This is a genomic window from Mesorhizobium sp. 8, assembly GCF_006351905.1.
Lineage (GTDB): Bacteria > Pseudomonadota > Alphaproteobacteria > Rhizobiales > Rhizobiaceae > Mesorhizobium > Mesorhizobium composti.
Window position 1 is genome coordinate 785,026 of the sequence record NZ_CP040914.1, and the last position, 454,741, is coordinate 1,239,766.

At 65.1% G+C, this 454,741-nt stretch carries 436 protein-coding genes, 4 tRNA genes and 1 riboswitch (2 of these 441 running past the window's edge); of the genes, 200 read left to right on the forward strand and 240 right to left on the reverse strand.

The features are described from left to right. The 6 genes from metG to mazG form a co-directional block, all read left to right on the forward strand. On the forward strand, nt 1–1,383 hold the 3' portion of the coding sequence (gene metG / locus FGU64_RS03635) for a methionine--tRNA ligase (protein WP_139950920.1). It extends 171 nt beyond the left edge of the window; the window shows 1,383 of its 1,554 coding nt (coding positions 172–1,554); the start codon falls outside the window, past its left edge; the stop codon is at nt 1,381–1,383. Next, a complete protein-coding gene (locus FGU64_RS03640; protein ID WP_139955256.1) occupies nt 1,383–2,192 on the forward strand; it encodes a TatD family hydrolase in 810 nt (269 codons plus the stop codon). The genes metG and FGU64_RS03640 overlap by 1 nt, the downstream gene beginning before the upstream one ends. A 1-nt stretch (nt 2,193) precedes the next feature. Continuing rightward, complete coding sequence (locus FGU64_RS03645; RefSeq protein WP_139950921.1) at nt 2,194–3,021, forward strand: MBL fold metallo-hydrolase; 828 nt, start codon at nt 2,194–2,196, stop codon at nt 3,019–3,021. 15 nt (nt 3,022–3,036) lie between these two features. Next, a complete protein-coding gene (locus tag FGU64_RS03650) occupies nt 3,037–3,507 on the forward strand; it encodes a YbaK/EbsC family protein (RefSeq protein WP_139950922.1) in 471 nt (156 codons plus the stop codon). 214 nt (nt 3,508–3,721) lie between these two features. Further along, complete coding sequence (locus FGU64_RS03655; protein WP_139950923.1) at nt 3,722–4,906, forward strand: amino acid aminotransferase; 1,185 nt, start codon at nt 3,722–3,724, stop codon at nt 4,904–4,906. A gap of 82 nt (nt 4,907–4,988) precedes the next feature. Beyond that, nucleotides 4,989–5,810 (forward strand): nucleoside triphosphate pyrophosphohydrolase, encoded by an 822-nt coding sequence (mazG, locus tag FGU64_RS03660; RefSeq protein ID WP_139950924.1) that lies wholly within the window; start codon nt 4,989–4,991, stop codon nt 5,808–5,810. Nucleotides 5,811–5,922: 112 nt separating this feature from the next. Here mazG and hflX read toward each other — a convergent pair whose 3' ends face one another. From hflX to dusB, 8 genes are all read right to left on the reverse strand, one after another. Further along, nucleotides 5,923–7,230, reverse strand: a complete 1,308-nt coding sequence (hflX, locus tag FGU64_RS03665; protein ID WP_246671319.1) for a GTPase HflX — start codon at nt 7,228–7,230, stop codon at nt 5,923–5,925. A gap of 81 nt (nt 7,231–7,311) precedes the next feature. Beyond that, nucleotides 7,312–7,557: an RNA chaperone Hfq gene (gene hfq / locus FGU64_RS03670; protein WP_018428055.1), complete on the reverse strand. Its 246-nt coding sequence runs from the start codon at nt 7,555–7,557 to the stop codon at nt 7,312–7,314. Nucleotides 7,558–7,700: 143 nt separating this feature from the next. Continuing rightward, nucleotides 7,701–8,564, reverse strand: coding sequence for a D-amino-acid transaminase (locus FGU64_RS03675; RefSeq protein ID WP_139950926.1), 864 nt, complete (start codon nt 8,562–8,564; stop codon nt 7,701–7,703). A 99-nt stretch (nt 8,565–8,663) separates the two neighbouring features. Further along, a complete protein-coding gene (locus FGU64_RS03680) occupies nt 8,664–10,025 on the reverse strand; it encodes a sigma-54 dependent transcriptional regulator (protein ID WP_136353776.1) in 1,362 nt (453 codons plus the stop codon). Further along, entirely contained in the window at nt 10,015–12,288 is a 2,274-nt protein-coding gene (locus tag FGU64_RS03685) for a PAS domain-containing sensor histidine kinase (RefSeq protein WP_180375696.1), read from the reverse strand. The genes FGU64_RS03680 and FGU64_RS03685 overlap by 11 nt, the downstream gene beginning before the upstream one ends. A gap of 120 nt (nt 12,289–12,408) precedes the next feature. After that, on the reverse strand, nt 12,409–13,863 hold the full coding sequence (gene ntrC, locus FGU64_RS03690) for a nitrogen regulation protein NR(I) (protein ID WP_139950928.1): 1,455 nt from the start codon (nt 13,861–13,863) through the stop codon (nt 12,409–12,411). Next, on the reverse strand, nt 13,860–14,990 hold the full coding sequence (locus FGU64_RS03695) for a nitrogen regulation protein NR(II) (protein WP_139950929.1): 1,131 nt from the start codon (nt 14,988–14,990) through the stop codon (nt 13,860–13,862). The genes ntrC and FGU64_RS03695 overlap by 4 nt, the downstream gene beginning before the upstream one ends. Next, nucleotides 14,987–16,000 (reverse strand): tRNA dihydrouridine synthase DusB, encoded by a 1,014-nt coding sequence (gene dusB, locus FGU64_RS03700; RefSeq protein ID WP_139950930.1) that lies wholly within the window; start codon nt 15,998–16,000, stop codon nt 14,987–14,989. Before dusB ends, FGU64_RS03695 begins: the two co-directional genes overlap by 4 nt. A gap of 139 nt (nt 16,001–16,139) precedes the next feature. Here dusB and FGU64_RS03705 point away from each other — a divergent pair, with 139 nt between their 5' ends. Together FGU64_RS03705 and FGU64_RS03710 are read left to right on the forward strand one after the other, a co-directional pair. Then, nucleotides 16,140–17,372: a bifunctional 2-C-methyl-D-erythritol 4-phosphate cytidylyltransferase/2-C-methyl-D-erythritol 2,4-cyclodiphosphate synthase gene (locus tag FGU64_RS03705; protein WP_139950931.1), complete on the forward strand. Its 1,233-nt coding sequence runs from the start codon at nt 16,140–16,142 to the stop codon at nt 17,370–17,372. Continuing rightward, on the forward strand, nt 17,369–17,890 hold the full coding sequence (locus tag FGU64_RS03710; protein ID WP_139950932.1) for a CinA family protein: 522 nt from the start codon (nt 17,369–17,371) through the stop codon (nt 17,888–17,890). The genes FGU64_RS03705 and FGU64_RS03710 overlap by 4 nt, the downstream gene beginning before the upstream one ends. Nucleotides 17,891–18,054: 164 nt before the next feature. Here FGU64_RS03710 and FGU64_RS03715 read toward each other — a convergent pair whose 3' ends face one another. From FGU64_RS03715 to FGU64_RS03780, 14 genes are all read right to left on the reverse strand, one after another. Then, nucleotides 18,055–18,504, reverse strand: coding sequence for a type II toxin-antitoxin system RatA family toxin (locus FGU64_RS03715; RefSeq protein WP_136353761.1), 450 nt, complete (start codon nt 18,502–18,504; stop codon nt 18,055–18,057). An 11-nt stretch (nt 18,505–18,515) separates the two neighbouring features. Next, complete coding sequence (gene lipA / locus FGU64_RS03720) at nt 18,516–19,484, reverse strand: lipoyl synthase (RefSeq protein WP_139950933.1); 969 nt, start codon at nt 19,482–19,484, stop codon at nt 18,516–18,518. Further along, nucleotides 19,485–19,769 (reverse strand): GlsB/YeaQ/YmgE family stress response membrane protein, encoded by a 285-nt coding sequence (locus tag FGU64_RS03725; protein WP_136353757.1) that lies wholly within the window; start codon nt 19,767–19,769, stop codon nt 19,485–19,487. It lies immediately after the preceding gene. A gap of 77 nt (nt 19,770–19,846) precedes the next feature. Beyond that, nucleotides 19,847–21,292 (reverse strand): dihydrolipoyl dehydrogenase, encoded by a 1,446-nt coding sequence (gene lpdA, locus FGU64_RS03730; RefSeq protein ID WP_139950934.1) that lies wholly within the window; start codon nt 21,290–21,292, stop codon nt 19,847–19,849. After that, a complete protein-coding gene (locus FGU64_RS03735; protein ID WP_139950935.1) occupies nt 21,285–21,932 on the reverse strand; it encodes an SGNH/GDSL hydrolase family protein in 648 nt (215 codons plus the stop codon). The genes lpdA and FGU64_RS03735 overlap by 8 nt, the downstream gene beginning before the upstream one ends. 10 nt (nt 21,933–21,942) lie before the next feature. Then, the gene (locus FGU64_RS03740; protein ID WP_139950936.1) at nt 21,943–23,313 is read right to left on the reverse strand and encodes a pyruvate dehydrogenase complex dihydrolipoamide acetyltransferase; all 1,371 of its coding nucleotides are present in this window, start codon (nt 23,311–23,313) and stop codon (nt 21,943–21,945) included. 18 nt (nt 23,314–23,331) lie between these two features. Continuing rightward, entirely contained in the window at nt 23,332–24,732 is a 1,401-nt protein-coding gene (locus FGU64_RS03745) for a pyruvate dehydrogenase complex E1 component subunit beta (protein WP_139950937.1), read from the reverse strand. Nucleotides 24,733–24,747: 15 nt separating this feature from the next. Further along, on the reverse strand, nt 24,748–25,785 hold the full coding sequence (gene pdhA / locus FGU64_RS03750; protein WP_136353747.1) for a pyruvate dehydrogenase (acetyl-transferring) E1 component subunit alpha: 1,038 nt from the start codon (nt 25,783–25,785) through the stop codon (nt 24,748–24,750). 175 nt (nt 25,786–25,960) lie between these two features. Further along, on the reverse strand, nt 25,961–26,284 hold the full coding sequence (locus FGU64_RS03755; RefSeq protein WP_139950938.1) for a septum formation initiator family protein: 324 nt from the start codon (nt 26,282–26,284) through the stop codon (nt 25,961–25,963). Nucleotides 26,285–26,417: 133 nt separating this feature from the next. Next, nucleotides 26,418–27,692, reverse strand: a complete 1,275-nt coding sequence (gene eno, locus FGU64_RS03760) for a phosphopyruvate hydratase (RefSeq protein WP_139950939.1) — start codon at nt 27,690–27,692, stop codon at nt 26,418–26,420. A 208-nt stretch (nt 27,693–27,900) separates the two neighbouring features. After that, nucleotides 27,901–28,266: a PRC-barrel domain-containing protein gene (locus FGU64_RS03765; protein ID WP_136353743.1), complete on the reverse strand. Its 366-nt coding sequence runs from the start codon at nt 28,264–28,266 to the stop codon at nt 27,901–27,903. A 71-nt stretch (nt 28,267–28,337) separates the two neighbouring features. After that, entirely contained in the window at nt 28,338–28,541 is a 204-nt protein-coding gene (locus FGU64_RS03770; protein WP_136353741.1) for a dodecin family protein, read from the reverse strand. A gap of 75 nt (nt 28,542–28,616) precedes the next feature. Then, a complete protein-coding gene (kdsA, locus tag FGU64_RS03775) occupies nt 28,617–29,450 on the reverse strand; it encodes a 3-deoxy-8-phosphooctulonate synthase (RefSeq protein ID WP_139950940.1) in 834 nt (277 codons plus the stop codon). Next, the gene (locus FGU64_RS03780; RefSeq protein ID WP_139950941.1) at nt 29,447–30,313 is read right to left on the reverse strand and encodes a VOC family protein; all 867 of its coding nucleotides are present in this window, start codon (nt 30,311–30,313) and stop codon (nt 29,447–29,449) included. Before FGU64_RS03780 ends, kdsA begins: the two co-directional genes overlap by 4 nt. A gap of 622 nt (nt 30,314–30,935) precedes the next feature. Between FGU64_RS03780 and FGU64_RS03785 the strand changes: the two genes are divergently transcribed. Further along, nucleotides 30,936–32,405, forward strand: coding sequence for an NCS1 family nucleobase:cation symporter-1 (locus FGU64_RS03785; protein ID WP_230978643.1), 1,470 nt, complete (start codon nt 30,936–30,938; stop codon nt 32,403–32,405). Between the two features lie 42 nt (nt 32,406–32,447). On the opposite strand, the gene FGU64_RS03790 is transcribed toward FGU64_RS03785, so the two are convergent. From FGU64_RS03790 to tpiA, 5 genes are all read right to left on the reverse strand, one after another. Continuing rightward, nucleotides 32,448–32,993, reverse strand: coding sequence for a DUF1697 domain-containing protein (locus FGU64_RS03790; protein ID WP_139950942.1), 546 nt, complete (start codon nt 32,991–32,993; stop codon nt 32,448–32,450). Between the two features lie 16 nt (nt 32,994–33,009). Then, the gene (locus tag FGU64_RS03795) at nt 33,010–34,638 is read right to left on the reverse strand and encodes a CTP synthase (RefSeq protein ID WP_139950943.1); all 1,629 of its coding nucleotides are present in this window, start codon (nt 34,636–34,638) and stop codon (nt 33,010–33,012) included. A gap of 136 nt (nt 34,639–34,774) precedes the next feature. After that, nucleotides 34,775–35,884 (reverse strand): L,D-transpeptidase, encoded by a 1,110-nt coding sequence (locus FGU64_RS03800; RefSeq protein ID WP_139950944.1) that lies wholly within the window; start codon nt 35,882–35,884, stop codon nt 34,775–34,777. A gap of 213 nt (nt 35,885–36,097) precedes the next feature. Further along, nucleotides 36,098–36,640 (reverse strand): preprotein translocase subunit SecG, encoded by a 543-nt coding sequence (secG, locus tag FGU64_RS03805; protein ID WP_139950945.1) that lies wholly within the window; start codon nt 36,638–36,640, stop codon nt 36,098–36,100. A gap of 149 nt (nt 36,641–36,789) precedes the next feature. Continuing rightward, nucleotides 36,790–37,554: a triose-phosphate isomerase gene (gene tpiA, locus FGU64_RS03810; RefSeq protein ID WP_139950946.1), complete on the reverse strand. Its 765-nt coding sequence runs from the start codon at nt 37,552–37,554 to the stop codon at nt 36,790–36,792. Between the two features lie 122 nt (nt 37,555–37,676). Here tpiA and FGU64_RS03815 point away from each other — a divergent pair, with 122 nt between their 5' ends. From FGU64_RS03815 to lexA, 6 genes are all read left to right on the forward strand, one after another. After that, on the forward strand, nt 37,677–39,563 hold the full coding sequence (locus FGU64_RS03815; RefSeq protein ID WP_139950947.1) for a peptidyl-prolyl cis-trans isomerase: 1,887 nt from the start codon (nt 37,677–37,679) through the stop codon (nt 39,561–39,563). Beyond that, entirely contained in the window at nt 39,560–40,570 is a 1,011-nt protein-coding gene (trpD, locus tag FGU64_RS03820; protein WP_139950948.1) for an anthranilate phosphoribosyltransferase, read from the forward strand. Before FGU64_RS03815 ends, trpD begins: the two co-directional genes overlap by 4 nt. Nucleotides 40,571–40,573: 3 nt before the next feature. After that, nucleotides 40,574–41,389, forward strand: coding sequence for an indole-3-glycerol phosphate synthase TrpC (trpC, locus tag FGU64_RS03825; protein ID WP_139950949.1), 816 nt, complete (start codon nt 40,574–40,576; stop codon nt 41,387–41,389). A 2-nt stretch (nt 41,390–41,391) separates the two neighbouring features. Continuing rightward, the gene (gene moaC / locus FGU64_RS03830) at nt 41,392–41,898 is read left to right on the forward strand and encodes a cyclic pyranopterin monophosphate synthase MoaC (RefSeq protein ID WP_139950950.1); all 507 of its coding nucleotides are present in this window, start codon (nt 41,392–41,394) and stop codon (nt 41,896–41,898) included. Next, complete coding sequence (gene glp / locus FGU64_RS03835; RefSeq protein ID WP_139950951.1) at nt 41,895–43,100, forward strand: gephyrin-like molybdotransferase Glp; 1,206 nt, start codon at nt 41,895–41,897, stop codon at nt 43,098–43,100. The genes moaC and glp overlap by 4 nt, the downstream gene beginning before the upstream one ends. A 114-nt stretch (nt 43,101–43,214) precedes the next feature. Further along, nucleotides 43,215–43,952 (forward strand): transcriptional repressor LexA, encoded by a 738-nt coding sequence (gene lexA / locus FGU64_RS03840; protein WP_139950952.1) that lies wholly within the window; start codon nt 43,215–43,217, stop codon nt 43,950–43,952. Between the two features lie 22 nt (nt 43,953–43,974). Here the strand turns inward: lexA and FGU64_RS03845 are convergent, their stop codons facing one another. Next, nucleotides 43,975–46,560: a ComEC/Rec2 family competence protein gene (locus FGU64_RS03845; protein ID WP_139950953.1), complete on the reverse strand. Its 2,586-nt coding sequence runs from the start codon at nt 46,558–46,560 to the stop codon at nt 43,975–43,977. A gap of 96 nt (nt 46,561–46,656) precedes the next feature. Between FGU64_RS03845 and gltX (FGU64_RS03850) the strand changes: the two genes are divergently transcribed. Together gltX (FGU64_RS03850) and gltA are read left to right on the forward strand one after the other, a co-directional pair. Further along, nucleotides 46,657–48,078 (forward strand): glutamate--tRNA ligase, encoded by a 1,422-nt coding sequence (gene gltX, locus FGU64_RS03850; RefSeq protein WP_139950954.1) that lies wholly within the window; start codon nt 46,657–46,659, stop codon nt 48,076–48,078. Nucleotides 48,079–48,263: 185 nt separating this feature from the next. After that, nucleotides 48,264–49,592, forward strand: a complete 1,329-nt coding sequence (gene gltA, locus FGU64_RS03855) for a citrate synthase (protein WP_139950955.1) — start codon at nt 48,264–48,266, stop codon at nt 49,590–49,592. A gap of 58 nt (nt 49,593–49,650) precedes the next feature. Here the strand turns inward: gltA and lpxB are convergent, their stop codons facing one another. The 15 genes from lpxB to FGU64_RS03930 all read right to left on the reverse strand — a co-directional run bounded on the left by lpxB (nt 49,651) and on the right by FGU64_RS03930 (nt 66,623). After that, the gene (gene lpxB, locus FGU64_RS03860) at nt 49,651–50,832 is read right to left on the reverse strand and encodes a lipid-A-disaccharide synthase (RefSeq protein WP_139950956.1); all 1,182 of its coding nucleotides are present in this window, start codon (nt 50,830–50,832) and stop codon (nt 49,651–49,653) included. Further along, nucleotides 50,822–51,721 carry a UDP-2,3-diacylglucosamine diphosphatase LpxI gene (gene lpxI, locus FGU64_RS03865; protein WP_139950957.1) on the reverse strand — a complete coding sequence of 300 codons (900 nt, stop codon included), beginning with the start codon at nt 51,719–51,721 and terminating at the stop codon, nt 50,822–50,824. The genes lpxB and lpxI overlap by 11 nt, the downstream gene beginning before the upstream one ends. Then, nucleotides 51,708–52,538, reverse strand: coding sequence for an acyl-ACP--UDP-N-acetylglucosamine O-acyltransferase (gene lpxA / locus FGU64_RS03870; RefSeq protein WP_139950958.1), 831 nt, complete (start codon nt 52,536–52,538; stop codon nt 51,708–51,710). Before lpxA ends, lpxI begins: the two co-directional genes overlap by 14 nt. Before the next feature lie 13 nt (nt 52,539–52,551). Continuing rightward, nucleotides 52,552–53,016: a 3-hydroxyacyl-ACP dehydratase FabZ gene (gene fabZ, locus FGU64_RS03875; protein WP_136353699.1), complete on the reverse strand. Its 465-nt coding sequence runs from the start codon at nt 53,014–53,016 to the stop codon at nt 52,552–52,554. Beyond that, on the reverse strand, nt 53,009–54,061 hold the full coding sequence (gene lpxD, locus FGU64_RS03880; protein ID WP_136353697.1) for a UDP-3-O-(3-hydroxymyristoyl)glucosamine N-acyltransferase: 1,053 nt from the start codon (nt 54,059–54,061) through the stop codon (nt 53,009–53,011). The genes fabZ and lpxD overlap by 8 nt, the downstream gene beginning before the upstream one ends. A 69-nt stretch (nt 54,062–54,130) precedes the next feature. Next, nucleotides 54,131–56,515, reverse strand: coding sequence for an outer membrane protein assembly factor BamA (bamA, locus tag FGU64_RS03885; RefSeq protein WP_139950959.1), 2,385 nt, complete (start codon nt 56,513–56,515; stop codon nt 54,131–54,133). A gap of 219 nt (nt 56,516–56,734) precedes the next feature. After that, nucleotides 56,735–57,874 carry an RIP metalloprotease RseP gene (gene rseP / locus FGU64_RS03890; protein WP_139950960.1) on the reverse strand — a complete coding sequence of 380 codons (1,140 nt, stop codon included), beginning with the start codon at nt 57,872–57,874 and terminating at the stop codon, nt 56,735–56,737. A 112-nt stretch (nt 57,875–57,986) separates the two neighbouring features. Next, a complete protein-coding gene (locus FGU64_RS03895; protein WP_139950961.1) occupies nt 57,987–58,811 on the reverse strand; it encodes a phosphatidate cytidylyltransferase in 825 nt (274 codons plus the stop codon). Nucleotides 58,812–58,821: 10 nt separating this feature from the next. After that, the gene (locus FGU64_RS03900) at nt 58,822–59,541 is read right to left on the reverse strand and encodes an isoprenyl transferase (RefSeq protein ID WP_136353688.1); all 720 of its coding nucleotides are present in this window, start codon (nt 59,539–59,541) and stop codon (nt 58,822–58,824) included. Nucleotides 59,542–59,564: 23 nt separating this feature from the next. Then, nucleotides 59,565–60,119 (reverse strand): ribosome recycling factor, encoded by a 555-nt coding sequence (gene frr / locus FGU64_RS03905; RefSeq protein ID WP_136353685.1) that lies wholly within the window; start codon nt 60,117–60,119, stop codon nt 59,565–59,567. A gap of 57 nt (nt 60,120–60,176) precedes the next feature. Beyond that, nucleotides 60,177–60,899: a UMP kinase gene (gene pyrH, locus FGU64_RS03910; protein ID WP_136353683.1), complete on the reverse strand. Its 723-nt coding sequence runs from the start codon at nt 60,897–60,899 to the stop codon at nt 60,177–60,179. Nucleotides 60,900–61,039: 140 nt separating this feature from the next. Further along, nucleotides 61,040–61,960: a translation elongation factor Ts gene (gene tsf / locus FGU64_RS03915; RefSeq protein ID WP_139950962.1), complete on the reverse strand. Its 921-nt coding sequence runs from the start codon at nt 61,958–61,960 to the stop codon at nt 61,040–61,042. 208 nt (nt 61,961–62,168) lie between these two features. Further along, entirely contained in the window at nt 62,169–62,969 is an 801-nt protein-coding gene (rpsB, locus tag FGU64_RS03920; RefSeq protein WP_136353678.1) for a 30S ribosomal protein S2, read from the reverse strand. A 230-nt stretch (nt 62,970–63,199) separates the two neighbouring features. Next, the gene (locus FGU64_RS03925) at nt 63,200–63,919 is read right to left on the reverse strand and encodes a purine-nucleoside phosphorylase (protein WP_139950963.1); all 720 of its coding nucleotides are present in this window, start codon (nt 63,917–63,919) and stop codon (nt 63,200–63,202) included. A 103-nt stretch (nt 63,920–64,022) separates the two neighbouring features. Next, nucleotides 64,023–66,623 (reverse strand): PAS domain-containing sensor histidine kinase, encoded by a 2,601-nt coding sequence (locus FGU64_RS03930; RefSeq protein ID WP_139950964.1) that lies wholly within the window; start codon nt 66,621–66,623, stop codon nt 64,023–64,025. 205 nt (nt 66,624–66,828) lie between these two features. On the opposite strand from FGU64_RS03930, the gene FGU64_RS03935 reads away from it, so the two are divergent. Then, the gene (locus tag FGU64_RS03935) at nt 66,829–67,542 is read left to right on the forward strand and encodes a flagellar biosynthetic protein FliO (RefSeq protein ID WP_139950965.1); all 714 of its coding nucleotides are present in this window, start codon (nt 66,829–66,831) and stop codon (nt 67,540–67,542) included. An 86-nt stretch (nt 67,543–67,628) separates the two neighbouring features. On the opposite strand, the gene dksA is transcribed toward FGU64_RS03935, so the two are convergent. Further along, nucleotides 67,629–68,045, reverse strand: a complete 417-nt coding sequence (gene dksA / locus FGU64_RS03940) for an RNA polymerase-binding protein DksA (protein WP_136353672.1) — start codon at nt 68,043–68,045, stop codon at nt 67,629–67,631. A 236-nt stretch (nt 68,046–68,281) separates the two neighbouring features. Between dksA and FGU64_RS03945 the strand changes: the two genes are divergently transcribed. The 4 genes from FGU64_RS03945 to FGU64_RS03960 all read left to right on the forward strand — a co-directional run bounded on the left by FGU64_RS03945 (nt 68,282) and on the right by FGU64_RS03960 (nt 72,067). Continuing rightward, nucleotides 68,282–68,785: a histidine phosphatase family protein gene (locus FGU64_RS03945; RefSeq protein ID WP_139950966.1), complete on the forward strand. Its 504-nt coding sequence runs from the start codon at nt 68,282–68,284 to the stop codon at nt 68,783–68,785. Between the two features lie 75 nt (nt 68,786–68,860). Continuing rightward, nucleotides 68,861–70,342 carry a YcjX family protein gene (locus tag FGU64_RS03950; protein WP_139950967.1) on the forward strand — a complete coding sequence of 494 codons (1,482 nt, stop codon included), beginning with the start codon at nt 68,861–68,863 and terminating at the stop codon, nt 70,340–70,342. Next, nucleotides 70,339–71,409, forward strand: a complete 1,071-nt coding sequence (locus FGU64_RS03955) for a TIGR01620 family protein (protein WP_139950968.1) — start codon at nt 70,339–70,341, stop codon at nt 71,407–71,409. Before FGU64_RS03950 ends, FGU64_RS03955 begins: the two co-directional genes overlap by 4 nt. Before the next feature lie 109 nt (nt 71,410–71,518). Then, a complete protein-coding gene (locus tag FGU64_RS03960) occupies nt 71,519–72,067 on the forward strand; it encodes a hypothetical protein (protein WP_139950969.1) in 549 nt (182 codons plus the stop codon). Between the two features lie 90 nt (nt 72,068–72,157). Here FGU64_RS03960 and FGU64_RS03965 read toward each other — a convergent pair whose 3' ends face one another. Next, the gene (locus FGU64_RS03965; protein WP_136353662.1) at nt 72,158–72,424 is read right to left on the reverse strand and encodes a hypothetical protein; all 267 of its coding nucleotides are present in this window, start codon (nt 72,422–72,424) and stop codon (nt 72,158–72,160) included. A 234-nt stretch (nt 72,425–72,658) separates the two neighbouring features. Here FGU64_RS03965 and FGU64_RS03970 point away from each other — a divergent pair, with 234 nt between their 5' ends. Beyond that, nucleotides 72,659–74,500, forward strand: coding sequence for a monovalent cation:proton antiporter-2 (CPA2) family protein (locus FGU64_RS03970; RefSeq protein WP_139950970.1), 1,842 nt, complete (start codon nt 72,659–72,661; stop codon nt 74,498–74,500). Beyond that, nucleotides 74,497–75,051 (forward strand): DUF924 family protein, encoded by a 555-nt coding sequence (locus tag FGU64_RS03975; protein WP_136353658.1) that lies wholly within the window; start codon nt 74,497–74,499, stop codon nt 75,049–75,051. Before FGU64_RS03970 ends, FGU64_RS03975 begins: the two co-directional genes overlap by 4 nt. 24 nt (nt 75,052–75,075) lie before the next feature. Here the strand turns inward: FGU64_RS03975 and FGU64_RS03980 are convergent, their stop codons facing one another. Genes FGU64_RS03980 through folP form a run of 4 tightly spaced genes read right to left on the reverse strand, consistent with a single transcriptional unit; the run spans nt 75,076 to nt 78,005 of the window. Beyond that, nucleotides 75,076–76,269 (reverse strand): low temperature requirement protein A, encoded by a 1,194-nt coding sequence (locus tag FGU64_RS03980; RefSeq protein ID WP_139950971.1) that lies wholly within the window; start codon nt 76,267–76,269, stop codon nt 75,076–75,078. Continuing rightward, a complete protein-coding gene (gene folK / locus FGU64_RS03985; RefSeq protein ID WP_139950972.1) occupies nt 76,266–76,805 on the reverse strand; it encodes a 2-amino-4-hydroxy-6-hydroxymethyldihydropteridine diphosphokinase in 540 nt (179 codons plus the stop codon). Before folK ends, FGU64_RS03980 begins: the two co-directional genes overlap by 4 nt. Continuing rightward, complete coding sequence (gene folB, locus FGU64_RS03990) at nt 76,789–77,154, reverse strand: dihydroneopterin aldolase (protein WP_136353652.1); 366 nt, start codon at nt 77,152–77,154, stop codon at nt 76,789–76,791. Before folB ends, folK begins: the two co-directional genes overlap by 17 nt. Next, a complete protein-coding gene (gene folP, locus FGU64_RS03995; RefSeq protein ID WP_139955257.1) occupies nt 77,151–78,005 on the reverse strand; it encodes a dihydropteroate synthase in 855 nt (284 codons plus the stop codon). Before folP ends, folB begins: the two co-directional genes overlap by 4 nt. A gap of 93 nt (nt 78,006–78,098) precedes the next feature. Between folP and FGU64_RS04000 the strand changes: the two genes are divergently transcribed. Next, nucleotides 78,099–78,716, forward strand: a complete 618-nt coding sequence (locus tag FGU64_RS04000; RefSeq protein ID WP_246671237.1) for a DUF922 domain-containing protein — start codon at nt 78,099–78,101, stop codon at nt 78,714–78,716. Nucleotides 78,717–78,966: 250 nt separating this feature from the next. Further along, complete coding sequence (locus FGU64_RS04005; protein WP_139950973.1) at nt 78,967–80,448, forward strand: MDR family MFS transporter; 1,482 nt, start codon at nt 78,967–78,969, stop codon at nt 80,446–80,448. A gap of 105 nt (nt 80,449–80,553) precedes the next feature. Here the strand turns inward: FGU64_RS04005 and FGU64_RS04015 are convergent, their stop codons facing one another. Beyond that, a complete protein-coding gene (locus FGU64_RS04015) occupies nt 80,554–80,874 on the reverse strand; it encodes a 2Fe-2S iron-sulfur cluster-binding protein (RefSeq protein WP_136353646.1) in 321 nt (106 codons plus the stop codon). Between the two features lie 147 nt (nt 80,875–81,021). Then, a complete protein-coding gene (locus FGU64_RS04020; RefSeq protein ID WP_139955259.1) occupies nt 81,022–81,390 on the reverse strand; it encodes an Hpt domain-containing protein in 369 nt (122 codons plus the stop codon). A gap of 279 nt (nt 81,391–81,669) precedes the next feature. Here FGU64_RS04020 and FGU64_RS04025 point away from each other — a divergent pair, with 279 nt between their 5' ends. Beyond that, a complete protein-coding gene (locus tag FGU64_RS04025) occupies nt 81,670–88,185 on the forward strand; it encodes a kinesin (RefSeq protein WP_139950974.1) in 6,516 nt (2,171 codons plus the stop codon). A gap of 81 nt (nt 88,186–88,266) precedes the next feature. On the opposite strand, the gene FGU64_RS04030 is transcribed toward FGU64_RS04025, so the two are convergent. The 4 genes from FGU64_RS04030 to FGU64_RS04045 all read right to left on the reverse strand — a co-directional run bounded on the left by FGU64_RS04030 (nt 88,267) and on the right by FGU64_RS04045 (nt 92,322). Continuing rightward, nucleotides 88,267–88,863: an ABC-type transport auxiliary lipoprotein family protein gene (locus FGU64_RS04030; protein ID WP_180375624.1), complete on the reverse strand. Its 597-nt coding sequence runs from the start codon at nt 88,861–88,863 to the stop codon at nt 88,267–88,269. 76 nt (nt 88,864–88,939) lie between these two features. Next, on the reverse strand, nt 88,940–90,313 hold the full coding sequence (locus FGU64_RS04035; protein WP_136353640.1) for an MlaD family protein: 1,374 nt from the start codon (nt 90,311–90,313) through the stop codon (nt 88,940–88,942). A 13-nt stretch (nt 90,314–90,326) separates the two neighbouring features. Beyond that, the gene (locus FGU64_RS04040) at nt 90,327–91,139 is read right to left on the reverse strand and encodes an ABC transporter ATP-binding protein (protein WP_139950976.1); all 813 of its coding nucleotides are present in this window, start codon (nt 91,137–91,139) and stop codon (nt 90,327–90,329) included. Nucleotide 91,140: 1 nt separating this feature from the next. Continuing rightward, nucleotides 91,141–92,322 carry an MlaE family lipid ABC transporter permease subunit gene (locus FGU64_RS04045; RefSeq protein ID WP_139950977.1) on the reverse strand — a complete coding sequence of 394 codons (1,182 nt, stop codon included), beginning with the start codon at nt 92,320–92,322 and terminating at the stop codon, nt 91,141–91,143. A gap of 77 nt (nt 92,323–92,399) precedes the next feature. On the opposite strand from FGU64_RS04045, the gene dgcA reads away from it, so the two are divergent. Next, nucleotides 92,400–93,383 carry an N-acetyl-D-Glu racemase DgcA gene (gene dgcA, locus FGU64_RS04050; RefSeq protein ID WP_139950978.1) on the forward strand — a complete coding sequence of 328 codons (984 nt, stop codon included), beginning with the start codon at nt 92,400–92,402 and terminating at the stop codon, nt 93,381–93,383. Here the strand turns inward: dgcA and FGU64_RS04055 are convergent. After that, nucleotides 93,354–94,568, reverse strand: coding sequence for an MFS transporter (locus FGU64_RS04055; protein ID WP_139950979.1), 1,215 nt, complete (start codon nt 94,566–94,568; stop codon nt 93,354–93,356). The genes dgcA and FGU64_RS04055 overlap by 30 nt on opposite strands. A gap of 224 nt (nt 94,569–94,792) precedes the next feature. On the opposite strand from FGU64_RS04055, the gene FGU64_RS04060 reads away from it, so the two are divergent. The 3 genes from FGU64_RS04060 to FGU64_RS04070 all read left to right on the forward strand — a co-directional run bounded on the left by FGU64_RS04060 (nt 94,793) and on the right by FGU64_RS04070 (nt 99,257). Beyond that, nucleotides 94,793–95,572, forward strand: coding sequence for an SDR family oxidoreductase (locus FGU64_RS04060; protein ID WP_139950980.1), 780 nt, complete (start codon nt 94,793–94,795; stop codon nt 95,570–95,572). A 157-nt stretch (nt 95,573–95,729) separates the two neighbouring features. Beyond that, nucleotides 95,730–98,066, forward strand: a complete 2,337-nt coding sequence (locus FGU64_RS04065) for an NADP-dependent malic enzyme (RefSeq protein ID WP_139955260.1) — start codon at nt 95,730–95,732, stop codon at nt 98,064–98,066. 66 nt (nt 98,067–98,132) lie between these two features. Then, nucleotides 98,133–99,257 (forward strand): DUF2865 domain-containing protein, encoded by a 1,125-nt coding sequence (locus FGU64_RS04070; protein WP_139950981.1) that lies wholly within the window; start codon nt 98,133–98,135, stop codon nt 99,255–99,257. Here FGU64_RS04070 and gltX (FGU64_RS04075) read toward each other — a convergent pair. The 7 genes from gltX (FGU64_RS04075) to FGU64_RS04105 all read right to left on the reverse strand — a co-directional run bounded on the left by gltX (FGU64_RS04075) (nt 99,175) and on the right by FGU64_RS04105 (nt 106,699). Continuing rightward, nucleotides 99,175–100,548, reverse strand: coding sequence for a glutamate--tRNA ligase (gene gltX, locus FGU64_RS04075; RefSeq protein ID WP_139950982.1), 1,374 nt, complete (start codon nt 100,546–100,548; stop codon nt 99,175–99,177). The genes FGU64_RS04070 and gltX (FGU64_RS04075) overlap by 83 nt on opposite strands. Before the next feature lie 306 nt (nt 100,549–100,854). Then, nucleotides 100,855–102,657 (reverse strand): ABC transporter ATP-binding protein, encoded by a 1,803-nt coding sequence (locus FGU64_RS04080; RefSeq protein WP_139950983.1) that lies wholly within the window; start codon nt 102,655–102,657, stop codon nt 100,855–100,857. A 455-nt stretch (nt 102,658–103,112) separates the two neighbouring features. Further along, entirely contained in the window at nt 103,113–103,532 is a 420-nt protein-coding gene (locus FGU64_RS04085; RefSeq protein ID WP_136353620.1) for a hypothetical protein, read from the reverse strand. 205 nt (nt 103,533–103,737) lie between these two features. Next, on the reverse strand, nt 103,738–104,136 hold the full coding sequence (locus FGU64_RS04090; protein WP_139950984.1) for a GNAT family N-acetyltransferase: 399 nt from the start codon (nt 104,134–104,136) through the stop codon (nt 103,738–103,740). A gap of 4 nt (nt 104,137–104,140) precedes the next feature. Further along, nucleotides 104,141–105,823 (reverse strand): NAD+ synthase, encoded by a 1,683-nt coding sequence (locus FGU64_RS04095; RefSeq protein WP_139950985.1) that lies wholly within the window; start codon nt 105,821–105,823, stop codon nt 104,141–104,143. Between the two features lie 55 nt (nt 105,824–105,878). After that, nucleotides 105,879–106,238, reverse strand: coding sequence for a diacylglycerol kinase (locus FGU64_RS04100; RefSeq protein WP_139950986.1), 360 nt, complete (start codon nt 106,236–106,238; stop codon nt 105,879–105,881). A gap of 41 nt (nt 106,239–106,279) precedes the next feature. Next, complete coding sequence (locus tag FGU64_RS04105; protein WP_139950987.1) at nt 106,280–106,699, reverse strand: GFA family protein; 420 nt, start codon at nt 106,697–106,699, stop codon at nt 106,280–106,282. 317 nt (nt 106,700–107,016) lie between these two features. Between FGU64_RS04105 and FGU64_RS04110 the strand changes: the two genes are divergently transcribed. Beyond that, the gene (locus tag FGU64_RS04110) at nt 107,017–108,087 is read left to right on the forward strand and encodes a diguanylate cyclase (RefSeq protein WP_139950988.1); all 1,071 of its coding nucleotides are present in this window, start codon (nt 107,017–107,019) and stop codon (nt 108,085–108,087) included. Nucleotides 108,088–108,166: 79 nt separating this feature from the next. Here FGU64_RS04110 and FGU64_RS04115 read toward each other — a convergent pair whose 3' ends face one another. Next, nucleotides 108,167–109,543 (reverse strand): 3-deoxy-7-phosphoheptulonate synthase class II, encoded by a 1,377-nt coding sequence (locus FGU64_RS04115; RefSeq protein ID WP_139950989.1) that lies wholly within the window; start codon nt 109,541–109,543, stop codon nt 108,167–108,169. Nucleotides 109,544–110,174: 631 nt separating this feature from the next. Between FGU64_RS04115 and FGU64_RS04120 the strand changes: the two genes are divergently transcribed. Further along, entirely contained in the window at nt 110,175–112,085 is a 1,911-nt protein-coding gene (locus FGU64_RS04120; RefSeq protein WP_139950990.1) for an ABC transporter ATP-binding protein/permease, read from the forward strand. A gap of 169 nt (nt 112,086–112,254) precedes the next feature. On the opposite strand, the gene FGU64_RS04125 is transcribed toward FGU64_RS04120, so the two are convergent. After that, nucleotides 112,255–112,692, reverse strand: a complete 438-nt coding sequence (locus tag FGU64_RS04125; protein WP_139950991.1) for a MarR family transcriptional regulator — start codon at nt 112,690–112,692, stop codon at nt 112,255–112,257. A gap of 148 nt (nt 112,693–112,840) precedes the next feature. Between FGU64_RS04125 and FGU64_RS04130 the strand changes: the two genes are divergently transcribed. Then, nucleotides 112,841–114,625: a chloride channel protein gene (locus tag FGU64_RS04130; RefSeq protein ID WP_139950992.1), complete on the forward strand. Its 1,785-nt coding sequence runs from the start codon at nt 112,841–112,843 to the stop codon at nt 114,623–114,625. A 255-nt stretch (nt 114,626–114,880) separates the two neighbouring features. Then, the gene (mgtE, locus tag FGU64_RS04135; protein WP_139950993.1) at nt 114,881–116,245 is read left to right on the forward strand and encodes a magnesium transporter; all 1,365 of its coding nucleotides are present in this window, start codon (nt 114,881–114,883) and stop codon (nt 116,243–116,245) included. A gap of 25 nt (nt 116,246–116,270) precedes the next feature. Here mgtE (FGU64_RS04135) and gor read toward each other — a convergent pair whose 3' ends face one another. The 3 genes from gor to rpiA all read right to left on the reverse strand — a co-directional run bounded on the left by gor (nt 116,271) and on the right by rpiA (nt 119,070). After that, nucleotides 116,271–117,662, reverse strand: coding sequence for a glutathione-disulfide reductase (gene gor / locus FGU64_RS04140; protein ID WP_139950994.1), 1,392 nt, complete (start codon nt 117,660–117,662; stop codon nt 116,271–116,273). A gap of 103 nt (nt 117,663–117,765) precedes the next feature. Then, on the reverse strand, nt 117,766–118,353 hold the full coding sequence (locus FGU64_RS04145; protein ID WP_136353593.1) for a DUF2059 domain-containing protein: 588 nt from the start codon (nt 118,351–118,353) through the stop codon (nt 117,766–117,768). Between the two features lie 21 nt (nt 118,354–118,374). After that, the gene (rpiA, locus tag FGU64_RS04150; protein WP_139950995.1) at nt 118,375–119,070 is read right to left on the reverse strand and encodes a ribose-5-phosphate isomerase RpiA; all 696 of its coding nucleotides are present in this window, start codon (nt 119,068–119,070) and stop codon (nt 118,375–118,377) included. 125 nt (nt 119,071–119,195) lie between these two features. Between rpiA and FGU64_RS04155 the strand changes: the two genes are divergently transcribed. After that, the gene (locus tag FGU64_RS04155; RefSeq protein WP_139950996.1) at nt 119,196–119,894 is read left to right on the forward strand and encodes a phosphoglycolate phosphatase; all 699 of its coding nucleotides are present in this window, start codon (nt 119,196–119,198) and stop codon (nt 119,892–119,894) included. A 127-nt stretch (nt 119,895–120,021) separates the two neighbouring features. Beyond that, complete coding sequence (locus FGU64_RS04160) at nt 120,022–120,426, forward strand: CAP domain-containing protein (protein WP_246671238.1); 405 nt, start codon at nt 120,022–120,024, stop codon at nt 120,424–120,426. 102 nt (nt 120,427–120,528) lie between these two features. On the opposite strand, the gene FGU64_RS04165 is transcribed toward FGU64_RS04160, so the two are convergent. The 3 genes from FGU64_RS04165 to FGU64_RS04175 all read right to left on the reverse strand — a co-directional run bounded on the left by FGU64_RS04165 (nt 120,529) and on the right by FGU64_RS04175 (nt 123,945). Next, on the reverse strand, nt 120,529–122,070 hold the full coding sequence (locus FGU64_RS04165) for a DHA2 family efflux MFS transporter permease subunit (protein WP_139950998.1): 1,542 nt from the start codon (nt 122,068–122,070) through the stop codon (nt 120,529–120,531). 217 nt (nt 122,071–122,287) lie between these two features. Further along, nucleotides 122,288–123,469 (reverse strand): HlyD family secretion protein, encoded by a 1,182-nt coding sequence (locus tag FGU64_RS04170; protein ID WP_139950999.1) that lies wholly within the window; start codon nt 123,467–123,469, stop codon nt 122,288–122,290. Continuing rightward, nucleotides 123,466–123,945 (reverse strand): MarR family transcriptional regulator, encoded by a 480-nt coding sequence (locus tag FGU64_RS04175; protein WP_136353999.1) that lies wholly within the window; start codon nt 123,943–123,945, stop codon nt 123,466–123,468. The genes FGU64_RS04170 and FGU64_RS04175 overlap by 4 nt, the downstream gene beginning before the upstream one ends. 217 nt (nt 123,946–124,162) lie before the next feature. Here FGU64_RS04175 and FGU64_RS04180 point away from each other — a divergent pair, with 217 nt between their 5' ends. The 9 genes from FGU64_RS04180 to FGU64_RS04220 all read left to right on the forward strand — a co-directional run bounded on the left by FGU64_RS04180 (nt 124,163) and on the right by FGU64_RS04220 (nt 131,197). Next, nucleotides 124,163–125,083, forward strand: coding sequence for a DMT family transporter (locus FGU64_RS04180; RefSeq protein WP_139951000.1), 921 nt, complete (start codon nt 124,163–124,165; stop codon nt 125,081–125,083). A 33-nt stretch (nt 125,084–125,116) separates the two neighbouring features. After that, complete coding sequence (mobA, locus tag FGU64_RS04185; protein ID WP_139951001.1) at nt 125,117–125,749, forward strand: molybdenum cofactor guanylyltransferase MobA; 633 nt, start codon at nt 125,117–125,119, stop codon at nt 125,747–125,749. Continuing rightward, nucleotides 125,746–126,258: a molybdopterin-guanine dinucleotide biosynthesis protein B gene (gene mobB, locus FGU64_RS04190; protein ID WP_139951002.1), complete on the forward strand. Its 513-nt coding sequence runs from the start codon at nt 125,746–125,748 to the stop codon at nt 126,256–126,258. The genes mobA and mobB overlap by 4 nt, the downstream gene beginning before the upstream one ends. A 207-nt stretch (nt 126,259–126,465) precedes the next feature. Next, nucleotides 126,466–127,251 (forward strand): ABC transporter substrate-binding protein, encoded by a 786-nt coding sequence (locus FGU64_RS04195; protein WP_136353575.1) that lies wholly within the window; start codon nt 126,466–126,468, stop codon nt 127,249–127,251. 119 nt (nt 127,252–127,370) lie between these two features. Continuing rightward, nucleotides 127,371–128,084, forward strand: coding sequence for an ABC transporter permease (locus tag FGU64_RS04200; RefSeq protein WP_136353573.1), 714 nt, complete (start codon nt 127,371–127,373; stop codon nt 128,082–128,084). Further along, nucleotides 128,081–128,908, forward strand: a complete 828-nt coding sequence (locus tag FGU64_RS04205) for an ABC transporter permease (RefSeq protein WP_139951003.1) — start codon at nt 128,081–128,083, stop codon at nt 128,906–128,908. Before FGU64_RS04200 ends, FGU64_RS04205 begins: the two co-directional genes overlap by 4 nt. Nucleotides 128,909–128,994: 86 nt before the next feature. Further along, entirely contained in the window at nt 128,995–129,864 is an 870-nt protein-coding gene (locus tag FGU64_RS04210; RefSeq protein ID WP_139951004.1) for an NAD(P)-dependent oxidoreductase, read from the forward strand. Between the two features lie 5 nt (nt 129,865–129,869). Beyond that, on the forward strand, nt 129,870–130,595 hold the full coding sequence (locus FGU64_RS04215) for a DNA alkylation repair protein (protein WP_139951005.1): 726 nt from the start codon (nt 129,870–129,872) through the stop codon (nt 130,593–130,595). A 131-nt stretch (nt 130,596–130,726) separates the two neighbouring features. Then, nucleotides 130,727–131,197: a DUF3299 domain-containing protein gene (locus FGU64_RS04220; protein ID WP_246671239.1), complete on the forward strand. Its 471-nt coding sequence runs from the start codon at nt 130,727–130,729 to the stop codon at nt 131,195–131,197. 754 nt (nt 131,198–131,951) lie between these two features. Here the strand turns inward: FGU64_RS04220 and FGU64_RS04225 are convergent. Then, a complete protein-coding gene (locus tag FGU64_RS04225; RefSeq protein WP_139951007.1) occupies nt 131,952–132,200 on the reverse strand; it encodes a hypothetical protein in 249 nt (82 codons plus the stop codon). 35 nt (nt 132,201–132,235) lie between these two features. Continuing rightward, the gene (locus tag FGU64_RS04230; RefSeq protein WP_246671240.1) at nt 132,236–133,618 is read right to left on the reverse strand and encodes a S24 family peptidase; all 1,383 of its coding nucleotides are present in this window, start codon (nt 133,616–133,618) and stop codon (nt 132,236–132,238) included. Between the two features lie 184 nt (nt 133,619–133,802). On the opposite strand from FGU64_RS04230, the gene FGU64_RS04240 reads away from it, so the two are divergent. The 7 genes from FGU64_RS04240 (at nt 133,803) to FGU64_RS23195 (ending at nt 142,004) form a co-directional block, all read left to right on the forward strand. Then, nucleotides 133,803–134,642 carry a ParB/RepB/Spo0J family partition protein gene (locus FGU64_RS04240; protein ID WP_139951010.1) on the forward strand — a complete coding sequence of 280 codons (840 nt, stop codon included), beginning with the start codon at nt 133,803–133,805 and terminating at the stop codon, nt 134,640–134,642. Between the two features lie 42 nt (nt 134,643–134,684). Further along, a complete protein-coding gene (locus tag FGU64_RS04245; RefSeq protein ID WP_139951011.1) occupies nt 134,685–134,936 on the forward strand; it encodes a hypothetical protein in 252 nt (83 codons plus the stop codon). Next, a complete protein-coding gene (locus tag FGU64_RS04250) occupies nt 134,933–135,184 on the forward strand; it encodes a hypothetical protein (protein WP_139951012.1) in 252 nt (83 codons plus the stop codon). The genes FGU64_RS04245 and FGU64_RS04250 overlap by 4 nt, the downstream gene beginning before the upstream one ends. 154 nt (nt 135,185–135,338) lie before the next feature. Beyond that, a complete protein-coding gene (locus FGU64_RS04255) occupies nt 135,339–135,521 on the forward strand; it encodes a hypothetical protein (RefSeq protein ID WP_139951013.1) in 183 nt (60 codons plus the stop codon). After that, the gene (locus tag FGU64_RS04260) at nt 135,518–136,045 is read left to right on the forward strand and encodes a DUF1833 family protein (RefSeq protein ID WP_180375626.1); all 528 of its coding nucleotides are present in this window, start codon (nt 135,518–135,520) and stop codon (nt 136,043–136,045) included. Before FGU64_RS04255 ends, FGU64_RS04260 begins: the two co-directional genes overlap by 4 nt. An 80-nt stretch (nt 136,046–136,125) precedes the next feature. Continuing rightward, entirely contained in the window at nt 136,126–139,785 is a 3,660-nt protein-coding gene (locus tag FGU64_RS04265) for a phage tail protein (RefSeq protein ID WP_180375627.1), read from the forward strand. 20 nt (nt 139,786–139,805) lie between these two features. Continuing rightward, nucleotides 139,806–142,004, forward strand: coding sequence for a hypothetical protein (locus FGU64_RS23195; RefSeq protein ID WP_180375628.1), 2,199 nt, complete (start codon nt 139,806–139,808; stop codon nt 142,002–142,004). Between the two features lie 11 nt (nt 142,005–142,015). Here FGU64_RS23195 and FGU64_RS04285 read toward each other — a convergent pair whose 3' ends face one another. Together FGU64_RS04285 and FGU64_RS04290 are read right to left on the reverse strand one after the other, a co-directional pair. After that, the gene (locus FGU64_RS04285) at nt 142,016–143,476 is read right to left on the reverse strand and encodes a hypothetical protein (protein WP_139951018.1); all 1,461 of its coding nucleotides are present in this window, start codon (nt 143,474–143,476) and stop codon (nt 142,016–142,018) included. Between the two features lie 49 nt (nt 143,477–143,525). Next, nucleotides 143,526–143,753, reverse strand: a complete 228-nt coding sequence (locus tag FGU64_RS04290) for a hypothetical protein (RefSeq protein WP_139951019.1) — start codon at nt 143,751–143,753, stop codon at nt 143,526–143,528. A 430-nt stretch (nt 143,754–144,183) separates the two neighbouring features. Here FGU64_RS04290 and FGU64_RS04295 point away from each other — a divergent pair, with 430 nt between their 5' ends. Together FGU64_RS04295 and FGU64_RS04300 are read left to right on the forward strand one after the other, a co-directional pair. Continuing rightward, the gene (locus FGU64_RS04295; RefSeq protein ID WP_139951020.1) at nt 144,184–144,828 is read left to right on the forward strand and encodes a hypothetical protein; all 645 of its coding nucleotides are present in this window, start codon (nt 144,184–144,186) and stop codon (nt 144,826–144,828) included. A gap of 206 nt (nt 144,829–145,034) precedes the next feature. Then, complete coding sequence (locus FGU64_RS04300) at nt 145,035–145,409, forward strand: hypothetical protein (protein WP_139951021.1); 375 nt, start codon at nt 145,035–145,037, stop codon at nt 145,407–145,409. 270 nt (nt 145,410–145,679) lie between these two features. Here FGU64_RS04300 and FGU64_RS04305 read toward each other — a convergent pair whose 3' ends face one another. From FGU64_RS04305 to FGU64_RS04320, 4 genes are all read right to left on the reverse strand, one after another. Beyond that, entirely contained in the window at nt 145,680–146,171 is a 492-nt protein-coding gene (locus FGU64_RS04305) for an Lrp/AsnC family transcriptional regulator (protein ID WP_136353563.1), read from the reverse strand. 107 nt (nt 146,172–146,278) lie between these two features. Beyond that, on the reverse strand, nt 146,279–146,896 hold the full coding sequence (locus FGU64_RS04310; RefSeq protein WP_139951022.1) for a uracil-DNA glycosylase family protein: 618 nt from the start codon (nt 146,894–146,896) through the stop codon (nt 146,279–146,281). A gap of 3 nt (nt 146,897–146,899) precedes the next feature. Beyond that, entirely contained in the window at nt 146,900–147,511 is a 612-nt protein-coding gene (locus FGU64_RS04315; protein WP_139951023.1) for a glutathione S-transferase, read from the reverse strand. Nucleotides 147,512–147,558: 47 nt separating this feature from the next. Beyond that, on the reverse strand, nt 147,559–148,176 hold the full coding sequence (locus tag FGU64_RS04320) for a thermonuclease family protein (RefSeq protein WP_139951024.1): 618 nt from the start codon (nt 148,174–148,176) through the stop codon (nt 147,559–147,561). Between the two features lie 73 nt (nt 148,177–148,249). Here FGU64_RS04320 and FGU64_RS04325 point away from each other — a divergent pair, with 73 nt between their 5' ends. Next, on the forward strand, nt 148,250–149,773 hold the full coding sequence (locus FGU64_RS04325) for an ATP-binding protein (protein ID WP_139951025.1): 1,524 nt from the start codon (nt 148,250–148,252) through the stop codon (nt 149,771–149,773). A gap of 5 nt (nt 149,774–149,778) precedes the next feature. Here FGU64_RS04325 and FGU64_RS04330 read toward each other — a convergent pair whose 3' ends face one another. After that, complete coding sequence (locus FGU64_RS04330; RefSeq protein WP_139951026.1) at nt 149,779–150,771, reverse strand: nicotinate-nucleotide--dimethylbenzimidazole phosphoribosyltransferase; 993 nt, start codon at nt 150,769–150,771, stop codon at nt 149,779–149,781. Nucleotides 150,772–150,920: 149 nt separating this feature from the next. Between FGU64_RS04330 and FGU64_RS04335 the strand changes: the two genes are divergently transcribed. Together FGU64_RS04335 and FGU64_RS04340 are read left to right on the forward strand one after the other, a co-directional pair. After that, a complete protein-coding gene (locus FGU64_RS04335) occupies nt 150,921–151,154 on the forward strand; it encodes a DUF1289 domain-containing protein (RefSeq protein ID WP_139951027.1) in 234 nt (77 codons plus the stop codon). Nucleotides 151,155–151,159: 5 nt separating this feature from the next. Continuing rightward, nucleotides 151,160–151,864 carry a TIGR02281 family clan AA aspartic protease gene (locus tag FGU64_RS04340; protein WP_139955261.1) on the forward strand — a complete coding sequence of 235 codons (705 nt, stop codon included), beginning with the start codon at nt 151,160–151,162 and terminating at the stop codon, nt 151,862–151,864. 6 nt (nt 151,865–151,870) lie between these two features. Here FGU64_RS04340 and dusA read toward each other — a convergent pair whose 3' ends face one another. After that, nucleotides 151,871–152,830 carry a tRNA dihydrouridine(20/20a) synthase DusA gene (gene dusA / locus FGU64_RS04345; RefSeq protein WP_246671320.1) on the reverse strand — a complete coding sequence of 320 codons (960 nt, stop codon included), beginning with the start codon at nt 152,828–152,830 and terminating at the stop codon, nt 151,871–151,873. A 189-nt stretch (nt 152,831–153,019) separates the two neighbouring features. Between dusA and FGU64_RS04350 the strand changes: the two genes are divergently transcribed. Continuing rightward, nucleotides 153,020–153,781 carry a copper homeostasis protein CutC gene (locus FGU64_RS04350; protein ID WP_139951029.1) on the forward strand — a complete coding sequence of 254 codons (762 nt, stop codon included), beginning with the start codon at nt 153,020–153,022 and terminating at the stop codon, nt 153,779–153,781. Continuing rightward, nucleotides 153,778–154,275 carry a GNAT family N-acetyltransferase gene (locus tag FGU64_RS04355; RefSeq protein ID WP_139951030.1) on the forward strand — a complete coding sequence of 166 codons (498 nt, stop codon included), beginning with the start codon at nt 153,778–153,780 and terminating at the stop codon, nt 154,273–154,275. The genes FGU64_RS04350 and FGU64_RS04355 overlap by 4 nt, the downstream gene beginning before the upstream one ends. A 62-nt stretch (nt 154,276–154,337) precedes the next feature. On the opposite strand, the gene FGU64_RS23700 is transcribed toward FGU64_RS04355, so the two are convergent. The 5 genes from FGU64_RS23700 to FGU64_RS04375 all read right to left on the reverse strand — a co-directional run bounded on the left by FGU64_RS23700 (nt 154,338) and on the right by FGU64_RS04375 (nt 159,925). Next, nucleotides 154,338–154,463: a hypothetical protein gene (locus FGU64_RS23700; protein ID WP_269142494.1), complete on the reverse strand. Its 126-nt coding sequence runs from the start codon at nt 154,461–154,463 to the stop codon at nt 154,338–154,340. 10 nt (nt 154,464–154,473) lie between these two features. Beyond that, nucleotides 154,474–155,874, reverse strand: a complete 1,401-nt coding sequence (locus FGU64_RS04360) for an OFA family MFS transporter (RefSeq protein ID WP_136353543.1) — start codon at nt 155,872–155,874, stop codon at nt 154,474–154,476. 279 nt (nt 155,875–156,153) lie between these two features. Next, nucleotides 156,154–156,951, reverse strand: a complete 798-nt coding sequence (locus tag FGU64_RS04365) for a xanthine dehydrogenase family protein subunit M (protein WP_139951031.1) — start codon at nt 156,949–156,951, stop codon at nt 156,154–156,156. 11 nt (nt 156,952–156,962) lie between these two features. Continuing rightward, entirely contained in the window at nt 156,963–159,311 is a 2,349-nt protein-coding gene (locus FGU64_RS04370; protein WP_136353539.1) for a xanthine dehydrogenase family protein molybdopterin-binding subunit, read from the reverse strand. A 113-nt stretch (nt 159,312–159,424) separates the two neighbouring features. Next, nucleotides 159,425–159,925: a (2Fe-2S)-binding protein gene (locus FGU64_RS04375; RefSeq protein WP_136353537.1), complete on the reverse strand. Its 501-nt coding sequence runs from the start codon at nt 159,923–159,925 to the stop codon at nt 159,425–159,427. Nucleotides 159,926–160,101: 176 nt separating this feature from the next. Here FGU64_RS04375 and FGU64_RS04380 point away from each other — a divergent pair, with 176 nt between their 5' ends. The 3 genes from FGU64_RS04380 to FGU64_RS04390 all read left to right on the forward strand — a co-directional run bounded on the left by FGU64_RS04380 (nt 160,102) and on the right by FGU64_RS04390 (nt 163,045). Next, nucleotides 160,102–161,337 (forward strand): FIST N-terminal domain-containing protein, encoded by a 1,236-nt coding sequence (locus FGU64_RS04380; protein ID WP_246671241.1) that lies wholly within the window; start codon nt 160,102–160,104, stop codon nt 161,335–161,337. 4 nt (nt 161,338–161,341) lie between these two features. Then, on the forward strand, nt 161,342–162,682 hold the full coding sequence (locus FGU64_RS04385) for a hybrid sensor histidine kinase/response regulator (RefSeq protein WP_139951033.1): 1,341 nt from the start codon (nt 161,342–161,344) through the stop codon (nt 162,680–162,682). 102 nt (nt 162,683–162,784) lie between these two features. Beyond that, the gene (locus tag FGU64_RS04390) at nt 162,785–163,045 is read left to right on the forward strand and encodes a zf-TFIIB domain-containing protein (RefSeq protein WP_139951034.1); all 261 of its coding nucleotides are present in this window, start codon (nt 162,785–162,787) and stop codon (nt 163,043–163,045) included. A gap of 59 nt (nt 163,046–163,104) precedes the next feature. Here the strand turns inward: FGU64_RS04390 and FGU64_RS04395 are convergent, their stop codons facing one another. After that, complete coding sequence (locus FGU64_RS04395) at nt 163,105–163,788, reverse strand: response regulator transcription factor (RefSeq protein WP_139951035.1); 684 nt, start codon at nt 163,786–163,788, stop codon at nt 163,105–163,107. Nucleotides 163,789–163,976: 188 nt separating this feature from the next. Here FGU64_RS04395 and FGU64_RS04400 point away from each other — a divergent pair, with 188 nt between their 5' ends. From FGU64_RS04400 to FGU64_RS04410, 3 genes are read left to right on the forward strand one after another with little or no spacing between them, the layout of a single operon-like run. After that, nucleotides 163,977–164,672: a fumarylacetoacetate hydrolase family protein gene (locus tag FGU64_RS04400; RefSeq protein ID WP_139951036.1), complete on the forward strand. Its 696-nt coding sequence runs from the start codon at nt 163,977–163,979 to the stop codon at nt 164,670–164,672. Then, nucleotides 164,669–165,322 carry a maleylacetoacetate isomerase gene (gene maiA, locus FGU64_RS04405; protein WP_139951037.1) on the forward strand — a complete coding sequence of 218 codons (654 nt, stop codon included), beginning with the start codon at nt 164,669–164,671 and terminating at the stop codon, nt 165,320–165,322. The genes FGU64_RS04400 and maiA overlap by 4 nt, the downstream gene beginning before the upstream one ends. A gap of 15 nt (nt 165,323–165,337) precedes the next feature. Next, the gene (locus FGU64_RS04410; protein WP_139951038.1) at nt 165,338–166,378 is read left to right on the forward strand and encodes a zinc-dependent alcohol dehydrogenase family protein; all 1,041 of its coding nucleotides are present in this window, start codon (nt 165,338–165,340) and stop codon (nt 166,376–166,378) included. 193 nt (nt 166,379–166,571) lie between these two features. On the opposite strand, the gene FGU64_RS04415 is transcribed toward FGU64_RS04410, so the two are convergent. The 3 genes from FGU64_RS04415 to FGU64_RS04425 form a co-directional block, all read right to left on the reverse strand. Beyond that, the gene (locus FGU64_RS04415) at nt 166,572–167,057 is read right to left on the reverse strand and encodes a MaoC family dehydratase (RefSeq protein ID WP_139951039.1); all 486 of its coding nucleotides are present in this window, start codon (nt 167,055–167,057) and stop codon (nt 166,572–166,574) included. A 108-nt stretch (nt 167,058–167,165) separates the two neighbouring features. Next, nucleotides 167,166–167,597: a TIGR01841 family phasin gene (phaP, locus tag FGU64_RS04420; RefSeq protein WP_139951040.1), complete on the reverse strand. Its 432-nt coding sequence runs from the start codon at nt 167,595–167,597 to the stop codon at nt 167,166–167,168. A 70-nt stretch (nt 167,598–167,667) separates the two neighbouring features. Beyond that, nucleotides 167,668–168,960, reverse strand: coding sequence for a DUF445 family protein (locus FGU64_RS04425; protein ID WP_139951041.1), 1,293 nt, complete (start codon nt 168,958–168,960; stop codon nt 167,668–167,670). A gap of 276 nt (nt 168,961–169,236) precedes the next feature. On the opposite strand from FGU64_RS04425, the gene speB reads away from it, so the two are divergent. Genes speB through FGU64_RS04440 form a run of 3 tightly spaced genes read left to right on the forward strand, consistent with a single transcriptional unit; the run spans nt 169,237 to nt 172,027 of the window. Beyond that, on the forward strand, nt 169,237–170,226 hold the full coding sequence (gene speB / locus FGU64_RS04430) for an agmatinase (protein WP_136353515.1): 990 nt from the start codon (nt 169,237–169,239) through the stop codon (nt 170,224–170,226). 29 nt (nt 170,227–170,255) lie between these two features. Continuing rightward, nucleotides 170,256–171,188 (forward strand): N-acetyl-gamma-glutamyl-phosphate reductase, encoded by a 933-nt coding sequence (gene argC / locus FGU64_RS04435; RefSeq protein WP_139951042.1) that lies wholly within the window; start codon nt 170,256–170,258, stop codon nt 171,186–171,188. 2 nt (nt 171,189–171,190) lie between these two features. Further along, the gene (locus FGU64_RS04440; protein ID WP_139955262.1) at nt 171,191–172,027 is read left to right on the forward strand and encodes an aminoglycoside phosphotransferase family protein; all 837 of its coding nucleotides are present in this window, start codon (nt 171,191–171,193) and stop codon (nt 172,025–172,027) included. On the opposite strand, the gene FGU64_RS04445 is transcribed toward FGU64_RS04440, so the two are convergent. Then, the gene (locus FGU64_RS04445; protein ID WP_139951043.1) at nt 172,017–173,111 is read right to left on the reverse strand and encodes a COX15/CtaA family protein; all 1,095 of its coding nucleotides are present in this window, start codon (nt 173,109–173,111) and stop codon (nt 172,017–172,019) included. The two genes, FGU64_RS04440 and FGU64_RS04445, sit on opposite strands and share 11 nt — an antisense overlap. A 165-nt stretch (nt 173,112–173,276) precedes the next feature. Between FGU64_RS04445 and FGU64_RS04450 the strand changes: the two genes are divergently transcribed. Both FGU64_RS04450 and FGU64_RS04455 read left to right on the forward strand, forming a co-directional pair. Next, complete coding sequence (locus tag FGU64_RS04450; RefSeq protein ID WP_136353508.1) at nt 173,277–173,492, forward strand: DUF2842 domain-containing protein; 216 nt, start codon at nt 173,277–173,279, stop codon at nt 173,490–173,492. Nucleotides 173,493–173,607: 115 nt separating this feature from the next. After that, nucleotides 173,608–174,828 (forward strand): GNAT family N-acetyltransferase, encoded by a 1,221-nt coding sequence (locus tag FGU64_RS04455; protein ID WP_139951044.1) that lies wholly within the window; start codon nt 173,608–173,610, stop codon nt 174,826–174,828. Between the two features lie 27 nt (nt 174,829–174,855). Here FGU64_RS04455 and FGU64_RS04460 read toward each other — a convergent pair whose 3' ends face one another. Continuing rightward, complete coding sequence (locus FGU64_RS04460) at nt 174,856–177,114, reverse strand: exopolysaccharide transport family protein (protein ID WP_139951045.1); 2,259 nt, start codon at nt 177,112–177,114, stop codon at nt 174,856–174,858. A 218-nt stretch (nt 177,115–177,332) separates the two neighbouring features. Here FGU64_RS04460 and FGU64_RS04465 point away from each other — a divergent pair, with 218 nt between their 5' ends. From FGU64_RS04465 to FGU64_RS04480, 4 genes are all read left to right on the forward strand, one after another. Continuing rightward, nucleotides 177,333–177,896 (forward strand): polysaccharide biosynthesis/export family protein, encoded by a 564-nt coding sequence (locus FGU64_RS04465; protein WP_136353502.1) that lies wholly within the window; start codon nt 177,333–177,335, stop codon nt 177,894–177,896. 65 nt (nt 177,897–177,961) lie between these two features. Beyond that, nucleotides 177,962–179,029 carry a glycosyltransferase gene (locus FGU64_RS04470; RefSeq protein WP_246671242.1) on the forward strand — a complete coding sequence of 356 codons (1,068 nt, stop codon included), beginning with the start codon at nt 177,962–177,964 and terminating at the stop codon, nt 179,027–179,029. A gap of 82 nt (nt 179,030–179,111) precedes the next feature. Continuing rightward, a complete protein-coding gene (locus FGU64_RS04475) occupies nt 179,112–180,647 on the forward strand; it encodes an undecaprenyl-phosphate glucose phosphotransferase (protein WP_139951046.1) in 1,536 nt (511 codons plus the stop codon). Continuing rightward, nucleotides 180,644–181,951 (forward strand): O-antigen ligase family protein, encoded by a 1,308-nt coding sequence (locus FGU64_RS04480; RefSeq protein ID WP_139951047.1) that lies wholly within the window; start codon nt 180,644–180,646, stop codon nt 181,949–181,951. The genes FGU64_RS04475 and FGU64_RS04480 overlap by 4 nt, the downstream gene beginning before the upstream one ends. A 13-nt stretch (nt 181,952–181,964) precedes the next feature. Here FGU64_RS04480 and FGU64_RS04485 read toward each other — a convergent pair whose 3' ends face one another. Continuing rightward, a complete protein-coding gene (locus FGU64_RS04485) occupies nt 181,965–182,447 on the reverse strand; it encodes a hypothetical protein (RefSeq protein WP_139951048.1) in 483 nt (160 codons plus the stop codon). 502 nt (nt 182,448–182,949) lie between these two features. Here FGU64_RS04485 and FGU64_RS23705 point away from each other — a divergent pair. The 4 genes from FGU64_RS23705 to FGU64_RS04505 all read left to right on the forward strand — a co-directional run bounded on the left by FGU64_RS23705 (nt 182,950) and on the right by FGU64_RS04505 (nt 190,641). Further along, nucleotides 182,950–184,860 carry a hypothetical protein gene (locus tag FGU64_RS23705; RefSeq protein ID WP_139951049.1) on the forward strand — a complete coding sequence of 637 codons (1,911 nt, stop codon included), beginning with the start codon at nt 182,950–182,952 and terminating at the stop codon, nt 184,858–184,860. Nucleotides 184,861–185,041: 181 nt separating this feature from the next. Continuing rightward, entirely contained in the window at nt 185,042–187,102 is a 2,061-nt protein-coding gene (locus FGU64_RS04495; RefSeq protein WP_139951050.1) for a hypothetical protein, read from the forward strand. Nucleotides 187,103–187,123: 21 nt separating this feature from the next. Beyond that, a complete protein-coding gene (locus FGU64_RS04500) occupies nt 187,124–189,304 on the forward strand; it encodes a type I secretion system permease/ATPase (protein ID WP_139951051.1) in 2,181 nt (726 codons plus the stop codon). Further along, nucleotides 189,304–190,641, forward strand: coding sequence for an HlyD family type I secretion periplasmic adaptor subunit (locus tag FGU64_RS04505; protein ID WP_136353488.1), 1,338 nt, complete (start codon nt 189,304–189,306; stop codon nt 190,639–190,641). Before FGU64_RS04500 ends, FGU64_RS04505 begins: the two co-directional genes overlap by 1 nt. A gap of 299 nt (nt 190,642–190,940) precedes the next feature. Here the strand turns inward: FGU64_RS04505 and FGU64_RS04510 are convergent, their stop codons facing one another. From FGU64_RS04510 to FGU64_RS04565, 11 genes are all read right to left on the reverse strand, one after another. Then, nucleotides 190,941–192,389: a PIN domain-containing protein gene (locus FGU64_RS04510; protein WP_139951052.1), complete on the reverse strand. Its 1,449-nt coding sequence runs from the start codon at nt 192,387–192,389 to the stop codon at nt 190,941–190,943. 91 nt (nt 192,390–192,480) lie between these two features. Then, nucleotides 192,481–192,891 (reverse strand): hypothetical protein, encoded by a 411-nt coding sequence (locus FGU64_RS04515; RefSeq protein WP_139951053.1) that lies wholly within the window; start codon nt 192,889–192,891, stop codon nt 192,481–192,483. 648 nt (nt 192,892–193,539) lie between these two features. Continuing rightward, nucleotides 193,540–195,414, reverse strand: coding sequence for a hypothetical protein (locus tag FGU64_RS04525; protein WP_139951055.1), 1,875 nt, complete (start codon nt 195,412–195,414; stop codon nt 193,540–193,542). 302 nt (nt 195,415–195,716) lie between these two features. Beyond that, the gene (locus tag FGU64_RS04530) at nt 195,717–196,385 is read right to left on the reverse strand and encodes a hypothetical protein (protein WP_139951056.1); all 669 of its coding nucleotides are present in this window, start codon (nt 196,383–196,385) and stop codon (nt 195,717–195,719) included. Beyond that, nucleotides 196,382–197,959 carry a phage terminase large subunit gene (locus FGU64_RS04535; protein ID WP_139951057.1) on the reverse strand — a complete coding sequence of 526 codons (1,578 nt, stop codon included), beginning with the start codon at nt 197,957–197,959 and terminating at the stop codon, nt 196,382–196,384. The genes FGU64_RS04530 and FGU64_RS04535 overlap by 4 nt, the downstream gene beginning before the upstream one ends. Then, nucleotides 197,895–198,434, reverse strand: coding sequence for a hypothetical protein (locus FGU64_RS04540; protein WP_180375629.1), 540 nt, complete (start codon nt 198,432–198,434; stop codon nt 197,895–197,897). Before FGU64_RS04540 ends, FGU64_RS04535 begins: the two co-directional genes overlap by 65 nt. Nucleotides 198,435–198,620: 186 nt before the next feature. Further along, the gene (locus FGU64_RS04545; RefSeq protein ID WP_139951059.1) at nt 198,621–198,842 is read right to left on the reverse strand and encodes a hypothetical protein; all 222 of its coding nucleotides are present in this window, start codon (nt 198,840–198,842) and stop codon (nt 198,621–198,623) included. A gap of 5 nt (nt 198,843–198,847) precedes the next feature. Next, a complete protein-coding gene (locus FGU64_RS04550; protein ID WP_139951060.1) occupies nt 198,848–199,039 on the reverse strand; it encodes a hypothetical protein in 192 nt (63 codons plus the stop codon). Nucleotides 199,040–199,060: 21 nt separating this feature from the next. Then, on the reverse strand, nt 199,061–199,645 hold the full coding sequence (locus FGU64_RS04555; RefSeq protein ID WP_139951061.1) for a hypothetical protein: 585 nt from the start codon (nt 199,643–199,645) through the stop codon (nt 199,061–199,063). A 1,364-nt stretch (nt 199,646–201,009) separates the two neighbouring features. Continuing rightward, on the reverse strand, nt 201,010–202,527 hold the full coding sequence (locus tag FGU64_RS04560) for an AAA family ATPase (RefSeq protein ID WP_180375630.1): 1,518 nt from the start codon (nt 202,525–202,527) through the stop codon (nt 201,010–201,012). A 251-nt stretch (nt 202,528–202,778) separates the two neighbouring features. Further along, a complete protein-coding gene (locus FGU64_RS04565) occupies nt 202,779–203,006 on the reverse strand; it encodes a helix-turn-helix domain-containing protein (protein ID WP_139951063.1) in 228 nt (75 codons plus the stop codon). A gap of 399 nt (nt 203,007–203,405) precedes the next feature. Between FGU64_RS04565 and FGU64_RS23200 the strand changes: the two genes are divergently transcribed. Then, nucleotides 203,406–203,576, forward strand: coding sequence for a hypothetical protein (locus FGU64_RS23200; protein WP_180375631.1), 171 nt, complete (start codon nt 203,406–203,408; stop codon nt 203,574–203,576). 2 nt (nt 203,577–203,578) lie between these two features. Here FGU64_RS23200 and FGU64_RS04570 read toward each other — a convergent pair whose 3' ends face one another. The 3 genes from FGU64_RS04570 to FGU64_RS04580 all read right to left on the reverse strand — a co-directional run bounded on the left by FGU64_RS04570 (nt 203,579) and on the right by FGU64_RS04580 (nt 205,455). Next, nucleotides 203,579–203,860: a hypothetical protein gene (locus tag FGU64_RS04570; RefSeq protein WP_348639793.1), complete on the reverse strand. Its 282-nt coding sequence runs from the start codon at nt 203,858–203,860 to the stop codon at nt 203,579–203,581. A gap of 71 nt (nt 203,861–203,931) precedes the next feature. Then, nucleotides 203,932–205,182 carry an integrase arm-type DNA-binding domain-containing protein gene (locus FGU64_RS04575; RefSeq protein WP_139951065.1) on the reverse strand — a complete coding sequence of 417 codons (1,251 nt, stop codon included), beginning with the start codon at nt 205,180–205,182 and terminating at the stop codon, nt 203,932–203,934. 183 nt (nt 205,183–205,365) lie between these two features. Beyond that, nucleotides 205,366–205,455: transfer RNA gene (locus FGU64_RS04580), tRNA-Ser, on the reverse strand. Between the two features lie 449 nt (nt 205,456–205,904). Between FGU64_RS04580 and FGU64_RS04585 the strand changes: the two genes are divergently transcribed. After that, on the forward strand, nt 205,905–206,294 hold the full coding sequence (locus tag FGU64_RS04585; RefSeq protein ID WP_139951066.1) for a DUF930 domain-containing protein: 390 nt from the start codon (nt 205,905–205,907) through the stop codon (nt 206,292–206,294). Nucleotides 206,295–206,349: 55 nt separating this feature from the next. On the opposite strand, the gene FGU64_RS04590 is transcribed toward FGU64_RS04585, so the two are convergent. Then, a complete protein-coding gene (locus FGU64_RS04590; RefSeq protein ID WP_136353456.1) occupies nt 206,350–206,529 on the reverse strand; it encodes a hypothetical protein in 180 nt (59 codons plus the stop codon). A gap of 314 nt (nt 206,530–206,843) precedes the next feature. Here FGU64_RS04590 and FGU64_RS04595 point away from each other — a divergent pair, with 314 nt between their 5' ends. Next, nucleotides 206,844–207,245: a hypothetical protein gene (locus FGU64_RS04595; protein WP_139951067.1), complete on the forward strand. Its 402-nt coding sequence runs from the start codon at nt 206,844–206,846 to the stop codon at nt 207,243–207,245. 23 nt (nt 207,246–207,268) lie between these two features. On the opposite strand, the gene FGU64_RS04600 is transcribed toward FGU64_RS04595, so the two are convergent. Together FGU64_RS04600 and FGU64_RS04605 are read right to left on the reverse strand one after the other, a co-directional pair. Continuing rightward, nucleotides 207,269–207,547, reverse strand: a complete 279-nt coding sequence (locus tag FGU64_RS04600; protein ID WP_139951068.1) for a DUF4031 domain-containing protein — start codon at nt 207,545–207,547, stop codon at nt 207,269–207,271. Between the two features lie 14 nt (nt 207,548–207,561). Beyond that, complete coding sequence (locus FGU64_RS04605; RefSeq protein WP_139951069.1) at nt 207,562–208,395, reverse strand: cell envelope integrity EipB family protein; 834 nt, start codon at nt 208,393–208,395, stop codon at nt 207,562–207,564. A gap of 138 nt (nt 208,396–208,533) precedes the next feature. Here FGU64_RS04605 and FGU64_RS04610 point away from each other — a divergent pair, with 138 nt between their 5' ends. From FGU64_RS04610 to FGU64_RS04620, 3 genes are read left to right on the forward strand one after another with little or no spacing between them, the layout of a single operon-like run. Next, nucleotides 208,534–208,998 (forward strand): RidA family protein, encoded by a 465-nt coding sequence (locus FGU64_RS04610; RefSeq protein WP_136353450.1) that lies wholly within the window; start codon nt 208,534–208,536, stop codon nt 208,996–208,998. Between the two features lie 5 nt (nt 208,999–209,003). Continuing rightward, the gene (locus tag FGU64_RS04615; RefSeq protein WP_139951070.1) at nt 209,004–209,732 is read left to right on the forward strand and encodes a glycerophosphodiester phosphodiesterase; all 729 of its coding nucleotides are present in this window, start codon (nt 209,004–209,006) and stop codon (nt 209,730–209,732) included. 49 nt (nt 209,733–209,781) lie between these two features. Further along, nucleotides 209,782–210,999: a GNAT family N-acetyltransferase gene (locus tag FGU64_RS04620; RefSeq protein ID WP_139951071.1), complete on the forward strand. Its 1,218-nt coding sequence runs from the start codon at nt 209,782–209,784 to the stop codon at nt 210,997–210,999. 4 nt (nt 211,000–211,003) lie between these two features. Here FGU64_RS04620 and FGU64_RS04625 read toward each other — a convergent pair whose 3' ends face one another. Next, the gene (locus FGU64_RS04625) at nt 211,004–211,339 is read right to left on the reverse strand and encodes a multidrug efflux SMR transporter (protein WP_139951072.1); all 336 of its coding nucleotides are present in this window, start codon (nt 211,337–211,339) and stop codon (nt 211,004–211,006) included. Between the two features lie 105 nt (nt 211,340–211,444). On the opposite strand from FGU64_RS04625, the gene FGU64_RS04630 reads away from it, so the two are divergent. Then, nucleotides 211,445–211,867 carry an HIT family protein gene (locus FGU64_RS04630; RefSeq protein ID WP_139951073.1) on the forward strand — a complete coding sequence of 141 codons (423 nt, stop codon included), beginning with the start codon at nt 211,445–211,447 and terminating at the stop codon, nt 211,865–211,867. 68 nt (nt 211,868–211,935) lie between these two features. Here FGU64_RS04630 and clpA read toward each other — a convergent pair whose 3' ends face one another. The 3 genes from clpA to FGU64_RS04645 form a co-directional block, all read right to left on the reverse strand. Next, nucleotides 211,936–214,404, reverse strand: a complete 2,469-nt coding sequence (gene clpA, locus FGU64_RS04635) for an ATP-dependent Clp protease ATP-binding subunit ClpA (protein WP_139951074.1) — start codon at nt 214,402–214,404, stop codon at nt 211,936–211,938. A gap of 7 nt (nt 214,405–214,411) precedes the next feature. Continuing rightward, complete coding sequence (clpS, locus tag FGU64_RS04640) at nt 214,412–214,738, reverse strand: ATP-dependent Clp protease adapter ClpS (protein ID WP_054310906.1); 327 nt, start codon at nt 214,736–214,738, stop codon at nt 214,412–214,414. Between the two features lie 264 nt (nt 214,739–215,002). Further along, nucleotides 215,003–215,332, reverse strand: a complete 330-nt coding sequence (locus FGU64_RS04645; protein WP_139951075.1) for a phasin family protein — start codon at nt 215,330–215,332, stop codon at nt 215,003–215,005. A 270-nt stretch (nt 215,333–215,602) separates the two neighbouring features. Between FGU64_RS04645 and FGU64_RS04650 the strand changes: the two genes are divergently transcribed. Then, complete coding sequence (locus FGU64_RS04650; RefSeq protein ID WP_139951076.1) at nt 215,603–216,976, forward strand: D-alanyl-D-alanine carboxypeptidase family protein; 1,374 nt, start codon at nt 215,603–215,605, stop codon at nt 216,974–216,976. Between the two features lie 48 nt (nt 216,977–217,024). Here the strand turns inward: FGU64_RS04650 and FGU64_RS04655 are convergent, their stop codons facing one another. The 4 genes from FGU64_RS04655 to FGU64_RS23805 form a co-directional block, all read right to left on the reverse strand. Continuing rightward, nucleotides 217,025–217,720: a molecular chaperone DnaJ gene (locus FGU64_RS04655; protein ID WP_139951077.1), complete on the reverse strand. Its 696-nt coding sequence runs from the start codon at nt 217,718–217,720 to the stop codon at nt 217,025–217,027. A 178-nt stretch (nt 217,721–217,898) separates the two neighbouring features. After that, nucleotides 217,899–218,336 (reverse strand): DUF1489 family protein, encoded by a 438-nt coding sequence (locus FGU64_RS04660; RefSeq protein ID WP_139951078.1) that lies wholly within the window; start codon nt 218,334–218,336, stop codon nt 217,899–217,901. Nucleotides 218,337–218,404: 68 nt separating this feature from the next. Further along, on the reverse strand, nt 218,405–218,743 hold the full coding sequence (locus FGU64_RS23490; protein WP_136353430.1) for a type II toxin-antitoxin system HicB family antitoxin: 339 nt from the start codon (nt 218,741–218,743) through the stop codon (nt 218,405–218,407). Next, a complete protein-coding gene (locus tag FGU64_RS23805; RefSeq protein WP_330998552.1) occupies nt 218,740–218,886 on the reverse strand; it encodes a hypothetical protein in 147 nt (48 codons plus the stop codon). The genes FGU64_RS23490 and FGU64_RS23805 overlap by 4 nt, the downstream gene beginning before the upstream one ends. On the opposite strand from FGU64_RS23805, the gene FGU64_RS23810 reads away from it, so the two are divergent. Beyond that, nucleotides 218,824–218,970, forward strand: coding sequence for a hypothetical protein (locus FGU64_RS23810; RefSeq protein WP_330998554.1), 147 nt, complete (start codon nt 218,824–218,826; stop codon nt 218,968–218,970). The genes FGU64_RS23805 and FGU64_RS23810 overlap by 63 nt on opposite strands. Before the next feature lie 63 nt (nt 218,971–219,033). Here FGU64_RS23810 and FGU64_RS04675 read toward each other — a convergent pair whose 3' ends face one another. From FGU64_RS04675 to FGU64_RS04700, 6 genes are all read right to left on the reverse strand, one after another. Further along, nucleotides 219,034–220,437, reverse strand: a complete 1,404-nt coding sequence (locus tag FGU64_RS04675) for an L-serine ammonia-lyase (protein ID WP_139951079.1) — start codon at nt 220,435–220,437, stop codon at nt 219,034–219,036. A gap of 130 nt (nt 220,438–220,567) precedes the next feature. Further along, on the reverse strand, nt 220,568–221,368 hold the full coding sequence (locus tag FGU64_RS04680; RefSeq protein WP_139951080.1) for a YdcF family protein: 801 nt from the start codon (nt 221,366–221,368) through the stop codon (nt 220,568–220,570). Nucleotides 221,369–221,505: 137 nt separating this feature from the next. Next, a complete protein-coding gene (gatA, locus tag FGU64_RS04685; RefSeq protein WP_139951081.1) occupies nt 221,506–222,987 on the reverse strand; it encodes an Asp-tRNA(Asn)/Glu-tRNA(Gln) amidotransferase subunit GatA in 1,482 nt (493 codons plus the stop codon). Then, on the reverse strand, nt 222,987–223,454 hold the full coding sequence (locus FGU64_RS04690) for a GNAT family N-acetyltransferase (RefSeq protein WP_139951082.1): 468 nt from the start codon (nt 223,452–223,454) through the stop codon (nt 222,987–222,989). Before FGU64_RS04690 ends, gatA begins: the two co-directional genes overlap by 1 nt. Before the next feature lie 5 nt (nt 223,455–223,459). Then, the gene (gatC, locus tag FGU64_RS04695) at nt 223,460–223,747 is read right to left on the reverse strand and encodes an Asp-tRNA(Asn)/Glu-tRNA(Gln) amidotransferase subunit GatC (protein WP_139951083.1); all 288 of its coding nucleotides are present in this window, start codon (nt 223,745–223,747) and stop codon (nt 223,460–223,462) included. Between the two features lie 107 nt (nt 223,748–223,854). Next, nucleotides 223,855–224,562 carry a metal-dependent hydrolase gene (locus FGU64_RS04700; protein ID WP_139951084.1) on the reverse strand — a complete coding sequence of 236 codons (708 nt, stop codon included), beginning with the start codon at nt 224,560–224,562 and terminating at the stop codon, nt 223,855–223,857. A 72-nt stretch (nt 224,563–224,634) separates the two neighbouring features. Between FGU64_RS04700 and ruvX the strand changes: the two genes are divergently transcribed. Continuing rightward, nucleotides 224,635–225,129, forward strand: a complete 495-nt coding sequence (gene ruvX, locus FGU64_RS04705) for a Holliday junction resolvase RuvX (protein WP_139951085.1) — start codon at nt 224,635–224,637, stop codon at nt 225,127–225,129. Here the strand turns inward: ruvX and FGU64_RS04710 are convergent. The 3 genes from FGU64_RS04710 to FGU64_RS04720 form a co-directional block, all read right to left on the reverse strand. Then, entirely contained in the window at nt 225,059–225,388 is a 330-nt protein-coding gene (locus FGU64_RS04710; protein ID WP_139951086.1) for a DUF6105 family protein, read from the reverse strand. The two genes, ruvX and FGU64_RS04710, sit on opposite strands and share 71 nt — an antisense overlap. Continuing rightward, nucleotides 225,388–225,936: a hypothetical protein gene (locus FGU64_RS04715; protein WP_139951087.1), complete on the reverse strand. Its 549-nt coding sequence runs from the start codon at nt 225,934–225,936 to the stop codon at nt 225,388–225,390. The genes FGU64_RS04710 and FGU64_RS04715 overlap by 1 nt, the downstream gene beginning before the upstream one ends. Before the next feature lie 133 nt (nt 225,937–226,069). Continuing rightward, nucleotides 226,070–227,698 carry an acyl-CoA dehydrogenase family protein gene (locus tag FGU64_RS04720; RefSeq protein WP_139951088.1) on the reverse strand — a complete coding sequence of 543 codons (1,629 nt, stop codon included), beginning with the start codon at nt 227,696–227,698 and terminating at the stop codon, nt 226,070–226,072. A gap of 163 nt (nt 227,699–227,861) precedes the next feature. Here FGU64_RS04720 and FGU64_RS04725 point away from each other — a divergent pair, with 163 nt between their 5' ends. The 8 genes from FGU64_RS04725 (at nt 227,862) to FGU64_RS23205 (ending at nt 234,253) form a co-directional block, all read left to right on the forward strand. Next, the gene (locus FGU64_RS04725; RefSeq protein ID WP_139951089.1) at nt 227,862–228,824 is read left to right on the forward strand and encodes an aspartate carbamoyltransferase catalytic subunit; all 963 of its coding nucleotides are present in this window, start codon (nt 227,862–227,864) and stop codon (nt 228,822–228,824) included. Further along, nucleotides 228,821–230,107, forward strand: a complete 1,287-nt coding sequence (locus FGU64_RS04730; protein WP_139951090.1) for a dihydroorotase — start codon at nt 228,821–228,823, stop codon at nt 230,105–230,107. The genes FGU64_RS04725 and FGU64_RS04730 overlap by 4 nt, the downstream gene beginning before the upstream one ends. 33 nt (nt 230,108–230,140) lie before the next feature. Continuing rightward, complete coding sequence (gene plsY, locus FGU64_RS04735) at nt 230,141–230,728, forward strand: glycerol-3-phosphate 1-O-acyltransferase PlsY (RefSeq protein WP_139951091.1); 588 nt, start codon at nt 230,141–230,143, stop codon at nt 230,726–230,728. After that, a complete protein-coding gene (dprA, locus tag FGU64_RS04740) occupies nt 230,725–231,849 on the forward strand; it encodes a DNA-processing protein DprA (RefSeq protein WP_139951092.1) in 1,125 nt (374 codons plus the stop codon). The genes plsY and dprA overlap by 4 nt, the downstream gene beginning before the upstream one ends. A gap of 194 nt (nt 231,850–232,043) precedes the next feature. Next, nucleotides 232,044–232,120, forward strand: a tRNA-Pro gene (locus FGU64_RS04745). Nucleotides 232,121–232,559: 439 nt separating this feature from the next. Further along, a complete protein-coding gene (locus FGU64_RS04755) occupies nt 232,560–233,756 on the forward strand; it encodes a hypothetical protein (protein ID WP_139951093.1) in 1,197 nt (398 codons plus the stop codon). Then, complete coding sequence (locus tag FGU64_RS04760) at nt 233,753–234,013, forward strand: hypothetical protein (protein WP_139951094.1); 261 nt, start codon at nt 233,753–233,755, stop codon at nt 234,011–234,013. The genes FGU64_RS04755 and FGU64_RS04760 overlap by 4 nt, the downstream gene beginning before the upstream one ends. Nucleotides 234,014–234,091: 78 nt before the next feature. After that, a complete protein-coding gene (locus FGU64_RS23205; RefSeq protein WP_180375633.1) occupies nt 234,092–234,253 on the forward strand; it encodes a hypothetical protein in 162 nt (53 codons plus the stop codon). 141 nt (nt 234,254–234,394) lie between these two features. Here FGU64_RS23205 and FGU64_RS04765 read toward each other — a convergent pair whose 3' ends face one another. Then, on the reverse strand, nt 234,395–234,763 hold the full coding sequence (locus tag FGU64_RS04765) for a hypothetical protein (RefSeq protein WP_139951095.1): 369 nt from the start codon (nt 234,761–234,763) through the stop codon (nt 234,395–234,397). Between the two features lie 734 nt (nt 234,764–235,497). Between FGU64_RS04765 and FGU64_RS04770 the strand changes: the two genes are divergently transcribed. From FGU64_RS04770 to FGU64_RS04795, 6 genes are all read left to right on the forward strand, one after another. After that, a complete protein-coding gene (locus FGU64_RS04770; RefSeq protein ID WP_139951096.1) occupies nt 235,498–236,877 on the forward strand; it encodes a hypothetical protein in 1,380 nt (459 codons plus the stop codon). A gap of 295 nt (nt 236,878–237,172) precedes the next feature. After that, nucleotides 237,173–237,706, forward strand: coding sequence for a hypothetical protein (locus FGU64_RS04775; protein ID WP_139951097.1), 534 nt, complete (start codon nt 237,173–237,175; stop codon nt 237,704–237,706). A 1-nt stretch (nt 237,707) separates the two neighbouring features. Next, nucleotides 237,708–238,292, forward strand: coding sequence for a hypothetical protein (locus tag FGU64_RS04780; RefSeq protein WP_139951098.1), 585 nt, complete (start codon nt 237,708–237,710; stop codon nt 238,290–238,292). A 161-nt stretch (nt 238,293–238,453) separates the two neighbouring features. Then, nucleotides 238,454–238,969: an HK97 family phage prohead protease gene (locus FGU64_RS04785; RefSeq protein ID WP_246671243.1), complete on the forward strand. Its 516-nt coding sequence runs from the start codon at nt 238,454–238,456 to the stop codon at nt 238,967–238,969. A gap of 168 nt (nt 238,970–239,137) precedes the next feature. Next, nucleotides 239,138–239,473: a P27 family phage terminase small subunit gene (locus FGU64_RS23815; protein WP_139951100.1), complete on the forward strand. Its 336-nt coding sequence runs from the start codon at nt 239,138–239,140 to the stop codon at nt 239,471–239,473. Further along, nucleotides 239,473–239,757 (forward strand): hypothetical protein, encoded by a 285-nt coding sequence (locus FGU64_RS04795; protein ID WP_139951101.1) that lies wholly within the window; start codon nt 239,473–239,475, stop codon nt 239,755–239,757. The genes FGU64_RS23815 and FGU64_RS04795 overlap by 1 nt, the downstream gene beginning before the upstream one ends. Here FGU64_RS04795 and FGU64_RS04800 read toward each other — a convergent pair. Further along, on the reverse strand, nt 239,741–240,163 hold the full coding sequence (locus FGU64_RS04800) for a hypothetical protein (RefSeq protein ID WP_139951102.1): 423 nt from the start codon (nt 240,161–240,163) through the stop codon (nt 239,741–239,743). The genes FGU64_RS04795 and FGU64_RS04800 overlap by 17 nt on opposite strands. 550 nt (nt 240,164–240,713) lie before the next feature. Here FGU64_RS04800 and FGU64_RS04805 point away from each other — a divergent pair. From FGU64_RS04805 to FGU64_RS04820, 4 genes are all read left to right on the forward strand, one after another. After that, nucleotides 240,714–241,355 carry a hypothetical protein gene (locus FGU64_RS04805; protein ID WP_139951103.1) on the forward strand — a complete coding sequence of 214 codons (642 nt, stop codon included), beginning with the start codon at nt 240,714–240,716 and terminating at the stop codon, nt 241,353–241,355. After that, nucleotides 241,342–242,718 (forward strand): NUDIX hydrolase, encoded by a 1,377-nt coding sequence (locus FGU64_RS04810; RefSeq protein WP_139951104.1) that lies wholly within the window; start codon nt 241,342–241,344, stop codon nt 242,716–242,718. The genes FGU64_RS04805 and FGU64_RS04810 overlap by 14 nt, the downstream gene beginning before the upstream one ends. 759 nt (nt 242,719–243,477) lie before the next feature. Further along, nucleotides 243,478–243,711 carry a hypothetical protein gene (locus FGU64_RS04815; RefSeq protein ID WP_139951105.1) on the forward strand — a complete coding sequence of 78 codons (234 nt, stop codon included), beginning with the start codon at nt 243,478–243,480 and terminating at the stop codon, nt 243,709–243,711. 69 nt (nt 243,712–243,780) lie between these two features. After that, nucleotides 243,781–245,943 (forward strand): hypothetical protein, encoded by a 2,163-nt coding sequence (locus FGU64_RS04820; RefSeq protein WP_139951106.1) that lies wholly within the window; start codon nt 243,781–243,783, stop codon nt 245,941–245,943. Nucleotides 245,944–246,044: 101 nt separating this feature from the next. Here the strand turns inward: FGU64_RS04820 and FGU64_RS04825 are convergent, their stop codons facing one another. From FGU64_RS04825 to FGU64_RS04835, 4 genes are all read right to left on the reverse strand, one after another. Next, a complete protein-coding gene (locus FGU64_RS04825) occupies nt 246,045–246,410 on the reverse strand; it encodes a hypothetical protein (RefSeq protein WP_246671244.1) in 366 nt (121 codons plus the stop codon). 102 nt (nt 246,411–246,512) lie between these two features. Then, nucleotides 246,513–246,668, reverse strand: a complete 156-nt coding sequence (locus tag FGU64_RS23210; protein WP_180375634.1) for a hypothetical protein — start codon at nt 246,666–246,668, stop codon at nt 246,513–246,515. A 102-nt stretch (nt 246,669–246,770) separates the two neighbouring features. Further along, complete coding sequence (locus FGU64_RS23215) at nt 246,771–247,214, reverse strand: hypothetical protein (protein WP_180375635.1); 444 nt, start codon at nt 247,212–247,214, stop codon at nt 246,771–246,773. Further along, nucleotides 247,211–247,381 (reverse strand): XRE family transcriptional regulator, encoded by a 171-nt coding sequence (locus tag FGU64_RS04835; RefSeq protein WP_348639783.1) that lies wholly within the window; start codon nt 247,379–247,381, stop codon nt 247,211–247,213. The genes FGU64_RS23215 and FGU64_RS04835 overlap by 4 nt, the downstream gene beginning before the upstream one ends. A gap of 315 nt (nt 247,382–247,696) precedes the next feature. Here FGU64_RS04835 and FGU64_RS23220 point away from each other — a divergent pair, with 315 nt between their 5' ends. Both FGU64_RS23220 and FGU64_RS04840 read left to right on the forward strand, forming a co-directional pair. Then, nucleotides 247,697–247,864, forward strand: coding sequence for a hypothetical protein (locus FGU64_RS23220; RefSeq protein ID WP_180375636.1), 168 nt, complete (start codon nt 247,697–247,699; stop codon nt 247,862–247,864). A gap of 346 nt (nt 247,865–248,210) precedes the next feature. Next, a complete protein-coding gene (locus FGU64_RS04840) occupies nt 248,211–249,377 on the forward strand; it encodes a site-specific integrase (RefSeq protein WP_139951107.1) in 1,167 nt (388 codons plus the stop codon). 211 nt (nt 249,378–249,588) lie between these two features. On the opposite strand, the gene FGU64_RS23820 is transcribed toward FGU64_RS04840, so the two are convergent. The 8 genes from FGU64_RS23820 to FGU64_RS04880 form a co-directional block, all read right to left on the reverse strand. Continuing rightward, on the reverse strand, nt 249,589–250,068 hold the full coding sequence (locus FGU64_RS23820) for a calcium-binding protein (RefSeq protein WP_139951108.1): 480 nt from the start codon (nt 250,066–250,068) through the stop codon (nt 249,589–249,591). A gap of 180 nt (nt 250,069–250,248) precedes the next feature. Next, nucleotides 250,249–250,557 (reverse strand): hypothetical protein, encoded by a 309-nt coding sequence (locus FGU64_RS04850; protein ID WP_139951109.1) that lies wholly within the window; start codon nt 250,555–250,557, stop codon nt 250,249–250,251. A gap of 110 nt (nt 250,558–250,667) precedes the next feature. Next, the gene (locus tag FGU64_RS04855; protein WP_136353394.1) at nt 250,668–251,210 is read right to left on the reverse strand and encodes a MerR family transcriptional regulator; all 543 of its coding nucleotides are present in this window, start codon (nt 251,208–251,210) and stop codon (nt 250,668–250,670) included. A 141-nt stretch (nt 251,211–251,351) separates the two neighbouring features. Beyond that, nucleotides 251,352–251,672 carry an integration host factor subunit alpha gene (locus FGU64_RS04860; RefSeq protein ID WP_136353392.1) on the reverse strand — a complete coding sequence of 107 codons (321 nt, stop codon included), beginning with the start codon at nt 251,670–251,672 and terminating at the stop codon, nt 251,352–251,354. 99 nt (nt 251,673–251,771) lie between these two features. Continuing rightward, nucleotides 251,772–252,743: a beta-ketoacyl-ACP synthase III gene (locus FGU64_RS04865; protein ID WP_139951110.1), complete on the reverse strand. Its 972-nt coding sequence runs from the start codon at nt 252,741–252,743 to the stop codon at nt 251,772–251,774. Nucleotides 252,744–252,752: 9 nt separating this feature from the next. Beyond that, a complete protein-coding gene (gene plsX / locus FGU64_RS04870; protein WP_139951111.1) occupies nt 252,753–253,826 on the reverse strand; it encodes a phosphate acyltransferase PlsX in 1,074 nt (357 codons plus the stop codon). A 100-nt stretch (nt 253,827–253,926) separates the two neighbouring features. Beyond that, on the reverse strand, nt 253,927–254,472 hold the full coding sequence (locus FGU64_RS04875; protein WP_139951112.1) for a DUF177 domain-containing protein: 546 nt from the start codon (nt 254,470–254,472) through the stop codon (nt 253,927–253,929). Further along, nucleotides 254,462–255,019: a ubiquinol-cytochrome C chaperone family protein gene (locus tag FGU64_RS04880; RefSeq protein WP_139955267.1), complete on the reverse strand. Its 558-nt coding sequence runs from the start codon at nt 255,017–255,019 to the stop codon at nt 254,462–254,464. The genes FGU64_RS04875 and FGU64_RS04880 overlap by 11 nt, the downstream gene beginning before the upstream one ends. Nucleotides 255,020–255,166: 147 nt before the next feature. Between FGU64_RS04880 and FGU64_RS04885 the strand changes: the two genes are divergently transcribed. Next, entirely contained in the window at nt 255,167–255,688 is a 522-nt protein-coding gene (locus FGU64_RS04885; RefSeq protein ID WP_136353989.1) for an outer membrane protein assembly factor BamE, read from the forward strand. A 113-nt stretch (nt 255,689–255,801) separates the two neighbouring features. Here the strand turns inward: FGU64_RS04885 and FGU64_RS04890 are convergent, their stop codons facing one another. From FGU64_RS04890 to FGU64_RS04955, 14 genes are all read right to left on the reverse strand, one after another. Continuing rightward, nucleotides 255,802–257,943, reverse strand: a complete 2,142-nt coding sequence (locus FGU64_RS04890) for a sodium-translocating pyrophosphatase (protein WP_139951113.1) — start codon at nt 257,941–257,943, stop codon at nt 255,802–255,804. Between the two features lie 255 nt (nt 257,944–258,198). Next, a complete protein-coding gene (locus tag FGU64_RS04895; RefSeq protein WP_139951114.1) occupies nt 258,199–259,413 on the reverse strand; it encodes an MFS transporter in 1,215 nt (404 codons plus the stop codon). Further along, nucleotides 259,410–259,904 (reverse strand): transcription antitermination factor NusB, encoded by a 495-nt coding sequence (nusB, locus tag FGU64_RS04900; protein ID WP_136353377.1) that lies wholly within the window; start codon nt 259,902–259,904, stop codon nt 259,410–259,412. The genes FGU64_RS04895 and nusB overlap by 4 nt, the downstream gene beginning before the upstream one ends. Then, complete coding sequence (ribH, locus tag FGU64_RS04905; protein WP_136353375.1) at nt 259,901–260,395, reverse strand: 6,7-dimethyl-8-ribityllumazine synthase; 495 nt, start codon at nt 260,393–260,395, stop codon at nt 259,901–259,903. The genes nusB and ribH overlap by 4 nt, the downstream gene beginning before the upstream one ends. Nucleotides 260,396–260,473: 78 nt before the next feature. Further along, a complete protein-coding gene (locus FGU64_RS04910) occupies nt 260,474–260,749 on the reverse strand; it encodes a type II toxin-antitoxin system RelE/ParE family toxin (RefSeq protein ID WP_139951115.1) in 276 nt (91 codons plus the stop codon). After that, on the reverse strand, nt 260,749–261,009 hold the full coding sequence (locus tag FGU64_RS04915) for a ribbon-helix-helix domain-containing protein (RefSeq protein WP_139951116.1): 261 nt from the start codon (nt 261,007–261,009) through the stop codon (nt 260,749–260,751). The genes FGU64_RS04910 and FGU64_RS04915 overlap by 1 nt, the downstream gene beginning before the upstream one ends. A gap of 72 nt (nt 261,010–261,081) precedes the next feature. Further along, entirely contained in the window at nt 261,082–261,699 is a 618-nt protein-coding gene (locus FGU64_RS04920; RefSeq protein WP_139951117.1) for a riboflavin synthase, read from the reverse strand. Beyond that, a complete protein-coding gene (ribD, locus tag FGU64_RS04925) occupies nt 261,699–262,823 on the reverse strand; it encodes a bifunctional diaminohydroxyphosphoribosylaminopyrimidine deaminase/5-amino-6-(5-phosphoribosylamino)uracil reductase RibD (protein ID WP_139951118.1) in 1,125 nt (374 codons plus the stop codon). Before ribD ends, FGU64_RS04920 begins: the two co-directional genes overlap by 1 nt. Next, the gene (nrdR, locus tag FGU64_RS04930) at nt 262,823–263,290 is read right to left on the reverse strand and encodes a transcriptional regulator NrdR (protein WP_136353368.1); all 468 of its coding nucleotides are present in this window, start codon (nt 263,288–263,290) and stop codon (nt 262,823–262,825) included. Before nrdR ends, ribD begins: the two co-directional genes overlap by 1 nt. Before the next feature lie 128 nt (nt 263,291–263,418). Continuing rightward, nucleotides 263,419–264,732 carry a serine hydroxymethyltransferase gene (gene glyA / locus FGU64_RS04935; protein ID WP_139951119.1) on the reverse strand — a complete coding sequence of 438 codons (1,314 nt, stop codon included), beginning with the start codon at nt 264,730–264,732 and terminating at the stop codon, nt 263,419–263,421. 163 nt (nt 264,733–264,895) lie between these two features. Beyond that, a complete protein-coding gene (locus tag FGU64_RS04940) occupies nt 264,896–266,143 on the reverse strand; it encodes a L,D-transpeptidase family protein (RefSeq protein ID WP_136353364.1) in 1,248 nt (415 codons plus the stop codon). Between the two features lie 336 nt (nt 266,144–266,479). Then, nucleotides 266,480–266,995, reverse strand: coding sequence for a MarR family transcriptional regulator (locus tag FGU64_RS04945; RefSeq protein ID WP_136353362.1), 516 nt, complete (start codon nt 266,993–266,995; stop codon nt 266,480–266,482). 228 nt (nt 266,996–267,223) lie between these two features. Further along, a complete protein-coding gene (locus FGU64_RS04950) occupies nt 267,224–267,646 on the reverse strand; it encodes a DUF6163 family protein (protein WP_139951120.1) in 423 nt (140 codons plus the stop codon). After that, nucleotides 267,643–268,689, reverse strand: a complete 1,047-nt coding sequence (locus FGU64_RS04955) for an enoyl-CoA hydratase/isomerase family protein (RefSeq protein WP_139951121.1) — start codon at nt 268,687–268,689, stop codon at nt 267,643–267,645. The genes FGU64_RS04950 and FGU64_RS04955 overlap by 4 nt, the downstream gene beginning before the upstream one ends. A gap of 162 nt (nt 268,690–268,851) precedes the next feature. On the opposite strand from FGU64_RS04955, the gene hemB reads away from it, so the two are divergent. The 9 genes from hemB (at nt 268,852) to FGU64_RS05000 (ending at nt 276,028) form a co-directional block, all read left to right on the forward strand. Further along, the gene (hemB, locus tag FGU64_RS04960) at nt 268,852–269,883 is read left to right on the forward strand and encodes a porphobilinogen synthase (RefSeq protein WP_139951122.1); all 1,032 of its coding nucleotides are present in this window, start codon (nt 268,852–268,854) and stop codon (nt 269,881–269,883) included. 12 nt (nt 269,884–269,895) lie between these two features. Continuing rightward, on the forward strand, nt 269,896–271,140 hold the full coding sequence (locus FGU64_RS04965; protein ID WP_139951123.1) for an MFS transporter: 1,245 nt from the start codon (nt 269,896–269,898) through the stop codon (nt 271,138–271,140). A gap of 12 nt (nt 271,141–271,152) precedes the next feature. Further along, a complete protein-coding gene (locus tag FGU64_RS04970; protein WP_246671321.1) occupies nt 271,153–271,536 on the forward strand; it encodes a YkvA family protein in 384 nt (127 codons plus the stop codon). Nucleotides 271,537–271,685: 149 nt separating this feature from the next. Beyond that, complete coding sequence (locus FGU64_RS04975) at nt 271,686–271,961, forward strand: hypothetical protein (protein WP_139951125.1); 276 nt, start codon at nt 271,686–271,688, stop codon at nt 271,959–271,961. Nucleotides 271,962–272,058: 97 nt separating this feature from the next. Next, nucleotides 272,059–272,424, forward strand: coding sequence for a DUF423 domain-containing protein (locus tag FGU64_RS04980; RefSeq protein ID WP_139951126.1), 366 nt, complete (start codon nt 272,059–272,061; stop codon nt 272,422–272,424). A gap of 81 nt (nt 272,425–272,505) precedes the next feature. Then, nucleotides 272,506–273,579: a LacI family DNA-binding transcriptional regulator gene (locus FGU64_RS04985; protein ID WP_139951127.1), complete on the forward strand. Its 1,074-nt coding sequence runs from the start codon at nt 272,506–272,508 to the stop codon at nt 273,577–273,579. Nucleotides 273,580–273,680: 101 nt separating this feature from the next. Continuing rightward, a complete protein-coding gene (locus tag FGU64_RS04990; RefSeq protein ID WP_139951128.1) occupies nt 273,681–274,151 on the forward strand; it encodes an RDD family protein in 471 nt (156 codons plus the stop codon). A gap of 129 nt (nt 274,152–274,280) precedes the next feature. Next, nucleotides 274,281–275,030, forward strand: a complete 750-nt coding sequence (locus tag FGU64_RS04995) for an arginyltransferase (protein ID WP_136353332.1) — start codon at nt 274,281–274,283, stop codon at nt 275,028–275,030. A gap of 155 nt (nt 275,031–275,185) precedes the next feature. Further along, nucleotides 275,186–276,028, forward strand: a complete 843-nt coding sequence (locus FGU64_RS05000) for a DMT family transporter (protein ID WP_136353985.1) — start codon at nt 275,186–275,188, stop codon at nt 276,026–276,028. On the opposite strand, the gene FGU64_RS05005 is transcribed toward FGU64_RS05000, so the two are convergent. Both FGU64_RS05005 and FGU64_RS05010 read right to left on the reverse strand, forming a co-directional pair. Continuing rightward, nucleotides 276,016–277,212, reverse strand: coding sequence for an AI-2E family transporter (locus FGU64_RS05005; protein ID WP_139951129.1), 1,197 nt, complete (start codon nt 277,210–277,212; stop codon nt 276,016–276,018). The two genes, FGU64_RS05000 and FGU64_RS05005, sit on opposite strands and share 13 nt — an antisense overlap. A gap of 133 nt (nt 277,213–277,345) precedes the next feature. Continuing rightward, nucleotides 277,346–278,017 carry a TetR/AcrR family transcriptional regulator gene (locus FGU64_RS05010; protein ID WP_139951130.1) on the reverse strand — a complete coding sequence of 224 codons (672 nt, stop codon included), beginning with the start codon at nt 278,015–278,017 and terminating at the stop codon, nt 277,346–277,348. 240 nt (nt 278,018–278,257) lie between these two features. Between FGU64_RS05010 and FGU64_RS05015 the strand changes: the two genes are divergently transcribed. Beyond that, nucleotides 278,258–278,593 carry a helix-turn-helix domain-containing protein gene (locus FGU64_RS05015; RefSeq protein WP_139955268.1) on the forward strand — a complete coding sequence of 112 codons (336 nt, stop codon included), beginning with the start codon at nt 278,258–278,260 and terminating at the stop codon, nt 278,591–278,593. 5 nt (nt 278,594–278,598) lie between these two features. On the opposite strand, the gene FGU64_RS05020 is transcribed toward FGU64_RS05015, so the two are convergent. The 3 genes from FGU64_RS05020 to putA form a co-directional block, all read right to left on the reverse strand. Continuing rightward, nucleotides 278,599–279,327 (reverse strand): polysaccharide deacetylase family protein, encoded by a 729-nt coding sequence (locus FGU64_RS05020; RefSeq protein WP_246671245.1) that lies wholly within the window; start codon nt 279,325–279,327, stop codon nt 278,599–278,601. Nucleotides 279,328–279,380: 53 nt separating this feature from the next. Then, nucleotides 279,381–281,633 carry a DNA topoisomerase IV subunit A gene (gene parC, locus FGU64_RS05025; RefSeq protein ID WP_139951132.1) on the reverse strand — a complete coding sequence of 751 codons (2,253 nt, stop codon included), beginning with the start codon at nt 281,631–281,633 and terminating at the stop codon, nt 279,381–279,383. Between the two features lie 143 nt (nt 281,634–281,776). Then, entirely contained in the window at nt 281,777–285,388 is a 3,612-nt protein-coding gene (putA, locus tag FGU64_RS05030; protein WP_139951133.1) for a bifunctional proline dehydrogenase/L-glutamate gamma-semialdehyde dehydrogenase PutA, read from the reverse strand. A 143-nt stretch (nt 285,389–285,531) separates the two neighbouring features. On the opposite strand from putA, the gene FGU64_RS05035 reads away from it, so the two are divergent. Next, nucleotides 285,532–285,984: an Lrp/AsnC ligand binding domain-containing protein gene (locus FGU64_RS05035; RefSeq protein WP_136353322.1), complete on the forward strand. Its 453-nt coding sequence runs from the start codon at nt 285,532–285,534 to the stop codon at nt 285,982–285,984. 4 nt (nt 285,985–285,988) lie between these two features. Here FGU64_RS05035 and FGU64_RS05040 read toward each other — a convergent pair whose 3' ends face one another. Then, nucleotides 285,989–286,426 carry a FixH family protein gene (locus FGU64_RS05040; RefSeq protein WP_139951134.1) on the reverse strand — a complete coding sequence of 146 codons (438 nt, stop codon included), beginning with the start codon at nt 286,424–286,426 and terminating at the stop codon, nt 285,989–285,991. Between the two features lie 141 nt (nt 286,427–286,567). On the opposite strand from FGU64_RS05040, the gene FGU64_RS05045 reads away from it, so the two are divergent. After that, entirely contained in the window at nt 286,568–287,497 is a 930-nt protein-coding gene (locus FGU64_RS05045; RefSeq protein WP_139951135.1) for a sugar kinase, read from the forward strand. A gap of 5 nt (nt 287,498–287,502) precedes the next feature. Here the strand turns inward: FGU64_RS05045 and FGU64_RS05050 are convergent, their stop codons facing one another. The 3 genes from FGU64_RS05050 to FGU64_RS05060 form a co-directional block, all read right to left on the reverse strand. Then, nucleotides 287,503–288,522: an aldose epimerase family protein gene (locus FGU64_RS05050; protein WP_139951136.1), complete on the reverse strand. Its 1,020-nt coding sequence runs from the start codon at nt 288,520–288,522 to the stop codon at nt 287,503–287,505. A 52-nt stretch (nt 288,523–288,574) separates the two neighbouring features. Next, a complete protein-coding gene (locus FGU64_RS05055) occupies nt 288,575–290,032 on the reverse strand; it encodes an NAD-dependent succinate-semialdehyde dehydrogenase (RefSeq protein ID WP_139951137.1) in 1,458 nt (485 codons plus the stop codon). A gap of 184 nt (nt 290,033–290,216) precedes the next feature. Then, nucleotides 290,217–291,167, reverse strand: coding sequence for an AEC family transporter (locus FGU64_RS05060; protein WP_139951138.1), 951 nt, complete (start codon nt 291,165–291,167; stop codon nt 290,217–290,219). A 241-nt stretch (nt 291,168–291,408) separates the two neighbouring features. Between FGU64_RS05060 and FGU64_RS05065 the strand changes: the two genes are divergently transcribed. The 7 genes from FGU64_RS05065 (at nt 291,409) to FGU64_RS05095 (ending at nt 300,183) form a co-directional block, all read left to right on the forward strand. After that, entirely contained in the window at nt 291,409–294,432 is a 3,024-nt protein-coding gene (locus tag FGU64_RS05065; RefSeq protein ID WP_139951139.1) for a caspase family protein, read from the forward strand. A gap of 83 nt (nt 294,433–294,515) precedes the next feature. Beyond that, on the forward strand, nt 294,516–295,064 hold the full coding sequence (locus tag FGU64_RS05070; protein WP_139951140.1) for a histidine phosphatase family protein: 549 nt from the start codon (nt 294,516–294,518) through the stop codon (nt 295,062–295,064). A gap of 112 nt (nt 295,065–295,176) precedes the next feature. Continuing rightward, nucleotides 295,177–295,458: an acyl carrier protein gene (locus FGU64_RS05075; protein ID WP_136353303.1), complete on the forward strand. Its 282-nt coding sequence runs from the start codon at nt 295,177–295,179 to the stop codon at nt 295,456–295,458. A gap of 58 nt (nt 295,459–295,516) precedes the next feature. After that, nucleotides 295,517–296,704, forward strand: a complete 1,188-nt coding sequence (locus FGU64_RS05080) for a beta-ketoacyl-ACP synthase (RefSeq protein ID WP_139951141.1) — start codon at nt 295,517–295,519, stop codon at nt 296,702–296,704. Between the two features lie 14 nt (nt 296,705–296,718). Beyond that, nucleotides 296,719–297,990: a beta-ketoacyl-ACP synthase gene (locus tag FGU64_RS05085; protein ID WP_139951142.1), complete on the forward strand. Its 1,272-nt coding sequence runs from the start codon at nt 296,719–296,721 to the stop codon at nt 297,988–297,990. Between the two features lie 182 nt (nt 297,991–298,172). Further along, nucleotides 298,173–299,201 (forward strand): zinc-binding dehydrogenase, encoded by a 1,029-nt coding sequence (locus tag FGU64_RS05090; RefSeq protein WP_139951143.1) that lies wholly within the window; start codon nt 298,173–298,175, stop codon nt 299,199–299,201. Nucleotides 299,202–299,211: 10 nt separating this feature from the next. Beyond that, on the forward strand, nt 299,212–300,183 hold the full coding sequence (locus FGU64_RS05095) for a lipid A biosynthesis lauroyl acyltransferase (protein WP_139951144.1): 972 nt from the start codon (nt 299,212–299,214) through the stop codon (nt 300,181–300,183). Nucleotides 300,184–300,249: 66 nt separating this feature from the next. Here FGU64_RS05095 and FGU64_RS05100 read toward each other — a convergent pair whose 3' ends face one another. From FGU64_RS05100 to FGU64_RS05120, 4 genes are all read right to left on the reverse strand, one after another. Next, on the reverse strand, nt 300,250–301,176 hold the full coding sequence (locus FGU64_RS05100; RefSeq protein WP_139951145.1) for a DmsC/YnfH family molybdoenzyme membrane anchor subunit: 927 nt from the start codon (nt 301,174–301,176) through the stop codon (nt 300,250–300,252). Between the two features lie 3 nt (nt 301,177–301,179). Further along, a complete protein-coding gene (locus FGU64_RS05105; protein WP_139951146.1) occupies nt 301,180–301,944 on the reverse strand; it encodes a 4Fe-4S dicluster domain-containing protein in 765 nt (254 codons plus the stop codon). Nucleotides 301,945–302,161: 217 nt separating this feature from the next. Then, nucleotides 302,162–305,011, reverse strand: a complete 2,850-nt coding sequence (locus FGU64_RS05115) for a molybdopterin oxidoreductase family protein (protein ID WP_139951148.1) — start codon at nt 305,009–305,011, stop codon at nt 302,162–302,164. A gap of 150 nt (nt 305,012–305,161) precedes the next feature. Beyond that, entirely contained in the window at nt 305,162–305,593 is a 432-nt protein-coding gene (locus tag FGU64_RS05120; protein WP_139951149.1) for a L,D-transpeptidase, read from the reverse strand. A 247-nt stretch (nt 305,594–305,840) separates the two neighbouring features. Here FGU64_RS05120 and FGU64_RS05125 point away from each other — a divergent pair, with 247 nt between their 5' ends. From FGU64_RS05125 to FGU64_RS05145, 5 genes are all read left to right on the forward strand, one after another. Next, on the forward strand, nt 305,841–307,118 hold the full coding sequence (locus FGU64_RS05125; protein WP_139951150.1) for an acetylornithine deacetylase/succinyl-diaminopimelate desuccinylase family protein: 1,278 nt from the start codon (nt 305,841–305,843) through the stop codon (nt 307,116–307,118). Nucleotides 307,119–307,233: 115 nt separating this feature from the next. Further along, nucleotides 307,234–308,712, forward strand: coding sequence for an ABC transporter substrate-binding protein (locus FGU64_RS05130; protein ID WP_139951151.1), 1,479 nt, complete (start codon nt 307,234–307,236; stop codon nt 308,710–308,712). A 220-nt stretch (nt 308,713–308,932) separates the two neighbouring features. After that, the gene (locus FGU64_RS05135; protein ID WP_139951152.1) at nt 308,933–309,880 is read left to right on the forward strand and encodes an ABC transporter permease; all 948 of its coding nucleotides are present in this window, start codon (nt 308,933–308,935) and stop codon (nt 309,878–309,880) included. After that, nucleotides 309,877–310,746: an ABC transporter permease gene (locus FGU64_RS05140; protein WP_139951153.1), complete on the forward strand. Its 870-nt coding sequence runs from the start codon at nt 309,877–309,879 to the stop codon at nt 310,744–310,746. Before FGU64_RS05135 ends, FGU64_RS05140 begins: the two co-directional genes overlap by 4 nt. Next, a complete protein-coding gene (locus tag FGU64_RS05145; protein ID WP_139951154.1) occupies nt 310,743–312,488 on the forward strand; it encodes a dipeptide ABC transporter ATP-binding protein in 1,746 nt (581 codons plus the stop codon). Before FGU64_RS05140 ends, FGU64_RS05145 begins: the two co-directional genes overlap by 4 nt. A 216-nt stretch (nt 312,489–312,704) precedes the next feature. Here FGU64_RS05145 and FGU64_RS05150 read toward each other — a convergent pair whose 3' ends face one another. Beyond that, nucleotides 312,705–313,130 carry a TerB family tellurite resistance protein gene (locus tag FGU64_RS05150; protein ID WP_139951155.1) on the reverse strand — a complete coding sequence of 142 codons (426 nt, stop codon included), beginning with the start codon at nt 313,128–313,130 and terminating at the stop codon, nt 312,705–312,707. 109 nt (nt 313,131–313,239) lie between these two features. On the opposite strand from FGU64_RS05150, the gene FGU64_RS05155 reads away from it, so the two are divergent. Continuing rightward, nucleotides 313,240–314,025, forward strand: coding sequence for a TSUP family transporter (locus FGU64_RS05155; protein ID WP_139955269.1), 786 nt, complete (start codon nt 313,240–313,242; stop codon nt 314,023–314,025). A gap of 3 nt (nt 314,026–314,028) precedes the next feature. Here FGU64_RS05155 and FGU64_RS05160 read toward each other — a convergent pair whose 3' ends face one another. Next, nucleotides 314,029–315,498, reverse strand: a complete 1,470-nt coding sequence (locus FGU64_RS05160; protein ID WP_139951156.1) for a cobyric acid synthase — start codon at nt 315,496–315,498, stop codon at nt 314,029–314,031. 176 nt (nt 315,499–315,674) lie between these two features. On the opposite strand from FGU64_RS05160, the gene FGU64_RS05165 reads away from it, so the two are divergent. After that, the gene (locus FGU64_RS05165; RefSeq protein ID WP_139951157.1) at nt 315,675–316,853 is read left to right on the forward strand and encodes an isobutyryl-CoA dehydrogenase; all 1,179 of its coding nucleotides are present in this window, start codon (nt 315,675–315,677) and stop codon (nt 316,851–316,853) included. Between the two features lie 101 nt (nt 316,854–316,954). Continuing rightward, nucleotides 316,955–317,845 (forward strand): 3-hydroxyisobutyrate dehydrogenase, encoded by an 891-nt coding sequence (gene mmsB / locus FGU64_RS05170; RefSeq protein WP_139951158.1) that lies wholly within the window; start codon nt 316,955–316,957, stop codon nt 317,843–317,845. A gap of 247 nt (nt 317,846–318,092) precedes the next feature. On the opposite strand, the gene FGU64_RS05180 is transcribed toward mmsB, so the two are convergent. From FGU64_RS05180 to FGU64_RS05190, 3 genes are all read right to left on the reverse strand, one after another. Next, the gene (locus FGU64_RS05180; RefSeq protein ID WP_139951160.1) at nt 318,093–318,452 is read right to left on the reverse strand and encodes a hypothetical protein; all 360 of its coding nucleotides are present in this window, start codon (nt 318,450–318,452) and stop codon (nt 318,093–318,095) included. 89 nt (nt 318,453–318,541) lie between these two features. Then, a complete protein-coding gene (locus tag FGU64_RS05185; protein WP_139951161.1) occupies nt 318,542–319,918 on the reverse strand; it encodes an aspartate aminotransferase family protein in 1,377 nt (458 codons plus the stop codon). Nucleotides 319,919–319,968: 50 nt separating this feature from the next. After that, a complete protein-coding gene (locus FGU64_RS05190) occupies nt 319,969–320,175 on the reverse strand; it encodes a hypothetical protein (RefSeq protein ID WP_139951162.1) in 207 nt (68 codons plus the stop codon). Nucleotides 320,176–320,252: 77 nt separating this feature from the next. On the opposite strand from FGU64_RS05190, the gene FGU64_RS05195 reads away from it, so the two are divergent. Next, nucleotides 320,253–321,830: a trimethylamine methyltransferase family protein gene (locus FGU64_RS05195; protein WP_139951163.1), complete on the forward strand. Its 1,578-nt coding sequence runs from the start codon at nt 320,253–320,255 to the stop codon at nt 321,828–321,830. A 76-nt stretch (nt 321,831–321,906) separates the two neighbouring features. Continuing rightward, nucleotides 321,907–324,489 (forward strand): FAD-dependent oxidoreductase, encoded by a 2,583-nt coding sequence (locus FGU64_RS05200; protein WP_139951164.1) that lies wholly within the window; start codon nt 321,907–321,909, stop codon nt 324,487–324,489. Here the strand turns inward: FGU64_RS05200 and FGU64_RS05205 are convergent. Both FGU64_RS05205 and FGU64_RS05210 read right to left on the reverse strand, forming a co-directional pair. Then, a complete protein-coding gene (locus FGU64_RS05205; protein WP_139951165.1) occupies nt 324,486–325,235 on the reverse strand; it encodes a PhnD/SsuA/transferrin family substrate-binding protein in 750 nt (249 codons plus the stop codon). The genes FGU64_RS05200 and FGU64_RS05205 overlap by 4 nt on opposite strands. A 48-nt stretch (nt 325,236–325,283) precedes the next feature. Further along, nucleotides 325,284–326,294, reverse strand: coding sequence for a fatty acid desaturase (locus FGU64_RS05210; protein ID WP_139951166.1), 1,011 nt, complete (start codon nt 326,292–326,294; stop codon nt 325,284–325,286). A 219-nt stretch (nt 326,295–326,513) separates the two neighbouring features. Here FGU64_RS05210 and FGU64_RS05215 point away from each other — a divergent pair, with 219 nt between their 5' ends. From FGU64_RS05215 to bmt, 3 genes are all read left to right on the forward strand, one after another. Then, the gene (locus FGU64_RS05215) at nt 326,514–327,368 is read left to right on the forward strand and encodes a helix-turn-helix transcriptional regulator (protein WP_139951167.1); all 855 of its coding nucleotides are present in this window, start codon (nt 326,514–326,516) and stop codon (nt 327,366–327,368) included. 32 nt (nt 327,369–327,400) lie between these two features. Beyond that, nucleotides 327,401–328,006 carry an urea carboxylase-associated family protein gene (locus tag FGU64_RS05220; RefSeq protein WP_136353255.1) on the forward strand — a complete coding sequence of 202 codons (606 nt, stop codon included), beginning with the start codon at nt 327,401–327,403 and terminating at the stop codon, nt 328,004–328,006. A gap of 93 nt (nt 328,007–328,099) precedes the next feature. After that, entirely contained in the window at nt 328,100–329,116 is a 1,017-nt protein-coding gene (gene bmt / locus FGU64_RS05225; protein WP_136353252.1) for a betaine--homocysteine S-methyltransferase, read from the forward strand. Between the two features lie 164 nt (nt 329,117–329,280). Here bmt and FGU64_RS05230 read toward each other — a convergent pair whose 3' ends face one another. From FGU64_RS05230 to FGU64_RS05255, 6 genes are all read right to left on the reverse strand, one after another. After that, the gene (locus FGU64_RS05230; protein ID WP_139951168.1) at nt 329,281–329,727 is read right to left on the reverse strand and encodes a hypothetical protein; all 447 of its coding nucleotides are present in this window, start codon (nt 329,725–329,727) and stop codon (nt 329,281–329,283) included. A 208-nt stretch (nt 329,728–329,935) separates the two neighbouring features. Further along, complete coding sequence (locus FGU64_RS05235) at nt 329,936–330,235, reverse strand: hypothetical protein (protein ID WP_139951169.1); 300 nt, start codon at nt 330,233–330,235, stop codon at nt 329,936–329,938. Between the two features lie 204 nt (nt 330,236–330,439). Beyond that, a complete protein-coding gene (locus FGU64_RS05240) occupies nt 330,440–332,491 on the reverse strand; it encodes a VWA domain-containing protein (protein ID WP_139951170.1) in 2,052 nt (683 codons plus the stop codon). Nucleotides 332,492–332,494: 3 nt separating this feature from the next. After that, a complete protein-coding gene (locus FGU64_RS05245) occupies nt 332,495–333,055 on the reverse strand; it encodes an RNA polymerase sigma factor (protein ID WP_139955270.1) in 561 nt (186 codons plus the stop codon). Between the two features lie 109 nt (nt 333,056–333,164). Next, nucleotides 333,165–333,593, reverse strand: a complete 429-nt coding sequence (locus FGU64_RS05250) for a DUF1810 domain-containing protein (RefSeq protein WP_139951171.1) — start codon at nt 333,591–333,593, stop codon at nt 333,165–333,167. Nucleotides 333,594–333,599: 6 nt separating this feature from the next. After that, on the reverse strand, nt 333,600–334,334 hold the full coding sequence (locus tag FGU64_RS05255) for a dienelactone hydrolase family protein (protein WP_139951172.1): 735 nt from the start codon (nt 334,332–334,334) through the stop codon (nt 333,600–333,602). Nucleotides 334,335–334,517: 183 nt separating this feature from the next. Here FGU64_RS05255 and FGU64_RS05260 point away from each other — a divergent pair, with 183 nt between their 5' ends. Beyond that, nucleotides 334,518–334,886: a hypothetical protein gene (locus tag FGU64_RS05260; RefSeq protein ID WP_139951173.1), complete on the forward strand. Its 369-nt coding sequence runs from the start codon at nt 334,518–334,520 to the stop codon at nt 334,884–334,886. Nucleotides 334,887–334,890: 4 nt separating this feature from the next. Here the strand turns inward: FGU64_RS05260 and FGU64_RS05265 are convergent, their stop codons facing one another. Both FGU64_RS05265 and FGU64_RS05270 read right to left on the reverse strand, forming a co-directional pair. Then, on the reverse strand, nt 334,891–335,565 hold the full coding sequence (locus FGU64_RS05265; protein ID WP_139951174.1) for a 4Fe-4S dicluster domain-containing protein: 675 nt from the start codon (nt 335,563–335,565) through the stop codon (nt 334,891–334,893). Nucleotides 335,566–335,583: 18 nt separating this feature from the next. After that, a complete protein-coding gene (locus FGU64_RS05270; RefSeq protein ID WP_139951175.1) occupies nt 335,584–336,462 on the reverse strand; it encodes an oxidoreductase in 879 nt (292 codons plus the stop codon). A 99-nt stretch (nt 336,463–336,561) separates the two neighbouring features. Here FGU64_RS05270 and FGU64_RS05275 point away from each other — a divergent pair, with 99 nt between their 5' ends. Beyond that, complete coding sequence (locus tag FGU64_RS05275) at nt 336,562–337,467, forward strand: LysR family transcriptional regulator (RefSeq protein ID WP_139951176.1); 906 nt, start codon at nt 336,562–336,564, stop codon at nt 337,465–337,467. A 96-nt stretch (nt 337,468–337,563) separates the two neighbouring features. Here FGU64_RS05275 and FGU64_RS05280 read toward each other — a convergent pair whose 3' ends face one another. After that, nucleotides 337,564–339,138: a trimethylamine methyltransferase family protein gene (locus FGU64_RS05280; RefSeq protein ID WP_139951177.1), complete on the reverse strand. Its 1,575-nt coding sequence runs from the start codon at nt 339,136–339,138 to the stop codon at nt 337,564–337,566. Nucleotides 339,139–339,385: 247 nt separating this feature from the next. Here FGU64_RS05280 and FGU64_RS05285 point away from each other — a divergent pair, with 247 nt between their 5' ends. Next, complete coding sequence (locus tag FGU64_RS05285) at nt 339,386–340,084, forward strand: B12-binding domain-containing protein (protein ID WP_136353231.1); 699 nt, start codon at nt 339,386–339,388, stop codon at nt 340,082–340,084. A gap of 59 nt (nt 340,085–340,143) precedes the next feature. Here the strand turns inward: FGU64_RS05285 and FGU64_RS05290 are convergent, their stop codons facing one another. Then, nucleotides 340,144–340,281 (reverse strand): entericidin A/B family lipoprotein, encoded by a 138-nt coding sequence (locus FGU64_RS05290; RefSeq protein WP_136353229.1) that lies wholly within the window; start codon nt 340,279–340,281, stop codon nt 340,144–340,146. 63 nt (nt 340,282–340,344) lie between these two features. Here FGU64_RS05290 and FGU64_RS05295 point away from each other — a divergent pair, with 63 nt between their 5' ends. The 8 genes from FGU64_RS05295 to FGU64_RS05330 all read left to right on the forward strand — a co-directional run bounded on the left by FGU64_RS05295 (nt 340,345) and on the right by FGU64_RS05330 (nt 346,631). Then, a complete protein-coding gene (locus FGU64_RS05295) occupies nt 340,345–340,989 on the forward strand; it encodes a DUF1638 domain-containing protein (RefSeq protein WP_139951178.1) in 645 nt (214 codons plus the stop codon). A gap of 45 nt (nt 340,990–341,034) precedes the next feature. Continuing rightward, entirely contained in the window at nt 341,035–341,625 is a 591-nt protein-coding gene (locus tag FGU64_RS05300) for a DUF4893 domain-containing protein (RefSeq protein WP_139951179.1), read from the forward strand. A 3-nt stretch (nt 341,626–341,628) separates the two neighbouring features. After that, nucleotides 341,629–342,561: a fatty acid desaturase gene (locus FGU64_RS05305; RefSeq protein WP_246671246.1), complete on the forward strand. Its 933-nt coding sequence runs from the start codon at nt 341,629–341,631 to the stop codon at nt 342,559–342,561. Nucleotides 342,562–342,602: 41 nt separating this feature from the next. Next, on the forward strand, nt 342,603–343,385 hold the full coding sequence (locus FGU64_RS05310; protein WP_139951180.1) for a formyl transferase: 783 nt from the start codon (nt 342,603–342,605) through the stop codon (nt 343,383–343,385). 131 nt (nt 343,386–343,516) lie between these two features. Further along, complete coding sequence (locus FGU64_RS05315) at nt 343,517–343,819, forward strand: virulence factor (protein ID WP_136353220.1); 303 nt, start codon at nt 343,517–343,519, stop codon at nt 343,817–343,819. Between the two features lie 109 nt (nt 343,820–343,928). After that, nucleotides 343,929–344,480 carry a methylenetetrahydrofolate reductase C-terminal domain-containing protein gene (locus FGU64_RS05320; protein WP_139955272.1) on the forward strand — a complete coding sequence of 184 codons (552 nt, stop codon included), beginning with the start codon at nt 343,929–343,931 and terminating at the stop codon, nt 344,478–344,480. Then, on the forward strand, nt 344,477–345,577 hold the full coding sequence (locus FGU64_RS05325; RefSeq protein WP_139951181.1) for a methylenetetrahydrofolate reductase: 1,101 nt from the start codon (nt 344,477–344,479) through the stop codon (nt 345,575–345,577). Before FGU64_RS05320 ends, FGU64_RS05325 begins: the two co-directional genes overlap by 4 nt. A gap of 79 nt (nt 345,578–345,656) precedes the next feature. Further along, nucleotides 345,657–346,631: a methyltetrahydrofolate cobalamin methyltransferase gene (locus FGU64_RS05330; RefSeq protein WP_139951182.1), complete on the forward strand. Its 975-nt coding sequence runs from the start codon at nt 345,657–345,659 to the stop codon at nt 346,629–346,631. 141 nt (nt 346,632–346,772) lie between these two features. Here the strand turns inward: FGU64_RS05330 and FGU64_RS05335 are convergent, their stop codons facing one another. Beyond that, nucleotides 346,773–347,078 carry a GIY-YIG nuclease family protein gene (locus tag FGU64_RS05335; protein ID WP_136353213.1) on the reverse strand — a complete coding sequence of 102 codons (306 nt, stop codon included), beginning with the start codon at nt 347,076–347,078 and terminating at the stop codon, nt 346,773–346,775. A 197-nt stretch (nt 347,079–347,275) separates the two neighbouring features. Between FGU64_RS05335 and FGU64_RS05340 the strand changes: the two genes are divergently transcribed. From FGU64_RS05340 to FGU64_RS05350, 3 genes are all read left to right on the forward strand, one after another. Next, nucleotides 347,276–349,330: an ASKHA domain-containing protein gene (locus FGU64_RS05340; RefSeq protein WP_139951183.1), complete on the forward strand. Its 2,055-nt coding sequence runs from the start codon at nt 347,276–347,278 to the stop codon at nt 349,328–349,330. 237 nt (nt 349,331–349,567) lie between these two features. After that, complete coding sequence (locus tag FGU64_RS05345) at nt 349,568–350,248, forward strand: L,D-transpeptidase (protein ID WP_139951184.1); 681 nt, start codon at nt 349,568–349,570, stop codon at nt 350,246–350,248. Nucleotides 350,249–350,374: 126 nt separating this feature from the next. Continuing rightward, entirely contained in the window at nt 350,375–351,346 is a 972-nt protein-coding gene (locus FGU64_RS05350; protein WP_139951185.1) for an alpha/beta hydrolase, read from the forward strand. A 5-nt stretch (nt 351,347–351,351) separates the two neighbouring features. On the opposite strand, the gene FGU64_RS05355 is transcribed toward FGU64_RS05350, so the two are convergent. Continuing rightward, a complete protein-coding gene (locus FGU64_RS05355; protein ID WP_136353969.1) occupies nt 351,352–352,251 on the reverse strand; it encodes a LysR substrate-binding domain-containing protein in 900 nt (299 codons plus the stop codon). A gap of 166 nt (nt 352,252–352,417) precedes the next feature. Between FGU64_RS05355 and FGU64_RS23225 the strand changes: the two genes are divergently transcribed. The 3 genes from FGU64_RS23225 (at nt 352,418) to FGU64_RS05365 (ending at nt 354,310) form a co-directional block, all read left to right on the forward strand. Then, nucleotides 352,418–352,591: a hypothetical protein gene (locus FGU64_RS23225; RefSeq protein ID WP_168734420.1), complete on the forward strand. Its 174-nt coding sequence runs from the start codon at nt 352,418–352,420 to the stop codon at nt 352,589–352,591. 300 nt (nt 352,592–352,891) lie between these two features. Beyond that, nucleotides 352,892–353,026: a hypothetical protein gene (locus FGU64_RS23710; protein WP_136353205.1), complete on the forward strand. Its 135-nt coding sequence runs from the start codon at nt 352,892–352,894 to the stop codon at nt 353,024–353,026. A gap of 345 nt (nt 353,027–353,371) precedes the next feature. Next, nucleotides 353,372–354,310: a GlxA family transcriptional regulator gene (locus FGU64_RS05365; RefSeq protein ID WP_348639794.1), complete on the forward strand. Its 939-nt coding sequence runs from the start codon at nt 353,372–353,374 to the stop codon at nt 354,308–354,310. Nucleotides 354,311–354,315: 5 nt separating this feature from the next. Here the strand turns inward: FGU64_RS05365 and FGU64_RS05370 are convergent, their stop codons facing one another. From FGU64_RS05370 to FGU64_RS05385, 4 genes are all read right to left on the reverse strand, one after another. Then, entirely contained in the window at nt 354,316–355,152 is an 837-nt protein-coding gene (locus FGU64_RS05370) for a DUF1194 domain-containing protein (RefSeq protein WP_139951186.1), read from the reverse strand. 227 nt (nt 355,153–355,379) lie between these two features. After that, a complete protein-coding gene (locus FGU64_RS05375; RefSeq protein WP_139951187.1) occupies nt 355,380–357,941 on the reverse strand; it encodes an FAD-dependent oxidoreductase in 2,562 nt (853 codons plus the stop codon). Nucleotides 357,942–358,129: 188 nt separating this feature from the next. After that, on the reverse strand, nt 358,130–358,393 hold the full coding sequence (locus FGU64_RS05380) for a hypothetical protein (RefSeq protein ID WP_139951188.1): 264 nt from the start codon (nt 358,391–358,393) through the stop codon (nt 358,130–358,132). A 141-nt stretch (nt 358,394–358,534) separates the two neighbouring features. Then, the gene (locus FGU64_RS05385) at nt 358,535–360,967 is read right to left on the reverse strand and encodes a mechanosensitive ion channel family protein (RefSeq protein WP_246671322.1); all 2,433 of its coding nucleotides are present in this window, start codon (nt 360,965–360,967) and stop codon (nt 358,535–358,537) included. A 289-nt stretch (nt 360,968–361,256) separates the two neighbouring features. On the opposite strand from FGU64_RS05385, the gene FGU64_RS05390 reads away from it, so the two are divergent. From FGU64_RS05390 to FGU64_RS05415, 6 genes are all read left to right on the forward strand, one after another. After that, entirely contained in the window at nt 361,257–362,516 is a 1,260-nt protein-coding gene (locus tag FGU64_RS05390; protein WP_139951189.1) for a sarcosine oxidase subunit beta, read from the forward strand. Nucleotides 362,517–362,551: 35 nt separating this feature from the next. Continuing rightward, a complete protein-coding gene (locus tag FGU64_RS05395; protein WP_139951190.1) occupies nt 362,552–362,824 on the forward strand; it encodes a sarcosine oxidase subunit delta family protein in 273 nt (90 codons plus the stop codon). After that, the gene (locus FGU64_RS05400; protein ID WP_139951191.1) at nt 362,821–365,814 is read left to right on the forward strand and encodes a sarcosine oxidase subunit alpha; all 2,994 of its coding nucleotides are present in this window, start codon (nt 362,821–362,823) and stop codon (nt 365,812–365,814) included. Before FGU64_RS05395 ends, FGU64_RS05400 begins: the two co-directional genes overlap by 4 nt. After that, nucleotides 365,807–366,409 carry a sarcosine oxidase subunit gamma family protein gene (soxG, locus tag FGU64_RS05405; protein WP_139951192.1) on the forward strand — a complete coding sequence of 201 codons (603 nt, stop codon included), beginning with the start codon at nt 365,807–365,809 and terminating at the stop codon, nt 366,407–366,409. Before FGU64_RS05400 ends, soxG begins: the two co-directional genes overlap by 8 nt. A gap of 12 nt (nt 366,410–366,421) precedes the next feature. Further along, nucleotides 366,422–366,808: a RidA family protein gene (locus FGU64_RS05410; protein WP_139951193.1), complete on the forward strand. Its 387-nt coding sequence runs from the start codon at nt 366,422–366,424 to the stop codon at nt 366,806–366,808. Nucleotides 366,809–366,943: 135 nt separating this feature from the next. Continuing rightward, entirely contained in the window at nt 366,944–368,389 is a 1,446-nt protein-coding gene (locus FGU64_RS05415; RefSeq protein WP_139951194.1) for an MFS transporter, read from the forward strand. 108 nt (nt 368,390–368,497) lie between these two features. Here the strand turns inward: FGU64_RS05415 and FGU64_RS05420 are convergent, their stop codons facing one another. Next, nucleotides 368,498–369,217, reverse strand: a complete 720-nt coding sequence (locus FGU64_RS05420) for a nitroreductase (RefSeq protein ID WP_139951195.1) — start codon at nt 369,215–369,217, stop codon at nt 368,498–368,500. Nucleotides 369,218–369,422: 205 nt separating this feature from the next. Here FGU64_RS05420 and FGU64_RS05425 point away from each other — a divergent pair, with 205 nt between their 5' ends. From FGU64_RS05425 to FGU64_RS05440, 4 genes are all read left to right on the forward strand, one after another. Next, nucleotides 369,423–370,010: an XRE family transcriptional regulator gene (locus FGU64_RS05425; RefSeq protein WP_139951196.1), complete on the forward strand. Its 588-nt coding sequence runs from the start codon at nt 369,423–369,425 to the stop codon at nt 370,008–370,010. A 34-nt stretch (nt 370,011–370,044) separates the two neighbouring features. Next, on the forward strand, nt 370,045–372,498 hold the full coding sequence (locus tag FGU64_RS05430; RefSeq protein WP_139951197.1) for an FAD-dependent oxidoreductase: 2,454 nt from the start codon (nt 370,045–370,047) through the stop codon (nt 372,496–372,498). Nucleotide 372,499: 1 nt separating this feature from the next. Next, nucleotides 372,500–373,681, forward strand: a complete 1,182-nt coding sequence (locus FGU64_RS05435) for a pyridoxal phosphate-dependent aminotransferase (protein WP_139951198.1) — start codon at nt 372,500–372,502, stop codon at nt 373,679–373,681. A 151-nt stretch (nt 373,682–373,832) separates the two neighbouring features. After that, nucleotides 373,833–376,277 carry an FAD-dependent oxidoreductase gene (locus FGU64_RS05440; RefSeq protein ID WP_139951199.1) on the forward strand — a complete coding sequence of 815 codons (2,445 nt, stop codon included), beginning with the start codon at nt 373,833–373,835 and terminating at the stop codon, nt 376,275–376,277. Between the two features lie 137 nt (nt 376,278–376,414). On the opposite strand, the gene FGU64_RS05445 is transcribed toward FGU64_RS05440, so the two are convergent. The 6 genes from FGU64_RS05445 to FGU64_RS05470 all read right to left on the reverse strand — a co-directional run bounded on the left by FGU64_RS05445 (nt 376,415) and on the right by FGU64_RS05470 (nt 382,585). Beyond that, nucleotides 376,415–377,002 carry an NAD(P)H-dependent oxidoreductase gene (locus FGU64_RS05445; RefSeq protein ID WP_136353177.1) on the reverse strand — a complete coding sequence of 196 codons (588 nt, stop codon included), beginning with the start codon at nt 377,000–377,002 and terminating at the stop codon, nt 376,415–376,417. A gap of 57 nt (nt 377,003–377,059) precedes the next feature. After that, nucleotides 377,060–378,475 (reverse strand): FAD-binding oxidoreductase, encoded by a 1,416-nt coding sequence (locus tag FGU64_RS05450; RefSeq protein ID WP_139951200.1) that lies wholly within the window; start codon nt 378,473–378,475, stop codon nt 377,060–377,062. Between the two features lies 1 nt (nt 378,476). After that, complete coding sequence (locus tag FGU64_RS05455) at nt 378,477–379,790, reverse strand: cytosine deaminase (RefSeq protein ID WP_139951201.1); 1,314 nt, start codon at nt 379,788–379,790, stop codon at nt 378,477–378,479. A gap of 1 nt (nt 379,791) precedes the next feature. Further along, the gene (locus FGU64_RS05460; protein WP_139951202.1) at nt 379,792–380,643 is read right to left on the reverse strand and encodes an ABC transporter permease; all 852 of its coding nucleotides are present in this window, start codon (nt 380,641–380,643) and stop codon (nt 379,792–379,794) included. Beyond that, nucleotides 380,630–381,442 carry an ABC transporter ATP-binding protein gene (locus FGU64_RS05465; RefSeq protein WP_246671248.1) on the reverse strand — a complete coding sequence of 271 codons (813 nt, stop codon included), beginning with the start codon at nt 381,440–381,442 and terminating at the stop codon, nt 380,630–380,632. Before FGU64_RS05465 ends, FGU64_RS05460 begins: the two co-directional genes overlap by 14 nt. A gap of 141 nt (nt 381,443–381,583) precedes the next feature. Beyond that, on the reverse strand, nt 381,584–382,585 hold the full coding sequence (locus FGU64_RS05470) for an ABC transporter substrate-binding protein (protein ID WP_136353169.1): 1,002 nt from the start codon (nt 382,583–382,585) through the stop codon (nt 381,584–381,586). Between the two features lie 345 nt (nt 382,586–382,930). Here FGU64_RS05470 and FGU64_RS05480 point away from each other — a divergent pair, with 345 nt between their 5' ends. Continuing rightward, entirely contained in the window at nt 382,931–383,314 is a 384-nt protein-coding gene (locus tag FGU64_RS05480; RefSeq protein WP_139951205.1) for a RidA family protein, read from the forward strand. 21 nt (nt 383,315–383,335) lie between these two features. Further along, nucleotides 383,336–384,139 (forward strand): creatininase family protein, encoded by an 804-nt coding sequence (locus tag FGU64_RS05485; protein WP_139951206.1) that lies wholly within the window; start codon nt 383,336–383,338, stop codon nt 384,137–384,139. A gap of 170 nt (nt 384,140–384,309) precedes the next feature. Here FGU64_RS05485 and FGU64_RS05490 read toward each other — a convergent pair whose 3' ends face one another. After that, a complete protein-coding gene (locus FGU64_RS05490; RefSeq protein ID WP_139951207.1) occupies nt 384,310–384,831 on the reverse strand; it encodes a tyrosine phosphatase family protein in 522 nt (173 codons plus the stop codon). Then, nucleotides 384,828–385,883, reverse strand: a complete 1,056-nt coding sequence (cobD, locus tag FGU64_RS05495) for a threonine-phosphate decarboxylase CobD (RefSeq protein WP_139951208.1) — start codon at nt 385,881–385,883, stop codon at nt 384,828–384,830. The genes FGU64_RS05490 and cobD overlap by 4 nt, the downstream gene beginning before the upstream one ends. Here cobD and cbiB point away from each other — a divergent pair. Continuing rightward, nucleotides 385,882–386,850: an adenosylcobinamide-phosphate synthase CbiB gene (gene cbiB, locus FGU64_RS05500; protein ID WP_139951209.1), complete on the forward strand. Its 969-nt coding sequence runs from the start codon at nt 385,882–385,884 to the stop codon at nt 386,848–386,850. The two genes, cobD and cbiB, sit on opposite strands and share 2 nt — an antisense overlap. Nucleotides 386,851–387,241: 391 nt before the next feature. Here the strand turns inward: cbiB and cobO are convergent, their stop codons facing one another. From cobO to FGU64_RS05515, 3 genes are all read right to left on the reverse strand, one after another. Then, nucleotides 387,242–387,859: a cob(I)yrinic acid a,c-diamide adenosyltransferase gene (gene cobO, locus FGU64_RS05505; RefSeq protein WP_139951210.1), complete on the reverse strand. Its 618-nt coding sequence runs from the start codon at nt 387,857–387,859 to the stop codon at nt 387,242–387,244. A gap of 1 nt (nt 387,860) precedes the next feature. After that, the gene (cobU, locus tag FGU64_RS05510; RefSeq protein WP_246671323.1) at nt 387,861–388,358 is read right to left on the reverse strand and encodes a bifunctional adenosylcobinamide kinase/adenosylcobinamide-phosphate guanylyltransferase; all 498 of its coding nucleotides are present in this window, start codon (nt 388,356–388,358) and stop codon (nt 387,861–387,863) included. Nucleotides 388,359–388,477: 119 nt separating this feature from the next. Continuing rightward, nucleotides 388,478–389,677 carry an MFS transporter gene (locus tag FGU64_RS05515; protein ID WP_139951212.1) on the reverse strand — a complete coding sequence of 400 codons (1,200 nt, stop codon included), beginning with the start codon at nt 389,675–389,677 and terminating at the stop codon, nt 388,478–388,480. A gap of 178 nt (nt 389,678–389,855) precedes the next feature. Between FGU64_RS05515 and FGU64_RS05520 the strand changes: the two genes are divergently transcribed. Continuing rightward, entirely contained in the window at nt 389,856–390,848 is a 993-nt protein-coding gene (locus tag FGU64_RS05520) for a DUF1624 domain-containing protein (RefSeq protein WP_139951213.1), read from the forward strand. Beyond that, nucleotides 390,845–391,321, forward strand: a complete 477-nt coding sequence (locus FGU64_RS05525; protein ID WP_139951214.1) for an isoprenylcysteine carboxylmethyltransferase family protein — start codon at nt 390,845–390,847, stop codon at nt 391,319–391,321. The genes FGU64_RS05520 and FGU64_RS05525 overlap by 4 nt, the downstream gene beginning before the upstream one ends. Before the next feature lie 18 nt (nt 391,322–391,339). Here the strand turns inward: FGU64_RS05525 and FGU64_RS05530 are convergent, their stop codons facing one another. Then, nucleotides 391,340–391,726 carry a MerR family DNA-binding transcriptional regulator gene (locus tag FGU64_RS05530; RefSeq protein ID WP_139951215.1) on the reverse strand — a complete coding sequence of 129 codons (387 nt, stop codon included), beginning with the start codon at nt 391,724–391,726 and terminating at the stop codon, nt 391,340–391,342. 207 nt (nt 391,727–391,933) lie between these two features. Continuing rightward, nucleotides 391,934–393,352 (reverse strand): magnesium transporter, encoded by a 1,419-nt coding sequence (gene mgtE / locus FGU64_RS05535; RefSeq protein ID WP_139951216.1) that lies wholly within the window; start codon nt 393,350–393,352, stop codon nt 391,934–391,936. 272 nt (nt 393,353–393,624) lie between these two features. On the opposite strand from mgtE (FGU64_RS05535), the gene FGU64_RS05540 reads away from it, so the two are divergent. Next, nucleotides 393,625–393,709: transfer RNA gene (locus FGU64_RS05540), tRNA-Leu, on the forward strand. A gap of 257 nt (nt 393,710–393,966) precedes the next feature. Here FGU64_RS05540 and FGU64_RS05545 read toward each other — a convergent pair. After that, entirely contained in the window at nt 393,967–394,146 is a 180-nt protein-coding gene (locus FGU64_RS05545; protein ID WP_136353147.1) for a hypothetical protein, read from the reverse strand. A gap of 127 nt (nt 394,147–394,273) precedes the next feature. Here FGU64_RS05545 and lipB point away from each other — a divergent pair, with 127 nt between their 5' ends. After that, nucleotides 394,274–395,017, forward strand: coding sequence for a lipoyl(octanoyl) transferase LipB (gene lipB / locus FGU64_RS05550; protein WP_136353145.1), 744 nt, complete (start codon nt 394,274–394,276; stop codon nt 395,015–395,017). Nucleotides 395,018–395,497: 480 nt separating this feature from the next. On the opposite strand, the gene FGU64_RS05555 is transcribed toward lipB, so the two are convergent. The 22 genes from FGU64_RS05555 to FGU64_RS05660 all read right to left on the reverse strand — a co-directional run bounded on the left by FGU64_RS05555 (nt 395,498) and on the right by FGU64_RS05660 (nt 418,531). Further along, the gene (locus tag FGU64_RS05555; RefSeq protein WP_139951217.1) at nt 395,498–396,193 is read right to left on the reverse strand and encodes an ABC transporter ATP-binding protein; all 696 of its coding nucleotides are present in this window, start codon (nt 396,191–396,193) and stop codon (nt 395,498–395,500) included. Then, on the reverse strand, nt 396,193–397,419 hold the full coding sequence (locus tag FGU64_RS05560) for a lipoprotein-releasing ABC transporter permease subunit (protein ID WP_136353955.1): 1,227 nt from the start codon (nt 397,417–397,419) through the stop codon (nt 396,193–396,195). Before FGU64_RS05560 ends, FGU64_RS05555 begins: the two co-directional genes overlap by 1 nt. A 74-nt stretch (nt 397,420–397,493) precedes the next feature. Continuing rightward, nucleotides 397,494–398,822 (reverse strand): proline--tRNA ligase, encoded by a 1,329-nt coding sequence (gene proS / locus FGU64_RS05565; RefSeq protein WP_136353143.1) that lies wholly within the window; start codon nt 398,820–398,822, stop codon nt 397,494–397,496. Nucleotides 398,823–399,373: 551 nt separating this feature from the next. After that, nucleotides 399,374–399,667 (reverse strand): DUF1467 family protein, encoded by a 294-nt coding sequence (locus tag FGU64_RS05570; protein WP_136353141.1) that lies wholly within the window; start codon nt 399,665–399,667, stop codon nt 399,374–399,376. Continuing rightward, nucleotides 399,664–400,068, reverse strand: a complete 405-nt coding sequence (gene mce, locus FGU64_RS05575; protein WP_136353139.1) for a methylmalonyl-CoA epimerase — start codon at nt 400,066–400,068, stop codon at nt 399,664–399,666. Before mce ends, FGU64_RS05570 begins: the two co-directional genes overlap by 4 nt. 122 nt (nt 400,069–400,190) lie before the next feature. Then, a complete protein-coding gene (locus FGU64_RS05580) occupies nt 400,191–401,861 on the reverse strand; it encodes a ribonuclease J (RefSeq protein WP_139951219.1) in 1,671 nt (556 codons plus the stop codon). 15 nt (nt 401,862–401,876) lie between these two features. Further along, nucleotides 401,877–402,704, reverse strand: a complete 828-nt coding sequence (locus FGU64_RS05585; protein WP_139951220.1) for a biotin--[acetyl-CoA-carboxylase] ligase — start codon at nt 402,702–402,704, stop codon at nt 401,877–401,879. A 5-nt stretch (nt 402,705–402,709) separates the two neighbouring features. Next, nucleotides 402,710–404,146 (reverse strand): NADH-quinone oxidoreductase subunit NuoN, encoded by a 1,437-nt coding sequence (nuoN, locus tag FGU64_RS05590; RefSeq protein ID WP_139951221.1) that lies wholly within the window; start codon nt 404,144–404,146, stop codon nt 402,710–402,712. Between the two features lie 11 nt (nt 404,147–404,157). Next, entirely contained in the window at nt 404,158–405,663 is a 1,506-nt protein-coding gene (locus FGU64_RS05595; RefSeq protein ID WP_139951222.1) for an NADH-quinone oxidoreductase subunit M, read from the reverse strand. Beyond that, nucleotides 405,663–407,636 (reverse strand): NADH-quinone oxidoreductase subunit L, encoded by a 1,974-nt coding sequence (gene nuoL, locus FGU64_RS05600; RefSeq protein ID WP_139951223.1) that lies wholly within the window; start codon nt 407,634–407,636, stop codon nt 405,663–405,665. The genes FGU64_RS05595 and nuoL overlap by 1 nt, the downstream gene beginning before the upstream one ends. Nucleotides 407,637–407,646: 10 nt before the next feature. Further along, the gene (gene nuoK / locus FGU64_RS05605) at nt 407,647–407,955 is read right to left on the reverse strand and encodes an NADH-quinone oxidoreductase subunit NuoK (RefSeq protein ID WP_136353127.1); all 309 of its coding nucleotides are present in this window, start codon (nt 407,953–407,955) and stop codon (nt 407,647–407,649) included. A 2-nt stretch (nt 407,956–407,957) separates the two neighbouring features. Beyond that, nucleotides 407,958–408,578: an NADH-quinone oxidoreductase subunit J gene (locus tag FGU64_RS05610; RefSeq protein ID WP_136353126.1), complete on the reverse strand. Its 621-nt coding sequence runs from the start codon at nt 408,576–408,578 to the stop codon at nt 407,958–407,960. Between the two features lie 265 nt (nt 408,579–408,843). After that, the gene (gene nuoI / locus FGU64_RS05615; protein WP_136353124.1) at nt 408,844–409,335 is read right to left on the reverse strand and encodes an NADH-quinone oxidoreductase subunit NuoI; all 492 of its coding nucleotides are present in this window, start codon (nt 409,333–409,335) and stop codon (nt 408,844–408,846) included. After that, complete coding sequence (gene nuoH, locus FGU64_RS05620) at nt 409,335–410,381, reverse strand: NADH-quinone oxidoreductase subunit NuoH (protein WP_136353121.1); 1,047 nt, start codon at nt 410,379–410,381, stop codon at nt 409,335–409,337. Before nuoH ends, nuoI begins: the two co-directional genes overlap by 1 nt. 18 nt (nt 410,382–410,399) lie before the next feature. Next, the gene (nuoG, locus tag FGU64_RS05625; RefSeq protein ID WP_139951224.1) at nt 410,400–412,481 is read right to left on the reverse strand and encodes an NADH-quinone oxidoreductase subunit NuoG; all 2,082 of its coding nucleotides are present in this window, start codon (nt 412,479–412,481) and stop codon (nt 410,400–410,402) included. 69 nt (nt 412,482–412,550) lie between these two features. Further along, the gene (locus FGU64_RS05630) at nt 412,551–413,204 is read right to left on the reverse strand and encodes an NADH-ubiquinone dehydrogenase (RefSeq protein WP_139951225.1); all 654 of its coding nucleotides are present in this window, start codon (nt 413,202–413,204) and stop codon (nt 412,551–412,553) included. Between the two features lie 7 nt (nt 413,205–413,211). Then, nucleotides 413,212–414,516: an NADH-quinone oxidoreductase subunit NuoF gene (gene nuoF / locus FGU64_RS05635; protein WP_139951226.1), complete on the reverse strand. Its 1,305-nt coding sequence runs from the start codon at nt 414,514–414,516 to the stop codon at nt 413,212–413,214. A 13-nt stretch (nt 414,517–414,529) separates the two neighbouring features. After that, nucleotides 414,530–415,783, reverse strand: a complete 1,254-nt coding sequence (locus FGU64_RS05640; RefSeq protein WP_139951227.1) for an NADH-quinone oxidoreductase subunit E — start codon at nt 415,781–415,783, stop codon at nt 414,530–414,532. Continuing rightward, nucleotides 415,784–416,974: an NADH-quinone oxidoreductase subunit D gene (locus FGU64_RS05645; protein WP_139951228.1), complete on the reverse strand. Its 1,191-nt coding sequence runs from the start codon at nt 416,972–416,974 to the stop codon at nt 415,784–415,786. Between the two features lie 8 nt (nt 416,975–416,982). Then, nucleotides 416,983–417,588 (reverse strand): NADH-quinone oxidoreductase subunit C, encoded by a 606-nt coding sequence (locus tag FGU64_RS05650; RefSeq protein ID WP_139951229.1) that lies wholly within the window; start codon nt 417,586–417,588, stop codon nt 416,983–416,985. A 5-nt stretch (nt 417,589–417,593) separates the two neighbouring features. After that, entirely contained in the window at nt 417,594–418,175 is a 582-nt protein-coding gene (locus FGU64_RS05655) for an NADH-quinone oxidoreductase subunit B (protein ID WP_136353107.1), read from the reverse strand. Continuing rightward, complete coding sequence (locus tag FGU64_RS05660; protein WP_136353105.1) at nt 418,166–418,531, reverse strand: NADH-quinone oxidoreductase subunit A; 366 nt, start codon at nt 418,529–418,531, stop codon at nt 418,166–418,168. The genes FGU64_RS05655 and FGU64_RS05660 overlap by 10 nt, the downstream gene beginning before the upstream one ends. 335 nt (nt 418,532–418,866) lie before the next feature. Between FGU64_RS05660 and FGU64_RS05665 the strand changes: the two genes are divergently transcribed. The 9 genes from FGU64_RS05665 to FGU64_RS05705 all read left to right on the forward strand — a co-directional run bounded on the left by FGU64_RS05665 (nt 418,867) and on the right by FGU64_RS05705 (nt 430,460). Beyond that, complete coding sequence (locus FGU64_RS05665; protein WP_139951230.1) at nt 418,867–420,090, forward strand: crosslink repair DNA glycosylase YcaQ family protein; 1,224 nt, start codon at nt 418,867–418,869, stop codon at nt 420,088–420,090. 88 nt (nt 420,091–420,178) lie between these two features. Continuing rightward, a complete protein-coding gene (locus FGU64_RS05670; protein ID WP_139951231.1) occupies nt 420,179–421,099 on the forward strand; it encodes a DUF930 domain-containing protein in 921 nt (306 codons plus the stop codon). A gap of 49 nt (nt 421,100–421,148) precedes the next feature. Continuing rightward, nucleotides 421,149–421,352: riboswitch (cobalamin riboswitch) on the forward strand. A gap of 77 nt (nt 421,353–421,429) precedes the next feature. Continuing rightward, nucleotides 421,430–421,831 (forward strand): DUF1636 family protein, encoded by a 402-nt coding sequence (locus tag FGU64_RS05675; protein ID WP_246671324.1) that lies wholly within the window; start codon nt 421,430–421,432, stop codon nt 421,829–421,831. Continuing rightward, nucleotides 421,828–422,865, forward strand: a complete 1,038-nt coding sequence (gene cobW / locus FGU64_RS05680; RefSeq protein ID WP_139951232.1) for a cobalamin biosynthesis protein CobW — start codon at nt 421,828–421,830, stop codon at nt 422,863–422,865. The genes FGU64_RS05675 and cobW overlap by 4 nt, the downstream gene beginning before the upstream one ends. 166 nt (nt 422,866–423,031) lie before the next feature. Further along, nucleotides 423,032–426,886, forward strand: a complete 3,855-nt coding sequence (cobN, locus tag FGU64_RS05685; RefSeq protein WP_246671249.1) for a cobaltochelatase subunit CobN — start codon at nt 423,032–423,034, stop codon at nt 426,884–426,886. Then, the gene (gene cobG / locus FGU64_RS05690) at nt 426,883–428,298 is read left to right on the forward strand and encodes a precorrin-3B synthase (RefSeq protein WP_139951233.1); all 1,416 of its coding nucleotides are present in this window, start codon (nt 426,883–426,885) and stop codon (nt 428,296–428,298) included. Before cobN ends, cobG begins: the two co-directional genes overlap by 4 nt. A gap of 1 nt (nt 428,299) precedes the next feature. After that, nucleotides 428,300–428,932: a precorrin-8X methylmutase gene (locus FGU64_RS05695; RefSeq protein WP_139951234.1), complete on the forward strand. Its 633-nt coding sequence runs from the start codon at nt 428,300–428,302 to the stop codon at nt 428,930–428,932. Next, nucleotides 428,929–429,699 (forward strand): precorrin-2 C(20)-methyltransferase, encoded by a 771-nt coding sequence (locus FGU64_RS05700; RefSeq protein WP_139951235.1) that lies wholly within the window; start codon nt 428,929–428,931, stop codon nt 429,697–429,699. The genes FGU64_RS05695 and FGU64_RS05700 overlap by 4 nt, the downstream gene beginning before the upstream one ends. Beyond that, the gene (locus FGU64_RS05705) at nt 429,696–430,460 is read left to right on the forward strand and encodes a precorrin-3B C(17)-methyltransferase (RefSeq protein ID WP_139951236.1); all 765 of its coding nucleotides are present in this window, start codon (nt 429,696–429,698) and stop codon (nt 430,458–430,460) included. Before FGU64_RS05700 ends, FGU64_RS05705 begins: the two co-directional genes overlap by 4 nt. On the opposite strand, the gene FGU64_RS05710 is transcribed toward FGU64_RS05705, so the two are convergent. Continuing rightward, the gene (locus FGU64_RS05710) at nt 430,424–431,191 is read right to left on the reverse strand and encodes a cobalt-precorrin-6A reductase (RefSeq protein WP_139951237.1); all 768 of its coding nucleotides are present in this window, start codon (nt 431,189–431,191) and stop codon (nt 430,424–430,426) included. The two genes, FGU64_RS05705 and FGU64_RS05710, sit on opposite strands and share 37 nt — an antisense overlap. Before the next feature lie 150 nt (nt 431,192–431,341). Between FGU64_RS05710 and cbiE the strand changes: the two genes are divergently transcribed. From cbiE to cobT, 7 genes are all read left to right on the forward strand, one after another. After that, nucleotides 431,342–432,571: a precorrin-6y C5,15-methyltransferase (decarboxylating) subunit CbiE gene (gene cbiE, locus FGU64_RS05715; RefSeq protein ID WP_139951238.1), complete on the forward strand. Its 1,230-nt coding sequence runs from the start codon at nt 431,342–431,344 to the stop codon at nt 432,569–432,571. Next, the gene (locus FGU64_RS05720) at nt 432,568–432,954 is read left to right on the forward strand and encodes a cobalamin biosynthesis protein (protein WP_136353951.1); all 387 of its coding nucleotides are present in this window, start codon (nt 432,568–432,570) and stop codon (nt 432,952–432,954) included. Before cbiE ends, FGU64_RS05720 begins: the two co-directional genes overlap by 4 nt. Further along, complete coding sequence (gene cobM, locus FGU64_RS05725) at nt 432,951–433,709, forward strand: precorrin-4 C(11)-methyltransferase (RefSeq protein ID WP_139951239.1); 759 nt, start codon at nt 432,951–432,953, stop codon at nt 433,707–433,709. The genes FGU64_RS05720 and cobM overlap by 4 nt, the downstream gene beginning before the upstream one ends. Further along, nucleotides 433,706–434,491 carry a uroporphyrinogen-III C-methyltransferase gene (gene cobA, locus FGU64_RS05730; RefSeq protein WP_139951240.1) on the forward strand — a complete coding sequence of 262 codons (786 nt, stop codon included), beginning with the start codon at nt 433,706–433,708 and terminating at the stop codon, nt 434,489–434,491. The genes cobM and cobA overlap by 4 nt, the downstream gene beginning before the upstream one ends. Further along, nucleotides 434,488–435,810, forward strand: coding sequence for a cobyrinate a,c-diamide synthase (locus FGU64_RS05735; RefSeq protein WP_139951241.1), 1,323 nt, complete (start codon nt 434,488–434,490; stop codon nt 435,808–435,810). The genes cobA and FGU64_RS05735 overlap by 4 nt, the downstream gene beginning before the upstream one ends. 229 nt (nt 435,811–436,039) lie before the next feature. Further along, on the forward strand, nt 436,040–436,801 hold the full coding sequence (gene cobS, locus FGU64_RS05740; protein ID WP_139951242.1) for an adenosylcobinamide-GDP ribazoletransferase: 762 nt from the start codon (nt 436,040–436,042) through the stop codon (nt 436,799–436,801). Between the two features lie 24 nt (nt 436,802–436,825). Then, nucleotides 436,826–437,836, forward strand: a complete 1,011-nt coding sequence (cobT, locus tag FGU64_RS05745) for a nicotinate-nucleotide--dimethylbenzimidazole phosphoribosyltransferase (RefSeq protein WP_139951243.1) — start codon at nt 436,826–436,828, stop codon at nt 437,834–437,836. 9 nt (nt 437,837–437,845) lie between these two features. Here the strand turns inward: cobT and FGU64_RS05750 are convergent, their stop codons facing one another. Then, complete coding sequence (locus FGU64_RS05750; protein WP_139951244.1) at nt 437,846–438,112, reverse strand: hypothetical protein; 267 nt, start codon at nt 438,110–438,112, stop codon at nt 437,846–437,848. Nucleotides 438,113–438,622: 510 nt separating this feature from the next. Between FGU64_RS05750 and FGU64_RS05755 the strand changes: the two genes are divergently transcribed. Continuing rightward, nucleotides 438,623–438,698, forward strand: a tRNA-Lys gene (locus FGU64_RS05755). A gap of 75 nt (nt 438,699–438,773) precedes the next feature. Here FGU64_RS05755 and FGU64_RS05760 read toward each other — a convergent pair. Beyond that, nucleotides 438,774–439,682: a PhzF family phenazine biosynthesis protein gene (locus FGU64_RS05760; RefSeq protein WP_139951245.1), complete on the reverse strand. Its 909-nt coding sequence runs from the start codon at nt 439,680–439,682 to the stop codon at nt 438,774–438,776. Between the two features lie 136 nt (nt 439,683–439,818). Here FGU64_RS05760 and FGU64_RS05765 point away from each other — a divergent pair, with 136 nt between their 5' ends. From FGU64_RS05765 to FGU64_RS05775, 3 genes are read left to right on the forward strand one after another with little or no spacing between them, the layout of a single operon-like run. Then, entirely contained in the window at nt 439,819–441,108 is a 1,290-nt protein-coding gene (locus FGU64_RS05765) for an efflux RND transporter periplasmic adaptor subunit (protein WP_139951246.1), read from the forward strand. 3 nt (nt 441,109–441,111) lie between these two features. Then, complete coding sequence (locus FGU64_RS05770) at nt 441,112–441,810, forward strand: ABC transporter ATP-binding protein (RefSeq protein WP_139951247.1); 699 nt, start codon at nt 441,112–441,114, stop codon at nt 441,808–441,810. After that, nucleotides 441,810–443,018 carry an ABC transporter permease gene (locus tag FGU64_RS05775; RefSeq protein WP_139955275.1) on the forward strand — a complete coding sequence of 403 codons (1,209 nt, stop codon included), beginning with the start codon at nt 441,810–441,812 and terminating at the stop codon, nt 443,016–443,018. Before FGU64_RS05770 ends, FGU64_RS05775 begins: the two co-directional genes overlap by 1 nt. Before the next feature lie 13 nt (nt 443,019–443,031). Here the strand turns inward: FGU64_RS05775 and FGU64_RS05780 are convergent, their stop codons facing one another. Together FGU64_RS05780 and FGU64_RS05785 are read right to left on the reverse strand one after the other, a co-directional pair. Continuing rightward, nucleotides 443,032–443,751, reverse strand: a complete 720-nt coding sequence (locus FGU64_RS05780) for a hypothetical protein (RefSeq protein ID WP_139951248.1) — start codon at nt 443,749–443,751, stop codon at nt 443,032–443,034. A gap of 9 nt (nt 443,752–443,760) precedes the next feature. Next, a complete protein-coding gene (locus tag FGU64_RS05785) occupies nt 443,761–444,873 on the reverse strand; it encodes an endonuclease/exonuclease/phosphatase family protein (RefSeq protein ID WP_139951249.1) in 1,113 nt (370 codons plus the stop codon). 149 nt (nt 444,874–445,022) lie between these two features. On the opposite strand from FGU64_RS05785, the gene FGU64_RS05790 reads away from it, so the two are divergent. Then, nucleotides 445,023–445,559 carry a BA14K family protein gene (locus tag FGU64_RS05790; protein ID WP_139951250.1) on the forward strand — a complete coding sequence of 179 codons (537 nt, stop codon included), beginning with the start codon at nt 445,023–445,025 and terminating at the stop codon, nt 445,557–445,559. Nucleotides 445,560–445,613: 54 nt separating this feature from the next. Here the strand turns inward: FGU64_RS05790 and FGU64_RS23230 are convergent, their stop codons facing one another. From FGU64_RS23230 to FGU64_RS05815, 5 genes are all read right to left on the reverse strand, one after another. Continuing rightward, on the reverse strand, nt 445,614–445,904 hold the full coding sequence (locus FGU64_RS23230) for a PilZ domain-containing protein (RefSeq protein WP_180375638.1): 291 nt from the start codon (nt 445,902–445,904) through the stop codon (nt 445,614–445,616). A 267-nt stretch (nt 445,905–446,171) separates the two neighbouring features. Further along, complete coding sequence (ilvC, locus tag FGU64_RS05800; protein ID WP_139951252.1) at nt 446,172–447,191, reverse strand: ketol-acid reductoisomerase; 1,020 nt, start codon at nt 447,189–447,191, stop codon at nt 446,172–446,174. Between the two features lie 33 nt (nt 447,192–447,224). Further along, nucleotides 447,225–447,887: a TetR/AcrR family transcriptional regulator gene (locus FGU64_RS05805; RefSeq protein ID WP_139951253.1), complete on the reverse strand. Its 663-nt coding sequence runs from the start codon at nt 447,885–447,887 to the stop codon at nt 447,225–447,227. Nucleotides 447,888–447,978: 91 nt separating this feature from the next. Then, complete coding sequence (locus FGU64_RS05810) at nt 447,979–449,238, reverse strand: NAD(P)/FAD-dependent oxidoreductase (protein WP_139951254.1); 1,260 nt, start codon at nt 449,236–449,238, stop codon at nt 447,979–447,981. Between the two features lie 240 nt (nt 449,239–449,478). Next, nucleotides 449,479–449,832, reverse strand: a complete 354-nt coding sequence (locus FGU64_RS05815) for a hypothetical protein (protein WP_139951255.1) — start codon at nt 449,830–449,832, stop codon at nt 449,479–449,481. A 208-nt stretch (nt 449,833–450,040) separates the two neighbouring features. On the opposite strand from FGU64_RS05815, the gene FGU64_RS05820 reads away from it, so the two are divergent. Both FGU64_RS05820 and FGU64_RS05825 read left to right on the forward strand, forming a co-directional pair. Further along, the gene (locus FGU64_RS05820; RefSeq protein ID WP_139951256.1) at nt 450,041–450,805 is read left to right on the forward strand and encodes a hypothetical protein; all 765 of its coding nucleotides are present in this window, start codon (nt 450,041–450,043) and stop codon (nt 450,803–450,805) included. A gap of 18 nt (nt 450,806–450,823) precedes the next feature. Beyond that, nucleotides 450,824–451,663, forward strand: a complete 840-nt coding sequence (locus FGU64_RS05825; RefSeq protein WP_139951257.1) for a hypothetical protein — start codon at nt 450,824–450,826, stop codon at nt 451,661–451,663. A 9-nt stretch (nt 451,664–451,672) separates the two neighbouring features. Here FGU64_RS05825 and FGU64_RS05830 read toward each other — a convergent pair whose 3' ends face one another. Continuing rightward, a complete protein-coding gene (locus tag FGU64_RS05830; protein WP_139951258.1) occupies nt 451,673–453,586 on the reverse strand; it encodes a potassium transporter Kup in 1,914 nt (637 codons plus the stop codon). A 96-nt stretch (nt 453,587–453,682) separates the two neighbouring features. Next, complete coding sequence (locus tag FGU64_RS05835; protein WP_139951259.1) at nt 453,683–454,423, reverse strand: pyridoxine 5'-phosphate synthase; 741 nt, start codon at nt 454,421–454,423, stop codon at nt 453,683–453,685. A gap of 108 nt (nt 454,424–454,531) precedes the next feature. Here FGU64_RS05835 and FGU64_RS05840 point away from each other — a divergent pair, with 108 nt between their 5' ends. Beyond that, nucleotides 454,532–454,741, forward strand: the 5' portion of a protein-coding gene (locus FGU64_RS05840; RefSeq protein WP_139951260.1) for an STAS/SEC14 domain-containing protein. The gene runs 198 nt beyond the window's last position; only the first 210 of its 408 coding nucleotides appear in the window; the start codon lies at nt 454,532–454,534; its stop codon lies beyond the right edge, outside the window.

Consider the following 454,741-nt stretch of genomic DNA (forward strand, 5'->3'; position numbering starts at 1 on the left):
CTCCAGACCGCGCGGAAGGAAGGCATTTCGGCGCGCGAACTGGCCGACCGCAACGCCGCCGAGTTCCAGCGCATGGCGAAAGCCCTGAACTCGTCCAACGACGACTTCATCCGCACCACGGAAAAGCGCCACTACGCCGCCTCACAGGCGATCTGGAAGGCCATGGCCGACAACGGCGACATCTACAAGGGCGGCTATGCCGGCTGGTATTCCGTGCGCGACGAAGCCTATTACGGCGAGGAGGAAACGGAAGTCCGAGCCGACAACGTGCGCTACGGGCCACAGGGCACGCCGGTGGAGTGGGTGGAGGAGGAGAGCTATTTCTTCCGCCTTTCGGCCTATCAGGACAGACTTCTGGCCCTCTACGACAGCCAGCCGGATTTCATCGGCCCATCCGAGCGCCGCAACGAGGTCGTCAGCTTCGTCAAAGCCGGCCTGAAGGATTTGTCGATCTCGCGCACCACCTTCGACTGGGGCGTGCCGGTGCCGGGCGACGAAAAGCATGTGATGTATGTGTGGGTCGACGCCCTCACGAACTACATCACGGCTGCCGGATATCCGGATGAAAACGCTGACAAATGGCGTTTCTGGCCAGCGGACGCCCACATCATCGGCAAGGATATCGTGCGCTTCCACGCCATCTACTGGCCGGCGTTCCTGATGTCGGCCGGCATCGAATTGCCGAAGCGCGTCTTCGGCCACGGCTTCCTGTTCAACCGCGGCGAGAAGATGTCGAAGTCGCTCGGCAACGTCATCGACCCGTTCACCATGGTCGAGCATTACGGGCTCGACCAGGTGCGCTATTTCTTCCTGCGCGAGGTGCCTTTCGGCCAGGACGGCAGCTACAGCCACGAAGCGATCGTCAACCGGACCAACGCCGATCTCGCCAACGACCTCGGCAACCTGGCGCAACGCTCGCTGTCGATGATCGCCAAGAACTGCGGCGGTGTCGTGCCGAAACAGGGCGAGCTTGCCGACGCCGACAAGGCGATCCTGACGCAGGCCGAGGCGGCGCTGGCCACGGCGCGAGAGGCGATGGCGGAGCAGGGCATCCATCACGCGCTGGCGGCCATCTTCGGCGTCGTCGCGGAGGCCAACCGCTATTTCGCCGCGCAGGAACCGTGGGCGCTGAAGAAGACCGACCCGGCGCGCATGGAAACGGTGCTGTGGACGACGGCCGAGACGATCCGGCGGGTGGCGATCCTTTGCCAGCCCTACATTCCGGGATCGGCGGAAAAGCTGCTCGACCTGCTGGCGGTGCCGGCCGACAGGCGCCGATTCGAGCATGTCGCCGCCGGCCACGCCCTGATTGTCGGAACGGCTCTGCCGGCGCCGCAGCCGGTCTTCCCGCGCTATGTCGAGCAGCCGGAAGCGAGCGCGTGATGCTGGTCGACAGCCATTGCCATCTCGACTTTCCGGACTTTGCCGAGGAGCGGGCGGCGATCGTCGCCCGCGCCCTCGCCGCCGGGGTCGGGCGCATGGTGACGATCTCGACGCGCGTGAAGCGTTTTCAGCAACTAATTGAAATCGCGGAATCTTACGACGTCGTCTATTGCTCCGTCGGCACTCATCCGCACAACGCCGCCGAGGAACTGGACGTCACGGCTGACGATCTTGTCCGCCTCTCCGCACACCCGAAGGTCGTCGCCATCGGCGAGGTCGGCCTGGACTATCATTACGACCACGCACCGCGCGATGCCCAGGCATCCGGCTTCCGCACCCACATCGCTGCCGCTCGCGAGACGGGCCTGCCGCTGGTCATCCATGCGCGCAGCGCCGACGACGACGTCGCCGCCATCCTCGAGGATGAAACGGGGAAGGGGGCTTTCCCCTTCATCCTGCATTGCTTTTCCTCAGGGCGGCGGCTTGCCGAAGTGGGCGTGGCGCTGGGTGGCTACGTTTCCTTCTCCGGCATCCTGACCTTCAAGAATTCCACCGAACTGCGCGCCATCGCGGCGCAGGTTCCGCGCGACCGTCTGCTGGTTGAGACGGATGCACCTTACCTCGCACCCGTGCCGCATCGCGGTCAGCGTAACGAACCGTCCTTCGTGGTGGAAACGGCGAAGGTTCTGGCCGAGTCGATCGGCGTCACGGCCGACGAGATCGCCCGGATCACCACGGAGAATTTCTTCCGGCTGTTTTCAAAAATGCCGAAGCCGCCCATATCCGGGCCGGTCGGGCAGGGCGCCTGAAATGGCCGCCCAAGGTGGAGACCGCCTGCGCCTGACGATCCTCGGCTGCGGCTCCTCGCCCGGCACGCCGCGCATCACCGGCGACTGGGGCAACTGCGATCCGGCCAATCCGAAGAACCGGCGCATGCGCTGCGCCGCGATGGCCGAGCGCGTCTCGGCAAACGGCACCACGCGTGTCGTCATCGACACCGGCCCGGATTTCCGCCAGCAGATGCTGATGGCCGAAGTCGATCGCATCGATTCAGTCATCTACACGCATCCGCACGCCGACCATATCCACGGCATCGACGACTTGCGCAGCTTCGTGTTGGAGCAGCGCAGGATGATGGATATCCATGCCGACAGGCCGACGCTGGCGCGGCTGCGCGAAGGCTTCGGCTATTGCTTCGAGACGCCGCCGGGCAGTTCCTATCCGCCGATCCTGCTGGCCCATACGATCGAGCACGACCGGCTGCTGACAATAGAAGGAGAGGGCGGTCCCCTCACCTTCGAGCCGCTGCCGCAGGTCCACGGTGACATCGTCTCGCTCGGCTTCCGCATCGGCAGCCTCGCTTATTGCCCCGATGTCAGTGCCTTTCCCGATGCGACCGCCGCGCGCCTGACGAGGTTAGACGTGCTGGTGATCGACGCACTGCAATACAAGCCGCATCCCAGCCATTTCTCGCTTGCCGAAGCGCTCGAATGGATCGGCAGGCTGGCGCCGAAACGGGCCGTTCTGACCCACATGCACGTTCCGCTGGACTACGCGACCGTGATGGCGGAGACGCCGAGCGAGGTAGAGCCGGCCTATGACGGCATGACGATCGAAATCCCTTATGAATCAGAATGAAGGACGAGAAACTTCATGGCTGGAAGCATCGAACGCGTGACGCAGGCGGCCTCTGATGCCGGGCTCGCCATCGAGGTCCGGCGCATGGGCGCTTCTACGCGCACGGCCGAGGAAGCGGCTACGCAATGCGGCTGCACGGTCGCCCAGATCGTCAAATCGCTGGTGTTCCAGGGAGAAACGAGCGGGAAGCTCTTCCTGTTTCTGGTCTCCGGCAGCAACCAGCTCGATCTGGCCAAGGCTGCGGAATTGGCCGGCGACCCGCTGAAACGCGCCGATCCGCGTCACATTCGCGACGAGACGGGCTTCGCCATCGGCGGCGTTTCGCCGCTCGGTCATCTCATCACGATCCCGGTCTTCGCCGACCAGTCGCTGCTGGCGTTCGATGTCGTGTGGGCCGCCGCCGGCGCGCATGACGCCGTCTTCTCGGCCGAGCCAAGCGCGCTCATCGCGGCGGCACGCGCCACGGTGGCGGATTTGAGTGCATAGGCAATTGCGTCGGCGAAATGCCGGTTTGCGAACAAGGTGGCGCTACCCCCGGCAGTTTCGGCCATTCTTTAGTTCCATAATCTATCTTATGCGACTTTGATCTATGAGGAAGCCGAGACGCAAAGGCGCTGGCGCAACCGCGCCGATTTGCGTATCAAGCCCCTGCCTCCAACCGGCGCTCCATCACGCAACGCCGAACGCTGAAAGCCTCTCCATGTTCGAAGACCTGAAGCCCGCCCCAGCCGACAAGATCCTCGCCCTGATCGGGCTCTACCGTGCCGATGAGCGCCCGAACAAGGTCGATCTCGGTGTCGGCGTCTACAAGGACAGCGCCGGCAGGACGCCGGTCATGCGTGCCGTGCGCGAAGCCGAGAAGCAACTGCTCGCCGGTCAGGACAGCAAGTCCTATCTCGGGCTCGCCGGTGACACGGCTTTCAACGAGGCAATGGCGAAACTCGTCTTCGGCGCGAACGCCGATACGACGCGCATCCGCGCCGCACAGACGCCTGGCGGCTCCGGCGCGCTCAGGCTCGTCGCCGAACTGTTGAAGCACGCCCGGCCGAACGCGACCGTATGGGTGTCGGACCCGACATGGGTGAACCACATCGCGATCCTGCGCGCCGCGGGACTCCAGGTTCGGGAATACCCCTATTTCGATGCCGAGACCGGAACCGTTCGTTTCGACGCCATGCTGGCGGCGCTGAAGGGCGCGCCCGCAGGCGATGTGATCCTGCTGCATGGCTGTTGCCACAATCCGACGGGCGCCAATCTCGACGCCAGCCAGTGGACGGCCGTTGCCGACCTGCTGGTTGAAAAGAACCTGCTGCCGTTCATCGACATCGCCTATCAGGGTTTTGGCGACGGCCTCGATGCCGATGCCGAAGGCCTGCGCATCGTTGCCGCCAAGGTGCCAGAGATGGTCGTGGCGGCAAGCTGCTCGAAGAACTTCGCCGTCTATCGCGATCGCGTCGGTGCAGCCATGGTCATGACGGCGAATGCCGCACAAGCCGACATCGCCTCGAGCCAGATGCTCGCCGGCGCACGCACGCTCTATTCCATGCCGCCGGACCATGGCGCCGCCGCCGTGCGCATGGTCTTGCAGGATCCTGCCCTGCGCGCCGACTGGCAGGCCGAGTTGGAAGACATGCGCCAGCGCATGCTTTCGCTCAGGCAGCGTTTCGCCGAGGCGCTGCGCCGCCAGTCCAACTCCGACAGGTTCGATTTCATCGCCGGCCATCGCGGCATGTTCTCGCGGCTGGGCCTGACGGAAAGCCAGGTGCAGCGCCTGCGCGAGGAGCATGCCGTCTATATGGTCGGCGACAGCCGTATCAACGTCGCCGGTCTGCCGGAGAACGGACTGGAAGAGTTGGCCAAGGCCGTCGTCTCGGTGCTTGACTGATAGCGGCGGCGGCTGTGGACAACATGGCCGCCGCCGCCGCTCCGCAATAGCCGCACCGCGGATGCCGCGATAGCATCCGCCGATGGAACCTTCCCGCGACATTTCCCGGCTGATCGAGATCATGGCGGCGCTGCGCGCGCCGGGCACCGGCTGTCCGTGGGACGTCGAGCAGACCTTTTCCACTATCGCGCCCTATACCATCGAGGAAGCCTACGAGGTCGCCGACGCCATCGCCCGCAACGACCTCGACAACCTGCGCGAGGAAGCCGGCGATCTGCTGCTGCAGGTCGTCTACCACGCCCGCATGGCCGAGGAGATCGACGAGTTCGACTTCGGCGATGTCGTCGAGGCGATCACCAGGAAGATGATCCGCCGCCATCCGCACGTCTTCGGCGACGATAAGGCGCGCAGCGCCGGCATGGCCAAGGGCATGTGGGAAAAGATCAAGGCCGAGGAGAAGGCCGAGAAGCGCGCCGCCCGCCTCGCCCGCGGCCTCGACCCAGAGGATCACGGCAAGGGTTTTCTCGATTCGGTGCCGGTCGCCCTGCCCGCTCTGACGCGTGCGCTGAAGCTCCAGGAAAAGGCCGCCCGCGTCGGCTTCGACTGGAGCGAGGCCGCACCCATCCTCGACAAGATCGAGGAGGAGATCGGCGAGCTGCGCGAGGCGCTCGCCAGCGGCGATACGACCGCGATCAAGGACGAGTTCGGCGACGTGCTGTTCGCCTTCGTCAATCTCGGCCGTCACCTCAAACTCGATTCGGAAGCCGCCCTTTCAGGCACCAACGAGAAATTCCGCTCCCGCTTCCATCATGTCGAACAGGCGCTGGAAGCGTCCGGACGCTCGCTCGACGAGGCAACGCTGGAGGAAATGGAAGCGCTCTGGCAGCAAGCCAAGGGCCGCTGAAGCGGCAGCAAGAGCATTTCCAGCAAAAGTGTGAAACGGTTTTGCGTACGGAAATGCGGCTAAAACAAAGAGATAGAGCGGTTCTGCCGATTCCGCTAAAATCAGAACCGCTCTATGCCCTGCCCCGCAGCCGGCTTTCGATTTCCTCGCGGGCGTTTTGCGTGGCAAGCAGCGTGAGCGTCACGCTGCCATCCTCGTTGTCGGTGCGCCGGGTCACGTCACCGTTGCGATAGAGCCAGTCGATCAGACCGAGTTGGGCAGGCGTCAGCGTCACCGTGAGCGGGCTGAGTTCTCCCGAGACATGCGCCTCGATCGTCTCCATCAGCGTGTCCAGCCCCTCGCCGGTAATCGCCGATATGGCAACGGGCGGGCGCTTGCGCGCAGCGTCGTCTTCCAGCAGGCGGGCACGGTGATCCTCGTCCAGAAGGTCGACCTTGTTCCACACTTCGACGACACGCTTGGAATCCTGCGCGTCGACGCCGAGATCGGCCAGGATCTGCTCCACGTCCTCGGCCTGGGCCGCCGTGTCGGGGTCGGAAATGTCACGCACATGCAGCACGAGGTCGGCCTCGACCACCTCTTCCAGCGTGGCGCGGAAAGCGGCGACCAGATGGGTAGGCAGGTCAGAGATGAAACCAACGGTGTCCGACAGGATGACAGGCGTGCCATGCGGCAGGCGAAGGCGCCGCAAGGTCGGGTCGAGCGTGGCGAACAGCATGTTCTCCGCGAGCACCCCTGCCCCGGTCAGCCGGTTGAACAGCGTCGACTTGCCGGCGTTGGTGTAGCCGACGATGGCGACCACCGGAAACGGCACCTTCTTGCGCTTGGCGCGGTGCAGATCGCGGGTGCGGCGCACCGTTTCCAGTTCGCGCTTCAGCTTGACGATCTTGTCCTGCAGGACACGGCGGTCGGCCTCGATCTGCGTTTCGCCCGGACCGCCGAGGAAGCCGGCGCCGCCACGCTGGCGCTCCAGGTGCGTCCAGGAACGCACCAGCCGCCCCTTCTGGTAGTTCAGATGCGCAAGCTCGACCTGCAAGGCGCCTTCCTTCGTGCGCGCGCGCTCGCCGAAGATTTCGAGAATCAGCCCGGTGCGGTCGAGCACCTTGGTGTTCAGTTCTTTTTCGAGATTGCGCTGCTGCACCGGCGTCAGCGGATGGTCGACGATAACCAGGTCCGCCTTGCTGTCCTTCACGATTTCCGCGAACTCGGCCACCTTGCCGGTGCCGAGAAGCGTGGCCGGACGCGGGTCGTTGACCGTGACGACGGCCGCATGGACGGGATCGAGGTCGATGGCGCGGGCGAGCCCCACCGCTTCGTCGCGGCGTGCATCGGCCGAACGGGAAAGGCGTGGGCGGGAGGCGTCGTCGTCCTCGCCGCGGGGCTGGCGCGTCAGAACCGGCACGATGACCACGGCGCGAATCGCCGTCTTGCGGTCCGTGCCATTGTCCTGTGCCGATCTTGCGCGGGCCTCGCGGCCCGCCTCGTCATGACGTGATGTCAATTAGCCGCCTTGGCTTTCCTCACCATCGAACATCTGAACCGGCTGGCTCGGCATGATCGTGGATATGGCATGCTTGTAGACGAGTTGCGAATGACCGTCGCGGCGCAGAAGCACGCAGAAATTGTCGAACGAGGTCACCACACCGGTCAGCTTCACGCCGTTGATGAGAAAGATCGTCAGTGGATTCTTGCTCTTGCGAACAGAGTTCAGGAACAAGTCCTGAAGATTTTGAGAACGCTCTGCCATTGTTCTGGTCTTTCGCCGATCCCCTTCGATTTGTCTGCCACTGCGCCAAAATACCGGGCGCATGTCAAGCGCACAAACCCCCTCGTCGTTCTTCACGACAAGCAGAACGAGATAGATTGATGTTCATTCCACTTAAGCGGTTATCAGGCCTTAATTTTTTCCGCAACGTCAAAAAACGCCTGCCGTAACGAAAGTGTAATGGAGCCCGGATGGCCGTTGGCGATCGTCGCGCCGTCGATTTCAACTATCGGCATGGCGATGGTCGTTGCCGAACTGATAAACACTTCGCGCGCAGCCTTGGCCTCGGCGACCGAGAACTTGCGCTCCTCTATCTTCAGCCCGAGCTTTTCGGCGACGTCGAACATGGTCGTGCGGGTGATACCGCGCAGGATGCCGTGGTCGGCCGGTCGCGTCACCAGTACGCCGTCCCTGGTGACGATCCAGGCATTGGACGAACCGCCTTCCTTGACCATGCCGTCGGTATCGATGAACCAGGCTTCCTGGCAACCCGCTTCCTTCGCCTTCTGCTTGGCGAGCACGTTCGGCAGCAGGCCGGTCGACTTGATGTCGACGCGATCCCAGCGGTTCTCCGGCACGGTGATAACCTTCAGCCCGTTCTCGACCCGCTTGGCAACCGTATCCATGTTGAATTTGCGCGCGATCACCACCAGCGACGGCGGCGTATCCGGCGATGGAAAGACGAAATCGCGACCGGCGACGCCGCGCGTGACCTGCACGTAGACGAGGCCGTTGACGACCCCGTTGCGCCGGATCACCTCGCGCATGACGACAACCAGCGCCTTGCGCGCCATCGGCCACGCCATCGACAATTCGCTCAGCGAACGGTTCAACCGGTCGAGATGGCGGACCGTATCGACGACGAAACCCCGCGTCACCTCGCAGACTTCGTAGACGCCGTCGCCGAACTGATAACCGCGATCCTCGATATGCACACAGGCGTCGCGGTGGACGACATAGCGTCCGTTGACATAGGCAATGCGCGGCATGGACTCACCTGAGAGAACGAATAGCGAATAGGGAGTAGCGAATAGGGTGGAACGGGACAAGGTGGAAGCGGATAGGCCAGCAAAGGGCTCCCAGTTCGCTCACACCCCCAGCGACTTCAATTTCCGATGCAGCGCCGAGCGCTCCATGCCGATGAACTCGGCCGTCTTGGAGATGTTGCCGCCGAAGCGATTGATCTGCGCCACAAGGTAGTCCTTCTCGAACTGCTCGCGCGCCTCGCGCAGCGGCAGCGCCATGATGTGCTGGTCCGACTGGTTGGGCGTGCGCGGCATGACGTCGCCGATCTCGGAGGGGAGCAGATCGGCGGTGATCGGCGCATCGACGTCGTCGCTGCGCGTCAGGATCATCAGCCGCTCGATGTTGTTGCGAAGCTGCCGCACGTTGCCCGGCCAGTTGTGAGCCTGCAGCACCGCCATCGCGTCGTCGGCGATGCGGCGCGGCCGGATGCCCGTCTGGCGGGCGATCTGTTTCATGAAATTGTCGACCAGATAGGGAATGTCCTCGCGCCGTTCGGCAAGGCCCGGAACCGTCACCGGCACGACGGCGAGACGATGGTAAAGGTCCTCGCGGAAACGGGCCTCCGCGATCATCGCCTCCAGGTTCTGTGAGGTCGAGGAGATGATGCGCACGTCCACCTTGACCCGCTTGGTGCCCCCTACCCGCTCGAACTGCTGCTCGACCAGCACGCGCAGGATCTTGTTCTGCGTCTCGCGCGGCATGTCGGCGACCTCGTCGATGTAGAGGATGCCGCGATGCGCCTCTTCCAGCGCGCCGACCTTGCGCTCGGTGCCGTTGGATTCGGTGCCGAACAGCTCGATCTCCATGCGCTCGGGCGTGATGGTCGCGGCCGAAAGCGTCACGAACGGCCCGCTCTTGCGCGCCGACAGCGCGTGGATGGCGCGTGCGGTCAGTTCCTTGCCGGAACCCGACGGCCCGACGATCATCACGCGGCTGTTGGTCGGCGCGACACGCTCGATGGTCTGGCGCAGTTGGCTCATCGCCGAGGACATGCCGATCAGGTCGAACGTCTCGCCGCTGCGCTGCCTGAGGTCGGACACCTCACGCTTGAGCTTGGACGTCTCCAGCGCACGCTCGGCGACAAGGATCAGACGGTCCGCCTTGAACGGCTTTTCGATGAAATCGTAGGCGCCGCGCCGGATGGCCGATACCGCCGTCTCGATGTTGCCGTGCCCGGAAATCATCACCACAGGCAGGTTCGGGTGCAAGGTCTTAATCTCGTCGAGCAGCGCCAGCCCGTCCAGACGCGAACCTTGCAGCCAGATGTCGAGGAAGATCAGCCGCGGCGCGCGCTCCGCGATCGCGGCCAGCGCACTGTCGGCATCGTGCGCGGTGCGGGTTTCGTGTCCCTCGTCGCTCAGGATACCGGCGACCAGTTCGCGGATGTCTTCCTCGTCATCGACGATGAGAATATCAGACGCCATTGTCGACCTTTTCAGTTTCTCGTTCTTGTGTGTGCCGCCCAGCGCCAGGTGCTGCGGCGGGCACGATCATGCTGATCATGGCCCCTCGCCCACCGTGGAAATCCGCCGGTGCGTCGTGGAGTTCCAATCGCCCGCCATGGTCCTCGACGATCTTCTTGACGATGGCGAGGCCGAGGCCGGTGCCTTTCTCGCGCGTCGTCATATAAGGCTCCAGCAGGCGCTGGCGACTTTCGCGCGGCAATCCCTTGCCGTTGTCGATGACGTCGACCCGATAGGCATCGCCCTCGCGCCGCGCCCGCACCCGGATGACGCCACGGTCGCCGTCCTTCCAATCGATCCCTTCCATCGCCTCGGCGGCGTTCTTGACGACGTTGCCGAAAGCCTGCGCCAGAAGCCGGCTGTCGAACGTGCCCTTGAGCGGCTCGTCGCCGAAATCGCGCTCGAAGGTAATGTCGGGACGGCTGACCTCGACAAGGAACGATGCCTCGCGCAGCGGCTCGCGCAGGTCGATGGCTTTCATCTCGGGCTTCGGCATGCGCGCGAAGGCCGAGAATTCATCCACCATGCGCCCGATATCCTCGACCTGCCGGATGATGGTGTCGGTGCACTGGTCGAAGACTTCGCGGTCTTCGGTGATGACCTTGCCGTAGCGGCGGCGGATGCGCTCGGCCGACAGCTGGATGGGGGTCAGCGGGTTCTTGATCTCGTGGGCGATGCGCCGCGCCACGTCGGCCCATGCGGACGAGCGCTGGGCCTGTACGAGATCGGTGATGTCGTCCACCGTCACCACGTAGGAGGTGTCGTCGACGTCACCCTCCGCCTGCTCCACCGTCACCTGCACGTTGAAGGTACGCTCGGCCCCTGTGCGGAAGAAGGTGACCTGCTCGCGATAGACCGGCCTGCCGGACTTGCGGCCGATCTCGAACACACGCCCGACATGCGGCAGGATGGCGGACAGGTTCTTGCCGAGTGCCGCCGCAGACGAGGTGGCCAGCATCGTCTCTGCGGAGCGGTTGACGATGGTGATCGTGCCGTTGGAATCGACGCCGATGACGCCCGCCGTCACCCCTTCCAGAACCGCTTCGGAGAACCGGCGGCGCTCGTCGATCAGGTCCTTGGCCGACAGCAACTCGTTGCGCTGTGATTTCAGTTCGAGCAGCATGTTGTTGAAGGTATCGCCGAGGTAGGCCACGTCGCCGTCGGAAGGCCGCACCGGCACGGAGACGTCCAGATTGCCGGTCGCGACCTCGTCGGCGGCGCCGATAAGCTGGCGGATCGGCCGCACCAGCCGGTCCGCCACGGCGATACCGGTCCAGACGGCCGAAAGGATGATGATCAGCGTCAACGACAGATAGGGAAGCGCGAAGGCGACCTGCGAGGTGCGCCGGTTCTTCTCAAGGCCGCGATATTCGTCGGTGTTGGCCCGCACGATGGCACGCGCCTTGATTACCTCGGGATCGACCAACTTGATCGTGTAGAGGAACAGCCCGTCCAGTTCCTTCAGCTTGATGATGGCGCCCATGATGTTGCGGGTTTCGGGCGCGATCAGCAGCGGCCGGCCGTTCTCCGCTTCCTGGATCGAGCCTTCAGGCGGCTCGGGCATGGGGAAGTCGGTGTTCGTCTTGGCGCTCATGACGTACGAGCCGTCCGGCTTCACCAGAGCCGCGTGCGCCAGCCCTCTGCCGATGGCTTCCTTGTTGAGCAGGTCGAGGAAGCCAGTGCGGTCGAGACCGTAGAGCTGGCGGGCGTTGTCGAGGTCGAAGGCCATGGACAGCGTCGTACCCTGCAGGTTGCGGGCGTTTTCCTGCACATAGGCGTCGGCGATCGACAGCGAGGAATTGACGATCGTCTTGGTGCGGATCTCGAACCATCGGTCGAGGCCGATGTTGAGCGTCACCGAAGCGACGATCGCCACCATGATGGCGGGAATGGCGGCCACCAGCGCGAACATCGCGACGATCCGCACATGCAGCCGCGACGCCGCTCGCCCGGTACGCCGCGCCATCAGGATGCGGTGCACTTCGCGGCCGATCAGCGCCATCAGGCACAGGATGAAGACGGCGTTGACGCCGATCAGCACCAGCGTGGTCGATTCGTCGGGCGTGATCGGCGTGACGCCGACCAGAATCGCGAAGGAAACGGCCGCCGTCAGCAGCGCGCCGGCGATCGCGATAACGCCGGGCATGGCCAGCAGCCGCCGTGGATCACGGCTGCCTGCCTTGCGAAAAAGCGGTCCGGCCAATGTCGGAGCCTGTAGCGTCATCTTGTCGTTCGTCGCCATGGTCTGCGTAACATCTATGCAACGCATTGTGGCGATTATGCAACAAAGTGGCGAGCGGCCAAAATCTTTTGCCCGCTAATCCCAAGCCTTTTCCGGTCGTATCTAGCGGGCGGATTTGTAGACGTTGACGCCAAGCTCGCGGATCTTCTTGCGCAGCGTGTTGCGGTTCAAGCCGAGCAGCTCGGCGGCCTTGATCTGATTGCCCCGGGCCGCCGTCATCGAAGCGAGGACCAGCGGATACTCCACTTCCGCCAGGATTCGGTCGTACAGCCCTGCCGGCGGCAGCTCGCCGGCAAAGGAAGCGAAATAGCGTTGCAGATAATGCTCGACCGCCTGGCCGATGGACAGGTTGTCGGGAATCAGCGCATCACCGTCGGGCACCACGGCCGTTTCGCCCGTCTTCAGTTCCGCCTCGATCACCTCGGCCGAAATCTCGTCCTGCGGATAGAGCGCCGCCAGCCGCCGCACGAGATTTTCCAGCTCGCGCACGTTCCCCGGCCACGGATAGCGCTTCATCAGTTCCAGTCCGGCAACGGAAATGCGCTTGGCCTCAAGTCCTTCCTTCTCGCCCTGCTTGAAGAAGTGCCGCACCAGGTCGGGAATGTCCTCGGCGCGCTCACGCAGGCCAGGCAGCCTCAGCGGCACGACGTTGAGGCGGTAGAATAGGTCTTCGCGGAACAGGCCCTGGTTGATCGCTGCCCGCAGGTCCTTGTTGGTGGCCGCCACGATGCGCACGTCGGTACGGATCGGCGTGCGGCCGCCGACGGTGGTGTATTCGCCCTGCTGGAGCACGCGCAGCAGCCGCGTCTGCGCCTCCATCGGCATGTCGCCGATCTCGTCGAGGAACAGCGTGCCGCCTTCGGCCTGTTCGAAGCGGCCGCTGGAGCGGTTCTGTGCCCCGGTAAAAGCCCCTTTCTCGTGGCCGAACAGCTCCGATTCGATCAGGTCGCGCGGGATCGCCGCCATGTTGATGGCAACGAACGGCCCGCCGCGCCGGCGGCCGTATTCGTGCAGCGCGCGCGCCACCAGTTCCTTGCCGGTGCCCGATTCGCCGGAGATCATGACCGTGAGGTCCGTCTGCATCATGCGCGCCAGCATGCGATAGATATCCTGCATGGCGGCCGAGCGGCCGACCAGCGGCATCGCCTCAAGCTGTTCCTCGGCACGCTGCTCGATCTTCGGCCGGCGTGGCTCGGCCAGCGCCCGGTTGACGATGCCGAGCAGTTCGGTGAGGTCGAAGGGTTTCGGCAGATATTCGTAGGCGCCCGTCTCCGAAGCGCGGATGGCCGTCATGAATGTGTTCTGCGCGCTCATGACGACGACCGGGAGGTCCGGCCGCGCCTTCTTGATGCGCGGCAGCATGTCGAAGGCGTTCTCGTCCGGCATCACCACGTCGGTGATGACCAGGTCGCCTTCGCCCGCCGCCAACCAGCGCCACAGCGTCGAAGCGCTCGACGTCACGCGCACGGTATGGCCGGCACGCGACAGCGCCTGATTGAGGACGGTGCGGATCGCCGCGTCGTCGTCGGCGACGAGGATGTTGCCTTTCACGCTCATCGGCTATCCTCCGTGTCAGGCCCGGATCCCGTCTCCTTCCAAGCCGGCAAAAGCACGCGGAAGGTCGTGCCGCGCGGCGTCGAATCGCATTCGACGATGCCGCCGTGCTCACCGACGATCTTGGCCACCAGTGCCAGTCCCAGCCCGGAGCCGTTCTGCTTGGTGGTGATGAAGGGATCGAACAGGATCGGCAGGATGTCCTCGGAGACGCCCGGCCCGTTGTCGTGCACGCAGAATTCCAGCGGCAGGGACACACGGTCCTGCGTTCCCGGCACCGACATGCGGATGCCCGGTCGGAAGGCCGTGGAAAGCGTGATCTCGCCCAGCGGATCGCCGCCGATCGCCTCGGCGGCATTCTTGACGAGATTGAGGAACACCTGGATCAACTGGTCGCGGTTGGCGTAGACCGGAGGCAACGATGGATCGTAATCCTCCAATATCTTGATCTTCCTGCCGAAACCGTTTTTGGCGATGGCCTTCACATGATCGAGAACGACGTGGATATTGACGGGATAGCGGTCGATCGGCCGCTCGTCGGAAAACACCTCCATGCGGTCGACGAGGGCGACGATGCGATCGGTTTCCTCGGTGATGAGCCGCGTCAGCGCCCGATCCTCGTCGGAAGCCGAAAGCTCCAGGAGTTGCGCGGCACCCCGGATGCCGGAGAGCGGGTTCTTGATCTCGTGCGCCAGCATCGACGCAAGCCCGGTAACCGAGCGTGCCGCGCCGCGATGGGTCATCTGCCGGTCGATCTTGTCGGCGACGGAGCGCTCCTGGAACATCACCACCACCGAACCCGGAAATTCGGGCACCGGCGCCACGTAGAGATCGACGACCTTCTCGATGCCGAGGCGCGGCGAGGATACGTCGACGCGATACTCGTTGACGGGCGCCCGGCGCTCACGCACCTGCTCGACCAGCGCCAGCAGCGGGCTGCCGAAGGGAATGAGCTGTCCCAGCGTGTTGCGCGCAAGGATGGGCGCGCTGGAGCGGAAAAAATCCTCCGCGTCGGCATTGGCGAAGGCGACGTGGCCATCCGGACCGACCATGATCACCGGCCGGCGGATGGTGTTGAGCACGATCTGGGCGGCGTCCGCCATGGCGGCAGCTTGCGCGGGCGCGTTCATGCCGCGCTCCTGAGCACAGGCGCATCTCCTGCGCGCGCAAACACCTCGCGGATTCCGGCAACGACGCGCTGCGGCTCGAACGACGTGAGGATCGCCTTGCGCAGGTCCGGCGGAGTCGCGACCGCATGGCGGTCGAGATACCAGCCGAGATGCTTGCGCGCCTGCCGCAGCCCGCTTTCGACGCCGTAGAGCGCCAGCATGTCCTCGTAATGGGCGACGACATAGTCGGCCATCGCACCGGCCGCTTCGGGGATATCTGCCGCCTCACCTGTAATTACCCCGGCCGCCCAAGGCACCCCGTAATGCGCGCGGCCGACCATGACGGCATCCGCTCCCGACCGTTCGCGGATCACGGTGGCGTCCTTGGCAGAGCAGACGTCACCGTTGGCGACCAGAGGAATCGAGATCGCTTCCCTGACCCGGCGGATCGCGTCCCAATCCGCCTTGCCGTTGTAGAACTGGCAACGGGTGCGGCCATGCACTGTCACCATTTTCACGCCGGCCTGCTCCGCGCGTGCCGCCAGAACCGGCGCGTTCAGCACCGTTTCGTCCCAGCCCAGCCGCATCTTCACCGTCACCGGCACCTGAACCGCGCCGATCACCGCCTCGATCAGGCAAAGAGCATGGTCGAGATTGCGCATCAGCGCCGAGCCGGCATAACCACCGGTCACCTTCTTGGCTGGGCAGCCCATGTTGATGTCGATGATATCAGCGCCCTCGCCTTCCGCGATCCGCGCCGCCTCGGCCATATGCGCAGCCTCGCGGCCCGCCAGTTGCACCATGTGCACCGGCAGGCCGGAATGGCGGATACGCAGGTCGAACCCCTGCCGGCCGCGCGCGAGCTCGCCGCTCGCCACCATCTCCGAGACGACCAGCCCGGCGCCATGCGCATAGGCGCGGCGACGCATCGGCTCGTCGGTGACGCCCGACATCGGCGCCAGGAAGACCCGGTTGCGGATAGAAACGCCGCCGACGTCCAGCGGTTCGGCCAAACTCGCCAATTCTGTCATGCACAAAAACCAAGCATGTTTCCAGTCTGCATATTGTGTAGTCAGAAGCTATGAATTGTGCAATGCAAAATAGTCCGCAGCGGTACGCCCGAAGCGAAGGGGCTGGCTTTCGGCAGGCGCCCCGACTAAGCCTTGCGCCATGACGCCGGCAAGCAAAAACGAAACGGACGGAAAGCGCATGAAGGTGGCAGTGGTGATCGTCGCGGCCGGCCGGGGCGAGCGCGCCGGCCAGGGCGATGGTCCCAAGCAATACCGCCGTATCGGCGGCCGCGCCGTTATCGCCCACACGCTCGAAGCTTTCCTCTCTCACCCGCTGGTCGATGTGGTTGCCGTGGCCATCCATCCCGACGATGGCGAACTGTTCCAGCAGGCGACCGCGGGGCTCGACGCAAAGCGCATTATCCCGGTCTTCGGCGGCGCGACCCGCCAGCAGTCGGTACGACTGGGGCTTCTGGCGCTTGCCGGCCACGATCCGACGCATGTACTGATCCACGACGCCGTTCGCCCCTTTGTCAAGGCCGACCTGATCGGCCGCACCATCGCCGCCATCGGCGAGAACGAAGGTGCGCTGCCGGCCCTGCCCGTCGCCGACACGCTGAAGCGCGAAGCCCATGACGGTACGGTGGCCGCAACGGTGCCGCGCGCCGGCCTGCATGGCGCACAGACGCCGCAGGGCTTCCCCTTCGCGCCGATCCTGGCCGCGCACGAAAAGGCGCATCAGGCAGGCCGTTCCGACTTCACCGACGATTCGGCCATTGCCGAGTGGGCGAACATGCCGGTGCGGCTCGTCGCCGGCTCGCCCGACAACGTCAAACTCACCTGGGCGCGGGATATTGCCATGGCAGATCAGAAACTCGGGCACGGACACTCGTCTTTTCCGGACACCCGTACCGGCAACGGCTACGACGTGCACGCCTTCGAGCCGGGCGACCACGTGACGCTCTGCGGCGTCAGAATCGCGCACGACAAGCGCCTCTCCGGCCATTCCGACGCCGATGTCGGCCTGCATGCGTTGACCGACGCGTTGCTCGCCACCTGCGGCGCCGGCGATATCGGCGCGCATTTCCCGCCGTCAGATCCGCAATGGAAGGGTGCGGCCTCGCATCTGTTCGTCGAGCATGCGGCGGCAATCGTGCGCGGGCGCGGCGGCCGCATCGCCAATGCCGACATCACCCTGATCTGCGAAGCGCCGAAGATCGGCCCGCATCGCGCCGCCATGACCGCCACACTGGCCGAAATGCTGAAGATTTCGCCCGACCGCATCTCCATCAAGGCAACCACAAACGAGAAACTGGGTTTTGTAGGACGCGAAGAAGGCATCGCGGCGATCGCGACGGCCAGCGTCATCTACCCAGGAGAGGTTCCCGAATGAGCGAAGCGGGCGTTGGTGAAGTCAAGACATCGGAGATCGGCGAACTCGCCGACCAGTTCCTCAAGGCTTGCCTGAAGCACAAAATCCTTGCGACAACGGCGGAAAGCTGCACCGGCGGCCTGATCATCGCGGCAATGACCGATATCCCCGGCTCGTCCTCGATGGTCGACCGCGGCTTCGTCACCTATTCCAACGACGCCAAGATGGAACTGCTCGGCGTCTCTCCGGTCACGCTCGACGCGCATGGCGCCGTCTCGGCCGAAACGGCGCAGGAAATGGCAGCCGGCGCGCTCGCCCGCTCCCATGCCGGCATTGCCCTCGCCGTCACCGGCATTGCCGGACCGGACGGCGGCTCCCCGGACAAGCCGGTCGGGTTGGTCTGGTTCGGCCTGGCGATGACCGGACAGCGAGTCGTGACCGAAAAGCGCGTTTTCGAGAACCGTGGCCGCGACTACATCCGCCGCCAGACGGTTCGGCATGCTCTGGAAATGGGCTTGAAGGCGCTTGAGGAAGATTGATGTGCGTCCTTCGAGGCTCGCTCCGCTCGCACCTCAGGATGAGGGCGGTCCATGCCAAGCCCCGGAACAATCCATGGCATTGGTGACAATCAGAAGTTGGAGACCATAGCCAACGGTCCTCATCCTGAGGTGCGAGCGGAGCGAGCCTCGAAGGACGCACCCGATCAATCCGTGCCGTAGATTACATCCGCCCTTTTTTCAAAGGCTTCGGCAAACATCCTGAAAGCGCGATCGAACATCGTGCCCATGAGCGTCGCCAGTATGCGGCTCTTGAACTCGTAGTCGATGAAGAAGCGCACGAAGCAGCCGTCGCTCGCCGGCTCGAAACCCCAGATGTTGCTGAGGTACTTGAACGGCCCGTCGATGTATTTTACGTCGATGATGCGCTCATCCGGCTTGAGCAGCACCTGGGTGGTGAACGTCTCGCGGATCGCCTTATAGCCGATGCTCATGTCGGCCACGAGCACTGTGCGCCCGTCGCGCTCCTTGCGCGAACGCACAGCGAGCCGTTCGCACAAGGGCAGGAACTCGGGATATTTCTCCACATCCGCGACGAGATCGAACATCTGTTCGGGCGTATGCGCGACGCGGCGGGTTGCCTCGAATTTCGGCATCAGCCGGCCGCTCAGGCCGACTTGGCGAGCTGCGCCTCGCGTGCGGCGCGCAGGCGGGCGAAATCCTCGCCGGCATGGTGCGACGAGCGCGTCAGCGGGCTCGAGGCCATGAGCAGAAATCCCTTGGTCTTGCCGACCGTTTCGTAGGACTTGAACTCGTCCGGCGTGACGAAGCGCACCACCGGATGGTGCTTCTTCGACGGCTGGAGGTACTGACCGATGGTCATGAAGTCGACATTGGCCGAGCGCAGGTCGTCCATGAGCTGAAGCACTTCGTTGCGCTCCTCGCCCAGCCCCACCATGATGCCCGACTTGGTGAAGATCGACGGATCGAGCTCCTTCACCCGCTGCAACAGCCGGATCGAATGGAAATAGCGCGCGCCGGGCCGCACCGTCAGGTAGTTCGACGGCACCGTCTCCAGATTGTGGTTGAAGACGTCGGGCTTGGCCGCCACGACGACCTCCAGCGCGCCTTCCTTGCGCAGGAAGTCGGGCGTGAGGATCTCGATGGTGGTGGATGGCGTCGCCGCCCGGATGGCGCGGATCACCTGCGCGAAGTGCTCCGCGCCGCCATCGGCGAGGTCGTCGCGATCGACGGAGGTGATGACGACATGGCTCAGCCCCATCGTCTTCACCGCATCGGCGACACGGTTAGGCTCGTCCGCGTCGAGCGGCAGCGGCATGCCGGTTGCGACGTTGCAGAAGGCGCAGGCGCGCGTGCAGATCTCGCCCATGATCATGAAAGTGGCGTGCTTCTTGTCCCAGCATTCGCCGATATTGGGACAGCCCGCTTCCTCGCAAACCGTCACCAGCTTGTGCGATTTCACGATCTCGCGGGTTTCCGCATAGCCCTTGGACACCGGTGCCCTGACGCGGATCCAATCCGGCTTGCGCAGAACTTCCTGGTCGGGCCGGTGCGCCTTTTCCGGATGGCGCGGACGCGGGGCCGGGGTGGCGGTTCTGTCGAGTACGGTGACCATTCAGTTCACTCCGCGGGCCTTCGCCCGGCCGAAAATCCACAGGATGACGATCGCGCCGATGACGGCCACGAGCAGGTTGCCGAGAAAGCCCTGATAATGGACGTCGAGCAGGCTGGCCAGCCCGCCGCCGACGAAGGAGCCGGCGATGCCGACCAGGATGTTCGTCAGGAAACCGTGGTCGCGGTTCATCGACCGCTCGGCGATCCAGCCGGCGAGGAAGCCGATCACCAGCATGCCGAAGAAGCCGACGCCCGGCATGGCCATGATCCCGACGCTCTGGTCCATTCCTGCCTCCTTCACAAGCCGCCGCCCCGATATAGGTCAACGGGTGGCCGGCAAACACCCCTGCCGCGACAGGCCCGTCATGCGTTCAGCGCGCGTCCATAAGCGTCGAGCACGCTCTCCTTCATCATTTCCGACAGCGTCGGATGCGGGAAGACCGTGTGCATCAGTTCTTCCTCGGTCGTTTCCAGGTTCATCGCCACCACATAGCCCTGGATCAGCTCGGTGACCTCGGCGCCGACCATATGCGCGCCGAGAAGCTGGCCGGTCTTCTTATCGAAGATGGTCTTGATGAAGCCCTGGTCTTCACCCAGCGCGATGGCCTTGCCGTTGGCGCCGAACTGGAAGCGGCCGACGCGGATGTCGCGGCCTTCCGCCTTGGCCTTCGCCTCCGTCAGGCCGACGGAAGCCACCTGCGGGCTGCAATAGGTGCAGCCGGGGATTATTCCCTTGTCGAGCCCGTGCACGCCCGGCACGCCGGCGATGGTCTCGACGCAGATGACGCCCTCATGCTCGGCCTTGTGCGCCAGCATCGGCGGGCCGGCGACGTCGCCGATGGCGTAGATGCCCGGCACATTGGTGCGGCCATGACCGTCCACCACCACGCAGCCGCGGTCCGTCTTGACGCCCAGCGTCTCCAGCCCGAGACCTTCGATATTGCCCTGCACGCCAACGGCCGAGATCATCCGGTCGGCGGTGATCTTTTCCACCGAACCGTCCTTCTTCTCCACGGTGGCGGTGACGGAGTTGGCCCCCTTCTCCACCTTGGTGACCTTGGCTTCGAGTAGGATCTTCATGCCCTGCTTCTCGAACTGCTTCTGCGCGAACTTCGAAACCTCGGCGTCCTCGACCGGCATGACCTGAGGCATCACCTCGACCACGGTCACGTCGACGCCCATGGTGCGGTAGAAATAGGCGAACTCAATACCGATGGCGCCAGAGCCCATGACCAGCAGCGACTTCGGCATTTCCTTCGGCACCATCGCCTCGAAATAGGTCCAGATCAGCTTGCCGTCGGGCTCGATACCGGGCAGCACGCGCGGCCTTGCACCAGTGGCAAGGATGATGTGCTTGGCTGTGTAGGTGCCCTCGCCCTTGGTGCCCTTCGGTGCCGGCGGCTGCGGCTCCATCGGCTTCTTGGCGGTCTTGGAAACGACGATCTCGCCCGGCTTGGAAAGCTTGGCTTCGCCCCAGATCACGTCCACCTTGTTCTTCTTCATCAGGAAGGCGACGCCGCCGTTCAGTCTGAGCGAAACCTTGCGCGAGCGGTCCACCACAGCGGCGGTGTCGGCCGTCACCGGCCCGCCGATCTTCAGCCCGTAGGCTTCGGGATGGTCGGCATAGTGCTTGATCTCGGCCGAGCGCAGCAGCGCCTTGGTCGGGATGCAGCCCCAGTTGAGGCAGATGCCGCCGAGATGCTCGCGCTCGACGATCGCCGTCTTGAAGCCGAGCTGTGCCGAACGCACCGCCGTGACATAGCCGCCGGGGCCGGAGCCGATGATGATGACGTCGTAATTCTCAGCCACGGCTTGTCTCCTTGGTTTCCAGCATTGCGCGGACGACCGGTGCCAGCGCCTCGCCGATCTTTCGCGTGTTCTTGGCGTCGAGATGGATGCCGTCGAGCGGCGTGGTCGTCGCCACCGCAGCGGCGTCAAAGAAGCCGCAGCCCGTTTCCTTGGCGAGTGCGGCGAAGAGTGGAGCAAGATGCTTCGACGACGCTTCGGCGCCGGCGAACATCGCTCTGTACTCGGCATTTTCGGTATGACCTGCCACAGGAGGCGCAACGATCAGGATCTGCGGCGGCGGCCACCCGTAGTCGTGGCTGCGCACGATCTCGATCAGCCGTTGCATCCCCTGCTTCGCCGCGACCGGATTGCCGTGAATCCACGGCTTCATGTCGTTGGTCCCGAGCAGGAAGATGATCAGATCGATGGGCGTGTGGGTCATCACGACGGTGGGCAGGATGCGCGCGCCGTTGCGATCCGCGCCAGCCACGTACTCGTCGAAGGCGGTGGTGCGGCCATTCAACCCCTCGGCGATGACCTGCACCGACGAACCCAGTGCCGCCTGGACGACGCTCGGCCAACGATCCTCAAGGGAATGACGGCCACCTTCGGGGTTGAAGCCCCAGGTCAGCGAGTCGCCATAGCAGAGGACCGTCTTCACCAGCCTGACCCTAGACGAGCATCGCCATCGGGTTCTCGACGAGCGTCTTGAAGGCGCCGAGCAGTTCGGCACCAAGCGCGCCGTCGACGGCGCGATGATCGGTCGACAGCGTCACCGACATCACGGTGGCCACCTTGACCTCGCCGTTCTTCACCACGGCCCGCTGCTCGCCGGCGCCGACCGCCAGGATCGTCGCATGCGGCGGGTTGATGACCGCGGCGAAATCCTTGATGCCGAACATGCCGAGATTGGACACGGCCGTCGTGCCGCCCTGGTATTCCTCGGGCTTCAGCTTGCGGTTGCGCGCGCGGGAGGCGAGGTCCTTCATCTCGTTGGAGATCGCCGACAGCGATTTCTGGTCGGCCTTGCGGATGATCGGCGTGATCAGCCCGCCCGGAATGGACACCGCCACGCCGACGTCGGCATGCTTGTGCTTGACCATCGCGGCATCCGTCCAGGACGCGTTGGCGTCCGGCACCGCCATCAGCGCCATGGCCATCGCCTTGATGATCATGTCGTTGACGGACAGCTTGTAGGCCGGCACGTCGCCCTTGTCGGTCTTCTTCGTCGGGGCGGCGGCGTTGAGCTGCGAACGTAGCGCCAGCAGCGCATCCAGTTCGCAATCCAGCGTCAGGTAGAAATGCGGGATGGTCGACTTCGCCTCGACCAGCCGCTTGGCGATGGTCTTTCGCATGTTGTCGTGCGGGACGAGGTCGTAGGAGCCCTGCTCGAACAGCTTGAGCACCGCGTCGTCCGACATTGCTTTTGGAGCGGCGGTCGGAGCAGCGGTCGGGGAGGCCGCAGCCGTGGCGGCAGGCGCCGCCTTGGCACCGCCGCCGGCGATGGCCGCTTCGACGTCTGCCTTCACCACCCGGCCATGCGGGCCGGAACCGGAAACCGCCGTTACGTCGATCCCGGCATCCTTGGCGATGCGACGCGCCAGCGGCGAGGCGAAAGTGCGATGGGGATATGGATTGTCGTCGCCCTGTGTCTTGGCAGAGCCGTTCGCGGCAGGCGCGGCGCTGGCGGCGGCCGGCGCAGGAGCCGCAGCCGGTTCGGCCTTCGGGGCATCCTGCTTCGGAGCCTCGGCCTTCGGCGCGGCATCGCCACCGCCCTTGGCGGCGGCAGCCGTATCCTCGCCCTCACCGGCAAGGATGGCGATCAGCGCGTTGACCTTGACGCCCTCGGTGCCGGCCGGCACGACGAGCTTGGCGACCGTGCCCTCGTCGACGGCCTCGACCTCCATGGTCGCCTTGTCGGTTTCGATCTCGGCGATAACGTCGCCCGGCGAAACCTTGTCGCCCTCCTTGACCAGCCACTTGGCGAGGTTGCCCTCTTCCATCGTGGGCGAGAGGGCCGGCATGGTGATGTTGATCGGCATTGTTCCCTCCCGGCCGGCTCAGCGATAGGTGACGGCTTTGACCGCCTCGACGACCTCGCCGACATTCGGCAAGGCCAGCTTTTCGAGATTGGCCGCGTAAGGCATCGGCACGTCCTTGCCGGCGACGGTGATGACCGGCGCGTCGAGATAGTCGAAGGCCTGGCGCGACACCTGGTTGGCGATGAAGTCGCCGACCGAGGACTGCGGGAAGCCTTCCTCCACCGTCACCAGCCGATTGGTCTTCTTCACCGAGGCGATGACCGTTTCGAGGTCCATCGGCCGGATGGTGCGCAGGTCGATGATCTCGGCGTCGATGCCCATCTTGGCCAGTTCCGCCTCGGCCTTGACCGCATAGGTCATGCCGATGCCCCACGAGACGATGGTGACGTCCTTGCCCGCCTTGTGGATGCGCGCCTTGCCGATCGGCAGCACGAAATCGTCCAGCTTCGGCACGTCGAAGGAGTGGCCGTAGAGGATCTCGTTCTCAAGGAAGATGACCGGGTTCGGATCGCGGATCGCCGCCTTCAACAAGCCCTTGGCGTCGGCGGCGCTGTAGGGCACCACCACCTTGAGACCGGGAATATGGCTGTACCAGGCGGCGTAGTCCTGGCTGTGCTGGGCCGCCACGCGGGCGGCCGCGCCGTTCGGGCCGCGGAAAACGATCGGCGCGCCCATCTGGCCGCCCGACATATAAAGCGTCTTGGCCGCCGAATTGACGATCTGGTCGATCGCCTGCATGGCGAAGTTGAAGGTCATGAACTCGACGATCGGCTTCAGGCCGGTCATCGCAGCACCCACCCCGACGCCGGCGAAGCCGTGCTCGGTGATCGGCGTGTCGACGACGCGCTCGGCACCGAACTCCTGCAACAGCCCTTGCGTGATCTTGTAGGCGCCCTGGTACTCGGCGACCTCCTCGCCCATGACGAAAACGTCGGGATCGCGACGCATCTCCTCGGCCATGGCGTCGCGCAACGCTTCGCGAACGGTGGTCGAGACCATCTCGGTGCCAGCCGGAATGTCGGGATCGGCGGCAGCTTCCGCCTTCGGCGCGGCGGGCACGGGCGCGGCCGCATCGCTGGCCGATGCCTCGGCAGCCTTCGGCGCCGGCTCCTCGGCCTTCGCGGGCGCCTCCGCCTTGGCGGGAGCGGCAGCCTTGCCGATGTCGCCGGCGGTCTCGCCGTCCTGCAACAGCACGGCGATCGGCGTGTTGACCTTGACGCCCTCGGTGCCGGCGGCGATCAGGATCTTGCCCAGCGTGCCCTCGTCGACGGCCTCGACTTCCATGGTCGCCTTGTCCGTCTCGATCTCGGCGATGACATCGCCGGGCGCGACCTTGTCGCCCTCGTTCTTCACCCACTTGGCGAGATTGCCCTCTTCCATCGTCGGCGAGAGCGCAGGCATCAGAATTTCGATCGGCATATCCTAGCCCTCCCCTTACAGCGTGATGTCGGTCCAGAGCTCGGACGCGTCCGGCTCGGGATCGGTCTGGGCGAAGTCGGCCGCGTCGGCGACGATGTCGCGCACCTCCTTGTCGACAGCCTTCAGCTCGTCCTCGCTCGCCCACTTCTTCTCCGTGAGCCGCGCCTTCACCTGCTCGATCGGGTCGTGCTCGGAGCGCATCTTCTGCACTTCTTCCTTCGAGCGGTATTTGGCCGGATCGGACATGGAGTGGCCGCGATAGCGGTAGGTGTTCATCTCGAGGATGATCGGGCCGTTGCCCGAGCGGCACCATTCCGTCGCCATGTCGCTGGCCGACTTCACCGCCCGCACGTCCATGCCGTCCACCTTGATGCCGGGGATCCTGAAGGACGCACCGCGATGCGAGAAATCCGTCTCGGCCGAGGAACGGGTCACCGAAGTGCCCATGGCGTAGCGGTTGTTCTCGATGACATAGATCACCGGCAGCTTCCACAACGAGGCCATGTTGAAGCTCTCGTAGACCTGGCCCTGGTTGGCGGCGCCGTCACCGAAATAGGTGACCGAGACGTTCTTGTTGCCGCGATACTTGTTGGCGAAGGCGAGCCCGGTGCCCAGCGACACCTGCGCGCCGACGATGCCGTGGCCACCGTAGAAATTCTTCTCCTTGGAGAACATGTGCATGGAGCCGCCCTTGCCCTTGGAGTAGCCCCCGCGGCGGCCCGTCAGCTCGGCCATCACACCGCGCGGGCTCATGTCCATGGCAAGCATATGGCCGTGGTCGCGATAGGCGGTGATCATCTGGTCGCCCTCGACGAGCGCCATCTTGATGCCGGTGACGACGGCCTCCTGACCGATGTAGAGATGGCAGAAGCCGCCGATGAAGCCCATGCCGTAGAGCTGGCCGGCCTTTTCCTCGAAGCGGCGGATCAACAGCATGCCGCGATAGGCGTCGAGTTCCTGTTGCTTGGTGAAGTCTGCCGGCTTCGGGGTCGTCAGCGCCGATTTGCTGTCGGCTTTCGATTTGGCAGGCGCTTTCCTGGCGGCGGTAGCCATCAATCACTCCCTGTTGGCGTCTCTTTGCGGACTGCGGAGGAGTGTCTCGCCTCCCCGTCGATTGAGGACACGCTAACATGCAATTTAGACGTTCGCCAATGCGGAAAAATGCATGGCTGTCATGCGACTAAACGGTTAAAATCATTGGAACTTAGCAAGATTAACCGGAATTCGGTTAATTACCCGAACCCGGCAACATGACCGTCACTTCGTCAGGATGCGAGACGTTCAGGGCGCGCCGCGCCTGTTCGTCCAGCATGTCCTTCTCGAGCGTGCCGTCGTGCAGAAGCTGCACCCGCCGCTCCAGTTCGATGCGTTGCCCCTTTATGGCAGCGACCTGCGCCTGCAGATCGGCCACCTGAGCCTGCATCCGGTATCGGGAATAGATGCCGAATTCGCCATGATAAGCATGAAAGCCGAAATAGGCCAAGACCACCGCGCACAATGTCGGCACGATGAGCCGACCGGTGTTCCGCTGCTTGTGCTGGCGTGTCCACATGACCCTGGTTCTCATCCCTCCCTTGTCGCAGATTCTTGCTTAATGGACGGTTACGGATGCCGGGATCACGCGCCCCGGCCAAAAAGAAAAGGCGGCAAAGCCGCCCTTTCCTCCGAGTTCCGGAACAGGCCGTTTAGCCCTTGAGGATCGACGTGCCGGCATAGCGCGCCTGGCCGCCCAGTTCCTCCTCGATGCGGATCAACTGGTTGTACTTGGCGATGCGGTCGGAGCGCGACAGCGAGCCGGTCTTGATCTGCCCGCAATTGGTGGCGACGGCGAGGTCGGCGATGGTCGAATCCTCCGTCTCGCCGGAACGGTGCGACATCACCGCCGTATAGGCCGCCTTGTGCGCCGTCTCGACGGCGTCGAGGGTTTCCGACAGCGAGCCGATCTGGTTCACCTTGACCAGGATGGAATTGGCAACGCCCATGCGGATGCCGTCGCGCAGGCGCGCCGAATTGGTGACGAACAGGTCGTCGCCGACAAGCTGGACCTTCTTGCCGATGAGGTCGGTGAGAACCTTCCAGCCCTCCCAGTCGTCCTCGGCCATGCCATCCTCGATGGAGATGATCGGATAGTCGCCCGCCAGTTTCGCGAGATACTTCGCCTGCGCCTTGGGATCGCGCGTCTTCTTCTCGCCCTCGTAGACGTAAGCGCCGCCCTTGAAGAACTCGGTCGAAGCGCAGTCGAGGCCGAGCGCGATCTCCTCGCCCGGCTTGTAGCCGGCCTTCTCGATGGACTCCATGATGAAGTCGAGCGCCTGCGGCGCGCTCTTCAGGTTCGGCGCGAAGCCGCCCTCGTCACCGACATTGGTGTTGTGGCCGGCATCCTTCAGCCGCTTCTTCAGCGTGTGGAACACTTCCGAGCCCCAGCGAACCGCCTCGCGCAGGCTTGACGCGCCGACCGGCATGATCATGAATTCCTGAAAATCGATCGGATTGTCGGCATGGGCGCCGCCGTTGATGATGTTCATCATCGGCACCGGCAGCACATGCGCGCCGGCGCCGCCGACATAGCGGTAGAGCGGCAGGCCGGCGGCTTCGGACGCCGCCTTCGCCACGGCCAGCGAAACGCCGAGGATGGCGTTGGCGCCGAGCCGGCTCTTGTTGGGCGTGCCGTCCAGCTCGATCATCGTCTGGTCGATGTGAAGCTGGTTCTCCGCGTCCATGCCGCCGATCGCCTCGAACAGCTCGCCGTTCACCGCCTCGACGGCGCGCTCGACTCCCTTGCCGAGATAGCGCGGGCCGCCGTCGCGCAGCTCGACCGCCTCATGCGCGCCGGTGGAGGCGCCGGAGGGAACCGCAGCCCGGCCCATCGAGCCGTCTTCCAGCACGACATCGACCTCGACGGTCGGATTGCCACGGCTGTCCAGGATTTCACGGCCCACGATATCGACGATGGCGGTCATTGGATGGTCCTCACGGCAATGGGTTGGAACGCGCCCGTCTTAGCCAAAGCGTCGCAAAACGCAATCGGCGGGCGCAAATAATGGAGGTCGTTAGAAAGTTCCCGGGAAGATACGGCATGGGTCGAACGGGCTCCAGATGCAGGAAAGGCCCCGCATACCGCAGGGCCTTTCCAGTATCGCTCATCGCCAGACGGCGTGGATAAGACGGTCAATGCCAATAAGGCTGGACGCCGTAATAGCTGTAGGATTCGTCACGCGCCGTCTCGCCGTCGCCGGCCGTCAGTTCGTTGATCGAATGCGCGGGTGCGGCCTTGAGCTGTTCCTTGGAGAAGGGGACGACATAACCGCCCCTGTCCTTGTCGTAGTCAAGCGTGGACCACGGCACGGCATGATACTTCTCGCCCATGCCCAGGAAGCCGCCGAAACCGACGACCGCGAACATGATGCCGTTGGACATCTTGTCCAGCATCACGTCCTCGATTTCGCCGATGGATTCGCCGGCCGTGTTGTAGACGGACGTGCCGATCACGCGCGAGGCGGCAATGGCTTCGGTATGTCCGGTAGGGGTGGTCATGGCAGTCTCCTCGTTGTCGTTGAACATGCAGCGACAATGAGGGGCGTGGCCGAAAGTTCCGCCCTTTCCGATCACTCCTCGAGGACGAAGGTCACTTTCATATTGACGCGGTAGGCGACGATCTTGCCGTCGGCGACCTCGACCTTCTGTTCCTGCACCCAGGCGCCCTTGACGTTCTTCAAGGTCTTGCTGGCGCGCTCGACACCTTTCTCCAATGCGTCCTGGAAGCTGACTTTCGACGACGAGGTGATCTCGGTGACGCGGGCGACGGACATGGTTTGCTCCTGCTGTTCGCTGAACCCCCGTGGTCAGCCTATAGCTCGCGCTCGCCCGTCACAAGGCGGTTGGGGTCACGCCTTCGCTATCCGGTCCAGCGCCATCAGCCTTTCGAGCAACGCCGGCATGTCCTTCAGCGACACCATGTTCGGGCCGTCCGAGGATGTGGAATTGTCAGGGTCGTCATGAGTCTCGATGAACACGCCGGCGACGCCGACTGCGACGGCGGCGGAGGCAAGCGTCTTCACGAATCGCCGCTCGCCGCCAGAGGAGCCCCCCTGCCCGCCCGGTTGCTGCACGGAATGTGTCGCGTCGAAGATCACCGGCGCTCCGAACTCCGCCATTATCGGCAGGGCGCGAAAATCCGACACCAGCGTGTTGTAGCCGAACGACGCGCCGCGCTCGGTTGCCAGCACGTTGGGATTGCCGGAATCGACCACCTTGGCGATGACGTTCTTCATATCCCATGGCGCGAGAAACTGACCTTTCTTGACGTTGACCACCTTGCCGGTTTTGGCGGCCGCCACCAGCATGTCGGTCTGGCGCGACAGAAAGGCCGGGATCTGCAATACATCGACCACCTCGGCGACGATGGAGCATTGTTCGGCAGTGTGGACGTCGGTCAGGATCGGCAGGCCGAACTCCTTCCTGAGATCGGCGAAGACCGGCAGCGAGGCGTCGAGGCCGGCACCGCGCGTGGCGCCCAACGAGGTGCGGTTGGCCTTGTCGTAGCTCGATTTGTAGACCAGCCCGATACCGAGCTTTTCCGTCATTTCCTTCAGCGCGCCCGCCATGTCGAAGGCGTGCTGGCGCGATTCGAGCTGACATGGGCCGGCAATCAACGCCAGCGGCGCGTTGTTGTCGAAGCGGACATTGCCGACGGTGACGGTAGGGTTCGGCTGGTTCATGCGGATTCCTCGAAGACGAAGGCTGCGCCCTGCCCCAATGCAGGAGGGACAATGAGGCTTGCGCCGCTGAAATGGTGATCGATGCCGGCTTCGGCAAGGCGCCGCGCCAGTCCCTTCACGTCCGACGCGGCAAAGACGATTGCCGCGAACCGCAGCGACGAAGACTTCGCGGCCAGGCCGAAGCGGCGTTCAAAGGCATTCGGCTCGATCAGAGACAGACGCGCATTGGGCAGTTCGAGGCTGGCGCCTGTAGCCCTGTCGACCACGGCATCGGCGGCCTCGGCGAGCAGACGCAGTTTGCCCCGGATATCGTCGCTGACACCCACCACCTCACGGATGGCGGATACGCCGTTGGCGTGCGTCTGCAATGCCGTACGGTCGACCTTCGGCACGTTGGCGCGTTCGCAGGCAAAGGTGAAAGCGTCGGCCATGTCGGGCGCAGCCGCAAAGGCGAGGCGGAAAGACGCCGTATCCTGTTTGCCGGATGAATCGAAGAAAGGTCGTGAAAAATCGAGCCGTTGGCCAGCGGAAATATCTGCCGCCACATAGCGCTCATGGTCGGCGTCGGCATCGTCGGTGCCGAATACGACGGCCGAAAAGCCTTCGTCGCCGTTGCGGGTGCGAAAGGTGCGGTCGCGGCCGACGAAGACGTTGCCGGCATCGGCCGCCTGCCCTGCCGTGTCGACATCGCCGATCGCCAGCGGTTCCAGGAAGGTGCCGCCACCGAAATAGACGCAGCAATTGATCGTGCCGAACGGATGGGTGCCCTGCGGCGCCACCGTGAACCCCAGCGCACCGAGCCGTGCCCGCGCGGTTTCGAGATCGCGCGTGGGAAGAACCAGATGGTCGAGTGGATGGGTCATGGGTGGTTCCGTGTGCACGAAGTGCCAGCTCTGTTCAAGAGGTGCCGTCGCCACGCTGCCTTTCGGCCCTGGCCATTGAGTCGGGAGGCGGGGCGCGAGGCCGTGCCTTCTATTGTATAGTACGTGGCGCGATCCTCGCGCCCCGCCCGGTGTGTTCGACGTCCAGTCGACCCTCATACACCCAGTCCGTCGTACCGCAATGCGGCTTCGGGCGTGTGCGCGTCATTCTCCGCTCCCCTTGAGACTCGCGTTTCCGCCGGGGTCGGGCCTGTCGGACGCTCCCCGGCATCCGGGAACCGATCCCCGTCCGCCAAGGCCACCGCCGTCTCCGCCTGATACCCGGTGCGCACCAGGTCCCGCCGGAAACGGTGGATCGAGTATGCGTGAGATGGGAGGCAGGGGGATAAAGTGCGGGCAGATTTTTTCCCTAAGCCCCGCCTTTCGCCCTGATGGCGAACGGGCGAGAGCGCGGCAGGACTTTTCCACAAGCCTATAGGCCCGCTCCGCATTGAATATCTTTAAGGTGAAAGGGCCTTAATAAATCGGTTCCGCTTCCCTAAGGTGAGGCGTACCTTTCCGTTTGCGCGGCCCACGCTGCCGCGCGACCAGAAGGGGACCGCTTATGACGACCACCGACATGATACCGGGGGCATCCCCCGGTCTTTACAACGAAGACCTCGCCCCGGCGAAGGAACGCAATTGGGGGCCGTTTTCCATCTTCAACGTATGGACGTCCGACGTCCACAGCCTTTGGGGCTACTATCTCGCGGCCAGCCTGTTCCTGTTCTGCGGCGGCTTCGTCAATTTCATCGTCGCCATCGGCGTCGGCTCGCTGATCATCTATTTCCTCATGAACCTGGTCGGCTATGCCGGCGTCAAGACCGGCGTGCCCTACCCCGTTCTGGCGCGCGCCTCGTTCGGCATCTGGGGCGCCAACATTCCGGCGCTGGTGCGCGCCATCGTCGCCTGCTTCTGGTACGGCGCGCAGACGGCGGCGGCCTCCGGCGCCATCGTGGCGCTGCTCACCCGCACGCAATGGTTCGCGGACTTCCACGCCAACAACCATATGCTCGGTCACTCGACGCTCGACGTGATCTGCTTCCTGGTGATGTGGGGCCTGCAACTGCTCATCATCAGCAAGGGCATGGAGACGGTGCGCCGCTTCCAGGACTGGGCCGGCCCGGCGGTGTGGATCATGATGCTGATCCTCGCCATCTATCTGTGCGTCAAGGCCGGCACCTTCGCCGTCACCAGCGACATTCCCATGGACGTGCTCCTTGACAAGACGAAGGACGCAGGCGTGCCCGGCACGCCGGGTTCGTTCGGCTCGCTCGCGGCCGTCGCGGCGATCTGGGTGACGTATTTCGCGGCCCTTTACCTGAACTTCTGCGACTTCGCCCGCTACGCTCCCGACAAGGCGGCACTGCGCAAGGGCAACCTGTGGGGCCTGCCGATCAACCTGATCCTGTTCTCGCTGGTCGCCGGCGTCACCACCATCGCGGCCTGGGACGTCTACCACGAGGTGCTGCTGCATCCCGACCAGATCTCGGCCAAGTTCGACAACTGGTTCCTGGCGGCCCTTGCCGCGCTGACCTTCGCGGTGGCGACACTGGGCATCAACGTGGTCGCGAACTTCGTCTCGCCCGCCTTCGACTTCTCCAACGTCTTCCCGCGGCAGATCAACTTCAAGCGGGGCGGCTACATCGCGGCTCTGATCGCGCTCGTGCTCTATCCCTTCTCGCCGTGGGACGGCAGCGCGGCGAGCTTCGTCAACACCATCGGCGCGACGATGGGGCCGATCTTCGGCATCATGATGGTGGACTACTACCTGATCCGCAAAGGCGAGCTGGACGTCGTCGGCCTCTACAAGGAGGACGGCGAGTTCCGCTTCCAGAACGGCTGGCACGTCAACGCCTTCATCGCGGCGATCATCGGCGCGATCTTTTCCTCGATCCTGCCGAACTTCACCGACTGGCTGCCGGCCTGGTGGGGTGTCTACGGCTGGTTCTTCGGTGTCGCCATCGCCGGCGTCGTCTATTACGTGCTGCGCACGGCGGCACTGGGCGCCGGCGCCAAGGCGGCGAGGGCCTGAGGCTCGTTCACAACGACGGAAGGGCGGCTCCGGCCGCCCTTTTCATTTGCCTGAAAGCATCCGCGCCAGGTTGCGCACCGTGTTCCAGTTGCGCGAAGTGCCGATGCCGAGGCGCTTGTGGTTCATGGCCGCCAGCAGCCGCGAATTGGGCGCGGTACGCGAGAAGACGATCCACGGATCGCCGTTGACGACGGCGAATTTTTCGTCTGGGGACACGGCCTGTCTCAGCCTGTCTTCGGCGTCGGCAGGAACCGGGCTGCGCATGACGCGCACCGCAACCTGATCCGGCGTGGCGTTGGCTTCCTCGGGAAAAGGATTGGCGGCGGCCAGCGCCAACCAGCCGGCGGCGTCCCGCACGATGATGTCGACATGCCGGCCGAAGGTCTTGGGAAAAGCCGCCTCCAGACGGTTTTCCAGATCCGCAATCGCCGTATCCCGCGCGTCGAAGACAAGATTGCCGCTGGAGACGAGCGTGCGGACATTCTCGTAGCCGAGGCCTTCGGCCATGGCACGAAGATCGGCCATCACCACCCGCTTCTGCGGCGTCAGGACGATGCTGTAGAGAAGCGCGACGTAGGTCCGGCTCATACGGCTCGCAGCCGGCCTACACCAGCCGGCTCTGCTCCACCGCCGCCGCGATGAACGAGGCGAACAGCGGGTGCGGCTCCAGCGGCCGGCTCTTCAGCTCGGGATGGTACTGCACGCCGATGAACCACGGATGGTCGGCATATTCGACCGTCTCCGGCAGCACGCCGTCCGGCGACATGCCGGCGAACACCAGCCCGCATTCCTCCAGCCGCTGCTTGTAGTCGATGTTGACCTCGTAGCGGTGGCGGTGACGCTCGGAAATCTCGGTGTCGCCATAGATGTCGGCGATCCTGGAACCGGGCGAAAGCCGCGCCTCGTAGGCGCCGAGCCGCATCGTGCCGCCAAGGTCGCCGGCCGCCTTGCGCTTCTCCAGCATGTTGCCCTTCAGCCATTCGGTCATCAGGCCAACCACCGGCTCCTTGGCCGGGCCGAACTCGGTCGAGGAAGCGTTCTCGATGCCGGCCAGCGAACGCGCCGCCTCGATGCAGGCCATCTGCATGCCGAAGCAGATGCCGAAATACGGCACCTTGCGCTCGCGTGCGAACTTGGCCGCGAGAATCTTGCCCTCCGAGCCGCGCTCGCCGAAGCCGCCGGGCACGAGGATGCCATGCACCTTCTCGAGATAGGGCGCGGGATCTTCCTTCTCGAAGATCTCGCTCTCGATCCAGTCGAGCTTGACCTTGACGTGATTGGCCAGGCCGCCGTGCGACAGGGCCTCGATCAGCGACTTGTAGGCGTCCTTGAGGCCCGTGTACTTGCCGACGACGGCGATGGTGACCTCGCCTTCGGGATTGTGGATGCGCTGCGACACGCCCTGCCACGGCTCCAGGCGCGGCTTCGGCGCCGGATCGATGCCGAAGGCGGCCAGCACCTCACCGTCGAGGCCTTCCTTGTGATAGGCCATCGGCACGTCGTAGATGTGGCCGACGTCGAGCGCCTGGATGACGGCCGATTCGCGCACGTTGCAGAACAGGGAAAGCTTGCGCCGCTCCTCCTTCGGGATCGGCCGGTCGGCGCGCACCAGAAGGATGTCGGGCGCGATGCCGATGCCGCGCAGTTCCTTGACCGAATGCTGCGTCGGCTTGGTCTTCAGCTCGCCGGCGGTCGGAATGTAGGGCATCAGGGTCAGATGCACGTAGACGGCGTTGTTGCGCGGCAGGTCGTTGCCGAGCTGGCGGATCGCCTCGAGGAACGGCATCGCCTCGATGTCGCCGGCGGTGCCGCCGATCTCGCACAGCACGAAATCGTAATCGTCGTTGCCATCGAGAACGAAATTCTTGATCTCGTCGGTGACGTGCGGGATCACTTGTACGGTCGCGCCGAGATAATCGCCGCGCCGTTCCTTCTCGATGATGTTCTTGTAGATGCGGCCGGTGGTGATGTTGTCCTGGCGGTTGGCCGAGCGGCCGGTGAAGCGCTCGTAATGGCCGAGGTCGAGGTCCGTCTCGGCGCCGTCGTCGGTGACGAACACCTCGCCGTGTTGATAGGGCGACATGGTGCCCGGATCGACGTTGAGATAGGGGTCGAGCTTCTTCAGGCGGCAACGATAGCCGCGCGCCTGCAACAGGGCTCCGAGAGCCGCCGAGGCAATGCCTTTTCCAAGGGAAGAAACCACGCCGCCGGTGATGAAAACATATCGCGCCATGGGAGTCGGTGCTTAACGCGGCCGGAACGATTCCGCCAGAGGAAAAACCGCCGCTTGAGGTTTTTCCCGGCACTGTCGAATGAGCAAAACAAAAGGGCCGGCTGTTCACCGGCCCTTGTCGCAGTTTTTCCGTTGCCTAAAGGATGACCACCTTGGTGCCCATCTTCACGCGACGGTAGAGATCCATGACGTGCTCGTTGATCATGCGGAAGCAGCCGTTCGAGGCGCTGGTGCCGATAGTCTGCGGCGCAATGGTGCCGTGGATGCGCAGATGCGTGTCCGTCTTGCCCTGGTAGAGGTAGATGGCGCGCGCGCCGAGCGGATTCTCGCCGCCGCCGGGCATGCCGTCCTTGTACTTGCCGTAATGGCTGGGTTCGCGCTCCTGCATTTCCTTCGTCGGAATCCAGCGCGGCCATTCCTGCTTGTCGCCGACGGTCGTTGTGCCCTTGAACTGCAGGCCTTCCTTGCCGACGGCAATGGCGTAGCGGCGCGCCTTGAAGGCCGATTCCACCAGGTAGAGCCGCCGCTCGGTGGTGTTGATGACGATGGTGCCCGGCTCATAGCCCGAAAAGTCTACCTCCTGCGGCACGAATTCCGGCTTCACCTTGAACGGCTTCTTGGCCTGCTTCTTGGCCAGCGCCGCGTCCAGCGCGCGGGTTTCCGGCAGGTAGGAGATCGAGGAGGCCGACGAGCCGCCGAACAGGCCGGCGAACAGGCCGCCCGAAGACCGGGGCGTCGTTGCCGTCGATTCGGAACGCAGTTCGCCGTTGTTGCCGGTCAGCGCGACGTTCATCGCCTCCGCCGGCAGGGCTTCTTCGGCTTCCTGGATGGTCTCGGCCGGACGCGCGGACTCGACCTTGGCCGTCTTCTTCTCGGCCTTCACCGCTTTTTCGGTCGTGTTCTGGTTCTTGCCGGCAAGAAACGCTTCGCGTCGGGCATCGGCCCGCGCTTTGGCCGCCTCGCGCATGGCCTGCTTCCGGGCTTCGAGTGCCTTGACCTTCGCTTCAGCCCGCTCGGCCTTGATCTGCTTTTCCAGTTCCTCAATACGGGCGAGATCCGCGTCGGTCGGCTTCTTCTTCTTTTTCAGCTGCTTCAGTTCCGCGGTCGGGCTTTTCGCCGCGACCTGCACGACATCGCTCTGCGATGCGGCCTGAGGAGCCGTGGAGGACGGCATGGCCGCGTAAGCGGGCGCGCCGACAAAAAGCGCGGCCGCAAAGCCGGCAAAAATGAAGCTGCGAAGCTGCATGACGAAAAATCCGATCAGATATGCGTGTTGCCCACGGCATAGCCCCGCCTCCCCCGCGAGGGAGCCGATCTGCCGCAGGCAAGCTATAGTCGAATCAGCGGACGGCGCTCAAGCGCGCCGGTCCGCCATACCCGTTCGAATCTTTGTGATAACGCGGCATTTGCCGCGACTGTGTTCAAACGACAACAGATTTCGGCAGGCTGATATAAACCGTTACTGGTTGGGAACCTGCGGCGCGGCCGGCTTCATGGCGCCGCCGTCGTTGGCCGGAGCCTCGGTCGCCGGAGCGGCGGGAGCCTGCGGTGCCATCGTGGGCGCGTTCGCCTGCGGCTCGGCCGGGGCGGCCGGAGCCGGCGCGGTGGTGGCGGAACCGCCGTCGGTCGGCGGCGTCGCCTGGTTGGCGGGCGCGGCCGGAGCCGTCGATCCGGGCAACTGGTCGAGCACGCCCTTGCCGCCACCGTTCTGGCCGCCGCTGCTCTGGCCCGAGCCGTCCTGGCTGGCGGCCGGCAGCCGGTCGAGGATGTCGATGGGCTTTTCGCCGTAACGGGCGACCATGGACAGGATCAGCGAGGTGGCGAAGAAGATCGTCGCCAGGATCGCCGTCGCGCGCGTCAGCGCGTTGGCGGCGCCGCGCGCCGTCATGAAACCGGAACCGCCGCCGATGCCGAGCCCACCGCCTTCGGAGCGTTGCAGCAGCACCACGCCGACAAGCGCGAGCACGACCATGAGATGGACGACGATCAGTACGGTTTCCATTATCTATCCCGGTAAGGCGTCCGGCCTGCGCGAACGCAGCCGCTCGATTGGAGGCGGCTCAATACAATGCTTTCGTGGCATTTCCAAGCCCGTGCCCCGAATATGGGGCCGTCGGGCGGCTTTGCAACCGCGCGGGCCGCTGGATGGGCTCAGACGGCCTGATAGGATTCCGCGATGCCGAGGAAATCGGCGGCCTTGAGGCTGGCCCCGCCGACCAGCGCGCCGTCGACATTGGCGACCGACAGCAGTTCGCGCGCATTGGACGGTTTCACCGAGCCGCCGTATAGGATGCGGATCTTCGCCGCGGCCGGCCCCAACTTCTCCACCAGCCGCGCCCGGATGTGCGCATGCGCTTCGGCGACGTCGGCGGCGGTCGGCGTCAGCCCCGTGCCGATCGCCCAGACCGGCTCATAGGCGAGAACCGTGTTGGCGGCGGTGGCGCTCACCGGTACCGATCCGGCGATCTGGCGCGACAGCACGTCGAGCGTGGCGCCGGCTTCGCGTTCGGCGCGCGTCTCGCCGATGCAGATGATGGCGACGAGACCCGCCCGCCAGGCCGCGGCCGCCTTGGCGTGCACCGTCGCGTCGTCCTCGCCATGGTCGGCGCGGCGCTCCGAATGGCCGACGATGACGTGGCTGGCGCCGGCGTCCTTCAGCATCTCGGCGGAAATGTCGCCGGTATGGGCGCCGCTCTCCTCGGCATGGCAATCCTCGCCGCCGACATGGACGGGCGTGCGCGACAGGATTTCCGCCGCCCGCGTGAGCAGCGTGGCCGGCACGCAAACCAGCGCTTCCGTCTCGGCATCCAGGCCGCTCATGAAGCCGTTGCCGATCATCAGAAGCTGGTTCAGCGAGGCGCCGGTGCCGTTCATCTTCCAGTTGCCGGCGACGAGCGGGCGGATTCCGGGTGTCATGGGCTGTTGTCTCCGATGGCCGTTTGCCGAGCGTCCTCACTACCAAAAACAGGTCACAAAGCAATCGACACTGGAAAGGAAGGACGCTATTGCGCTTGGCGACAGGCAATTTGGACGGCATCATGCTCGGAACTTTGAGAAACGCGGCAGGAACCTGGGTAGCCAAGACCCTGCTGTCGATCCTGGTCCTCAGCTTCGCGGTCTGGGGCATCTCCGGCCGCATAGCGGGCGTCGCCGGCCACGAGTCGGTCATCACCGCCGGCGGCACCTCCGTTTCGGTGACCGAATACCGCCTCACCTACGACCGCCAGATCAACGCCATGTCGCAGCAGTTCGGCCAGCGGCTGACGCGCGACCAGGCGAAGGCGCTTGGCATCGACAACCAGGTTCTGGCGCAGCTCGTCTCCGGCGCCGTGCTCGACGAGCAGGCGCGCAAGATGAGCCTCGGCCTTTCCAAGGACCGGCTGGCCGAACTGACCCGCGAGGACCCCGCCTTCCGGGGACAGAACGGCCAGTTCGACCGGCAGATGTTCGAATATGTGCTGCGGCAGGTCGGCATGCGGCCGGAGGATTACCTGAAGAACCGCGGCCAGGTCGCCGTGCGCCAGCAGATCGTCGAAGCCGTTTCCGACGGGCTGAAGGCCCCCGACACCTTCCTCAAGGCCGTGGCGCTCTATCGCGGCGAAGACCGCACGATCGACTACCTCTCGCTGCCGAAGTCGATGGTCGAGCCGATCGAGGCCCCGAGCGACGACGTGCTGAAGGCCTATTTCGAGGAAAACAGGAAGACCTATGCGGCTCCCGAATACCGCAAGTTCTCCTATGTCCGCCTCGAGCCCGAGGACATCATGGACCTGAGCTCGGTCAGCGACAGCCAAGTCCAGGAAGACTACGAGAAGAACAAGGAGCGCTATACGTCGCCGGAAACCCGCACGATCGAGCAGCTGGTGTTCAAGACGCCCGAGGAGGCCCAGGCGGCGCTCGATTCGCTCAAGGCCGGCGGCACTTTCGACAAGCTCGCGACGGCGCAGGGCAAGAACGAGGCCGACACCTTGCTCGGCACCCTGTCGAAGGACAAGATCGCAGACAAGGCAGTCGCCGACGCGGCTTTCGCGCTCGGCCTCAACCAGGTCAGCGGCGTCGTCCAGGGCAGCTTCGGCCCGGTGCTGCTGCGCGTTACCGCCATTACGCCGGAAGTCGTCAAGCCGCTTGCCGAGGTCTCGGATGAAATCCGCAAGCAGATCGCGCTCGGCGAGGCCAACCGCATCCTGCTCGACGTGCACGATTCCTACGAGGACGCCCGCGCCGGCGGCGCGACCTTGCAGGAGGCCGCCGACAAGCTGAAGCTCAAGGTCGTCACCGTCGACGCCGTCGACCGCGCCGGCCAGCGGCCGGACGGCAGCGTCATCAAGGACCTGCCGGAATCGGCCGCCCTCATCCGCGCCGTCTTCGACGCCGAAGCGGGCATCGAGAACGACGGACTGACCACGGCGAACAACGGCTACCTGTTCTACGAGGTCGTCTCGGTGACCCCCGCCCGCGACCGTACGCTGGACGAGGTACGCCAGAAGGTCGCCGCCGACTGGACGGCCGAGGAAACCACCAAGCGGCTCTCCGCCAAGGCGGCCGAGCTGGAAAAGCGGCTCAAGGACGGCACGTCGCTCGACGCGCTGGCAACCGAACTGAAGCTGGAAAAGCAGACCAAGCGCGGGTTGAAGCGCGAGGCCGACGACGCCGACTTCGGCAAGGCGGGTGCCGCCATCATGTTCGGCGTCGGTGAAGGCGGCACCGGCATCGTGCCCTCCCCGACCGGCGACGGCGAGATCCTGTTCAAGGTCGCCGAGGTGTTCGAGCCGGCAGGCGCCGATGCCAGCTCCGTTCCGGAAGACGCGCAGAAATCCTTCGCCGGCGGCCTTTCGGACGATCTGCTCGATGAGCTCGTGGCGCAATTGCAGACGCAGTACGACGTGCGCATCGACCAGGTCGCCGTCGAACAGGCGCAGCAATGAGCGCGCTGAAGCCGCATATCGCCAAGATTGCGGCAGGCACCCCGCTCACCTTCGCCGAGGCGCGCGAGGCTTTCGACATCATCATGTCGGGCGACGCGACCCCGGGCCAGATCGGCGGCTTCCTGATGGCGCTCAGGGCGCGCGGCGAGACCGTGGACGAGATTTCAGGCGCCGTCGCCACCATGCGCGACAAGATGCTGCGCGTTACGGCGCCCGCCGGCGCGGTCGACATCGTCGGCACCGGCGGCGACGGCTCGCACAGTGTCAACATCTCCACCGCCTCGGCCTTCGTCGTCGCCGCCTGCGGCGTGCCGGTGGCCAAGCACGGCAACCGCGGCCTGTCCTCATTGACCGGAACCGCCGACGTGCTGACGGCGCTCGGTGTCAAATTGGATCAGCCTCCGGAAGAGATCGGCCGTTGCGTCGGCAAGGCAGGGATCGGCTTCATGTTCGCGCCGAACCATCATCCGGCCATGAAGCATGTCGGGCCGATCAGGGTTGAACTCGGCACCCGCACCATCTTCAATTTGCTCGGTCCCCTGACCAACCCGGCCGGTGTCGCCCGACAGCTTGTCGGCGTCTTCGCACCGGAATGGGTGGAGCCGGTGGCCGAGACCCTTAAGGCGCTTGGTTCCGATCATGTCTGGGTCGTCCATGGCGATGGCTACGACGAGATCACCACGACGGGCGAGACGCATGTCGCCGAACTGGCGAACGGCGAAATCCGCACCTTCACGCTGACGCCGGAGGAATTCGGCCTGTCGCGCCACACCAAGGACGAGTTGCGCGGCGGCGACGCGGCCTACAATGCAGAGGCCCTGCGCGGCGTGCTCTCGGGCAAGCCGGGCGCCTATCGCGACACCGTGCTAATGAATGCCGGCGCCGGCCTCGTCGTCGCCGGCAAGGCGGCGACACTGCAAGACGGCATCGCCGAGGCCGCCGCGGCTATCGACGCCGGCAAGGCGCATGCCGTGCTGGAAAAGCTGGTCAAGGTGTCGAACGAATAGGCCATGACCGACATCCTGAAAAAGATCGAAGCCTATAAGCTGGACGAGATCGCCGCCGCCAAAGCGCGCCTGCCGCTGGCCGAGGTCAAGGCGCGGGCGAAGGACGCCGACGCCCCACGCGGCTTTCGCGCGGCACTCGAGCGCAAGCGCGCGCAAGGCCGCTTCGCGCTGATCGCCGAAGTGAAGAAGGCGAGCCCGTCGAAAGGCCTGATCCGCGCCGACTTCGACCCGCCGGCGCTGGCCCGCGCCTACGAAGCCGGCGGCGGCGCCTGCCTGTCGGTGCTGACCGACGCGCCCTCCTTCCAGGGCGCGCCGGAATTTTTGGCCGCCGCTCGCGCGGCGACCGCCCTGCCCGCCTTGCGCAAGGATTTCCTGTTCGATCCCTATCAGGTCTACGAGGCGCGCGCCTGGGGCGCCGACGCCATCCTCATCATCATGGCCTGCGTCGACGACGCCATGGCGCGCGCGCTGGAGGATGCGGCGACCGAGCTTGGCATGGACGCGCTGATCGAGGTGCATGACGAGGCCGAGACCGAGCGGGCGCTGAAACTGTCGTCCCGCCTGATCGGCATCAACAACCGCAACCTGCGTACTTTCGAGACGACGCTGGAAACCTCCGAGCGGCTGGCGAAGCTGGTGCCGGCCGACCGGCTGCTTGTCGGCGAAAGCGGCATCTTCACCCATGCCGATTGCCGGAGGCTGGAGAAGGTGGGCATAGGCACCTTCCTCGTCGGTGAAAGCCTGATGCGGCAGCCCGACGTGACGGCGGCAACCCGCGCCTTGCTCGGCCTCGATGCCGCGATGGCGGCGCAGGCCTGACCATGAGCGGCGCTTCCGGCCTCACCCATATCGGCGCCCGGGGCGAGGCGCATATGGTCGACGTCGGCGCCAAGGCCGAGACTGAGCGCACGGCGGTCGCCGAAGGCTTCGTCTCGATGAAGCGCGAGACGCTGGCGACCATCGTGGCCGGCAACGCGAAAAAGGGCGACGTGCTGGGCACGGCGCGCATTGCCGGCATCATGGCCGCCAAGAAGACGCACGAACTGATCCCGCTCTGCCATCCGCTGCTTCTGACCAAGGTTTCGGTGGACATCGAACCGGTCGAGGCGCTGCCCGGCCTGAAGGTGACGGCGCTGGCGCGCGTCACCGGCAAGACGGGCGTCGAGATGGAGGCGCTGACCGCCGCGTCCGTCGCCTGCCTGACCATCTACGACATGGCCAAGGCGGTCGACCGCGCCATGACGATTTCCGGCATCAGGCTGGTCGAGAAGACCGGCGGCAAGTCCGGCAGCTACAAAGCTGACGAAGACGGGACAGCAGGCCGATGACGCTGGTGCCTGTCGCGGAAGCGCTGACCCGCCTGCTCGACGGCGTCGAGCCGCTGCCGGCAGAAAGCGTGGCCCTGCACGAAGCCCATGACCGCGTTCTGGCCGAGCCGGTCGTGGCCCTGCGCACGCAGCCGCCGTTCGACGCATCGGCCATGGACGGCTACGCCACCCGCGCCGCCGACGTCGCCACCGCCCCTGCCCGGCTGACGGTGATCGGCGCCGCCCCGGCCGGGCGCGCGTTCGACGGCACGGTCGGGCCGGGCCAGGCGGTGCGCGTCTTCACCGGCGCGCCGCTGCCGGCCGGCGCCGACACCATCGTCATTCAGGAAAACGTGCGCGCTCTCGGCGACGGCGCGATAGAGGTGCTGGAGCCCACCGCCGCCGAGCGCAACATCCGTCGTGCCGGGCTGGATTTCCGCGAAGGCGACCTGCTTCTGGAAAAAGGGCGCTTGCTCGATCCGGCGGCACTGTCGCTCGCCGCATCCGCCAACCACCCGCGTCTTGAGGTGGTGCGCCGCCCGCTGGTCGCCATCATCGCCACCGGCGACGAACTGGTGGCACCCGGAGACGCCCTCGGCCCCGACCAGATCATCTCCTCCAATGCCTATGGCGTCGCCGCCGCCGCCGCTTCGGTGGGCGCTACGGCGCTCGACCTCGGCATCGCCGCCGACCGCAAGGAGGCCATCGCGGCGCTGGTCCGACAAGCCGTCGCGGCGGGCGCCGACGTCATCGTCACGCTGGGCGGTGCTTCCGTCGGCGACCACGATCTCGTCCACGACGTGCTGACCGGCGAAGGCATGACGCTGGATTTCTGGAAGATCGCCATGCGCCCCGGCAAGCCGCTGATGTTCGGCCGCATGGGCGCCATCCGCTGCATCGGCCTGCCCGGCAATCCGGTCGCCAGCCTGGTGTGCTCGCAGCTTTTCGTAAAACCACTTCTGGCGAAGCTCGGCGGCCGTCCCTTCGCGCAAGATATCCGAATCGCCCACCTCGGCGCCGCGATGCGGGAGAACGACCGCCGCGAGGACTATGTCAGGGCGGTCGTGCGCGAGGACGACGGGCGTCTTGTTGCCACGCCCTTCGGCATCCAGGATTCCTCGATGCTGCGCAAGCTGGCCGACGCCAACGGCCTGATCGTGCGCGCGCCGCATGCGCCGGCCGCCGCCGAGGGTGACGCCTGCCCGGTGCTGATGCTGCGCTGAACAAATCGTCAAGGCATTCATGAAACTTTAAACGGTTGCGGAACACAACTGGAACAGATAGTGTTTGTTCCGGGTTTGTTTTCCGATTCTGTTTCGAGCGCCTGGGGGTCCGCCATGCTGACACGCAAGCAACACGAGCTTCTCCTGTTCATCCATGAAAGGCTGAAGGAGAGCGGCATCCCGCCGTCCTTCGACGAGATGAAGGAAGCGCTGGACCTTGCCTCCAAGTCCGGTATCCACCGGCTCATTACGGCGCTGGAGGAGCGCGGCTTCATCCGCCGGCTGCGGAATCGGGCGCGTGCGCTGGAAGTGCTGCGGCTGCCCGATTCCATCGCGCCGGGCCTCAACGCGGCGAGGAAGTTTTCGCCGGGCGTCATCCAGGGCGGCCTCGGGCAAGGCGGTCCGGGCGCCGGACGACCCGCCAGGGAAGCGCAGCGCCTGCATGCCGCCGGCAATGACGACGCCGGTTCGGCAGTGTCGATCCCCGTCATGGGCCGGATCGCGGCCGGCGTGCCGATCGCCGCGATCGAACACAGGACTCATTCCATCACCGTCCCCCCCGAGATGATTTCCGGCGGCGAGCACTACGCGCTCGAGGTGAAGGGCGATTCGATGATCGAGGCCGGCATTTTCGACGGCGACACCGTCATCATCAAGAACGCCAATACGGCGACGCCGGGCGAGATCGTCGTGGCCATCGTCGACGACGAGGAGGCGACGCTGAAGCGCTTCCGTCGCAAGGGCGCCTCGATCGCGCTGGAGGCCGCCAACCCGGCCTACGAAACCCGTATCTTCGGCCCTGACCGTGTTTCGGTGCGCGGCAAGCTGGTCGGCCTGATCCGGCGGTATTGAGGGAGCAGCGGCACCGACGCCGTCATCCCGGCCGTGAGCCTGTCCTCCGCCGCTGCTGTTTCTTGTTGCCGGTCTTGCGCTGATACGGCATCAGTCCCCTCGCCTCGCGCGAAAAGGCGCGTTGGGCATGCCATGGGCGATAGTTTTCCTCGACGGCGAAACCGACCTGCGGCGGCCGGTCGGCCGCGACCGGATCGAACGTAATGGCCGCGCTGCCGGAGCGCGCCAGGTCGCTGGCGGTGACGACCGCAACGGGTAGCTTCCGACAGGGATTTTTCGCGGTCGCGTCGGCGATGACGATCAGCGCCGCATAGGCGCAGGCCGGCCGCGCGTCGTCGGCGTTCTGCGCCCACACGACGATAGCGCCGGACGTGTGGCGGGCGACACAGAGCTTGCCCGCGCACAGGAACGGCGTTCCGGACGGCAGATCGAGCGCGGCGTCGGTGGTGACGAAGCGCATGTCCTTGCCTTTGAGCGCCTCGGGTTTCACCAGCGTCTCGGCGTCGAGCGCGCGCCGCCAGTTGTCTGAGGTGAATTCGTTCGGCCGCGCCCGGTTGATGGCGAGTTCGCCGCCGCCGATGGGCAGCGCCACCAGCCGCGCATCCTCGGAAACCAGCACGTCCGGTGTCCTGACTTGATGGATCGTCACCAGCCCGGCCAGCGCAAAGGGCAGCGCCGCCAGCCTGAGCCACGTCGTCGTCATGGTGGCGATCACCAGCGCAACGGTGACCAGCAAGACCGACTGGACAGACACCAGCCCGACGGCGTCGAGCGGCGAGCGCTCGGCGATCCAGCCGGAAATCGCGATCATCGCCGCCAGCCCCTTGCCCATGACGTAGAGAAACGGCCAGTCCGCTCCGAACGGCATGGCTAGCGCGGCAAACACGGCGAACGGCATCACCAGCACCGAGACGATCGGCATCACGGCCAGGTTGGCGAAAAGGCTGAGCGGCGACACGCGCTGGAAATGCCACATGGCATAGAGGGTCGTGGCACTGCCGGCGACGATGGACGTCACCGCCAGGGCGGCGGTCGCGGCCACCATCCGGTGCACGACGGCGCCCGGCCATGAACGGTTCGGCGGCGGCGTCCGGTCGCCGCGCGCTGCACGCCTGTCGCTCCAGCCGGCATAGGCGCCGACAAGGGCCGCGGTGGCGGCGAAAGACATCTGGAAGCTCGGCCCGACCACCTCGTGCGGCGACACGACGATGACGGCGATCGCCGAGATCGCGAGGTTGCGCATGGTGAGCGCCGCCCGGTCGAACAGCACAGCCGTCAGCATCACCGCCAGCATGATGAAGCTGCGCTCGGCGGCAACCACCACGCCTGAGATGAACAGATAGGCCGCAATGGCGAACAAGGCCGCGCCCGCCGCATATTTCTTCACCGGGCGGCGCGAGGAAAAATTCGGAAACAGCGCGAAGGCGCCGCGCAACAGGGCCATCACCGTGCCGGCCACCAGCGCCATGTGCAGGCCGGAAATCGAAATGATGTGGTAGATGCCGGTCTTGCGCATCGCCTCGTTGATGGATTCGGGGATGCCGGCGCGCACACCCACCATGAGCGCGGCGGCGATCTCGCCCTCCGGTCCGCCGATGGCGGCGCGGATGCGCTCGGCGATGGCATCGCGCGCGCGTTCCACCATCCCCGGCAGGTGCGCGGCGAGCGATGCCGGCACCGCTTTCTCCAGCTTCGGGTTGGTGAGGAAGAAACCGCTGGCGCCGATGCCGGCGAAATAGCTTTCGAAGGAAAAGTCGTAGCTGTCCGGCCGCACAGGTCCGGTCGGCGGCAACAGCCGGACGAAGCCGCTCACCGTATCGCCGGCCACCAGCCCGGCAGGCACGGCGCGCGCCGAAAGGCGCACGCGCGCCGGCTGGTAGCGCAGCGTCGGGCGCCGGGTGGAGAGGACATCGAGGGTGAGACGCATCCGCCCGCTGGCCATGGCGTCGATGGCGACGACGCGGCCCGTCAGCCGTGTCGACACCTCTGCGCCGAGCATCTGGGTCGAGGCGCGCCAGGTCTCGACCTTCGCGCACAACACCCCCAGCGCCACCAGCAGCGCGGCCGCCAGCGCCAGTTGCAGGCGGGGACGCGGGCGCGCCAGCAGCACCGCCACGACAAGGGCAACGGCGCAGGCGATCGGCTGGACAAAGCCGGGCTCGGCGGCGAGCGAGAAGTAAAAGATCGCGCCGCCGGAGAGGAACACCGGCACCAGCAGGAAGGCAACGCCACGATCGAGTTCCGTCGCGGCCGCTGCCGCCAAACCGGCAACCGCGCCACGCGGCGAGGGAATGCGCGCCAACCGGCGAGCCTGTCGCCGGATGGACGGCAAGCGGACAGATGGCATCCGCCATGGCGAAACCGGGAGCTCTCCCGCCCCCTGATCGCCAACCGCAGGCCGATCTGCCGTGGCTTCGTCACCAACTATAGAGCGCCACAGTGCGGCATCCGGTTTCACCGGATTGTCGGATCGGCCGGGAAAAGCTGATTCCAAAGCAGGATCGCCGCCGGCTGACAGGTGCGCAGCCGGCGATGCAAACAGCGCCCGTTCATTGACGCCGTCCGTTTCGCCTCTCCCGCGCTCCGTTCCCCGGTCCCGCCCGGCCATCGGCCCTGCCCCTTGCGCCGTGGACCTCCTATGCTACATGAACGCGCGGCGCGGGAAAGTCCGGCGCCGCATCCGCACAAAGCCCGAGCTTTCTCCATGTCCGACACGGTCGTCACCCGCTTCGCCCCCTCGCCCACCGGCTTCCTGCACATAGGCGGCGCGCGCACGGCGCTGTTCAACTGGCTCTATGCCCGCCACACCGGCGGCAAGATGCTTTTGCGCATCGAGGACACCGACCGCGAGCGCTCGACCGAGGCGGCGACCGCCGCCATCCTCGATGGCCTGAGCTGGCTCGGCCTGACATGGGACGGCGACGCCGTTTCCCAGTTCCAGCGCGCCGCGCGTCACCGCGAGGTCGCCGAGGAGCTGGTCCGCGCCGGCAAGGCCTACTACGCCTACGAGACGCCGGAGGAATTGACGGCGATGCGCGAGGCGGCGCGGGCACAGGGCCTGCCGCCCCGCTACAACGGCCAGTGGCGCGACCGCGACCCGGCAGACGCACCGAAGGGCGTGCCGGGTGCGGTACGCATCAAGGCGCCGCGCGAGGGCGAGACCGTGGTGCACGACCTCGTGCAGGGCGAGGTGCGCTTCCCCAACAAGGACCTCGACGATCTCATCATCCTGCGCTCGGACGGCGTGCCGACCTACATGCACGCCGTCGTGGTGGATGACCACGACATGGGCGTCACCCACATCATCCGCGGCGACGACCATCTCACCAACGCCGCGCGCCAGACCGCCATCTACGAGGCGATGGGCTGGGCGGTGCCGAAGATGGCGCATATCCCGCTCATCCACGGCGCCGATGGCGCCAAGCTCTCCAAGCGCCACGGGGCACTCGGCGTCGAGGCCTATCGCGCCATGGGCTACCTGCCGGAAGCGCTGCTCAACTACCTCGCCCGGCTTGGCTGGAGCCATGGCGACGACGAGGTGATGTCGATCGCCGACATGATTTCCTGGTTCAACATCGTCGATGTCAACAAGGGCGCGGCGCGCTTCGACTTCGCCAAGCTGGAGGCGCTGAACGGCGTCCACATGCGTGCCATGGACGACGCGGCGCTGACGAAGATCCTGATTAAGACGCTGCCGCACCTGCCCTACGGCGAGGCGCTGGCGGACAGGCTGGACGACAAGACCAGGGCACAGCTCCTCCAGGCCATGCCCGGCCTCAAGGAGCGTGCCAAGACGCTGGTGGAACTGGCCGACAGCGCCTGGTTCATCGTCGCCGACCGGCCGCTCACGCTGGACGAGAAGGCCGCCGCGATCCTCGATGCCGATGCCAGGGGCATCCTGAAGGCCGTCCTGCCCGGCTTGCAGGCGCTTGGCGACTGGAGCGCGGCGAATGCCGAGCAGGCGGTGCGCGTCTATGCCGAACAGGCGGGACTCAAGCTCGGCAAGGTGGCGCAGCCGCTGCGGGCCGCTCTCACCGGCCGTTCGACCTCGCCGGGCGTCTTCGACGTGCTGGCGGTGCTGGGACGCGACGAAAGTCTTGCCCGCATTTCCGATCAAATCGATTGATGCCGAACTGGCACAAGAAGTTTAACATTGAAAGGAGCGTTTTGCGGTGCAACATTAGGCGGGGACCCAGATAAGGGCCAGCCATCCAGATGCGATTGCGCTGCACGCTTTTCCGATCATTCGGCGGGTTGCTGCGATGCGGAATTCGCCTTGCCGCCCGGTGAGGAAACGATAAGGAGTTTGTGATGCCCGAAGCTGCGACGAAACTGGAATTCGACGGCAAGAACCAGCCGTCGTCCGCCAAGCTCGAATTCGACGGCAAGACGCATGAGCTGAGCGTGCGAAGCGGCACCGTCGGTCCCGACGTCATCGATATCGGCAAGCTTTACGCCACCACCGGCGCCTTCACCTACGATCCGGGCTTCACCTCCACGGCGAGCTGCGAATCGGCCATCACCTATATCGACGGCGACGCCGGCATCCTCTTGCACCGCGGCTATCCCATCGACCAGCTCGCCGAGCACGGCGATTTCCTCGAGGTCTGCTACCTGCTGCTCTACGGCGAACTGCCGACCAAGGCGCAGAAGGACGATTTCGACTATCGCGTCACGCGCCACACCATGGTGCACGAGCAGATGTCGAAGTTCTTCTCCGGCTTCCGCCGCGACGCGCACCCGATGGCGGTGATGTGCGGCGTCGTCGGCGCGCTGTCGGCTTTCTACCACGACTCGACCGACATCTCCGATCCGTACCAGCGCATGGTCGCCTCCATGCGCCTGATCGCCAAGATGCCGACGATCGCGGCGATGGCCTACAAGTACCACATCGGCCAGCCCTTCGTTTACCCGAAGAACGACCTCTCCTTCGCCGCCAACTTCCTGCATATGTGCTTTGCCGTGCCGTGCGAGGAATACAAGGTCAATCCGGTGCTGGCGCGCGCCATGGAGCGCATCTTCATCCTGCACGCCGACCACGAGCAGAACGCCTCGACCTCGACGGTGCGGCTCGCCGGCTCGTCGGGCGCCAACCCCTTCGCCTGCATCGCCGCCGGCATCGCCTGCCTGTGGGGTCCGGCGCATGGCGGCGCCAACGAGGCGGCGCTGAACATGCTGGCCGAGATCGGCCATGTCGACCACATCCCCGAATTCATCGCCCGCGCCAAGGACAAGAACGACCCGTTCCGCCTGATGGGCTTCGGCCACCGCGTCTACAAGAACTACGATCCGCGCGCCAAGATCATGCAGAAGACGGCGCATGAGGTGCTGGGCGAACTCGGCATCAAGGACGATCCGCTGCTCGACATCGCCATGGAGCTGGAAAAGATCGCCCTGACGGACGAGTACTTCATCGAAAAGAAGCTCTACCCGAACGTCGACTTCTATTCCGGCATCACGCTGAAGGCTCTCGGCTTCCCCACCACCATGTTCACCGTGCTGTTCGCGGTCGCGCGCACCGTCGGCTGGATCGCCCAGTGGAAGGAAATGATCGAGGATCCGCACCAGAAGATCGGCCGCCCGCGCCAGCTCTATGTCGGCGCGACCGAGCGCGACTACGTGCCGATTGCGAAAAGGTAAGGGAGTAAGTGAGTAGGGGAGTAAGGGATCGGAATATCTCCCCTATTCCCCTATTCCCCTATTCCCCTATTCCCCTATTCCCCTTCACCACATCCATTACCGCCGCCGCCGCGATCTCGCCCGACGGTTTCGCCGTCGTCATGCGCCGGCGCACTTCGGCGAAGCCGTCCTTCTGCCACCCGCGTAACTGCGTGTCGCTCCACAGCCCCTCGATGTAGCGCGCCAGCGACATCGGCCGCACATAGCTGTTGTAGCTTTCGGGCACCACCGGCCGGTCGGCGATGAGGTTCGGCAGCACCCCCGTCCAGATTTTCACCAGGCTCTGCACCGCCTGCATGACCGGATCGAAACGATAGCAGGAGATCATCGGAACGCCGCTCAGCGCCAGTTCCAGCGAAACGGTGCCCGAGGCGATCAGGGCGGCATCGGCGACGCCGAAGGCGCGCCACTTGCCCTGCGGATCGGTGACGATTTCGGGCCGTTCGTTCCAGTTCGCCGTCGCCGAACGGACGAGATCGGCGACATGCGGCACGGTGGGCAGGATGAGCCGCATCTTGTGGCCACGCCGACCAAGGATGGCGACGGTTTCGCCGAACGGCTCGATCAGGCGGCGCACCTCGCCGCGCCGGGAGCCGGGCAGGATCAGCAGCGTCTTGGTGCGGTCCAGCGAAAAGTCGCGCGGCTTCGCCTGCTCGGCCGCAGCGGCAAGCACGCCGGGGTCCTGCGTCAGCCGGTGGCCGACGAAGGTGCCGGGCGGGCCGCCCAACCGCTCCAGTTCTTTCGCCTCGAACGGCAGCAGGCACAGGATACGGTCGACGTAAGGGCGCATCGCCGGCGCCCTGCCCGGCCGCCAGGCCCAGACGCTCGGACAGACATAGTGGACGATCGGGATCGCGGGGGCGGCCGCGCGCACCTTGCGGGCGACGCGCAGCGAAAAATCCGGACTGTCGATGGTGATGAGGCAATCCGGCTTTTCCTGCGCCACGAGCCTCGCCACCTGGCCGATGCGGCGCATCAGCCGCGGCAGGTCGCGGATGATGGCGCTCAACCCGATCAGCGCGATCTCGCCCGCGTCGAAGGCCGACTGCAGGCCGAGTTCGGCGAGATGCCGGCCGCCGACGCCGACCAGCCGCACCTCGCGTCCGGTGGCCTTGCGCAAGGCGCGCACCAGGTCGGCGCCGAGCAGGTCGCCCGATTCCTCGCCGGCGACGATGGCGATCTTCAACGGCTCAGCCGCCATGACGCTCCTCCCGCGCGGACAAGCCGAGCGCGAACAGGCCGAGCGCATCGGCGCGGGCGACGAGCTCCGGGCCGTCGATGACCAACGACCGGCCCGCTTCCACGGCGATGCCGGACAGGCCCGCCGCATGCGCAAGCTCGATGGTGGTCGGCCCGACCGTCGGCAGATCGGCGCGCAATTCCTGTCCGGGCTTCAGGCATTTGACCAGCACGCCGCCTCTCTTGCCCGCCAGTCTTCCGTGGCCGCGCAGGTCGCGCACCCGCTCCAGCAGGCCGTTGGTGCCCTCTATGCCCTCCAGGGCGATAGCGCGGCCGCCGATGGCAACGGCCCCCTGCCCGATGTCGAGCGCGCCGATCGCCTCGGCGGCGGCGCGTCCAGCCTCGATGTCGCGCCAGTCCGCCGCCTTCGGCCAGGCCTTCGTCCAGGGCCCTTCCATGGCCAGCAGTTCCGGCACGATCTGATGGGCGCCGACGACATGGATGCCGCTGGCTTCCAGCCATCGCATGATCAGTCTGAGCAATCCGTCGTCGCCCTTGCCGAGGCCCGCGATAACGCTGGGCAGCAAGGTGACGAGGCCGAGACTGGGGCGTATCGCCGACAGTTTCGGACGGCGGCGTATCTCGCCCGCCATCACCAGATGGGTGACGCGATGGCGCTTCAATATGCTGACGAGCTTGCCGATATCCTCCAGCGGGCGCGTCTCGTGCTCGCACGTCTCCAGCACCGTGCCCGGCTCGGCCTCGCCTTCCAGGATCAGCACGAAAGGATCGCTGCCCAGGGCCTTGAGCGCCCGCGCCACTGCCTGCGGAAGCACGCCGCCACCAGCGACGATGCCGGGCCTTGCCCCGGATGCGAGTTGCAGGCCTTGCTGCGCCTCAGTCCTCGTCATTGCCGTCGCTGCCACCACCCTTCAGCGGCGGCACAATGAAATAGCGCTTTTCGCGGGTGGAGAGGAAATCGACGATCTTCATGATGTTCGGTGAACCGGAGAATTCAGCTCTCGCCTTTTCGACATTCTCGGCCATGGGATGAGCCTGGTCGAAGATCATCTTGTAGGCGCGGCGCATGGCATGAAGTTCGCTGTGCGGCATGCCCGAGCGCTTCAGGCCGATGATGTTGAAGCCGCGCAGCTTGGCCCGGTTGCCGGACGCCAGACCGTAGGGGATGACGTCGCCGACGATGGCCGAACAGCCGGCAAGGAAGGCGTTGTCGCCGACGCGCACGAACTGGTGCACGGCGGTCAGGCCGCCGATGTTGACGTTGTCGCCGATTTCGCAGTGTCCACCCAGTGTGGCGCCGTTGGCGAAGGTGGCGTTCCTGCCCACCACGCAGTCGTGCGCGATGTGCGTATAGGCGAGGAAATTGCCGTTATCGCCGACGATCGTCTCACCGCGACTGGTATCGGTGCCGACGTGCATGGTCACGCCTTCGCGGATGGTGCAGTTGGCGCCGATAATCAGCGTGGTGCGGCCACCCGTGTGCTTGTTGTTCTGCGGCGGGGCGCCGAGTGTCGCCATCGGATAGACCTTGCTGCCCTCGCCGATGGTGGTGGCGTTCAGCACCGAGACATGCCCGATCAGTTCGACGCGGTCGCCGATCACCGCATCGGCGCTGACATGGCAGAACGGGCCGATGCGCACGCCGCTGCCGATCCGCGCGCCCGGCTCGATGACGGACGAGGGATGAATGACTGTCTGGTCCTGCATGGATACCCGTTCTCTACTCGTCGACGACCATCATCGCCTGAATTTCGGCCTCGGCGACCTTGCCGCCGTCCACAATCGCCTCGCAGGCGAACTTCAGGAGGTTGCCGCGCTTCTTGAGCTTTTTTACCTGGATGCGCAACTGGTCGCCCGGCACCACCGGCTTGCGGAACTTGGCGCCGTCGATGGTGAGGAAATAGACCAGCGAAGGCTTGGCCACGCCGGCGGCACGGATGCAGATGGCGCCGGCCGTCTGCGCCATCGCCTCGACGATGAGCACGCCCGGCATCACCGGCAGGCCCGGAAAATGGCCCTGGAAATATTGTTCGTTCATCGTCACGTTCTTCACGCCGACAGCGGAATTGTCGCCGTCGATGTCGACGATGCGGTCGATCATCAGGAACGGATAACGATGGGGCAGAAGCTTCATCAGCCCCACGATGTCGACCGCTTCGAGCGTCGAGCCGGCCGCTTCAACCATGCTTGTCTCCCTTCCCGTGCTTGGTGAAGTTGCGGATCGCCGACAGTTCGCGGAAGAAATCCCGCATCGGCTGGGCCGGCAGGCCCGCCCAGCGCTCGCCGGCCGGAATGTCGTACATCAGGCCGGCCGACGCCGCCACCTGCACCCGGTCGCCGATGGTCAGGTGGTCGGCGATGCCGACGCGCCCGCCCAGCATGACGAAGTCGCCGATGGTGACCGAGCCGGAAATACCGCAATGCCCGGCGATGAGGCAGCCGCGGCCGATGCGCACATTGTGGGCGATCTGCACGAGGTTGTCGATCTTGGTGCCCTCGCCGATGATCGTGTCGGCCATGGCGCCGCGATCGACGGTGGTGTTGGAGCCGATCTCGACATCGTCCTGGATGATGACACGGCCGATCTGCGGGATCCGTTCCGGCCCCCTGGCGCCACCGACGAAACCGAAGCCGTCCTGGCCGATCTGGGCGCCGCCATGGATGACGACGCGGTTGCCGATCAAGGCGTAGCGGACACTGACGTTCGGCCCGATATAGCTGTCGCGACCGATGCGGCACGAATGCCCCACCACGGCATTCGGCGCAACGATGGTGCCGCTGCCGATGGCCGCATCCGGTCCGACGACGGCACCGGCCTCGATGATAGCGCCCGGCTCGATATGAGCGCTTTCATCGACATGGGCGCGCGGCGAAACACCCGTCTCCGCCGTCAGCGTATCGGGCGTGGCGGCGGCCGGGAACATCAGCCGCCCGACCATGGCGAAAGCCTGCTGCGGGCGCGGGTTGACGAGAACGGCGACGCCGGTGGGCGCCTTGTCGGCGAATTCGCGCGGACACAGAACGGCGGCCGCGCGCAGCGTCTCCATCAGGCCGATGTTGCGCTTGCCCTCGACGAAAACGAGCGCAGAACCGCCGCCGTCGCCGGCGGAGGCGATGGTTTCGATGACGGTTTCGGAATAGGCGGAATTGGACAGTTCCGAGCCGGTCAGGTTCGCGACCTCAGCCACCGTATAGCGGCGTGAAGGCACAAAGAACACCGGATCCTTCATTCGCGAGCAATGTCCAGCTAGTCGCTCGCCTCCGGGCCTGGGAGGTCCGGAGGCACCGCCTTGCGGCGATCAGAAGCGGGTCGATATGCCGAAGTTGAATTCCTGCACGTCGTCGGTGTCTTGCTTGGCCAGCGGGACCGCGTAGTCGACACGCAACGGACCGAAAGGCGACGCCCAGATCAGGCTGACGCCGGCCGAGGCGCGCCACTTCATGTCGGTGGACGAGGCAAGCACGCCATTGACCTTGCTGCCGTAAAGCGTCGCGGCATCGGCAAAGACGGCGCCGCGCAGGCCGAGACTTTCGGGCACGATCGGCAGCGGGAACTGTGCTTCGGCCGAGGCATTGAAGTAGGTCGTGCCGCCGAGATGGTCGTACCCGGCCGCGCCGTCGATGCCGTTCTTGTAGGCAACGGGGCCAATGCCGTTGAAGTCGAAACCGCGAATGATGCGGTCGGTGCTTTGGAAGTGGTCGAACACGCGCAGGTCGTTGTCGCCATAACCGGCAATGTAGCCGGCGCCGCCCGACACGAGGCCGACGATATCCATTTCTTCCGACAGCGTCTGGTAAACCGAAGCGCGTGCGGTGAGCTTATAATACTTGGCATCGCCGCCGAGGCCCGCGAATTCCGCACCCAGGTTGGCGTAGATACCGTAATGCGGGTTCTTGGTGTCGTCGATGGTGTTGTAGATCAGGTTAGTGCTAACCGACGACTTCAGCCACGGGCTGTTCTTGATGCCGTCCTGAATGGCTGTCGAGACATAGCAGCCCGCATCGGGCACGCCATCGCCATTGGCGTCACAATTATCATCGTAGGAGTATTTCTCCTCCGAGATATTATACGCGACCTGCGTGGTGATGTTGCTCGTAATCGGCAGGCCGAAGCGGACCGTGCCACCGGTCGTCTGGACGTCGTAGTCGTCGTACTCGCGCGTCGAACGGAACACGTCGAAGCCGGCCGCGATGCGCTGCCCGAGGAAATACGGCTCGGTGAAGGAGAAACCGTAGTCGCGCGAATGCCTGCCGCCGCCGGCCGACACGCGGATGAACTGGCCGCGACCGAGGAAGTTGCGCTCGGTGATCGAGCCCTGGATCGACGCGCCGGGCGTGTCGCCGCCGGTCGAATAACCGGCGCCGATGGAGAACTCGCCGGTGGACTTCTCGACCACGTCGACCACCAGCACCACCTGATCCGGTTCGGAACCGGGTGCGGTTGAGATGTCGACCTTCTCAAAGAAATCGAGGGCTTCCAACCGCTTCTTCGCGCGCTGGATGAGAACCTGGTTGAAGGCGTCGCCTTCGCTCACGTCGAATTCGCGACGGATCACGTAATCGCGCGTGCGCGTGTTGCCGCGGATCTCGATCCGCTCGACATAGGCCTTCGTGCCCTGGTCGACGGTGTAGACGACCGAAATGGTGTGGTTCTCGAAGTTGCGGTCGCCGCGCGGCGTCACCTGGGCGAAGGCGTAGCCCTGTCCCGCCACCTTCTCGGTCAGCGCGATGATGGAATTCTCGACGTCCTTGGCACTGTAGACGTCACCCTTGCGGGATTCGACCACCGATTCCAGCGACTTCGAATCGAGCTCCGGGATCGTGCTGTCGACGCTGACGTCGCCGAACGTGTAGCGATCGCCTTCGTTGACCGTGATCGTCACGGTGTATTCGTTGGTCTGGTCGTTGAGTTCGCCGAAGGCCGAGACGACCTGGAAGTCGGCGTAGCCGTGGTTGTAGTAGAAGCGCCGCAGCAGTTCTTCGTCCGCTTTCAGCTTGTTCTCGTCGAAAACGTCGTCGCGCAGCATGAAGGACAGCATGCTGCTGCGCTTGGTGTTGATGATGTCGGCCAGCCGGCGCGAGGAATAGGCGTGGTTGCCGACGAAATTGATGGCGGCGATCTTGGTGCGGCCGCCTTCGTTGATGTTAAAGACGACGTTCACGCGATTGTCGCCCAGATCCATGATCTGCGTCGTCACATTGGCGTCGTCGCGGCCGATATGGGCATAGGCCGCCTTCACCGCCTCGACGTCGGCATCGAGCGTCGCCTGCGAGAAGGAGCTGCGCGGCTTCAGCTGCACCGTGTTGGCGAGCTGCGCGTCCTTGAGCTTCTTGTTGCCCTGGAACAGGACCTGATTGACGACCTTGTACTCGGAAACGGTGACCACCAGCGCCGAACCGACCTGGTTGATCTGCACGTCGGAGAACAGGCCGGTGCCGAACAGCGCCTTCACGGCCTGGTCGACGTCGCCGCTGGAGAAGGACTTGCCCGGCTTGATCTGGATGTAGTTGCGAATCGTCTCGGCCTCGACGCGCGTGTTGCCGCGCACCTCGACCCTGCTGACCACCGCGGCTTCGGCAGACGAAACGGCGGCGAACTGAACGACCACAGCGCCCGGCACAACCAAAGCGGCGGACAAGGCCGCCGCGGACGCGGCGCTCAGAAGCTTGGATACTGCCTTCATCGGGCTTAAGAACCTTTTTCTCGTAGTCCCCACGGCGAGAAAACCGGACGTGCGGTCTATTTCCCGTACCGTAATAACCGGATTTTCCCTACACGCAAGGCTTCTGGTTAATTTGTATTTACTTCACCGTTCGGCGTGGCTTTCGCGTCACGCCTATCCCCCGGCATGGTAAACGGGCGCTGAACGACCGACGGTCTGAAGTCGAATTTCTTCATGATTTCAGCACCCAAACAGATCGTTCCAGAAAACGAACCCCATGAAGCCGAGCACCAGCAGGAAACCGGTGCGATACATCGCCTCCATCATCCGTTCCGACACCGGACGCCGGATGACGGCCTCCACCGCGTAGAACAACAGGTGTCCCCCATCCAGCGGTGGAATCGGCAGCAGATTGAGGATGCCGATGCCGACCGACAGCAGCGCGACGAGCTGCACCAGCCACTCGAAACCGAGCTTGGCGGCCTGCCCGGCCATGCCGGCGATCTTCACCGGCCCGCCGAGCTGGCACTTGTCCTCTCGCCCGACGGCGAAGCGCTTCAGGAACTGCCCGGTGCGCTCGATGATATGGCCGGTTTCTTCCACAGCGACGCCGAGCGCCTGGACGGGCGTATAGGTGACGAGGCGCGGCTGGCCGACTTCCTGGTTGTTGACCACGCCGATGATGGCCACCTGCACCTTGTTGCCGAGCGCGTCCTGCTGCTCCATCAGCCTTGGCGTGGCGACGACGGTGACGTCCTTGCCGTCGCGCAGCATGACGAAGGTGATGGCGTCGCCCGCGCGGCCTGAAACGAGACGCTGCACGTCGGCAAAGGTTTCCACCTTCTCCCCATCGACGCTGACGAACCGGTCGCCGGGCATGATGCCGGCCTCTGCGGCCGGGCTGCCGGCGGTGACCGACGCCACCATCGGTTCCGCCACGTAGCGGCCATAGGCGGCGAACAGGACGGCGAAGACGGCGATGGTGAGCAGGAAGTTGAACAGCGGGCCGGCAAAGACCGTAGCCGCGCGCTTCCAGACCGGCTGGGTGTGGAAAGCCACCTTGCGCTCGGCTTCGCTGAGCCCGGCGGTCTCCGGATCGGTCGGGCTCGACGTGGCGTTCATGTCGCCGACGAACTTCACGTAACCGCCGAGCGGGATGGCGCACAGCTTCCAGCGCGTGCCGTGGCGATCGTTGAAGCCGATCAGTTCGGGGCCGAAGCCGATGGAGAAGGCGTTGACGCCGATGCCGCAAGCCCGGCCGACGAGATAGTGGCCCATCTCGTGGACGAACACGACGACCGTCAGCACGAACAGGAACGGCACCAGCGTGCCGATCAGGATTCCCTCAGTGCTCGTGAGGGCATACAAAAGTTCGTTCACCTGTCGCCCTCGATTGTCCGGATGCCTGCCGTCCGCCTGCCTGCCGTCCGCTTGCCTGAATGTGCCGCCAATGCGGGCAAATCCGTGACGTCGCCTGCCTGCTGCATTGGCGTCAGCCCGCGAACAGGCCGTGCGCCGGATGATCCGCCGAAGCTGCCGCCCAGCCGATGAGGTACAGCGCGAAGGCGGCCGCGACAAGCCCGTCCACCCGGTCCATCACGCCACCGTGACCGGGGATGAGCTGGCTGGAATCCTTGCGGCCGTGGCGGCGCTTCACCCACGATTCGAACAGGTCGCCGGCCTGCGAGACGACGGACAGGATGAGCGCGACGAAGCCCAGCCAGGCAAGATTGCCTGCCCCCGCGATCGCCGCCAGAACGACACCGGCGACCACGCCGCCGACGGCGCCGCCGAGCGCGCCGCTCCGCGTCTTGCCGGGCGAGATGGACGGCGCCAGCTTCGGCCCGCCGACGGCCCGGCCGACGAAATAGGCGAGGATGTCGGTCGCCCACACCACCGCGAACACGAACAGGATCGCCAGCAGGCCTGAATGGTCGTCGCCGCGCAGCAGGGCGAGCGAGAGACCGGACAGGCCGGCATAGGCGATGCCGGGCGCATCCCAGCGCCCTGCCCCGTCCCGGCGCATCGCAGCCACAATCGCGGCGACGGCCACCAGGGCGACGAGCAGGACGAGCAACGCCAGCGCCGGCAGGCCGGCGGCAAGGGCCGCGAGAAAGACCAGCATCAGCACGCCCGGCAGGAAATCGAGAAGCTTCAGTTCGCCGCCGAAACGCGCCATGCGCACCCATTCGTAGAAGACCGCGCCAGCGATGAGGACGGCGACGAGGCGGAACGGCACCCCACCATACCAGGTCGGCACCAGGATCAGGGCGATCAGCACGACCGCCGAGATGACCCTCACCTGAAGGTTGCTCATGATGATGCGCTCACAGGGCGATATCCTGCGGGGCCAGCCCGCCGAAGCGGCGTTCGCGGCGGCCGAAGGCATGCAGCGCCTCGGCAAGCTGCTCCGGGCCGAAATCCGGCCAGTAGCAGGGCAGGAAGACGAGTTCGCTGTAGGCCGCCTGCCAGAGCAGGAAATTGGACAGGCGCAATTCGCCGCTGGTGCGGATGACCAGCTCGGGGTCCGGCAGGCCGGCGGTGTCGAGCGCGCCGGCGAAACTGTCGGCGGTGATGGCGTCGGCCGCGATCGTGCCGGCAGCGGCAGCTTCGGCGAGCTTGCGCGCGGCGCGCACGATCTCGTCGCGGCCGCCGTAGTTGAAGGCGATGATGAGGTTCAGCGCGCCGTTGCGGGCGGTCAGCGATTCGGCTTCTTCCAGCAGCGCGCGGATGTCGGGCTGCAGGCCGTCGCGGTCGCCGATGACGCGCACCCTGACGCCGCTCTGGTGCAGGTCGGCGAGATCGCGGCGGATGAACAGCTTGAGCAGGCCCATCAGGTCGCTGACTTCCGACTTCGGCCGCGACCAGTTTTCGGAGGAGAAGGCGTAGACGGTCAGGTGCGAGATACCGAGGCCGGGCGCGGCGCGGACGGTCTTGCGCAACGCCTCGACGCCGGCGCGATGGCCGGCGAGGCGCGGCAGGCCACGGGCCTTCGCCCAGCGCCCGTTTCCGTCCATGATGATCGCGACATGCGCGGGAGTTGCCATCGTTCCGCCTTCGGCAGGTCCGCTCAGACCTGCATGATCTCCGCTTCCTTCTCGGTCAGAAGGCTGTCGATCGTGCTGATGATCTCGTCGGTCAGCTTCTGGACGCGGTCCGCCTGCTTGCGGTGATCGTCCTCGCTGATGTCGCCGTCCTTCTCCGCCTTCTTCAGGAAATCCATGCCGTCTCGGCGCACATGGCGCGCGGCGACGCGGGCGTTCTCGGCATAGGTGTGCGAGATCTTCACCAGTTCCTTGCGCCGCTGCTCGTTGAGTTCCGGCAGCGGAATGCGCAGCGTCGTGCCGTCGACGATCGGATTGAAGCCGAGATTGGATTCGCGGATGGCACGGTCGACGGCGCCGACCATCGACTTGTCCCATACCGAAACCGAAAGCATGCGCGGCTCCGGCACGGTGACGTTGGCCACCTGGTTGATCGGCATGGCCGAGCCGTAGGCCTGCACCTGGACGGCATCGAGCAGGTTGGAGGATGCGCGGCCGGTGCGCAGCGAGGCCAGGTCGTGCTTGAAGGCGGCAATCGCCCCGTCCATGCGCCGCTTGAGATCGTCGTAGTCACCAGTCATTTTCGTCTCCCGGCCTGTCGGTCGGCCTTGCTGTCTTTTGTCCGGATCCGCTTCGGATCAATCGTCCGCGACCACCGTGCAGCGGCCGCCGCCTTTCAATATTTCGCCGAAACCGCCTTTTTCGTGGATCGAATAGACGATTATCGGGATGTTGTTTTCGCGCGCAAGGGCAATCGCCGCCGTATCCATGATGGAAAGGCCCCTGGTGATGACTTCTGCATGGCTGATGCGCTCGAAGCGGGTCGCGTTCGGGTCCTTCTTGGGATCGGCCGAATAGACGCCGTCCACCTGCGTGCCCTTGAACAGGGCGTCCGCGCCGATCTCGGCCGCGCGCAGCGCCGCCGCCGAATCGGTGGTGAAGAAGGGGTTGCCGGTGCCGCCGGCGAAGATCACCACCTTGCCCTGGTCCATGTAGGCGGTGGCCTGGCGCTGCGAGAAGCTTTCGCAAATCTCGGGCATGGCGATGGCGGAGAGAACGACGGACTCGACGCCGATCTTGTTGAGCGAAGTGCGCAGTGCCAGCGAATTGATGACGGTGGCGAGCATGCCCATATGGTCGCCGGTCACCCGGTCGCCGCCCTTGGAAGCGACGGCCACGCCGCGGAAGATGTTGCCGCCGCCGATGACGACGCCGACCTCGACACCGAGCGCCCTCGCCTCGGCGATGTCGGCTGCGATGCGGTCGACGACGGAAACGTCGATGCCGAAATGCTGTTCGCCCATCAGGGCTTCGCCCGACGCCTTGAGAAGCACGCGTCGGTAGAGGGGCTTGGCCGTCATCTGGTCCTCGGGATCGTGGCGAAGGCGGCCGGACAAATCGCCCGACGCCGCACGGCGCGTCTCAATGATGATGCGACCCGATACACGAAGGGCGCCGCGATGTCACGCGGCGCCCCTGGTGAAACTGCCTGCGGCAGGGCTTACTTCTTGACCGCCGCCGCGACCTCGGCCGCGAAGTCGGTCTCTTCCTTCTCGATGCCCTCGCCCAGCGCGAAGCGCAGGTAGGCGGTGATCTTGGCCGGGGCGCCGATGTCCTTCTCGGCTTCCTTCAGCGCCTTCTCGACCGTCAGGTCGGGGTTGAGCACGAAGGCCTGCTTCAGGAGCACGACTTCCTCGTAGAACTTGCGCAGGCGGCCCTCGACCATCTTTTCGATGATGTTCTCGGGCTTGCCGGACTGGCGGGCCTGCTCGGAGAAGATCGCCTTCTCGCGCTCGACGGCGGCCGGGTCCAGCGCATCAACATCCAGCGACAGCGGGTTGGTCGCCGCGACATGCATGGCGACCTGGCGCGCGAAGGCGCTGGCCTTGTGTGCGTCGCCGGCCGTCTCGATGGCGACCAGCACGCCGAGCTTGCCGAGGTTGTCGGCCACCGCGTTGTGGATGTAGGTGGCGACCGCGCCCTGCGCGACCGTCAGCTTCTCGGAACGGCGGAAGCCGAGGTTCTCGCCGATAGTGCCGACGGCGTCCTTGATCGTCTCGGTGACGGTCTTGTCGGAGCCGGGATACTTGGCGTTGGCCACCGCCTCGGTCGAACCGTAGGCGAGCGCCACCTTGGCGACGTTGGCGACTATCGCCTGGAAGGCGTCGTTGCGGGCGACGAAGTCGGTCTCGGAGTTGACCTCGACGATGGCCGCCTCGCGCACGCCCGCCTCGACGCCGATCAGGCCCTCGGCCGCGACGCGGCCGGCCTTCTTGTCGGCCTTGGCGATGCCCTTGGCGCGCAGCCAGTCGACCGCCGCCTCCATGTCGCCGTTGGTCTCGGCCAGCGCCGCCTTGCAGTCCATCATGCCGGCGCCCGTCAGGTCGCGCAGTTCTTTGACCTGTGCTGCTGAAATGCTCATTGAATGCCTCTTTGTCTCGAAACGCGCATTTTCCCCGGCAGGGCTTCAATGCGCGGGCGCACCATCGAAAGCTCGATGATGCGCCGTTGATTCAGGCGGACCGTTCTCTACGCATTTCCGGACGCAAAACCGTTTCACACTTTTGCTGGAAATGCTCTGGCACGCCGTGATTTCAGGAATGTGAAGGCCGGGACCGGCCTTCGCCTTCTCAGGCCTCCGGCGCCTCGGCGGCCGGGGTCTCGGCGACCGGAGCCTCCTCCAGCGCCGGCTCGGCCGGGGCTTCGGCGGAAGCGCCGATGTCGACGCCCAGCGCGCCCTGCTGGCGGGCGATGCCGTCGATGGCAGCCTTGGCGATCAGGTCGCAGTAGAGCTGGATGGCGCGCGCGGCGTCATCGTTGCCGGGGATCGGGAAATCGACCTTGTCCGGATCGCAGTTCGAATCGACGATCGCCACCACCGGGATACCGAGGCGCTTGGCCTCGAGGATGGCGATGGCCTCCTTGTTGGTGTCGATGACGAACATCAGGTCGGGCGTCGAGCCCATGTCCTTGATGCCGCCCAGCGCCTTGTCGAGCTTCTCGCGCTCGCGGTCGAGGTTCAGGCGCTCCTTCTTGGTGAAGCCCTGGGCTTCGCCGCCGGAAAGCAGCTCGTCGAGCTTGCGCAGGCGCTGGATCGAATTGGAGATCGTCTTCCAGTTGGTCAGCATGCCGCCGAGCCAGCGCGAATTGACGTAATACTGCGCCGAACGCTGCGCGGCGTCCGCCACGATGTCCGAAGCCTGGCGCTTCGTGCCGACGAACAGCACGCGGCCACCGCGGGCGACGACGTCGGAAACCTGCTTGAGCGCCTGGTGCAGCAGCGGCACCGTCTGCGACAGGTCGATGATGTGGATGTTGTTGCGGGCGCCGTAGATGTAAGGCGCCATCTTCGGGTTCCAGCGATGCGTCTGGTGGCCGAAGTGAACGCCAGCTTCCAGAAGCTGGCGCATGCTGAAGTCGGGCAGAGCCATTCTCATTTCCTTTCCGGTTGACCTCCACGGACACTTGACGATTTCGGCAAACCGGCCTGAAAGCAGAGCTGTTCAGATGGTCTGACCTCACCGCCACCGGAGGTTTCCGCCGGATTTCTCCCGGACAGACACCAAAGTCCATGTGTGGAATGGGCGCGCATATAGTCTGTTGCGGTGCAAAAGGCAACCCGCCCGCGCCCTTGACCGCCGCCAGCGCCCGTGGCCGCAAATCAGGAGGTGCAGGCGACCTCGAGGGCGAGCCTCGTCATGTCCGAGAAAAGCGCCTGCCGCTCGGCATAGTCGGTTTCCTCGCCGGTGGCGATGTTGTCGACCACCGTGCAGATCGACAGCGCCCGCGCGCCGAAGTGGCCGGCGATGCGGTAGAGCGCGCTGGTCTCCATGTCGACGGCGATGGCGCCGGCCGCCTGCGCCGCGGCGAAGCGGCCGATGCCGCTGCCGCGCGGATGATAGAAGACGTCGCTGCAAACGGTCAGGCCGGCCCGGCAGGCGATGCCGAGTTCCCCGGCCTTTTCGATCGCCCGGCGCAGGAGATCCGGGTCGGGCCGGCAATCCCGCGCATCGTAGAGGCCGAAGACCTGGCCGCTCACCGCATCCTCGCCCCGAGCCTCGCTCGAGATCACCACGCTGCGCAGCGCGGCCGCGCCGGTCAGGCCGCCGCATGTACCAATGCGGATCAGCGTTCGCGAGCCGAAGTGATCCAGCAATTCGTACGCGTAGATCAGGAAGGAGGACGCGCCGATGCCGGTCGTCTGCACGCTGACGGGACAGCCACGGAAAGTGCCGGTGAAACCGAGAGCCTCGCGCCGCCGGTTGACGCAGCGCGGCGCCTCCAGAAACGTCTCCGCGATCCATCGGGTGCGCTGCGGGTCTCCCGCCAGCAGCACCGTCCCTGCATAGTCGTCCCTCTCGGCCTCGTTGTGCGGCGTCATCGCACCCCCACGATGCCATCATGACACCACCGGCGCGCGCCAACAATCGTACACCACGACGAAAAGCCCCGATTTTCGGGCTTTTCGCGGGGATCGTGCGCCGTCAGGCCTCCAGCACTTCCTTGACGACGGTGGCGAGCTGCTTGAGCGAGAAGGGTTTCGGCAGGAATCCGAACTGCGCGTCTTCCGGCAGGTTCTTGGCGAACGCATCCTCGGCATAGCCGGAGACGAAGACGAACTTGATGTGCGGCTGGCGCTTGCGCAGCTCGCCGAGCAGCGTCGGTCCGTCCATCTCGGGCATGACGACGTCGGAAACGACGATGTCGATCTTGCCGTCGAGCGAATCGAACACCTCTAGCGCCTCGACGCCGGACGACGCCTCATGCACCGTGTAGCCGCGCGAGGTCAGCGCGCGCATGCCGCCCATGCGCACCGCGTCCTCGTCCTCGACCAGAAGCACGGTGGCCGAGCCGGAGAGGTCCCGGGCCTCGGCCGGCTTGGGCGCGGGCGCCGCCTCGGCAGGCCGCTCGCCGTCGAGAGCAGTCGATCCCGCCTCCGCCGCCTTCTTCGCTTCGGCGATGTGGCGCGGCAGGAAGATGCGGAACGTCGTTCCCTTGCCGACCTCGGAATCGCAGAAGATGAAGCCGCCCGTCTGCTTGATGATGCCGTAGACCATCGACAGGCCGAGGCCGGTGCCCTTGCCCACTTCCTTGGTGGTGAAGAACGGCTCGAAGATCTTCTTCAGCACGTCCGGCGCGATGCCGCTGCCGCTGTCTTCCACCTCGACCAGCACATAGTCTCCCGGCGTCAGCTCGCGATAGGCCGCGAAGGTGCCGCTCTCGTCGCCGGGCACGTTGCGCGTGCGCACCGTCAGTTCGCCGCCCGAAGGCATGGCGTCGCGCGCGTTCACCGCCAGGTTCACCACCACCTGCTCGAACTGGCCGATATCGACCTTGACCGGCCACAGGTCGCGGCCGTGGTCGATCCTGAGCTTGATGTCGCTGCCGACGAGCCGCGCCAAAAGCATGCGCAGATCCGCCAGAACGTCGGTCAGGGTCAGCACCTCCGGCCGCAGCGTCTGCTTGCGCGAGAAGGCCAGCAACTGCCGCACGAGCGAGGCCGCGCGGTTGGCGTTCTGCTTGATGTTCATGATGTCCGGGAAGGACGGGTCGGACGGCCGGTGGTTGGTCAGGAGCAGGTCGGACGCCATGATGATGGCGGTCAGCACGTTGTTGAAGTCGTGCGCGATGCCGCCGGCGAGCTGACCCACCGCCTGCATCTTCTGGCTCTGCGCCATCTGGCCTTCCAGCGCCTTCTGTTCGGTCGTGTCCACCGCGTAGACGATGGCCGCCTCCTCCGCCCCCTCCCCGCCGGTGCCGTCGGCGATGGCGTTGACGTAGAAGCGGATATGCCGCTCCTCGTTGTCGGGCAGGACGGTATCGATGGGCGCGATGTCGGCCTGCCGTTGGCTGGCCTTTTCGAGCGCCGCCGCGAAAGCCGGGCGGTCGCGCTCGTGGATGACGGTGTCGAAGCGGACCTTGCGATCCACCGCGTCACGGTCCACCACCGGCCCGAACAGCGACAGGAACGGCGCGTTGGTGCGCAGGATGCGGCCGTCGTGGTCGACGCCGGCGATCGCCATCGGCGTCGAGTTGAAGAAGCGCGTGAAGCGCACCTCAGAGGCGCGCAGGTCGGCCGAGGCGTCCTCGCCCTGCGTGCGGTTGAGCACGATGGTGCGCGTCGGCCCGCTCGATCCTTCGCGGCTCGCCGTCAGCCGGTGCATGAAGCGCACCGGCAGCATCTTGCCGGAAGTCGTGGTGAGGTCGAGGTCGATCACGGCGTTGCGCGTCGTGCCGGGATCGGCCTTCACCGAACGGACCAGCGCCATGCCGTCGCCGGCGACGATTTCGGAAAGCGTGATGGCGCCCGGCGTGAAGGAGGCGAGGTCGATGCCCAGCCATTCCGCCAGCGTGGCGTTGATATAGGTGACGCGGCCTTCCTGGTCGGCCGAGAAGAACCCCGCCGGCGCGTGGTCGAGATGGTCGATCGCCTTCTGGAGGTCGAGGAAGAAGCGCTCCTGTTCGGCCCGCTCGTCGGAAATGTCGGCGAGCTGCCATGCCAGCAGCGGCTGGCGCTGGCCGGGCACCTTGAAGGTGCGCGCCCGCGTCCGGTACCAGCGCGCGCCGGACTCGGCGCCGGGGCGGATCGAATGCGCGAGGCGGAATTCGCCGTCGCCGGGCTGGCCGTCGCGCAGGCCCGACGCCAGCCTGTCGATGGTCGCCGCCGCTTCCGGCACGTCCGACAGCAGGCCCTCGACGGTCCTCAGATCGGCGGCGGAAGCCGCGCCCGTCATCTCGGCATAGGCGCGGTTGGCATAGACCACCCGGCCCTTGGCATCTGTGACCAGCAATCCCTGCGCCATGGAATCGACGAACGCCTTGGACAGGTCGTCACCCGACGAACGCGGCGAGAACTGCAGGAAGCCGATCGCCGTGGCGAACAGGAAGCCGACGCCGATCATCGCCAGCACGCCCAGCATGCCCAGCAGGAACGGATCGCCGAAGCGCTCGCGGAAGATGCCGAACACGATCGCCGCAGCCGTGAGGACGACGATGAAGATCACCAGCCTGGTCACCGCGCCGGGCCGCGTATTGTGATCGACGATCGGCACCGGGTAGAAATCGCCGCGCGTTTCCCTGGCCATCTGCCCCCTGCTCACGATTCCACTGTCCCGCCGGCAGCGGTTGAATCATATTCTCCCGACGGGGAAAAGGCCCAGCCGGCGTTTGTCCGCCGAAAAGCGGCCTCCAGCGGTGGACATATGCCCGCACCGGGCAAAGGCAACTTGCGATATCAGCTTTGTGCGGTCTAGTCTGCCCGCGGGTTCGATGGCGGGTTGGGGGAAGGTGATGCTGAACTGGTTGAACGACGTGGCGGGCCCCAATTACGCGCCGGCGATCCTGTGGACCTTCTCCGCACTGCTCCTGCTGATCTGCGTGCTCGTCGTCATCCGCCTGATTCGCGGCCTGACCTTCGGCACTTTTGTCGCCGGCGGCCGCAACCGAAAGACGCGGCTGGCGGTGATGGACGCCACGGCCGTGGACAGCCATCGCAGGCTGGTTCTGATACGGCGCGACGACATCGAGCACCTTCTTTTGATCGGCGGCCCGACGGACGTGGTGGTCGAACGCGATATCCGCCTGTCGGCGTCGCGGCGCCCGTCGCTGTCGGGCGACGCACATGCGCAGCACCCCGCCCCCGCTCCGAGGCCGCAACCGGCACCGGCGCCGCAACCTGTCCGGCAGGCGCCGCGCCAGCAGCCGCCTTCCCCGCCGCACGCCTCTCCTGCGCATGCTTCCGTCACGCCGATCCGCGAGGCGATGCCGCGGCCCGCGCCGCTGCGCCCGGTTCCCACGCCGCCCGCCCATACGCCGCCGCACGGCGCTGCCGCGCACCCGAAAGCGGCGCCCCAGGACGATATCGACGATGCGTTGATGAGCGAACTCGAAGTGTCTCTCGATGAGGCACACGCCGCCGCAGCCAAGCCCGCCGCCGGCAAGCAGGACACGCTCGACGACGAGATGACCAAGCTGCTCGGCGAGCTTGCCAGCCACAAGCGCTGAGCCAGTAGCTAAAGAGAGAGCGGCCAAACGCCGGCCGCGCAAGGGGAATTCCCCTGTGCGCTACCCGCTATAGCCTGCTCGCGTGCTCAGTCGTCGCGATAGACCTTTTCGCGGCGCTCGTGGCGCTCCTGCGCCTCGATGGACAGCGTCGCGATCGGACGCGCATCCAGCCGCTTCAGCGAGATCGGCTCGCCGGTCTCTTCGCAATAACCGTAGGTGCCCTCATCCAGCCTCTGCAGTGCCGAATCGATCTTGGAGATCAGCTTGCGCTGGCGATCGCGCGCCCGCAGTTCGATGGCGCGGTCGGTTTCCGACGACGCCCTGTCTGCAAGATCGGGATGGTTCGCGTTTTCCTGCTGGAGGATTTCGAGCGTCTCGCGCGCCTCTCGCAGGATGTCTGTCTTCCAGACGACCAGCTTCTGCCTGAAGTAGGACTTCTGCCGCTCGTTCATGAACGGCTCGTCTTCTGAGGGTACGTAATCGGAAGCTATGATTTCGCTCATTCGACTCACCCGACAACCCCAAAATTTGGCGCCTATATATTCGCCGTCAATCGTTGGCACAAGCGCAAACGGCAACAGGTCCACGCATTTGTCGGGACCGCCGCAGGCGCCGTTTCGACCCTCGCCGGCGATCGTTTCGAGCAGGTCAGCCATGCACGGCCGACATTGCGCAAAGCCGCCCCGCCCGCTAATTCTGCCGGCGCGGGGCGAGCGCCCGACTGTCGGAAGGAGGCCGGGTGAAAAGGCTGTATCTGTTGAGGCATGCCAAGGCCGGATGGGCGATGCCCGGCATACGCGACTTCGACCGCCCGCTGGACGAAGTCGGGCACGCCGATGCGGAAGCGACCGGCATGGCGATGGCCGCAGCCGGCTATGTGCCCGACCTGACGCTCTGTTCCAACGCCCGCAGGGCGCGCGAAACGCTCGAGGGAATTGCCGGCAACGCCGATATCGGCCGCGTGCTTTTCTTCGACCAACTCTACACCGAGGACGCGACCGGCTATCTCGCCCTCATCCGCGAACACGGCAGCTTCGGCTCGCTGCTGGTCATCGGCCATAACCCGATGATGGAGGATCTTGCCACGGCCGTCGCCGGCGACGGCGAGCAGGAAGCGCGCGACGCGCTGGCCAGCGGCTTCCCGACTTCCGGCCTCGCCGTGGTCCGTTTCGACGACGGCCTCGACGAAGCCACGACCGGCGCCGGCTATCTGGAAGCCTTCGTGACCCCGGCCGCCGGCTGAACTGTTCCAAAGCCGCCGCGCAGTCCCTATATCGGGAGGCCTTCATTCCGGAGGTCCCGCGCGAAAGGCCCCGACTTGGCATCATCGCTGACCACCATCACCGACGAGGCGCGCATCGCGCTCGACACGCTGTCGGGCCGCGCCGCCGGCCTGTTTTCCGCCCCTTCGGTGCGGCTCGGCGTGACCGGCCTGTCGCGTGCCGGCAAGACGGTGTTCATCTCCGCCCTCGTCCACAACCTCGTCCACGGCGGACGCCTGCCGCTGTTCGAGGCGCAGAAATCGGGACGCATCGCGCGCGCCGTGCTGGAGCACCAGCCGGACGACGCCGTGCCGCGCTTCCAGTACGAGGACCACATCGCCGCCCTGGTCAAGGACCGTATCTGGCCGGACTCCACCCGCGCCATCTCGGAACTGCGCCTCACCATCGAATACGAATCGGCGTCGGCCTGGAACCGCATGTTCTCGGCGGGAAAACTGTCTGTGGACATCGTCGACTATCCCGGCGAATGGCTGCTCGACCTGCCGCTGCTCGGCAAATCCTTCGCCGATTTCTCGCGCGAGGCCTTCGAGATGGCCGAACTGCCAGTGCGCGCCGACCTGTCGCGCGAGTGGCGCGCGCTGGCGGCGGAAGCCGCGCCGGACGCCGACGCCGACGAAATGACGGCGCGCCGCCTAGCCGAGAGCTTTTCCGCCTATCTCAAGGCCTGCAAAGCCGACGAGCGGGCGCTGTCGACGCTACCGCCCGGCCGTTTCCTGATGCCGGGCGATCTGGACGGCTCGCCGGCGCTGACCTTCGCGCCGCTGCCGGGCCTGACCGGCGAGCGGCCCCGTGCCGGTTCGCTGGCCGCGATGATGGAGCGCCGCTACGAGGCCTACAAGACGCATGTCGTGAAACCCTTCTTCCGCGACCACATCGCCCGGCTCGACCGCCAGATCGTGCTCATCGACGCCTTGCAGGCGCTGAACGCCGGGCCGGCGGCAATGGCGGACCTGGAGCGCTCCGTCACCGAAATCCTCGCCTGCTTCCGACCCGGTCGCGGCAACGTGCTGACCGACCTGTTCTCGCGCCGCATCGACCGCATCCTCGTCGCAGCCACCAAGGCCGACCATCTCCATCACGAAAGTCATGACCGCTTGCAGGCCATCGTGCGGCGGCTGGCCGACCGCGCCATCGCGCGCGCCAATTTCTCCGGCGCGGCCGTCGACGTGGTGGCCATGGCGGCGGTGCGGGCGACCCGCGAGGGCACCGTCAAGCAGGGCAAGGAGACGCTGCCCGTCATCATCGGCACGCCGCTGGCGGGCGAGACCATCGACGGCGAAACCTTCGACGGCAAGACGGAAACGGCCATATTTCCCGGTGACTTGCCGGAAGATATCAATGCGGTTTTCGAACAGCCGGAACTGGCTTCGAAGCCTGCCGCGATGGATGCGCCGGTGCGCTTCGTGCGCTTCCGGCCGCCGAAGCTTGAGCGCACCGCCGAGGGGGTGACGCTGTCGCTGCCGCACATCAGGCTCGACCGGGCGCTGCAATTCCTGATCGGAGATCGCCTGGCATGACCCGCAAGCCCGCCGCCTTCCGCATCGAGCCCGAGGCCGACGACCGGCCGGAGCCGAAGAGCACGACACAGGCCGCTCCGCGCAAGCCCCGCTCCGTTGCGGGCGCCGTCGTGGTGGCGGCCGAAATCGACGTCTTCGACGAGCCGGACCTTGTCGCCGCCGAACCGCCGCCGGCGGTCGCACCACGCCGGCGTTCGTGGCTGAGCTCGATCTTCTTCGGTGCCCTCGGCATCCTTGTATCGCTCGCCGTCGGCCTGTGGATGGACCGTCTCATCCGCGACCTGTTCGAGCGCGAGGCGTGGCTCGGCTGGTTCGCCGCCGCGGTTGCCGGCATCGCGGTGCTGGCGCTTATCGTCATCCTGTTGCGCGAATTCATCGCCATCGGGCGGCTGGCCGAGGTGGAGAAGCTGCAAGGCAGGGCGCTGGATGCGATTGCCCGCGACGATCCCAAGGCCGCGCGCGCCGTGGTCGACGAACTGTCCGCCTTCGTCGCGGCCAAGCCGCAGACCGCCGCCGGCCGTCGTACGCTGGCCGACCTGCGCGGCGAGATCATCGACGGCGGCAATCTGGTGCGGCTGGCCGAAACGGAGATTCTCGGCCCCCTCGATGCCGAGGCAAAGCAGATGGTGCTGGATGCGGCCAAGCGCGTGTCGCTGGTCACCGCCGTCAGCCCGCGCGCGCTGGTCGACGTCGCCTATGTGGTGTTCGAGGCCGGCCGGTTGATCCGCCGCCTGTCGGAACTCTATGGCGGCCGACCCGGCACACTCGGCTTCTTCCGGCTGGCGCGCAGCGTGCTGGCGCATCTGGCCGTCACCGGTTCGATCGCCGTCGGCGACAGCTTCGTCCAGCAGATCGTCGGCCACGGTCTCGCCGCCCGGCTTTCGGCCAAGCTCGGCGAGGGTGTCGTCAACGGCATGATGACAGCGCGCATCGGCATCGCGGCGATGGAGACGGCGCGTCCCCTGCCCTTTACCGCGCTGAGGCGGCCCGGCATGGGCGATTTCCTGTCGGCACTGACCAAATTCGCCTCGGCCAAGGCGTCCGGTAAAAGCGCCGCCGCCGATTGACGGCAACGCGAATTCCCGGCATTGCAGGGGCCGAGGTGACGAAGCATTAACCAATATTCTTCATGGTCGGGCCAGTCTCCTCCAGCGTTGCCATTGCCGGGTGTCGTTTATGAAAAGAGTGGTTCTGTCCGCCCTGTTGCCTGCCGCGATCGTCGCTTCGGCCGGCATTGCTACGACAGCGTTCGCCGCCGAGAAGGATCAGTCCTTCTTCCAGTCCGTCGAAGGCAAGTGGGTCGGCCCCGGCGAGATCGTCGCCGGCAAGTACAAGGGCACGAAATTCACCTGCAACTTCACCGGCTCGACGCCTGATGGCAAGATCGGCATGACGCTGGACGGCGGCTGCCGCGTCGGCGTCTTCACCCAGCCGATGTCGGCCACCGTCGAACGCAAGGGCCGCAACGGCTATCGCGGCTCCTTCATGGGCGGCTCGAAGGGCTCCGGCCTCGATATCGTTTCCGGCAATGTCGTCGACGGCCGCAAGGTCGTCTTCGCCATCAACCGCAAGCAGCTCAACGGCGTCATGCAGGCGCGCGTGCCGGACGGCAATTCGATGATCGTCACCGTCTCGGTCCGCGTCGACAAGCAGATGGTGCCGGTGATCGGCATGAACCTGAAGCGCGTCGACGCCTCGGAAGTCGGCGCCATCGCCAAGAACTGACGGCAGCGGCAAGGCTCTGCCCTCCGCGCATGAAAAAGGCGACCGCCGTGGGGCAGTCGCCTTTGCCGTTTCGGGTTTACGGCAGGCTGATCAGCCCTTCACCGCCGCGATCACCTCGTCATAGGCCTTGCAGGCCTCGGCAGCGGTCGTGGCGCCCTGATACTTCGACGTGACGTCCTGCACCTTCGCGGTCAGTTCCGCCGCCTTGGCCGGATCCTTGGTCACCGCCTCCTGCAATGCGGTCGTCAGTTCCTGCGCCTTCTTGGTCAATTCCTCCGTCGTGCATTCGGGGGCCTTGGAACAGGCCGAGCCCGCAAGAGCGGCCAGTCCCACGGCGATCAACAGAAATTTCTTCATCAAAATCATCCTTTACGGTGGAATGCGATCAACATCGCGATGGAATCCCCCGCCACCAACGATCGAGCCTCTATCGGCAGCCCCGGCCGCCTGCAACTCACACGCGAGATTTAACGGTTACACGCGTTACATCCTGATGACATCGGCCGCTCTCCTGCCGCGCGCCTTGTTATGGCAGAGGCGATGGCCCTATGTTCAGGCGCGACCTCCACCCTACCACCCCGGAACCGACCTATGGCCGTAGAGGCTTCCAGCAGCGATCTCGTCCAGGTGGTGGCGCTTCTGGCCGCCGGCGTCGTCGCCGTTCCCATTTTCAAGCGCATAGGCCTCGGCTCGATCCTCGGCTATCTGGCCGCCGGACTGGTGATCGGCCCGTTCGGGCTGCGCATCTTCTCCGACCCGGAAGCGATCCTGCACGTCGCAGAACTCGGCGTCGTCATGTTCCTGTTCATCATCGGGCTGGAAATGCAGCCGTCGCGGCTGTGGGGCCTGCGGCGCGAAATCTTCGGCCTCGGCACCTTGCAGGTGGCGATCTGCGCCCTGCTCCTCACCGGCGCCGGGTTCGCCGGCGGCTTCCCCGTAGCCCAGGCCTTCGTCGCCGGGGCCGGCTTCGTGCTCACCTCGACCGCCATCGTCATGCAGCTGCTGGAGGAACGCGGGGAGATCGCCGTGCCGAAGGGGCAGAAGATCGTCTCGATCCTTTTGTTCGAGGACCTGATGATCGTGCCGCTGCTCGCGCTCGTCGCCTTCCTGGCGCCGGGCGGCGGCGAAACCACGCTGGTGGAACGGTTGCAGGAAGTCGGCATCGGCATCGCCGCCATCGTCGGTCTCGTCTTCGCCGGGCGCTATCTGCTGAACCCGCTGTTCCGCGTGCTTGCCGATTCGCAGGCCCGCGAGGTGATGACGGCGGCCGCCCTGCTGGTCGTGCTGGGATCGGCGCTGGCTATGCAGCTTTCCGGCCTGTCGATGGCCATGGGCGCCTTCCTCGCCGGCGTGCTGCTTTCCGAATCGACCTTCCGGCACCAGCTGGAAGCCGACATCGAGCCGTTCCGCGGCATCCTGCTCGGCCTGTTCTTCCTCGCCGTCGGCATGTCGCTGGACCTTTCCATCGTCGCGGCCAACTGGCGGCTGATCGCCGTCTACGTCGTCGCTTACATGGTCGCCAAGGCGGTCGGCATCTATGCCGTGGCGCGTTTTTTGAAGGCGCCGCACCGGGAGGCGCTGGAACGCGCCGTCTATATGGCGCAGGGCGGCGAATTCGCCTTCGTGCTCTATTCCTCGGCCATGGCCGTCGGCCTCATCGACGGCGCCGCCAACGCCCAGCTCACCGCCATCGTCATCATCTCCATGGTGCTGACGCCACTGGCCATCGTCGGCTTGCGCTGGTTCGCCCCGCGCGACCAGCTTTCGCTGGAAGGCGTCGACGTCGCGGAGGGCCTGACTGGATCGGTGCTCATCATCGGCTTCGGCCGCTTCGGCCAGATCGCCAGCCAGCCGCTCATCCTGCGCGGCGTCGACGTCTCCATCATCGACAACGACGTCGAGATGATCCAGGCCGCCGCCAATTTCGGCTTCAAGGTCTATTATGGCGACGGCACCCGCCTCGACATCCTGCATGCCGCTGGCGCGGGCGGCGCGCGCGCCGTGCTGATCTGCGTCGACAAGGCAGAGACGGCCGTGCGCATCGCCGAACTGGTCAAGTCGGAGTTCCCGCTGGCGACGGTGCTGGCGCGCGCCTTCGACCGCGGCACCGCGCTGCAACTGGTCCATGCCGGCGTCGACTACCAGTTGCGCGAGACGTTCGAGTCGGCGCTGGTGTTCGGCGGCTCGACGCTGGAGGCGCTCGGCGTCGATCCCGACGAGATCGTCGACGTGATAGAAGACGTGCGCCGCCGCGACGCCGCCCGCTTCGAGGTCCAGCTGGCCGGCGACATCCGCGACGGCCGCAACTTCCTGAAAGGCAACATCGCGACGCCGGTCCCCGCCCCCGTCACGACGCCCCGGCAGCCGGGCCGCGCGCTCAACGAGGAGACCGCCGGCGTGCTCGGCAGACAACAGACGGAGCCTGGAACATGACAGCCACCATCGACGCCCGCGCCCTTGCCGTCACCCGCTTCTGGCGGGAAGCAGGGCCGGACGCGTGGTTCCGCAAGGACGACGCCTTCGACGCCGATTTTCGCACCCGGTTCCTCGACCTGCATTATGCGGCGGCACGGCGCGAACTGGACGATTGGGCCGATCATCCCGAAGGCGCGCTGGCGCTGATGATCCTGCTCGACCAGTTCCCCCGCAACTGCTTTCGCGGCACCGGCCACATGTTCGCGACCGACCCCCTCGCCCGCCACCTTGCCGAAAAGGTGGTCGGCGCCGGCCACGACATGGCGCTGGAGGACGCCCTGCGCGCCTTCATCTACCTGCCCTTCGAGCATTCCGAAGCGATGGCCGACCAGGAACGCTCGGTGGCCCTGTTCTCGGAACGGGCGCCGCAGAGCTACATGCCCTACGCCATCGAGCATCGCGACATCATCGCCCGTTTCGGCCGCTTTCCCCACCGCAACGCGGCGCTCGGGCGCGAAACGACGGCAGAGGAGCGGGCCTTCCTCCAGGACGGCGGCTTTGCCGGCTGATCCGGCGTTCGGGATCGGCCGAACTCAGGCCTTGTGCGCGGCGCGGCTTTCGCCCAGCCGCTGCTCCCAGTAGGCGATGCCGAACAGGATGACGGTCGTGGCGATGCTGAGCGGCAAGGGCTCGGCATAGGGGCCGACCAGCCCGACGAGCAGCAGCAGCGCCAGGCCGACCAGATGCGACAACGGCACCATGCCCGACGTGACCTTTTTGAACATGAGGTTGCCGAAGACGTAGAGCGCCGGGCCGCCGACCAGGGTGAGAATGGTCGCAAGGTCGGCATGGTGGCCGTTCGGATGCGCCACCGTCAGTTCGTCCGCGACGGCGGTGACGATGATGCCGCCGACCAGCAGCACCGGAAGATAGGTATAGGCGATGCGCGCGATACGGCCGGGATCGTCGGAGGCCTCGATGCGATGGCGGCCGGTCTCGGCGCCGACGTTGAAATAGAGCCACCACATGGCGACCGAGGCGCCGAACGAGGCGAGGAATGCCAGCACGACGCCAGTATTCAGTTCGACTTCGGCGAGCGTCGCGCCCATCACCACCACGGATTCGCCGAGCGCGATGATGATGAAGGCGGCACTGCGTTCGGCCATGTGGCCGCCGTCGATGTCCCAGTCGGTGGTCGGCGTGGCGCCGAGCCAGGGCGTCCAGAAACGCAGCGACGGCGAAATGTATTCCAGCACGAGGGCAACGATCCACAAGGCGAAGCGCGCCTCGCCCTCGGCCAGTGCGCCGGCGATCCAGAAGACGCCCGAAAGCACCAGCCAGGCCAGGATGCGGCACATGTTGTGGTAGTTCGGCCGATCATGCGGACGGAAGGCCCATGCGGTGAAGGCGGTGCGGCCCACCTGCATGAACACATAGGCGCCGGCGAACATCAGGCCGCGTTCGGTGAATGCCTCGGGGATGGAGGTGGAGAGCACAAGGCCCGCCAGCATCAGCACGAACAGCATGAACTTGACCGGTCCGCGCTGCGGGTCCATCCAGTTGGTAACCCAGGCGGTGTAGACCCACACCCACCACACCGCCATCAGCAGGAAAGCCGCCTGGAACGCGCCGAGCAGCGTCAGGTTGTTGAGCAGCCCGTGCGAGATCTGGGTCACGGCAAAGACGAAGACGAGGTCGAAGAACAGCTCGACGAACTCGACTTTCGCCTCGCTGCCGGGCAACCGCTTGCGGCTCAGGTCTTCGCGCGCGCCGAGTTTGGTGCTCATGCCTTTGCCCCGTCCCCTTCCGCTCCAAGCTGCCACCAATCGCGCCCCGAAGGCAATCGCTCGATGCCGGCGGCGTCGAGGGCGGCGAGGCGGTCTGCGGCGGGGGCGCCCTTCACCGTCAGGCCAGGGGCGATCTCGGCCAGCGGCGCCAGCACGAAGGCACGCTCTGCCATGCGCGGATGCGGGATTTCCAGCCCGGATTCGTGGATTTCGCGATCGCCGAACATCAGGATATCGATGTCGATCAGGCGCGGCCCCCAGCGCTCGGCGCGCACGCGCTTGAGCCGGCGCTCGGCCTCCAGGCAAAGCTCCAGCAGCCCGCGCGGGTCGCGGCCGGTCGAAAGCTCGGCCGCCGCATTGAGGAAATCCGGCTGGTCGGTCTTGCCCCATGGCGGCGTGCGGTAGAGCGAGGAGACCGCGACCACCTCGGTGGCCGCGTCGGCGTCGAGCATGCGCAGCGCCGCTCCCATCGAAGCCGCCGGGTCGCCCAGATTGCCGCCGAGGCTGAGATAGACGGTGCTATTGCGGCCAGACAACATTCACCTCGACATAGTCGAGCACGCCGCGCACGGGCGCGTTCGGCTTGCGGACGGTGATCGACGCCTTCCTGATCTCAGGGAACCGCGCCGCGAGCGCCTTGGCGACTTCCAGCGCCAGCGCCTCGATGAGGAAGCGGCGCTTGCCGGTGACGATCGCCTCGATGACGCCGAAGGCGACGCCGTAATCGACGGTGCTGTCGATGGAATCGGCTTCCAGCGAAGCAGCAGGCTCGACCGTCAGTTCGGCATCGACGTAAAAACGCTGGCCAAGCGCCTCCTCCTCGTCCAGCACGCCGTGCCGGGCAAAGAAGGCGCAGTTCTTCATGCGGATCGTGTAGGTGGTCATGGTGTGTTCCGGCGGGCGGCCTCCAGGGCGAGCATAGCATCGGCGACTGCCAGCGCGTCCACGTTGATTGCGACATCGTGGACGCGAAACAGATGCGCCCCCTTGAGCCGCAGGATAACGCTGGTGGCGGCCGTGCCCGCCGCGCGGTCCGCCGCCTCGCGGCCGGTGACGGTGCCGATGAAGCGCTTCCTCGACGTGCCGGCCATGAGCGGGAAGCCGAGGTTGAGCAATTCGCCGAAGCGGGCCATCAGTTCGAGGTTGATTTCGGCCGTCTCCTTGGCGAAGCCGAATCCGGCGTCGAGCACGATGCGGTCGTCCGGCACGCCGGCCTGCCGGGCGATTTCCAGCGACTTGCCGAGAAACATCGTCTGGTCGGCGATGACGTCGGCGAGCACGTTGCGTTCCCGCCCCGTATGCATGATGACCAGCCCGGCGCCGGTTTCGGCGGCGACCGCGGCAATGCCGGGCTCGCGCTGGAGGCCCCAGACGTCGTTGACGATATGGGCACCGGCCGCCACCGCCAGCCGCGCCGTCTCGGCCCGGAACGTGTCGACCGAAATCAGCGCCCTGCCCTCGTCCGCCAGCCGCTCGATGACCTGCAGCACGCGCCGCTGCTCCTCGCCGGCGGTGATCGGCTGGGCGCCGGGCCTCGTCGATTCGCCGCCGACGTCGACGATCGCCGCGCCCTCGTCGATCATGCGCCGCGCCTGCTCGAGAGCTTTCTGCGGCGCGTCGAACAGGCCGCCGTCGGAAAAGCTGTCGGGCGTGACGTTGAGGATACCCATTACGACGGCCTTGGCGCCGAGGTCGAGATGGCGCCCATGCGCCAGTTGCCATCGTCTCATCGTGATTGCCGGCCAGTCTCGTGGTGACCGATTTGCGTTGCACCGGCGACGACCGTAACGCAAGGTGCGTCCAGGTCGTAATGGCGATTTAGCGGCAACATGATGATGCGTTTCCTGGTTTGCGCCCTGACATGCGCCTGCATGGCCGTTCCGGCCGGCGCGGCGAATCTGGTCAAGACATACGCCTATTACACCATTCACGGCCGCACGCTGGACGACATCCAGCATGAGCTGTCGCGACGCGGCCCGACGGTGAAGACCACCGGCCTGCGCCATCCCGGCGCCACGCGCATGGCCTTCAACACCCGCATCGGCTACGCCGACCAGCCCGGTTCCTGCCGCATCGTCTCGGCGGTGGTGACCGTCAAGGCGCGTGTCATCCTGCCGCGCTGGCGCCAGCGCGGCCGCACCGACCGCGACGTCCGCATCTTCTGGGACACGCTGGCCGCCGACATCAAGCGCCACGAGGAGCGCCACGTCGAGATCGCCAAGAACCATGGACGCCAGTTGGAGCAGGCGTTGCTGGCCATCGACCGGCAGGACAACTGCAAGGATGCGGCGGCCAAGGCGAAGGACGTCACCGCCCGCATCCTCGCCAGCCACGACCGGGCGCAGGTGCAGTTCGACAAGGTCGAGGGCATCAACTTCGAAAGCCGCATCCTGCGGCTGCTGCACTACCGCATGGAGCGCATCGAGGCCGGCAAGCTGCCGGGTTGATCCCGGCCGCGAACGGTAACAATTTCGGCTGTACCCGCCGTCGCGTCTCGACACCGGCCCCGCGTTTCTGCTAGGTCGCGCCCGCTGTTTTCAGGAAACGCACGCCGGTTGGTAGTCCGGCAATCCCGCCTGCGGGATCCGAAGCCCGCCACGGTGCGCGGCCCACAGCCGGGTTGGAACGAATGCGTCCTGTCGATTCGCGGCCGGTTCGCGCGACGTCGTTCCAGATGGAAACATGCAGGAAACAGCCATGGACCGGATCGCACAGGACCAGAATGCCTCCACCGGCCGAACGCCGCTGAGCGAGGGCGAAAAGAACACCATCATCGCCGGCGTGCTCCTGTCGATGCTGCTCGCCGCGCTCGACCAGGCCATCGTGGCGCCGGCCATGCCGACCATCGGCGCAGCCCTCGGCCATGCCAGCTACCTGCCTTGGATCGTCACCGGCTATCTCCTGACCGCGACGGCGATGGCGCCGCTCTACGGCCGCATCTCCGATGTCTACGGCCGCCGGCCGACCATGTATGCGGCGATCCTGATCTTCCTCGCCGGCTCGCTCATCAGCGCGCTCGCCACCAACATGCTGGTCCTCGTCGTCGGCCGCGCGGTGCAAGGCATCGGCGGCGGCGGGCTGTTCGCGCTGACGCAGACCGTCATCGGCGACCTCGTGCCGCCGAAGGAGCGGGCGCGCTATGCGGCCTGGATCTCCGGCACCTGGGCGGTCGCCTCGATCGCCGGCCCCCTGCTCGGCGGCATCTTCGCCGAACACCTCCACTGGTCGCTGATCTTCTGGATCAACCTGCCGCTCGGCGCGCTCGCCATGCTTATCATCAACAACCCGCTGAAGAAGCTGCCGGTGGCGGCCAGGGACCACAGCATCGACGGCTGGGGGGCGACCGTCCTCGTCGTGGCGACCTCGTTGCTGCTGCTGGCCCTCAACTGGGGCGGCAGCACCTATTCATGGTCGTCGCCGCAGATCCTCGGCCTGCTGGCGGCCTCGGCGCTGTCATGGGCGCTTTTCGCCGCCCGCCTGCTGCACGCGGCCGAGCCGCTGATCTCGCTGGAGGTGCTGTCGAACCGCATCGTGCTCGCCGGCACGCTTTCCATGTTCCTGCTGCAGGCGGCCAGCATCGGCCTTTCCGTCTACCTGCCCGTCTATCTGCAGGCGGTCCTCGGCCTGACGGCGGGCGAGTCCGGCATGGCGATGCTGGGGCTGCTGCTCGGCACGGTGGCCGGCGCGACGACCAGCGGCAAGCTGGTCCCGCGGTTCGTCCACTACAAGCGCATCGCCCTGATCGGCATCGCTTTCGGCGTAATCTGCCTCGGCCTGTTCGCCCATCTTGCCGGCAGCGCCTCGCTGACGGTTGTGGAGGTGCTGACCACGCTGATCGGCTTCGGCATCGGCACGTCGTTCCCGGTCGCCACCGTCTCCGTGCAGAACGCCGTCGACCACGCGCATCTGGGCGTCGCCACCGGCGTGCTGACCTTCCTGCGTTCGCTGGGCGGCGCGCTCGGCGTCGCCGCCCTCGGCACCATCGCGCTCAGCCGCCACCTGCCTCTGGCCGGCGAAGGCATGGCCACCGGCGCCGCCCAGGTCACGGAAGGAAACGCCTTCGGCGTGATCTTCCTGTCTGCCGCGGCGATGCTGGCCGGCTCGTTCCTGATCCTGTGCCTGATGCCGGAAAAGCCGTTGCGCGGCGGCCCCCCGGTCGAAGCCCCGATGGTGGAATAGGTCTTAGATCGCCGTGCGTCCAATCGGACGCACAAAGGACGATCTAAATTATTGATAGAGCATCGGAATCACCGAAAACCGGGTCCCACTTTTCGGTCCAATGCTCTAGCCCTGCCGCTCGGGCACCCTGACGACCAGGCCGTCGAGTTCGTCGCGCACCTTGATCTGGCACGACAGGCGCGAATTGGGCTGCACCTCGTAGGCGAAGTCCAGCATGTCTTCTTCCATCGCTTCCGGCTCGCCCACGACGTCGGTCCATTCCGGATCGACATAGACATGGCAGGTCGCGCAGGCGCAGGCACCGCCGCACTCCGCCTCGATGCCGGGCACCGCGTTGCGGATGGCGTTTTCCATCACGGTCGAGCCGTTTTCAGCCTCGACATCGAAGCGCGTGCCGTCGAAGGCGATATAAGTCAGCTTGGTCATGCGTCACCTGAAGGGGAATTGCAGCCGAGATAATGGCTCCGCGCGACAAGTCAACTGCGGCGCAAAACCGCCCTGTGATGACGCATTTGCGGAAAGCGGTTCAATCGGCCACGAAGCGGCGATGCGCTGGCCTTGCCGGATCGGGCGCTAGCGGCTGATGGCCGCGACGAAATCGCGGACGCTGTCGATCAGTCCGCCGAGCCGCTTGAGCGCGCGGCCGTCCTGCGGATCGCGCTCGATCTCGGCCGCGCAGTCGGCGACGGCGAAGGCGCCGATGCCGCGCGCGGCCCCCTTCAGCCCATGTGCCAAAAAAAGACGCCGCTTGGCATCCGCCGCCGCGATTTCGTCGCGCACCGACAGCGCCTGCTGCACGAACAGGCCGAGCACCTCGCGTTCAAGGTCGCGGTCGCCCATCGTCTGGCGGGCAAGGTGGACGAGGTCCACGGGCCGGCCCGGCGACTGGCCGCAGGCTTCCCCGCCAGGCATCGAGAACGCCACGTCCGCTTGCTTACGCACCATCGTCTGCTCCTGCCGGACCATCGAAAACAAGGGCTTGAGGCTAGTTCGATCCGGTGGACGGCGGGTTAACGGCAGAACGTGAAAAATGTTGGGCGACAGGCCTTCGGCTCACGCTTCCGTTAACCTTATATTTAAAGTTTTACGTATGTCGCCGAATGCATGTTTTCTTTACCCACCTGTGTCACTACGATACGCAGGGTCCATATGAGCCTCATGCGCGGGGGCAAAAAACGACAATAACAGGTCCCGCAGCAGCTAGTACAGGGTAGCGAAGGCATGGCGAAGAAAACAACGACAACAAAATCCCTCGACAACGAAGTGGCCAAGGAACTCGAAGCCGCGCTGGACATCGATCTCGCTTCCGACAGCGGCGATCTGGACATCGCCGCATCGATGGAGGACCTGGAAGCCCAGATTTCGCAGGCCGCCGAGGAGCTCGCGCGCGCCGGCCGCGCGGAGAAGCCCGCGGCCGCCAAGCCGGCTCCCGCCGAGGCCGAACCTGCCCGGCCCGCCGCCAACCAATCCAGGCCTGCGGACCTGCGTCCTGTCGAGCCGCGCTCCAACGGCACCCAGCCGGCAGCGGCCTTCGCGCCTGCCAACGACGACCGCCAGAAGGATTACAAGTCCCTGCTGCACGGCCTCAACCGCCGCGCCTCCAACACCATCTATTGGATCGTCGCGCTGATCTCGGTGGTCTGGATCGCGGGCGCGGCTGCGCTTGCCCACCTGCTGTTCGGTCCGTCCATCTGGAACATCCGCACCCTCGACCAGCTGCTCGCCCGTCCCGAGCTGATCGGCGTCGCCGTCGCGGCAATCGTGCCGGTGGTGCTGTTCTGGGCCTTCGCCGCCATGGTGCGGCGCGCGCAGGACATGCGGCTTGCCGCGCAGTCGATGACCGAGGTGGCCTTCCGCCTCGCCGAGCCGGAGAACCTCGCCCAGGACCGCGTCATGATGATCGGCCAGGCCGTGCGCCGCGAGGTGGCCGCCATGGGCGAAGGGATCGAGCGCACGCTCGCGCGCGCCGTCGAGCTGGAAACGCTCGTCCACAGCGAAGTCAGCCAGATCGAGCGCTCCTACTCTGAGAATGAGGCCCGCATCCGCCAGCTCGTCGACGGGCTGGGCAGCGAACGCGAGGCGGTAGTCAACCACGCCGAGCGCGTGCGCGCCTCCATCGCCGGCGCGCACGAGACGCTGCGCGACGAGATCGGCGCCGCCTCCGACCGCATCCGCGAATCCATCATGGGCGCCTCGACCAACCTGTCGATGACGATCACCAATTCCGGCGACACGCTGATCGACCGCATCAATGAAAGCTCGATGTCGATCTTCGATTCGGTCGAGACCCGGCTGGATACGATCACCGAGCGCCTGTCGACCTCCGGCGAGGCCTTCGCCTCCCTGCTCGACACCCGCATCGCCAAGCTGACCGACACCACCGACGGCCTGACCCGCTCGCTGACCGACCTGCTCGACGACCGCACCTCCGGCATGGTCTCGCTGCTCGGCGGCGCCGCCCGCAACCTCAGCGCCGAGTTCGAGGCCAGCCTGAACGGCATCGAACGTACGCTCGCCGAGCGCGGCCAGGCCCTGATCGGCGAGTTCCAGACCCGCGCCGAGGCGCTCGATACCGGCACGCAGAAGCTCAACGCGGCGCTGGAAGCCCGTGCCCGCCAGATCAACGAGACGCTGGTCGAGCGCGCCAAGGAGATCAACAACGCCTTCACCACCGGCCAGCAGACCCTTTCGGCCATGATCGACGACGGCAAGACGCGCATCGGCGCCGACATGGCCGATATCGTCAACTCCACCTCCGCCATGCTGGAGGCACGCGCCAGCGACTTCGCCGGCCGCATGGAGGCCGCGCGCCACACCGTCTCGCGCACCTTCGACGCAGACATCGCGCGGCTTGCCGAGGCCCGCGCCGGCATCGAGGAAGCCGTCGAGAACCACAGCCGCAACCTCGCCGAAAGCAGCGAACGCATGGCCGCCGCCATGCATGCCGACCTTGGCAAGTTCGCCGAGGGCCGCGCCGAGATCGACGCCACCGTCACCGCGCAGGTGCAGAAGCTCGCCGAGGGCCGCAACCTGATCTCGCGCGCGCTGGAGGAAGACCTGCGCAAGGTCAACGAAGCCCGCGCCGCCATGGACGCCTCGCTGGGCAGCCATCTGGAGCGCCTCGAAGAAGGTCGCGGCAGGCTTTCCGTTGCCTTGAACCAGGACGCCGACAAACTGACGCAAGCGCGTACGATCATTGATGAAATGGTCGCCGGGCACGTCGGCAAGCTGGCCGAGGGTCGCAACATCCTGTCGCGCGCCATGGAAGCCGACCTCGCCAAGCTGGCGGAAAGCCGCGCCGGCATCGACAGCCTCGTCGCCGGCCAGGTCGAGAAGATCGCCGAAGGCCGCGCTGTGCTGGCCAGGGCGCTCGAAGCCGACGCAGAGAGGCTGAAGAGCCTGATGGAAAGCCATTCCGTCAAGCTGGCCGAAGACCGTGGCGAACTGGGCCGGTCGCTTGAAAACGACCTCTCCAACATCAGGACGCTGGTCGCCGACCATTCCGACAAGCTGGCTCAGGAACGCTCGTTGCTGTCGCAGACGCTGGAATCCGACCTCGCCAAGCTGGCGGAAAGCCGCTCCAGCATCGACGGGCTGGTCGCCGGTCAGGTCGAGAAGCTGGCCGAGGGCCGCGACATCCTCAAGCGCGCCATGGAATCCGATCTCAACACCATCCGCGGCGTCATCGGCGAGCAGTCGCAAAAACTCTCCGAGGATCGCTCTCAGTTCGCCCAGGTGCTGGAAAGCGATCTCCAGAAGGTCAACGAAATCGTCCACGGCCACATGGAACGGCTCGCCGCCGAGCGCGCCGCCCTGTCGCAGACGCTGGAATCCGACCTCGCCAAGCTGGCCGAAAGCCGCTCCAGCATCGACGGGCTGGTCGCCGGCCAGGTCGAGAAGCTGGCCGAGGGCCGCGACATCCTCAAGCGCGCGCTGGATTCCGATCTCAACACCATCCGTGGCGTCATCGGCGAACAGTCGCAGAAGCTCGTCGAGGACCGCGCGCAATTCGCCAAGGTGCTCGAAGACGACCTCGGCGCCCTCAACCGCAGCGCCGAAGAACACAAGGCACGCATCGCGGCCGAACGCGCCACCCTCTCGCAGGCGCTCGAAGCCGACTTCAAGAACGTCGACGGCTTCGTGCAGGAGCATATGGACAGGCTGACCGTCGGGCGCGCGGCGCTGTCGAAAGCCATGGAAGACGACCTCGCCAAGCTGGCGGAGAGCCGTTCGAGCATCGACGGGCTGGTCGCCGGCCAGGTCGAGAAGCTCGCCGAAGGCCGCGACATTCTCAGGCGCGCGCTGGAGAACGATCTCCACACCATCGGCGGCGCCATGGAGGAGCAAGCACAGAAGCTCGTCGACGGTCGCGCCAGATTCGCCAGCAGCCTGGAAGACGATCTGCGGGCCGTCAACGAACTGGTGAACAGCCACCAGGACCGCCTTGCCGCCGATCGCTCCACCCTGTCCCGCGCACTAGAAGACGATCTGGCCAAGCTGGCGGAGAGCCGTGCAAGCATCGACGGACTGGTCGCCGGCCAGGTCGAGAAGCTGGCCGAAGGCCGCGACGTCCTCAAGCGTGCGCTGGAAGAAGACCTCGCCAAGCTGGCTGAAAGCCGCGCCGGCATCGACGGGCTGGTCGCCGGCCAGGTCGAGAAGCTGGCCGAAGGCCGCGACGTCCTCAAGCGCGCGCTTGAAGAAGACCTCGCCAAGCTGGCCGAAAGCCGCGCCGGCATCGACGGGCTGGTTGCAGGCCAGGTCGAGAAGCTCGCCGAAGGCCGCGATATCCTGAAGCGCGCCCTTGAAGCCGACCTTGCCAAGATCGCGGAAAGCCGCGGCGGCATCGACGACATCATCGCCGGCCATGTCGGCAAGATCGCCGAAGGCCGTGATATCCTGACCCGGGCGCTCGACGAAGACCTCGGCAAGCTTGCCGAGGTGCGCGGCGACATCGATCGTGCCGTCACCGGCCACATCGACCAGATCGCGGCGCGCAGCGCCCGCATCTCCGATGCCATCGGCGCCGACATCGAGAAGATGGAGGACGCCTTCAACCGCCAGACCGGTATCATCGAGGAACGCGCCGGCACCATGCAGCGCGCGCTGTCGTCCGGCGTGGACAACATCCGCGGCGTGCTGGAGCAGAGCGCGGTGTTCGTCGCCGGCGCGCTGCGCGAAAAGGTCATGGAAGTGACCAGCGCCCTGCACGAGCAGGCCGGGATCGCCTTCAGCGACGCCGACCGCAAGATAGCCGAACGCGCCGAGCAGACCTCGGCCGCGCTGCTCGCCCGTGCCGAGGATATCGCCCGCACCTTCGAGGAGGCGGACGGCCGCATGGCGGCGCGCGCGCAGGACACGTCCAGCGCGCTCATCGCTCGCAACGAGGAAACGGCGGCGGAACTCGCCGCCCGGGCCGAGGCGATCGCCGCCACCTTCGACAGCGCCGACCAGAGGCTGGTGGCGCGTGCCGTCGAGACGGCGCAGTCGCTGGCCGCCCGCGCCGGCGACATCCTGCGCAACTTCGAGGACGCCGACCAGAAGCTCGCCCGGCGCATCGGCGAATCGGCCGAGGCGCTGGCCTCGCGTGCGACCGACCTCGGCCGCATCTTCGACGGCGCCGACGAGCAGCTGTCGCAGCGCATCGCCGAGGGCTCGCAGGCGCTTTCGGCGCGCGTCGCCGAGATCGGCCAGGTGTTCGACGACGCCGACGGCAGGCTCGCCTCGCGCATCGCCGAGACGGCGTCCACCATCGGCCGGCAGGCCGACCATATCGTCGGCGCCTTCTCCGAGACCGAGCAGCGCGTCGCCGAGCATGTGCGCCAGACCGGCGCCCAGCTCGCCGGCCATGCCCGCGACATCGAACAGGCGCTCACCGGCGCCGACGAGCGGCTGGCCGCGAGCGCCGAGACGACGGCTGCCCGCGTCGAGGAGCATGTCTCCAATGCCGAGAGCCGGCTGGCCCGCTCGGCCGAGACCATGGGCCAGAAGCTCGGCGAGCAGATCGCCGAGGCCGAAGGCCAGCTCGTGTCGCGCGCCAACGTGATCGCCGAAACCTTCACCGCGGTCGGCCAGCATATCGGCCAGAGCACCAACGACGCGGCAAAGACCATCGGTGCCAACACGCGCGAGCTGAATTCCATGCTGGCCTCGCGTTCGGCCGAACTCTCCAAGATCCTGGACGAGACGGCGCGGCCGCTGGTCGAGCGCTTCGCGGCGGGCGGCTCCGAGCTGCAGCGCTCCATGGAGGAAGCGACCGAACAGGCGACCGAGAAGCTGCGCCGCGAGAATGCGGCGCTGGTCGACGCCATCGCGTCCCGCACCGCCGAGACGCTCTCGGCGGTCGACGGCGCGCGCTCGACACTGGCCGACAACGTGACCGACCTGATCGGGCGCATGACGGCCTCGTCCAGCCAGCTGGGCGCGCTGATCGAGAAAGCCGCCACCAATCTCGGCCAGGTCGAATCGCAGCTCACCGGCTCGACGCAGAGCTTCGCGGCGACCACCGAAAAGGCCGCGCAGACCTTCGCCAGCTCGGCGCGTCTGGTCGATTCCAACACGACAAGGCTGACCGAACTGTCGTCTGCGACCTTGCGCGAGGTGGCCTCCATCGCCACCCGCTTCGACGAGCACAGCCGGCTTCTGGCCAGCGCCTCCGACCTGCTCTCCTCCGCCCAGAGCAATCTGGAGCACACGCTGGAGCGGCAGTCCTCGCTGGAAGACCTCGCCGTCGGCCTGGTCAAGAAGTCGGAGGACCTGGAAAAGGTCATGCGCTCCTTCGAGGGCCTCGTCGGCAAGACGCTGGAAAACGCCGAAGGCAAGACGCTGGAGTCGGCCGACAAGATCCGCACCGCCATCGGCGAGGCGATCGAGTCCGCGACGCAGCGCTTCGCCAGCGCCACCGAGGAGATGCGCCACACCGCCAAGTCCATCAAGAGCGAGCTCGATCTCACCCGCGCCGAATTGCGCAAGGGCGTCATCGAGATGCCGGAAGAGGCCAAGGAATCCACCACAGCTATCCGCCGCGCCGTTTCCGAGCAGATCAACGCCTTGAAGGAACTGTCGGAGATCGTCGCCAAGTCGGGCCGCAGCGTCGACGTTTCGCCGCCGCGCGGCCAGCGCCCTGCCCCGCAGACGTTGCGCGCCGCCGCCGAACAGCAGCGCCGCCCGGCGGCCCCGCCCGCCCAGCCGGTGCGCCCGGCTCCGCAGGCACCGGCCGGCGACGGCATGCGCGGTACGCTCGAACTCGAGCGGCAGCGCGAGACGGCGCGTCCGCAGCAGGGCGGCTGGGTGCAGGACCTGCTCGCCGGCGCCTCGCAGGACGATGCCGCAAGGCCAGCGGCGACGCCGCGCACCGAAGCGCCGCGTCCGGCACCCGCCCAGCGCTCACCGCTGCATGTGGTCGAATCGCTGAACTCGCTGTCGGTCGACATCGCCCGCGCCATCGACCACGAGGCCTCGATCGAGCTGTGGAACCGTTACCGCAAGGGCGAGCGCGACGTCTTCACCCGCCGGCTCTACACGCTGAAGGGCCAGCAGACGTTCGACGAGATCCGCCGCAAGTACCAGAGCGAGCCGGAATTCCGCGCCGCCGTCGACCGGTACTGCGACGACTTCGAGAAGCTGTTGAAGGACGTTTCGCGCAACGACCGCGACAACATGATGACGCAGACCTATCTGACCTCCGATACGGGCAAGGTCTACACCATGCTGGCGCATGCCGGCGGCCGGTTGCGGTAGACGCATCGGCAGAGAGACCGACACGAAAAAGGCGGGAGAAATTCCCGCCTTTTTCTTTTCCCTACAGGCCGCGCAGAGGCGTCAGATGACCGAATCCGTCCAGCGCACGATATCGGCGGCCGCCTTGCCGAAGGCGGCGTCCAGCGCATCGACATAGGCCTTGTTGCCGGCGCCTGCCACGGGCGCGTTTGCGCTGAAGCTCCTGGCAGCGCGGACCTCGCCGTTGCGGTCGTTGAGCAGGCGCACGAAGATCTCCACCTCGGCGCGCTCGCCCTGGTCGGCGCGGATCTCGAAGGAGCGGATCTCGCTGATAACCTGGTAGTCGATCGCCAGCCCCTCGCCCGGCTTGCCGACACCGGCGAAGCTGCCGGCGTTCTGGAAGGTTTGCGCCAGGCGCGCCTGGACGATCAGCGGCAGCCGGTCGGCCCATTGCGCGCCCTTCAGGTACTGGATCGCGCGCGCGCCGGTCTTGATGACGATGTTCTGGCCGTCCAGCGCCTTCAGCGCCGCCGGCTCGGCGATGAGGATCTGGCGGCGACTGTGGCGCTGCGCCGCGACCTGCGGCGCCGACAGTTCGAACGTGTCGAGCGGCGCGGGGCCGCCTCCCGGAAGGGCTGCGCATCCGCCGAGCCCCAAGGCCAGCGCAAGTGCGATCGTTGGAAAGGTCTTGGACTTCACGCGCGATCCCCGTTGCCGCAAGTCTCGGCCGGCCCCTCCCGGCGGCTCATGTTCTTGGCCGTGGCGCGCGGCAAAGTCAACGCCGTGCCCTGCCGTCGTACTGGCGAACCTCGCCGTCGCCGCCCGAAAGGATGCGCTGCGGGTTGCGTTGCAGGTCCGTCACCGCCTGCTCGATGCGGTTGATGGAACGGCGGCTGTCCTGGACCAGCGCGTTGACGTTGCGCAGGCCCTCGCCTGAGAAGCGCGCCAGGTTGTCGGTGATGGTGCCGAGACGGGCGTTCAGCGTGTCGGCCACCTGCTTGAAGGATTTCAGCGTCTCGCGCGCATCGGCCATCACGCCGTTGGCCTCGCCCGAGCCCAGCAGGTTGTCCACCTTGACGAGGATGCCGTCGACCCGCACGGAGGCATTGTTGAGGCGTTCGGCAAGCTGCTTGGCATCGCTGATCGTCTGGTCGATATCGTCGGCGCGGTTGGCGAATTTATGCGTCACCTCGGCGATGTCGGCAGCCGCCTGGTTGGCATTGTCGCTGGCCTTGTTGATGTTGGCCAGCGCCTGTTTCACGTCGTTCGGGTCGATGCTGTCCAGCACGCCGTCCACCTTGGCCAGCGTGCCTTGCGTCTTCTGGGCGAAAGCGTTGATCGAGCCGACGGCGGTATCGACCTTGCCGAGGACCGCGTCGAAGCGGTCGCTGGTCGCCTTCAGGTTCTTCGTCGTGCCGTCGATATTGGCGACGATCTCCTTGACCTTGTCGCGGTCCACGGCGGTCAAGAGATCCTGCGCCGCCGACAGCGTGCCGTCGAGCTTGCCCGAAACACCTTGCAGCGTTTCGGAAAGCGAGGAGACGCTGGCAAGGAACTTGTCGACGCCGTCGGAATTGCGCGCCAGCGCGTCGGAGAATTTCTGCGCGTTCTGCACGGTCTGGGTCAGCGGGCCACGCACGTCGGTCGCAAAGCCCTCAAGTTCCGAGATCACCTTGTCGGCGCGCGTGAAAATGTCCTGCGCGGTCTGCAGGAGATTGGTGACGGCGGAAGGATTGGCGACGATCTCGGCCACCTTGCCTTCCTCTTCGGCCTCGTCGAGCAGCTTGGGCTCCTTGGGATCGGCGCCCTTCAGTTCGATATTGGCCTGCCCGGTCAGCCCCGCCAGCCCGATATCGGCCTGCGTCGACTTGGTGATCGGCGTCATCCGGTCGACCTCGGTATCGGCGATGGCGACAGTCGGGTTGCTGACGTCGATGTAGACGCGGCGCACGTCGCCCACCTTGACGCCGTTGAACATGACGAAGCTGCCGCGTCCGAGGCCGGAGGCGGACCCCGGTATGCGCACGCGCAAAAGCACCGTCTCGCCCTTGTCGCCGATCGCCGCCGTCCAGTAGACGAAGCCGAACGCCGCCAGGATCGCGACCAGCGTGAAGATACCGACGATGACGTAGTTGGCCCTGGTTTCCATCGCGCCCTAGCTTCTATGCCCGCGCCGCAAGATCAAGCTGCCGCGCCCGTTTTCCGCGGAAATACGACTTCACCCATGGCTCCTCGCTTTTCAGCATGTCCTCGATCGTGCCTTCGACCAGGATTTTCTTGTTGCCCAGCACAGCCACGCGGTCGCAGGCGGTGAACAGCGAATCGAGGTCGTGCGTGACCATGTAGACGGTGAGGTCCATCGTGTCGCGCAGCTTGACGACGAGTTCGTCGAACTCGGAGGCGCCGATCGGGTCGAGGCCGGAGGTCGGCTCGTCGAGGAAGACGACGTCGGGGTCGAGCGCCAGCGCGCGGGCGAGCGCCGCGCGCTTGACCATGCCGCCGGAAAGCTCGGACGGGAATTTTCGCGCCGCATCCGGCGGCAGGCCGACCAGTTCGATCTTGAGCAGCGCCAGTTCGTCCATCAGCGTCTTCGGCAGGTCGAGATATTCGCGCATCGGCACCTGCACGTTCTCCAGCACCGTCAGCGCGGAAAACAGCGCGCCGTGCTGGAACAGCACGCCCATCCTCATGTCGATGCGCAGCCGCTCGGCATCGCCGGCCTTGTCGACGTCGACGCCGAACAGTTCGATCGTGCCGGCCTGCTTCTTGTTGAGGCCGAGAATGGTGCGCAGGAGCACCGATTTGCCCGCCCCCGAGGCGCCGACGAAGCCGAGGATCTCACCACGGTGGATATCGAGCGACAGCTTGTCGAGGATGACCTTGTCGCCAAAGGCGACGGTGATGTCGCGTGCCGAGATGACGATCCCGTCGCCCTCGGCGCCGTTCAGGCCAGCCTTTTCTTCTGCAATGGCCATGTCAGAACTCGATGGCCGCGTAGAAGATGGCGAACAGGCCATCGAGGATGATGACGATGAAGATCGACTTCACCACCGAAGCGGTCACATGCTGGCCGAGCGATTCGGCGCTGCCCCCCACCTTCATGCCCTCCACCGAAGCGATCGTGCCGATGATCATGGCCATGAACGGCGCTTTTATGAGGCCCGCGAAGATGGTGCTGAGGTCGATGGCGGCGCGCAGCCGGTCGATGAAGGCGGCCGGCGGAATGTCGGAATAAAGCCAGGCCGCCGCCATGCCGCCGCCCAGCGCCGCGAAATTGGCCAGGATCGTCAGGCACGGCACGCCGATGACCAGCGCCACCAGCCGCGGAAACACCAGGACGCCGATGGGGTTGAGGCCGATGACCTTCAGCGCGTCGACCTCCTCGCGCATCTTCATCGAGCCGATCTCGGCGGTGATCGCGCTGCCCGAGCGGCCGGCGATCATGATGGCCGTCATCAGGACGCCGAGCTCGCGCAGCACCAGCACGCCGACGAGGTCGACCACGAAGATGTCGGCGCCGAAGTAGCGCAGCTGATAGGCGCCCTGCTGGGCGACGATGGCGCCGACGATGGCCGACATCAGCACCACGACGGGAATCGCGCCGACGCCCATGCGGTCGATCTGGTTGAAGATCGCCGCCGGGTTGACCGCGTGGCCGCGGCCGAGCTTCATCTGCGCGCCCCGGATGGTGGCGCCGAGGATGTTCATGGCGGCGATGAAATCGTCCCGCATCTCGTAGACGCGGCGTCCGATCGCCTCCAGCGCACGGATGACGATGTTGGGCGGCCGCTCCGGGGGCGTGTCGTCGTTGCGCCGCGCCGCCTCGCCGACGGCATCGAGCAGGATCGACGTGATCTTGCTCTGGCCCTGCACCTGGACCTCGACACCGCGTTTGCGATTGGCTTCCTTCAACCGGTCGATCAGCCAGGCGCCGGCCGTGTCGATCTTCTCTATGCCCGAAAGGTCGAGCGCCAGCGTCTTGAATCCGCTTCGCTTTTCGATCGCACGCATGTCGGCGTCGACATCGGCGACGGTACGCGTCGTCCAGGTGCCGGCCAGCGCGCAGCCGAGCACGTCGCCGTCCTCGCCGACGGCGAGGCGCGCCCGCCGGCCGTTTGGCGCCTCCCCGCTTGCATCCGACTTGCCGATCGTCAACATGGCACCTGTTTAGCCTGACAGGCCCGGCCTGTCGATTTGCGCCCCGGCCCCGGCGGGGGCAGCGGAGGAAGAAAAACATGGTGCGTGGCATTTCGGTCGACAAGGAAAGCTTCCCCATCGCCGGAACCTTCACCATCTCGCGCGGCTCCAAGACCGAGGCCGAGGTGGTGACCTGCACGATCAGCGAGGGCGGCCATGCCGGCCGTGGCGAATGCGTGCCCTACCGCCGCTACGGCGAGACGCTGGAAGGCGTGGTCGCGGCAATCGAGGCGATGCGAAGCGCCGTCGAGGGCGGCATCGACCGCGACGAATTGCTGGCAGCGATGCCGGCGGGTGCGGCCCGCAACGCCATCGACTGCGCCTTGTGGGACCTGGAGGCCAAGGCGACCGGCGTGGCCGTCTCCGAACGGCTGCGCCTTGCGCCAAGGGCGCTGGAAACCGCCTATACGCTCTCCCTCGGTTCGGCCGAATCGATGGCCGCGCAGGCGCGCGAAAACGCGTCGCGGCCGCTGCTCAAGGTCAAGATCGGCGGCGGCGACGGCGACATCGAGCGCATCCGCGCGGTCAGGCAGGCCGCCCCGGCAAGCCGCCTCATCCTCGACGCCAACGAAGGCTGGACGGACGAAACCGTCGCAGCCAATCTCACTGCTGCCGCCGAACTCGGCGTCGCGCTGGTCGAGCAGCCCCTGCCCGCCGGCCGTGACGGCATTCTCGCCACGATCGCCCATCCGGTGCCGATCTGCGCCGACGAAAGCGTACACGCGGCAAAGGACCTGCCGGCACTCACCGACCTTTACGACGCCGTCAACATCAAGCTGGACAAGGCCGGCGGCCTGACGGAAGCGCTGAGATTGCGCGACGAGGCGCGCCGGCTGGGCTTCGGCGTCATGGTCGGCTGCATGGTCGGCACCTCGCTCGCCATGGCGCCGGCCGTGCTGCTGGCGCAGGAGGCCGATTTCGTCGATCTCGACGGCCCGCTGCTCCTGGCGCGCGACCGCGTCCCCGGCCTGACCTACCAGGGCTCGCTGGTTTCACCGCCCGAGCGCGGCCTGTGGGGCTGAGCGCGCGGCGAGGCGGATGAGCACGAAACCGGCCAGCGCCACCGGCACCATGGCGTAGCCGCCGTCGAAGCCGAAACGCGCATAGAGCGGTCCGGAGGCCAGCGTCGCCACGGCGGTGAAGAAATAGTTCGAGAAATAGGCGATGCCTTGCGCCGCGCCCGTCTGCCTGTCGGCGACCGTCTCGCCGATCATCTTCTGCAGGCCGATCAGCACCAGCGCGGTGGAAACCGCATGCAGCGCCTGCACGGCGAAAAAGCCCGGCACGCCGAGGCCGAACGGCCAGATCAGCGGGAACAGCGCCCAGCGCAGCGCAGCGCCCACGGCGGCCGCCAGGATGAGCGTGGCCACCGGAACCTTGCCGAACAGGCGGTTGAATCCGAAGAACATGCCGACCTCGGCCACCACCGCGAAGGCCCACAGCATGCCGATGACGGAGTCGCTGATGCCGATCGAGCGCCAGTAGATCGAGGCGAAGCTGTTGATGAAGGAATGGCTGGCGATGACGACGCCGGCGCCGAGCACGAAATAGAGAAAGTAGCCGTTGAGCAAACGCGGCGCCGCCTCCTGCATTCCGGTCGCGGACAATGGCGAGGCAAGGCGCGGCGGACCGAGGCGGGGTGCTGCAAGACCGACGACCAGCGTCAGGCAAAAGGCACCGAAAACCAGCACAGGCACCGCGTCGGCGCCGGTGGCGGCGAGAATGAAGCCACCGGCGAGATTGGCCAGCAGGAAGGAGATCGAGCCCCAGATGCGCATCGCCGTGTAGTTGGCGCCGAAACGGCGCACGCCCGAAAGCGCCAGCGAATCGGCGATGGGCGAATGCGGCGTCCACACCGCCGCCAAAAGCAGCGAGACGGCGAGAACGACGGCGTAGGTGGGCTTCAGGAAATAGCCGGCGGAGACGACCACCGAGGTCGCGACCAGCAGGTTATAGACATTGGCCCTGTCGCGCGCCCTGTCGGCGAGCGCGGTGAAGACCGGCGTCGTCGCCACGCGCAGGAACATCGGCGCCGACAGGATGACGGCGATCTCCTGCGGGCCGAAGCCGTGGCGCTCCAGCCAGAGCGGAAAATAGGGAACGTAGATGCCGCCGGGAATGAGCAGCGTAAAGAACATCGCCGCCAGCCTCAGCTCGAAATAGCGAGGCCTGATCTTCTGTTCGGGCGAAAGCGGCGGCAGCGACATCCGGGAATTTCCGTGGCGACTCGTGCCGCATGGCCGGCGCCTGTTCGCCCCATATCATGCCCGAAAATCGTTCGGAATGGGCGATCAGGCAGTTTTTGATTCGATTCAGACCTGTTGTTGCCTCGCGTCGTCTTGGCTCTTGCCGGCTCATGCAACAGCGCTCGGCAGTTGCGCTTGGTCCAGCGCCGAGGGTAGCCTCGCACCGCAACAGGAGAACGTTTGCCATGGATCTCGGCATAAGCGGCCGCAAGGCCATCGTCTGCGCGTCGAGCAAGGGGCTTGGCCGCGGCTGCGCCATGGCGCTGGCGGAAGCGGGCTGCGACCTCGTCGTCAACGGGCGCGACGCCGCGCTGTTGGCGAAAACGGCCGCCGAAATCCGCGAGCGCTACAAGGTGACTGTCACCGAGGTGGCCGGCGACGTGTCCGACCCGAAGGTGCAGAAGGCGCTGCTCGCCGCCTGCCCCGAGCCCGACATCCTCGTCAACAACAACGGCGGCCCGCCCTTCCGCGATTTCCGCGAACTCGACCGCGAAAAGATCCTCGCCGGCGTCACCAACAACATGGTCACGCCCATCGAACTGGTGCAGGCCGTCATCGACGGCATGGCGGCGCGCGGCTTCGGCCGCATCGTCAACATCACCTCGCTGTCGGTCTATACCCCGCTTGCCGGCCTCGACCTGTCGTCGGGCGCGCGCGCCGGGCTGACCTCGTTCCTTGCCGGCGTTGCCCGCACCGTCGCCGACAAGAACGTCACCATCAACAACCTCCTGCCCGGCAAGCTGGACACCGACCGGCTGCGTGGGCCGCACGAACCGGGTTCGGTCGAGGACCCGGCAGCGGCAGCGGCGCGCAAGGCGCGCATTTCGGCGGACATTCCGGCAAAGAGGCTGGGAACGCCGGAGGAATTCGGCCAGATCTGCGCCTTCCTCTGCTCGGTGCATGCCGGCTACCTCACCGGCCAGAACATCCCCGTCGACGGCGGGCTCTATGTCAGCGCCTTCTGAGACAGGCATCCGCACGAACTTTCCGGCTGAAAATATTGAAACACATTCACTTCTTTGCCTTTGACCCCGATCGCGCATTTGCCGGCTCGAAAACCTTTCGACGCGTGCTAAAAGGAAAGGAGATGGGAGTGGCGCAGCCATGGCGGCGGGGACCGAGATGAAGGGTGAAAACAAGAAACCGGCGCGTTCCGACCTCGACGAGGCGGCGCTTTTCTTCCACAAGCACCCGACCCCCGGAAAGCTGGAAATCCAGGCCACCAAGCCGCTCGGCAACCAGCGCGACCTGGCGCTTGCCTATTCGCCCGGCGTCGCCGCCCCCTGCCTCGCCATCCAGGACGACCCGGCGCTCGCGGCCGACTACACCAGCCGCGCCAACCTCGTCGGCGTGGTGTCGAACGGCACGGCCGTGCTCGGCCTCGGCAACATCGGTCCGCTCGCCTCCAAGCCGGTGATGGAAGGCAAGGCGGTTCTGTTCAAGAAGTTCGCCGGCATCGACGTCTTCGACATCGAGATCGACGCGCCCGGGATCGATCGCATGGTCGAGACCATTTCGGCGCTCGAACCCACCTTCGGCGGCATCAACCTTGAGGACATCAAGGCCCCCGAATGCTTCGAGGTGGAGGAACGGCTGAAGGCGCGCATGAGCATTCCGGTGTTCCATGACGACCAGCACGGCACCGCCATCATCGTGGCGTCGGCGGTGCTGAACGCGCTGGAACTGGCCGGCAAGGAGATCGGCAAGGTCAAGATCGTCACCTCCGGCGCGGGCGCGGCCGCGCTTGCCTGCCTCAACCTTCTGGTTTCGCTCGGCGCCAGCATCGACAACATCTGGGTCACCGACCGCCACGGCGTCGCCTATAAAGGCCGCGTCGAGGAAATGGACCGCTGGAAGGACGCCTACGTCAAGGATACCGACGCCCGCACGCTGGCCGACGTGATCGGCGGCGCCGACATCTTCCTCGGCCTGTCGGCCGCCGGCGTGCTGAAGCCCGAACTGCTCGCCGACATGGCTGAAAAGCCGCTGATCCTGGCGCTCGCCAATCCGACGCCGGAGATCATGCCGGAGGTGGCCCGTGCCGCGCGGCCCGACGCGATGATCTGCACCGGCCGCTCCGATTTCCCCAATCAGGTCAACAACGTCCTGTGCTTTCCTTACATCTTCCGCGGCGCGCTGGACTGCGGCGCCAGCGCCATCAACGAGGAGATGAAGATGGCGGCCGTGCGCGCCATCGCCGGCCTCGCCCGCGAGGAGCCGTCGGACGTTGCCGCCCGCGCCTATTCGGGCGAGACGCCGATGTTCGGTCCGGATTTCCTCATCCCCTCGCCGTTCGATCCGCGCCTCATCCTGCGCATCGCCCCGGCTGTCGCCAAGGCTGCCTGCGAAACCGGCGTGGCGACACGGCCCATCGAGGATTTCGCCGCCTATATCGACAAGCTGAACCGCTTCGTCTTCCGCTCGGGCCTGGTCATGAAGCCGGTCTTCTCGGCGGCGAAGACAGCGAGCCTGAAACGCGTCATCTATGCCGACGGCGAGGACGAGCGCGTGCTGCGCGCCGCCCAGGTGGTGCTGGAGGAAGGCATCGCCGAGCCGATCCTGATCGGCCGTCCGCACGTCATCGAAGTCCGCCTCAAGCGTCACGGCCTGCGCATCCGGCCGGGCGTCGATTTCGGCCTCATCAACCCGGAAGATGATCCGCGCTACCGGCACTATGTCGACCTGCTTATGGAACTCGGCGGCCGCCGCGGCGTCACGCCGGAAGCCGCGCGCACCAAGGTGCGCACCGAAAACACCGTCATCGCAGCCCTTGCCGTGAAGCGCGGCGACGCGGACGCCATGCTGTGCGGGCTGGAAGGCCGCTTCGCCCGCCACCTGCGCAACGTCAACCTCATCATCGGCAGCCGGCCGGGCATCGAGGACCGCGATCTGTCGACGCTGTCGATGCTGATTTCGCAGCGCGGCGTGCTGTTCCTCACCGACACCCATGTGACGGTCGATCCGAGTGCGGAGGAAATCGCCGAGATGACCGTGCTCGCGGCGGAAGAAATCCGCCGCTTCGGCATCGAGCCGAAGGCGGCGCTACTGTCGCTGTCGGACTTCGGCTCGCGCGACGTGCCGAGCGCCATGAAGATGCGCAAGGCCGCCGAGATCCTGCACCGCATCGCGCCCGACCTCGAATGCGACGGCGAGATGCACGCCGACACCGCGCTTTCGGCGCATCTGCGCCAGCGCGTGAACCCCGGCTCGCGCCTGAAAGGGGAAGCCAACCTTCTGGTCTTCCCTAACCTCGACGCCGCCAACATCACCCTGACCGCGCTGCAGGCGACGCTCGACGCGCTGCATGTCGGGCCGATCCTGCTCGGCACCGACAAGCCGGCGCACATCCTGACCCCGTCGGTCACCTCGCGCGGCGTCGTTAACATGACCGCGCTTGCCGTCGTCGAGGCCTCACAGCGGGCACAGGCGACGCTGAAGCTCGACGCGCCGACAGCGTAAAGAACGGGTTAACTCGCCGCGCGCTAAGCTTTCGCTGGACGATTCTGGCGGCGGGAACCGAACCGGATGAAGGGCGATCGCAGGGCGCAAATGCTCGCCGCCGCGCTGATGGGCGCAGCGGTACTGGCTGCATTCGCACCGGCGGCCGCGCAGGCGTCCGCCCGCATCTGCCGCCAGTTGGAAGCGGAACTCGCGGGCGCACCGCGCGGCGGTTCCGGCCCCGCTCAGCTCAACAGGTACGACGGCGCCATCGCGCGGCAGCAAAGCGAGATCGCCAAGGCGCGCAGCCAGGCGCGCTCACTCGGCTGCGGCTTCTCGCTGTTTTCCAGCAACGTCAGCCAATGCGCCTCGCTCAATGCCGCCCTGTCGCGCATGAACGGCAACCTGGACAAGCTCGAGCGCAAGCGCGCCCAGCTCTCCGGCGGCGGCAAGCGCCGTAGCCGCGCCCGCCTGATGGCGCTGCTCGACAAGAACGGCTGCCGCGACCGCAAGGCGGAAGACAAGGCGGTGACGATCCGCTCCAGCGACGGCAGCGTCCAGCGCCTGCTCGGCGAAACCATCGAGCGCGCCGACAGGCCGAACGAGGTTTCCCTTCCGGGCGGCGAATATCGCACCCTATGCGTGCGCACCTGCGACGGCTATTTCTTCCCGATGTCCAACGCGGCTTCCGCCGGCGATTTCGAACGCGACCAGAAGAATTGCGAATCGAGCTGCCCCGGCGCCGCCATCCAGCTTTTCTACACGCGCGGAATGGACGAGGATTCGTCGCGCATGATCTCGGTGGCCACCGGCCGTCCCTACGGCGACCTTTCGACCGCCTATCTCTACAAGAAACCGAACGCCTCGGTACCGCAAAGCTGCGGCTGCAACGCACCGAGGGATTTTTCCATTCTCGGCGGCGGCTCCGGCGGCGATTCCGGTGCCGGGCCGACGTCTTCGCCGGCCATGCAGTCGCTGTCGCCCTCCGTTTCGATCATGCCGGCGGCAAGGCCGGACCCGGCGGCCGATCCCGAAACGCAGGCCAATGCCGAAGGCGGCCTCGACGTCGAGACGATCAGGCGGCTGGCCGCCGAGAAGGCGGCGGAAAATTCGCCCGGGGACCGCAAGGTCAGGGTCGTCGGGCCAAAGTTCCTTCCCGACCCATCAGCGGCAATAGATCTGCAAGCTCCGGCCCCGAAGAAAGGCCCGTAAGCGCCAGCCTGAGCGGCATGAACAGCGCCTTGCCCTTGCGCTCGGTCATCTTTCTCACCTTGGCGGTCCAGGCTTTCCAGACGCCGGCATCCCACGGGTCTTCGGGCAAAAGGTCGAAGGCGACGCGGACGAAGTCGCGGTCCTCGTCGGAGAGTTCCGGCGTCTCCTGCGGCCCTTCGTTGACGATCTTCCACCACTGGGCGGCATCGGAAAGCCGGTCGAGATTGCCGCGCACGGCGTTCCAGAACGGCTCCGCCCTTTCGCCGCCGATACCCAGCACGCCCAGGCGGTCGCGCGCGTCGGCAAACGCCAAGTGATGCAGCAGCGCGCGGTTCAGCACCAGCAATTCGTCGGGATCGAACTTGGCCGCCGATTTCGACGTCGCCGCCGGATCGAAATGGTCTGCGAGTTCGGCCATGGTCGGCATCGCATGCACGCTTTCCGACGTGCCGATCAGCACCGCTAGCGAGGCCACCGCCATCGCCTCGATGCCGTCCTCGCGCAGGCCCTGGATCGACAGCGAGCCCGTGCGCTTCGACAGTCCCTCGCCCGAGACGGTGGTGAGCAGGTTGTGATGGCCGAAGCCCGGCGGCACGGCGCCGAGCGCCTGGAACAGCGCGATCTGCACGCCGGTGTTGGTGACATGGTCGTCGCCGCGAATGACATGGCTGATGCCCATGTCGATATCGTCCACCACCGAAGGCAGCGTGTAGAGATAGGTGCCGTCCTCGCGCACCAGCACCGGATCGGAGACGGAAGCGAGGTCGACCGTCTCCTCGCCGCGCACGAGGTCGTTCCAGCGGATTTCGGTGCGCATCGGCTCCAGCGGGTCGGAGACGAAGTTGGGCAGCAGGAAGCGCCAGTGCGGGCGGCGCCCGTCGCCTTCGTATTCGGCGATCTGGGCTGACGTCAGCGCCAGCGCCTCGCGGCCGTAGACCGGCGGCAGGCCGCGCGTGCGGCGCACCTTGCGGCGCAGGTCCAGTTCCTCCGGCGTCTCGTAGCAGGGATAAAGCACGCCGGCCGCCTTCAGCCGCTCCACCGCCGCGTCGTAATGGTCGAAGCGTTTCGACTGGTATTCCGTGGCGTCCTGGAAGATGCCCAGCCAATGCAGGTCGTAGAGGATGGAATCGGCGTATTCCTGCTTCGAGCGGGCGACGTCGGTGTCGTCGAAGCGCTGGATGAAGCGGCCTCGGTGCTTTTGCGCGAACAGCCAGTTGAACAACGCGGTGCGCGCGTTGCCGATATGGATGCGGCCGGTGGGCGACGGGGCGAAGCGGACGGTGACTGTCATGGAGGGGGCGTAGCGGATGCTCTTTGCGTTGACAAGAACCGCCCTACCCGCCCGCCTGTTTAGGCCAAAGCAGCGAGGATGAAAAGCGCGGGTGCGGGTGGGCTTCTGTCAGGCTCAGGACAGTGGCACAGGGCGTTGCCCCCTCTCCGTCGCGCTTCGCACGCCACCTCTCCCCCGTTCCAGGGGAGAGGATACGCCGGCCACAGGCTTGGCACCCATCCTCTCCCCTCACGAAGTGGGGGAGAGGTGGCTCGGCAAAGCCGAGACGGAGAGGGGGATCGCCTTGTGCGATAGCCAGCCGTCCCCTCAGGCCAGCCCCTTGGTCAGCTCCAGCGCCTGGCGCTCGAACAGCCGGCGGTAAATGCCGCCCTCAAGGCGGATCAGCTCGTCGTGCGAGCCTTCCTCTGCGATCCTGCCCCGGTCGAAGACCAGCAGCCGGTCGAGCGAGCGCACGGTGGAGAGCCGGTGCGCGATGACCAGCGTCGTGCGCCCCTCCATCAGCCGTTCCATCGCCTGCTGGATCAGCACCTCCGATTCCGAATCGAGGCTGGACGTCGCCTCGTCGAAGATCAGGATCGGCGCATCTGCCAGGAAGGCGCGCGCGATCGCCACGCGCTGACGCTCGCCTCCGGACAGCTTGACGCCGCGCTCGCCGACCAGCGTGCCGTAGCCCTTGGGCAGCGCCGTGATGAAGTGGTGGGCGCTGGCCTGCCGCGCCGCCTCCTCGATCTCGGCCTGCGTCGCTGAGGGCCGGCCGTAGGCGATGTTCTCCGCAAGCGAGCGGTGGAACAGGATCGGCTCCTGCTGAACGATGGCGATCTGCGAGCGCAGCGACGCCTGCTGCACCCCGGCGATATCCTGGCCGTCGATCAGGATGCGCCCGCCGCTGACGTCGTAGAGCCGCTGGATCAGCTTGACGAAAGTCGTCTTGCCGGAGCCGGAATGCCCGACCAGCCCCACCCGCTCGCCCGGCTTAATCCTGATGGAGAAATCCCGGTAGAGCGGCAGGCGGTGGTTGCCGTAATGGAACGTCACATGGTCGAAGGTGATGCCGCCCTCCCCGATGCGGATCGGCCCGGCGCCTGGCCGGTCGTCGACATCCAGCGGCTGCGCCTCGAAATCGACCAGCTCCTCCATGTCGTTGACGGAGCGCTGCATGTTGCGGATGTGCATGCCGATGTCGCGCAGGTAGCCCTGCAGCACGAAGAAGGAGGTGAGCACGAAGGCGACGTCGCCGGCGCTCGCCTGCCCCCAGCTCCACAGCACCAGCACGAAACCGATGACGGCGGCCCTCAGGCCGAGCAGCATCATTCCCTGCGTCGTGCCGTTCACCGTGCCGCGCATCCAGGTGCGGCGGGTGCGGCCGCGCCACTTGGCAACGACCTCTGCGAAGCGCGCCTCCTCACGCTCCTCGGCGCCGAACCCCTTCACCACCGCGTTGCAGCTCACCGCGTCGGCCAGCGAGCCGCCGAGCTTGGTGTCCCAGATGTTGGCGAGCCGGGCCGCCGGCGCGACATAGCCGAGCGACAGCGCGGCGGTGACCGCGATGAACACCAGCGAGCCGATGGCGATGACCAGCCCCATCATCGGCCAATACCAGCCGAGAAGCACGGTCGAGCCGACCAGCATGACCAGCGACGGGAACAGCGCGATCAGGATGGTGTCGTTGAGCAGGTCGAGCGCCCACATGCCGCGCGTCACCTTGCGCACGGTCGAGCCGGCGAAGGAGTTCGCGTGCCAGTCCGTCGAAAAGCGCTGGACGCGATGGAAGGCGTCGGCCGAGATGTCGGCCATCATCTTCAGCGTCAGGTCGGTGATGCCGACGAAGGCGACGTTGCGCATGACGACGGAGCCGAGCGCCAGGGCGATCAGCGTCACGAACGCCGCCTTCGCGGCAGCCCAGGCCACGGCATCGGTGGCGGCGCCGGAGGCCACCGCATCCACCAGCCGTCCGGAATAGAGCGGGGTGAGCACATCGGCCAGCGTCGCGACCATGAAGGTGACGACGATAAGCGCCAGCCGCCAGGGCTGGCGCCGCCAATGGCGGACGGTGAAGCCAAGCACGCTGGCGAAGGCGCCGCCGCCGAGGTCGGTTTTGAAACGAGTCATGATGTCAATCGGGCGGCAATTCGCCCGGCCTCAAAAATCAGAAATGGAAAGAACCGCTCGCAGGCGCTTCGCCTGCTGGTCGATGCGAATTCGACAATCGGCCGGAAAACCGGCGACGATCGTGCCTAGGCCTTGCGGCCCCCTTTAGCGATGTCAAATCGTGGCATACGTGACCTCCCCCAACGGGAATCGCGGAATATCGGCTTATAGCCAGCGCTTTGAACCGAGCCAACCCCTTGCCGGGCAGAAATCACGGCTGGCCGAATCGTTGAGGCATATCTGCAACAGCGCTTGTCGCCGCCCCTCAATATGGAAAGAACCGGACGAGGAGGGCAAATCCTTCGGGATCGCGCGTTGCCGGCTTGCCGGCGGCATTGTCGTCACGGTGAACGGCGCATTCGAATATGGCTGCGAGCCGAAAGGATTCCGGCTCGCCATTCTATAAAAAGGTCGTCCTAGTTGACCGTCGTTTCGGAGGCGGCGTCCGCCGTCGTCGCTGCCGGAAGTTCCGCGCTGGCAAGCTGCTGGGCGCAGAGTTCGGCCGCCCCGTCCACCGGCTTCTCCATCTTGGCGAAGGTGACCCAGCCGCCCTTTTCGACGAAGGTGTCGCGCTTCCAGGTATCTTCCTTCTTCAGCTCCGCCAGTTGCGCCGAAGCGTCGGGAGCAGCAAGGAACCTGTGAACGCAGATGTTGGCCGCGAGTTGCGCCGCCGCCTGTTCGCCTGCCGTTTCCGCCTGCTTGGTCGCCGTGCCGCCGGTCACCCAGCCGCCCCACGAGAAGCCGACGATCATGGTCAGCACCGCAGCGCCGACGCAGGACCAGAGCCAGACCGCCTTGGACGGCCGATAGGCACTCCATTTTTCTCCCATGGACATTGTTTTCCTCCTCAGTCTCTTTTCGGGAATTGTCGCGACTTGATCAATCACGATGCGCAACAGAGTAACACAGTTCGTGATGATGACCACCCGCAATGAGCGGAAGAGGAAAGCGTCAAGCCTCGCCGCCGCGTCGCCCGATCCGGGCGCGCCAACAAAGATGTCGAAAATCGGCCGGAAAACAGGGATTTATTTCTGCTTCGATCTATCGATCGAGGCGCATTTCGTTGCCGTTCGTTACGCGGCGAAATCCGAAACGCTCGTACAGGCCATGCGCATCGCTGGTGTTGAGCATCCAGGCGGAAACCGTTTTCAGATCGGCATGGTCGAGAAGTGCCGAGACAAGGGCCTTGCCGATCCCCTTGCCGCGCTGGTCGGGCCATACGATCACGTCGGAAATGCGCGCGAACACCGCACGATCTCCCGAGGCGCGCGCAAACCCCACCTGCCTGCCGTCGATCCGGGCAATCGCGCAAACCGAATTCTCGAAGGCGCGGCGGTTGATGGCGTCGGTCCTGCCTTTCCCCCAATAGCTGGCCCCAAGGAGGTCCGCCGTCGCCCTGAAATCGAGCAGGGCCAGGTCATCGACAATCTCGAGGCTCATCGGCTCATCCTCGGTCGCGGAACCGGTTGGTGATCGGGTAGCGGCGGTCGCGGCCGAAGTTCTTGCGCGTGATCTTGACGCCGGGTGCCGCCTGCCGGCGCTTGTATTCGGCGATGTAGAGCAGGTTTTCCACCCGCGTCACCGTCGCCCGGTCATGACCGCGCGCGACGATCTCGTCGACGCCCATCTCGTGCTCGACGAGGCATTCGAGGATGTCGTCCAGCGCCGGATAGGGCGGCAGCGAATCCTGGTCCGTCTGGTTCTCGCGCAGTTCGGCGGACGGCGCCTTGTCGATGATGTTGACCGGGATCACCTCTCCGCTAGGCCCCAGCGCGGTCGGCGGCACATGGGCATTGCGCCAGCGCGAGATCGCATAGACCTGCATCTTGTAGAGGTCCTTGATCGGGTTGAAGCCGCCATTCATGTCGCCATACAGTGTGGCGTAGCCGACCGACATCTCGCTCTTGTTGCCGGTGGTCACCACCATCGAGCCGAACTTGTTGGAAATCGCCATCAGGATGGTGCCGCGCGCGCGGCTTTGCAGGTTTTCTTCCGTGATGCCCTCGCGCGTACCCTCGAAAAGCTGCGACAGCGCGTGCGAGAACCCTTCCACCGGCTCGAAGATCGGCACGATGTCGTAGCGCGTGCCGAGCGCGCGGGCGCAGTCCTCGGCGTCCTTCAGCGAATCCTTCGACGTGTAGCGGTAGGGCATCATCACGCAGCGCACGCGCTCCTCGCCCAGCGCATCGACGGCAAGCGCCGCGCAGATCGCCGAATCGATGCCGCCGGAAAGGCCGAGCACCACGTTCTTGAAGCCGTTCTTGTTCACATAGTCGCGCAGGCCGACCATGCAGGCGCGATAATCCGCTTCTTCCTTTTCGGGAATTCTAGACTTCGGCCCCTGCGAGCAGACCCAGCCGTCAGGGGTTCTTTTCCAGGTGACGACGTCCACCGTCTCCTCGAACTGGCTCATCTGGAAGGCGAGCGACTTGTCGGCATTGATGCCGAAGGAGGCGCCGTCGAATACGAGTTCGTCCTGGCCGCCGAGCTGGTTGGCCCACACCAGCGGCAGGCCCGTCTCGATCACCTGCTTCAGCACCACCTGCTGGCGCACATCCTGCTTGCCGCGATAGTAGGGCGAGCCGTTGGGCACGAGAAGCATTTCGGCGCCGCTCTCGGCCAGCGTCTCGCACACGCCGAGATCGCCCCAGATATCCTCGCAGATCGGGATGCCGATGCGGATGCCGCGGAAATTCACCGGCCCGGAAATCTCCGGTCCCGCCTGGAAGACGCGCTTCTCGTCGAACTCGCCGTAGTTCGGCAGGTCGACCTTGTAGCATTCGCCGATGATCTTGCCGCCATCGGCGACGACGACGGAATTATGCGTGCCGCTCTTGCGCTTCAGCGGCGTGCCGATGATGACGCCCGGCCCGCCGTCGGCCGTATCCCTGGCGAAATCCTCGGCCGCCTTCTCGCAGGCCTTCAGGAAGGCAGGCTTCAGCACGAGGTCTTCCGGCGGATAACCGGCCAGGAAAAGCTCGGTGAACAGAACGAGGTCGGCGCCCTGCCGGGCGGCGTCCGCCCTCGCCTCGCGCGCCTTGGCGAGGTTGCCGACGACGTCGCCGACGGTCGGGTTGAGCTGGGCTACGGCGATGCGCAGGATATCGGGAGCGGCTTTCTTGGTCATGAGCGGGATTTAGCCTGCCCCGAGCGCTCCGACAACGCCCCTTCGATTGGTCCTGCTATGCGGCCCCGCCGGCCAGGCGCCCGGCGATGGCGACGATCCAGATGCCGGCGGCGAGAACGACGGCGATCAGCACCGCCAGCGAGCCGCAATCCTTGGCAAGCTGGATGTCGGCATTGAACTCGCGGCTCACCGCGTTGCAGGCGGCCTCGATGCCGGTGTTCAGAACTTCGACCAGCATCAGAAGCAGGACGGCCCCGACCAGCAGCGCATAACCGCTCCAACTGGTCGAGACGAACCAGCCGACCGGCAGCGCCAGCACCAGTAGAGCGAGTTCCTGCCGGAACGCAGCCTCGCCGGAAGCCAACCGGCGAAAGGCGCGCAGCGAATTCTGCCAGGCATGGATGAGGCGCATCATGGGCGTGATCTTCTCCGCATAGCGCGCTTATCCGACGTCTTTCAGTCGCGGGCAACCGCGACAGGCGTCTCGTCGTCGGTAAATTGCGGCAGCCCGTCGCAGATTTCGTAGTAATCGCCCTTGTCGGCAACGAAGATATGGCTGGCGCCGGCAAGACCGGTAGGCCGGTCGAAGGCTCCGGCCATGATCGACGTGGTGTCGGTTCCCTCCTGCTTCCAGAACAGCAGCGAACCGCAGGTACGGCAAAAGCCGCGCCGGGCATCGGCGGAAGCGGCATACCAGGCGAGATGCGGCCCGGTTTCGACGGTAAGGCCGGCATCCGACGCGCTGGTGGCGGCGACGAAATGGCCGCTTTGACGGCGGCATTGCGAGCAGTGGCAGAAGATCACGCCACGCAGCCTGCCGCGCGTCCTGAAGCGGACACCGCCGCACAGGCACCCGCCTTCGTGAATCGTCTCCATCCGTCTCTCCTTCCTGCATGGCCGATGGACGCAGCATTCCACAGGATCGGGACGGCCGCATCGGCAAATACGACAACCGGCAACATGGGCGCGAAATGCAATATAGAGAATTGTATACACTTTATAGTAGAAATAGATGCCTTCAAATTCGCGGAATTAAGGAAGATTTAGCGATACCGTATCTATGGTGATGCACGCGAAGATCGCAGCTGGGGGCGCGTTCTTCGTCATGTTTCAAGAACACTCCGCGCGCCCTCCATCGGCAAGGACGATCCGTGCGACCCGGCACAGAGTCTCAAGGGGAGAATGAAACGCGCATGCAGCCGGCAGCCGCAACGCTCGAACGCAGCACCGATCTGGCAACCGCTGTCGTCACGACCATGCGCCAGCTCGGCGTCATGGGCCTGCCGCGCAACTACGAGATATTCTACGAAGCGCTGAGCGGATCGAACCCCGCGCTCAGCCTCGCCGTCGTGGCTTTGAACAACCGGCCGACCCAGGACGAACTCGACGCCATCGGCCGCAAGTTCTTCTCCCAGAACCACGGCCAGGGCATCGTCGAGCAGGCGCGCGAGACCCTCGCCAGGGAGTTGGAGGACGTCGCCTCGCTTTTGCGCAGCGAACGTTCGCATATCGAGAAATACGGCAGGATCCTCGACGAGACGTCGGACGGCCTCAACAGCCGCAGCACGATCTCCAGGGAGCTGTTGCAGAAGATCGTCGGCGCGATCTCCGTCGCCACCACCTCGACGATCGATCACGGCAGGCAGGTTCTCTCGACGCTGTCCGACAAGTCGGCCGAACTCGAAAGCGTGAAGTCGAAGCTGGAGGAATACAAGCGCCTGGCCGACACCGACCCGCTGACGCAGATCTGGAACCGGCGCGCCTTCGACAAGGAGATCGCGCGCATCTACAATTCGAGCAAGGGCATCCTGTTCAACGCCCTGATCCTGGCCGACATCGACCGCTTCAAGGACATCAACGACCGTTTCGGCCATCCTGTCGGCGACAAGATCATCCAGATCATCGCCGACATCTTCCAGTCGAACAGCCATGCCGGCGTGTTCGTGGCGCGCACCGGCGGCGAGGAATTCGCGCTGATCGTCGAAGGCGCCAGCGAAGACACGACCTACCAGATGGCCGAGCGCATCCGCGCGCTGGTCGAGCAGACGCCGTTCGCCAGCCCCCAGACCGGCACGAACTACGGCACCGTCACCGTCTCGATGGGAATCTGCATGGCCTCGGAAGGCGACAGTCCGGAAGACCTCTACACCAAGGCGGACCGCGCGCTCTACCGCTCCAAGGTGGCAGGCCGCAACCGCGTCACCCGCCACTCCACCATGGCCGGCCCGTCGGGCAAGAACTGGCTGCTCTACAAGAAGGAGTAAGCGGGAGCATCCAACTCACGTTAAGAAAAAGGCGCCCTCTCAGGCGCCTTTCGCTTTTCAACCGGCAATGCGGCCAGACTTATTCCGCCGCTTCCGTATGCCGCTGCCGCACCGGCGCATTCTTCTTCAAGAGGTCCGACACCAGGAACGCCAGCTCGATCGCCTGATCCGCGTTGAGGCGCGGGTCGCAATGCGTGTGATAGCGGTCGTGCAGGTCCTCGGCGGTGATGGCGCGCGCGCCGCCGGTGCATTCGGTGACATTCTTGCCCGTCATCTCGACATGGATGCCGCCCGGATGGGTGCCCTCGGCGCGATGCACCTCGAAGAAGGTCTGCACTTCCTTCAGGATACGGTCGAACGGCCGCGTCTTGTAGCCCGCCGCCGTGATGGTGTTGCCGTGCATGGGGTCGCACGACCACACGACCGAGCGGCCTTCCTTCTCGACGGCGCGCACCAGCTTCGGCAGATGCTCACCCGCCTTGTCGGCGCCGAAGCGGGCGATCAGCGTCAGCCGGCCCGGCTCGTTCTCGGGGTTGAGCAGGTCGATCAGTTCGATCAGCCCGTCCGGCGTCAGCGAAGGGCCGCACTTCAGGCCGAGTGGGTTCCTGATGCCCCGGCAGTATTCGATATGCGCATGATCGGGCTGGCGCGTGCGGTCGCCGATCCAGATCATGTGGCCCGACGTCGCGTACCAGTCGCCGCTGGTCGAATCGACGCGCGTCAGCGCTTCCTCGTAGCCGAGCAGCAGCGCCTCGTGGCTGGTGTAGAAATCCGTCTCGCGCAGCGCGAAATTGCTCTCCGAGGTGATGCCGACGGCACGCATGAAGTCCATCGTCTCGGTGATGCGGTTGGCGAGCGCACCGTACTTCTCCGCCTGCGGGCTGTCTGAGACGAAGCCCAGCATCCAGCGATGCACGTTCTCCAGGCTGGCATAGCCGCCCTGGGCGAAGGCGCGCAGAAGGTTGAGCGTCGCGGCCGACTGGCGATAGGCCATCACCTGCCGCTGCGGATCGGGCACGCGCGACTTCTCGTCGAACTCGATACCGTTGATGATGTCGCCGCGATAGCTCGGCAGCGTCACGTCCGCCTTCGTCTCGCTGTCGGACGAGCGCGGCTTGGCGAACTGGCCGGCGACGCGGCCGACCTTCACCACCGGCTGCGCGCCGGCATAGGTCATCACCACGGCCATTTGCAGGAACACGCGGAAGAAGTCGCGGATGTTGTCGGCGCCGTGCTCGGCGAAGCTCTCGGCGCAATCGCCGCCCTGGAGAAGGAATGCGTCACCGGCGGCGACCGTCGCCAACTGCTTCTTCAGCTTGCGCGCCTCGCCAGCGAAAACCAGCGGCGGAAAGCTGGCGAGCTGCGCCTCGGTGTCCTTCAGCGCGCCCAGATCCGGATAGGCGGGAACTTGGCTAATCGGCTTGGCTCTCCAGGAATTCGGCGACCACTTCGTCATGTCAGCACCCGACGCGCCTTCAACGCGCTTTCAAAACAGGCACAATTGCCCGCAAAACCAATCCCTGTATGGGATGGCGGCTCCTTACAGGAAGCCCGGTTCCTATTCTAGTGCGGATTTTCCCGGCTTGCGACCGACAGGCCGCCGGCCTGCGGCGGCGCTGTCACGGAAGCTTCGTCCGGTGACGATAAACGAAGCGCCAAAGCCTCGAATCAAGTTACGCCGAAAGCCGTCGAAATGCATCCGAAGGTCAATCACGCCGCCTCAAGCGGGTCGTCCGGGAGCATTCGACCGCTAAATTTTTCTTGCCAAATCTTCCCCTACGTAAGCAAGACGGCTGGCGACGAAGCGACTCAACAATCTGAATCTATTGACGAAAATCCGATTTCTGCAAAATTGTCACAGACGGCATCTGTTGCTCTCTCGCCACGTTTGCGCCGTCAATCCGCCATGCCCAAACAAAATTAATGGAAAATGATCAATTGGTGTTACCATCCGTAACAATACGAAAAAAGGTTTGGGCGGGATAGTGATTCGGAGCGGCAGACTGCGGCGCTCAATGTCGGAACAAAAAGGTGACGCGGCCCAGCCGGCGCCTCCCCGCAAGGCGGCCTCCACCCCGGTCTCTTCCATGCGCAATTTCTGGGGCCTGATGCGGGCCTACTGGTTCTCCAGCAGTTGGAAGGAAGCCTGGACGCTGACGGTGGTGATCGCCCTGCTCACCGCCCTGTCGTCGAAGGCGGGTGTCTGGTTCGCGGAAGCTTCGGGCGAACTGATCAACTCGATCGCCTTCTTCCACGATGCCGCCAACACCACGCCGCTGACCTCGCTGCTCGAGAACGCGGCCTTCCTCGTCGGACTTGTGGTCATCAAGGACGCCGGCATCACCGGCAGCCGCACCTATATTTCGGCCACCCTGCACCGCCGCTGGCGAGCCTGGCTGGACAACCGTTTCAACGAAGCGCTGCTGGACGCAAACCACAGCCATTTCCATGCCCAGCACGGCGCCGGCACGCCGGCGCCCGACAACATCGACCAGCGCGTCCAGGAATCGATCAAGGACATGACGGGCGGCGCCATCGGCCTTGCCATGGGCGTCATGGCGGTGGCGACCTCGCTCTACTTCGTCGGCCAGAAGCTGATCTCCTCCTCCACCGAGGTCGCCGGGCTCGAATTCCTCGGCAGCTACGGCAGCGCCATGCTCGCCTTCGTCGCCGTGGCCGTCTATGTGCCGCTCAACACCTGGATCGCCGTCAAGCTCGGCGGCATGCTGGAACAGCTTTCGATCCGTATGCAGCGGGCCGAGGGCAGCTATCGCGGCGAGTTGACGACGCTGCTGCGCCGTTCCTTCCATGTCGCGGCCTCACGCGGCGAGGACGTGCAGAAGGCCATGCACGAGCGCCTTTACGTCGACATCGACCAGACCTGGGGCCGCCACAACATCGTGAGCGCCAGCTACGCTTCCTTCGAGCGGGTCTACAATTTCGTCGGCGCCCGCATCGTCGCCTACGGCCCCGGGCTGATCCCCTTCGTCCACAACCGCATCGATCTCAAGGGCTACATAACCGGCGCGGAGTTGGTCAACGCCCTGATCAGCCAGTGCTCGTGGTTCATCCACGTCATGCCGGCCATCGCCACGCTGCGCGCCAATTCCAAGCGCGTCATCGAAGTGGCCGTCGCCATCGAGAACGTGCAGAAGCCGGACGAATTCTATCGCCGGACGGGCCGCTCGGAGTTCCGCCGCACCAGCCAGAACCCGGTCTTCGGGCTGACCATCCAGAACCTGGAACTGGCGCACGAGGGTCACGACACCACGCCGTTCCTGGCCATCGACCAGTTGCGATTCCGGCGCGGCGAATGGATTTTCCTGCGTGGCGAGTCCGGTTGCGGCAAGACATCGCTGCTGAAAGCCATCAACGGCCTGTGGCCCTACGGGCGCGGCACCATCGTCCTGCCGGAGGGCGTCAAGAGCTTCTACGCCGCGCAGGACGTGCGCCTGCCGCAGGTGTCGCTGAAGGAACAGGTCTGCCTGCCCGACGCACCTGAGGACCATTCGGACGCGCGCGTCGCGGCCGCCCTTCACAAGGCCGGGCTCGGCGAGTTCATCGAGCACCTCGGCGACGTCACCCGCCAGGGCAAGGGCTGGGACCAGCAGCTTTCGGGCGGCCAGAAGCAGAAACTGGTGGTGGCGCGCATCCTGTTGCAGCAGCCGGGCCTGCTGTTCCTCGACGAGGCTTCGGCCGCGCTCGATCCGGAGGGCAAGATCGCCTTCCACCAAGCGATCAAGGACAATTGCCCCAACGCCACCGTCATCAGCATCATGCACGAGGCGACCCCGCCGCGCTCGGCCTCCGGCACGGAATTCTACGATTCGGTCGTCACGATCGCCGACGGCACCGTCGTAAAGAAGCCGCTCCAGCCGCCGCTGCCGGCCGAGATCACCGAGATCCTCAACCGCCCCGCGATGCGCCAGCCGACCCGCTCGCCGGCGATGGAGGAAGGCTGGCGCCGCATCGCCCGCCTGCGGCTGAAGCAGAAGTAGGCGCGACACGCCGCAGGCGGCTTCCCGGAGCCTGTTTCGAAATTCGCTCTGGCGAGCCATATGGTGGTGGTTTGGAGAACCGTAGCGCAGCGGACATTTGGTCCGTGAGCAACGGAAGCGCAGAAACCGCCATCAGATGGCCGTCAGAGTAGAATTTCCAAACAGGCTCTCAGCCGTCCTGCCGCGACAGCACCTTGATCAGCATCGGCTCGACGCGGGATAATTCGTCGAGATGGGCGGCAGAAAGCTCGGCGAGCAGCGCTTCCGCCCGCTCGGTCAGGATCAGCATGACCTTGCGCTGGTCGTCCTCGGCGTGGCGGCGCTCGACCAGCCCCGCTTCGCTCAACCGGTCCACCAGTTCCACCGCGCTGTGGTGGCGGATGCGAAGCCGCTCGGCCAGATCTCCCACCGACACCGGTCCGCCGCCGGGAAAGCCCTTGATGGCCAATAGAGCCTGATGGTGGCGCGGCTGCAGGCCGACCGCCTTGGCCGCGTTCTGGCTGAATTCGAGGAAGCAGCGGATCAGGTAACGGAACTGCGACAGCGCGTGATAGTCGGCCTGCGTGATCTCGGCACCCCGCCGTCGCTGCGATTTTTCCGTACTCATGCCCGTTTCCACCCCGATCGGTCCGCACGCGGACCACATACGACTTGAATTTATATCGTGTTGCGATAGAGAGCGATCACCGTCGGCCCCTCGCGCAGACGGCCGGCAGCATAGCCGCCGATCCTGGATTCTCGAAAGACATACTGCAATGAAGACCGGCCAGCCAGACCAGCACGCCATGAGCGACTTCACCACGGATGCGCGCATGCTGCTGATCGCGGCCATAGCAGCGGTGGTGGCGACCGTGGCCGTCGGCGCCGGCGTGCTTCTGATGGACCTGATAAAGCTCGCCACCAACCTGTCCTATTTCGGCCAGGCGACGCTGGCCGACCTCAAATTGCAGGACACCCCGCTTGGCCTGTTCGCCGTGCTGGTACCGGTCGTCGGCGCGCTGATCGTCGGGCTGATGGCGCGCTACGGCTCGGACAAGATCCGCGGCCACGGCATTCCGGAAGCGCTGGAAGCCATCCTGCTCGGCCGCTCGCGGCTCTCCTTCAAGGTTGCGATCCTCAAGCCGCTCTCCTCGGCGATCTCCATCGGCACCGGCGGCCCGTTCGGCGCCGAGGGGCCGATCATCATGACCGGCGGCGCCATCGGCTCGCTGATCGCACAGGCGCTGCCCGTCTCCGACGCGGAGCGCAAGACGCTGCTGGTGGCGGGTGCTGCCGCCGGCATGACCACCGTGTTCGGCACGCCGATCGCCGCCATCATGCTGGCGGTCGAACTGCTGCTGTTCGAATGGACGCCGCGCAGCTTCGTGCCGGTTGCCGCCGCCGCCATCCTGGCCGATGTCGAGCGCACGATGCTCCACCTGCCCTCGCCGCTGTTCGCCACCCACGCCGAAATGGCGATCACGCTGACCGGCCTTGCCGGCTGGATGTTCATCGGCCTGTGCGGCGGGCTGCTGTCGGGCCTCCTCACCCAGATCGTCTACCGCTGCGAAGACGCCTTCCTGAAGCTGCCGATCCACTGGATGTGGTGGCCGGCGATCGGCGGCCTGATCGTCGGTCTCGGCGGCCTGATCGAGCCGAACGCGCTCGGCGTCGGCTATTCCAATATCGCCGAGATGCTGGCCGGCGAGACCGTCCTGAAAGCGGCGCTGCTGCTTTTGCTGGTCAAGGCGATTATCTGGTCGGTGGCGCTGGGTTCGGGCACGTCCGGCGGCGTGCTCGCCCCGCTGCTCATCATCGGCGGCGCCATGGGCACCGTTCTGGCCGGCGTGCTTCCGCCAGCCGACCCCGGCTTCTGGGCGCTGCTCGCCATGGCCGCGACCATGGGCGGCACCATGCGCGCGCCGCTGACGGCCACCTTCTTCGCCGTCGAACTGACCGGCGACACGCAGGCCCTGGTGCCGCTGATCGCCGCCTGCGCCACCGCGCACGCCGCCACCGTGCTGATGATGAAGCGCTCCATCCTCACCGAGAAGATCGCGCGGCGCGGCCTGCACCTGGTGCGCGAATACCGTGTCGATCCCTTTGCGCTGACCAGGGTCAGCGAGGTGATGACGACCGGCGTGGAGACGGTGCCTTCGGCAATGACGCTGCATGGCGCGGCTGCGCACCTGACCTCACCCGACACCAAGCATCCCAGCTTCCCGGTTGTCGATGCGGAAGGTCATGTGCTCGGCGTCATCGACCCGCCTCAGATCATGCGCTGGCGCCGCCGCGGCGTGCATCGCCACGCAACGCTTGGCGAATTGCTCACAGGGGCCAAGATCACGCTGGCTTATCCAGACGAATATCTCGAAAGCCTGGCCGAAAAGCTGCAGACCGCGAACGTCTCGCACCTGCCCGTCGTGTTGCGCGAGGACAACACCCTTGTCGGCTACATCGGCTGGAAGGACCTGATGCGGGTGCGCACCAAGGCGCAGGCGGAAGACCGCGACCGCGCCCGCTTCATCGCCCTGCCCCGCCGAAAGGCCACCGGTGGCTGAGCCCTCGTTCCGGCGCTTCGCGGCCGCTCTCATCACAGTGTCGCGACCCCCGTCCGAAGGCCGTCTTGCGGGCGCAATTCCGATTGACTTGCAGGCGCTTGCTCCTATGGTGCGGCCGTTCGCCGGACCATTGTCCAGAACCGCGAACAGAAAGGTCACCGCGCCATGCCTGGCGACAGTTACAGTCGAACACAATCGCCGTCTGTCTGACGTGACCTGAAGGGCTCACGCCAGCCGGGCGGCAAGGAGTGAGCCATGAACGAATTCGCACGCGTCGCGGGCAGCGATGCCCTCGCCTTCGCCCGTATCCTCGCAAACGACCACATCGCCGACATCGTCGAGGCCCTGAACGGGGAACCGCACGACGTTGCCGCCGAACTGCTCGCCGAAGTACCGTTCGAGCGACTGGTCGAGATCTTCGACAAGCCGGAACTCGAGGCGGCGCCCGAACTGGTGACCATGCTGCCGCGCGCGCGCGCCGGCAAGCTGCTGGCGGCGATGTCGGTGGACCGCGCGGCCGATGTGCTGCGCGAACTGGCCGAACCGGCGCGCTCCGAGGTACTTGGCGAGCTTTCCCCCGCCGTCAGGGCCACGTTGCTGTCCATCCTCGGCTATCCCGAGCACAGCGCCGCCTCCATCATGACGACCGAATATGTCAGCGTGCCGCCGGACTGGACCGTCGGCCGCACGCTCGACTACATCCGCAAGGTCGAGCGCACCCGCGAGACGATCTACGCCATCTATATCGTTGATCCAAGAACGCAGGAGCTGCTGCGTGCGCTGAGCCTGCGCCGGCTGATCACCGGCAACTCCGACGATCGCATCCTCGACGTCGCGCCCGACCGCACGCCGGTCAGCGCCACCCCGCTCACCGACCGCGAGGACGTCGCGCGCCAGATGTCGAAATACGACCTCCTGGCCCTCCCCGTCATCGAGAACGGCCGCATGCTGGGCATCGTCACCGTCGACGACATCATGGACGCCATGATCGAGGAGACGACCGAGGACGTGCATCGCTTCGGCGGCATGGAGGCGCTGGACGTGCCCTACATGAAGATGGGCTTCCTGCCGATGATCGGCAAGCGCGGCGGCTGGCTGTGCGCCCTGTTCCTCAGCGAAATGCTGACGGCGAGCGTCATGCAGCACTATGAGGTCGAGCTGGAAAAAGCCATCGTGCTGACGCTGTTCATTCCGCTCATCATGAGCTCCGGCGGCAACTCCGGCTCGCAGGCGACGTCGCTTGTCATCCGCGCCCTGGCGCTACGCGAAATTTCACTGGCCGACTGGTGGCGGGTGGCCCTGCGCGAACTGCCGAGCGGCCTGATGCTCGGCACCATGCTCGGCCTGGTCGGCGTCGCCCGCATCACCCTTTGGCAGCATCTGGACCTCTACGACTACGGCCCGCACTGGCATCTCATCGCCGCCACGATCGGAGTGGCGCTGATCGGTATCGTCACCTTCGGATCGCTTACCGGCTCCATGCTGCCCTTCGCCCTGAAGCGGCTCGGCTTCGATCCGGCAAGCGCGTCGGCACCGTTCGTCGCCACGCTGGTCGACGTCACCGGCCTCGCCATCTATTTCTCGGTGGCGCTGGTCATCCTGCGCGGCACGCTTCTTTAAGGCATCGCGCCAGCGGCGGCGCGCGTCAGTCGATGCGCGCGCCGTCCTTCACCCGGTAGGTCGGCTTGTACATGGTGACCAGTTCTTCCGCCGCCGTGGGATGCACGGCCATGGTGCGGTCGAAATCGTCCTTGGTGAGGCCCGCCTTGATCGGAATGCCGAGCAGTTGCGCCATCTCGCCGGCATCCGGGCCGAGGATATGCGCGCCGATTACCTTGCGGCTCTTGCCGTCCACCACCAGCTTCATCAGCATCTTTTCCTGGCGGCCGGACAAGGTATGGCGCATCGGCCGGAACGAAGCGCGATAGATTTCCAGCTCGGCGAATCGTTTGGTCGCCTCGTCCTCCGACAGGCCGACGGTGCCGATCTCCGGCTGCGAGAAGACGGCGGTGGCGATGGTGTCGTGGTCGGGCTTCGTCGGATTGTTCTTGAAAGCGGTCTCGACAAAGCACATCGCCTCGTGGATCGCCACCGGCGTCAGCTGCACCCGGTCGGTGACGTCGCCGACCGCCCAGATGTTGTCGACGCTGGTGCGAGAATACGCGTCCACGACGATGGCGCCCTTCTTGTCGAGCTCGACGCCGGCCTTGTCCAGGCCGAGCGATTCGGTGTTCGGGACGCGGCCGATGGCGAGCATCATCTGGTCCACCGTCAGCACCTCGCCGCCGGTCACCGTCACGTCGAGCCGCCCGTCGGCACGCTTGACCACTTTTTCCGACAGCGAACGGCACAGGATGCGGATGCCCTTCTTCTCCATCGTCTCGTGCAGCATTGTCCTCAGGTCCATATCGAAACGGCCGAGGATTTCGGTGCCGCGATAGATCAGCGTGGTCTCGACGCCGAGACCATGGAAGATGTTGGCGAACTCGACGGCGATATAGCCGCCGCCCTCGATGGCGATCGCCTTCGGCAGTTCCGCGAGATGGAACGCCTCGTTGGAGAATATGCAGAATTCATTGCCCGGCAGCGCCGGATGCGCCGCCGGCCGCCCGCCGGTGGCGATCAGGATCTGGTCGGCGGTGACGGTCCGGTTCAGGCTTTCCAGCCGCACCGTATGGCGATCGATCAGCGTGGCGCGCGTCTGGAAGGTTTCGCCGCCGGCGCCTTCGACGTTCCTTTTGTAGATCGCCTCCAGGCGGCCGATTTCCTTGTCCTTGTTGGCGATCAGGGTCGCCCAGTCGAAGCGCGCCTGAGGCACCGTCCAGCCGTAGCCGGCCGCATCCTCGAAATGTTCGGGGAACTGCGAAGCGTAGACGAACAGTTTCTTCGGCACGCAACCGCGAATGACGCAGGTGCCGCCGAAACGATACTCCTCGGCGATGCCCACGCGCTTGCCAAGCGCGGCCGCCACCCGCGCCGCCCGCACGCCGCCGGAGCCGCCCCCGATGACGAAAAGGTCGTAGTCGTAGGTCGTCATGGCGAACTCCCGAAGAGAATGAACAGATCCACAGGTATGCGGCGGAAGGCCAAAAGAAAAGGCCCGGACGACGCCGGGCCTTTGACACAGATGTTTTGGAGGTTCAGCCGCCGTTGCCGCTGTCGGCGGGCTTGGCCGCGTCGTCGGCGGGTGCTGCGGTACCGTCGGCGGGCGCGGCAGGCGCCTTGGTCTTGGAGGCGGCGGCCAGCGCCTCGCCCACTTGCTGCGCCAGGTCGCGTGCGATGCCGTTCTGCCAGATTTCGGCGGCCTTGACCAATTCGCGCGTGGCGATGGGGCCGGTTTCCAGCAGCTTCTTGCCCGATGGCGACGAATAGAAAGCGGCGATGTCCTTCAGCTCCTGCTCGGAAAACGACTTGGCGTAGGCCGTGGCCGCTTCGTTCTCCAGGTCGGCGCGACGCGAGGCGAGCGCCAGCGCCTTTTCCGATATGGTGGTGCTGATCAGCTGTTCCATATCCGGGTTCTTCTGGATGAGCTGCTGTTGCAAGCCCGCCGCCGCAGCAGGCAGGATGTTGTCGAAGGGGTCGGTCGCGTGCAGCGCCGAAATCGCCTCATGCGCTGCCTTGAGATGCGATTCGGACACGTCCTGCGCCAGCGCCGGCAGGGAAAAGGCGATGACGGCGGATGCCGCCAGCGCGGCTGCAAGGCACCGGACCCGCTTGTTCAACATCATGATCGACAGGACTCCCTGGTTTTATCGGGCGTGGACGGTCTTGATACCATCGCTGCCGGCGACGATCGCCGCCGAGGCCAGACCGATGAAAAGGCCGTGCTCGACCACGCCCGGAATGGCGTGGAGAGCGTTCGAAAGTGCTCTTGTATCCGGAATGCGGCCAAAAGATGCGTCGAGAATAAAATGGCCGCCGTCGGTCACGAAAGGCGCCGCGCCCGTCATGCGCAAGGCGACCGGCCCCGAAAGACCCAGATTCTCGGCAGCCGCGGCGATGGCGAGTTCGGTGGCCCTGAGGCCGAACTTGTTGACTTCGATCGGCAACGGAAAACGGCCGAGGGTGTCGACGATCTTGGAAGCGTCGGCGATGACGATCATGCGGTGGGAGGCGGCCGCGACGATCTTCTCGCGCAAAAGCGCCCCGCCGCCGCCCTTGATAAGAGACAAGTCCGGATCGATCTCGTCGGCGCCGTCGATGGTGAGATCGAGTTCGGGCGTATCGTCCAGCGTCGAAAGCGGCACGCCCAGTTCGAGGCAGAGCGCCGCCGTCCGCTCGGAGGTCGGCACGCCGATGACGGTGAGCCCGCCCGCCACCTTCTCGGCGAGAAGCCGCACGAACGCCTCGGCCGTCGAACCCGTGCCGATGCCCAGCCGCATACCGTCGCCGACATGCGCAAGCGCCGCACGGGCGGCTTCGACCTTCAGTTCGCTGGCATTCATGGAGGCGGTTCCGCTTTTCCTGCCGGGCTCCTAGCATTTTTGCGGAATGCGTCAAAGGGCAGTCTGTCCTTGCCTGTAACGCCCGCAGGGACTATCCGGCAGCGGTAACAGGCGAAGGACCCGACATGCAGCGCCCCATCATCGTATTCGACCTCGACGGCACCCTGATCGACACCGCGCCCGACCTGCTCGAGAGCCTGAACCACAGCCTTGCCGCCGGCGACCTGCCGGCCGTCGACGAGATCGGCTTCAAGGGCTTCGTCGGCCATGGCGGCCGCGTCATGATCGAGCGCGCCTTCGCCGCCCGGCAAAAGGCGCTCGCCGCCGCCGAACACGACCGTCTGCATTCGCTGTTCGTCGATCACTACACGATCAACATTCCAGGCAAGTCGCGCCCTTATCCCGGCGTCCTGCCGGCCATCGCCCGCTTCGAGGAAGCGGGCTATCTGCTCGCCATCTGCACCAACAAATATGAGGCGAACTCACTGGCGCTGATCGAGGCGCTGGGGATGACGAAACATTTCGCCGCCATCGCCGGCCAGGACACGTTCGCCTTCCGCAAGCCGGACCCGCGCCACCTTCTGGAGACGATCAGGCGCGCCGGCGGCGATCCCGACCGCGCCGTCATGGTGGGTGATTCGCAGACCGACATCGACACCGCCAAGGCCGCCGGCATTCCGGTCGTGGCCGTCGACTTCGGCTACACCGACCGTCATGTCAGCGAGTTCGAACCGTCCGTCGTGATCTCGCATTTCGACGAACTGACGCTCGATCTCGCCGCGCGACTGATCGCCGCCGCCCACCCTGCCCGGCAAATGCCATGATCGCCGCTATCAAGACGGTATGAGCTCCCTTGCGCTTCACACTCCGTCGACGCCGTCCCGAACCGCAAAAACGGTTTTCGCAGGCCTCTGGCTGGCCGCGCTGCTGGCCCTGCAGGCCTGCGGCAGCATGCAGCCAACGGGCGAAGGCGGCGGCGCGTCGAGTGCGGCGGCCCCTGCCCTCAACGCCTTTCGCACCGAACAGGGCTTTTCCGCCCTGGCGCCGGACCCGCAACTGGAGCAGACCGCCTTGCAGCAGGCCCGCTATATGGCCGCCGCCGGCCGCATGGAGCACACGACGGGCTGGGGCAAGGATTTCGCCGCCCGCGTGAAGGCCAACGGCATCGCGGGCGCCGCGGCCGAAAACATCGCCGCCGGCCGCATGGACACCGCGCGCGTATTGAACACCTGGGAAAACTCGCCGCCGCACCGGCGCAACATGCTGGACCGGCGCTTCACTCGCTTCGGCCTCGCCTATGTCCGCGACGGCAAGAACAGCGACTGGCGCTACTGGGCGATGGTGCTGGGGAAGTAGGACAAGAGGGGAATAAGGGAGTATGGCGGTAGGGGAATAGGGGAAGAGCACTCTCCCTATTCCCCTATTCCCCTATTCCCCTATTCCCCTATTCCCCTAACCCTAGTCCATATGCGCCGCCGGCGCACCGCCACCGCCGCCAGACGGCGCATGCTTGGGCTTGCGCAGCAGGAAGATGAGCGGCAGGGCAAGCAGGGTCACGCCCATCATCAGCTTGAAGTCGTTGACGTAGGAGATCATCAGCGCCTGGATGTTGACCATCCCGTTCAACTGCGACAGCGCGTTGGGGTCGCCCAGCGCCGCGGCCGGCGAGGCCTCCCATAGATTGGGATTGAACGGGTTGATGTAGGCGCCGAGTTCGGCGTGGTTGATCTGCATGTTGCGCGTCAACAGCACCGACACGATCGAGATGCCGATGGAGGAACCAATGTTGCGCACCAGCGAAAACAGCGCCGTGGCGTCGGTACGGTAGCGCGCCTCCAGCGTCGCGAACGCCACCGTCGACAGCGGCACGAAGACAAGGCCGAGGCCGAGGCCCTGGACGACGCCGCTGCTGATGATGAGCCAGCTGTCCATCTGCGGCGAGAAGCCCGACATGGTGTAAAGCGACTGCGCCGTCAGAAGCAGGCCGACGACCACCAGGATGCGTGCATCGACGATGCGCACGATGCGGCCGACGATCAGCATCGAGATCATCGTGCCGACGCCGCGCGGCGCCATGACGAGGCCGGTGGTTATGGTCGGGTAGCCGAAGATGGTCGACAGCATCGGCGGCAGCAGCGCGAGGCTGGCGAGAAGAATGACGCCGATGACGAAGATGAACACCAACCCCGTCGCAAAATTGCGATCGAGGAAGATCTTCGGGTCGATGAACGGATGCTCGGCCGTCAGCATATGGACGATGAAGACCCAGAAGCCGGTGATGGCGAGCCCCAGCTCGATCCAGATCTCGACCGAGGAGAACCAGTCGGCGTCGGCGCCGCGGTCCAGCATCAGTTGCAGCGCGCCGACGCCGAGCGACAGCATGGCGAAGCCGAAGAAGTCGAAAGACCTGACGCGCTTGGCGATGTTGGGCAGGTAGGCGGCCGAGCCGAGGAAGGCGATGATGCCGACCGGCAGGTTGATGAAGAAGACCCAGCGCCAGTTGAAGCTCTCGGTCAGCCAGCCGCCGAGCGTCGGGCCGATGATCGGGCCGACCATGATGCCGGCGCCCCAGATGGCCATCGCCTGGCCATGGCGCTCGCGCGGGTTGATGTCGAGCAGGAAGGTCTGCGACAGCGGCACGATCGCCGCGCCGAACACGCCCTGCATCAGCCGGAAGGCCACCATGGACTCCAGGCTCCAGGCGATGCCGCACAGCATCGACATGACGACGAAGCCGACCACCGAAGTCAGGAAGAGCTGCTTGCGGCCGAGCCGGTCGGCCAGCCAGCCGGTGACCGGCGTCATGATGGCGGCGGCCACGATATAGGAGGTCAGGACCCAGTTGATGGTGTCCTGCGAGGCGCCGAGGTCGCCCGTCATCGACGGCAGCGCCACGTTGGCGATCGTCGTGTCGAGCACCTGCATGATCGTCCCCAGCATGATGGAGACGGTAATCAGGCCGCGATGGGGAACTTCGCTATGGGTTTCGGGCGTGCTCATTGTCTGGACCTTGCCGGCCGCAGCCGGTCTTTCAATCTTGCCGCCGGTGAACCGGGTTCCGGGTGGCCGGCTACGCCGACGATCTCGCGACCGGCAACGGGGGGATAGCCGGTCCCGGGATCATCGGCTGATCGCCCAGCCACCCGGAGTACGGAACCGCACCTGTGGGGATGCTGTTCCGATGGGGTCGGCCGCAGATACCGCGGCCGGAAAACGCTTACTCGCCTTCCGCCGCCACGGCGTGGCCGCCGAACAGGCCGGCGAAACCGCGCGTGTGGCCGGTATCGACGGTGACGTCGGCGCTCATGCCGGTGCGCAGCGCCAGTTTCCCGGCGTTGTCGTCCAGCGTCAGCCGCACCGGAATGCGCTGCGTGACCTTGACCCAGTTGCCGGTGGCGTTCTGCGCCGGCAGCAGCGAGAACTCCGCGCCGGTGCCGGCGCCGATCGCCTCGACGGTCGCCTTGAAGGTCCGGCCCGGATAGGTGTCCAGCACCACCTCGGCGCTCTGGCCGGGCTTCAGGTGGGTAAGCTGGGTCTCCTTGAAATTGGCGTCGATCCAGGTGTCGGCGGTTTCGACCAGCGCAAACAGCGGCGTTCCGGTGGAAACGTACTGGCCGACCTTGAACGACGCGGCCTGGTAGACGACGCCGTCGGCTGGCGCCGCCACGGTGGTCTGCGACAGGTCGAAGGCCGCCTTGTCGCGCTGGGCGAGCGCGGCCAGCACGGCCGGATGCTTGTCCGTCTCGATGGCCGGATTGCCGCCGAGCGCGGCCTTGGCGCTCTCGATGCCCTGTTCCGCCACGGCCAGCTGCTGCTTGGCCTTGTCGAGATCGTTGCGGGCCTCGTCGAGGGCCGAGGTCGTGTTGATGCCCTTCTTGGCGAGGTCGGAAGCGCGGTCGAACTGCGACTGCGCGTAGTTCACTTCGCTGGCGGCCGACTTCTCCTGCGCCATCGCCTGGCTGTAGGCGGCGCGAAGCTGCTCGACATTGAGGCGCGCGTTAGCGACCGCGGCGTCCGCCTGCGCCAGCGCGATCTGGTAGGGTTGCGGGTCGATCTTGAACAGCACGTCGCCCTTCTTGACCGACTGGTTGTCGGCGACGTCGACCTCGACGATGCGGCCGGCGGTGTCGGCCGAAATCGAAACCCGCGCCTGCCGCAGGTTGGCGTTGTCGGTCTCCTCGTAGCGGCCGCCCGTCACCCACACATAGGCGCCGCCGGCCGCCAGAAGCAGCGGCAGCGCGAACATGAGGATGAAACGGCTGCGGCCGCGCTTCTTCTTTTTCGGCTGTGCGGCGGGCTCCGGCAGCGGCGGCACGACCGCGGCGGGAGCCGCCGGCTGCGCCGGAGCTTCCATTTCCAGCTTCGTCACGTTCTCGTCCACTTTGGTGACCGCGTTCATGCTGTTACGCTTTCCGTCTTTTTTGCCATGTCGCAGGACGACGTCTCGCCGTCCCCGAGATTCTCAACGATCTTGTCGAGGCAGACGATCAGCGTGCGCCGCTGATCCCGGGAAAGCCCGGCCAATGCCTCTTCGTAAACATCGCCCGCCATGCTTTTGACCGACGCATAGGCCTCGCGGGCCCTGGGCGTGGGATAAACCGTCCGCACCCGCCGGTCGGAAGGATCGGCTCGCCGCTCCACCCAGCCGCCCTCTTCCATGCGGTCGACGAGGCGTGAGACGCTGATCGGCTCGATTTCGAGAAGTTCCGCCAGGCGAGCCTGGGTGATTCCTTCCTCTTTCGCGGCGCGCACCATCAGCCGCCACTGCGCGGCGGACAGGCCGAAGGCGCTGGCGCGCGCGTCGAAACGCTTGCGCATGTGGCGCTGCACGTCGTGGATCAGAAATCCCAGTCTTTCTATGCCGTCGGAAACCATGAGCGCCATATATTATAAGCCTGCTTAGCTTTCAATATGCCGCAGCGCACAATCCTGTCATATCCGGACATCGCGGCCATGCGGATTTGCCGGACAACCGCAAACCCCTGTTTCGTCAAGGCCGGTGGCCCATCGCTTTGGCGTTGCTGTCCGCCCCGTCTCGGGTAAAGGCTGAACCATCCATCGACTATCCCGAACCGCCCGGTCGGAGCGTCTCGTGCCCCTTTCTCCCAATTTTCGCGGCGCGCTCTTCATGGTCGTCGCCATGGCGGCCTTCACGCTCAACGACGCGATCACCAAATTTTCTTCCGAATCGATGAGCATGGCGCAGGTGATGCTGGTGCGCGGCGTCTTCGCCACCGCCCTGGTCGGCCTGCTCGCCTGGCAGCAGGGCGCGCTGGCCCGGCCGCGTCTGGCGCTGCAGCCGCTGATCGCCCTGCGCGTCACCGGCGAGGCCGGGGGCACCATTTGCTATCTTCTGGCGCTCGCCCACCTGCCGCTCGCCAACGTTTCGGCCATGCAGCAGGCCCTGCCGCTGGCGGTGACGATGGGGGCTGCGCTGTTCTTCGGCGAGGGCGTCGGCTGGCGGCGATGGCTGGCGATCACCGTCGGCTTCGCCGGCGTGCTGGTCATCGTTCGGCCGGGCTTCGCGGGCTTCAGCGCCTATTCGCTGCTGGTCTTGGGCAGCGTATGCTTCTGCGCGGTGCGCGATTTGGTCACCCGGCGCATCCCCGACGACGTCCCCACCCTGCTGATCTCGGGTGTGACCTCGGTGGCCATGACGGTGCTGGGCGCCGCGCTGCTTCCCGTCATGGGCGGCTGGTCGCCGATGACCCATGCAAGCACCGGTTTCCTGGCACTGGCCGCCGTCCTGGTGCTGATCGGCTACCAGTTCATCATCATGGCCATGCGGGTCGGCGACATCTCCTTTATCGCACCCTTCCGCTACACCGCCCTTCTGTGGTCGATCGTGCTGAGCGTGATGGTGTTCGGCGACTTCCCCGATTCCGCCATGATCCTCGGGGCGTTCATCATCGTCGGCTCCGGGGTCTATACGCTCTACCGCGAGCGCGTCACCGGCCGCGGCAAGGCGGCCTCCGAAAGCACTGGACCGAACCTCGCCCCGGACGGCATATAGGCCCGACCGGCACGAATGCGGTTTGGCAGAGAGATGAACGAGGGCGTTGCAGGCATCATCCTGGCGGGCGGCCTGTCGCGGCGCATGGGCGGCGGCGACAAGGCGCTGGCGCCGCTTGGCCGAAGCACTCTGCTCGCTCAGGTCATTCATCGCCTGCGGCCCCAGGTCGGAGCGCTGGCCCTGAACGCCAACGGCGACCCCGCGCGCTTCGGCGCCCTGTCCTTGCCGGTGGTGGCGGACACCGTTCCCGGATTCGCCGGGCCGCTGGCCGGGCTGCTCGCCGGTCTGGAATGGGCTGCCGCCGCGACGCCGTGCCGATGGCTGGCGACGGCGGCGTCCGACACGCCGTTCTTCCCTGAAGACCTCGTCCGGCGCCTGCTCGCCGCCACCGCCGGCCGGGCCAGCACCATCGCGGTCGCCCGTTGCGGCGAACGCCGGCACCCGACCTTCGCGCTGTGGCCGCTCACGCTTACCGATCCGTTGCGGCGCATGCTGGTCGACGACGGCAACCGGCGCGTCACCGCCTTCATCGACGCCAACGCGCATGTCGACGTCGATTTCCCGCCGGCGGAGCTTGCCGGCGGCGGCACCTTCGATCCTTTCTTCAACATCAACACGCCGCAAGACCTCGCCGAGGCCGAGCGGTTGTCGCGGAGCCTCGCATGACTGCCAGCCGCATCTTCGGCGTCACCGGCTGGAAGAACTCCGGCAAGACCACGCTGACCGAGAAACTGGTGACCGAACTGGTGCGGCGCGGCTGGCGGGTGTCGACCGTCAAACACGCTCATCACGATTTCGACATCGACAAGCCGGGCGCCGATTCCTTCCGCCACCGCCAGGCCGGCGCGACGGAAGTGGCGATCGTTTCCGGCCGCCGCTGGGCGCTGATGCATGAACTGCGTGACGAGGAGGAGCCGCCGCTGGCAGCCATCCTCCAGCGCATGGCGCCGGCCGACATCGTCATCGTCGAGGGCTACAAGAGGGAAGCGCATCGCAAGATCGAGGCCCGCAGGCGCGAGGCGAAAAACCGCGAGCCGCTTTCGCCCTCCGATCCCAACATCGTCGCCGTCGCCGCCGATTCCGCGCAAGCCGGCGAAACGCTGCCGGTCTTCGACCTCGACGACATCGCCGCCATCGCCGATTTCGTCGAGCGGGACGCCGGACTCACCCGCTGATTTTATTCTTGTGCGGCGACAGGTTGCCGCAGTCTGTCAACGCATCGCCTGACCTCTGGCCCAGCAATAGCCGCCAAAGCGCCGGGCCGTGGTTTTGCAGTTGCTTTTTTGCTGGAAACAGTGGGAGTATCCGCCAGCGGACGGCCACAGGCGCCGTCCCAAGAAGCCGTTTGCAACAACGGTCGGGACCATTCAGAGAGGAACATCATGCGTATTGCATTGCGTATCGCCCTGGCGGCATCCGCCGCCATGCTAGCGCTGGGCGTCGCCCACGCCGAGGACAAGGTTCTCAAGCTCGGCACCGAAGGTGCCTATCCGCCCTTCAACAACCTCACCGCCGACGGCAAGCTCGAAGGCTTCGACATCGACATCGGTAACGCGCTCTGCGAGCAGATGAAGGTGAAGTGCGAGTGGGTCACGCAGGACTGGGACGGCATCATTCCCGCCCTGCAGGCCGGCAAGTTCGACGCCATCATCGCCTCCATGTCGATCACCCCGGAACGCGCCGAGAAGGTCGACTTCTCCGGCAAGTACTACAACACGCCCTCGGCCATCGTCGTGCCCAAGGACAGCGACCTGAAGGGCACCACCAAGGCCGACCTCGCCGGCAAGACGATCGGCGTCGCCACCTCCACCACGCACTTCAACTACGCCTCGCAGACCTACACGGACTCGACCGTGAAAGGCTATCCGTCGAGCCCCGAAGAGCAGCTTGACCTCGTCAATGGCCGTCTCGACGCCATCGAGGACGACATCGTCGTGCTTTCGCAGTGGCTGGAGACGCCGGACGGCGCCTGCTGCAAGATCCTCGGCACGCCCGAGCCGCAGCCGGTCGATATCTTCGGCCCCGGCGCCGGCATCGCCGTGCGCAAGGGCGACAAGGAACTGGTGGACAAGCTGAACGAAGCCATCAAGGCCATCCGCGCCAACGGCAAGTACAAGGAAATCAACGACAAGTACTTCAAGTTCGACGTCTACGGCGCCGAATCCTGATTACAGCTCTGGTCGCGGTCGGCGGAGACATCTCCGCCGGCCGTGTCGTCACCGGACCGCGCGGCGGGGAAAAAGACCGCGCGGCCTGATAGAAAAGCCACAGGGGAACGATCGAGCGTATGCCGGGCGCATGGACGCTATTGAGCTGGGGGCCGGAGGGGTGGCTCGATGATATCGCCTACGGCGTTTTCGTTACCGTCTCGCTGGCGCTCGCCACGCTGCCTGTCGGCCTGGCGGTTGGCTTCCTGGTCGCCCTCGCCAAGCAGTCGAGCGAGCCGTCGCTGCGGCTGGCCGGCAATGTCTACACCACCATCTTCCGCGGCCTGCCGGAACTTCTGACGCTGTTCCTGGTCTATTTCGGCGGCCAGATCGGTTTGCAGAAGCTGTTCCAGCTTTTCGACCCCGGCGCGACGGTGGACGTCAGTGCCTTCGTCGCCGGCATGATCGCGCTCGGCGTGGTCTTTTCCTCCTACGCCAGCGAGGTCTTCCTTTCGGCCTTCAAGGCCATTCCCAGCGGCCAGTACGAAGGTGGCCATGCCATCGGCCTGACCAACTGGCAGACCATGCGGCTCGTCGTCCTGCCGCAACTGATCCGCATCGCCCTGCCCGGCCTCGCGAACCTGTGGCTGATCCTGCTCAAGGATACCGCGCTGGTTTCGGCGATCGGCCTGAGCGACATCCTGCGCCAGACCAGCATCGCCGCGCGCGTCACCAAGCACGCCTTCCTGTTCTTTGGCTTCGCCACGCTGGTCTATCTGGTGCTGTCGGTCATCTCCTCCTTCGGCATCCGCGCCATCGAGCGGTCCGTCGACAACCGGGACATGCGCCGATGAGCGCCGCCGGCACCGCGCTCGACGAAGCGCCCCCGCCGCTGCCGCCGCGCGGCTGGTCGGGGCAGCGCATCGCCGGGCACATATTGGTGGCGCTGTGGATCCTGCTGGCCGTCGGCCTCGTCTGGTTCCTCGTCACGTCCTGGAACCTCCCCCTGGTCGAGAAATACGGCCCCGGCTACCTGTATGGCCTCGGCGTCACCGTCGGGCTGGTGGCGGTCTCCATCGTCATCGGCGCCATCCTGTCGATCCCGGTCGCGCTTGGCCGCATGTCGAAGAATCCGGTCTTTTCCGGTCTCGCCTACGCCTATGTCTACTTCTTCCGCGGCACGCCGCTCTTGGCGCAGACCTTCCTCGTCTACTACGGCCTCGGCGCCTTTCGGCCCGAGCTGCAATCGGTCGGCCTGTGGTGGTTCTTCCGCGAGGCCTGGTATTGCGCGATCTTCGCCTTTTCGCTGAACACCGCCGCCTATCAGGCCGAAATGCTGCGCGGCGCCATCGAAAGCGTGCCGCGCGGCCAGTGGGAGGGTGCGGCCTCGCTCGGCCTGCACAGATTGCAGACCATGTGGAAGGTCATCCTGCCGCAGGCGGCGGTGGTGGCGTTGCGCCCCTACGGCAACGAGGTGATCCTGATGGTCAAGGGCTCGGCCATCGTCTCCATCATCACCGTCTACGACCTGATGGGCATCACCCGCTTCACCTATTCGCGCACCTTCGACTTCCAGTCCTATCTGTGGGCGGCGGTCATCTACCTGATGATCGTCGAGACGCTGCGCCACGGCATCGAGTGGATCGAGCGCCGCCTCACCCGCCACTTGAAGCGGTGAATGGCTGGTCCAGCCGCCCTTTCGCCTTCCCCTCGGCTTGTGCAATGCGGTAGAACGCCAGCGCAATCAGCAAGGGGATTATCGACATGGCGAAAGTGGCGTTTCTCGGTCTTGGCGTGATGGGCTACCCGATGGCCGCGCACCTGAAGCACAAGGGCGGCCACGACGTCACCGTCTATAACCGCACCACCGCCAAGGCGGAGAAATGGGCGGCCGAGCACGGCGGCGCTTTCGCCCGCACGCCGGCCGAGGCAGCTGAAGGCAAGGACTTCGTCTTCTCCTGCGTCGGCAACGACGACGACCTGCGCGAGGTGACGATCGGCGCGCAGGGCGCGTTCGCCGCCATGAAGAAGGGCGCGGTGTTCATCGACAACACCACCGCTTCCGCCGAAGTCGCGCGCGAACTGGCGGCGGCCGCCACCGAGCGCGGCTTTTCCTTCCTCGACGCACCGGTGTCGGGCGGCCAGGCGGGCGCCGAGAACGGCGTGCTCACCGTCATGGTCGGCGGCGAGCAGGCCGTGTTCGACCGCTCGAAGCCGGTGATCGACGCCTTTGCCCGCATGGTCGGCCTGATGGGACCGGCGGGTGCGGGCCAGCTCACCAAGATGATCAACCAGATCTGCATCGCCGGCCTCGTGCAGGGCTTGTCCGAGGGCATTCATTTCGGCAAGAAGGCGGGTCTCGACATCGAGAAGGTGGTCGAGGTCATCTCCAAGGGAGCGGCCGGTTCCTGGCAGATGGAAAACCGCCACAAGACCATGAACGCCGGCAAGTACGATTTCGGCTTCGCCGTCGACTGGATGCGCAAGGACCTCGGCATCTGCCTCGATGAAGCCGACCGCAACGGCGCCAGGCTGCCGGTCACCGCGCTGGTCGATCAGTTCTACAAGCAGGTGCAGCAGATGGGCGGCAACCGTTGGGATACGTCCTCGCTGCTGGCCTTGCTGGAAAGATAAGCGCCATGCCCAAGCCGCTCACGCCTGCGTCCACCGCGGCCGAGGCGATCGCGCGGCTAAGAGAGATGGGCAGCGATGAGAACCGCGCCGGCATGGCGCGCTTCGGCATCGAGACCGGCACGGCGCTCGGCATCGGCAGCACCGACCTCAGGCGCCTAGCCCGCGACCTGAAGCGCGACCACGACCGGGCATTGGCGCTTTGGCAAAGCGGCATTCGCGAGGCGCGGCTGCTCGCCGCCTTCACCGACGAACCGGACAAGGTGGGCATCGCGCAATGCCGGGAATGGGCCGGCGACTTCAACTCCTGGGAGATCGTCGACGGCGTATCGGACCTGTTCGTCGATACGCCGTTCTGGCGGAACCTGATCGAGGAATTCGCCGCCGACGAGCGCGAATTCGTCCGCCGCACCGCCTTCGCCATGCTGGCCTGGGTCGCCGTCCACCACAAGAAGGAGCCGGACGCCACCTTCGCGGCGTACCTGCCGCTGATCGAGGCCCATGCGGCCGACGCCCGCAACTTCGTCAGGAAGGCCGTCAACTGGGCCTTGCGGCATATCGGCAAGCGCTCGACCGGGCTGCACGCCCCTGCCCTCGCGCTGGCGCGCAAGCTGGCCGCATCTCCCGACAAGACCGCGCGCTGGATCGGCAAGGACGCCGTGCGCGAACTCACCGACGCGAAAACGCTGGAACGGCTCGCGAAGAAGGCGGCCGGCGACGCACCTGTGAATTGACCAGCCGGCGACGGCGCGATTAACTGCCTGCGATGACCGCAAACATGCCTTGGAGAAGCGCGGCTTTCCTGGCCGCCCTGCTAACCGGCCTTGGGGTGGCGAATGCGGCCCCTGAGGCGGCGAGGGCCGTCTTGTGGAAAGACCTGCGACCAGCTGCGCAGCCGGCGGCGCAGACCTTCAGCCGGCCGATGATCGCGGCCCTCCTTCCCGACCATGGCGAAACGCTGGCCTGGAACGCCGCCGATGAGACGGTCGAGCTCAAGGGCTACGCGCTGCCGGTCGATCGCGACGGCGACCTCGTCTATCAGTTCCTGCTGGTGCCGTGGACGGGCGCGTGCAGCCACATGCCGACGCCGCCGCCGAACCAGATCGTGCTGGTGACGCTGCCGAAACCGTACCGGATGGAAAAGGCCTATCAGACCGTCTCTGTCACCGGGCGATTGAAACCGGATATGGAAAAGAGCCAGCTTTTCATCACTGACGGCGTGACCGTCATCCAGTCCGGCTACGCCTTCAGCGGCGCGGAAGTGGCCGACATCGACAGCGTGCCCGAGACCGTCGAGTTGCAACAGGCCAACCCCTGGAAGTTCCTCAAGAAGTAGATTGGCCGGGCAGCGAAAGGCGCGAAACATTGCGCCTCTGCGAAAAAAATCCCGAAATCTATCCCCGTCCTTCGGTCCCGCCCCATACTCCTGGCCATCTCCTGTGCGGGAACGCGGGTCGCGAACCGGGCGCTTGTGGCGGGAGACGGTGCCGGGCTGGCAGCGTGACGGTACGCTGCTGGGTGATGAGCCCCCAAGTCCGGGCCTCGACCGAGCCAGCGGGCCGAAAGGCAGCGACCCTCGGGGAGGCAAGATGTAACGCGCAAGAACGGATGGCATCTGCAGGCTTTAGCCGGGAACAGGCGGGATCAGCCGGGAAAAGGTGAGAAACAGCCGGATTTACAAGGCATTGAAGGGACTGAGAGCGCCCGGAGCGGCCGGTTACCAAAAGCGACCGTCGCGCAACTTCAGTTGGCAGCAAGCAGCTCCCACCGGCGTCGGCGCGCAACTTCAGTTGGCAACGAGACCGGCCTGAAACCCGCAGAAAACTTGGACTCCACCGAAACGATGGCAATTTGGAACTCTGACCAAGCGTCAGAGTTCGCTTTTCAAGCAAATCAATTACTTAGCTGTCCGAACTCTGACGCGGCAATTTTCCGGGCGTCACCAAGGTCCGCACTGACTGGGAGCACCCTAAAGGCTTGATCCATGGATGCTGAAAGCTAGCAGCAGAACGAACAGAGCGACCGCGATATACACCGGTATCATTCTCGACATCGATCAACCTCCCAATCCCTTAACCCGCGAAGCCAATCTACGCGACCGCCAGCAGTGCCGCCAAGTCGGGAACGTCCCCAACAGCCGCGAGTTGGTGCAAATCAGACGCATCGAGCGTTAGATCGTCAACCCACACACCGTAGACGCCGACGCCAGCATAGCGGTCAGAGAGTTCCTTGGCCCTACGCTCGGCCTGTCTAGCCGTCCAGCCCGGCTCATGACCAGCCGGTTTAAGTACACCTTTCCGCAAATGGAACGGCACGATGATGACCTGAAGTTTACGCATTTGAGCACTCCCGCCTAGAAGTGTTCTTATTTTGTTCACTCTCTCCAATAGGAGTCAACCCGGCTCGCGATGGCGTCGCCAGCGCCGGGCCACTGCTGCAGTTTACCGACCCGGACGAAAACGGCCGCAAGCACTTGCAGCTCGTGCTCTTGATGCACCCGGCGAATGACCTCGACAGGATAGCGCTGATTGTCAGAAATCAATGATATGTCACCGGAACTCATATCAACGTGGAGCCGCTTAACTCGCAGGTGGCCGTTGTGGCGCACAAAAAAGATGCCTCCGTTGTCCACGACGCGCTCGGGTGGATTTCCGACCGCGACAACCAGGTCACCATCCATGAGTGTCGGATACATGCTGTCCCCGGTTACCTCGACGAGCCCGATCTGTGCGTTCGGCGGCGCCCAACCCGGCAAAGTGCGCCGAAGCCAATCACGCTCGACCGCGAAGTAAGAGGAGATATCCTCGGCCAACGCCAATGCGCCGGCGCCGGCAGCCGCTCGAACGTTGAATCGAGGTATAAGCACGGCCCCAGGCGGCAGCGGATCATTCTCATTGTGAGGCTTTAGGAACCGCCGTTTCGAATCTTCTACGTCATTAGGCGGTGAAGGTTCTGTCTCAGCAGCAGCTTTGTCGATATTCCGCGACATAGACAGCCGCCGTTCCGCGACGTTTTGTACCTCCGCCCACCAACCATCCACCACCGGACCAAGGTTTTCCGAGCCAAGTCGCGCACTCCCCTCGATTCGAGCAGTTTCAGTCCTGTCGTCATTCAGTCGTAGATCGTCACCAGCCAACCATTCGATGGGAACCCCAGAAGCGACCGCAAGTCTCTGAACGACACGGAACGGCACCTCAGCGCCGGCGAAATATCGGCTGAGTTGCTTCGATGATTTTTCCACAAGCGCGAGAATTTGCTCGTGCTCCGTTTCTGTCGGCGACGGGTACCGATGAAAAGTCCGCCAGTAGGCGAACTCAAGACGCAGCCCAAAGGACAAATATGTCCTTTCAGGGTACATGCCCGACATGGCGCAGGCCCGCACATAGTCCTCTAACTCATTGATCGGACTATCTATACCGAGTTTTGGGCGCGTGGGCATCGCTACCGAGCGTTTTCGGTCAGATTTGTCTTGTGTTTTGGACATATTTGTCCCATCTTGGTTTTCCAAATCACCCACCCGAGGGGCGAGGCTGGCGGGCCTTCCCTCGGTTTTCGAAGAGGAGCGGGCGTGACGGACACCCCCACCCAATGTTGGAACCGGCATTTGATCCTTGCGGAGATCAAAATCCGGTACGGTTCGCTGCAGGCGCTCGCGGTCACGGCCGGGATAGAACCCGGTCATCTCTCCGTGGCCCTTGGCGCACCATACCCCAAGGGTGAGCGGGTGATTTCCCGCGCCCTCGGCGTACAGCCCCATCTGCTTTGGCCTGACCGCTATGACGCGAAAGGCCGGCGTCTTCGTAGCAGATCGACTGCCCCCAAGGCGAGTCAGGAAGCCGCGAGAGGTGCCGCGTGACCCGACCTGCGCAGCTACCTAAGCGCGGATTGCGCCCGTCCACCATCCCAAATCGACATGCTTTTTTTGACCTTGGAGCCCGGGCGTGACGGCCGATTCACCAAAAGCAACTACCATTTCTGGCATTGACGTCTCGCTCGTTGATATCGCAGCCGGCCGTCGCAAGCTCGATCCCGCGTGGGTCGAGACGCTCAGCGACCTTTTTACCGAGCAAGGGCAAAAGACGCCTATCGAGGTGATTGCCGCCGAGGGTCGTTACCGGCTGGTCTTCGGTCATCACCGCCTCGCTGCCGCCAAGCTGCTCGGCTGGGCCGAGATTGACGCGGTGGTGAAGAGCCCGAGCGACTTCGCCAGCGAAGCCGAGATCACTCTGGCCGAGATCACAGAAAACCTCGCGCGCCGTGAACTCAGCGTGCTTGACCGCGCTGTAGACATTGCCCGCTGGCGCGCGATCTACGAGGCTACGCATCTGATCGCAAAGCCGGGGAGGAAGGCGAAGGCGATTGGAGCGGAGGAATTGACTGCAAAGTTTGCAGTTAATTTCTCGACAGCAGCACAAAAGGCATTCGGCCTCTCAGAGCGCAGCATATTCAATGCGGTTAAAGTAGCTTCGATTGCCGCAGATGTTCGTGATCGCATAGCGCTCCATGCCATCGCCGACAATCAGTCCGAACTCCTCGCTCTCGCTGCAGAGGCGCCCCCCCGGCAAGCGGACATCGCCGCCTTGCTCACCTCGGAGCCTGCCCAAGCGGCGTCGGTAGCCGATGCCGTCGCGATCCTCGACCGAGTTCCAGCACCGGCGAAGACGCCGGGTTGGCAGAAACTGGCGGATGGCTTCTCGCGCTTGAAAGAAGCCGATCAACACCGGTTCTTTTCGCTGCACGAAGCGGCCATTGTCGCTTGGCTGAAAGAGCGGGGTACTTGATGGCCCGCTCCCGCCGCGACATGCAGACCACGGACTTGTTCCGTGACTACCGGCCGGAGCCGGTGGTCGAACGCTTTGCACCCGACGAGGTGCAGGCTTGCCCGCGATACCGTGCGCAACTACTGCTACCAGCTCGCCGCTGCAGGCGTCCTGCGCCAGACAGGCACGCTGCGGTTCAGCCTCGTCCGGAACCTCGGGCCTGCGGCGCCGCGCATCATGTCGGCCAAGCTGGTGTTCGACCCGAACTCGAAGACGGTCGTCGGACCGTCCGTCGCCCGCGAGGTCCAGCCATGAACCGCGGGCCTGCAAAGAACAGCCGCTCTACGGCCGATTTCCGTGGCAAGGCGCTCGCCGCCTGGGGCGATCCGTTGCCGGACTGGATGGGTGAGCTCGTTGCCCTGGCGGAGGCCGAGGGTCTCGGCGGCGCCGAGAAGCGAATCGGCTACAGCCGCTCGGCCATCAGCACGATCATCGCCGGGAAGTATCGCGGCGAGACGCTCTCGCCGGCGGCGGCCGCCGCCCGCATCAAGGCGCGCGCCTGACAGCGCACCGCCATCCCTCCCGCAACGGCGCGAAAGAGGTCGTTCGAGACACGCGCGCCGAGGTGAAGCAGCTCGGCACGGATGCCGCGGCCACGTCCCGCATCCTGACGGCCGCCAACGACCAGGCTGTTGCGTCGACGCGCTGCCCTTCCTGATGCCGAACTGGGGCGAAGACGCGATCTTCTGGCTGGATGACAACGAACAACCGCTGACGTTCGAGGACGGCACGCCCATCCTTTCCACGGAAACATGGCTGGTCCTGTTCGCCGACCTCCCGGTCATCACCCCGCGCGCCATCGACTGGACCGTCACCTTCACCGTGTCGGTGATGCCATGAGCAAGCCTATCTCGCTTAATGCCTTGCGGCAGGTCGACGCGCCAGCCTCCGACCAGGTCGCCGTCTTCCTAGTCATCATCGAACATGACGCACTGGAAAGGCCGCTGCGCCTTTCGTCGGACAACACCTCAAGGATCACCATAGAACCACTCACCTACGGCACTTGGTCTACCTACGGTTCCGAAGACAGCCTGCCGGAGCCGTTCTACTACATCGGTATGGAAGTGATCCCGCCTGACGACGAGGAAGACGCCGAGCCAACGTCGACCATCGTCATCGACGTGCTGGATGCCGATATCGTCGGCGTCCTGACCTCGACCACCGTACCGGCGGCGGCGCGCATCGCCATCGTCATGGCCGACACACCCAACCTGGTCGAAATCGAGACGGTGGGGCTTCAGCTCAAAAACGCGTCCGGCGACTGGGGCCAAATCGCGCTCAAGCTGTCGATGGAAGACCTCTACGACGAACCGTTTCCGGCCATGCGGATGACGAAAGAGCGCTTTCCGGGGCTGCATCGATGAGGTGGGTCGCTCCCTATATCGGCGTTCCCGACGTTGCCAAGGGCCGCACGCACGAAGGCGCCGATTGCTGGGGTCTCGCGATGCTGGTTTATCGCGAGCAGCTCGGCATCGAACTGCCCGACTACGCGACCGAGTATCTGGATGATCGCGACCGCACCGAGATCGCGGCGATCGCGGCTCGCGAGAAGGTGGCGTCTCGCTGGCAGAAGGTTGAGGAACCGCGCCCCTTCGATATCCTCTTATTCTCGATCGCTGGCGACGACTCTCATGTCGGTATCTGTATCGAGCCCGGCCAGATGCTGCACACCGTCAAAGACGATCACGCCAAGATCGGTCGTTACGATGTCGCACCCTGGCGCGATCGCTTCGTCGGCGCCTATCGCTGGGTCGGCGATGACGGCGTTAGAGCCAAAGCCGATCCGGCCCCATCTACGCCTCCTGTTGCCGGATCGCGCGTCGTCGTCGCGCCGTACGCGATGGATATCGACCGCCGCCGCGAGGAGATCGTTGTCCCGGCCGGGCTGACTGTCGCCGAAATCGTCGCATTGACCCTGCCGGACTTGCCCGAGGCGGCACTGCCGCGCGTGCGGGTCACGCTCGTGTCGGTCAAAGGGACGGCGGTCATTCCGCAATGGAACTGGCGGCTGGTCCGCCCGTATCCATCCACCAGCGTCGTCATCACCATCGGCCACGGCGCCGGTGCGCTGTCACTGCTCGTTCAGGTCGCCGCCACGGCGATCTCAAACAGTCTCGGCGGGGCGCTGGCGGGCACGCTCGGCCTCTCGGCCGGCGCCTGGTCGACGATCATCGGGTTCGGCATCACCGCGATCGGCGGCATCCTGATCAACGCTCTTTTCCAGCCGAAAAAGCAGAAGCAGGAGAAAGACAGCTTCGTCATTGACGGCTGGCAGAACGAATACCGCCCTGACGAGCCGGTACCGGTTCCGTTCGGCGAGATCAGGCACTCGCCGCCCTTCGCCGCCGCCTCCTACATCGAGGTCGTTGGCGATATCCTCTACAACCGGGCTGTTTTTCTCCACGGCCTCGGTCAGCTCGAGCTATGGGATCACAAGATCGGCGACACGTCGATCGACGACTATGACGAGTTCCAGATCGAGCACCGTGGCGCTGTCGGCAGTCCGGATAGTTCGGTTCCGTTCACGCTCTACACCCAGCAGGTCATAGAGGATTCGATCGGCACCGATCTGGTCTGGCAGTACGAGCGCGACGACGCTGGCAACCAGCTCGACACCATGGACGAGAAGAAGCCGGTTCGTCGCTCGACCGCGCGCAACGCCTCGCATGCCATCGTCATCCTTCAATTTCCCCAGGGGCTGGGCTGGGTCAGCGGCAACGGCAACAAGAAGTCGCAGGACATCAACATCTCGGTGCGCATCAGGAAGGCCGGCACGGACGTCTGGATCGCGCAGCCCGACATTGCCTTCACCGCCAAAAAGTTCGCAGGCTTCTATCGGGCGATCCGGGTTGACTTCCCGTCACGCGGCGCTTGGGAGATCGAACTCACACGCAACACGCTCTCCGAGAACAAGGAGGATGCCAAGGAAACCGTCGCCTGGACCTGCACCTGGGCGGTGCTCCAGTCCTTCCGGCCCGAATATCCGTTCAACACCGATTTGCCGCTCTGCATGACCGCCATGCGGGTAAAGGCGACCTACCAGATGAACGGACAGGTCCAGACGTACAACTGCATGACGCGACGCGTGACCGACGATTTCGGCCACGGTTGGCCGACCGACATCCCGCGCAATGCTGCCACCTCGGCGCTTTATGCCTTGCTCGGCCCCGGTTTGTTCAGGGCTGAGGCGTCCGCTCGCATCGACTGGGCCAGATTCATCGAATGGCGCGACTACTGCACCCTGAAGAACCTGAAATTCGACCTGGTCGTGGAAGGCCGTCAGTCGCTCGGCGATACGCTGAAGATGATCGGCGCGGCCGGCCGGGCTTCGGTCTACTTCGACGGCTCCCGCTGGACGGTCATCATCGACAAGCCGCGTGACACCCCAATCGACGTCATCACCCCGCGCAACGCCTCCAATGTGACGTTCGAAGTCGCCTATGCCGAGCTGCCCGACGCGCTCCGGATCAAGTTCCAGGACGCGCAGAACGACTATCAGCCGGCCGAGCGCATCGTGCGTCGCCCCGGCCTCGCCGGTCCCGTGATGACGACGGAAGCGATGGAGATGCCGGGCAAGACCGACCCCGACGAAATCTACCGAGAGGCCGTCCGGCGCTTCTACGAGCTGGAATATCGCAACGTCGTCTATCGGGTGACGCAGCAAGGCATCGCCCGCTCGGCAACGCGCGGCGATCTCGTGCTTGCTTCCAAGGACATCCTGCGGCGCACGATGGCATCGGCCCGCGTGAAAGCGGTGCGCGGCAACCTGATCGAGATCGACGAAACATGGACCATCAAGCCGAACGTCTCTTATGCGGTCGGCTTCAGGGTGCTGCCGGCAGACGAGGCCGAGGCGGCGGTAAACCCGCTCGGTCAGCACGTCGTTAGAAAAATCACCGCCATCGAGGGCGACACGAAAGCTTTCGTGCTTCAGGGCGACGGGCTCGCGCCGTCGCCGGGCACTATCATCATGCTCGGCGAATATGGCTCGGAGAGCATTCCGCTGATCCTGACCGGCATCCAGCGCCGCGAGGACGGTGGCTCCGATCTCACCCTGCTGCCGGCCGCGCCGGAAATCGATGCGCTCACCGATGCCATCCCGATCCCGACATGGGACGGCAAAGTCGGCGAAGTCGTCGATCAATCCGGCGTCATCCCCGAAGCCCCTCGCGTCGTATGGGTGCGCTACGACGCGGCCAGCGCCAAGACCATGGTGCGCCTAGAACCGGCTCCGACGAACGTCGTTGAACTGGCTAGCTATACGGTCAGTCACCGTCTTGCGGGTGCGGGAGGATGGTCTACGGCGACCTCCACTGCTTCCAGCGCCATGGTTGAACTGCCGGGCTACACTGTTGGCGACCAGATCGAGCTTCAGGTTCGCGCCACCTCGGCATGGGGCACGGCAGGGACGTTGAGCGGCACGATCTCTGTGACCATCACTGGCACGCTGCTTCCCAGTGCCCTTCCGGCCGACGCTATCCAGATCATCGGCAAGCTCGGCCAAGCCGAAATTACCTTCGCGACTGGTCCCGACGTCTATACTGATAGTGTCCGGATTTACCGCGATGGCACAGCGCTGCCTGCGACGGTGCCGGTTTCGCCAAACGGGACCTTCGGGCGCATCGACGGCGACAGCACGCGCACTGATCTCGTCATCGACGGTGGCTTCGACGCCGACGCGAACTGGACGAAAGGAACCGGCTGGACGATCAGCGCCGGGCACGCCACCAAGACGGCGGGCATCGCCTCTGATCTCAGCCAGGTCATCACCATGACGGCCGGCAAGGTATACCGAGGCGCTGCCACAGTTACCGGCCGTACAGCCGGCGCGATCACGCCAAAGATAACGGGCGGCGCGGCAGTCGCCGGTGCTGCCGTTTTGTCCGACGGCCGCTTCCTGTTTCAGATCGTGGCCGGTGCGGCGCCGGTTAATCTGGTGTTCTCGGCCGATGCGGCGTTTAACGGCTCGCTCGATGACGTCACGCTCGTCGAAGAGACGCCCGCCTGTCTGGAGCAGGGCGACCACACCTACAAACTCGAACCCCTGAACGTCGACGGCGATGTCGGTCCGCAAAGCGCGCCCATCACCGTCACGGTTGTCTAAACCTGAAAGAGGTCGGTCAAATGAGCACCATTGGCATGCGCGCAGTTGATAAAGAGCCCCTGGCGGCGGTCGATTATCTTTTTGGCATGTCGACGGTGGATGGACAGCGCATTGGGCCGCGCCCGCTCTCCACCATGGCTGTCGCCCAGCAGATCACCTCTCTGCTGCCGAATGGCGCCGTGAAGTCGTATGCCACGGTCGCCGCTATGAACGCCGATCTGACCCCGGAGATCGGCACGCTGGCCTATGCGGAAGGCAAGACGTACCGGAAGACAGCCGCGTCTGGCTCGGCGGGTTGGGAGGTTTTCCTCGACTTCATTCCTGGCACTCAGGTCGTGCCGGCGGTCGTTACAGGTGATACGGCCAATGCCATCGTGGCCACGTCGGCAACGCCGATCTCGGCTTCGCCTGGCCAGCAGATAATCAACATCGGGCCATTCACTGCCGACAATGGCGCCGGCGGGATGACTCTTTCGATTAACGGTGAGGCCCCTCGAGCGTTCGTGCTCAACCAGACCGGCTCGGTACCAATTCCGGAGAACTACATCCGGAAAGATACCTTCATGCAGGCCGTGCGCGACAGCGCCGGCAATTACCGTCTGTACAGCTACGGCGATGCCAGCGCGATCCAGGCGGCAGCTGAGGCGGCAGAAGCTGCGGCAGTGGCTGCTGCGGAGTCGGCGGCGGCGGCGACCAAGTTTTTCGAGGTCGACGCGCCGGCCGACATTGAGGCCGTCACCGTGCCGGATGACGCCGTGGTGCGCACTCGCACGCTCGGCCGGCCGACTTATATCCGCGCGGCGGCCGATCCGGGCCATGCCTTCAGCCGCCAGGACGTCGCCGGCCACTGGTTCGAGCAGGAGTTTCCGCAAGGCTTCTTCGATGCGGGAAAGAACGGTCTTGTGCCTTCGCTCTCTGCTTCGGACGTGTCGGCCGCCCTGACCGATTTCGATGGCTTCTGCGCCGCGAAGGGTAAGATGCTGAAGCTGCCGGGCGGCGCCTTCAGCCATGACGGTACGCTCAAGCCGTCGCTCGGCGTCGACTGGATCGGCGATGGGCCGAACTCGACGCTGCTGTACTACACAGGCGCCGACTACGCCGCCGAGATCTTCGGGACGTCTCTGGCGGCCACCAACGGGCGGCTGTGGAACTTGCAGCTTCGCGGCGAGAACGCCGACCCGCTGGCACGTGGCCTGCACTACGGCAACGTCACACGCAACGATATCGGGCTGCGCAACGTCCGCTTTGCCAACTTCGGCGGCTATGGCATCGAGATCGAGGGCAACCATTGGATCGATGCCTGGCACGATGTGCGGCTGTTTGCCTGTGGGACGAACAAGGCCGGCGGCACCGGCAACACGGGTTTCTACATCGCGCCCGACACAGCCGAATACTCGGTCAGTTTCTATGAACTGGCGATCGAGGGATGCGGCCACAATGGCAATGACGAAGCGTCGCAGTCCGTTTCGGGTGGCATGTTCCTGCGCGGCCCTTCGGGCGACGGCAGGGGCAATCATCTGCGCTTTTTCGGAGGCTGCATCGAGGGCAACTACGGTGCAACCGAAACTTACTTCCAAAATCTCGGTCTGGTCACCATCATGGGCGGCTACATCGAGAGCGGCAAATTCGAGGCGGATGAAGGCCCGGTGGCGGACGGAAGATGGCACCGTCTGATCGACCTGGAAAATGCTCACGTCGAGACTTACGGCGTGCGCTTCGGCTCGGAGGCGGTCTTTGCCGGCCAACAGCCCATTTCCGCCTACAATTCAGAAATCACCTGCACCGGCGGGCTTTTCAACGGCAACTATACGGGCGGTTTCTTCACCAGTGTCGCGACAGCAGACCCGGCGAAATACAGCATTTGTCGCGCCATCGACGTTCTAGGCGTCACCAATATCGGAACGCCGGGTGCTCGTTCGGCCAACCTAAGCGGTCGCTGGGCGGCGCGCGGGCTTCTGGTTGACAGCGGCTCCGGCTTCGTGGCGCAGTTGGGGACGGAAAACATCGCGTCGGTCAGTCTTGTCTCGACGGGACGATATCAGGTCAATTTCGCCGTTCCGCTGATCGGCGGCTATGTGCCGGTCGTCACCGGCCGCAATGCTACAGGACCGCTCGTCTGCTCACCGCAGATATCGCAGATCACGTCCAGCTACTTCCAGTTCTTGACCCTCGACGCGCCTACCGACCTGCTCATCCAGGTTGATGGCCAGCTTTACTAAGAACTGTGCGGTCAACGTGATACCGTCACGTCTCGATCCAAGCGAACTCGCCATAAAAGCACCGCCGACAAGATTGGAACCGGGCTGAACTTGAGCAGATCAACGATCAAGGTCAGCATTTCCTTTTCCGCGTAGAGCGACTTTTCCATTAGGAAGAACGCCAAAACCGCCGCGCCCGCACTCGTCGTTGACCTCAAGACGCCATCGGTCCAGCCCAATATCCCGCCCATTAGAACGCCAGCAATGACAAAGCCGACGAGAAAGAAATTGGCATAGGCGTCTGTAAGGATGGACGAGGGAGTATCCTTGATTGTGGTATCGAGGTAGCGACTGGAAATGTAGACCTTGGGGTTCGTCCGAAGGCTCTGCTTTATCTCTCGATATTTTTCACGGTCGGCGAAGAAGTAGTAGTAAAGGCTCAGCGGCTCGATCCAGAACGATCCGTAGCCAAAGCCACGGGAAAAGGCTGGGCGTGTGATATCGGCCACCAGGCCGAGGCTATTCAGACGGTGATCCCAAGGTCTTGCTTCCTCGTCCACGATCTTTTTAGCGGCGGCATAACGCTCTGCGTTTGCGTCCGCTGCTCCATTTGATGAACCGGTCACCCGCGCCTTTGTGGCCGCTTTCACCTGGGCCATAATATCAGTGATGACGTCACCACAGAGAAGGGGATTGTCAGACGCTCTTCGGATGATCTCCATCGGAGTCTCTGTGGGATCGAGAGCCGTCACGTTGATGCAACCGGCTATGGAGATTTCATCTCGCATATTTTCGGTCACGCGGAAGCTGTACGCAGAGAAGCCTACGACGGCGATGATTGCGGCCAGCAGATAGGCCTTTGGCCACTTTCTGGAGCTCCAAGCGTATCCGATCGCAATGCAGACTCCGAGATAGAGGATAGCGCTCTGGAAGCGATTATTCGTGACCACGAAAGAAGAATATATGGCGAAAGTTATAAGCCAGACGACAATCGCATAGATGCGCACTCCGGTCGAAAGCCGAACCGCCATGAGTATTACGATTGTCACGCAAAGAAGCGTGGTGGCGTTTTCCATGAAGGAGCGGTGAACAATCAACTCGTACGCCGGCATTGCCAAGCTGCGCTCGACGAGGCCTTCGAAACCTATACGTCGAAAAAACAGATCGTTTTTGATCGTAAAATACAGAAAAAGCACGGCGTATGTGGCGAGGCCAGAAATAAACAGTGCAACCGGGACGGAAGGGTCAACGGGATGCTGCACCGTCGGGACTCTGGCGCGTCGGCGCACGATCTCGGCGACAAGAACCGCGACGGCGATAAACAAGATCAGCGAAGCGACTGCGAGCCCCAGATAGATCGGCGTGTTGTCGTGGTTGCGGAATGAATAAACCAGCGGGAAGACGACAGTGAGCAGGGTGGCGATACCCGTCCACGCGGTTAGAACCATGCGATGGGACAAGGCGGTTAGCGCGTCCAACACGATAGTTTTCATGAGCACCAGCGGCTGAGGGTCGGCGGCAAGTCGCGACCGGTGGAAGGGATTAGGAAATCGGGCCGCCCCTAAGAACCTTGATCAACGATGGCCCAAGGCCAACGAGCAAGCCTCCTCCGCACAGTACGAGGCCAAGCATGACGATAACGCCACCGACAATAGCAACGGTGCTGATTCCGGTGACCCAGGAAACGATCGCCCCAGCGGCGAGAACGATCAGCCCTACGATGTCAAACAGAAGACCAGCCGCTAAAAATACATTCTCGACACGTTCCATCGACGGCTCCTTTCCTCCCTATGGATACAAGCGCAGCGTTCCTATCGCAACCCGACATATTTTGCGTAACAAAAAGCCCGGCCACCGAGGGGGACTCGTGACCGGGCGAGGAATGGTTGCCGGTTCCTGACTCCCGGCGCAGCAAGAATAGGCCGCAACCGGCCGAACTGACAACCGTCAGCAACAAGTCACCTCCGGCGCCACACTCAGAAGCCACGGCGCGATGGCTAGAATGACCGCGACCGTCACTGCGATCACCACGACGTAGAACCAGTCCTGCTTTGAAAGCGGCGGGACCATAACGATCACCTCCCATGACGCCAACGGCGGCTGTGAGGAATCGTTCCGAGGATGCAAACCGCGATGGCGACTGCCTCTATCGTCTTTCACATGGTAGATGCTGGTTTGCGATTGAACGGTGGAGGGATACATGACCGATGAGGAGTTCATATCCAGATTTGGGAGCTCGCCCGGCCGGCTCGAAATACTGAGAGGCTTTATCACCCAGGTCGGCGCGGCCCGCCTGCGGAACATGGACGAAAGAGATCTGAAGCGCTTCTGGACCGACGAGGTCCTGAAGGACCCAGCGCAATTCAACATGAATGGCGGTACTTTCGTCGGGTTGGCGAGCTTGCGCGGGGGTGGCCCCGAGGGACTTGTCGGCGCTGATGGGGTGAGGAAGGAGCCGTTTCTTAGCCGAAGAATTGGCAGTGCCGGCCGTGATGGCACCTACGAGCTGACGGATACGGGCGTGTTGATGCTTCGAGCGCTCTTGGCAGAGCAGCCACAACATCCCAGCCCGGAAAGCACGGAGGAGCATAGACGGCGGATTTTCCAACTCGTCCACGATGCGAAGAAGGCCGTGGAAGACAGCAATGTCCTCGGCAACGCAGAGAAGAAGGACTTGCAAGGCTTGCTCTCTTCAGCCGAGGGCATCCTAAGCATGGACCGTCCCAGTCGGTCATTGCTTGACCGGATATTAGAGCACGGTCTTGCTAGGGCTGCTGCGTCTCAGGCCGTGAGGGAGATCATCGACCAGTTGATCGAATATGTAATGCATAACTGGCCCTTCTAATAGGTCGCCGCTGCTCGCGGTGGCAGACGCATCGGAGCCTTCAGATATGGAAGTTCGACGCCGGACGGCCGGCGAAGGAACTGATTGTGAGGCGCATTGACTGCTATCGGAAAGACTATTCGGTCGGGTACGCGGTAGGCGCTTGCCGACGCGCTCGCCGCGTGCTCTTTGAGAATCGCTGGGGCCTTCACTCGATGGAGGCTTTTATGAGCCACAATCCGAAAAGACCCGAGGGCTTGGACAGCGCGGCGGCGGCGAAGATCGCGTCCGAAATCTCTCGGAGACAACCAGAGCCGGCGCCAAGCCGCCGCTGGCGCGACCTGTACGAGCTGGCGTGCTGGATTTCCGGCCGCGCCAACGAGGGTAAGCGCGTCGTTCTATCTCCGGCCACAGCGACGATCGTTGCGTTGAAGCTCGCTGCTGAGCACGAGAAGCCGACGCGCGACGAGGTCGCCTTGATGATCTGCCAACGCGGTGAGGCGAACCGGTGCACCGAGCCGTGCTACACATGCCGGGGCCGCGCCAATATCGTCGTGCAGGCTTACGGGTGCCGATTAGACGATCCGAGGCCGCATGGATGACGACCTTTGCCTATCTGCCGCTGATCGTGTTTTGCGGGCTCATCCTCTGGCTGATCTGGATCAGATTTGGTGCCAAATGAAGTTGCGCGGCGGTGCCAAATGAAGTTGCGCGCTACACAAGACACCGGCGGGCGCGGGATGCCGCGCCATATACTTACTTAGCAGGCACGGCCCCGCGCCCGCTTCCCGACCTCAGCCAAAAGAGGTCAGCTCTTTGACAATGGCCAGGGCCGAAAGGCAGCGTGGCGATGAAGACGTTTGCCCGAAAGCTCAGGCCGCGCTTTGGCCGGATTCCTTGTCCAGCACCATATAGTCGAGCGGCATTTCGGTGGTGAACTTGATCTGCTCCATGGCGAAGGCCGAGGACACTTCGCGGATCTCGATCTTGGTGATGAGGCGCTTGTAGAAGGCGTCGTAGGCGGCGATGTCCGGCACCACGACCCTGAGCAGATAGTCGACGTCGCCGCTCATGCGGTAGAATTCGACCACCTCCGGAAACTCCTGGATGACCTCGGAAAACCGCCGCAGCCATTCGTGGCTGTGCGAGTTGGTGCGGATCGACACGAACACCGTCACCTTGACGTTGATCTTCTCCGGATCGAGCAGCGCCACCCGGCGGCGGATGACACCCTCCTCCTCCAGCTTCTGGATGCGCCGCCAGCACGGCGTCGTCGACAGGCCTACTTTCTTGGCGACATCGGCCACGGCGAGCGTCGCGTCCTCCTGCAACAGGCGCAGGATTTTCCGGTCGAGGCGATCCATGAACAGCTCCCAGGAGAAAAGGTTCGCGATAATCCGCCTTGATCGCCGGTCAGGCAAGAAAGAATTTCTGCGAAATATCGGTATAGAGGGTGAAAATTTTCCACTACTCAGCCGAGCCGGTGGCGAATTTCCCTCTTCAGGAAAGGCAGCAAATCCGTTTCGAACCATGGATTACGCTTCAGCCAGGCGGTGTTGCGCCACGACGGATGCGGCAGGGGCAGCACCCGGGGCGAGGCTTCCGAGGCCCATGCGGCCCGCCAGTTGGCGACCGTCTCGCTCAGCGACCCATGCCGTTTTTCGCCCATGTGCCATTCCTGCGCGTACATGCCGATGGTCAGCACGAGGTCGATCTGCGGCATCGCCGCCATCAGCTGCGAACGCCAGGCCGGCGCGCATTCGCGCCGCGGCGGCAGGTCGCTGCCCTTGGCGTCCTGTCCCGGAAAGCAGAAGCCCATAGGCACGATGGCGAATTTCTTCGCGTCGTAGAATTCCTCGCTCGTCACGCCCAGCCAGCTTCGCAGACGGTCGCCCGAAGCGTCGGTGAACGGCCGGCCACTGAGATGAACCTTGGTACCCGGCGCCTGGCTGGCGATCAGGACGCGCGCCTGCGTCGAGGCCTGCAGCACCGGGCGCGGTTCGTGCGGCAATGGCTTGCCGCGCGGCGTCTCCACGCAGATGCGGCAGGCGCGCACGCACGCCACCAGGTGCTCGAGGTCTTCGCTCATGAATCAGGCGGAGGCGCTCGGCCGGCTGGAAACGGCCTGGTACCAGCGCCGGACGTTGGTGCATTCCTCCGGCATCTGGATGCGCGCCGGCTTCATGAAATCGACGGCGATCAGGCCGGTGATGTCGGCGATCGAATAGGCGTCGCCGGCGACGAATTCGCGCCCGGCCAGCTCGCTGTCGAGAAGATGAAGGAACTCCACCGCCTTCGGCTTGTTGGCCTCGCCCCATTCGGGAATTTGCGGCACCTCCCACTCCTTCATCGCCGGATGGATGTGCCGGAACGCCTGCGACACGGGAAACATCAGGTTGAGTTCCATGCGCCGCTGCCACATCTCCACCAGCGCCTTGCCGAGCGCGCCCTGCCCGAACAGCGCCGGCTCCGGATGAAGCTCCTCGAAATAGCGGCAGATGGCGACGGATTCGGTCAGCACCGTGCCGTCGTCCAGTTCCAGCACCGGCAGGCGCCGGAGCGGGTTGCGCGAACTGACCGCTTCCTGCCTATGCTCCAGCGCCCCCATGTCCACCGGCACCAGCGGCACCTCGATGCCCTTTTCGGCGAGGAATACCCGCACCCGGCGCGGGTTGGGTGCGCGGCCGCCGTCGAAAAGCTTCATCCTCTTGTCCTCATGCCTTGATCCTCCGGTAACATTAGACCGTGCGTTCAGCGGAATCGAAACAATTCTCTCAAGCCGTTGACGATCCCTCCCAGCGGGTCGTGCCTCGGCTCGGGCTCGGCCCGATGCGTCCGCCGCCATTCCTGCGGCTGGACGAAACTACCGGCCCAGATGCCGCGCCGGGCCGAACGCGCAGCCGCCTCCTCACGCTCGAAACCGCCATAGGCAACCGCCCATCCGGCCTCCACCTGCGCCCGATTGAGGTCGACGTCGCCGGCCTTGCAGTCTCCGAGCAGCCGGCCGTAGCGATCCGTCTGCCAGCCGCTGCAGTCGACCTTTCGCCTTCCGATCAGCGTAGCCAGCGCCTGCCGTGCCATCCTGCCGCATGCATAGTCCGCGTCGTCGCGCGTGCAGGTCTGCGTGTATTCCGGCGCATCGATGCCGCGCAGCCTGATGCGCACCGAACCGAGTGTCAGCGAATCGCCGTCGTTGATCACGGCGATCCCTTGTTCGCTGCGCGTGTTCAGCCGGTCGAGCCGTGCCGCCACCAGGGCCAGCAGGGCAAAGATGGCTGCCGTCAGCGCATAGTCGAACAACCGCCGCCAGAGGCTGCGTGGACGACGCCCGCGCCCGCCATAGCGCCGGCGCGGGGACCAGCCGCTCATATGGCAAACCGTTGGTTAATCATTCAGCTTTAGCGTTAGCAATTGCACCCGCGGCCCGCACAAATTGAAGTTCATGTCTTTGCAACGCTCGAGTACGGCGGACAAGAATATTGTGGATCGCTCCAAGCCACATCGCAACAGCGACGTGGCGCGAGCGGTGAGGAAGACGCGCGACCGCCTTTCGCAGCAGTCCGGCAATCCCGATTTCGACCGCGAGCTTCTGAAACTCCATGCGCGCGCCATGGTAAGTGGCGTCACCGCCATTCCCCTGCTCGTCGTGGCGATAGCCGCCGCAGGCCTGTTCGCCGGCATGGGCGTGGAAATCCTGATCTGGGCGCTGCTCGCCGTCACCTGCTACACCGCGCTTGCGCTGATCGCCCGGCGCATCGACCGCACCGAAGCCGCCGAAGTGAAGCCGGCGCAGGCGCGGCGCGATTTTCTCCTCGCCCATTTCGCCAGCGGCCTCGGCTGGGCCTATTTCGCCTCGCTCGGCTGCAATGCCTGCGCGCTCGACCAGTTCCCGATCGTCAAGGCGGTCATCCTTCTGCTCGCCATGGCCGCGACCGCCATCATGACCTCGTCGCTGAGCGGCGCACTGCTCGCCACATTCGTCGTGCCGGTCGCCGCCTATGCCGGGATCGGCACCAGCCTGTGGGTGCCAGCCGAGGCCATCATGCTGGTCCTTCTGGTGGTCGCGCTTTTGTTCTTCGCCTACGTGGCACGCCACCTCAACCGCTCCACGGTGATGCTTCTGTCCTTCCGCACCGAGAAGGACGGGCTGATCGCCGAACTCGAAACGGCGAAATCGATGTCGGACGAGGCGCGGCGCCGGGCCGAAGAAGCGAACCTCGCCAAGTCGCGTTTTCTCGCTTCCATGAGCCACGAACTGCGCACGCCCCTGAACGCCATCCTCGGCTTCTCCGAAGTGATGGCCAAGGAAGTGCTGGGATCGATGGGCAATCCGACCTATCGCGACTATGCCGACGACATCCACGATTCCGGCCAGCACCTGCTCGACCTCATCAACGAGATACTCGACCTGTCGCGCATCGAGGCCGGCCGCTACCAGCTCAACGAAGAGCCGGTGATGCTGCTGCATATCGCCGAGGATTGCTGCCACATGATGGAGCTGAGGGCGCGCAACAAGGATATCCGCATCACCCAGGATTTCGAGGCGACCCTGCCGCGCCTGTTCGCCGACGAGCGTGCCGTGCGCCAGATCGTGCTCAATCTCCTGTCGAACGCCATCAAATTCACCCCGACCGGCGGCGAGGTGCGCGTGCGCGTCGGCTGGACCGCCGGCGGCGGTCAGTATGTCTCCGTCCGGGACAACGGTCCCGGCATTCCCGCCGACGAGATTCCGGTCGTGCTATCGGCCTTCGGCCAGGGCTCCATCGCCATCAAGAGCGCCGAGCAGGGCACCGGCCTCGGCCTGCCGATCGTACAGGGGTTGATCGCCATGCACGACGGCGAATTCCAGCTGCACTCCAAGCTGCGCGAAGGCACCGAGGCGATTGCCATCTTCCCGCCGACACGGGTAATGGAGGAGCTGCCCGCGCTGCCCATGCGGGCCGTCGCCGCCGGCCGGCGACGCTGAGAAATTCAGCGCTTCACGGCCGCGGCCATGCCGGAGCCGACAAGCGCTGCGGCCTTCACCAATCCCGCCGCAAGGGCGGCATCGACCCCGCCATGGTGATCGATGCTGAGGTCGAGCAGCGGCATCAAGCCCAGCCGTGCAGCGACCCGCGCCGGGCCTGTCCGGTCCGGCAGGCCGGCCAGCCGGCAGTGGTCGAGCGCGGACGGATTGGCCGCGTGGAGCACGACCGCCGCCGCCAGCGCCGCATGCCCGCCAAGCAGCACCGGGATCTTTTCCATGCGAGCAGCGAGAATGGCGCCGGCCAGCGCCGCGAACTCGCGCCCGCCGACCCGCCGCAGTGCCTCCAGCGGGTCCTTCAGATGTACGCCATGCAAGGCCAGCGCGGCGTCCACCGCCCGTACCCTGTGCTCGGTCAGGCCGGCATCGCTGTCGGGCTCCACCCAATCCGCGCCCGAGCCCCCAAAGATCGCCGCGAACAGGGCGGCCGCGACGGTCTCATTGCCGACGCCGAGATCGCCCAGGCAGACGAGATCCGTGCCTCCCGCCAGCGCCTCCATGCCGAAGGCCATGGTGGCCGCACAGCCGCGCTCATCCAGCGCCGCCTCCTCGCTGATGTCGCCGGTCGGCAGGTGAAGGGCGAGATCGAACACCTTCAGGCCCAGATCGGACGCGATGCAGACCTGGTTGACGGCCGCTCCGCCGGCCGCGCAAAGCTCCACCGCTTCGGCTGTCGCCTGCATCGGCTGTGCGGAAATCCCATGCCGGACCACGCCATGGTTGCCGGCGAAGACCGCGACCAGCGGCCGGTTGATTGCCGGCGGCGCCCGTCCACTCCAGGCGGCAAGCCAGACGGCGATGTCCTCGACCCGCCCCAGCGAGCGGTTCGGCGCACCCGCCTTGGCGAACAGCGTGCGCATTCGCGCCGCTGCCGTCTCGTCCGGGTCCGGCAGCGTCGCCAGAAGCGCGCGGAAATCGTCGAAGGGCAAGGCACTGGTCATAGGCGGGTTCCTGATTGGCGTCGGCATAGCCCTCCGGCAGCCGCGACACAATGCTTGCCGGCGACGATCCCGTACCCGCAAGGGCTTGCATCGCGCTCCGCCTTGCACCATGTGGAGGAAGAGCCTCCCGCTCCGCGCCGGTGCCTTGCATGACCGCCATCGAATCGCCCTGTATCCTGGTCTGCTCGATAGACATGAAGACCGGCTATTGCTTCGGCTGCGGCCGCACGCGCGACGAGATTTCCGGCTGGATCGACATGACACCCGAAGCACGCCGCGAGGTGATGGCCGAGCTTCCCGCGCGGCTTGAGACCGTCGAGCGCAAGCCGCGCCGCGAGACAAGGCGCGCACGCATGGCGCGCGAGCGGGGCGAAACGGCATGAGCGGCATGTCCCGCTCCCTGTGGCTCATCCTCGGCGTGATCGGCTTCGCGCTGATCCTGCTGATCCTCAACAATTCCGCCGGCAGCACGTTCGGCATCGAGAACAACGACTTCAGCCAGCTTGTCTGGCTCGGCCTGTTCGCCCTCGTCATCGGCGCCGGGCTGCTGCGCTCGGGGCAGCGGCTCGGCGAACTGGCGCGCAATCTCGGCGCATGGGCGGTGGTGGTGCTCGCCCTGGTCGCCGGCTACCAGTACCGCTACGAATTGCAGGATTTCGCCAGCCGCGTCACCGCCGGCCTCGTGCCCGGCAGCCCGCTGGCGCTGGGCGAGGAGGACGGACGGGCGACCGTGACCCTGGAAAAGGGGCCGAACGGCCACTTCCAGGCGCGCGTCTCGATCAACGGACAATCGATCATGGCCGTCGTCGATACCGGCGCCACCAGCACTGTGCTGACGGCCGACGACGCGGTCACGGCCGGGTTCAACCCCGCAGCGCTGAGCTACGTCATCCCCGTCGCGACCGCCAACGGCATGGCCAACGCCGCGACCGTGCATGTCGGCGAACTGGCGATCGGCAACATCGTGCGGCGCAACATGACGGTTCTGGTGGCCGCGCCCGGCTCGCTGTCGCAAAGCCTGCTCGGCATGAACTTCATCGGTTCGCTCGCGGGCTTCGACGTGCGCGGCGACCGAATGATCCTGCGAGATTGAAGCCTGTCAGGCGGCGGCGACGGTGGTCCCGCTAAGATCAACCGCTGCAAACGCCGCCTTGAGTACATCCGGCCCCGCGCCCGGCTTCGGCCCTTCCTCCGACAGGATTTGCCGCCAGCGCCGTGCTCCCGGCAGGCCGTGGAAAAGCCCGACCATATGCCGGGTGACATGCGACAGCCGCCCTCCCCGCGCGATGTGCGCGGCTGCATAGTCGGCCATCGTGTCGATCAAGGCGGCAAAATCGAAGTCCGCCGCAGGCCGCCCGTCGAGCAGCGCATCGGCACCGCACAGGATACCCGGCGTATGATAGGCGGCCCGGCCGAGCATCGCGCCATCGACGTGCCGCAGGTGATCGATCGCCGCCTCGATCGTCGGGATGCCGCCGTTGATGCCGATGAAACGGTCCGGATAACGGCTCTTCAACCGATAGACGCGCTCATAGTCCAGCGGCGGGATATCGCGGTTCTCCTTCGGCGACAGGCCCTGCAGCCACGCCTTGCGCGCATGCACCCACAGCGCGTCCGCACCCGCCGCGAACACCATGTCGGCCAGCGTGTCGAGCGCCGCTTCCGGATCCTGGTCGTCGACGCCGATCCGGCACTTGACGGTGACGGGAACCGACACGGCCGCCTTCATCGCGCCGACGCAGTCCGCGACCAGCGCCGGCGTAAGCATCAGGCACGCGCCGAAGGTGCCGGACTGCACGCGGTCCGACGGGCAACCGACATTGAGGTTGATCTCGCCATAGCCGAACCCCTCGCCGATGCGAGCCGCTTCCGCCAACTTCGCCGGCTCCGAACCGCCAAGCTGCAACGCCACCGGCTGCTCAGCCGCATCGAACCCCAGCAGCCGCTCACGCACGCCATGGATGGCGGCGTCGGCCACCACCATCTCGGTGTAAAGCAGCGCACGCGCCGTCAACTGGCGATGGAAGAAGCGGCAATGCCTGTCCGTCCAGTCCATCATCGGCGCGATGGAAAAAGGATGATCGTAGGCAGTCACAGTGGTCGCGATCCGTTTCGTTTCGCGGTGATCTAGTCATTGCAGCCGGTCGTGTCAAAACGACGGGAACGAACGACACCCGCAACAATGGCGCTTCCGCCATGCGTCACCCGGTGCTAAGCCCTCGACGATTGAAAACCGTGAGGACCTGCCTTGTCCGGAACCAACGACCGCCTGCCGCTCATCGAGATCTGCGTCGAGGGGATAGACGGCCTGCTGGCCGCGCAGGCGGCCGGCGCCGACCGGGTGGAATTGTGCGCCAGCCTGATCGAGGGCGGCATCACGCCGAGCCTCGGCACGGTGCGCATGGCGCTGGAACTGGCTACGATCCCGTTTCATGTGATCGTGCGGCCGCGCGGCGGCGATTTCCTCTACAGCGAGGCGGAATACCGCTCGATGCTGGCCGATGTCGAAGCGCTGCGCGATGCCGGCGTGGCCGGCGTCGTGGTCGGCTGCCTGAGAGAGGACGGCACCATCGACGAGGATCGCATGACGACACTCGCCAAGGCGGCCGGGCCGCTCAACGTCACCTGCCACCGCGCCTTCGACATGACCCGCGACCCGTTCGAGGCTCTGGAGGCGCTGGTCCGCTGCGGTGTCGGCCGCGTGCTGACCAGCGGCCAGCGCGACACCGCCGTGGAAGGCGTCGACCTTCTGGCCGCGCTGGTCGAGAAGGCGGCGGGCCGCATCATCATCCTCGGTTGCGGTGCGCTTGCTCCGGACACCATCGGCACGGTCCGCAGCAAAACGGGACTGACCGAGATGCACTTCGCCTCGCTGAAGGACGTGCCGAGCGCCATGCGCTATCGCAACCCCAAGGTCGGCATGGGCGGCAGCGATCTCGATCGCGAATACCGCAACACCGTCACCGACGGGGATTTGGTGGCCGCCACCATCGCCGCCGCACGCGCATGAGTTTCGCTCCGTTGCCCATCGAGCCGATCGGCGTGGCCGATCTGGCCGCGGTTCTGGCACTCAACAACGAGCATGCCGCCGAATTGTCGTGGCTGGAGCCGGAGGGGCTCTCCGGCCTGCTCGGCGAGGCCTTTCACGCCCGGCGCATCGGCTCGGTCGAGGCCATCCTGATCACCTTCGATCAGGATGCCGCCTACGACAGCCCGAACTTCCTGTGGTTTCGCCAGCGCTATCGGCGTTTCGTCTATGTCGACCGCGTGGCGGTCGCGGTATCCGCACGCGGGCGCGGCCATGCCAGGCGCCTCTACGAGGACCTGTTCGCCCGCGCCATGCAGGCGGGCCATACGCTGGTCACCTGCGAGGTGAACGCCGAGCCGCCGAACCCGGCTTCGGACGCTTTCCACGCCGCACTGGGGTTTCGCGAAGTCGGAACTGCCGCCATCCACGGAGGCAGCAAGACGGTGCGCTACTACGAAAAGCCCTTGACCGGCTGATACTGAAAACTCGAACGGCAGGAAGGCGACGAGCGAGCGCCGCCTTCCTGCTGAGCTGCACCCTACTGGAACAGCTTCAATGCGTTCAGCAGGGTCTGGAAGACGCCCCACACCAGCGGAATGCCGACGAAACCCCAGGCCAGCACGAGCTGCAGGGTGGTGGTGCCGTTGCTATTGCTGTTTTCCATGGTTTCCTCCCTACGCCCTGGCCGCTTCGCCGGCGGCATCCAGTGCCGTTCTATCCGCCTTCATGTGGAAGCGGGCGTCGACCGCCTTGACCAGGAAGTTGCAGATGAAGCCGATCACGAACAGGCCCGCCATGATGTACATGGTGGTGTTGTAGGCCTGTGCCTTCGGCACGTCGTGGGCGACGTTGTACTGGCGGATGTAGTTCACCAGCACCGGCCCGAAGATGCCGGCTGCCGACCATGCGGTGAGCAGCAGGCCGTGGATGGCGCCGACATAGCGCGTGCCGAACATGTCGCGCAGATAGGCCGGCACGGTCGAGAAGCCGCCGCCATACATCGAGATGATGACGAGGAAGCAGAGGACGAAACCGGCCACGCTGCCGGCAGCACCGGTCAACGGGACCAGGCAGTAGAGGACGAAGCCCAGCACCATGAACACGAAGTAGGTGTTCCTGCGGCCGATATAGTCGGACGTGGAGGCCCAGGCGAAGCGTCCGCCCATGTTGAACAGGCTCATCAGGCCGACGAGGCCTGCGGCGGCGATCGGCGTGATGTGGCCGGGGAACATCTCCTGGCTCATCGCCGACGCCTGGCCGAGGACGCCGATGCCGGCCGTGGTGTTGACGCACAGCACCACCCAGATCAGCCAGAACTGCGGCGTCTTCAGCGCGTCGTAGACATAGACGTCGTTCTTGCTGATGAGCTTGTTTTCCCTCGGCGCGACATAGCCCTCGGGCTTCCAGTCGGCCGGCGGCACGCGCACGATGATCGAGCCGACGACCATGAAGATGAAGTAGACGATCGCGAGAACGACGAACGTCTCCATGACGCCGACATGCGTATCGGAGCCGAATTTGCCCATCAGCCACACCGACAGCGGCGAAGCGATGAAGGCGCCGCCGCCGAAGCCCATGATCGCCATGCCTGTCGCCATGCCGGGCCGGTCCGGGAACCACTTGATCAGCGTCGAAACAGGCGAGATGTAGCCGATGCCGAGCGCGATGCCGCCGAGCACGCCGTAGCCGAGATAGATGACCCACAGATTGTGGATGGAAACGCCGAAGGCCGAGATGAGAAAGCCGCCGGCCCAGCAGCAGGCGGCGGTGAACATCGCCTTGCGCGGGCCGCCCTCCTCCACCCAGCGCCCGAACACCGCCGAGGAAACGCCGAGGAAGAAGATGGCGATGGAGAAGATCCACCCCAGTTCCGTCAGCTTCCAGTCGTCGGGCGCCGATTCGGAAATGCCGATGAGCTTGGTCATCGGCAGGTTGAAAACGCTGAACGCATAGGCCTGGCCGATGCAAAGATGCACGCACAATGCCGCCGGCGGCACCATCCACCGGCTGAAGCCGGGTTTGGCGACCGTGCGCGAGCGGCTGAACCAGCCGCCGCCTCCCGATCCTGTATCCATGATTCCCTCTCCCTTGTTTGTTATAGGCAAGGGACAGAGTAATATCGGAGCACGATATGACAATTGCCAATGAATGGCATACGACGATAGTCGAAGATTCAAGCAATCACTAAAAAACGACGGCCGGCTTCGCAGCCGGCCGCAAAACAGGCGAAGAGCCTGGGAGAAAGGGCCGAAGCATGTCTCCCGAAAGTGGGAACCGGTCTCGGGAGATATGCGTGAATCAGGAAGCCAAAGCGTGCGGAGCGAATCTGAAAGATCGCGACACGCTTTGGAACGCTACCGGTTGGCTGCCGCGACCGCGCGCTTGGCCATGACCGTCACCAGATGCGCGCGATAGTCCGCCGAGGCATGGATGTCGCTCATCATGCTGCCGGCCGGCACCTTGACGCCGTCCAGCGCCGAAGCGTCGAACTTCTTCGCAAGTGCTGCCTCGAGCGGCTTGGCGCGGAAGACGCCGTCATCGCCTGCACCGGTGACGGCAACGCGCACGCCGTCCTTGCCGCTGGCGACGAAGACGCCGACCACAGCATAGCGCGAGGCCGGGTTACGGAACTTCTCGTAAGCCGCCTTGGCGGGTGCTGCGAAAGTGACGGCGGTGACGATCTCGCCATCCTTCAGCGCCGTTTCGAACAGGCCCTTGAAGAACTTGTCGGCGGCGATCTCGCGCTTGTTGGTGACGATGGTGGCGCCGAGCGCCAGCATCGCGGCCGGATAGTCGGCCGCCGGGTCGTTGTTGGCGATAGAACCGCCGATGGTGCCGCGATGCCGCACCGCCGGGTCGCCGATCAGCGAGGCCAGGTGCGCCAGTGCCGGGCAGGCTTTCTTCAGCTTCTCGTCGCTGGCGACCTCGAAATGCGTCGTCGCGGCGCCGATGGTCACCGTCTTGCCGGACACCTTGACGCCTTTCAGCGCCTCGATGCGCGAGACGTCGACGAGATCCGAAGGCGCGGCCAGCCGCGTCTTCATCGCCGGGATCAGCGTCATGCCGCCCGAGACGAGCTTGGCGTCACCGCTCTTCAACAGTTTGGCGGCGTCGGCGACGGAGGACGCGCGATGATAGTTGACCGAATACATGGCTGCCTCCCTCAGTGCTTCGCCGCGCGGATCGCCGCCCAGACCTTGTTGGGCGTCGCCGGCATGGTGATGTCTTCCGTTCCGATCGCGTCGGTGATCGCATTGATGACCGCCGGCGGTGAGCCGATGGCGCCCGCCTCGCCGCAGCCCTTGATGCCAAGCGGATTGGACGGCGACGGCGTGCTAGACGTCGACAGTTTGTAGGACGGAACGTCGCCGGCGCGCGGCATCGTGTAGTCCATGTAGCTCGCCGTCAGCAGCTGGCCGCTGGCGTCGTAGCTGGTGCCTTCGAGCAGCGCCTGGCCGATGCCCTGCGTGACGCCGCCGTGCACCTGCCCCTCGACGATCATCGGATTGATGATGTTGCCGAAGTCGTCGGCGGCGACGAACTGGACGATCTCGGTCATGCCGGTTTCGGGATCGACCTCGACCTCGCAGACGTAGCAGCCGGCGGGGAAGGTGAAGTTGGCCGGGTCGTAGAAGGCCGTCTCCTTCAGGCCGGGCTCCATGCCGGCCGGCAGGTTGTGCGCGGTATAGGCGGCCAGCGCCATCTGGAACCACGGCACGTTCTTGTCGGTGCCGGCAACCTTCAGGGCGCCGTTCTCGATGACGATATCGCCTTCGTCGGCTTCCATCAGGTGCGCGGCGATCTTCTTGGCCTTGGCCTCGACCTTGTCGAGCGCCTTGACGATGGCGCTCATGCCGACCGCGCCGGAGCGCGAACCGTAAGTGCCCATGCCCATCTGCACCTTGTCGGTGTCGCCATGGACGATGGAAATGGAGTCCATCGGCACCTTCAGGCGATCGGCCACCAATTGCGCGAAGGTCGTCTCATGGCCCTGGCCGTGGCTGTGCGAACCGGTCAGCACCTCGATGGTGCCGACGGCGTTGACGCGCACTTCCGCCGATTCCCACAGACCGACGCCGGCTCCCAGCGAGCCCACCGCGGCCGACGGCGCGATGCCGCAGGCCTCGATGTAGCAGGAAAAACCGATCCCGCGCAGCTTGCCGGCCTTCCTGGCCTTTTCGCGGCGCTTTTCGAAGCCGGCGTAGTCGGCCGCCTTCATGGCCATGTCGAGCGAGGTGGCGAAGTCGCCGGCGTCATAGTTCATGATGACCGGCGTCTGGTGCGGGAAGGACGTGATGAAGTTCTTGCGGCGCAACTCGGCCGGCGAGATGCCGAACTGGCGCGCCGAGACCTCCATCATGCGCTCGATCAGGAAGGCCGCCTCCGGCCGCCCTGCCCCGCGATAGGCATCGACGGGCGCGGTGTTGGTATAGACCGCCTTGACGTTGCCGAGGATGGCCGGGATGTCGTACTGGCCCGACAGCAGCGTCGCATAGAGGTAGGTCGGCGTCGCCGACGAGAACAGCGACATGTAGGCGCCGAGGTTGGCGATCGTCTCAACCTTGAAGCCGAGGATCTTGTGGTCCTTGTCGAAGGCCATTTCGGCATGGGTGTGATGGTCGCGGCCGTGCGCGTCGCACAGGAAGCTTTCCGTGCGGTCGGCAACCCATTTGACCGGCACGCCGGTCTTCTTCGAAGCCCACAGGCAGACGATCTCTTCCGGATAGATGTAGATCTTCGAGCCGAAGCCGCCGCCGACGTCGGGCGCGATGACGCGCAGCTTGTTTTCCGGCGCCACGTTGTAGAACGCGCTCATCACCAGGCGGGCGACGTGCGGGTTCTGCGAGGTCGTCCAGCAGGTGTAGTGGTCCTCGGCCTTGTCGTAATGGCCGAGAGCGGCGCGCGGCTCCATGGCGTTCGGCACGAGCCGGTTGTTGACGATATCCATCTTGACGACGTGCGCGGCCTTCTTGAAGGCGGCGGCCGTCTCGTCGGCATTGCCGAGATCCCAGTCGAAGATCAGGTTGTTCTCGGCCTCCGGATGGATCTGCGGCGCGCCCTTGTCCATCGCCTTGGAGGCGTCGACGACCGCCTTCAGTTCCTTGTAGGTGATCTCGACGGCCTCGGCGGCGTCGCGCGCCTGGCCCTTGGTGTCGGCGACCACGATGACGACGGCGTCGCCCACATAGCGCACCTTGTCGACGGCGAGCGGCGACCAGGCGCCCATCTTCATCGGCGAGCCGTCCTTGGAATGGATCATCCAACCGCAGATCAGGTTGCCGATGCCGTCGGCCTTCAATTCCTTGCCGGTCAAGACGCCGATCACGCCCGGCATCGCCTTGGCCTTGGAAACGTCGATCTTCTTGATCTGTGCATGCGCGTGCGGGCTGCGCACGAAAGCGGCATGCTTCATGCCGGGGACCACCATGTCGTCGACATAACGTCCCGCACCGGTGATGAAGCGCTTGTCTTCCTTGCGCGCCACGCGGGCGCCAACGCCTTCGATACCCATCAGAAATGTCTCCTCCAGAACCTTCGGCAAGGGAGTATGGGAATAGGGCAATAAGGGAATAGGGACCGATCTCGTCCCTTAATGCCCTACTCCCTTATTGCCCTATTCCCTTCTCAAGCTGCCTTCTTCGCCTTGCCCTTGGCTGCCTTGCCCATCGCTGCGGAAGCGGCCAGGATCGCCTTGACGATGTTGTGGTAACCGGTGCAGCGGCAGATGTTGCCTTCCAGTTCCGCGCGCACGGTAGTCTCGTCGAGACCTTCCGGATGGCGGCGGATCATATCGGTCGCCGTCATGATCATGCCCGGCGTGCAGAAGCCGCATTGCAGGCCGTGATGTTCCTTGAACGCGGCTTGCACCGGGTGCAGGTCGGCGCCATCCGCCAGCCCCTCGATGGTCACCACCGTCGAACCCGAGGCTTGTGCGGCGAGCATGGAGCAGCTCTTGACCGCCTTGCCGTCGACGTGGACGACGCAGGCGCCGCACTGCGATGTGTCGCAGCCGACATGGGTGCCCGTCAGGCCCAGATGCTCACGCAGGAAATGCACCAGCAGCGTACGATCCTCGACCGCGCCGCTGACCTGCCTCCCGTTTACCGTCAACGAAACTTGCGACATGAAGCCTCCCCTGGGTATTCAACCTTGGTATGCGGCAACGGCACGACGTAAGCCGCGTGCGCTATTCTAAGCACCAATAACGGAACAGCAACAGCCCAGGGCTTTCCGAGCCATATTGTACTTTAGGTCACGTAGTTTTTGCCGGCCGCTTGCCAAAGCAGGGCGCGACGATGACAATGCCGGAGCTATCCGCTGGAGGCGCGGAAGCGGGAGGAATTTTCGGGAGAACGACGCTGGCCTGTTCGCGGACGCGCTATGCATGCGGCCTGACGGCGCTCACCACCGACGAGCCCGATATGGATGCCTTTGCTCAGGCCATTGCCGCCGAGGCGGCGGCGATCGACGCCGCCTTCGCGCTGGTCTTCTTCTCCCAGAGCCTCGTCGACGCCGCGAACCTTGCCGCCGCGCTGAAGGCGCATGCGCCCGGCCTGCGCCACGCCGGCTGCTCCACCGCCGGCGAGATCACGCCGCAAGGGCTGGAGGAAGGCCACGTGCTGGCCATGCTCCTGCCCGCTCCGGCCTTCTCGGCGGCCTGTACCATGATCGACGACCTTTCCACCGTGGGAATGGACCGCATCACCAGCGAGGTCGAGAACCTGCGCAGGACGTTGCCGAAGGCCAGCGGTCCGGAGCGCCGCACCTTCGCGCTGTGCTTCATCGACGGGCTTTCATACGCCGAGGAGGCCGTCACCTCCGCAATCCATTGGGGCCTGGACGACATACCCCTGATCGGCGGCTCGGCCGGCGACGACCTGAAATTCGAAACCACGCGGCTGATCTGCGACGGCCGCGTCGCCACCGACAGCGCCGTCATCGTCCTCGTCGACACGCCGATCCCCTTCCATGTCTTCAAGACCGACAATTTCGTTCCGACCGACGAAAAGCTGGTGGTGACGGCATCCGATCCCGACCACCGCATCGTGCGCGAATTCAACGCCGCCAACGCGGCCGGCGAATACGCCGCTTCCGTTGGCATCGTGCCCGAGACGCTGACGCCGCTGTCCTTCGCCTCGCATCCGGTCGTCGTCAGGGTGGGCGGCGAATATTACTGCCGGTCCATTCAAAAGATGAACACCGACGGCTCGCTCTCCTTCTTCTGCGCCATAGACGACGGGGTGGTGCTGTCCATCGCGCAGCCGAAGGGGATGGTGGAAACGACCCGAGCGGCCCTCGACGACGTCGAGCAACGGCTGGGCGGCATCGACATGATCCTCGGCTTCGACTGCGTGCTGCGCCGGCTCGACGCGGAGAACCGCCAGGTGCGACGCGACATCTCCGAGCTCTACCGGGACCGGCGCGTCGTCGGCTTCGGTACTTACGGTGAGCAATACCGCTCCATGCACCTCAACCAGACCTTCACCGGCATCGCCTTCGGCCCGACGAGGCAGAAGCAGCGGCAGGCGGCGGAGTAGCGCCGTGCCCTTGCGCGACATCGACGACGTCGAGCGCCTGAAGAAGATCAACGCGGCGCTGGTCAGCCGCGTCGAGCGCTCGATGGACCAGCAGGGCAACGCCTTTTCGCTGTTCCAGACGGCGATCTCGCTGGAGAACCGCGTGCGCATGCGCACGGAGGAGCTTCACGCCACGCTGCGACACCTCGAACAATCCAACATCGACCTGTCGGCCGCCAAGGAGAACGCCGAGCAGGCGAACCTGTCCAAGACTCGCTTCCTGGCCGCCGCCAGCCACGATGTGCTCCAGCCGCTCAATGCCGCGCACCTGTCCGTTTCGGCGCTGGCCGAAGTGCAGACCAGCGAGGAAGGCAGGAAACTCGTTCTCCAGGTCGAGCGCTCGCTGCAAACGATGGAAGACCTTTTGCGCACGCTGCTCGACATTTCCCGCCTCGATGCCGGCGTCGTCCAGCCCGAAATCGTCGACGTCAGCCTGGAGACGCTGTTTTCGTCGCTGCGTTCGGATTTCCAGCCGGTGGCCGAGATCAAGGGGCTGGGATTGCGCTTCCGGCCGGTCAATATCGCCGTGCGATCCGACCGCACGCTGCTCCGGCGCATCCTGCAGAACATCCTCTCCAACGCGCTGCGCTACACGCGCACCGGCGGCGTTCTGGTCGGCACCCGCCAACGCGGCGGCATCATCCGCATCGACGTGGCCGATACCGGCTGCGGCATTCCCGACGAACAGCGTGAGGCGGTGTTCGAGGAATTTTCGCGCGGCAAGGCGCCGCCCGGCGCCGAACTGGCCGGCGGCGGCCTCGGCCTCGGCCTCGCCATCGTGCGGCGCATGGCCGGTGCGCTCGGTCATCCCGTCACTTTTTCCTCGCGCGTCGGACGCGGTACCATTTTCCATGTCGACGTGCCGCTGGCTTTCAATGCGGTTGTCGAGCCGTCCCCCACACCTGCGGAAGCCGAGCGCGCGCCCGGCTACGGTCTGTTCGGTACCAAGGTGCTCCTCGTCGAGAACGACATCGACGTCCTCAACGCCATGGGCTCGCTGCTGGAGCGGTGGCGCTGCGAGGTGCGCACCGCCACCTCGACCGGCGAGGCGCTGGAAACGCTGGGCGACACGGATTGGGTTCCCGACATCGTCATTGCCGACCAGCACCTCGACAACGGCGACCTCGGCATCCTCACCGTCGCCGAGGCGCGCAACTACCTCGGCCGCGATGTGCCGGCCCTCATCGTCACCGCCGATCCGTCCCAGGCGGTCATCGCCGCCGCCCGCGCGGCCGGCATCGAACTCATGCGCAAGCCGCTGAAGCCGGCGCAACTGCGGGCCCTGCTGGCGCATCTGTTGGCGTAGCGTCCTCGCCATACGCCAACCCGCCGCACCCCTGCCTTGCTTGAAGTGGCGCCGGATCGTCCCACATGCGCAGGGTTGAAAACCGCAAAAGGGAAACGGCACATGAAATGCCCAATCGACGACACCGACCTCGCAATGGCCGATCGCCAGGGCATCGAGGTGGATTATTGCCCCAAATGCCGCGGCGTCTGGCTGGATCGCGGCGAATTGGACAAGATCATCGAGCGGAGCGCGGCGGAACAGGCGCCTCGCTCGTCCGGCAGGGACCGCGACCGGGACAGCGACCGATACGACGACGATCGCCGCTACGGCTCAAAACCCTACAAGAAGAAATCGCTGCTCGGCGAACTGTTCGATTTCTGATCCCGCAAGACCATCGGGAAACATCGGGCCGGGTCGGATTCGATCCGGCCCTTGCCGTCCTAAAACCCTGCCTGCTCCCTGAACAGATCGGCATTGTCGAGCTTGGCCACCTCGATCACCGCCTGCGTGCGGCTATAGACGTTGAGCTTGCGCAGGATTTCCGAGACGTGCGCCTTCACCGTCGTCTCGCCGACCTGCAATTCGTAGGCGATCTGCTTGTTCAGCATGCCCTGCCGCAGCATCTGCAGCACGCGCAGTTGCTGCGGCGTCAGCTTCGACAGGCGCTGCACCATGTCGGCGCGGTCGGTCCGGTCGGCGTCGGCCGGTTGCGGCTGGTAGTTCTGCGGCACATAGATGGCGCCGTCCATGACCGAGCGGATGGCAGCGGCAAGGTCGTCCTTGCGCGCCGACTTGGGAATGAAGCCGGCGGCGCCGTAGGACAGCGCCTCGGAAATGATCTTGGCGTCCTCGTGGCCGGAGACGATCACCACCGGCAGGCGCGGATGGCGGATGCGCAGTTGCAGCAAGCCGTCGAAACCGTGCACGTCCGGCATCGAAAGATCGAGCAGCGCCAGATCGAACGACGTGGCGCCGGCAAGCAGGTCCAGCGCCTCGGCGATCGATCGCGCCTCGACGGTATCGACATCCGGATAGGCCATCTGCACGGCGCTGTGCAGCGCCTCGCGAAACAGCGGATGATCGTCGATGATCAGGAAGCGTCCGGTTTCGCTGGCTGCGGTCATGACACCCGTGGCTCTGCTTTGTCGCGCGACTTTAGAATAGCGCCGGTGACGCCATCCGTTATTACCAAATAGTACAGCGGCGGCCGGGATCCGCAAAGCCGGACGCGCTTTGCCCGAAAATCTCGGCCGGAGCCTTGCCGCTCCGTGAAATCCGGTCGAATGTGCGGTGGACAACAGCAAGGTAAGTCATGACCGCTTTCGCAATTCCGGCCCCCGCCCAGCCTTCCGTCGCCATCGCCGGCAGCGACCGCCGCTTTCCGGTGCGCCGTATCTTCTGCGTCGGCCGCAACTATGCCGCCCACGCCCGCGAAATGGGCAACGACGAACGCGATCCGCCCTTCTTCTTCACCAAGCCGGCAGATGCCGTGGTCGATTCGGGCAGCACCATCCCCTACCCGCCGCTGACGAAGGACCTGCACCACGAGATCGAACTGGTCGTCGCCATCGGCAAGGCGGGTTTCCGGCTGGCGCCCGAGGCCGCGCTTTCGCATGTCTGGGGTTATGGCGTCGGTATCGACCTCACCCGCCGCGACCTCCAGGACGTTGCCAAGAAGGCGGCGCGACCGTGGGACTGGGCCAAGGGTTTCGACCGTTCGGCCCCCTGCGGCCCGCTGGTTCCGGCCGAAATGGTCGGGCATCCGACGAGCGGCCGCATCTGGCTTGCCGTCAACGGCGCGGTGAAACAGGACGGCGACCTCAACGAACTCATCTGGCCGGTCGCCGATATCATCGCGATCTGCTCGCAGGCGATGGAATTGCAGCCGGGCGACCTGATCTACACCGGCACGCCGGCAGGCGTCGGACCTCTCGCCGCGGGCGACAAGGTGACCGGCGGCGTCGACGGCATCGGCACGGTTGAGCTCACCGTCGGGTCGCCGCAATGACCGGACTTGTGCTGCACAACTACTGGCGTTCCTCCACCTCTTACCGCGTGCGTATCGCACTCGCCATGAAGGGGCTGGACTACGAATACGTCCCCCATCATCTGCGCTACGGCGAGCATCTGGAGCCCGCCTACAAGGCGGTCAATCCGCAAGGCCTCGTGCCGGCGCTGATCCTGGAGGATGGTCGGCTGCTGTCGCAGTCGCTGGCGATCATCGAATATCTGGACGAAACGGTGCCGGAGCCGCCGCTGCTGCCGGACACGGCCATCGGCCGGGCGCGCGTGCGTATGCTGGCGCAGATCATCGCCTGCGACATCCATCCGGTGAACAATCTGAGAGTCCTGACCAGCCTGCGCACCGTGTTCCGCGCCGGCGACCAGGATGTCGTCAACTGGTTCCGGCATTGGGTGAACGAAAGCTTCCAGCCACTTGAAACAATGCTTTCCTCTTCATCCGAAACCGGAACCTTCTGCCATGGCGACACGCCCGGCCTTGCCGATATCTGTCTCGCCGCGCAGGTGCTCAACAACACCCGCTTCGGCGTCGATATGAGCCCCTATCCGGTAATTTCGCGTATCCACGAAGCCTGCATGGCGCTGCCGGCTTTCCAGCGGGCGGCGCCGAAGAACCAGATCGACGCCGAAAGCTGAGTTGAGGAGAAGGCCGTGAAAGCCGTCGTCATGGAGAAATTCGGCGAACTGCCGTCCGTCCAGACCGTGCCCGACCCTTCCCCGGCACCGGACGGGGTCGTCATCAAGGTCGAGGCGACCGGCCTTTGTCGCAGCGACTGGCACGGGTTGATGGGGCACGACCCCGATATCCGCCTGCCGCATGTGCCGGGCCACGAGCTTGCCGGCACGGTCGCGGCAGTCGGCCGCGACGTCACCCGCTGGCGCGCCGGACAGCGCGTCACCGTCCCCTTCGTCGCTGCCTGCGGCCGTTGCGCCGAATGCGCCTCGGGCAACCAGCAGGTCTGCGAGCACCAGTTCCAGCCGGGCTTTTCCGCCTGGGGTTCGTTCGCCGAATATGTCGCCATCGACCATGCCGACACGAACCTCGTCGCCCTTCCCGAAGCGATGGATTTCGCCACAGCCGCCAGCCTCGGTTGCCGGTTCGTCACCTCCTTCCGCGCCATTGTCGATCAAGGTCGCGTCAAGCCCGGGGAATGGGTCGCGGTGCATGGCTGCGGCGGCGTTGGCCTGTCTGCCGTCATGATCGCCTCGGCCATGGGCGCCAACGTCATCGCCGTCGATCTTTCCGACGAGAAGCTGGAATTCGCCAAAAAGGTCGGCGCGGTGGCGACGGTCAACGCCTCGACCACGCAAAACGTCGTCAAAGCGATCAAGCAGACCACCAATGGCGGCGCGCATATGTCGATGGACGCGCTCGGCCATCCAGTCACCTGCGCCAACTCCATCAACAACCTGCGCCGCCGCGGCCGCCATGTGCAGGTCGGCCTGATGCTGGGCGACCACACGCATCCGCAGGTGCCGATGGCCAAGGTGATCGCCTTCGAACTGGAAATCCTCGGCAGCCACGGCATGCAGGCCTGGCGCTATCCGGCGATGATGGAGATGATCCGTTCGGGCAAGCTCAAGCCGGAACTATTGGTCGGCCGTCACTATGCGCTGGACGAGGCGCCGGCCGCGCTGATGGCGATGGGCAGTTTCGAAGGGCTGGGCATCGGCGTCGTCACGCGCTTCTGAAACGCAGCGCTGCCCCTCATCGCCCTGCCGGGCACTTCTCCCCGTAAACGGGGCGAAGAGCGCTTTCATCGGCGCTTTCGCAAATCGCCTGCAGCATGAAAAAGGGGCAAGACGGGCGGAGTACCCCTTCGCCCCGTTTACGGGGAGAAGGTGCCGGCAGGCGGATGAGGGGCGGCGCCAACGCTCGCGAATATTATGCAGCCGGCTTCTTGCGGCGCTCGTAGCACATCACCAGCGTCTCGGCGACCAGCGCCGGTTTCTCGCCGCCCTCGATCTCGACCGTGTTCGAGGCCTTGAGCAGGTATTGCCCCGGCCCCTTCTGCTCCATCGATAGCAGCACCGTACGCAGCCTCACCCGCGAACCGGACTTGACCGGCGCCAGGAAGCGCACGCTGTCGATGCCGTAGTTGAAGGCGGCCTGCGTGTTCTCCGGCATGATGCCCATTTCGAGGATCAGCGCCCCGATGACGGAAAGCGTGAGATAGCCGTGCGCGATTGTCGTGCGCAACGGGCTCTGGCGTCGCGCCCGCTCCGGATCGGTGTGGATCCACTGACGGTCGCCCGTGCACTCCGCGAACTGGTCGATGCGCGCCTGGTCGATCAGCGTCCATTCGGAGACGCCGAGTTCCTGGCCAACCATCGTCTTCAACTGTTCGTAGGTCGGCGGGGTCCTAGTCATGTTTCGCTACCTGCTTCGCATGCGTCGCGCCTCGCGGCTCCGACGATTTCCGGCCGGACATCCCGTCCAGCCATCGGCAGCAGGTCCTACCAGCCTTGTGCCGGGAAGTCAGCCTTTCTTGTCGTAGCCCTGCCGGATCTCGGACATCGCCTCCTTGATGCGCTCGCGCAGGATATCGAGCGATTCACCGCCGGACTTCTTCATCATTTCAGCGACTTCACCGGTGTTCTTCACCGCAGCTTCGAACGATTTGCGGGCAAAATCCGCCTGCTTGGCCATCATCTCCTTCGGCATGCCCGGCGTGCGGTAGCTCTGCGCCATCTCGGCGATCTCGTGCAGCGATTCCTCCACCATCTCGCGCTGCCGCGCCATGATGGAGGAGGCGCCCGCGGCCGTGGCCTTGGCCGATTTCTCCAGCGCCTCGAGGTTCTTGCGATGGTGATCGAGAATGGCGTCGACATCAACCTTCGGCATCTTCAGTTCCTTGCCGAATTTTTCGAACATATCCATGAAGGAATGGGATTCCGGTTGCTTGGCCATCGTCTGCTCTCCCTTGGCGCCGCGCATGTGAGCAACGGTACAACCGAGAATAGACCAGCGCGGCAAACCGTCAATGCGTGAAGAACAGCCGTTCGGCCGCGTAAAGGACAAGCCCGGCAAGACCGCCGACGATCATGCCGTTGAAGCGGATATATTGCAGGTCCCGGCCGATATTGATCTCCACCAGCCGGGTGAGCTGCACCAGATCCCAGCGCTTAACCTGATCGGCGATGAAGCTCGACACCCCGCTCTTCTGGCTTTCCACAAAGGAGGCCAGCGCCACGACGAACCCCTGGTTCATGTCCGCCCTGATCGCCGGATCGCGCTCCAGTTGCCGGCCGGCCTCCGTCAGTAGCCCCGCCAGATGGGCGGCGACTGCGGAATTCTCCGATTCGAGATCCTGCTCGATGAACAGCCGAAGGCTTTCCCACATGTCGCCGGCGAGGCCGCGCACTTCGGCCCGCTCCAGAAACGTACGCTTCAGTTGCTCGGCGCGCCGTGCATAGGCCCTGGAATGCTCCAGCCTTTCTATGAATTGCTGCACGAAACCGTCGAATTCCGCACGGACCGGATGGTCGGGATCGGCACGTATCTCTTCCAGCAGCGAGCCCGCCGAGGCGACGATCTTCTTCAAGAGGTAGGCGTCGGCCCGGAAGAGATTGAACATCGTCGGCAATTCCTCGCGGATCTTCTCGCGCATGGCGGCCAATGCCTGCTCGTCGTTCAGGAAGCGGCCGACGACCCTGGTGAGTTCGTCCAGCAGCTTCTGGTGGCGGCGATCCTCGGTGAATGCCCTGAGCAGCCCAGCCGCGAACGGCGCCACCTCGATCTTCTCCAGTTGCGCCATCATGCGGGAACCGATGAAATCGCGCAGGCCGGATTGCTCGACGGCGCCGAGCATCTGCGGCGCCAGCCGGCCGATGAAGCGCGACAGCCCGGCGGCGCGGCGCGGGTCGGAAAGCCAGTCGGCAACCAGGGCGGCGAAATCAACCTCGTTCAGCTTCTCGCGCACCGGGCCGGGCGACAGGAAGTTGACCTCGATGAAGCGGCCGAGATTGTCGGCGATGCGGTTCTGGTTCGCGGGAATGATGGCGGTATGCGGAATGGGTAGGCCGAGCGGCCGCCGAAACAGCGCCACCACCGCATACCAGTCGGCCAGCCCGCCGATGGTCGCCGCCTCCGCGAAGGCTGCGACGAAGCCGAGCCAGGGATACTGCCCCTGGAACGACCGCGCGGCGGCAAAGATCGCCACGCACGCCGCCAGCGCCGCGGCAGCAGCCAGCTTGGTACGGCGCAGGGAAACGAGCTTGGCATCCGTCTCCCCACCCGGGTTGATGGCCGCCGCCTCCTGATTCGACCCCATATCCGGCATTCATTGTCCTTCCGAGGCGAGAGCGGCCACGCGGTGAAACCGGTCGGCCGTCCCGCTTTCACATCGGGTTTTTGAAGGCTGCAGGCAATGGCCGGCGGCTCTACACCGCCCGCAATGCAACCCTTCCCGACGTCGATCCTGCCGGCCACCATAGCCGATCAAGGCATTTCCGTGCCGTTCCCGGACACTTTCCAGCACGCTCGTACTGGCGCGTACGGGATCGGTTCTGTAGTTGTTGCGTCCCGATAACAAAGATGAGGACAAGCGATGGCAAGCCAGAACATCGACAACGCCTTCACCGCCCGCTCCAGGACGGGGGCTTCCTCCGAACCGACCTATGCCGGCGCGCTCTCCTTCATGCGCCGCCGCTACAGCAAGGACGTGAAAGGCGCCGATGCCGTCGTCTGGGGCATTCCCTTCGATGCCGCCGTCACCAACCGCCCCGGCGCGCGCTTCGGGCCGCAGGCTATTCGCCGCGCCTCGGCGATCATGGACAACGACCCGCAATATCCCTTTCACCGCGAACTGTTCGAGGCGCTGGCGGTGGTCGACTACGGCGATTGCCTGCTCGATACCGGAAACCACCAGAAGACGCCGGCCGCCATCGAGCGCGAAGCTGCCAAGATCCTCAAGTCCGGCGCCTTCCTGCTGACGCTGGGCGGCGACCATTTCGTCACCTATCCGCTGCTCAAGGCGCATGCCGCGATCCACGGCCCGCTGGCGCTGGTGCAGTTCGACGCGCATCAGGACACATGGCCCGACGACGGCAAGCGCATCGACCACGGCTCCTTCGTCGGCCGCGCCGTCAAGGAAGGGCTGATCGACCCGGACCGCTCGATCCAGATCGGCATCCGCACCCATGCGCCCGAAACCTTCGGCATCAAGATCATCCACGGCTACGAAGTGGAGGAGATGCGGGCGTCCGATCTCGCCTATGCCATCGTCGAGCGCACCGGCGGCATTAAGACCTACGTGACCTTCGACATCGACTGCCTCGACCCTGCCTTCGCGCCGGGAACCGGCACGCCGGTCGCGGGCGGCCCGTCCTCGGCCAAGATCCTGTCGGCGCTGCGCCAGATCGGCCAGGTCGATATCGTCGGCGCCGACGTGGTGGAGGTTGCACCGGCCTACGATCACGCCGATATAACAGCCATCGCCGGCTCGGCCGTCGCCATGCACTATCTCGGCTTGCTGGCCGAGCGGCGGGCGCGCTACGAGGACGGCGGCAACGGCGTCCATCAGGGCCAGGATATCTGAGCCGACCCACAGGCTTTCGCGAGACAGGCATGAAACCGAAAATCTTCATCGACGGCGAACACGGCACCACGGGCTTGCAAATCCGCGCACTGCTCGCCGACCGCAGCGATATCGACGTGATCTCTGTACCTGTCGAACGCCGCAAGGACACCGCCGCCCGCGCCGATGCGCTCAACGAGGCCGACGTCGCCATCCTGTGCCTGCCCGACGACGCGGCGAAGGAAAGCGTGTCGCTGGTCGCCAACGACACCACCCGCGTCATCGATGCCTCCACGGCCCATCGCACCGCCGCAGGCTGGGAGTACGGTTTTGCCGAAATGGATGCCGGACAATCCCGGCGCATTGCGGAAGCCAAGCGCGTCGCCAATCCCGGCTGCTGGCCGCAAGGCCCGATCGCCACGCTGCGCCCGCTGATCGCTGGCGGCCTCCTGCCTGCCGACTATCCGGTCACCGTCAACGGCATCACCGGCTATTCCGGCGGCGGCCGGCCGATGATCGAGGACTATGCCGCCAAGGGCGAGGATGCCCCGGAATTCCTGCCCTATGGCCTGACGCTGAAGCACAAGCATGTGCCGGAACTGCGCCGCTACGCCGGCCTTTCGCGCGATCCGATCATGCAGCCGGCCGTCGGCAATTTCGCGCAAGGGATGATCACCGTCGTTCCGCTGCAGTTGGAAGGGTTGCCGAAAGTGCCGAAAGGCGCCGATCTGCACGCGGCACTCGCCGACCATTATGCCGGTATCGACGGCGGCGTGGTCGAGGTCGCGCCCTATGCCGACAGCGAGCGCCTGCCCGACCTGCAGCCGGAAGAATACAACGGCACCAACCGCATGAAGCTCTATGTCTTCGCCAACGACACCCGCGCGCAGGCGCTGCTGGTCGCCGTTTACGACAATCTCGGCAAGGGTGCGTCGGGGGCCGCGGTGCAGAACCTCGACCTCATGCTGGGCCTGAAGGCTTGACCCTGCCACGGCGCTTCCCACGCCGCTGGAAGATCGCCGCTGCCGAACCGATCGCCGAGACGTTTTCCAGCCGCATCTGGAAAGTGACGCGCGAGGATGGTTCGAGTGCTGTCGTCAAGGCGCTGAAACCGTTCGACGACGTCGATGACGAATTGCGCGGCGCCTGGTATCTCGACTGGCGCGACGGCCACGGCGCCGTGCGGCTGCTCGGCCGCGACCGCATGGACATGCTGCTGGAATATGCCGGCACCCGCCACCTGACCGCCGTCCTGGACGGCGACGGCGATGAGGCAGCCACCGAAATCGTCGCCGAGGTCATGGCGCGGCTGCATGCCCCGTCGCGGCGACGGCTGCCTGCGGAACTGCAGCCGCTGCGCGAACGGTTTTCCGCGCTTTTCGACAAGGCCCGGGCCGATGCCGCATCGGGCACGACCAGTCTCTACAGCGAAGCCGCCGCAATCGCCGAACGGCTCCTGTCCGCCCCGCAGGACGTGCGGCCGCTGCACGGAGACCTGCATCACGACAACATCATAGAAAGCCCGCGCGGCTGGCTTGCCATCGACCCGAAGGGGGTTCTGGGCGACGCCGGCTTCGACGCCGCCAACCTGTTCTACAACCCGCTCGACCGCGACGACCTATGCCTCGATCCCGACCGCATCGCGCATATGGCGGCGGTGTTTTCGCTGAGCATGGGTCACGATCCGCGCCGCCTGCTGGACCATGCCGTCGCCTACGGCGCACTATCGGCCGCCTGGCACGCTGGAGACCGCGATGACGCGGACGAGCAGCGCGAACTGGTGGTAGCAAGCGCGATCCGCGCCGTACGCCTCAGCTTCTGATTTCGACCGCGTGCGGCAGCGGGTAAGCGCCCTTGGTGCCGCGCCAATGGGCGGTGGCGAAGATCAGCACCACCATGGCGACGAACTGATGCGTCAGCGCCACATCGATGGGCGCCTGCATTAACAACGTTCCGACGCCGATGGCGGCCTGCACCGCGACCAGCCCGAACAGCACCCAGGCACGCCGTGCATGGGTCGATCCCGGCAAGGCCCGCGTCAAGGCCAGAGCATGCCACAGCACCACCAGAAAGACCGTATAGGCGAACATGCGGTGGATGAACTGCACGGTCTTCGGATTCTCGAACAGGTTGCGCCAGGCCGGCTCGATGACGAAAAGATCGCCCGGAATGATCGCGCCGTCCATCAGCGGCCAGGTGTTGTAGGTCAGCCCCGCATGCAGGCCGGCGACCAGTCCGCCGAGATAGATCTGCACCAGCACCATCGCGACAAGAATGCCCGAAAACCGCTGGATACCGCGGGACGCCGCCTCTTGCGAATATGTGGCAACGGCGCGCGCCATATAGGTCACGGCAACGATAATGACACAGGCCATGGTGAGGTGCGTCGCCAGCCGGTACTGGCTGACCGAAACGCGTTCGGTCAGCCCCGAGGCGACCATCCACCAGCCGATGGCGCCCTGCAGGCCGCCCAGCGCCAAGAGACCGACCAGACGCGGCTTCATCCTGCGCTCCAGGCGTCCCGTCAGCCAGAAGAACACGAGCGGGATGGCGACCAGGAAGCCGATGCCGCGCGCCAGCAGCCGATGCGACCACTCCCACCAGAAGATGCCCTTGAATTCGCCCAGCGTCATATCCCTGTTGAGCTGCTGGAACTGCGGGATCTGCTGGTATTTGGTGAATTCCTCCTGCCATTCGGCCGCATTGAGCGGCGGGATGACGCCATGGATTGGCTGCCATTCGGTGATCGACAAGCCAGATCCCGTCATGCGCGTGGCGCCGCCCACCATCACCAGCGCCACCAGCGCCACCAGCACCAGATAGAGCCAGCCGCGCACCAATGCCCGGTTGCGGACATCCCGGTCGCGGGCGGCGAGCGGCGCTGGGGTTTCGGCGATGGCGGCCATGACGGCTCCGGTCATTGAGGCGCGGATTGATGGAGCCAGCTTGGTGGACCAAGGTGCGCCGGCTGGCAAGCCCGTGCGGCGCGGCACGCCGTCGCGCCGGCCGGAACGGGTTGCGCACGCCCGGCTTTGGCCCTATCGAGCACGGGTCGAAGCGAGGCCGATGCCATGCCCGTGCGCCTGAAGAAGCTGATCGGAACCGTCCTGCTGGTCGCGCTGGTGATCGTCTATGCGATCGTGGCGACGATCGTGGCGGTCGCCCAGCTTTCGGAATCTGGCCCGGTCGTCCACCTGCTTTTCTTCCTTTTCAGTGGCCTGTTGTGGGTGCTGCCGGCCATGGGCATCATCAAATGGATGATCGCCGAGCCGCGCGCACGGCACTGACCGGCCGGCGGCGGCCTCTGCCCCACTTTGTCTTTCCTTCACTATTTGCGCCTACCCTTCGCGCAATTAGGCGCTAACAAGCCTGAATACGACAGGTCCGTCCGGGACAAGAGGCATGGCTGACGCAACCGCGTCGCTCAAGGAATCCGGCCATCGAGCCGTCATGACCTCGCCGCGCGCGACCGGGGACAGCCTTGCTGTAGCCAGCGTTTCGCCGATCTCGGATGAAGCACAAGCAGCCTATTCAGTCTTCTGCCGCACAGCGCTCTTCGCCCCTGCGCAGAGCCCGCAGTGGGTGCGCCACTGGACCGAGGAGATACGTCCCGACGCGATCCTCGCCACGCTCGCGGTCGGCGGCCGGCCCGTTTTGAGCCTGGCGCTCGAAATCGAACGCTACGGGCCGTTCCGCATCGCGCACTTCTTGGGCGGGCGTCACGCCAACGGTAATTTTGCCGCCATGGACCCGGCCCGGCTGGACGAGATCACCCGCCCGCAGATGCGGACGCTGTTCGATGCCGTCGCTGCCGCCCGACCAGACATCGACGTGGTCGCCTTGCAGCGCCTGTTGCCCGATTTCGACGGCACGGCGAACCCGCTGGCGAAGCTGCCCTCCTTCCCGAGCCCGAACCTTTCGCTCGCGGTCGATCTCGACGGCGGCTTCGAGGCCGTGCTTTCGCGCATGAACGGCAAGCGCAAGAAGAAAAAGCACCGCTCCCAGGCGCGCAAGTTCGAGACAGCCGGCGGCTTCCGGCGCACCCAGGCGCGCACGCCGGAGGAAGTACACAGCCTGCTCTACGCTTTCTTCGCCATGAAGGAGTTCCGTTTCCGGCGCATGGGCATCGCCAATGTCTTCGCCGATCCGCAGGTCAGGATATTCTTCCACAAGCTGTTTGCCGAGGCGCTGAAGGAGAGCGAGCCGCCCTTCCTCCTGCATGGGCTGGAAGTAGCCGGTAAGCTGCGCGCCGTGACGGGCTCCAGCGTCGGCGGCCGGCGCCTGATCTGCGAGTTCGGCGCCATTTCGGAAGACGACCTCGCTCACGCCAGTCCCGGCGATTTCCTCTTTTTCGAGAACATAGCCGAAGCCTGCCGGAACGGCTTTTCCGTCTACGACTTCTCCGTCGGCGACGAGCCCTACAAGCGCCAGTGGTGCGATATCGAGATGAAGCATCTCGACGTCCTGGTTCCGCTGACGCTTAAGGGGCGCATGCTGGCCTCCGGCCTGCGCGGCAATGCCAGCGTCAAGGCCTTCATCAAGAACAGTCCGAAGATCTGGAGCCTGACCAAGGCACTGCGCCGCAAGACGGCCGGCAAGAAGCCCCAGGCAGACGAAGACTGATCCAGCAAACCTGCCGGCGCTTCCGTCCTACGCCGCCGACCGTCCGGGAACGGGCGTGCCCGGCGTCGGGCGGCCGTCCGGCGTCACCAGCGTCAGGTCAGGGTAGCCGTTCTCGATCAGCTTGACGGCGGCCTCGGCCACCGTGTCGTCGGGCTCCAGGACACTGACGAACACCTCCGTCCCTTCGCCCACCAGCCGGCGAATCCCCTGCCCATCCGTCGGACCGCATTCGACGACGACGAGATCGTAGGCCGTCGTCAACGACTGCATGATGATCGGCAGGCGGTCGGCGGCCCGCATGGCGCGCGCCGGATCGGCGGTGCCGACGGGGATGACGTGGCAATCCGAATAATGATCGGGGTGGATCACGTCGCTGAATTGCGATTCCGACGCCAGAAGATTGGTGATGCCGGGCAAAAGCGCACTGTCCAGCATCGGGCGCGACGCCGCGCCTGAAGCGGTCAGGTCGAGCAGCAGGACCCGCAAGCCGGCATCTGCCACCTCGCGCGCCACCAACACCGCCGTCGCCGCCGCCTCGTCACCCTCGGGCGACACCACGATGGCACGCGCTGCACCGCCGGCGATCAGCTTTTCAGCGGCCATGGCGATGTCGATCTCGCCCAGTACGGAGTGCAACGGCGCGGCCGTCGCAACGACCTCCGGCTCTTCATAAGAGCCATCGTGCGGATCGTGGTTGTCCAGATCGGGCGGTGCTTCCTCCTCATCGTTTTCCAAGACGGCGGGAGGCCGCGCGGACATCACTGCCACAGCAGCTTCGACGGCTTCCGGTTCCGGCGTGACGGGCGCGATCGGCTCCGGCACGACCTGTTCCTGCACCGCCGGCATCGATACCTCGGCAACCGGCTCCGGCCGCAACGGCCGCGCCGCCGGCCGCATGGCCCGGCCGGAGAACAGTTCGGCCAGCAGCGTCCCGATCGCCATCAGTAAAAGCGAAGCGACGAAGGCCGCACTGACGATGGGCAGGATTTTCGGGAAATAGGGCTCGGCCGGCGTCACCGCGCGCGAGAAGATGCGCGCGTCGACCGGCAGGTAGTTGCGATCCTCGCGCGACGAAGCTTCGCGGTAGCGCGTCATATAGGATTCGAGCAGCTGGCGCTGGGCGTTGGCCTCGCGCTCCAGCGCGTTCAGTTCCACCTGCTCCTCGCCGGCGCGCGCGGATTCGGCCTTGAGCGTATTTAGGTCGGCCACCAACTGGTTCTCGCGCGCCTGCGCGGTCTGCGCTTCCGTTCTCAAACCCGCCAGCACCTTCTCGGCCTCACGGCGGATCTGGTTGTCGAGGTCGGCAAGCTGCGAACGCAGCGAACGGATGCGCGGATGGCTGTCTAGCAGTGTCGTCGACAGGTCGGCGATCTGGTTCTGAAGCTGCACCTGCCGCTCGCGCAGCCGCTGGATCAGGTTCGACGACAGCACCTCGGGCAGCGAATCGAGCGAACCGCCGGAGGCCAGCGCCTTGCGCACGCTGTCCGCCGTCGCTTCGGCCGATGCCCGGCTTGCCCGAACGCGAGACAACTCGCTGGACAGCTCCGAAAGCTGCTGCGTCGCCAGCACCGAATTGTTCTGGCCCATCAGCAGGTCCGACTGCGCGCGGAAAGCCGCGACCTTGGCCTCAGCGTCCTTCACGCGCTTGGAGAGGTCCGCGATCTCGGGCGCCAGCCAGTCGGTTGCGGCCGAGTTCGATTCCAGCTTCGCGTTGCCTTGCACGGCGATGTAGGTGTCGGCGATGGCGTTGGGGATCTCGGCCGCCAGCTTCGGATCCTGCGAGGAAAACTCGATGACGATGACGCGCGATTTGTCGACGCGGTAGACGTTGAGCTTCTCCTGCATCTTCTTCAGCACCCGCTCGTCGGCGGGCACTTCGTTCGGATCGCTTTTCAGGCCGGCGATCACCATGAGTCGCCCGGCTACCGACATATCGGCGGCCTCGTCGAACTCGGGTAGGCGCGCCAGGTCCAGCTTCTGCGCCACCTGCTTGAGGATGTCTGTGGACGAGATGACCTCGACCTGGCTGGTCACCCCCTCCTCGTCGAGGATGGGACGATTGGTGTCGGCTCCGGCATCCGGACGGGTGAAGACCGATTCGCGCGTCTCGATCAGCAGCCGGGTCGCACCCTTATAATACGGCGTGGCGAGCCAGGCGACGACCAGCGCCAATCCGGTGACGATCAGCGCCACCACGACGATGCGCAGCCAGTTTCTCGCGAGACTCGCGAAAAGCTGCCTGAGATCGACATCGAGATCGGCGGCGGTGGATTGTGCGCCAGACATGCAACCTGCTCCCCACGATGGGTCGGGCCGCACCGTAAACAACTATGGTAACTCAGCGGTTAAGACGGCGGATAGCCGCCATGGAGCCTTAGGGCACTGCCAAATCGGCACGTTCCCGGGCGCCGCCTTTACCGGCCATTAACCCTAACAGGGAGATAACGAGGCCGGTCTTCAAGCCCGCCGCCCGCTTGCGGCAAGTCGAAGGTACGTCACCGGTGATGAAACGCCCCACATCGCTTATCAGCGCCCTGCTTGCCGCCGCGCTGCTTGCCGGCTGCTCGAGCTACCGGCCGACGCCGGCAGCCTTCCACAAGGCGCTCGACCAGCCCTACAGGCTGGGTGCAGGCGACCGCATCCGCGTCACCGTCTTCGAGCAGGAGGGGCTGACCAACACCTACAGCGTCGATCAGTCCGGCTACATCTCCTTCCCGCTGGTCGGCGCGGTTCCGGCACGAGGCCATACCGCCCAGCAGCTCGAAGGCGAGATCGCGGCCAAGCTGCGCCAAGGCTACCTGCGCGATCCCGATGTATCGGTCGAGATCGACCGATACCGGCCGATCTTCGTCATGGGCGAAGTGGGCGCCGGCGGCCAGTATTCCTACGTGCCGGGCCTGACGGTGCAGAAGGCGATCGCCATCGCCGGCGGCTTCTCACCGCGCGCCAACCAGGAAAGCGTCGACATCACCCGCGACATCAACGGCAAGGTCATCACCGGACGTGTCCGCACCTCCGACCCGTTGCTGCCCGGCGATACCGTCTACGTTCGCGAACGCCTGTTCTGATCGCCGTGCAGCGGCTGAGGATCGTCCACTGTTTTCGCTCGCCGGTTGGAGGCATCTTCCGCCACGTGCGCGACCTGACGGACGCGCAGATAGCGGCGGGACACCAGGTCGGCATCGTCTGCGATTCGACCACCGGCGGGGAGTACGAGGAGCGCCTGTTCGAGGATATCAGGCCGAAGCTGGCGCTCGGCATCCAGCGTACGCCCATGCAGCGTCACATCGGCCCCGGCGACATCGCCTCGGCATGGAGAACCTATCGGATCATCAAGGAATTGCAGCCGGACGTCATCCATGGCCACGGCGCCAAGGGCGGCACTTATGCGCGTCTGTTCGGCTCACTGTTGCGGGTTTCAAGGTCTCGCGTGGCCCGCCTTTATTCACCGCATGGCGGCAGCCTGCACTATGACGAAAGCACGCTGACGGGAAAGCTGTTCTTCGCGCTGGAACGCACGATGGCGCACTTCACCGACTGCCTGCTGTTCGTTTCGGGATATGAGCGGCAGGCCTATCGCCGCAAGGTCGGCGAACCGCCCATTCCCAACGCCCTCGTCTACAATGGTCTGAACGAGGACGAATTCCAGCCGGTATCCGTCCGTCCGGATGCCGCCGACATGCTCTATATCGGCATGATGCGCGACCTGAAGGGCCCGGACATCTTCATCGACGCGCTTGTCCAGGCGGAGGCGTTGGCCTCGCGCCGCATCAGCGCCGTCATGGTCGGCGCCGGCGAAGACCTGCCGCGCTACAAGCAGCAGGTCGCCCGTCTCGGTCTCGGCGATCGCGTGGTCTTCCATGCACCGATGCCGGCACGGCAGGCCTTCACGCTGGCAAGGCTGGTGGTCGTGCCGTCCCGTGCCGAGGCCATGCCCTACATCGTGCTCGAGACGCTGGCAGCCGGCACGCCGATGATCGCCACTGCGGTCGGCGGCATACCTGAGATATTCGGCGCCGGCTCCCCTGCCCTGGTGAAACCTGATCCGGCCGAGGTGGCGCGCAAGATGGCCTTCGCCCTCTCCGACCCCACCGCCTATCGGGCGCTGATGCCCGGCATCGCCGCGCTCAAGTCGCGTTTCGGCGCCGACGTCATGGCCAAGGCCATCGAGCAGGCCTATTTCGCCGCCCTCGCCAAGTAAGTCGTTTCCAAAGCGAACGGTCCCTTCAAGGGATTCTTAGCTCTCTTTTGCTACGCAGACGGGAGACTTGCGGGCAGTATCCATGAACGAGATCGATCCCGCGCGCCGCTTCACGGCCGCCGCGGTGCGCAAACTGGAGGCTTCGGCCACCAAGGAAACACCGGCCGGCATCAACGAGGTGGCACGCCAGGTCGCCTCGCAGTACCGGCGCGACACGATGTCACCCGTCATGGTGAGCGGCGTCGTGCGGCTGATCGAACTGGCGCTGATGTTCGCCTCCGGCCTCGCGGCCTATTTCTGGTACGTCGGCGTCTTCCAATACCTGCCGTGGCAGTATCCACTGGCGATCGCCAGCATCTCGCTGCTCGCCGTCATCCTGCTCGACGTCGCCGATGGCTACCAGATCGCGGCGCTGATGCGGCCGTTCAACCATGTCGGCCGGATCGTGCTGTGCTGGTCGGCGGCCTTCGCGCTGATGGCCGTCGCCGCCTTCTTCATGAAGATGTCGCAGGATTATTCCCGCGTCCTCTTCGCCATCTGGTTCGCCGCCGGTCTCGCCCTGCTGCTGGTCTTCAGGCTCGTTCTCTCGCGGCTGATCCGGCGCTGGGCACGCGACGGGCGCATGGAGCGCCGCGCCGTCATTGTCGGCGGCGGCAAGGCGGCCGAAACGCTGATTCGCTCCGTCGAGAAGCAGCCCTACAACGATATTCGCATCTGCGGCATCTTCGACGACCGCGACGATAGCCGCTCGCCGCCCATTGTCGCCGGCTATCCCAAGCTCGGCACCATCTCCGAGCTCATCGCCTTCGCCCGCATCGCCCGCATCGACATGCTGATCGTGTCGCTGCCGATCACCGCCGAAACGCGCGTGCTGCAACTGTTGAAGAAGCTGTGGGTGCTGCCGGTCGACATCCGCCTGTCGGCGCATTCGAACGCGCTGCAGTTCCGGCCGCGCTCCTATTCCTACATCGGCGCCGTGCCGATGCTGGATATCTTCGACAAGCCGATCAACGGCTGGGATTCGGTCGCCAAGCGCGCCTTCGACATCGTCTTCTCGATCATCGGCATCGTGCTGTTCTCGCCGGTAATGCTGGCGACCGCCATCGCCATCAAGCTCGACTCCAAGGGGCCGGTGCTGTTCAAGCAGAAGCGCCACGGCTTCAACAATGAAGTCGTCGAAGTCTACAAGTTCCGTTCGATGTACGCCGAACAGTCGGATCCGACCGCCAGGAAGACCGTGACCAAGAACGATCCGCGCGTCACCCGCGTCGGCCGCTTCATCCGCAAGACCTCCATCGACGAACTGCCGCAGTTCTTCAATTCGCTGTTCGGTTCCCTCTCCCTCGTCGGTCCCCGCCCGCACGCGGTCGCCGCCCAGTCGCACAATCTGCTCTACAACGAAGTGGTCGACGGCTACTTCGCCCGTCACAAGGTCAAGCCCGGCGTCACCGGTTGGGCGCAGATCAACGGCTGGCGCGGCGAGATGGACACCAACGAGAAGATCCGCATGCGCACCGAATACGACCTGTTCTATATCGAGAACTGGTCGATGCTGTTCGACCTCAAGATCCTGCTGCTCACGCCGGTCAGGCTGCTCAATACGGAAAACGCCTATTGAGCGCCCTCGCCCATGACCTGCCCCCTGCAGCGGTCAACGCCAAGCTCATCGCGCTGATCGCCTCGGGCGCGGTCTTTCTCGGCGTCTTTTTGTCCGGCTTCGTCATCGACGAGCCGGCACCGTACGACCTCTATATGACCGGGCTCATCGCCGTCTGGGCACTGTTCGGCCTGCGGATTTCGCGCGCGGCCATGCCGCTCCTGACGCTGCTGGTGGTCATGAACGTCGGCGGCCTGATCGCCATGACGCAGATGAGCGACCTGATGGAGACGCCGCTCTATCTGTCCGTTTCGTTGTTTTTGGCCTTCACCTCGGTCTTCTTCGCTGCCGTCACCGAGGCGCGCCCCGACGTCTACAGGCTGATCTTCATCGCCTATGTGGCCTCGGCCGTGCTGACCTCGCTGGCAGGCATCGCCGGTTATTTCAATCTCGTGCCCGGCGGCGAGATCTTCACCAGATACGGCCGCGCCGCCGGCGTCTTCCAGGATCCGAACGTCTTCGGCCCGTTCCTGGCCCTGCCCGGTATCTACCTGCTCTATCTGCTTTTGACCGGTCCGGTGTCGCGCATGCCGCTGCTTGCGGTGCCACTGCTGATCGTCGTCGGCGGCATCTTCCTGTCCTTCTCGCGCGGCGCATGGGGCCTGTTCGCCGTCGCCGCCGTCCTGCTCACAGGCATTCTGTTCCTGCAAAGCCGTAGCGGCCTGTTCCGGTTGCGCGTCGTCGTCATGACGATCCTGGCCATCGCCCTGCTCGTTGTCGGCATACTGGTGCTGCTGCAGATTCCGGGCGTCTCCGACATGCTGTCCAATCGTGCGCAGCTCGCCCAGGACTACGATTCAGCTCGTCTCGGCCGCTTCGACCGCTATGCTATCGGCTTCCAGCTGGCGCTGGAGAAGCCGCTCGGCATCGGCCCGCTCGTCTTCGGCAAGATCTACGGCGAGGACACGCACGACATCTGGCTGAAGATGCTGATGGACTATGGCTGGCTCGGCTTCGTCTGCTACCTGGTTCTGACGCTATGGACCGTCGCGGCGGGTTTTCGCCTGTTGCTGCGCGACCGCCCCTGGCAGCCCTACGTGCTGTGCGCCTATGTCGTCTATATCGGCCATATCGGGCTCGGCACCTTCATCGATACAGACCACTGGCGCCATCTCTACATGCTGTTCGGGCTGATCTGGGGCGGCATCGCGCTGGAATACCGATATCAGCGGCAATTCCAGACAGGAGCGGGCGGCCATCCCCACCCCGCAGGGCCATCGCGCCATTGCGATGATCCCGCTCTGCCGAGCGTAGTGCGGCCGTAGCCGCCACTGGTTCCTACTGTGGGAACCCGTTGGCGCGCACGACGCTCCAGATTTCCCTGTTCACCCTGGCGACATCCTCGATGCATTCGGAAATCCTGCCGACTTTTGCATCGTCCATGGCCTCGACTTTTCCGTATTTTATCGTGTCCTTGCCGTCGAAAATGCGCATGAGGTGGGTGTGGGAGATGTCTCCCTTGTTGTCGAACGAATAGATGCAGTGATTGTATTTGTTGCGCAGGCTTGATTTCTGGTTGAGCTTTTCAAGCAGCGACAGGATGTCCTTCCGGCATTTTTCGGGGGTCTTCGCCATCTTCGCCAGCCGCTCGACGAGATCGATCCTGGCGCGCGTGGTGTTGAGCGTCAGGAATATGACGACCGCCGTTTCCTTGTCCACTTTCGCGAGGCCAGCGATCAGGTGGATGAGCAGGCTCTCGGTGTTGGTCCAGGTGTAATTCAGACGCCCGATCAGAAGCAGGATCTCGTCAAAGCGCTGCATCGTCGCCTCTATCCGCAGACTTCGCCCTAAAGTGGCGAATTCATCGCCCGCATTCAATCGCGCCGGCCTACCTCGGCCGACTGATCCGGCCGATCCGAGCCTCCGCCTTTCGGCGTAGCGGATTGACCCATGAGCCATCTATCAAGCCCGTTTTGCGCAGCCATGTGGCCGATGACCCTAGGCCGATGCGCTGCCGTCTAGCCCCATCGGGCAGCTAGGCCCCGTCCCTCCCTCGCGCCACACTGCCGCCGTCTCGAAAATCCGGGATGCGGCATAATCCTGATTTCGACGACTTCACCCGGCGCGTGCAGTTGCTGGCCGGGAAAGGTGTCACCGGATGGCGGATGAAGCCGCCTTCATGCCAGGGGCATGGCGGTCGGATCATGTCCGCCCGTTCGTATTGAGTATCGCGGTGCTCCTGCTTCGCAACCGCCGGCGTGGTCAAGGCCCTCTGTGAGATGAATGGGGCATGCCAAACCGGCCTCCAACATGAGGTAGCGACATGTCTCCGAGAAATTCGACTTACAACACGAGCCTATTCCCGCTCGATCCGAGCCAGGATCAAAGCCAGGACCAGGATCAAGGCCAGGGACAAGGCCAGGCCGAGGCGCAGCTTCAGGCCGAGTTGCAGGGCCAGGGACAAGGGCAAGGCCAGGGTCAGTACCAGTCGAGCGAGTCCAGCAACGAGAACGGCAATGGTAACGGCAACGGCAATCTCAACCTGAACGGCAACGGGAACGTCAGCCTGAACGGCAATCTGAACGCCAATCTCAACAGGGCGATCAACGAGAGCACCAACACCAATACGAGTACCAACACGAACCACAACACCAACACCAGCGACACCCATGTCAATGTCGATGTCGGCCTCGACCTCTCCGGCTATGCGCCGAGCAACCGCGACGTCACCGACGTCAAGCTCGACAACGGCTCGCGCATCGACCAGATGCTGGTCAATCACGACGGCCAGATTTTCTACAACCCGGGTGACGGCGCTTCGTTCAACGACTTCCTGAACGGCTCGCTCAACGGCGAAGGCAATGATACCGCCGTTTCGCTGGCCCAGATCAACAACCTGAGCGACAACGATTCGATCGACAGCGTATCGCTGTCGAACGACGGCGGCTTCTGGCAGAACGGCAATGCTACTGGCGGTGCCGCGAGCTCCGGAACCGGTATCGACGCCGGCGGCAAAGGCGGAAGCGGTGGCGGAGCCGGTACGGCCAATGGCGGCGGTGGCGGTGACGGCCATAACTTCGGTGGCATCGGCATCGGCGGCTCGGCGATCGGCGCGGGCCAGGGCGGCAGCACGACCGGCGGCAATGGCGCGGCTGGTGGCGCCGGAACGGGCCTAGGCGTCGGTCTCGGCCTAGGCGTCGGTCTCGGCCAGGGCGGCGCGCAAGGTGCCGATGGCGGCAACGCCAATGGCGGCGACGGCAACGGAAACGGCGGCGCAGGCTCCGGCTCCGGTGCATCGACGGCTACCGGCGGTGACAGCGGCAATGCAAATTCCGGCGATGGCGGCGACGCAGCCGGCCTCGGCCTCGGTGCCAGCGGCAGCGGTGACGGCGGCGGCGCCGGCAGCGGCGACGGTGGCGCCGGTACGGGCGCAGGCACAGGCGCCGGCAGCGGCACAGGCGGCAACGGCGGCGACGCCGATGGCGGCGGCGGCAACGCGCTCGGCGTCGGCCTCGGCCTGATTGGCGTCGGCGTCGGCGTTGCCGGGGATGCCGCGCAGGCGACCGGCGGCAATGGCGGCAACGGTGCCGGTTCGGGCGCCGGAAGCGGCACGGGCACCGGCGGTGACAGCGGCAACGCTTCGGGCGGCGACAGCGGCGATGCGGCTGGCCTCGGCCTCGGCCTCGGCCAGGGCGGCGACAGCGGCAACGCCAACACCGGCGACGGCGGTGAAGCTCACTCGTTCGGCCTTGGTGCCGGCTTCGGCGGTGACGGCCCGCTCGGCGGTGCCGGCGGCACGGGCGGCGACGGTGGCGATGCGCTCGGCCTCGGCCTCGGTGCCGGAACCGGCACGGGTGCCGGCATAGGCGCTGGCGTCGGCGGCGACGGCGGCTTCGGCGGCTTCGCCTTCGGCGGCGACACGATCGTGGTTCCCGTGGCCGGCGACGGCACCGGCGGCGCCGCGACCGGCGGCAATGGCGGCTTCGGCGGCATGGGCGGCATCGTGACCAATGGTGACGGCGGCGCAGGCGGCGACGGCGGCACGTGGGGTTCCAACAACGGCCACGACAGCTATGTCAACGGCCTGTCGCAAGCCCACGCGGATGCAACCATCGATACCAGCGCCTTCAACCAGAGCATCGTGATGGGCGCCAACATGATGGAAAACCTGCTCAGCCAGACGGTTGTCGGAGGAAACTACGACCAGATGGTCGACGGGGACCACACCGGCTGATCGTGGCTTGTGAACGGACGGCTGCGCGGGCAACCCGCGCAGCCGTCATTCCGCTCTTTCGGCGGAAGACGGCGAAGCCTCTACACCGAAGAAGGAGGATAGTTCCGTGCATCTGGATCGGATCAGCGAGGCCATCGCTCATTTCATCGGGTTGTTCCAGATAGCCACAGAACAGGCGCGAATGCGCGACGATTACCTGGAGTTCAAGGCGCTGCAAGCGACGTCCGAGCCGACGCAAGCCGACGACCACGCCCAATTGTCCTTCCAATCCCCCTACGATTTCGACGATCCGGACCCCGGTATCCACTATGTGCCGGCAGGCCCGACGATCGAAACGATGACTGTGCCGGGCGGCGTGGCCTTTACCCCGATGGAGATTCCGGTTGTTCCGGCGGCGAACCCGGCACTCTACGTGCCGTCGGAGTCCTACCCGGACTTTATCTCCCGGCATTTTACTTTCGCGCATTCGAGCGGGTCGATCCAACTCCAGCCCCCCGGTTCGGTCGCCACGCATGTGGTGCAGATCAACACGCTTTCGGACAATGACTTCGTCAATGTCGGCGCCGGTAACGTCACCTTCCACGCCATCGGCATGCCCAACCTCGACCTCGACGCCCTGTATCAGGATGCCTTGCAATTCCTTCCCATTCCACCCGCCTCTTTTAGTTCAACGGAAGACATCGGTTCCTTCGTCAACGAGACGGCGGCTTCGCTGAAAGCGTTCGTCGCCGGTGTAGAGGCGGCCGGACAAGGCACGCCGGACGGCGGCGCCGAGATGTCCGTCCTCACCGATGACGGCGGCGTTTCCGTGCAGACGCACGTCTCCGTCTTCGATGCGCCGATAGCGGACGCAATCTACGTTGGCGGCCGCATTGCAGCGGAAGCGCCGAAGCTGGACGACGTGCTTCCTGCGGCATCGCCCCTTGTCAAAGACCCGGTGCAAGCCCCTTCCAGCGCCGATCCCGCCGGCGGCAACCATTTGATCGACGGCAGCGGTTCCACCGCCACCGGCGTCGTCATTCACGGAACCGGCAATGTTGCCGGCGAGACGTCGGTCAGCCTCAACACCGGAAGCAACGCGCTGGTCAATTCCGCGACCATAGTCAATGATGCGCTCGAAGGTAGTGTCTTTGCCGTGGCAGGCAACCACTACGCGTTGAACGCCATCGTTCAGGTCAACGCCTGGAGCGATTCCGACTCGATCGGCGGCAGCCTGAGCGGCTGGAACGCGCAACAACAGCCCGACACCACGGCCTTCAACATCGCGCAGATGCTGAACATCGACACCGGCGAGAACGCCGGATCGGGCAATTCCGGACAACCGAGTTTCCCCAAGGCCTGGGCGGTCACTGAGATCAACGGCGACTTCATCAGCCTGAACTGGACCCATCAGGTCAATTTCCTGCTCGACAACGACACCGCCGTCGTCTCCTCCACGTCCGGCGTGACGACGACGGTCGGCACCGGCACAAACCAGCAGACCAACGCGCTCTCGATCGCCGATCTCGGCAAATACTACGATCTCGTCCTGATCGGCGGCAGCTATTACGACGCGAACATCATCACGCAGACCAACGTGCTTCTCGACAACGACGTCGTGGGCGCACTGGCCAACTTCCAGACTCAGGGCCAGGGCTCGGTGTCGAACGGCGACAATCTGCTGTGGAACAATGCCAAGATCACATCCATAGGCAGCAGCGCGAACGCTGCATTGCCGATCGGCTTTGCGAAGACGCTGGACGATTTCGCCCACGGCAACCATACGCTATCCAGCGATGTGCTGAACGACGAAGCATTCCAGGGTCTTGGCGGCCTCAAGGTGCTCTACATCTCGGGCAGCGTCTACGATCTGCAATACATCTCCCAGACCAATGTGCTCGGCGACTCCGATGACGTCGCATTGGCGCTGAACGCCGCCCATGCGAACACCGACGCCAACTGGTCGATCGTGACCGGCTCCAATGCGCTGATCAATTCGGCGCAGATCGTCGATGTCGATCCGGCGGCCAAGACCTATGTCGGCGGCGATCACTACTCGGACGAACTGCTGGTCCAGACCGACATCATCAGCACTGACCACCTCTTGCAAACGCAGGACGCCGATCATCTGGTCAACGAGGCCGTGGCGTTCCTCAGCGACGACATGACCGGCCCGGCTCACGAGAACCCTGCCTCGCAGCTCCAGGCCCCTCTCGACGTCCACCCTGCGCACAGCGACGTCATGCAATCGGTAATTTCCTGAAATCGGGATTTCGAAACGGCGATGAACGAGCGCGTGAACGGCTTGTCTGAAACTGCGGTGAAACTGGACCGTGCCGGACTCGACGGCATGGACAGGGCGCCGCCCCAGTTGGACAGGCTCGAGCGGGAATTCCAGACGTTCATGCGGGAAGTGGATGAGGCTGCCGCGCAATTGCGCCTGAAGGCGAAGCCGATCTGGTTCGGTCCGGTCAAGGCCGATATCGATGCCGAATCCGCGCTCCTCAAGGACGAACGACGCAAGGACCCGCCGCAACAGGAGGCGGATGCAAAGATCATCCAGCCCGAACGCCTTGATCCGTCGCAGGAGAACGGAAAGTTCGCAGCGGGCAGCCTCAAGTCCATGGACGCCGACACCGGCCCGGTCAGGGCGCAGCCGCAACCATCCGGCGCGCCGAAAATGGGCGAGGCCGAAAAGGCGGAAGGCGGCTCAAGCGACGTGTTCCATCGCCGTCTCGGCCCGATCAATCTCGCCGACAATTTGCAGGCGGGAATACGCGCCGTCCGCCGCAACCTGCTTGTGGTGATGGGTTTCACCCTAGCCACCAACGTGCTGGTTCTGGCCATCCCCGTCTATCTCTTCCAGATATCCGATCGCGTGCTGACGAGCCGCTCGACCGACACGCTGGTGATGCTGACGATCCTGATCGCCGGCGCCGTCATCCTCAACGCGGTGCTCGACGCCATCCGCCGCTTTATCCTGATGCGCACGGCCGTCGAGGTCGCGGCCCAGCTCGGCGCGCCGATCCTGGGTGCCGCGGCACGCGCTTCGCTGCACAGCAACGGCCGCGAATACCAGACGTTGGGCGACCTGCAGCAGTTGCGCTCGTTCCTGGTGTCGGGAACGCTGCTGTCGTTTCTCGACGCACCGCTGACACCGCTCTTCATGCTGGCCGTATTTCTGGTCCATCCCGACCTCGGCTACATCGCCGTCGTCGCGGCACTGCTTCTGCTGGTGATCGCCTTCATCAACCAGAAGATGACGGCGAGCGCCTTCCACGAGGCCGGCAACTTCCAGAGCCGGGCCAACCTGCATCTCGATTCCATGTCGCGCAATTCGCAGATCATCAACGCGCTGGCGATGATTCCGGAAGCTGTGAAGATCTGGGGGCAGGACACGGCAGGATCATTGAAGGCGCAGGTTCTCGCGCAGGACCGGAACGTCATTTCGGCTTCGGTTTCCAAGGCGGTGCGCATGCTGGCGCAGGTCGCCATGCTGGGCTGGGGCGCCTACCTCTCCCTCGAGGGCCAGTTGACGGGCGGCATGGTCATCGCCGCCTCCATCATCGCCGGCCGCGCGCTCGCCCCCGTCGAAGGCGCCATCGAAGGCTGGCACCAGTTCATCCATACCCGCTCCGCCTACGAACGCATCTCGGTCCTGCTCAAATCGTCCCCGCTGAATTTCGAGCGGCTGAAATTGCCGCGACCGCAAGGGCGGCTCGACGTGGAGCGGCTGCTTTTCGTGCCGCAGGGAACCAAGCGGGTGGTGCTCAACGGCGTGTCCTTCACGCTCGCAGCGGGTGAATCGCTTGCCGTCATCGGCGATTCCGGCGCCGGCAAGACGACGCTCGGAAAAATGCTCGTCGGCTCGCTGCTGCCGACGTCCGGCAACGTCCGGCTCGACCTGATGGACCTGCGCAACTGGGACCAAAGGCAGTTCGGCGAGAACATCGGCTACCTGCCGCAGGATGTGCAGCTCTTTCCCGGCACCATCAAGGCCAATATCGGCCGCATGCGCGACGACGCCAGCGATGAGGACATCTACAAGGCCGCCAGGCTGGCCGATGTCCACGAACTGATCTCGACCTTCGCGCAGGGCTATGAAACGATGGTGGCGGCCGACGGCTCGCCGCTCTCCGGTGGCCAGAAGCAGCGCATCGCCCTGGCGCGCGCCTTCTTCGGCAATCCGCGCCTGGTGGTCCTGGACGAACCGAACTCCAATCTCGACGGCTCCGGCGACGCCGCACTCCTCAGGGCGCTTTCGCACGCCAAGCGGGAGAAGATCACCGTCATCACCATCACCCAGCGCCCGTCGCTGCTCAACTGCGTGGACAAGATCCTGCTCCTTTCGAACGGCACCGTGGCGATGTTCGGGGTTCGCGAAGAGGTCCTCAAGGCGCTCGCTCCGCTGAACGCCACCAACGGGCGCCCAGCGGTCGCCAGCCAGACCCCGCAGGTGGCATGATGACCACGAGTGTCGCACACGTTCACGATATCGAATGGTACGGCCAGGTTCCGCGCTCGATCCACAAGCATGCGCTGGTCGGACTGGTGCTGGTCCTGCTGGCGTTCGGTGGGTTCGGCACATGGGCGTCGACGGCGCCGCTCGCGGCCGCCGTCATTTCCGCCGGCAGCTTCGTCGCGACCGGCGAGAACAAGGTGGTCCAGCACCTGGAAGGCGGGATCATCCAGGAAATCCTGGTCAGCGAGGGCGACCATGTCACCGCCGGCCAGCCCTTGATCCGGCTCGACGGAATCGCAGCACAAGTGAAGCAGCGGCAGCTTTTCCTGCGTCAGGCGCGGCTGGAGGCGAATGTCGCGCGGCTCGAATCGCAGGTCGCCAACAAGCCCGACATCGCCTTTCCCCATATCATCGCCGACAACAAGAACGACGACGACATCGCCTCGATCATCGATGGCCAGGTCGCCAGCTTCCGATCCGCGCAAAGCCGCATGGAAAGCGAGATCGGCCTGCTCAAGCAGAACATCGAATCGTTGAAATTCCGCGCCGAAGGCTTCCAGAAGCAGAGCGCGTCGATGGCCGAACAGCTTGTCTTCCTGAAAGAGGAATATTCGGGCAAGCTGAAGCTCCTCCAGCAAGGCCTCATCCGCAAGCCGGAGATCAACGCCATCCAGCGCGCGATGGCCGACGCCGAAGGCCAGATCGGACGACTGGATGCCGAGGTCTCCGAGACGGACGCCCAGATCGAGAAATACCGCCAGCAGATCAACCAGACCGTCACCGAACTGAACCAGAAGGCGCTCGACGAGTTGCAGAGCAGCCAGGGTGATCTCGACGCCGTGCGCGAGGAAGCCCGCCAGGCGAAGAACGTCATGCGGCGCTCGACGATAAACGCGCCCGTCTCCGGCACCGTCGTGCGGATGTACTACCACACCTCCGGCGGCGTCATCGAAAGCGGCAAGAAGATCCTCGAGATCCTGCCCGCCAACGTCCCGCTCATCATCGAGACACAGGTCCAGCGCAAGGATATCGATGCCGTGAAACCCGGCCAGAAAGCGACGATCCGGCTGGTCGCGCTCAACCGGCGCACCACGCCGGTGCTCTACGGCGACGTCTATTATGTCTCCGCCGACGCCCTGTCGGACGCCGCCATCCCCGGCACGGAAGTCTACCTCGCCCGTGTCCGGCTGCCCGCGAGCGAGCTTGCCCGGATCCCCGGTTTCACCGCGACGCCCGGCATGCCGGTCGAGGTGATGATAGAGACGGCAGAGCGCACCTTCCTCGACTATCTGACCAAGCCGATCCGCGAGAGCATGTCGCGGGCATTCACGGAACGCTAGAGCATTTCCAGCAAAAGCATGAATGATTGCGCGCTCGGAAATCCAACCAGATCAAAGAGATAGAACGGCTCTAACGATTCCGTTCAAACAAGAACCGCTCTGGAGGAATCGATCGCCGGTTCGGCGGTAGGATCACATTATGAAGGGCAATCGGCCTTGTTTGGCGGAGGGAGTGTCCATCAAATCAATGTTCATACAGCATTGATTTGACATCGATTTTTGAATGACGGTGCGACAAAATACCCGGTAATATACCCGATGCCGCTACCGGGCGCCCATTTTAGCTAGATCGCCAGTCATTAAGACCGATGGTCATCTACCAGCCGCCGGACGGCCTTAGCGGTTGAGGCGGCCGTTATCGTGAGTTGCACGGGGGTCGGGATGGTTACTGCATTCGACAAGTTTTCCGCATGAATTTGACATTCAATCACCCCCGTCACGATGCCGGGTACTTCGCTGGCAAAAAACACGCCGTGAAATTGCTCGGGGCCAACGCCGTGCCGCCATTGCTCGCACGTCAGGGCGAATCCCGCATCTATCTTCGATTTGCTGTAATAAAAAGCGTTCGGATTACGCCCTGTAGCAACCGGAGGCATTCTCAACGGCACCATGTCTCTCACCAACGATTGGCCGCGCGGATTGAGAAAGCCCGTTGGCAGTCTATCATAGAGCGGTCTCATTGCGTCGGCGATTAGTTGCGGCTGGGGCGGTTCGGGCGGCCGGCCAAAATTAAGAAGCCTTTCCGCCGAGGACGTATCGTCTTTATCGGGAGGGCGCCTCACCTCGAACGGGCCGAGCGCTCGAAACTGCACAAGCGCATCCTTGGCGGGCCGGGTTCCATTGTTTTCGATTTCGACGACGAATTTGGGTTTAGCGGCTTCGTTCAAGCGAATGTGGATGGTCGATAGGATTTTCCTCGCGCCCTCAATCCACGCCTCATAACGATCTTGATACGAAGAAATGTCATCTGCGCGCGGCGGCAAATACGTGCTACGGATTATTTTTGAAATATTTGGAAGGTTCTTATTTAATTCCTCAACTGAAAAATTCGCCTTCTTTGGGAAGGCATCTCTAAGCCTTTCAACAATATGATTGATATCGACATCTTCTAATTTCTCAAAAAATCGATACTCTAAATCCAGCTTCGACAAATCTTTGTGCAGCCCGCTGCCGCAACAAAATAAGAAAGAAGGCTCTTGTTTTTGGAGGCGTTGCAATTGCTCCCTCGCCTTGCCCAGCTCCTTTTCCGCTTCCGTCTTTTCGGGAGGCTGTAGCCATTCATCGGGGATAGGGTAAGCCGCAACATTCGCCATCCCGGCAGAGGCCAGTGGGCCGCCATCGGCGCTTATGACCATAACGTCGGCGTCCGGGGCGGATTTTGCGAATGCGTGGGCTACGCCGACGATCTTGTCGTCTGCTTCTGAATAATCCAAGTCGTCCGCTAGGTCCGGTGAAGGTTTCAAACTAATGCGAACGTCCAGTTCCACCCGTGGCCCTTCCGCGCGGATGATTTTCGGAGTCTTCGCCGCGATTACTTCGCGGAGGATGCCTGCTGCCTTTCGCGCCCTACGGCCAACGCGGTCGTTTCCCCGACCCTTATGGTTGTCGATTTCGCTTTGGACTGGCCGACAAACAATCAGTCGGACCAAAGATCGGTCAGCCCAAATATCCCAAGGAAGCTCACCGATATCTTTGCATTGGATAAAGAAATTTGTGTCAGGAAAAAGATAAAGGTCGCGAGAGGCCATTCAAGTTCACCATACGGCGGTAGCATAGCCTCGTGTCGTTTGCCCAATCTGTCAAATGGCATCGGGCCGAATTTCGGTGAAAATATTTGGGTCACTTACTACCCGCCAGAATGGGATTCGCCGCCGTGACTAAAGCGCTAGCGTTCCTCACTCCCGCCTTCGCCATCTCATAGGCATTGCGCTCCGGCGGCGGCGGCCGGTCAAGGGCCGATCCTTTGATCGCAGCCAACCAAGCATCCTCGGCCATACGGGCAGCGGCGCGGGGTGTGTCTTCGGTCCCGGTGCAGTTGCCGATATTGCGGCTGATTTCCGGGCCGAAAGCGGTTAGCGACCAAAACCACTTGCCGTCCTGTGGCCCGCCATTGTGCCGGTATATCCGCCCAACGTGATCGTAGTTGCTGGCGTCGGCGGCATAGTCGGCCTCCTTGTCCGGCCACGTCTGCCGCCACTTGAGCCGCAGGGTAATAGCTTCGCCGTCCGTGACCTTTGCAGGTTCGGCCATGGTGGAAATCTCCGTTCGTTTGATGCTGGGAGATTGCCACCGCGCCGCGTGACCGTCAAGGATTCTGTTCCTATTTTGTTCTGAAGGCTGATTGTTCTTGATAGATCACGATTCGCGGGCGTAGCTTTATCGTCGAGTATCGGGGGACGATTATGCTCGCAGACGATCCACGACTATTGGACGCGTGGAATCAAACCGAAATCCCAATTGTTTTACGCAGAACCGGGAAGGGACAGCGCATACGCGTGCGACTTCCCTTTGCGGTCGACAATAGGAAATGGCTGAAAAACGAAAGAAGATCGGACCCCGTTTGGTTCTCTTTGGACAGCAAGCGATATTGGGAACTGCCGAGGAGTTGGCTTAACGATTTCGTAGAACGGGCCCTTAAGCGATACGGCGCTCTTTACATTATTCAACCCTACCGCGAACAGGAAATATGCTCGTCATCTTGCATGAATGCTGCCGGCCACGAATGCGAGTGCTCGTGCATGGGGGCAAATCACGGTGCAGGCAATGATGGAAGCTGGTTTGAAGTATCGGAAACCTTTGCAACTCGATGGGGAAATCGAGAATTGGCGTGCCGGTTGATGGTAGCGAAATAACTAAAGACCACCTTTCACGTGCCATCGCATCTACAAAAGCAAGTCACTAAATCAGGCATTCCCGCATGGCCTTGATTAGCGCGTCGTCGTCGGCGTGATCCTTGAGCACTTGGCGAATGGTGGTGAACACCGGAATGAGGTGGCCGTCCGGGTCGGTGCCATCGTACTCGCCCATGTGTATCGGCATGTCGAGATCGACCGGTCCAGAATGCTGACCAAGCTCAACGGTATCCTTGGCCACCGCGCCCACTGGAAGGCGGCCAGTCGCATCCGGCGTCGCTGCCGGTATGATCCTCACGGGCCGCTGTTCAGCCTTCGGCGGCGCGGCGATGTCCTTTTCAAGCTGTTCGGACGCGGCGGCCGTAGATGCCGGACTATCGATAGGCCGGCGGCCGGACGGGTCCATATCGCCAAGCAGGCGGCGTACCGTGGCCGAACGGTTGACGCCGGGAACGCCGGCCGCAGCGTCTTCCACCAATCGGGCGCGCGCTATGCGCAGACCGCTGGCCTGCGAACCGGCGGCGTCTTTCTGACCGGCAAGCACGTCGAGGTCACGGCTAGCGGCGGCCTGCCGGTCTATCACGCCGGCCAGTGCATCGCGATCACGGTTTAACTGGCCCAGCCGGCGCGGATTGCTTTCTTGCGCAATCTGCTGGTCGAGGTCGGCCACCTTGGTTTTCAAATCGGCCAAGTCCCGCGCCGGGAAAACTTCGCCCTCGCGTGCCTTGATCTGTTCGCCAAGATCGGCAACGGCCTTATCGGCGTCGGCGACGCGGCCGGTCAAACCCGCCAGCTTGGCGTTCGCCTCGCGCATGGCCGGCGTGTCCGGCGCATGATCGAAGATGTTGGCAAGAGGCGTTTCGGTGCCTGCGAACAATTCGTCGGTGGCCGACGTGGCGAAATGCGGCGCGGCGAACGGCGAAACGTCGGCGGGTACTGCCTGCACCGCCATATTCATCGGGAGATCGCGGTTGAGCGCGTCTAGGACTTCGGCGTCCCGCATTCCCTGCGCGGCTCGACTGGTCCCGTAGGGCGACGCGCCAACGGCCTGTTCGGCTTCATGGGCGAGTGCGCCGGTCGTGACATCGGCCGCCCGCGCGCCGAAATGCTGGGCGACGGCACGGAAGCCTGTGGCGGCCGCCTCGCCCGCACCGCGAAGGATGCCCGCGCCTAACGCCGTGGTCGCGACCTGTTCGGCCATCTGCCCGCCGGTCGGCGCTTGGTTCAACAGTTCCTCATTCTCGTAGCCGCCTGTGAGAAGCTGGGCCGCCTGCCCTAAGCCGGCCATGCCCATTTCCGACGCGATTTTCACAAGCGCCGTCTTGCCGAAACCGCCAAGGGCGAGCGTGGCGACGTTGACGGGATCGCGGGACGGATCGAAGCTGCCGACCGCGCCGCCGATGATATTGCCGACCGTACCCATGAAAGTCGCGCGGTCGGCGGTGCTGGCATTCTGGTCTACATACTGCGCGGCGTTCTGCTGGACCTGCTTGAACATCTGGTCGTAGGTCAGCAGGCCGTGCGCTGACGCTAGCCGATTGTACCGGTCCACCTGCTGCTGCGCCGTCTGCGCATATTCCCGTTGCATCTGCTCGACCTGCTGCGCGGTAAATCGCTGGGTGTCGCCAGCCATGACGTGCATAAGGTCCATCTGATAAGGACCGGTCGGGTTTGTCGGCGAATAGAACGCACCGGGGAACAGCGGCGACATACGCTCACCCGTCGCCTTGTAAAGCTTGTCCAACTGCTGCTGTTCCAGCGTGGCCATGTCCTGTTCCGCGCCTAGCGCGCTGCGAACGTGCCGCTGCTCGTCCAGCGCCGCCGAAAAATTGGCTGCAAACCCTGTCTGCGGCCCGGCCGAAAGCTCGGTCCCGGCATCGGGGATCGTGTTCTGCTCCCGGTCGCCCATGAAGAAAGGCATTGTCGTAGTGTCCTATCTGCCCGATCCGGGCGGTTCGATTTTCAGGCCATGGCCCGATTTCCCGGTCACTCGCGCGGATCGCCCTAGCGTTGCCGTCGAAGCGCGTGACCAGATAATCTGGACATATCGCTATCTTCTATATGCTGTTGATTTCACTTGTTTTTCGTACCTTTCGGCGCATCATGTCGGCCATCGTCAACGCAGACAAAGGAGCGCGAAACATGAACGCAACCGACAACACGACCCCGGCCCGCTGGGGAGCTTGGGGCCTTTATCTGGATTGGTGCCCGGATCGCCCATGGCTATCGATCCAGTGCCGGGTGCTGCCGGCGTTCGGCATCGCTATTGCGGGCGTGGGAAAGGTGGCCATCGTCCTGAATTGGCCCGTCACGGCCCGATAGTCCGACCGACCGAAAAATAAGGCGCGGCGGTTCCGTGTTCGGGGCCGCCGCGTTTTCGTCGTCGGGGCCGGTGGCCGTGCGCTTCTCGACCGCGCACTGATAGGCCAGCAAGGAAGTCTGCAATCTGCGCAGCATGTCGTAAGGAAGGCCAACGGTCAGCCGCGCCAAGCTGCCAAGCTTGGACCGCAACCGAAAGCGCGACGCGGCCACGCGCTGCCCGGTGGCCGCGTCCAACGCTATATCGACCGCCGCCTGCTGGATCACCAATTCGCTTTCGGCCGTCGGATATTCCGCCGCCGTGATCCAGCCCGCGCCGTGGCATACCGGGCAACTGCCATCTGCCGTGTTCGCCGCGATCAGCGATTTTCCCGTGCGCCGGCACGCCGGGCAGCGCCGCCAGTCCTGCATAGCGACCGACGCCATGACGCCGGCACGGCCGCAATCGCACGGCCCGTTTAGGTCGGTCATGTCGTAGGTCGGCCGGCCGCAAGTTGTGCAGCGCCCAATCGGGGCCGTGTCGAAAGGTTTATGGACCGCGTGGCGGGGTTTGCGGGCGGTGGTCGTGTTCATCGAAAATCTGCCTCGTAGAAGCCGATGCGGGTGAGATAGTCTTGCCGGCGGCGTTCGGAGCCGCCACCGCCGTCGCGGCCGTAAGCGGCGTCCAAAACATCGTAATCGGAGCCGCTGCCACCGCCGGGAAGCGGCTTGCGCTTGGCGCGGGCGACTTTGTTCATGACAATGTTGGCTTCACCGCCACCAAGCAGCAGATATTGGAAGGCGTCGGCGACATGGCTGGACATATTCTTTGCCGGTTCGTCGGCGTAGGTCAGGCCGTTGCCCGTGCGCAAAAGCCTATAGTGGTAGCCGCCATTGCAAGCTTTGCGGAAGTCGGCGGCCAGCGGGGAAATCAGGATGCCGGGTTTCCCGTCCACCATCCGGCCGAACGTGCCCAAGCAAGCCTCTAGCCGCATCGTCCAGTCGTTCGTCGGCGCGGCCGGGCGGACACGCCAGCCCGTATGTTCGGCCAGCACTTCCAAGGCCGTCCGCTCGTCCACTTGGCTACGGTGGTTGCCAGCCGGGTCGCAATAGACGCCGGCAACGGTGTGGTCGGGGTAGTGTTGCGCGACATGCGCCGTGAGCGCTTGGGCGAAGCGGACAACGCCCGTTCCAACGTCGTCGGTGGTCACTTCGGACAGGATCAGCCAACGGCCATCGGCAAGGCGCTGCCCAATGACGGCGGCCGGCGTCAAGCCGAAGTCCACGCCGATAAGCAGCGGCAAGCCGGGCACGGCCTGTAGTGGACCGGGCGCAACGTGGGCGCCGTCGCGGAAATTGTAGAAAACTGGCTTGCCTTCGATCAGCCGGCCATATTGCCCATGCACATAGACCTTGATCCAATCCGGGTCTTTGCCGGCGGCAATGCGGGTGTAATAGTCGCGGCCACCGGGCAGGTTGTCGAGGTTTTCGGCGTTCTCTGCAAGGCCGCTTGGCTGCTTGAACAATTCGTAACCGGCGGGCCGGTCTACCTCGAAAAGCTGGTAAAACCAATGATCGTCGGCAGGCGGGTTAGTATCGAGAATGACGCCGGACCATGTTGGCCCGCCCATGGCCTCCGACGGGTAGCGGCCGACACGGGCGGTCACGGCCTCGAAAATCGACTTCGGAAGCTCGCGACACTCATTCAGCCATGCCCCCGTCAATTCGAGGGATAGCAGTTTCTTCACGTCGTCTTCCTTGTCGAGTGCGAGAAAGATCACTTCAAGATCGATGTCGCCGGCTTGCAGCCGATAGGTGATCGGCGGATTGTGGTTCCACTTGCCGACGCCGGCCGTCCAATCCTTAAACGTCTTGACGGTGGTAAGCTGCAATTCCGGGTAGGTGTTGCGGATGACAGCCCAGCGGGAATGTCGCTTGCCATCGGCGGCCGGGGCCTGTTCGGCGGCTCGCCATATGATTTCCATGGCCATCGCAGACGATTTGCCGCTACCGAACGGCCCCATAACCGCCCGCACGAATGCGCTGGACCGGTGAAACTGCCGAAGGGTCGGCCCCGCCGGCTCGTATTTGATTTCCCGCCGATCAGCCATTGTCGCCGCCCATACGGTCGGGGAGGAAGATGGCAACATCGCCTTGATGCCGAACATCGAGCTTGTCGGACAGAAAGCCGTGATGCTTGGCGCGCAGTTCGAACGAACGGGCCAACGCGGTCGCGTTGCCGGTATCGCGCGCAAACTGCGCAGCTTCGGCGAAGTCGCGTGACGCATCTTCGAAGGAATAGACGGCCCGGCGCGCGATAAGCTGGCGGAAGCCTTCAAGGGCTTTCTTCACGCTGGGATGACTGGAAATGCGCCACGCCGTCGCCTTCACGTTGCCGACTGCATAGCCGGATCGGCGGGCCGCCTCACTGGCTTTGCTGGTGGTGATGAAATGACGAACGAATGCCTGCCGGCGCGGTGACAGCGGGGCCAGAAGTGCCTGCAATTCCGCCTGTTCGGCGGGCGTGAGATCGGCCATACCCGCCGGGGTGATCGGATCGGCCACGGTCGGCGCGGTCGGCCGGGCAGCGAGGGAGGCTTTGCGGCGCTGGGGTATGACGGCGGGCAGGTTTTTCGTCTTCATGGTGTTCAACGTTCGGTTGTGGCGGCCTCGCATGAGGTCAAAAATATAGGCGTAGGGTACTTACTGGCATTGACGGCTCGGCTGGCGTTTTGGGGGTGCCACCCCGCCACCCCCGTCGCCTGCCAGATGGGACCCATTGGCGCGGCGGCGCAGCCCATAGAGGTCGAAGGCGGCGGCCGGCAGCGGTCATGCCTTCCGCGCCGCGACGACGTGCAGCGCCTTCCAGATACGGGCGCGCATGTCGTGCCGTGGGTCTTTGGCGTCGAACAAGCTGTCTTGAAAAGCCTTGTCTGCGCCAAGCTCGGCCAGCTTCAACCTCGCCGCGCCTACATCGTTGGATATGAGCACGTCGCCGGCTGGGTTACTCGGATCGATGGGGAAGCCATCAAACATCGCATTGTCAGCCATGGGTGTTACCTCCGATCCGGCGCATCGGCCGGGTAAACCGGCGACACGACAGGCAGCGGGCCGGAAACGTTGGGCGTCGTCGCGGCGTTCTGGATTTGAGCGACACGACTGGCCAGCGCGGCGGCGTCGGCCACCTGTTCGGGAAAGAGCGCCGCCGGGTTATCGGCTGGGTGAGCGATGCGGATGGTATCGGACATGCAAAGTCTCTTTCGTGGGGGTTAGCGAAGCTGGCGGATAAGGTTGCCGGACGATGCAACGCGGTCGGACAGCAACCTGCCGGCGGTCTTGCCAACGGCGGCAAAGCCCTCTTTGTGCGCCCACGGCATCCCGGCTGCGATCATGGAATACAGGACGCCGGCTTGCGGATCGTAGGGCCGGCCGTTGTCGGTGACGTTGGCTGCGTTAGGCACAAGCGCGTTGACTTCGGCGTCAAGGCTGGCCAGCGCGGCATAGTACTTGCCCAGCGCCGCAATGGCCTTGTCCGCCAGTTCTGCGGCCTGTTCGCGCTTCGCCAACAGCGTCTCGACTTCGGGCCACCGGGCGGCGATGGCCACCGCTTCGGCTTCCGCCTGCGAACGTTCGGCTTTCAGGGCATCGAGGCGCTTGGTTTCCAAAACCGCCCGGCCGGCGGCATCGTCGGCAACGGCTTGCGCGTCACGGGCATCGGCGTCGCGGCGCTTGGCAAGCAGTTTCGCAATTCGGGCTTCGGCTGCGTGCTGTTCTGCGGTGGCCTGCTCGGCTGCGTCCTTGGCGGCGGCAATGGCCGCATCAAGGCCGGCAAGCTCACGTTCTGTTCTGGTCACTGGTCGGGTATCCTATTGATCCAATTGCAGCACTATTTTAAGGCCACAGGCCGAAAAAGTGAACAGGATCAGCTATTACCTAACCATACCGAATTATACTCAACCTGCTTTCGGGGCAGACTTTTCGCGATCCGGCGGTGGCCATACGGCACACCTGCGGTGGCCCGACCGGTAGACTTTCCTCCGTAATTGTCGGGTAGATTTCGGGGTATTTTGGCTAGTCACACCGAACCACATTGAAATAAAATCAATGCGCTGGGCATTCTATTCGCCGGTCGGTGCGTCCGTCATTTGACGAAAAGCGTCTTTGGAAGCGTTTCGTGCCGACAAAAGCACTGGCAAGCGGCCAACGGAGGTCTACAACGGAGCAAGTGGGATCAAGCTATGCGGTATCCGGCAGGGGTTTGTGAGAAATGCGGCCGTCACGTACACGACGCCGCCGCAATCAATGGGCGTTGCAACAAGCAGGTTGACCAGCGTCGGCGATGCGACGGCGTTATCGGTAGCCGCATGGCTGAAACCGATTGGCGGCCCTGCCCGGCTTGCGACGGGACCGGTCGAGGCGACGGCCATCGGTGCGATGCGTGCGAAGGTGACGGCGTGGTGGACAACCGCCGCAAGCGATAAATGCCTCTCTTTGACTCACAGATGGCCGTAGGACGCTGCCACGCCATTGCGGGCGCCCGGATACCGGCAAGAGGGCCAATCGAGTCCAGCGGCCGGCTGTGAGTCAAGGCGAAGGCGTCCAGCAAACGGCAAGCGATCTTGCGCGCGCACGCGCGACGGCCGGTGACTATCGGGGACCCCGGAAACGACGATTGGCCACCTACGTCGATTTTTCGCGCCGGTTCGCCGGAACGTAACTTGCCGGATCGCTGGAATGTGCATCGCCAGCCGGCCGGATCGCCTCTCCCGAACCGCCGACGCGCCGCCCCTGCCCTTCCGTCCGGCGTCGAGGCGAACCGGCGACAAGAGCGAACCGCGCGGGCTGCCATCCAAACGGAAGGAATTTTCTGCCACCGCGTTCGCGCTTCCGGTCACGGCGGATGGGTGTTGGTAGCGCCCGGTCCCCCGGCCGGGGGCGCTTCCAACGCCCCGGGGGGGGTATGGGGGGTTGGAAGGAACCCCGTTAGAAGGCGTTGGAAATCCGTTGGAACCGCCCTCAACCCCGTGCGCCACAAGGCTTTCAGCGCAGTGGCCTTCCAACGCCTTCCAACGCTCCGTTTTGCCGTTGGAAATCCGTTGGAATTGCCCTCAAAGCCTTGCGCCATATGGCTTTTAACATGCCGGCAATTTCCAACGGAAATGGCGTTGGAAGCGTTGGAAGTGTCATCGATAACTATCGATATCATATGCTGGGCACCTTACGCCGCTTCGGCCAGTTGGCCGGCGGCTGGCTCGGATCGGGCGATATGTTCGCGCCGTTTCGAGGGCGGCCCGTCCTCGACAACCCGGATGGCGCCGGCACCGAACAGCCGGTTCATGGCGTCGGCAAGCGCTCTACTATCGGACATGCCCGACCGGCCATCGTCTGCGAAGACGCTGGGGGCGTAGGTCTTGCCGGGATTGGGGCTAACGTGACGGCCTTCCGCCGTATACCGGTCCAGCATGTCGAGGAACACGCGATCCGCTTCGGCGTTCGCTTCCGCCTGCGAAACCGTTCCGCCAGCAAGGACAAATGCGCCCGCGTGCCACCGCAACTGGACGGAAGCACCGACGCCGCCATAGTTGGACTTGGCGACGTGCAGCGTGCGCAAGCCGGTCTTGTCGTCCCGTTCAAGCACCAAACGCGACCGAACCGAATTGTGCCACGCCGTTGAACCGGACGATCCGGCGGCGGCGCTGTTGCCCTGCACTTTGAGGCCGTCGCGGCTCGGATGCGCAAGCACGACGATGTTGGTTTTGCAGTCGATGCCGATCTTGCGCAGCTTTCCGATAAACGCGCGCGCCTGCGCTCGGATATTCTCGTTACCGGCGAAGACATCGGCCAGCGTATCCAGCACGACAAGACGCGGTTTCAATTCTGCAATCGTGGCCGCCAGCGCGTGCCATAGCTTGGTGAATTTGAGCGGCCCGTCGCCGCTCGCTTGCGCCAATGTGGGATCGTCGGCGGCGAGCGACACAACGGCCAGCTTTCCCGCCAGTTCTGCCAGTCCGACGCCCTGTTCGCTGGCAATGTCGGTAAGCCGGCGGTGCAATTCGCTCGCATCGTCTTCCGCCGTGACGTAGAGCGCCCGACCGGCTTTAACCGGAATGCCGAACCACGGTTCGCCCGTGGCCACGGCAGCGGCGAGTTGCAGCGCCGCCAAGCTTTTGCCCGTGCCGCCGTCACCGTAGAACAACGTCACGACATCGGCCGGCACCCAATCCTGCACAAGCCATTCGCGCGGTGGCGGCGCGGTGCCCGCCAGCGCGGCAAGATTGAGGGTAGCCCGTGCCAGTGTGCGGCGTGCATCCGACAATCGGTTGTCGTCGGTCGGCGCCGGGTTGTCGTTCGCCGGCTCGTCCCAATCGGTGATGATGTCGAAGTCGGCGGCGGCGCTTTTGGCGCCGGGCGAGTTCTGGCCGTAGCTGTAGGCGTGGCCGAGAATGTCGGCGAGGTCGTCGCGCTCCCACGGCGGGGCGCAGCGCTCGTTCCAATCCGACAGGTTGTCCATGAAGTCGAGCGCCACCGGTTCCGAAAGGCCGAGGTCTTTCAGGTGGCAGGCGATCCGGTAGGCGTTGTCGTTGCCGCCCTGTCCCTCGACACTGGCCGGCGCGTCGGCGAGATAGCGCAACGCGGCATCGCACGCCTCGTCGGTGTCCAGTTCGACCGCCGCCGTGAGTTGCTTGGCCGGCTCGTTGGCCGTGTATGCCTCGGCGATAGCCGCCGACAGCCACACCGGGATCGTAGGTATCGCCGAGCGTATGGGTGAATTTTTTAAAGTCTTACCCGGCAATTTTTCTTGAATATCGGCAAAAGAATTGCTATTCTGTTTTTGTTCTACGGACATCTGTTTTCCCTTTCTCGGATGGCCGTTATACAATTGCTTTGATCGGTCATCATGGCGGTTGTGGAATTTCTAGGGTTGAACTGAAAGCCGGTCGCGGGTTCCCAAAAACGCGGTCGGCTTTTTCTTTGCGCGTTTAAACGTCACGCCGCTTCGTGTACGGTCGTCGCGCCGCCGGCCCAATCGCGAATTGCGCTCGGCTTGTAGCGGGTCGCCCCGTTTCCCAGCTTGATAAACGCGGGACCGCGCCCGGCGGCGCGCATGTTCGCAAGGGTTTGCGGGGCGTAGCCAAGCAAGGCGGCGGCCTGCTTGGTTGTCAGCAGCGGTTCGCAACCAGCGACGGCAGCGAGATCGATAATATTGGCGGCCATCGGCCTATTCCTTTCGCGATATGCCGACAGCGGGTTTGCCACCGGCAGATTAGGGGGATCGATCCGGGAAAGGGCCGGACGCTATCGCGGGTCCGGTTTGTCGGCGGCCCGGCGGGATCGAGGCCGGGGTGTTCGCGTAGAGGGGCAAATCCGGGCACTACCAGATTTGTCAGTCTAGATAATTATGCGCCCGTATGGCCACGAAACGCGAGGAATTTATTCTTTCGTCGGGGCCTTTCGCCCGGAATGCCGGGCACCTATCTACCCGCGCGCCCGAAAGAAAGCGATGAATAGCTGGATTGGGGATTAATGGTGGCCGAAACGGCGATTTGACAGAAAACGGGAGCCGTTTAAACGTCGCGGTTGCCGGCGGTGTCGCCGATTGGGCGGGGTAGAGAAATGAGCGCAATCATCTACGGGATTGGCGCGTTCGTGGCGTTTCATATCGCAATGTGGGCGCTCGCCCACGTCATCCATTGGTTCCGTATGATGACTTCGGAGAAGTACCGGGCGTATGACCGGGATTTGCGAGAAGCTGCCGAAGATCGACGCCGATATGAGCGGTTTTGAGGCTACCGCTTCGCTCGTCGCCAGCCGGCCGCCCGCGCATCGGCTTCGGTGCAAAACCAGCGTTCCCCGTATTCCGGGCTGATGCGGGTTTCGCTGTAGTGCTCTTGCCCGGGCACGTGATAGATGTGCTCACCGGTATTGATTGAGACGTTTCCCTTGATCCGGCAAGACGCCCCCGGCTTCAATCGCATCGCGCCGGCCGCAAGGTCATCGGAGAAATAGCCGACGCCGCCAGCGCCGATTAGCAGCATAGCAACGGGAAAGGTGAGCGCGCCCGATTTCATTCGGCCACGATAACCGGCAAATTTCAACGGCGAGTTGCCTTGCGTATGGCAATTTTACCTATCCGGCCACCCTACCGGCGCGGCCCGATCAAGAGGTCAACCGGGTCCGCCGCATCCTTGAGGATCAAATCGGCCCATGCCTGCGCAAGCTCGCGGCGGCGGTCCAAATACTGCGCCCGGTTATACGCGCCTTCCACCTTGTCTTTCGGCACATGGGCCAGCATCAAATCTATGATGTGCCGATCCGCCGGATAGCGTTCGTTCATCACGGATGAAAAGGTGGCCCGCCAGCCATGGGGAACATGCTTGTGGTGATACCCTGCCCTATTGAGCAGATACCCCATGGCATTCTCGCTCATTGGCTTGTGGGCGTGACGGGCGTTTGGGAAAGCGAGCGGGCCACGGCCCGTCAGGACACGCAAGGTGGCAATGGCGTCGGCCGCCTGCCGCGACAGTGGCACAAGGAAATCGCGCGCCTCATCGTCTTTGTGCTGCAATCGCAGCTTCATGCGTTCCGCTGGGATATGCCAAAGCGGCAAGTCGGGATCGAGGTTCGTCCATTCGGCCCAAGGCGTCGCGGCCAACGTGCCGGGCCGCACGACGGTCAAGGCGAGCAGCCGCAAGGCCAGCTTTGTGACGGGATGCGCCGCTTCGGCATCGGCTTTGCGCAGCATGGCGCGCGCGTCGTCCAAATTCGTGATGGCCGGCTGGCGGCCCTTTTTCATCGGGGCCATGGCGCCCTTGACGATGGCCGCTGGATCATTCGCCGCCCGGCCGGAAGCGATGGCATAAACGAAGATGGCTGACATGCGCTGCCGGATGCGGCGGGCCGTTTCCTTGGCCTCACGCTTCTCAATCGGCCGAAGCAGCGCCAGCATGTCGGCGGCCGTAATGTCTTCAATCGGAATATTCCCGAACGTCGGAAACACGTCACGTTCAAGGCTGGTCAGCACGTCGGCCGCGTGGCGTTCCGTCCATTGCGGCTTTTGAAGCTCGTACCATTCGCGGCCGATGGCCTCGAACGTGTTAGCCGTGCTTTGCGCGCTGGCGAGTTTGCCAAGTTTCTTGACGATGCTGGGATCACGGCCAGCTTTCAACGTGGCCTTTGCGCCGTCGCGCGCTTCGCGGGCCACTGCCAACGAAAGATCGGGGTATGCGCCAAGGGAAAGCAACTTTTCTTTCCCGCCGAACATATATCGGTAGCGCCACAGTTTGCCGCCGGCCGGGCTGACAAAAAGGTGGAGGCCACCACCGTCTGCCAGTTTGTAGGGCTTTTCCGCCGCCTTTGCGGCCCTAATGCGCGCGTCGGTCAAATTCGCCATGGCTGGTTTTCCTTCGGATACCCGGTTTATTGCCGACGATACCCCGGAAAATACCCCGCTTTCAACGGGTATAAGATGGTAGGATATGGGATGCTTTGGTCGACAAGACCTCATCAAAACGTCGAATAATTCGGCGTTTTCAACGTCTTATGTCAACGATATGATGCTAGAACATACGGGGCTTGGCGGAGGGAGTGGGATTCGAACCCACGGAGACATTGCTGCCTCGCCGGTTTTCAAGACCGGTGCCTTAAACCGCTCGGCCATCCCTCCATGGTGATTTTTCAATCACCTCGGTATCCGCGACCGGACGAAATGGATCGCCCGGCGTTGGTTGACGCCGGAAATTCTCACAGCCGGGTCGCGGCCCATTGCTGTAGGCAGCGGCAGCGGCCGCGTCAACCGTCGCCATCGCCCCTGCGCTGCTCTGGAGCAAATGCAGATTGTCGGGGTTCATCGCCGGATCGATGGCTGGAGCTGGTGAATGCCGCCGCACCGCCCTTTTCGGTGAAGGCGCCGGTGTGCAGGCTGACACAGGCGAACAGCCGGTAAGGCTCAAGGAAAGTCAAATGGAAAGCGAAGGTTGGGCATCAAAGCGTTGATCGGCATGGGGTTTGCCGTCGCAACCACGAAGCCCGTTGTTTCGCCGACATGGCGACAATCCACGCTTTCCAGGCCGGCAGGATTGATCTCCGGCTCGAAATCTGGTGATTCTCCGTTCCATGAAAACGATCTGCGTCGCAGCGCTTGTCGGCCTCATCACTGTCGGTCCGGCAAGCGCGATGAGCAACACCTTGCGCACCGGCCTTCTGAAGCTCGATCCCGAAACCAGGCTCGAGCAGCGTTGCGACGCCGAAGTGCTCGACCGCATCACCCACGACGACCCGCAGTTCGAAGCCGACCGGGTGGTGGCCTACGCCTTCGCCACGCCTGAAATGCACAAGGATTCGATCCGCAGTCCCGGAGCCGCCTTCCGCAGCAAGGGCGAGTGGTACAGGCTGAAGTTCAAGTGCCGGACCGCACCGGACCACATGACCGTGCTCGATTTCCGCTACCGCGTCGGCGAGCCGATCCCGAAGGACGAATGGTCGAAATATAACCTCTACGACTGAGGCAGCCGCCCGAACGCTTTCCCCACCGCAGTGCCGGGCGCTCGTGCCGCCGCGCTCAGGCGGCCGCCTGGACGATCTCGTTGTAGGCGTCGAGGTCGACATAGAAGACGCGCGTGATCTCGCGGATCAGTTCGTCGTCGTCCAGACCGCGCGATTTCAGGATGTTGACGGCGGTCATGATGTCGAAGCGCTCCGTCAGCCTTTGCTTCTGGTAGTCCTCGAGAAAACGCTCCATCGGTGCCCTCCCCTGCGTCGAACGAACCAACGCGGCTCTCGAAGGATGCTAGGAACGGGCGCTTGCGTGGAGCTTGCCGCCGCCGCTTCCTTCTCGATCTGCCCCAAACCGAACTCGGAAAAAGCGGCCGACTCACCATGACCAAGGTAAGAATAACGCAACCGGACCGGTTATGCAGGAGGCGCCGGCGGGCGAATCCTCTTGCGAAACCCCGCCTTTCAGTCCTCGATGGCGGGCGTGCCGGCTGGCGAGCCGGAAAATAGAGGAAGGCCATGCCGCGATACGGTCCCGCAACCTGGAAAGCCGCCTGCCGATTGGCTGGAACCGGCGGTACGGCCATCCTTTTGCTGCTGGCGCAACAAGGCGGCGTCCGCGCCGACATAGCCGAAGGCACGCTGCCGGACGGCTCCTACCATTGCGAGGCCTATCTGCTCGGCCTGTTCCTCGATCTCGGCACCATCACCATCAAGGACAAGGTCTATAGCGGGCCGACCTATGGCGGCAGGGCCGCGCAGGGCTATAACTACCAGATCGACCGCAACGGAGAGCTGGCCTGGCTGGGACCGCTCGGCGGCTTCACCTCCGGCGGCAACAGCATCTCGCTGACGCAGGTGACGGCCGACGAAGACAAGGATGCCTCCTTCGATATCGTCATGCGACAGCCCGACGGCGCCTTTACCGCGGCGACCTGCACGATCCGGCCGACCGCCGGCTGAAGTCTTTTACCGCGGATGCCGGCTCATGTCCGCTGCTTGCCGTTCTTCACGCGCACGCGCCGGAACACCGCCACGATCTCCTCACGGCTGCATTCGACGGCGCCCAGCCTGACGGCGCGGTCGCGCTCGAAACCGGTGATGTCGTAGTGCGGCGCCGACGTCTTGGGCGGCCCCTGATAGGACGAGCCCTTGATCCCGAGCTGTGCGGCGAAGCGATGCAACTCATCCATGTCGTCGGCGAGCAGATGGCACCAGCGGCGGCCGGCATAGTTCCAGATCGCGGCGTCGACATAGACCGCCATGGCGGCTGGCGGGCCTACTGGTTGCAGGTCTTCTGCGGCGCCGGATCGAACAGCGAAAGGTTGACCAGCTTGCCCGCCATGGAGAAATCGCCGTAGTCCATCACCATGTCGCGGGTGATGCCGTTCTCGTGCAGCTTGAAGGAAATACGGTATTCCGGCGTTTCCTCGCCGCTGTCTTTCTTGCTTTCGTCGAAATAGGCGATGTCGACGGGCCAGACCTTATCCTTGGAGAGTTTGGCCAGAACCGGAAGCTCCGGATCGTCCTTGGCGGCAGCGGCCGGCTTGCCGACGACGACGGTTGTGGTCATCACCTTGTCGGCGTCGTCCGAGCCGTCGAACAGGCTGGTCTGGTAGAAACTCTCGCCCTTCTCCGCCTTGCCGATCATCTCGACCAGTTGCTGCGTGGGAAATTGCGTCGCCGCCAGGTCGAGGCTGGTTTTCTGCGGCTTTTCGAGCTGGACCTTGAGGCCGTTCGGCTCCTTGGTGGCCGTTCCCTTGACCTCCTTGTCGAGCGCCTGGTCGACGAAGGATTTGGTCACGAACGAGAAGGTCTTGCCCTTCGCATCCTCGAAGGTCGTCGTCTGCTGGTCCGTCATCCGGGACGTGTCGGTCGTCGCGATCTCGGTCACCATGCGGAACTTGACGGTGTAGCCTTCGCAGGGCGAACCGTTGAATTCGTAGACCATGCGCCCGGTGATCCCGGTGATGCCGGAGCGGTCGGAAGCCTTGTCGAGCGAGAGATCGTAGACGGCGCGATGCGGCTGCAGCGGCACGACCGCCCAGGCCGACGCCGTCGGCGCGACGGCAAAGGCAACGGCGGAGAGAAAGGCAAGGCGCGGTGCGCGCATGGAGAACTCCGGTCTTGCGACTGATGGCAGCCGCCGAGGAAAGGTGGTCCAGCTTAAAAAAAGTCGTGGCGGAAGCGAGGCAAAAATAGCAATTTCAGCCCAGCCGACGCAGGCGTCATCAAGCAATAGGGAATTCACATGGGCGAAACAATCGAAAAGCGGCTGAGCGATCTGGGCATCGTGCTCCCCGCAGCAGCGGCCCCGGCCGCCAACTATGTGCCGTTCGTGCGCAGCGGCAATCTTCTGTTCCCGTCCGGGCAACTGCCCATCAAGGACGGCAAGCTCGCCGTGACCGGCCTGCTCGGCCGCGACGTCGATACCGCCGGCGGGCAGGAAGCGGCGCGGCTGTGCGCCATCAATGTGCTGGCGCAGGCGAAGGCCGCGCTCGGCGACCTCGAAAAGATCCGCCGGCTGGTCAAGATCAACATCTATGTCGCCTCGACGCCGAACTTCACCGAACAGCACCTCGTCGGCAACGGCGCCTCGGACCTGTTCGCCAATGTGCTCGGCGAGCGTGGCAAGCATGCGCGCGTCGCCGTCGGCATGGCGGCCCTGCCCCTGAACGCCGCAGTCGAGGTCGAAGCCGTCCTCGAGGTCGAGTAGGCAAGATGGACGACCTTTCCTGGCTGACCGCCAAGCCGGTGGCGCATCGCGGCTATCACGATCTCAACGACAGGCGTTGGGAAAACACGCTGTCGGCCTTCGCCGCCGCCGCCGAGCGCGGCTACGCCATCGAATGCGACGTGCATCTGTCGGCCGATAACGTGCCGGTGGTCATCCACGACGACGACCTCAAGCGCCTGACCGGCACCGACGGTTTCGTCTGGCAGCGAACGGTGGCCGAACTCGCCACCCTGCGCGTCGGCGGCACCGCCGACCACGTGCCGACGCTGGCAGAGGTTCTGGCGCTGGTGGCGGGGCGCGTGCCGCTGGTGGTCGAATTGAAAGGGACGCCCGGTCACGACACCGGGCTGGTGGCCAGCGTCGGGGCGCTGCTCAAGACCTACAAGGGCAAGGTCGCCATCATGTCGTTCGATCACTGGCTGATCCGCGACTTTGCCAGGGATGTGCCCGGCATTCCCGGCGGGCTGACCGCCTACGGCCGCGAAAACAAACTGATCGAGGCGCATTTCTCCATGCTGGCGCACGATCTCGCCTTCACCTCCTATGCTGCGGGCGACCTGCCGAACCCGTTCGTGACGTTCGTGCGCGACAGGCTGAAGATGCCGGTCATCACCTGGACCATCCGCGACCAGCCGGCGATCGACATCACCTTCCGCTATGCCGACCAGATGACGTTCGAGGGCTTCGAGCCGGAGACGATGCGGCTGGCTTGATGAACGCCTCATCTCTTGCATGGCTGCGCGGCAGGCTTAAGTAAGGCGCATGGATCAGGGCGAGGAGTCTGCGGGAGCGGGTGCGACGGGCTATGCCGTGCGTGCTGCCGCCGGCATAGGCGCTTTCACCCGCGATGAGTGGGACAATCTCGGCGGCACAACGAGAACGTCGGCAGCCGGCTACAACCCGTTCCTTTCCTTTGCTTTTCTGAGTGCGTTGGAGGAGTCCGGCTGCGCCGTGCAGCGCACCGGCTGGCAAGCGCATCATCTTCGCCTGGAGAGCGGCGACGGCAGGCTGCTTGGCGCCCTGCCCTGCTACGCCAAGTCGCACAGCCAGGGCGAGTATGTCTTCGACCACGGCTGGGCCGACGCTTTCGAGCGGGCAGGCGGCAGCTACTATCCCAAGCTGCAATGCTCCGTGCCGTTTACCCCGGTCACCGGCCCGCGCCTGCTGGTCAGCCACGGCGAGGACGAGGCTTCGGTCAAGGCCGGGCTGGCGGCGGCGTTGAAGGCGGTGACGGACCGGCTCGGCGTCTCTTCCGCCCACATCACCTTCCTGCCGGAATCCGACATGCCGGCGCTGGAACAGGCCGACTTCCTGCATCGCACCGACAAGCAGTTCCACTTCTTCAACGAGGGTTTTGCCAGCTACGACGACTTCCTCGCCACGCTCGCCTCCCGCAAACGCAAGGCACTGAAGAAGGAGCGGCGCGAGGCGCTCGCAGGCGGCATCGCCATCGAGCGGCTGACCGGCAAGGCGATCACCGAGCGCGCCTGGGACGATTTCTTCGCCTTCTACATGGACACCGGGGGCCGCAAGTGGGGCCGCCCTTACCTCAACCGAAAATTCTTCTCGCTGATCGGCGAGCGCATGGCCGACGACATCCTTCTGGTGATGGCTAAGCGCGACGGCCGCTACATCGCCGGCGCCATCAACTTCATCGGCTCGGATGCGCTCTACGGTCGCAACTGGGGCTGCATCGAGGATCATCCCTTCCTGCATTTCGAAGTCTGCTACCATCAGGCCATCGACTTCGCCATCGAGCGTGGGCTCAAGGTGGTCGAGGCGGGCGCTCAAGGAGAACACAAGCTGGCGCGCGGCTATCGCCCGGTGACCATGCATTCGGCGCATTACATCGCTCATCCCGGCCTGCGGCGCGCCGTCGCCGACTATCTCAGGCGCGAGCGCTCCGAAGTGGCCGCCATGAGCGACTATCTCGACGAGCACACGCCGTTCCGAAAGGGCGAGGCGCCCGGCATCGCCTGATGCGTCAGTGCACGACAGTCTTGGAGAACAGGTTGATGACGACGACGCCCGCCATGATCAGCCCCATGCCGACAAGCGCCGGCAGGTCGAGCTGCTGGCGGAACCACACCCAGCCTATGGCCGTGATCATGATGATGCCGGCGCCGCACCACAGTGCGTAGACGATGCCGACAGGCATTGTGCGCAGCGGCAGCGACAGGAAATAGAACGCGAGCCCATAGCCCACCACGGTCACCAGAGAGGGCACGAGGCGCGTAAAACCCTGCGTTTCCTTCAGCGCCGTGGTCGCCAGCACCTCGAAGACAATGGCGACCAGCAGATAAAGATAATTCCACGCCATTCGGCCTTGCCCCTCAGGTCCTGCGCACAGACGGTTTGATGCCGCGTGCCGGACGGCTATAACTCACCCATAGGACAGCGGAGCCGCAACGGCGAGAGGCAGAGAATGACTTACGACGATACCAATATCTTCGCGAAGATCCTGCGCGGCGAGCTTCCCTCGCATCGCGTCTACGAGGACGAGGCGACGATCGCCTTCATGGACGTGATGCCGCAGGGCATCGGCCATACGCTGGTGGTGCCGAAAGCACCGTCGCGCAACCTGCTCGATGCCGATCCGGCGATCTTCGGAGCGCTCTTCGCGACGGTCCAGAAACTGGCCAGGGCGGTGAAGACCGCCTTCGACGCGGACGGCGTTGTCGTCATGCAGTTCAATGAAGCGGCTTCGGGCCAGTCGGTCTACCACCTGCACGTCCATGTCATCCCCCGCTTCGAAGGCGTCCCGTTGAAGCCGCACACCGGCGCCATGGAAAAGCCGGAGGTGCTGGCCGCGAATGCGGAGAAGATCAGGGCCGCGTTGGCTGGATAGCGTCCGGCGACCCGGCAACAAAAAAGCCCCGTTGCCGGGGCTTTTTCTTTGATCGGCTTTCGCCGCGCTCAGTTCTTACGCGGCAGTTGCGGCACGAGGCTGCGCTTGCCGCCGTCCTTGCCCTTTGGCTCTGGCTTCTTGGCGACAGCCTTTGTAGCCGCGGCCTTCTTCGCGGAAGCCTTGCGCGCGGTCTTCGGTCGGTCGGCCGGCTCTTCCTTCTTCGGCTTCACCGGCGTCTCGTCGGCCAGCGATTCGAGCTTCAGGCCGGTCTCGCCGGTTTCCTTCTTCTCGACGCCGATGCGCACCGTGCCGCCCTTCTTCAGCTTGCCGAACAGCACTTCGTCGGCCAGCGGCTTCTTGATGTGCTCCTGGATGACGCGGCCGAGCGGACGCGCGCCCATGCGCTCGTCGTAGCCCTTGTCGGCCAGCCAGGCGATCGCCTCCGGCGCCAGCTCGAAGGTCACGCCGCGGTCGGCAAGCTGCGCCTCGAGCTGCATGACGAACTTCTGAACGACCTGATGCACCACCGGAACCGGCAGCGAACCGAACGGGATGATGGCGTCGAGACGGTTGCGGAACTCCGGCGTGAACAGCCGGTTGATCGCCTCGACATCGTCGCCTTCACGCTTCGTCGAACCGAAGCCGATCGCCGCGCGCTGGGCGTCGGATGCGCCCGCATTGGTGGTCATGATGAGGATCACGTTGCGGAAATCGATCGACTTGCCGTTGTGATCGGTCAGCTTGCCGTGGTCCATCACCTGCAACAGGATGTTGAACAGGTCCGGATGCGCCTTCTCGACCTCGTCGAGCAGCAGCACGCAGTGCGGATGCTGGTCGACGCCGTCGGTCAACAGGCCGCCCTGGTCGAAGCCGACATAGCCGGGAGGCGCGCCGATCAGCCGCGAGACGGTGTGGCGTTCCATATATTCCGACATGTCGAAGCGTAGCAGCTCGACGCCGAGCGAGGCGGCAAGCTGCTTGGCGACCTCGGTCTTGCCGACGCCGGTCGGGCCGGAGAACAGGTAGCAGCCGATCGGCTTTTCCGGTTCGCGCAGGCCCGCCCGCGCCAGCTTGATCGCCGAGGTCAGCGCGGTGATCGCCGTATCCTGGCCATAGACGACGCGCTTCAGCTCGACGTCGAGACCGGCCAGAACCTTCTCGTCATCGGCCGACACGGTTTTCGGCGGAATGCGGGCGATGGTGGCGATGGTCGCCTCGATCTCCTTGATGCCGATGGTCTTCTTGCGCTTCGGCTCGGGCAACAGCATCTGCGAGGCACCGGTTTCGTCGATCACGTCGATCGCCTTGTCCGGCAGCTTGCGGTCGCTGATGTAGCGGGCCGACAGTTCCACCGCGCCCTTGATGGCGTCGTTGGTGTACTTGACCTTGTGGAACTCCTCGAAATAGGGCTTCAGCCCCTTCATGATCTCGATGGCGTCCTCGACCGACGGCTCATTGACGTCGATCTTCTGGAAACGGCGCACGAGAGCGCGGTCCTTCTCGAAGAACTGCCGGAACTCCTTGTAGGTGGTCGAGCCGATGCAGCGGATGGCGCCCGAAGACAGGGCCGGCTTCAACAGGTTGGAGGCATCCATGGCGCCGCCGGAGGTGGCCCCTGCCCCGATCACCGTATGGATCTCGTCGATGAACAGGACGGCGCCCGGATAGTCCTCCAGTTCCTTGACGACCTGCTTCAGCCGCTCCTCGAAATCGCCGCGATAGCGCGTGCCGGCGAGCAGCGTGCCCATGTCAAGCGCGAAGATGGTGGCGTCCTGGAGCACTTCGGGAACGTCGCCCTCGACGATGCGCTTGGCCAACCCCTCGGCGATGGCCGTCTTGCCGACGCCGGGATCGCCGACATAGAGCGGATTGTTCTTGGAGCGCCGGCACAGCACCTGGATGGTGCGGTTGATCTCCGGGCCGCGCCCGATGAGCGGGTCGATCTTGCCGGACCGGGCCTTCTGGTTGAGGTTGACGCAATAGGCCGTCAGCGCGTCCTGCTGCTTCTTCTTGCCGCCGTCCTCTGACTGCTCGCCGCCGCTTGCGCCGCCCTGCTCGTCTTCCGCGCCGCGGGGTGTGCGGTTGTCGGACGAGCCGGGCCGCTTGGCGATGCCGTGCGAGATGTAGTTGACCGCGTCATAGCGGGTCATCTGCTGCTCTTGCAGGAAATAGGCGGCGTGGCTCTCGCGTTCGGCGAAGATGGCGACGAGCACGTTGGCGCCCGACACTTCCTCGCGGCCGGAAGACTGGACGTGGATCACAGCGCGCTGGATGACGCGCTGGAAGCCGGCGGTCGGCTTGGAATCCTCGTCATAGCCCGTGACGAGATTGTCCAGTTCGGTATCGATATAGGTCAGCACGGTCTGCTTCAGGTCGTCGAGATCGACGTTGCAGGCGCGCATGACGGCGGCCGCCTCGGTGTCGTCGATCAGCGCCAGCAGCAGGTGCTCCAGCGTTGCGTATTCATGGTGCCGTTCGTTGGCGAGCGTCAGCGCCTGGTGCAGCGCCTTCTCCAGCCCTTGCGAAAATGCAGGCATCAAATCCTCACTTCTTTTCCATCACGCATTGCAGCGGATGCTGGTTCTGTCGGGCGAAATCCATGACCTGGGACACCTTCGTCTCGGCCACTTCGTAGGTATAAACCCCGCACTCGCCCACTCCATGATTGTGGACATGGAGCATGATGCGCGTGGCAGCTTCGCGGTCCTTCTGGAAAAAACGTTCCAGCACGTGAACCACGAACTCCATCGGAGTGTAGTCGTCGTTGAGGATAAGAACCCGGTAGAGGCTGGGCTTCTTCGTCTTGGTCTTGGTGCGCGTGATGACGGCTGTTCCGCGCCCGGTACCGTTACCGTCGCCGCCGTTTTGCATGCGCGATGCACTGCCCGTGACTGCCTGACCGATGCTCACGTCACCTGTTCCGATCGAATCCCCATGCGAACCCGACAACATGTAGGTGTTCGATGCTGGATTTTAAGCCCTTCTGTTTGGCTGACAATATGGCGGGCATGCCAATCCGCGTCGATTTTCGCGATCGTGATTTAAGCGGCTGCATAAACGCGAAAACCCGGCCGCGTCGCCGCCGGCCGGGTCTTCGGGCGGGCCGAAAAGGCCCGCGATCACACAGGATACTGCTTACTTTGCCTTGGCGACGAGCGACTCGAACGGCTTGTAGGCATCGCGGGCGAGGTCGGCGTAAAGCTCGCCGAACCTGGTCGCCTCGGCGACGAAGGACTCGTAGGACTGCTTGACGTAGTCGGTCTGGATCTCGATGGCGTTCTCGAACGACTTGGCCGAGAGCAGCTTCTCGACGAAGGCGGAACCGTTCTCGAAGCTCTTCTTGGTGTAGTCGGACGCCTCGACGGCGAGCGTCTGCGCACCCTTGGAGAAGGAAGCCAGGCTGGTCAGGCCGGTGTCGGCGAATTCCTTGCCGAATTTGCTGAAGTCTTCGTAATTCTGGGTCATGTCCGTTCCTTTCGAGGTCCAGGAGACCTGTCTTGTGCAATGCCAGAAAAGATATGTTGCACTGCACAAAAAGTCAAGATGCGATCCGAAAACCCGTGGCTGCGCCGTCAATCGCTAAGATTCACATAAAGATTGGCTCGAACCCGGCAAAAATGGTGAACGCGCCGGTTACCATAAACGGATTGGTAACGTCGCCCGCGCTAGCCTGCGGCGAAAGGGAGGCAGGACCTTTGCCGCCTCCAGGGCAACGAAAATCCAAAGGAAGTAACAGTGAGTCAGGCGTTGTCGGGTATCGTTTCGAGGTCAAAGCTTTCCTTCAAGGCGTTCGTCGTCCTGGCGCTTGCGGTTACGGTCGTCGTTGCCGACGCGAGTGCCTCCATGGCTGCGAAATCCGCGGCGATCGTGGTCGACGCCAGGACCGGTAAGACACTCTACTCGAAAGATGCCAACGCCCGCCGCTATCCGGCTTCGCTGACCAAGATGATGACGCTCTACCTCACCTTCGAGGCCTTGGCGAAGGGGCGCATCAGCAAGGACACGCCAGTCGTCTTTTCGGCGAATGCTGCGGCCGAACCCCCGACCAAGCTCGGTGTCCGCAAGGGCGGCGCGGTCACCGTCGAGACGGCGATCCTGTCCATGGTGACCAAGTCGGCCAACGATTCCTCGACGGCGCTGGGCGAGATGCTCGGCGGCTCGGAGCAGAATTTCGCCCGGATGATGACGGCGAAGGCCCGCAAGCTCGGCATGAACGGCACGGTGTTCCGCAACGCCAACGGCCTGCCCGATCCGGGCCAGTTCACCACCGCGCGCGACATGGCGGTTCTCGGCATCGCGCTGCGCGAGCATTTCCCGCAGTATTACGGCTATTTCTCGCAGCGCTCGTTCCGCTACGGCAAGCGCGTCATCAACGGGCACAACCGCCTGCTCGGCCGCATCAAGGGCGTGGACGGCATCAAGACCGGCTACACCCGCGCCTCCGGCTACAACCTGGTCAGTTCCGTCGCAATCGACGGGCGTCGCCTGGTCGCCGTCGTCATGGGCGGCAAGAGCGGCCGTTCACGCGACAATCAGATGGCAAGCCTGATCCACACCTACCTGCCGAAGGCCAGCAAGCGCGGCGGTGGCGAACTGATCGCAAGGAACGACTCGGCCGAACCGATGGCGGTGGCCGAGGCGACCGGGGAAGAGACAATCGAGGCTCCGGCCAAGCCGATGGTTGCCGCCCTCCTGCCCAAGCGCCATGCGCCGACGCCCGATCCCAAGCCGGTCGCCGCGACCGAGGCCGTGAATGCCGTGGCCGAAACCACGGTCACCACGCCGGAAGCCAAGACCGCGACGATGACCGCCTATGCCGAGGCAACCCAGGTCGATCCGCTGGCGACGTCCTCCGTCGCCGCCGGCAGCTGGGTCGTGCAGGTCGCGTCCGCTCCCACGCAGGACGGTGCGAAGGCTTTCCTCGACAAGGCGACGAAGCAGGCGCCACGCGCGCTGGCGGATGCCTCCGGCTTCACCGTCGCTTTCGAGAAGGGCGGCGTGACCTATTACCGTGCGCGCTTCGGCGGCTTCGGCTCCAAGAACGCCGCCCGCAACGCCTGTGGCGCGCTGAAGAAGAAAAACATCGACTGCTATGCCGTGCAGCAATAGCCGGCGGTCGATGCCGTCTCCAGGAACTGTATCTGCGTCGAAGGAGAATTAGCCATGATCGGAGAGAAGAACGTCCTTGGCTTCGTCGATGCGCGCCGCCAGGAAAGACGAACGTTCGATGTCGGGGTTCAGGCGCTGCATCAGGCGGCGGTGCGCCTTGCGGATATCCGCCGCGGCGGCTCCCGCCTGAAGACCAAGGACCTTGTAGGCCTCCTCCTTAGTCATGGTGCGCGTACGTGGCGCAACGCCCAGCCCTTCGCCGTCGTCCGCATGCACGTCGTGGCGCCAGACGGGAAACCGGCCGTCAAGATACGTCTCTAGCAGGCGCACGCTGTCGGGGTCCGGGGACAGTTCGCGATAGACCACGCGCAACTCCTCCAGACCCATCGATCCCAGCGTCTTGCCTTCCGCGCTGCCGGCCAGGACCAGCCCTTCCAGCGCCCCGGTATCGTGATCGAGTTCCATTTCGAGTGCCGCCGTACGCACCATGGAACGGCGGCTGGAAAGCGGCGTCGCGCGGCGGCGGTGTCGCGACAGGGTCCACCAGGCAAGCGCGGCCAGAAGAGCGGGTGCAGCGAGCGCGACACGCCCGCTGAATGCGGTCGCCGCGCCGGCCAAGGCAAGGATCGCAGGTCCCACAGCCCTGAAACTGTCCGCCAGTCGTTGCGGATCGGCCCGCAAAAACAGCGCGAGCCCACCCAGGAGCACGCCAAGCAGGGCGACGATTGCCATCAACAGGGTCATTTCTCTCCCGTTGTCCTCCAACGACCGACAAGGATAGAACCACTTCACCGGCGTCGGCAATGCGGACGACCGACGCAGGGTCCTGCTATCGCTGTCGACCGGCTCTCAGCGCGGTCGCTCCGATATCTAGTCCGCAATCTTGACCGGGAAAGGGCACCTCCGAGGCCGGTAAAGGCGCTCAGAGCAGGCCGAGTTCTGCCAGTTCATGCCTGAGCTTCGGCGGCATGGCGACCAGCCCCGCTTTGCCCTGGCCGAGATCGCGCGGCGCGTCGGCCGGCTTCAGGTAACGCCAACCCTGGAAAGCGCGACGCGGTTGCCATTCGGTGCGCACCACTTCTGGGTCGAGCATGAGACGGCAGCGACCGATGCCCTGCGCATCGGTGAACGGCCTGATTTCGGTGATGCGCTGGCGGCACTGCACCGAACCCTTGATGACCCAGTAGAGCGAACCGCCGTCGACGATCTCGGCACCGCGCGTCGGCACCATGCGCGTGGTGTGCCAGTGCTCGATCGGCTCGCCGGCCCTGCGCCGCTCGTCGAGCTTGAGGGCGATCCATTCCTCGAGGTCCTCGACGCTGTCGCTGCCGACGCACAATTTCAGGAGATTGAGTGCCATACCCGGAATTTAGCGGCTGGCCTGCCCGCATTCAACGATGCCGAAAATTTTTGCACAGGCGCAGAGCATCAAGATGCTTCGGCTGCCGCCTCTATCGCCTCTGTCACCCACTCGTTCAAACTTTTGTTCTCCGACGCAGCGGCAACGACCGCCGCTTCATGCATCTTTGGAGGTAGCCGAATGTTGAACCGTCCTGAGAACTCTCGAAATGGAGCAAGACCCTTTTCCTTGCACATTTCGAGGAAAACGTTCAGCGAGGTCTTACCCTCCTGATAAAGACGATCCACATCACGAGCATAGAAATCCGCGCCGCCGGTCAACCCGACGAATTCCCCACGCAACATGCCGATTTCGGGGTCGAACGAAACGATAGCCTTGTGCCCGTCGATTTCGATGATGTTTTTCATGGTTGTATTCCGTGATTTTCCAGCCATTTCCGGATGCTGGCAACAGCACCTTTGTCCGTATTGGGACTGGGATGAGGACGATGGAAAACACGAACCTCGCCGAACAAAAAGACACCTACACGCGAGCCTTCCCGCTCACTGATTTCCGCACCGAGCGCGACGAAGAGCGCTTCGATATCCGACCATCGGACCGTACCGCTGACCGGCCGGTGGAAAATCTGCTCTAGCGTGGCTTCATGCTTTCGCTTCATGTGCTATGGTACCGATATTTGGCACCAAACGCAAGGAACTCAGCATTCCACGACATTGACCGCCAGACCGCCCAGACTGGTTTCCTTGTACTTCTCGCTCATGTCCATGCCGGTCTGGCGCATGGTTTCCACCGCCGCGTCGAGCGGCACGAAATGCTTGCCGTCGCCCTTGATGGCAAGCGAGGCGGCGGTGACGGCTTTCACGGCACCGAGCGCGTTACGCTCGATGCAGGGCACCTGGACAAGGCCGCCGACCGGATCGCAGGTCATGCCGAGATGATGCTCCAGCGCGATTTCGGCGGCGTTCTCCACCTGCTCGGGCGTGCCGCCCATGACCGCGCACAGACCGGCCGCCGCCATGGCCGAGGCCGAGCCAACCTCGCCCTGGCAGCCGACCTCGGCACCGGAAATGGAAGCATTGGTCTTGATGATGCCGCCGATGGCGGCAGCCGTCAGCAGGAAGTCGCGGATCGACGCCTGATCGGCCTCCGGGTGGAAGTGCAGCCAGTAGCGCAGCACCGCCGGCACGACGCCGGCCGCGCCGTTGGTCGGCGCCGTGACGACGCGACCGCCGGCGGCATTCTCCTCGTTGACGGCCATGGCGTAGATCGACAGCCAGTCGTTGGCGAGCAGCGGATTGGGCCGGTTCTGCTGCCATTGCTCCTGCAAGCGGTCGTGAAGCTGGCGGGCGCGGCGACGCACCTTCAGACCGCCCGGCATGATGCCTTCCTGCGACAGGCCGCGGTCGATGCAGCCCGTCATTGCGGTCCAGATGGCGTCCAGCCCCGCATCCAGTTCCTCGCGCGCCTGCTGCGTCTCCTCGTTGACGCGCTTCATATCGGCGATGGACAGGCCGCTCTTGGCTGCCATGGCCAGCATGTCGGCGGCGGTCCTGAAGGGATAGGGAACCTTCTTGCCTTCCGTCGTCACCGAGCCGCGCGCCTTCATGCGCTGTAGTTCTTCTTCCGAAACGACGAAGCCGCCGCCGATGGAATAATAGATGCGCTTGAGCAGCAGCCGTCCGCCCGCGTCGTAGGCGTAGAAAGTCATGCCGTTGGCGTGACCGGTCAGCGGCGTCTTCTTGTCCAGAACGAGATCGGTCCTCGGATCGAAGCGGTAGGACGGGTGCCCCGGCGGCGAGATCCGCTTCTCGGCGGTGATCCGCGCCACGATGGCTTCCGTCCGGTCGGGATCGACCGTCTGCGGCGTCTCGCCGGCTAGGCCGAGCACGACGGCGCGGTCGGAACCGTGCCCGATGCCCGTATAGGCCAGCGAACCGTGCAGGCTGGCGCCGAGCCGATCCACCACAGTGCCGGCCGGGCGCGGCCAGTCGTTGCCGGCCACTTCGTCGAGAAAGCGCCGCGCCGCCGTCATCGGCCCCATCGTGTGCGAACTGGAAGGGCCTATGCCGATCTTGAACAGGTCGAAAACCGAGAGGAACACGCTGGCAAATCTCCCTGCCGAAATCCTGTCTTCATACAGGAGATATGGCGATCTTTCTGACGTTTTTCATGCCCCGCGAGCAGCGCCGACCGACCTTGCCTGCTCAGCGCGCGACATGCCCGTCGCCGCTCTATCGATCAGGCCCGGGAAACGGTGCATCGATCTTGCCGGTAAGCCAGTAGGCGACGAGGCCGATCCATTCGCGGACAGCGATGGTGGTGGTCTGAACGGAATCGATCGGGTTGTCGGCGAACAGCGAAACGCCCTCCTTGCCGGAGGTGCGGTAGTCGACCGGCCATGGCACCGTCGGAAAGCCCGCCTTGTCGAACAGCGCCTTGGAGCGCGGCATATGGAAGGCGGATGTGACGAGCAGCCATGTCTCGCCGGGCTTGGGCGTCACCAGCGCCTTGGTGAAGACGGCATTCTCGTAGGTGTTGCGTGACTGGCTTTCCAGGACGAGACGTTCCGGCGCGACGCCCAGCGCCGTCAAAAGGCGCGGCGCGCTGACCCCGTCCCCCTCGCCTTCCAGCACCAGCGTGCCGACGCCGCCCGTCACGACGACCTTGGCGTCCGGATAGCGCCGCGCCAGGATCGCCGTTTCGACGAAGCGGTCGCCGCTGGAGTTCAGCTCGTAGCCACCGCGGGCAAGATTGATCGCGCCCTCGAAGCCGCCGCCCAGCACGACGATGCCGGCGACACGTTCGGGTGGAACCGCAGGCCGGGGATAACGATCCTCCAGCGGCCCGATGAGCAGCGCGCCCAGCGATGTCCAGGTAGAAAAAGCGAGGATCAGGAATGCGGCGACCGGCACGGCAATGCCCAACCGGCGCCATCCGAACACCGCCGCGATACCGCCGGCCAAGAGCAGGAAGATCGCCAGATTGAGCGGCTGCGCGAAGAACCAGAAGACTTTCGACAGGATGAAGAACATCGAATCCGTGCGTCCTTCGAGGCTCGCTTCGCTCGCACCTCAGGATGAGGAAGGTTGTACACAAACGCCATTCGCAGAGGTTGGCACCATACGGCCCTCATCCTGAGGTGCGAGCGAAGCGAGCCTCGAAGGACGCACTACCACCACTTCTGCGGTTGGAACCGGCCCGCCGCCTGTTCGATGACATGAGCGGTCTGGAACAGCGTCTCCTCGTCGAACGGACGGCCGATCAGCTGCAAGCCGAGCGGCAGGCCGCTGGCATCCAGCCCCGCCGGCACCGCGATGCCAGGCAGGCCGGCCATGTTTACCGTCACCGTGAAGATGTCGTTCAGGTACATCTTCACCGGGTCGGCGTTCATGTCCTGATCGGCGATGCCGAAGGCGGCCGAGGGCGTCGCCGGCGTCAGGATGACGTCGACGCCGGCGTGGAAGGTGTCCTCGAAGTCCTTCTTGATCAGCGTGCGCACCTTCTGCGCCTGCAGGTAGTAGGCGTCGTAGTAGCCGGCCGACAGCACGTAGGTGCCGATCATGATGCGCCGCTTGACCTCGCGGCCGAAACCGGCGGCGCGGGTGTTCTCATACATCTCAACGATGTCCTTGCCGGGCACGCGCAGGCCGTAGCGCACGCCGTCGTAACGGGCGAGGTTCGAGGAGGCTTCCGCCGGAGCCACGATATAGTAGGCCGGCAGGGCGTATTTCGTATGCGGCAGCGAGATGTCGACGATCTCGGCGCCGGCCTCCTTCAGCCAGGCGATGCCCTTCTGCCACAGCGCCTCGATCTCCTCAGGCATGCCATCCATGCGGTATTCCTTCGGGATGCCGACCTTCATTCCCTTGATCGGACGGCCGATGGCCGCCTCGTAGTCGGGAACCGGGCGGTCGACCGAGGTGGTGTCCCTGGCATCGACCGAAGCCATCGACTTCAACAGGATCGCGGCGTCGCGCACGTCGCGGGCGATGGGGCCTGCCTGATCGAGCGACGAGGCGAAGGCGACGGTGCCCCAGCGCGAGCAGCGCCCGTAGGTCGGCTTGATGCCGACGGTGCCGGTGAACGCTGCCGGCTGGCGGATCGAGCCGCCCGTATCGGTTGCCGTCGCGCCGGCGCACAGGAAGCCGGAAACGGCGGCGGCCGAGCCGCCGGAGGAACCGCCCGGCACGAGCTGCTTGTTGGAGCCGTTCGCCCGCCAAGGATTGACCACCGGGCCGTAGTAGGACGTCTCGTTGGACGAGCCCATCGCGAACTCGTCCATGTTGAGCTTGCCCAGCATGACGGCGCCGTCCGCCCACAGATTGGCCGTCACGGTCGATTCGTAGCGCGGCTTGAAGCCGTCGAGGATATGGCTGGCCGCCTGGGTATGCACGCCTTCGGTGGCGAACAGGTCCTTGATGCCGAGCGGAATGCCTTCCAGCGCGCCGGCTTCACCCTTTGCCAGTTTCGCATCGGAAACCTTGGCCATGGCGCGCGCCTTGTCGTGGGTCACGGCGACATAAGCGTTGAGCGAGGGATTGGCCGCATCGATGGCCGCCAGATACGCGTCGGTCAGCTCGGTGGCCGTAAACTCCTTGGCGCGCAGCTTGGTCCGCGCTTCGGCAATCGTCAGTCTCGTCAGGTCGGTCATCAGGAAAGCTTCTTTTCGTAAAACCGGGAAAAACCGGAATCGGGATAATCGAGCACGGCGCCGCAGCGGGTGAAGCCGCCGCGCTCATAGACGCGCCAGGCAGGCTCGAAGCCTTCTGCTTCACCCGTCTCCAGCACCAGCCGCGACATGGCCTTTTCGCGCGCCAGTGTCTCGATATGCTGGAGGATGCGCGCGCCGACACGCTGACCGCGCACCTGAGGCAGCGTGAACATGCGCTTGACCTCGCCCACCCCGGCACCGTGGTTCTTCAGCGCTCCCATGCCTACAGGATGCCCGTCGGCCTCGCGCGCGACGAACAGGGTCACAGTCGGCTCCGCCATCTGCTCGACAGTCAGCTGGAACTGGAATTCGCGCGGCGTGAGCGGCATCATGGTGGCATTGAGCGCCGCGACCATGGTCCGCACGTCGTCCTGCAACGGGGTTTCGATGGCGATTCCGGCCGCCATGGTCGCTATTCAACCACCTTGGGCACCAGGAAGAAGCCCTCTTCGGTCGCCGGCGCGTTGGCGACGATATCGACCGCCTTGTTGCCGTCGATGACGACGTCCTGGCGCTTCTTCATCGCCATCGGCGTCACCGAGGTCATCGGCTCGACGCCCGACACATCCACTTCGTTCAGCTGCTCGACGAAGCCGAGGATGGCGTTCAGTTCCCCGGTCATGCGCTGGGCATCGTCCTCGCTCACCGCAATGCGGGCAAGGCGTGCGACGCGTTTCACCGTCTGGACATCGACTGACATGGCTGTGGTCCGGATATGGAAAGAAAACCTGCCCGGGCTATAGCGGCGGCGCGCCCGCCGCGCAACCGGGCGCGCGCTTCGGCCTTCGCTCGGCCCGTACCGGTCCGTCAGACCGTGATCGTCTCGCCGATCCCGGGCAGCGCCACCTTGACGCCCGAGCCTTCCATTCCGGCGACGAACTTGTCGGCGTTCTGGTCGATGATCGGGAAGGTGCCGAAATGGCAGGGCACCACCGTTTCGAACTTGAAGAAGCGCCGGCAGGCAAGTGCGGCCACCGCGCCGCCCATGGTGAAGCGGTCGCCGACAGGCACGATGCCGACCGTCGGCTCGTGCAGTTCGTGGATGAGGGCCATGTCGGAGAAGATGTCGGTGTCGCCCATGTGGTAGAGCGTCTCGCCGTCGCTGAAATGCAGCACAAGCCCGCCCGGATTGCCGAGATAGGTGTTCCCGCCACCGCCGGACTGCGTCGAGGACGAATGCAGCGCCTGCACGAATGTCGTGGTGAAGCCGCCGCAATCGACCGTGCCGCCGATGTTGCCGGGGTTGATCTTCTTGTCGCTGACGCCCTTGCCGACGAGGAACATGCAGATCTCGAAATTCGCCACCAGCACGGCGCCGGACTTCTTCAGCACCTCGACTGCGCCGCTGATATGGTCGTCATGGCCATGGGTCAAAAGGACGTGCGTGACGCCTTCGGCCGGTCCTTCCCAGCCGCCCTGCCAGGACGGGTTGCCGATAAGATACGGATCGATGAGGATATTGGCTCCGCCCGCCTCGATGCGGAAGGCGGAATGGCCGTACCAGGTAAGCTTCATGGAGGTCTCCTCGATTTCTGTCGCCTTGAAGGATAGAACGCCGGCAGGCCAAGTCAAAGGAAAGCCCCGCCCATGACCGTCATCGCCGTCGAGGACATCGCGGGCAACCTCGCTCCCGGCAAGACGCTTGCCGGGCTGGACCTCGGCGACAAGACGATCGGCATTGCCGTTTCCGACGCGCGCCTTTCCTTCGCCCATCCGCGCCCAGTGATCCTCCGGAAGAAATTCACGCTAGACGTGACGGCGCTCCTGGCTCAGCTGGAGAAAGACGACGTCGGCGCCGTGGTGATCGGCCTGCCCGTCAACATGGACGGCTCGGAAGGGCCGCGCGCGCAGAAATCGCGCGCCTTTGTGCGCAACATGGCGCCGCTCAGCCCCCTGCCCTTCGCCTTCTGGGACGAGCGGTTGTCGACGGTCGCGGCCGAGCGCACGCTGATCGAGATGGATTTTTCCCGCAGCAAGCGCGCCGGCAAGATCGATTCGGCCGCCGCCGCCTTTATTCTGCAGGGAGTTCTGGACCGGCTTCGTGTGCTGAACGGCCCTCCCAGCGGGCATATGCAGCCCTGATCCAGCCGGCTATGACGCGCCGGCGGCGGAAGGCCAGGATCGCCAGCACGATCAGCGAATCGAACACGCAGGCCTTGGCGACCATGCCCGGAATGAGCGACGGATCGACCCCCAGAATCTCGCCATAGATCTGGAAAACGAGGTCGTGCAACTGCCGGCTGAACATGATGTAGCCGAAACTGAGATCGTTGAGCGACAGGAAGTACCAGCCCCAGAACAGACCGAGCGGCAAGGCCCAGAGCAAAAGCAGCGCGCGCATCAGGATTGTGCTCCAGAATCGGGCCGGCCGGAGATGCGAGACAGAAGGGACGCATGGGCGGCGCCCCTGGCCATCGCATGAATAGTCGTTCGACTTGCCGGGAGAGATATGACCTTCGGCTGGGGAGCGGTCAGGCGTTCTCCCACGACAGCCAGATAGGACGCAGCAAGTGCCGCCAGATGCGCCGCCGAAGGCAGGAAAAGGCCTTCTATGCCCTGCGCTGTGCCGCAGATCAGCACCAGCAGGGATACGCCGCCGGCGGCAACGAAGCCGATCTTGAAGATGGTTTCGGTGCTCCCTGCATCCTTGCCCAGGAAGGTTTCGATCAGCGCCCAGCAGAATACCGCCGCGACCACGAGGAAAGCCGCTGCCAGCGGCGCCGCCATCAGCATGCCGTCCAGATTGAGGCTCTGCGGGTCGGCATGCGTCGCACCGAGCGATGCCAGCGCATTTTCCAGCGCGCCGGTGCCGGTCGTGCAGACAAAGGCCAGCAGGGCAAACAACGCTGCCCAGTGCAAAGCCAGAAAGGAACTTAGAAGGTGGCGCATGACGGTCGACGGTCCCGCTTGGTGACCGTAAACTGATCCTCGGGGCCGTCGACGGCAACGGAAACCATTTGTTAAGGTTAACGGCCATCCACAGGCAGGACGCCGGCCCTGCGTGGCCCCGCGCGCAACGCGGTCAGCTTGCCGGATAGAGCGTGTCGAGGATCATGCGCGCATCGTGGCGCGCGTCGATCATGCCGTATGTGGTGCGCCACTGGCCGGCCAGCCGTGTTTCGACGAAGGCGTCGGCGATCCGCCCTGCCCCCAGCCGGCGCAGCTCCGCCGCGGCCGCGGCCAGTGCGAGCTGTTCCGTCAAAAGCCGCGCCGACCCCTCGTCGGTCGCCGCCACCTGCATGGCCGCCTTCAACACACCGATGGTGCCGCGTCCGCTGGCGCCGAGATCGCGATCGATACCGGCCAGCACGTCCTCGAACAGCGCGGGCGCACGCGACAGGACGCGCAGCACGTCAAGCGCCATGACGTTGCCCGACCCTTCCCAGATGGCGTTGACCGGCGCCTCGCGATAGTAGCGCGCCAGCGGCGCCTCCTCGACGTAGCCGTTGCCGCCCAGGCACTCCATGGCCTCATAGAGCAGCGCCGGCGCGATCTTGCACACCCAGTATTTGACCACCGGCGTCATGGCCCGCGCAAAGGCCGCCTCGCCGCGGTCGCCAGCGGCATCGTCGAAGGAACGCGCCAACCGGAACGAAAGCGCGGTGGCGGCGGCGACGTCCAGCGCCATGTCGGCCAGCACGCGCTGCATCAGCGGCTGGTCGACAAGATTGGAACCGAAAACCTTGCGCTGGCGCGTGTGGTTGACCGCTTCGGCGAGCCCCGCGCGCATGACGGCAGCGGAAGCCACCGCGCAGTCGAGCCGCGTCAGGGTCACCATGTCCATGATCGTCTTCAGGCCGGCGCCCGGTTCGCCGACCATCTCGCCGATGGCACCGTCGAACTCGACCTCCGACGACGCGTTGGAGCGGTTGCCGAGCTTGTCCTTCAGGCGCTGGAAGCGGAAGCCGTTGCCCGAACCGTCGCCGAGGATGCGCGGCACCAGGAAGCACGAAAGGCCTTCCGCCGCCTGTGCCAACACCAGGAAGGCGTCCGACATCGGCGCCGACATGAACCATTTGTGGCCGCTGATGCGGTAGAAGCCACTGGAGCCGGCACGCTCGGCCTTCGTTGTATTGGTGCGGACGTCGGTGCCGCCCTGCTTTTCGGTCATGCCCATGCCGAGCGTCAGCCCGGCCTTCTCGACCGGTGGCTTCTGGCTCTGGTCGTATTTGCGCGTCGTCACGCGCGGCGCCCATTCGCGGAAAATCTTGGGGTTGGCCATCAGCGCTGCCAGCGAGGCGCTGGTCATGGTGATGGGGCACAGATGCCCCGTCTCCAGCTGTGCCGTCAGGTAGAAGCGCGCCGCGCGCACCTGGTGACGGCGGCCGATCTCGGCCTCGCCGTTCTCCCACACGGAGGAATGCAGGCCGATCGCCACCGAGCGCCGCAACAGCGCGTGATAGGCCGGGTGGTATTCGACCAGGTCGATGCGGCGGCCCTGCCGGTCGTGCGTGCGCAGCACCGGCGTATCGGTGTTGGCGAGCCGCGCCAAGTCCTGCGCCTCCTGTGTCAGCACGAAGCGGCCGAGCCCGTCGAGATCCTTGCGTACCGGCTCGGAAAAACGCTCGGCAAGCTGGATCAGCAGCGGATCGCTGCGCCAGGCATTGCCGCCGGTCAACGGCTGGGACTGGTTCGATACCTCGTCTGTCACGCCTCATCCTTTACCTGGCCGCAAGATATATACGAATCCGCCGCCGTCGCGGGGTTATAGCGGAGGGTGACCGTGGGCGCGATGAAAATACCGGTGGAAAGCCGCTCTATCCAAAGCCCGTGCTTGCAGCGCCCTGCCTCGCGCAATATAGCAGCGCCTTGAGATGACCGACGCTTCGCCTCTGCCGCTCTTTCCGCACCGCCATCTGCTCGGCATCGCGCCGCTTTCCCCCGCCGATATAGAACTTTTGCTGGAACGCGCCGATCGCGCGGTGGCGATCTCGCGCCAGTCGGAGAAGAAGACGACGGCGCTGCGCGGGCGAACGCAGATCAACCTGTTCTACGAAGCCTCGACACGCACGCAGTCGTCCTTCGAGCTCGCCGGCAAGCGCCTCGGCGCCGACGTCATGAACATGTCGGTGGCGAGTTCCTCGGTGAAGAAGGGCGAGACGCTGGTCGATACCGCCATGACGCTGAACGCCATGCGGCCGGATATCCTCATCATCCGCCACCAGTCGGCCGGCGCCGCCGCCCTCCTGGCGCAAAAGGTCGGCTGCTCGGTCGTCAATGCCGGCGACGGCACGCACGAGCATCCGACGCAGGCATTGCTCGATGCGCTCACCATCCGCCGCGCCAAGGGGCCGCTGTCGAAGCTGATCGTGGCGATCTGCGGCGACATCCTGCATTCGCGCGTGGCGCGCTCCAACATCATCCTGTTGAATGCGCTTGGCGCGCAGGTGCGCGTGGTGGCGCCTTCCACGCTGCTGCCGTCCGGTATCGAGAAGATGGGCGTCATCGTCCATCGCAGCATGGCCGACGGCCTGAAGGACGCGGATGTGGTGATGATGCTGCGCCTGCAACGCGAGCGCATGGAAGGCGCCTTCGTGCCTTCGGTGCGCGAATATTTCCGTTATTTCGGCCTCGACGCCGAGAAACTGAAGGCGGCCAAGCCCGACGCGCTGGTCATGCATCCCGGTCCGATGAACAGAGGCGTCGAGATCGCTTCCGAGATCGCCGACGGGCCGCAAAGCGTCATCCAAGAACAGGTCGAGATGGGGGTGGCCGTACGTATGGCGGTGATGGAAGCCCTGCTCGATCCGCGCCGCAACGAGGGGCGCGCCGCATGACCGTCACCGTCTTCGAGCGCGCCCGCATCGTCGATCCTTCGCGCGGCATCGACGAGGTCGGCACCGTCGTCGTCGACGGGGAAAAAATCGCGGCGGCCGGCAAGGCCGCGCTCAACCAGGGTGCGCCGGAAGGCGCCACGGTGATCGATTGCGCCGGCAAGGCGATCCTGCCGGGCTTGGTGGACACGCGCGTCTTCATCGGCGAGCCGGGCGCCGAGCACCGCGAGACGATCGCTTCGGCGAGCATCGCGGCCGCTGCCGGCGGCGTCACCTCCCTCGTCATGATGCCGGACACCGATCCGGTGATCGACGACGTGGCGCTGGTCGAGTTCGTGCTGCGCACGGCACGCGACACCGCCGCCGTCAACGTCTTTCCGGCCGCTGCCATCACCCGCCGCCTGGCCGGCCGCGAAATGACCGAGTTCGGCCTGCTGCGCGAGGCAGGCGCCGTGGCCTTCACCGACGGCCGCCACACCATCGCCAATTCGCTGGTGATGCGCCGGGCGCTGACTTACGCACGCGACTTCGGCGCCGTCATCGCCCACGAGACGCAGGACGCCGACCTCGGCGGCGCCGGTGTCATGAACGAAGGGCTCTATGCGAGCTGGCTCGGCCTGCCCGGCATCCCGCGCGAGGCCGAGACCATCCCGCTGGAGCGCGACCTTGCGCTGGCGCGGCTGACGCGCGGCGCCTACCACGCCGCCAAGATATCCACTGAGGCAGCGGCCAATGGCGTGCGCCGCGCCAAGAACGACGGCGCCAGCGTGACGGCCGGCGTCGCCATCCACAATCTGGCGCTCAACGAGAATGACGTCGGCGAATACCGCACCTTCTTCCGGCTGATGCCGCCTTTGCGTGCCGAGGAGGACCGACTGGTGATGATCGAAGCCTTGCGCGATGGCACGGTGGACGTGGTCGTCTCCTCGCACGATCCGCAGGACGTCGACACCAAGCGCCTGCCCTTCGCCGACGCCGCTGCCGGTGCGATCGGGCTGGAGACACTGCTTTCGGTGGCGCTGCGGCTCTATCACAACGGCGACCTGCCGCTTCTGCGGCTGGTCGAGACGCTGTCGACGGCGCCGGCAAGACTGTTCGGCCTTCCGGGTGGCCGGCTCGCGCCTGGTGCTCAGGCCGATCTGGTCGTCGTCGACCTGAACGAGCCGTGGATCGTCAGCGAGTCCGCAATCCGCTCGCGCTCGAAAAACACCTGTTTCGAAGGGGCGCGGCTGCAGGGCAAGGTCTTGCAAACACTGGTTGCGGGCCGCACAGTGTTTGCAGCCTGACCGCAGCCAAGCGCGGCTGGCAACGGGGGAGAAATGACGCTGTTTCCTGTTCTCGTGCTGATCGTCGGCTATCTGTGCGGCTCCGTTCCCTTCGGCCTGCTGCTCACGCGCGCCGCCGGGCTGGGCGACGTGCGCTCCATCGGCTCGGGCAATATCGGCGCCACCAACGTGCTCCGGACCGGCAACAAGGGGCTTGCCGCCGCCACGCTCATCCTCGATGCGCTCAAGGGCACGCTGCCCGCTGCGGTCGCCCTGCGCTACGGGCCGGAAGCCGGGGCGATTGCCGGCTTCGGCGCCTTCATCGGCCACCTCTTCCCCGTGTGGCTCGGCTTCAAGGGCGGCAAGGGCGTCGCCACCTATCTTGGCGTTCTGATCGGCCTCGCCTGGAAGATCGCGCTGGTATTCGCGGTCGTGTGGCTCATCATGGCGGCGATCTTCCGCTATTCCTCGCTCGCAGCCCTCACCGCCTGCGTCATCGTGCCGGTGGCGCTCTACCTGACGGGCCAGGGCACGTTCGCGATCGCCTTCCTCGTCATGAGCGCGCTGGTTTTCTGGCGCCATCGCGCCAACATCGAGCGCCTGATGGCCGGCACCGAAGGCAGGATCGGGGCCAAGGGGTGAGCGAGTCCGTTTCCGGTCCGCGCCTCAGCGACCGGCAGCGGCTTGCCTGGCTTCGCCTGATCCGCACGCCCAATGTCGGGCCGATGACGTTCCGCCAGCTCGTCAACCGCTACGGATCGGCGGAAAGCGCGCTCGCCATGCTGCCCGAACTGACGCTGAACGGCGGCGCGACGCGGGCCGTGCGCATCCCCTCGCCCGACGAGGCCGAAGCCGAGATGGAAGCGGCGCGCCGCCTCGGCGCCCGCTTCGTCGCCGTCGGCGAGCCCGGCTATCCGGCGCTGTTGAGGAACATGGACCATCCGCCGCCGCTGCTGGCGATCAAGGGCGATGAAGGCGTCTTCAGCCTGCCCGCCGTCGCCATCGTCGGCGCCCGCAACGCCTCGCTCGCCGGCATCAAGATGGCGCGCATGCTGGCGGCGGAACTAGGCGCCGCCGGCTATGCCGTCGTCTCCGGCCTGGCGCGCGGCATAGACACCGCCGCCCATCAGGCAAGCCTGCCGACCGGCACCGTGGCGGCGCTGGCCGGCGGGCTGGACCGCCCCTACCCGCCGGAAAACGTCGCATTGTGCGAGGCGATTGCTGATCGGGGCGGCGCCATCGTGTCAGAAATGCCGTTCGGCTGGCAGCCGCGCGCGCAGGATTTTCCACGCCGCAACCGCATCATTGCCGGCATGGCGCTCGGCCTCGTGGTCGTCGAGGCGGCGAATCGCTCGGGGTCCCTCATCAGCGCGCGCCTTGCCGGCGAACAGGGGCGGCTCGTCTTTTCCGTGCCCGGTTCGCCGCTCGATCCGCGCGCGGCCGGCACCAACGGCCTTTTGAAAGACGGCGCCATTCTCGTCACCGAAACCGCTGACGTCCTTGCCGCACTGGCGCCGCTTGCCGGCGCGCCGACGCCTTCGCCCGATTCGCTGGCCGAGCCGGAGGACTTCTCGAGCGTTCCACCGCCCGGCGATGACGACCGCGCCCGCGTAGTCGAGGCGCTGGGGCCGACGCCCGTCGCCGTCGACGAGATCATCCGCCACACCGGCCTGCACGCGGCGCAGGTCCTTACTATCCTCCTGGAACTCGACCTCGCCGGACGGCTGGAGCGCCACGCAGGCGGCAGCGTCTCACTGGTGTAGACGCGGCGGACGCTGTCGCCGAAAGGTTCGCAATGAGCGAGGCGAACAGATTTCCATCACGACTAAAGATGATTTGCGATCCGCCACCTCGTGAGAACGCTCAGTAGCGCCGGAGCCAACCCTGTTCCTTTTCTCGATTTCGTCCGATTGGGCCTTGCGCCGGAAGCGTCGAGAATATAGGGCTTCACGCGGTTCGGAGTGTAGCGCAGCCCGGTAGCGCACTTGACTGGGGGTCAAGGGGTCGTGGGTTCGAATCCCGCCACTCCGACCATTAACTTACTGAAATCATTAGAATTTTGCGATTGCCGCCCCAGCGGCATATCGTCAAATACGGAACAAAAGGCGTCTAAATCGCCGGTTCCGGTACACAGAGTCCCGAAAAACTCCCGAACCGAAAGCGCGAATGTTCCGCATTCGTGCCGTTCGGCGATTCGGGAAATCATCATCACAACAGGAGGGATCCTTGAGAATCCTCAGCATTGCGCCTGCCGCCTCGTCGGGCAGCGGGCGGTTTCCATGCGTCGCTGTATTCGATGCGGAGATAGGAGGCACGCTCCGCCTTTATAATCTTCGACTGCTTCGCTCGCCGGATGGACGCCACCTTACCTATGCGCCTGCCGTGCAGGGGAAGCGATGCGCGACCTTCGCGCCGGAACTAGCAGATCAATTGACCGCTGCCGCGACCGCAGCGCTGGGAGGCCGTGCAGCCGATGACGGACGATAAGAAAGAACCGCGCACCGCGAAGCCGGGCACGCTTCTGTCGCAGTGGTGGACGCTGGGTGCGATCCTAACGGACAACCGCACCGCCGGCCGTCACGCTGCCGTGGCATGGGTGATCATCGACCGGTACATACAGAAGAAGGGCAACGGCCGCGCCAGCGCTCGCTACCTCGCACAGGCTACAGGCATGGGCACACGCCACATTGTCCGCGCCTGCCGAGAATTGACGGAATGGGGCTATTTCGACCAGCACACAGGCAGCGGCACCCGGCCCACGGAATATACCCCAAAATGGCTTAGCGTATCCCCCATGGTGCACACTAAGGCAGATGTTCCTAGCGTATCCCCCATGGGAAACGCATGTGTATCCCCCATGGGAAACGCTACGGGTTCTAGCGTGTCCCCCGTGGGAAACGAATCCTGCTTACCGTGCCGGCTTACAAAGCCGGCGGACGGTGAAGTAGGAAATATAGATACCCTCGAACCCCCGGCTTCGGATGGCCTTACGGCCACCGCGCCGGGTTCGAGGGACCCGGAGAGCGCGTTCGATCGCTTCTGGATTGTATTTCCCCGCAAATATCAGAAGCCCAAGGCGCGGGCAGCGTGGGATAAACTTGCACCCTCGCCAGAGCTTGCCGAACGCATCGTGGAGGCGGCTGGCCGGTGGGCGGAGCACTACCGCGAGCACCCCGTCGACAAGAAATGGATCCCTACGCCGGCAAACTGGCTGGGCGGCGAGCGGTACGACGAAGACCTGCCGGAAGTCTATGTCGACGCGAAAGAAGCGGCCATCGCCAAGAAGAGGGACAAGGCGCGGAAGGCGGATTCGGAATCCCATGTGACGGGCCGCCAGCAGCCAGAGGAGCGCCCCATGCGCGTCGTCGATATTGTCAATGTCGATTTCTACGAGGTTTCGACAACGCACTCGATTTTCACCTTTACGTTCGCCGAGCGGGGCGAAGTGGAAAGATGGAGTCATGAAATTCATATCAACCATCCAGAGCAGGAAACGCAGATCGATGCGCAGAGAGAATTCAGCCGCATGCTCCGGGCGCTGGATGTCGAGAACGTCGAGAATGAGGAGCAACTGAAAGCCCTTTCCGGCCGGCCGATCACCGTCATGCCGCGGTACAGGGGCGGGCTGGACTATGCGCCGGCATCGGACGACCTCGCGGAGGCCGCATGATGGACGGAGAGGAAATGTATCACGCCTTCCTCGGCGCGCTCACCGACCACGTAGCCAAGCTGGCCGAAGACGCGCCGCGCGTTGGGGCGCTGATGCCGCTCGCGCCGTTCGACGCGGAGACGGTCGATGACGAGCGGGTTCGGGTCGTGGGTGTCGTCCACAACCCCGGCGCCGACTGCTTGGACTTTATAGTGCTCAAAACCCTCGATGGCGGCGAACTGATCCCGACGACTGAGGGCAGCGTCTGGCCGGTGTAGCGGTTTTACGGCGGGCACGTTAAAATTTGCGCGCCGGCATTCGGTTGCCGGTGCGTTCTCATCAGAAAGGATCAGACCTTGACCTCCACCACCGCAGACCCGACCGACCTGACCGGCCAACCCGCCAAGCACGATGGCGCATTACGCGGCAAGCGCATTAGCTGGGAAGAGCTTTATCGAGAGCGGCCCGATCTCAAGCCGGACAATCAGAACGACACAGATCAGCGGGAGGCGGCTTGACGTGTGCGCCCCCCCGCCTGCGGACGGTTATCGGGCGACGGTGCTGGCATCAACGCCCGCGTTTGGTTCTCAGCGGCGACGCCAACCGCAACGCGATACGCCGCATAACCGAAGATGGCCATCAGGATTAGCCGCACCATTTTAGCGCTCCCACCAGCGCGCACTACGGCTTTCCTGCTGGCCGAGCATCATGCCAATTGCCAAACCAAGCATACCACCGAGCAGAAGCGCACCGCTATGGGTACCTGGATTCTCACGCACCGTATCCGAGACAGTCTGCGCCTGCGTCTTCAGCGCCTCGGTGGTACGCGCTGCCCGATCGGCAGCAGCATCATACCAGCCGCTTGCCTCTTCGCCGACTTCCTCAGCCCGGCCGGCCATTTGGTTCGTCATCCGGGTTAGCTGCCGCTTCAGACTTGCGATTTCCTTTCGCAATGCCGCTTCGGTGTCATCGGTTAATTTCCGGGCGGCGTCTGCGACGCGCGATGTGTTGGTGTCTTCGTCGGCCATGTCGGCGATCCTCGTTGGTGTCAGCAAACAACGTTGCCGGCGTCGAAGCGTTCCTTCACCGATGTGGCGGGGGTATCGACGGCTCCATGGCCTTCCTGCTGGGGACCAGCGGCGAAGTCTAGCGTGATTGCAAATACAGTTTTTCCTATGAGGACTCACGCGCGCGCAAGCGCGTGCGCGCGAGGGGTGGGTCGAGGACCAGTGCCTCGACGGGGCGCACCGGCAGTTCAAGAAAATTCTCGCATCCGCAAAATTCGAAATTACGAGTCCCCGTTATCCACATGCGTGACACACAATATGTTGGGGTCACAAAAACGATAAAACCGAATCCTTGACGGGTGGGGGCGAGTCGCCTTTTATAGCTCTGCGTCCCTCGCGTGGACGTTCCCCTCCCTCGAAATTGCCAAGCGTGCGTTTTCTCGCATTTCCGCCCGTTTACGTGGCGGCGGGAAATCCACCTGAAAACGCTATAATAGATAGGAGGCGAGCAAAAGCGATGCGCATCGAGCAGTTTGCCCGGTGCGCCGACTGGAACAAATTAGCCGATAACACTATATTTAGTGTTTGCGACTAGGTCCGACACTAGATGATATAGGTTGACGTCTCATTGAGGCGCCAACTGGCAGCGTGACACCTGCCTATACCCGCCACGGAGGGTGGCGGTTTCGGGACGCGGCTATGGCCGCAAAACCAACTATGGCTGCGGGGCGCGGCCTTCTGGGGAACTTCAACATATGATTATTGACACATCGCCGGCTGCGCTGGCGAAGCAGCCTGATGCGTGGCAGCTTGCTGGCTTTCCGCGTAAGGGGCGCAAGGCCAACCTACCGAAGGGCTTTCGACTTTACAGCGGCGCGGAATGGATTCGCGATTTCAATGGCCTTCCCGCAAAGCTGACTCCTGAAGAGATAGAATTCGAGCGTCTTTATTGGATGCTCGACTTAGAAGCCGAGCCACCCGTAGCGGGCCGATACATGTCTCTGACGCAGCGCGTTCATCGGTATTGGGAAATCGATGAAACGTTCAAGGAGATAAAGAGCGGCATACGTGCCCCGAAAGTTTGCGTCCCGCGCATCCACGGTGCGCCGGTATTCTTGCCGAACCACGGCCCTTCTGTCGAGTGGATGGCGACGTCCAAGGCCATATGGGCGTCTCTTCCTGCGAACGATTCCGATATTTTCGACCGGCCTGCCGAAACAGAGAATCCGAAGCACGCAAAGCTCGCCACGGATTTAGCTCCGCTCCTGGAATGGGCACGCATGTCCCGCCCGACAGTAATGGATTCCACGAGCTGGTTGCAGGCCGACAATGACAACCATTTTGATGGCGAGGAAGCTGCGCCAAAGCCTGTTTCGAACCGCGAGCGACGTATTCGCCCCGGCTCGTCCTATAAAGAACTTCGCAGCTACATTGCCAAGGCCGGGCCGCTAACCGTCGTACGGCGCGCCCGTCTTGGTGACGGGGGCGATTGGGAGACGGTGCCCACGGACCCCGCATACCCGGCTCGCGCCGGAAAACTTCATCTTGCGAGCGGTAAGACGGAGTCTGCGGGTGAGCGGGTTGAAGCGGGCACAGTCCTCTATCAGGCCGAGAAATTCGGCGAACTGCTCGGCCCTGAGCCGGACGCCGCCGAGAAGGCACGCTGCCAGAGTTACTGGACAAGCCTGTTCACTGCGGGCGGAAAGGAAATCGAACCTGTCCGCTTCATCAAGCGCGGTAAGATGCGCCGAAAGGTACTCATTAAGCCGGAAGAGCAAAAGGCCCTCCTGGCCGGTCCGCTGCCGTCCACCACATTTTGCAGGCCCGGCCTGCCATGCGGCCATGAGGATATCGGTGCGCAGTTCGTCGGCGGTTGGATATCGGCGACGAAGGGTAAAGCCGGTGTCGAACGTTGGGAGGATGCATCCGACGAGATGGCTAGGCGGACCGAGTTTGACCGTTGGGCGAGGGCATTGGGACCGGAGATGGAGAAGGTGATGCATCTCGGCCTTGTCGCAGCAAACTTCCGCGAAATCGGCGAAGCATTCGGCAAGGAGGGGAAGAACGCCGAGCGCTACGGCAAGCGCCTGCTTATTGCCGCCAATAGCAACTCGAAAAAAATTCTGGCGGCATAGTCCCCTTTTCGCATCTGGGCGGCAATATCAGTAGGAAGGGTTGCCGCCCCACCCATTGCAACATCTTCCATCTTTGCGCCGTCCCCAGCGGCGCACGCCCGTCGTCGCCCCTTCACTGCGGCGGGCACCCCGCTTTTCGGTCAGTAGCCGAGGCGGGACCAATTGAGCGCCCTTCGGGCGTCAGTACCTTTCCGCGAGGTCTAGCCGCGGCGACCGCCGGTCACAAGGGCCGGCGGTTTCTTTTTGCATTCAACATTCGCATTTCGCGCATTTTTCCAACGAAAGGAGCCACTACATGGCCACCCTCGCCGCGACCGCCGCGGCTCTCGAAACCAACGGCGGCTTTCCTGCCGCACGAACGCGCACGGTTGCGCGTCGCCTTCTTGAAGACAATATCCTAACGCCCGGCGCACCTGGCATCGCCGTCGAGATCAACGAGTCGGACTTCGCGCTGCTTCTGCTGGCCATTGCGTCCGACGCGCCGCTCTCAAAGGTCACGAAGGCAACGACTGAACTGGCCAATACGGTGCCGAATGGCGTCGACGTGTCGGTGATGCCCGAGGCTGTCCGTCCTGCTGGTCGAACGGCCTTCGACGTTCTGTGTGACATAATTTGGGACGCCGCTCACGGCGACGGCCAGATGAAGTTCGACGTCGAAGTCGTCGCAACCTGGCCGGAGGTTGCCTTTCACGCAGCGGACGGCATTGCCCATTTCATGCCACCGGGCTCGCTGCCCGACCATTGGCAGTCGGCCAAGCAACGCCGGTCGACTGTAATTCCATACGTCGCGCTGTTCCTGGTCGCGCGCAATCTGTTCGGAGAAAATTGACATGGCACTGTTGAAGAAGGCCGCGCCAGCGGCCGAAGAATTCCGCGTTCCTTCCCTGGAAGAGTCGAGCACCGCGTATGCGGCGCTCATCGATAAACGCCAGGAACTCGACCAGCTACGCTCCGGCCTGGAGCGCGAGCGGTCGGATTTGATCCAGCAGATCGAGGCCGACACACGCACGGCCTCCACCGTGCGCGTTGCCGAACTGCTGGGCGACGAGGGCGACGGCTTTTCAAAATCGCACGCCCGTGCCCGCGTTGCCGAGATCGCTCGTCAGCTTGGGGACATCGAGCAGGCGCACCGAGTTATCCGTGAGCGCCTGTCAGTTGAGCGGGGTGCGGCAAGTGTGAAGATTTGCGATCAGGTGCGGGCAGAATACGGTCGGCGTGTTGCTGCGATTTGCAAGGCGCTGGAGGCGGCCAACGCTGCACACCGGGAGTATGAGCAATTGAAAAACGACCTTGAGGCCGAGGACGTTGCGTGGACGCGCCTGATGCCGATGCCGCCGCGTTTTCTTGGCGATGTGCGGGACGGGCATGTTCATCGCTATCTTCGTGAGGCAAAGGAGGCCGGATACTATGCTTGAGAAGGCCACCGAACGCCGCGGCAAATCCAGCCGGCGCATTGTCCTACCGGGCGGCGCGGTCCGATACACAGATACGTCCCCAGAGGCGATTGCGCGGACGCTTCGCAGCAAATCGAAGCTTGGTCGGCGAGAGGCCAGGTTAGATGCGGCGGAGAAAAAACTTGCCCGATAATACAATCAGCGGATTCGCCGCACGGTTCGGCGACGAGACGATCATCGCGGGCGAGTTTCGCGAAAAGCTGGCTCCGGGCGCCTTCGCCCGGACGCTGAAGGAAAAGCCCGATGTGGTGATGTTGCTTGACCATGATAGTGGCCGGGTGCTTGGCCGTGTGGCTGCTGGTACGCTCACGCTGCGCGAGGACCGGATCGGTTTATGGTTCAGCCTCGATGTCGACGCAACGACGCCAGAAGGTCAAACCGCGCTGGGTACGGTCGGGCGGCAGGATGTGCGCGGCTGTAGCTTTGGTTTCCGTGTTCGGGCCGAGGAATGGCAGGACGGTGGCGATCGGTTGCCGTTGCGCATCATTACCGACGTGGATCTATATGAGATTACACTGACCGCGTTTCCGGCATACCCAACCACCAGCGCCAGTCTCGCCCACACCAACGCTTCAGCCGTAGCGCGCCGTGTCCGCATGAGGGCTGAGATGGAGCAGAAGCTGCGCGGTATAGCATGACGGCGCGGCTGGCTTTCGTGGCCGCTTGCGCTGTTGTGCTCGCCCTGGTGATGGCCAGGTAGGGGGGGCGCGGGCGATCTCTTTTTTGGACGAATCCAGAGGAACGCGCGGACCCCTTTGCGCACGCGCGCGATGCCCCGGTTCAATTCAGATTCTCAGGAGTAAATAATGGCGACACCCAAACCGCCCGACCATTTGCGTGCCGCGACCAAGAGGTGGTGGCGGTCTGTAGTCGACGACTTCGATCTTGAAGCGCACCATCTTCGGCTCTTGACCCGCGCCGCAGAAGCTTGGGACCGCGGCGAGGAGGCGCGTGAGGCAGTCGCTCAGCACGGCTTGGTGTACACGGATCGCTTCGGCGCTCCCCGTGCCAGGCCGGAGGTGGCCGTCGAGAGGGACTCGCGCACTGGCTTTGCCCGTCTCCTTCGTGAATTGTCACTCGACGTCGACACGCCAGAGACGCCACGTCCGCCGCGTACTGCGGATTACGGGAGTCGGCGCTGATGCCGGTACGTAGGCGCAAGTCCAGGGCACGGCCGGATGAGGTGGCGGCGTGGTCGGGATACATGCTGTGCGGGGCCGATTTCTTCGACGACCTTGCCGGTGTCGGCCTGACCGAGGAAACCGCTGCCGCGCTGGCAGAGGTGACGTGGCACCGAATTGGTCTGGAAGTGCTGGCACACCTCGACCGGATTCATGTCGGTTTTCGGCCCTATGAGCGGCCAATTTGGGCGGAAGAACGTTTTGGGGCGCCGGTAAGGCGGGGTGGACCTAAATACGGCTTTTGATTAAATAATGCACTCGGGCCAGTTCATAAAGTCCTTGGCCATGCCACTCACGATAGTCCGCTGAATTCTCTACAATGTCCTCCCACCCACCGTGCCAATCTGACTCGGCCTCCACGAAAACGGGAGGCATGCCGTCGTTGAATTGATCTGCCGTGATGTCAATAATCAGCCCTTCGCCGGAAAGCCAAGCATGGGATTCACCGCTTCCGTCTTTGCGGGTTAGGCCGCACACGTAGCAAAATTTCCCAAGTCCCTTGTCGTGCAGGGCTGCGGCGAGGAGCATTGATGCATCGCCACAAGCGCCTTTAGGAAACTGCTGCAAGCCAATCGAGCGTTCCCCTGGGCTCAATTGCTCTAATGCTGAGCGCACGGATGTAGCGCACTGTCTTATCTGATCGACGGACATTCCGCATGCTCTTATTTTTGCGAATGTTGTGCGGTACGTGAAAACGTGCGTTGCATGTTTTGGCTACTGTAGCCAAAGTGACTGTGGCTGAAGTGGGGGATGGTAGCAGCCATCCCCCACCCCCTTCGGGGAGCCATCTGGAAAGATGAACGCCTACGGCTATGTCTTCGTTATGGACACCGTGGGCGTTCGTCCAGAAACTTCAATCTACAGCACAGATACGTCCCATGCCTGTTTTCCCGGGGCTTACCCACAGCGAATTTGTTCCCTGTGTGTTCTATTTTGCCTGGACTTTTGCTGAGAGGCGATCTGCGTGGCAGACTACGGTACCATAAGCCAAAGCCATCGTGGCATTGCGGCGACTCGCTTCACTGCTTGCAGCCAAGGTGCGGACGGGAAGCTGGAGGGCATTTTATCTGCTCACGCCTTTACTCTGGGCAATTGCGGGCAATCCAACGGATTTACGAAGATCGGCTGGGAAACCCATCCCCCATGATGGTTTGGACAGTGAGAACATTCAAAGAGGAGCCTAAGAACGTAGCAAAAGAACGTGGAAAGCATCCTGCACAGTCAGTCTGCCAACTTCGGCCCGGCCGAAGACTATGATACGAATGAGTCGTATCGTCCTTGGGAGGGGACTTTGAGCGACGAGCAACCACAGGCAGCCCCGTTTCGCGATCCATCTTTGATGGCTCTTGGCAGATTAGACGCATTTCTTCTTTTCGCCTTCTATCTGGCCGGACTCTTGTGGTCAGGATACCGATTGTTCCCGTTATTAGCGGCCCCTGCTCAGGATTCTTTAAAAGAGTTAATGATTATCGAGGTCCTCTCCCTTTCAGCGTTGGCAGGATCCGCGATATTTTACGCTAGAAAGCTTTATAAGGCGGGTATCAATCAAATTTATAATTTTTCACCAGACGGAATTACCGTAAACCGGCTGTCGACGATTGCTTACTTTATTCTGCGTATTCCGACTGCGATCGCAATTTCTTTGGTTCTCTACGGGATATGGCGAATAAGCATTGACTTGGCTGTCCAAAACGAATTCAGCGCAAGTAAGAGCTCTTCTCGCTATCTTTTTCTAGTTATGGGATTTTTTTCCGGCTTTTCCTCGGGAAGGATAATCACTTATTTCGAGACAGAAGGGCTGCGGTTTGCAACCCGGCCGGGCGAGATCAATGGTAACAGCTGAAACGGCAAGGCGCATTCAGGAACTAGAAAGACTTGCGGCCAGAATCCTGGCGCTAAAGCGTCGAGTGAGGCCGAGGAGGCCTATAGTAATAGAGTTTTCTGGCTCTCCAAAGTCGGGAAAAACATCCGCTTTGAATTCACTGGACATATTTTTACGACGAAATGGATTCCGAACGCGCGTGCTTACCGAGCGCGCAAGTGTCTGTCCAATTCCTAACAAATTTGACCCAGTATTTAATGTTTGGACAGGATGCGCAGCACTTAATCAGTTGATGGATACGATAGCAAACAATGCTCTGCGCGTAGACGTCATCATTATGGATCGAGGATTCTTCGACGCATTATGCTGGTTCGAGTGGCAAAGGAATAGCGGACTTCTTCGGAAAGACGATTACGAGAGGTTCACCAATTTCTTTTTGGCACCGAGATTTCGAATGGTCATCGATCTAGTTTTGGCGTTTGATTCTTCGCCTGCCACGTCGATAGAGCGCGAATACCGCAATCTGCTTACCAGGAAGGAGGGGAGCGTCATGCGGAAAGAGGTCTTGACTTCCTATCGTGAGATAGTTGCGCAATCTCTCAAAAAATATGAACAGATGTTTCGACAAGTAACAATGTCGAACACAGATGACAAGTCACAGGATGAGGTTAGTTACGACATAACCAAGCTTACACTAGAGAAACTTAGGGGAATTGCTGATGAGAGGATCGGACATATACCAAAAGCCAAAATTAGTTCTTCTCTCAGTTCGGTTTTTCGCTACGACGAGATTCGCGATGCGGTAGAAGACTCTATGGCTTACGCTGAGCGTGAGGCAGTTGAACACGACGGCAGCGTCCTGCAACTTCTCCCGGTCGCGGTCATCAAGCAGCGTGGGGAGTCGCGCATTCTGGTTGGTAGAAAAGCTGAAAAGGCGGTGTCTGCAAAGTCACCAGAAAGAAAGAAGACACTCGGCTATTTCGGCGGTCACGTAAGAGAGGAAGATTCGAATTTCCTTACCAGTAAGAATAATCTTGAAGTCCTCAGACAGTGCCTTTATCGCGAGGTAAAGGAAGAGATCGGAATCGATATAGATCCATCTGAGAACAATCCGCATTGTATTTGGGTCAGGGACGGAACCAGATCAGAAAATCATTTGGCTGTAGTGTTTGTTATTGAAAAAGACTTGCAGAATACTCGCGTAACAGTGGACGGAGAGGAGATGGTTCGCTATGAAAAGAAAGGAGTAACTGGAACCGGCGCTATATTGAGCGTCAGTGAAATCTTGAAGAGAGAAAAAATCGATAGTTGGACTAAGAATATCCTAGAAAAGATAATTGGTTCGCAGAATACAGAGGACGCCTATCAGAAAGGTTTGTTTTAAATTTTTCAAATTCAGATTGCCGGCGGCGTTCTCAGTTTGCGAAGCTTATACTAAAAGTCGAACGCCAATTGGCGCGGCAACGAGCGAAAGTGAGCGCAAACGCGCTCAAGACGCCCGAATCGGAAACGGAAGTAGGTCCGCACACTAACGACTTTTGACCTCAACGTTTTCATTGTTGACGCCTTCCTGTTCGTTGAAACGGGAATGAGCCCGCCACTCCAGTTAAGCCGAATGCCTAACCGGCGTTCGCGCGAGTGCGATCAAATGACCGATCAACTTACAGGTCGCCGCCGCAACCACTTATTCTTGTACGTGATTCAGGTTGCCCACGGCGAAAATTCTATCGCCATTCCCGCGATTCACAGGAGCAGGTTGCAAAGGGCCGGCGCTGGAAGGCGGAGAGTGGCGCCACTTAGCGCCGGCCAGCGTGCGGCCCAACGGTCCGCCGCATAGTTAGATTAGCTATCCCTTCCGCTGCGGCAACTGACGCGGCGCTCCATTCACAGGAAACCACCATGACAACCGACATCGACCGCGCCTTGGCGCGAGCGGACGCCTGCGCGACGGCTACGAGCCGTTTCTAATTTACGAATCTTTGATCACCACTGGCCTTGCGCTATGGGCCGCCGAAACAGGCAACGCGACCGCCGCGGACATAGCAGCCTAGAAGCGGCCAAGGCCCCCGCCAATCAGAACCGGCCTCAGGGCGGAAAGCTCGCCAACGCTCAGGCGCGGACAATGTAATCAGACAGGAAAAAAATGGAAAACAACGGAATCCAGATCGCAACGGTGGCAATGCTGCAAAGGTTTTTCGATCAATCGCTGCTCGCAAAACTCGCCGAGCGCGGAGCGATTACTGCGAAGGACGCAGGCGAAATTGCGGTTGGTTGCGCCGAGTTTGCGCACGAATTGGCCGACGAGCAAGATCGGACGCAAGTCGCCACGCTAATGGCTGTAAATTACGAGCAAATAGCCGAGGCGTTCCGAGAATAGGCGGCAAGCCAACTCCCGGCAATATCAAATTCAAGGCCCGCTTGGCGGGCCTTTTTCATGGACAGTTATATGACCCTTACTTTCAACGAAATTCTTCGCGACTTCGTGACCGATGGCGTGCCGTCTAGTGGCGCGTGGCGGGTTCAAAAGAAAGACTTCCGCGCCGCGCTTAACGCTCTGCAGACCGGAGACGCTAGCGGCCTCTACGACTTCATTCCGGCGTCCAATACTGGTGCCGGCACGGCAAATGCGCTGAAGGCAACTACCGCGGTTGCGCTGCCCGCGACTCCGAACGGCGCACTGCTGGCAGTTAACGTTTACGCAGACAACACGGCCTCGCCCGTCACCGTGCAGTTCAATGGCGGTACGGTCTATACGATTAAGACGAACAGCGGCAACGACGTTGCGCTAGGCGGCCTGAAGGCGGGCATGGTTGCTGCTGGTTATATCAGCGGTATGACGTTCCGTCTGCTGTCAGATCAGGCGAGCGCTGCGATCCAGGCGGCAGCGGAAGCGGCGCTGGCAGAGTTCAAGTCGCTCTACCTTGGTGCGCTCGCCGATGATGCTGCTGCAACCGCCGCAGCAGGCGGCGCTCCGGTCACTGGCGCTGAATATTGGAACACCACGGTTGGAAAGCGGCGGACCTATTCCGGGTCTGTGTGGGAGGATACGGCGGTAGCGCTGAATGACGGTGACGTCACCGAGCCGAAGTTGGCGGGCGCTCTTGCACTGAGCATGGCACCGGTGGTTGCCGATCGGGCCGCGCTCAAGGCTGTTGAGACGTCCCGCTATGGCAACGCTTCGCTCACTGGCGATGCCTTCGAATGGAACAGCGGCGATGTCTCGTCCACCGTGGCGCCTCGTTCGATCAACGCCACCGGAAGCAATCTGACTGACGAGTTTACAGCGGCGGGTCATCGCTTGCGCACTGGCGATCCTGTGATTCTGGCAACCGCCTTTGGTGGCTTGTCCGTGAATACCTACTACTATGCCATCCGGCTCGACGGCTCCCGTTTTTATCTGGCTTTGTCGGCTGCCAATGCATACGCCGGCACATTGTTGAGCATCAATGCAGACGGTGCGGTGACGCTGAAGGTGGTGCCGGATACGGTCGAGGGGGCCATTATCCTCAGATCCGGCGCCAACAAGGACGGCACCGGCGGCGCATGGCTGCGGCGAAAGAAACAGCCCGGCAACTTCTACGCCGCCGATTATGGCTGCGTAGCTGGTACTACTGACTGTCAGGCACTTGCCATCAACCGCGCGATGGACGCGGCGGAAGAGGCTGGCGGTGGCCTGGTGCTCTTGCCTCCCGGGTTCATTCGCATTTCTGACTACGAACTCCTGATGCGTAGGTACGTCCGGCTTCAGGGCGTTGACGTTGACGTAACGACGCTCGACGTGCGCCCCGCGACGACTGATCCGTTCCACGCACTGAACGCAAGCTGGCCCGATGCTGGTGACGTGGACAGCGACGGGTCTTTCCCCTACGACCGGATCATTGCGGCGGTTTCCGACCTGACCGTGCTCGGCTGGAACGCCAGTTCAGACTCGTCCACCAGAGGAGCGTTATTGCGCAATAACCAGAGGTCTTGGCCGTTCATGCGCAGGGTCAAGTTTTCTGGATTGACCGACAGCGGCCTCATCCTTGATGGGACCAACTGGAATGTCGGATTTGAGTGGGTCGAATTCGACGTATGTGGCCGTTTGCGCAGTGCCGCGACCGGCATCCGCGTGACGGCTGGCAGCGAGGCTCTGGCGGGCCTCTATTTCAGCCATGTGTTGGTCGAGGGGTGTGGCAATTCCACATCGGCTGGTGGCGGCATGGACGCGCCCTTGTCGAGCGCAAACGGCAACCGAGGCTGGTACTTCACAGACTGCCAATTCGAGGGCAATTTCGGCACGGCGGAAGCGCACTTCGTCAACGTCAACGGACTCAATTTCGTCGGCATGTACCATGAGCGTGTGAATGCCACGGGCAATCTTATCGGTTTCGAGATTGAGGATTGCACAGGACACTTCACAGGCGGAGAATTTCACCCCGAGGCGGGCTCACCGACTGTCGGATTGAAGTTCGTCGGGGCCTCCCGCTTCAAGGTTGATAGCGCCAACTTTGGCTCAAACTACAGCCAATACGCCATCACAGCCGGCAATTCGTCCTCGATCAAGGTTTTGAACTGCGGCGGCGCGACGACGAACGCCACCGAACTTGCCACTATCGACGTGCTTTGATCGGTGCGGGCTTGTGACCGAGCAGGGATGCCGAGGCTTCGATTTTCTAACGCCCCGACGATACGCCGAACGATCAATTCGACTGATAGGACTAGAGCGGGTTACCGCTTCGCCTTGCGCCACCCGGCGTCTCGCGCCTCAGCCTCGGAGCAAAACCACTGCTCGCCGTATTCCCGGCTGATCCTCGTCTCGTCGTAATGCTCTTGGCCAGGCACATGATAGATGTGCTCGCCGGTATCGATCGAGATGTTGCCTTTGATGTTGCAGCCTATGCCGAACAGTTCCGAGGGCGACGGCGCTGCATGCAGAATGTCGTCGCCGAAGTAGCCAAACCCGCCTGCGGCAAGAAGTACGATAAGAATTATCAGTGGCCCGGCACCTCGACGCCCGGAGCTCTGAGGAAGTGTCCGCATCCTAGCCGGCGCACCGTGCTTGATGCGACGGAACTTGTAGACGTTGTCCACCATGGCAACTCAATAGCAGCCAGCCATCAACGGCCGGTTGCTGCAATCTCGACAATTTAACCAAAAGGACCATCACCATGGACAACCACCGGCACCGACACGCCGTCAGGTGCCGGCAGTGGGGCAGTCAAGGTTGAATTCGTACTGTCCCTTAATCAACTCATAGCCGGAGAGGATTTTGCAGTTGCCGCGCCCTGTGTCGTCCAGATGCTTGCGCGCGGCAGCCTCCAACCGCTGTTCTGGCGTTGCGGTGTTGGCCAAGCCAAACGTTGCTCCCTGCACGAAACCAGCGCCGCCAACTTCCGAATTTGCATGATTTCCTCCCCAAACCCGGAGACATCGTCACGCCGGGTGGGGTATGTGTCAACGCCTCTTTCTGGTCTCGATTTCGGCGCGCTTCTTTGCGCGATATTCGGCGATAGCCTTTTGCTTCTCCGGCGATTGCGGGCCGAAATCGCGCTCTTCGAAATCTACGCCGTCAGCACGGAAGCGTTCTTCTTTGTCGATCCGATTCTCGATGCGCTTGCCGATCCAAACTTTCTCCTCCCCGTCAGGAACGGCGTTTATGCCCGGACCTGTCGCGCCCATGTACGACTCGTAGAACTTTGCGACCTTGATCACGGGCCGCCCGCCGTGCAGTGCATCGAATTTCGGGAATCCTCTGTGCTCTAAAACCGGCAAAACCTCCCGCTTCCATCTGGAGGCGTTCTGCTTTCCGACGATCGCGATGGCGATTTCCAGATCTGTCGCGAACAACGGGAGCTTTTCAAGGGCCGCGTTCGTGATCGTCCAATTGTTGTTGCTCATGTTCGCAGCCGCACGCCACTGTGGTTGATGAATTCGACGCCGGCAGCCTCTAATGCGGCCCGTATGGCGGTAAGGTTATTCTTGCCGGGCGTTCTGCGCCCCTTCTCGAAATCAATAATGACGCCGCGCGAGACTGATGCCGCTGCGGCCAGCACATTTTGGTCCATATCAACCAGGCTCCGGGCCGCCCGGCATTGGGCTGGCGTAATCGACATTATGTCCAACGTTGGATTCCATGTTGACTTCAAATTCAATGTATGACTTTATGTCCGACATTGAACTGACTTGCAACGAGGAGCCATGAACATGCCTAACAAATCCAAACGCCAGCCCTGCCTATGCGCGATCGGCCTCGGCGAACGCGAAACCGATCACCTCCCGTGCAGGTGCCGTGACAACCTCAAGGGCCGCAGCGCCATACGCGCTATCTTCGATGGCGAAGGGCGGTGGCTGGTGCATTGGAAGGAAGCGGATGGGAAAGAGTGGGTCGGAACGTACCGCTTAATGCCGTGCTGACCCTCGCCGAAGCCCACGCGCGTCGCCGCGATAATGCACGACGCCGGCCCGTCGACGCCGAGGACGCAGCCTTGCAACAGGAACTCGACGCCGTTCTTGCCGCACTGATCTACAAACTGGCGCGCCGAACCTAGGAATAGCCACGCGCCCGTGCCCGTCGCCGCGCCAACGGCGGCGGGCCACTTGACGACCGGTACATGAAACGTACCGAATATTGACAGCACCGGCCACCGGCACGCCATGGTGCCGTATAGGCATGGGAGGAACGATGAAGGCCGACAACGATAATATTCCCGCGCCACTGCTCTGGACGGCCAAGCAGACTGCTGCCGCGCTGGGCATTACGCCGAAGACCCTGCTCCTGCACGTCAAGAGTGGCGAACTCCCTTATGTGCCGATGGGTGCCGGCAGCGTCCGACCGCGCCACGGCTTTATTCCACACGACGTGGAACAGTTCATTGCTAAAAGGAGGACACGTGATTGTCCGTCTACCGGCCCAAGAACAGCCCGTACTATCAATATGACTTCCAAGTCGGCGGCCAGCGGTTTCATGGCTCTACGGGAAGCAAGAATGAGCGTGACGCCCGCGCAATAGAGCGGGACCAGCGCGAGAAGGCAAAAGCCGCCGTCAAGGCTGCGAAAGCTGCTGGCGGCGGACCGCTTACGCTGGACGATGCCGCTGCACGCTATTGGCGCGAAGTGGGCGAGCGTCACGCCAATTCCGAGACAACATGGACAGACCTTGGCAGGTTGGTCGACTATTTCGGCCCGGCCAAGCTGCTCGTGGACATCACAGACGACGATGTTGCGAAGCTGGTGCAATGGCGGCGCTCACATCACGCATGGGGCAAGGCCGAAACGAAAGACGGCAAGCCCATGCGGCTTGTGTCAGCGGCGACGGTGAACCGCTCCACGACACTCGTGCTCAAGAAGATGTTCACACGCGCAAAGCGGACATGGCGGCACACGTTCCCCGCCGAACCGAACTGGCGCGACCATTTTCTTGCCGAGCCGAAAGAGCGTGTACGCGAGCTTCGCAGCGGCGAAAGCTCTGCCCTACGGCTGGCAACGCGCAGCGACTATACGCCAATCTTTGAGTTCGCGCGTGCGACGGGCCTGCGCCTCGACGAGTGCCTTGTGCGCTGGCAAGAGGTGGATTGGGAAACCGGCTGGATCACCACGACGGGCAAAGGCGACCGGATGGTGAAGACCGCCATAACGCCGACCGTGCGGGCGATACTTCTGCCGCTGCGCAAACATCACGCCGAATGGGTGTTCACCTATGAGGCGCAGCGTGTGCGCAAGGTCGATGCCGGATACAAGGGCACGGGCGATGCGCGCGTGCGCGGCCAGCGCTACCCCGTAACCTATTCAGGGCTGAAGTCACAGTGGAAGCGTATACGCAAGGCGGCCGGCGTGCAGGACTTCCGGTTCCACGACTTCCGGCACGATCTCGCTACCAAGCTCCTGCGGGCAACGGGAAACCTCAAGAAGGTGCAAAAAGCGCTGTCTCATGCGGACATCAAAACCACCAGCCGATATGCCCATGTGCTCGATGAGGAGGTGGCCGCGGACTTGGAGGCGGTGCAGAAGCAAGGCACAAAGTCCCGAAAAAAGTCCCGAAGCGCTGGAAAGAAAGCCGGTTAGTTGTTACAAACACAACACAAACCGGATTTCGCCTCCTTTCCTGGGGGTCAAGGGGTCGTGGGTTCGAATCCCGCCACTCCGACCATTCTTTTCTCGCCCATCCGGGCAACCCCATCCTCACTATGATGGATATCGAAAGAGGCGGCCTGCAATGCCGCCTCCCCCGTTCGAGCATCCGCCAGCGCCCATTCAGCCCGGCGGAATTGCCGCATCAGTTCTGCTTGTGCATCGGCTTGTGGTGCTGCCCGTGCTTGCCGTGCCGGTCATGCTTCTTGCCGTGATGGCCGGCGCGCAGTTCCTTGCGGTCAAGCTTGCCGTCGTCGTTGCGGTCGAGCGCGGCAAATTCCTTTTCCTTCTGCTTCTGGATCTCGTCCAGCGTCACCTTGCCGTCGCCATTGACGTCCAGGCGGCGTTCCGCGCGGTTGGCCATCCGCTCGACCATGCGCTTCATGACCATGGCCTCGATCTCGTCGCGCGACAGCGTGCCGTCGCCGTTCGTGTCGGCGGCCTTCAACGCGTCCATCTTCGAGAACTGGGCGAGATCGACCGGACCACGCTTGAAGACCTTGGCATCTTTCGACGTTTCCGCCTTTTCCTGCACAACGTCGGACTGGTCTTCGCCCTGCGCGTATGTATATCCGACAGAAGTGATTGCAGTCAGGATGATAACAGATGCTGCGAGACGCTTCATTACTTCAACTCCACTTGTTTCCTCGTTCACGTCATGGGAGGACGCACACGCAATTTCGGAAAAACCGCATGAACCGGGGATGAATGCCGGGATTAAAGCTTTGTAATGTTAGAGTTTTCGGAAATACGGTACGGCTGAGGAAACCGCCGGGGACGATCTCCGCGATCGACGCCGCACCGTTCAATCCCGACGGCGGCTGAGAACGACAGTCGCCAGCAATCCCAGAACCACAAGCCCGACGGCGGCGGCGGTCGCGGGATGATCGCGGGCGGTGGATTCGAGCGCATGGGCGCGGCGGCGCAGACCGGGCAGCCGCTCGCCGATCATGTCCCTGAAGTCGGAAAGATAATCCATCGCGGCATCCCTGCCGTCGTCGTAATAGGCGCCGCCCCGCTTGGCGACATCCCGCTTCAGTGCGGAAAGTTCGCGCGAAAGGGCCGCGACCTGCCTTTCCAGATCGAGGTCGGTCAAATTGGAAAGCGAAGCCATGAGCATGTCCTTGTTACGAGAGGACATGAAACGCCACGCCATGGGGAAGGTTCCTGCCGCCCGGCGGATCTGGCGGCACCTTTGAACCCGATAAAATCTGCGAAGAGCCGTCAGCGCACCTGATCGAGCAGGCGCTTGCACTCGAGCAGGTCGAACAGTGCCTCCTGCAGCAGCGCGCGGTTGTCGCGCGACAGCCGCCCGCTGTCGGGCGCCACCGGCCCTTCTTCCTCAGCCTTGCCGAGGCCGAAGAAACGCCGGCTGGGCTTGACCTTGGGCTGGCCCACCAGCATCTCGTCGTCGCTGCCGCGCGGCTGCGCGGCCGGCGTCAGCGGCACGGCATCGGCCTGCTTGCGCTGCGCGATCGCCTCGACCGCCGCCATGTCGCCGTTGCCGATGGCGACGAGAAACTGGTTGCCGTTCTCGCGCAGCAGCTTCTGCACGCCCTTGATGGTGTAGCCCTGGTCGTAGAGCATGTGGCGGATGCCCTTGATGAGGTCGACATCCTGCGGGCGGTAGTAGCGGCGCCCGCCGCCGCGCTTCATCGGCTTGATCTGCGAAAAGCGCGTTTCCCAGAAACGCAGGACATGCTGCGGCAGGTCGAGATCCTCTGCGACCTCGCTGATGGTACGGAAGGCGTCGGGGCTCTTGTCCATGGGATGAATCCTCGGGCTGGACGAAGATACGGCATCATAGCGCCGAATCGAGCCTTATTTCAGCGGTTTGTTGACCGATATTCAAGCCTGGCGTCAAACACCGCCCGACTTGTCAACCACCATCTGCCGTTGCACGGATGGCTACTTGCCGCCCTTGGCCTTGTTCTGGTGCGCCTTGAGGATGCGGTTCTTCAAGACGTTCGACGCCTTGAAGGTCATCACCCGGCGCGGCAGGATCGGCACTTCCTCGCCGGTCTTGGGATTGCGGCCGATGCGCTCGTTCTTGGAGCGGACGTGAAACGTCGCGAAGGACGAAAGCTTGACCGTTTCGCCGCGCACGATGGCCGTGCAGATCTCGTCCAGCACCGCTTCGACGAGTTCGGCGGATTCCGTGCGCGACAGGCCGACCTTACGATAGACGGCTTCGGCAAGGTCAGCACGCGTAAGTGTCTTTCCCCCCATGCGACCGTCCCATCAGCTTAAATCGACAAATATACAAGGCGCGGCGGAGCGTAAGTAATTGAACCGCCTAGGTCAAGGACCGAACCGTTCGGTTCTCTCCTACCAGCGAATCAGCACCGCGCCCCAGGTGAAACCGCCGCCCATCGCCTCCAGCAACACCAGGTCGCCGCGCTTGATGCGACCGTCCGCCACCGCGATCGACAGCGCCAGCGGCACCGACGCCGCCGATGTATTACCGTGCAGATCGACGGTGACCACCACCTTCTCCTCGGCTATCCCGAGCTTCTTGGCGGAAGCGTCAATAATCCGTTTATTCGCCTGGTGCGGCACGAACCAAGCGAGATCGTCGGCGGTGATGCCGGCCTGGTCGAACGTCGCCTCGATCACGTCGGTGATCATGCCGACGGCATGCTTGAACACCTCGCGGCCTTCCATCCTGAGATGCCCGACCGTGCCGGTGGTGGACGGACCGCCGTCGACATAGAGCTTTTCGCGATGCGTGCCGTCGGAACGCAGGCTGGCGGCCAGCACGCCTTGGTCGGCGATTGTGCCCTCGCCCTCGCCCGCTTCCAGCACCAGCGCGCCGGCGCCGTCGCCGAACAGCACGCAGGTCGAGCGATCGGTCCAGTCGAGCAGGCGCGAGAACGTCTCCGAGCCGATCACCAGCACGCGTTTAGCCAGACCGCCGCGGATATAGAGGTCGGCCGTCGTCATGGCGTAGACGAAGCCGGAGCAGACCGCCTGCATGTCGAAGGCAAAGCCATGGCGCATGCCGAGCCGCTGCTGGATTTCCACCGCCGTCGCCGGGAATGTGTTGTTCGGCGTCGAGGTGGCGAGCACGATCAGGTCGATGTCGTCGGGCGTGAGCCCGGCGTTCTTCAGCGCCTCGCGCGCCGCCGCCTCGCCGAGCGACGCCGTCGTCTCGTCCTCGGCGGCGATGTGGCGCTGGCGGATGCCGGTGCGCTGGACGATCCACTCGTCGGAGGTTTCGACCATGCCTTCGAAGTCGGCATTCTTCATGATGCGGCGGGGCAGCGCGGCACCGGTGCCGCGCACGATGGATCTGATCAAGGTCTTGTCCTACCTGTCCTCGCCGTCGTCGGCGACGGCGGGCTTTCTCGTTAGCTGAGATTGCGGGTTGCGGGCATGAAACAGATCGAGATCCGCCTCGATGCGATCGAAAAGCCGGTTGCGCGCCATGTCGTAGGCAAGTTCCACCGCCGCCGCAAATCCTTCCGAATCGGCGCCGCCATGGCTTTTGACGACGATGCCGTTGAGACCGAGGAAAACGCCGCCGTTGGCGCGGCTGACGTCCATCTTCTCGCGCAGCGTGTTGAAGGCGCCTCTGGCGAACAGGTAGCCGATGCGCGCCATCAGCGTGCGCCCCATGGCGGCGCGCAGGTAGCCGGCGATCTGGCGGGCCGTGCCCTCGGCGGTCTTCAGCGCGATGTTGCCGGAAAACCCTTCCGTCACCACCACGTCGACCGTTCCCTTGCCGATGTCGTCGCCCTCGACGAAGCCGTGATAGGTCATCGAGGCCATGTCGGCCTCGCGCAGCATGCGCCCGGCCTCCTTGACCTCCTCCTGGCCCTTGATCTCCTCCACGCCGACATTGAGCAGGCCGACCGTCGGGCGCTCGATGCCGAACACGGAACGCGCCATGCCGGTGCCCAGGATGGCGAAATCGATGAGTTGCTGGGCGTCTGCCCCGATGGTGGCGCCGACGTCCAGCACCACGCTCTCGCCGCGCAGCGTCGGCCAGATGGCGGCGATCGCCGGACGGTCGATGCTGGCCATGGTGCGCAGGCAGAATTTCGACATAGCCATCAGCGCGCCGGTGTTGCCGGCCGACACGCAGGCATCCGCCGTTTCCGCCTTCACCGCCTCGATGGCCTTCCACATGGAGGACTTCCAGCGGCCGTGCCGCAGCGCCTGGCTCGGCTTGTCGTCCATCTTGACCGCGACGTCGCAATGAAAGAACTCGGATTTCTCCTGCAGCGCGGGGAATTTGGCGAGCTCGGGGCGAACCGCCTCTTCCCGCCCGTAGACGATGAAGCGGATGTCAGGACGGCGGACCGCGACCTGCGCAAGCGCAGGCACGACCACGCCCGGCCCGTGGTCGCCGCCCATGGCATCGATGGAAATCCTGATCAAGCTGCGGTCATCTCACGGTTGGCTTCGGGCGGCGCTCGCGTCGGCGAAAATAGCGTTTTTGCGCCGCCGCACAACGAATTTTCGAGTGCTTTGCCGACTTTCAGGAATTTCCCAGCAAGGATTTGAGCTTGCGCTGGAATTCGCTCTCGGCGGCCTCCTCGCCACCGTTGTCCAAGACGGCACCCGGCTTGTGCGGATAGGAGTCGATCGCCAGGCCGAAGAACTGCTCGGCCAGCGCACCGACATCGATCGAGTCGCCATTGAACGTCTCGGGAGCGTCCGGCCCCTCGGCGTCCAAGAGGATTTCGCCGCCACCCTCGAAGCCCAATCGGCCGAGCTTAGAGTCGTGCGGCAGGAACAGGCCCTCGACCGGTTCGTCGATATGGGCATGGACGGGATCGAGGCTCACCACGCAGGCCTGCGTGATATCGGCCTCCACTTTCCCGGCGACCTTCACCCCGTGGCGCTTCCACGGGCTCACCAGAAGGTCTGCCCGGTAGTTCTCGACCGACAGCAGGCCGTGTTCGCTCGCGAGCGCCTCGCGCTGCGCCGCATCCGCTTCGATTGTCACCGGCAGGCCGCTATGCGGCAGCCGTGCCACATGGGCCAGGAACGACACCGGGCTTTTCGGCTCCTCATGCTGCATCGCCACCTCCTCGGCTCGCCGCCGGAAACGCCATCCGGCCGGCACAGATATCGGCGACCGGCTGCGCCGCCAGTTCCTTCTCCACACGGAATGCGTAGGCAGCCAGTTCGGTTGCCTGCGCCCACTCCGCCGTATCCGGCCGCACGTTGCGGGCAAGGGCGGCGGCGAGTGCCCCGGCATCGGCCTGGTCGAGCGCATCGGAATAGGCGGCGGTGCGCCCGTAGAACATCTTGGCGAGCCGCTTCATGCGCTTGGGCACGCCCGGATCGCTGATGCCCAGTTCCCTCAGCGAATGCTCGACGTCGGTGAAGAACTCGTCGATCAGCACCTGCGCCACTTCGCGCGCCGGACCGCCCTCGCCGCGCAGCCGGTGCTGGAACAACAGCATGACGAGCGACAGCATCTCGAATCGGCCGAGCGGCGTGTCCGGCACCTGCCAGTCGGAATAAAACGTCTCCTGCCGCGCCGCCGCCACGATTTGACCGTAGAGCGCGTCGGTGATGGCGCGGTTGGCGCGGCGTTCGCGGCCGAACAGGCGCTGGAACATGGAGAGCGGTCCCCCGGTGACCTGTTTGTTGGGCTGGCGTTGTTGCATCGGTGGCTAAGCTGGTTTACCGGTTTTGCCGTCTCGTGCAAGCCAGAGCCGACGATCGACTTCGGACGCGGGCTCTAGAGAGACGGAATGGAGTTGTTGTTGCGCGCGCTGAATTTCAAGTCGAGGTTTTCGTCCGCCCCGGCCGGCATCGCTTCGATGCTCGTCATCGTCTCGGCGCTGTCAGCCTGCAATTCGTCCAAGATGTTCGGTGACGTCACGCCTGGCGAGACGCTGAACCAGGGCTACATCATGGACCAGCAGGCGATCGACTCCGTGCCTGTCGGCTCCAGCCGCGAGCAGGTGCTTCTGGCGCTCGGCTCGCCCTCGACCACCGCCACCTTCGACAACGAGGTGTTCTATTACATCTCACAGACCCGCAGGCGCGCGGTCGCCTTCGCCAACCCGTCGCTTGTCGACCAGAAGGTGCTGGCCGTCTATTTCGGCAAGGATGGCCGCGTCACCCAGATCGCCAATTACGGCCTGAAGGATGGCAAGATCTTCGACTTCGTTTCGCGCACCACGCCGACAGGCGGCAAGGACCAGAGCTTCCTGGCGCAGATCATCAAGGGTGCCGGCAAGCTCACGCCCGGCGCCGCCGGCAGCATGATAGGCGGCGGCTGACCGCTCTTCCCTTCGCAAACCGGGCATCCAAAAGCAAAACCCGCGGACTTCGATGAAGTCCGCGGGTTTTTCATTGGTCCGCGCGGCCATCGACCGCGCGGGATTTATCGAACTCAGCCGTGCGCCAGCACTGCCAAGAGAAGCAGGGCGACGATGTTGGTGATCTTGATGGCCGGGTTGACGGCCGGACCGGCGGTGTCCTTGTAGGGATCGCCGACCGTATCGCCGGTCACCGAAGCCTTGTGGGCATCGGAACCCTTCAGGTGCTTGACGCCGTCCTTGTCGGTGAAGCCGTCCTCGAACGACTTCTTGGCGTTGTCCCAGGCACCACCGCCGGAGGTCATCGAGATGGCCACGAACAGGCCATTGACGATGACACCGAGCAGCGAGGCGCCGAGGGCTGCGAAGGCCGAGGCCTTGGAGCCCGAGATCAAAAGCACGCCGAAGTAGACGACCAGCGGCGCAAGCACCGGCAGCAGCGACGGCACGATCATCTCCTTGATCGCCGCCCGGGTCAGCAGGTCGACCGCCTTGGCATAGTCCGGCTTGGCGGTGCCCTTCATGATGCCGGGGTTCTCGCGGAACTGGCGCCGTACTTCCTCCACGATGGAGCCCGCCGCACGGCCAACGGCCGTCATGGCGATGCCGCCGAACAGGTACGGGATCAGGCCGCCGAAGATCAGGCCGGCGACGACGTACGGGTTCGACAGGTCGAAGGAGACGGTGCCCATGCCCTGGAAGTAGGGATACTTGTCGCCGTTGGCGGCGAAGAATTCCAGGTCATTGGAATAGGCCGCGAACAGCACCAGCGCGCCGAGGCCGGCCGAGCCGATGGCATAGCCCTTGGTCACCGCCTTGGTGGTGTTGCCGACCGCGTCGAGCGCGTCGGTGGAGTGACGCACTTCGCTGGGCAGGCCCGCCATCTCGGCGATGCCGCCGGCGTTGTCCGTCACCGGGCCGAAGGCGTCGAGCGCCACGATCATGCCGGCGAGGCCGAGCATGGTCGTCACCGCGATCGCCGTGCCGAACAGGCCGCCGAGCTGGTAGGTGGCGATAATGCCGCCGACGATGACGATGGCCGGCAGCGCCGTCGATTCCAGCGAGACCGCAAGGCCCTGGATGACGTTGGTGCCGTGGCCGGTCACCGATGCCTGGGCGATGGAGTTCACCGGGCGCTTGTCGGTGCCGGTGTAGTATTCGGTGATGACGACGATCAGCCCGGTCACCAGGAGGCCGATCAGGCCGCAGATGAACAGGTTGGTGCCGGTCACGGCCATGCCGTTGGCGGTGCCGACCTCGTTCCAGCCGACCGTCATCGACGTGGCGGCGCCGAGGCCGACGACCGACAGGATGCCGGTGACGATCAGGCCCTTGTAGAGCGCGCCCATGATCGAGCCGTTGGAGCCGAGCTTGACGAAGAAGGTGCCGATGATCGAGGTGATGATGCAGGCGCCGCAGATGGCGAGCGGATAGACCATCACCTGTTGGAGGTTGGCTGCACCGGCGAAGAAGATCGCTGCCAGAACCATCGTAGCGACGACCGTCACCGCATAGGTCTCGAAGAGGTCGGCGGCCATGCCGGCGCAGTCGCCGACATTGTCGCCGACATTGTCGGCGATGGTCGCCGGGTTGCGCGGATCGTCCTCGGGGATGCCGGCTTCCACCTTGCCCACGAGGTCGCCGCCGACGTCCGCACCCTTGGTGAAGATGCCGCCTCCGAGACGCGCGAAGATCGAGATCAGGGAAGCGCCGAAGCCGAGCGCGACCAGCGCGTCGACGACCTCACGCTCGCCCGGCTGATGGCCGAGCGGCCCGGTCAGCACCAGATAGTATACGGAGACGCCGAGCAGGGCGAGGCCCGCCACCAGCAGGCCGGTGATGGCGCCCGACTTGAAGGCGATGTCGAGGCCGGCCGACAGGCTATTCGAGGCCGCCTGCGCGGTGCGAACGTTGGCGCGGACCGAAACGTGCATGCCGATGAAGCCGGCGGCACCCGACAGCACGGCACCGATCAGGAAGCCGATCGCGGCCGTGCCGGACAGGAGCCACCAGGCCAGCAGGAAGACGACGACGCCGACGATGGCGATGGTGGTGTACTGACGAGTGAGATAGGCCTGCGCGCCTTCGCGGATCGCAGCCGAGATTTCCTGCATGCGTGCATTGCCCTGATCCGACGCGAGTACGGACTGCGTCGCCCAGATGGCGTAGAGAATTGAAAGCACGCCGCAGAGAATGACGACATAAAGCATGGTCATTTGCGGATTTTCCCCGATGATGCCGGCGGCGGACGCCCCGACGTTGAAATCGGGACCGGATCCGCGAGCGAGCGGAAACCCGGCCCTCCGCAGGAGGCTTAGCGAAACAGGTTCGCGAACGTCAAGATATTGTTCGGTTTTTGCCCCGTTTTCGCCCGAAAGTTCAAGCCGCCGCCGGGATCCCGGCTCGAAGCGATGTTTATATCGATTGAAAGATCGGTGAGGCCGATCCGCCGGGCGGCATTGCTACTCGCCTCAGCCGGGTTGGCGTCGGCTCAAGAGGCGCTGCGCGAACAGAAGTGCAAGGCAAAGCCCCGTCACCGGCAGGACGATCGTGGCCAGCATTTCCCATCCCCAGGCGTTGTAGACCGCGCCGGACATCAGCGAGGCGAAGGCGACGGAGGAAAACAGCACGAAGTCGTGGAAACCCTGCGCCTTGCCCTTCTCTTCGGGGTGGTAGCAGGCAGCCACGATCGCGGTCGAGCCGATGAAGGCGAAGTTCCAGCCGAGACCGAGCAGGATCAATGCCGTCCAGAACTGCCACAGTTCGATCCCCGACAGCGCCACCAGCGAACAGGCGATCAAAAGGGCGAAGCCACAGGTCACGATGGTGATCGCGCCGAACCGGTGAATGAGCCGGCCGGTGAAGAAGCTCGGCGCGAACATCGCCATCACATGCCAGGAGATGCCGAGCGTCGCATCGTCCGAGGAAAAGCCGCAGCCGACCATGGCGAGCGGAGCACCGGTCATGACGAAGGTCATCATCGAATAGGAGCCGACGGCGCACAGCAACGCCACGGCGTAGCGCGGCTGGGAGATGATCTCGAGCAGCGGCCGGCCCGTATCGGCCTGCGTCCGCTGGGTTTCGACGGCTTTGCGGGTCGGCAGGAAAAAAAGGATGGCAGCACCGATCGCCGACAGTCCGATGATCGCCACGAAAGAGCCGGCGAACGGCACGGGCGCCAGCAGATCATGCGTGAAGATGACGGTCTGCGGTCCCAGCACCGCCGTCACGATGCCGCCGGCAAGCACCAGCGAAATGGCGCGCGCCTTGAATTCCGGCGGCGCGTTATCGGCGGCGGCGAAGCGGAACTGCTGCACGAAGGCGTTGCCCATGCCAACGACGGCAAGACCGAAGGCGAACAGCCAGAAACTGGACTGGAAAAGCGCTATCGCCGCCACCAACCCGCCGAGCGCGGCGACGCCGGAACCGGTGACGAAGCCGTCGCGGTGGCCAAGCTTGCGGATGATCGCCGCCGCCGGCAAGGCGCCGACCGCAAGGCCGACGCTGTAGCCGGTCAGCGGCGCCGTCGCCAGCGACTTGTCGGCGCCAAGCATGAAATGACCGGCAAGCGCGCCCAGCGCGAAGCAGATCGGCCCCGCCGAACCCAGCACAGCCTGCGCTGCCGAAAGGATGATGGCTGTGCGGCGCGCTTCCGCGGCGACGTCGCTCGCAGTCGTAGCAGTCATGCGTCCTTGCCCCGCCCCTCGCCGCGCACCCGGCGCGCCACGCGGTCGAGCACGGCGTTCACCAGCTTCGGCTCGTCCTCTTCGTAGAATGCCTTGGCGATGTCGACATATTCGGAAACGATGACGGCCACCGGCACGTCCTCGCGCTTCATCAACTCGTAGACGCCGGCGCGCAGGATGGCGCGCAGCGTCGAATCCAGCCTGGACAGCGGCCAGTCTTCGGTCAGCGCCTGGCGGATGATCGGATCGACCGTCTTCTGGTTTTCCACCACGCCGGCAAGGATGGCGCGGAACCACTGGGCGTCGGCCTCGCGGTAGAGCGCGCCGTCCACTTCCTTGCCCAGCCGGAACGCCTCGTATTCCGCGGTGATCTCCAGCAGTCCGCTGCCGGCGACATCCATCTGGTAAAGCGCCTGCACGGCCGCGAGCCGCGCGGCGCCGCGCTTGTTGGCCGGGCGAAACGGTTGGCCCGGTGCCGCAGGTCCACTCACGACGAGGCTCCCAGGCGTTCCTTGAGCGCGATCATGGTGAGTGCCGCGCGCGCGGCGAAACCGCCCTTGTCGCCCTCGCTGCGGCGGGCACGCACCCAGGCCTGCTCGTCGTTCTCGGTGGTGAGGATGCCGTTGCCGATACAGAGTGCTTCCTGCACCGCAAGGTCCATGAGCGCGCGTGAGGATTCGTTGGCGACGATGTCGAAATGATAGGTGTCGCCGCGAACAACGGTGCCAAGCGCCACGAAGCCGTCATAGGCCGTGCCGCCCTCGGCCGCGCCATCCAGAGCAAAGGAAATGACGGCCGGTATCTCCAGCGAGCCGGGAACGGTGACGACATCGTATGTCGCCCCGGCCTCTTCCAGCGCCTTGGTGGCGCCGTCGAGCAGCGCGTCGGCGAGGTCGTCGTGGAAGCGCGCCTCGATGACGAGCAGATGCGCCTTGCGTTTCGGACGGATGAACGCCTTGCCGTGTTCAGATATGCCAGCCATGAAGCTCTCCGAAGGAAGCGCGTCACTTAGGCCGAAGCGGAGTTCGCCGCAAGGGAGCATTGTCGCGAAACGAGTGGTTCAGCGATCTTCTCGCGCGTGCCAGACGCGAAGCACGTAAACTATTGTGCCGCGCAATTCATAGCGCATCTCGTAGTTGCCGATCAGGATACGCCGCACTTCACGCGGCTCGAATTCCTCGAGCCTTTCGCCCAATCGAGGATGTTCCAGAAGGCGCAAAGGCGCCGCAACGAGAGTCTGGATGGCGCGGGCGGCAGCCTTGCGATTGACGGGAACCAAAAAAGCATGGAGGCGCGCAAGGTCGGACAACGCCTTCGACGCCCATTGCAATTCCATCAGAGCGGCGCCGGCAGTGACTTCTCGCTATCGAGGCTGTCCGCCCATTCCTGAACGACCCGATGATCGATAATAGCCCCCACGTCCACATCGGCGAGCGCTTCGAGTGTCATGCGCCGGCGCTCTTCTTCCATGTCGACCCATGCCGAGAGGGCCTGCTTGACGATCCAGCCTCGTGGTCGCTCCAGCCTTGCGGCGAGAGCGTCCACCTTTTCGGCCAGCGGCCGCGGAACATGCGCGGTTATCACTTTCGTTTCCATGGAGCCTCTCGATCCTCTCTAATCATAGCGATTAAATTCGATTGGGTCGAGATGAACGGCAGAAGTATGGCCTCAGAGCTTTTCTCTCGCCGCCTCGGCCAGACGCGCGGCGTAGCGCGCCATCGTGTCGACCTCGAGGTTGACGCGAGCGCCCGCCTTGCGTTCGCCCCACGTCGTCACCGTTAGCGAATGGTGGATCAAAAGCACGTCGAAGCGCGTGCCGGAAACCTTGTTGACGGTCAGCGAGGTGCCGTCCAGCGCCACCGACCCCTTCGGCGCGATGAATTTCGCGAGTTCGCGCGGCGCTTCCAGCGTGAAGCGGACCGCATCGCCCTCGTCCTCGCGCGCCACGATCTCGGCCATGCCGTCAACATGGCCGGAAACGATATGGCCACCCAGTTCGTCGCCGATCTTCAACGCCCGCTCGAGGTTGATACGCGTTCCCGCCTTCCAGTCCGAGGCGGTAGTCAACCGCAGCGCCTCCTCCCAGGCCTCGACCTCGAACCAGCGTGCATTGGACCCGCCCTCGGGCAGCGCCGTCACCGTCAGGCACACGCCGCCGCACGAGATCGATGCGCCGATGTCGATGGAAGCGGGATCGTAGGCCGTGTCGATGCGCAGGCCCACGCCCTCCTTGAGCGGCTTGACGCCTGCGACCGTGCCGATGTCGGTGACGATACCCGTGAACATCACATATCCCTTATCCACTCGCCGTAGAGGTCGTCGCCGAAGCGCATGTCCCGCACCCGCCGGAAGCCCGTCGGGATATGGTCCTCATCCAGCGGGGCGGCAATACCGCCCTCGCCCACCTCGACCGCACCGCGAAACAGCACGATGCGGTCGACCAGGTCGTCGGCGAGGAAGGCCTTCGCCACCTCGGCGCCGCCCTCCACAAGCACGCTTGCCATACCGAGCGCGGCCAGATCCTCCATCAGTTCCGGCAGCGCGACGCGACCGTCCACGGTCTCGGTGCCGATGAAGCGCACACCGAGCCGCTCCAGTACTGCCCGTCGCTGCGGATCGGCCTGTTCGCAGGCCGCCACATAGACGGGCACGCGATCAATGCCGGCCACCAGCTTCGACGCCTCGGGGAGTCGGGCATGCCGGTCGAGGACGACGCGGATCGGCGAACGGCTTTCCAGTCCCGGCAGCCGTACCGTCAATGCCGGGTCGTCTTCAAGCACGGTGCCGATGCCGACCAGGATCGCATCGGCCTCGGCGCGCATCAGATGCACCTCGCGTCGTGCGCTCTCGCCGGTGATCGACACCTGTCCGGCGCCGCGCCGGCCGATCTTACCGTCGACCGAAAGCGCAAGTTTCAGGATCACTTCCGGCCGCTTCCTCAACGAACGGCTCATATAGCCGACCATTTGCTCGGCCGCCTCGCGTGCCAGCACGCCCTCCGTCACCTCGACGCCGGCGGCGCGCAGGATCGCATAGCCCTTGCCCGAGACGCGCGGATCGGGGTCGCTGGCGGCGCCGACGACGCGCGCCACGCCGGCATTGACCAGCGCGTTGGCGCAAGGCGGTGTGCGGCCGTGATGGGCGCAGGGCTCCAGCGTGACATAGGCGGTAGCGCCGCGTGCCAGCTCGACGGCTTCCGCCAGGGCTTCCGTCTCTGCATGGGGGCGGCCGCCGACGGCGGTGACGCCCGTGCCGACGATGAAAGGCCCTGCCCCATCGTCGCGCACGATCACCGTCCCGACCGAGGGATTGGTCGCCGTCCGCCCGGCGTTGCGGCGCGACAGCCTGAGTGCCGCCGCCATGAAGCGGCGATCGATCGCATCCTGTCCTGCTGCGGCCTTGCCGGCCATTATTCCGCCGCTTCCTCGTCGCCCTTCAACTCGCCGAGCAACTCGTGGAAATCCTTGGCCTCGCGGAAATTGCGGTAGACCGACGCGAAGCGCACATAGGCCACGTCGTCCAGCGACTTCAGCGCTTCCATGACCAGCCGGCCGATCTCCGCCGACGGGATTTCGGTCTCGCCGGAGCTTTCGAGCTGCCGCACGATGCCGGTGACGGCGCGGTCGATACGGTCTGGCTCGACGTTGCGCTTGCGCAGCGCGATCTCGACCGAACGCAACAGCTTGTCGCGGTCGAACGGCACCTTGCGGCCCGACTTCTTGACAACGACGAGATCGCGCAATTGCACGCGCTCGAAGGTGGTGAAGCGGCCGCCGCAATCGGGACAGACGCGCCGCCTGCGGATCGCCGCGCCGTCTTCGGCGGGGCGCGAATCCTTCACCTGCGTGTCTTCGGACTGGCAATAGGGGCAACGCATGGGAACAACGCTCTCGAATCTGGTGAAGGACAGGCTTAGAGCCTTTTGCCGTTGCGGCAAAGGGCAGGCCTGTCCTCCTGCAGACTACAGATAGCGAGCGGCCAGCACCACCGCCAGGGGCCTCGCCCTCACCCCAGATAAGGATAGAGCGGGAAGCGGTCGGTCAGCGCCGTCACCTTGGCCTTCACCGCAGCCTCGACGGCGGCGTTGCCTTCGTCGGAATTGGCCACCTTCAGCCCGTCCAGCACCTCGGCGATCAGCTTGCCGATCTCGCGGAACTCGGCCTGGCCGAAGCCGCGCGTCGTGCCGGCCGGCGTGCCGAGCCGCACACCGGAGGTGACGAACGGCTTTTCCGGGTCGAACGGGATGCCGTTCTTGTTGCAGGTGATGTTGGCGCGCCCAAGCGCGGCTTCCGCCCGCTTGCCGGTGGCGTTCTTCGGGCGCAAGTCGACCAGCATCAGGTGGTTGTCGGTGCCGCCGGAGACGATGTCGAGGCCGGTCTCCTGCAACGAGGAGGCCAGGGCCTTGGAATTGGCGACGATGTTGGCCGCATAGGTCTTGAAGCTCGGCTTCAGCGCCTCGCCGAAGGCCACCGCCTTGGCGGCGATGACGTGCATCAGCGGTCCGCCCTGCAGGCCCGGGAACACCGCCGAGTTGATCTTCTTGGCGATGTCCTCATCATTGGTCAGGACCATGCCGCCGCGCGGCCCGCGCAGGCTCTTGTGCGTGGTGGTGGTGACGACATGCGCATAGGGCAGCGGCGACGGGTGCTGGCCGCCGGCGACCAGGCCGGCGATGTGCGCCATGTCGACCATCAGGTAGGCCCCGATGGAATCGGCGATCTCGCGGAAGCGCTTCCAGTCCCAGATGCGCGAATAGGCGGTGCCGCCGGCCAGGATCAGCTTCGGCTTGTGCTCTTGGGCCTGTCTCTCGATCTCGTCCATGTCGAGCAGGTGATCGTCCCGCCGCACGCCATATGAGACGACCTTGAACCACTTGCCGCTCATGTTGACCGGCGAGCCGTGTGTCAGGTGACCGCCGGAATTGAGGTCGAGGCCCATGAAGGTGTCGCCAGGCTGCAGCAGCGCCAGGAATACGGCCTGGTTCATCTGGCTGCCGGAATTCGGCTGCACGTTGGCGAAGTTGCAGTCGAACAGCTTCTTGGCGCGCTCGATGGCCAGCGTCTCTGCCACGTCGACGAACTGGCAGCCGCCGTAGTAGCGCTTGCCGGGATAACCCTCGGCATATTTGTTGGTCATGATCGAGCCCTGCGCCTCCAGCACGGCGCGGGAAACGATGTTTTCCGAGGCGATCAGCTCGATTTCGTGGCGCTGGCGGCCGAGTTCGTCGCGGATGGCGCCGAAGATTTCCGGATCGGCCTCCGCGAGCGGCGTTTCAAAAAAGGACTCGAGATGATTCGAGGTGGCCGGTGCTGTTGCCATGGCTGGAACCCTTGCTGTCGGAGGAACTGCGCGCCCTTAACACAGTTGTCCGCGCCTCGCCATGTGGACCACGAATTTTGCTGGCCGGTTAACGCCAATACGTCGTCGCGCAAAGAAAAAGGCCGCCCGAAGGCAGCCTTCTCAAAGAAAAACGCTGAAGTGCTTACAGCGAAGACGTGATCTGCAACTCGTCGACGCCGTCGCGGCCGTAGATGTCGTCACGGAACTGCACCACACCCGGCCCGGTCGACCAGGCGGAAATGTAGGTGAAATAGACCGGCACCGGATTGGTGACCTTAACCGGCGTGCTTTCGCCGGTCTTGATCGCCGCCTCGAAGTGCTGGCGATCCCAGCCGGGGGTGTCGCGCAGGATCCAGGTCACCAGGTCGCGCACGTTCTGGACACGGACACAGCCCGAGGAATCGAAACGCATCAGCTTGCCGAACAGGCTCTGCTGCGGCGTGTCGTGCATGTAGACGCCGTCGGGGCTGGGGAAATTGATCTTCACCGAGGCCATGGCGTTGTTGGCGCCCGGATCCTGCCGGAAGCGGTACTTCACCGCATCCTCGGTCGACCAGTCGACCGTCATCGGATCGACCTCGCTGCCGTCTGGCGCCAAGAGGCGGATATGGCTGTCCTTGAGGTAGTTCGGATCCTTCCGCATCAGCGGAATGATGTCCTTGCGCACGATCGAGACCGGCGCGTTCCAGTACGGATTGACGATGATCTCGTTGATCTTGGAATTCACGATCGGCGTCTGGCGGTCGACCTTGCCGACGATGGCCGCATGGCGCAGCACGACACGGCCGTTCTCCACGGCCTCGACCTGCTGGGCCGGAATGTTGACCATGACGTAGCGTTCGCCGAGAAAGCCGCCCATGGAGCGCAGCCGCACCAGATTCGTCTCAAGCTGGCCGAGACGCACCTGCGCCGAGACGTTCATCGCCGAATAGGTGTACTTGCCGGTCACGCCGTCGTCCGGCAGGCCATGGCGGATCTGGAAGCGCTTGAGCGCCGAATCGACATAGGAATCGAAAGCGTCCGACAGGCCGGCGTTCTGCGGCAGGTCGCCCGAGACCATCAGCCGCCTGCGCAGCGGCACCACGTCGGGGTCGACGACGCCGAGCTTGAGCTTCTTGGTCGCCGGAACCGGCTGCCAGCCTCCCTGCGCGGTGATGCCGCGATAGAGTTCGATGGCCTGCTCGGTAAAGGAGATCGTCTGCGGGCTGAAAATCGGCAGCGTCGAGGCGACCTTGCCGTTGTCGCTGACGCGGGCGTCGAACGTGTCGTCCCAGCTACCCGTGGATTTCAGGATGTCGCCGATCACGTCCTGCGCCCTGGCACCGCCCGAAAACGCGGCGGCGGCGAGCGCGGTGGCTCCGGAAAGGAAAAAACGGCGACTGGTCATCATGGGCGGTCCAGACTTTTCTCGGCTGTTCGGCACTGGGCGGCTTGCGCCGCCGGGCATCGTGCGGATCGCCCGCATACTAGGGTGGGCACTGTTAACAATGTGCCAACCACGAAGGCATCTCGCCTCCTCCGCTATCACTGCGAATATGGCGGCAGCGTGGCGCGTTCGCAAATCAACTGTCTGCGTCGATCGGGAATAAGCGCGAGGCGTGGTTTTTCGGCAACCGTCGCCATCCGCCCGAACCGCAAAGAAAAGGGGCCGCAGCGTTGTGGCTGCGGCCTGACTGGAGGTCACCTTTTCCGGCGGCGCTTCTTTGCGGCGCCACTTGCGTCTCGTTCACATCCGGTAGGCGATGGTGTCGTTCCAGAACCGGTCGAGGCGCTGCAGGGCGCGGTTCATCTGCGCGAACTCGTCCTGGTTGATACCGCCGACCTGCTCGATCGAACCGACGTGACGTTCGTAGAGGCCGGCGACCACTTCGGCCACCTCCTGCCCCGTCTCCGTCAGGCTGATGCGGACGGAACGACGGTCGATGCGCGAGCGCTGGTGGTTGATGAAGCCGAGATCGACCAACTTCTTGAGGTTGTAGGAGACGTTCGAGCCGAGATAGTAGCCTCTGCTGCGCAGTTCGCCGGCGGTCAGTTCGGCATTGCCGATGTTGAACAGCAGCAGCGCCTGGATGGCGTTGATGTCGGAACGGCCCTGGCGGTCGAATTCGTCCTTGATGACATCCAGCAGGCGGCGGTGCAGACGCTCGACCAGCTGAAGCGATTCCATGTACAGCGAACGGATCGCCTCGCGGCGATCGTCGGATCCGGTAGCGGGCTTGGCAGCCTGGCGCGAATTGATCATTGTCTTTGCCTCTCGTTTGTCGCCCGGTGATTTCTTGTTTTTCTCACCTTGGTCGCGACCCTATCGAATACCCATAAAATTCGACTTAAACGCCAAGGCTAACAAGAGCTTACCGGTAAGAGGTTTGCAGACAGGCTTAACGAAATCCCATGCGGGGACGGACAATTAACCTCAATATTTACTGAACCTCCGGAAGGGGGATCCGCCTGATGCGGACCATGGGCCGGCCTATTGCTGCGCCCGCCGCTTCCGCCAGTGCAGGACGATCCGGAAGGCGATATAGAGGAGCGCCACCACGGCATGTGCGGCGACGATCGGCAGGCGTTCGCCGAAGAGCGGGGAGAGCCCGCCATACATCGCCGTTTCCGTCGCCGCACAGATGAACCAGATGACCGGCCCCCAGGACGCCAGCATCCACAGGCCGGCTGCGGCGATGGGAAACAGCACCGCCAGCGTCACCGCCGCCACCTGCCAATGGATCGGCATCAGGTCGAAACGCCACAGCGGCCCCGGATAAAAGCCGACCAGCCGCACCCAGTAGAGCACGCCGAACAGCAGGCAATAGACGGCGACGATGCGCTGGAACCAGGAAAAGGCGACTTCCACGCCGGAAGGGCCGAGCACGCGCCGTGAGGTGGCGACGTCGCTCAAAACGTCAGTTCCCGCTCGCCGAGCGGCGCGAAATAGGCGTCGATGTCCGCCATGGAGACGTCCTCGATCCGCGACGGCTGCCATTTCGGTTGCCGGTCCTTGTCGACGATGGCCGCCCGGATGCCTTCGTAAAAATCGTGACCGGCAAGCATGCGCACGAGGATGCGATATTCCATGCGCATGCAATCCGCCATCGACAGGCCGCGGCCGGCCTCGATCTCGCGGAAGGCGACCAGGAGACTCGTCGGCGAGCGTCCCTCGATCGTCGACAGCGTCCTGGCCGCGAAAGGATCGGTTGCGGCCTCGGTTTTCAGGCCGTCGATGATTTCCGGCAGCGACGGCCGCGCGAAATGGCGGCCGATGGCCTCCAGCACCGCCGCTTCCGTTTCGCGGGCGGGCGATGCCGTCAGTCCCGCCAGTGCCGCATCGGCATCGCCGCTCTCGCACAGGTGCTCGGCAAAACGCTCCTGATCGACCGCATTGATGGCATGGGTGGCGAGACCGCACCCCAGCACGTCACCCCAGCCGATCCGGTTGCCGGTCAGGGCGAGATAGCGGCCGAAATGTCCGCCGAGCTTGGGCAGCAGATGGCTCGCGCCGACGTCGGGAAAGAAGCCGATGCCGACTTCCGGCATGGCAAACTGTGCGTTTTCGGTCACGACGCGGTGCGAGCCGTGGAAGGAAACGCCGACGCCGCCGCCCATCACGATGCCGTCGATCAGCGCCACGTAGGGCTTCCGGTAGCGCTCGATATGGGCATTCAGCCGGTACTCGTCGGCGAAGAACGCGGCGGGCGGCTCCTCGCCGGCCCGGCGCGCGGCATAGACCTGCATGATGTCGCCACCGGAGCAGAAGGCCCTGCCCTCGCCCCGGATCAGCACGGCAGCGATCGTCGGATCGTCTTCCCAGGCTGCCAGCGCCTTCGCCAACGCCCGCACCATGCCATGGCTCAGGGCGTTGAGCGCCTTCGGCCGCGTCAGCGTGACGACACCTGCCCGCCCCTTCCGCTCGAAACGGATTTCGTCACCACCGCCAAAATCCATCGACAGATTCTCTCTCCTTGCCCCGGCCTGAAAGTGCTAAGGGGCCAGTCCGCCGACGTCAATTGTCCGGCTACCCCGCGCGCCGAACGCTGGCACAACCATGCCGCATTGGTCTGGCCGCCGGCATCGTGATAAAAGCCCGCCTCGTCTGGAGAACCGGCCATGAACAAATTCAGCGCGGCGAAAGCCGCTGGCACCCGCACCGTCGACGAAATCACCGGCTCGCGCCGCCTCAGGCGCATGCGCAAGGCCAGCTGGTCGCGTCGCCTCGTACAGGAAAATCGGCTGACGGTGGACGACCTGATCTGGCCGATCTTCGTCGTCGAGGGCACGAACGTGCGCCAGCCGATCCAGGCCATGCCGGGCGTCTTCCGCCTTTCGGTCGATCTGGCTGCCAGGGAGGCCGAGCGTGCGGCAAGACTCGGCATTCCCGCCATCGCCACCTTCCCGAATGTCGAGCGGTCGCTGCGCGACCAGACCGGCTCGGCCATTCTCGATCCGGACAACCTCATCAACCGCGCCACTCGCGCCATCAAGGCGGCCGCGCCGGACATCGGCGTCATCACCGACGCGGCCCTCGACCCCTTCACCAGCCACGGCCATGACGGCATCCTGCGCGACGGCGTCATCGTCAACGACGAGACCGTCGAGCAGGTGACGGCGGCCGCCGTACTTCAGGCCGCCGCCGGTGCCGACATTATCGCGCCCTCCGACATGATGGACGGTCGCATCGGCGCCATCCGCGACGCGCTCGACGCCAACGGCTTCCAGGACGTGGCGATCATGTCCTATGCGACCAAGTTCCACTCGGCTTTTTATGGCCCTTACCGCGAGGCTATCGGCACTGCCGGCCTGCTGCAGGGCGACAAGAAGACCTATTACCTCGACCACGCCAATTCCGACGAGGCGGTGCGGGAGGCCGAGCAGGATCTGGCCGAGGGCGCCGACATGGTCATGGTCAAGCCCGGCCTGCCTTATCTCGACATCATCCGCCGCTTGAAGGACGAATTCGCCATGCCGACCTTCGCCTACCAGGTGTCGGGCGAATACGCGATGATCGAGGCGGCCGCTGCCAACGGCTGGATTGACGGCGAGCGCGCCATGTTGGAATCGCTCCTCGCCTTCAAGCGCGCCGGTTGCGACGGCATCCTCACCTACTTCGCGCCGAGAGTGGCTGAATTGCTCAAGGGCTGAGCGACATCGGCCATGGCGCAATCGGAAACGACGGGGCAATCCGCCTACAACGTCCACTGGCGGCGCAATCTCGTCGTTTGCCTGCTGGGGTCCTTCACCACCATCGTGGCGATGACGCTGCTGTTGCCATTCCTGCCGCTTTATGTGGAGGAACTGGGAGCAACGGGCCACGCCGCCATCGTCCAGTGGTCGGGCATCGCCTACGGCGCCACCTTCCTTGCCGCCGCGCTCGTCGCGCCGCTGTGGGGCAAGCTCGGCGACCGCTACGGCCGCAAGCTGATGCTGGTGCGCGCCTCGCTCGGCATGGCTATCTGCATGTCGCTGACCGGCATGGTGCAGAGCGTATGGCAACTGGTTCTCCTGCGCCTGCTGATCGGCTTTGCCGGCGGCTATTCCTCCGGCTCCACCATCCTCGTCGCCATGCAGACGCCGAAGGACCGTTCCGGCTGGGCGCTGGGCACGCTGTCCGCCGGCATCATGGCCGGCAACCTCGTCGGCCCGCTGGTGGGCGGCGCGCTGCCGCCGTTGATCGGCATCCGCGCCACCTTCCTGCTCGCCGGCGGCGTCATCTTCCTCGCCTTCCTCGCCACCAGTTTTCTCATCAAGGAGGACGCGCACCCGGCGGCCACCAAGGCGCCGGGCGGCAAGGCGAAAAGCGGCTGGTCGCAGATACCCGACAAGCGGCCCGTCACGGCCATGCTGGCGACGGGCATGCTTCTGATGTTCGCCACCATGTCCATCGAGCCGATCATCACGGTCTATGTCGGCCAATTCGTCGAGGACCAGAGCCACGTCACCCTGGTGTCGGGCGTCGTCATGTCGGCCGCCGCACTCGGCGCCATCCTGTCGGCGTCCTATCTCGGCAGGCTGGCAGATCGGGTCGGCCACTGGACGGTAATCGCCGGCGCGCTGGCGGCGGCCGCGTTGCTGCTCATCCCACAAGCTTTCGTGACAGCCGGCTGGCAACTCGTGGCGTTGCGCTTCCTGATGGGACTGGCGCTCGGCGGCCTGCTGCCCAGCGTCACCAGCGTCATCCGCCACAACGTGCCGGACGGCGTCGGCGGCAATGTGCTCGGCCTGTCGGTTTCGGCGCAATATGTCGGCCAGGTCGCCGGCCCGCTGCTCGGCGGCTTCGTCGGCGGCCATTTCGGCATGCGGGCGGTCTTCCTGATGACGGCCGCACTGATGGCGGCAGGCGCCGTCTACAACTGGCTGGCGCGCGCGTCGCAAGAGAGGCGATCGATACCCGGTCGATAACGAGCGATGGCGATCAGGAACCGCTTGAAGAGCTGGGCGCGGTCGGTCAAACGCGACGTTCATGCGATCTATCTCGCCGCCAGGGATCCGCGAACGCCGTGGTATGCAAAGGCACTGGCGCTTTTCGTAGCCGGCTACGCGCTGTCGCCCATCGACCTTATCCCCGATTTCATACCCATCCTGGGCTATCTCGACGACGCGATCATCGTGCCGCTGGGGGTTCTGCTCGTCATCAGAATGATCCCGCCGAACGTCATGGCGGAGAAACGGGTCGAGGCCGCCGCAGCCCTCGACCGTCCGGTAAGCCGGACTGCCGCGACCGCCATCGTCGCGCTTTGGATCGCAGCCGTCGCCTTGGCGGCTTGGGGCGGCTATCGCTACTTCTCAGCGCGCTGATTGATACTCCAAGGTCGCTCGCCTGTTCTGCTTCCACTGTCATTTCAATCACGTTTATGAGTCCGCCAACCTCGGATTTGTGTTCGGACTTGAACGGAACGGTTGGCGCGGAGGCGTGTTTTCCATCGGATTCAACGATGGAGCATAAGATGAAAGCCATCCTCGCCGCACTTTTCCTCGCCACCGCCGCAGTACCGGTAACGATGGCGCCTGCCACGGCTGCCAGCGTGACATTTTCCACGAATGGCGGCGATGACGTCGTCATCCGGCGTGATCACCGCCGCCATTACGATCGCGATTCCTGGCGCTACAGCGACCACCGGCGTGACTGGCGCAGGCACCACCACCGCGATTGCCGCACCAAGGTGGTCAAGTCCTGGCATCATCATCGTCGGGTGATCCGCGAAATCACCGTCTGCGACTGACAGGCGGGGCCGCCGTGGGCGACATCGTGGCCCATGGCGGCCGATCCTGAAATCCCGCATGGTTGAGGCCGCGTTTCACCACGAAGCAAGGCCCTTCATGTCCGACTCGAACCCACCTGGAGCACTGCCCCTCGTTTTCGCCGCCGGTCTCGCCGGCGCGGCCGGCGTCGCCCTGTCGGCAGCCGAGACCCATACCGGCGGCGCCTTCACCGGCACCGCCGCGACGATGCTGCTCATCCATGCCCCGGCGCTGCTTGCGATCGGGCTTGTCGGCCGCAACGTCCTCCTGCTGCTGGCCGGGCTGGTGCTGGTCGTCGGACTGGTGCTGTTCTGCGGCGATCTCCTGGCACGCGACTTCCTCGGCCACCGCCTGTTTCCCTTCGCAGCACCTACCGGCGGCACGCTGCTCATCATCGGCTGGCTCGTTGCCGCCGGCTCGGCATTCGTCAGGCCTCGCTCCTGATCCGAAACGCAAGTCTGGCAGACGCAACCGCGCATAGGCTAAGCTGCCGCCGCGATTGATGAACATCCGCGAGGAGGAACGATGGCACGGCAGGCAGCGGCGACGACCCGTCCGATCCGGCTCGCCGATGTCGCGCGCGCCGCGGGCGTCTCGCACGGAACCGCCTCCAACGTCTTCGGCCGCCCCGAGATCGTGCGCAAGGAGGTACGGGAACGCGTCCACGCGGCCGCCGAGAAGCTCGGCTACGCCGGTCCGGACCCGAAGGGCCGGCTGCTGCGCGCCGGCAAGGTCAACGCCATCGGCGTCGCCACCGCGCAGCCGCTGTCCTATTTCTTCGAAGACCCCTTCGCCCGCGTCGTCATGTCCGGCATCAGCCAGGCCTGCGACGCCACCGGCGCCGGCATCTCGCTGGTCTCGGCGGCCAACCAGGAGCATCTCGCCTGGAACATCCAGAGCGCGCTGGTCGACGGCTTCATCGTCTTTTGCGTCGAAGGCGGCTCACGCCTTGTCGAGCTGACGCGCGAGCGCAAGCTGCCTTTCGTGGCGCTCGATTTCGCCTTCGAGGACCAGACCGTCGCGGCCATAGGCGTCGACGACCGTGCCGGCGCGCGACTGGCCGCCCGCCACCTGACAGGGCTCGGCCACCGCCGCTTTGCCGTGCTTTCCCTGCCGTTTGCCGACGACGCGGCGACCGGGCCGGCCTCGCAGGAGAGACGGCGGCGCTCGATCTATGCGGGCACGCGCGACCGCCTGCTGGGCTATTTCGACGTCCTTGCCGAACACGGCGTCGATACCGGCCGCGTACCCGTCTACGAGACGCTGAACGACGAGCGCACGGTCCGCGCCGGGCTCGATCACCTCTTTGCGCAACCGGAGCCACCGACCGCGCTGCTCGCCATGTCGGACCGCATCGCGCTCGCCGCGCTGGACTGGCTGCGCGAGCGCCGCCTTTCCGTCCCGGGCCGAATCTCCGTGGTCGGCTTCGACGGCGTGCCGGAGGGGGCGATTTCCATCCCGCCGCTGACCACTGTCGTGCAGCCGATGGCCGAAATGGGCCGCCGGGCCGCTCGCGCCATCCTCGAGCACGACGGCTCGCTGCCGCGCGAGACGATGCCCCTCGAGCTGGTCGTGCGCGGCTCGACCGGCCCCATCTGATCGTCTGATATCCGGAAACGCTTGAACGGCGCCGCCTGCCGCCCCATGTTTGTGCCGTCGCCGCACCACATGCGGCCGAACGGAAAGGAAAGCGGACCACCATGAACGCACGCGTTCTCGACGGTGAGATCATCACGTCCCGGCTGGACGATGCACGGGCCTATGACGGCGTGCGCACGCGGCGTGTAGTGGCCTGCCTGATCGACTACCTGATCGTCGGCCTGCTGACGATCCCGTTCGCCATCCTCGTGCTCATTCTGGGGCTGCTGACGCTCGGCCTCGGCTGGATGCTTTTCACCGTTCTGGTTCCCGCCGTCGCCATCCTCTACATCTGGAACACGCTCGGCGGGAAAGACCAGGCCACGGTCGGCATGAAGATGATGGATATCCGCCTCGACCGTCTCGACGGCGCGCCCATCGACGGCATGACGGCGGTGGTGCATTCGGTGCTGTTCTGGGCCGGCAACGTCGTGCTGACGCCACTGATCCTGCTGGTGACGCTGTTCAGCGACCGCAAGCGCACCCTGCACGATCTGCTGCTCGGCACCGTGGTAAGCCGCGTCGACCGCTGATCCCGCTGGGGTTTCCCGCGATTTTGCCGGTATTCCCCGCTGCCAAAGGCGGGGTCTACACAATATTGTTGAATTTTCCGCCGCCCGCGCCAAAGGTATGACGATTCGTGAGGCCGGCTCGCAGACTCGATGACGCAGCACCCGACACAATCGCCGCAGTTCTTCCTGACAGCGCCCTCGCCCTGCCCCTATCTCGACGGCCAGTTCGAGCGGAAGGTCTTCACCCATCTCGTCGGCGACAAGGCGCCGGAGATGAACGACCTCTTGACGCAAGGCGGCTTCCGCCGCTCGCAGAACATCGCCTACCGTCCCGCCTGCGAAACCTGCCGCGCCTGCGTGTCGGTGCGCATCCTGGCCGGCGAATTCACGCCCAGCCGCAACATGCGCCGCGTCCTCCACGCCAATTCAGACCTGATCGGCGTCATGCACGACGCCGAACCGTCGACGGAGCAATATTCGCTGTTCCGCTCCTATCTCGATGCCCGCCACCGCAAGGGCGGCATGTCCGACATGACAGTCCTCGACTACGCCATGATGGTCGAGGACACGCACGTGAACACCAAGATCATCGAATATCGCCGCCGTGGCCCCGATACCTTCATCACCGGCCGCGGCCATGGCGAACTGATCGCGGTGGCGCTGTCGGACCAGATGGCAGACGGCCTTTCGATGGTCTATTCCTATTTCGACCCCGAACTGGCCGACCGCTCCCTCGGCACCTTCATGATCCTCGACCACATCAACCGCGCCAAGGCCATGGGGTTGCCGCACGTCTATCTCGGCTACTGGGTCAACGGCTCGCGCAAGATGAACTACAAGATGCGCTTCATGCCGCAGGAGCATCTCGGTCCCAAGGGCTGGGAACGCTTCGAAGGTTGATCCCCGCCTCTGGCTGACAGAGTTTCAAGCCGTGGCCGCTTTGTTCGGCATCCCGCTCCTGTAGAAGACGACCTTCCTCCAGCAGCGGGCGGCCCTTCTTGACGACCACTCACGACCATCACGCCAAGGGCCTGCTCATCACCGCCATCGGCGGCATGACGCTGACCGTCGACATTCCGCTGATCCGGCTGGCCGACGGAGAACCGTGGTCGATCCTGATGACCCGCACCGGCATGACCCTGCTGGCCGCGCTGGTCATCTGGGCGGTGTGGCGCCTGTTCTCGCCGAAAGCCCCGCAGCTCATTCCCGGCCGCGCCGGCCTCGTTGTGGCGGCCCTCTACGGCCTCGGTTCGATCACCTTCATCACCGCCGTCTTCAACACCTCGACGGCGAACCTGGTCTTCATCCTCGCTTTCAATCCGATGTTCTCGGCCCTGCTGTCCTGGCTGTTCCTGGGCGAGCGGCCGCGGCCGGCCACCTTCGTCGCCATGGCCGCGATGATTGTCGGCGTCGCCATCATCGTCGGCGACTCGATGGGGTCCGGCCATCTGTTCGGCAACGTTCTGGCGCTGAGTTCGGCGCTGTGCATCGCCGGCGCCATCACCATTTCGCGCGCCAGCGGCAAGGACATGGGCTTCACGTCGCTGATCGGTGTCGTCCTGCCCTTCCTTGTCGCCGCCTTCATGGTCGGCAAGACCGGCTATCAGGTGGCAGAGCCGTGGTGGATCGTCTTCAACGGCGCGGTCATCATGCCGATCTCGTTCTTCTGCCTCGCCGCCGGCCCGCGCTATATCTCAGGCGCGGAAGTTTCCATGTTCTACCTTCTGGAAACGGTGCTGGCGCCCGTCTGGGTGTGGATGATCTTTTCCGAGGTGCCGAGCCGCAACAGCCTGATCGGCGGCACGATCCTGATCGTCGCCCTGATCGCGCATTCGCTATGGCAATTGCATGAAGGGCGACGGCGACGGACAGCGCTCGCCGCCCGTCACCCGGCCTGAGACTTCCGCTCCGCGACGAGCTCGACCGGTGCGGGCTCCTCGTCCTGCGCGATCGCCGGCGGTGCCGTATCCGTCACCTCGCGCAGCCATTCGCGCCATATCGCCACCAGCAGCGCCATCAACACGGGGCCGATGAACAGGCCGAGGAAGCCCATCGTCTTCACCCCGCCGATAAGGCCGAAGAAGGTCGGCAGGAACGGCAGCTTGATCGGCCCGCCGACCAGCTTGGGGCGGATCGTCTTGTCGACGATGAACAGTTCCACCGCCCCCCACAGGAACAGCGCCAGACCGGCAAAGGGCGAGCCGCTGGCCGCAAGGTAGATGGACACCAGCGTGAACGACAGCGGCGCCCCGCCCGGTATCAGCGCCATCACGCCGGTCAGCACCCCCAGAGTCACCGGCGACGGCACGCCCGCCAGCCAGTAGGCGATGCCCAGCACCACCCCCTCGCCGATGGCGATGATGGTCATGCCGGTGACGGTCGACGAGATGGTCGCCGGCACCACGCGCGAAATGCGTTCCCAGCGCATCGGCAGGATGCGCTCGCCCAGCTTGTCGATCTGCGCGGCGAAGCTTTCGCCGTCGCGATAGACGAAGAACAGCGCGATCAGCATGAACAGGATGGTCAGCAGCAGCGAAAACGCGCTGCCGCCGGCGGCCAGCACCGTCTGGTAGATGGAGCGGATGTTGGCGCCGCTGACGATCTGGATCAGTTCGCCGATGCCGCCGCGATGGCCGAACTGCGCCTGCCACTGTTCGTTCAGCCATTCGCCGATCACCGGCAGGCTGGCGATCCAGTGCGGCGTCGGCGCGCCGGAGCGGTTCGCCTCGATTGCCCAGATGCCCCATTCGCGCATCTCATGCACGGCGTACTTGCCTGCAAACGAAATCGGGATGACCAGGAAGGCGAGGATGGACAGGATGGCGATGGTGGCCGCCCAGGTGCGGTTGCCGCCGACCGCGGTGAGCAACCGCCGGTAGAGCGGCCAGCTCGCAAAGGCGATGACCAGCGCCGCCAGCACCGGAAACAGGAAGCCGTGGAAGAAATAGACGCCTGCGGCCACGATCAGCAGCAATAGCCACCGCGCAGCCGACAGCGGCGGCACGACGGCGGCTCTCAGCGGCGCCGATACGCCGAACAGACGCGGCTGCCGTTCGACCTTGCGGATTTCCCGTTCCTGCAAATGCGTTCCCCGATTGGCCGGCTTACGAAGCAACAGCTCTTGTCACAACATAGTGCAGCAATCGTGACCACAATCCAAATACGTTATGGGTCTTGCCCGCAGACCGCAGAGATAGCGGCAAACCGGTGTTGCGTCAGCCTTCGCCCGGCTGGCCAGTGGGGCGCAGAATGCCGATCAGCGTCGCCCGTACCAGCGTTTCCAGCTTCTCCAGCGGCACGCCGCGCGCCGGCAGGTCGTTCAGCGCCATGCCGTTTATGATGGCCAGCAGCGTCGGCACCACGACGTCGAGCTCGACGGCGGGGTCGATCTCGCCGCGATCCATAGCTTCGCCGAGATAGGCGCGGAACATGGCCTGCACCTGCTCGACATGGCACCGGCATGTCGATTCGACGGCGTTGTTGCGGGCGGCCTCCGCGCAGATCTCGGCAAACAGCGGCGCGGCCCGGCTCTCGTGCATGTGGCGGATGTGGGTCATCGCGCCGAGCATCATGCCCTCGATGACGTCCGCCTTGGCCGTCACCGCCTTGAACAGCGTCGCATCCTCGCGTCGGTCCGCCTCGCAGATCGCCGCGATGATCGCCTCCTTGGAAGCGAAATAGCGATAGAGCGCGCCCGGGCTCATGCCGGCTTCAGTGCAGATGTCGTGCATCGACGCGCCCTGGAAGCCGGCGCGAACGAAACAGGCCTTGGCCGCTTCGAGGATGCGTTGAACCTGGCGCTCGCGCCGCTCCGGGCGCGTGCACGGCAACATGGCAGCAGCCTCGCCGTCGATCGCCTTTTGCAGGTTGCCAAGCAGGGTTTCCATTGCTATCCATTCGCGCGAATGATCATTCGCTCTTTACGCGAATGATCATTCGCGTGCAAGATGACGCAACGGAATCAGAGAAGACACGATGGAGAGGCGCCGCTTGGGCTGGGGTAAAGCGGCGTGTCGACGCGACCATCAAGGTGGTAAGCGATGAACGGACCTGCAAGCATCCCCAACGATCATACTGACACCTGCCGCCGCCCGGGCGAGCCGCCGTACCTGACCTTCATCGAGGCGATGCGGCCGCTGACGGGCAAGTGGAAGATCGAAATCCTGTGGGTGCTGGCGCAGCGCACCCGCCGCTTCGGCGAATTGCGGCGCGCGCTGCCCGGCATCACCCAGCACATGCTGTCGCTCAGGTTGCGCGAACTGGAGGCTGACGGGCTGGTGACGCGCACCGTCTATCCGGAGAACGTGTTGAGGGTGGAATACGAGATCAGCGAAGCCGTGCATGGCCTGAAGCCAGTCTTCCGCGCCGTTATCGGCTGGTCGCAGGAATACGGCCCCCTCGCCCGCAGGCTCCGGCAGGAAAACGACGCCGGCCCGGAGAGTGGCGACGACCTCGCCGCCTGAGGCGGTCAGTCGGCCGGGCTGTAGTCGGCGATATGGCCGAAGGCGTAGCCTCGGGCGCGCAGGCCGGCAATCAGCGCCGTCAGGTTGGCGACGCCGTCGAATTTGTCCTGGAACATCTGGTCGTGCATGAGCAGGATCAGCTTGTCCTTTTCCAGCATATGACCGTAAGCGAACAGGCGCGCGATCTCGTCCACCAGCCGTTCGGCCTTCTGCACCGGCTTGCCGGTGCCATCGTGGAACCACTCGAAATCCCAGCCGTAGACGTCGAAGTCCGACGCCGCGACGAACTCGAAGTCGACCTGCTCGCTCGCCGCCTGCACTTCGCCGACACTGAGGTCATTGCGCGAGACGTAGCGCAGCCGGAACACGTCCCGCCCCGGCAGGCGCGCCGGCACCGGCTTCACCGTAAGGCCGAGCACCGCATTGGCCTTGAGCATATCGGCCACCACGCCTTCCGTATCGGCATAGAAGGCCTTGTAGCGGTTATTGGCATGCGAAAAAGAGTGGTTGCCGATCGTCACCAACGGCATCGCCTTGGCTCTTGCCAGTAGCGCCTTGTGGTCGGGCGACGCCAGCACATGCTGACCGACCATGAAGAGCGTCGCTGGCACCTGCTCCTGTTCCAGCACGGAAAGCACGTTGGCCGTACCGTCGAGCGGCCCGTCGTCGAAGGTGAGATAGACCGTACGCTGCGCAGCCTGCGCCGGCGCGACGACCAGGAGAACCGCAAGCAAGACCGCCAGCGCCGCGCCTGCCGCAACCGGTAAGCGCGAGGCCGGCCTTACCGTCATCCGAACCGGCCCGTCTTCGGGAAGCCCTTCGGCACCATGCGGCCGGCGGAGGCGCGCGCGCCGATCCATTCGGCAAGCTCCGCCTGGCTGCGGGTGAAGGTGCGGTCGGCCGAATCCTGCCACGACAGGCCGTCGGCCATGGCGAAGGTTTTCAGGTCGAGCATGCCGCCGTCCTTGTACTTCTGCAACCGCACGCCCTTGCCGCGCGTCATTTCCGGCACTTCGGCAAGCGGGAACACCAGCATCTTGCGGTTCTCGCCGACGATTGCGGCATGGTCGCCCGCCACCGGCACGCAGCGCTTGGCTTCGTCCGGCGCCTTGACGTTCATCACCTGCCTGCCCTTGCGGGTGTTGGCCACCACCTCGGTCTCCGGCACGATGAAGCCGTTGCCCTGATGCGAAACGAGCAGCAGCTTGCGGCCGGCATCGTGCACGAAAGCGGTGACGATGTCCTGGTCGTTCTCCATGTCGACGATGATGCGGATCGGCTCGCCATGGCCGCGCCCGCCGGGCAGCCGGTCGGCGCCGATGGTGTAGAACTTGCCGCCGGTGGTGAAGATCAAAATCTTGTCGGTCGTCTGCGCCGGGAAGGCGAGCTTCAGCGCATCGCCTTCCTTGAAGGAGAACTGCGAATAGTCGGCGATATGGCCCTTCATCGTCCGCAGCCAGCCCTTTTCGGAGACGATGACCGTCACCGGCTCCTTCTCGATCATCGCATTATGGATTTCCGACAGGTCGTGCTCAGGCGCCTCCGCAAAGGTGGTGCGGCGCTTGCCGATCTCGGTTTCCGGCCCGAAGCGCTCGCGCAGTTCACCGATCTGCCACTTGATCGTCTTCCACTGCATCGCCTCGGAGGCGAGCAGCGCCTCGATCTGCTTCTTTTCTTCCGTGAGCCCGTCGAACTCCTTGCGGATCTCGAACTCTTCCAGCTTGCGCAGGGCGCGCAGCCGCATGTTGAGGATCGCTTCGGCCTGCGTGTCGGTCAGGTCCCAGCGTTTCATCATGACAGGCTTGGGCTCATCCTCCTCGCGGATGATGCGGATCACCTCGTCGATATTGAGATAGGCGATGAGGTAGCCGGCGAGGATTTCCAGCCGGCGCTCGATCTCGCCCAGCCGATGCTTGGAGCGGCGGATCAATACCTCGCGGCGATGGTCGAGCCATTCCTGCAAGGCGCTCTTGAGCGACAGCACGTTCGGCACCTTGCCGCGCGACAGCACGTTCATGTTGAGCGGGAAGCGGCTTTCCAGTTCCGTCAGCTTGAACAGCGATTCCATCAGAAGGCCGGGATCGACCGTGCGGCTCTTCGGCACCAGCACGACGCGGATGTCCTCCGCGCTTTCGTCGCGGATGTCTTCCAGGAGAGGCAGCTTGCGCGCGATGAGCAGCTCGGCCGCCTTCTCGATCAGCCGCGACTTCTGCACGCCATAGGGGATTTCGGTGACGACGATGACCCAGGTACCCCTGCCCTGGTCCTCCTGATGCCATTTCGCCCTGACGCGAAAACCGCCGCGGCCGGTCTCGTAGGCGTCGAGGATCGACTTGCGGTCGTCGACGATGATGCCGCCGGTCGGGAAATCCGGCCCCTGCACGAACTGCACGAGGTCGGCGACCGACGCGGCCGGATTGTCGATCAGCAGAAGCGCGGCATCCAGCAGTTCGGCCGCATTGTGCGGCGGGATCGACGTCGCCATGCCGACAGCGATGCCGGACGAGCCGTTGGCGAGCAGGTTCGGGAAGGCGCCGGGCAGGACGGACGGCTCCTCGTCCTCCTCGTTGTAGGTCGGGCGGAAATCCACCGCGTCCTCGGTGATGCCGGCGAGCAGTTCGGTCGCCACCTCGGTCATGCGCGCCTCGGTGTAGCGCATGGCGGCGGCGTTATCGCCGTCGATGTTGCCGAAATTGCCCTGCCCGTCGACCAGCGGGTAGCGCATGGAGAAATCCTGCGCCAGACGCACCAGCGCGTCGTAGATCGACTGGTCGCCGTGCGGATGGAACTTGCCCATCACCTCGCCGACGATGCGCGCGCACTTGGCGAAGCCCTGGTCGGGGTTGAGGCGCAGAAGGCGCATGGCGTGCATGATGCGCCGATGCACCGGCTTCATGCCGTCGCGAACGTCCGGCAGGGCGCGGTGCATGATGGTCGACAGCGCATAGGCGAGATAGCGCTCCTCGAGCGCCTTCTTCAGGTCGACCGGTTCGATATTGTCGTCGTCGCCGCCCCCCGGCGGTACAAGGCTCTTTCCCATGGCTTCGGACTAACCGAGCCGGTGATTCGCGGCAAGGGTCGATGGTGGCGCAGAGGCGTCAAGCACAATCGGGAATGGCAGCGACTCCCACTCCGTCGCGCGAAGCGCGCCAGAGTGGGGGTGATTTGCTTCGAGCCTATCGCCTACGCCGCCGCCAGCAAACTCGCATTGCCACCAGCAGCGGTCGTGTCCACGCAGACCGCCCGCTCGTGCACATAGGCCGCCGGATAATAAACCTCACCGACCAGCGGCACGATCGGCCCGTCGCGTTCGGCGATAACCTGCCGCACGACGCGCATCGCTTCCACCGTTCCCGAGAACGCCACCACGTCGACCTTGAGCGCCCTCGCCTCGACCGGATCGGGGCGGCCGTCGATGGCCGCCAGCGGCAAACCCTTGCCGGTCAGCGCCGAAAGTGCGGCCGCAGCACCTGGCGCGACCGCCAGCACGGCATTGCCGGCGGCGAGCGCCTGGATGGTCTGGGCAAGCAGCGTGTCGGCATCCGGCCCGAGCGCCAGCACCCGGCCGCGCGGCGCCAGCGACAGCGTGTTCGCCTCACCGGTCGGTCCCGGCAGGTCGATCTGGCCGTATTCCAGGTTGGACGCGGCGGCGATGGCCGCCGCTCCCTTGCCGCGCAGGTGCTTGCGCAGGATGGCGATGCGGTCGGCACGCGTCGACCAGCCGCCGAGCGCCGGATCGGGCAAGTTGTCGGCAAGCTCGCTGGCCGTCACCTTGCGGCCCTCGGCCACGTGCGTACCGGCTTCCGCGCCCTTGCGGAAACGGCGCAGGTAGTGCGGCCCACCCGCCTTCGGCCCGGTACCCGACAGCCCCTCGCCGCCGAAGGGCTGCGAGCCGACCACTGCGCCGATCTGGTTGCGGTTGACGTAGATGTTGCCGGCATGGATGCCGTCGACGAAATGCTGCACCCGGCCCTCGATGCGCGTGTGCAGGCCGAAGGTCAGGCCGTAGCCCTTGCGGTTGATCGCCGAAATCACGCGGTCGATGGCCTCGGCCTCGAAAGTGGCGACGTGCAGCACCGGGCCGAACACCTCGCGCTGCATCTCTTCGATGCCCTTCACCCGGAACACCGAGGGCGCGACGAAGCGGCCCTCGCCCGGCACATCAAGCTTTGCCAGCGTCCGGCCCTGCCCGTCCATCGCCTCGACATAGGCGCCGATGGCGTTCCTCGCCTCGTCGTCGATGACAGGCCCGACATCGGTGGCGACCTGCCAAGGATCGCCGACCTTCAGCGCTGCAAGCGCGCCCTTCAGCATCTCCAGAACCTTCTTTTCCACGTCCTTCTGCACGTAGAGCACGCGCAGCGCCGAGCAGCGCTGGCCTGCGCTCTGGAAGGCGGAAGCCAGCACGTCGCGCACCGCCTGTTCGGGAAGTGCCGTGGAATCGACGATCATGGCGTTCAGCCCGCCCGTCTCGGCGATCAGCATGGCGTCGGGCGCGGCTGTCTTGGCCAGTTGCTTCTCGATCAGCTTGGCGACCTCGGTCGAACCGGTGAAGCAGACGCCGGCGATGCGCGGATCGGCCGTCAGCGGCGCGCCGACGCTCGGTCCGTCGCCCGGCAGCAATTGGATGACGTCCTCCGGCACACCGGCCTCGCGCAGCAGTTCGACGGCGCGGAAGGCGATCAGTGGTGTCTGCTCGGCCGGCTTGGCCACTACCGCATTGCCGGTGACGAGCGCGGCGGCGATCTGACCGGTGAAGATGGCGAGCGGGAAATTCCACGGCGAAATGCACACGATGACGCCGCGCGCCTCGGTGCCCGCCTCGGCATCGGCCGCCTGCTGCGCATAGTAGCGCAGGAAATCGACCGCCTCGCGCACTTCCGCCACGCCGTCGGCCAGCACCTTGCCGGCCTCGCGGGTGCATAGCGCGAAGAACTCCACCGCGTGTTTTTCATAGAGATCGGCGGCGCGGCGCAGGATCGCGGCGCGTTCAGCGACAGGCGTCTTCGCCCAGCCCGGCTGCGCCTCCACCGCGATGCCCACCGCCTTGGCCGCCTGTTCCGCCGTCGCTTCTGTGACGCTACCGACGACTTCCGAAGGCCGGGCGGGGTTGTTGACGGGCCGCGCCTTGCCCTTGCCGGCGGCACGGGTGAGCGGCTTTGCCTTCCAGCGATCCGGCCCCGCGAACTTTTCGCGTTCCTTCTCGATCGCCGCCAGCGTCACCGGGTCGGTGATATCAAAACCCTTGGCGTTGCTGCGGTTGCCGCCGAAGATGGCTGCCGGCGTCGGGATATTGGGATTGGCAGCAGGCCCCTGCGTCTCGACCACGGAAAGCGGATCGCGCGCGATGTCCTCGGGCGCCACGTCCTCGTCGGTGATCTGGTGGACGAAGGAGGAATTGGCGCCGTTTTCCAAGAGGCGCCGCACCAGATAGGCCAGAAGATCCGAATGCGCGCCGACCGGCGCATAGATGCGGCAGCGGGTGCCCTCGGCCTTGCGCACCGTCTCGTGCAGGGATTCGCCCATGCCGTGCAGGCGCTGGAACTCGAAACTGTCGCGGTCCGTCGCCATCGACAGGATGGCGGCGACGGTGTGGGCGTTGTGGGTGGCGAACTGCGGATAGATGCGGTCCGTCATGGAGAGCAATTTGCGTGCGCAGGCGAGATAGGAAACATCCGTGTTGGGCTTGCGGGTGAACACCGGGTAGCCCGGCAGGCCGAGCACCTGCGCCCGCTTGATCTCGGTGTCCCAATAGGCGCCCTTGACGAGGCGCACCATGATGCGCCGGTCGAGCTTTTTGGCCAGCGCGTGCAGCCAGTCGATGGCGTAGAAGGCGCGCGGGCCATAGGCCTGCACGACGACGCCGAAGCCGTCCCAGTCGGCCAGCCGGGGATCGGCCAGCACACGCTCGATGACGTCGAGCGACAAGTCGAGCCGATCGGCTTCCTCCGCGTCGACATTGAGGCCCATGCGGGCGTGCCGCGCCTGCAAGGCGAGCGACAAAAGCCGCTCGGCCATCACCGGAAGCATCGTCTCCTTGTGCAAAATCTCGTAGCGCGGATGCAGCGCCGAGAGCTTTACGGAAATGCCATGGTTCAGGCGGATATCGGGTCCGTTCGAGCCGGCGTCGAGCGAGGAGATCGCGTCGGAATAGGCCTTCAGGTAGCGCAGCGCGTCCGCCTCGGTGCGCGCAGCCTCGCCCAGCATGTCGAAGGAATAGAGATAGCCCTTGCGCGTCATGCCGCTGCCGCGCTTCATCGCTTCGGCGATGGTGCGGCCGAGCACAAACTGCTCGCCCATCTCGCGCATCGCCGCCGCCACCGCCTTGCGGATGACCGGCTCGCCAAGCCGGCGCACCATGCCGCGCAGCGTCCGTTCGATCGAGCCTTCGCCCTCCTCCAGCACCCGCCCGGTCAGCATCAGCGCCCAGGTCGAGGCATTGACGAAGATGGAGCTGGATTCGCCCGAATGCGCCGACCAGTCGTGCGGCGCGATCTTGTCGGCGATCAGGTCGTCCATCGTCTCGGCGTCGGGCACGCGCAGCAACGCCTCGGCCAGGCACATCAGCGCCACGCCCTCCTTGGTGGAGAGTCCGTAGGCCGAGAGGAACACCTCCATCAGTCGCGGATCGGTCGAACCGCGCACCGCGCGCACCAGATCGGCCGCGCGCTTCGAGATCGCCGCGCGGTCATCCGCCGAAAGCCCTGTCGCCGCCGCCAGCCGTTGCACGGCCTCGTCCTCGTTCGGCAGATAGGTGGCGCGGATCTGTTGGCGGATCGTGTCGAGCGCGGGCATGGCGGTCCTGTCGAAATGCGCGTTGATAGGTGCGCGCGAGGCTAGCACAGCCCTTGGCAACAAACCGATCCAAAGAAATCGACAGGAAAGGCCAATCAGTCTAATACAGAACAGAAAAGTAATCGATTTGGATCGCATTCAGGATCATGGAAGACCATCTGGATCGCATAGACCGCAATATCCTTGTCGTGCTCGCGCGCAGCGGCCGGCTTTCCATGGCCGAGCTCGCCGAACGCGTCGGCCTGTCCAAGACGCCGGTGCAGGCGCGCGTCAAGCGGCTGGAGAAGGACGGCTTCATCCGTGGCTATGCAGCCATCGTCGACCGCGAGAAGATGGGCGAAGGCCATGTCGCCTTCGTACAGGTGAAGCTCTCGGACACACGTTCGGCCGCGCTCGACGCCTTCAACCGCGCCGTGACGGGCGTGCCGGAAATCGAGCAGTGCCACATGATGGCGGCCAGCTTCGACTACCTCCTGAAAGTGCGCACCCGCGACATCGCCGCCTACCGCCGCGTGCTGGGCGAACGCATCTCCGCCCTGCCGCATGTGGCGCAGACTTCGACCTTCGTGGCGATGGAGACGGTCAAGGACCGGTAGAGCCTCACAGCACGAAGTTGAAGACGACCGAATCCGAGCCCTGCGCGGCCGATACGGTCAACCGAAGCTGCCACCAGCCGCGCATGGAGAATTTCACACCGTCGATGCGGTAGCGTCCCTGCCCGAGATAATCCGCCACTTGCGGACTGGTCGGCAAAAGGTTGCTGTTGCGCGGCATGCCGCCTGAAACATCGACGGCTGCATACTCGACCGGCGCGCCCGCCTTCGTCGTCAGCGTCAGTTGCCAGCTTTGCAGTTCGCCGACCCGCACGGCACCGCTTTGCGGCCTGATGGCGACGACGAACAGGCCGTTCGCGGTCGCCCTGGTACGCGATAGATCCGGCCCCTGCCCGCTGCCGTGCAGGTAGGCGACAAGCACGACGCCCGTCAGCACAACCGCCAGCCCGAGCACGGCAAGGCCATATCGCCAGATCGAGTTCAAACCGTCTCCCGTTCATGCTGTACGCATGCAGCCGTAGCAGGCCGCATCTCACGGCGCGGGGCAACAGTCAAACGCGTTCCGAAGCATGGCGTTGCCGTGACAAAAAGGCTACAGGGTCCGCAATCACGGCAGGAGGAATCGATGGCAACAGACAGCGCCCGGCCCGGCATCGTCACGATCGGCGAATGCATGATCGAACTGTCGGGCCAGGGCGACGGCTGGAAGATGGGCTTTGCCGGCGACACCCTCAACACGCTGTGGGCGCTGCATGCGCTTTGCCCGGACCGCCCGGCCACCTATGTCTCCGCTTTCGGCGACGACCCGTTCTCGCGCGACCAGATCGCCTTCTTCGGCCGGCACGGCATCGGCATCGGCGCCAGTCCCGTCATCGCCGGCGCGCGACCGGGCCTCTACGCCATCACGCTGACCGGCGCCGAGCGCGCCTTCACCTACTGGCGTGCCGACGCCGCCGCGAGGCAGCTTGCTTCCGATCCTGCCGCGCTGGCGAAGAATCTTGAAAATCAGTCGCTTGTCTACTTTTCCGGAATCACTTTGGCAATTCTGGAGGAGCGCGCGCGCGATAGCTTGTTCGCTGCGGTCAAAGCTGCCAGATCGGCTGGCAGCCTGATCGCCTTCGATCCCAACTACCGGCCGCGCCTGTGGCAGAGCAAGGACGAGGCGCAGGCGGCGATCGCCCGCGCGCTGGAACTCACCGACATCGCCCTGCCGACCTTTCCGGACGAACAGGCGCTCTATGGCGACGCCTCTCCCGAAACGACGGCCGAAAGAATTGGCGCGCAGGTCAAGGAAGTGGTGGTCAAGAACGGCGAGCAGCCGGCGCTGATCCAAGCCGGCGGGCAGGCGCAGTCAATCGCCGCAGTCCATGTCGCCCAGCCCGTCGACACCACCGGCGCCGGCGATTCCTTCAATGGCGGTTACCTTGCGGCTCGCCTTGCGGGGTATGCGCCGGCCGAAGCAGCACGCCGCGCCCACAAGGTCGCCGCTGCCGTGGTCCAGGTGCGCGGCGCGCTCGCCCCGTTCGAGGTGCTGCGAGAGGCGTTCAGGGCTTAAATCCCTCAGTCCATCCGGAACCGGTATTCGGTGACGTGATGATACGTGTCGCCCGGCAGCAGCGTCGCTTGCGGGAAATACGGACGGTTCGGCGCGTCGGGCCACACCTGCGGCTCCAGGCACAGGCCCGAGAAAGCCTCGTAGCGCAGGCCACCGAGGCCAGGCCGGCCGGGCGTGACGTGCTGGCCGGTGTAGAATTGCAGGCCCGGCTCCGTCGTCCACACTTCCATTTCCACGGCCGAAGTGGCGCCCTGCACCCATGCCGCCTGCTTCAGCGGCCCGCGTGCCGACGCCAGGCAGAGATTGACGTCGTATGGAAGCGGCTGACCGCCGGCCTCGGCCTGCAGCGAGCGGGCCTGGCGGAAATCGAAGGGCGTGCCTTCCACCGGCTCCACCGCGCCGGTCGGGATCATGTCCGCGTCGACCGGCAGGTAGGCCGATCCCTGCAGCATCAGGCGATGTCCGAGGATATCGCCGGCACCGCCGTCATCGAGATTGAAATAGGAGTGCTGCGTCAGGTTGCAGACGGTCGGCTGGTCGGTCGTCGCGGTCAGTTCCACCGACAGCGTTCCGGGAATCTTCAGCCGATAGGTGCAGGTCGCTTCCAGCGCGCCGGGAAAACCCATGGTGCCGTCCAGATCGTGCAGCGTGAACGTGACGAAATCGCGCCCATGCAGCGAAACCGACCACGGTCGACGGGAAAATCCGTCGATGCCACCATGCAGCAGGTGCTTGCCGAGGAAATTCCGGTCTGTCTGGTAGCGGCTGCCGAACAGGGTGAAGCGTCCGTCGCGGATGCGGTTGGCGTAGCGGCCGACGACGGCGCCGAAAAAGGCGGTGTCGTTCTCGTAGTCGTCGAGGCGTTCGTAGCCGAGCACCAGCGGCGCGTCGTGCCCGGCCAGCCTCAGGTCCTGGATGACGGCGCCCCAGCCGATGATGCTGGCGGTCAACCCGCCGCCGCGAATGGTAAAGCGGGGGATATCCTCCCCCGCTCGCGTCTTGCCGAAAATCTCGCCGTCCTTCATCAGGGTCGGGACCTGTCGTTGGGCCGAAATACTATCCGGACGGCGGGCAGGATCAAAGACCCAGGCCGCCGATGCAGACGTATTTCGTGTCGAGATAGTCGTCGAGGCCCTGATGGCCGCCCTCGCGACCGAGCCCAGACTCCTTCACGCCGCCGAACGGCGCCTCCGGCGTGGTTATGATGCCCTCGTTGACGCCGACCATGCCGTATTTCAGCCCTTCCATGACACGGAAGGCGCGACCGAGATCGCCGGTGTAGAAATAGCAGGCCAAGCCGAACTCGGTGTCGTTGGCGAGCGCCACGGCCTCTTCCTCGGTCTCGAACTTGAACACCGGGGCGAGCGGCCCGAAGATCTCTTCCTTCATGAACATCATGTTCGGCGTCGCGCCCGAAATCACCGTCGGCTCGAAGAACGAACCGCCCAGCGCATGGCGCTTGCCGCCCGACACCACCTTGCCGCCCTTGGCCTTGGCGTCCGCGATGAACTCCTCGACCTTCTCGACCGCCTTGACGTCGATCAGCGGGCCCTGCTGCACGCCGTCGTCGAGACCCGAGCCGACCTTCAGCCCCTTCGAGGCCTCGGCAAGCTTCTCGACGAACTTGTCGTGAATGCCGGCCTGCACGAAGAAGCGGTTGGTGCACACGCAGGTCTGGCCCGAATTGCGATACTTGGCGGCGATGGCGCCCTGCACGGCGCGGTCTAGATCGGCGTCGTCGAAGACCAGGAACGGCGCATTGCCGCCGAGTTCCATCGACACCTTCTTCACCGTCGAAGCCGACTTCTCGATCAGCATCTTGCCGACTTCCGTCGAGCCGGTGAAGGTGATCTTCTTGACCAGCGGGTTGGCGCAAATCTCGTCGCCGATCTCGCCGGCCGAACCGGTGACGATGTTGACGACACCCTTCGGGATACCGACCTCCTCGCACAGCGCGCCCCAGGCAAGGCCGGAATACGGCGTCTGCGAGGCCGGCTTGACCACCGCCGTGCAGCCGGCTGCCAATGCCGGGCCGATCTTGCGCGACAGCATCGAGGACGGGAAGTTCCACGGCGTGATCGCGGCGATGACGCCGACCGGCTCGCGCGTCACCAGAACGCGGCGGTCGGCCCACGGCGACGGCACCACGTCGCCATAGGCGCGGCGTGCTTCCTCGGCGAACCACAGCACGTAGGCGGCCGACGAGCCGACCTCGCCCTTCGATTCGGTGAGCGACTTGCCCTGCTCGAGGGTCAGCAGCTCCGCCAGCGCATCCTGGTTGTCCATGATGGCGTCGTGCAGCTTGCGCAGCAGTTTGGAGCGCTCCAGCGCGGACGTCTTGCGGAACGACAGGAACGCCTGCTGTGCCGCCTCGATGGCGCGGCGGGTCTCGGCCTTGCCGGACTTCGGCACGGTGCCGATCTTCAGGCCGGTCGCCGGATTGGTGACGTCGATGGTCTGGCCGGAATCGGCCTGCACCCATTCGCCGTTGATCAGGTTCGCCTGTTTCATGAACTGGCTGGTCTTCTGGAGCATGATCTTGCCTCCGCTGGGGGCGCGCCGAGGGCGCGGGGCTGGAAATTCATCGCTGCATGCGCGCCCGGCCGACGGCCTGCGCACTGGACCACCGCTCTTACTCCACGGCAGGGGCCGCAATCAATCGATATAGGGCGGCCCAAGCAGTGGGCCAAGGCAGGCTACAAGCAGAAAATAGATTTTGTCAGACAAATAGGAAATTGACGATAGCGAGCCAGAACGAGGTCGTAACCACGGCCAGGGCCGTGGTCAGCGTCATCTGGTTGGAGGCCAGCGCCTGGCCGGTGCCGAACTGCGAGGCGATCAGGTAGGAATTGACGCCGGCCGGCAGCGCTGCGGCCAGCACCGCGACCTTCGCCGTCAGCGGCGGCAGGCCGAACAGCCATGCCGTCGCCAGCGCTGTGGCCGGCATCAGGAACAGCTTCAGAACCGACAGCGCCATCGCCGGACGGATCGTGCCCGATATGCCGAAGCGACACAGGCCGAGCCCCATGGCAAACAGCGCCACCGGCCCCGCGACACCGGCCAGGGCCTCGACCAGCCGGTCGGCGAGCACCGGCAGAGGCAGGCCGGTCGCGCGCCATATCCAACCGGCAAGGATGCCGATTACCAGCGGATTGGAGAAGACGCGGCGCGCGAACACGCGCAGGACCCGCGAAAAGTGAACGCGGCCGTCGCTTTTCGGACCGAAAAGCTCGAACAGCACGACCGAGGCGAGGATCATAGTCGGCAGATGCACTGAAACCAGCAGCGACAGCACCTCGAAGCCCGGCGTGCCGAACACGCCGAGAACGAAGGGAATGCCGAGCAGGACGAGATTGGAGAAGGCCGAGGACACGCCGCCGACGACGCCGACACGCGCATCCCGTCCGAAGACCCGCGTCACGAGCATATGGCCGACGACCCAGGTAACCGCCGCGGCGGAAAAATAGGCGCCCCAGAAGGCCCAGGGCGCCGCACCGTGGAAATCGGCCTTGAGCATGGTGCGGAACAGAAGCAGCGGCATCGCCACGTTGACGGCGAATTCCGCCACCCCCTCACCCGTCTCGGCCTTCAGGTACCCGGTGCGGCCGGAAAGATAGCCGAGCGCGACGAGGCCGAAGACGAACAGGACGGTAGCGGTAAGCGGGGACATGCCGGCTCCGGTTTGCGGGGCGCCCCCTGATAGGCGAGAGCTGGAAGCCGCGCAACAAGGACCGGCATGTCGCCCGCCCGCATTTCAGCCATGCTGCCGGCAGCGGCATCGTTTCGATACAAAGCTCGGCCAAGAGCCGGTGCCATCAAAGGACGGCTTGCGGCAAATGCCCAATTTTCCTCACGGTTGGCTGGCAGCGTCGCTAAGGGTTGATGGGTCGAATGGCAGGCGGGATCGGCACATGAAGGGCGGCATCGCCACGTTCTGGCGACACACGGGTGCACCGGCGAGGATCGGCCTGCTGGCGGCCTTGCTGTGCTGCTTCCTGGCGACTTTCGCCAGCGCCGGGGAAAAAAGCCTGAAGGGCGTCGCGCTCATCATCGGCGAATCGAAATACCAGCATATCCCTGTCCTGCCCAACCCGGCCAACGACGCCCGCGACGTCGCCAAAATGCTCACCGATCTCGGTTTCGACGCCCGCAGCGTCAGCGACCGCGATGCATCCAAGCTGAAACGCGACCTCGAGCGTTTCATCGAGGACGCCGAGGACGCGGACGTCGCTTTCCTCTACTATTCCGGCCATGGCATCGAAGCCGGCGGCGAGAATTACCTCGTGCCTGTCGATGCCGATGTCGGCTCGCTCACCAATGCCGACGAGGCGCTGGTGCCGATTTCGGCCGTTCTGGACGAGCTGAAATCGACGGTTCCGGTGACAATCCTGCTGCTCGACGCCTGCCGCACCAATCCGTTTCCGCCGGATGCCAAGCTGCGCCGCAAGCCGACCGCCTCGGCCTCGCCGCTCAGCGCCGGCGGGCTGGAGCCGGTGCGCGGCGCCAGGGCGCTCGCCTCCGCTCCCGATGCCGCCGACAATCTCGGCACGGTCATCGGCTTCGCCGCCGAGCCCGGCCAGCCGGCGCTCGATGGCGCGGCGGGAGAAAACAGTCCCTATGCCGCGGCGATCCTGCGGCACCTGTCGGCCATGCAGGGCACGGAATTCGGCTCGGTCATGCGTATGGTGACCGAGGAGGTCTATCTCGACACCAAGGCCAGACAGCGGCCGTGGACCAACGAGAGCCTGCGCCGGCTGCTCTATTTCGGCGCCTCGGTGACTGAGCCGACCGGCGACGACGGTCTCATCACCGGCGAGCGCCGGCAACTGCTGCTGACCATCGCCGACCTGCCGGACCCGAAGCGCGCCCAGATCGAGCTCGCCTCGGCCAAGGACGGCGTGCCCCTCGACGCGCTCTACGGCGTGCTCAGGGCCATGGGTACCGACAGGATTCCGGAAGATCCGGGCGAACTCGAAAAGGTTCTCGCCCAGCAGTCCGAACGCCTCAAGAAGATGTTCGCCGAGCGTGACGCGCTGCGCACGGACGATCCCGAGATCAAGCGGCTGGTCGCCTCGGCCGACACCGCCGTCCAGCAAGGCGCCATCGTTGCGGCCCGCACCTTCCTGGATCAGGCCGTCGCCCGCGTCGAGGAAAACAGCGGCGCCGTCGACGACGCCGAGGAGATGATCAGGCAGAAGCGCATCGCCGACGCGGCGATCTATGCCAGGCGCGCCGACGCCTCCGCGCTCGTCTTCGACTACAAGGCGGCCGCCGGCGACTATGGCAAGGCGTTCGACCTTGTCGAGAAATGGGACGAGAAGCTGCGCTGGAACTACAAGAACCAGCAGGCGGAAGCGCTCAACGCCTACGGCACCGCCACCGGCGACAACGAAGCCATGGAGCAGGCCATTGGCGCCTACAAGGTGATCCTGAACTTCATTCCAAACGGCGAGGAGAATCGCGACTGGGCGATCGCCCGCAACAACATGGCCGTCGTCATCGAGACTGTGGGCGAGCACGACAAGGACACCGCCCGCCTCAAGCAGGCCGCCGAGATTTTTCGCGCCTCGCTCGCCGTCTTCGAGCGCGAGAAGGACGACATCAACTGGGCGGCGTCGCAGAACAACATCGGCAACGTGCTGATGAAGGTCGGCGAGCGCGACAGCGACCCGGGTCAACTCCGGCAGGCGATCGACGCCTTCCATGCGGCGCTGGAGAAGCGGCCGCGCGACAAGGTGCCGCTCGACTGGGCCTCGACCCAGAACAATCTCGGCATCGCCCTCTTCGGCCTTTCCGAGCGCGAGGCCAGCCCCGAGCGCCTGAAAGAGGCAGAGAACGCCTATCGGCAGGCGCTCGAGGTCTACACGCGCGAGAAAGAGCCCGTGCAGTGGGCATTGGTGCAGAACAACCTCGGCAACACGTTGAACGCGCTCGGCGTCCAGGCCAACGACCCGGCCAGGTTCAAGGAAGCCGCGGACGTCTTCCGGGCCGCGCTCGAAGTCCGCACGCGCGAAACCTTCCCGCTGTCCTGGGCCGCCACGCAGCTCAACCTCGGCAACGCGCTCTATCATTCCACCCGCTTCGACACCGATACCGGTACGCTGGAGGATGTGGTCGCCGCCTATGACGCGGCGCTGACCGTCTACACGCGGGAGAAATTCCCGATGGAATGGGCGTCGGTGCGCAACAATTCCGGCTCCATTCATCAGGCGCTCGGCCAGCGGACCCGCGACACCGCCGAGTTCGAGAAATCGGCGGCAGCCTTCCGTGACGCCGCAACGGTGTACACGCGGCAGGATTTCCCGCTCGACTGGGCCATGACCAGCTACAATCTCGGCAACACGCTGCAACTGCTCGGCAATCTCAGCGAACAGCCGGCGCATCTCGAAGAGGCGATCGCCGCCTATCGCGATGCACTGGGCGAATACAAGCGCGAGACGACGCCGAAACCCTGGGCGCTGGTGCAGTCCAGTCTCGGCGCGACCCTGCAGCAACTCGCCATGGCCAAGGGCGACATGCAGGCGCTGCATGATTCGATCGCGGCTCGTCGTTCCTCGCTGGAAGTGCTGACGAAGGAAAGCGCGCCGACCGACTGGGCCTCGACCCAGAATGGCATCGGCATGAGCCTCATCAACCTCTCAAGCCTGGAACGGACGCCGAAATATCTCGATGAGGCGGAGATGGCGTTTAAGGCATCCCTGGAGGTCTATACGCGCGAGACGGCCCCCATCCAGTGGGCCTTCGGCCTTAGCAACCTCGGCGACGTCTACTGGAACAAGGCCAGCTTCGGCGACGGCGGCAAGCCCGGCTACCGGAAGGCGCTCGACCTGTTCGACAAGGCCAGGCAGGGGTTCGCCGATTCCGGCTACACGCTGCCGATCCAGTTGATGGACAACAAGATCGAGCTGGTGAAGAAGCAGCTGGCCCAGAAATAGCGCCTGCCGCGGCCGGCGCCTTGCTTTCGCGTCTGCCTTGCCCTCCCTATATCCGTTCGGCCATGTCGGCTGAAGGGATTCTCATGCTGCGTATCGTCCTGATGTTGTTGCTGCTCGCGGCACCCGCGACCGCCCGTGCCACGGAAGCGGGCTGGGCGCTGCTGCGCGAAGGTGGCCGGGTGGTGCTGGTGCGCCACGCCTATGCCAACGGCAGCAGCGACCCGGCCAATGTTGATCCCGAGAACTGCGCCACCCAGCGCAACCTGTCGGAACGCGGCAAGCAGCAGGCGCGCAAGATCGGCTCGCTGTTCGCCGCCCGCGCGGCACCCGTCGAGACGGTGCTGTCGAGCCGCTATTGCCGCTGCCGCGACACGGCGCGCATAGCCTTCGAGGTCGAACCCGAACCGTTCGCCGCGCTCGATCCGCCAAGCACGGACCCGCAGCAGAAGGCCGAGCAGATGGCCGCCATCGCTGCGAAAGTGCGCTCCTACACCGGCTCCGACACCATGGTCATGGTCACCCACCTGGAGGATATCCAGGCGCTCACCGGCGTGTCGCCGCGCGAAGGCGAGGCCGTCATCGTCGCTCCCGACGGCGAGAACCTGCGCGTCCTCGGCCGCATCGTCTTTTAAGCAACGGTCGCCACCCGGTTCGCCTGTCCCGACATTTCGGCCTTTTCCTGCCTCGAAAAACCGATTAGACAGCGCCCAACCGCACAAGTACGCATCAATCGAGGGAAAAACCTTGGCCACCACGTTCGAAAAAGTCGCCAAGATCATCGCCGACACCAGCGAGATCGACATCGACACCATCACGCCCGAGAGCCACACTATCGACGACCTGGGCATCGACAGCCTCGACTTCCTCGATATCGTCTTCGCCATCGATAAGGAATTCGGCATCAAGGTGCCGCTCGAGAAGTGGACGCAGGAAGTCAACGACGGCAAGGCGTCTACCGACGAATATTTCGTCATGAAGAACCTCTGCGCCAAGATCGACGGACTGGTCGCCGCAAAGAACGCCTGAGACCAGCATCGTGCCCGCTCCCTTGACGGACGGCGCCGGCTGACCGACAAGACCCGCCATGAGCCTCAACGACGTCGTCATCACCGGTATCGGCCTTGTTTCCTGCCTGGGCGAAGGCCCGGACGCGCATTGGCGCGCGCTGTCTGCGCCGGGCGCCGCCCCTGTGCTGGATGCGGAGCGCTTTGCGCCCTACACCGTCCACCCGCTGCCCGAGATCGACTGGAACCTTCAGATCGCCAAGCGCGGTGACCAGCGGCAGATGGAGACCTGGCAGCGGCTCGGCACCTATGCGGCCGGCCTCGCGCTGGACGATGCCGGCATCAAGGGCGACGAGGCCCTATGCGCCACCATGGACATGGTAGTGGCCGCCGGTGGCGGCGAGCGCGACGTGGCCGTGGATTCGGCCATCCTCGAAGCCTCGACCGGGCGGCCGGACTTCGACGTCCTGCTCAACGAGAAGCTGACGACCGAACTGCGCCCCACCCTGTTCCTCGCCCAGTTGTCCAATCTCCTGGCCGGCAACATCTCCATCGTCCACAAGGTTACCGGCTCCTCGCGCACCTTCATGGGCGAGGAAGGCGCCGGCGTCGCCGCCGTCGATATCGCCGCCGCGCGCATCCGTTCCGGCCAGTCCACGCACATGCTGGTCGGTGGCGCCTTCCAGACCGAGCATCCCGACATGCTGCTCGGCTACGAGCTTGCCGGCTACCTGCACCGCGGGCCGTGGAAGCCTGTCTGGCAGCGCCAGGGCGCGGAAGGAGGCGGCGTCGTCTCCGGTTCCGGCGGCGCCTTCCTGGTGCTGGAAAGCCGCGAACATGCCGAAAAGCGCGGCCGTAAGGCCTACGCCGAACTCGGCCCGGTGGTTTCTGGCCGCGCGCGCCGCACGCGCGGTGAACTCGGCGCCAGCCTCGACGCCCTGTTCGGCGCGGCGAAGCTGCCCGATGGGCCGCTGCTGACGCTCTCGGCCGCTTCCGGCGGCCATGCCGCCACCAAGGCCGAGAAAGCCGCGCTCGACGCACGGCCTGACCTCGCACCGCGCGCCTTCGGCTCGTTGACCGGCCACATGAAGGAAGCGCAGTTCCCCTTTGCCGTGGCGCTGGCGGCGCTCGCCGTCGCCAACGGCGCGCCCTATCCGCCGTTCGATCCCGCCAACGAGACGGCAATGGACGAAAAACCGCGCGAGGCTCTGGCAACCGCGATCGGCTATCACCAATTCGAGGGCATGGCGCTCGTCCGCGCCGCCTGAACAGGAACGGAACAATGGCGAAGCTGAAGGATCATCTGGGCAGGCCGGTGGTCGCCGTCACCGGCATCGGTCTCGTCACCTCACTCGGCGTCGGCAAGGCTGACAACTGGGCGGCGCTGACCGCGGGCAAGTCCGGCATCCATCCCATCACCCGCTTTCCGGTCGACCAGCTGAACACCCGCATTTCCGGCATGGTGGATTTCCTGCCCTCCAGCACCAAGGGCGCCTCCGCCCTCACCTACGAGCTGGCCGAGACGGCCGGCCGCGAGGCACTGGAGGAATCCGGGCTGGATACGGAGAACTTCGGCGGGCCGCTGTTCCTCGCCTCGCCACCGGTCGAACTCGACTGGCACGACCGCCTCGCCCTCTACAAGAGCGGCGATAATGAAGACGCCGCCGAGCGCGTGCTGGAAGCGGCGCGCACGCTGAACTCCTGCAATATGTTCGACAGCGCGCAGTTCGGCTTCATCGCCGATCGGCTTGCCGACACCTTCGGCGCCACCGGCCTGCCGATCACGCTTTCCACCGCCTGCGCTTCCGGCGCCACCGCCATCCAGCTCGGCGTGGAAGCCATCCGCCGCGGCGAATGCGACCGGGCGCTCGCCATCGGCGCCGACGGATCGGCCACCGCCGAGGCGCTGATCCGCTTCTCACTCCTGTCGGCGCTCTCGACCAGCAACGACGCGCCGGAAAAAGCCTCGAAGCCGTTCTCCAAGGATCGCGACGGTTTTGTGCTGGCCGAAGGCTCGGCTGCCCTCGTCCTGGAATCGCTGGAAGCGGCGTTGGCGCGCGGCGCCATCGTGCTCGGCATCCTGCGCGGCTGCGGCGAGAAGGCCGACGACTTCCACCGCACCCGCTCCAAGCCGGACGCTTCGCCCGCCATTGCGGCGGTCAAAGCCGCTCTTGCCGATGCCGGGCTCGGCGAAGACGAGATCGACTACATCAACGCGCACGGCACCTCGACGCCGGAAAACGACAAGATGGAGCACCTGTCGCTGTCCACCGTGTTCGGCGAGCGCATCGGCCGCATTCCCGTCTCGTCCAACAAGTCGATGATCGGCCACACGCTGTCGGCCGCCGGCGCTATCGAGGCCGCCTTCTCGCTGATGACCATGCGCGAGGGCGTCATTCCGCCGACCATCAACTACGACAATGCCGATCCGGCGATCCCGCTCGACGTCGTGCCCAACGTCAAGCGCGAGGCGATGGTCGGCACGGTCCTGTCCAACTCCTTCGGCTTCGGCGGCCAGAACACCTGCCTTGTCATGGCGCGGGAACCGGTCTAAGCGACGCCTGCGATTGTAATGATTTGAGTGCGTCCTTCGAGGCTCGCTCCGCTCGCACCTCAGGATGAAGGAGGTTGGTGCCTCCGTTCCTGAGAAGAGGCTATACAAACGGTCCTCATCCTGAGGTGCGAGCGGAGCGAGCCTCGAAGGACGCACCATTCAATTCGACCCGACGAGATCCCATGCGCGCATTGCAACTCATCGAAGACCGCCGCCTCGAAACGGTGGACCTGCCCCCTCCTCCACCGCCCGGCCAGAGCGAGGTGACGCTGCGCATCAAGGCCGTGGCGCTCAACCATATCGACGTCTGGGGCTGGCGCGGTATGGCCTTCGCCAAGCGCAAGCTGCCACTGGTGGTGGGCGCCGAAGCCTCCGGCGAGGTCGAGACGGTCGGCCCCGGCGTCTCGAACCTGCGGCCCGGCCAGCTTGTCTCCATCTACGGCGCGCGCACTTGCGGGCTATGCCGCGCCTGCCGCGAGGGCCGCGACAACCTGTGCGAGCATGTCTCGGGCGTGCACGGCTTCCATCTCGACGGCTTCGCGCAGGAGAAGATCAACCTGCTGGCGCGCCTGCTGGTGCCGGCTCCTCCCGGCGTCGATGCCATCGGCGCGGCGGTCGCGCCCGTCACCTTCGGCACGGTCGAGCATATGCTGTTCGACAACGCCAAGCTCGAGCCCGGCGAGACGATCCTCGTCCATGCCGGCGGCTCGGGCATCGGCTCGGCCGCCATCCAGCTGGCGAAGAAGATGGGCTGCACCGTCATCACCACCGTCGGCTCGAACGACAAGATCGAGAAGGCCAAGGCGCTGGGCGCCGACCACGTCATCAACTACCGCGAGGATCGCTTCGAGGGCGTCGTGCGCAAGCTGACGAAGAAGAAGGGCGTCGACGTGGTGTTCGAGCATGTTGGCAAGGATACGTGGGCCGGTTCCATGTTCAGCCTCAAGCGCGGCGGCCGGCTCGTCACCTGCGGCTCCACCTCGGGCGTTTCGACGGACGTGAACCTGATGATGCTGTTCCAGCAGCAGTTGAAGCTGCTCGGCTCCTTTGGATGCCGCATGGAGAACATGGCCGACGCCATGCAGAAGATGGCAGCGGGGCTGGTCCATCCGGTGATCGACACCGAAGTCGGCTTCGACGGCATCGACACGGCGCTCAAGCGCATGGAAGGCCGCGACGTGTTCGGCAAGATCATCCTGCGGATCGATTGAGGCGCCGGGCTTGGCGATCCGCAAAACCAGCGGCCTGCGCTTCAGCCTGGCGCTCAAGCTGCGCAAGCTGAACTACTGGCTGATCGCCCGCGTGGCGATGGCGACGATGACGGTGTTGCGTCTCCTGCCGATGGACAGCGCCCTGAACTTCATCGACCGCGCCGCGCGCCGCATCGGCCCGCTGGTCGGCCGCAACCGCGTCGCGCTCGACAATCTGCGCAAGGCCTATCCGGACAAGAGCGAGGATGAAATCCGCGCCATCGCCTCGGATATGTGGGGCAATATGGCCCGGCTTGCCGCCGAATACATCTTCCTCGACAGGATCTTCGATTTCGATCCGGCCAATCCTGGCCACGCCCGCATCGAGGTGCCGCCCGACAGCATCGCCCGCTTCGAGCGCATCGCCGGTGAAGATCGGCCGCATATCCTGTTCACCGCCCATCTCGGCAATTTCGAGCTGCTGCCGGTGGCCGCCGCCGCCTTCGGCATGAAGGTGACGGCACTGTTCCGTCCGCCGAACAATCCCTATCTCGCCGACTACATCCTTTCCACGCGCCGCTCCAACATGGGCGACCTGCAGCCCTCCTCCACCGGCGCCTCCTTCGCGCTGGCTTCGGTGCTGGAAAGCGGCGGCAATGTCGGCGTTCTGGTCGACCAGAAGTTCACGCGCGGCGTCGAGACGACGTTCTTCGGCCGCACCTGCCAGAGCAACCCGGTGCTCGGCATGCTCGCCCGCCAGTTCGATTGCGACGTCTATCCCGCCCGCTGCATCCGCCTGCCCGGCAACCGCTACCGGCTGGAGATCGAGGAGCCGCTGGTGCTGCCGCGCGACCGCAAGGGCGCGGTCGATGTTGCCGCTGTCACGCAGATCCTCGCCGACGTGACGGAGCGCTGGGTACGCGAGGACCCCGGTCAGTGGATGTGGTTCCACAAGCGCTGGCGCATCACCGGCCCCAGCCGCACCATGCGCAAGGCCGTCTGACGGGAGCATTTCCAGCAAAAACGTGAAACGAGTCCGCGTTTGGAAATGCAGCCGAACAATCCGGGTTCAGCCGCCGTAGTAGTTCATCACCGCATGGCGCGCTTCGGCGAAGAACAGCCAGCGCTCGGCAAGCACGCCGACGACATGGCTCGCCAGCGCCAGGCCGGCAACAAGCGCCGCACCGGGGCCGGCTGGCGCGCCCGCCGCCAGCAACAGCGCGAACAGCACGAACGGCACCACGCCGCCGAGCGCCAGGGCGATGATCCACAGCTTCGCTGCATGCTTGCGCGCGACGCGAAAACCCATCTCGCGCGTCAGGTAATTTTCCGTCATATGCGGCCGCTCGAACAGCCGTACACGGCCGATGGCGCCGAGGCCGGTGGCAGTTTCCGGCGTCGACAGCGGCGCTTCGACCTGCATGCGCTGCCGCCATACCCGTTTCACCGCCCATGCGCCAACAAGCGCCACAATAGCAACGAGCGGCAGCCAGCGCCCATTACCGCCGCCGCAGAAGGCGAAGAAACTCGCCGCGACGGCACCCCCGCTCAGCGAAAACAGCAGGTAGCAAGCCGGCGTCAACCTCGTGTGCCACGCGTCGACCGATTTCAGCGAGGCATAGATCATAGCCGTGCAGAACACCGTACAAAGGCTGAGCACAGCACCGACCAGCCCCGGCACGACGGCCTGCCGCCCCTCGATCACGCAGACCCATGCCGTCAAAAGCAGCGGCACGAAGGTGACGACAGCCATCACCCCTTCTCGCGACAGCCAACTCGACCGCCATTGCGAAAAGGCCCGCCAGGCACGTTGTGGATTGCTGAGATGCAGCGTCGAGGACAACAACCCGCCACCGATCGCTGCCAGTGCCGCACCCCAGGCGACCTTGGTGGCGATTGCGGCCGGATCGAGCAGGCCGAGTCCGAGCATAACCGTCAGCCCGTAGCCGAGGCCGGACAGCGTGGTGAAGGCGATGATGGAAAGGGCCGGATGCATAGGTCAGATTCGGTCCAGCATTCTGTCCAGCCAGGCGAACAGGCCGGTTGCGCCGTCCGTATCCTCGCGCGGCATGGCATTGGCGCTTGCCGCAAGCGGCTTTCTGGCGCGTGGCGGCAGGTATTTGTTGACCGGCCGCGTGCCCTGCTCCGGCATCAGGTCGATGCCGCCGCGTTCCGCCACCATGATCGAGACGGCCGAAGCCGGATCGGAAAAATCACCGAAATGGCGGGCGTTTGCAGGGCAGGTGCGCACGCAGGCCGGCTGCCGGTCCGCTTCCTCGAAGGTCTCGTTGTAGATACGGTCGATGCACAGCGTGCATTTCTTCATCACACCGGCGGCCAGATCCATCTCGCGGGCGCCGTAGGGACAGGCCCAGGCGCACAGACCGCAGCCGATGCACATGTCCTCGTCGACCAGCACAATGCCGTCGTCCGCGCGCTTGTAGGAAGCGCCGGTCGGGCAGACGGTGACGCAGGGCGCATCCTCGCAATGCAGGCAGGATTTCGGGAAATGCACGATGCGCGCCTCGCCCGCCTCGCCGACCACCTCGCCGCCGTCCGGCACCACCTCGAAGGAATGCACACGGTTGAGCCACGCGCCGGAAACGTCCGCGCCGTAGGGGTCCTGGTCGGAGAGTGCGGAGCCATAGCCGCCGGTGTTCCATTCCTTGCAGTTGACCACGCAGGCATGGCAGCCGACGCAGACGTCGAGGTCGATGACGAGGCCGAGCTTCTTCGGCGTGGGAAGGGACGGGAGGGAGGTCATGGCGTGCCCCTTCCTTCTCCCCGTTTACGGGGAGAAGGTGCCCGAAGGGCGGATGAGAGGCGGCGCCCGGCGATCCGAGATTCGCACCGACCCTCACCTGCCTGCCGGCATCTGCCCTGCCCAGCGTTCGTCATTCGGAAAGCCAAGCAGTTGGCTTTCCGTGGCCTGCGGCCACCATTTCTCACCCCCGTAGACGGGGCGAGGAAAGCTGTCTCGCTCATTTCGCCCACTCCTGCCCGTAGCGCAGTTCCATCGGGTGCGGCTCCGGTTCCGGCTGGGCGACGGCCGACAACTGCGGCGCGCTCGCCGCCTCGCCCGCCCCGGCCTTTTCGATCCGCACCCTGAGGTCGTACCACGCCGCCTGCCCGGTCACCGGATCGGAGTTCGACCAGCGCATGCCGTCTTCGCGCGGCGGCAGAAGCTCGGCGATCAGATGATTCATCAGGAAGCCTTTTTTCGCTTCCGGCGCATCCTTGCCGAGCGCCCATGCGCCCGCTCGCTTGCCGATAGCGTTCCAGGTCCACAGCGTCGAAGAATTCACCGCCTCCATGCGCGCCACCTCGACCTTGATGCGGCCGTGATGGGAAATCACCCACGCCCAGTCGCCATCCTTCAGGTCGAGCGCGTCGCAGATCGGCCCCGGCACATAGAGCGGATTCTTCGTGTGGATTTGCCTGAGCCAGGCATTCATCGAGCCCCAGGAATGATACATCGCCATCGGCCGCTGGGTGATCGCGTGATGGGGATATTGCGCGCGATCCACCAGCGCCTCACTGAGCGGCCGATACCAGTCCGGCAGCGGATCGAATGCTTCCAGGATGCGCTGCCGGTGCGTGTCGGGCGCCACCGGATCGCGCAGCCCTTGCGCAGACAGGCGGAATTTTTGCAGCACTTCCTGATAGAGCTGGAACGTCACCGGCTGCGGCGTGTCGAAGAAGCCCATCCGCACCGCGAAGTCCTGATAGGCCTGGTTGGCGTGCTTGAAGAACTGCGCTTCCAGCGGGATATGCGCGGAAAAGAACGAGCCGTTGTCGATATAGCGCTGCAATTGCCCGGCATTGGCCGCGCCCCGCCCTGCCCGGTCGCCTTGCGAGCCGCGGAAACCGGCCAGCGGCCCGATGCCCGGCCGGCGCTCATGACGCACGATATAGTCGGCGTAATCCTTGTAGAGCGGCTCGCCCATGCCGTCGGCGAAGCCCGGTAGTTTCAGCCGCGCGCCGAGGTCGATGAGCACGCTCTGGAAGGCGCGCACGTCGCGGTCCGGCTCCAGCACCGGCCAGCGGATGGCGTCCTGAACCGCGTCCGGCTCGGTGATCGGCCGGTCGAGCAGCGAAATGCAGTCGTAGCGCTCCAGATAGGTCGTATCCGGCAGCACGAGATCGGCATAGGCGACCATCTCGGAAGCATAGGCGTCGGAATAGATGATCTTCGGGATGCGGTATTCTCCCGTCGCCTCGTCCTTGTCCTCCAGCATTTTGATCGTGCCGGCGGTGTTCATGGACGAGTTCCACGCCATGTTGGCCATGTACATGAACAGCACGTCGATGGGGTACGGATCGCCGGCATGGGCGTTTGCGATCACCATATGCATCATGCCGTGCGCGGCGATCGGCGCGTCCCAGGAAAACGCCTTGTCGATGCGTGCCGGTTGCCCGACCTCGTCCACCAACAGGTCCTCCGGTCCGCGCGGGAAGCCGAGATGGGGCCCGGCCAGCGGCTTGTCGGAGCCGAAATGCTCGGCGCGGCCGTGCGGCGTCGGATGCGCCGTCAGCGGCTTCGGATAGGGCGGCTCGAAGCGGAAGCCGCCGGGGCAGTCGATGGCGCCGATCAACACCTGCAACATATGCAATGCGCGCGTCGTCTGGAAACCGTTGGAATGGGCCGAAAGGCCGCGCATGGCATGAAACGACACCGGCCGGCCGACATAGCCTTGGTGGCGCTGGCCGTTCACGTCGGTCCAGGGCTGGTCGACGAAAATCTCCTCCTCGAAGGCGACGCGCGCGATCTCGGCCGCCAGCCCGCGGATCGTTTCGACGGCAACGCCGGTTTCCCCCGCGACAACCTCAGGCGCATATTTCGGGTCGAGATATTTTTCCGCGAGCAATTGAAAAGACGGCACCGCGAGGCGCCCGTCCGGCAGCTCGAACCGACCCGAAAGCGCAGCCCGCGCGCCCCTGGTTCCGGTCGGCACGGCGCGTTCCGTCACCGTTTCCCACACCAGTGGCCTGCCCTCGCCATCGCGGGCGAACAGGCCGTGCTCGGGCGTGCCCGGCGCGTCGATCACCAGCCACGGCGCATTGGAGTAGCGCACCAGGTAGTCGACGTCGATTTTCCGTGCCTTCAGCAGTTCATGCACCACCGACAGGATCAGCAGCCCGTCCGTGCCCGGCCTTATGCCGATCCAGTTGTCGGCTACCGCCGAATAGCCGGTGCGGATCGGATTGACCGAGACGAAGCGCGCGCCGCGCTGCTTCAGCTTGGAAATGCCGATCTTGATCGGGTTGGAATCATGGTCTTCGGCCACGCCGAACATGACGAACAGCTTCGTCCGGTCCCAGTCGGGCGCGCCGAACTCCCAGAAGGCGCCGCCGATGGTCATGATGCCGGCCGCCGCCATGTTGACCGAGCAGAAGCCGCCATGCGCGGCATAGTTCGGCGTACCGTATTGCTGCGCCCAGAAGCCGGTCAGCGATTGCGACTGGTCGCGCCCGGTGAAGAAGGCAAGCTTTTTCGGGTCGCGGTGGCGCACTTCGCCGAGCCATTCGGTGGCGATGCCGAGCGCCTCGTCCCACGAGATTTCCTGGAATTCGCCCGACCCGCGCGGCCCGACCCGTTTCAGCGGCGCCCGCAGCCTCGCCGGCGCGTAGTGCTGCATGATTCCGGCCGAGCCCTTGGCGCACAGCACGCCCTTGTTGACCGGATGGTCGCGGTTGCCCTCGATGTAGCGGATCTTGCCGTCCTTGATGTGGACGTCGATGCCGCAGCGGCAGGCGCACATATAGCATGTGGTCTTGCGCACCTCGTCGCCGACCGGTTCGGATAGCGCAACGCGCTCGCGTGGACTCAAAGCTCGACCTCCCTTGTCGGGAGTCCTAGCGGGGCGTGAGCGGAAAGGAAATGCGCCTGAGCGGCTTCACGCGGCGATTTTCTTCTCCGCGTGAGCCGTACGGCGAAACAGCCGTTCTGTACAAAAAGGCGTCGAGACAAACCTGCGCAGTCAGTTCGTCACGACGATGCGCGTGTTGCCCATGCCGGCCTGCTTCACCAGCGCATAGAAGGTCGCCGCATTCGCCGTATGCAGGCGCACGCAGCCATGCGAGGCCGGCCGGCCGAGCGACTTCACCGCACCGGTGCCGTGGATGGCGTAGCCGCCGTGGTAGAAGACCGAATACGGCATCGGCGACATCTCGTATTTGCGCGAATACCACATGCGGTGCAGCCGCTGCGGCCGATAGGTGCCGCGCGGCGTGATGTAGCCCTTGCGCGCCGTGGAGACCTTCCAGCGGTAGAGGACGTGGCCGTTCTGGCTCACCGTCATGGTCTGCGTGCCAACGTTGACCTTGGCGACGAGGCTCGCCGCTTTTGCCCCGACCGAGCCGCACAAAAGCATCGCCGCGGCAGCGGCGGCTGCAAGAACAGTCATCTTCATTGGTCCGAACCCCTGTTGTTGCCCGTGATTGCCCCTTGCCTTGTCATTCTCACGGTATTTTTCACCTTTTTGAAGACAGGTGATTGATCGTAGCGCAGACTTCTTGCCCAATTGGCCAACCCGGAAGAGAAAATTTGAACTTTTTCTCTCCTTAGTTGCCGCGATACCACGCCGGTCGCGCCCTGGCGCAATTCATCACATCCACGACCCTCTTGCCTTACCGCACCAATCGCTGCTCAATCCGGCGATGCATGACCAACTCCTGAACGCCATAGACGCCCGCACCGACGATCTCGTCGCGCTCACCGCCGACCTGATCCGCTTCCCGACCGTCAATCCGCCGGGCGAGGCCTATCGCCCTTGCGCGGAATATGTCGGCGAACGGTTGAAGAAACGCGGCTTCGGTATCGAATACGTGCGCGGCGAAGGAAGCCCCGGCGACACCGACCGCTATCCGCGCATCAACGTCGTCGCCCGCTTCGACGGACGCTCGCCCGGTCCATGCGTGCACTTCAACTCGCATATCGACGTGGTCGAGGCCGGCGACGGCTGGAGCCTCGATCCCTTCGCCGGCACCGTGAAGGATGGAAGGGTCTACGGCCGCGGCGCCTGTGACATGAAGGGCGGGCTGGCCGCTTCCATCGTCGCCGTCGAGGCCTTCATGGCGACTTATCCGGACTTTCCGGGCTCCATCGAGATTTCCGGCACGGTGGACGAGGAATCCGGCGGCTTCGGCGGCGTCGCACATCTGGCGAAGCTCGGCTATTTCTCGAAGCCGAAGGTCGATCACGTCATCATCCCCGAACCGCTCAACAAGGAGCGCATCTGCCTCGGCCATCGCGGTGTCTGGTGGGCGGAGATCGAGACCAGGGGCGAGATCGCGCATGGCTCCATGCCCTTTCTCGGCGACAACGCCGTGCGCCACATGGGCGCCGTGCTGGCGGCCTTCGAGGAAGAACTGTTCCCCGCACTGGACAGGAAGCAGACGAAAATGCCGGTGGTGCCGGAAGGCGCGCGGCGCTCGACCATGAACATCAACTCCATCCATGGCGGCCAGACCGAGGACTTCCGTCCCGGCCTGCCTTCGCCCAACGTTCCCGACTGGTGCCGGCTCACCATCGACCGCCGCTTCCTGCTGGAAGAAAAGATCGGCGACGTGAAATCCGAAGTGACCTCCATCCTCGACCGGCTGAAACGCGAGCGGCCGAAATTCGACTACGAGATCCGCGACCTGATGGAGGTGCAGCCGACCATGACCGAGCGCGACGCGCCGGTGGTCAAGGCGGTGGCGCAAGGCATCATGGAAATCTTCGACCGCGAGCCCGACTACGTCATCTCGCCCGGCACCTACGACCAGAAGCACGTCGCCCGCATCGGCCATCTCTACGACTGCATCGCCTACGGCCCCGGCATCCTCGATCTCGCCCACCGGCCGGACGAATGGGTCGGCATCGAGGATATGGTGCAGTCGGCCAAGGTGATGGCGCTCGGCCTCAACGTGCTCTTGCGCGGCGGCGCCGCTTGAACCGCCCACGCTTACAGAAGCCGGACAATTTCACGCTGCACCGCAACATTGCCGTTTACTCTACGGCAATTTCACGCTTTGATCCGCGCCGGTTCGGGATTTTGGGAGTTGACCGATGACGCTATGGAAATCCGTTCTGGCCGCCGCTGCCTTGGTGCTCGCCTCGGGAAGCGCGGCACTGGCCGCGCGCACCGATCTCGTCCTCGGCATCCCGCTCGAACCGCCGCATCTCGACCCGACGGCGGGCGCCGCCGCCGCCATCGACGAAGTGCTCTACGCCAATGTCTTCGAAGGCCTTACCCGCATCGGCCCGAACGGTGAGGTCCAGCCCGATCTCGCCGAAAGCTGGACCATTTCCGACGACGGCAAGGTCTATACCTTCAAGCTGCACACCGGCGTGAAATTCCACGACGGCACCGATTTCGACGCCAATGACGTGAAATTCTCGCTCGACCGCGCTCGCGCCGCCGATTCGGTCAATGCCCAAAAGGCCCTCTTCGCGGCCATCGACAGCGTCGATGTGGTCGATCCCGCCACCGTCAAGGTGACGCTGAAGAACCCGCAAGGCTCCTTCCTCTACAACATGGGCTGGGGCGACGCGGTGATCGTGGCGCCCGAATCGGCCGACACCAACAAGGAAAAGCCGATCGGCACCGGTCCCTTCAAGTTCCAGAACTGGGCCAAGGGCTCCTCGATCACGCTGGTGAAATCGGACAACTACTGGGGCGAGCCCGCCTATCTCGACAAGGCCGAGTTCCGCATCGTGCCGGATGCCGCCGCCGCCGTGCCGGCCCTGCTTTCCGGCGACGTGCAGGCCTTCCCCTTCTTCCAGCCGGACGGCGTGGCGCAGATCGAGGGCGATCCGCGCTTCAAGGTGGTGGTCGGCTCGACCGAGGGCGAGACGCTTCTGTCCATCAACAACAAGAAGCCGCCCTTCGACCAGCTCAAGGTCAGGCAGGCGATTTCCTATGCGCTCGACCGCAAGGCGATCATCGACGGCGCGTCGAACGGGCTGGGCGTGCCGATCGGCTCGCACCAGTCGCCCGCCAGCAAGGCCTATATCGACCTGACCGGCGAATATCCGCATGATGTCGCCAAGGCCAAGGAACTGCTGAAGGAGGCCGGACTGGAGAATGGCTTCAAGGCGACGCTGAAGCTGCCGCCGCCCTCCTACGCCCGCCTCGGCGGCGAGATCATCGCCTCCGAACTGCGCGAAGTCGGCATCGACCTCGAGATCATCCCGGTCGAGTGGGCGCAATGGCTGGATCAGGTCTTCACCAAGAAGGACTACGACCTGACCATCGTCTCGCACACCGAGCCGAACGACATCGATATCTATTCGCGCCCGGACTACTACTTCAACTACCAGAATCCCAAGTTCAACGAGGTCATCAAGGAACTGGACGTCACCTCGGACGAAGCCAGGCGCACCGAGCTGCTGAAGCAGGCGCAGAAGATCCTCGCCGACGACGCCGTGGTCGGCTTCCTGTTCGAACTCCCCAAGGTCGGCGTCTGGGACGCCAAGCTCTCAGGCCTGTGGGAAAACGCGCCGATCCAGGCCAACGACATCACCAAGGTGAAGTGGAACGATTGATGAGTGCTTTCTTCTCCTCGTTTACGGGGGTGAAGAATGGTGGCCGAAGGTCACGAAAAGCCAACTGCTTGGCTTTTCGAATGATGAACGCCCGATAGGGCAGATGCCGGCAGGCAGATGAGGGGCGGCGCCAGATCTTGCAAAACACAGCTCTGCCCCTCATCCGGCCCTTCGGGCCACCTTCTCCCCGTGAACGGGGCGAAGGAAAGGCGCGACGTCCATGACCGCCTATCTCCTCAAGCGCCTCGTCATCGCCGCCATCACGCTGGTGCTGGCCTCGATGGTGGTGTTCGCCGTTCTGGAGATCGTGCCCGGAGACCCGGCGCGGCTGATGCTGGGCATGAACGCCAGCGCCGAGCAGGTCGAGTTGCTACGCAGCCAACTCGGTCTCAACGACCCGCTCGCCCTGCGCTACCTGCACTGGGCCGGCGGCCTGCTGCATCTGGATTTCGGCCGTTCCTACACCTATTCCGTGCCGGTGCTCGACCTCGTGCGCGAGCGCGTCGTCGTCTCCCTGCCGCTGGCGCTGATAGCGCTGGCGCTTTCCACCGTCATCGCCATTCCGGTCGGCCTCTATTCCGCCAGCCGCCGCGGCCACGCCGGCGACGCCGTCGCCATGGGCGCTGCCCAGGTCGGCGTCGCGGTGCCGAACTTCTGGTTCGCGCTGCTGCTCATCTACTGCTTCGCCGTCTGGCTGCGGTGGGTGCCGGCCGGCGGCTTCGCCGGCTGGGGCGCCGGCATCTGGCCGGCTCTGAAATCGCTGATCCTCCCGGCGATCGCGCTCGCTCTGCCGCAGGCCGCCATCCTCGCCCGAGTCACCCGGCAGGCACTGCTGGAGGTGCTGTCGGAAGACTATATCCGCACCGCTCGTGCCAAGGGCATGCCCTACCGCGCCGTTCTGTGGCGGCACGCGCTGCGCAACGCGCTGATCCCGGTGCTCACCATCATGGGCCTGCAATTCGCCTTCCTGCTCGCCGGCACCGTCATCATCGAGAACGTCTTCTACCTGCCGGGGCTCGGCCGGCTGGTCATCCAGGCGATCGCCCAGCGCGACCTGATCGTGGTGGAAAGCGTCGTCATGCTTTTGGTCGCCGCCGTCATCGCCATCAACCTCGTCGTCGATCTCTCCTATGCCGTCGTCGATCCGCGCCTCAGGAGCCGCGAATGACACTGCATACGGATGTGCCCGAGGAACGACTGACCGACCTGATCGGCAAGGCGCTCGCCAATCGCTCCTTCGTCATCGGTCTCCTGATCGCGCTTCTTGTCGCGGGGGCTGCGCTGCTGTCCTTCGTCTGGACGCCCTACGACGTCGCCAGGCTGGTCATATCCGACAAGCAGCAGGCGCCGTCATGGGCGCACTGGTTCGGCACCGACCATTTCGGCCGCGATATCCTGTCGATGATCATGCTCGGCGCCCGCAATTCCATCGCAGTCGCGCTGGTGGCGGTCGGCATCGGCATGGGCATCGGCGTGCCGCTCGGCTGCCTTGCGGCGGCGCGCGGCGGCCTGCTCGACGAGGCGCTGATGCGGCTGAACGACCTCGTCTTCGCCTTCCCGGCGCTTTTGTCGGCGATCATGATCACCGCCATCTTCGGGCCGGGCGCCGTCAACGCCATCATCGCCATCGGCATCTTCAACGTGCCGGTGTTCGCGCGTGTCGCCCGCGCGGGCGCGCTCTCCATCTGGCCACGCGAATTCATCCTCGCCGCTCGCGCCGCCGGCAAGGGGCAGACGGCGATCACGCTGGAGCATATCCTGCCCAATATCGCCACGCTCCTGATGGTGCAGGGCACCATCCAGTTCGCACTCGGCATCCTCGCCGAAGCCGGCCTCTCCTATATCGGGCTCGGCGCCCAGCCGCCGATGCCGAGCTGGGGCCGTATGCTGTTCGACGCGCAGATCCGCATGGCCGCCGCGCCATGGATGGCGATCTTTCCCGGCATGGCCATCGTCGTCACGGTGCTGGGCCTGAACCTGCTCGGCGACGGCATCGCCGACATCATCGACCCCAAGGCGCGGCGACAGCGATGACGGCAAGCCTGCTCGAAATCCGCGACCTGTCGCTGAACATCGGCGATCATCCGATCCTGAAAGGCGTGGACCTGTCGATAGCGCCCGGAGAAGTGATGGGACTGGTCGGCGAGTCCGGCTCCGGCAAATCCATGACGGCGCTCACCGTCATGCGCCTGCTGCCCTTCGCGGCACAGGCCTCGGGCAATGTGCGCTTCGACGGCATCGAGCTGCTTGCCGCGACCGAGGACCAGATGTGCGCCTTGCGCGGCGACGATATCGGCATGGTTTTCCAGGAGCCGATGACCGCGCTCAACCCGGTCAAGACCATCGGCGAGCAGGTCGCCGAGGGCATACGCCGCCACACCGGCGCCAACCGGCCGGACGCGGAAGACCGGGCGCGCAAGATGCTCGACCGCGTCGGCCTGCCGGCGGCGAGATTCCCGCTGTCGCGCTATCCGCACGAACTCTCCGGCGGCCAGCGCCAGCGTGTCGTCATCGCCATCGCCTGCGCCTTGAAACCGAAGCTGCTGATCGCCGACGAGCCGACCACGGCGTTGGATGTCGTGCTGCAAAAGCAGATCCTCGAACTCTTGAAGGAACTCGTCGAGGAAAACCGGATGGGCTTGCTGCTCATCTCGCACGACCTCGCCGTCGTCACCGAGATGGCCGATCGCATGACCATCCTGCGCCACGGCGAGGTGATGGAGGCGGGCGAGACGGCACGCGTGCTCTCCGAGCAGGTCCACCCCTACACGCGCCAACTGGCGCAGGCGTCCATGCATGTGCCGAAGCGGAGGGTTCTCTCCCCCCTTGAGGGGGAGATGTCGCCGAAGGCGACAGAGGGGGTCGCCTCAGGAGGCACCTCCAGCCGGCCCCCTCGTCCAGCGGAACCGTCCCCCTCTGTCCTGCCGGACATCTCCCCCTCAAGGGGGGAGAGAACGCCCCTCCTCACCGTCACCTCCGTCTCCCGCCTCTATCCCGGACGCCGGCTCTCGCTGTTCCGCCGCGACGCTCCGGTCCGCGCCGTCGACGATGTCACCCTGTCCATCGCTCCCGGCCGCTCCGTCGCGCTGGTCGGCCGTTCCGGTTGCGGCAAGTCCACGCTGGCCCGCATGATCCTGGCGCTGGACAGACCGACTTCCGGTGAAATCCGTTTCCGTGGAGAGACGATAACCGGCAAGGGCGAAGCGGATCTGAAAGCGGCGCGGCGTGACATGCAGGTGGTGTTCCAGGACCCCTACGGCTCCTTCGATCCGCGCCAGAAGGTCGAGCGGCTGGTCACCGAGCCGCTGCATCTCATGGAGAAGACGCCGTCGCGCGCCGAGCGCCGCGAGATGGCGACCCACGCGCTGGCCGAGGTCGGCCTGTCCGCATCCGACCTCGACAAATACCCGCACGAATTCTCCGGCGGCCAGCGCCAGCGCCTGTCCATCGCACGCGCCATCATCACCCGGCCGAAGCTGGTGGTGGCGGACGAACCCGTCTCGGCGCTCGACGTGTCGATCCGCGCCCAGATCCTCGACCTGTTCGCCGACCTGAACGGCCGGCTGGGCGTAGCCTACCTGTTCATTACCCATGACCTGACGGTCGCCCGCGCCATCACGGACGACGTGCTTGTTATGCATGAAGGCCAAATCGTCGAGCGCGGCGCGACGAAAGATGTTCTCGACCATCCGCAATCGCAAGCCGCGCAGGCGCTCGTCGAAGCCGCGCCCGATCTTCACCGGGCGATTGCAAGGAAGATGCGGGAACAGGGGTAGTGCGTCCTTCGAGGCTCGCTGCGCTCGCACCTCAGGATGAGGACCGTTTGCATCAGGCAGAAGAATTGTCCTCGAAGAACCAGCGTGCTTCAACGACTCGTGGGCGCCATCCGGATCGGAAAGCGCCCGCCCCCCTCATCCTGAGGTGCGAGCGCAGCGAGCCTCGAAGGACGCACCCAGGTCCGCGTACGGTGGGCGCCGTTCAGATATTACCCCCTACACCCGCACCAGATCCACCGGGCTGATGCCGAGCAGGTCGAGCGTGCGGCGCAAGAGCCTTACCTCGTTCTCCGCGAGATGCTCGTCGGCTTTGGCAATCTCGGCCATGTGTTGTGCAAGCAGCCGGCGCCGTTCCACGTCGAGGTCGCGGAACATGGCGATCGCCTGCGAGCCGCTCGTCTCGTAGCCGAAATCGTTGAGATACTCGATGACGCCGTCGATGCTGGTCTCAGCGATACCGAAGGACTCGCGGCAGATGCGGCGGAATGCCTGCATCTCGCTTTCGGCAACCTCGCCGTCGGCAAGGATCATGCGAAACAAGAGCAGCAGTTCGGCCGACAGCACCGGATCGTCGGCCACCTTGCGCACGCCGGGGTCGCCGTCGAACAGGGCAAGGAACTGATCCAGCAGGGCAACCACCATCGGCCTTTCCCTCCTTGGTGCAGCTTACGTTAGCGCGGAATCGGCCTTGCGCAAACGGTTCGGCTATGATCGAACGGCCGAACCCATCCCTCCGGCTTTCGCCGTCTCCATGTTCGATCTCGCAGCCCAGACCCTCGCCATGCTCGCCGTCGCCGCCTTCGCGGCCGGCTTTGTCGATTCCATCGCCGGCGGCGGCGGCCTGATTACCGTTCCGGCGCTGCTCCTGGCCGGCCTGTCGCCGGTCGATTCGCTTGGCACGAACAAGCTGCAAGGCCTGTTCGGTTCCGGTTCGGCCACGCTCGCCTATGCCGCCAAGGGTCAGGTTGATCCGAGAAAGCAGTTTCCCTCGGCGCTGATGGCCTTCGCCGGCAGCGCCTGTGGCGCGCTGGCCGCGACCGTCGTGCCGGCATACATCCTGAGCGCCGCGCTGCCTGTCGTGCTGGTTGCGATCGCGCTCTATTTCGCACTGAAGCCCAACATGAACGACGTCGACCGTGCCGAACGCGTCACCCCTTTCCTGTTCGGCCTCACGCTGGTGCCGCTGGTCGGCTTCTACGACGGCCTGTTCGGCCCGGGCGCCGGTTCCTTCTACATGCTCGCCTTCGTCACGCTTGCCGGCTACGGCGTGCTCAAGGCGACGGCGCATACAAAACTGCTCAACTTTGCGTCCAACCTCGGCGGCTTCGCCGTGTTCGCCGCCGTCGGCGTCATCCACTGGAAGATCGGCCTGATGATGGGCGCCTGCCAGTTCCTCGGCGCCCGCGTGGGCGCGCTTCTGGCGGTACGCATCGGCGCCCGCCTCATCAAGCCGCTGCTGGTTCTGGTGTGCCTGGCGCTGGCCGCCAAGCTACTATCCGACCCGACGAACCCGCTGCGGGTGACGCTGGGCTTCTGAAGCCTACCTCGCCAGCGAAAACAGCGCCTCGCAATCGAGATGCCGCTCCAGTTCCTCGGCAATCTCGTCAAGGGCGGCTTCCACGGTGGCGCGATGATCGCTGCCGGCGCCGCTGACGCCCAGACCGACAAGGAAGCGGGCGCGAAACGCATCGGCCCCGAACAGGCCGTGCAGATAGGTGCCGAACACCTTGCCGTCGGCTGAAACGGCACCGTCGGCGACCCCGTCGATGATCGCGGCCGGCCGCGCGCAATCCGGGCCGGTGGTGCGGCCCATATGGATTTCGTAACCCGACAACGGAGTTTGGAAGATCGTCGAATGCGCCGTGACGTTGCGCACCATCTTTTCCGGTTCCATCACGGTCTCGACATCGAGCAGGCCAAGCCCCTTGGCCTCGCGCACGCTGCCTTCGATGCCATCCGGATCGCGCACGGTCCTGCCCAGCATCTGGAAGCCGCCGCAGACGCCGACGATGGCGCCGCCGCGCGCGCGGTGGGCTTCAAGGTCGCGCTCCCAACCGTATTCGCGGAACGCCAGCAGGTCGCCGATGGTCGATTTCGAGCCGGGGATGACGACCAGCCCGGCATCGGCCGGCAGCGACTTGCCGGGCGGCACGAACACCACCTCGACCGCCGGTTCGGCCTTCAACGGGTCGAGGTCATCGAAATTGGCGATGCGCGGCAGCATCGGCACGGCGACCTTCAGCGCTCGGCGCTCGCCTTCCGCCAACCGTTCCAGCGTCACCGCATCCTCGGCCGGCAGGCGTGCCGCCGCCTTCAGCCACGGCACGACACCGAAGGAGCGCCAGCCGGTGAAACGGGCGATGGCGGTGAGACCGTCGTCGAACAGCGAAACGTCGCCGCGGAACTTGTTGACGATGTAGCCGGCGATCGTCGCGCGGTCCTCGTCGGGCAGGATCGCATGCGTGCCGACGATGGAGGCGATCACGCCGCCGCGGTCGATGTCACCGACCAGCACCACCGGCACGGCGGCGCGCGTGGCGAAGCCCATATTGGCAATGTCGTTGGCGCGCAGGTTGATCTCCGCCGGCGAGCCGGCGCCCTCCACGATGACGAGGTCCGCCCCCTCGCCCACTTTCGCCCATGAGTCCAAAACTGCCGCCATCAGGCTTTGCTTGAGCCCCTGATAGTCCCGCGCCTTCGCCTCGCCGAACACCTTGCCCTGCACGATGACCTGCGATCCGATATCGGTCTGCGGCTTGAGCAGGACCGGGTTCATGTGCACGGAGGCCGGCACGCCGCAGGCCAGCGCCTGCAGCCACTGGCCTCTGCCGATCTCCCCGCCGCCCGCTTCGCCCGGCAAATCGGCGACGGCCGCGTTGTTCGACATGTTCTGCGGCTTGAACGGTCTTACCTTCAGCCCGCGCCGGCGCGCCGCCCGGCACAGGCCAGCCACCAGCACGGTCTTGCCGACATCCGAGCCGGTACCTTGCAGCATGATCGCGCGCGCCATGGCTAACGTCCCAGTTCATCGAAAATTGTCGGCACGTCTGATCTCGCGCATGAATTCACGCACAGCCGCTGCGCATAAAGCGTAGGTTGCGCGACCGCATCATTGGTCTAGATTGACCCTAGCGCATAGCCGAAAACGGCTGGCCAAGCTAGGCGTGCGCAGGCCGGGAGGATGCCATGGACAGCGCCGTTCAAGCCGCAGGCAGTCAATTCGAACTCAACGAGGACCAGCGCGCCATCCAGGCGATGGCCGAGGCCTTCGCCGCCGAGCGCGTCGCGCCCAACGCGCTGGAATGGGACCGCGAAAGGCATTTCCCCGCCGACGTGATCCGCGAAACCGGCCCGCTCGGGCTCGGCGGCATCTATATACGCGACGATGTCGGCGGCTCGGCGTTGGGGCGGCTCGATGCCGTATTGATCTTTGAGGCACTGTCGCGCGCCTGCCCCGCTTTCTCCTCCTTCATCTCGATCCACAACATGGCGGCCTCGATGATCGACCGCTTCGGCTCCGACGAGCAGCGCCAGCGCATCCTGCCGAAGCTGACCTCGATGGAATGGCTGGCGAGCTACTGCCTGACCGAACCGGGCTCGGGTTCGGACGCAGCAGCGCTGAAGACCAAGGCCGAGCGCAGCGGCGGCAACGGCTCGGACTATGTGCTGAACGGTGCCAAGCAGTTCATTTCCGGCGCTGGCGATTCCGACGTCTACGTCGTCATGGCGCGTACCGGCGCCGATGGCCCGAAAGGCATCTCGACCTTCGTCGTGCCGAAGGACGCGCCCGGCCTCTCCTTCGGCGCCAACGAGAAGAAGATGGGCTGGCACATGCAGTCCACCCGCCAGGTGATCTTCGAGGATTGCAAGGTGCCGGCCGAGAACCTGCTTTCCAGTGAAGGCGCCGGCTTCGGCATCGCCATGGCAGGCCTCGACGGCGGCCGCCTCAACATCGCCGCCTGCTCGCTCGGTGGCGCACAGTCGGCGCTCGACAAGGCACTGGCCTATGCCTCCGAGCGCAAGGCTTTCGGCAAGACGATCGACCAGTTCCAGGCGCTGCAGTTCAAGCTGGCCGACATGGAAACGGAGCTGCAGGCCTCGCGCATCTTCCTCTACGCCGCCGCCTCGAAGCTGGACGCGAAGGCGCACGACGCCTCGAAATGGTCGGCCATGGCCAAGCGCTTCGTCACCGACACCGGTTTCCGCATCGCCAACGATGCCCTGCAACTGTTCGGCGGCTACGGCTACCTGCACGACTACGGCGTCGAGAAACTGGTGCGCGACCTGCGCGTCCATCAGATCCTCGAAGGCACCAACGAGATCATGCGGGTGATCGTCGCGAGGCATATGATTGGAAGGCAATAAGGGAATACGGGATTAGGGGAATAGGGCGACTTGTTCCACAATCCACTCTCCTATTCCCTTACTCCCCTATTCCCTCATTCCCATCTGAGGAGGAACTCACCATGACCACCCTAACCATCGCCTTCATCGGTCTCGGCAACATGGGCAACCCGATGGCTGCCAACCTCGTCAAGGCGGGCCATGCCGTGCTCGGCTTCGATCTCGTGCCGGAGAACCTGACGGTGGCGAAGGATCACGGCGTCACCGTCATGGCGAATGCGGCCGCCGCCGTGAAGGATGCCGATGTCGTCATCACCATGCTGCCCGCCGGCAAGCATGTCCTTGCGGTCTATGACGACATCGCGCCGAAGGCCAAGGCACGCAGCCTGTTCATCGATTCCTCCACCATCGACGTCGAATCGGCGCGCAAGGCGCACGCCATCGCTCAGAAGCACGGCCACGTCTCCGTCGACGCGCCTGTCTCCGGCGGCACCGGCGGCGCTTCGGCCGGCACCCTGACCTTCATGGCCGGCGGCGCCGAGGATGCCTTCGCCCGCGCCGAACCGGTACTCAAACCGATGGCCGGGCGCATCGTCCATTGCGGCGGCGACGGCGCCGGCCAGGCGGCAAAGATCTGCAACAACATGCTGCTCGGCATTTCCATGATCGGCGTGGCGGAAGCCTTCGTGCTGGCCGAAAAGCTCGGCCTCTCGCATCAGGCGCTGTTCGACGTCGCCTCCACCTCGTCGGGCCAGTGCTGGTCGCTCACCACCTACTGCCCGGTTCCCGGCCCCGTGCCGGCCTCCCCCGCCAACAAGGACTACAAGCCGGGCTTTGCCGCAGCCCTCATGCTGAAGGACCTCAAACTGTCGCAGGAAGCCGCCCAGGCGTCCGGCGCCGTGACGCCGCTGGGCGCCGAGGCCGCGCAGCTCTATGCGCTTTTCAACGCGCAGGGAGGCGCCGGCGCCGATTTCTCCGGCATCATCAATTTCCTGCGCGGTGACGCCGCGTAAACCTCGAAGCTCATTCCGCTTTTTCTAAAATTCGCGGCGATAAAAGTTACAAATTTAGGTTTGCTTAAGCTCTCGCTAACCACGCGGTAACGATGTGCCTGTAGAACGGATTGCGAGGCGGACATCACGCACCGCCCGCGCTCCGGATCAGGTCTCGCGTACCGGAGCCGATGCCTTCGCAGCGTTTGTAAGCGTCGGCCATGCGTATCTGGCAAAGCCGCGTTCCCCGGGAGCGCGGTTTTTGCGTTCAACCCGACGCTTTTGCCGACAGGCGCCTGTAGTTCGCCCGCACGCGCCGGCTTGCCGGGCGCAACGCCGCATCGAGCGAACGCTGGAGCGCGACGCCGTTCCAGATCGACGGTACCTGTCCCGACAGCAGCTCCGGCCAGAAAGAGGCCGCCGACACGGCCATCGAAATCTGCGCGGCAACAAGGCCTTCCGTCGCCGCCGCCGCCTTCTCCGCCACGGCGCGGAACGATTCACGCGGCCAGTGGTCAGGGTGGCGTGCCTCACCCATCAGGGCCGGCAGCCTGAGCCAGACCACCATCGGCGCCAGCAGGAGATCGCCGCCGGCAAGGCCGGTGCCGAAGCCCGTCCGTTTCTGCATGTTCGTCCCCGCCCCCTCGATGCCCACCCGTCAATGAATGTGTGAAAGGCGCCACCGGGCGGATCGTTCCGTCCGGTGGCGCGGATCGTTCAGCGCCGCAGATCGGCTTCCGCAAGGTCGAGCGCCTTGCGGATGCGCTCGCAGGCCATGTCGATGGTATCACGCGTCCAGATCAGCGGCGGCGACAGGATCATCGTGTCGCCGGTCGCGCGCATCATCATGCCGTTGTCGATGGCGTGGTCGCGCACGACGACGGCCGCACTTCCCGACGGGCTGAAACGCTCCTTCGTCGTCTTGTCCTTGACGATCTCGATGGCCCCCATCAGGCCGAAGGAGCGCACCTCGCCGACCAGCGGATGATCGGCGATGCGTTCCCCAAGCGCCTGCGCGAAATAGGGACCGGTATCGTTCTTCACGCGCTCTACCAGCCCTTCGCGCGCGATGATGTCGATGTTGGCAAGCGCCACCGCGCAGGCCACCGGGTGGCCCGAATAGGTGTAGCCGTGGGCGAACTCGCCGCCTTTCTCGACCAGCGTGGAGGCGATGCGATCGCCGACCAGCAGCGCCGACAGCGGCTGATAGCCGGAGGTCAGCGCCTTGGCGGTGGTGATCGTGTCCGGCCTGACACCGAACGACTGTGCCGCGAACCATTCGCCGGTGCGGCCATAGCCGGTGATGACCTCGTCCAGCATCAAAAGCACGTCGTATTTGCGGCAGATGCGCTCGACCTCCGGCCAGTAGCTCATCGGCGGGATCTTGACGCCGCCGGCTCCCATGATCGGCTCGCCGATGAAGGCGGCCACCTTGTCGGCGCCCGCCTCCAGGATGGCGTCCTCGACGGCCTTGGCCGCGCGCAGGCCGAAATCGTGGTCGCTCTCGCCGGGCAGCGCAAGCTCGTAGGCGTAGGGCATCATCACATGCACGATGTTCGGCACCGCACCGCCGAGCTGCTTGTGCATGGCCTCCATGCCGCCGAGCGACGTGCCGGCGACGGTCGAGCCGTGATAGGCGTTCTTGCGCGAAATGATGCGGTTCTTCTCCGGCTTGCCTTCGAGCGCCCAGTAATGACGCACCAGCCTCACCGCCGTGTCGTTGGCCTCCGAGCCGGACGAGCCGTAGAAGACCTGGCTGACGCCTTCCGGCGCGATCTCGACCAGCTTCTGCGAAAGCAGCACCGGCGTCGGCGTCGAGCATTTGAAGAAGGAATTGTAGTAGGGCAGCTCCTTCATCTGCTTGTAGGCGGCGTCCGCCAGCTCGTCGCGGCCGTAGCCGACGGCCACGCACCACAGGCCGGCCATGCCGTCGAGCAGCTCGTTGCCTTCCGAATCATAGATGTAGGGCCCGTCCGCACGAGTGATGATGCGCGAGCCGGCCTCACGCAGTTCCTTGTGGTCGGTGAAGGGGTGCAGGTGATGCGAGGCGTCGATCTGCTGAAGCTGCTTCAGCGAATAGTTCTGGTAGCTCATGATTGGCTCCTTCCTGTTGAATCGATCCGGCAGGCGTGCCGGCATGGATGTCAGGAAAGCGCGGGCGGTGAATAGCCGATGCGCGCGCACAGCCTGAGCAGCTCGGCATGGCGCGTACGCCGCGAGCAGGTGAGCAGCGTGATACCGGCGATGATCCCCTTCATTCGCATGGCGAAATCATGCCTTACCGCCCTTGCGGCGGCAAGAGGGGCGAAGCGGGCGCGGCGGGCCACCGCAATGTCGTTTCCCTTGCCCAACGGGTCGCCGCCTCCGCAATCGCGCCGTCGGCGGAGGTCCATTATCGCCGCCAATCGCCTACCGTGAGCCCATCGTCATGACCGCAGCCCTTCCCGCCACCGAACCGACCGCACACGCCGAACGCGCCCGCCGCGGCGGCCGGGCGGGCAAGCGCGCCGGCGGCGCGGCCGCTTTCGACCAGCCGGCGTTCCGGCAGCTTCGCAACCCGCTGAAACCGACGCCGTTCATTTCCGAGGACGAGCTGGAGCATATCCATCTCGCCTCTCTCAGGGTGTTGAAGGAGATCGGCGTCGACGTGCTGCACGACGAAGCGCGCCGCATCATGAAGGCGCACGGCGCCGATGTGCGCGACGGCACCGAGCGCGTGCGCTTCGACGCCGACATGATCCTGGAGCTGATCGCCCACGCGCCGTCCGAATTCACGCTTCATGCCCGCAATCCCGCGCACAACGTGCAACTCGGTGGCGACAACATCATATTCTCGCAGATGGCATCGGCGCCGAACTGCTCCGACACCGACCGTGGACGTCGCGCCGGCAACCAGGCGGACTTCCGCAATCTGGTCAGGCTCGGCCAGATGCACAACATCCTGCATGTCACCGGCGGCTATCCCGTAGAGCCGGTCGATATCCATCCGGCGGTCCGGCATCTGGAATGCCTGCGCGATTTCGTGCTTCTGACCGACAAGGCCTTCCATGCCTATTCGCTCGGCCGCGAGCGCAATCTCGACGGCATTGAGATCGCTCGCATCGGCCGTGGCGTGCCGATGGAGCAGTTCGTCCAGGAGCCGTCGCTGCTCACCATCATCAACACCAACTCGCCGCTGAAGCTCGACATTCCGATGATGGAAGGCATCATCCAGATGGCCTCGCACGGCCAGGTGGTGATCGTCACGCCCTTCACGCTGGCCGGCGCCATGGCGCCGGTGACGGTGGCCGGCGCGCTGGTGCAGCAGAACGCCGAGGCGTTGGCCGGCATCGCCTTCGCCCAGATGGTGAAACAAGGCGCGCCGGTCGGCTATGGCGGCTTCACCTCCAATGTCGACATGAAGTCGGGCGCGCCGGCCTTCGGCACGCCCGAATATATGAAGGCGCAGCTCGTCGGCGGCCAGCTGGCGCGGCGCTACAGGATTCCCTACCGCACCTCGAACGTCTGCGCCGCCAATTCGGTCGATGCGCAGGCGGCCTATGAAAGCGTCTTTTCCCTGTGGGGCTGCGTGCAGGGCGGCGGCAACTTCATCAAGCACGCCGCCGGCTGGCTGGAAGGCGGCCTCACCTGTTCCTACGAGAAGACCATTCTCGATATCGACCTGCTGCAGATGGTGGCCGAGTTCCTGACGCCGCTCGACCTGTCCGAGGCGGCGCTGGCGGTCGACGCCATCCGCGACGTCGGCCCCGGTGGCCACTTCTTCGGCACGCAGCACACGCAGGATCGCTACAAGACCGCCTTCTACCAGCCCGTCATCTCCGACTGGCGCAACTACGAGACATGGGCCGAGCATGGTGCGCCGACCGCCGTCGAGAAAGCCAACCGCATCTGGAAGGACCGGCTGGCGAGCTACGAAGAGCCCTACATCGACCCCGCCACCCGCGACGAGCTGAACGCCTTCGTCGAGCGCCGCATCGCCGAAGGCGGCGCGCCGACGGATTTTTGAGGTTCAACCCTCTGGTCCCAAACCAGATGTTTCAATCCAAAGCCGATTCAATTCCTGAAAGCATGAGATCAACCATATGAAATCCCACGCAAAAGCGATTGTCATCGGCGGCGGTGTCGTCGGCTGTTCGGTGCTTTATCACCTTGCCCGCGCCGGCTGGTCCGACGTCATGCTGATCGAACGGTCGGAACTGACTTCCGGCTCGTCCTGGCACGCGGCCGGCGGCTTCCACACGCTGAACGGCGATCCCAACGTCGCCAAGCTGCAGGCCTATACCGTCCAGCTCTACAAGGAACTGGAAGAGCTTTCCGGCCAGTCCTGCTCGCTGCACCTGACCGGCGGCGTCATGCTGGCCGACAGCCCGGAGCGCATGGACTTCCTGCGCCTCGCCCACGCCAAGGGCCGCTATCTCGGCATGGACACCGAACTGATCACGCCGTCCGAGGCCAAGGCGATGTTCCCGCTGATGGACGAAAAGCATTTCGTCGGTGCCATGTGGGACCCGGTGGAAGGCCATCTCGACCCGTCCGGCACCACGCACGCATATGCCAAGGCAGCGCGGAAACTCGGCGCCGAGATCGTGCTGCGCAACCGCGTCGTCGACCTCACCCAGGAGCCCGACGGCACCTGGAACGTCGTTACCGAGCAGGGCACGGTGAAAGCCGAGCACGTGGTGAACTGCGGCGGCCTGTGGGCACGCGAGGTCGGCCGCATGGTCGGCGTCGAACTGCCACTGCTGGCCATGGAGCATATGTACCTGCTCACCGAGCCGATGCCGGAAGTGGAAGCCTTCAACAAGGAAACCGGCCGCGAGATGGTCGGCGTGCTCGACTTCAAGGGCGAGATCTACACCCGCCAGGAGCGCAACGGCGTTCTGCTCGGCACCTACGAGAAGGCGTGCAAGCCGTGGTCGCCGGTCAACACGCCGTGGGATTTCGGCCACGAACTCTTAATCCCCGACCTCGACCGCATCGCGCCTTCGCTGGAAGTCGGCTTCCGCCACTTCCCCGGCATCGCCAATGCCGGCATCAAGCAGGTCATCAACGGGCCCTTCACCTTCGCGCCGGACGGCAACCCGCTCGTCGGGCCGGTACAGGGCCTGACCAATTTCTGGTGCGCCTGCGCCGTCATGGCCGGTTTTTCGCAGGGCGGCGGCGTCGGACTGGCGCTGTCCAACTGGATGGTGAACGGCGATCCGGGCTTCGACGTCTGGGGCATGGACGTCGCCCGCTGGGGCGAATGGGCGGGCCTGCGCTACACCAACGCCAAGGTGCGCGAAAACTATTCGCGCCGCTTCTCCATCCGCTTCCCCAACGAGGAACTGCCGGCCGCGCGCCCGGCGCAGACGACGCCGCTCTACGACACGATGTTGGCGCAGAATGCCGTCATGGGCGATAGCTGGGGGCTGGAGACGCCGCTGTGGTTCGCGCCGAAAGGCACGGAGCCGAAGGACATCGTCTCCTTCCACCGTTCCAACGACTTTGGCCCGATCGGCGAGGAAGTGCGCGCCGTGCGGACAAGCGTCGGCGTCACCGAGATCGCCAACTTCGCCAAGTACGAATTCACCGGCCCCGGAGCGGAAGCCTTCCTCAACCGCATCCTCACCAACCGCATGCCGAAGAAGGGCCGCATCGTGCTGTCGCCGATGCTCAACGAATTCGGCAAGCTGATCGGCGACTTCACCATCGCGCATGCGGGCCCAAGGGGTGGAGAAGACCGATTCATGGTCTGGGGCTCCTCGGCCGCCGCGAAGTACCACATGCGCTGGTTCGAAAAGCACCTGCCGAAGGACGGATCGGTGCGCATCCACCGCTTCGACCAGACGCTGGTCGGCCTTTCCATCGCCGGGCCGAAAAGCCAGGAACTCCTGCAGAAGCTTGTGGACGTCGACGTATCGTCCAAGGCCTTCCGCTTCATGGACTTCCGCGAGATGGCGGTCGGCGGCGCGCCCTGCATGGTCAACCGTATCACCTACACCGGCGATCTCGGCTACGAGATCTGGATGCAGCCGGCCTACCAGCGCCTGGTGTACAAGGCGATCAAGGAGGCTGGAGCCGAATTTAGCATCGTCGATTTCGGCATGCGCGCGCTGCTGTCCATGCGGCTGGAGAAGAATTTCCCGACATGGTTCCGCGAGCTTCGGCCGATCTACGGGCCGTTCGAGGGCGGCATGGAGCGCTTCATCAGACTAGAGAAGAACGACTTCATCGGCCGCGACGCCGCCGCGAAGGAACTGGAGGCAGGCCCGAAGCTGAAGCGTGTTTCCTTCGTCGTCGATGCGCTGGACGCCGACGTGATGGGCGACGAACCGATCTGGGCGAAGGTCTCGACCGACTACGGCACGGTGGACAAGCCGCACGGTTACGGCGCCCCGCGCTTCGACGCCAAGGGCAAGGAAGTGCGCGTCTCGGCGGCGGACGAAGGCGCCTCCTCCATCCGCGGCATCGTCGACGGCGACTGGCGCGTCGTCGGCTGGGTGACGTCTGGCGGCTACGCCCACCACGTCGAAAAATCCATGGCGCAGGGCTACGTTCCGGCCGCCCTTGCCGACAAGGAAGACGCAGGCCTGTTCGAGATCGAGATCCTCGGCAAGCGCCGCCCCGCCCGCATCAATACCGAACCGCTGTTCGACCCGAGCGGCGAGAAGATGCGCGGTTAGGAGGCAACAAGCATTCCGGCTTCGGTTGCCGCCTCGCGCAAGGCGTCAACCGTTTCCCGCGGCAGGCCTTGCGCGCAGATGTAAGGCAACCCCTCGCGCCTGCCGGTCCAGCCGACGACGGCAAGTTCCTTCGCTGCCGGCTCGAAGCGCTGCGCCATCGACCAGCTACGGCAGTCGATGGCCGCGACATCGGCTCTGCCCTCGGCGACGGCGACGATCGATGCGCGATGACCGCCACTGACGATGCGCTCCGAAAAGATGCCGATGCCCTCGCCCATCGCCTCCAGATCGCTGGTCAGAGCCAGGATGCCAGACATGGAATCGGCGCCGTTGAAGGCAAAGCGCTTGCCGCGCAGGCGGTCGGGGGGAAGCACCGCGCGGCCATCGGCGGGCGCCGGCACGCCGGCATGTGGCGTCTCGTTCCGTCGCATCACCACTGCGCTCGAATAGAGTTCGCCCTGCCCACCCTCGAAGGCCGAGTAGTCCGGTTGGCCGATCACCTGCACATGGTCCGCCAGCCCCAGCCCCATAGGTCCCCAGCAGGTCTGCGCGAACAGCAGCGCCGGATCGCGCCACAGCGCGGCAGGCTCCAGGCTGCCATCCGGCATGTTGGTCCGCGTCAACGCATCCGGCGCATCCACGCCGCGCCGGCGCAGGGCATCCCGCAGCCGCACCCATTGGGCATCTGTCTCGGTGTGGACTTCCGGCCAGTCGTACATGGGCAAGGCGGCGATGAATCGGCTCATCACATCATCTGCCGGGAGCGCGAGCCCGAATGCAAGCCGGCAACCAGCTCACTCTTTCGGCGGCTCGGCTGGCACGGGAGCGGTGCCGGCGCCGGTGACGGAGCGCGCTCGCACCCGCGGCTTGAACGCCCGGCCATGTTCCGGCTGACGCCGCAGAACGGGATGCACCACCGGTTCCTTCGCCTTGAAGGCATAGGCTTTCAACAGGGCGAAATAGTTCGCGTAGGCATAGCCGTTGTTGGCCTTCAGCCATGCCTCGCGGTCGTCGCGGAACAGCTTCGGCAGGCTGTACCATGCCACGGTCGGCTTCTTGTGATGAACGAAATGCAGGTTGTTGTTGAGGAACAGCAGCGACAGCGGCGAGCGCTCGACGATGATGGTGCGCCCCTCCGGATGCTCCGACCACTGATGCTCGGCGAAGGTGCGGATGGCGATCAGCGATTGGCCGAACCACATCGGCACCAGCACGTAGAGCCACAGCGGCATGCCGAAGCCGTAGGCGACGAGCGGCAGCACCATGGCAAGGCCAATGCCGTGCAGCAGCCAGGCCTTGCGGATCGCCTTGTCGCCGGCCGCGGCCTGGCGGAAGTCGTCGATGAAAAAGCCGATCATCGATAGCCAAGGCCCGAGGAAAAAGCGCCCTGCCATAGTGTTGTTGACCTTGAGCAGCGTCTGCATCCAGCCCGGCAGGGCTTCGTGCATCCACAGCGCCTTGTAGTAGCTTTCGGGGTCGTCCAGCGGATCGGTAAGCCGTTCGTCGGCGTGATGGCGCAGATGCAGCGTCTTGAAGCGACGGTAAGGCCACACAAGCCCGATGGGTAGGAAGACGAAGGCCTCGTTGACCAGCGCGTTCCGCGTCGGATGGCCGTGCAGCACCTCATGCGTCAACGACGATTGCAGCGCGACGGTGAAGGTCAGCAGGACCAGCGCCAGCATCGGATAGGACGGCCAAAGCAGCAGGCCGGCCGCCAGCCAGGCACCGTAGCAGACGACGGCCAGCAGGACGGTCGGCCATTCAACCGCCGCCGCCCTTCCAGTCCTGTCTCGTCTGCGTGCCATGCCTTCACCACTTGCCGGAACCGCGATTCGGCTCCTGACAGCATTGTGTCAGCAGAGACGAGGCAGTCGCAACGCGACAATGCGCACAAACTGTTGCGATTGCGCCACTTGAGCATCAGATGTTATACTTAGCAAACAAATGGAAGGATTCATTTACCCGCAGCCGGGGAATACGCCCTGCATCGGGCAAATTTTTCCTCTAGCAGTGAGTTCGGCCCGATGGACAAGCGCGATCTCTCCACCCTTTTCCGCGAGCGGCTGAAGCTGCTCCTGACACGCTCCGACCTGAACCGGTCGGCTTTTGCCGCCACCGTCGGCATCGACCGTTCGGCGCTGTCGCAACTGCTGTCGGGTGCCTCCACCCGCCTGCCCCGCGCCGAAACGCTGCTTGCCATCGCCGCCGAGTTCAAGGTGTCGCTCGACTGGCTGCTCGGCCTGTCGCACGACGAAGGCGTCACCGGCGAAATCCGCGAAAGCCTGGAGATCGAGGAAGCCTCGGGCGGCTTCGACCGGACCCTGCTGGCGAAGTGGCACGCCGAGGCCGTCGGCACCAAGATCCGCTACGTGCCGGCCGGCATCCCCGACCTTTTGCGCACGGAAGCGCTGGTCGACTACGAGGCCGGCATCACCAACCGCAACCGCGAGGCGCAGGCCGACGAGACGCAGTACCGCATCGACTACAGCCGCCGGCCGGAAACGGACATGGAGGTGTGCATGCCGCGCCACACGCTGGAGATCTTCGCGCGCGGGCTCGGCATCTGGAACGGTTTCCCCCCGCAAGAGCGGCGTGCCCAGCTCCTGCACATGGCAGCGCTTCTGGACGATCTCTACCCGACCTTCCGCCTGTTCCTCTATGACGGCCGCATGCGCTATTCGATCCCCTACACCATATTCGGGCCGTATCGCGCGGCTATCTATGTCGGTGATATGTATCTGGTGTTGAACGCTCCGGCCCCGATCCGCACGCTGACCGGCCATTTCGACCAGCTCATCCGCGCTGCGGAGATCAACGCCCACGAGGCCGCCGCCTTCACCCAGCGCCTTGCCGACGAGACATTCGCCGGCGGCGGCTGAGCATCGCTTTTGCGCAGGAAGGGAGACTTGCCATGCAGGAGACCGAACGAACCGTCATCCCCCCGCAGTCCGGCCACGCATTCCGTCTCGCCAAAGGCCAGCAGTTGCGCATCACCGACCCGAAGGGCGCGCAGGTGGCCGACCTGTGGGCGTTCTCCACCGACGGCAATCTCGACTGGCTGAGCGCATCGCAGACGCGCGACATCATCGAGCGGCTGTTCCCGACCGTCGGAGAGAGTTTTTACGGCATGTCCGGCGAAAAGCTGCTGACGCTGGTCGAGGACGCCTCGCCCGGTCCGCACGACATGCTCTTCCCGGCCTGCAATCCCGCGCTCTACCGGCGCGCCGGCTTCGAGGACCACCCCAGTTGCGCCGCCAACCTGCACAAGGCGTTGACCGAGGCAGGCGTCTCCTTCCCCTTCACGCCCGACCCGGTCGACTTCTTCCAGAATTCGCTGCCCGCAGCGGACGGCACGCTGGTCGTCGCCGCATCCATCAACCCGCCCGGCGCCTATGTCCGGTTGCGGGCGGAGCGCGACCTGCTGGTCATCGTCACCGCCTGCAGCGTCGACCATCACCCGACGAACGGCGACGCCTGCACGGAGATCGAGGTGGAGGTGCTTGCCGCGGAAGACTGAGCGGCGACGAGCATTTCCGAAAGGGATACCGTTGACCACATATAAAGAATTCTTTATATCCTTATTCAACTCCCCGATCCGGAAAGCACTCGCATGACGAACCCCATCGACGCCCTCATCGCAGAGAAAGGCGTGCTTCTGGCCGACGGCGCCACGGGCACCAACCTGTTCGCCATGGGGCTGGCCGCCGGCGAAGCGCCGGAACTGCTGAACGAGACGGCGCCCGAAACCATCGTCAAGCTGCACCAGGGCTTCGTCGATGCCGGCGCCGACATCATCCTCACCAATTCCTTCGGCGGCACCCGCCACCGCCTGAAGCTGCACCACGCGCAGGGCCGCGTGTTCGAGCTGAACAAGCGCGCCGCCGAGATCGCCCGTTCCGTCGCCGACAAGGCCGGCCGCAAGGTCATCGTCGCGGGCTCGGTCGGACCCACCGGCGAACTCTTGGTCCCGCTCGGCGCCATGACCTACGAGGACGCGGTGGACGCCTTCGCCGAGCAGATCGAGGGGCTGAAGGCCGGCGGCGCCGAAGTCGCCTGGATCGAGACCATGTCGGCGCCCGACGAAATCCGCGCCGCCGCCGAAGCCGCCATTCGCGTCGGCCTGCCCTACACCTATACCGGCTCCTTCGACACCGCCGGCCGCACCATGATGGGCCTGCTGCCGAAGGACATCCATGCCGTCGCCGACGGCCTGGCGCAAGCGCCGCTCGGCGTCGGAGCCAATTGCGGCGTCGGCGCCTCCGATATCCTGGCCTCCCTGCTTGACATGACGGCGGCGAAGCCGGAGGCGACGGTCATTGTCAAGGGCAACTGCGGCATCCCCGAATTCCGCGGCTCGGAAATCCACTATTCCGGCACGCCCGAGCTGATGTCCGACTATGTGCGGCTGGCGGTGGACGCCGGCGCCAAGATCGTCGGCGGCTGCTGCGGCACTTCGTTCGCCCATCTGGCCGCCATGCGCAAGGCGCTCGACGCGCACGCCAAGGAACAGCGCCCGACGCTGGAGACCATTGTCGAGCGCATCGGCCCCCTGCGCAACAAGGCGGCCAGCGAGAACGGCGGCAATGACGGCGAAGGCCGTCGCGAGCGGCGGCGCCAACGGGCCTGACGGGCAGGCTCAGCCAGCCTTTTCTACCTTGCCGGAAAACGCTCAGAGATCTTCTGAAAAGCCGTCAGGCCGAGTCGGAAACGGTGGCTGGCGAGCACCGGAGCGGAGCGTACATCAAGTACGTGAGCACCGGAGCGCACTCAGACGCCGTTTTCGATTCGGCCTCACGGAATTTTCAAAAGATCATTCAGGACGCGGTGGTAGAACTCTTCCTGCTCCTCCAGCCAGGCATAGGCCTGCGGCCAGCTCCCCGGATCGGTCACCGGCAGCGGCAGGTTCGTGAGATAGCAGCAGCCGACGTAACCGCTCAGGCTGGCGCCGAGCGCTTCGCCGAGTTGCGGCTCATGGCCGGACAGGCGATTGAGCGTCGTGCGATAGCGCTCCCCGCGCTGCCCCCTGACGAACAGGCCGACGCTGCGGTTCGTCAGGTAGAGCGAAATCACGAGATCGTCCGACACCCGCCGCCAGCGCGAATAGAGGCTGCCGTGCTCGATCAGGACCGGGCGGCGGTGGGCGATGTAGCCGTCCCAGAAGGACTTGATCTCCGGCGAAGAGATCGAGCGCAGCCCGCGTCGCGCGATGTCCCATTCGTCCAGACCGCCGTTCGGCATGCGTTACCCTTTGTCGTCCCATTGATCGGCGAGGCCAGTTTCGCCGCGCTGACCGTATCTGGAACTTGCTTGCGCAACCACGCCTAACTCATGTCTCCGAAAGTGGCCCCGGTTTCGGGGCAAAGACATGCGTAAAATCAAAAAAGCTAAAGCGTACGGAGCGAATCTGAAAGATCGCGACACGCTTAGCTGCGGCCTGAGGGAATTTTCAGTCGTTTTCGCCATAAGCCGCGAACACCGAGGCCTGATCCGCGCGGACACCGTTGTCGCCGCGCATCTGCATCAGCGTGTCGGACGCGCGCGGGTCGCTGACCTTCGATGTCGAGCCGAAACCCTCATTGCGCAGCGCCGGAATGGCGGCGCTCCGGCCCGGCTCGCCGGCGGCGTCGCGCCTGAGAAGAGCGGCATCGGCGGGATGCGAGCCGACCTTGTTGGCGCTCTCATAGGTGGAACCCGTCCCCCAATGCGACCGGTCGATCACCCTGGGCGCTGAACCGAAGACCTGCACGAACCGCTCCCTCAACGTCTTGCACAGGACCGATAGCAAGCACGGCTTTCAAAGCCGTACCGGAAATCCACGGCATTTTATCCAACCGCCGGTTCAGGTAAAAAAGGCCGGCAAGGTTTCCCCTGCCGGCCTGCCTCACCCGCCCGTAGGCCCGTTCCCCGTATCAGAACGATCCCATCTGAAGGGAACGGGCCGTCATCGCCACTACCGCTTTCCGCTCAGCGCCGAGGCAAGGCGCACGAGAGAGAGGAACTCGGACCTGTACCCGAACGGGTCGGTTCCTCGGGCGGCGGTGGCAATCTCGGCAATCCGGTCGAAGCTGAACTTCGCCGTGGCGTCCTCGTCGCGCAGCTTCTGGCCGAAGGCGGCGACCGCGACGGAAAAGCGCTGGTCGGTACCGGCGGCGTCGAAGGACGACACCTCGTTGGCAGCCGTCACCGGCGTGGTGATGAGCCTGGAGGTGTCCTCGTTCGGCAGCTTGTAGCGAATCTTGACGAAGGCATATTCATCCGCGTTGGCCACACCGCCATTGGCGGTCGAGGCATCGCCGTAGCGCAGGTCGTCGATCTGCTGCGCAGCACCCTTCGGCGTGATCTCGTAGATCGCGGTGACCGAATGGCCGGAGCCGATGTCGCCGGCGTCGACGCGGTCGTTGTTGAAGTCCTCGCGATTGAGCGCCCGCGTCTCGTAGCCGATCAGCCGGTATTCCGCGACCTTGGCCGGGTTGAACTCGACCTGGATCTTCACGTCCTTGGCGATCGGGAACAGCGTCGAGGAAGCATCCTCCACCAGCACCTTCTCGGCTTCCGCCAGCGTGTCGATATAGGCGGCGGTGCCGTTGCCGTTCTGCGCGATGGTCTGCATCATCCGGTCGTTCAGGTTGCCCCGTCCGAAGCCGAATACCGACAGGTAGACGCCCGTCTTGCGCTCCTCCTCGATCAGCCGTTTCAGGTCGTCGTCGTCGGTCTGGCCGATGTTGAAGTCGCCGTCGGTGGCCAACATCACCCGGTTGACGCCGTCCTTGACGAAAGATCTCTCGGCCAGCCGGTAAGCCTCGCGGATGCCCGCCTCGCCGGCCGTCGTGCCGCCGGGCTGGAGCTTGTCGATAGCGGCGAGAATCTTGTCCTTGTCCGCCACCCTGGTCGGCTCCAGCACCGTGCCGGCGTCCCCCGCATAGGTGACGATGGAGATGGTGTCGTCGGCCTTGAGCTTGCTCACCAAGAGCCGGAACGCCGATTTCAGCAGCGGCAGCTTGTCCGGCTCGTTCATCGAGCCCGACACGTCGATCAGGAAGACGAGGTTCGCTTTCGGCTGCGTCGCCGGCTGCACGTCGTAGCCCTTGATGGCGACGTGCATCAGCTTGTGCCCGGCGTTCCACGGCGCCGGCATGACGGTGACGGTCGAGTTGAACGGCGTATCGGCCTTGTCCGGCCCCTTCCAGTCGTAGGGGAAATAGTTGACCATCTCCTCGACGCGCACCGTATCGGCCTGCGGCAGGAACCCCTGCTTCAGCGAACGGCGCACGAAGGAATAGGACGCCGTGTCGACGTCGATCGAGAAGGTGGAAACGGGGTCCTCCAGCGCCGAGCGCACCGGATTCGACTTGAAGTCCTCGAAACGGTCTCGGTTCTCCGCCTGCGGTGCCGGCATATCGGCAGGCGCCGGCATCGCCTCGGCCGAAGGCGCATAGACCTTGGGCTGGACCATGTCGCGGGTACGGCTTTCGGCCTTCGCCATCGGCTCCGCCAAACTACGCATCAGAACCTGGTTCTGCGCATTGCCGGAGGCAATCGCGCTCTCCTGCGCCGGCGCAGCCGGCGGCGCCATCAGCGTCTCGTCGAGGTCGCGGCTTTCCGTATCGGCCTGCTTGTCCTTGGCGGCGGCGCTCGTCGCCACCGGCTTGGTGCCAGACGGCTTTCCGGCATTCGTTTCGGTGATGGCGCTTTCCCCGCCGCCGAAATCGAATGACCGGTGGTCGAGCAGATAGAGCGCCGTGTAGCCGGCGATCGGCAGGGCGAGAAGGCCGGCGGCGGCCGGCGCGGCGATGAGCTTCTTCTGCATGATCTCCCTCCAGAGTTTTGTGGCTCGTGAGGTGAGACGGTGCGGCTCGGCGCTTCCTTGGGTCGCCGCCGAAATTTTTTCCTGCGGCTCGTCGAAAGCGGTCAGCGCGGCATGCAGCGCGCCGATCTTCGCTTCGGGGTTCGGGGCGGGAATGCGCAAGCCGCGCAGCTTTGCCAGTTCCTTGTCGTCGACCATCGGTCAATCTTCCCCGGCTGAGCGCATCAGCACTTTCAGCCGCTTCTTCGCTTCATGGATGTGCCAGGACACCGTGGCTTCCGAGATCGCCATCGCTTCGGCGGCGGCGGCATGGCTCAGGCCCTCGCCGTAGACGAGCAGCACGGCGTCGCGCTGCTTGTCCGGCAGTCGCCGGACAGTGCCCCACAGCGCCTCGGCCCGCTCGTCTGGCTCTTCAGGCGTCTCGCCGGCAATCAGCGCGTGGGTGCCGAAAGCCTGCACCTTGGCGCCCTCGCGCGCCGACTTGCGCGCATAATCGCGCGCGGCGTTCAGCGTCAGTGCATAGAGCCAGGTGGTGAAGGCCCCGCCGCCGCGATAGTCGCGGATGGCGCGGCCGATGCGCACGCACACCTCCTGGGCGATGTCCTCGGCATCGGCCTTGCGGCCGCACCAGCGGTAGGCAACGCGATAGACGAAGTCGTAGTGCCTTTCGACCAGCCTGCCGAAAGCCCCTCGATCCCCGTCCTTCGCCAGCCCGATCAGCTCGCTGTCGGAGGCTTCGCCTTCATCCAGCATCGTCGCCATCATTTGCCTGTTGGACGAAGCCTATCGGCGATTCCTTGGGGCAAAGGAAAGATTTTTTGCTGAAAGCAGGAAGGCGCCCGTTCTTGACGCCAGGATATCGCCCGCCGGATCAGAGCCGTTCCAGCGTCGCCGGGTCCTTCCGGCCATCGAAGAAACGGTCCAGAGCCCGCGTAAACAACGGCTTGTCCGGCGCCGCGGCGGCGAAGAGCGTGAGGCTGGAGCGCAGCTTCACGTCGTCGGGACTGCCGAAGATTTCATGCGCCGAACGGCCGGAAACGTCGAGCAGCGCCGCCACGCACTGTCTCAGGCGCTGACCCAGCACCGGATGACCGAGATAGGCGCGCGCCTCCTCGACCGAGCCGATCGCGTAACGCTGCGCCATCGCGCTGGCGCCCAGCCCGGCGATCTGGGGAAAGACGAACCACATCCAGTGGCTCGCCTTGCGGCCGTCACGCAGCTCCCGCAGCACCGTCTCGAACACCGGTGACTGAGCATCCACGAACCGTTGCAGGTCGAATGGATCGGGCGGCTCGGTCATGGTTTCTCAGCCGCCCAGCGTTTCGCCGAAGAATGTCTCAAGCCGCTTCCAGTGCCGCTCGGCACCCTTTTCGTCATAGACGGAATGGTCCGGCACGCACCAGCCATGGCCCATGCCGACATAATTCTCGATCACATGATCCACTTCCGCAGCGCGCAGCGCTTCGGCCAACCGCGCCGACTGTTCCGGCGGAAAACTGCGGTCGACGCCGGCCGTGCCGACATAGACCCTCGCCTTGATCTCGGCCGCGTGGCGGTGCGGGCTGTCGGCGTTATCGCCGGCGAGGTTGCCGCCGTGGAACGAGGCCGCCGCCTTGATGCGATCGGGATAGGCGGCCGCGGCGTTGAGCGCCCTCGCCCCGCCCATGCAGTATCCGACCGTTCCGATCGGCCCGGTCACGCCATGTTTCGTCAGCGCATCGATGAAAGCTCCGGTATCGCGCATGGTCATTGCCTGCGTCGTGCCCGCGATCAGCGCGCGCAGCCGCGCTGCACTCTCCTCGTTTGCGAAAGCGGTTTTGGCATCGAACGGTCCGTAAGGGGCCTCGCGGTAGAACAGGTCCGGCACCAGTACGACATAGCCCAGCGCGGCGAGCCGTTCGGCCATCCCGTCCAGCGCCGGGCGCGGTCCGAAGGCATCCATATAGAGGATGACGCCCGCCGTGGCGCCGTTGGCCGCGCGGAAAAGCCCGGCGCGAGCCGTTCCGTCGGCGGTCGTGATTTCGATGTCCTGCTTGGCCATGGTCCGCTCCCAGCCCCGGTCCATTCCGATAGCCCGGTCATGATCCCGCGTCGAGCTTCCGGCAAGCGGCACCCCGATGTCAGCCTTCAACATTTCGTGCGGGGAAGACAGCATCACGTTTCCCGCTCCGGCTTGCCACCGGTGCGGATATCTGAAAGATCGCGCCATCACGCGAGACAGAGAATGAAATACCGATTGCTGGCTGCTCTCATGGGCATGGCGCTCGCTGGCTGCACGTCGCAACAGCAGCAGCCGAACCTTTCCTATTTGACCGCTGCCGAACCGCTGCCGCCGCCTCCCATGGCGGCGACCCAGCCTGTCTCGCCGCAATCCGTCCAGCCCATGGCGTTGCCGGCACCCGCAAGCCCGGCGGTCCCGCCCCAGACGGTCACCGCCGCGGGCTTTCCGGCTCCGCCGGCCTGCAATGTAGGTTCGCTCGAACCCTCATGTGCGCCCGCCATGCAGGAGAAGAAATGCCGCACGGTCGGCAACGTCACCACCTGCGACGTACCGGCGGACCCGGATGCCGACAACCGGCTCTACACCAACTGACGCATTACAGTTTCGCAAAGGCCTTCATGTGAAAGGCCTGCACCTCGGCCGGGTAGCGATAGGCAACTCCGTAGGGGCACGCATTGCGGTCGAGGCAGCCGGCGGTCCGGCAGGGTTTTCCCTCCGGCCCGCACACGTGGGACAGGCAATCGCCATGAGCGAAGCCAGCCGGCGTATAGGCGTCGACCGGACAGGCTTTCAGGCAGGGTTTTCCGACACATGCGTCGCAAAGGTGAATCGGCTCGTGAACCGATTCCACCGCGATCTCGATATCGAACAGCAGCGCGCCGCGATAGGCATGCCACAGGCCGTATTCGGGATGCATGAGGATGCCCAGCGGCGACGATTTCAGGCCCTCCGCCCGCATCGCCCATTGCTGGAAGGGCAGGAACGGCCGGTCGGAGGGCGATACCGCCCTCGCCCCGAAATCCTGCGCTATCCCGCCGATCACCTCACGGCACCAAGTATCGAGCGGATTTTCGAGATCCGCAGGCCGACCTTCGCGCCAACGCCGGAAATGCGGCCAATATGAAGCGCCGGCATTGCCGATCAGGACCACCGATCTCGCCGGCCGGCCCGAAAGCGCAAGAGGGGCGGCCTCGCCCTTGTCGAAGACGAAACCACCACGCGGGACAAGCCCGTGGCGACCGATTGCCTCCGCCAGCCCGTTGCCTGTCATCGGTCTATCTTCCCCTTGCTATGCGGCTTCCGTCTTGCCGATGCGGAGCATCTCGGCGCCGTCGAAAGCGGTAGCCTCGCCGCGGGCACGCCATTCGTCAAACTCCTTGTGGCGTGCCGAGATCAGCCGGTCGTACAGGTCGAAGGCGTCCTTGCCCATCATCAGGCGTGCCGGCGGATTGGCGCTGTCCACGGCCTCGATCATAAGGGCGGCCGCCTTGGCGGGATCGCCTGCCTGCGTCCCCGCCTGTCCATAAAGAAATTCCTCGATCGGCGCGATCAGCGGCCGATAGACGTCGAGATGCCGCTCCGGCCGCATGTTCACGTCGCCGGCGAATTCAGTGCGAAAATTGCCCGGCTCCACGATCGTCACCCGGATCCCCAGCGGCGCGACCTCGTCGCGAAGGGCGTCGCTCCATGCCTCCAGTGCAAACTTGCCGGCGCAATAGGCGCCGAACCCGCCAAGGGAGACGGCTCCCCCGACGCTGGTCAGGTTGAGCACATGGCCGCTGCCCTGCCGGCGCATTTGCGGCAGCACCAGGCGGGTGAGTTCCGCGGCGGCGAAGAAGTTGAGCTCCAGCTGGGCGCGAAGCTGCTTGGGCTCGAACTCTTCCACCGCGCCCAAGGAACCGCGGCCCGCAATGTTGGCGAGGATATCGATCCGGCCGAACTGCGCGATTGCCGCTTCGACAGCCCTGCCACGCTGGCCGGCATCGGTCACGTCGAGCGCAAGCGCCAGCGCCCGCCCCTGATGATTGCGCGCCACCGCCTCCAGCCGGTCAATGCGGCGAGCCGTAAGGACGGCGCGTTCGCCGCGCGCAAGGACGGCCTCGGCAAGCGATTTTCCAAATCCGGAAGAGGCGCCGGTGATGAACCAGACACGATCGTTGGCAGTCATTTTTCGTAACTCCTTGGGTTGGATGTCGCGAAAATGGCCCGCTTCGATTGATGAAACAATCTAGATCAAATCGAATGCGTTATGCTATCTGTTTCAGGAATGGATCGCCTCCTGCTCGCTCAGCTCCCGCTCGTCCTGGCCGTCGCCCAGGCAAAAAGCTTCGCCAAGGCTGGCGCCGAACTCGGCATCGGCGCCTCTGCGGTAAGCCACGCCATCCGCAGCGCGGAACTGCGCCTTGGCGTGCCGCTTTTCCTGCGCACGACGCGCAGCGTCTCGCTCACCGAAGCCGGCGAGATGTTCATTTCCGCCGCCGCCCACGCCTTCGATGAAATCGACGCCGCGGCCGATCGGGTCCGCGCCGCGCAAGGCGATATCACCGGCCTGCTGCGCATCAACGCGCCACGCGTCGCGCTTCATATGGGGCTCACGCCGATCCTCGCCGAGATGGCGCGGCGCCACCCCGGCCTGACCGTCGAGGTCATCGCCGACGACAAATTGTCCGACGTCGTGGCGGAAGGTTTCGACGCCGGCATCCGCCTGGGCGAGATGATCGCACAGGACATGGTCGCCGTCCGCATGAGCCCGCCATGCCGCGCGATGATGGTCGCTTCGCCGCGCTATATCGAGGAGCACGGCACGCCGGGCACCATATCGGACCTCGCCGCCCACAACTGCATTGGCTACCGCCTGCTGCGGTCCGGCGCGGTCTACGACTGGGACCTGCGGGAGGAAGATCGCGACATCAAGGTGCCGGTAAGCGGGACGGCGCGCGTTTCGGATTCGGCCTATGCGCACCAGCTCGCGCTGTCCGGCGTCGGCATCGCCTACGTCTTCGACGCCCAGGTGAGCGACGACCTTGAGCGGGGCGACCTCGTCGAGATCCTGCCCCAGGCGTCGATCATGGAGCCCGGCCTATTCCTGTATTTCCCGCGCCGCGCCTCGGACGCAAGCAAGCTGCGCGCCTTCGTGGAGGTGGTGCGGGCCAACCTTGCCGGGGAAAAATAGTCGATATCACTCCTCGCCCGGCTGCTTGAACGCGCTGCGCCAGACTTCCTTGTGAATGATGTTGGCCACTTTAGCCCGGCCTGTATCGGGCTCCTTTCAAGTGAAGGCGTCGGGCATCGACTCCTTCTTCCTGGCGATGAAGTCCTTCAGGCCGTCGTCGATGCCCGGATCGAGGTGCGGCGCCTCGTAGCTTTCCAGCCAGCTCCGCGCCAGCGCATTGGCGCGCTGGTCGGCGGTCTTCTCGCCTTCGGCCAGCCACTGCTCGTAGGAATTGTTGTCGGCGATCGAGGAGCGGTAGAAGGCGGTCTGGAAATTCGCCTGCGTGTGGTCGCAGCCGAGGTAGTGGCTGCCCGGCCCGACCTGGCGGATGGCGTCCATCGCCTGCCCATTCTCGGACAGGTCGACGCCCTCGCAGAACTTCTGCTGCATGCCGAGCTGGTCAATGTCCATCATGAACTTGTCGTAGCCGGAGGAAAGGCCGCCCTCCAGCCAGCCGGCCGCGTGCAGCACGAAATTGGTGCCGGCCAGGATGGTCGAGTTCAGCGTGTTGGCGCTCTCATAGGCGGCCTGCGCGTCGGATATCTTGGAGGCGCAGAGCGAACCGCCGGTACGGAACGGCAGGCCGAGCCGGCGCGCCAGCTGCGCGGCGCCGTAGGAGACCAGCGACGGTTCCGGCGTGCCGAAGGTCGGCGCGCCCGACTGCATGGAGATGGACGAGGCGAAGGTGCCGAACAGCACCGGCGCGCCGGGCCGGATCAGCTGCGTGAAGGAAGCGCCGGCCAACACTTCGGCCAGCACCTGCGTCAGCGTGCCGGCCACCGTCACCGGGCTCATCGCGCCGGCCAGGATGAACGGCGTGACGATGCAGGCCTGGTTGTGGCGCGAATAGACCTTCAGCGCGCCCAGCATCGTCTCGTCGAAGACCATCGGCGAGTTGGCGTTGATGAGCGAGGTCAGCACCGTGTTGTTCTCGACGAAATCGTCGCCGAAGACGAGCTTGGCCATCGCGATCGTGTCTTCGGCCCGCTCCGGCGCCGTGACGGAGCCCATGAATGGCTTGTCGGAATAGCGGATGTGGGCGTAGATCATGTCGAGGTGGCGCTTGTTCACCGGCACGTCGACCGGCTCGCACACCGTACCCCCCGAATGATGGATCGACGGCGCCATGTAGGCGAGCTTCACGAAATTCTGGAAATCCTCGATGGTGGCGTAGCGGCGGTTGCCGTCGAGGTCGCGCACGAAGGGCGGGCCGTAGACCGGCGCGAAGACCGTGGCGTTGCCGCCGATCTGCACCGAGCGCTCGCGGTTGCGCGCGTGCTGGATATATTGCTGCGGCGCGGTCTTGAGCAGCGAACGGCACAGCCCCTTGGGAAAGTGCACCCGCTCGCCCTTGACGTCGGCGCCGGCCTCTTTCCAGAGCTTCAGCGCCTCCTCGTCGTCGCGGAAGATGATGCCGACTTCTTCCAGCACCGTGTCGGCGTTCTTCTCGATCAGCGCCAGACCTTCCTCGTCCAGCACCTCGTAGAGGTTGATCTTGCGCTTGATGTAGGTGAGCTGCGTGCCCGGCCCGCCGCCGGCGCGCGCCGCGCGCCGTGCCGCCGCACCGCCGCTTGCTCCGCGCCCCCGCCTGCCGCCTGATGCCTCGTGGTCGACCGCCGCCGTTTCGCTCATAGCCGTTCTTCCCTGGAAAAGCATATCGCCGCCCTGCAAGGCGGCCCTGCCCCGGATCGTAGTCATGCACCCTAGCCGAAACGGCCAGACAGCGCCAAGGCCTGTCCCAAAATCGACAAGAAAACCAATAGATTTGCAGTCGCTTTCCTTTTGCAGTAAGTCGCAAATCGGCTATGGAGGAGCGCCCGCCTCGCGATAGGTATTGAGGCGCATTCGCACTGCCCTGAAGCGCCAAGGAGCTGGGTTCATGTCCGACGACGAGATCATCCTGTCCGAGCTTGCCGACGACGAACTCGTGCAGCAGATGCACGACGACCTCTATGACGGGCTGAAGGAAGAGATCGAGGAAGGCACCAACATCCTTCTCGAGCGCGGCTGGGCGCCCTACAAGGTGCTGACCGAGGCGCTGGTCGAGGGCATGCGCATCGTCGGCGAGGATTTTCGCGACGGCATCCTGTTCGTTCCCGAAGTGCTTCTGTCCGCCAACGCGATGAAGGCGGGTATGGCCATCCTGCGCCCGCTGCTGGCCGCCACCGGCGCACCCAAGCAGGGCAAGATGATCATCGGCACGGTCAAGGGCGACATCCACGACATCGGCAAGAACCTTGTCGGCATGATGATGGAGGGCGCCGGCTTCGACGTCATCGACCTCGGCATCAACAACGCCGTGGAAAAATACCTGGCAGCGATCGAGGAGCACCAGCCGGACATCGTCGGCATGTCGGCACTGCTCACCACCACCATGCCCTACATGAAGGTCGTCATCGACACGATGAAGGAAAAGGGCATCCGCGACGACTATGTCGTGCTGGTCGGCGGTGCGCCGCTCAACGAGGAATTCGGCAAGGCGGTCGGTGCCGACGCCTATTGCCGCGACGCCGCCGTAGCGGTCGAGACGGCCAAGGACTTCATGAAGCGCAAGCACAACCTGCGCGCCACCGCCTGAGGCCTGCGGACCTCAGGCGCGCACCGGATCGGCTGTTCGTCTGGCTGAATTGGCCGCCGTCAGTTGTTGACCGTATCCTCGACGGCGTTCGCCGTGTTCTTGACGTCCTTGCCGACGCCGCGGACGGTGTTGGCACAGCCGGCCAGCATGAGCGCTGCGGCGATGACGGCAAGCGGGGCGATGCGGATGAGTTTCATGGACACTGTTCCCTCTCACGATAAGATCGCACCGCCGAAACGAGGAACGGCCGGACTGGTTCCATGACCAAGGTGCAAAAAGCGACGAACACACCGGCGGACAAGCCCGCCGACCGGCTGCTGGTCATCGCCTGCGGCATGCTCGCGCGCGAGATTCTGGCGGTGAAGGAAGAGCTCGGCCTCGATCATCTCGACCTGACCTGCCTGCCGGCCGAGTTCCATTTCTATCCCGACCGCATCGCGCCGGCCATGGACAAGGCGATTTCCGAAGCCAAGGCCAGGGGTTATCGCGACATCTTCGTCGGCTACGCCGATTGCGGCACGGGGGGAATGCTCGACACCGTCATCGAGAAGCACGGCGTCGAACGCATGGCCGGCCCGCATTGCTTCGCCTTCTACCAGGGCATGGAAGCCTACCGGAAGGTAGCGGACGACGACATGATGTCGTTCTACATGACAGATTTCCTGTGCCGGCAGTTCGACGCCTTCTTCATGAAGCCGCTCGGCCTCGACAAGCATCCCGAACTGATCGCCGACTATTTCGGCAACTACGAGAAGCTGATCTATCTCGCCCAGACCGACGATCCCGAACTCGACAAGGTGGCCGAGGACGCGGCGAAGCTGCTCGGCCTCGTCTATGAGCGCCGCCCGACCGGCTATGGCGACCTCGTCGGCGGGCTTGCGCGCGCCGCCGGCTCCGTGGCCTAATCGGCACGCACGGCACTGGGCCGTGCGTTTTCGACGGGGAAATCCATGAAACCGCGCATCACCGTCCTCGCCGCTCTTATCGGGTCGCTGGCCGTATCACTGGCGGCCCCGGCCCTCGCCGACGGCGTCGTGCAAAAGCTGATGACGTCGTCCGATAAGGCCAGATTGGAAAAGTACGGCGAAACCCGCGAGACGGCCATCGCCGCGGCGCAGAAGGGCGAACCCGTCGAGGTGAAGGAGTTCAACGCCGTCCTCGCGCGGCCGCTGGTCGCCTTCTCCGACAAGGACCTCACCGGCAACTGGAAATGCCGCACCATCAAGGCCGGCGGCGATTTCGGCGTGCTGGTCATCTACGGCTGGTTCAAGTGCAAGGTCAGCGATGACGGGTCCGGCTGGGTGCTGGAGAAACTGACCGGCTCGCAACGCACCAAGGGCCGTTTCTACGACGACAACGCCAAGCGCGCGATCTATCTCGGCAGCTTCTTCGTCGAAGGCGATCCGGTCCTGCCCTATGGCAGCGGGCCGAAGTCGGACCAGGTCGGCTATGCCTTCCGCACCGGGCCGAATGCCTGGCGCCTCGAACTGCCCGCGCCCTACTACGAATCGAACCTCGATATCCTCGAATTCAAGCGCTGAGCCATGAGCGAGATCGACCATCGCGCCGTCATAGCGGGGCTGCCGCCCGATACCAGGAGGGGCCTGACCGAGAAAAGCGACGCCCCCGGCCTCGTGCGACTGGCGGTGTATGTCTCCCTGATGGCGGCCCTGGCAATTCTGATCGCCGTCAGGGTCCAGTTCTGGCCGCTGCTGATGGTGCCGCAAGGCATCCTGATCGTCTTCCTGTTCACGCTGGTCCATGAGACCATTCACGGCACGGCGTTCCGTACCGATCGGCTGAACACCGTTCTGGCCAATGTCTCCGGGTTCCTGATCCTGTTGCCGCCGACATGGTTCCGCTATTTCCACTTCGCCCATCATCGCTACACGCACGATCCCGAAAACGATCCGGAGCTGATGAGCCCGAAGCCCGAGACGCTGGCGCAATATCTCCTCTACCTTTCCGGCTGGGCTTACTGGAGCGGCATGGTCAGGACGATCGTCGTCAACGCGACCGGCAGAAACCATGATGTCTATGTTCCGGAAAAAGGACGCCCCAAGGTGGCGGCCGAAGCCCGCCGGTATCTGGCCGGCTATGCGCTTGCGGTCGCCCTATCCCTCCTCCTCGGCACGCCGCTCCTGGTCTGGATATGGATCGTGCCGGCGCTGCTCGGCCAGCCTTTCCTGCGCGCTTACCTGCTTGCCGAACACACGCGCTGCCCGCACGTCGCCAACATGCTGGAGAACACGCGCACCACCTTTACGACCTCGCTGGTGCGCTTCGTGGCTTGGAACATGCCCTACCATGCCGAGCATCATTCCTACCCGGCGGTGCCGTTCCACCAATTGCCCCGCTTCCACAAGGTCGTGGCGGAGCATCTGAGGACGACCGAACGCGGCTATATTCGCTTCCACGGCAAGCTCGTCCGCGATCTGGGCCAATCGGACGCAGCCGGCGACGCCGCGAAATCTTAACCCTTGGCGCTCGATACTCCGCGCGGGCCACGGGGGAAGAAATGAGCGAAGCGAAAACGGCCGGCCACCGCGTTGCCGTCGTCACGGCGGGGGGAACCCATGTCTGGGCCCTCGTCAATGCGCTGAGCGACCGCATCGGGCCGGTGACCGTCATTCTGGAGGCGCCCGAATCCAAGGGTGCTCTGCTGCGCGCCCGCGCCCGCCGCTTCGGCGGAATCGCGGTTGCCGGACAGCTGGGCACCATGGTGCTCACGCGGCTTTTCCGCCCCCTTTCCAGCCGCCGCCGGCAAAAGACGATCGAGGAATGTGGCTTACGCACCGAGCCGGCGCCGGACCAGCGCATCGTGCATGTCGCATCGGCCGATTCGCCCGAATGCACCGACGCCATCGCGGCCATGGGCGCCGAGGTGGTGCTTCTCAACGGCTGCCGCCTCGTATCGCGCACCACGCTGGAACGCATCGCCTGTCCGGTCCTCAACTTCCACGCCGGCATCACGCCGAAATATCGCGGCATGAACGGCGGCTACTGGGCTTTGGCGACCGGCGATGCCGAAAACTTCGGCGCAACCGTGCATCTGGTCGATACTGGGGTCGATACCGGCGGCATCGTCCGGCAGGTCCGGTCGAAGCCGAAGCCCGGCGACTCCATCCCCAGCTACGCCATGACGATGGCCTCCTTTTCGGCCGACGCCTGCGCCGAGGCCATCGAGGCCGCGGCCTCGGGACGCATCGATATCCTGAAGACCGATCTGCCGTCGCGGCAATGGTATCACCCGACGATCTGGTTCTATCTGTGGACCGGTTTGACGAAACGCGTCTGGTAATATTCCCTCGCCGCAAATCCGCCCGTTTGCGACGCCTGCCTGCGTCGCTTTTGAAGGCCCATGCGTCGTCCCATGAGAAGCGGGCCAAATACGCTTGCGGCAATGCTCAGAACCAAGAGGAGTTACCAATCATGGCCGATCTGATCGTCGTCTACTGGCGCGACATTCCCGCTCAGGTCACCGTCAAGCGCGGGCGGCTGAACGCCAAGCGCGAACTGTCGCTGCGCTTCACCGAGGCCATCGACATGGCTGCGATGAAGTCAGGGGCGGCCGCGACGGACGCCTACCTCGCCGAATGGCGGCGCGCCGATCCGGTGCCTGTCGGCGACGACCTCGAAGCCGAGGCCGACAAGGCCGTGAACGACCTCGAAGCGGCATATCCGCGGGAGCGGCTGGTCGCTCTCGCCAAATCAGGCGGCAAGGAAAATGGATAGCACCCAGCCGAAGACGACCCCGCTGGAATCGACAACCGCGGCCGGTCCGGCGAGCGCTGCGGGCGAGGCTATACCGCCCGCAGCGGCGGGCGGCGTGACGCAGGCCACCATGGTCAAGAAGACCGCGCCGAAGAGCGACTACAAGCCGGCCGACGTGTCGCCGCAGCGGCGCGTGCAGCGCTCCTTCGCCGTCAGGCTGTGGTCGATCCGCCATTCGCGGCTGCTGGAATGGTTCTACGCCCGCTTCGCCGACACCTTCCTGATGCTGCATCCCTTGTGGAAGGGCATCGGCTACGGCCGCGTCGAGGCCCCGGTGAAATTCGTCGAGAAGCGCGTCAAGGGCTTCATGTTCGACTGCCGCATGTGCGGCCAGTGCATCCTGTCCTCCACCGGCATGTCATGCCCGATGAACTGCCCCAAGCAATTGCGCAACGGTCCTTGCGGCGGCGTGCGCGCCAACGGCCATTGCGAGGTGGAACCCGACATGCCCTGCGTCTGGGTGAAGGCGTGGGAAGGCTCCAGGCAAATGGTCAAGGGCGACGCCATCCTCAACGTGCAGAAGCCGGTCGACCAGTCGCTGCGCGAAACGTCCGCCTGGCTGCGCGTGACCGCGCAGGCAGCCGCCGCGCGGGAAGCCGCCAAATCCGGAAACGCAGCATGACTTCCGCCCGCCCTCCGCAGCGCGACGAGAACCCGGCCGGCATCCACCTGCCGCTGGAACCCCTGCCCGGCCATACCTCGCGCGGCCGACTGGAGCGCGTGCTGCGCCGCGGCGAATTCGCCGTCACCACCGAACTGAACCCGCCCGACAGCGCCGACCCCGAAGACGTCTACAACCGCGCGAAGATCTTCGACGGCTGGGTGGACGCCATCAACGCCGTCGACGCCTCCGGCGCCAACTGCCATATGTCGTCGGTCGGCATCTGCGCGCTGCTGACGCGCATGGGCTACGCGCCGATCATGCAGATCGCCTGCCGCGACAAGAACCGCATCGCCATCCAGGGCGACGTGCTGGGCGGCGCCGCCATGGGCGTCGCCAACATGCTGTGCCTGACCGGCGACGGCGTGCAGGCCGGCGACCAGCCCGGCGCCAAGCCGGTGTTCGATCTCGACTGCATGTCGCTGCTGGAGACCGTGCGCGTCATGCGCGACAACGGCAAGTTCCTGTCGGGCCGCAAGCTGACGACGCCACCGCAAGTGTTCCTCGGCGCCGCCATCAACCCGTTCGCGCCGCCCTACGATTTCCGCCCGCACCGACTCGGCAAGAAGATCGCCGCCGGCGCGCAGTTCGTGCAGAGCCAGTACTGCTTCGACGTGCCGATGTTCCGCACCTACATGCAGCGCGTGCGCGACCTCGGCTATACCGAAAAGCTCTTCATCCTGTGCGGCGTCGGTCCCCTCGCCTCGGCCAAGACGGCGAAATGGATCCGCTCCAACGTGCCGGGCATCCACATCCCCGATGCCGTCATCAAGCGGCTGGAGGGTGCGCAGGACCAGAAGAAGGAAGGCAAGCAACTCTGCATCGACATCATCAACGAGGTGAAGGAAATCCCCGGCGTGTCGGGCGTCCATGTGATGGCCTACCGACAGGAGGAATACGTCGCCGAGATCGTTGACGAATCGGGCGTGCTGAAGGGCCGCCGGCCGTGGATACGCGAAGTGCGCGCAGACGACGCGCTGGTCGCCGAACGCCTCGGCCGCCTGCTTCACGACGACATAACCGAAACGCAGGTGGACATGGTCAAGTCCGCGCATTGACCGGCGCCATCCCGAACCTGTGCTTGAACGCAATCAGATAACGATATAAAGAAATCTTTATATCACGACGGAGATAATCATGACCCGCACCATCGTCGCATCCGCGACCCGCGAAATCGTCATCGGTTTCGACCAGCCGTTCTGCGTGATCGGCGAGCGCATCAACCCGACCGGCCGCAAGAAGCTGGCCGCCGAGATGATCGAGGGCAATTTCGAGACGGTGAAGAAGGACGCGCTGGAGCAGGCCGCCTGCGGCGCCACCATGCTCGACGTCAATGCCGGCGTCACCTCCGTCAACCCGAACGAAACGGAACCGGGCCTGCTGGTCCAGACGCTTGAGATCGTTCAGAACCTGGTCGACCTGCCGCTGTCCATCGACTCGTCCGTTTCCGGCGCCATCGAGGCGGCGCTGAAGGTCGCCAAGGGCCGCCCGCTGGTCAATTCCGTCACCGGCGAGGAGGAGAAGCTGGAAGCGATCCTGCCGCTGGTGAAGAAATACAACGTGCCGGTGGTCGCCATCTCCAACGACGAGACCGGCATCTCGATGGACCCGGATGTGCGTTTCGCCGTCGCCAAGAAGATCGTCGAGCGCTGCGCCGATTTCGGCATCCCGGCGCACGACGTGGTGGTCGACCCGCTGGTCATGCCGATCGGCGCGCTGGGCGATGCCGGCCGTCAGGTCTTCGCGCTGCTGCGGCGGCTCCGCGAGGAACTCAAGGTCAACACCACCTGCGGCCTCTCCAACATCTCCTTCGGCCTGCCGCACCGGCACGGCATCAACGCCGGCTTCATCCCGATGGTGATCGGCGCCGGTATGACCTCGGCCATCATGAACCCAGTCCGCCCGCAGGAGATGGAGGCCGTACGCGCCGCCAACGTTCTGGCCGGCACCGACAAGGACTGCATGACCTGGATCAAGACCTACAAGGACTTCAAGCCGGGCGAGCACGCCGCCCCGCCGCCGGTGGCGGTCACCACGCCCAGCGCGGAAGGCGCTGCGGCTGCCGGCGGAAGACGTCGCGGTGGCCGTGAGGCGAGGATGGCGAGGGGATGAGGAATGGTCGTGCGTCCTTCGAGGCTCGCTTCGCTCGCACCTCAGGATGAGGACCGTTTGTGCCGAACCTGCGCAAGCAAAACCGGGCAAACCACCTCCCTCATCCTGAGGTGCGAGCGAAGCGAGCCTCGAAGGACGCACTTACTCTCTATCAACAAGATGACCTCGCCGCGACAGCGCCGGCAGACTCTCATAGGCAAGCGCGACCAACGCTTCTTTCTTACGCCGAGACCAACCTTTGATTTGTCGCTCTCGCGCGATGGCATCGGTGATGCGGTCGTAACCTTCGGCGAAGACAAGTTCCACCGGCCGACGGCGCGCCGTGTAGCTGTCGATGGGAAGGTTGTTATGCTCCCAGAGCCTTGCCTCGACCTCTTGCTTGGTCGAGCCTACATAGTAGGAACCATCGGCGCATCTGAGCATATAGACCGTCATCTCGAATTGCATTCAATGCGTCCTTCGAGGCTCGCTGCGCTCGCACCTCAGGATGAGGGGCGTTCACACCCTTCATCCCAAGCCTTGAAGCGTCATCATCAACATATCACAGTTCCCCTGCCTCTCAGAACTTGGCAACGGAGAAGCCGCACCCACCTCCCTCATCCTGAGGTGCGAGCGCAGCGAGCCTCGAAGGACGCACCAGTACAATGAACGCTCCCGTAAACTCCACCGATCCTCTCGTCCTGTTCATGCCGTCCGGTAAGCGTGGGCGCTTCCCCGTCGGCACGCTGGTTCTCGATGCGGCGCGCTCGCTCGGCGTCTATGTGGAATCGGTGTGCGGCGGCCGCGCCACCTGCGGGCGCTGCCAGATCGAGGTGCAGGAAGGCAATTTCGCCAAGCACAAGATCGTCTCCTCGCTCGATCACATCTCGCCCAAGGGGCCGAAGGAGGAACGCTACGAGCGGGTGCGCGGCCTGCCCGAGGGCCGGCGCCTGTCCTGCTCGGCCACCGTCCAGGGCGACCTCGTCGTCGACGTGCCGCAGGACACCGTCATCAACGCCCAGACCATCCGCAAGGCCGCCACCGACCGCGTGATCGAGCGCAATGCCGCCGTGCAGATGTGCTACGTCGAGGTCGACGAGCCCGACATGCACAAGCCGCTCGGCGATCTGGACCGCCTGAAGGCCGTGCTCGCCAAGGACTGGGGCTGGAAGGACCTTCTGGTCGCCCCGCACCTCATCCCGGAAGTCCAGAAGATCCTGCGCAAGGAGAACTGGGCCGTCACCGCCGCGATCCATCGCGACATGGAATCCTCGCGCCCCTTCATCATCGCGCTCTATCCCGGCCTGAAGAACGAGGCCTACGGCATTGCCTGCGACATCGGCTCGACCACCATCGCCATGCACCTGGTCTCGCTGCTGTCGGGCCGCATCGTGGCATCGGCCGGCGCGCCGAACCCGCAGATCCGCTTCGGCGAAGACGTCATGAGTCGCGTCTCCTACGTCATGATGAACCCGGATGGCCAGGGGGCGATGACCGCTGCGGTACGCCAGGCCGTCAACGACCTCATCGGCAAGGTGTGCGCCGAGAGCGGCGTCGACCGGCATGACATCTTCGATTGCGTGTTCGTCGCCAACCCGATCATGCACCACCTGTTCCTCGGCATCGACCCGACCGAGCTCGGCCAGGCGCCGTTCGCGCTTGCCGTCTCCGGCGCGCTGCAATTCTGGGCGCACGAGATCGGCATCGAGGTGAGCCGCGGCGCGCGGCTCTATACGCTCCCCTGCATCGCCGGCCATGTCGGCGCCGATGCCGCCGGCGCCACGCTGTCGGAAGGCCCTTACCGGCAGAACCGCATGATGCTTCTGGTCGATGTCGGCACCAATGCCGAAATCGTGCTGGGCAACGACAAGCACGTCGTCGCCGCTTCCTCGCCCACCGGCCCCGCCTTCGAGGGTGCGGAAATCTCATCCGGCCAGCGCGCCGCGCCCGGCGCCATCGAGCGCGTGCGCATCGATCCCGAAACCTTCGAGCCGAAATACCGGGTCATCGGCGTCGACAAATGGTCCGACGAGGAAGGCTTCGAGGAAGCCGCCAAGGCGACCGGCGTCACCGGCATCTGCGGCTCGGCCATCATCGAGGTGGTGGCGGAGATGTACCTGTCCGGCCTGATCTCCGAGGACGGCGTCATCGACGGCGCGCTTGCCGCGCGCACGCCGCGCATCATCGAGAACGGCCGCACCTTCTCCTACCTGCTGCGCGACGGCCAGCCGCGCATCACCGTCACCCAGAACGACATCCGCGCCATCCAGCTCGCCAAGGCGGCCCTTTATGCCGGCACCAAGCTGTTGATGGAAAAGCAGGGCATCGAACAGGTGGACACCATCCGCTTCGCCGGCGCCTTCGGCTCCTTCATCGACCCGAAATACGCCATGGTGCTCGGCCTCATTCCCGACTGCGACCTCGCGGAAGTCAAGGCGGTCGGCAACGCCTCCGGCACCGGCGCGCTGATGGCGCTGCTCAACCGCGACCACCGCCGCGAGATCGAGCACGAGGTTTCAAAGATCGAGAAGATCGAGACGGCGCTGGAGCCGGACTTCCAGCGGCTGTTCATCAACGCCATGGCGCTGCCCAACAAGGTGGACGCCTTCCCCAAGCTGTCCGAGCAGGTGAAGCTGCCGCCGCGCAAGGTCATGGAAGCCGGCGCGGACGGGGACGGCGGATCGCGGCGGCGTGGTCGCGAGGGCCGGCGGCGCGGCTAGGGCATCTTTGCAGCCAGTCGGAATCGCCCGGCATCGCGCCCGGTGCGGCCAGCGAAACCGGATCGGAGCAACGGGATCGCGTTCGCCGGAACGCACGCTGCTCCGATACGCCGGCAGCGCATCGCCACCTCACACAAGCGTGAACAGCTCCGGCCGCACCGTGATCGTGCCATAGTGGAAGTCTAAGGCTTTTTCTGCGACGAGCCTCACCAAAAGACATCAACAAAAGCGAAGTCCATGCCCACCTCCCTTACGCGCCGCGGCTTTGTCATTGCGGTTCCCCTGCTTCTCGGCGGTTGTGTGTCCGCCGGCCGGTCCGCAACCGCTCCGAAAGCCAAGCGGGAAATCCCGCAATACTATCGCGACATGTACGCGGCCATCGACGACGAGCCGTTTCCGATTCCCGCACCTGATCTGACCAAGATCGATCCGAAATATTACCGGCAGGAAGTCGCCTACAACGGCCCGGAGACGCCCGGCAGCGTCGTCGTCGATACGCCGAACCGCTTCCTCTACCTGCTTCTGGGCGAAGGCCGCGCCATGCGCTATGGCGTCGGCGTCGGCAAGGCCGGACTGGAGTTCGAAGGCACCGGCGTCATCCAGTACAAGCGCGAATGGCCGCGCTGGACGCCGACGCAGGACATGATCGCGCGCGAGCCGGAACGCTACGGACCGCTGGCGCAAGGCATGGAGCCCGGCCCGACCAACCCGCTCGGCGCCCGCGCGCTCTACCTGTTCAAGAACGGCGCCGACACGCTCTATCGCATCCACGGCACCAATGAGGACTGGTCCATCGGCCGCTCGATTTCCTCGGGCTGCATCCGCATGCTGAACCAGGACGTCATGGATCTCTACCGGCGCGTGCGCCCCGGCTCCCGCGTCATCGTCCTGCAGCAGGATACGCCCTTGGCGGCCTGAGGCGACACGCATACGCAACATGGCGTAGCGTGCCGATCCTTGACAGATCGCGCCTTCAAAACCAATTTTGATGGAGAAGGGAGGCGTTCATAGAGCCGGCGTGACGCGCCGGACGAGTGCCTGCCCATGCCAAGCCTGACCAGCCACGCCGTCGCCTTCATCCTGCGCCATAGTCGCAAGAAGGCTTTTGCCTCGCCGGAAAACATGCAGCGCTGGATCGCCCACGCCCGCAAGAGGCAGAGCCACCTGCCCCCGGCCTGGATGACGCAGCGCCTCGATATCCGCACGACGGACGTCGAAGGCTACCCCGTCTACGAGATCGCGCCCCGCGCCGGCGCCGTGAAGCGGATTCTCTACATGCACGGCGGCGCCTATGTCTTTGAAATCACGTCCTATCATTGGGCGCTGATTGCCGAGTTGGCCGAGCGCACAGGCTACGGTGTCGCCGTCCCCATCTATCCGATCGCACCCGAGCACGACTTCCACGCCATGTTCGGCATGGTCGGCGCCGTCTATCGCCGCATGCTGGATGAGAACGAGGCCGCCGACATCGTCTTCATGGGCGATTCCGCCGGCGGCAACATGGCGGTCGTGCTGACGATGATGGCGGCGCGCGAAGGCCTGCCCGCACCGGCCAGCCACGTGCTGATCTCGCCCGGTCTCGACATGTCTCTGGCCAACCCGGCCATTTTCGAACTGGCCGAGCACGACCCGTGGCTGGACATTCCCGGCGGGCTGGAGGCGATCCGCCTCTATGGCGCCGGCATGGACCGCGCCGACTGGCGCATCAGCCCGCTCTACGGCGACCTTTCGGTGCTGCCGCGCACGCTTCTTTTCACCGGATCGCGCGACCTGCTCTCGCCCGACAACCTGATCTTCGCGGAAAAGGCCCGCGCTTCAGGTGTGGACGTCGAGGTCGTCTATGGCGAAGGCATGTTCCATGTCTGGCCGCTGATCCGCATGCCGGAAGCGCGGCTGGCCCGCGACCGCATGGTGGACTTCCTCACCGCCGATGCGGCAAGGACGGCCCCGCGACACGAGCAGGAAACGGCCGGGAGTTCCGATGCTTCCAGTCCGGTCCGGGATGCCGCCGAATAGGCCTCTCAGAACTTGCCGGTGTTGCGGAACACCTCGAACGTCGCGCGGATATGGTCGGCCACGGCCTTGACTGGCGCGCTGGCGTCCGGCGTCACCACCATGGCGAGGCTGTAGTTGCCGATCTCCGGCATGCCGTCGGCCGGGCCTAGGGCCACCATGTCGCTGCCGAGGAACGAGCCCGGCAGCGGCGCCACGGCAAGGTCGGCCATGATCGCGGCGCGCTGGCCGGCGGTGTGGGCGCTCATATAGGCGACGCGGTAGTTGATGCCCTGCCGGCCGAGCGCTTCCAGCGCCCCTGCCCGCCACACGCAGCCTTCCTCCCACACCGACACCGGCAGCGGGTCGCGCAGATGCGCGCAACCGCCCTTGGCGGCCGCCCACACGATCGGTTCGGTCAAAAGCACCTCCGCGCCGATGGCGCTGGCCTTGTAGGAGTTGGTGAGCAGCGTGAGGTCCAGCGCCCGGTCGTCCATGCGCCGGCGCAGGTTGATCGACTGGTCGATGGTGACGTCGACGGCGATGGAGGGATGCGACTGCGCGAAACGCTTGAGCACATGCGGGAGCACCCGCTCGCCGTAATCGTCCGGCGCACCGAGCCGCACCACGCCGACGATGTCGGGCACGATGAACTTCGACACCGCCTCGCGGTTGATCGCGAGCAGCCGCCGCGCATAGCCGAGCAACATCTCGCCGTCCGTCGTCAGCGATACCGAGCGCGCGTCGCGCGCGAAGACGGAACGTCCGAGGATGTCCTCCAGCTTCTTGATCTGCATGGAGACCGCCGACGGCGTGCGATAGACGGCCGTGGCGGCGGTGGTGAAGCTGCCGGTTTCGGCGATCGCCACGAAAGTGCGCAGGACATCGAGATCGAGCAGCGGCAGGGGATGATTGAGCGGCGCATTCATGGTGTCGCTTTCAATTTTTCTGATGAAAAACATCATTCCATTTCGTTTGATTGAATATCAATCCGGCCTCATAGTCAATCCTGTCGGAAGGTGACGAGCGGCATCCCGATCAGGGCATGAAAGGCCCGCGATCCGCCGCCCAGCCCGGAACGCCAAGGAGAAGGCCATGACATCGATACTGTCGACGATCGGTCGTATCGCGACCGAGTTCAACGCCGCCCGCACCCGCTACCAGACCGAGCGCGCTATCCTCTCGCTGCCGCAGGAATTGCAGAAGGATATCGGCTGGCCGGAAGCCAGCGAGGCGCCTGCCGCATCGCGCGAGAAAGTTCTGCACTGACGCGACGGCCGACGCACCCTGCCCGCTGTCGGACAGGGTCGCCGGCCAGTCATGCCGGCGCTGCATGGCGCATATGAACAAATCGCATGGCGCTCGCGGCCGATGATTAAGCGACTGTAAATACAGTCGGTTTCGAGTGCCATGCCGAAAAACGACAGCATTGCCATGTCGCTTTTCATGCTAAGCGCTTCGCATTTGCGATTTCATCGTGCACTGCACAAGACTATATCGCAGTCAAACGAGCCGGCCCCACTCCATCACGCGAAGGCGACCCGTCTGAGCAACCGAATGGAGTTCGTCATGAAATTCTTCAGCCGCCTCTTCGCCCGTCGCGAAGGCAACCTGACGACGGCGCTTGAGCGCCAGCGCCTCGGCCGCACCATGCCCGGCCAGACCGGCGCCGTCGCGGCCGCCCGTCTCGGCTTCGTCGCCTGAATTTCCGCGTTGCGTTCCATAGCGGCGTGTGCTTCCTGAACCGCAACCGCCCCGGCCTCGCCGCCAGGGCGGTTTCGTGCGTTTCCATGTCGGGATATCCGGCGATGCAACCGCAGCGGGCAGCGTCTGGCGCTGCCCTCCCATGGATTGCCCGTTTGCGACCCATGTCGCAAATTTAATTCTTGCAAAGCCGTCTAGCCGATTGACAGGAAAGGTTTTTCCTGATGACGCTATGCTGATCGCGACATTCTGATCGCGTCATCCGGGCCTCGGGAGGGTGCCGTGAACGCCAGCCAGCATTCCAGCAAGCGGTCGTTTGTCTTTTTTCTCATCCCCGATTTCACCATGGTCGCCTTCGCGACCGCGCTGGACCCGTTGCGGCTGGCCAATCGCATGCTGGGCTACGAAGCCTACAAGTGGCGGCTGGCCAGCATCGACGGCAAGCCGGTGCGCGCCTCCAGCGGCGTCGAATGCGCCGTCGACACCTCGCTCGACGACGAGCGGCGCAAGATGGCCGGGCCGGATCGGCCGTCCATGGCCATCGTGTGCAGCGGCATCAATGTCGAGAAATACCACAACAAGTCGGTCTTCGCCTGGCTGCGCGAGGAGCACAATCGCGGCGTCGCCGTCGGCGGCCTGTGCACCGGCGCCCATGTCCTGGCCAATGCCGGCCTGTTGTCCAACAGGCGCTGCGCCATCCACTGGGAAAACCTGCCCGGCTTCCAGGAGGCGTTCCCCAAGGCCAACGTCTTCGCCGACCTCTACGAAGTCGACCAGAACATCTACACCTGCGCCGGCGGCACCGCGGCCCTCGACATGATGCTGAAGCTGATCGGCGACGATTTCGACGAGAACCTCGTCAACCGCGTCTGCGAGCAGGTGCTGACCGACCGCGTCAGGAGCCCGACCGACCGCCAGCGCCTGCCTTTGCGCGCACGGCTCGGCGTGCAGAATTCCAAGGTGCTCACCATCATCGAACTGATGGAGGCCAACCTGTCGGAGCCGTTGTCGCTGATCGAGATCGCCGACCATGTCGACCTGTCGCGCCGGCAGATCGAGCGGCTGTTCCGCTCCGAGATGGGCCGTTCCCCGGCTCGCTACTATCTCGAGATCCGGCTGGACCGCGCCCGCCACCTGCTCATCCAGTCGTCCATGCCGGTGGTGGAAGTGGCGGTGGCCTGCGGCTTCGTCTCGGCCTCGCACTTCTCAAAATGCTACCGCGAACTCTACGCCCGCTCGCCGCAGCAGGAGCGCGTCGACCGCAAGCATCTGCTGGCGGCGTAGACCGCTCAGCGGTCGTTGTCGTATAGCCAGCGGCGGTCGCGCCACATTTTCTCGCCGACCATGCAGTCGACGCTCGGCTCCGCGGCGGCAAGCACGACGGGTGGCGCCCTTGCCGCTTCGGCGGCACGACGCGGCTCTCCCGCCAGTTCCATCACCAGCTTGCGCCGCACGGCCTCCGGGAACTGCGTCCAGTCGTTGACCGGCACCATGAAGGCGCCCGGTCCGCCGATGACGCAATCGCCATAGTAGCGGTCGAGATCGGTGACATCGTAGATCGAGGAGAAGCCACCGCGCGTCATCAGCGGCAGGCCGTTGATGGTGATGCCCTGCCCGACCAGTTCGTCGCGGATGCCGGCCACCGGGGCGCCCTGGTTGTTCGGTCCGTCACCGGAAATATCGATGACGCGCCTGGCGCTCTGAAAGCCGCTCTCGGCGAACAGGTCGCCGCCGAATGCGAGCGCCGCCGAGATAGAAGTGCGCCGCGCGCTGCTGGGTGGCCTGGCGCTCATCTGCGCGACGACGCGCTCGGCATCCTCACGAGTTGCGATCGTCGTCCACGGCACGACCACGCGCTGCATGGTGGTGCCGGCCCATTCGACATAGGTGACGGCGATCCTGCCGTTGGCGCCGTCGGCGATGGCCTGCAGCACGGTCTCGTGGGTCAAGGCAGCGGCATAGCCGTGCCGCTGGATTTCCAGTTCCGCCGCCGACATCGACAGCGATACGTCGACCGCCAGCACAAGCTGCACGTCGACGGGCTCCGCGGCGTTGGCGCGCAAGGCCGTGAGGGCGATCCACACGCCGCTCAGGGCAACCCGCCATGGGCGAAGCCGACGAGACATGCCCAAGGATACGCCAAATTATCGCACGGGGAAACGCATGTCGCCCGCCGCCCGGTCACGATCAGGAAAGCATTCCCGCTTCGATCGGTCGTGCGTCCTTCGAGGCTCGCTCCGCTCGCACCTCAGGATGAGGGCCGGTTGTGCGAACTTCAATGGAATAGCGTTGGCACCCGACCTGCCTCATCCTGAGGTGCGAGCGGAGCGAGCCTCGAAGGACGCACCGGCTATCAGCTTCGCGGCTTCAGGTTCTCCGGATCGTAGAGCGGCTTGTAGCCGACGCCCGCCACCTCGACCGGGAAGGTGTCGCCGAAATACTCGACCTGGAGCTTGCGACCCGCCTCGCAGTAGCTCCACGGCAGGTAGGCCAGCGCGATGTTCTTGCCGATGGTCGGGCCGTAGGCGACCGAGGTGGTGAAGGAACGGCGGCCGAGTTCGTCCACCAGCGTCTCGCCGGTTTCCGGGTCCATCACCGGCATGATGCCGACCGGATAGCGGGCGATACCCTTGGAATCGCGATTGTCGGTCATCACCAGCGTGCACAACATCGCCGGCTGGTGCTCGCGCGCCTTGTACTCCAGATGCTTCGCCTTGCCGCAGAAATCCGCTTCCTTGACCTTCGGGCGAGCGAGGTCCGCTTCGATCAGGTTGTATTCGGTCAACAGGTCGGCGTTCTGCAGGCGCAGGCTCTTTTCCATGCGGCGCGAATTCGCATAGGTCTCGACGCCGAAGGCCATGACGCCGGTGGAGCGCAGCGCGTCCCATACCGCCAGCCCGTCCTCGTAGCGCATGTGCAGTTCCCAGCCCTGCTCGCCGACATAGGAGAGGCGGAAGGCCATCACGTCCTTGCCGGCGATGCGGATCGTCTTGATCGCGGCGAAGGGGAAGTTTTCCAGCGAAAGGCCATCCGGGTCCTCCACCACCTTCTGCAAGGTGGCGCGCGCATTCGGCCCCCAGATGCCGACGGTGACGTATTTCTCCGTCACGTCGGTGACGGTGACGTCGAAGCCTTTGTCCTCGGCCACCCGCTTCACATAGTGGAAATCGCGAGGGCCGGCATCGGCGCCGTCGACGACGCGGCAGCGGTCGGCCATGCGGATGACCGTCAGGTCCGCGCGCACCATGCCCTCGTCATCGAGGAAGTGGGTGTAGATGCCCTTGCCGATGTTGTTGTCGCCGCCGATCTTTGCCGCGCACAGCCATTCCATCAGCGCCACGTGGTCTGGACCGGACACCTCGAACATATAGAAATGCGACAGATTGACGATGCCGCAATCCTCGCTCATGGCGAGATGCTCTGCGTTGGAGACGCGCCAGAAATGGCGATTATCCCACTCGTTCTCGCGCACCGGCACGCGGTTGCCGTACTTTTCCAGGAGGTGCTCGTTGGCAGCGTAGCCGTGCGCGCGCTCCCAGCCACCCAGTTCCATGAAGTAGCCGCCCAGTTCCTTCTCGCGCTCGTAGAAGGGCGAGCGCTTGACGTTGCGGCCGGTGGCGTAGGGCTCGCGCGGGTGCACGGCCGGATTGTAGATCTTCTGCGCCGCCTCGCCGCAGCGGCCGGCGATGAAGTCTTCGGTGAGCTGGTGCGGATAGAAGCGCGAATAATCGATCGAATTGTGGTCGATATGGGTGCGGCCGTCCGTCATCCAGTCGGCCACCAGCTTGCCGTAGCCCGGCCCGTCCTTGACCCAGATGGCGACGGCGTACCAGAGCCCCCTCACCTTCTGGCTTTCGCCGATGGAGGCGCCGCCGGCCGCCGAGACCTGCAGCAGGCCGTTGAAGGAGCGTCGCTCGTCGTAGCCGAGTTCGCCGAGGATCGGCGTCAGCTCGATGGCGCGCTCCAGCGGCTCCAGGATCTGCTCCATGTCGAGATCGCGCTGCGACGGCGACAGCCGCGCCTGGTCCTTTTCCAGCAGGTCGCGGGGATGGACGAGGCGCGGATTGGTCTCCTCGTAATAGCCCCACTCGATCATGCCGCCTTCCGAGGTCTTCGGATCGCCGGTGTCGCGCATATAGGCGGAGTTGCCCTGGTCGCGCATCAGCGGGTAGCCGATCTCCTTGGCCGACCCGGCGAATTCCGTGTACGGGCCGAAGAAGGTCAGCGGATGGTCGACCGGCATTACCGGCAGGTCTTCGCCGGCCATCTCGGCGATCAGGCGGCCCCACAGGCCGGCGCAGACCACCACGTAGTCGGCATGGATAGTGCCGCGGCTGGTGACGACGCCCTTGATGCGGCCGTTCTCGATGATGAGCGACTTGGCCGGCGTGTTGGCGAAGGCCTTCAGCTTGCCGGCCTTCTCGGCCTGGTCGACCAGCTTGCCGGCGACCGTCTGCGAACGAGGGATGACGAGGCCGGCGTCGGGGTCCCACAGGCCGCCCTGCACCACCGATTCCTCGATCAGCGGGAACTTTTCCTTGATCTCGGCGGGACCGACCAGCCGGGCGCGCGTGCCGAAAGCCTTGGCCGACGCCACCTTGCGCTTGATCTCGTCCATGCGCGCATCGTCGCCGACGCGGGCCACCTCGAGACCGCCGATACGCTCGTAGTGGCCCATCTTCTCGTAGAAATCGATGGAATAGAGCGAGGTCCAGCACGACAGGAAGTCGTGGCTGGTCATGTAGCAGAAGTCGGACGCATGGGCGGTCGAGCCGATGTCGGTCGGGATGCCCGACTTGTCGATACCGACGATATCGTCCCAGCCGCGCTCGATCAGGTGGTGCGCGACCGAGGCACCGACGATGCCGCCCAGCCCGACGATGACGACCTTCGCCTTGTTCGGAAACTCTGCCATTGCGCTCACTCCGAAGGGGATTCCGGGAAGTGGAATTTCGGGCACACTATAGAGCGGTGCGGCGCGATTGCAGCCTGTTTGCGACATCGCCCGAACGCCGCGCGACCAGCCCTGCCGCGGCAGGCACCGGACACGTCAAGGCCGGGCGTCAGCCCGGCCTTTTCGTCACGCGTTCAGGTGCCTGAAGCCTATTTGATCTTGGCGACACCACCCGAAATCTCGATGGTCTCGGCGCCGGTCAGCGCCTGAAGGTCGCCGTTCGGAAAGGTGACGAAGCAGCCGTTGGGGCAGAACTGTGCCGTCTCGCCGGCGGCGAGCGTCAGTTCCGTCTTGCTGCCGCCCTCGGTGACGACCAGCGTGCGGGCTTCGTCGTCCCTGTTGACGGCGCTGGCGGCAAACGCCTGGCCGGCAGTGGCCGCAAGCATGGTCGCGGCAAGGAGCGATCTCCACATTGCAATCCCGGTGTCGCCACCGCCTCTGTTGTCCCAAGCAAGGCATCCAGCCGTTGCGCGCACTGTATACGGGGATGAAGCTGAACCGCAACTGAATGCCGCATTCATGCCACAATCGGTTTCGCGGCGGCTGAAAACGGATCAGTTCGGGTCCGGCTTGCGGCCCTTGCGGCGGCTCTTGGCCTGCTGGCGCGCGGCCTCGGCTTTCGCCTCTTCCTGCTCGGCGGCCTCGACCTCGATGCGGTCGTCGTCGGTCGGCCACGGCTCCAGCGCCGGCTTCTTCTCCATGACCGCGCGCACGGTCGAGGGAATGGCGATGCCCTCGCGATCGAACGCATCGAGAATGGCGAAGCGGATGTCGTTCTGCACGGTTCCGCTGTTGGTGATGTCGGCAAGGAAGACGCGCATCTCGAATTCCAGCGCCGCCGGACCGAAATTGGTGAACTGGACGAAGGGCTCGGGATTCTTCAGCACCATCGGATGGCCGCGTGCGATTTCGGACAGCACCGCATGCGCCTTGTGCGCATCGCTGTCATAGGCGACGCCGACCTTGATCTCCATGCGGCCGAGCTTGTTGCGATGCGTCCAGTTGCCGACCGCATTGTTGATGAGGTTGGAGTTGGGCAGGATGACCGACTGGCGCTGGAACGTCTCGATCTCGGTGGCGCGCACGCTGATCTTCTTGACGGTGCCGGACACGTCGCCGGCGACGATCCAGTCGCCCACCTTGAACGGCCGCTCGGCCAGCAGGATCAGGCCGGAGACGAAGTTGGAAACGACGTTCTGGAGACCGAAGCCGATACCCAGCGAAAGCGCGCCGGCAACCAGTGCGAGATTGGAAAGGTCTATGCCCGCCGCCGAGATGCCGACGAGCCCCGCCAGCGCCACGCCGGCATAGCCGACCGCCAGCCGGATCGAGTTGCGCACGCCGGTATCGACCTTGCCGCGCGCCATCACCGAGCCGTCGAGCCAGCCCTGGAACCAGCGCGTCAGGAAATAGCCGACGATGAAGACGACGATGCCCGACAGGATGCCGGTGAAGGAGATTGTCACGGAACCGATGGTGAGGCCGGTCGCCAGCCTGTAGCCCCAGGACTGGATGTCGCCCGGCTGGAACCCCCACATCATCAGGATCAGTGGCAGGAAGACCAGCACGATCAAGACGTTGAGCGCGATCGAGGCGACCAGGCCGAGCTGGTCGAGCGTGTTGTCCTCCAGCGAGGAATTCTCCGCCAGCCAGCGGCCGACGAAGGAGTTTCCAAACCCGCCCTCGGCGCCGATGGCGCGGGCCGACAACAGCCCGATATATGCCGTCACCAGGATGGTGCCGGTGACGACCACCTGCAGCGACACGAAGGTGGCAAGGCCGATATAGCCCAGAAGAGCGGCACCGATCGTGAAGGCGCCGAGACCGTAGGCACTGTAGCGCAGCCATACCGGCCAGCGCCGCCATTCGCCTTCCTTGGTGCGGAACGGCTTCAGCAATCCCATGAGAATGAGCAGGACGCCGACGATGACGGCTGCCAGGAAGCTGCGCGCCACCGTCAGCGACAGCGGCGAGCCCATCTGGTCGTTGACGATGGCGAGGAAGCTGCTGACGCCGATGACGAGCGCCATCGCCGTGGTCAGCCGCACCAGCCAGCGCGCGGCTTCCGGCTCGACCGGGATCAGCCGCCATGCGGGGCGCGCCGGCGACAGCGCCGCATTGGTCAGCCGGTTGACGCAGAAGACGAGGCCGATGACCGTCATGGCTGCGGCCAGGAAGGTGCCGATGTCGCCGCGCAACACGCCGTAGTAATCGTAGAAGAAGTAGGTCGCGGCGAAGAACACGCCCAGCGCCACCGTCGGCAGCAGCGTCGACCAGAAGGTGCGCGACAGCCGGCTGAGATAGGACGGGCTTTCACCGCCGTTCGGGTCGATCAGGCGGCCGAAGACGCGGCGTCCGCCGAACATCAGCACGAAGGCGGCGATCAGCGCCATCATCGTGGCCACAAGCATCGGCTGCGCCTTGTATTTGAGCGCGAAGCCCAGCCAGGAGGAAATCGAATTGTAGAAGGACGTCACGCCGGCATGCGCGTCGGACAGCACCTTGCTGCTGAAAGCGTCCGTCAGCGCGTAGCGCCGCGTCAACAGGTTGCGGAACAGGTCGCTGCGTGTCGTGGCGACCGTGTTGATGAGATTGCTGATGCGCACCGACAGTGTCTGGGCCGAAGCGGTCACCGCGTTGATCTCGGCCTTTTCGGCAGCCAGCGCCTGGCGCTCGCTGGTGACGATGTCCGGCTCGGCGGGCTGCCCCTCGGCCGGCGGCGGCCCCAGCTGCTCCAGCCGCTTGTTGATCTCAGCGATACGCGGCCGGAAGGCCAGCGCGCTTTGCAGGGCCTGCGGCGCCAGTTCCTCCAGTTGCAGCCGGATATCGACCAGCCTGTCGTCGTCTTCCTTGTTCTGCTCGATCTGCTTTTCGAGCCCGTCGACCTTGGCGGTGAGGTCCTGCAGCACCTTCTGCTGCGCGGCGACGATGCCCGCCGGCGCCTGGACAGGTGCGGTGTCGGCCGTCGTCTGCGCCCCGGCCGGCACGACGCAGGCAAGCGCCAGCAGGAAGACCAGCAGGCGCAGCAGCGAAGGAAAGGTCGGGAAACGGCTCAACGGCGACGACTCGGGGACAGCATGGCGTTTCGGCGACCGCCATAGATAGAGGCAGCACCGGCGGCGGGCAAGCGCGGGCTGGATCGCGGCCGATCAATCCGGCCGGCCAAACTGGTCGGCCAATCTGGTCGGTCTGTCGAAAAGCGATGGCGAAATATTGGCTTTGGCCGTCCCGCCTGCTCTATAGTCTGCCCACGCCCCGCAACGGAAACCCACGATCATGGCGGAATATTCGGCCTTCGAGCTGCTCCGGAACGCGCTGTCGGGAAACAAGGACTGGAAACCGGCTTGGCGCAAGCCCGAGCCGAAGGCATCGTACGACGTCATCGTCATCGGCGGCGGCGGGCATGGTCTTTCCACCGCCTATTACCTCGCCAAGGAGCATGGCATCACCAATGTCGCGGTGCTGGAGAAGGGCTGGCTCGGTTCCGGCAATGTCGGGCGCAACACCACGGCCGTGCGCTCCAACTACCTGTTGCCGCCCAACACCCGCTTCTACGAGCATTCGATGAAGCTGTGGGAGAACCTGTCGCACGATCTCAACTACAACGTCATGTTCTCGCAGCGCGGCTGCCTCAATCTCGCGCATTCGCCGGCGCAGCTCGACGATTATGCGCGGCGCGGCAACTCCATGCGCCATCAGGGCGTCGACGCCGAGCTGATGACGCCGGCCGAGATCAAACGCCTGATGCCGATGATCGACGTGTCCGACACGGCCCGTTTCCCCGTCTATGGCGGCCTGATGCAGCCGCGCGCCGGCACCGCCCGCCACGATGCCGTCGCCTGGGGCTATGCACGCGGCGCCGATAGGCGGGGCGTCGATATCGTCGAGAACTGCGAGGTGACGGGTTTCATCAGGGACGGCGACAAGATCGTCGGCGTTTCCACCTCGCGCGGCGAGATTCGCGCCAAAAAGGTGGCCGTCGCGGTCGCCGGTTCGACCGGCCGCGTTATGCAACTGGCCGGCATCGACCGGCTGCCGATCGAAAGCCATGTGTTGCAGGCCTTCGTCTCCGAATCGCTGAAACCGGTGCTCGACACCGTCGTCACCTTCGGCATGGGGCACTTCTACATCTCCCAGTCCGACAAGGGCGGACTGGTCTACGGCGGCGACATCGACGGCTACAATTCCTATGCCCAGCGCGGCAACCTGCCGATCGTCGAGGACGTCATGGCCGAGATGCTGGCGCTGTTTCCCTCGCTGGCAAGCGTGCGCATGCTGCGCTCGTGGGGCGGCGTGTGCGACATGTCGATGGACGGCTCGCCGATCATCACCAAGGGGCCGCTGCCGGGCATGTATCTCAACTGCGGCTGGTGCTACGGCGGCTTCAAGGCGACGCCCGCCTCCGGCTTCTGCTTCGCCCACACCATCGCCCGCGACGAGCCGCACGACCTCAACGCCGCCTTCACGCTCGACCGCTTCCATCGCGGCATCCTGATCGACGAGAAGGGCCAGGGCGCGACACCACGGCTGCACTAGGCCATAACCATGGCCAAACAAAAAGACACAAACATATGCTGATCACCTGCCCCTATTGCGGCCCGCGCGACGTGTCCGAGTTCACCTACCAGGGCGACGGCAACCGCCAGCGCCCTGCCCCGAACTCGCAGAACCTCGATGCCTGGAACGAGTACGTCTATGACCGGCTGAATCCGGCCGGCGACCACAACGAGATATGGCAGCATTCCGGCGGCTGCCGCATCCATCTGCGCGTCGTGCGCAACACGCTGACCCATGCGGTTTCCAGCGCGGTCGCGGTCCGGGGTCACCATGGAGTCAAGCCGTGAGCGCGCGCCGCACCGAAGGCGGCGGCCGTATCGACCGCGCCCGCACCATCCGCTTCACCTTCGACGGCGCCACCTACAGCGGCCATCCGGGCGACACGCTGGCCTCGGCGCTGCTCGCCAACGGCGTTTCCCTGTTCGGCCGCTCCTTCAAGTACCACCGCCGGCGCGGCGTACTTTCAGCCGGCGTGGACGAACCGAACGCGCTGGTGACGATCCTTCGCGGCCAGGCGCGCGAGCCCAATATCCCCGCGACGATAGTCGAGATCCACGACGGGCTGGTGGCCGAGAGCCAGAACCGCTTTCCCTCGCTGGCCTGGGACGTCAGCGCCGTCAACCAGCTTGCCGGGCCGCTGATCTCGGCCGGCTTTTATTACAAGACCTTCATGGGGCCGGTGATCGGACCGCTGAAAGGCACCCGCTTCTGGATGGTGTGCGAGCGCTTCATCCGCCGCGCCGCCGGCCTCGGCCGCGCCGGCGCCGTTCCCGACAAGGCGCGATACGAGCGCATGAACGCCTTCTGCGACGTGCTCGTCGTCGGCGCCGGCCCGGCGGGACTGACGGCGGCGAAGGAGGCTGCCGAGAAAGGTGCGCGCGTCGTCCTCGCGGACATCGAGCCGCGCCTCGGCGGCTCCGCCAACTGGTCGGGCGAGGTCATCGACGGCAAGCCGGCGGCGGACTGGGCCGCCGCCGCCGTCAACGACCTGCGCATGGCGGATAATGTGCGCCTCCTGCCACGCACCACCGTCTGGGGCTACTACGACGGCAATACGCTGGCGGCCCTCGAGCGCGTCAGCGACCACAAGCAGCACCCCGCCAAGGGCGAGCCGCGCCATCGCACTTGGGCGATCCGCGCGAAATCCGTCGTGCTGGCGACCGGCGCGCTGGAACGGCCGCTGGTGTTTCCCGGCAACGACCGGCCGGGCGTCATGCTGGCGGGTGCTGCCGAGCGCTATGCCAACGAGTTCAGCGTGCTGCCCGGCCAGAAGGTCGCCGTCTTCACCAACAACGACAGCGCCTATCGCGCCGCGCATGCGTTGAGGCAGGCGGGCGCCGCCATCGCGGCAATCGTCGACGTGCGAACGGACATTTCCGCCGACATGCTCGATTTCGCCGGCAAAGCAGAAACCGAGATGCTGACCGGCCACGCCGTCGTCGCCACCGAAGGCGGCAAGACGCTGAGCGGCATCAAGGTGCAGCGCTTCGATGCCGCGTCCGGCGCATTGTCCGGCGAGCCGCGCTCCATCCACGCCGACTGCCTGCTGATGTCCGGCGGCTGGTCGCCTGCCATCCACCTCGCCAGCCAGGCCGGCGCCAGGGCCGAATGGAACGAGGCGCTGCAGGCCTTCCTGCCGCCGAAGCCGAACCAGAAATGGACCGGCGCGGGCGCCTTCACCGGCGCGTTCTCGACCACCGAGGCGATCGAACAGGGCCATGCCGCCGGGCTGGCGGCATCCGGCGCCCGGTCGAAGCATTTCGATGCGCCTGCCGTCGAGGCGGCTCCCGGTGCGCCGGGCTCCGAGCCCGTCTTCGAGATCACGGCGCCGGGCAAGAGCTTCGTCGATTTCCAGCACGACGTGACCGCCGACGACGTACGGCTTGCCCATCGCGAGGGTTTCGTCTCGGTCGAGCACCTGAAGCGTTACACCACGCTCGGCATGGCGACCGACCAGGGCAAGACCTCCAACGTGCCCGGCCTCGCCATCATGGCCGCCGCGCTCGGCAAGGATATCCCGCAGGTCGGCACCACCCGCTTCCGCCCGCCCTATGCGGCCGTTTCGTTGGGTTCGCTGGCCGGCGAGCGTTTCGGCGACCTGAAGCCGGAACGGCTCACGCCCATGCACGACTGGCACCTTGCCAACGGCGCTAGCATGTATTCCGCCGGCCTGTGGTGGCGGCCGCAAATCTACGGCCACGCCGGCGAAACCATAGAACAGGCCTATGTGCGCGAGACGAAGGCGACGCGCGGCTCGGCTGGCATCGTCGATGTCTCGACGCTCGGCAAGATCGCCGTGCAGGGACCGGACGCTGCCGAACTGCTTGACCGCGTCTACACCAACATGTTCTCCACCCTCGCCGTCGGCAAGGCGCGCTACGGGCTGATGCTGCGCGAGGACGGGCTGGCCTTCGACGACGGCACGACATGGCGGCTCGGCGAGCAGGATTTCCTGATGACCACCACGACGGCCAACGCCGGCAAGGTCATGCAGCATCTGGAATATTTCCTCGACGTGGTGTGGCCGGAGCTGAAAGTCACGATCACCTCTGTCACCGACCAGTGGGCGGGCGCCGCCATCGGCGGGCCGAACGCGCGCGCCATTCTCGCCGCCTGCGTGACGGGCACGGCGGTGGACAACGCCACCCTCCCCTTCATGGGCATCGTCCACGGCGAGATCGCCGGCGTGCCGGTGATGATCTGCCGCCTCTCCTTCTCCGGCGAAATGGCCTTCGAGGTCTATTGCGGCGCCGACTGGGGCACGCATGTCTGGGAAGCGCTCATCGAAGCCGGCAAGCCGTTCGACCTCGTGCCCTACGGGCTGGAGGCGCTCGGCACCATGCGCATCGAGAAGGGACACGTCACCGGCGCCGAGATCGACGGCCGCACCACGGCGCGCGACCTGCATCTCGATTGGATGCTGTCGAAGAAGAAGCCGTTCATCGGCTCGGCCATGATGGACCGCGAAGGCCTGGTCGCCGCCGACCGCCTGCAACTCGTCGGCATCGTCTCGCTCGACAACCGGCCACTCAACGGCGGCGCCCATATCGTCGAGGAACTGGACGAGAAGAACCCGCACGGTTCCATCGGCCACATCACCGCCTGCTGCTATTCGCCCTCGCTCGGCAAATACATCGCGCTGGCGCTGGTCGAGGGCGGCAAGGCGCGCCACGGCAGCCGCGCCTTCACCTCCGACCCGCTGCGCGGCCGCTTCGGCCCGGTCGAGATCGTCAGCCACCACTTCTTCGACCCCGAAGGGAGCCGCATGCATGGCTAGGTCAACCGAGGTCGAACGCCTGTCGCCGCTGGCGCCGGTCTACCGCGCCGGCCCGCACGGCAATTTCGAGGACGGCGTCGGCGTGGCGCTGTCGGAGCCGCGTCCCGGCTCGATCGTCCAGCTTGCCGCATGGCCCGGCGAGGAACGCAGGATGATCGAAGCGATCCGCACCGTCGCCGGCCTTGCCCTGCCCGACGGCGCCGGCGGTGGTGTCAGCGAAGCCGGCAAGGCCGCCTTCGGCTTCGCGCCGGGTAAGTTCATCGTGGTGGACGAAAAGGACGGACTGGCGGCCGCTTTCGCCAAGGCGGTCACGCCGGCGATCGGCACGGTGACGGACCTGTCGCACGGCCGCACCGTCATCCGCATCGAGGGGCCTGAAGCGGAATGGGTGCTGGCGAAGTTCTTCGCCATCGATTTTTCGCCGGCCGCCTTCCCGCTCGGTGCCGGCCGCTCGACGACGCATCACGACATCTTCGCCCAGATCCAGCGTAGTGGCCCGGATCGCTTCGACATCCACGTCTTCCGTTCCTTCGCGCGCTCCTTCTGGACGGCGCTGTGCCACGGCTGCGAGGAAGTCGGCTACGAGGTGGCGTAGGGAGGAATTGCCGTGGAGTTCATCAACTCGCCGGCGGCCAAAGCGGTGAAGCTGCCCTTCAGCCAGGCGGTGCGCGTCGGCGATATCCTCTATCTGTCCGGCGCGCTCGGCAACGTGCCGGGAAAGCTGGAGCTGGTGGCCGGTGGCATCGAAGCTGAAACGCGACAGACGATGGAAAACATCGGCACGGTGCTGAAGGAGAACGGACTGACCTTCGCCGACGTCTTCAAGTGCACCGTCATGCTGGCCGACATGGCCGACTGGCCGACGTTCAACCGCATCTATCTCGACTATTTCGATCCCGACCGCCTGCCGGCCCGCTCGGCTTTCGGCGCCAACGGCCTGGCGCTCGGCGCCCGGCTCGAGCTCGAATGCATGGCCTACATGCCTCGCAGATAGCTGGCCTTACGACATGCCGCTCCTGTTGCTTGAGGGCGGCTGAAACCGGCTCGATAGTCGCCTCGGGAATCGGCGGTTGCGACGACCGCCGACAGACCTGAAAGCGGCTCAATGCGTCGATCCTAGCCATCCCGCATGGATGCACCCCGTTCCACGACTGTGACCGACCCCGCCGATCTGCCAGCGGAAACGGTATCGCTGCTGGTGCCGGTGACGGTGGCCTGCGGCGTCCTCATGACCAGCCTCGACCAGAACGTCGTCGTCACCGCCCTGCCGGGCATCGGCGAGACGCTCGACCGCGCGCCGAGCGAGCTCGGCCTGCTGATCACCGCCTACGTCGCTTCCCTCATCATCACCATGCCGATCGGCGGCTGGGCGGCCGAACGCTTCGGCCTGCGCAATTCCTACTGCTTCGCCGTGCTCGTCTTCGGCGTCGCGTCGGCACTGTGCGGCATGGCGAGCGACCTGTGGTCTCTGGTGGCCGCGCGCGCCCTGCAAGGCTTCGGCGGCGCGCTGATGGGCACGCTGGGCCAAGTCACGGTGCTGCAAAGCTTCCCGCGCAACCGCACGCTGAAGATCAACATGTACATCTCGCTGGCGGGACAGTCCGGCCCGCTGATCGGGCCGCTGCTCGGCGGCGCGCTGACGACATACGTTTCCTGGCGGTGGATCTTCTTCGTCAACATTCCGCTGGCCTTCGCCGCCGTCGTCGCCTCGTTCCTGCTGTTTCCGACCGGCACCAAGCCGGTGCGCCGGCCCTTCGATTTTCCGGGCTTCATGCTGGTCGGCGCCGGCATGGTGCTTCTGGTGCTCGGCATGGATTCGCTCGCCGCCAAGGATACCGCCGGCCTGACGACAACCGCGCAAATCATCCTCGCCGTGGCGGTTCTCACGATCGCCTCGCTCTACTGCCTGCGCAGTCCCAACCCGATCCTCGACCTCAACCTTTTGCGCATCCGCACCTTCCGCATCTCCTTCCTGACCGGCGGGGGGCTGGACACGATCGGCATGAGCTCGGTGATCTTCCTGTTGCCGCTGATGTTCCAGCTCGGCTTCGGCATGAGCGCGGTGGCGGCGGGCTCGCTCACCTTCATGGCGGCGGTCGGATCGATCATCGTGCGCTTCTTCATGCCGGCGGTGCTGCGCCGCCTCGGCTTCCGCCGCCTGCTGGTGATCAACACGCCGATCTGCGCGGCGCTCGTCGCCGGCTTCGCGCTGATGCAGGCGACGACGCCGGTGTGGATCGTGCTTGCCTACATCTTCGTCTTCGGCGTCTTCCGCTCGGCGCAATGGGCCTCGACTGGCAACCTCGCCTATTCGGACATCGCCTCCGAGCAGCTCGCCCGCTTCAGCGCGCTCTATTACATCCTGTGGCAGCTCGGCGTCGCCATCAGCGTCGGCACCGCCGCGGCGGCCCTGTCGCTGCTGGCGGGCGGCGGCCCGGCGCAAGCCGGTGAATTCCGCATCCTGTTCGTCATCGAGGGGCTGGTGACGCTCGCCGCCCTGCTCGCCTATCTGAAGCTGACGCCGCAGGACGGCGCGCAGGTGAGCGGGAATGAAGTGAGGGGAATAGGGGAATAAGGCAGTAGGGCAGTAGGGCAGTAGGGCAGTAGGGCAGTAGGGCAGTAGGGCAGTAGGAAAGACTAACCTCAGAACCCAGCTTTCATATTGCCTTATTGCCTTATTGCCCTACTCCCCTTCCTCCACAAACGTCACCCACTCCTCCAGCGGCGCACGATCCGTCCGGAACTCGTTCTCCGGCTTCGACGTATCCTCGTAGCCGAGCGCCATGCCGCACACCACGACCTCCTCGTCGGTGATCGAGAGCACCGGCCTGATCTGCCGGTGGTAGGGCGCGAAGGCCGCCTGCGGGCAAGTGTGCAGCCCCCTCGCCCGCGCCGCGATCATGATGTTCTGTAGGAACATGCCGTAGTCGATCCACGAGCCCTGGTTGAGCCGACGGTCGATGGTGAAGATCATGCCGACGGGCGCATCGAAGAAGACGAAGTTGCGGTCGTGCTGGGCGCGCATCCTGTCCACCTCGCGCCGGCCGATGCCGAGCACGCCGTAGAGGCCGAAGCCGTTGGCGCGGCGCCGCGTCAGGTACGGCTCGAAGAACTGGTCGGGATAGTATTTGTACTCGTCCCATTCCGCCTTCTCGGCACGAATGCCGGAATTGAGGATCGCGTCGGTGATGCGCTGCTTCACCGCGCCCCTGGTGACGTAGACCCGCCACGGCTGCATGTTGGTGCCGGAAGGCGCGCGCGCCGCCACGTTGAGGATATCGCGGATCGTCGCGTCGTCGACGGCATCGGGCAGGAAGGCGCGCACCGACCGGCGCGAGGCGATCGCCTCGTCGACCACGCTCGTTTCGTCCAACGAAGATACTTGATTTTCCGGCGCCAGCATCGGCCATTCCCTGCACCGGCCGACGGGCCAACAGCCAGCGAACCGGTAGATTGTAAAGCGGTCGTCCCCCTCGCCGTCCGCGCTGGCTTTGCCTCAACCGCCTCTGCACCGCAAGCGAATCTTGTGATGTCGTGAAATTCTTCTTGATTTTTTCACGAAACGATCGTCACATGAAAATTACGCGAAGCTTTTCATGGAACGGACCATGCCCCGCCCTGCCGCACAGCCGCAGACGGAACCCGGTGAACACCTGCTCGCCGGCGATATTCGCGCGCTGCGCAAGGCGCGCGGGCTGACGCTGGCGGAAATCGCCCTGAAGCTGGGCCGCTCGGTAGGCTGGGTCAGCCAGGTCGAGCGCGGCCTGTCCATGCCCTCGCTTGCCGACATGCGTGCCTTCGCCGCCCTGTTCGACGTGCCGATCAGCCTGTTCTTCGGCCATGACGTGGAGGACGAGCGCGAGCGCGGCGTCGTCGTCCGCGCCGGACGCCGCCGCGCGCTCGGCACCAGCGAGACCGGCCTCGTGGAAGAGCTTCTGTCGCCGGACCTCGGCGGCTCCTTCGAGATGGTTCGCTCCGAATTCGCCGCCGGCGCCGAGCTTGCGGCGCCCAACCTGCGCCAGACGGAGGAAGCCGGCTATGTCGTGTCCGGCGTCTTCGAGATCGAGATCGACGGCATATGGCACCGGCTGACAGCCGGCGACAGCTTCCGCTTCGAGAAGAAACCCCACCGCTGGCGCAATCCCGGCACGGAACCCGCCGTGGTGATCTGGGTCGTATCGCCGCCGGTTTATTGAATGGCCGTTTGTTGAATGGAATGGGGAGGAAAAAATGGCTGATCTTCCGCCACGCGCCCGCGTGGTCATCATCGGCGGCGGCGCCGTCGGCTGCTCCTCACTCTACCATCTGGCCAAGGCCGGATGGACCGACTGCGTGCTCCTGGAAAAGAATGAGCTGACCTCGGGCTCGACCTGGCACGCCGCCGGCAACGTGCCGACCTTCTCCACCTCCTGGTCGCTGATGAACATGCAGCGCTATTCGACCGAGCTTTATCGCGGGCTGGCGAAGGCGGTGGACTACCCGATGAACTACCACGTCACCGGCTCGCTCAGGCTGGCGCACACCGACGAGCGCATGCGCGAATTCCAGCGCGCCAAGGGCATGGGCCGCTACCAGGGCATGGATATCGAGGTGATCGGCGCCGACGAGATCGTCAAGCGCTATCCCTTCATCGACACGCACGACCTCAAGGGGGCGCTCTACGATCCCAACGACGGCGATATCGACCCCGCCCAGTTGACGCAGGCGCTGGCCAAGGGTGCGCGCGACATGGGAGCGAAAATCGTGCGCTTCTGCCCCGTCACCGGCGTGCGGCGCGAGAACGACGAATGGGTCGTCGAGACCGAACAGGGCGAAATTCGCTGCGAGATCGTCGTCAACGCCGCCGGCTACCGCGCCGCCGAAGTGGGAAAGATGTTCGGCCGCGACATCCCGATGATGGTGATGAGCCACCAGTACATATTGTTCGAGGAAATCCCGGAGCTGGCCGCATGGTCGAAGGAAGCCGGCCACAAGCTGCCGCTGCTGCGCGACGTCGACACCTCCTGGTATCTTCGGCAGGAAAAGAACGGCATGAACCTCGGCCCCTACGAGCGCAACTGCCGCGCCCACTGGGCAAGTTCCGACGACCCGATGCCGGCGGACTTCTCCTTCCAGCTCTTCCCGGACGATCTGGAGCGGCTGGAATGGTACCTCAACGACGCTGTCGAGCGCGTGCCGATCCTCGGCACGGCAGGCCTGTCCAAGGTCATCAATGGCCCCATCCCCTACGCACCGGATGGCAACCCGCTGATCGGCCCGATGCCCGGCGTACCCAACGCCTTCGAAGCCTGCGTCTTCACCTTCGGCATCGCGCAGGCGGGCGGCGCGGGCAAGGTGCTGGCCGAATGGGTGACTGAGGGCGCCACCGAATGGGATATGTGGAGCTGCGATCCCCGCCGCTTCACCGCCTTCGCCTCCGCGCCCGACTACGCAGTCGCCAAGGGCAAGGAGATCTACGGCCACGAATACGCCATCTTCTTCCCCCGCCACGCATGGCCGGCGGCACGCGGCCGCAAGCTCTCGCCGCTGCACGACCGGCTGAAGGCGCTCGGCGCCCAGTTCGGCGCGGCGAACGGCTGGGAGCGCGCCAACTGGTATGCTCATCCGGGCGACGATATTTCGGAAGAAGCGACGCAGACCTTCCGCCGCGAAGGCCCGTGGCAAAAGCGCATCCGCGAGGAGTGCCATGCCGTGCGCGACGCTGCCGGCATTCTCGACCTACCCGGCTTCTCGCGCTTCCGCCTTGCCGGCGACGGTGTGCGCGAGTGGCTGGCGAGGCAGGTCACCGGCATCGTGCCGAAGCCCGGCCGCATCGGCCTCGGCTATTTTGCCGACGACAAGGGTCGCATCGTCACCGAAATGTCGATCATGGCGCTGGAGGAGAACCTGTTCTTTCTCATCACCGCCGCGGTCGCCGAACTGCACGACTTCGAATGGCTGCGCAGCCATCTGCCGCAAGGCACGGCACTGACTCTGGAAAATGTCACCGAACGGTTCTCCTGCCAGATCCTCACCGGGCCGAACGCCCGCGCCATTCTGGCCGAGGTGAGCGATGCCGATCTTTCGCTGCCGTGGCTAACGCACCAGTCCTGCCAAATCGCCGGGCGCTGGCTGCAACTGGTGCGCGTTTCCTTCGCCGGCGAGCTCGGCTGGGAACTGCACACCAAGGTGGAAGATACCGCCGCCGTCTTCGATGCGGTTTGGGAGGCGGGCCGCAAACATGGCCTGAAGCCGTTTGGCATGTTCGCGCTGGATTCGCTGAGACTCGAGAAAAGCTATCGCGTCTGGAAGCAGGACCTTTCGACCGACTACACGGTGCTGCAAGGCGGGCTTGAGCGCTTCGTGAAGTGGGACAAGCCCGACTTCCGCGGCAAGGCGGCGCTGGCAAACGAAAAGCAGCAGGGCGTGAAAAAGCGCTTCGTCACGCTGGTGGTCGAGACCCCCGGCGAGTGCGACGCGCCCTACATGGCAACCCTCTGGCACGACGGCAGGATCGTCGGCGAAACCCTGTCAGGAGGTTTTGGCCACCGGGTGGACAAGTCGATCGCGCTGGGCATGATCCGGGCCGACCTCGCCGAGCCCGGTTCCACCGTCGAGGTCGAGATATTCGGCGACCGCTTCAAGGCGGTCGTGCAGAAGGACGAGCCGCTGTGGGACCCGAAGAACGAACGGTTGAGAAGCTAGGATGCCCCATCCTTCATCCCGCATTTCCAACATCATTCCGTCCGGCAAGGACGGCTGGGAGGTGCATTTCGCCGCCTGGCAGCGCAAGGAGGCCGGCGAGCCGATCATCATGCTGTCGGTCGGCGACCACGATTTCGATACGCCGGCCGAGACGGTCGAAGCTTGCGTGGCGGCGGTGCGCGGCGGCCATCACCACTATACGCCGCTGCCCGGCATACCGGCGCTGCGCGATGCCATGGCGCACATTTCAACGCAGTGCACCGGCGTCGAAACCGGCGCCGACGAGGTGATCGTCACGCCGGGCGGGCAGGCCGCGCTCTACGCAGCCGTGCAGGGTGTGCTCGACCGGGGCGACCATGCCATCGTCGTGGCGCCCTACTACGCCACCTATCCCGGCACCTTCCGCGCGGCGGAGGCCGACTTCACCGTGGTCGAGACGCGCGCCGCGAACGGCTTCCAGCCGGATGCGACGGCCATCGAAAAGGCGGTGCGGAAAAACACCCGCGCCATCCTCATCAACACGCCGAACAACCCGACCGGCGCCGTCTACACGCGCGCGGCCCTTGAAGGCCTGGCCGACGTCTGCCGCCGGCACGACCTGTGGCTGCTGTCGGACGAAGTCTACTGGACGCTCGGCGGCGGCGAGCATGTCTCGCCGCGCGCCCTGCCCGGCATGGCCGAGCGCACGCTGGTCATCAATTCCATGTCGAAGAGCCACGGCATGACCGGCTGGCGGCTCGGCTGGCTGACCGGTCCGGCGGACTTCATCGCGCTGACCGTCAACCTCAATCTGGTCACCACCTACGGCCTGACCGATTTCGTCAGTCATGCGGCGATCGAGGCGCTGAACAACGGCTATGGGGTCAGGGAGATCGCCGAACGCTATGCCCGCCGCCGTACCGTGTTCCTCGACGCCGTGCGCGGCATGAACGACGTCACCGTGCGCGGCTCGGAAGGCGGCATGTACGCCATGCTCGACATCTCGGCCGTCGAACCGGACGACGAGAAGTTCGCCTGGGCCTTCCTCGATGCCGAGAAGGTCGCCGTCATGCCCGGCTCCTCCTTCGGCGAGGCGGCCGCCGGCCATATCCGCATCAGCCTGTGCCAGCCGGAGGACGTGCTGCGCGAGGCCGCCAGCCGCCTGCACCGCTTCGCCTCCAGCTATCGGAGCAAGGCGGCGTGAAAATGGAATACGAAGTACCCTCACCCCTAACCCCTCCCCTCAAGGGGGAGGGGGACTTAGCACGCAGCAGCTTCCCCTCCCCCTTGAGGGGAGGGGTTAGGGGTGGGGGTGCCTCGCTCAAACGCCGCGCATCGACACGGAGCCCCTCAGCATGACCTCCCTCCCTTCCAAAGCTCGTGTCGTCATCATCGGCGGCGGCGTCGCCGGCTGCTCGGTCGCCTATCACCTCGCCAAGCTCGGCTGGACCGACATCCTGCTGCTTGAGCGTAAGCAGCTCACCAGCGGCACCACCTGGCACGCCGCCGGCCTGATCGGCCAGTTGCGCGCGTCCTCGAACATGACACGGCTGGCCAAATACACGGCCGACCTGTACGTCCGGCTGGAGGAGGAAACCGGCGTCGCCACCGGCATGCGCCAGTGCGGCTCGATCTCGGTCGCGCTGACCGAGGCGCGCAAGGAGGAACTCTATCGCGGCGCCTCCATGGCCCGCGCCCGCGGCGTCGAGGTCGAGGAAATCTCGCCGGCCGAGGCCAAGGAAAAATACCCGCATCTGGAAGTCTCCGATGTGGTCGGCGCGGTCTTCATCCCGAAGGACGGCCAAGGTGACCCGGCCAACATCACCCAGGCGCTGGCCAAGGGCGCGCGCATGAACGGCGCCCGCATCGTCGAGCAGGCCAAGGTTCTCGAAATCCACAAGGATAAAGGCCGCGTCACCGGCGTCACCGTCGAGCATGAAGGCGAGACGACCCGCATCGCCTGCGACCACATCGTCAACTGCGCCGGCATGTGGGCGCATGGCGTCGGCCGCATGGCCGGCGTGACGGTGCCGCTGCATGCCTGCGAGCACTTCTACATCGTCACCGAGGCGATCCCCAGTCTCGGCCGCCTGCCGGTGCTGCGCGTGCAGGACGAGTGCGCCTACTACAAGGAGGACGCGGGAAAGATCCTACTCGGCGCCTTCGAGCCGGTGGCGAAACCGTGGGGCATGCAGGGCATTCCCGAAGACTTCTGCTTCGACCAGTTGCCTGAGGATTTCGACCACTTCGAGCCAATTCTTGAGAAAGCGGTGAAGCGCATGCCGTTGCTCGCCACCGCCGGCATCCACACTTTCTTCAACGGCCCGGAAAGTTTTACCCCGGACGACCGCTACTATCTCGGCGAGGCGCCGAACCTGAAGAATTTCTGGGTCTGCTGCGGCTTCAACTCCATCGGCATCCAGTCGTCCGGCGGCGCCGGCATGGCGCTGGCTGAGTGGATGCAGGACGGCGAGGCGCCGTTCGACCTGTGGGACGTCGACATCCGCCGCGTCCAGCCTTTCCAGGGCAACAAGACCTATCTCTACAACCGCTCGGTCGAGACGCTCGGCCTGCTCTATGCCGACCACTTCCCCTACCGCCAGCCGGCAACCGCGCGCGGCGTGCGCCGCTCGCCGCTGCACGAACACCTCAAGGCGCGCGGCGCCGTCTTCGGCGAGACGGCCGGCTGGGAGCGCGCCAACTGGTTCGCTCGGCCAAGCCAGGAGCGCGAATACCGCTATAGCTGGAAGCGGCAGAACTGGTTCGACAATGCCCGCGACGAGCACATGGCCGTGCGCACCGGCGTCGGCGTGTTCGACATGACCTCCTTCGGCAAGATCCGGGTCGAGGGCCGCGACGCGCTTTCCTTCCTGCAAAAATTGTGTGCCAACGACATGGACGTGGCGCCCGGAAAGATCGTCTACACGCAGATGCTCAATGCGCGCGGCGGCATCGAGAGCGACCTGACGGTCACGCGGCTTTCCGACACCGCCTTCTTCCTTGTCGTGCCGGGCGCCACGCTGCAACGCGACCTCGCCTGGCTGCGCCGGCATCTCGGCGACGAGTTCGTGGTGATTACAGACGTGACCGCTTCCGAAAGCGTGCTGCCGGTGATGGGGCCTCGGGCGCGCGACCTGATGAAGAAGATCAGCCCGACCGACTTTTCCAACGAGGCTTTTCCGTTCGGCACCGCGCAGGAGATCGAGGTCGGCATGGGCCTCGCCCGCGCCCACCGCGTCACCTATGTCGGCGAACTCGGCTGGGAGCTTTACGTGCCGACCGACCAGACGGCGCATGTCTTCGAGACGCTGGAACAGGCCGGCACCGACCTCGGCCTGAAACTCTGCGGCCTGCACACGCTGGATTCCTGCCGCATCGAAAAGGCCTTCCGCCATTTCGGCCACGATATCACCGACGAGGATCATGTGCTGGAAGCCGGCCTCGGCTTCGCGGTGAAAACGGCGAAGGGCGATTTTCTGGGCCGCGACGCGGTGCTCAAAAAGAAGGAGGGCGGGCTGGAGCGGCGCATGGTGCAATTCCAGCTGAAGGATCCCGAGCCGCTGGTCTTCCACAATGAGGCGATCCTGCGCGACGGCGAAATCGTCGGCACGGTCACTTCCGGAAATTACGGCCACTTCCTCGGCGGCGCCATCGCCATGGGCTACGTGCCGTGCGCGGGCGAGAGCGAGGCTGAGGTGCTGGGCTCGACCTACGAGATCGAGATCGCCGGAGAGCGCTTCGCAGCGGAGGCTTCGCTGAAGCCGTTGTATGATCCGAAAAGCGAAAGGGTGCGGATGTAGAGGCTCTTCCTTCTCCCCGTTTACGGGGAGAAGGTGGCCCGAAGGGCCGGATGAGGGGCGGAGCTGAGATTGCAGAGCTTGGCGCCGCCCCTCACCTGCCTGCCGGCATCCTCTCCCCGTAAACGGGGCGAGGACTCCTAAAACCGCTCCAATCTCCGCCTCACCGTCTCCAGAAACCGTTTCCGGCTCTCCGGCGTCGACGAATCCATCAGGTAATGCGCCAGATAGAGCGTGCGGCAGCGCCAGCCGCAGAGCGCGCGGATGCCGCGCACGATCGTCTTGCGTCCCGGCTGGCCGACGATGACGCTCCACCACCAGGGCGCGCCGCAGGTCGTCACCACGGCGATCTTGCGGATATGCCCCATCAGCGGCGCGATCGACTGGCGCGTGCCGGCAAAGGTGAAGACGACGTCCTTCGCCCACACCCGGTCGAGCCAGCCTTTCAGCATCGCCGGCAGGCCGTACCACCAGGTCGGATAGATGAACACCAGCGCCTCGGCCCATCGCAAGGCCTCGATATGGACTTGCAGGGCCGGGTCCTCCGGCGCGCTGTGGTTATAGGCGCGCCGCTCCTCCGGCCGCATCACCGGATCGAAATTCTCGGCGTAGAGGTCGAGCACGCGCGCCTCGCAGCCCTTGGCGCGGATCGCCGCGACCGCCGTGTCGCGCACCCCCGCGCAGAAGGAATCCTCCACCGGATGGCAGTAGACGACGAGGACCCTCATGCTATCCTCATAGATCCAACCTGAAAACTGCCATGTACGGCATCAGACCGCCCCCACTCATCCCGCCCTCTCCAGCCCCTTGAACAGGAAGGTGTGGCCGCTGCGGTAATCGTAGTCGGGGTTTTCCCAGGCGATCATCTTGCCGGGGTTGAGCAGGCCTTGCGGGTCGGCCTCGCGCTTGAAGGCAAGCTGCACGGCGTCCGTCTGCTTCATGCCCCCCTCCTCCAGCGTGTAGCGATGCGGGTTGAAGATCGGGCAGCCGTTCTCCTCGAAGGTGCGGATGATCTCGTCCAGCCGCTCCTCCGTGGTGAATTTCACCAGATTGAGCCCGAAGCAGGTGATGGCGCCGTCCAGCCGCACGAACTCCAGATGCGAGAACACCTCGCCGGGGAACATGCCGTCCATTGTCTCCACCAACGCCAGTTGGTTCGGGAACGGATAGAGCGACTGCAGGTAGGTGATCGACGGATCGACCCTGAGCGCCCGCAGCGTCGTATGGTTCCAGGCCAATTCGTAGGTCGGCGGCAGCCCTTTCTTCTCCTCGGGCGGCAGGTCGGCGGCATTGTAGGCGATCGTCCCGCCGGCGCGCCGGGTGAAGGCCAGGAAAGCGTCGAGCGACTGCGGCGCCACCATGACCAGGCAGATGCTCATGCCCTCAGCGAAGAATTTGGCGTGGCGCTTGAAATAGAGCTGCGGCACGGGTGCGGCGATCGGCGTGATCAATTTCGTCAGCAGCCCGTCCTGACAGGCGAGCGCGTTACCGTAGCGCGCAGCGCCCATAAAACTGTCGAAGCCGATGATCACGTCCACCCAGTCATAGGCCGCCGTCAGCGGCATCTCGACCTCGGTAATGATGCCGTTGGTGCCGTAGGCGTGGGTGACCTTGTGCAGGTTCTCGCCGGTCAGGTCGATCAGCCGGGGCTCGGCCTCCATCGTGGCGACGCGCAGCCGCATCACATTGCCGAAATCGCGCAGGCCGCCGAAATTGATCGACCCCACCCCGCCGGACCCGCCGGCGATGAAGCCGCCGACAGAGGCGGTATTGTAGGTCGAGGGAAAAAGCCGCAGTTCCTGGTTGGAATGCGCCCGCGTCGCCCGGTCGATGTCGGCCAGGATCGCGCCCGGCCCGCAGACCACCCGCCCCGGAGCGATCTCGGTGATCGCGTTCATCTCGGCAAGGTTCAGCACCACGCCGCCCGAGAGCGGCATCGCCTGCCCGTAGTTGCCAGTGCCGGAACCGCGCGGCGTCACCGGCACGCCATGCCGGTGACAGGCGGCCAGCACCCGCACCACCTCGGCCTCCGACTGCGGCGTGACGACCAGATCGGCGGTGACGGCGTCAAGCTGCCGTTTCAACACCGGGCTGTACCAGTAGAAATCCCGGCTCTTCTGCTGAACCAGCTTGGCGTTGTCCTCGATCTTCAGTCCGTCGAGGTCGCGCTTGAGCGCAGCAAGGTCCCCAGTGGTAGTCATGTCACACCATCAGATCGTCGAGTTCGGCATAGTCGGGCAAGGAGCGATCGATGGCGCGCCCTTCGCGCACCACGATGCGATCCTGTTCGGGCCGCGACAGCAATTCCGTCCAGTTCCGCCCCCTGAAAACGACGAAGTCGGCCGATCCGCCTGCCCTCAGGCTTCCGGGGTTTTGTAACCGCATGATGCTGGCCGGTGTCGTCATCATTGCCTTGGGCCAGTCGGCGACCGGATGGTCGAGATGCAGGATGCGGGTCGCCGCACGGTAGACCTCCAGCATGTCGAGGTCGCCATAGGCATAGAAAGGATCACGCGTGTTGTCGGAGGCGACGCAGACCGGGATGCCGCGCGCCTCCATCTCGTGCAGCAGGGTCACGCCGCGCCAGCGCGGCGTCGTGCCGTCGCTCCGGCGATCCTGGAGATAGAGATTGCACAGCGGCAGCGACACGACCGAAAGCCCCGCCTCAGCCACTGTGTCCAGCGTGGCCTTGACCTCGTCGTCCGGCTGCCGCGCCAGCGAGCAGCAATGGCCGACGAGGATTTTTCCCTCGAAGCGATGGCGCAGCGCCGCCTCGGCGATCCTGCGCAGCGAGACCGCCTCCAGCGCGTCCGTCTCGTCGGCATGGAAATCGAGGTCGAGGCCGTGCTTAGTCGCCGCCGCAAACATGCTATCGAGCAGCGCGTCGAGGTCCGGCGCCATGTAGGTCACGGCGCCGAGCACGCCGCCGGCCGCCGCCACCCGCCGGACCAAACCGTCGAACCAATCCTTTTGGCCGATGCGCTCGATGCCGAACAGGCAGGACGCCTGCAACTCGATGCGCCCGCGCCATTTCTCCCGCATCGCCTCGAAGACCGGCCAGGAAATGTCCTCCTGCGGCGGGATGCTGTCGATATGCGTGCGCAGCGCGGCGGTGCCGTGGGCGTAGGCACACCGCAGCGAGAAATCCATGCGCCGGGCAAGGTCTTCCGCACTCCAATGCGCCTCGCGGTCGGCGTCGGCGGCCTCGAGCGCGCCGAGGAACGTGCCGTCCGGGTTCGGCTTGCGCGGCCAGATATGGCCCTTGTCGATATGGGTATGGCAATCGACGAAACACGGCAGCACGATGCGCCCGGCAAGATCGACGGTGCTTTCCGACGCCGCCGCCCGCTGCGCGGCTTCGATGCGCTTGATCGTGCCGCCCGCGACATCGATATCGGCAAGGATAAAGCCCTCGGCATCGGCAGGTGCTTGCAATCCCGGCGTCAGCGAAGAATGTAGCCGGGCATTGGCGAGCGTGAAGAACCCGGCTTCCGGGATGACTGCGCCGGCGCCCACCTCACCCCTCCTGCTTGAGCGCGCTTTCGTGCCAGCGGCGCAGGATCAGGTGCGAGATCAGCGACAGCACCAGGAAGATCACGATGCCGGTTAGCGAGATCAGGATGAGCGCGGCGAAAAGGCGCGGCGCGTTGAGCCGGTAGCCGGCCTCGATGATGCGCGAGGCAAGGCCCGAGGCCTGCCCCGACGCGCCGGCGACGAACTCGGCCACCACCGCACCGATCAGCGACAGGCCGCCGGCGATCTTCAGGCCGCCGAGGAAATAGGGCATCGCGGCCGGCAGCCGCAGGTGCCAAAGCTCCTGCCAGCGGGTGGCGCCGTTCAACCGGAACAGGTCGCGCAGGTTGCGGTCGACCGAATTCAGGCCGAGCGTGGTGTTGGAGAGGATCGGGAAGAAGGCGACGATCCACGCGCACAGAAGCAGCTTCGCCGTCTGGTTATTCACATAGATGTTGATGAGCGGGAAGATCGCCACGATCGGCGTCACCTGCAAGACGATGGCGAAGGGGAAGAACGACATCTCCACCCATTTCGACTGCGCGAACAGCACCGACAGCCCCACGCCGCCGACGACGGCGAGCAGCAGGGAAAGGAAGGTGATTTTCAGCGTGAAAAGCAGCGAGGTGAACAGGAGCCCGGCGTCGTCGTGCAGCGTCTGCAGCACCTCGAGCGGTCTGGGCAGGATGTATTTCGGGATCTCGTTCCACACACAGATGCGGTCCCAGAACCAGATGGCGGCGATCATGATCGCCAGCGGCAGCAGCCAACGGCCGATCCGCTCCACGCGCTGCTGGCGCAGGCGCCGCGCCTCCTCGGCGTCGAGCCGCATGACGCGGCTCTCAGTGCCCGTCATGATTAGGGCCTCCGTTCGCGTTCATCGCCGCCGACAGCACGTCCGATGCCTCACGGCAGAGCGCCGCATAGGCAGGCGAAGTGCGGAAGGCCTCGTCGCGCGGATAGGGCGCATCCACGGGCATGTCCTTGAACACCCGACCCGGTCGCGCCGCCATGACGACGATGCGGCTGGATAGGAACACGCTCTCGAACACCGAATGGGTGACGAAGATCGCCGTGAAGCGCTCGTCCTGCCACAGTTCCAGAAGGTCGTTGTTGAGCTTGAAGCGGGTGATCTCGTCGAGTGCGGCGAACGGCTCGTCCATAAGGAGCACGCGCGGCTTCGTCACCATGGCCCGCGCAATGGAGACGCGCATCTTCATGCCGCCGGAAAGCTCGCGCGGCACGGCCTGCGCGAACCCGTCGAGGTGGACGCGCGCCAGCATCTCCATCACAGCCGGCGCGGCCTTCGCCTTCGAGACGCCGCGCAGCCGAAGCGGCAGCCAGACATTATCGAAGACGCTGGCCCACGGCAGCAGCGTCGGCTCCTGGAAGACGAAACCGATGCCGGAGCGGTCCAGTGCACCGCCGCGCCAGTCGAGCCCGCCGGAGGTCGGCGTCGACAGGCCGGCGATGATGCGCAACGCCGTCGACTTGCCGCAGCCCGACGGGCCGAGCAGCGAGAGGAAATCGCCCTCGTTGATCGTCAGGTCGATAGTGTCGAGCGCGGCCACCCCGTTGGAGAATGTCTTGCCGACGCCATGCAAAGCAAGCAGCGGCGCGCCGCTGCCCTGACTGCCGGCAAGGGTCGTTGGCACCGCCGCCGTCATCCTCGGGCTCGTCCCGAGGCTCTGCCAGCATCAACCAGGCAACTGAAACAGTTCACGCAATTCACTTCTTCGATGTACGCAACTGCCCGGGACAAGCCCGGGCATGACGGGAGAGCGATGTGGCCCGGCCTATTTCTTCAAGTCCAGCCCGACGCCCTTGTTGACGAACTGGAGCGTGTAGGCCTTGGAGATGTCGATGCCTTCCGGCTCGACCTTGGCCTTGACCATCTTGTCGTAGAAATCCTTCATCCGCGCATCCGTCATGGCGCCGATACCGAGCTTTTCCGCGTCGCCGGAATCGACGATGCCGTATTTCTTCAGCTGCGCGATGGTGAAGGCGATCTGCTCGTCGGTGATGTCGGGATTGTCCTTCTTGATCATCTCGTTGGCGGCCTTGTTGTCGCCGTAGAGATACTTGTACCAGCCCTTCGCCGAGGCATCGACGAAGCACTGAACCACCTCCGGCCGCTTGTCGATGGTGTCCTGCATCGCCTCGACCGTGGTCGAATAGGTGCTGTAGCCGTAGTCCGCCAGCAGGAAGACGTTCGGCATGAAGCCGCCGGCCTTCTCCACCGCGAACGGCTCCGAGGTCACATAGCCCTGCTGGATCGATTTCTTGTTGGCGATGAAGGGAGCGGGATTGAAGGTATAGGGCACGCGCTTGCCGACATCGAAGCCGTATTCCTCCGCCATCCACAAAAGGAAGCTCTGCGCGCCCTCGTCGCCGACGATGTACTGCTCGGCCTTCGGCAGGTCCTCCCACTTGTCAAGGCCCTCGCCCGGATGGGACATCATCACCTGCGGTTCCTTCTGGAAATGCGCGGCCACGACGCGCAGCGGAATCCCTTGAGCCACCGCGTCGAAGGCCTGCTGCATGTTGCCGCCCATGTAGAAGTCGATCTTGCCGGCCAGAAGCAGCGGCCGGCCGGCGACCTGCGGTCCGCCCTGCTGGATCGTCAGGTCGACGCCGCAGGCGGCGTAGTCGCCGTCGGCCAGCGCCTGATAGTAGCCGCCATGCTCGGCCTGGGCCAGCCAGTTGGTGCCGAAGATGACCTTCTCATTGGCGAAAGCGCCGGTCGTGCCGAGCGCGAGCGCCGCGCACGCAGCCGCCATCTTCAGCTTTCCGTTCATCGACTTGGACCCCCTATTTGGCCGTCCGCAGCCGGACCGGCATCGGTATGGAAGAAATGGCGCAAAAACCTGCCGCCTCGCGGTCGGGCGCGGGCCGTCTCGGCTTCTGTCGTCGCGCGGCATCGTGCCCATTTTTCGGCACCCTGTCCACAATCGCCGCGCAGCACGCGCATCGATCTTGTGGACCACGGCCCCGCCGCTTCGAGCATGTTGCAGCCAAGTGGAATCACTTGGCGTCGCACACATGCGGCTAAATTAATTAGATAGACCATGATGTCGTCCGAAAACCGCTTCGCACTTTTCGGCATCATGGTCTAGTCTGGCGCAAAAACCGGCTCGTCTTCCATGCTGAAACCTCTCGCTCCCGCCTCCATCCGCCCGCCTTTCGCCCGCTACAGCCACGGCATCGAGGTGCCAGCCGGCAAAAGGCTGGTTCTGTGCTCGGGCCAGCTCGGCATCGGCCCAGATGATTCGGTGCCGGAAGACGTCGGCGCGCAGGCCGAACTTTGCTTCGCCAACATCGCCGCCATCCTCGCCGAAGCCGGCCTTGGCCTGGCCGACGTGGTGCGAATCAACGCCTATGTCACCGACCGCGCCCACATGCAGGGCTACATGGCCGTGCGCGACAGGCTCTTCACCGGCACGCCGCCGGCCTCGACGCTGATGATCGTGTCCGGCTTCACGCGGCCGGAATTCAAGGTCGAGATCGAAGTGATCGCCGCCGGCTGACGGCGGCATCGGAATCAGGAGTTGGAAATCGTGACCAGACGCGTTTGGTGGGGCGACTACCGCACCACGGAATATGCCTCGATCGACCCGGAAGCGACGATCGCCGTGCTGCCGGTGGCGGCGATCGAGCAGCACGGGCCGCACCTGCCCGTCTCCACCGACACGACCATCATGAACGGCATGCTGGAGACGGTGATTTCCCGCCTGCCCGCCGATCTCGACATCCGCATCCTGCCGGTGCAATCGGTCGGCAAGTCGAACGAGCATGTGCATGCGCCGGGCACGCTGACGCTGACGCCGCTCGCCGCCATCCAGTCCTGGGCCGACCTCGGCGCATCGGTGGCGCGGGCGGGCGTCAGGAAGATCGTGTTCGTCAATTCGCACGGCGGCAACGAGGAGATCATGGGCATCGTCGCGCGCGAGCTGCGCGTGGCCTTCAAGATGCTGGCGGTGAAGACGAGCTGGTCGCGCTTCGGCCGGCCGGCCGGCCTCTACAGCGACATCGAGGACCGCTACGGCATCCATGGCGGCGACTTCGAGACGTCGGTCATGCTGCACTTCCGGCCCGACCTCGTGGACATGGACAAGGCGGAAAATTTCGTCTCCAGCGTCCAGCGCGCCGAGCAGGAATTCGAACTCCTGAAGCCGACCGGCGCCCATGCCTTCGCCTGGATCGCCACCGACCTCAACCCGAACGGCGTCGTCGGCGAAGCCAAGCTTGCCACGGCGGAAAAGGGTCGCCTGACCGCCGAATACCAGGCCGACGGCTTCATCCGGCTCCTGCGTGACGTGAGGAAGGCGAAGCTGGGGGAATGGGTGGCGTGACATAGCAAACGGCGGCACTCCCCCAGCCCTGTCCCCTCCCCACAAGGGGGAGGGAGACGCCGGCATTGCCGTTTCATCCAGAATAGCCAGGATTGGTGGATTGCAATATCGTCGCAAGATTCCCCTCCCCCTTGCGGGGAGGGGTTAGGGGTGGGGGACGGCGCCATCCGCTAGTGCTCAACCTTCAACTCGAACGGCACGCCCTCGAAGGCGTCCGCGCCGCGGCCAATGCCTCGGATCGCCTCGACCATGCGGCCATTGCGCTCAAGCAGTATGTCGGCGACGGCGACGAGCCTTGGATTCGGCGTCGCGGAAGGCGAAAGCGACCGCAGCGTCCGCGCCAGTTCCACCTCGTCGCGGTCGGGTGCCAGCGCCGCCGCGATGATGTAGGCCGATGCGGTCGAGCGGCTGATGCCGGCGTAGCAGTGCACCACCAGCGGCCGCGCCCGGTCCCATGAGCGGCCGAAATCCAGCAGGCTGCGCACATGCGCTTCCCCGGGCAGCGTCATGCCGTCCTGCGCCTCGGCGATGTCGTGCATGACCAGATGCAGGTGGTTTTGTGCCGCGATCGCCGGCGGCCGGATCATCTCCGTGCCGGCGGCAAGCAGCGACAGAAGATGCCCTGCCCCGGTCCGTGCCACCACCTCGTCGACCTTCGACAGGGAGCAGACGTGAATCGCCGAAAGAGTCATGAGCGAACCTCCTCGGCCTGATCGTGGCGCGTATGCGACCAGCCGGCAAGCGCCGTTTCCAGCCGCAGCCATTCCTCCTGACAGGCCGGCAGGCCGGCGCGAAGAACGTTCGGCCGCTCGGCGAAGTGGCGCAGCAGAATCCCCTTTTCGCCGAGCGCGCGGAAAAGGCCGGACGCTCCGGCAAAATCGATGAAACGGAACAACGGCGTACCGCCGGCAACCGGAACGCCGAACCGGGAAAGCAAGGCGTCCAGCCGCGCCGCCTCGCCGGCCAGCCTTTCGCGCATGGCCTCCTGCCAGCCGCGATCGGCAAGGGCGGCGATGCCGTATTCCAGCGCCGGCCCGGACACCGCCCACGGGCCGAAATCGCCGGTCAGCCGAGCTGCGGTCACCGTATCGGCAAGCGCGAAGCCCAGCCGCAAGCCCGCCAGCCCGAAGAACTTGCCGAACGAGCGCAGCACCACCACGCCGCCCTGCCCCACGTCGCCGGCAAGGCTTTCGGCGCGCGGGCCGACATCCATGAAGGCCTCGTCGACGACCAGCAGGCCGCCCTTGGCGCGTAGCCGCCCGGCGAGATCGAGCAGCCGCCCGCGCGGCACGACCCGCCCATCCGGGTTGTTCGGGTTGACGACGATGGCGAGGTCGAAATCGGCCAGCGCGTCGAAGTCGGCGACCTCAGCAACGCCGTGGCCGGCCAGCTTTGCCGCCCGCGCGTGCTCGGCATAGGTCGGCCCCAGCACCGCTGCCCGGCCCGGCTTCACCATGGCCGCGACGCGCGGCAAGAGGATCTGCGTGCCGGGGGCCGCGACGACATGCGCCGCCGACGGCGCGTCGTAGGCGGCGGCCGCGATCCCGGTCAGTTCCGCCAGCCGCGCCACCTCCGGCAGGCGTGTCAGCGCGGTGGCGGGCAGTTGAAAAAACGGATAGGAGTGCGGGTTGATCCCGGTCGAGAGATCGACGAACGGTTCGGGCGCGAAGGGAAACAGCGCGCGCGCCCGGCCGAGGCTTCCGCCGTGATCCACCGCCGCCACTGCCTTGTCCGGAAGCCCCATGTCCGTGCTGACCGCCCTTCTGTCGCTGGCTGCTGAAGCCCTGTTCGGCTACCCCGACCGGCTCTATCGCGCGATCGGCCATCCGGTGACGTGGCTCGGCCGCCTGATAGCCTGTCTCGACCGGCGGCTCAACCGCGCCTCCGATACCGACAGCCGCCGTCGCTTCGCCGGCATCGAGGCCCTGCTGGTCATCGTCTTTCTGCCCGCCGCCCTCGCTTTCCTGTTGCAGCACATCGTCGAAGGGCTGCCGCTCGGCTTCCTGCTCACCGCGCTGCTGGCGACCATGCTGCTCGCCCAGAAGAGCCTCGGCCAGCATGTACAGGCGGTGGCCGACGCGCTGGATTCGGACGGACTGGAGGCGGGCCGCAAGGCCGTGTCGATGATCGTCGGGCGCGATCCCGACCGGCTGGACGAACCGGCCGTCTGCCGTGCGGCGATCGAGAGCCTGGCCGAGAACTTCTCCGACGGCGTGGTGGCGCCGGCCTTCTGGCTGGGCCTCGGCGGGCTCGCCGGTGGCGTCGCCTACAAGGCCGCCAACACCGCCGATTCGATGATCGGCCACAGGACGCCCCGGCACGAAGCCTTCGGCTGGGCCGCCGCCCGCTTCGACGACCTCGTCAACCTGCCCGCCTCGCGGCTGACCGGGCTGCTGATCGTCGCGGCGGCTTATCTCATGCGCGACACCGACGCCGCCGGCGCGTGGGCCGCCCTGCGGCGCGACGCGAGAAAGCACCGCTCGCCCAACGCCGGCTGGCCGGAGGCGGCGATGGCCGGCGCGCTCGGCCTGGCGCTGGCCGGCCCGCGCACCTATGGCGGCGTGACGGTGGACGACGCCTTCATGGGCGAAGGCGGCCGCCGCGAGGCCGATAGCATCGACATCCGCCGCGCGCTGAGGCTCTACCGCATCGCCGACGCGCTGCTGATGGCGCTGTTCGCGGTGGCGTGGGTGGTCGTGGCCGTGGTTTGATCCGCGCTCGAGACCGCCGTGCAAAGAAATTTATCCCCCTCTGCCGCACCCGCCCCATACTGCTCGTCATCTCCTGTGCGGGAACGCGGGTCGCGAACCGGGCGCTTGTGGCGGGAGACGGTGCCGGGCTGGTCGTCTGCGGTAGGCGGCTGGGCGATGAACCCCCAAGTCCGGGCCTCGACCGAGCCAGCGGGCCGCCCGAAAGGCGGCAACGACCCTCGGGGAGGCAAGACACCGGCGGGCGCGGGATGCCCCGCCACTATTTAACTTAGCAGGCACGGCCCCCGCGCCCGCTTCCCGACCTCAAACAATGAGGTCGGCTCTTTGACAATGGCCAGGGCCGAAAGGCAGCGTGGCGAAGGTAAAGCTCGCTGCCAAAGCCTGAACCGCTCTAAAATTCGATCCCCTGCTGCGCTTTCACTCCCGCCGAGAAATGATGCTTGGTGACGCCCATCTCGGTGACGAGATCGGCGGCCTCGACCAGCGCCGGCTTGGCGTTGCGGCCGGTGACGACGACGTGCAGCCCCTCGCGGCGCGCTTTCAAAGCCGCCACCACCTTTTCGAGGTCGAGATAGTCGTAACGCAGCGCGATGTTGAGTTCGTCCAGCACGACGAGGCTGATCGTCGGATCGGCCATCAACTCCTGCGCTTTTCCCCACGCGGCCTCGGCGGCGGCGATGTCGCGCTGCAGGTCCTGCGTCTCCCAGGTGAACCCCTCGCCCATCGTGTGCCAGGCCACGCGATCACCGAAGGCGGCGAAGGCGTCCTTCTCGCCGGTGTGCCACTTGCCCTTGATGAACTGCACGACGCCGACGCGCCGGCCGTAGCCCAGCATGCGCAGCGCCAGCCCGAAGGCGGCCGTCGTCTTGCCTTTGCCGGGGCCGGTGTTGACGATCAGCAGGCCTTTCTCGGCAACCGTCTTGCCGGCAACCTCGGCATCCTGCACCGCCTTGCGCTTGGCCATCTTGGCCTTGTGGCGTTCGGCCTCGGCCGGGTCGATCTCGCTCATGTCATTTCACCTTCAACGGCAGTCCCGCCACCATCATCAGAACAGTGTCGGCCTGCGCCGCGACCTGCTGGTTGAGCCGCCCGGCCGCGTCGCGGAAGCGCCGCGCCAGCGCGTTGTCCGGCACGATGCCCAGGCCCACCTCGTTCGATACCACGAACCAGGGACCACGGGGCCGCGACAGAACCACGCCCAGCCTTGCGCATTCGGCCTCGACGTCGTGTTCGGCCAGCATATGGTTGGTCAGCCACAGCGTCAGGCAATCGACCAGCACCGGCCGGCCCGCGGGCAGGGAATCCAGCGCGCCGGCAAGGTCGAGCGGCGCATCAAGGGTTTGCCACCCTTCGCCCCTGCGCGCCCTGTGACGCGCTATGCGCTCGCGCATCTCCTCGTCATAGGCTTCGGCCGTCGCGATATAGGTCCACGGCGCCGGCAGCGCCGTCGCCAGCCGCTCGGCATACGCGCTCTTGCCGGAGCGGGCGCCGCCGAGCAGGAAGGTCAGGCTGCCTGTCAAAAGGAAATCCTTTTTCCGTCTCGCCACGATCGAATCCATGGCCTCGCCGGACTATAGGAACGCCGTCCGGCTACGGCAAATGGGGCCACGCGAACATGCCAGGCTCCTCACATCGACTTCGGCAGGTAGCGCCATGAAACGATGCCGCAGGCAGCGGCCAGAAACCCCAGCGTGACGAAGACGGAGCCGAGGCCGAAGAAGGCCAGCACGACCGAATAGACCAGCGGCGGGGTGAGTTCGGAGAAATCGAGATAGGTGCGATAGACCGCTGCCATCTGCGGCCGCTCGTAGGCATGCACCGCCCGCATGAAGGTGGTGGAGCCCAGCGCATCGAGCGCGATGGTGAACAGCGCCCCGACCAGCAGCAGGCCGGCCGTCACCAGCGGATAGGACGCTCCCACCGCGCCCGCCGCCCACAGCACCACCGCCATGACCATGAAGGAAAAGGAAATCACCTTGCGTAGGCCGTAGCGCCGCCCGATCCGACCCCAGAAGATGGCACAGAACAACAGCGCATTGCCGGCCGAGATGAGCAGGCCGCCGGCAAGCTCCCCTTGCCCCGTCACCACCATCAAAAGCGGCCCGTAGACGAAGAAGGTCGTCCAGTAGCAGGAGCGGCCGAAGGCGATCAGCCAGGCGAGCCTGAGCCGCGGCTGGGCGATGAAGCGGCCGATGTTGGCGAGCGGATTGGAGGCGCGGCTCTTGCCGGCGGCGATCAGCGGGTTGTCGCTCAGCCGGTAGTACCAGAACAGCGCCAGCAGCCCGAGCGCGAAGACCGCCACGGCGCCGTGCGCGGCATAGATGCCGTAATGCGTGTAGAGGAAGATGCCGAGCGTCGGCCCGCACGTCCAGGCGATCATCGACAGCGCCATGCGCAGCGATTCGGAGCGCGTGAAATCCGCCTTGCGGATGTGGTCCATGATGTAGAGGTTGAGCGTGATCGACAGCGCGCTCGCCCCCATGACGCGCGCCAGCATGCCCAGCGCCTGCCCGGCCAGCGTGTGGGTGACGAAGAACAGCGAGCCGATAGCCAGCAGCACGGCACCCGCCGTGTAGACCCAGCGCCGGGCGAAGCGGCGGATGAGCAGCGGCATGAACAGCGTCACCGAAAGCCCGGTCAGCGACACGGCGGTATAGAGGATCGAGACCGTCTGCTCGCTTCTCAGGATTTCGTAGGCCTGGATCGGGATGACGCTGGAAACCGTCGCCCGCGCGAAGGATTCGATGGCGTAGAGGGTGGCGAAGGTGCGCGCGTCCGCCGGCCGCACGGCAGGGAGCCAGATCGGGTGACGGACATGCGGGGCCATGACGACTCGGCAGAATAGGCACCGGGAAAATGCGCCGGCTCGATTCGCACCGGTATCAGGAAACCGACGCCATGCCGCCGAAATACGAAGCCGGCCAAGCCTTTATGGCCGCTGGCCCAACTTTACAGGCAACCGGTTTGGCCCTACCCCTCTCGGCCGGGGGCGTGAGAGACGGACGATGAGCGCTGAGCCGAATCTACCGGGCCGGAAAGGTTCCGACCGCATCCTCGCCATCGACGTGGCGCGCGGCCTCGCCTTGCTTGCCATGGCGAGCTACCACTTCACCTGGGACCTCGAATTCTTCGGCTACGTCTCGCCCGGCCTCACCGCCTTCGGCGGCTGGAAGTTTTACGCGCGGTGCATCGCCTCGACCTTCCTGTTCCTGGTCGGCGTCAGCCTGGTGCTGGCGCATGGACACGGCATCCGCTGGCCCGGCTTCTGGAAACGGCTAGCCATGGTGGTCGTGGCAGCGGCGGCGATCAGCGTCGTCACCCGGTTCGCCACGCCCGACACCTTCATCTTCTTCGGCATATTGCACGAGATCGCGCTGGCGAGCCTGCTCGGCCTCGCCTTCCTGCGCCTGCCGGGACTGCTCACGCTGGTCGTGGCGGCACTGGTCGTCGCCGCCCCGCACTATCTGCGCTCGCCGGCCTTCGACCATCCGGCGCTGTGGTGGCTGGGCCTCTCGACGGTCGATCCGCGCTCCAACGACTACGTGCCGCTGTTTCCCTGGTTCGGCGCCGTGCTTGCCGGCATCGGCGCGACCCGCCTTGCCATATCCTCCGGCCTGATGGAGCGGGCGCGGCAGCTTTCCATCCATCGCCGCCTGAAGCCGCTGGTGCTCGCCGGCCAGCACAGCCTCGCCTTCTACCTGATCCACCAGCCGGTGCTGATCGCCTGCGTCTGGCTGTTCTCGCAGGTCGTGCCGGCACCTGTTCTGTCGCCGCAGGAAAGTTTCCTGAGTTCCTGCACCGCATCCTGCCAGCAAAGCCGCGATGCGGCCTTCTGCCCGCGCTATTGCGGTTGTATGTTGGGCGAACTGAAGGACAACGCCATGCTCGAGCGGTTGTTCAAGGGCGACCACGATGCGGCCTTCCGCCAGCGGGTCGCCGATCTCGCCGGCACCTGCACGGTGCGCACCGACGAGGCGATGGAGGAGGAAAAGCCATGAGCGAGACCGTCCGGCATACGGGCTTCGTGCCCCTGCCGCCGCTGATCTATCTGGCGGCGCTCGTCGTCAGCATCGTGCTTGGCGTCTTCGTCCCGCCGCCGTGGATCGGCGGCATATTGGCCGACATCCTGCTCGCCTTCGGCTGGATCGCGATCGTCGCGGCGCTGGCGCTGTGGTTCAGCGCCGTCCGCACGATGCGCCGCGCCGGCACCACGCTCAATCCCAAGGGCACGCCGGAGCATCTCCTGACCGGCGGCCCCTTCGCCGTCTCGCGCAACCCGATCTACCTCGCCGCGACGCTGCTCATGATCGGCATCGCGCTGGTCACCGCCAACGTCTGGACCTTGCTGATGGCGTTCGTCGCTGCTTTCCTCACCGGTAAGCTGGCAGTGGAACACGAAGAAAAGATCCTCACCCAGCGCTTCGGCAAGAAGTACCGGGACTACACCAAGCGCGTACGCCGGTGGATTTGAACGCGCTTCCGAACGAGCTCAGGTGTTGACGCCGAGCTCCGCCAGCCGCTCGACGCAGGACTCCTCGGCCTGGTCGAGCTCGGCCAGTGTCTCCTCCAGGTCGCGCCGCTTCTGCCGCAATTCCTCGCGCTTTTCCTCGATGCGGCGGATCATCAGTTTGAGCTGCCCCACCTCGCCCGGCGGCTCCTTGTATATCTGGATGATCTCGCGGATTTCGCTGATCGAAAAGCCGAGCCGCTTGCCGCGCAGGATTTGCCGCACCAAGTGACGGTCGGATGGCTTGAAAAGACGCGTACGGCCGCGCCGCACCGGCTGGATCAGCCCCTCGTCCTCATAGAAGCGCAGCGTGCGCGTCGAAATGTCGAACTCGCGCGTCAACTCCGTGATCGAGTAGTATTCCCGCATCGTCATTCCTTGCGCTTGGCGAACCGGCATCGATCCTCCGGGGCGGTCGTTGGTAGCTGGCCGTCGCAGCACGACGGAATAGCCGATTGTGCGGGAGCCGCCAGAGTGGCAGGCTAAATCGCCGGGCGACACTTGGCACCGCCCTTACGTAAAAGTCAATTGCGGGCGCGCTAACCACTTTGGCCGATCGGCGGCGCCCTGCCCGTCCTACGAATAGCGGAACCACCATGTCGCCAGTCCGAGGAAGGCGAAGAACCCGACGCAGTCGGTCACCGTGGTAACGAACACGGCCGACGCCACCGCCGGATCGATGTTGAGCCGGTCGAGCAGAAGCGGGATGAGGATGCCTGCCAGCGCCGCCGCGAACATGTTGATGATCATCGCCGCGGCAATGATGCCGCCGAGGTTCGGATCGCCGAACCAGGTCCCGGCGACAAGGCCGATGAGAACGGCGAAAACCGCGCCGTTGATGAAGCCGACGCCGATCTCGCGGCGGATGACGCGCCAGGCGTTGTAGATGTCGAGGTCCTTGGTCGCCAGCGCGCGCACCGTCACCGTCATGGTCTGCGAGCCGGCATTGCCGCCCATGCCGGCGACGATCGGCATCAGCACGGCCAGCGCCACGATCTGCTGGATCGTCGCATCGAACAGGCCGATGACCGAAGCCGCCAGGAACGCGGTGACAAGATTGACCAGGAGCCACGGCACGCGAGAGCGCGACGTGGAAAGGATCGAGTCCGACAGTTCCTCGTCGCCGACGCCGCCCATGCGCAGAAGGTCTTCTTCCGCTTCCTGTTGGATGACATCGACCACGTCGTCGATGGTGAGCACGCCGACCAGCCGCTCGTTCTCGTCGACGACGGCCGCCGACAAGAGGTCGTATTGCTCGAACTCACGCGCCGCTTCTTCCTGGTCCATGGTCGCGGGAATGGCGTGGCGCGTCTCGTGCATCACCTCCTCGACCTTCACCGCCCGCTTGGTGCGCATGATCTTGTCCAGATCGACGGCGCCGAGCAGCTTGAAGGTGGGGTCGATGACGAAGATCTGGCTGAAGCGATCAGGCAGGTTGTTGTCTTCGCGCATGTAGTCGATCGTCTGGCCGACCGTCCAGAACGGCGGCACGGCGACGAACTCGGTCTGCATGCGCCGGCCGGCCGTCTCTTCCGGGTAATCGAGGGCGCGCCTCAGCCTGATCCGCTCGGTGAACGGGAGCTGCGACAGGATCTCGTCCTGGTCCTCCTGGTCGAGGTCCTCCAGGATGTAGACGGCGTCGTCGGAATCGAGTTCCTGCACCGCCTGCGCGATCTGCGCGTTCGGCAGGTTGTCGACGATGTCGAGGCGGATGGCCTCGTCCACCTCCGTCAGCGCCGAGAAATCGAAATCGGTGCCGAGCAGTTCCACCAGCGCCCGCCGCTGCTCCGGCGCCAGCGCTTCCAGCAGGTCGCCGAGTTCGGACTGGTGCAGGTCGCCGACGTCACGCTTCAGCGTCAGCGTGTCGCGGTCGGCAATCGCCGCGCCGACATGGACTAGGAACGACTGGCTGATCACGCCGTCCTCGTCGTAGATGTCGGCGCGCTGGCCTTCGGCAGCCCGGGCGTCGTCGGTCTGTTCGTGCTGGCCTTCCATCGGTGTCTCCGGCTGCCGCGATCCGGGAAAGAGTGCGTGTCAGGTCTAGCGCGCAACGCGCGGGAATATCAAACGAATTAAGCCCCGACGGATGGCGATCCTCTGCATCGGCCGGTGCATATCGCCAAGCCGGACCGGCCGGCGCTCAAGATAGAAATGCAAAGCCTGTGACGGGAACATGAATTGCGGCGAATATTGCCGAACTCGCACTTGTTTCGCCTTGGGCGATTTGCTACACGCCGCGGGCCGGCACCTTCCGGCTCCTACCACGTGCGGTCGTGGCGGAATTGGTAGACGCGCAGCGTTGAGGTCGCTGTGGGGCAACCCGTGGAAGTTCGAGTCTTCTCGACCGCACCAACGCCTTTTCACAATCCGGTATTTCTACGGCTTTTGAGCCTGCCCGGATTCTGACCGGCGTGGATGTCTTTACACCTTCCACAACCTTTACACCGATTTTCAGCGCTCGATGCGTTTCGCGTCCGGTCGACTATCGCTAGCTCGAATCCGCTCGGATTCGGCCTCGCATTGCAAAAGCACGTCGCCTTGCGCTGGAAGATCCGAAAGCGTTGCCAGTTCGGGCATCCAAGTCGTTCGCAAGCCGCCGAAGCGCCGTCTCAACGACGGTCTATCGAACCGGTCCGCACGGCGTCGATCGCCTGCGGCGGGACATGGGTCGAAAGGTTCGCCAGTACCAGCATGCAAAGCGCGATCGGCACGAAGATCGCGCCAATCTGCAGCAAGGCGGCGCCGATCCCGCGCCAGTCCGATCGTCTGCTGTCGTTCTCTTCGGCCATAACCAGCCCTATGCGCCAGAAGCGTCAACCAGCCGTTAATCGGCCTGTCCGCAAACCCGACGCATCGGCCTGGCGCTCTGGACCTTTGCGCCGATTGCGGCCATATCAAGGATAAACGAGATCAGCCATGCCAGAACGCAGCCAGCTCGCCACGTCCTTTCTCCCCGTCCCCGGATCGGAGCCGGTCGAATGGCGCATCGAGCCTGGCCTGACGGACTATGCGACGGCGCTGGCCTTCATGGAACAGCGCGCCGAAGCGATCCGCTCGGGCGCGACCGGCGAGATGGTCTGGCTGGTCGAGCACCCGCCGCTCTACACCGCCGGCACCAGCGCCCAGCCCGCCGACCTGATCGATCCGGATCGCTTTCCCGTCTACGCGGCCGGGCGCGGCGGCGAATATACCTATCATGGCCCCGGACAGCGCGTCGCCTATGTCATGCTCGACCTGAAGCGGCGGCGCGAGGATGTGCGCGCCTTCGTGGCGGCGCTGGAAGAATGGATCATCCAGACGCTTGCCGCCTTCACGGTGCGCGGCGAGCGGCGTGAAGACCGCGTCGGCGTCTGGGTGGTGCGGCCCGACCGTCCGCCGATGCCGGACGGCCAGCCTGCCGAAGACAAGATCGCCGCCATCGGCATCCGCCTGCGCAAATGGGTCAGCTTCCACGGCATCGCCATCAATGTCGAACCGGACCTGACGCATTTCGGCGGCATCGTCCCCTGCGGCGTCGCCGATCACGGCGTCACCAGTCTCGTCGACCTCGGCCTGCCGGTGACGATGACCGATCTCGACCTGGCACTGAAGGCCGCCTTCGAAACGGTGTTCGGTCCGGCCGCACTCGCCGAGGCTCTACCCGCCCGCAAGGCCGGCTGATCGCCTGCACCCTGCCCGTTTGTGTTTTTTCCTTCGACGGCGCCGGCATCATGCAGCGGCGCCCCTTCCATGCCGGTGCGCCGCACCGGCTCATTCTCACATTGCGCCGATCCACATCGCCATCGAGACGAGGAAGGTGCTCATGCAAACCAGCGAGACGACATCGTGAACCAGATCGGTCATAACTCTCTCCTGTTTTTAATATGTTCGTAATTTGTTCTATTTTTGTTCAAATGTCAAACGAAGAAAGCGGGCAAAGCGACCGGTCGCCGCCTCGCGCGTCACAGGGTTAAGAAAAGGTTGCGGGACAGGGCCCCGCACCGGCTGAACGGCAGTCAGGCAAGCGACGGATTTGATTCGCGGAATCCGTTCCGGAAAGAGAGAGCGCGGGATTTCGAGAACGGACGCGCGGCACCCGGGCATTTGGAAGCGCCGAAAGCTACGTTCGACGCCCGCTGCGGTCAAATTACCAAGCAGGCGCTAAAGCTGGGCGGCCGGCAACGGCACCACCCTGCCCTCGGCCAGCGTCACGCGCCGGTCCATGCGCGCGGCGAGCTCGTGATTGTGGGTGGCGATCAGCGCGGCGAGACCGGACTGGCGCACCAGCGCCTCCAGCGCGTCGAAGACGTAGGAAGCCGTGACCGGATCGAGGTTGCCCGTTGGCTCGTCGGCGAACAGCACCAGCGGCGCGTTGGCGACGGCGCGCGCGATCGCCACGCGCTGCTGCTCGCCGCCCGACAGTTCTGACGGCCGATGCTGCGCCCGCTTGCCGATCTGCATGTAATCGAGCAGTTGGGCCGCCCGCTCGCCCGCTTCCTTGCGCCCCAGCCCCTTGATGAGTTGCGGCATCATGATGTTTTCCAGAGCCGAGAATTCCGGTAGCAAATGGTGGAACTGGTAGACGAAGCCGACGTCGTTGCGGCGGATAGCCGTGCGCTCCTCGTCCGACAGCCGCCCGCAGGCGCGCCCGGACAGGATGACGTCGCCGGCGTCCGGCCGCTCCAGCAGCCCGGCTGTGTGCAGCAGCGTCGACTTGCCGGTGCCGGACGGCGCTACCAGCGCCACCATCTCGCCGCGGTTCAGCGAAAAGTCGGCGCCGTTGAGGATGGTCAGCCGGCGCGGCCCCTGTACGTAATGCCGTTCGACGCCGCGCAGTTCGATGATCGGCGCCGCCATCACTCGTACCTCAGGGCTTCGACCGGATCGAGCCGCGCCGCCCGCCATGCCGGAAACAGCGTTGCCAGGAACGACAACACCAGCGCCATGGCGATGACCGACAGCGTTTCGCGCAGGTCCATGCGCGCCGGAAGCTGCGACAGGAAATAGAGCTCCGGATTGAACAGCACCGTGCCCGACAGCCACGAGAAGAACTCGCGGATGCGCTCGATGTTGAGGCAGACGATCATGCCGAGGACCACGCCGGCAATCGTGCCGACAACGCCGATGGCCGCCCCGGTCATCAGGAAGATGCGCAGGATCGCGCCGCGCGTCGCCCCCATGGTGCGCAGGATGGCGATGTCGTGCCCCTTGTCCTTCACCAGCATGACCAGGCCCGAAATGATGTTGAGCGCCGCCACCAGCACGATCAGCGTCAGGATCATGAACATGACGTTGCGCTCGACCTCCAGCGCGGAGAAGAAGGTCTGGTTGCGCTGGCGCCAGTCGGTCATGTAGATCTGCCGCTGCGCCGCCGCCTCCACCTTCGGCTTGAGCGCATCGACATTGTCGGGATTGTCGACATAGATCTCGATGCTCTGCGCCTTGCCTTCCATGTTGAAATAGAGCTGTGCTTCGGAGAACGGCATGTAGATGATGGCGCTGTCGTATTCCGACATGCCCACCTCGAAGATGGCGGCCACCTTGTAGCCTTTGAGCCGCGGCGTGGTACCGAGCGGCGTCACGTCGCCGTCCGGCGAGATCAGCGTGATGGTGTCGCCGACGACGAGGCCCAGCGCCTCGGCCATGCGCGTGCCGATCGCGACGCCCTCGCCGCCGTCGAAACCCTCCAGCGTGCCCTGCTTGATGTTGTCGGCCACCAGCGTCATCTTGCCGAGGTCGTCGCCGCGGATGCCGCGCACCAGCGCGCCGGTTCCCGAACCGACATTGCCCTGCGCCAGCACCTGTCCGTCGATCAGCGGAATGGCGTATTTGACCCCCTGCACCTTGTTGATGCGCTCCGCCACCGCCGCATAGTCCTCCAGCGGCATGTCCACCGGCGTGACGATCAGGTGGCCGTTGATGCCGAGGATGCGGGTCAGCAGCTCGGCGCGAAAACCGTTCATCACCGCCATGACGACGATCAGTGTGGCGACGCCCAGCATGATGCCGAGGAAGGAGATCGAGGCGATGACCGAGATCACCGTCTCCTTGCGCCGCGAGCGCAGGTAGCGCCACGCCACCATGCGCTCGAAACCTGAGAACGCACCGGCACCGGCCTTGCCCTGCTTCGCCGGCGCGGCGGCTGCGGCGGTGCTGCTCACGCGGCCTTCTCCACCGAGGCCAGCAGGTCCTCGACCTTGCGGACGTCGCGCTCGCCGGTCCTGCGGTTCTTCACCTCGACCGTGCCGTCGCCGACGCCGCGCGGCCCGACGATGACCTGCCAGGGCAGGCCGATAAGGTCGGCGGTGGCGAACTTGGCGCCCGGGCGCTGGTCGGTGTCGTCGTAGAGCACATCTTTGCCAGCCTTCTCGTAGGCGGCATAGAGCTTCTCGCAAAGCGCGTCGCAGCCGGCGTCGCCCGGCTTCATGTTGATCAGCCCGACGTCGAACGGCGCCACCGCCTCCGGCCAGATGATGCCGTTGTCGTCGTGGCTGGCCTCGATGATGGCCGCCACCAACCGGCTGGGGCCGATGCCGTAGGAGCCGCCCGAAACGAAATGGTCCTTGCCGTCCGGCCCGGTCACCTTGGCGCCCATCGGCTTGGAATACTTCTCGCCGAAGTGGAAGATGTGGCCGACCTCGATGCCGCGCGCTGACAGCTTGTGCGTCTCCGGCACCTTGGTCCAGGCCGCTTCGTCGTGCATCTCGTCGGTCGCCGCGTAGGGCGTGGTCCATTCCTTGACGATGCCGTCGATCTCGGCGTCGTTGGTGAAATCGGTATTCTCGCCGGGCACAGGCAGCGAAAGGTAGTCGCGGTCGCAGAACACCTGGCTCTCCCCGGTCTCGGCCAGGATGATGAATTCGTGGCTGAGGTCGCCGCCGATCGGGCCGGTGTCGGCGCGCATCGGGATCGCCTGCAGGCCCATGCGCGTGAAGGTGCGCAGGTAGGACACGAACATGCGGTTGTAAGCCGCCCGCGCCCCTTCGAAATCGATGTCGAACGTATAGGCGTCCTTCATCAGGAATTCTCGGCTACGCATGACGCCGAAGCGCGGCCGCACCTCGTCGCGGAACTTCCACTGGATATGGTAGAGGTTGAGCGGCAGGTCCTTGTAGGAGCGGACGTAGGAGCGGAAGATCTCCGTCACCATCTCCTCGTTGGTCGGGCCGAAGAGCATGTCGCGCTCGTGCCGATCCTTGATGCGCAGCATCTCCTTGCCGTAATCGTCGTAACGGCCGCTCTCGCGCCACAGGTCGGCCGACTGGATGGTCGGCATCAGGATTTCCAGCGCGCCGGCCCGGTTCTGCTCCTCGCGGATGATCTTGCAGACCTTGTCCAGCACCTTCTTGCCGAGTGGCAGCCAAGAGAAGGAGCCGGCGGCCTGCTGGCGGATCATGCCGGCGCGCAGCATGAGGCGATGCGAGACGATCTCGGCCTCACGGGGATTTTCTTTCAGGATAGGCAGGAAGTAGCGCGACAGACGCATGGACGATTCCGTGAGAGAGGCAGTGCGCGCCAGAATCGGCGCGAAGCAGGCTGTTTGCCTGGGCTTCATAGCCATTTCGTGGCGGAATGGAAACCCAAGCCACCGCGCTGGAAGCACCTCGTCTTGACTGTTCAACAAGCAGTTCGAACCTATTCATTGTGCAATGCAGCACATGAATGCTTGTTTCAAAGCAAAATTTTCCGTGACATCGCCGTGAAGCTTGGTCTAGTGTGCCTCGATAACCGAGAGGGCAGAGAACAATCTGCCTTCCTACGCGGTCAAAGTCTTGGGAGGATGCGATCTAGGCGCGGTCACTCGCTGCCGCCGGAATTCCGGAAACGGATCGGACGCGTTCAATTGCAAGGCTTCGTGCCTTGCATTTTTTTTGGAAAATCGAGACTTGCGGCAAACAGTTCAGGCACAGCCTGAAGATTTAAGCTTGCGCCTCGCTAGGCTCGATAGCAGAGCATTTCCAGTAAAAGCGTGAAACGGTTTTGGGTGCGGAAATGCGACCAGAAAGATTGCTGCCGCAGAAATGCCCGCAAGGCGAATTACCGGCCGTAGGTGGGCAGGATCTGCGGAAGGTCGTCGACGCCGAAGCCGAGCCCGGCCGTCACGCCATAATAGGCGCCGAACACGATCAGCGACCAGACGGTCGTCCACAGGACGATATAGAAGAAGCGCAACTTCTTGGGCGCACTGGCATGCGTACCCAGCACCACCTCTTCTTCATCCTGTGCGCGAAAGCTGAAGGGCAGGATCGCGAACAGGGTGATCCACCAGACCACGAAATAGACCGCGATCAGGGAGATCCAATCCCAGGCGGTGAAGCTTCCTCCGGTCATGACTGCTCCAGTTCAACCAGCGTACCAGAAAAGTCCTTCGGATGCAGGAACAGCACCGGCTTGCCGTGTGCCCCTAATTTCGGCTCGCCATCACCGAGCACGCGCGCACCGGCGGCCTTGAGCCTGTCGCGGGCGGCGAGGATATCGTCGACCTCATAGCAGACATGGTGCATGCCGCCGGACGGGTTCTTGGCCAGGAAGGCCGCGATCGGCGAGCCCTCGCCCAGCGGCTCCAGCAGCTCCACCTTGGTGTTGCCGACATCGACGAACACCACCGTCACGCCGTGCTCCGGCAATGCCTGCGGCGCGCTGACGGGCGCGCCCAGCGTATCGCGATAGGTCGCCGTCGCCGCGGCAAGGTCGGGAACGGCAATGGCGACATGGTTCAGGCGGCCGAGCATGAGCAGCTCCGTGAGCAAGGCAGTAAGGCAATACGGCGGTATGGCAGCAGGGAAACCGGAAAAGCGGAAAGCTTCCTCCAGAACATACTGCCTTAGGGCCCTATTCTCCTACTGCCCTAATTTCATCTCGTCACGAACACCGTCACCAGCGGCTTCTTGCCCCAGGCCTCGTTGGCTGCGGCACGCACCGCGCGGCGCACGGATTCCTGCACGAGATCAAGGTCTTTTCGGCGCTGGCGGGGGATGGAGTCCACCGCGCCGATTGCCGCATCGAGCATCAGCTCCTCCAGCGTCTCGCCGGCGGCATCCGCTTCCGCCACGCCGATGGCGACCAGGTCCGGATCGCCGGCCAGTTCGTATTTCTCGTCCAGCACGACGTTGACCGCCACATGCCCGGCGAAGGAAAGCTTGCGCCGGTCCTTCACCCCCATGGCCTCGTCGGTGCCGACCAGCCTGCCGTCCTTGTAGACGCGGCCGAACGGCACCTGGTCGATGATGGTGGCCGCGCCCGGCGCCAGCCGCAGCATGTCGCCGTCGCGGATCTGCGCCACCTGGCCGATGCCGGACATCGCCATCAGCGAGCCCTGCGCCACCAGATGCGCCGCCTCGCCATGCACCGGCACGCCGATCTTCGGCCGCACCCACTCATACATCTGCCTCAACTCGCTGCGGCGCGGATGGCCCGAGACATGTACCAGCGCATCACCGTCCTCGATGATCTTCATGCCGAGGTCGATCAGCCGGTTCTTGACCTCAAGGATCGCCTTCTCGTTGCCGGGAATGGTACGGGACGAAAAGATCACCGTATCGCCGGCCGTCAACGCCACCGACTTCATCTCGTCGCGCGACAGCTTGGCCAATGCCGCCAGCGGCTCGCCCTGGCTTCCGGTGCAGATGACGACGAGGTTGTCGCGCGGGATGAAGCCGTAATCTTCCTCGGCGATGAATTCCGGCAGCCCGTCCAGGTAGCCGAGCTCGCCGGCGACGTCGACGACGCGCTTCAGCGAACGGCCGAGCAGCAGGCATTGGCGCCCGGCATCGCGCGCGGCTTCGGCGATGGAACGGATGCGCCCGACATTGGACGAGAAGGTGGTGACCGCCACCCTGCCCTCGGCCTTGCTGATGATCTCCTTCAGGCTGGCGCCCACCGCCTGCTCGGTCGGCGACTCGCCTTCCCTGAGCGCATTGGTGGAATCGCAGACCAGCGCCAGCACGCCCTTGTCGCCATAGGCGCGGAAGCGCGCTTCATCGGTCTTCGGCCCTATGGCCGGCGCGAGGTCGATCTTCCAGTCGCCGGTGTGGATGACGGTGCCGACCGGCGTGGTGATCGCCAATGAAAACGGCTCGGGGATCGAATGCGCCACCGGGATCGCCTCGATCTCGAACGGCCCGAGCGTGAATTTCTCGCCGGCCCGGTAGACGGTCACCGGTATTTTCGGCGCGCCCTGCTCGCCCTGCCGCTTGGCCTCCAGCATGCCGGCGGTGAAGGGACTTGCCCACACCGGCACCTTCAGCTTCGGCCAGATGTCGTGCAACGCGCCGTAATGGTCCTCATGCGCGTGGGTGATGACGATGCCGCGCAGGTTCGCCAGCCGCTCCTCGATGAAACGGGTGTCGGGCAGGATGAGATCGACGCCGGGATGCGCCGGGTCGGGAAAGGTGACGCCGACATCGACCACGATCCATTCGCGATCGTCCGCCGGGCCGTAGCCGTAAAGGGCGAAGTTCATGCCGATCTCGCCAACGCCGCCGAGCGGCACGAAGACGAGTTCGGCATTGTCTGATTTCGCCATGAGGGTTCCTTCCGTTCAGATTGCGCCGGCGCTCGCGACCGCACCGAAATGCACGTCGCCGGCAGCGATGGTCAGCCGTGCGCCGCTTTCATCGCGGATCACGAAACGGCAGTCCTCGTCAATGGTCTCGAACGTGCCGCGCACCACATTGCCGTCAATCCTGACAGCAACCTCGCCACCCAATCCCGCCGCGCGCTCGAGCCAGCGGCGCCGGACGACGGAAAGGCCGTTCCCGCCATTCCACAACCGCTCGTTCACGCTCCAGGCATCCGACAGCGCCAGGAACAGTATCTCGGCGTCGCAGGATGAGCCGAGTGCGGCGAGCGACGTCGCGGGATAAGGCAGGTCATCAGGATGCGCCACGACATTGACGCCGATGCCGACGGCAACCGCGAAGCGGCCTTCCCCGAGAAGCGCGGATTCCAGCAGGATGCCCGCGAGCTTGGCGCCGGAAGCGAGCACGTCGTTCGGCCATTTCAGCTCGAAGCGATTGCGGCCCGAGCCGGCGCCGTCCAGACCGACCGCTATACGGCCTCTCGGCACGACCGCATCCAGCGCATCGGCCAGCGCCAACCCGGCGACGAAACCGAGCGTAGCCGCACTCTTGAGGTCGCCGTCGATGACGACGAGAAGCGTGGCCGCAAGATTGCCCTGCGGCGTCGCCCAGACCCGACCACGCCGGCCGCGCCCGCTTTCCTGGCGTTTCGACACGATCCACAACCGGCCGGGATCGCCGGCCCGCGCACGGTCCAGCGCCAGCGCGTTGGTCGAGCCGACCACCTCATGGGCTTCGAGGCGAAAGCCCTCGGCGGCAGCCGTGGGCGCGAGCGTGAAGCCGGCCATCCGCTCTAGAAGAACGTCTTCGCCGCAGCCTCGGCGTAGCCGGCGATGGGGCCGCCGATCAGCACGTAGAACAGCACGAAGGCACCGGACAGGCCGAGGATCACGCGCAGTTCTCCCGCCATCGGCTGAAAGCCGCCGGCCGGCTCGTCGAACCACATGATCTTGATGATGCGCAGATAGTAGAACGCCGCCACAACAGAGGTCAGCACGCCGATGATGGCGAGCGGATAGAGCCCGGCATTGATGGCGGCAAGGAAGACGTACCACTTCGCCCAGAAACCGGCGAGCGGCGGGATGCCGGCGAGCGAGAACAAAAGGATGGTCAGGATCGTCGCCATCACCGGATTGGTGCCGGCGATGCCGGCAAGATCGTCGATGCTCTCGACCTGATTGTCGTTGCGCCGCATGGCGAGGATGAAGGCGAAGGCGCCGAGCGTCGTGGCGACGTAGATCAGCATGTAGATGGCGACGCCGCGCACGCCCTCCTGGCTGTTGGCCGCCAGCCCGACGAGACAGAAGCCCATATGGCCGATGGAGGAATAGGCCATCAGCCGCTTGAAGTTGCGCTGGCCGATCGCCGCGAAGGAGCCGAGCGCCATAGAGGCGATGGAGATGAAGACGATGACCTGCTGCCAGTCGGCGGCGGCCGGATGGAACGCGTCCATCGTCACGCGCAGGATCAGCGCCATCGTCGCCACCTTCGGCGCCACGGCGAAGAAGGCCGTCACCGGCGTCGGCGCGCCCTCATAGACGTCCGGCGTCCACATATGGAACGGCACGGCCGAGATCTTGAAGGTCAGGCCGGCGAGGATGAAGACCAGCCCGAACAGCACGCCGAGCTGACGCTCGGAGCCGCTGACGGCGGCCGCGATCTTGCTGAAGTCGACGCTGCCCGTATAGCCGTAGGTGAGCGAGATGCCGTAGAGCATCATGCCGGTGCCGAGCGCGCCGAGCACGAAGTACTTCAGGCCCGCCTCGCTGGAGCGGGCGCTCTCGCGATTGATCGCGGCCACGACATAGAGCGCCAACGATTGCAACTCGAAACCGAGATAGAGCGAGATCGTGCTGTTAGCCGAGATCATCAGCATCATGCCGAGCGTCGACAGCGTCACCAGCACCGGATACTCGAAATTGGCGTAGCGCTGCGCCTTGGCGTAGCCGGCCGACATGACCAGCGTCACCGCCGAGCCGAGCAGCGTCACCGTCTTCATGAACAGGGCGAAGTCGTCCTGCACGTAGGCGCCGCCATAGGCGCTGCCACGCGCACCGGACAACAGCATCCAGCCGCCGGCGATGGCGAGCACGACCACCGCGAGGCCGGTGACGAGCGTGCTGGCACCCTCGCGCGAATAGGCGCCGATCATCAAGAGCACCATGGCGCCGACCGCGAGGATCAGTTCCGGCGTGGAGAGCGAAAGGCTGGAATAAAGGTCCGGCGTCATGGTTCTCTCGATCAGTTCGCCGCCGCGGTCTGCGCGGAGCCGATGGAAGCGGTGACGTCGGTGACGAGTGCCTTGACCGACTGGGCGGTCGCATCGAACACCGGTGCGGGATAGACGCCGAAGAAGATGATCAGAACGACCAGCGGATAGAGGATCGCCTTCTCGCGCGTCGACAGGTCGAGCATGGCCTTCAGGCTGTCCTTGACCAGCGCGCCGAAGATGATCTTGCGGTAGAGCCACAGAGCATAGGCGGCCGACAGGATGACGCCGGTGGCGGCGAAGACGGCCACCCAGGTGTTGGCCCGGAAGGCGCCGAGCATCGTCAGGAACTCGCCGACGAAGCCGGACGTGCCCGGCAGGCCGACATTGGCCATGGTGAAGATCAGGAAGACGACGGCGTATTTCGGCATGTTGTTGACCAGCCCGCCATAGGCATCGATCTCACGCGTGTGCAGCCGGTCGTAGATGACGCCGACGCACAGGAACAGCGCGCCCGAGACGAGGCCGTGCGACAGCATCTGGAACAGCGAACCCTGGATGCCCTCCTGGTTCATGGCGAAGATGCCCATCGTCACGAAGCCCATATGGGCGACGGAGGAATAGGCGATCAGCTTCTTCATGTCCTCCTGCATCAGCGCCACCAGCGAGGTGTAGATGATGGCGACGACCGACAGCGTGAAGACGAAGGGGGCGAAATAGGCGGAGGCGTCCGGGAACATCGGCAGCGAGAAGCGCAGGAAGCCGTAGCCGCCCATCTTCAACAGGATGCCGGCCAGGATGACCGAGCCCGCCGTCGGCGCCTCGACGTGCGCGTCCGGCAGCCAGGTATGCACCGGCCACATCGGCATCTTCACCGCGAAGGAGGCGAAGAAGGCCAGCCACAGCCATGTCTGCATCGAGGCCGGGAAATCATGCGCCAGAAGCGTCGGGATGTCGGTGGTGCCGGACTGGAAGAACATCGCCATGATGGCGAGCAACATCAGCACCGAGCCGAGCAGCGTGTAGAGGAAGAATTTGAACGAGGCGTAGACGCGCCGCTTGCCGCCCCACACGCCGATGATGATGAACATCGGGATCAGGCCGGCCTCGAAGAAGACGTAGAACAAAACGATGTCGAGCGCGCAGAACACGCCGATCATCAGCGTCTCGAGGACGAGGAAGGCAATCATGTAGGCCTTCACCCGCTTCTGGATCGATTCCCACGAAGCGAGGATGCACAGCGGCATCAGGAAGGTGGTAAGGATGACGAACAGCATCGAGATGCCGTCGACGCCCATGTGATAGGAAATGCCCGAATCCAGCCAGCCGCGCTTCTCTACGAACTGGAAGCCGGCTTGGCTATTATCGAATCCGGTCCAGATGAAGATCGAGATGACGAAGGTGATGATCGTCGTCCACAGCGCGATCATGCGGATGTTCCTGCGCGCATTCTCGCTCTCGTCCCGCACGAACAGGATGAGCAGCACACCGACCAGCGGCAGGAACGTGACCGTTGAAAGGATTGGCCAGTCGGTCATCAGAGCATCATCCAGGTGACGAGAGCGGCAACGCCGATCAGCATGGCGAAGGCGTAGTGGTAGAGGTAGCCGGTCTGCAGCTTGACCACGCGGTTGGTGACATCGATGACGCGCGCCGACACGCCGTCGGGGCCGAGGCCGTCGATGACGGCGCCGTCGCCCTTCTTCCACAGCGTGTAGCCGAGCCACTTGGCGAAGCGCACGAACAGGAAGTCGTAGACCTCGTCGAAGTACCACTTGTTGAGCAGGAAGGCGTAGAGGCCGCGATGACGTCCCGCCACTTCGGCCGGCAGCGCAGGCTTGCGGATATAGAACTGCCAGGCGACCAGGAAACCGAGAACGGTGACGACGATCGGCGCCAGCTTCACCCACAGCGGCACGCCGTGCATTTCGTGCAGTACATGGTTGTCAGGCCCCGTGAACAGCGCCGCCTTCCAGAAGTGCTCATAGCCCTCGCCGACGAAATAGGTGGAGAACAGCACGCCCGCGAAGATCGCGCCGGCGGCCAGCACGTAGAGCGGCACCAGCATCACCGGCGGCGATTCATGCACATGGTGCATCACCTCGTGGCTGGCGCGCGGCTCACCGTGGAAGGTCATGAAGATCAGCCGCCAGGAATAGAAGGAGGTGAAGGCGGCGCCGATGACTAGCAGCACGAAGGCGAAGGTCGCCACGGCGTTCTCGCCGACGAAGGAGGCCTCGATGATCGCGTCCTTGGAGAAGAAGCCGGCGAAGCCCACCAGCGTCATCGGGATGCCAACGCCGGTCAGCGCCAGCGTGCCGATCACCATCATCCAGTAGGTGTTGGGGATCAGCTTGCGGATGCCGCCCATCTTGCGCATGTCCTGCTCGTCCGACATGGCGTGGATGACCGAGCCGGAGCCGAGAAACAAGAGCGCCTTGAAGAAGGCGTGCGTGAACAGGTGGAAGATCGCCGCGCCATAGGCGCCGACGCCGAGCGCCACGAACATGTAGCCGAGCTGCGAGCAGGTCGAATAGGCGATGACGCGCTTGATGTCGTTCTGCACCAGGCCGACGGTGGCGGCGAAGAAGGCGGTGATGGCGCCGATGAAGGTGACGACCGTCAGCGCCGTGTGCGATAGCTCGAACAGTGGCGACAGGCGCGCCAGCATGAACACGCCGGCCGTCACCATGGTGGCGGCGTGGATCAGCGCCGAAACAGGCGTCGGGCCTTCCATGGCGTCCGGCAGCCAGGTGTGCAGCGGCACCTGCGCCGACTTGCCCATGGCGCCCATGAACAGGAGCAGGCACACGACCGTCATCGCCGCACCCTTGTCCAGCGCATAGCCGAGGAAGGTCAGCACCGCCGCCCCTTCCGGAGCGCCCTCGGCCGGGAGATAGCTCGCGGCATTGGCGAAGATCGTGGTGAGATTGACCGAGCCGAACAGCACGAACACGCCGAAGATGCCGAGGATGAAGCCGAAATCGCCGACGCGGTTGACGACGAAGGCCTTGATAGCGGCGGCATTGGCCGACGGCTTCTTGTACCAGAAACCGATCAGCAGGTAGGACGCCAGGCCCACACCCTCCCAGCCGAAGAACATCTGGATCAGGTTGTCGGCCGTCACCAGCATCAGCATGGCGAAGGTGAACAGCGAAAGGTACGCGAAGAAGCGCGGCCGGTTCGGATCGTGGTGCATGTAGCCGATGGAATAGATGTGCACCAGCGACGACACGGTGTTGACCACCACCAGCATCACCACCGTCAGCGTGTCGATGCGCAGCGCCCACGACGTATCGATTCCGCCGGACTGGATCCAGCGCAGCACCGGCACGGTGAAGACCTCGCCGTCGCCGAAAGCGACGGTGAAGAAGGCGACCCACGAAAGCACCGCCGAAATGACCAGCAGGCCGGAGGTTATGAACTCCGACGCCTTGGCGCCCAGCGAATTGCCGAACAGCCCGACGACCAGGAAGCCGATGAGGGGAAGGAAGACGATGGCCTGATACATGAAACGTCCCTCAGCCCTTCATCATGTTCACGTCTTCGACCGCGATGGTGCCGCGGTTGCGGAAGAACACCACCAGGATGGCGAGCCCGATCGCCGCTTCCGCCGCCGCCACCGTCAGCACGAACAGCGTGAAGACCTGGCCGACGAGGTCGCCGAGCGCCGCCGAGAAGGCGACGAAGTTGATGTTGACCGACAGCAGGATCAGTTCGATCGACATCAGCATGACGATGACGTTCTTGCGGTTCAGGAAGATGCCGAACACGCCGAGCGTGAACAGGATCGCCGAGACGGTGAGAAAATGCGCGATGCCGACAACCATCTTCAGATCCCCTCGCCCGTCTTGACCTTGCGGATTTCGATTGCCGTGGCCGGCGTGCGGGAAACCTGTTCCGCGATCGACTGCCGCTTGACGTTCGGCTTGTGGCGCAGCGTCAGCACGATGGCGCCGATCATCGCCACCAGGAGCACCATGCCGCAAATCTGGAAATAATAGAGGTAGTCGGTGTAGATGATGTCGCCGAGCGCCGCCGTGTTGGAGCGCGCCAGAAGGTCCGGGATCGGATGCGCCGCCGTCGCTGCCAATTCCGGCGCGAAGGTGTAGCCGCCGACGACCACCAGCAGTTCGCCGACCAGGATCAGCCCGACCAGCGCGCCGATCGGCGCATATTGCAGCGCGCCGCTTTTCAGTTCGGCGAAGTCGACGTCGAGCATCATGACGACGAACAGGAACAGCACCATCACCGCGCCGACGTAGACGACCAGCAGGATCATCGCCAGGAACTCGGCGCCGGTGAGCAGGAACAGCCCCGCCGCGTTGAAGAAGGTGAGGATGAGGAACAGCACCGAATGCACAGGATTGCGCGAGGAGATGACCATGAAGGCCGCCGCCACCGCGATGAAGGCAAAGAGGTAGAAGAAGGCTGCCTCTAGTCCGTTCAACATGGGTCTGTCCCCGGTTCCTTTTGTGACGGACCAGGCGCTTCGGCATCCGGTCCCGTCCGACTCCGTCCCGCCTCCGGGCGAAATCGCGTGTTCCTTAGACGAGCCTTCGTGGCACGTCCATGTTTCCTGTCTTCCTTCTCCCCGTTTACGGGGAGAAGGTGGCCCGAAGGGCCGGATGAGGGGCAACGCCGCACTTGGACAAGTTTATCCCGCCCCTCACCTGCCTGCCGGCATCCTCTTCCCGTAAACGGGGAGAAGAAATCCTTCACCTGTACGGCGCGTCCAGTTCCATGTTGCGCGCGATCTCGCGCTCCCACCGGTCGCCGTTGGCGAGCAGCTTGTCCTTGTCGTAGTAGAGTTCCTCGCGCGTTTCCGTCGCGAACTCGAAATTCGGGCCTTCCACGATGGCATCCACCGGACACGCTTCCTGGCAGAAGCCGCAATAGATGCACTTCACCATGTCGATGTCGTAGCGCACGGTGCGGCGCGTGCCGTCGTTGCGGCGCGGGCCGGCCTCGATGGTGATGGCCTGCGCCGGGCAGATCGCCTCGCACAGCTTGCAGGCGATGCAGCGCTCCTCGCCGTTGGGATAGCGGCGCAGCGCATGCTCGCCACGAAAGCGCGGGCTGATCGGCCCCTTCTCGTGCGGATAGTTGATCGTCTCCTTCGGCGCCAGGAACTGGCGCACGCCCAGCACGTAGCCGATGACGATGTCCTTGAGCAGGAGCGACTTGGCGGCTTGTGACAGAACACCCATCAGGCAAGTCCCGTAAGCTTGAGGAAGGCGGCGGTGGCCACGACCATGAACAGCGAGATCGGCAGGAAGACCTTCCAGCCCAGCCGCATCAGCTGGTCGTAGCGGTAGCGCGGCAGCACCGCCTTCGCCATCGAGAAGATGAAGAAGACGAAGCACAGCTTGAGCACGAACCAGATCACCCCCGGCACCCAGGTGAAAGGCGCCACGTCCACCGGCGGCAGCCAGCCGCCGAGGAACAGGATGGTGGTGAGCGCGCACATCAGCACCACCGCGACGTATTCGCCAAGGAAGAACAGCAGGAACGGCGTCGAGGAATACTCAACCATGTGGCCGGCGACGAGTTCCGATTCGGCCTCGACCAGGTCGAAGGGCGGGCGGTTGGTCTCCGCCATGCCCGAGATCATGAAGATGATGAACATCGGGAACAGGCCGAGCCAGTGCCAGTCGAGCAGCGTGTTGACCGGCAGGCCGAGATGCGTGCCCAGCCCGTCCTTTTGCGACAGCACGATGTCGGACAGGTTGAGCGAGCCGACGCAAAGCAGCACGGTGACGATGACGAAGCCGATCGAGACTTCGTAGGAGACCATCTGCGCCGCCGAGCGCAGCGCGCCGAGGAACGGATATTTCGAGTTCGACGCCCAGCCGCCCATGATGACGCCGTAGACCTCCAGCGAGGAGATGGCGAAGACGTAGAGGATGCCGACATTGATGTTGGCGATCGCCCAGTTCTCGCTGACGGGAATGACCGCCCAGGCCGAGATCGCCAGCACCGCCGAGACCAGCGGCGCCAGCAGGAACACGCCCTTGTTGGCGCCCGACGGAATGACCGGCTCCTTGAAGACGAACTTGAACAGGTCGGCGAAAGCCTGGAACGCCCCCCACGGCCCGACCACGTTGGGGCCGCGACGCAACTGCACCGCCGCCCAGATCTTGCGGTCGGCGTAGAGGATGTAGGCGACGCCGATCAGGAGGATGACGATCAGCGCGACGGACTTGATCAGGATGATCAGCGCCGGCAGCACGTAAGTTGCGAAGAAATCTTCCATCTTATTCCGCCGCCTGCCCTATTCCGCCGCCTGTTTGAAGCCGCCCTTGGCGAGAGCCGAGCACTCCGCCATCACCGCGGATGCCCGCGCGATCGGGTTGGTGAGGTAGAAGTCGCGTACCGGCGACACGAATGGGCCCTTGGCCAACCGCCCGCCGAGCTTCGCAGCCTTCGCCACGTCGTCGGCGCTTCCGGCCTCGATCCGGTCGATGCGGGCCAGATGCGGAACCTCGCCGTAGAGCTTGGCGCGCAACTGCGCCAGCGAATCGAACGGCAGCTTCTTGCCCAGCACGTCCGACAGCGCGCGGATGATCGCCCAGTCCTCGCGCGCCTCGCCCGGCGCGAAGCCGGCGCGGTTGGTCATCTGCACGCGCCCTTCCGTGTTGACGTAGGTGCCCGACTTCTCGGTATAGGCCGAGGCCGGCAGGATGACGTCGGCGCGGTGTGCGCCGGCGTCGCCATGCGTGCCGATATAGACGACGCAGCCGGCAGAGACCTTGCTCATGTCCAGCTCGTCGGCGCCGAGCAGGAACAGCACGTCGCTGTCGGCCATCATGCCAGCCACGTCCTCGCCGCCCTCGCCCGGCACGAAGCCGATGTCGAGGCCGCCGACGCGCGCCGCCGCGTTATGCAGCACGGCAAAACCGTTCCAGCCGTCCTTGATCGCGCCGACCGCAGAGGCAAGCTTCGCCGCCAGCCCGAGAACGGTCGCGCCGTCCGACCGCCCGAGTGCCCCTTGCCCGACGATGACGAGCGGCTTTTCGGCCTTCTTCAGCTTGTCGAAGAACTTGCCATTGCCGCCGGCGAGATCCTTCAGCGTCTCCGGTCCGGCGCCCAGCGCCTCGTAATCGTAGCGCAGGTCGCCCATCTCGCCGATCACGCCGATCGGCAGCGGGCCGGCGCGGAAGCGTTTGCGGATGCGCGCGTTCAGCACCGAGGCCTCGAAACGCGGATTTGCGCCGACGATGAGGATGGCGTCCGTCTGCTCGATGCCCTCGATGGTGGAATTGAAGATGTAGCTGCCGCGGCCCAGCGCCGGATCCAGCGCCGCACCATCCTGCCGGCAGTCGACGTTGGCCGAACCCAGCGAGGAAACCAGCAGCTTCAGCGCATACATTTCCTCGACGGCCGCGAGGTCGCCGGCGATGGCGCCGATCTTCTCAGGCGCGGCCTTGCCGACCGCATCCTTGATCGCGGCGAAGGCTTCGCTCCAGCTTGCCGGCGCGAGCTTGCCGCCCTTGCGCACATAGGGCCGGTCGAGGCGCTGCGTGCGCAAGCCGTCCCAGATGAAGCGCGTCTTGTCCGAGATCCACTCCTCGTTCACCTGGTCGTTGTTGCGCGGCATGACGCGCATGACCTCGCGGCCACGTGTATCGACGCGGATGGCCGAGCCGACCGCGTCCATCACGTCGATGGATTCGGTCTTGTTCAGCTCCCACGGCCGCGCCGTGAAGGCGAACGGCTTCGACGTCAACGCACCGACCGGGCAGAGGTCGATGACGTTGCCCTGGAGTTCCGACGTCATCGCCTGTTCGAGATAGGTGGTGATCTCGGCATCCTCGCCGCGGCCGATCAGGCCGAGTTCGGAAATGCCGGCCACTTCCGTGGTGAAGCGGACGCAGCGCGTGCAGTGGATGCAGCGCGTCATGATCGTCTTGACCAGCGGGCCGATATACTTGTCCTCGACGGCGCGCTTGTTCTCGTGGAAGCGCGAAGAATCGACGCCGAAGGCCATCGCCTGGTCCTGCAGGTCGCATTCGCCGCCCTGGTCGCAGATCGGGCAGTCGAGCGGATGATTGATGAGCAGGAACTCCATCACCCCTTCGCGCGCCTTCTTCACCATCGGCGAATTGGTCAGCATTTCCGGCGGCTCGCCGTTCGGGCCGGGGCGCAGATCCCGCACGCCCATGGCGCAGGACGCCTGCGGCTTCGGCGGACCACCCTTCACCTCGACCAGGCACATGCGGCAGTTGCCGGCGATCGACAGCCGTTCGTGGAAGCAGAAGCGCGGCACTTCCGCGCCGGCCGCCTCCGCCGCCTGCAACAGCGTGTAGTGATCGGGGACTTCGATCTCTTTCCCGTCGACCTTTAGCTTTGCCATTCGCCTAAACCCCTGCGGAAAACCGCAACTCTTGTCCGAAAGCGGCCGAAACCGCCCGTATTTCGTTCATCATCCCGTGGCGCGGCCCGCCAGATCGGCGGCCTGCCCCGTCCAGTCGTCGCGCCCGATCCGGCCGTTGAAGCCCAGGTGCTCGTCCACCCAGGCGATCTCCTGCCCGGACCATGCCGCGACCTGCCGATAGGTCCAGATACCCAGCCCGTTCAGCACCTGCTCCAGCTTCGGCCCGATGCCGGAAATCGCCTTCAGGTCGTCCGGTATCTCAGGCTTCGCGATCGCCTTCGGCTGCTTGCGCTTCACGGGCGCACCCGCCTGCGGTGCGGCAACGGAAACCGGCTTCGGCGCCGCAGCGGCCGGCTTGGACACGCTTTCGACGGCAGCCTGTTCGACGACCGTGCGAGTGGCCGCCTCGTTGACCTCGCAGGCGACGGTCTGCGCCTGTTCCATCACGCTTTTCGCACGCGCCCTGACCTTGGCCGCGGCCACCGACCGCTCCGCCTTCGCATTGTCCTCGAAGGCCGCCTGCAACAGCCGCCCGGACGCTTCGGTGGCGCCGGCAACCGCACCGACCCACATGCCGAGCGCCTGGCTGGCGACGCCGAAACCGATGGCCGACAGCGCCGCCGCACCCGCCAGCGGATGCGCCATCAGGTTGACGGCGCTGGCCATCTCCTGCGGCATCTCCTTCCTGATGGGCTTGCTCATGGTTGCCTCACTCCGCCGCCGCCAGCACGGGCTGGACGTTGTGGGCGTTGCGCGTGAACTCGTCGATGCGCCGCTCGATCTCCGGGCGGAAATTGCGGATCAGGCCCTGGATCGGCCACGCCGCCGCGTCGCCCAGCGCGCAGATGGTGTGGCCCTCGATCTGCTTGGTGACGTCGAGCAGCATGTCGATCTCGCGCTTCTGCGCCTCGCCGCGCACCAGCCGCTCCATGACCCGCCACATCCAGCCGGTGCCCTCGCGGCACGGCGTGCACTGGCCGCAGCTCTCGTGCTTGAAGAAGTAGGACAGCCGCGCGATCGCCTTCACGATGTCGGTGGACTTGTCCATGATGATCATCGCCGCCGTGCCGAAGGAGGACTTCAGCTCGCGCATGCCGTCGAAATCCATCGGCGCGTCGAGGATATCAGGGCCTTTCACCACCGGGCAGGAAGCGCCGCCGGGAATGACGGCGAGCAGGTTGTCCCAGCCGCCGCGAACGCCGCCGCCGTGCTTCTCCACCAGCTCGCGGAAGGTCGTGCCCATCGCCTCTTCCACCACGCAGGGCGTGTTGACGTGGCCGACCAGCATGAACAGTTTTGTCCCCACATTGTTCGGCCGGCCGATGGACGAGAACCAGGCAGCACCTCGGCGCAGGATGGTCGGGGCGACGGCGATGGATTCGACATTGTTGACCGTCGTCGGGCAGCCATAGAGGCCGACATTGGCCGGAAACGGCGGCTTCAGCCGCGGCTGGCCCTTCTTGCCCTCCAGGCTTTCCAGCAGCGCGGTTTCCTCGCCGCAGATATAGGCGCCGGCGCCGTGATGGACGTAGATCTCGAAATCGTAGCCGTTGACGTTGTTCCTGCCGATCAGCTTTGCGTCATAGGCTTCGTCGATGGCGCGCTGCAAAGCCTCGCGCTCGCGGATGAACTCGCCGCGCACATAGATGTAGGCCGCCACCGCGCCCATGGCGAAGCCGGCCAGCAGGCAGCCTTCGACCAGCGTGTGAGGATCGTGACGCATGATGTCGCGATCCTTGCAGGTTCCGGGTTCCGACTCGTCGGCGTTGACGACCAGGTAGCTGGGGCGTCCGTCGCTCTGCTTGGGCATGAACGACCATTTCAAACCGGTCGGGAAACCGGCGCCGCCGCGCCCGCGCAGGCCCGACGCCTTCATCTCGTTGATGATCCAGTCGCGGCCCTTGTCGATGATGCCCTTGGTGCCGTCCCAGCAGCCGCGCGCCATCGCGCCCTGCAACGACTTGTCGAAGCGGCCGTAGATGTTGGTGAAGATGCGATCCTTGTCTGCAAGCATCGTTTCTCGCTCCTCAGACCGGCTTCTTGCCGAAGACGCGGATGTATTCGGCCACGCCGCCCTTGGCGAGTGCCTTGGCCTGCTTGGTCCAATCCTCGCGCTCGATGCGGCCGTGGAAATTCAGGTAGGCGTCAACCCAGTCGCGCTCGGCCTTCTTCCACGCAGCCACCTGCGCGAAGGTGAATATGCCGAGATCGTGCAGGATCTTCTCGTTCTTCGGCCCGACACCGGAGATCAACTGGAGATCGTCCACCGCCGCGGGCTTTGCGATGCCCTTGGGGCGGTTCTTGTCCTCAAGCGACGGCTTCGCGGCCTTCGTCACCACCTTCTTGCTGGCGGCGCCGATCGGCTCGCCCTTGAGCATTTCCGGCGCCTTGTAGGCGCTCGCCGCGCCTTGCGGCGGGATCGGCCGTGTCCGCTGCTTGCCCTTGACGCCTTCGACCGCCGGCTCGGCCTGGTCCGCCTTCTTCTTGTCGAAAGCCGGAGCCGGCGAAATCGCCTCGGCGGCGGGTTTCGGCTTCGGCTTGGCGGGCGCCTTCAGCGAAGGGTTCGTCTCGGCCTTGTCGGTGGAAGGCTTGGCCGCGTTCGACGGCGGAACCTCGGCGGCTTTGGCGGCCGCCTTGGCCTGCTTGTCGCGCGTCGACTTCAGCACAGCCTTCTCGTCTTTCAGCGCGATGAAGCCGCCTTCCGGCGCCGAATAGAAGCGGTCGATCTGCGGCCCCGGCTTGATCGAGGCGCCCTTGCCGGCCTCGAAAGCGTCGATGATCTCAGCCAGGCGCTCGGGCGTCAGGTCCTCGTAGGTATCCTTGAACACCATCACCATCGGCGCGTTGACGCAGGCGCCGAGGCATTCGACCTCCTCCCACGACAGCGTTCCGGCGGCATTGGTGTGGAACTGCTCGTGATGGATCTTGGACCGGCACACGTCCATCAGCTCGCCGGCGCCACGCAGCATGCAGGGCGTCGTGCCGCAGACCTGGATATGCGCGCGCGTGCCGACCGGCTTCAACTGATACTGCGTATAGAAGGTCGCAACCTCGAGCCCGCGGATATAGGGCATGTCGAGCATGTCGCAGACGGACTCGATCGCAGCCTTCGTGACCCAGCCTTCCTGCTCCTGCGCCAGCATCAGGAGCGGGATGATCGCCGACTGCTGCCGGCCCTTCGGATACTTGGCGATCCACTTCTTCGCCGCCGCCGTGTTCGCCTTGTTGAAGGCGAAGCTGGCGGGCTGGACGCTGGCTTCTGCGAGACGACGTACGGACATTTAGCGGTCAACCTCACCGAAAACGATATCGAGGGAGCCGAGCACGGCGGTAACGTCGGCCAGCATGTGGCCGCGGCACAGGAAATCCATCGCCTGCAGATGGGCGAAGCCCGGCGCCCGCAGCTTCACGCGGTACGGCTTGTTGGTGCCGTCGGCCACCAGATAGACGCCGAACTCGCCCTTCGGCGCCTCGACGGCGGCATAGACCTCGCCCGCCGGCACGCGGTAGCCCTCGGTATAGAGCTTGAAGTGATGGATCAGCGATTCCATCGACCGCTTCATCGCCGCGCGCTTGGGCGGCACGACCTTGCCGTCGATGTTGGACACCGGCCCGGTGGATTCCTTGCCGAGCAGCAGGTCGAGGCACTGACGCATGATCTTCGCCGACTGCCGCATCTCTTCCATGCGGATCAGATAGCGGTCGTAGCAGTCGCCGTTCTTGCCGATCGGAACGTCGAAATCCATCTCGGCATAACATTCGTAGGGTTGCGACTTCCGCAGGTCCCAGGCCGCGCCCGAACCGCGCACCATCACGCCGGAGAACCCCCAGGCCCAGGCATCCGCCAGCGACACCACGCCGATGTCGGCGTTGCGCTGCTTGAAGATGCGGTTTTCCGTCAGAAGCTCGTCGAGGTCGTCGATCGATTTCAGGAACGGGTCGATCCAGCGGGCGATATCCTCCAGAAGCTGCTTCGGCAGGTCCTGGTGCACGCCACCCGGCCGGAAATAGGCCGCATGCATGCGCGAACCCGAGGCGCGCTCATAGAACACCATCAGCTTCTCGCGCTCGACGAAGCCCCACAGCGGCGGCGTCAGCGCACCGACGTCCATGGCCTGCGTCGTCACGTTGAGGATATGGCTCATGATGCGGCCGATCTCGGAGTAGAGCACCCGGATCAGCTGCCCGCGCTTCGGCACCTCGATGCCGAGAAGCCGTTCCACGGCGAGACAGTAGGCGTGCTCCTGGTTCATCGGCGCGCAATAGTCGAGCCGGTCGAGATAGGGCACCGCCTGCAGATAGGTCTTGGCCTCCATCAGCTTCTCGGTACCGCGATGCAGGAGCCCGATATGCGGATCGACGCGGTCGACAACCTCGCCGTCGAGCTCCAGCACGAGGCGCAAAACACCATGCGCCGCAGGGTGCTGAGGTCCAAAATTGATGTTGAAGTTGCGTACCGATGTTTCGGCCATGCCGCGCCTCAGTTCGTCTTGGCCTTCTCGTCACCCGGCAGCACGTAGTCGGTGCCTTCCCACGGGGACAAAAAGTCGAAGTTGCGGAATTCCTGCTTCAATTCCACCGGCTCGTAGATCACCCGCTTGGCCTCGTCGTCGTAGCGCACCTCGACGAAGCCGGTGAGCGGGAAGTCCTTGCGCAGCGGATGCCCCTCGAAGCCGTAGTCGGTGAGGATACGCCGGAGGTCCGGATGGCCGGAGAACAGCACGCCGTAGAGGTCGTAGGTCTCGCGCTCGAACCAGTCGGCGCCCGGCCATACGCCGGTGACCGACGGCACCACCGTCTCCTCGTCGGCATGCACCTTGAGGCGGATGCGCAGGTTCTTGGTCGGCGACAAAAGGTGGTAGACCACGTCGAAGCGCTGATCGCGGTAAGGATAGTCGGCGCCCGAAACGTCGATGATCGACACGAAGCGGCACTTCGCATCGTCGCGCAGGAAGGTCGCCGCCTTGACGAGGTCGGCCGGCGCGACCTGCACAGTCAACTCGCCATAGGCGATCACGCTGTCGAGCACGGCTTCGCCGAGCTTTTCGCGCAGGTGGGCGGCCAGGTCGCTGAGAGCTTCGCTCATGGGTCTCACCGCTCGATCGTGCCGGTACGGCGGATCTTCTTCTGCAGAAGAAGAAGGCCGTAGAGCAGCGCTTCCGCGCTCGGCGGGCAGCCGGGTACGTAGATATCCACCGGCACGATGCGGTCGCAGCCGCGTACCACCGAATAGGAATAGTGATAGTAGCCGCCGCCGTTGGCGCACGAGCCCATCGAGATGACGTAGCGCGGCTCCGGCATCTGGTCGTAGACCTTGCGCAGCGCCGGCGCCATCTTGTTGGTCAGGGTGCCGGCGACGATCATCACGTCGGACTGGCGCGGTGAGGCGCGCGGCGCGATGCCGAAGCGCTCGGAATCGTAACGCGGCATCGCCTTGTGGATCATCTCCACCGCGCAGCAGGCGAGGCCGAACGTCATGTACATCAGCGAGCCGGTGCGCGCCCAGGTGATCAGCGCATCGAGCGAGGTGACGAGGAAGCCCTTGTCGGCCAACTCGTTGTTGACCTCGACGAAGAACGGATCGGTCGAGCCGACCGGCTTGCCGGTGGCAGGGTCAAGAATGCCCTTCGGCTGCGGGGCGACGAGCGTGCCGGGGTTCGGGTTCAATCCCATTCCAGCGCTCCCTTCTTCCACTCATAGACGAAGCCGATGGTCAGCACCGCCAAAAATACCATCATCGACCAGAAGCCGAGCATGCCGATCTCGCCGAAGGAAACGGCCCACGGAAACAGGAAAGCGACCTCGAGGTCGAAGATGATGAACAGGATCGACACCAGATAGAAGCGGATGTCGAACTTCATGCGGGCGTCGTCGAAGGAATTGAAGCCGCACTCGTAGGCCGACAGCTTCTCCGGGTCGGGATTGCGGTAGGCAATCAGGAACGGCGCCACGATCAGTGCCAGACCGACGACCATCGCCACCGCTATGAAGATGACGACGGGCAGATAAGAGCCGATGAGTGCGTTCATGCTCCGACTTTCCTTGCGCGGTTACCCCGCTGCAAAAACCTACAGCACGAAACGATGGTCCGGAAGCGCGGCGTTTCACCGCTAAACCGCTTTAAAAAGTCCATGCTGCAACGCGGCGAGGGTTAGCGCAGCGATCCCCCCGAAGCAAGTCAAACATTGGCCAAATTTACGTGCCGTCGCGGCAGATCACGCAAAACCGCACCGAACCGCTCCCGTTTGATTTCCTTCGTATTTTACTCCACTTTTTCTCCTGACACGAATACTGCCGCCGGCCTGTTAGGATGACGGGAATCAAATGGCGGTGAGGCTGCCAGCCAGGCCGGAATTCGGAACGCATGAAGGAAAAAATCTCGCTCGCGGCGGCCCGCCGCATCGCGCTTGCCGCACAGGGTTTCGCCGACGCCGGGCCGGGCATCACACCGGACCGCCGGCACCTCAAACGCGTGCTGGCGCGCACCGGCCTGTTCCAGATCGATTCCGTCGCCGCCGTGGTGCGCGCGCATTACATGCCGCTCTATTCGCGGCTCGGCCCCTACCCCGTTTCGCTGCTGGACGATGCGTCGGTCGGCCGCAAGCGGCTGCTGTTCGAATACTGGGCGCATGAGGCTTCGCTGTTGCCGGTGGAAACCTGGCCGCTGCTGCAATGGCGCATGGAACGGGCGCGTGCCAACGATCCCGCCGAAATCTACAAGGGGCTTGCGGAATGGGCCGACGGCAATCGCACCTTCATCGAGGACATTCACAATGAGGTGAAGACGCGCGGCCCGATCCCGGCGTCCGACATCGAGGGCCACAAGGGCAAGGGCGGCTGGTGGGGGTGGAGCGACGCCAAGGCGGCCTTCGAATGGCTGTTCTGGGCAGGGCTCATCACCACCCATTCGCGACGCGGCTTCGAGCGCTATTACGACCTGCCCGAGCGGGTGCTGCCGAAATCCGTCCTCGACCTGCCGGTGCCCTCGGCGCGCGACGCCCATCGCGAACTGCTCGCCATGTCCGCCCGTGCCCACGGCGTCGGCACCTATGCCTGCCTGCGCGACTATTTCCGTCTCGCGCCCGGGGAGACGAAGACGGCGCTGGACGAACTGGTCGAGGACGGCACACTCAAGCCCGTGCGCGTCGAAGGCTGGAACAGGCCGGCCTTCCTGCATAAGGATGCCAGGATGCCGCGTCGCATCGAGGCGCGCACGCTGCTCGCCCCCTTCGATCCGGTCGTCTTCGAACGCGCCCGCGCCGAGGCGCTGTTCGGCTTCCGCTACCGCATCGAGATCTATACGCCGGCCGAAAAGCGGCAATACGGCTACTACGTCCTGCCCTTCCTGCTCGGCGACCGCATCGTCGCCCGTGTCGACCTGCGCGCCGACCGTCCGGCAAGCGTGCTGCGTGTCCACGCCGCCTATGCGGAAGAGGCCGCGCCCGCCGACACCGCCGCGCATCTCTTCGAGGAATTGCAGCGCATGCAAGGCTGGCTCGGCCTCGAACAGCTGGAGATCATCCCGGCCGGCGATCTTGGCCCGGCATTGCTGGATCTGGCCGGCCAACCCGTCGCCAAAAGGGCCTGACTGTTGTCATCGGGCGCCTGAACCTGTACGCGCTGCGTTTGCCCGCCGGCACATTGTGCCGCCACCATTCCGATCCACATAGATCGCGATGCAGGACGACAGACCAGAGCAGCGCTGGCTTTCAGGATTTGCCTTGCCCGTTTCGGCCGGGCTGCATCTCGTCATCCTCGCACTGCTGATTTTCGGACTGCCGCACTCCCTCCTCAAACCGGAGAAAGACCAGACGGTCAGCGTCGATCTCGTCCCGCCGCCCGAGCAGCCCCCCAAGCCCAAGACGGAGCCTCCCGCACCGAGGCCGGATGCCGAAAAGCCACCTGAAAAGAAAGCCGAACCGCCGCCGCCGCCTCCCCCCGCAAAGGAAACGCCGGTATCTCCAAGCCCGGTCCCCAGCTTCAATCCCGTCGTCCAATACGGCGAAAAGGACAGCGGTCCCAAAAAATCACTCGAAGGAAGCAGCGCCGAGGAAGAAGCGAAGCCTTCGGATATGCAACAACCGCTGGACGAGCAGACCGAGGCCGAAAAGGAAGACACGGAGGCCGACGACTCAGAATCCGAGCTTGCACTGCCGGACGCGGCCGTGACCCCGACCGCCAGGCCGGCTGAGGCGGCGCGACCGAAAGAGACCGCCAAAAAGCCGGGCGCCCCGAAGCTCAGGCAAGCGAAAAAACTGTTCTCGCCGTCGGCGACCGGCAATGCATTGGCGACGACCGCGATAGGCGGTCTGCCACGCAGCGCGCGGGGAGCCACGCTGTGCGTGTCGGAACTGCGCGAGCAGTTACTGCGCAACGTCCCGCCTTACTTTGCCGACCTCCTGCCGTCCTCCCGGCTGGAATCCGGCAACGTGATCGACGTTCCGGGCGTGGCATTCCGCGCCAACGGCCAATGGCGGGACCTGAGCTACCGTTGCGAGGTCGACGCCGACGCGACGAAGGTGGTGTCCTTCGCCTTCCGCATCGGTGAACCGATCCCGCCCGGCGAATGGCAGCGGCGCGGCCTGCCCTCGCGATGAGAGCCGTCCGCGCCGATGAAGCCGACATTGACAGTCAGCTTGCCCACGGCCTAAATCCGCATCGGATGGTCTTCTTCCCCAACAGGAAGAAGCTAAGAGGGAATGCGGTGCGGGATCGCGAGGTTCCAAAGCCGCGGCTGTCCCCGCAACTGTGAGCGACGAGCCCGCGCCGAAAGCCACTGGAATTGTCCGGGAAGGCGGCAAGGGCGGCGACCCGCAAGCCAGGAGACCTGCCGTCCGAATGCAGAATCCGACCGTCCGGCGGGTGTCCCGGACAAGGAGCCCGATTTGGATCGCGACGGCATCTTCCCGGCTGAACCGGCGGCCCCTGTGTCCGAAAGCGAGCGTGACGTCCCAGTCGCGGGCGGAGTCACCATCCTCGTCTGCGCGACCTGCCGCGACGAAACCGGTTCCGACGCCCATCCGCGCGCCGGCAGTCTTCTGGCGCAGGATGCACGGCGTGCCGCAAGCAACGACGCCATAAGCGTGCGCACCGTCGAATGCCTCGGCAACTGCAAGCGCCGGCTGTCGGCCGCACTGCTGCGCGACGGCTGCTGGAGCTACGTCTTCGGCGACCTCGCGCCCGACAGCGGCGCCGATCTCGTCGCCGGCGCCCGGCTTTTCTCGACCTCCACGGACGGTCTGATCCCCTGGCGCGGCCGCCCCGATTCGCTCAAGCGCGGTCTCGTCGCGCGCATCCCTCCCCTTGCTTTCACGAAGGACGTCCCATGACCGCTTCCGCCGCCCGCGTTCCCTGCACTGTCGTCACCGGCTTCCTCGGCGCCGGCAAGACGACGCTGATCCGCCACCTGCTCGAAACGGCCAAGGGCAAGCGGCTGGCGCTAATTGTCAACGAGTTCGGCGATGTCGGCGTCGACGGCGAAATCCTGAAAGGCTGCGGCATCGACACCTGCCCGGAGGAAAACATCGTCGAACTGTCCAACGGCTGCATCTGCTGCACCGTCGCCGACGACTTCGTCCCGGCATTGGACCAGATTCTCGCGCGCACACCGAAGGTCGACCATATCCTCATCGAAACCTCCGGGCTGGCGCTGCCCAAGCCGCTGGTGCAGGCCTTCCAGTGGCCGAGCGTGAAGAGCCGCGTCACCGTCGACGGCGTCGTCGCCGTGGTCGACGGCCCGGCGCTCGCCGCCGGCCAGGTGGCCTCCGACATGGAGGCGCTGGCCGCCCAGCGCGCCGCCGACGACAGCCTCGACCACGACGACCCGGTGGAGGAAGTGTTCGAGGACCAGGTCGCCTGCGCCGATCTCATCATCCTGTCCAAGAGCGACCTGATGGACGGCACGGCATCCGCCAAGGCCAACGCCATCCTGGGCGACCATGTGAAGCCGGCGGTGAAAATCGTGCCGACCTCGCAAGGCAAGGTCGATCCGTCCGTGTTGCTCGGCCTTGCGCTGGCGGTCGAGGACGACATCGAGAACCGCAAGAGCCATCACGACGGGCTGGGCGACCACGAACACGACGACTTCGACACCTTCGTCGTCGAAATCCCGTCGATCACCGTCCCGGACGAACTGGCGAAGCGTGTCGCGGCGGCTGCCGAAGCCGAGAACGTGCTGCGCCTGAAGGGCTTCGTCGAAGTCACCGGCAAGCCGATGCGGCTTCTGGTGCAGGCCGTCGGCCCGCGCGTCAACCACTACTACGACCGCGCCTGGGCGCCCAGCGAGGACAGACGCTCGCGGCTGGTGGTCATCGGCCTCAAGGGCCTGAACCAGCCGGCCATCGAGAAGATACTGGTGGGGTGATGGCGGCAGCCCCCCTCTCCGTCTTGCTTCGCAAGCCACCTCTCCCCCGTTCCGGGGGCGGGGAACTTGACGCCTTTCCTCGCCCCCGCAGCGCGGGGGAGAGGTGTCGAGGCGAAGCCGAGACGGAGAGGGGCCGACGCCCTTCCGACAAAATGGTCAGGCGCTCATGCACATCCTGACCACCACCTCAGCCTCGCTCGACGATATCGCCGAACCGGTCGATCTGCGCCAGCAGCCGGCCGACATGGTGGCGCTGTCCTTCACGGACAGCGACCTTTCGGGGTTGGCGGCAGCATGGAAGCAGGACGCCAATGCCCTGCCCTCGATGCGGCTGGCGGCATTGCGCGACCTGCGCCATCCGATGTCGGTCGATCTCTGGCTGGACAGCGTGGCGGCGCACGCGAAAATCATCCTCGTGCGCATCCTCGGCGGCTACGACTGGTGGCGCTACGGCTGCGACCGGCTGGCCGCACTGGCGCGGGAGAAAGGCATCAGGCTCGCCCTGCTTCCCGGCGAGGACCGTGACGCCGACGCCCGCCTCGCCGAAGCTTCCACCTTGCCGGCCGACGAACTCGCCGGCCTCCTCGGCTATTTCCGGCAAGGCGGCCCCGACAACATGCGCGCACTGGTGCGCCGCATGGCGGCGCTCGCCGGACAGGATATCGAGACGAGTCCACCCGTGGAGGTGCCAAAGGCCGGATATTACGAGCCGGGCGTGGGAGTGGTTCCCCTCCCCCTTGAGGGGGTAAGAGCCCGGTTCGCCGAAGGCGAATTGAAAGCTCCAGCGGAGCTTTCAAAGGGCTCGAACGCCCGAGGCCATAGCCGAGGGCTGGATGTGCCGAGCGAAGCGAGGCGGGAGGGGTCGCCCGCCATAGAGCGAGGGCCATCGCCTGTCCCCCCCTCGATAGTTCATAGGCCCCCTTCCGCCGCCTTCGAAGGCAACTCCCCCTCGAAGGGGGAGGAAAGCCTTATCGTCCCCATCCTCTTTTACCGCTCGATGCTTCTAGCCGCCGACGCCGCCCCCATCGATGCGTTGACACAAGCCCTCCGCGACAAGAGCATGGCGCCGGTACCGATCTTCGTATCCAGCCTCAAGGACTCCGCCTCGCTAGCCTTTGTCGAAGCCGCACTCGCCGAACTCTGCCCCTCGGCGATCGTCACCGCTACGGCTTTCGCTTCCGGTGCAGAACCCGGCGCCGAAACACTGTTCAACCGCGCCGGCGTGCCGGTCTTCCAGGTCATCGTCGCCACAACCAAGCGCGAGGCTTGGCAGACCAACCAGCGCGGCCTCGCCCCCGCCGACCTCGCCATGCACGTCGTCCTGCCGGAACTGGACGGCCGCATCCTCGCCGGTGCGATTTCCTTCAAGGCCGAGGGCGAGGCCGACCCCGCACTCGGCTTCCGCGCCGTCGCCAACCGAGCCGAACCCGACCGCGTCGAACAGGTCGCCGGCCGCATCGCCGCCTTCCTGCGCCTGCAGCGCACGCCGCGCGAGGATCGCCGCGTCGCCGTCCTGATCCCGGACTATCCCAGTGCGCCCGGCCGCACCGGCTATGCCGTCGGGTTGGACGTGCCCGCTTCCGTGCTCGCCATGCTGCACGACCTGAAGGAGGCCGGCTATGCCGTTGAAGGGATTCCGAATTCGCCGCGCGCATTCCTGGAGATGTTGGAGCGGGGCGAGGAGGGCATGGATATTGCCGACTATGCCGCCCATTTCAGTGATTTGCCTGCCGCCGCACGCGAATCCGTCGAGCAGGCCTGGGGTAATATCGACGCTTTGAGCGGCCCCTCATCCGCTGCCGGACCTTCTCCCCGTCGGGAACGGGGAGAAGGAGGAAACTCCAATGCCGGCGCCCCCCTCTCCCCGTCCTTACGGGGAGAGGGTAAGGGTGAGGGGCAATCGCACTTCCCCTTCCGCGCCTTCTCCTTCGGCAATGTCACTGTAGCCCTTGCCCCCGACCGTGGCCGCTCCGAGGACCGCCGTGCCGACTACCATGACCCGACGCTCCCTCCCCGTCACGAACTGGTCGCCTTCGGCCTGTGGCTCCGGAAAAAGCTCGCCGTTCACGCCATCGTCCATGTCGGCGCCCACGGCACACTGGAATGGCTGCCCGGCAAGACCGTAGCACTCGGCCAAAGCTGTTTTCCGGAAATCGTCACCGGGTCCCTGCCGGTCATCTATCCCTTCATCGTCTCCAATCCGGGCGAGGCCGCACAGGCCAAGCGCCGCATCAGTGCCGTCACCCTCGGCCACCTGCCGCCGCCATTGGCGAGCGCTGGCTTGGACGAGAACCAGCAGAAACTGGAGCGGCTGGTCGACGAATATGCACAGGCCGACGGCCTCGACCGCCGCCGCCGCGACCGGCTGGCGAAACTGATTGTCGAGACGGCGCAGGCCACCGGCCTGTCCGCCGAGGCCGGCGTGGCGAGAACAGACGCGCCCGACGAAGCCTTGCGCCGCATCGACGCCTGGCTGTGCGACCTGAAGGATTTCGCCATCAAGGACGGGCTGCACGTCTACGGCCGCGCGACCGAGGGCGAATCCGACCCCCTGCGCCTCGCCAGCGCCGCCGCCGAAAAGCAGAACCTGCTCGCCGCGCTCGACGGCCGCCACATTCCCGCTGGACCGTCCGGCGCGCCCGCGCGCGGCCGCAGCGACGTGCTGCCCACCGGTCGTAACCTCTTCACCGCCGATCCGCGCACCATGCCGACGCCCACCGCCTTCGATCTCGGCAAGGCGGCGGCCGACGAGATCGTCACCTCGTACCTGCAATCCCACGGCGACTGGCCGCGCGCGCTGGTCATCGACCTGTGGGGTTCGGCTTCGCTGCGCACCGGCGGCGAGGAAATCGCGCAGGGGCTGGCGCTGATGGGTTGCCGGCCGCAGTGGAATGCCGCCACCGGCCGCGTCACCGGCATCGAGGTGCTGCCGCCGGCTTCGCTCGGCCGCCCGCGCATCGACGTCACCTGGCGTATTTCCGGCCTGTTCCGCGACATGTTCCCGACCCAGATCGCGCTGATCGACGCCGCCGCCCGCGCCGTCGCCGAACGCGACGAGGACGATTCAGAAAACCCGTTGGCCGCTGCGCGCCGCGCCACCGGCAAGGTCGAGCCGCGCATCTTCGGCTCTTCGCCCGGCACCTACGGCGCCGGGCTGGAAAGCCTGCTCGCAGGCGGGGCCTGGGAGCAGCGAGAGGACCTCGGCCGCGCCTATCTCGATGCCGCCTCGCACGCCTATGGCGGCGCCGAGGGCGATGGAACTGCCGCGCCCGACGCCTTCGCCGGCCGCATCGCCGAGGCGGACCTGCTCGTCCACAGCGGCGACGATCCCGGCCGCGACATCCTCGAAGGTTCGGCCGACGTCGCCTTCATCGGCGGTTTTTCCGCTGCGGTCGCCGCGCTTGGCGGCAAGGCCGATGTCATCGTGCTCGACACCACCCACCCGCTAAAGCCGAAGCCGCGCTCGGTGGCCGAAGCGGTCGGCCGGGTGGTGCGGGCACGCGCCGTCAACAAGCGCTTCATCGACGGCCAGATGCGGCACGGCCCGCGCGGCGCCGCCGAATTCGCCGAGACGGTGGACCGGCTGGTCGGCTTTGCCGAGACGACCCACGCCATTCCGGGTGCTCTGATCGAGGCCGTGCACGACGCCTATATCGGCGACGAACAGGTCCGTGATTTCCTGCTCAGGGAAAACCCGGCGGCCGCCAAGGTCATCGCCGAACGTTTTCTCTCCGCGCGCCGGCGCGGCCTGTGGCACCCGCTGCGCAATTCCATCGACGACGATCTTGCGACGCTGATCGCCGAGGCTGAAACCGCGCAGTCGGCGGAATCACCCCCACCCCTAACCCCTCCCCTCAAGGGGGAGGGGGACTTGGCAGGCGGCAGCTTCCCCTCCCCCTTACGGGGGTCCGAAGGACGGGCGAGACCCGTGGCTCGCCCCGGCAAGGTTAGGGGTGGGGGTCCTCAAGAAGAGTCTTCTTCCGCAGTCTCGACTGCCAACTCCTCCGAGGCTGCCGAATGACCGGCCTTGCGCAAAGGCGCGGCGCCTGCCCTGCCCTGTCAGCACCCATGCAGACGGGCGACGGCCTGCTGGTGCGCCTCAATCCGGTCGCAGTTGGTCTTCCCACCGCTGCTTTGATCGGGCTTTGCGAATCCGCTGCCCGCCACGGCAACGGCATCATGGAAATTACCCAGCGCGGCTCGATCCAGATTCGCGGGTTGACGCCGGAAAGCGCCCTTCTTCTTACCGAAGACGTGAACGCGCTGGGCATTTCCGTGCGCACCGGCGTGCCGGTCGAGACCAGCCCACTGGCCGGCATCGATCCTGACGAAATTGCCGATCCGCGCCCACTGGCGGAGGCGATCCGTACTGCCGTGGAAAGCGCCGGCCTGTCACGCCGGCTCGGCCCCAAGGTTTCCTTGGTCGTCGATGGCGGCGGCCGCGTCGGGATGGGCGCGCTTCTGGCCGACGTGCGGCTGACGGCCGTTCGGCGTGAGCAGGAAACATATTGGCATCTGGCCGTCGGCGGCACCGCCGATACAGCAAGGCCGGTCGGCCTGTTTGCCAAGGCGGATGCCGTCGCAACGACCCTCGAAACGCTCAAGGCCATTGCGGCCCTTGGGCGCGAGGGGCGTGGAAGGAATATCGTCGCCGGGTATACCCCCACCCCTAACCCCTCCCCGCAAGGGGGAGGAGAATCCCACGACAGCCAAGCTGCCCCGGATGGCCGAAACGATGGCGCGGACCTGTCCCCCTCCTCCTTGTTGGGAGGGGTGGCGCGACTGCCACCGCTCGACTCCGCCTCTCCCCTGGGCACCTTCCCCCTCGCCAATGCCACCCACGCCCTCGGCATTGCCCTGCCCTTCGGCTCGATGCCTGCGGAAACGCTTGCCGCACTGGCACGAGCCGCCGCCGATCTCGGCGCGACCGAAATTCGCGCCGCACCCGGCCGCACGCTGCTCCTGCTCGGCCCCGCCGCCGAATCCGCCGCAACCCTTCAAGCCAAGGCCGCCGCGCTCGGCTTCGTCACCGACGCCGCCGATCCGCGCCTCTTCATCGCCGCCTGTCCCGGTGCTCCGGCCTGCACTTCGGCGCACATGGGGACGCGTCCGCTGGCCGAACAGATCGCGCAGCAGGACGCTGACCTGCTCGACGGCTCCTTCACGCTGCATGTCTCCGGCTGCGCCAAGGGCTGCGCCCATCCCGGCACAGCGGCCCTGACGCTCGTCGGCGGCGAGAACGGCGCCGGACTTGTCGTCAACGGAACGGCGAAAACCCTTCCGGCCGGCTACGCCTCACGCTATGACGCCGCGCGCGGCATCGGCCGGGTGGCAGCGCTGGTCGAAACCGAGCGTCGCCCGGACGAGACCGCCGCCGCCTGCCTCGCCCGTCTCGGCGCGGTGGCAATCGCAACCGCCTTCGCTGAAGGATGACATGACCGCCTACGACTATATCCGCGACGGCAACGCGATCTACGAACGCTCCTTCGCCATCATCCGCGCCGAGGCCGACCTGTCGCGCTTCTCCGAAACCGAAGCCGACGTCGCCATCCGCATGATCCATGCCTGCGGCCAGGTCGAGGCGGCGAAGAATTTTGCTTTTTCAGCCGATTTCGTCGCCGCCGCGCGCACCGCGCTGGCCGCCGGCGCGCCGATCTTCTGCGACGCGGAGATGGTGGCGCACGGCGTCACCCGCGCGCGCCTGCCGGCCGGCAACGAGGTGATCTGCACGCTGCGCGACCCGCGCACCGCCGAAATCGCCAAGGCGATCGGCAACACCCGCTCCGCCGCAGCGATCGACCTGTGGGGCGAGCGCATGAAGGGCGCGGTCGTCGCCATCGGCAACGCGCCGACCGCCTTGTTCTACCTCCTGGAAAAACTGCGCGACGGCGCCCCCAAGCCGGCGGCGATAGTCGGCATGCCGGTCGGCTTCGTCGGCGCCGCCGAATCCAAGGACGCGCTGGCCGAGAATTCCTACGGCGTGCCTTGGGCAATCGTGCGCGGCCGCCTCGGCGGCTCGGCCATGACTGCCGCCGCCCTCAATTCACTGGCGAGGCCGGGGCTGTGAGCGCGCTGCCTGCATCCGGTCGTCTGATCGGCGTCGGCACCGGCCCCGGCGATCCCGAATTGCTGACACTGAAGGCGGTGCGCGCGCTCGGCGACGCCGACGTCGTCGCCCATTTCGCCAAGCGCAACGCCAACGGCAACGCCCGCGCCATCGTCGCCGCCCACATGAAGCCCGGCGTGACGGAACTGCCGCTGCATTATCCGGTCACCACCGAGATCGCCAAGGACCACGCCGACTACAAGGCGCAGATCCTCGCCTTCTACGAGGAGTCGGCCGCAAAGGTCGCGGCGGATCTGGAAGCCGGCCGCACGGTGGCAGTGCTCTCCGAAGGCGACCCGCTGTTTTACGGTTCCTACATGCACCTGCATGTGCGCCTTGCACACCGCTTCCCGACCGAAGTGATCCCCGGCGTCACAGCCATGTCGGGCTGCTGGTCGACGACGGGCCAGCCGATCGTGCAGGGCGACGATGTGCTCACCGTCCTGCCCGGCACCATGCCGGAAGCCGAGCTGGCACGCCGGCTTGAAGACACCGACGCCGCCGTCATCATGAAGGTCGGCCGCAACCTGCCGAAAATCCGGCGTGCGCTGGCCGCGACCGGCAAGCTCGAGCGCGCCGTCTATGTCGAGCGCGGCACCATGGCGAACGGCGCCTCCACACGGCTTGCCGACAAGGCCGACGACAACGCGCCCTATTTCTCCATCGTGCTGGTCGCCGGTTGGCTCGACCGGCCCGGCTCCGCGTCGGCCTCGGGAGCGGTGCTGTGAGCGGCCGGCTCACCGTCATCGGCCTCGGCCCCGGCAGCGCCGAGCAGATCACGCCGGAAGCGAGCCGCGCCGTCGCCGAGGCCACGTTCTTCTACGGCTACAAGCCCTATGTCGACCGGCTCGATCTCGGCACCCACCAGACCCGCATAGCCTCCGACAACCGCGAGGAACTGGCCCGCGCCAAGGAAGCGCTGGAAAAGGCCGCCGAGGGTCACAGCGTCGCCGTCGTCTCCGGCGGCGATCCGGGGGTCTTCGCCATGGCGGCCGCCGTCTGCGAGGCGATCGAGGCCGGGCCGGCCGAATGGCGCTCCATCGAACTCGGCATCGTGCCCGGTGTCACCGCCATGCTGGCGGTCGCCGCCCGCGCCGGCGCGCCGCTCGGCCACGATTTCTGCGCCATCTCGCTGTCGGACAATCTCAAGCCCTGGGATCTGATCGAGCTTCGCCTGCTGGCCGCCGCCGGCGCCGGCTTCGTCATCGCCCTCTATAACCCGATCTCAAAGGCGCGCCCCTGGCAACTCGGCCGCGCCTTCGAATGCCTGGCCGCCGTGTTGCCCGGCACCACTCCGGTGATCTTCGGCCGCGCCGCCGGGCGCCCGGACGAGCGCATCGAGGTACTGCCGCTGGCGCTTGCCGATCCCGGCAAGGCCGACATGGCCACCTGCGTCATCATCGGCTCGCCCGAAACCCGCATCATCAAGCGCGACGGCCGCTCGACGCTGGTCTACACGCCGCGTTCCGCCACGGGTCCGAGCATATGAGTAGCCATGGAAACCAGATCATGGACCGTCGGCGCCGAAGGCACGTCGGGCAAGCGCGGCCGTCGTACCATGACGACCTCGACACCGAGCGCCCGCGCCGCGGCGATCTTGCCGTATGTGGCTGCCCCGCCGCTGTTCTTCGACACCAGAGCATCGATGCCGTGGCGCTCCAGCAGCGCCAGTTCGTCCATCGTCTCGAACGGCCCGCGCGCCAAGATGTATTGGGCATCCGGCACAGCGAGCGGCGGGGCGACCGGATCAACGGAGCGGATCAGATAGTGATGCTGCGGCGCCGCTTCGAAAGCGTTGACCTCCTGCCGACCGAGCGCGAGGAAGACATGCCGGGGCGCCTGGCCCAGCGCCGCCACCGCCGCCGGCACGTCGTTGACCTCGCTCCAGCGATCGCCCTCGACACGCTCCCAGCCGGGCCGGCGCAGCGCCACTATGGTCACGCCCGTCTCGCCGGCCGCACGCTCGGCGTTGGTGGATATTTGCGCAGCATAGGGATGCGTGGCGTCGACCAGCAGGCCGATGGCGTTTTCTTTCAAGTAAGCCGCCAGCCCTTCGGCCCCGCCGAATCCTCCGACCCGCACCGGCACGCCCTGCCCGACGGGATTTTCGGTGCGCCCGGCCAGAGAAAGCACCACCGCGCAATCGCCGCGCGCGGCGAGCGCTGCCGCGATCTGCCGCGCGTCGGCCGTGCCGCCGAGGATGAGGATTTTGTGGGTCATTTGTCGCCACCATTTTGCGCTGAAAGAGCCCCTCACCCTTACCCTCTCCCCGTAAGGACGGGGAGAGGGGATCACCAGCGTCGCCGCTTGTCTCTTCTCCCCGTAACTCACGGGGAGAAGATGCCGGCAGGCAGATGAGGGGCAGCGCCAATGTCCCCAAATATCCAGCCCAATATCCAGTGGCTCACCATCGTCGGCATCGGCGAGGACGGTGTAGCGGGTCTTGGCGAGAACGCCAAGCAGGCGATTGCCTCGGCCGAATTCGTCTTCGGGGGCGCCCGCCATCTTGCGCTCGCGGCTGGCCTCGTCACCGGCGAGGCGCGGCCTTGGCCGGTTCCCTTCGACAGCACGATGCGCGCCGTGGTGGCCCTGCGCGGCAAAAAGGTCTGCGCGCTTGCCTCAGGCGATCCTTTTCTCCACGGCGTCGGCGTCACGCTGGCAAGGCTGGTGCCGGCGACCGAAATGCGGACCATCCCGGCGCCGTCTTCTTTCTCGCTCGCCGCCTCCCGCCTCGGCTGGGCCTTGCAGGACATTGAAACGGTTTCGCTGCACGGCCGCCCCATTGATCTGATCCGCCCTCTGCTGCACGCGAAGGCGCGCATTCTGGCGCTGACCTCCGACGGCGAGGCACCGGCGGAAATCGCCGCCCTTCTCTCTACGCTCGGCTTCGGCCCCTCGCGGCTCACCGTGCTGGAGGCGCTGGGCGGACCGGACGAGCGCATCCGCACCGCCGACGCCGATGCGTTCGACCTCGAAAATATCAATCCGCTCAACGTCCTGGCCATCGAAGTTGAATCCAGCCCGCAGGCCCGCATCATTCCGCTGACAACCGGCCGCACCGACGACCTGTTCGAGCACGACGGCCAGATCACCAAGCGCGAGGTGCGCGCCGTCACCCTTTCGGCGCTGGCGCCCCGGCAGGGCGAGCTCTTGTGGGACATTGGCGCCGGCTCCGGCTCCATCGCCATCGAATGGCTGCTGGCGCATCCCTCGCTCAAAGCCATCGCCATCGAGGCCGATCCGGAGCGCGCCGCCCGTATCCGCCGCAACGCTTTCGCCTTCGGCGTGCCCCACCTCCAGGTGGCCGAGGGGAAGGCGCCGGAAACCCTTACCGGCCTGCCGGCACCGTCCGTCGTCTTCATCGGCGGCGGCGGCACAGACGAAGGCGTACTCGACGCGACGGTCGCCGCCCTGCCCTCGCACGGCCGGCTGGTCGCCAACGCCGTGACGCTCGAAATGGAAGCGCTGCTCATCGCGACCCAGGCGAGGCTCGGCGGCGATCTGACGCGCATCGCCGTCTCGCGTGCGGGCGCCGTCGGCTCGATGCAGGCATGGCGCCCGGCCCTGCCGGTTACGCAATGGAGTTGGACGAAACCATGATGGTCGCGGGCATAGGCTGCCGCAAGGGCGTCGATCAGGGACAGGTTCTGGCTGCCGTGGAAGCGGCGCTCGCCACCCACGGCCTGTCCGCAGCGGCCCTGTCCGCGCTGGCGACGGCACATTTCAAGCATGCCGAGGATGCAATCGCCGCCACCGGAAAGACGTTGAAACTGCCTCTGCTTCTGGTCGACGACGCCGCCCTGCGCGCCGTTTCGCTGCGCGCGCTGACCCGCTCCGTGCCGTCGTTGCAGGCGACCGGCACGCCCTCCATCTCCGAAACGGCGGCGCTTGCCGCCGCCGGACAGCACGCGACACTGCTCGGCCCGCGCATCGCCGTCGGCCCCGTCACCTGCGCCATCGCCGTTGCGGGAGACGTCGCATGACCGTGCATTTCATCGGCGCCGGACCGGGCGCGGCAGACCTCATCACGCTGCGCGGCGCGCGGCTGCTTTCCGAATGCCCCGTGTGCCTCTATGCGGGCTCCATCGTCGCACCGGATCTGTTGTCCCATTGCGGGCCGACTACCCGGCTGGTCGACACCGCGCCGCTGTCGCTGGACGAGATCGAGGCCGAATACGTCGCCGCCCACGCTGCCGGACAGGACGTGGCGCGGCTGCATTCGGGCGACCTTTCGGTGTGGAGCGCCGTGGCGGAACAGATCCGCAGGCTGGAGAAGCACGGCATCCCCTACACGCTCACCCCCGGCGTGCCTTCCTTCGCCGCCGCCGCTGCGGCACTGCGGCGCGAACTGACCATCCCCGAACTGGCGCAAAGCCTCGTTCTCACGCGCGTTTCCGGCCGCGCCTCGAAGATGCCTCCGGGCGAGACCCTCGCCAATTTCGGCCGCACCGGCGCGACGCTCGCCGTCCACCTCGCCATCCATGCGCTGGAGCAGGTGGTGGAGGAGTTGACGCCGCATTACGGCGCCGACTGCCCTGTCGCGATCGTCTTCCGCGCCTCGTGGCCTGAGGAACGCATCATCCGCGGAACGCTGGCGACGATCGCCGAACAATTCGCCGACGAGCCGATTGAGCGCAGCGCCATCATCTTCGTCGGCCGCTCGTTGGCGGCGGAAGAGTTCACCGAAAGCTCGCTCTACGACGCCACTTACCAGCGCCGCTTCAGGGGGCGGGCATGACCCTTTCCGACACCGCCGCCAAACTCGTCGCCCACAAGCCGCGCCTCGAAGCCGGCCATGTCTGGCTGGCGGGCGCCGGGCCGGGTGATCCCGGCCTGCTGACGCTGGAGGTGCTGGCGGCGCTCGCGCAAGCCGACGCGCTGGTGCATGACGCGCTGGTCTCGGACGAAATCGTCGCCGTCGCCGAACAGGCGGAAAAATTCTTCGTCGGCAAGCGCGGCGGCCGCCTGTCGATCCCGCAGGCCGACATCAACGGCTTGCTGGTCAGGCTGGCCAAGGAAGGCCGCAAGGTGGTCCGGCTGAAAGGCGGCCACCCGACCGTCTTCGCGCGCGGCGGCGAGGAGGCGGCCGCACTGGTCGAGCACGGCATTCCCTATCGCATCCTGCCCGGCGTCACATCGGCCTTCGGCGGACTGGCTTCCGCCGGCATTCCGGTGACGATGCGCGGCGTCAACGGCGCGGTGATCCTCGCCACCGGCTTCGCCGCCGTCTCCGACGACCGGCCGGATTGGGCAGCACTTGCCCGCACCCGCCACCCGATCGTCATCTATATGGGCCTGACCCATCTGGCCGAGACGGTGGCCGATTTGCGCGCTGGCGGCCTGCTGGACGACACACCCTGCGCGCTGATCGAAAACGCCACGCTGCCGCAGCAACGCACTGTCGTCGCCACGCTGGGCACCTTGACGGAAACCGCGGCGCGCGAAAACGTCGTCTCGCCGTCGCTCATCGTCGTCGGCGGCATCGTCGCGCTCCGCGACCGGATCCGGAGCCCCCAATGACCGCCCGCGCGATCCTGATCGGCGCGCCGCGCTCCGGCTCCGGCAAGACCAGCGTCACCATCGGCCTGCTCAGGGCGCTCGCCCGACGCGGCGTGCGCGTGCGCGGCGCCAAGTCCGGGCCGGACTACATCGATCCCGGCTTCCATGAGGCGGCGACCGGCCTGCCCGGCGTCAACCTCGATTCCTGGGCGATGGCCCCTTCCCTGCTCAACGCGCTGGCCAAAGACGCCTCCGCCGACGCCGAGGTCATCGTCGCCGAAAGCGCCATGGGCCTGTTCGACGGCATTCCGGCCGATGCCGGTCGCACCGGTTCCGGCGCCGATCTCGCCCGGCTTTACGGCATTCCGTCCCTTTTGGTGCTCGACGTCTCCGGCCAGTCGACCACGGCCGCCGCCGTCGCCAAGGGTTTCGCCACCTACGATCCGGCGGTGCGTATCGCCGGTGTCGTGCTGAACCGGTTGGGCAGCGAACGCCACCGGCGCCTGTGCGCCGAGGCGGTCGAAGCGCTCGGCCTGCCGGTGGTCGGCGCCATCCAGCGCGATCCCGACATCACCATGCCCGAACGGCATCTCGGCCTCGTGCAGGCCTCCGAACATACGGGCCTGCATGCCTTCATAGACAAGATGGCCGACATGGTGGAGAAATCGATCGACCTTGACGCGGTGATGCGGCTCGCCGAACCGCTCGCGCCGCAGGCGGGCAGCTTTGCCGCTGCCCTGCCGCCACCCGGCCAGCGCATCGCGTTGGCTGAGGACACCGCCTTCACCTTCGTCTATCCGCACGTCGCCAGTCGCTGGCGTGCGGCTGGCGCCGAGATCATGCCCTTCTCCCCGCTCGCCGACGAGGCGCCGCCGGCCGATTGCGACACCTGCTGGCTGCCGGGCGGCTATCCGGAACTGCATGCCGGCAGGCTCGCCGCCGCCGAAAATTTTCGCGACGGCATGGCGGCCTTCGCGCGCGAAAAGCCGGTCCATGGCGAGTGCGGCGGCTTCATGGTTCTCGGCGAGGCACTGGAAGATGCCGACGGAACCACGCACCGCATGCTCGGCCTGCTCGGCCATTCCACCTCCTTCGCCAGGCGCAAGATGAACCTCGGCTACCGGCAGGCGCACCTTTTGGCGGATTGCCCGCTGGGACCGGCCGGCACACGCGTGCGCGGCCACGAATTCCACTACGCCCGCATCACCGAGCCCGGCAACGACGCGCCGCTGGCCGACATGGCCGATGGCGAAGGCCGCCCACTCGGCCCCGCCGGCGCTCGGCGCGGTCACGTCAGCGGCACCTTCTTCCATGCGATCGCGCGGGATGAAGTGGAATGAGCGGCAATCGATATACGATTTGCGTGCACCGATGGGCGTCGCCCCTCATCGGGCTGCCGCCACCTTCTCCCCGTTCACGGGGAGAAGGGTCCCAGCATCGCCGTCCTAGTCAACTGCCAACATCTCTGGTTAGAAGCCGACATCGCACACAAATCCCTTCTCCCCGTTTACGGGGAGAAGGTGGCGGCAGCCGGATGAGGGGCAGCGCCAACGGTCCGGTAGTTGCGATATGAATAGCCAGAGCCGTCGGATTACAGGCGACATCGCGCTCTGCCTCGTCTTCTTCACGCGGCTGCCGCTGCCGATCTTCGATTTCCGCGACCGCAGGCTCGCGGACGCCATCTGGGCGGCACCTTTGGCCGGCCTTGCCGTTGCCGTGATCGGGACCCTCACCTACACGATCGCCGCATGGCTCGGCCTTGCCGCCGGCCCGACCGCCGCGCTGGCACTGGCCGCCATGGTGCTCGCCACCGGCGCGCTGCATGAGGACGGCCTGTCCGACGTCGCCGACGGTTTTGGCGGCGGCCGGAACCGGGAGCGCAAGCTGGAGATCATGCGCGACAGCCGCATCGGCGCCTATGGCGCGGCGGCGCTTGCGCTGTCGCTGCTCATCCGCTGGAGCGCTCTTGCCGAAATCCGTGACGGCTGGTCCATGCTTGCCGCACTTGTGGCCGCGCATGGCGCCTCGCGCGGCCTGCTCGGCGCCTTCATGCATATCCTGCCGCCGGCGCGCAACGACGGCCTGTCGGCAGGAGCCGGCAGCGTTTCGCGGCAGACGGCCATGGTCGGAGCGGTGCTCGGCGCGCTTGCCCTGCTGCCGCTGGGATTGAACGGTTTTGTCTCGGCGGCGATCCTACTCGGTCTTGTCTTCGTCGCCTTCGTCGCGCTGTGCCGGCGCCAGATCGGGGGGCAGACCGGCGACACGGCCGGCGCACTCCAGCAGTTCGCCGAAATTGTCGTGCTTCTCGCCGCCTCCGTCGCCCTGTCCTGATTCATTTCCGGAGAACTTCCGCCCATGCCGTTCAAATCGCTCGAAGAGTTGCGTGCCGCCTGCCATGACCTGCCGGCCGGCGACGACGATGCCGCCGCCGCCGTCGCCGCCCGCCAGAACACGCTGACCAAACCGCAAGGCAGCCTGGGCCGGCTGGAGGCGACCGCCGCCTGGCTGGCGCGCTGGCAGGGCCGCGCCATGCCGAAGCTGGACCAGACAAAAATCTTCGTCTTCGCCGGCAACCACGGCGTCACCGCCAAGGGCGTCTCGGCCTTCCCCGCCGAGGTGACGGTGCAGATGGTGGCGAACTTTTCCCACGGCGGCGCCGCCATCAACCAGCTGGCGCGCGTCGCTGGCGCGGAACTGGAGGTGATCGCGCTCGACCTAGACCATCCGACCGGCGATTTCACCGAAACCGCCGCAATGGACGAGGCTGCCTTCCTCGCCGCCGTATCGACCGGCTACGACGCGGTGGGCGAGGACATCGACCTCGTCTGCTTCGGCGAAATGGGTATCGGCAACACCACGCCGGCAGCGGCGATCTCGGCCGCCCTGTTCGGCGGCGGCGCCGAGAAATGGACCGGACGCGGCACCGGCGTCGACGATCATGGACTGAGGCGCAAGGTGGAGGTGATCGAGGCAGGTCTGGCGCGCCATGCCGCAGCGCTGTCGGACCCTCTGGCGATCGCAGCAGCCCTCGGCGGGCGCGAACTGGCGGCGATACTCGGCGGCGTGCTGGCCGCGCGCCACCGCAACGTGCCGGTGCTGCTGGACGGCTTCGTCTGCACGGCGGCGGCGGCTCCGCTGGGGCGGCTTCATCCGCAGGGCCTTGCCCACACAATCGCGGCGCACGTCTCGGCCGAAGCCGGCCATCGCAGCCTGCTGGAAGCGCTCGGCCTGCCGCCGCTGCTCGACCTCGGCATGCGCCTCGGCGAAGGCTCGGGCGCTGCCGTCGCCGTCAACATCGTGCGCGCAGCGCTCGAGTGCCACGCACGCATGGCCAGCTTCGCCGAGGCCGGCGTCTCGGACAAGTAGATCGTTGCGCTAGTTGAATCTGTCCAGCCGGTCGTCGCCCGGCGGCGCCGGCGCCGGCGCATCGGAGCGGGCATTTTTCCGCTTCCGCTTTCCCGGTCTCAAGGCCGCCTTGAGGTGGGACAGCGACAGCAACTCGCCCGTCACCGTTGCCAGCCTCCAGGCGGCGAACCACAGCCAACCGCCCGCCAGCCGGGCCAGCCGCCGCTTCAGGTCTCCGGGCTCATGCCGCCCGTCTGCATCGAGTTGAAACATCCGCATCTCGCTTTCACCCGCCATGCGAAGACGAGCAAGGAGCGCGCCAACGGAGTGGCTTGCGGCCTCTCTCCAGCCGGGATTCGCCCCCGATGGCTAACCAAAGGTAAAGAGCGTCCCTCGCGTTGCTCGCGATGCTCGGTTGCTTCCGCCCGCCATCGAGAACCCGTTGGGCCGACATTCGAATGACCTGCATGACAGCTTTCGACCGGTCGCCACTTTGGCCACGCCGTCCTTCGCGGTGGCGCGCGGTATGAGGAGCGGCACCCCGCAGGATCGGCACATTATGCGCCGGCGACGATCTCGGCGAATGGCTGTTCGCGGCCCCATTACTACGACTGGCAGACGATCATCGCCAGGGCAGGCGCCAGCGCCTGTCATCGCTTCGGCCATGACGGGAACGCCGGTCAACGACCACCCTTCTCGTTTTCCAGATGGGTATCACAGGATTTGTCGGCGAAATGCCGGCACAGGACTGGACACGGTGAAAAGTGACGGCTATATGCCCGCCCAAGCTGGTTTTACCGGCCGTGTGGGTGTGTAGCTCAGTTGGTAGAGCAGCTGACTCTTAATCAGCGGGTCCACAGTTCGATCCTGTGCACACCCACCATTTTCTTCCGCCGATCAATCTCTTGAGCTCGCAAGCTCATGCTCTGGGTGTTCGGCGTAGGTCGCAGTGCCGCCTCTAGGCAAGCAGGACGCCCTCCGCCACCTTGATCGCCTGCCCGCCGATGCGCGCGGCGGCGAGCTTGCCGCCTTCGACATCCAGTTCCAGCCTGATTCGCGACGGCCGTCCCATCTCCAGCCCCTGCTCGATCCACAGGCGCGACAGGCCGTCTCCCGGTCGGTCGAAGTGCATGATCGCGCCGGCGAAGGCGGCGGCGGCGGAGCCCGTCGCCGGGTCCTCGTAGGATGGAGTTCCCGGCACGATCATGCGCACGTGGAAGGCATTGTCGCGCCGCACCGTCTCGCGGCAGTAGACATAGGGGCTGGCGAAGGCCCACTCGCTCTTCTTCGGCGCCAGTTCCGACCAGGCCTGGTTGTCGAGCCGCACCTTGGCCGCCGCGCCGAGGTCCTTCACCGGAATGGTCACATAGGGTACGCCTGCCGACCAGAACGAGACGCGGTGGTTCTCGAAGCCGATCTCGTGCGGGCCAAGTCCCAAGGCCGCGCCGATCGCCTCGGGATCCGCCGCCAGGTCCAGCCGCTCCGGCAGCTTTGCCAGGTCGAACTCGGCGAAGGTGGCGCCCTGCCCGCCTCTGACCGCACAGCGCACCGGACCGATGTTTTCCTCCAGCACGAGGAGGCCGTCGCTCGCCTCGCCACTCGCTTCCGCCAGCGCGACGGCCGTGCCGACCGTCGGATGGCCGGCGAAGGGCATTTCGTAGTCCGGGGTGAAGATGCGGATGCGCGCCCGGTGCTTGGGGTTTTCCGGCGGCAGCACGAACACCGATTCGGACAGATTGAACTCGCGCGCGATGCTTTGCATGGCGGCGAGGTCGAGGCCTTCGCAGTCGAGCACGATCGCCAGCGGATTGCCGGCCAGCCGCTCGGCTGTGAAGACGTCATAGACGCAATATCTGCGGCCCTGCATGGCTGTATTTCCCTTCGTTTCGGCCCGGGGGACTGCTGCCCCAATCCCGACATGAGCGAAAATTAATTTGAATTTCGAACCATAAGGCCCGATGTGGTCAGCTATAGGGACGTCACAGGCATCATAGGGGTCCGCCGTGGACCAGATTGTCAATCTGCCAGAGGCGCAATCCGCCGAGGCAATAGAGACGGCCCTCGGGCTCGACGCAAAAGGCAAGCGCAAGCATCGCCGCCGCTGGCTGTGGCGCGGCCTGCTGGCGCTGGTCGTCGTCGCGGCCGGGCTTGTCTTCTACCAGTGGTATGCCGGTTCCGCGCCCAAGGTCAGCTACACTACCCAGCCTGCCGCGCTGTCGGAGCTGACCGTCGAGGTCGCCGCCACCGGCACCTTGCAGCCGCTCACCCAGGTCGACATCTCCAGCGAGCTTTCCGGCGTCGTGCGCTCGGTCGCCGTGGACGAGAACCAGCAGGTCAGGCAGGGCGACGTGCTGGCCAGACTCGACACCTCCAAGCTGGAGGCGCAGATCGAGCGCGCCAAGGCCTCCGCCAAGGCGGCTTCGGCCAGCGTCGAGACGGCTCAGGTCACGCTGAAGGAGAACGAGCAGGCGCTTGTCCGCGCCAGCGAACTGGCGAAGAAGGGCATGGCCACCCAGCAGGCACTGGACGCCGCCACCGCCGAGCGAGACCGCGCCAAAGCCGCTCTCGACAGCGCCGAAGCCAATCTCGCCATCGCCAATGCCGACCTGAAACTGCAGCAGGCGGACCTTGCCAAGAGCACCATCTATGCGCCGATCGACGGCATCGTGCTGACCCGCTCGGTCGATCCGGGCCAGACCGTCGCCTCCTCGCTGCAGGCGCCGGTGCTGTTCGTCATCGCCGCCGACCTGAGGAAGATGGAGTTGAAGGCCGCCATCGACGAGGCCGACATCGGCGCGGTCAAGGCCGGGCAGAACGCCCGCTTTACCGTCGATGCCTTCCCGGAGCGGCCCTTCAACGCTGCAATCCGCGACATCTCCTATGCCTCCGTCACCACCGACGGCGTCGTCACCTACGACGCGAGGCTGGACGTCGACAACGGCGAACTGCTGCTGCGGCCCGGCATGACGGCGACGGTTTCCGTCGTCACCAAGCAGGCCAAGGGCGCGCTGACCGTCCCGTCCTCGGCCTTCCGCTACCGGCCGACGGAGACGCGCGAGCGCGGTTTCAGCCTGCTGTCGATGTTCACCGGCCGCGGCGGGCGCGGCGGGCGCTGGCGCGACCGCCAGCGGGACAAGCCGGCCGAAGGGCTGCGCACGCTCTACGTGCTGGAGAACGGCCAGCCGCGCCGCGTCGACGTCAAGGTCGGCGCCACCGACGGCGACGTCACCGAGGTGCTCTCCGGCCTGAAGGAGGGCGACAAGGTCATCACCGCATCCCGGCAGGGAAGCTGACCCATGGCGCCGCTCATCACCTTCGACCGTGTCTGGAAGACCTATGGCCAGGGCGAGGCCAAAGTGCATGCCCTGGCCAGCGTCGACCTCGCCATCCGCCAGGGCGAGTTCGTCGCCATCATGGGTCCGTCCGGCTCCGGCAAATCGACATCGATGAACATCATCGGCTGTCTCGACACGCCGACGGCCGGCACCTACCGGCTCAAGGGCGTCGACGCCGGCCGCCTCGACCGCAACCGCCGCGCCCTCCTGCGCAATCTCTACATCGGCTTCGTCTTCCAGGGCTACAATCTGCTGGCCCGCACCACGGCGGCCGAGAACGTCGAACTGCCGCTGATCTATCGCGGCGTGGCGGCGGCGGAGCGGCGGGAACTGGCGATGCGCGCGCTGGCCGAGGTCGGCCTGACCGGCCGCGAACATCACACCCCGGCCGAACTATCCGGCGGCCAGCAGCAGCGCGTCGCAATCGCCCGCGCCATCGTCAGCCGCCCCACCCTGCTGGTCGCCGACGAACCCACCGGCAACCTCGACACCGCCCGCACGCACGAGATCATGGACTTGATCACCCGGCTCAACCGCGAGCTCGGGCTGACCATCGTCATGGTCACGCACGAGGCGGATGTCGCCGCCTACGCCCAGCGCACCATACGCTTCCTCGACGGCCATGTGGCCTCGGATGCGATGAATGCGGAGGTAGCGTGATAATTTGGGAAACCGTCCGCCTCGCCCTCCGGTCGGTTCGCCGCAACGCGCTGCGCTCCTTCCTCACCCTGCTCGGCATCGTCATCGGCGTCGCCGCCGTCATCGCCATGCTGACCATCGGCGCCGGCACCACCGAGAAGGTGAAGGCCGACATCTCCAAGCTCGGCTCCAACCTGCTGGTCGTGCGCGCCGGCCATGCGGCGGGCCGCGGCGGCCCCGACCAGACCATCCGCCCGTTGCAGGACAAGGACCTCGTCGCCCTGCGTGCCCATCTGGAAGGTGCCCGTGCCATCTCGCCGGCGGCGCAGAAACAGGTGCGTGTCATCTACGGCACCGAGAACATCACGGCCGGCGTCACCGGCACCGACAGCGCCTTCCTCGACGCGCGCGACTGGACGCTCGCTTCGGGCCGTGCCTTCTCCGATTCGGAGGTGCGCTCCGGCGCCGGCGTGTGCCTGATCGGCGAGACGGTGCGCCAGCAATTCTTCGGCGCCGGCGATCCCGACGGCGAGATCATCCGCGTCAACCGCTCGTCCTGCAAGGTCATCGGCCTCCTGACGCCGAAGGGCTACACCGGCTTCGGCCAGGACCAGGACAACGTCGTGCTGATGCCGCTCGCCGCCTTCCAGCGCCGCATCGCCGGCAACCGCGACATCGACAACATCTATGTCGCCGCCGACGACCGCACGCCCACCAGCGAGCTTCTGCCGCGCGTGCAGGACATTTTGCGCGACGCCCGCCGCGTGCCGCAGGACAAGGACGACGACTTCGACATCCGCGACATGACGCAGATCGCCGACACCATGACCTCGGCGACCTCGACCATGACCGGCATGCTCTCGGCTGTCGCGGCGGTGTCGCTGCTGGTCGGCGGCATCGGCATCATGAACATCATGCTGGTGTCGGTGACGGAGCGCACGCGCGAGATCGGCATAAGGCTCGCCATCGGCGCGCACGAGAAGCATATCCTCGTGCAGTTCCTCGTCGAGGCGACGGTGCTGTCGCTGCTCGGCGGCATCATCGGCATCCTGATCGGGCTTTCGCTGGCCGGCGTCGCCTCGCTGACGCTTGCCATACCGTTCGCGCCGAGCCCGGCCGTCATCCTGCTCGCCGTCGGTTTCTCGGCGCTGATCGGCATGGTGTTCGGCTTCTTCCCGGCGCTGCGCGGCGCCCGCCTCGATCCCATCGACGCGTTGAGGCACGAATAGGGCGCAGCCGCCGTCAGTGGCGCTGCTGGCTGAAATGCCACTCGATCAGCGGCGGCATATGCGGCAACAGGTCGTCCGGCTGGTCGGCAGCGCTGTGGATGACGACGGGGCCGGAAATCTCCGGATCCGTCTCGGCAGCGACGAAGGCGTTCACCCGGCTGACGATCTCGTTGGCCGAAAGCGGCATCCAGTAGCGGCGGAAGATGACCGTCCCGCGCTCCGTCGACAGAACGTAGGCAAGCACGCCGCGTTCGGCGACGGCGAGATCGAGGCCGGTCTCCTCCTTCACCTCGCGACGCATGTTGTAGTCGATATCGACGATGCCGTTGCGAAAGTCGTTCGGCTCGAAGGAGCCGGCGGCGAAATAGATACGGCCCGCATTGACCGTGTGCGGGGCCATGCGGATCGCAACCAGCGCATTGTCGGAAGAGACGAGCATGGCATGCGCATAGAAATGGCCGGTGCCGGGCACGTCGCGATGGCGGCGCCAGTAGAGGAACGTCGCATAGCGCGCCGCATGGCAATGGCCGGTAAGCCGCCCGTCCTCATAGGACATTTCGGACACCAGCACGACCGTGCCGTTGAACAGCCGCGGATTGGAGGCGATCTCCCGTTCCCAGTTGGCGGCGATCTCGGCCTTGTGGCTGATCTCCAGCGGATGCGGCTCCGGATCGAGCCTCACGTCGATGACCTCGACGGGCAGGACTACATCGCGGGGCAGGTCGACGCTCATGGTTGCTCCTCAAACCAGATCGAGTGACACGGCGACCGGACAGTGATCGGACGCCTTGGGCCGGTCCCAGCCGGCACGGGGGAAGCGTTCCACCTCCTGCCCGGCCGGAAACGGCGTACGGAAGGGCTGGCCGTTGCGCACGATATCGGGCACGGCCGTACCGTTGCGCTCGGCCAGCGCCGGCGAAAGCAGGATGTAGTCGAGCTGACAAAGGTGGCGTTCCTGCGGCCCGCGCGTGTGATAAAGCGTCCAGCGGTCCATTTCGGGCCGCCGCTCCACCACGTTCTCGCAAAAGCCGTCCGCGGTGAGCACGTCGAGGCAGGATTGCGTCTCGCTCACCGGCTCGAAGCGGTAACCGGCATAGACGTCGCCGGTGATCACCAGCCGCTCGCGATAATCGTTGAAGTCGCCGCAGATCGCCCAGCGTTTGGAGGCGGCGTGATCCTTGCCGAACCGCTCCTCGATGATGCGCCGCACCGCCTTCGCCTCGGCGATGCGCAGCGGCATCGTCGCCTGGCGCCCGTCGAGGCCGTTGCGCGGCGAGCCCATCGACTTGAAATGCACCAGGTAGAGCGTCAAAGGCGCACCGCCGACCTTCAGGTCCACCTCCAGGCAGTCCCGGCGGAAGATGCGCTCGGACGGCTCGTGGCCGAACGACGCCAGCTCCGGCGTGTGCAGACCGAACTCCTCGAAGGTCACGTAGGCGTGGCTCGTCATTCGGACGAATTCGATCGGCTGGCCGTGCGCGGTTTCCTCGCGCATCATCAACGCCACGTCGATGCCGCGCGTATCATTGCCGGTGGAGGTGTATTTCTGCCGGTAGCCCTCGCCGATCATCTTGAACAGGTAGCCGTATTCGAAGGCCTTCAGCGCCTCGACGTTGTCTACCTCCTGCAGGCAGATGATGTCGGCGCGGGTCGCCGCGATCGCCAGCGCCGTCAGTTGGCGCGTATCGTCGGAATGGGCGATGACGCGTGCCTGCTCCAAGAGCCGGTATTCAGCCTCGGTGCGGATGTCGAACAGCGCCAGCGTGCGGTCCTCGTGCAACTGGTTGCGGAAACCGGAAAAATCGAACCTGTTCATCAGGTTCTCGACGTTGAAGGTGGCAAGGCGCAAGGACATGGAAGCGACCTTTGCCCGCAACCGCCCGCCAAGACAAGAGCCAGCGTCAACATGGTTGACGCAACCTTTCCATTCATGGCGCGTTCATCTGTCCGGCGCCAAAGTGTGTAAAGGGACAGCGCGTGGGGCCACAGCTTTTGGAGTGTAGGATGAAAACGCTCTTTTCTCGTTCGCTTGCCTATGGACTGGTCGCCTTCGGCCTTATCGCCGGCGCCGCCACGCCCCTGCAAGCTGGACCGTTGCCGTCGCCGCAGCTTCAGGCTCCTGCGACGGCAAATACGATAACGCAGATAAACGATAGCTCGTACGGCGGCGGCACCAGCGGAGACATGCGGTGGCGCTGGCGCAACAATCGCCATTGGCGCGGAGACAACGGCTGGCATCAGAACCGCCACTGGCGGGGCGATTGGCAGCGCCCGCGCTGGCGCAATGACGATTGGCGGTGGCGGCGCCATCATCGCCGCGAATATTACGGTTTGGGCGGCTTCGGCCTCGGTCTTGGACTGGGGCTCGCCGCCCCGCGCTACTACGACAACTATTACGTGGCGCCGCGGCGTGTCTATCGCGGCCTGTCGCCGGCGCATGTCAGGTGGTGCTCCGCCCGCTACCGGACCTATCGCGCCTGGGACAACACTTACGTTCCGCGCGTCGGCTACCGCGCGGTCTGCCGCTCGCCGTTCGGCTGAGCGAGCGACAGGCGACACCGCCCGGCGGTGTCGCCTTTTTTCACGTCATTGGGCTCACACGAATTCCACGCCGACCAGCGTCGGCGTGCGCCAGCGTACGCGCGCCGGTCGCGCCCCATCGCTGCCGTTGAGCGTCAGGTCGAACATCGCCGGCACGGCGGATGTCTCGCCGAAGACGAGCAGCGCGCCCGTTTCCGATTCGTTGCGTGCGACGCACTCCAACGCCCCGTAACCCCGGTTGAAGGACAGCTTCGCGCCCTTCAGCACGCGCCGGCGCTGCGCCGCGCGGCGTTCGGCGAAAACCTTGCCGTCCAGCCCAATCGATTTTCGAGTGATCGCATCCATCGTTCCGCTCCTGTGGCCGATACGATCGCCAAGCCAGAAACGTGCCAGCCCGCCTGTTCCGCAATGGCACAGGCGGGCTGGATGGGCGCGGATAACTTTCCCGACACCGTGCGGGCAACGACGGCGAAAGTCCGAAGCCAATTCGCCCCGCCGAGTCATATGGCGCGGATTTCGAGAACCGGAGCGGAGCGTACATAAAAGTACGTGAGCACCGGAAGCGCGGAAAGCCGCGTCAGATGGCCGGCGAGGTGAGTTGGAACGGGCTTCCTAGTTCTTAGCCTTGTCGACCAGCTTGTTCTTCGAGATCCAAGGCATCATGGCGCGCAGCTTGGCGCCGACTTCCTCGATCTGGTGGGCGTCGTTGTTGCGGCGGATGCCCTTGAAGCGCGACAGGCCGGCCCGGTATTCCTGCATCCATTCGGAGGTGAACTTGCCGGTTTGGATGTCCTTCAGCACGCGCTTCATCTCGGCCTTGGTGTCGGCGGTGATGATGCGCGGACCCGACACGTACTCGCCCCACTCGGCGGTGTTCGAGATCGAGTAGTTCATGTTGGCGATGCCGCCCTCGTAGATCAGGTCGACGATCAGCTTCACCTCGTGCAGGCACTCGAAATAAGCCATCTCGGGCGCGTAGCCGGCTTCCACCAGCGTCTCGAAGCCGGCGCGGATCAGCTCGACCAGGCCGCCGCACAGCACCACCTGCTCGCCGAACAGGTCGGTTTCGCACTCTTCCTTGAAGTTCGTCTCGATGACGCCCGAACGGCCGCCGCCGACGCCGCAGGCATAGGAGAGCGCGAGAGCATGCGCGTTGCCCGACGCGTCGTGGTTGACGGCGACCAGGCACGGCACGCCGCCGCCCTTCTGGTATTCGCCGCGCACCGTGTGGCCGGGGCCCTTCGGCGCGATCATGACGACGTCCACCGTATCCTTCGGCTCGATCAGGCCGAAATGGACGTTGAGGCCGTGGGCGAAGGCGATCGCCGCGCCGTCACGGATGTTGGGGGCGATTTCATTCTTGTAGATGTCGGCCTGAAGCTCGTCGGGCGTCGCCATCATCATCAGGTCCGCCCACTTGGCGAGGTCAGCCACCGACATGACCTTGAGGCCGTCGGCCTCGACCTTCTTGGCGGTCGCCGAGCCCGGCTTGAGGCCGATGGCGACTTCCTTGACGCCGGAATCCTTCAGGTTGAGCGCATGCGCCCGCCCCTGGGAGCCGTAGCCGACGATGCCGACCTTCTTGCCCTTGATGAGATTGAGATCGGCGTCGCGATCGTAATAGACACGCATTGTCTTTTCCTTCCCGTGTTTAGAAACGCAGTTCTATTGCTCTTTCCTTGCCCCGTAGAGGGCGAGAAACTGTCTGGTGGCGCGCGCCGCGTCCTCGGCGATGGCCGCTTCCGTCAGGCCCGGCCAGTCGCCGAGCAGCAGGCGGATCTGGACGTCGCGCCCGACCAGCCCGAAAAAAGTACGGAACGCCGTCTCGGCGTCCTCGAACACGAGATGGCCGGCCTTCTTGCCGGCATCGAGCACCGGCCTCAGCCGCCTGGCCAGCGCGAACCGGCCGTTTTCCAGCACGATGGCGCCGAGATTGTCTTTGCCCGAGCCGGCGTGGCTGACGGCGACGCGGTTCAGCGCGATGGAGGTGTCGCTGGCGATCACCTTCAGCCAGTCGCGTGCATAGCCTTCAAGGCTCTCGGCCAGCGAGGCCAGGTCGACCTTGCCGGGATCGACCGGCACCACCCGCACCTTCGAGGCCTGCCACTGGACTGTAGCGGTCAACAGCCCGTCGCGGTCGCCGAACCACTTGTAGAGCGTTTCCTTCGAGCAGCTCGCGCGCCGCGCAACGCCCGCCATGGTCAGGTTGTCGCCCTCCTCGACCATCAGGCGCAAAGCGGCGTCCAGCACGTCGCGCTGGCGCGCCGTCCAGTCTTCGGTCGCCTTGGCCTCGCCCGCCTTGGGCTCGCCCGTTTTCGCTTCGTTCATCAAGCGCCGATCCGCCTTCCGACACCCGGTTCCGCCGAACAGACTAGGATAAGTCATCCGGCAAGGAACGTACCGTACGTTACGGTTCGGCTTATTGCCCAGACGGCCCGCCGACGCAAGAGGGAATCGACCGCCAGTCCGCTTCCGTCAGGCCGATCGGCCCGAACGGATCGACGACGGTTCCCGCCACCATCGCCGCCAGCACCTGCGGCGCGGGAAAGATCTTCGCCGCCGTTGCCACCAGCCGGTCGCGGATGAAGGGCAGAACCATCGAATCCGACTGGTAGAACGGCGTGAACGCGTGCGACAACGCCTGGAAGGCGCGCACATGCAGCCGCCGCGAGCGGACATAGCGGGCAAGCGCCGCCTCGATATCGGCGGTTGTAGCCAGAGCATGCGCAAGGGCGGCCGCATCGAGCAGCGCCATGTTGGCGCCCTGCCCGAGCTGCGGGCTGGTCGAATGCGCTGCATCACCGATTACCGCCAGCCGCCGTCCCGCCGGCACCGCCAGCGTATGATGGCCGTAGCGCGCCAGCGTCAACTGATCGAAGGACCGGATCTGGTCGAGATAGGCCCGGCAGTCCGGCCACAGGCCGGCCACCCTCGCCTTCCACGCATCGAGCCCCGCCGCCCTCACGCTCTCGGCGTCGTCCGGCTTGAGGCTCCAGAAGAACGCCGCCATCGGCGACGCCTGCGGGGCTGGCCGGCCGATGGGCAGCACGCCGATCATCACGCTGGCGCGATCGTAGCGCTGGGTGAGCGCATGGGCGTGAAAACCTTCGCCGCGCCAGTCGAGCGAGGCCCAGAACGCCCCGTAAGCCAGCGGCACCGGCTCGCAAGGCCGGATCGCGTGTCGCCTGAGTTTCGAGCGCGCGCCGCTGGCGTCGACGACGAGGTCGAACGGACCGAGCCTCCGCCCCTCGTGGCAAAGCAGCGTCGTCCGCTCGCCGGCTTCCAGCCCGTCCAGCTCGACGCCCGTCTCGATGGCGATCCCTTCCCTCAGAACCGCCTCGTGCAGCACCGAGAAAAGGGCGGCGCGATGCACCGCCAGACCGAAATGACCGCCACGGAGCGCATCGTAGCGCACGTCGAGCACCGTGCGTCCCGTCGCGGCGTCCGCACCGTAGAGCCGGTCGATGCGGCTGCCCAATGCCAGAATCCTGCCCAGTAGGCCGAGCTCGCCAAGCACCGACAGTCCCGTCGGTTGCAGAATCAGCCCCGACCCGACCGGCGACGGCTTGTCGAAACGCTCGAACAGCGTGACGCGATTACCCGCCCGTCTGAGGAAAAGCGCTGCCGCCAGCCCTGCCGGCCCCGCTCCGGCGATCGCAATGTCCAGTCCTGACTGCAAGTCCGCCCCGCAAAATGTCTCGACAACATTCCCCAAGCATCGAGATCAAATCAAGGATGGTGCGGGCGCAATTCGTCGCGGAAGCCGGCGGCGCGCAGACGCAGAAACAACGCATTCGAGGCAACGAAGGCCTCCCGAAGGGCCATTCGACGCTCAACACCGCCAACGTTCGGACAGCAACCCTCTGGACACGGCTTACGGCCGGGTGCCGCAGACACCCGGCCGCCCCCGCCTGCCCGTCTACTTCACCACGATGGCGACGCTTCCGGACTGGTACATGTGGCCTTCCGTGCCGGGCGCGATGCCCGTGCCGTTCACGGCGCGGGTCGGCACGCGCTTGCCGCAATCGCGGCTGACGCGGCTCGACAGACCGCCGTCGGAGTATTTTACGACGGAGGACTTCGGCAGCCTGCTTTCGATGGCGGCGAAGCTCGGCGCCGACGCACCGCAGCCGTTTGCGCGATAGGCGGTGATGTGCCTCGTTTGACCGACCTGCATCTCGACCGTCTTGTCGGCATTGCCCGGCGTGACGCAGCCCGCCAACAGCAACGCGGCCGCACCTGCGGCAGCAGCAAAAACCAGTGAATTTCGCATCTGGGAAGCCCCTCTCCTGAGCCTAGAACGCCGATCGTCGCCACGGCTCGTTCAGCGACGTCCCTTTCGACGTGCCAAATCCGCCCGCATCGCCAAACAGAAAAGTCGGGCAATCGACGGAAAAACCGGAAAAACGGGGATCAACTTGATTGCTATCTCCATGAATCCATTTTCTATTCTACGGTGAACGATACGGGGTACTTGAGGCGTGCTGGAACAGGATTGGGACCGGTTCGAGCGGTGGCATCGGTTGCTTGACGAACTCTGCAACCGCCGCGGACATATCGACAACGCCTTGCTGGCAAGCCAGCTCTGCCGCCGCCAGGGCAGGAACGGGCAGGACGAATTCAATGCCGCCGGCAAGAGCCTGCGCAACTGGCGCCTCGGCCGTCACGTCCCGCTGCGCCGCAATTTCATGCTGCTGTCCGAACTGCTTGACGTTCCGGCTGACCCGGAGCTCAGCCGGCACTGGAACCGTCTCTACGCCACCGCGCGCGGTCACGTTCCGCTGGAAGACAGCGAAGGGCCAGCCGTGGACCCGACCGCTCCTTTGCCGGCACGAAGCGCGAGCGGCCGACTGGTATGGGCGGCAGCAGCGCTTGTCGCGGTGCTCGCCGCCGCCGGCTTGTGCTGGCTTATGGTCGATCCGCACAAGGACCTGCCGATGATAGGATATCAGGCCCGCGTAGACATGCTGGTCGGCGAAACCCGATTGATCCACGGCGATCGCGGGAACTGCGACGGAACGATGGTGCCCGGCTGGAACAAGACGGCGCCACGGGTGCCGGAAAGCCGCCTCGGCAGCTTTTCCGATGGTGGGCTGGCCCGCAAGATGAGCAATTTCTGCAATGCGGTGGTGCCTGTGCGGGCCGTCAAGTTCACTGCCAGGGAGCCGGGTGCCGAAGAGGTGATGCTGCTGGAAGACTTCATGAAAATCGTCGTGCGCGACTATCGGGCCAGCAGGCTCGAATAACGATAACGGGGGAAAGCCATGGAGGACGGCAACTGGCGGCACTACGCTCACTGGCACCAGCTGTTCGACGAATTGTGCAACGGTGCGGGCTACTACGACACGGCGGCGCTCGCTTCCGCCTATTGTGCGCTGACGGCCAGCAAGGGCGAACGCCAGTTCGATACCGCCGTCCGCAATCTCAACAACTGGCGCTCCGGCCGGCACCTTCCTCGCACGAAGAACCTGCGGCTGCTGGCACGGCTGCTGAAGGTGAGCGAAAACCCCGACCTGCAACGACACTGGAACACGCTCTACAAGCAAGCCGGCGAGATCGAGCCGGCAGAAACCGCAGGCGGGCTGCCGTCGGTCGTGGCTGCCCGCACGATTGACACGGACCATGAGATGGCAAGGCCCCAGGCATGGGTCCCCGTCCTGCGGTGGCAGCCCTACTCGTCCGGACCGGCGCGCAAACGCTTTTCAGCGCTCGAAATGGCGGCGGGCGGCGCGGCCATGCTCATTGTCGGGGCAGTCGTCGGCTCATTGGTCACTGCATCCGGCTGGCGTCCCTGGGCAGGGCCGGCCGACAACGCGCCCATTGTCCCCTTCCGGCCCAAGGTGACGATGAAGGTGGGCGAGACGCGGCCGATCTATGCCGAGCGCGGCGACTGCGGAAAACTGCCGCGCGAATGGCTGCTTGTCGAAGCCGACCTGCCTGACGTGCGAACGGGCACGTTCTCGGACGGAGGGCTGGCGCGCCGCCACAGCAAGTTCTGCCAGGGGCTCACGCCGGCCCGTGCCATCGTCTTCACCGCGACGCAAGCCGGCGTCGAGGAGTTCGAGATACAGGGCGACTTCTTCCAGATGACGGTGACGGAATAACGCCCGCCGTCAGATTGCCACCTGGGTGCCGATCTCGACCACCCGCCCGGTCGGAATCTGGAAATATTCGGTGGCGTCGGCGGCGGTGCGGGCAAGGCCGATGAACAGCTTGTCCTGCCACAGCGGCATGCCCGAATTGGGCGAGGTCTTGAGCGAGCGCCGCGACAGGAAGAACGACGTCGTCATGATGTCGAACTTCCAGCCCTGCTTGCGGCAGATCGCCAGCGCACGCGGAATGTTGGGCTGCTCCATATAGCCGAAGGTCAGCTTCACGCGCATGAACAGGTCGTTGATGACCTCCATCTTGACCCGCTCGCTGTCCGGCACCGTCGGCTGCGGCGCGGTGACCACCGACAGGATGACGTTCTGCTCGTGCAGCACCTTGTAGTGCTTGAGGCTGTGCATCAGCGCCGTCGGCGCGCTCAGCGGATCGCTGGTCAGGAAGATCGCCGTGCCGGCCACCACCTGCGGCTTCTTCTTCAAAAGGTTGGCGGCGAGGAAATCGAGCGGCACCTCGTTGCGGCGCGTCTTTTCGAACAGGTAGCGGCTGCCGCGGATCCAGGTCCACATGACGAGGCCCATCAGGCAGGCGACGCTGATCGACACCCAGCCGCCTTCGAAGAACTTGACCACGTTGGCGCTGAAGAAGCCGGCGTCGATGACGCCGAACAGCACGGCGAGCGCCAGCGCGCCGGCGAGTTGCCATTTCCACAGCCAGCGCATGACGACGAACAAAAGCACCGTCGTCATCAGCATTTCGCCGGTGACCGAGATGCCATAGGCCGAGGCCAGCGAGCTGGACGAGCCGAAGCCGACCACCAGAAGCATAACCGCGAGCGCGAGCAGCAGGTTGACGCGCGGCATGTAGATCTGGCCCGACTGCATTTCGGAGGTGTGTTGTACCTCGATGCGCGGCAGAAGGTTGAGCTGCACCGCCTGCCGTGTCAGCGAGAAGGCGCCGGAGATCACCGCCTGGCTGGCGATGACGGTGGCGGCCGTGGCCAGCGCCACCATCGGCACCAGCGCCCATTCCGGCATCATCTGGAAGAACGGGTTGTGCGGCTTGCCGCCATGCGAGATGACGAAGGCGCCCTGCCCGAAATAGCACAGGAGCAGGCAGGGAAAGACGATCCAGAACCAGGCGAGCACGATGGGCCGGCGGCCGAAATGGCCGAGGTCGACATAAAGCGCTTCGGCGCCCGTCACCGCCAGGAACACCGCGCCCACCGTGACGAACGCGCCGGTGGGCGTCGTCGCCAGGTAGTAGAGCGCATAATAGGGATTGATCGCCAGGAGCACGGACGGATCGTCCAGAAGGTGAACCAGCCCGGTCGCACCGAGCGACAGGAACCAGACGGCCATGATCGGCCCGAAGACCACCGCCACCCGGCCCGAGCCGAAGCGCTGCACGGCAAACAGCATCGCCAGGATGACCAGCGTGATGGGCACGACATAGGGCGTGAAGGCTGGCGTGACCACTTCGAGGCCTTCGACCGCCGACAGCACCGAAACCGCCGGCGTGATGATCGAATCGCCGAAGAACAGCGAAGCGCCGCACAGGCCGATTGCGAGGATGTATTTCGAGCCCTTCGGATAGGCGCTGCGCGCCAGCGCCATCAGGGACAGCGTACCGCCCTCGCCCTTGTTGTCGGCCCGGATGACGAAGGCGACGTACTTGATGGTGACGATGATGGTCAGCGCCCAGACGATCAGCGACAGCACGCCGAGCACGTCCGACCGCGACACCGCCTCGCCGGAGGCGTGCAGGGCTTCGCGGAAGGCGTAGATCGGGCTGGTGCCGATATCACCATAGACCACCCCGAGCGCGCCGAGCATGAGCACCTTCGCGCCGTGCTGCTCGACTTCGGGCTGGCTCGTCTGCTGATCGGCTTCTGCCTCACCATCCTTGTCGGCAAGGGCCATCGACGACACTCCGTTTAGGCGCGCGGTGCTCTACGCTTGCTGCAACGCAATATCAAGTACCGCAGCGTCAGGCCACCCCGGAGCGGCCGATCCGCACTACCAGCCACAGGCCTTCAGATAGCGGCCGACCGTACCGGCCATGCCGTGTTCCAGTGCGTCCGCCGTCAGGCCGTGGCCGATCGAGACCTCGGCGAGGTCGGGAATGCGCCGCATCAGGGCCGGCAGGTTGGCGACGGTCAGATCATGGCCGGCGTTTACGCCGAGCCCTGCCCCGCGTGCCGCCTCGGCCGTTTTCTCCAATCTTTCCAGCTCCCTGCCGGCCTTTGCGGAATCGGAATGGCAACTGCCGTAAGGCCCTGTATAGAGTTCGATGCGATCCGCGCCGGTGTCGCGCGCAGCTTTCGCCGCCGCGGGATCGGCATCGGCGAACAGCGAAACCCGGAACCCTCCCTTCTTCAGGCGCTTGACGATCGGCGTAAGGAACGCCGCCTGCGCGGCAAAGTTCCAGCCGTGGTCTGACGTGGCCTGCGCCGGATCGTCGGGCACCAGCGTCACCTGCTCGGGCTGGTGCTTCTCCACCAGTTGCAGGAAATCCTCGCCCGGATAGCCCTCGATGTTGAATTCGGCCCGGGGGAACTCGTCGTCGATCAATGCGCGAATTTCCGGCAGGTCGGAAAAGCGGATATGCCGCTGGTCGGGGCGCGGATGCACGGTCAGCCCGTGCGCGCCGGCGGCGAGCGCGATGCGGCCGAGCCCCGTGACGCTCGGCCACGGCAGGTCGCGGCGGTTGCGCAGCATGGCGACGGCGTTGAGGTTGACGGAGAGCTTGGCGGGCACGGCTGGCCTCCCGATGCGGTGTGCGCGGCATCTATACTGCCTTTGCCGGGAACAGACAGCTGATTTGTGTGTTCCAGATCGGTCAGTGGCCGAACGAAAGGACTGCCCGTGAATTTTCTCGAAGATGTGCCGGTCGTGCGCCGGATCGACACGAACCGCGACGACCTGTTCGCCGTCGAGCTTGTTGGTCACGTCCGCGCGCCGGATGTCGAAAACCTGTTCGGCCTGTTCGAGGCGGCCTGCGCGCAGCATCCCCGGATCGACGTGCTGGTGCGCCTTGTCGACCATGACGGCGTCGACTGGGCCGATATCGCGGCC

Coding starts and splice junctions, on each gene's coding strand:
- FGU64_RS03640 (WP_139955256.1), top strand. CDS start 1,383: ATGCTGGTCGACAGCCATTGCCATCTCGACTTTCCGGACTTTGCCGAG.
- FGU64_RS03645 (WP_139950921.1), top strand. CDS start 2,194: ATGGCCGCCCAAGGTGGAGACCGCCTGCGCCTGACGATCCTCGGCTGC.
- FGU64_RS03650 (WP_139950922.1), top strand. CDS start 3,037: ATGGCTGGAAGCATCGAACGCGTGACGCAGGCGGCCTCTGATGCCGGG.
- FGU64_RS03655 (WP_139950923.1), top strand. CDS start 3,722: ATGTTCGAAGACCTGAAGCCCGCCCCAGCCGACAAGATCCTCGCCCTG.
- mazG (WP_139950924.1), top strand. CDS start 4,989: ATGGAACCTTCCCGCGACATTTCCCGGCTGATCGAGATCATGGCGGCG.
- hfq (WP_018428055.1), bottom strand. CDS start 7,557: ATGGCAGAGCGTTCTCAAAATCTTCAGGACTTGTTCCTGAACTCTGTT.
- FGU64_RS03675 (WP_139950926.1), bottom strand. CDS start 8,564: ATGCCGCGCATTGCCTATGTCAACGGACGCTATGTCGTCCACCGCGAC.
- FGU64_RS03680 (WP_136353776.1), bottom strand. CDS start 10,025: ATGGCGTCTGATATTCTCATCGTCGATGACGAGGAAGACATCCGCGAA.
- FGU64_RS03685 (WP_180375696.1), bottom strand. CDS start 12,288: ATGACGCTACAGGCTCCGACATTGGCCGGACCGCTTTTTCGCAAGGCA.
- ntrC (WP_139950928.1), bottom strand. CDS start 13,863: ATGAGCGTGAAAGGCAACATCCTCGTCGCCGACGACGACGCGGCGATC.
- FGU64_RS03695 (WP_139950929.1), bottom strand. CDS start 14,990: ATGAACGCGCCCGCGCAAGCTGCCGCCATGGCGGACGCCGCCCAGATC.
- dusB (WP_139950930.1), bottom strand. CDS start 16,000: ATGACAGAATTGGCGAGTTTGGCCGAACCGCTGGACGTCGGCGGCGTT.
- FGU64_RS03705 (WP_139950931.1), top strand. CDS start 16,140: ATGACGCCGGCAAGCAAAAACGAAACGGACGGAAAGCGCATGAAGGTG.
- FGU64_RS03710 (WP_139950932.1), top strand. CDS start 17,369: ATGAGCGAAGCGGGCGTTGGTGAAGTCAAGACATCGGAGATCGGCGAA.
- FGU64_RS03715 (WP_136353761.1), bottom strand. CDS start 18,504: ATGCCGAAATTCGAGGCAACCCGCCGCGTCGCGCATACGCCCGAACAG.
- lipA (WP_139950933.1), bottom strand. CDS start 19,484: ATGGTCACCGTACTCGACAGAACCGCCACCCCGGCCCCGCGTCCGCGC.
- FGU64_RS03725 (WP_136353757.1), bottom strand. CDS start 19,769: ATGGACCAGAGCGTCGGGATCATGGCCATGCCGGGCGTCGGCTTCTTC.
- FGU64_RS03740 (WP_139950936.1), bottom strand. CDS start 23,313: ATGCCGATCAACATCACCATGCCGGCCCTCTCGCCCACGATGGAAGAG.
- FGU64_RS03745 (WP_139950937.1), bottom strand. CDS start 24,732: ATGCCGATCGAAATTCTGATGCCTGCGCTCTCGCCGACGATGGAAGAG.
- pdhA (WP_136353747.1), bottom strand. CDS start 25,785: ATGGCTACCGCCGCCAGGAAAGCGCCTGCCAAATCGAAAGCCGACAGC.
- FGU64_RS03755 (WP_139950938.1), bottom strand. CDS start 26,284: ATGTGGACACGCCAGCACAAGCAGCGGAACACCGGTCGGCTCATCGTG.
- eno (WP_139950939.1), bottom strand. CDS start 27,692: ATGACCGCCATCGTCGATATCGTGGGCCGTGAAATCCTGGACAGCCGT.
- FGU64_RS03765 (WP_136353743.1), bottom strand. CDS start 28,266: ATGACCACCCCTACCGGACATACCGAAGCCATTGCCGCCTCGCGCGTG.
- FGU64_RS03770 (WP_136353741.1), bottom strand. CDS start 28,541: ATGTCCGTCGCCCGCGTCACCGAGATCACCTCGTCGTCGAAAGTCAGC.
- kdsA (WP_139950940.1), bottom strand. CDS start 29,450: ATGAACCAGCCGAACCCTACCGTCACCGTCGGCAATGTCCGCTTCGAC.
- FGU64_RS03780 (WP_139950941.1), bottom strand. CDS start 30,313: ATGACCCATCCACTCGACCATCTGGTTCTTCCCACGCGCGATCTCGAA.
- FGU64_RS03785 (WP_230978643.1), top strand. CDS start 30,936: ATGACGACCACCGACATGATACCGGGGGCATCCCCCGGTCTTTACAAC.
- FGU64_RS03790 (WP_139950942.1), bottom strand. CDS start 32,993: ATGAGCCGGACCTACGTCGCGCTTCTCTACAGCATCGTCCTGACGCCG.
- FGU64_RS03795 (WP_139950943.1), bottom strand. CDS start 34,638: ATGGCGCGATATGTTTTCATCACCGGCGGCGTGGTTTCTTCCCTTGGA.
- FGU64_RS03800 (WP_139950944.1), bottom strand. CDS start 35,884: ATGCAGCTTCGCAGCTTCATTTTTGCCGGCTTTGCGGCCGCGCTTTTT.
- secG (WP_139950945.1), bottom strand. CDS start 36,640: ATGGAAACCGTACTGATCGTCGTCCATCTCATGGTCGTGCTCGCGCTT.
- tpiA (WP_139950946.1), bottom strand. CDS start 37,554: ATGACACCCGGAATCCGCCCGCTCGTCGCCGGCAACTGGAAGATGAAC.
- FGU64_RS03815 (WP_139950947.1), top strand. CDS start 37,677: ATGCTCGGAACTTTGAGAAACGCGGCAGGAACCTGGGTAGCCAAGACC.
- trpD (WP_139950948.1), top strand. CDS start 39,560: ATGAGCGCGCTGAAGCCGCATATCGCCAAGATTGCGGCAGGCACCCCG.
- trpC (WP_139950949.1), top strand. CDS start 40,574: ATGACCGACATCCTGAAAAAGATCGAAGCCTATAAGCTGGACGAGATC.
- moaC (WP_139950950.1), top strand. CDS start 41,392: ATGAGCGGCGCTTCCGGCCTCACCCATATCGGCGCCCGGGGCGAGGCG.
- glp (WP_139950951.1), top strand. CDS start 41,895: ATGACGCTGGTGCCTGTCGCGGAAGCGCTGACCCGCCTGCTCGACGGC.
- lexA (WP_139950952.1), top strand. CDS start 43,215: ATGCTGACACGCAAGCAACACGAGCTTCTCCTGTTCATCCATGAAAGG.
- FGU64_RS03845 (WP_139950953.1), bottom strand. CDS start 46,560: ATGGCCGGGCGGGACCGGGGAACGGAGCGCGGGAGAGGCGAAACGGAC.
- gltX (WP_139950954.1), top strand. CDS start 46,657: ATGTCCGACACGGTCGTCACCCGCTTCGCCCCCTCGCCCACCGGCTTC.
- gltA (WP_139950955.1), top strand. CDS start 48,264: ATGCCCGAAGCTGCGACGAAACTGGAATTCGACGGCAAGAACCAGCCG.
- lpxB (WP_139950956.1), bottom strand. CDS start 50,832: ATGGCGGCTGAGCCGTTGAAGATCGCCATCGTCGCCGGCGAGGAATCG.
- lpxI (WP_139950957.1), bottom strand. CDS start 51,721: ATGACGAGGACTGAGGCGCAGCAAGGCCTGCAACTCGCATCCGGGGCA.
- lpxA (WP_139950958.1), bottom strand. CDS start 52,538: ATGCAGGACCAGACAGTCATTCATCCCTCGTCCGTCATCGAGCCGGGC.
- fabZ (WP_136353699.1), bottom strand. CDS start 53,016: ATGGTTGAAGCGGCCGGCTCGACGCTCGAAGCGGTCGACATCGTGGGG.
- lpxD (WP_136353697.1), bottom strand. CDS start 54,061: ATGAAGGATCCGGTGTTCTTTGTGCCTTCACGCCGCTATACGGTGGCT.
- bamA (WP_139950959.1), bottom strand. CDS start 56,515: ATGAAGGCAGTATCCAAGCTTCTGAGCGCCGCGTCCGCGGCGGCCTTG.
- FGU64_RS03895 (WP_139950961.1), bottom strand. CDS start 58,811: ATGAGCAACCTTCAGGTGAGGGTCATCTCGGCGGTCGTGCTGATCGCC.
- FGU64_RS03900 (WP_136353688.1), bottom strand. CDS start 59,541: ATGGCAACTCCCGCGCATGTCGCGATCATCATGGACGGAAACGGGCGC.
- frr (WP_136353685.1), bottom strand. CDS start 60,119: ATGACTGGTGACTACGACGATCTCAAGCGGCGCATGGACGGGGCGATT.
- pyrH (WP_136353683.1), bottom strand. CDS start 60,899: ATGACGGCCAAGCCCCTCTACCGACGCGTGCTTCTCAAGGCGTCGGGC.
- tsf (WP_139950962.1), bottom strand. CDS start 61,960: ATGAGCATTTCAGCAGCACAGGTCAAAGAACTGCGCGACCTGACGGGC.
- rpsB (WP_136353678.1), bottom strand. CDS start 62,969: ATGGCTCTGCCCGACTTCAGCATGCGCCAGCTTCTGGAAGCTGGCGTT.
- FGU64_RS03925 (WP_139950963.1), bottom strand. CDS start 63,919: ATGACGCCGCACAACGAGGCCGAGAGGGACGACTATGCAGGGACGGTG.
- FGU64_RS03930 (WP_139950964.1), bottom strand. CDS start 66,623: ATGGCCAGGGAAACGCGCGGCGATTTCTACCCGGTGCCGATCGTCGAT.
- FGU64_RS03935 (WP_139950965.1), top strand. CDS start 66,829: ATGCTGAACTGGTTGAACGACGTGGCGGGCCCCAATTACGCGCCGGCG.
- dksA (WP_136353672.1), bottom strand. CDS start 68,045: ATGAGCGAAATCATAGCTTCCGATTACGTACCCTCAGAAGACGAGCCG.
- FGU64_RS03955 (WP_139950968.1), top strand. CDS start 70,339: ATGACCCGCAAGCCCGCCGCCTTCCGCATCGAGCCCGAGGCCGACGAC.
- FGU64_RS03960 (WP_139950969.1), top strand. CDS start 71,519: ATGAAAAGAGTGGTTCTGTCCGCCCTGTTGCCTGCCGCGATCGTCGCT.
- FGU64_RS03965 (WP_136353662.1), bottom strand. CDS start 72,424: ATGAAGAAATTTCTGTTGATCGCCGTGGGACTGGCCGCTCTTGCGGGC.
- FGU64_RS03970 (WP_139950970.1), top strand. CDS start 72,659: ATGGCCGTAGAGGCTTCCAGCAGCGATCTCGTCCAGGTGGTGGCGCTT.
- FGU64_RS03975 (WP_136353658.1), top strand. CDS start 74,497: ATGACAGCCACCATCGACGCCCGCGCCCTTGCCGTCACCCGCTTCTGG.
- FGU64_RS03980 (WP_139950971.1), bottom strand. CDS start 76,269: ATGAGCACCAAACTCGGCGCGCGCGAAGACCTGAGCCGCAAGCGGTTG.
- folB (WP_136353652.1), bottom strand. CDS start 77,154: ATGACCACCTACACGATCCGCATGAAGAACTGCGCCTTCTTTGCCCGG.
- FGU64_RS04000 (WP_246671237.1), top strand. CDS start 78,099: ATGATGATGCGTTTCCTGGTTTGCGCCCTGACATGCGCCTGCATGGCC.
- FGU64_RS04005 (WP_139950973.1), top strand. CDS start 78,967: ATGGACCGGATCGCACAGGACCAGAATGCCTCCACCGGCCGAACGCCG.
- FGU64_RS04015 (WP_136353646.1), bottom strand. CDS start 80,874: ATGACCAAGCTGACTTATATCGCCTTCGACGGCACGCGCTTCGATGTC.
- FGU64_RS04025 (WP_139950974.1), top strand. CDS start 81,670: ATGGCGAAGAAAACAACGACAACAAAATCCCTCGACAACGAAGTGGCC.
- FGU64_RS04035 (WP_136353640.1), bottom strand. CDS start 90,313: ATGGAAACCAGGGCCAACTACGTCATCGTCGGTATCTTCACGCTGGTC.
- FGU64_RS04040 (WP_139950976.1), bottom strand. CDS start 91,139: ATGGCCATTGCAGAAGAAAAGGCTGGCCTGAACGGCGCCGAGGGCGAC.
- FGU64_RS04045 (WP_139950977.1), bottom strand. CDS start 92,322: ATGTTGACGATCGGCAAGTCGGATGCAAGCGGGGAGGCGCCAAACGGC.
- dgcA (WP_139950978.1), top strand. CDS start 92,400: ATGGTGCGTGGCATTTCGGTCGACAAGGAAAGCTTCCCCATCGCCGGA.
- FGU64_RS04055 (WP_139950979.1), bottom strand. CDS start 94,568: ATGTCGCTGCCGCCGCTTTCGCCCGAACAGAAGATCAGGCCTCGCTAT.
- FGU64_RS04060 (WP_139950980.1), top strand. CDS start 94,793: ATGGATCTCGGCATAAGCGGCCGCAAGGCCATCGTCTGCGCGTCGAGC.
- FGU64_RS04065 (WP_139955260.1), top strand. CDS start 95,730: ATGAAGGGTGAAAACAAGAAACCGGCGCGTTCCGACCTCGACGAGGCG.
- FGU64_RS04070 (WP_139950981.1), top strand. CDS start 98,133: ATGAAGGGCGATCGCAGGGCGCAAATGCTCGCCGCCGCGCTGATGGGC.
- gltX (WP_139950982.1), bottom strand. CDS start 100,548: ATGACAGTCACCGTCCGCTTCGCCCCGTCGCCCACCGGCCGCATCCAT.
- FGU64_RS04080 (WP_139950983.1), bottom strand. CDS start 102,657: ATGACTCGTTTCAAAACCGACCTCGGCGGCGGCGCCTTCGCCAGCGTG.
- FGU64_RS04085 (WP_136353620.1), bottom strand. CDS start 103,532: ATGTCCATGGGAGAAAAATGGAGTGCCTATCGGCCGTCCAAGGCGGTC.
- FGU64_RS04090 (WP_139950984.1), bottom strand. CDS start 104,136: ATGAGCCTCGAGATTGTCGATGACCTGGCCCTGCTCGATTTCAGGGCG.
- FGU64_RS04095 (WP_139950985.1), bottom strand. CDS start 105,823: ATGACCAAGAAAGCCGCTCCCGATATCCTGCGCATCGCCGTAGCCCAG.
- FGU64_RS04100 (WP_139950986.1), bottom strand. CDS start 106,238: ATGATGCGCCTCATCCATGCCTGGCAGAATTCGCTGCGCGCCTTTCGC.
- FGU64_RS04105 (WP_139950987.1), bottom strand. CDS start 106,699: ATGGAGACGATTCACGAAGGCGGGTGCCTGTGCGGCGGTGTCCGCTTC.
- FGU64_RS04110 (WP_139950988.1), top strand. CDS start 107,017: ATGCAGCCGGCAGCCGCAACGCTCGAACGCAGCACCGATCTGGCAACC.
- FGU64_RS04115 (WP_139950989.1), bottom strand. CDS start 109,543: ATGACGAAGTGGTCGCCGAATTCCTGGAGAGCCAAGCCGATTAGCCAA.
- FGU64_RS04120 (WP_139950990.1), top strand. CDS start 110,175: ATGCGCAATTTCTGGGGCCTGATGCGGGCCTACTGGTTCTCCAGCAGT.
- FGU64_RS04125 (WP_139950991.1), bottom strand. CDS start 112,692: ATGAGTACGGAAAAATCGCAGCGACGGCGGGGTGCCGAGATCACGCAG.
- FGU64_RS04130 (WP_139950992.1), top strand. CDS start 112,841: ATGAAGACCGGCCAGCCAGACCAGCACGCCATGAGCGACTTCACCACG.
- mgtE (WP_139950993.1), top strand. CDS start 114,881: ATGAACGAATTCGCACGCGTCGCGGGCAGCGATGCCCTCGCCTTCGCC.
- gor (WP_139950994.1), bottom strand. CDS start 117,662: ATGACGACCTACGACTACGACCTTTTCGTCATCGGGGGCGGCTCCGGC.
- FGU64_RS04145 (WP_136353593.1), bottom strand. CDS start 118,353: ATGATGTTGAACAAGCGGGTCCGGTGCCTTGCAGCCGCGCTGGCGGCA.
- rpiA (WP_139950995.1), bottom strand. CDS start 119,070: ATGAATGCCAGCGAACTGAAGGTCGAAGCCGCCCGTGCGGCGCTTGCG.
- FGU64_RS04155 (WP_139950996.1), top strand. CDS start 119,196: ATGCAGCGCCCCATCATCGTATTCGACCTCGACGGCACCCTGATCGAC.
- FGU64_RS04160 (WP_246671238.1), top strand. CDS start 120,022: ATGCAGCCAACGGGCGAAGGCGGCGGCGCGTCGAGTGCGGCGGCCCCT.
- FGU64_RS04165 (WP_139950998.1), bottom strand. CDS start 122,070: ATGAGCACGCCCGAAACCCATAGCGAAGTTCCCCATCGCGGCCTGATT.
- FGU64_RS04170 (WP_139950999.1), bottom strand. CDS start 123,469: ATGAACGCGGTCACCAAAGTGGACGAGAACGTGACGAAGCTGGAAATG.
- FGU64_RS04175 (WP_136353999.1), bottom strand. CDS start 123,945: ATGGTTTCCGACGGCATAGAAAGACTGGGATTTCTGATCCACGACGTG.
- mobA (WP_139951001.1), top strand. CDS start 125,117: ATGAACGAGGGCGTTGCAGGCATCATCCTGGCGGGCGGCCTGTCGCGG.
- mobB (WP_139951002.1), top strand. CDS start 125,746: ATGACTGCCAGCCGCATCTTCGGCGTCACCGGCTGGAAGAACTCCGGC.
- FGU64_RS04195 (WP_136353575.1), top strand. CDS start 126,466: ATGCGTATTGCATTGCGTATCGCCCTGGCGGCATCCGCCGCCATGCTA.
- FGU64_RS04200 (WP_136353573.1), top strand. CDS start 127,371: ATGCCGGGCGCATGGACGCTATTGAGCTGGGGGCCGGAGGGGTGGCTC.
- FGU64_RS04205 (WP_139951003.1), top strand. CDS start 128,081: ATGAGCGCCGCCGGCACCGCGCTCGACGAAGCGCCCCCGCCGCTGCCG.
- FGU64_RS04210 (WP_139951004.1), top strand. CDS start 128,995: ATGGCGAAAGTGGCGTTTCTCGGTCTTGGCGTGATGGGCTACCCGATG.
- FGU64_RS04215 (WP_139951005.1), top strand. CDS start 129,870: ATGCCCAAGCCGCTCACGCCTGCGTCCACCGCGGCCGAGGCGATCGCG.
- FGU64_RS04225 (WP_139951007.1), bottom strand. CDS start 132,200: ATGCGTAAACTTCAGGTCATCATCGTGCCGTTCCATTTGCGGAAAGGT.
- FGU64_RS04230 (WP_246671240.1), bottom strand. CDS start 133,618: ATGGGGCTGTACGCCGAGGGCGCGGGAAATCACCCGCTCACCCTTGGG.
- FGU64_RS04250 (WP_139951012.1), top strand. CDS start 134,933: ATGAACCGCGGGCCTGCAAAGAACAGCCGCTCTACGGCCGATTTCCGT.
- FGU64_RS04255 (WP_139951013.1), top strand. CDS start 135,339: ATGCCGAACTGGGGCGAAGACGCGATCTTCTGGCTGGATGACAACGAA.
- FGU64_RS04260 (WP_180375626.1), top strand. CDS start 135,518: ATGAGCAAGCCTATCTCGCTTAATGCCTTGCGGCAGGTCGACGCGCCA.
- FGU64_RS04265 (WP_180375627.1), top strand. CDS start 136,126: ATGCTGGTTTATCGCGAGCAGCTCGGCATCGAACTGCCCGACTACGCG.
- FGU64_RS23195 (WP_180375628.1), top strand. CDS start 139,806: ATGAGCACCATTGGCATGCGCGCAGTTGATAAAGAGCCCCTGGCGGCG.
- FGU64_RS04285 (WP_139951018.1), bottom strand. CDS start 143,476: ATGAAAACTATCGTGTTGGACGCGCTAACCGCCTTGTCCCATCGCATG.
- FGU64_RS04290 (WP_139951019.1), bottom strand. CDS start 143,753: ATGGAACGTGTCGAGAATGTATTTTTAGCGGCTGGTCTTCTGTTTGAC.
- FGU64_RS04295 (WP_139951020.1), top strand. CDS start 144,184: ATGACCGATGAGGAGTTCATATCCAGATTTGGGAGCTCGCCCGGCCGG.
- FGU64_RS04300 (WP_139951021.1), top strand. CDS start 145,035: ATGAGCCACAATCCGAAAAGACCCGAGGGCTTGGACAGCGCGGCGGCG.
- FGU64_RS04305 (WP_136353563.1), bottom strand. CDS start 146,171: ATGGATCGCCTCGACCGGAAAATCCTGCGCCTGTTGCAGGAGGACGCG.
- FGU64_RS04310 (WP_139951022.1), bottom strand. CDS start 146,896: ATGAGCGAAGACCTCGAGCACCTGGTGGCGTGCGTGCGCGCCTGCCGC.
- FGU64_RS04315 (WP_139951023.1), bottom strand. CDS start 147,511: ATGAAGCTTTTCGACGGCGGCCGCGCACCCAACCCGCGCCGGGTGCGG.
- FGU64_RS04320 (WP_139951024.1), bottom strand. CDS start 148,176: ATGAGCGGCTGGTCCCCGCGCCGGCGCTATGGCGGGCGCGGGCGTCGT.
- FGU64_RS04325 (WP_139951025.1), top strand. CDS start 148,250: ATGTCTTTGCAACGCTCGAGTACGGCGGACAAGAATATTGTGGATCGC.
- FGU64_RS04330 (WP_139951026.1), bottom strand. CDS start 150,771: ATGACCAGTGCCTTGCCCTTCGACGATTTCCGCGCGCTTCTGGCGACG.
- FGU64_RS04335 (WP_139951027.1), top strand. CDS start 150,921: ATGACCGCCATCGAATCGCCCTGTATCCTGGTCTGCTCGATAGACATG.
- FGU64_RS04340 (WP_139955261.1), top strand. CDS start 151,160: ATGTCCCGCTCCCTGTGGCTCATCCTCGGCGTGATCGGCTTCGCGCTG.
- dusA (WP_246671320.1), bottom strand. CDS start 152,830: ATGATGGACTGGACGGACAGGCATTGCCGCTTCTTCCATCGCCAGTTG.
- FGU64_RS04355 (WP_139951030.1), top strand. CDS start 153,778: ATGAGTTTCGCTCCGTTGCCCATCGAGCCGATCGGCGTGGCCGATCTG.
- FGU64_RS23700 (WP_269142494.1), bottom strand. CDS start 154,463: ATGGAAAACAGCAATAGCAACGGCACCACCACCCTGCAGCTCGTGCTG.
- FGU64_RS04360 (WP_136353543.1), bottom strand. CDS start 155,874: ATGGATACAGGATCGGGAGGCGGCGGCTGGTTCAGCCGCTCGCGCACG.
- FGU64_RS04365 (WP_139951031.1), bottom strand. CDS start 156,951: ATGTATTCGGTCAACTATCATCGCGCGTCCTCCGTCGCCGACGCCGCC.
- FGU64_RS04370 (WP_136353539.1), bottom strand. CDS start 159,311: ATGGGTATCGAAGGCGTTGGCGCCCGCGTGGCGCGCAAGGAAGACAAG.
- FGU64_RS04375 (WP_136353537.1), bottom strand. CDS start 159,925: ATGTCGCAAGTTTCGTTGACGGTAAACGGGAGGCAGGTCAGCGGCGCG.
- FGU64_RS04380 (WP_246671241.1), top strand. CDS start 160,102: ATGCCGGAGCTATCCGCTGGAGGCGCGGAAGCGGGAGGAATTTTCGGG.
- FGU64_RS04390 (WP_139951034.1), top strand. CDS start 162,785: ATGAAATGCCCAATCGACGACACCGACCTCGCAATGGCCGATCGCCAG.
- FGU64_RS04395 (WP_139951035.1), bottom strand. CDS start 163,788: ATGACCGCAGCCAGCGAAACCGGACGCTTCCTGATCATCGACGATCAT.
- FGU64_RS04400 (WP_139951036.1), top strand. CDS start 163,977: ATGACCGCTTTCGCAATTCCGGCCCCCGCCCAGCCTTCCGTCGCCATC.
- maiA (WP_139951037.1), top strand. CDS start 164,669: ATGACCGGACTTGTGCTGCACAACTACTGGCGTTCCTCCACCTCTTAC.
- FGU64_RS04415 (WP_139951039.1), bottom strand. CDS start 167,057: ATGACTAGGACCCCGCCGACCTACGAACAGTTGAAGACGATGGTTGGC.
- phaP (WP_139951040.1), bottom strand. CDS start 167,597: ATGGCCAAGCAACCGGAATCCCATTCCTTCATGGATATGTTCGAAAAA.
- FGU64_RS04425 (WP_139951041.1), bottom strand. CDS start 168,960: ATGGGGTCGAATCAGGAGGCGGCGGCCATCAACCCGGGTGGGGAGACG.
- speB (WP_136353515.1), top strand. CDS start 169,237: ATGGCAAGCCAGAACATCGACAACGCCTTCACCGCCCGCTCCAGGACG.
- argC (WP_139951042.1), top strand. CDS start 170,256: ATGAAACCGAAAATCTTCATCGACGGCGAACACGGCACCACGGGCTTG.
- FGU64_RS04445 (WP_139951043.1), bottom strand. CDS start 173,111: ATGGCCGCCATCGCCGAAACCCCAGCGCCGCTCGCCGCCCGCGACCGG.
- FGU64_RS04450 (WP_136353508.1), top strand. CDS start 173,277: ATGCCCGTGCGCCTGAAGAAGCTGATCGGAACCGTCCTGCTGGTCGCG.
- FGU64_RS04455 (WP_139951044.1), top strand. CDS start 173,608: ATGGCTGACGCAACCGCGTCGCTCAAGGAATCCGGCCATCGAGCCGTC.
- FGU64_RS04460 (WP_139951045.1), bottom strand. CDS start 177,114: ATGTCTGGCGCACAATCCACCGCCGCCGATCTCGATGTCGATCTCAGG.
- FGU64_RS04465 (WP_136353502.1), top strand. CDS start 177,333: ATGAAACGCCCCACATCGCTTATCAGCGCCCTGCTTGCCGCCGCGCTG.
- FGU64_RS04475 (WP_139951046.1), top strand. CDS start 179,112: ATGAACGAGATCGATCCCGCGCGCCGCTTCACGGCCGCCGCGGTGCGC.
- FGU64_RS04485 (WP_139951048.1), bottom strand. CDS start 182,447: ATGCAGCGCTTTGACGAGATCCTGCTTCTGATCGGGCGTCTGAATTAC.
- FGU64_RS23705 (WP_139951049.1), top strand. CDS start 182,950: ATGTCTCCGAGAAATTCGACTTACAACACGAGCCTATTCCCGCTCGAT.
- FGU64_RS04495 (WP_139951050.1), top strand. CDS start 185,042: ATGCGCGACGATTACCTGGAGTTCAAGGCGCTGCAAGCGACGTCCGAG.
- FGU64_RS04500 (WP_139951051.1), top strand. CDS start 187,124: ATGAACGAGCGCGTGAACGGCTTGTCTGAAACTGCGGTGAAACTGGAC.
- FGU64_RS04505 (WP_136353488.1), top strand. CDS start 189,304: ATGACCACGAGTGTCGCACACGTTCACGATATCGAATGGTACGGCCAG.
- FGU64_RS04510 (WP_139951052.1), bottom strand. CDS start 192,389: ATGGCCTCTCGCGACCTTTATCTTTTTCCTGACACAAATTTCTTTATC.
- FGU64_RS04515 (WP_139951053.1), bottom strand. CDS start 192,891: ATGGCCGAACCTGCAAAGGTCACGGACGGCGAAGCTATTACCCTGCGG.
- FGU64_RS04525 (WP_139951055.1), bottom strand. CDS start 195,414: ATGCCTTTCTTCATGGGCGACCGGGAGCAGAACACGATCCCCGATGCC.
- FGU64_RS04530 (WP_139951056.1), bottom strand. CDS start 196,385: ATGAACACGACCACCGCCCGCAAACCCCGCCACGCGGTCCATAAACCT.
- FGU64_RS04535 (WP_139951057.1), bottom strand. CDS start 197,959: ATGTTCGGCATCAAGGCGATGTTGCCATCTTCCTCCCCGACCGTATGG.
- FGU64_RS04540 (WP_180375629.1), bottom strand. CDS start 198,434: ATGAAGACGAAAAACCTGCCCGCCGTCATACCCCAGCGCCGCAAAGCC.
- FGU64_RS04545 (WP_139951059.1), bottom strand. CDS start 198,842: ATGGCTGACAATGCGATGTTTGATGGCTTCCCCATCGATCCGAGTAAC.
- FGU64_RS04550 (WP_139951060.1), bottom strand. CDS start 199,039: ATGTCCGATACCATCCGCATCGCTCACCCAGCCGATAACCCGGCGGCG.
- FGU64_RS04565 (WP_139951063.1), bottom strand. CDS start 203,006: ATGGCCGCCAATATTATCGATCTCGCTGCCGTCGCTGGTTGCGAACCG.
- FGU64_RS23200 (WP_180375631.1), top strand. CDS start 203,406: ATGAGCGCAATCATCTACGGGATTGGCGCGTTCGTGGCGTTTCATATC.
- FGU64_RS04570 (WP_348639793.1), bottom strand. CDS start 203,860: ATGAAATCGGGCGCGCTCACCTTTCCCGTTGCTATGCTGCTAATCGGC.
- FGU64_RS04575 (WP_139951065.1), bottom strand. CDS start 205,182: ATGGCGAATTTGACCGACGCGCGCATTAGGGCCGCAAAGGCGGCGGAA.
- FGU64_RS04585 (WP_139951066.1), top strand. CDS start 205,905: ATGAAAACGATCTGCGTCGCAGCGCTTGTCGGCCTCATCACTGTCGGT.
- FGU64_RS04590 (WP_136353456.1), bottom strand. CDS start 206,529: ATGGAGCGTTTTCTCGAGGACTACCAGAAGCAAAGGCTGACGGAGCGC.
- FGU64_RS04600 (WP_139951068.1), bottom strand. CDS start 207,547: ATGGCGGTCTATGTCGACGCCGCGATCTGGAACTATGCCGGCCGCCGC.
- FGU64_RS04605 (WP_139951069.1), bottom strand. CDS start 208,395: ATGCGCGCACCGCGCCTTGCCTTTCTCTCCGCCGTTGCCTTTGCCGTC.
- FGU64_RS04610 (WP_136353450.1), top strand. CDS start 208,534: ATGGGCGAAACAATCGAAAAGCGGCTGAGCGATCTGGGCATCGTGCTC.
- FGU64_RS04615 (WP_139951070.1), top strand. CDS start 209,004: ATGGACGACCTTTCCTGGCTGACCGCCAAGCCGGTGGCGCATCGCGGC.
- FGU64_RS04620 (WP_139951071.1), top strand. CDS start 209,782: ATGGATCAGGGCGAGGAGTCTGCGGGAGCGGGTGCGACGGGCTATGCC.
- FGU64_RS04625 (WP_139951072.1), bottom strand. CDS start 211,339: ATGGCGTGGAATTATCTTTATCTGCTGGTCGCCATTGTCTTCGAGGTG.
- FGU64_RS04630 (WP_139951073.1), top strand. CDS start 211,445: ATGACTTACGACGATACCAATATCTTCGCGAAGATCCTGCGCGGCGAG.
- clpA (WP_139951074.1), bottom strand. CDS start 214,404: ATGCCTGCATTTTCGCAAGGGCTGGAGAAGGCGCTGCACCAGGCGCTG.
- clpS (WP_054310906.1), bottom strand. CDS start 214,738: ATGCAAAACGGCGGCGACGGTAACGGTACCGGGCGCGGAACAGCCGTC.
- FGU64_RS04645 (WP_139951075.1), bottom strand. CDS start 215,332: ATGACCCAGAATTACGAAGACTTCAGCAAATTCGGCAAGGAATTCGCC.
- FGU64_RS04655 (WP_139951077.1), bottom strand. CDS start 217,720: ATGACCCTGTTGATGGCAATCGTCGCCCTGCTTGGCGTGCTCCTGGGT.
- FGU64_RS04660 (WP_139951078.1), bottom strand. CDS start 218,336: ATGGCACTCAATCTCCTGAAATTGTGCGTCGGCAGCGACAGCGTCGAG.
- FGU64_RS23490 (WP_136353430.1), bottom strand. CDS start 218,743: ATGAAAAACATCATCGAAATCGACGGGCACAAGGCTATCGTTTCGTTC.
- FGU64_RS23810 (WP_330998554.1), top strand. CDS start 218,824: ATGGAAAACACGAACCTCGCCGAACAAAAAGACACCTACACGCGAGCC.
- FGU64_RS04680 (WP_139951080.1), bottom strand. CDS start 221,368: ATGTTCTTCATCCTGTCGAAAGTCTTCTGGTTCTTCGCGCAGCCGCTC.
- gatA (WP_139951081.1), bottom strand. CDS start 222,987: ATGACCGACCTGACGAGACTGACGATTGCCGAAGCGCGGACCAAGCTG.
- FGU64_RS04690 (WP_139951082.1), bottom strand. CDS start 223,454: ATGGCGGCCGGAATCGCCATCGAAACCCCGTTGCAGGACGACGTGCGG.
- gatC (WP_139951083.1), bottom strand. CDS start 223,747: ATGTCAGTCGATGTCCAGACGGTGAAACGCGTCGCACGCCTTGCCCGC.
- FGU64_RS04700 (WP_139951084.1), bottom strand. CDS start 224,562: ATGAAGCTTACCTGGTACGGCCATTCCGCCTTCCGCATCGAGGCGGGC.
- ruvX (WP_139951085.1), top strand. CDS start 224,635: ATGACCGTCATCGCCGTCGAGGACATCGCGGGCAACCTCGCTCCCGGC.
- FGU64_RS04710 (WP_139951086.1), bottom strand. CDS start 225,388: ATGCGCGCGCTGCTTTTGCTCTGGGCCTTGCCGCTCGGTCTGTTCTGG.
- FGU64_RS04715 (WP_139951087.1), bottom strand. CDS start 225,936: ATGCGCCACCTTCTAAGTTCCTTTCTGGCTTTGCACTGGGCAGCGTTG.
- FGU64_RS04725 (WP_139951089.1), top strand. CDS start 227,862: ATGACCGACGCTTCGCCTCTGCCGCTCTTTCCGCACCGCCATCTGCTC.
- FGU64_RS04730 (WP_139951090.1), top strand. CDS start 228,821: ATGACCGTCACCGTCTTCGAGCGCGCCCGCATCGTCGATCCTTCGCGC.
- plsY (WP_139951091.1), top strand. CDS start 230,141: ATGACGCTGTTTCCTGTTCTCGTGCTGATCGTCGGCTATCTGTGCGGC.
- FGU64_RS04755 (WP_139951093.1), top strand. CDS start 232,560: ATGACGGACGATAAGAAAGAACCGCGCACCGCGAAGCCGGGCACGCTT.
- FGU64_RS04760 (WP_139951094.1), top strand. CDS start 233,753: ATGATGGACGGAGAGGAAATGTATCACGCCTTCCTCGGCGCGCTCACC.
- FGU64_RS04765 (WP_139951095.1), bottom strand. CDS start 234,763: ATGGCCGACGAAGACACCAACACATCGCGCGTCGCAGACGCCGCCCGG.
- FGU64_RS04770 (WP_139951096.1), top strand. CDS start 235,498: ATGATTATTGACACATCGCCGGCTGCGCTGGCGAAGCAGCCTGATGCG.
- FGU64_RS04775 (WP_139951097.1), top strand. CDS start 237,173: ATGGCCACCCTCGCCGCGACCGCCGCGGCTCTCGAAACCAACGGCGGC.
- FGU64_RS04780 (WP_139951098.1), top strand. CDS start 237,708: ATGGCACTGTTGAAGAAGGCCGCGCCAGCGGCCGAAGAATTCCGCGTT.
- FGU64_RS23815 (WP_139951100.1), top strand. CDS start 239,138: ATGGCGACACCCAAACCGCCCGACCATTTGCGTGCCGCGACCAAGAGG.
- FGU64_RS04795 (WP_139951101.1), top strand. CDS start 239,473: ATGCCGGTACGTAGGCGCAAGTCCAGGGCACGGCCGGATGAGGTGGCG.
- FGU64_RS04800 (WP_139951102.1), bottom strand. CDS start 240,163: ATGTCCGTCGATCAGATAAGACAGTGCGCTACATCCGTGCGCTCAGCA.
- FGU64_RS04810 (WP_139951104.1), top strand. CDS start 241,342: ATGGTAACAGCTGAAACGGCAAGGCGCATTCAGGAACTAGAAAGACTT.
- FGU64_RS04815 (WP_139951105.1), top strand. CDS start 243,478: ATGGAAAACAACGGAATCCAGATCGCAACGGTGGCAATGCTGCAAAGG.
- FGU64_RS04820 (WP_139951106.1), top strand. CDS start 243,781: ATGACCCTTACTTTCAACGAAATTCTTCGCGACTTCGTGACCGATGGC.
- FGU64_RS04825 (WP_246671244.1), bottom strand. CDS start 246,410: ATGGTGGACAACGTCTACAAGTTCCGTCGCATCAAGCACGGTGCGCCG.
- FGU64_RS23215 (WP_180375635.1), bottom strand. CDS start 247,214: ATGAGCAACAACAATTGGACGATCACGAACGCGGCCCTTGAAAAGCTC.
- FGU64_RS04835 (WP_348639783.1), bottom strand. CDS start 247,381: ATGGACCAAAATGTGCTGGCCGCAGCGGCATCAGTCTCGCGCGGCGTC.
- FGU64_RS23820 (WP_139951108.1), bottom strand. CDS start 250,068: ATGAAGCGTCTCGCAGCATCTGTTATCATCCTGACTGCAATCACTTCT.
- FGU64_RS04850 (WP_139951109.1), bottom strand. CDS start 250,557: ATGGCTTCGCTTTCCAATTTGACCGACCTCGATCTGGAAAGGCAGGTC.
- FGU64_RS04855 (WP_136353394.1), bottom strand. CDS start 251,210: ATGGACAAGAGCCCCGACGCCTTCCGTACCATCAGCGAGGTCGCAGAG.
- FGU64_RS04860 (WP_136353392.1), bottom strand. CDS start 251,672: ATGGGGGGAAAGACACTTACGCGTGCTGACCTTGCCGAAGCCGTCTAT.
- FGU64_RS04875 (WP_139951112.1), bottom strand. CDS start 254,472: ATGCAGCATGAGGAGCCGAAAAGCCCGGTGTCGTTCCTGGCCCATGTG.
- FGU64_RS04880 (WP_139955267.1), bottom strand. CDS start 255,019: ATGTTCCAGCGCCTGTTCGGCCGCGAACGCCGCGCCAACCGCGCCATC.
- FGU64_RS04890 (WP_139951113.1), bottom strand. CDS start 257,943: ATGACCATGCTTTATGTCGTCATTCTCTGCGGCGTGCTTTCAATTCTC.
- FGU64_RS04895 (WP_139951114.1), bottom strand. CDS start 259,413: ATGACTGCTACGACTGCGAGCGACGTCGCCGCGGAAGCGCGCCGCACA.
- ribH (WP_136353375.1), bottom strand. CDS start 260,395: ATGGCTGGCATATCTGAACACGGCAAGGCGTTCATCCGTCCGAAACGC.
- FGU64_RS04910 (WP_139951115.1), bottom strand. CDS start 260,749: ATGGAATTGCAATGGGCGTCGAAGGCGTTGTCCGACCTTGCGCGCCTC.
- FGU64_RS04915 (WP_139951116.1), bottom strand. CDS start 261,009: ATGGAAACGAAAGTGATAACCGCGCATGTTCCGCGGCCGCTGGCCGAA.
- FGU64_RS04920 (WP_139951117.1), bottom strand. CDS start 261,699: ATGTTCACGGGTATCGTCACCGACATCGGCACGGTCGCAGGCGTCAAG.
- ribD (WP_139951118.1), bottom strand. CDS start 262,823: ATGGCCGGCAAGGCCGCAGCAGGACAGGATGCGATCGATCGCCGCTTC.
- nrdR (WP_136353368.1), bottom strand. CDS start 263,290: ATGCGTTGCCCCTATTGCCAGTCCGAAGACACGCAGGTGAAGGATTCG.
- glyA (WP_139951119.1), bottom strand. CDS start 264,732: ATGGCAACAGCACCGGCCACCTCGAATCATCTCGAGTCCTTTTTTGAA.
- FGU64_RS04940 (WP_136353364.1), bottom strand. CDS start 266,143: ATGATGACCAGTCGCCGTTTTTTCCTTTCCGGAGCCACCGCGCTCGCC.
- FGU64_RS04945 (WP_136353362.1), bottom strand. CDS start 266,995: ATGATCAATTCGCGCCAGGCTGCCAAGCCCGCTACCGGATCCGACGAT.
- FGU64_RS04955 (WP_139951121.1), bottom strand. CDS start 268,689: ATGGATTTTGGCGGTGGTGACGAAATCCGTTTCGAGCGGAAGGGGCGG.
- hemB (WP_139951122.1), top strand. CDS start 268,852: ATGAACAAATTCAGCGCGGCGAAAGCCGCTGGCACCCGCACCGTCGAC.
- FGU64_RS04965 (WP_139951123.1), top strand. CDS start 269,896: ATGGCGCAATCGGAAACGACGGGGCAATCCGCCTACAACGTCCACTGG.
- FGU64_RS04975 (WP_139951125.1), top strand. CDS start 271,686: ATGAAAGCCATCCTCGCCGCACTTTTCCTCGCCACCGCCGCAGTACCG.
- FGU64_RS04980 (WP_139951126.1), top strand. CDS start 272,059: ATGTCCGACTCGAACCCACCTGGAGCACTGCCCCTCGTTTTCGCCGCC.
- FGU64_RS04985 (WP_139951127.1), top strand. CDS start 272,506: ATGGCACGGCAGGCAGCGGCGACGACCCGTCCGATCCGGCTCGCCGAT.
- FGU64_RS04990 (WP_139951128.1), top strand. CDS start 273,681: ATGAACGCACGCGTTCTCGACGGTGAGATCATCACGTCCCGGCTGGAC.
- FGU64_RS04995 (WP_136353332.1), top strand. CDS start 274,281: ATGACGCAGCACCCGACACAATCGCCGCAGTTCTTCCTGACAGCGCCC.
- FGU64_RS05000 (WP_136353985.1), top strand. CDS start 275,186: ATGACGCTGACCGTCGACATTCCGCTGATCCGGCTGGCCGACGGAGAA.
- FGU64_RS05010 (WP_139951130.1), bottom strand. CDS start 278,017: ATGGAAACCCTGCTTGGCAACCTGCAAAAGGCGATCGACGGCGAGGCT.
- FGU64_RS05015 (WP_139955268.1), top strand. CDS start 278,258: ATGCGGCCGCTGACGGGCAAGTGGAAGATCGAAATCCTGTGGGTGCTG.
- parC (WP_139951132.1), bottom strand. CDS start 281,633: ATGGGAAAGAGCCTTGTACCGCCGGGGGGCGGCGACGACGACAATATC.
- putA (WP_139951133.1), bottom strand. CDS start 285,388: ATGCCCGCGCTCGACACGATCCGCCAACAGATCCGCGCCACCTATCTG.
- FGU64_RS05045 (WP_139951135.1), top strand. CDS start 286,568: ATGGCAACAGACAGCGCCCGGCCCGGCATCGTCACGATCGGCGAATGC.
- FGU64_RS05050 (WP_139951136.1), bottom strand. CDS start 288,522: ATGAAGGACGGCGAGATTTTCGGCAAGACGCGAGCGGGGGAGGATATC.
- FGU64_RS05055 (WP_139951137.1), bottom strand. CDS start 290,032: ATGCTCCAGAAGACCAGCCAGTTCATGAAACAGGCGAACCTGATCAAC.
- FGU64_RS05060 (WP_139951138.1), bottom strand. CDS start 291,167: ATGTCCCCGCTTACCGCTACCGTCCTGTTCGTCTTCGGCCTCGTCGCG.
- FGU64_RS05065 (WP_139951139.1), top strand. CDS start 291,409: ATGAAGGGCGGCATCGCCACGTTCTGGCGACACACGGGTGCACCGGCG.
- FGU64_RS05070 (WP_139951140.1), top strand. CDS start 294,516: ATGCTGCGTATCGTCCTGATGTTGTTGCTGCTCGCGGCACCCGCGACC.
- FGU64_RS05080 (WP_139951141.1), top strand. CDS start 295,517: ATGAGCCTCAACGACGTCGTCATCACCGGTATCGGCCTTGTTTCCTGC.
- FGU64_RS05085 (WP_139951142.1), top strand. CDS start 296,719: ATGGCGAAGCTGAAGGATCATCTGGGCAGGCCGGTGGTCGCCGTCACC.
- FGU64_RS05090 (WP_139951143.1), top strand. CDS start 298,173: ATGCGCGCATTGCAACTCATCGAAGACCGCCGCCTCGAAACGGTGGAC.
- FGU64_RS05100 (WP_139951145.1), bottom strand. CDS start 301,176: ATGCATCCGGCCCTTTCCATCATCGCCTTCACCACGCTGTCCGGCCTC.
- FGU64_RS05105 (WP_139951146.1), bottom strand. CDS start 301,944: ATGACCTCCCTCCCGTCCCTTCCCACGCCGAAGAAGCTCGGCCTCGTC.
- FGU64_RS05120 (WP_139951149.1), bottom strand. CDS start 305,593: ATGAAGATGACTGTTCTTGCAGCCGCCGCTGCCGCGGCGATGCTTTTG.
- FGU64_RS05125 (WP_139951150.1), top strand. CDS start 305,841: ATGCATGACCAACTCCTGAACGCCATAGACGCCCGCACCGACGATCTC.
- FGU64_RS05130 (WP_139951151.1), top strand. CDS start 307,234: ATGACGCTATGGAAATCCGTTCTGGCCGCCGCTGCCTTGGTGCTCGCC.
- FGU64_RS05135 (WP_139951152.1), top strand. CDS start 308,933: ATGACCGCCTATCTCCTCAAGCGCCTCGTCATCGCCGCCATCACGCTG.
- FGU64_RS05140 (WP_139951153.1), top strand. CDS start 309,877: ATGACACTGCATACGGATGTGCCCGAGGAACGACTGACCGACCTGATC.
- FGU64_RS05145 (WP_139951154.1), top strand. CDS start 310,743: ATGACGGCAAGCCTGCTCGAAATCCGCGACCTGTCGCTGAACATCGGC.
- FGU64_RS05150 (WP_139951155.1), bottom strand. CDS start 313,130: ATGGTGGTTGCCCTGCTGGATCAGTTCCTTGCCCTGTTCGACGGCGAC.
- FGU64_RS05155 (WP_139955269.1), top strand. CDS start 313,240: ATGTTCGATCTCGCAGCCCAGACCCTCGCCATGCTCGCCGTCGCCGCC.
- FGU64_RS05160 (WP_139951156.1), bottom strand. CDS start 315,498: ATGGCGCGCGCGATCATGCTGCAAGGTACCGGCTCGGATGTCGGCAAG.
- FGU64_RS05165 (WP_139951157.1), top strand. CDS start 315,675: ATGGACAGCGCCGTTCAAGCCGCAGGCAGTCAATTCGAACTCAACGAG.
- mmsB (WP_139951158.1), top strand. CDS start 316,955: ATGACCACCCTAACCATCGCCTTCATCGGTCTCGGCAACATGGGCAAC.
- FGU64_RS05180 (WP_139951160.1), bottom strand. CDS start 318,452: ATGCAGAAACGGACGGGCTTCGGCACCGGCCTTGCCGGCGGCGATCTC.
- FGU64_RS05185 (WP_139951161.1), bottom strand. CDS start 319,918: ATGAGCTACCAGAACTATTCGCTGAAGCAGCTTCAGCAGATCGACGCC.
- FGU64_RS05195 (WP_139951163.1), top strand. CDS start 320,253: ATGACCGCAGCCCTTCCCGCCACCGAACCGACCGCACACGCCGAACGC.
- FGU64_RS05200 (WP_139951164.1), top strand. CDS start 321,907: ATGAAATCCCACGCAAAAGCGATTGTCATCGGCGGCGGTGTCGTCGGC.
- FGU64_RS05205 (WP_139951165.1), bottom strand. CDS start 325,235: ATGAGCCGATTCATCGCCGCCTTGCCCATGTACGACTGGCCGGAAGTC.
- FGU64_RS05210 (WP_139951166.1), bottom strand. CDS start 326,294: ATGGCACGCAGACGAGACAGGACTGGAAGGGCGGCGGCGGTTGAATGG.
- FGU64_RS05215 (WP_139951167.1), top strand. CDS start 326,514: ATGGACAAGCGCGATCTCTCCACCCTTTTCCGCGAGCGGCTGAAGCTG.
- FGU64_RS05220 (WP_136353255.1), top strand. CDS start 327,401: ATGCAGGAGACCGAACGAACCGTCATCCCCCCGCAGTCCGGCCACGCA.
- bmt (WP_136353252.1), top strand. CDS start 328,100: ATGACGAACCCCATCGACGCCCTCATCGCAGAGAAAGGCGTGCTTCTG.
- FGU64_RS05230 (WP_139951168.1), bottom strand. CDS start 329,727: ATGCCGAACGGCGGTCTGGACGAATGGGACATCGCGCGACGCGGGCTG.
- FGU64_RS05240 (WP_139951170.1), bottom strand. CDS start 332,491: ATGGTCGACGACAAGGAACTGGCAAAGCTGCGCGGCTTGCGCATTCCC.
- FGU64_RS05245 (WP_139955270.1), bottom strand. CDS start 333,055: ATGGCGACGATGCTGGATGAAGGCGAAGCCTCCGACAGCGAGCTGATC.
- FGU64_RS05250 (WP_139951171.1), bottom strand. CDS start 333,593: ATGACCGAGCCGCCCGATCCATTCGACCTGCAACGGTTCGTGGATGCT.
- FGU64_RS05255 (WP_139951172.1), bottom strand. CDS start 334,334: ATGGCCAAGCAGGACATCGAAATCACGACCGCCGACGGAACGGCTCGC.
- FGU64_RS05260 (WP_139951173.1), top strand. CDS start 334,518: ATGAAATACCGATTGCTGGCTGCTCTCATGGGCATGGCGCTCGCTGGC.
- FGU64_RS05265 (WP_139951174.1), bottom strand. CDS start 335,565: ATGACAGGCAACGGGCTGGCGGAGGCAATCGGTCGCCACGGGCTTGTC.
- FGU64_RS05270 (WP_139951175.1), bottom strand. CDS start 336,462: ATGACTGCCAACGATCGTGTCTGGTTCATCACCGGCGCCTCTTCCGGA.
- FGU64_RS05275 (WP_139951176.1), top strand. CDS start 336,562: ATGGATCGCCTCCTGCTCGCTCAGCTCCCGCTCGTCCTGGCCGTCGCC.
- FGU64_RS05280 (WP_139951177.1), bottom strand. CDS start 339,138: ATGAGCGAAACGGCGGCGGTCGACCACGAGGCATCAGGCGGCAGGCGG.
- FGU64_RS05285 (WP_136353231.1), top strand. CDS start 339,386: ATGTCCGACGACGAGATCATCCTGTCCGAGCTTGCCGACGACGAACTC.
- FGU64_RS05290 (WP_136353229.1), bottom strand. CDS start 340,281: ATGAAACTCATCCGCATCGCCCCGCTTGCCGTCATCGCCGCAGCGCTC.
- FGU64_RS05295 (WP_139951178.1), top strand. CDS start 340,345: ATGACCAAGGTGCAAAAAGCGACGAACACACCGGCGGACAAGCCCGCC.
- FGU64_RS05300 (WP_139951179.1), top strand. CDS start 341,035: ATGAAACCGCGCATCACCGTCCTCGCCGCTCTTATCGGGTCGCTGGCC.
- FGU64_RS05305 (WP_246671246.1), top strand. CDS start 341,629: ATGAGCGAGATCGACCATCGCGCCGTCATAGCGGGGCTGCCGCCCGAT.
- FGU64_RS05310 (WP_139951180.1), top strand. CDS start 342,603: ATGAGCGAAGCGAAAACGGCCGGCCACCGCGTTGCCGTCGTCACGGCG.
- FGU64_RS05315 (WP_136353220.1), top strand. CDS start 343,517: ATGGCCGATCTGATCGTCGTCTACTGGCGCGACATTCCCGCTCAGGTC.
- FGU64_RS05320 (WP_139955272.1), top strand. CDS start 343,929: ATGGTCAAGAAGACCGCGCCGAAGAGCGACTACAAGCCGGCCGACGTG.
- FGU64_RS05325 (WP_139951181.1), top strand. CDS start 344,477: ATGACTTCCGCCCGCCCTCCGCAGCGCGACGAGAACCCGGCCGGCATC.
- FGU64_RS05330 (WP_139951182.1), top strand. CDS start 345,657: ATGACCCGCACCATCGTCGCATCCGCGACCCGCGAAATCGTCATCGGT.
- FGU64_RS05335 (WP_136353213.1), bottom strand. CDS start 347,078: ATGCAATTCGAGATGACGGTCTATATGCTCAGATGCGCCGATGGTTCC.
- FGU64_RS05340 (WP_139951183.1), top strand. CDS start 347,276: ATGAACGCTCCCGTAAACTCCACCGATCCTCTCGTCCTGTTCATGCCG.
- FGU64_RS05345 (WP_139951184.1), top strand. CDS start 349,568: ATGCCCACCTCCCTTACGCGCCGCGGCTTTGTCATTGCGGTTCCCCTG.
- FGU64_RS05350 (WP_139951185.1), top strand. CDS start 350,375: ATGCCAAGCCTGACCAGCCACGCCGTCGCCTTCATCCTGCGCCATAGT.
- FGU64_RS05355 (WP_136353969.1), bottom strand. CDS start 352,251: ATGAATGCGCCGCTCAATCATCCCCTGCCGCTGCTCGATCTCGATGTC.
- FGU64_RS23225 (WP_168734420.1), top strand. CDS start 352,418: ATGACATCGATACTGTCGACGATCGGTCGTATCGCGACCGAGTTCAAC.
- FGU64_RS23710 (WP_136353205.1), top strand. CDS start 352,892: ATGAAATTCTTCAGCCGCCTCTTCGCCCGTCGCGAAGGCAACCTGACG.
- FGU64_RS05365 (WP_348639794.1), top strand. CDS start 353,372: ATGGTCGCCTTCGCGACCGCGCTGGACCCGTTGCGGCTGGCCAATCGC.
- FGU64_RS05370 (WP_139951186.1), bottom strand. CDS start 355,152: ATGTCTCGTCGGCTTCGCCCATGGCGGGTTGCCCTGAGCGGCGTGTGG.
- FGU64_RS05375 (WP_139951187.1), bottom strand. CDS start 357,941: ATGGCAGAGTTTCCGAACAAGGCGAAGGTCGTCATCGTCGGGCTGGGC.
- FGU64_RS05380 (WP_139951188.1), bottom strand. CDS start 358,393: ATGTGGAGATCGCTCCTTGCCGCGACCATGCTTGCGGCCACTGCCGGC.
- FGU64_RS05390 (WP_139951189.1), top strand. CDS start 361,257: ATGGCGGAATATTCGGCCTTCGAGCTGCTCCGGAACGCGCTGTCGGGA.
- FGU64_RS05395 (WP_139951190.1), top strand. CDS start 362,552: ATGCTGATCACCTGCCCCTATTGCGGCCCGCGCGACGTGTCCGAGTTC.
- soxG (WP_139951192.1), top strand. CDS start 365,807: ATGGCTAGGTCAACCGAGGTCGAACGCCTGTCGCCGCTGGCGCCGGTC.
- FGU64_RS05415 (WP_139951194.1), top strand. CDS start 366,944: ATGGATGCACCCCGTTCCACGACTGTGACCGACCCCGCCGATCTGCCA.
- FGU64_RS05420 (WP_139951195.1), bottom strand. CDS start 369,217: ATGCTGGCGCCGGAAAATCAAGTATCTTCGTTGGACGAAACGAGCGTG.
- FGU64_RS05425 (WP_139951196.1), top strand. CDS start 369,423: ATGCCCCGCCCTGCCGCACAGCCGCAGACGGAACCCGGTGAACACCTG.
- FGU64_RS05430 (WP_139951197.1), top strand. CDS start 370,045: ATGGCTGATCTTCCGCCACGCGCCCGCGTGGTCATCATCGGCGGCGGC.
- FGU64_RS05435 (WP_139951198.1), top strand. CDS start 372,500: ATGCCCCATCCTTCATCCCGCATTTCCAACATCATTCCGTCCGGCAAG.
- FGU64_RS05440 (WP_139951199.1), top strand. CDS start 373,833: ATGACCTCCCTCCCTTCCAAAGCTCGTGTCGTCATCATCGGCGGCGGC.
- FGU64_RS05445 (WP_136353177.1), bottom strand. CDS start 377,002: ATGAGGGTCCTCGTCGTCTACTGCCATCCGGTGGAGGATTCCTTCTGC.
- FGU64_RS05450 (WP_139951200.1), bottom strand. CDS start 378,475: ATGACTACCACTGGGGACCTTGCTGCGCTCAAGCGCGACCTCGACGGA.
- FGU64_RS05460 (WP_139951202.1), bottom strand. CDS start 380,643: ATGACGGGCACTGAGAGCCGCGTCATGCGGCTCGACGCCGAGGAGGCG.
- FGU64_RS05470 (WP_136353169.1), bottom strand. CDS start 382,585: ATGAACGGAAAGCTGAAGATGGCGGCTGCGTGCGCGGCGCTCGCGCTC.
- FGU64_RS05480 (WP_139951205.1), top strand. CDS start 382,931: ATGCTGAAACCTCTCGCTCCCGCCTCCATCCGCCCGCCTTTCGCCCGC.
- FGU64_RS05490 (WP_139951207.1), bottom strand. CDS start 384,831: ATGACTCTTTCGGCGATTCACGTCTGCTCCCTGTCGAAGGTCGACGAG.
- cbiB (WP_139951209.1), top strand. CDS start 385,882: ATGTCCGTGCTGACCGCCCTTCTGTCGCTGGCTGCTGAAGCCCTGTTC.
- cobD (WP_139951208.1), bottom strand. CDS start 385,883: ATGGGGCTTCCGGACAAGGCAGTGGCGGCGGTGGATCACGGCGGAAGC.
- cobO (WP_139951210.1), bottom strand. CDS start 387,859: ATGAGCGAGATCGACCCGGCCGAGGCCGAACGCCACAAGGCCAAGATG.
- FGU64_RS05515 (WP_139951212.1), bottom strand. CDS start 389,677: ATGGCCCCGCATGTCCGTCACCCGATCTGGCTCCCTGCCGTGCGGCCG.
- FGU64_RS05520 (WP_139951213.1), top strand. CDS start 389,856: ATGAGCGCTGAGCCGAATCTACCGGGCCGGAAAGGTTCCGACCGCATC.
- FGU64_RS05525 (WP_139951214.1), top strand. CDS start 390,845: ATGAGCGAGACCGTCCGGCATACGGGCTTCGTGCCCCTGCCGCCGCTG.
- FGU64_RS05530 (WP_139951215.1), bottom strand. CDS start 391,726: ATGCGGGAATACTACTCGATCACGGAGTTGACGCGCGAGTTCGACATT.
- mgtE (WP_139951216.1), bottom strand. CDS start 393,352: ATGGAAGGCCAGCACGAACAGACCGACGACGCCCGGGCTGCCGAAGGC.
- FGU64_RS05545 (WP_136353147.1), bottom strand. CDS start 394,146: ATGGCCGAAGAGAACGACAGCAGACGATCGGACTGGCGCGGGATCGGC.
- lipB (WP_136353145.1), top strand. CDS start 394,274: ATGCCAGAACGCAGCCAGCTCGCCACGTCCTTTCTCCCCGTCCCCGGA.
- FGU64_RS05555 (WP_139951217.1), bottom strand. CDS start 396,193: ATGGCGGCGCCGATCATCGAACTGCGCGGCGTCGAACGGCATTACGTA.
- FGU64_RS05560 (WP_136353955.1), bottom strand. CDS start 397,419: ATGGTGGCGTGGCGCTACCTGCGCTCGCGGCGCAAGGAGACGGTGATC.
- proS (WP_136353143.1), bottom strand. CDS start 398,822: ATGCGTCTGTCGCGCTACTTCCTGCCTATCCTGAAAGAAAATCCCCGT.
- FGU64_RS05570 (WP_136353141.1), bottom strand. CDS start 399,667: ATGACCGGAGGAAGCTTCACCGCCTGGGATTGGATCTCCCTGATCGCG.
- mce (WP_136353139.1), bottom strand. CDS start 400,068: ATGCTCGGCCGCCTGAACCATGTCGCCATTGCCGTTCCCGACCTTGCC.
- FGU64_RS05580 (WP_139951219.1), bottom strand. CDS start 401,861: ATGGCGAAATCAGACAATGCCGAACTCGTCTTCGTGCCGCTCGGCGGC.
- FGU64_RS05585 (WP_139951220.1), bottom strand. CDS start 402,704: ATGGCCGGCTTCACGCTCGCGCCCACGGCTGCCGCCGAGGGCTTTCGC.
- nuoN (WP_139951221.1), bottom strand. CDS start 404,146: ATGACGCCGGACCTTTATTCCAGCCTTTCGCTCTCCACGCCGGAACTG.
- FGU64_RS05595 (WP_139951222.1), bottom strand. CDS start 405,663: ATGACCGACTGGCCAATCCTTTCAACGGTCACGTTCCTGCCGCTGGTC.
- nuoL (WP_139951223.1), bottom strand. CDS start 407,636: ATGTATCAGGCCATCGTCTTCCTTCCCCTCATCGGCTTCCTGGTCGTC.
- nuoK (WP_136353127.1), bottom strand. CDS start 407,955: ATGGTTGTCGGCATCGCGCATTTTCTCACCGTCTCGGCGATCCTGTTC.
- FGU64_RS05610 (WP_136353126.1), bottom strand. CDS start 408,578: ATGTTGAACGGACTAGAGGCAGCCTTCTTCTACCTCTTTGCCTTCATC.
- nuoI (WP_136353124.1), bottom strand. CDS start 409,335: ATGGGTGTTCTGTCACAAGCCGCCAAGTCGCTCCTGCTCAAGGACATC.
- nuoH (WP_136353121.1), bottom strand. CDS start 410,381: ATGGAAGATTTCTTCGCAACTTACGTGCTGCCGGCGCTGATCATCCTG.
- nuoG (WP_139951224.1), bottom strand. CDS start 412,481: ATGGCAAAGCTAAAGGTCGACGGGAAAGAGATCGAAGTCCCCGATCAC.
- FGU64_RS05630 (WP_139951225.1), bottom strand. CDS start 413,204: ATGAGCAAGCCCATCAGGAAGGAGATGCCGCAGGAGATGGCCAGCGCC.
- nuoF (WP_139951226.1), bottom strand. CDS start 414,516: ATGCTTGCAGACAAGGATCGCATCTTCACCAACATCTACGGCCGCTTC.
- FGU64_RS05640 (WP_139951227.1), bottom strand. CDS start 415,783: ATGTCCGTACGTCGTCTCGCAGAAGCCAGCGTCCAGCCCGCCAGCTTC.
- FGU64_RS05645 (WP_139951228.1), bottom strand. CDS start 416,974: ATGGCCGAAACATCGGTACGCAACTTCAACATCAATTTTGGACCTCAG.
- FGU64_RS05650 (WP_139951229.1), bottom strand. CDS start 417,588: ATGAGCGAAGCTCTCAGCGACCTGGCCGCCCACCTGCGCGAAAAGCTC.
- FGU64_RS05655 (WP_136353107.1), bottom strand. CDS start 418,175: ATGGGATTGAACCCGAACCCCGGCACGCTCGTCGCCCCGCAGCCGAAG.
- FGU64_RS05660 (WP_136353105.1), bottom strand. CDS start 418,531: ATGAACGCACTCATCGGCTCTTATCTGCCCGTCGTCATCTTCATAGCG.
- FGU64_RS05665 (WP_139951230.1), top strand. CDS start 418,867: ATGAAGGAAAAAATCTCGCTCGCGGCGGCCCGCCGCATCGCGCTTGCC.
- FGU64_RS05670 (WP_139951231.1), top strand. CDS start 420,179: ATGCAGGACGACAGACCAGAGCAGCGCTGGCTTTCAGGATTTGCCTTG.
- cobW (WP_139951232.1), top strand. CDS start 421,828: ATGACCGCTTCCGCCGCCCGCGTTCCCTGCACTGTCGTCACCGGCTTC.
- cobN (WP_246671249.1), top strand. CDS start 423,032: ATGCACATCCTGACCACCACCTCAGCCTCGCTCGACGATATCGCCGAA.
- cobG (WP_139951233.1), top strand. CDS start 426,883: ATGACCGGCCTTGCGCAAAGGCGCGGCGCCTGCCCTGCCCTGTCAGCA.
- FGU64_RS05695 (WP_139951234.1), top strand. CDS start 428,300: ATGACCGCCTACGACTATATCCGCGACGGCAACGCGATCTACGAACGC.
- FGU64_RS05710 (WP_139951237.1), bottom strand. CDS start 431,191: ATGACCCACAAAATCCTCATCCTCGGCGGCACGGCCGACGCGCGGCAG.
- cbiE (WP_139951238.1), top strand. CDS start 431,342: ATGTCCCCAAATATCCAGCCCAATATCCAGTGGCTCACCATCGTCGGC.
- FGU64_RS05720 (WP_136353951.1), top strand. CDS start 432,568: ATGATGGTCGCGGGCATAGGCTGCCGCAAGGGCGTCGATCAGGGACAG.
- cobM (WP_139951239.1), top strand. CDS start 432,951: ATGACCGTGCATTTCATCGGCGCCGGACCGGGCGCGGCAGACCTCATC.
- cobA (WP_139951240.1), top strand. CDS start 433,706: ATGACCCTTTCCGACACCGCCGCCAAACTCGTCGCCCACAAGCCGCGC.
- FGU64_RS05735 (WP_139951241.1), top strand. CDS start 434,488: ATGACCGCCCGCGCGATCCTGATCGGCGCGCCGCGCTCCGGCTCCGGC.
- cobS (WP_139951242.1), top strand. CDS start 436,040: ATGAATAGCCAGAGCCGTCGGATTACAGGCGACATCGCGCTCTGCCTC.
- cobT (WP_139951243.1), top strand. CDS start 436,826: ATGCCGTTCAAATCGCTCGAAGAGTTGCGTGCCGCCTGCCATGACCTG.
- FGU64_RS05750 (WP_139951244.1), bottom strand. CDS start 438,112: ATGGCGGGTGAAAGCGAGATGCGGATGTTTCAACTCGATGCAGACGGG.
- FGU64_RS05760 (WP_139951245.1), bottom strand. CDS start 439,682: ATGCAGGGCCGCAGATATTGCGTCTATGACGTCTTCACAGCCGAGCGG.
- FGU64_RS05770 (WP_139951247.1), top strand. CDS start 441,112: ATGGCGCCGCTCATCACCTTCGACCGTGTCTGGAAGACCTATGGCCAG.
- FGU64_RS05780 (WP_139951248.1), bottom strand. CDS start 443,751: ATGAGCGTCGACCTGCCCCGCGATGTAGTCCTGCCCGTCGAGGTCATC.
- FGU64_RS05785 (WP_139951249.1), bottom strand. CDS start 444,873: ATGTCCTTGCGCCTTGCCACCTTCAACGTCGAGAACCTGATGAACAGG.
- FGU64_RS05790 (WP_139951250.1), top strand. CDS start 445,023: ATGAAAACGCTCTTTTCTCGTTCGCTTGCCTATGGACTGGTCGCCTTC.
- FGU64_RS23230 (WP_180375638.1), bottom strand. CDS start 445,904: ATGGATGCGATCACTCGAAAATCGATTGGGCTGGACGGCAAGGTTTTC.
- ilvC (WP_139951252.1), bottom strand. CDS start 447,191: ATGCGTGTCTATTACGATCGCGACGCCGATCTCAATCTCATCAAGGGC.
- FGU64_RS05805 (WP_139951253.1), bottom strand. CDS start 447,887: ATGAACGAAGCGAAAACGGGCGAGCCCAAGGCGGGCGAGGCCAAGGCG.
- FGU64_RS05815 (WP_139951255.1), bottom strand. CDS start 449,832: ATGCGAAATTCACTGGTTTTTGCTGCTGCCGCAGGTGCGGCCGCGTTG.
- FGU64_RS05825 (WP_139951257.1), top strand. CDS start 450,824: ATGGAGGACGGCAACTGGCGGCACTACGCTCACTGGCACCAGCTGTTC.
- FGU64_RS05830 (WP_139951258.1), bottom strand. CDS start 453,586: ATGGCCCTTGCCGACAAGGATGGTGAGGCAGAAGCCGATCAGCAGACG.